The 450,804-nt window shown below is 71.4% G+C and carries 435 protein-coding genes, 5 tRNA genes, 2 pseudogenes and 1 riboswitch (2 of these 443 running past the window's edge); of the genes and pseudogenes, 299 read left to right on the top strand and 143 right to left on the bottom strand.

Annotated elements, in window-relative coordinates:
• Positions 1 to 26, bottom strand: partial view of a sensor histidine kinase gene (locus BJ979_RS18235; protein ID WP_179569740.1) — the 5' portion only. Its footprint begins 1,381 nt before the window's first position; the window shows 26 of its 1,407 coding nt (coding positions 1-26); its start codon is at positions 24 to 26; its stop codon lies off the left edge, out of view.
• Positions 23 to 823: a response regulator transcription factor gene (locus BJ979_RS16960; protein WP_179569739.1), complete on the bottom strand. Its 801-nt coding sequence runs from the start codon at positions 821 to 823 to the stop codon at positions 23 to 25. Before BJ979_RS16960 ends, BJ979_RS18235 begins: the two co-directional genes overlap by 4 nt.
• A 124-nt stretch (positions 824 to 947) precedes the next feature.
• On the opposite strand from BJ979_RS16960, the gene BJ979_RS16955 reads away from it, so the two are divergent.
• Entirely contained in the window at positions 948 to 1,550 is a 603-nt protein-coding gene (locus BJ979_RS16955) for a hypothetical protein (protein ID WP_179569737.1), read from the top strand.
• 67 nt (positions 1,551 to 1,617) lie between these two features.
• Here BJ979_RS16955 and BJ979_RS16950 read toward each other — a convergent pair whose 3' ends face one another.
• From BJ979_RS16950 to BJ979_RS16940, 3 genes are read right to left on the bottom strand one after another with little or no spacing between them, the layout of a single operon-like run.
• On the bottom strand, positions 1,618 to 2,130 hold the full coding sequence (locus BJ979_RS16950; protein ID WP_179569735.1) for a VanZ family protein: 513 nt from the start codon (positions 2,128 to 2,130) through the stop codon (positions 1,618 to 1,620).
• Positions 2,127 to 3,296, bottom strand: a complete 1,170-nt coding sequence (locus BJ979_RS16945; protein WP_179569733.1) for a sensor histidine kinase — start codon at positions 3,294 to 3,296, stop codon at positions 2,127 to 2,129. The genes BJ979_RS16950 and BJ979_RS16945 overlap by 4 nt, the downstream gene beginning before the upstream one ends.
• Entirely contained in the window at positions 3,293 to 4,039 is a 747-nt protein-coding gene (locus BJ979_RS16940) for a response regulator transcription factor (protein WP_179569731.1), read from the bottom strand. The genes BJ979_RS16945 and BJ979_RS16940 overlap by 4 nt, the downstream gene beginning before the upstream one ends.
• 87 nt (positions 4,040 to 4,126) lie before the next feature.
• Between BJ979_RS16940 and BJ979_RS16935 the strand changes: the two genes are divergently transcribed.
• Positions 4,127 to 5,017, top strand: a complete 891-nt coding sequence (locus BJ979_RS16935) for a M15 family metallopeptidase (protein WP_179569729.1) — start codon at positions 4,127 to 4,129, stop codon at positions 5,015 to 5,017.
• 96 nt (positions 5,018 to 5,113) lie between these two features.
• Here the strand turns inward: BJ979_RS16935 and BJ979_RS16930 are convergent, their stop codons facing one another.
• The gene (locus BJ979_RS16930) at positions 5,114 to 5,896 is read right to left on the bottom strand and encodes an SDR family NAD(P)-dependent oxidoreductase (RefSeq protein ID WP_179569727.1); all 783 of its coding nucleotides are present in this window, start codon (positions 5,894 to 5,896) and stop codon (positions 5,114 to 5,116) included.
• Positions 5,893 to 6,384 (bottom strand): GlcG/HbpS family heme-binding protein, encoded by a 492-nt coding sequence (locus BJ979_RS16925; RefSeq protein ID WP_179569725.1) that lies wholly within the window; start codon positions 6,382 to 6,384, stop codon positions 5,893 to 5,895. Before BJ979_RS16925 ends, BJ979_RS16930 begins: the two co-directional genes overlap by 4 nt.
• A 210-nt stretch (positions 6,385 to 6,594) precedes the next feature.
• Between BJ979_RS16925 and BJ979_RS16920 the strand changes: the two genes are divergently transcribed.
• The 16 genes from BJ979_RS16920 (at position 6,595) to BJ979_RS16845 (ending at position 20,904) form a co-directional block, all read left to right on the top strand.
• Positions 6,595 to 7,668 carry a sugar ABC transporter substrate-binding protein gene (locus tag BJ979_RS16920; protein WP_179569723.1) on the top strand — a complete coding sequence of 358 codons (1,074 nt, stop codon included), beginning with the start codon at positions 6,595 to 6,597 and terminating at the stop codon, positions 7,666 to 7,668.
• Between the two features lie 31 nt (positions 7,669 to 7,699).
• Positions 7,700 to 7,861, top strand: a complete 162-nt coding sequence (locus BJ979_RS16915) for a hypothetical protein (RefSeq protein ID WP_179569721.1) — start codon at positions 7,700 to 7,702, stop codon at positions 7,859 to 7,861.
• On the top strand, positions 7,861 to 9,498 hold the full coding sequence (locus tag BJ979_RS16910; protein WP_179569719.1) for a GMC family oxidoreductase: 1,638 nt from the start codon (positions 7,861 to 7,863) through the stop codon (positions 9,496 to 9,498). The genes BJ979_RS16915 and BJ979_RS16910 overlap by 1 nt, the downstream gene beginning before the upstream one ends.
• Entirely contained in the window at positions 9,498 to 10,052 is a 555-nt protein-coding gene (locus BJ979_RS16905) for a hypothetical protein (RefSeq protein WP_179569717.1), read from the top strand. The genes BJ979_RS16910 and BJ979_RS16905 overlap by 1 nt, the downstream gene beginning before the upstream one ends.
• Entirely contained in the window at positions 10,049 to 11,626 is a 1,578-nt protein-coding gene (locus BJ979_RS16900; RefSeq protein WP_179569715.1) for a sugar ABC transporter ATP-binding protein, read from the top strand. The genes BJ979_RS16905 and BJ979_RS16900 overlap by 4 nt, the downstream gene beginning before the upstream one ends.
• The gene (locus BJ979_RS16895; RefSeq protein ID WP_218853520.1) at positions 11,619 to 12,632 is read left to right on the top strand and encodes an ABC transporter permease subunit; all 1,014 of its coding nucleotides are present in this window, start codon (positions 11,619 to 11,621) and stop codon (positions 12,630 to 12,632) included. The genes BJ979_RS16900 and BJ979_RS16895 overlap by 8 nt, the downstream gene beginning before the upstream one ends.
• Positions 12,633 to 12,642: 10 nt before the next feature.
• Complete coding sequence (locus BJ979_RS16890) at positions 12,643 to 13,203, top strand: gluconate 2-dehydrogenase subunit 3 family protein (protein WP_179569713.1); 561 nt, start codon at positions 12,643 to 12,645, stop codon at positions 13,201 to 13,203.
• A complete protein-coding gene (locus BJ979_RS16885) occupies positions 13,200 to 14,822 on the top strand; it encodes an FAD-dependent oxidoreductase (RefSeq protein WP_179569711.1) in 1,623 nt (540 codons plus the stop codon). Before BJ979_RS16890 ends, BJ979_RS16885 begins: the two co-directional genes overlap by 4 nt.
• Complete coding sequence (locus BJ979_RS16880) at positions 14,812 to 15,693, top strand: N-acyl homoserine lactonase family protein (protein WP_179569709.1); 882 nt, start codon at positions 14,812 to 14,814, stop codon at positions 15,691 to 15,693. Before BJ979_RS16885 ends, BJ979_RS16880 begins: the two co-directional genes overlap by 11 nt.
• Positions 15,680 to 16,528 (top strand): SDR family NAD(P)-dependent oxidoreductase, encoded by an 849-nt coding sequence (locus tag BJ979_RS16875; protein WP_179569707.1) that lies wholly within the window; start codon positions 15,680 to 15,682, stop codon positions 16,526 to 16,528. Before BJ979_RS16880 ends, BJ979_RS16875 begins: the two co-directional genes overlap by 14 nt.
• Positions 16,525 to 17,481 (top strand): NAD(P)-dependent oxidoreductase, encoded by a 957-nt coding sequence (locus BJ979_RS16870; RefSeq protein WP_179569705.1) that lies wholly within the window; start codon positions 16,525 to 16,527, stop codon positions 17,479 to 17,481. The genes BJ979_RS16875 and BJ979_RS16870 overlap by 4 nt, the downstream gene beginning before the upstream one ends.
• Positions 17,478 to 17,882, top strand: a complete 405-nt coding sequence (locus BJ979_RS16865; protein ID WP_179569703.1) for a cupin domain-containing protein — start codon at positions 17,478 to 17,480, stop codon at positions 17,880 to 17,882. Before BJ979_RS16870 ends, BJ979_RS16865 begins: the two co-directional genes overlap by 4 nt.
• Positions 17,879 to 18,346: a 4-carboxymuconolactone decarboxylase gene (pcaC, locus tag BJ979_RS16860; protein WP_179569701.1), complete on the top strand. Its 468-nt coding sequence runs from the start codon at positions 17,879 to 17,881 to the stop codon at positions 18,344 to 18,346. The genes BJ979_RS16865 and pcaC overlap by 4 nt, the downstream gene beginning before the upstream one ends.
• The gene (locus BJ979_RS16855; protein WP_218853519.1) at positions 18,339 to 19,244 is read left to right on the top strand and encodes an NAD(P)-binding domain-containing protein; all 906 of its coding nucleotides are present in this window, start codon (positions 18,339 to 18,341) and stop codon (positions 19,242 to 19,244) included. The genes pcaC and BJ979_RS16855 overlap by 8 nt, the downstream gene beginning before the upstream one ends.
• Positions 19,245 to 19,293: 49 nt before the next feature.
• Complete coding sequence (locus BJ979_RS16850) at positions 19,294 to 20,001, top strand: GntR family transcriptional regulator (RefSeq protein ID WP_179569697.1); 708 nt, start codon at positions 19,294 to 19,296, stop codon at positions 19,999 to 20,001.
• 135 nt (positions 20,002 to 20,136) lie between these two features.
• Entirely contained in the window at positions 20,137 to 20,904 is a 768-nt protein-coding gene (locus BJ979_RS16845; RefSeq protein WP_179569695.1) for a hypothetical protein, read from the top strand.
• A gap of 104 nt (positions 20,905 to 21,008) precedes the next feature.
• On the opposite strand, the gene BJ979_RS16840 is transcribed toward BJ979_RS16845, so the two are convergent.
• The gene (locus tag BJ979_RS16840; RefSeq protein WP_179569693.1) at positions 21,009 to 21,845 is read right to left on the bottom strand and encodes an SDR family NAD(P)-dependent oxidoreductase; all 837 of its coding nucleotides are present in this window, start codon (positions 21,843 to 21,845) and stop codon (positions 21,009 to 21,011) included.
• Positions 21,846 to 21,995: 150 nt separating this feature from the next.
• On the opposite strand from BJ979_RS16840, the gene BJ979_RS16835 reads away from it, so the two are divergent.
• Complete coding sequence (locus BJ979_RS16835) at positions 21,996 to 23,042, top strand: AraC family transcriptional regulator (RefSeq protein ID WP_343046749.1); 1,047 nt, start codon at positions 21,996 to 21,998, stop codon at positions 23,040 to 23,042.
• A 69-nt stretch (positions 23,043 to 23,111) separates the two neighbouring features.
• Here BJ979_RS16835 and BJ979_RS16830 read toward each other — a convergent pair whose 3' ends face one another.
• Positions 23,112 to 23,411: a DUF1905 domain-containing protein gene (locus BJ979_RS16830; protein WP_179569691.1), complete on the bottom strand. Its 300-nt coding sequence runs from the start codon at positions 23,409 to 23,411 to the stop codon at positions 23,112 to 23,114.
• Positions 23,412 to 23,598: 187 nt separating this feature from the next.
• Here BJ979_RS16830 and BJ979_RS16825 point away from each other — a divergent pair, with 187 nt between their 5' ends.
• The 4 genes from BJ979_RS16825 (at position 23,599) to BJ979_RS16810 (ending at position 27,914) form a co-directional block, all read left to right on the top strand.
• Entirely contained in the window at positions 23,599 to 24,225 is a 627-nt protein-coding gene (locus tag BJ979_RS16825; protein ID WP_179569689.1) for a sigma-70 RNA polymerase sigma factor region 4 domain-containing protein, read from the top strand.
• On the top strand, positions 24,222 to 25,130 hold the full coding sequence (locus BJ979_RS16820; protein ID WP_179569687.1) for a hypothetical protein: 909 nt from the start codon (positions 24,222 to 24,224) through the stop codon (positions 25,128 to 25,130). Before BJ979_RS16825 ends, BJ979_RS16820 begins: the two co-directional genes overlap by 4 nt.
• 163 nt (positions 25,131 to 25,293) lie before the next feature.
• Positions 25,294 to 26,574, top strand: coding sequence for a MalY/PatB family protein (locus BJ979_RS16815; protein ID WP_179569685.1), 1,281 nt, complete (start codon positions 25,294 to 25,296; stop codon positions 26,572 to 26,574).
• The gene (locus BJ979_RS16810) at positions 26,571 to 27,914 is read left to right on the top strand and encodes an O-acetylhomoserine aminocarboxypropyltransferase/cysteine synthase family protein (protein WP_179569683.1); all 1,344 of its coding nucleotides are present in this window, start codon (positions 26,571 to 26,573) and stop codon (positions 27,912 to 27,914) included. The genes BJ979_RS16815 and BJ979_RS16810 overlap by 4 nt, the downstream gene beginning before the upstream one ends.
• A gap of 50 nt (positions 27,915 to 27,964) precedes the next feature.
• On the opposite strand, the gene BJ979_RS16805 is transcribed toward BJ979_RS16810, so the two are convergent.
• The 3 genes from BJ979_RS16805 to BJ979_RS16795 form a co-directional block, all read right to left on the bottom strand.
• Entirely contained in the window at positions 27,965 to 28,744 is a 780-nt protein-coding gene (locus BJ979_RS16805) for a DNA-formamidopyrimidine glycosylase family protein (protein ID WP_179569681.1), read from the bottom strand.
• 39 nt (positions 28,745 to 28,783) lie between these two features.
• Positions 28,784 to 33,751 carry an Lhr family ATP-dependent helicase gene (locus BJ979_RS16800; RefSeq protein ID WP_179569679.1) on the bottom strand — a complete coding sequence of 1,656 codons (4,968 nt, stop codon included), beginning with the start codon at positions 33,749 to 33,751 and terminating at the stop codon, positions 28,784 to 28,786.
• A gap of 83 nt (positions 33,752 to 33,834) precedes the next feature.
• Positions 33,835 to 34,476: an alpha/beta hydrolase gene (locus BJ979_RS16795; RefSeq protein WP_343046748.1), complete on the bottom strand. Its 642-nt coding sequence runs from the start codon at positions 34,474 to 34,476 to the stop codon at positions 33,835 to 33,837.
• Between the two features lie 329 nt (positions 34,477 to 34,805).
• Here BJ979_RS16795 and BJ979_RS16790 point away from each other — a divergent pair, with 329 nt between their 5' ends.
• Entirely contained in the window at positions 34,806 to 35,411 is a 606-nt protein-coding gene (locus tag BJ979_RS16790) for an NUDIX hydrolase family protein (RefSeq protein ID WP_179569677.1), read from the top strand.
• A 114-nt stretch (positions 35,412 to 35,525) separates the two neighbouring features.
• Here the strand turns inward: BJ979_RS16790 and BJ979_RS16785 are convergent, their stop codons facing one another.
• The 5 genes from BJ979_RS16785 to BJ979_RS16765 all read right to left on the bottom strand — a co-directional run bounded on the left by BJ979_RS16785 (position 35,526) and on the right by BJ979_RS16765 (position 43,995).
• Positions 35,526 to 36,755: an LPXTG cell wall anchor domain-containing protein gene (locus BJ979_RS16785; protein ID WP_179569675.1), complete on the bottom strand. Its 1,230-nt coding sequence runs from the start codon at positions 36,753 to 36,755 to the stop codon at positions 35,526 to 35,528.
• A gap of 186 nt (positions 36,756 to 36,941) precedes the next feature.
• Complete coding sequence (locus tag BJ979_RS16780; protein WP_179569673.1) at positions 36,942 to 38,312, bottom strand: hypothetical protein; 1,371 nt, start codon at positions 38,310 to 38,312, stop codon at positions 36,942 to 36,944.
• A gap of 231 nt (positions 38,313 to 38,543) precedes the next feature.
• Positions 38,544 to 39,737, bottom strand: a complete 1,194-nt coding sequence (locus BJ979_RS16775; protein WP_179569671.1) for a hypothetical protein — start codon at positions 39,735 to 39,737, stop codon at positions 38,544 to 38,546.
• 209 nt (positions 39,738 to 39,946) lie between these two features.
• Positions 39,947 to 41,812 (bottom strand): hypothetical protein, encoded by a 1,866-nt coding sequence (locus BJ979_RS16770; protein ID WP_179569669.1) that lies wholly within the window; start codon positions 41,810 to 41,812, stop codon positions 39,947 to 39,949.
• 227 nt (positions 41,813 to 42,039) lie between these two features.
• Complete coding sequence (locus BJ979_RS16765) at positions 42,040 to 43,995, bottom strand: hypothetical protein (protein WP_179569667.1); 1,956 nt, start codon at positions 43,993 to 43,995, stop codon at positions 42,040 to 42,042.
• Between the two features lie 595 nt (positions 43,996 to 44,590).
• On the opposite strand from BJ979_RS16765, the gene BJ979_RS16760 reads away from it, so the two are divergent.
• The 3 genes from BJ979_RS16760 (at position 44,591) to BJ979_RS18230 (ending at position 47,906) form a co-directional block, all read left to right on the top strand.
• A complete protein-coding gene (locus tag BJ979_RS16760; RefSeq protein WP_179569665.1) occupies positions 44,591 to 46,606 on the top strand; it encodes an aldo/keto reductase in 2,016 nt (671 codons plus the stop codon).
• Positions 46,607 to 46,809: 203 nt separating this feature from the next.
• Positions 46,810 to 47,349 (top strand): septum formation family protein, encoded by a 540-nt coding sequence (locus tag BJ979_RS16755; protein ID WP_179569663.1) that lies wholly within the window; start codon positions 46,810 to 46,812, stop codon positions 47,347 to 47,349.
• Positions 47,350 to 47,384: 35 nt separating this feature from the next.
• On the top strand, positions 47,385 to 47,906 hold the full coding sequence (locus BJ979_RS18230; RefSeq protein ID WP_179569661.1) for a septum formation family protein: 522 nt from the start codon (positions 47,385 to 47,387) through the stop codon (positions 47,904 to 47,906).
• 87 nt (positions 47,907 to 47,993) lie between these two features.
• Here BJ979_RS18230 and BJ979_RS16745 read toward each other — a convergent pair whose 3' ends face one another.
• On the bottom strand, positions 47,994 to 49,640 hold the full coding sequence (locus BJ979_RS16745) for a DEAD/DEAH box helicase (protein WP_179569659.1): 1,647 nt from the start codon (positions 49,638 to 49,640) through the stop codon (positions 47,994 to 47,996).
• A 246-nt stretch (positions 49,641 to 49,886) separates the two neighbouring features.
• A complete protein-coding gene (locus BJ979_RS16740) occupies positions 49,887 to 50,369 on the bottom strand; it encodes a hypothetical protein (RefSeq protein WP_179569657.1) in 483 nt (160 codons plus the stop codon).
• Positions 50,370 to 50,437: 68 nt separating this feature from the next.
• Between BJ979_RS16740 and BJ979_RS16735 the strand changes: the two genes are divergently transcribed.
• The 3 genes from BJ979_RS16735 (at position 50,438) to BJ979_RS16725 (ending at position 51,936) form a co-directional block, all read left to right on the top strand.
• Positions 50,438 to 50,875, top strand: a complete 438-nt coding sequence (locus BJ979_RS16735) for an EVE domain-containing protein (RefSeq protein WP_179569655.1) — start codon at positions 50,438 to 50,440, stop codon at positions 50,873 to 50,875.
• A 55-nt stretch (positions 50,876 to 50,930) separates the two neighbouring features.
• The gene (locus BJ979_RS16730; protein WP_179569653.1) at positions 50,931 to 51,389 is read left to right on the top strand and encodes a hypothetical protein; all 459 of its coding nucleotides are present in this window, start codon (positions 50,931 to 50,933) and stop codon (positions 51,387 to 51,389) included.
• A gap of 244 nt (positions 51,390 to 51,633) precedes the next feature.
• Positions 51,634 to 51,936: a DUF427 domain-containing protein gene (locus BJ979_RS16725; RefSeq protein ID WP_179569651.1), complete on the top strand. Its 303-nt coding sequence runs from the start codon at positions 51,634 to 51,636 to the stop codon at positions 51,934 to 51,936.
• Positions 51,937 to 51,972: 36 nt separating this feature from the next.
• Here BJ979_RS16725 and BJ979_RS16720 read toward each other — a convergent pair whose 3' ends face one another.
• The 3 genes from BJ979_RS16720 to BJ979_RS16710 all read right to left on the bottom strand — a co-directional run bounded on the left by BJ979_RS16720 (position 51,973) and on the right by BJ979_RS16710 (position 54,562).
• On the bottom strand, positions 51,973 to 52,479 hold the full coding sequence (locus BJ979_RS16720; protein WP_179569649.1) for a SprT-like domain-containing protein: 507 nt from the start codon (positions 52,477 to 52,479) through the stop codon (positions 51,973 to 51,975).
• Complete coding sequence (locus tag BJ979_RS16715) at positions 52,479 to 53,621, bottom strand: PQQ-dependent sugar dehydrogenase (RefSeq protein WP_179569647.1); 1,143 nt, start codon at positions 53,619 to 53,621, stop codon at positions 52,479 to 52,481. The genes BJ979_RS16720 and BJ979_RS16715 overlap by 1 nt, the downstream gene beginning before the upstream one ends.
• A 77-nt stretch (positions 53,622 to 53,698) precedes the next feature.
• Positions 53,699 to 54,562 carry a spermidine synthase gene (locus BJ979_RS16710; RefSeq protein ID WP_343046747.1) on the bottom strand — a complete coding sequence of 288 codons (864 nt, stop codon included), beginning with the start codon at positions 54,560 to 54,562 and terminating at the stop codon, positions 53,699 to 53,701.
• Positions 54,563 to 54,677: 115 nt separating this feature from the next.
• Between BJ979_RS16710 and BJ979_RS16705 the strand changes: the two genes are divergently transcribed.
• The 28 genes from BJ979_RS16705 to BJ979_RS16570 all read left to right on the top strand — a co-directional run bounded on the left by BJ979_RS16705 (position 54,678) and on the right by BJ979_RS16570 (position 93,426).
• The gene (locus BJ979_RS16705) at positions 54,678 to 56,297 is read left to right on the top strand and encodes a glucoamylase family protein (protein ID WP_179569645.1); all 1,620 of its coding nucleotides are present in this window, start codon (positions 54,678 to 54,680) and stop codon (positions 56,295 to 56,297) included.
• Between the two features lie 223 nt (positions 56,298 to 56,520).
• Positions 56,521 to 57,048 (top strand): hypothetical protein, encoded by a 528-nt coding sequence (locus tag BJ979_RS16700; RefSeq protein ID WP_179569643.1) that lies wholly within the window; start codon positions 56,521 to 56,523, stop codon positions 57,046 to 57,048.
• A gap of 106 nt (positions 57,049 to 57,154) precedes the next feature.
• Positions 57,155 to 58,387, top strand: coding sequence for a sensor histidine kinase (locus BJ979_RS18225; RefSeq protein ID WP_179569641.1), 1,233 nt, complete (start codon positions 57,155 to 57,157; stop codon positions 58,385 to 58,387).
• A 104-nt stretch (positions 58,388 to 58,491) separates the two neighbouring features.
• Positions 58,492 to 59,193 carry a response regulator gene (locus tag BJ979_RS16690; protein WP_179570499.1) on the top strand — a complete coding sequence of 234 codons (702 nt, stop codon included), beginning with the start codon at positions 58,492 to 58,494 and terminating at the stop codon, positions 59,191 to 59,193.
• 417 nt (positions 59,194 to 59,610) lie between these two features.
• Entirely contained in the window at positions 59,611 to 63,105 is a 3,495-nt protein-coding gene (rpoB, locus tag BJ979_RS16685; RefSeq protein ID WP_179569639.1) for a DNA-directed RNA polymerase subunit beta, read from the top strand.
• Positions 63,106 to 63,152: 47 nt separating this feature from the next.
• Complete coding sequence (locus BJ979_RS16680; RefSeq protein WP_179569637.1) at positions 63,153 to 67,037, top strand: DNA-directed RNA polymerase subunit beta'; 3,885 nt, start codon at positions 63,153 to 63,155, stop codon at positions 67,035 to 67,037.
• A 261-nt stretch (positions 67,038 to 67,298) separates the two neighbouring features.
• Positions 67,299 to 67,754 carry a type II secretion system protein gene (locus BJ979_RS18000; protein ID WP_281360930.1) on the top strand — a complete coding sequence of 152 codons (456 nt, stop codon included), beginning with the start codon at positions 67,299 to 67,301 and terminating at the stop codon, positions 67,752 to 67,754.
• A 114-nt stretch (positions 67,755 to 67,868) separates the two neighbouring features.
• Positions 67,869 to 69,275, top strand: coding sequence for an ECF transporter S component family protein (locus BJ979_RS16670; protein ID WP_179569635.1), 1,407 nt, complete (start codon positions 67,869 to 67,871; stop codon positions 69,273 to 69,275).
• Positions 69,250 to 69,732 carry a hypothetical protein gene (locus tag BJ979_RS16665; RefSeq protein WP_179569633.1) on the top strand — a complete coding sequence of 161 codons (483 nt, stop codon included), beginning with the start codon at positions 69,250 to 69,252 and terminating at the stop codon, positions 69,730 to 69,732. Before BJ979_RS16670 ends, BJ979_RS16665 begins: the two co-directional genes overlap by 26 nt.
• Before the next feature lie 184 nt (positions 69,733 to 69,916).
• A complete protein-coding gene (locus BJ979_RS16660) occupies positions 69,917 to 71,581 on the top strand; it encodes a GspE/PulE family protein (protein ID WP_179569631.1) in 1,665 nt (554 codons plus the stop codon).
• Positions 71,582 to 71,604: 23 nt separating this feature from the next.
• On the top strand, positions 71,605 to 73,845 hold the full coding sequence (locus tag BJ979_RS17995) for a type IV pilus twitching motility protein PilT (RefSeq protein ID WP_281360929.1): 2,241 nt from the start codon (positions 71,605 to 71,607) through the stop codon (positions 73,843 to 73,845).
• On the top strand, positions 73,845 to 75,089 hold the full coding sequence (locus BJ979_RS16650) for a type II secretion system F family protein (RefSeq protein WP_179569629.1): 1,245 nt from the start codon (positions 73,845 to 73,847) through the stop codon (positions 75,087 to 75,089). Before BJ979_RS17995 ends, BJ979_RS16650 begins: the two co-directional genes overlap by 1 nt.
• A gap of 161 nt (positions 75,090 to 75,250) precedes the next feature.
• Complete coding sequence (locus tag BJ979_RS18220; protein WP_425502499.1) at positions 75,251 to 75,700, top strand: type IV pilin protein; 450 nt, start codon at positions 75,251 to 75,253, stop codon at positions 75,698 to 75,700.
• A gap of 121 nt (positions 75,701 to 75,821) precedes the next feature.
• Positions 75,822 to 77,207, top strand: coding sequence for a carboxypeptidase-like regulatory domain-containing protein (locus BJ979_RS16640; protein WP_179569627.1), 1,386 nt, complete (start codon positions 75,822 to 75,824; stop codon positions 77,205 to 77,207).
• On the top strand, positions 77,204 to 77,902 hold the full coding sequence (locus tag BJ979_RS16635; RefSeq protein WP_179569625.1) for a PulJ/GspJ family protein: 699 nt from the start codon (positions 77,204 to 77,206) through the stop codon (positions 77,900 to 77,902). Before BJ979_RS16640 ends, BJ979_RS16635 begins: the two co-directional genes overlap by 4 nt.
• Before the next feature lie 2 nt (positions 77,903 to 77,904).
• Entirely contained in the window at positions 77,905 to 79,842 is a 1,938-nt protein-coding gene (locus BJ979_RS16630) for a hypothetical protein (protein WP_179569623.1), read from the top strand.
• Positions 79,839 to 80,663, top strand: coding sequence for a prepilin peptidase (locus BJ979_RS16625; RefSeq protein WP_179569621.1), 825 nt, complete (start codon positions 79,839 to 79,841; stop codon positions 80,661 to 80,663). The genes BJ979_RS16630 and BJ979_RS16625 overlap by 4 nt, the downstream gene beginning before the upstream one ends.
• Positions 80,579 to 81,736, top strand: coding sequence for a type IV pilus assembly protein PilM (gene pilM, locus BJ979_RS16620; RefSeq protein WP_343046746.1), 1,158 nt, complete (start codon positions 80,579 to 80,581; stop codon positions 81,734 to 81,736). The genes BJ979_RS16625 and pilM overlap by 85 nt, the downstream gene beginning before the upstream one ends.
• Positions 81,733 to 82,512 (top strand): hypothetical protein, encoded by a 780-nt coding sequence (locus tag BJ979_RS16615; protein WP_179569619.1) that lies wholly within the window; start codon positions 81,733 to 81,735, stop codon positions 82,510 to 82,512. Before pilM ends, BJ979_RS16615 begins: the two co-directional genes overlap by 4 nt.
• The gene (locus BJ979_RS16610; protein WP_179569617.1) at positions 82,509 to 83,231 is read left to right on the top strand and encodes a hypothetical protein; all 723 of its coding nucleotides are present in this window, start codon (positions 82,509 to 82,511) and stop codon (positions 83,229 to 83,231) included. The genes BJ979_RS16615 and BJ979_RS16610 overlap by 4 nt, the downstream gene beginning before the upstream one ends.
• 450 nt (positions 83,232 to 83,681) lie before the next feature.
• Positions 83,682 to 84,056 (top strand): 30S ribosomal protein S12, encoded by a 375-nt coding sequence (gene rpsL / locus BJ979_RS16605; protein WP_141145283.1) that lies wholly within the window; start codon positions 83,682 to 83,684, stop codon positions 84,054 to 84,056.
• A complete protein-coding gene (gene rpsG / locus BJ979_RS16600) occupies positions 84,056 to 84,526 on the top strand; it encodes a 30S ribosomal protein S7 (RefSeq protein WP_141164405.1) in 471 nt (156 codons plus the stop codon). The genes rpsL and rpsG overlap by 1 nt, the downstream gene beginning before the upstream one ends.
• Before the next feature lie 72 nt (positions 84,527 to 84,598).
• Complete coding sequence (gene fusA / locus BJ979_RS16595; protein WP_179569615.1) at positions 84,599 to 86,713, top strand: elongation factor G; 2,115 nt, start codon at positions 84,599 to 84,601, stop codon at positions 86,711 to 86,713.
• A gap of 121 nt (positions 86,714 to 86,834) precedes the next feature.
• On the top strand, positions 86,835 to 88,028 hold the full coding sequence (gene tuf / locus BJ979_RS16590) for an elongation factor Tu (RefSeq protein WP_141164403.1): 1,194 nt from the start codon (positions 86,835 to 86,837) through the stop codon (positions 88,026 to 88,028).
• A gap of 84 nt (positions 88,029 to 88,112) precedes the next feature.
• Entirely contained in the window at positions 88,113 to 89,507 is a 1,395-nt protein-coding gene (locus BJ979_RS16585) for a hypothetical protein (protein ID WP_179569613.1), read from the top strand.
• Positions 89,508 to 89,704: 197 nt separating this feature from the next.
• Entirely contained in the window at positions 89,705 to 91,027 is a 1,323-nt protein-coding gene (locus BJ979_RS16580; protein WP_179569611.1) for an ABC transporter substrate-binding protein, read from the top strand.
• Between the two features lie 129 nt (positions 91,028 to 91,156).
• Positions 91,157 to 92,461 carry a carbohydrate ABC transporter permease gene (locus BJ979_RS16575; protein WP_179569609.1) on the top strand — a complete coding sequence of 435 codons (1,305 nt, stop codon included), beginning with the start codon at positions 91,157 to 91,159 and terminating at the stop codon, positions 92,459 to 92,461.
• Positions 92,461 to 93,426: a carbohydrate ABC transporter permease gene (locus tag BJ979_RS16570; protein WP_179569607.1), complete on the top strand. Its 966-nt coding sequence runs from the start codon at positions 92,461 to 92,463 to the stop codon at positions 93,424 to 93,426. The genes BJ979_RS16575 and BJ979_RS16570 overlap by 1 nt, the downstream gene beginning before the upstream one ends.
• 140 nt (positions 93,427 to 93,566) lie before the next feature.
• On the opposite strand, the gene BJ979_RS16565 is transcribed toward BJ979_RS16570, so the two are convergent.
• Positions 93,567 to 94,262: a nucleoside/nucleotide kinase family protein gene (locus tag BJ979_RS16565; protein WP_343046745.1), complete on the bottom strand. Its 696-nt coding sequence runs from the start codon at positions 94,260 to 94,262 to the stop codon at positions 93,567 to 93,569.
• Positions 94,263 to 94,331: 69 nt separating this feature from the next.
• Between BJ979_RS16565 and BJ979_RS16560 the strand changes: the two genes are divergently transcribed.
• From BJ979_RS16560 to ligD, 30 genes are all read left to right on the top strand, one after another.
• Complete coding sequence (locus BJ979_RS16560) at positions 94,332 to 95,309, top strand: DNA topoisomerase IB (protein WP_179569605.1); 978 nt, start codon at positions 94,332 to 94,334, stop codon at positions 95,307 to 95,309.
• 493 nt (positions 95,310 to 95,802) lie between these two features.
• Positions 95,803 to 96,111 (top strand): 30S ribosomal protein S10, encoded by a 309-nt coding sequence (gene rpsJ, locus BJ979_RS16555; protein WP_141145294.1) that lies wholly within the window; start codon positions 95,803 to 95,805, stop codon positions 96,109 to 96,111.
• 26 nt (positions 96,112 to 96,137) lie between these two features.
• Positions 96,138 to 96,788 (top strand): 50S ribosomal protein L3, encoded by a 651-nt coding sequence (gene rplC, locus BJ979_RS16550; protein WP_179569603.1) that lies wholly within the window; start codon positions 96,138 to 96,140, stop codon positions 96,786 to 96,788.
• A 2-nt stretch (positions 96,789 to 96,790) separates the two neighbouring features.
• On the top strand, positions 96,791 to 97,444 hold the full coding sequence (rplD, locus tag BJ979_RS16545) for a 50S ribosomal protein L4 (RefSeq protein WP_179569601.1): 654 nt from the start codon (positions 96,791 to 96,793) through the stop codon (positions 97,442 to 97,444).
• A complete protein-coding gene (gene rplW, locus BJ979_RS16540; RefSeq protein ID WP_179569599.1) occupies positions 97,441 to 97,740 on the top strand; it encodes a 50S ribosomal protein L23 in 300 nt (99 codons plus the stop codon). The genes rplD and rplW overlap by 4 nt, the downstream gene beginning before the upstream one ends.
• A gap of 19 nt (positions 97,741 to 97,759) precedes the next feature.
• Positions 97,760 to 98,596, top strand: a complete 837-nt coding sequence (gene rplB, locus BJ979_RS16535) for a 50S ribosomal protein L2 (protein ID WP_141164388.1) — start codon at positions 97,760 to 97,762, stop codon at positions 98,594 to 98,596.
• Positions 98,597 to 98,611: 15 nt separating this feature from the next.
• Positions 98,612 to 98,893 (top strand): 30S ribosomal protein S19, encoded by a 282-nt coding sequence (rpsS, locus tag BJ979_RS16530; protein WP_141164387.1) that lies wholly within the window; start codon positions 98,612 to 98,614, stop codon positions 98,891 to 98,893.
• A 23-nt stretch (positions 98,894 to 98,916) separates the two neighbouring features.
• Positions 98,917 to 99,321 (top strand): 50S ribosomal protein L22, encoded by a 405-nt coding sequence (gene rplV / locus BJ979_RS16525; protein WP_141164386.1) that lies wholly within the window; start codon positions 98,917 to 98,919, stop codon positions 99,319 to 99,321.
• Positions 99,321 to 100,082, top strand: coding sequence for a 30S ribosomal protein S3 (rpsC, locus tag BJ979_RS16520; RefSeq protein ID WP_179569597.1), 762 nt, complete (start codon positions 99,321 to 99,323; stop codon positions 100,080 to 100,082). Before rplV ends, rpsC begins: the two co-directional genes overlap by 1 nt.
• Before the next feature lie 3 nt (positions 100,083 to 100,085).
• The gene (rplP, locus tag BJ979_RS16515; RefSeq protein ID WP_179569595.1) at positions 100,086 to 100,505 is read left to right on the top strand and encodes a 50S ribosomal protein L16; all 420 of its coding nucleotides are present in this window, start codon (positions 100,086 to 100,088) and stop codon (positions 100,503 to 100,505) included.
• On the top strand, positions 100,505 to 100,828 hold the full coding sequence (gene rpmC / locus BJ979_RS17990; protein ID WP_141164383.1) for a 50S ribosomal protein L29: 324 nt from the start codon (positions 100,505 to 100,507) through the stop codon (positions 100,826 to 100,828). Before rplP ends, rpmC begins: the two co-directional genes overlap by 1 nt.
• Positions 100,828 to 101,145, top strand: coding sequence for a 30S ribosomal protein S17 (gene rpsQ, locus BJ979_RS16505; RefSeq protein WP_179569593.1), 318 nt, complete (start codon positions 100,828 to 100,830; stop codon positions 101,143 to 101,145). Before rpmC ends, rpsQ begins: the two co-directional genes overlap by 1 nt.
• A gap of 3 nt (positions 101,146 to 101,148) precedes the next feature.
• Complete coding sequence (gene rplN, locus BJ979_RS16500) at positions 101,149 to 101,517, top strand: 50S ribosomal protein L14 (protein WP_179569592.1); 369 nt, start codon at positions 101,149 to 101,151, stop codon at positions 101,515 to 101,517.
• 3 nt (positions 101,518 to 101,520) lie between these two features.
• On the top strand, positions 101,521 to 101,880 hold the full coding sequence (rplX, locus tag BJ979_RS16495) for a 50S ribosomal protein L24 (RefSeq protein WP_141164381.1): 360 nt from the start codon (positions 101,521 to 101,523) through the stop codon (positions 101,878 to 101,880).
• Positions 101,880 to 102,458, top strand: coding sequence for a 50S ribosomal protein L5 (gene rplE, locus BJ979_RS16490; protein WP_179569590.1), 579 nt, complete (start codon positions 101,880 to 101,882; stop codon positions 102,456 to 102,458). Before rplX ends, rplE begins: the two co-directional genes overlap by 1 nt.
• A gap of 117 nt (positions 102,459 to 102,575) precedes the next feature.
• The gene (gene rpsH / locus BJ979_RS16485; RefSeq protein ID WP_141164379.1) at positions 102,576 to 102,974 is read left to right on the top strand and encodes a 30S ribosomal protein S8; all 399 of its coding nucleotides are present in this window, start codon (positions 102,576 to 102,578) and stop codon (positions 102,972 to 102,974) included.
• A gap of 6 nt (positions 102,975 to 102,980) precedes the next feature.
• Complete coding sequence (rplF, locus tag BJ979_RS16480; RefSeq protein WP_179569588.1) at positions 102,981 to 103,517, top strand: 50S ribosomal protein L6; 537 nt, start codon at positions 102,981 to 102,983, stop codon at positions 103,515 to 103,517.
• 2 nt (positions 103,518 to 103,519) lie between these two features.
• Positions 103,520 to 103,879, top strand: a complete 360-nt coding sequence (gene rplR / locus BJ979_RS16475; RefSeq protein ID WP_141164377.1) for a 50S ribosomal protein L18 — start codon at positions 103,520 to 103,522, stop codon at positions 103,877 to 103,879.
• A gap of 41 nt (positions 103,880 to 103,920) precedes the next feature.
• On the top strand, positions 103,921 to 104,646 hold the full coding sequence (gene rpsE, locus BJ979_RS16470; RefSeq protein ID WP_179570494.1) for a 30S ribosomal protein S5: 726 nt from the start codon (positions 103,921 to 103,923) through the stop codon (positions 104,644 to 104,646).
• Positions 104,646 to 104,831 carry a 50S ribosomal protein L30 gene (rpmD, locus tag BJ979_RS16465; protein WP_141145312.1) on the top strand — a complete coding sequence of 62 codons (186 nt, stop codon included), beginning with the start codon at positions 104,646 to 104,648 and terminating at the stop codon, positions 104,829 to 104,831. Before rpsE ends, rpmD begins: the two co-directional genes overlap by 1 nt.
• Positions 104,831 to 105,529: a 50S ribosomal protein L15 gene (rplO, locus tag BJ979_RS16460; protein WP_179569586.1), complete on the top strand. Its 699-nt coding sequence runs from the start codon at positions 104,831 to 104,833 to the stop codon at positions 105,527 to 105,529. Before rpmD ends, rplO begins: the two co-directional genes overlap by 1 nt.
• Before the next feature lie 89 nt (positions 105,530 to 105,618).
• Entirely contained in the window at positions 105,619 to 106,953 is a 1,335-nt protein-coding gene (gene secY / locus BJ979_RS16455; protein ID WP_179569584.1) for a preprotein translocase subunit SecY, read from the top strand.
• Complete coding sequence (locus BJ979_RS16450) at positions 106,950 to 107,540, top strand: adenylate kinase (protein WP_179569582.1); 591 nt, start codon at positions 106,950 to 106,952, stop codon at positions 107,538 to 107,540. Before secY ends, BJ979_RS16450 begins: the two co-directional genes overlap by 4 nt.
• A 226-nt stretch (positions 107,541 to 107,766) precedes the next feature.
• Positions 107,767 to 107,988 carry a translation initiation factor IF-1 gene (gene infA, locus BJ979_RS16445; RefSeq protein ID WP_100365313.1) on the top strand — a complete coding sequence of 74 codons (222 nt, stop codon included), beginning with the start codon at positions 107,767 to 107,769 and terminating at the stop codon, positions 107,986 to 107,988.
• A gap of 66 nt (positions 107,989 to 108,054) precedes the next feature.
• Complete coding sequence (rpmJ, locus tag BJ979_RS16440; RefSeq protein ID WP_055821300.1) at positions 108,055 to 108,171, top strand: 50S ribosomal protein L36; 117 nt, start codon at positions 108,055 to 108,057, stop codon at positions 108,169 to 108,171.
• 164 nt (positions 108,172 to 108,335) lie between these two features.
• Positions 108,336 to 108,716, top strand: a complete 381-nt coding sequence (gene rpsM / locus BJ979_RS16435) for a 30S ribosomal protein S13 (protein WP_141164372.1) — start codon at positions 108,336 to 108,338, stop codon at positions 108,714 to 108,716.
• Positions 108,716 to 109,114 (top strand): 30S ribosomal protein S11, encoded by a 399-nt coding sequence (rpsK, locus tag BJ979_RS16430; protein ID WP_141164371.1) that lies wholly within the window; start codon positions 108,716 to 108,718, stop codon positions 109,112 to 109,114. Before rpsM ends, rpsK begins: the two co-directional genes overlap by 1 nt.
• Positions 109,115 to 109,300: 186 nt before the next feature.
• The gene (locus BJ979_RS16425) at positions 109,301 to 110,296 is read left to right on the top strand and encodes a DNA-directed RNA polymerase subunit alpha (RefSeq protein ID WP_179569580.1); all 996 of its coding nucleotides are present in this window, start codon (positions 109,301 to 109,303) and stop codon (positions 110,294 to 110,296) included.
• 41 nt (positions 110,297 to 110,337) lie between these two features.
• Complete coding sequence (gene rplQ / locus BJ979_RS16420; RefSeq protein WP_179569578.1) at positions 110,338 to 110,910, top strand: 50S ribosomal protein L17; 573 nt, start codon at positions 110,338 to 110,340, stop codon at positions 110,908 to 110,910.
• A gap of 171 nt (positions 110,911 to 111,081) precedes the next feature.
• Positions 111,082 to 112,104: a non-homologous end-joining DNA ligase gene (gene ligD / locus BJ979_RS16415; protein ID WP_179569576.1), complete on the top strand. Its 1,023-nt coding sequence runs from the start codon at positions 111,082 to 111,084 to the stop codon at positions 112,102 to 112,104.
• A gap of 60 nt (positions 112,105 to 112,164) precedes the next feature.
• On the opposite strand, the gene BJ979_RS16410 is transcribed toward ligD, so the two are convergent.
• From BJ979_RS16410 to BJ979_RS16395, 4 genes are all read right to left on the bottom strand, one after another.
• On the bottom strand, positions 112,165 to 113,223 hold the full coding sequence (locus BJ979_RS16410) for an ATP-dependent DNA ligase (protein ID WP_179570492.1): 1,059 nt from the start codon (positions 113,221 to 113,223) through the stop codon (positions 112,165 to 112,167).
• A 189-nt stretch (positions 113,224 to 113,412) separates the two neighbouring features.
• Positions 113,413 to 115,023 (bottom strand): solute symporter family protein, encoded by a 1,611-nt coding sequence (locus BJ979_RS16405; RefSeq protein ID WP_179569574.1) that lies wholly within the window; start codon positions 115,021 to 115,023, stop codon positions 113,413 to 113,415.
• Complete coding sequence (locus BJ979_RS16400) at positions 115,020 to 115,364, bottom strand: DUF485 domain-containing protein (RefSeq protein ID WP_179569572.1); 345 nt, start codon at positions 115,362 to 115,364, stop codon at positions 115,020 to 115,022. Before BJ979_RS16400 ends, BJ979_RS16405 begins: the two co-directional genes overlap by 4 nt.
• A gap of 207 nt (positions 115,365 to 115,571) precedes the next feature.
• A complete protein-coding gene (locus BJ979_RS16395) occupies positions 115,572 to 117,464 on the bottom strand; it encodes an acyltransferase family protein (protein WP_179569570.1) in 1,893 nt (630 codons plus the stop codon).
• A 48-nt stretch (positions 117,465 to 117,512) separates the two neighbouring features.
• Between BJ979_RS16395 and BJ979_RS16390 the strand changes: the two genes are divergently transcribed.
• From BJ979_RS16390 to glmM, 4 genes are all read left to right on the top strand, one after another.
• Complete coding sequence (locus tag BJ979_RS16390) at positions 117,513 to 118,448, top strand: tRNA pseudouridine synthase A (protein ID WP_218853922.1); 936 nt, start codon at positions 117,513 to 117,515, stop codon at positions 118,446 to 118,448.
• Positions 118,449 to 118,606: 158 nt separating this feature from the next.
• Positions 118,607 to 119,053 carry a 50S ribosomal protein L13 gene (gene rplM / locus BJ979_RS16385; RefSeq protein ID WP_141164364.1) on the top strand — a complete coding sequence of 149 codons (447 nt, stop codon included), beginning with the start codon at positions 118,607 to 118,609 and terminating at the stop codon, positions 119,051 to 119,053.
• 26 nt (positions 119,054 to 119,079) lie between these two features.
• Entirely contained in the window at positions 119,080 to 119,571 is a 492-nt protein-coding gene (rpsI, locus tag BJ979_RS16380) for a 30S ribosomal protein S9 (protein ID WP_179569568.1), read from the top strand.
• 23 nt (positions 119,572 to 119,594) lie between these two features.
• The gene (gene glmM, locus BJ979_RS16375; RefSeq protein ID WP_179569566.1) at positions 119,595 to 120,959 is read left to right on the top strand and encodes a phosphoglucosamine mutase; all 1,365 of its coding nucleotides are present in this window, start codon (positions 119,595 to 119,597) and stop codon (positions 120,957 to 120,959) included.
• A gap of 34 nt (positions 120,960 to 120,993) precedes the next feature.
• On the opposite strand, the gene coaA is transcribed toward glmM, so the two are convergent.
• A complete protein-coding gene (coaA, locus tag BJ979_RS16370) occupies positions 120,994 to 121,938 on the bottom strand; it encodes a type I pantothenate kinase (protein ID WP_179569564.1) in 945 nt (314 codons plus the stop codon).
• A gap of 47 nt (positions 121,939 to 121,985) precedes the next feature.
• Between coaA and glmS the strand changes: the two genes are divergently transcribed.
• The 4 genes from glmS to tsaE all read left to right on the top strand — a co-directional run bounded on the left by glmS (position 121,986) and on the right by tsaE (position 125,985).
• Positions 121,986 to 123,836 (top strand): glutamine--fructose-6-phosphate transaminase (isomerizing), encoded by a 1,851-nt coding sequence (gene glmS, locus BJ979_RS16365; RefSeq protein ID WP_179569562.1) that lies wholly within the window; start codon positions 121,986 to 121,988, stop codon positions 123,834 to 123,836.
• Positions 123,837 to 123,950: 114 nt separating this feature from the next.
• Entirely contained in the window at positions 123,951 to 124,313 is a 363-nt protein-coding gene (locus BJ979_RS16360; protein ID WP_179569560.1) for a holo-ACP synthase, read from the top strand.
• On the top strand, positions 124,310 to 125,485 hold the full coding sequence (alr, locus tag BJ979_RS16355) for an alanine racemase (protein WP_179569558.1): 1,176 nt from the start codon (positions 124,310 to 124,312) through the stop codon (positions 125,483 to 125,485). Before BJ979_RS16360 ends, alr begins: the two co-directional genes overlap by 4 nt.
• 35 nt (positions 125,486 to 125,520) lie before the next feature.
• Positions 125,521 to 125,985 (top strand): tRNA (adenosine(37)-N6)-threonylcarbamoyltransferase complex ATPase subunit type 1 TsaE, encoded by a 465-nt coding sequence (gene tsaE / locus BJ979_RS16350; RefSeq protein ID WP_179570487.1) that lies wholly within the window; start codon positions 125,521 to 125,523, stop codon positions 125,983 to 125,985.
• Between the two features lie 99 nt (positions 125,986 to 126,084).
• On the opposite strand, the gene BJ979_RS16345 is transcribed toward tsaE, so the two are convergent.
• Positions 126,085 to 126,825: a DUF899 family protein gene (locus tag BJ979_RS16345; RefSeq protein WP_179569556.1), complete on the bottom strand. Its 741-nt coding sequence runs from the start codon at positions 126,823 to 126,825 to the stop codon at positions 126,085 to 126,087.
• A 141-nt stretch (positions 126,826 to 126,966) separates the two neighbouring features.
• Between BJ979_RS16345 and tsaB the strand changes: the two genes are divergently transcribed.
• The 5 genes from tsaB (at position 126,967) to BJ979_RS16320 (ending at position 130,372) form a co-directional block, all read left to right on the top strand.
• Positions 126,967 to 127,614, top strand: a complete 648-nt coding sequence (gene tsaB / locus BJ979_RS16340) for a tRNA (adenosine(37)-N6)-threonylcarbamoyltransferase complex dimerization subunit type 1 TsaB (protein ID WP_179569554.1) — start codon at positions 126,967 to 126,969, stop codon at positions 127,612 to 127,614.
• Positions 127,611 to 128,288, top strand: a complete 678-nt coding sequence (locus tag BJ979_RS16335; RefSeq protein WP_343046743.1) for a GNAT family N-acetyltransferase — start codon at positions 127,611 to 127,613, stop codon at positions 128,286 to 128,288. Before tsaB ends, BJ979_RS16335 begins: the two co-directional genes overlap by 4 nt.
• The gene (gene tsaD, locus BJ979_RS16330; protein WP_343046742.1) at positions 128,285 to 129,388 is read left to right on the top strand and encodes a tRNA (adenosine(37)-N6)-threonylcarbamoyltransferase complex transferase subunit TsaD; all 1,104 of its coding nucleotides are present in this window, start codon (positions 128,285 to 128,287) and stop codon (positions 129,386 to 129,388) included. The genes BJ979_RS16335 and tsaD overlap by 4 nt, the downstream gene beginning before the upstream one ends.
• A 141-nt stretch (positions 129,389 to 129,529) precedes the next feature.
• On the top strand, positions 129,530 to 129,814 hold the full coding sequence (locus BJ979_RS16325; RefSeq protein ID WP_179569552.1) for a DUF4190 domain-containing protein: 285 nt from the start codon (positions 129,530 to 129,532) through the stop codon (positions 129,812 to 129,814).
• A gap of 78 nt (positions 129,815 to 129,892) precedes the next feature.
• Entirely contained in the window at positions 129,893 to 130,372 is a 480-nt protein-coding gene (locus tag BJ979_RS16320; protein WP_179569550.1) for a DUF4190 domain-containing protein, read from the top strand.
• Between the two features lie 91 nt (positions 130,373 to 130,463).
• On the opposite strand, the gene BJ979_RS16315 is transcribed toward BJ979_RS16320, so the two are convergent.
• Positions 130,464 to 131,636, bottom strand: a complete 1,173-nt coding sequence (locus BJ979_RS16315; RefSeq protein ID WP_179569548.1) for a THUMP-like domain-containing protein — start codon at positions 131,634 to 131,636, stop codon at positions 130,464 to 130,466.
• Positions 131,637 to 131,788: 152 nt separating this feature from the next.
• On the opposite strand from BJ979_RS16315, the gene groES reads away from it, so the two are divergent.
• The 3 genes from groES to BJ979_RS16300 all read left to right on the top strand — a co-directional run bounded on the left by groES (position 131,789) and on the right by BJ979_RS16300 (position 134,488).
• The gene (groES, locus tag BJ979_RS16310) at positions 131,789 to 132,085 is read left to right on the top strand and encodes a co-chaperone GroES (RefSeq protein WP_141164352.1); all 297 of its coding nucleotides are present in this window, start codon (positions 131,789 to 131,791) and stop codon (positions 132,083 to 132,085) included.
• 77 nt (positions 132,086 to 132,162) lie between these two features.
• The gene (rarD, locus tag BJ979_RS16305) at positions 132,163 to 133,095 is read left to right on the top strand and encodes an EamA family transporter RarD (protein WP_179569546.1); all 933 of its coding nucleotides are present in this window, start codon (positions 132,163 to 132,165) and stop codon (positions 133,093 to 133,095) included.
• Between the two features lie 124 nt (positions 133,096 to 133,219).
• Positions 133,220 to 134,488: an ABC transporter substrate-binding protein gene (locus BJ979_RS16300; protein ID WP_179569544.1), complete on the top strand. Its 1,269-nt coding sequence runs from the start codon at positions 133,220 to 133,222 to the stop codon at positions 134,486 to 134,488.
• A 266-nt stretch (positions 134,489 to 134,754) separates the two neighbouring features.
• Here BJ979_RS16300 and BJ979_RS16295 read toward each other — a convergent pair whose 3' ends face one another.
• The 4 genes from BJ979_RS16295 to BJ979_RS16280 are packed head-to-tail and all read right to left on the bottom strand — an operon-like array spanning position 134,755 to position 138,819.
• Positions 134,755 to 135,570 carry an ABC transporter ATP-binding protein gene (locus BJ979_RS16295; RefSeq protein ID WP_179569542.1) on the bottom strand — a complete coding sequence of 272 codons (816 nt, stop codon included), beginning with the start codon at positions 135,568 to 135,570 and terminating at the stop codon, positions 134,755 to 134,757.
• Positions 135,560 to 136,495 carry an ABC transporter ATP-binding protein gene (locus BJ979_RS16290; protein ID WP_179569540.1) on the bottom strand — a complete coding sequence of 312 codons (936 nt, stop codon included), beginning with the start codon at positions 136,493 to 136,495 and terminating at the stop codon, positions 135,560 to 135,562. The genes BJ979_RS16295 and BJ979_RS16290 overlap by 11 nt, the downstream gene beginning before the upstream one ends.
• Complete coding sequence (locus BJ979_RS16285; RefSeq protein WP_179569538.1) at positions 136,488 to 137,459, bottom strand: branched-chain amino acid ABC transporter permease; 972 nt, start codon at positions 137,457 to 137,459, stop codon at positions 136,488 to 136,490. The genes BJ979_RS16290 and BJ979_RS16285 overlap by 8 nt, the downstream gene beginning before the upstream one ends.
• Before the next feature lie 10 nt (positions 137,460 to 137,469).
• On the bottom strand, positions 137,470 to 138,819 hold the full coding sequence (locus BJ979_RS16280) for a branched-chain amino acid ABC transporter permease (RefSeq protein ID WP_179569536.1): 1,350 nt from the start codon (positions 138,817 to 138,819) through the stop codon (positions 137,470 to 137,472).
• Between the two features lie 445 nt (positions 138,820 to 139,264).
• On the opposite strand from BJ979_RS16280, the gene guaB reads away from it, so the two are divergent.
• From guaB to guaA, 9 genes are all read left to right on the top strand, one after another.
• Positions 139,265 to 140,767 (top strand): IMP dehydrogenase, encoded by a 1,503-nt coding sequence (guaB, locus tag BJ979_RS16275; RefSeq protein ID WP_179569534.1) that lies wholly within the window; start codon positions 139,265 to 139,267, stop codon positions 140,765 to 140,767.
• 136 nt (positions 140,768 to 140,903) lie between these two features.
• Entirely contained in the window at positions 140,904 to 142,028 is a 1,125-nt protein-coding gene (locus BJ979_RS16270) for a carboxypeptidase-like regulatory domain-containing protein (protein ID WP_179569532.1), read from the top strand.
• Positions 142,029 to 142,037: 9 nt separating this feature from the next.
• On the top strand, positions 142,038 to 143,159 hold the full coding sequence (locus tag BJ979_RS16265; protein ID WP_179569530.1) for a GuaB3 family IMP dehydrogenase-related protein: 1,122 nt from the start codon (positions 142,038 to 142,040) through the stop codon (positions 143,157 to 143,159).
• Positions 143,160 to 143,272: 113 nt separating this feature from the next.
• Positions 143,273 to 145,147, top strand: a complete 1,875-nt coding sequence (locus BJ979_RS16260) for a glycerol-3-phosphate dehydrogenase/oxidase (RefSeq protein WP_179569528.1) — start codon at positions 143,273 to 143,275, stop codon at positions 145,145 to 145,147.
• 37 nt (positions 145,148 to 145,184) lie between these two features.
• Complete coding sequence (locus tag BJ979_RS16255; protein WP_141164342.1) at positions 145,185 to 145,709, top strand: cation:proton antiporter regulatory subunit; 525 nt, start codon at positions 145,185 to 145,187, stop codon at positions 145,707 to 145,709.
• A gap of 3 nt (positions 145,710 to 145,712) precedes the next feature.
• Positions 145,713 to 147,278 (top strand): cation:proton antiporter, encoded by a 1,566-nt coding sequence (locus BJ979_RS16250; RefSeq protein WP_179569526.1) that lies wholly within the window; start codon positions 145,713 to 145,715, stop codon positions 147,276 to 147,278.
• Positions 147,278 to 148,162, top strand: coding sequence for an SURF1 family protein (locus BJ979_RS16245; protein ID WP_179569524.1), 885 nt, complete (start codon positions 147,278 to 147,280; stop codon positions 148,160 to 148,162). The genes BJ979_RS16250 and BJ979_RS16245 overlap by 1 nt, the downstream gene beginning before the upstream one ends.
• 10 nt (positions 148,163 to 148,172) lie before the next feature.
• Positions 148,173 to 148,685 (top strand): DUF3817 domain-containing protein, encoded by a 513-nt coding sequence (locus BJ979_RS16240; protein ID WP_179569522.1) that lies wholly within the window; start codon positions 148,173 to 148,175, stop codon positions 148,683 to 148,685.
• Positions 148,682 to 150,271, top strand: coding sequence for a glutamine-hydrolyzing GMP synthase (gene guaA / locus BJ979_RS16235; RefSeq protein WP_179569520.1), 1,590 nt, complete (start codon positions 148,682 to 148,684; stop codon positions 150,269 to 150,271). Before BJ979_RS16240 ends, guaA begins: the two co-directional genes overlap by 4 nt.
• A gap of 79 nt (positions 150,272 to 150,350) precedes the next feature.
• Here the strand turns inward: guaA and BJ979_RS16230 are convergent, their stop codons facing one another.
• The 3 genes from BJ979_RS16230 to BJ979_RS17790 form a co-directional block, all read right to left on the bottom strand.
• Positions 150,351 to 151,145, bottom strand: coding sequence for a Bax inhibitor-1/YccA family protein (locus tag BJ979_RS16230; RefSeq protein ID WP_179569518.1), 795 nt, complete (start codon positions 151,143 to 151,145; stop codon positions 150,351 to 150,353).
• A 74-nt stretch (positions 151,146 to 151,219) separates the two neighbouring features.
• Positions 151,220 to 151,819 carry a hypothetical protein gene (locus BJ979_RS16225; protein WP_179569516.1) on the bottom strand — a complete coding sequence of 200 codons (600 nt, stop codon included), beginning with the start codon at positions 151,817 to 151,819 and terminating at the stop codon, positions 151,220 to 151,222.
• Positions 151,806 to 152,156: a DUF4190 domain-containing protein gene (locus BJ979_RS17790; protein ID WP_179569514.1), complete on the bottom strand. Its 351-nt coding sequence runs from the start codon at positions 152,154 to 152,156 to the stop codon at positions 151,806 to 151,808. Before BJ979_RS17790 ends, BJ979_RS16225 begins: the two co-directional genes overlap by 14 nt.
• Before the next feature lie 24 nt (positions 152,157 to 152,180).
• Between BJ979_RS17790 and BJ979_RS16215 the strand changes: the two genes are divergently transcribed.
• A complete protein-coding gene (locus tag BJ979_RS16215) occupies positions 152,181 to 153,197 on the top strand; it encodes a glycerophosphodiester phosphodiesterase family protein (protein ID WP_179563972.1) in 1,017 nt (338 codons plus the stop codon).
• Positions 153,198 to 153,276: 79 nt separating this feature from the next.
• On the opposite strand, the gene BJ979_RS16210 is transcribed toward BJ979_RS16215, so the two are convergent.
• Positions 153,277 to 153,978 (bottom strand): HAD family hydrolase, encoded by a 702-nt coding sequence (locus BJ979_RS16210; RefSeq protein WP_179569512.1) that lies wholly within the window; start codon positions 153,976 to 153,978, stop codon positions 153,277 to 153,279.
• A gap of 104 nt (positions 153,979 to 154,082) precedes the next feature.
• Between BJ979_RS16210 and BJ979_RS16205 the strand changes: the two genes are divergently transcribed.
• Positions 154,083 to 156,473 (top strand): ATP-dependent helicase, encoded by a 2,391-nt coding sequence (locus BJ979_RS16205; protein WP_179569511.1) that lies wholly within the window; start codon positions 154,083 to 154,085, stop codon positions 156,471 to 156,473.
• Between the two features lie 172 nt (positions 156,474 to 156,645).
• Positions 156,646 to 157,140, top strand: coding sequence for a hypothetical protein (locus BJ979_RS16200; protein ID WP_179569510.1), 495 nt, complete (start codon positions 156,646 to 156,648; stop codon positions 157,138 to 157,140).
• A gap of 93 nt (positions 157,141 to 157,233) precedes the next feature.
• Here BJ979_RS16200 and BJ979_RS16195 read toward each other — a convergent pair whose 3' ends face one another.
• Positions 157,234 to 158,490 (bottom strand): MFS transporter, encoded by a 1,257-nt coding sequence (locus BJ979_RS16195; RefSeq protein WP_179569509.1) that lies wholly within the window; start codon positions 158,488 to 158,490, stop codon positions 157,234 to 157,236.
• Between the two features lie 196 nt (positions 158,491 to 158,686).
• On the opposite strand from BJ979_RS16195, the gene BJ979_RS16190 reads away from it, so the two are divergent.
• The gene (locus BJ979_RS16190) at positions 158,687 to 159,067 is read left to right on the top strand and encodes a hypothetical protein (protein WP_179569508.1); all 381 of its coding nucleotides are present in this window, start codon (positions 158,687 to 158,689) and stop codon (positions 159,065 to 159,067) included.
• A gap of 53 nt (positions 159,068 to 159,120) precedes the next feature.
• Here the strand turns inward: BJ979_RS16190 and BJ979_RS16185 are convergent, their stop codons facing one another.
• The gene (locus BJ979_RS16185; protein WP_179569507.1) at positions 159,121 to 159,885 is read right to left on the bottom strand and encodes an oxygenase MpaB family protein; all 765 of its coding nucleotides are present in this window, start codon (positions 159,883 to 159,885) and stop codon (positions 159,121 to 159,123) included.
• Positions 159,886 to 160,057: 172 nt separating this feature from the next.
• Between BJ979_RS16185 and sucC the strand changes: the two genes are divergently transcribed.
• Complete coding sequence (gene sucC, locus BJ979_RS16180; protein ID WP_179569505.1) at positions 160,058 to 161,221, top strand: ADP-forming succinate--CoA ligase subunit beta; 1,164 nt, start codon at positions 160,058 to 160,060, stop codon at positions 161,219 to 161,221.
• A gap of 35 nt (positions 161,222 to 161,256) precedes the next feature.
• Positions 161,257 to 162,159, top strand: coding sequence for a succinate--CoA ligase subunit alpha (gene sucD, locus BJ979_RS16175; RefSeq protein ID WP_141164327.1), 903 nt, complete (start codon positions 161,257 to 161,259; stop codon positions 162,157 to 162,159).
• Between the two features lie 613 nt (positions 162,160 to 162,772).
• On the opposite strand, the gene BJ979_RS16170 is transcribed toward sucD, so the two are convergent.
• Entirely contained in the window at positions 162,773 to 163,387 is a 615-nt protein-coding gene (locus BJ979_RS16170) for a DUF4166 domain-containing protein (protein WP_218853514.1), read from the bottom strand.
• A 161-nt stretch (positions 163,388 to 163,548) separates the two neighbouring features.
• Between BJ979_RS16170 and BJ979_RS17785 the strand changes: the two genes are divergently transcribed.
• The 3 genes from BJ979_RS17785 to purH are packed head-to-tail and all read left to right on the top strand — an operon-like array spanning position 163,549 to position 167,563.
• On the top strand, positions 163,549 to 165,339 hold the full coding sequence (locus BJ979_RS17785) for a cell division protein PerM (protein ID WP_179569503.1): 1,791 nt from the start codon (positions 163,549 to 163,551) through the stop codon (positions 165,337 to 165,339).
• Positions 165,340 to 165,389: 50 nt separating this feature from the next.
• Positions 165,390 to 165,977, top strand: coding sequence for a phosphoribosylglycinamide formyltransferase (gene purN / locus BJ979_RS17780; RefSeq protein ID WP_179569501.1), 588 nt, complete (start codon positions 165,390 to 165,392; stop codon positions 165,975 to 165,977).
• Entirely contained in the window at positions 165,974 to 167,563 is a 1,590-nt protein-coding gene (purH, locus tag BJ979_RS16155) for a bifunctional phosphoribosylaminoimidazolecarboxamide formyltransferase/IMP cyclohydrolase (protein WP_179569499.1), read from the top strand. The genes purN and purH overlap by 4 nt, the downstream gene beginning before the upstream one ends.
• Before the next feature lie 220 nt (positions 167,564 to 167,783).
• Here the strand turns inward: purH and BJ979_RS16150 are convergent, their stop codons facing one another.
• Positions 167,784 to 168,752: an ATP-grasp domain-containing protein gene (locus tag BJ979_RS16150; protein WP_179569497.1), complete on the bottom strand. Its 969-nt coding sequence runs from the start codon at positions 168,750 to 168,752 to the stop codon at positions 167,784 to 167,786.
• Between the two features lie 408 nt (positions 168,753 to 169,160).
• Here BJ979_RS16150 and BJ979_RS16145 point away from each other — a divergent pair, with 408 nt between their 5' ends.
• The 4 genes from BJ979_RS16145 (at position 169,161) to BJ979_RS16130 (ending at position 175,829) form a co-directional block, all read left to right on the top strand.
• The gene (locus BJ979_RS16145; RefSeq protein ID WP_246286795.1) at positions 169,161 to 169,832 is read left to right on the top strand and encodes a response regulator transcription factor; all 672 of its coding nucleotides are present in this window, start codon (positions 169,161 to 169,163) and stop codon (positions 169,830 to 169,832) included.
• Positions 169,829 to 171,748, top strand: coding sequence for a sensor histidine kinase (locus tag BJ979_RS16140; protein WP_179569495.1), 1,920 nt, complete (start codon positions 169,829 to 169,831; stop codon positions 171,746 to 171,748). The genes BJ979_RS16145 and BJ979_RS16140 overlap by 4 nt, the downstream gene beginning before the upstream one ends.
• Positions 171,749 to 172,110: 362 nt before the next feature.
• Positions 172,111 to 174,012 carry an ABC transporter ATP-binding protein gene (locus tag BJ979_RS16135; RefSeq protein ID WP_179569493.1) on the top strand — a complete coding sequence of 634 codons (1,902 nt, stop codon included), beginning with the start codon at positions 172,111 to 172,113 and terminating at the stop codon, positions 174,010 to 174,012.
• A gap of 8 nt (positions 174,013 to 174,020) precedes the next feature.
• Positions 174,021 to 175,829, top strand: coding sequence for an ABC transporter ATP-binding protein (locus BJ979_RS16130; RefSeq protein WP_179569491.1), 1,809 nt, complete (start codon positions 174,021 to 174,023; stop codon positions 175,827 to 175,829).
• Between the two features lie 92 nt (positions 175,830 to 175,921).
• Here the strand turns inward: BJ979_RS16130 and BJ979_RS16125 are convergent, their stop codons facing one another.
• The gene (locus tag BJ979_RS16125) at positions 175,922 to 176,794 is read right to left on the bottom strand and encodes an IclR family transcriptional regulator (RefSeq protein WP_179569489.1); all 873 of its coding nucleotides are present in this window, start codon (positions 176,792 to 176,794) and stop codon (positions 175,922 to 175,924) included.
• Positions 176,795 to 176,915: 121 nt separating this feature from the next.
• On the opposite strand from BJ979_RS16125, the gene BJ979_RS16120 reads away from it, so the two are divergent.
• The 10 genes from BJ979_RS16120 to BJ979_RS16075 all read left to right on the top strand — a co-directional run bounded on the left by BJ979_RS16120 (position 176,916) and on the right by BJ979_RS16075 (position 187,519).
• Positions 176,916 to 177,578, top strand: coding sequence for an ABC transporter permease (locus tag BJ979_RS16120; protein WP_179569487.1), 663 nt, complete (start codon positions 176,916 to 176,918; stop codon positions 177,576 to 177,578).
• On the top strand, positions 177,571 to 178,653 hold the full coding sequence (locus tag BJ979_RS16115; protein WP_179569486.1) for an ABC transporter ATP-binding protein: 1,083 nt from the start codon (positions 177,571 to 177,573) through the stop codon (positions 178,651 to 178,653). The genes BJ979_RS16120 and BJ979_RS16115 overlap by 8 nt, the downstream gene beginning before the upstream one ends.
• On the top strand, positions 178,653 to 179,453 hold the full coding sequence (locus tag BJ979_RS16110) for an ABC transporter permease (protein WP_246286793.1): 801 nt from the start codon (positions 178,653 to 178,655) through the stop codon (positions 179,451 to 179,453). The genes BJ979_RS16115 and BJ979_RS16110 overlap by 1 nt, the downstream gene beginning before the upstream one ends.
• A 76-nt stretch (positions 179,454 to 179,529) precedes the next feature.
• Positions 179,530 to 180,468: a glycine betaine ABC transporter substrate-binding protein gene (locus tag BJ979_RS16105; RefSeq protein WP_179569484.1), complete on the top strand. Its 939-nt coding sequence runs from the start codon at positions 179,530 to 179,532 to the stop codon at positions 180,466 to 180,468.
• Complete coding sequence (gene fae / locus BJ979_RS16100) at positions 180,468 to 181,007, top strand: formaldehyde-activating enzyme (protein ID WP_179569482.1); 540 nt, start codon at positions 180,468 to 180,470, stop codon at positions 181,005 to 181,007. The genes BJ979_RS16105 and fae overlap by 1 nt, the downstream gene beginning before the upstream one ends.
• Entirely contained in the window at positions 181,007 to 182,113 is a 1,107-nt protein-coding gene (locus tag BJ979_RS16095) for a mandelate racemase/muconate lactonizing enzyme family protein (protein ID WP_179569480.1), read from the top strand. Before fae ends, BJ979_RS16095 begins: the two co-directional genes overlap by 1 nt.
• Before the next feature lie 76 nt (positions 182,114 to 182,189).
• Complete coding sequence (locus tag BJ979_RS16090; RefSeq protein WP_179569478.1) at positions 182,190 to 183,674, top strand: aldehyde dehydrogenase; 1,485 nt, start codon at positions 182,190 to 182,192, stop codon at positions 183,672 to 183,674.
• A gap of 127 nt (positions 183,675 to 183,801) precedes the next feature.
• Positions 183,802 to 184,755 (top strand): NAD(P)-dependent oxidoreductase, encoded by a 954-nt coding sequence (locus BJ979_RS16085; RefSeq protein WP_179569476.1) that lies wholly within the window; start codon positions 183,802 to 183,804, stop codon positions 184,753 to 184,755.
• A complete protein-coding gene (locus BJ979_RS16080; RefSeq protein ID WP_179569474.1) occupies positions 184,752 to 185,981 on the top strand; it encodes an iron-containing alcohol dehydrogenase family protein in 1,230 nt (409 codons plus the stop codon). Before BJ979_RS16085 ends, BJ979_RS16080 begins: the two co-directional genes overlap by 4 nt.
• Before the next feature lie 59 nt (positions 185,982 to 186,040).
• Positions 186,041 to 187,519, top strand: coding sequence for an NAD-dependent succinate-semialdehyde dehydrogenase (locus tag BJ979_RS16075; RefSeq protein ID WP_179570463.1), 1,479 nt, complete (start codon positions 186,041 to 186,043; stop codon positions 187,517 to 187,519).
• Between the two features lie 112 nt (positions 187,520 to 187,631).
• Here BJ979_RS16075 and BJ979_RS16070 read toward each other — a convergent pair whose 3' ends face one another.
• From BJ979_RS16070 to BJ979_RS16055, 4 genes are all read right to left on the bottom strand, one after another.
• A complete protein-coding gene (locus BJ979_RS16070) occupies positions 187,632 to 189,110 on the bottom strand; it encodes an MATE family efflux transporter (protein WP_179569472.1) in 1,479 nt (492 codons plus the stop codon).
• A 215-nt stretch (positions 189,111 to 189,325) separates the two neighbouring features.
• Positions 189,326 to 189,769, bottom strand: coding sequence for a MarR family winged helix-turn-helix transcriptional regulator (locus BJ979_RS16065; RefSeq protein ID WP_179569470.1), 444 nt, complete (start codon positions 189,767 to 189,769; stop codon positions 189,326 to 189,328).
• Positions 189,770 to 189,853: 84 nt separating this feature from the next.
• The gene (locus BJ979_RS16060; protein ID WP_179569468.1) at positions 189,854 to 190,165 is read right to left on the bottom strand and encodes an MGMT family protein; all 312 of its coding nucleotides are present in this window, start codon (positions 190,163 to 190,165) and stop codon (positions 189,854 to 189,856) included.
• 120 nt (positions 190,166 to 190,285) lie between these two features.
• Complete coding sequence (locus BJ979_RS16055) at positions 190,286 to 190,738, bottom strand: GNAT family N-acetyltransferase (RefSeq protein ID WP_179569466.1); 453 nt, start codon at positions 190,736 to 190,738, stop codon at positions 190,286 to 190,288.
• A 245-nt stretch (positions 190,739 to 190,983) separates the two neighbouring features.
• Here BJ979_RS16055 and BJ979_RS16050 point away from each other — a divergent pair, with 245 nt between their 5' ends.
• On the top strand, positions 190,984 to 192,201 hold the full coding sequence (locus tag BJ979_RS16050; RefSeq protein ID WP_179569464.1) for an NADP-dependent isocitrate dehydrogenase: 1,218 nt from the start codon (positions 190,984 to 190,986) through the stop codon (positions 192,199 to 192,201).
• A gap of 94 nt (positions 192,202 to 192,295) precedes the next feature.
• On the opposite strand, the gene BJ979_RS16045 is transcribed toward BJ979_RS16050, so the two are convergent.
• The 7 genes from BJ979_RS16045 to BJ979_RS16015 all read right to left on the bottom strand — a co-directional run bounded on the left by BJ979_RS16045 (position 192,296) and on the right by BJ979_RS16015 (position 197,702).
• Positions 192,296 to 192,718 carry a hypothetical protein gene (locus BJ979_RS16045; protein ID WP_179569462.1) on the bottom strand — a complete coding sequence of 141 codons (423 nt, stop codon included), beginning with the start codon at positions 192,716 to 192,718 and terminating at the stop codon, positions 192,296 to 192,298.
• Between the two features lie 115 nt (positions 192,719 to 192,833).
• Complete coding sequence (locus BJ979_RS16040; RefSeq protein WP_179569460.1) at positions 192,834 to 193,283, bottom strand: hypothetical protein; 450 nt, start codon at positions 193,281 to 193,283, stop codon at positions 192,834 to 192,836.
• Between the two features lie 180 nt (positions 193,284 to 193,463).
• A complete protein-coding gene (locus tag BJ979_RS16035) occupies positions 193,464 to 193,931 on the bottom strand; it encodes an Hsp20/alpha crystallin family protein (RefSeq protein WP_179569459.1) in 468 nt (155 codons plus the stop codon).
• 126 nt (positions 193,932 to 194,057) lie between these two features.
• Positions 194,058 to 194,708, bottom strand: coding sequence for a CatA-like O-acetyltransferase (locus BJ979_RS16030; protein ID WP_218853512.1), 651 nt, complete (start codon positions 194,706 to 194,708; stop codon positions 194,058 to 194,060).
• A 31-nt stretch (positions 194,709 to 194,739) separates the two neighbouring features.
• Positions 194,740 to 196,329 carry an RnfABCDGE type electron transport complex subunit D gene (locus BJ979_RS16025; RefSeq protein WP_179569457.1) on the bottom strand — a complete coding sequence of 530 codons (1,590 nt, stop codon included), beginning with the start codon at positions 196,327 to 196,329 and terminating at the stop codon, positions 194,740 to 194,742.
• Positions 196,326 to 197,237 (bottom strand): FAD:protein FMN transferase, encoded by a 912-nt coding sequence (locus BJ979_RS16020; protein WP_179569456.1) that lies wholly within the window; start codon positions 197,235 to 197,237, stop codon positions 196,326 to 196,328. Before BJ979_RS16020 ends, BJ979_RS16025 begins: the two co-directional genes overlap by 4 nt.
• A gap of 3 nt (positions 197,238 to 197,240) precedes the next feature.
• Positions 197,241 to 197,702: an FMN-binding protein gene (locus BJ979_RS16015; protein ID WP_179569455.1), complete on the bottom strand. Its 462-nt coding sequence runs from the start codon at positions 197,700 to 197,702 to the stop codon at positions 197,241 to 197,243.
• Between the two features lie 322 nt (positions 197,703 to 198,024).
• Here BJ979_RS16015 and BJ979_RS16010 point away from each other — a divergent pair, with 322 nt between their 5' ends.
• The 8 genes from BJ979_RS16010 to BJ979_RS15975 all read left to right on the top strand — a co-directional run bounded on the left by BJ979_RS16010 (position 198,025) and on the right by BJ979_RS15975 (position 209,760).
• Positions 198,025 to 201,609 (top strand): S8 family serine peptidase, encoded by a 3,585-nt coding sequence (locus BJ979_RS16010; protein ID WP_179569453.1) that lies wholly within the window; start codon positions 198,025 to 198,027, stop codon positions 201,607 to 201,609.
• A gap of 166 nt (positions 201,610 to 201,775) precedes the next feature.
• Positions 201,776 to 202,930 (top strand): ROK family transcriptional regulator, encoded by a 1,155-nt coding sequence (locus tag BJ979_RS16005; protein ID WP_179569451.1) that lies wholly within the window; start codon positions 201,776 to 201,778, stop codon positions 202,928 to 202,930.
• A gap of 194 nt (positions 202,931 to 203,124) precedes the next feature.
• Complete coding sequence (locus BJ979_RS16000; RefSeq protein ID WP_179569449.1) at positions 203,125 to 204,393, top strand: extracellular solute-binding protein; 1,269 nt, start codon at positions 203,125 to 203,127, stop codon at positions 204,391 to 204,393.
• A gap of 104 nt (positions 204,394 to 204,497) precedes the next feature.
• Positions 204,498 to 205,550 (top strand): carbohydrate ABC transporter permease, encoded by a 1,053-nt coding sequence (locus BJ979_RS15995; protein ID WP_179569447.1) that lies wholly within the window; start codon positions 204,498 to 204,500, stop codon positions 205,548 to 205,550.
• On the top strand, positions 205,547 to 206,479 hold the full coding sequence (locus BJ979_RS15990) for a carbohydrate ABC transporter permease (RefSeq protein ID WP_179569445.1): 933 nt from the start codon (positions 205,547 to 205,549) through the stop codon (positions 206,477 to 206,479). The genes BJ979_RS15995 and BJ979_RS15990 overlap by 4 nt, the downstream gene beginning before the upstream one ends.
• Complete coding sequence (locus BJ979_RS15985; protein WP_179569443.1) at positions 206,476 to 207,984, top strand: glycoside hydrolase family 3 N-terminal domain-containing protein; 1,509 nt, start codon at positions 206,476 to 206,478, stop codon at positions 207,982 to 207,984. The genes BJ979_RS15990 and BJ979_RS15985 overlap by 4 nt, the downstream gene beginning before the upstream one ends.
• Positions 207,981 to 208,913: an ROK family protein gene (locus BJ979_RS15980; RefSeq protein WP_179569441.1), complete on the top strand. Its 933-nt coding sequence runs from the start codon at positions 207,981 to 207,983 to the stop codon at positions 208,911 to 208,913. The genes BJ979_RS15985 and BJ979_RS15980 overlap by 4 nt, the downstream gene beginning before the upstream one ends.
• 76 nt (positions 208,914 to 208,989) lie before the next feature.
• Positions 208,990 to 209,760, top strand: coding sequence for a glucosamine-6-phosphate deaminase (locus BJ979_RS15975; RefSeq protein WP_179569439.1), 771 nt, complete (start codon positions 208,990 to 208,992; stop codon positions 209,758 to 209,760).
• A 63-nt stretch (positions 209,761 to 209,823) separates the two neighbouring features.
• Here BJ979_RS15975 and BJ979_RS17775 read toward each other — a convergent pair whose 3' ends face one another.
• From BJ979_RS17775 to nagA, 3 genes are all read right to left on the bottom strand, one after another.
• Positions 209,824 to 210,081: a winged helix-turn-helix transcriptional regulator gene (locus tag BJ979_RS17775; RefSeq protein WP_179570461.1), complete on the bottom strand. Its 258-nt coding sequence runs from the start codon at positions 210,079 to 210,081 to the stop codon at positions 209,824 to 209,826.
• A 110-nt stretch (positions 210,082 to 210,191) separates the two neighbouring features.
• A complete protein-coding gene (locus BJ979_RS15965) occupies positions 210,192 to 210,617 on the bottom strand; it encodes a VOC family protein (protein WP_179569437.1) in 426 nt (141 codons plus the stop codon).
• Between the two features lie 73 nt (positions 210,618 to 210,690).
• Complete coding sequence (gene nagA, locus BJ979_RS15960; RefSeq protein WP_179569435.1) at positions 210,691 to 211,836, bottom strand: N-acetylglucosamine-6-phosphate deacetylase; 1,146 nt, start codon at positions 211,834 to 211,836, stop codon at positions 210,691 to 210,693.
• Between the two features lie 126 nt (positions 211,837 to 211,962).
• Between nagA and BJ979_RS15955 the strand changes: the two genes are divergently transcribed.
• The 5 genes from BJ979_RS15955 (at position 211,963) to BJ979_RS15935 (ending at position 219,796) form a co-directional block, all read left to right on the top strand.
• Positions 211,963 to 213,267: an ROK family transcriptional regulator gene (locus tag BJ979_RS15955; RefSeq protein ID WP_179569433.1), complete on the top strand. Its 1,305-nt coding sequence runs from the start codon at positions 211,963 to 211,965 to the stop codon at positions 213,265 to 213,267.
• Positions 213,268 to 213,471: 204 nt separating this feature from the next.
• On the top strand, positions 213,472 to 214,860 hold the full coding sequence (locus BJ979_RS15950) for an extracellular solute-binding protein (RefSeq protein ID WP_179569431.1): 1,389 nt from the start codon (positions 213,472 to 213,474) through the stop codon (positions 214,858 to 214,860).
• Positions 214,857 to 215,795: a carbohydrate ABC transporter permease gene (locus tag BJ979_RS15945; RefSeq protein ID WP_425502495.1), complete on the top strand. Its 939-nt coding sequence runs from the start codon at positions 214,857 to 214,859 to the stop codon at positions 215,793 to 215,795. Before BJ979_RS15950 ends, BJ979_RS15945 begins: the two co-directional genes overlap by 4 nt.
• Before the next feature lies 1 nt (position 215,796).
• Positions 215,797 to 216,636 carry a carbohydrate ABC transporter permease gene (locus tag BJ979_RS15940; protein ID WP_179569429.1) on the top strand — a complete coding sequence of 280 codons (840 nt, stop codon included), beginning with the start codon at positions 215,797 to 215,799 and terminating at the stop codon, positions 216,634 to 216,636.
• A gap of 70 nt (positions 216,637 to 216,706) precedes the next feature.
• The gene (locus BJ979_RS15935; protein WP_179569427.1) at positions 216,707 to 219,796 is read left to right on the top strand and encodes an alpha-mannosidase; all 3,090 of its coding nucleotides are present in this window, start codon (positions 216,707 to 216,709) and stop codon (positions 219,794 to 219,796) included.
• Between the two features lie 76 nt (positions 219,797 to 219,872).
• On the opposite strand, the gene purU is transcribed toward BJ979_RS15935, so the two are convergent.
• Positions 219,873 to 220,733, bottom strand: a complete 861-nt coding sequence (gene purU / locus BJ979_RS15930) for a formyltetrahydrofolate deformylase (RefSeq protein WP_179569425.1) — start codon at positions 220,731 to 220,733, stop codon at positions 219,873 to 219,875.
• 81 nt (positions 220,734 to 220,814) lie between these two features.
• Positions 220,815 to 221,627, bottom strand: coding sequence for a DeoR/GlpR family DNA-binding transcription regulator (locus BJ979_RS15925; protein ID WP_179569423.1), 813 nt, complete (start codon positions 221,625 to 221,627; stop codon positions 220,815 to 220,817).
• A 103-nt stretch (positions 221,628 to 221,730) separates the two neighbouring features.
• Here BJ979_RS15925 and melA point away from each other — a divergent pair, with 103 nt between their 5' ends.
• The 3 genes from melA (at position 221,731) to BJ979_RS15910 (ending at position 225,143) form a co-directional block, all read left to right on the top strand.
• Complete coding sequence (melA, locus tag BJ979_RS15920; RefSeq protein WP_179569421.1) at positions 221,731 to 223,047, top strand: alpha-galactosidase; 1,317 nt, start codon at positions 221,731 to 221,733, stop codon at positions 223,045 to 223,047.
• The gene (locus BJ979_RS18215; RefSeq protein ID WP_179569419.1) at positions 223,044 to 224,048 is read left to right on the top strand and encodes a class II fructose-bisphosphate aldolase; all 1,005 of its coding nucleotides are present in this window, start codon (positions 223,044 to 223,046) and stop codon (positions 224,046 to 224,048) included. Before melA ends, BJ979_RS18215 begins: the two co-directional genes overlap by 4 nt.
• Before the next feature lie 210 nt (positions 224,049 to 224,258).
• A complete protein-coding gene (locus BJ979_RS15910; RefSeq protein ID WP_179569417.1) occupies positions 224,259 to 225,143 on the top strand; it encodes an endonuclease domain-containing protein in 885 nt (294 codons plus the stop codon).
• A 64-nt stretch (positions 225,144 to 225,207) separates the two neighbouring features.
• Here BJ979_RS15910 and BJ979_RS15905 read toward each other — a convergent pair whose 3' ends face one another.
• Positions 225,208 to 226,371 carry an amidohydrolase family protein gene (locus BJ979_RS15905; RefSeq protein ID WP_179569415.1) on the bottom strand — a complete coding sequence of 388 codons (1,164 nt, stop codon included), beginning with the start codon at positions 226,369 to 226,371 and terminating at the stop codon, positions 225,208 to 225,210.
• A 146-nt stretch (positions 226,372 to 226,517) separates the two neighbouring features.
• Here BJ979_RS15905 and BJ979_RS15900 point away from each other — a divergent pair, with 146 nt between their 5' ends.
• The 10 genes from BJ979_RS15900 (at position 226,518) to BJ979_RS15855 (ending at position 238,883) form a co-directional block, all read left to right on the top strand.
• Positions 226,518 to 227,846 carry an ABC transporter substrate-binding protein gene (locus BJ979_RS15900; RefSeq protein ID WP_179569413.1) on the top strand — a complete coding sequence of 443 codons (1,329 nt, stop codon included), beginning with the start codon at positions 226,518 to 226,520 and terminating at the stop codon, positions 227,844 to 227,846.
• Between the two features lie 11 nt (positions 227,847 to 227,857).
• Positions 227,858 to 228,862 carry a carbohydrate ABC transporter permease gene (locus BJ979_RS15895; protein ID WP_179569411.1) on the top strand — a complete coding sequence of 335 codons (1,005 nt, stop codon included), beginning with the start codon at positions 227,858 to 227,860 and terminating at the stop codon, positions 228,860 to 228,862.
• Positions 228,855 to 229,727, top strand: a complete 873-nt coding sequence (locus tag BJ979_RS15890; RefSeq protein WP_179569409.1) for a carbohydrate ABC transporter permease — start codon at positions 228,855 to 228,857, stop codon at positions 229,725 to 229,727. Before BJ979_RS15895 ends, BJ979_RS15890 begins: the two co-directional genes overlap by 8 nt.
• Positions 229,728 to 229,796: 69 nt before the next feature.
• On the top strand, positions 229,797 to 231,569 hold the full coding sequence (locus BJ979_RS15885; RefSeq protein WP_179569407.1) for a DUF4832 domain-containing protein: 1,773 nt from the start codon (positions 229,797 to 229,799) through the stop codon (positions 231,567 to 231,569).
• Positions 231,570 to 231,639: 70 nt separating this feature from the next.
• Entirely contained in the window at positions 231,640 to 232,518 is an 879-nt protein-coding gene (locus tag BJ979_RS15880) for an SIS domain-containing protein (RefSeq protein ID WP_179569406.1), read from the top strand.
• Between the two features lie 215 nt (positions 232,519 to 232,733).
• Complete coding sequence (locus BJ979_RS15875) at positions 232,734 to 234,044, top strand: extracellular solute-binding protein (RefSeq protein ID WP_179569404.1); 1,311 nt, start codon at positions 232,734 to 232,736, stop codon at positions 234,042 to 234,044.
• 3 nt (positions 234,045 to 234,047) lie between these two features.
• Positions 234,048 to 234,998, top strand: coding sequence for a carbohydrate ABC transporter permease (locus BJ979_RS15870; RefSeq protein WP_179569402.1), 951 nt, complete (start codon positions 234,048 to 234,050; stop codon positions 234,996 to 234,998).
• Entirely contained in the window at positions 234,998 to 235,933 is a 936-nt protein-coding gene (locus BJ979_RS15865) for a carbohydrate ABC transporter permease (RefSeq protein ID WP_179569400.1), read from the top strand. The genes BJ979_RS15870 and BJ979_RS15865 overlap by 1 nt, the downstream gene beginning before the upstream one ends.
• A 4-nt stretch (positions 235,934 to 235,937) precedes the next feature.
• Complete coding sequence (locus BJ979_RS15860) at positions 235,938 to 237,068, top strand: 1-phosphofructokinase family hexose kinase (protein WP_179569398.1); 1,131 nt, start codon at positions 235,938 to 235,940, stop codon at positions 237,066 to 237,068.
• Positions 237,069 to 237,152: 84 nt separating this feature from the next.
• Complete coding sequence (locus BJ979_RS15855) at positions 237,153 to 238,883, top strand: hypothetical protein (RefSeq protein WP_179569396.1); 1,731 nt, start codon at positions 237,153 to 237,155, stop codon at positions 238,881 to 238,883.
• A gap of 82 nt (positions 238,884 to 238,965) precedes the next feature.
• Here BJ979_RS15855 and BJ979_RS15850 read toward each other — a convergent pair whose 3' ends face one another.
• Positions 238,966 to 239,601 (bottom strand): META domain-containing protein, encoded by a 636-nt coding sequence (locus BJ979_RS15850; protein WP_179569394.1) that lies wholly within the window; start codon positions 239,599 to 239,601, stop codon positions 238,966 to 238,968.
• A 219-nt stretch (positions 239,602 to 239,820) separates the two neighbouring features.
• Between BJ979_RS15850 and gatC the strand changes: the two genes are divergently transcribed.
• Together gatC and gatA are read left to right on the top strand one after the other, a co-directional pair.
• Positions 239,821 to 240,120: an Asp-tRNA(Asn)/Glu-tRNA(Gln) amidotransferase subunit GatC gene (gene gatC, locus BJ979_RS15845; RefSeq protein WP_179569392.1), complete on the top strand. Its 300-nt coding sequence runs from the start codon at positions 239,821 to 239,823 to the stop codon at positions 240,118 to 240,120.
• Positions 240,117 to 241,625, top strand: coding sequence for an Asp-tRNA(Asn)/Glu-tRNA(Gln) amidotransferase subunit GatA (gatA, locus tag BJ979_RS15840; RefSeq protein WP_179569390.1), 1,509 nt, complete (start codon positions 240,117 to 240,119; stop codon positions 241,623 to 241,625). Before gatC ends, gatA begins: the two co-directional genes overlap by 4 nt.
• A 107-nt stretch (positions 241,626 to 241,732) precedes the next feature.
• On the opposite strand, the gene BJ979_RS15835 is transcribed toward gatA, so the two are convergent.
• Positions 241,733 to 242,077 (bottom strand): hypothetical protein, encoded by a 345-nt coding sequence (locus BJ979_RS15835; RefSeq protein WP_179569388.1) that lies wholly within the window; start codon positions 242,075 to 242,077, stop codon positions 241,733 to 241,735.
• A 78-nt stretch (positions 242,078 to 242,155) separates the two neighbouring features.
• On the opposite strand from BJ979_RS15835, the gene gatB reads away from it, so the two are divergent.
• Positions 242,156 to 243,670: an Asp-tRNA(Asn)/Glu-tRNA(Gln) amidotransferase subunit GatB gene (gene gatB, locus BJ979_RS15830; protein ID WP_179569386.1), complete on the top strand. Its 1,515-nt coding sequence runs from the start codon at positions 242,156 to 242,158 to the stop codon at positions 243,668 to 243,670.
• A gap of 189 nt (positions 243,671 to 243,859) precedes the next feature.
• On the opposite strand, the gene BJ979_RS15825 is transcribed toward gatB, so the two are convergent.
• Both BJ979_RS15825 and BJ979_RS15820 read right to left on the bottom strand, forming a co-directional pair.
• Positions 243,860 to 245,107 carry a hypothetical protein gene (locus BJ979_RS15825; protein WP_179569384.1) on the bottom strand — a complete coding sequence of 416 codons (1,248 nt, stop codon included), beginning with the start codon at positions 245,105 to 245,107 and terminating at the stop codon, positions 243,860 to 243,862.
• Between the two features lie 83 nt (positions 245,108 to 245,190).
• Positions 245,191 to 246,201 carry an NYN domain-containing protein gene (locus tag BJ979_RS15820; protein ID WP_179569382.1) on the bottom strand — a complete coding sequence of 337 codons (1,011 nt, stop codon included), beginning with the start codon at positions 246,199 to 246,201 and terminating at the stop codon, positions 245,191 to 245,193.
• A 215-nt stretch (positions 246,202 to 246,416) separates the two neighbouring features.
• Here BJ979_RS15820 and BJ979_RS15815 point away from each other — a divergent pair, with 215 nt between their 5' ends.
• From BJ979_RS15815 to BJ979_RS15805, 3 genes are read left to right on the top strand one after another with little or no spacing between them, the layout of a single operon-like run.
• Positions 246,417 to 247,184: a PadR family transcriptional regulator gene (locus BJ979_RS15815; RefSeq protein WP_179569380.1), complete on the top strand. Its 768-nt coding sequence runs from the start codon at positions 246,417 to 246,419 to the stop codon at positions 247,182 to 247,184.
• Positions 247,185 to 247,240: 56 nt separating this feature from the next.
• Positions 247,241 to 247,879, top strand: coding sequence for an NAD(P)-dependent oxidoreductase (locus tag BJ979_RS15810; RefSeq protein ID WP_179569378.1), 639 nt, complete (start codon positions 247,241 to 247,243; stop codon positions 247,877 to 247,879).
• Positions 247,880 to 247,905: 26 nt separating this feature from the next.
• Complete coding sequence (locus BJ979_RS15805) at positions 247,906 to 248,658, top strand: alpha/beta hydrolase (RefSeq protein ID WP_343046741.1); 753 nt, start codon at positions 247,906 to 247,908, stop codon at positions 248,656 to 248,658.
• Positions 248,659 to 248,773: 115 nt separating this feature from the next.
• On the opposite strand, the gene BJ979_RS15800 is transcribed toward BJ979_RS15805, so the two are convergent.
• Positions 248,774 to 248,986, bottom strand: a complete 213-nt coding sequence (locus tag BJ979_RS15800) for an antitoxin (RefSeq protein ID WP_179569376.1) — start codon at positions 248,984 to 248,986, stop codon at positions 248,774 to 248,776.
• Positions 248,987 to 249,196: 210 nt separating this feature from the next.
• Here BJ979_RS15800 and BJ979_RS15795 point away from each other — a divergent pair, with 210 nt between their 5' ends.
• Together BJ979_RS15795 and BJ979_RS15790 are read left to right on the top strand one after the other, a co-directional pair.
• Positions 249,197 to 249,934: a response regulator transcription factor gene (locus BJ979_RS15795; protein WP_179569374.1), complete on the top strand. Its 738-nt coding sequence runs from the start codon at positions 249,197 to 249,199 to the stop codon at positions 249,932 to 249,934.
• Positions 249,931 to 251,538: a sensor histidine kinase gene (locus BJ979_RS15790; RefSeq protein ID WP_179569372.1), complete on the top strand. Its 1,608-nt coding sequence runs from the start codon at positions 249,931 to 249,933 to the stop codon at positions 251,536 to 251,538. Before BJ979_RS15795 ends, BJ979_RS15790 begins: the two co-directional genes overlap by 4 nt.
• 20 nt (positions 251,539 to 251,558) lie before the next feature.
• On the opposite strand, the gene BJ979_RS15785 is transcribed toward BJ979_RS15790, so the two are convergent.
• Complete coding sequence (locus BJ979_RS15785) at positions 251,559 to 251,981, bottom strand: organic hydroperoxide resistance protein (RefSeq protein ID WP_179569370.1); 423 nt, start codon at positions 251,979 to 251,981, stop codon at positions 251,559 to 251,561.
• Positions 251,982 to 252,167: 186 nt separating this feature from the next.
• Here BJ979_RS15785 and BJ979_RS15780 point away from each other — a divergent pair, with 186 nt between their 5' ends.
• Together BJ979_RS15780 and BJ979_RS15775 are read left to right on the top strand one after the other, a co-directional pair.
• Positions 252,168 to 253,544, top strand: coding sequence for a glucose-6-phosphate dehydrogenase (locus BJ979_RS15780; protein ID WP_179569368.1), 1,377 nt, complete (start codon positions 252,168 to 252,170; stop codon positions 253,542 to 253,544).
• A 141-nt stretch (positions 253,545 to 253,685) separates the two neighbouring features.
• On the top strand, positions 253,686 to 254,204 hold the full coding sequence (locus tag BJ979_RS15775; RefSeq protein WP_179569366.1) for a GNAT family N-acetyltransferase: 519 nt from the start codon (positions 253,686 to 253,688) through the stop codon (positions 254,202 to 254,204).
• Positions 254,205 to 254,230: 26 nt separating this feature from the next.
• Here the strand turns inward: BJ979_RS15775 and BJ979_RS15770 are convergent, their stop codons facing one another.
• A complete protein-coding gene (locus BJ979_RS15770) occupies positions 254,231 to 254,662 on the bottom strand; it encodes a YdeI/OmpD-associated family protein (RefSeq protein WP_179569364.1) in 432 nt (143 codons plus the stop codon).
• A 100-nt stretch (positions 254,663 to 254,762) separates the two neighbouring features.
• On the opposite strand from BJ979_RS15770, the gene BJ979_RS15765 reads away from it, so the two are divergent.
• Positions 254,763 to 254,936: a hypothetical protein gene (locus BJ979_RS15765; protein ID WP_179569362.1), complete on the top strand. Its 174-nt coding sequence runs from the start codon at positions 254,763 to 254,765 to the stop codon at positions 254,934 to 254,936.
• A gap of 22 nt (positions 254,937 to 254,958) precedes the next feature.
• Positions 254,959 to 255,459, top strand: coding sequence for an SRPBCC family protein (locus BJ979_RS15760; protein ID WP_179569360.1), 501 nt, complete (start codon positions 254,959 to 254,961; stop codon positions 255,457 to 255,459).
• A gap of 28 nt (positions 255,460 to 255,487) precedes the next feature.
• Here the strand turns inward: BJ979_RS15760 and BJ979_RS15755 are convergent, their stop codons facing one another.
• The 3 genes from BJ979_RS15755 to BJ979_RS15745 form a co-directional block, all read right to left on the bottom strand.
• Complete coding sequence (locus BJ979_RS15755; protein WP_179569358.1) at positions 255,488 to 256,009, bottom strand: pyridoxamine 5'-phosphate oxidase family protein; 522 nt, start codon at positions 256,007 to 256,009, stop codon at positions 255,488 to 255,490.
• A gap of 130 nt (positions 256,010 to 256,139) precedes the next feature.
• On the bottom strand, positions 256,140 to 256,628 hold the full coding sequence (locus BJ979_RS15750; RefSeq protein ID WP_179569356.1) for an FBP domain-containing protein: 489 nt from the start codon (positions 256,626 to 256,628) through the stop codon (positions 256,140 to 256,142).
• Positions 256,629 to 256,732: 104 nt separating this feature from the next.
• Positions 256,733 to 257,365, bottom strand: a complete 633-nt coding sequence (locus BJ979_RS15745) for a TetR/AcrR family transcriptional regulator (protein WP_179569354.1) — start codon at positions 257,363 to 257,365, stop codon at positions 256,733 to 256,735.
• Positions 257,366 to 257,528: 163 nt separating this feature from the next.
• On the opposite strand from BJ979_RS15745, the gene BJ979_RS15740 reads away from it, so the two are divergent.
• From BJ979_RS15740 to BJ979_RS15725, 4 genes are all read left to right on the top strand, one after another.
• Positions 257,529 to 257,903 carry a VOC family protein gene (locus BJ979_RS15740; protein ID WP_179569352.1) on the top strand — a complete coding sequence of 125 codons (375 nt, stop codon included), beginning with the start codon at positions 257,529 to 257,531 and terminating at the stop codon, positions 257,901 to 257,903.
• A 35-nt stretch (positions 257,904 to 257,938) separates the two neighbouring features.
• Entirely contained in the window at positions 257,939 to 259,555 is a 1,617-nt protein-coding gene (locus tag BJ979_RS15735; RefSeq protein ID WP_179569350.1) for a DUF7059 domain-containing protein, read from the top strand.
• Between the two features lie 95 nt (positions 259,556 to 259,650).
• On the top strand, positions 259,651 to 261,171 hold the full coding sequence (locus BJ979_RS15730; RefSeq protein WP_179569348.1) for an MFS transporter: 1,521 nt from the start codon (positions 259,651 to 259,653) through the stop codon (positions 261,169 to 261,171).
• 141 nt (positions 261,172 to 261,312) lie between these two features.
• On the top strand, positions 261,313 to 262,035 hold the full coding sequence (locus BJ979_RS15725) for a hypothetical protein (RefSeq protein WP_179569346.1): 723 nt from the start codon (positions 261,313 to 261,315) through the stop codon (positions 262,033 to 262,035).
• A 136-nt stretch (positions 262,036 to 262,171) separates the two neighbouring features.
• Here BJ979_RS15725 and BJ979_RS15720 read toward each other — a convergent pair whose 3' ends face one another.
• Positions 262,172 to 263,215, bottom strand: a complete 1,044-nt coding sequence (locus tag BJ979_RS15720) for a zinc-binding dehydrogenase (protein WP_179569344.1) — start codon at positions 263,213 to 263,215, stop codon at positions 262,172 to 262,174.
• A gap of 204 nt (positions 263,216 to 263,419) precedes the next feature.
• On the opposite strand from BJ979_RS15720, the gene BJ979_RS15715 reads away from it, so the two are divergent.
• Positions 263,420 to 264,268 carry a DUF3097 domain-containing protein gene (locus tag BJ979_RS15715; protein WP_179569342.1) on the top strand — a complete coding sequence of 283 codons (849 nt, stop codon included), beginning with the start codon at positions 263,420 to 263,422 and terminating at the stop codon, positions 264,266 to 264,268.
• Here the strand turns inward: BJ979_RS15715 and BJ979_RS15710 are convergent.
• Positions 264,202 to 265,533 carry an acyltransferase family protein gene (locus BJ979_RS15710; protein WP_179569340.1) on the bottom strand — a complete coding sequence of 444 codons (1,332 nt, stop codon included), beginning with the start codon at positions 265,531 to 265,533 and terminating at the stop codon, positions 264,202 to 264,204. The genes BJ979_RS15715 and BJ979_RS15710 overlap by 67 nt on opposite strands.
• A gap of 272 nt (positions 265,534 to 265,805) precedes the next feature.
• On the opposite strand from BJ979_RS15710, the gene BJ979_RS17985 reads away from it, so the two are divergent.
• Positions 265,806 to 266,558: a M23 family metallopeptidase gene (locus BJ979_RS17985; protein WP_179569338.1), complete on the top strand. Its 753-nt coding sequence runs from the start codon at positions 265,806 to 265,808 to the stop codon at positions 266,556 to 266,558.
• Positions 266,559 to 266,634: 76 nt separating this feature from the next.
• The gene (locus tag BJ979_RS15700; protein ID WP_343046740.1) at positions 266,635 to 267,132 is read left to right on the top strand and encodes a GNAT family N-acetyltransferase; all 498 of its coding nucleotides are present in this window, start codon (positions 266,635 to 266,637) and stop codon (positions 267,130 to 267,132) included.
• Positions 267,133 to 267,142: 10 nt separating this feature from the next.
• Here BJ979_RS15700 and BJ979_RS15695 read toward each other — a convergent pair whose 3' ends face one another.
• Positions 267,143 to 268,030, bottom strand: a complete 888-nt coding sequence (locus BJ979_RS15695; RefSeq protein WP_179569336.1) for an SDR family oxidoreductase — start codon at positions 268,028 to 268,030, stop codon at positions 267,143 to 267,145.
• 80 nt (positions 268,031 to 268,110) lie between these two features.
• On the opposite strand from BJ979_RS15695, the gene BJ979_RS15690 reads away from it, so the two are divergent.
• The 3 genes from BJ979_RS15690 to BJ979_RS15680 all read left to right on the top strand — a co-directional run bounded on the left by BJ979_RS15690 (position 268,111) and on the right by BJ979_RS15680 (position 270,135).
• Positions 268,111 to 268,821 carry a TetR/AcrR family transcriptional regulator gene (locus BJ979_RS15690; protein ID WP_179569334.1) on the top strand — a complete coding sequence of 237 codons (711 nt, stop codon included), beginning with the start codon at positions 268,111 to 268,113 and terminating at the stop codon, positions 268,819 to 268,821.
• 126 nt (positions 268,822 to 268,947) lie between these two features.
• The gene (locus BJ979_RS15685) at positions 268,948 to 269,247 is read left to right on the top strand and encodes a hypothetical protein (RefSeq protein WP_179569332.1); all 300 of its coding nucleotides are present in this window, start codon (positions 268,948 to 268,950) and stop codon (positions 269,245 to 269,247) included.
• 147 nt (positions 269,248 to 269,394) lie between these two features.
• Positions 269,395 to 270,135, top strand: a complete 741-nt coding sequence (locus BJ979_RS15680; RefSeq protein WP_179569330.1) for a YidC/Oxa1 family membrane protein insertase — start codon at positions 269,395 to 269,397, stop codon at positions 270,133 to 270,135.
• 108 nt (positions 270,136 to 270,243) lie between these two features.
• On the opposite strand, the gene solA is transcribed toward BJ979_RS15680, so the two are convergent.
• The gene (gene solA / locus BJ979_RS15675; RefSeq protein ID WP_179569328.1) at positions 270,244 to 271,422 is read right to left on the bottom strand and encodes an N-methyl-L-tryptophan oxidase; all 1,179 of its coding nucleotides are present in this window, start codon (positions 271,420 to 271,422) and stop codon (positions 270,244 to 270,246) included.
• A gap of 79 nt (positions 271,423 to 271,501) precedes the next feature.
• Positions 271,502 to 272,638, bottom strand: a complete 1,137-nt coding sequence (locus tag BJ979_RS15670; RefSeq protein WP_179569326.1) for a tyramine oxidase subunit B — start codon at positions 272,636 to 272,638, stop codon at positions 271,502 to 271,504.
• Positions 272,639 to 272,763: 125 nt separating this feature from the next.
• On the opposite strand from BJ979_RS15670, the gene BJ979_RS15665 reads away from it, so the two are divergent.
• From BJ979_RS15665 to BJ979_RS15640, 6 genes are all read left to right on the top strand, one after another.
• The gene (locus BJ979_RS15665; RefSeq protein ID WP_179569324.1) at positions 272,764 to 273,645 is read left to right on the top strand and encodes a glycosyltransferase family 2 protein; all 882 of its coding nucleotides are present in this window, start codon (positions 272,764 to 272,766) and stop codon (positions 273,643 to 273,645) included.
• 17 nt (positions 273,646 to 273,662) lie between these two features.
• Positions 273,663 to 273,773: riboswitch (TPP riboswitch) on the top strand.
• Positions 273,774 to 273,822: 49 nt separating this feature from the next.
• Positions 273,823 to 274,470: an ECF transporter S component gene (locus tag BJ979_RS15660; protein WP_343046739.1), complete on the top strand. Its 648-nt coding sequence runs from the start codon at positions 273,823 to 273,825 to the stop codon at positions 274,468 to 274,470.
• A 2-nt stretch (positions 274,471 to 274,472) separates the two neighbouring features.
• The gene (locus tag BJ979_RS15655) at positions 274,473 to 276,005 is read left to right on the top strand and encodes an ABC transporter ATP-binding protein (RefSeq protein WP_343046738.1); all 1,533 of its coding nucleotides are present in this window, start codon (positions 274,473 to 274,475) and stop codon (positions 276,003 to 276,005) included.
• On the top strand, positions 276,002 to 276,814 hold the full coding sequence (locus BJ979_RS15650; RefSeq protein ID WP_343046737.1) for an energy-coupling factor transporter transmembrane component T family protein: 813 nt from the start codon (positions 276,002 to 276,004) through the stop codon (positions 276,812 to 276,814). The genes BJ979_RS15655 and BJ979_RS15650 overlap by 4 nt, the downstream gene beginning before the upstream one ends.
• Positions 276,807 to 277,409 (top strand): nucleoside/nucleotide kinase family protein, encoded by a 603-nt coding sequence (locus tag BJ979_RS15645; RefSeq protein WP_343046736.1) that lies wholly within the window; start codon positions 276,807 to 276,809, stop codon positions 277,407 to 277,409. The genes BJ979_RS15650 and BJ979_RS15645 overlap by 8 nt, the downstream gene beginning before the upstream one ends.
• A 151-nt stretch (positions 277,410 to 277,560) precedes the next feature.
• Complete coding sequence (locus BJ979_RS15640) at positions 277,561 to 279,246, top strand: glycoside hydrolase family 13 protein (RefSeq protein WP_179569320.1); 1,686 nt, start codon at positions 277,561 to 277,563, stop codon at positions 279,244 to 279,246.
• A gap of 47 nt (positions 279,247 to 279,293) precedes the next feature.
• Here BJ979_RS15640 and BJ979_RS15635 read toward each other — a convergent pair whose 3' ends face one another.
• The 7 genes from BJ979_RS15635 to BJ979_RS15605 form a co-directional block, all read right to left on the bottom strand.
• Positions 279,294 to 279,647 carry a metallopeptidase family protein gene (locus tag BJ979_RS15635; RefSeq protein ID WP_179569318.1) on the bottom strand — a complete coding sequence of 118 codons (354 nt, stop codon included), beginning with the start codon at positions 279,645 to 279,647 and terminating at the stop codon, positions 279,294 to 279,296.
• Entirely contained in the window at positions 279,644 to 280,249 is a 606-nt protein-coding gene (locus BJ979_RS15630; protein WP_179569316.1) for a DUF2017 family protein, read from the bottom strand. Before BJ979_RS15630 ends, BJ979_RS15635 begins: the two co-directional genes overlap by 4 nt.
• Positions 280,246 to 280,590: an ATP-dependent Clp protease adapter ClpS gene (gene clpS / locus BJ979_RS15625; protein WP_179569314.1), complete on the bottom strand. Its 345-nt coding sequence runs from the start codon at positions 280,588 to 280,590 to the stop codon at positions 280,246 to 280,248. Before clpS ends, BJ979_RS15630 begins: the two co-directional genes overlap by 4 nt.
• A tRNA-His gene (locus BJ979_RS15620) sits at positions 280,590 to 280,665 on the bottom strand. Before BJ979_RS15620 ends, clpS begins: the two co-directional genes overlap by 1 nt.
• Before the next feature lie 44 nt (positions 280,666 to 280,709).
• Positions 280,710 to 281,330, bottom strand: a complete 621-nt coding sequence (gene orn, locus BJ979_RS15615) for an oligoribonuclease (RefSeq protein WP_343046735.1) — start codon at positions 281,328 to 281,330, stop codon at positions 280,710 to 280,712.
• A gap of 186 nt (positions 281,331 to 281,516) precedes the next feature.
• Positions 281,517 to 282,812 carry an MFS transporter gene (locus BJ979_RS15610; RefSeq protein ID WP_179569312.1) on the bottom strand — a complete coding sequence of 432 codons (1,296 nt, stop codon included), beginning with the start codon at positions 282,810 to 282,812 and terminating at the stop codon, positions 281,517 to 281,519.
• Positions 282,809 to 283,246 (bottom strand): MarR family transcriptional regulator, encoded by a 438-nt coding sequence (locus tag BJ979_RS15605; protein ID WP_179569310.1) that lies wholly within the window; start codon positions 283,244 to 283,246, stop codon positions 282,809 to 282,811. The genes BJ979_RS15610 and BJ979_RS15605 overlap by 4 nt, the downstream gene beginning before the upstream one ends.
• A gap of 81 nt (positions 283,247 to 283,327) precedes the next feature.
• Between BJ979_RS15605 and BJ979_RS15600 the strand changes: the two genes are divergently transcribed.
• Both BJ979_RS15600 and BJ979_RS15595 read left to right on the top strand, forming a co-directional pair.
• Positions 283,328 to 283,552 (top strand): SCO4848 family membrane protein, encoded by a 225-nt coding sequence (locus BJ979_RS15600; RefSeq protein ID WP_179569308.1) that lies wholly within the window; start codon positions 283,328 to 283,330, stop codon positions 283,550 to 283,552.
• Positions 283,553 to 283,592: 40 nt separating this feature from the next.
• A complete protein-coding gene (locus tag BJ979_RS15595) occupies positions 283,593 to 283,853 on the top strand; it encodes a thioredoxin family protein (RefSeq protein ID WP_179569306.1) in 261 nt (86 codons plus the stop codon).
• Here the strand turns inward: BJ979_RS15595 and BJ979_RS15590 are convergent.
• Together BJ979_RS15590 and BJ979_RS15585 are read right to left on the bottom strand one after the other, a co-directional pair.
• Positions 283,816 to 284,541 carry a Pr6Pr family membrane protein gene (locus BJ979_RS15590; RefSeq protein ID WP_179569304.1) on the bottom strand — a complete coding sequence of 242 codons (726 nt, stop codon included), beginning with the start codon at positions 284,539 to 284,541 and terminating at the stop codon, positions 283,816 to 283,818. The genes BJ979_RS15595 and BJ979_RS15590 overlap by 38 nt on opposite strands.
• A gap of 32 nt (positions 284,542 to 284,573) precedes the next feature.
• A tRNA-Arg gene (locus BJ979_RS15585) sits at positions 284,574 to 284,649 on the bottom strand.
• A 138-nt stretch (positions 284,650 to 284,787) separates the two neighbouring features.
• Between BJ979_RS15585 and BJ979_RS15580 the strand changes: the two genes are divergently transcribed.
• Complete coding sequence (locus tag BJ979_RS15580) at positions 284,788 to 285,615, top strand: SDR family NAD(P)-dependent oxidoreductase (protein ID WP_179569302.1); 828 nt, start codon at positions 284,788 to 284,790, stop codon at positions 285,613 to 285,615.
• A gap of 97 nt (positions 285,616 to 285,712) precedes the next feature.
• Here the strand turns inward: BJ979_RS15580 and BJ979_RS15575 are convergent, their stop codons facing one another.
• Both BJ979_RS15575 and BJ979_RS15570 read right to left on the bottom strand, forming a co-directional pair.
• Complete coding sequence (locus tag BJ979_RS15575) at positions 285,713 to 286,516, bottom strand: hypothetical protein (RefSeq protein WP_179569300.1); 804 nt, start codon at positions 286,514 to 286,516, stop codon at positions 285,713 to 285,715.
• A 65-nt stretch (positions 286,517 to 286,581) separates the two neighbouring features.
• The gene (locus tag BJ979_RS15570; RefSeq protein WP_179569298.1) at positions 286,582 to 286,836 is read right to left on the bottom strand and encodes a hypothetical protein; all 255 of its coding nucleotides are present in this window, start codon (positions 286,834 to 286,836) and stop codon (positions 286,582 to 286,584) included.
• 134 nt (positions 286,837 to 286,970) lie between these two features.
• Here BJ979_RS15570 and BJ979_RS15565 point away from each other — a divergent pair, with 134 nt between their 5' ends.
• On the top strand, positions 286,971 to 287,504 hold the full coding sequence (locus tag BJ979_RS15565) for a hypothetical protein (protein WP_343046734.1): 534 nt from the start codon (positions 286,971 to 286,973) through the stop codon (positions 287,502 to 287,504).
• A 49-nt stretch (positions 287,505 to 287,553) separates the two neighbouring features.
• On the opposite strand, the gene BJ979_RS15560 is transcribed toward BJ979_RS15565, so the two are convergent.
• Entirely contained in the window at positions 287,554 to 288,558 is a 1,005-nt protein-coding gene (locus tag BJ979_RS15560) for an aldo/keto reductase (RefSeq protein ID WP_179569296.1), read from the bottom strand.
• A 150-nt stretch (positions 288,559 to 288,708) separates the two neighbouring features.
• Between BJ979_RS15560 and msrA the strand changes: the two genes are divergently transcribed.
• Positions 288,709 to 289,236: a peptide-methionine (S)-S-oxide reductase MsrA gene (gene msrA, locus BJ979_RS15555; RefSeq protein WP_179569294.1), complete on the top strand. Its 528-nt coding sequence runs from the start codon at positions 288,709 to 288,711 to the stop codon at positions 289,234 to 289,236.
• 75 nt (positions 289,237 to 289,311) lie between these two features.
• On the opposite strand, the gene BJ979_RS15550 is transcribed toward msrA, so the two are convergent.
• On the bottom strand, positions 289,312 to 290,529 hold the full coding sequence (locus BJ979_RS15550; protein ID WP_246286791.1) for a glycoside hydrolase family 3 N-terminal domain-containing protein: 1,218 nt from the start codon (positions 290,527 to 290,529) through the stop codon (positions 289,312 to 289,314).
• A 252-nt stretch (positions 290,530 to 290,781) separates the two neighbouring features.
• Here BJ979_RS15550 and BJ979_RS15545 point away from each other — a divergent pair, with 252 nt between their 5' ends.
• The 5 genes from BJ979_RS15545 (at position 290,782) to BJ979_RS15525 (ending at position 294,667) form a co-directional block, all read left to right on the top strand.
• Positions 290,782 to 290,994: a methyltransferase gene (locus BJ979_RS15545; protein ID WP_179569292.1), complete on the top strand. Its 213-nt coding sequence runs from the start codon at positions 290,782 to 290,784 to the stop codon at positions 290,992 to 290,994.
• Positions 290,995 to 291,217: 223 nt separating this feature from the next.
• Positions 291,218 to 291,748 (top strand): single-stranded DNA-binding protein, encoded by a 531-nt coding sequence (locus BJ979_RS15540; RefSeq protein WP_179569290.1) that lies wholly within the window; start codon positions 291,218 to 291,220, stop codon positions 291,746 to 291,748.
• Between the two features lie 73 nt (positions 291,749 to 291,821).
• Positions 291,822 to 292,310, top strand: a complete 489-nt coding sequence (locus BJ979_RS15535; protein WP_246286789.1) for a DUF6993 domain-containing protein — start codon at positions 291,822 to 291,824, stop codon at positions 292,308 to 292,310.
• Positions 292,311 to 292,410: 100 nt separating this feature from the next.
• Complete coding sequence (ettA, locus tag BJ979_RS15530) at positions 292,411 to 294,093, top strand: energy-dependent translational throttle protein EttA (RefSeq protein ID WP_179569288.1); 1,683 nt, start codon at positions 292,411 to 292,413, stop codon at positions 294,091 to 294,093.
• 94 nt (positions 294,094 to 294,187) lie between these two features.
• On the top strand, positions 294,188 to 294,667 hold the full coding sequence (locus tag BJ979_RS15525) for an acyl-CoA thioesterase (protein WP_179569286.1): 480 nt from the start codon (positions 294,188 to 294,190) through the stop codon (positions 294,665 to 294,667).
• Positions 294,668 to 294,779: 112 nt separating this feature from the next.
• Here the strand turns inward: BJ979_RS15525 and BJ979_RS15520 are convergent, their stop codons facing one another.
• From BJ979_RS15520 to BJ979_RS15510, 3 genes are all read right to left on the bottom strand, one after another.
• Positions 294,780 to 295,562: a hypothetical protein gene (locus BJ979_RS15520; RefSeq protein ID WP_179569284.1), complete on the bottom strand. Its 783-nt coding sequence runs from the start codon at positions 295,560 to 295,562 to the stop codon at positions 294,780 to 294,782.
• Positions 295,562 to 296,254: a DUF6114 domain-containing protein gene (locus BJ979_RS17755; protein WP_246286787.1), complete on the bottom strand. Its 693-nt coding sequence runs from the start codon at positions 296,252 to 296,254 to the stop codon at positions 295,562 to 295,564. The genes BJ979_RS15520 and BJ979_RS17755 overlap by 1 nt, the downstream gene beginning before the upstream one ends.
• A gap of 116 nt (positions 296,255 to 296,370) precedes the next feature.
• A complete protein-coding gene (locus tag BJ979_RS15510) occupies positions 296,371 to 296,973 on the bottom strand; it encodes a DUF6230 family protein (RefSeq protein WP_179569282.1) in 603 nt (200 codons plus the stop codon).
• Positions 296,974 to 297,230: 257 nt separating this feature from the next.
• Here BJ979_RS15510 and BJ979_RS15505 point away from each other — a divergent pair, with 257 nt between their 5' ends.
• Positions 297,231 to 297,839: a TetR/AcrR family transcriptional regulator gene (locus BJ979_RS15505; protein WP_179569280.1), complete on the top strand. Its 609-nt coding sequence runs from the start codon at positions 297,231 to 297,233 to the stop codon at positions 297,837 to 297,839.
• On the opposite strand, the gene BJ979_RS15500 is transcribed toward BJ979_RS15505, so the two are convergent.
• Positions 297,836 to 298,756 (bottom strand): acyl-CoA thioesterase, encoded by a 921-nt coding sequence (locus BJ979_RS15500; RefSeq protein ID WP_179569278.1) that lies wholly within the window; start codon positions 298,754 to 298,756, stop codon positions 297,836 to 297,838. The two genes, BJ979_RS15505 and BJ979_RS15500, sit on opposite strands and share 4 nt — an antisense overlap.
• 20 nt (positions 298,757 to 298,776) lie before the next feature.
• Here BJ979_RS15500 and BJ979_RS15495 point away from each other — a divergent pair, with 20 nt between their 5' ends.
• Complete coding sequence (locus BJ979_RS15495) at positions 298,777 to 299,466, top strand: DUF8185 domain-containing protein (RefSeq protein ID WP_179569276.1); 690 nt, start codon at positions 298,777 to 298,779, stop codon at positions 299,464 to 299,466.
• Between the two features lie 30 nt (positions 299,467 to 299,496).
• Here the strand turns inward: BJ979_RS15495 and BJ979_RS15490 are convergent, their stop codons facing one another.
• Positions 299,497 to 301,158, bottom strand: coding sequence for an FAD-binding dehydrogenase (locus tag BJ979_RS15490; protein ID WP_179569274.1), 1,662 nt, complete (start codon positions 301,156 to 301,158; stop codon positions 299,497 to 299,499).
• Between the two features lie 106 nt (positions 301,159 to 301,264).
• On the bottom strand, positions 301,265 to 301,636 hold the full coding sequence (locus BJ979_RS15485; protein WP_179569272.1) for a winged helix-turn-helix transcriptional regulator: 372 nt from the start codon (positions 301,634 to 301,636) through the stop codon (positions 301,265 to 301,267).
• A gap of 114 nt (positions 301,637 to 301,750) precedes the next feature.
• Between BJ979_RS15485 and BJ979_RS15480 the strand changes: the two genes are divergently transcribed.
• Entirely contained in the window at positions 301,751 to 302,605 is an 855-nt protein-coding gene (locus BJ979_RS15480; RefSeq protein WP_179569270.1) for an SDR family oxidoreductase, read from the top strand.
• Between the two features lie 115 nt (positions 302,606 to 302,720).
• On the opposite strand, the gene BJ979_RS15475 is transcribed toward BJ979_RS15480, so the two are convergent.
• Positions 302,721 to 303,149, bottom strand: a complete 429-nt coding sequence (locus tag BJ979_RS15475; RefSeq protein WP_179569268.1) for a globin — start codon at positions 303,147 to 303,149, stop codon at positions 302,721 to 302,723.
• Entirely contained in the window at positions 303,149 to 304,366 is a 1,218-nt protein-coding gene (locus tag BJ979_RS15470; protein WP_343046733.1) for a mechanosensitive ion channel domain-containing protein, read from the bottom strand. The genes BJ979_RS15475 and BJ979_RS15470 overlap by 1 nt, the downstream gene beginning before the upstream one ends.
• 336 nt (positions 304,367 to 304,702) lie before the next feature.
• Between BJ979_RS15470 and BJ979_RS15465 the strand changes: the two genes are divergently transcribed.
• A complete protein-coding gene (locus BJ979_RS15465) occupies positions 304,703 to 305,557 on the top strand; it encodes a hypothetical protein (RefSeq protein ID WP_179569266.1) in 855 nt (284 codons plus the stop codon).
• Between the two features lie 382 nt (positions 305,558 to 305,939).
• Here BJ979_RS15465 and pepN read toward each other — a convergent pair whose 3' ends face one another.
• The gene (gene pepN, locus BJ979_RS15460; protein ID WP_179569264.1) at positions 305,940 to 308,483 is read right to left on the bottom strand and encodes an aminopeptidase N; all 2,544 of its coding nucleotides are present in this window, start codon (positions 308,481 to 308,483) and stop codon (positions 305,940 to 305,942) included.
• A gap of 74 nt (positions 308,484 to 308,557) precedes the next feature.
• Here pepN and BJ979_RS15455 point away from each other — a divergent pair, with 74 nt between their 5' ends.
• From BJ979_RS15455 to BJ979_RS15435, 5 genes are all read left to right on the top strand, one after another.
• Positions 308,558 to 309,214: an Rv0361 family membrane protein gene (locus BJ979_RS15455; RefSeq protein WP_179569262.1), complete on the top strand. Its 657-nt coding sequence runs from the start codon at positions 308,558 to 308,560 to the stop codon at positions 309,212 to 309,214.
• Positions 309,214 to 309,699: a ribose-5-phosphate isomerase gene (locus tag BJ979_RS15450; protein ID WP_179569261.1), complete on the top strand. Its 486-nt coding sequence runs from the start codon at positions 309,214 to 309,216 to the stop codon at positions 309,697 to 309,699. Before BJ979_RS15455 ends, BJ979_RS15450 begins: the two co-directional genes overlap by 1 nt.
• A 59-nt stretch (positions 309,700 to 309,758) precedes the next feature.
• On the top strand, positions 309,759 to 310,694 hold the full coding sequence (locus BJ979_RS15445; protein ID WP_179569260.1) for an Fpg/Nei family DNA glycosylase: 936 nt from the start codon (positions 309,759 to 309,761) through the stop codon (positions 310,692 to 310,694).
• Positions 310,695 to 310,773: 79 nt separating this feature from the next.
• On the top strand, positions 310,774 to 311,481 hold the full coding sequence (locus BJ979_RS15440; RefSeq protein ID WP_179569259.1) for an FMN-binding negative transcriptional regulator: 708 nt from the start codon (positions 310,774 to 310,776) through the stop codon (positions 311,479 to 311,481).
• A complete protein-coding gene (locus tag BJ979_RS15435) occupies positions 311,478 to 313,076 on the top strand; it encodes an amidohydrolase (protein ID WP_179569258.1) in 1,599 nt (532 codons plus the stop codon). Before BJ979_RS15440 ends, BJ979_RS15435 begins: the two co-directional genes overlap by 4 nt.
• Before the next feature lie 94 nt (positions 313,077 to 313,170).
• Here BJ979_RS15435 and BJ979_RS15430 read toward each other — a convergent pair whose 3' ends face one another.
• The gene (locus tag BJ979_RS15430; protein WP_179569257.1) at positions 313,171 to 313,656 is read right to left on the bottom strand and encodes a Dps family protein; all 486 of its coding nucleotides are present in this window, start codon (positions 313,654 to 313,656) and stop codon (positions 313,171 to 313,173) included.
• 221 nt (positions 313,657 to 313,877) lie between these two features.
• On the opposite strand from BJ979_RS15430, the gene BJ979_RS15425 reads away from it, so the two are divergent.
• Both BJ979_RS15425 and BJ979_RS15420 read left to right on the top strand, forming a co-directional pair.
• Positions 313,878 to 315,263: a sensor histidine kinase gene (locus tag BJ979_RS15425; RefSeq protein ID WP_179569256.1), complete on the top strand. Its 1,386-nt coding sequence runs from the start codon at positions 313,878 to 313,880 to the stop codon at positions 315,261 to 315,263.
• Positions 315,264 to 315,310: 47 nt separating this feature from the next.
• Positions 315,311 to 315,967 carry a response regulator gene (locus tag BJ979_RS15420; protein ID WP_179569254.1) on the top strand — a complete coding sequence of 219 codons (657 nt, stop codon included), beginning with the start codon at positions 315,311 to 315,313 and terminating at the stop codon, positions 315,965 to 315,967.
• A 221-nt stretch (positions 315,968 to 316,188) separates the two neighbouring features.
• On the opposite strand, the gene BJ979_RS15415 is transcribed toward BJ979_RS15420, so the two are convergent.
• Entirely contained in the window at positions 316,189 to 316,383 is a 195-nt protein-coding gene (locus BJ979_RS15415; protein ID WP_179569252.1) for a DUF2510 domain-containing protein, read from the bottom strand.
• Between the two features lie 430 nt (positions 316,384 to 316,813).
• Entirely contained in the window at positions 316,814 to 317,290 is a 477-nt protein-coding gene (locus tag BJ979_RS15410; protein WP_179569250.1) for a hypothetical protein, read from the bottom strand.
• A gap of 97 nt (positions 317,291 to 317,387) precedes the next feature.
• Here BJ979_RS15410 and BJ979_RS15405 point away from each other — a divergent pair, with 97 nt between their 5' ends.
• The 3 genes from BJ979_RS15405 to BJ979_RS15395 are packed head-to-tail and all read left to right on the top strand — an operon-like array spanning position 317,388 to position 318,516.
• Entirely contained in the window at positions 317,388 to 317,786 is a 399-nt protein-coding gene (locus tag BJ979_RS15405; protein ID WP_179569248.1) for a VOC family protein, read from the top strand.
• Positions 317,787 to 317,788: 2 nt separating this feature from the next.
• Positions 317,789 to 318,220: a toxin-antitoxin system YwqK family antitoxin gene (locus tag BJ979_RS15400; RefSeq protein ID WP_179569246.1), complete on the top strand. Its 432-nt coding sequence runs from the start codon at positions 317,789 to 317,791 to the stop codon at positions 318,218 to 318,220.
• The gene (locus BJ979_RS15395; RefSeq protein WP_179569244.1) at positions 318,217 to 318,516 is read left to right on the top strand and encodes a DUF1905 domain-containing protein; all 300 of its coding nucleotides are present in this window, start codon (positions 318,217 to 318,219) and stop codon (positions 318,514 to 318,516) included. Before BJ979_RS15400 ends, BJ979_RS15395 begins: the two co-directional genes overlap by 4 nt.
• Here BJ979_RS15395 and BJ979_RS15390 read toward each other — a convergent pair.
• Complete coding sequence (locus tag BJ979_RS15390; RefSeq protein ID WP_246286785.1) at positions 318,507 to 318,920, bottom strand: MarR family winged helix-turn-helix transcriptional regulator; 414 nt, start codon at positions 318,918 to 318,920, stop codon at positions 318,507 to 318,509. The genes BJ979_RS15395 and BJ979_RS15390 overlap by 10 nt on opposite strands.
• An 81-nt stretch (positions 318,921 to 319,001) precedes the next feature.
• Here BJ979_RS15390 and BJ979_RS15385 point away from each other — a divergent pair, with 81 nt between their 5' ends.
• The 3 genes from BJ979_RS15385 (at position 319,002) to BJ979_RS15375 (ending at position 321,506) form a co-directional block, all read left to right on the top strand.
• Positions 319,002 to 319,406 (top strand): VOC family protein, encoded by a 405-nt coding sequence (locus tag BJ979_RS15385; protein WP_179569240.1) that lies wholly within the window; start codon positions 319,002 to 319,004, stop codon positions 319,404 to 319,406.
• A gap of 50 nt (positions 319,407 to 319,456) precedes the next feature.
• Positions 319,457 to 320,101, top strand: coding sequence for a LysE family translocator (locus BJ979_RS15380; RefSeq protein ID WP_179569238.1), 645 nt, complete (start codon positions 319,457 to 319,459; stop codon positions 320,099 to 320,101).
• A gap of 250 nt (positions 320,102 to 320,351) precedes the next feature.
• Positions 320,352 to 321,506 carry a hypothetical protein gene (locus tag BJ979_RS15375; RefSeq protein ID WP_179569236.1) on the top strand — a complete coding sequence of 385 codons (1,155 nt, stop codon included), beginning with the start codon at positions 320,352 to 320,354 and terminating at the stop codon, positions 321,504 to 321,506.
• Here BJ979_RS15375 and BJ979_RS15370 read toward each other — a convergent pair.
• From BJ979_RS15370 to BJ979_RS18210, 3 genes are all read right to left on the bottom strand, one after another.
• A tRNA-Gly gene (locus BJ979_RS15370) sits at positions 321,475 to 321,548 on the bottom strand. The genes BJ979_RS15375 and BJ979_RS15370 overlap by 32 nt on opposite strands.
• 114 nt (positions 321,549 to 321,662) lie before the next feature.
• Complete coding sequence (locus BJ979_RS15365; protein ID WP_179569234.1) at positions 321,663 to 321,848, bottom strand: hypothetical protein; 186 nt, start codon at positions 321,846 to 321,848, stop codon at positions 321,663 to 321,665.
• A gap of 117 nt (positions 321,849 to 321,965) precedes the next feature.
• Positions 321,966 to 322,292 (bottom strand): cupin domain-containing protein, encoded by a 327-nt coding sequence (locus tag BJ979_RS18210; protein WP_179569232.1) that lies wholly within the window; start codon positions 322,290 to 322,292, stop codon positions 321,966 to 321,968.
• Between the two features lie 357 nt (positions 322,293 to 322,649).
• Between BJ979_RS18210 and BJ979_RS15355 the strand changes: the two genes are divergently transcribed.
• From BJ979_RS15355 to BJ979_RS15345, 3 genes are all read left to right on the top strand, one after another.
• Positions 322,650 to 322,727: transfer RNA gene (locus BJ979_RS15355), tRNA-Pro, on the top strand.
• Between the two features lie 32 nt (positions 322,728 to 322,759).
• The gene (tig, locus tag BJ979_RS15350) at positions 322,760 to 324,109 is read left to right on the top strand and encodes a trigger factor (protein WP_179569230.1); all 1,350 of its coding nucleotides are present in this window, start codon (positions 322,760 to 322,762) and stop codon (positions 324,107 to 324,109) included.
• 192 nt (positions 324,110 to 324,301) lie between these two features.
• Positions 324,302 to 324,826 carry a DUF1697 domain-containing protein gene (locus tag BJ979_RS15345; RefSeq protein WP_179569228.1) on the top strand — a complete coding sequence of 175 codons (525 nt, stop codon included), beginning with the start codon at positions 324,302 to 324,304 and terminating at the stop codon, positions 324,824 to 324,826.
• A 54-nt stretch (positions 324,827 to 324,880) separates the two neighbouring features.
• Here the strand turns inward: BJ979_RS15345 and BJ979_RS17750 are convergent, their stop codons facing one another.
• The 3 genes from BJ979_RS17750 to BJ979_RS15330 all read right to left on the bottom strand — a co-directional run bounded on the left by BJ979_RS17750 (position 324,881) and on the right by BJ979_RS15330 (position 328,534).
• Entirely contained in the window at positions 324,881 to 327,265 is a 2,385-nt protein-coding gene (locus BJ979_RS17750) for an acyltransferase family protein (protein ID WP_179569226.1), read from the bottom strand.
• Between the two features lie 169 nt (positions 327,266 to 327,434).
• Positions 327,435 to 327,998 (bottom strand): tetratricopeptide repeat protein, encoded by a 564-nt coding sequence (locus BJ979_RS15335; RefSeq protein ID WP_343046732.1) that lies wholly within the window; start codon positions 327,996 to 327,998, stop codon positions 327,435 to 327,437.
• Positions 327,995 to 328,534 (bottom strand): hypothetical protein, encoded by a 540-nt coding sequence (locus BJ979_RS15330; protein ID WP_179569224.1) that lies wholly within the window; start codon positions 328,532 to 328,534, stop codon positions 327,995 to 327,997. Before BJ979_RS15330 ends, BJ979_RS15335 begins: the two co-directional genes overlap by 4 nt.
• Positions 328,535 to 328,668: 134 nt before the next feature.
• Between BJ979_RS15330 and BJ979_RS15325 the strand changes: the two genes are divergently transcribed.
• The 3 genes from BJ979_RS15325 (at position 328,669) to BJ979_RS15315 (ending at position 330,578) form a co-directional block, all read left to right on the top strand.
• Entirely contained in the window at positions 328,669 to 329,340 is a 672-nt protein-coding gene (locus tag BJ979_RS15325; protein ID WP_281361020.1) for an ATP-dependent Clp protease proteolytic subunit, read from the top strand.
• Positions 329,341 to 329,376: 36 nt separating this feature from the next.
• Positions 329,377 to 330,048 carry an ATP-dependent Clp protease proteolytic subunit gene (locus BJ979_RS15320; RefSeq protein ID WP_141164193.1) on the top strand — a complete coding sequence of 224 codons (672 nt, stop codon included), beginning with the start codon at positions 329,377 to 329,379 and terminating at the stop codon, positions 330,046 to 330,048.
• A 101-nt stretch (positions 330,049 to 330,149) separates the two neighbouring features.
• Positions 330,150 to 330,578 (top strand): nitroreductase/quinone reductase family protein, encoded by a 429-nt coding sequence (locus BJ979_RS15315; protein WP_179569221.1) that lies wholly within the window; start codon positions 330,150 to 330,152, stop codon positions 330,576 to 330,578.
• Positions 330,579 to 330,613: 35 nt separating this feature from the next.
• On the opposite strand, the gene BJ979_RS15310 is transcribed toward BJ979_RS15315, so the two are convergent.
• The 3 genes from BJ979_RS15310 to BJ979_RS15300 all read right to left on the bottom strand — a co-directional run bounded on the left by BJ979_RS15310 (position 330,614) and on the right by BJ979_RS15300 (position 333,045).
• The gene (locus BJ979_RS15310) at positions 330,614 to 331,450 is read right to left on the bottom strand and encodes a copper resistance protein CopC (RefSeq protein WP_179569220.1); all 837 of its coding nucleotides are present in this window, start codon (positions 331,448 to 331,450) and stop codon (positions 330,614 to 330,616) included.
• A 5-nt stretch (positions 331,451 to 331,455) separates the two neighbouring features.
• Positions 331,456 to 332,232, bottom strand: coding sequence for a YcnI family copper-binding membrane protein (locus BJ979_RS15305; RefSeq protein WP_179569219.1), 777 nt, complete (start codon positions 332,230 to 332,232; stop codon positions 331,456 to 331,458).
• A gap of 102 nt (positions 332,233 to 332,334) precedes the next feature.
• Complete coding sequence (locus BJ979_RS15300) at positions 332,335 to 333,045, bottom strand: hypothetical protein (RefSeq protein ID WP_179569218.1); 711 nt, start codon at positions 333,043 to 333,045, stop codon at positions 332,335 to 332,337.
• A 169-nt stretch (positions 333,046 to 333,214) separates the two neighbouring features.
• On the opposite strand from BJ979_RS15300, the gene clpX reads away from it, so the two are divergent.
• From clpX to BJ979_RS15265, 7 genes are all read left to right on the top strand, one after another.
• Complete coding sequence (clpX, locus tag BJ979_RS15295) at positions 333,215 to 334,492, top strand: ATP-dependent Clp protease ATP-binding subunit ClpX (protein ID WP_179569217.1); 1,278 nt, start codon at positions 333,215 to 333,217, stop codon at positions 334,490 to 334,492.
• Between the two features lie 174 nt (positions 334,493 to 334,666).
• On the top strand, positions 334,667 to 336,322 hold the full coding sequence (locus BJ979_RS15290) for an amidohydrolase (protein WP_179569216.1): 1,656 nt from the start codon (positions 334,667 to 334,669) through the stop codon (positions 336,320 to 336,322).
• Between the two features lie 73 nt (positions 336,323 to 336,395).
• Positions 336,396 to 337,292 carry an ABC transporter substrate-binding protein gene (locus BJ979_RS15285; protein ID WP_179569215.1) on the top strand — a complete coding sequence of 299 codons (897 nt, stop codon included), beginning with the start codon at positions 336,396 to 336,398 and terminating at the stop codon, positions 337,290 to 337,292.
• Positions 337,293 to 337,294: 2 nt separating this feature from the next.
• Positions 337,295 to 338,278 (top strand): amino acid ABC transporter permease, encoded by a 984-nt coding sequence (locus BJ979_RS15280; RefSeq protein ID WP_179569214.1) that lies wholly within the window; start codon positions 337,295 to 337,297, stop codon positions 338,276 to 338,278.
• An 83-nt stretch (positions 338,279 to 338,361) separates the two neighbouring features.
• On the top strand, positions 338,362 to 339,114 hold the full coding sequence (locus BJ979_RS15275) for an amino acid ABC transporter ATP-binding protein (protein WP_179570429.1): 753 nt from the start codon (positions 338,362 to 338,364) through the stop codon (positions 339,112 to 339,114).
• A gap of 143 nt (positions 339,115 to 339,257) precedes the next feature.
• Positions 339,258 to 340,466, top strand: coding sequence for a benzoate/H(+) symporter BenE family transporter (locus BJ979_RS15270; protein ID WP_179569212.1), 1,209 nt, complete (start codon positions 339,258 to 339,260; stop codon positions 340,464 to 340,466).
• A 304-nt stretch (positions 340,467 to 340,770) separates the two neighbouring features.
• Positions 340,771 to 341,799 (top strand): LLM class flavin-dependent oxidoreductase, encoded by a 1,029-nt coding sequence (locus tag BJ979_RS15265; RefSeq protein ID WP_179569210.1) that lies wholly within the window; start codon positions 340,771 to 340,773, stop codon positions 341,797 to 341,799.
• A 77-nt stretch (positions 341,800 to 341,876) separates the two neighbouring features.
• Here BJ979_RS15265 and BJ979_RS15260 read toward each other — a convergent pair whose 3' ends face one another.
• Positions 341,877 to 343,910: a M3 family metallopeptidase gene (locus BJ979_RS15260; RefSeq protein ID WP_179569208.1), complete on the bottom strand. Its 2,034-nt coding sequence runs from the start codon at positions 343,908 to 343,910 to the stop codon at positions 341,877 to 341,879.
• 95 nt (positions 343,911 to 344,005) lie between these two features.
• Between BJ979_RS15260 and BJ979_RS15255 the strand changes: the two genes are divergently transcribed.
• Together BJ979_RS15255 and BJ979_RS15250 are read left to right on the top strand one after the other, a co-directional pair.
• On the top strand, positions 344,006 to 344,725 hold the full coding sequence (locus BJ979_RS15255) for a helix-turn-helix domain-containing protein (RefSeq protein WP_179569206.1): 720 nt from the start codon (positions 344,006 to 344,008) through the stop codon (positions 344,723 to 344,725).
• A gap of 2 nt (positions 344,726 to 344,727) precedes the next feature.
• A complete protein-coding gene (locus tag BJ979_RS15250) occupies positions 344,728 to 344,961 on the top strand; it encodes a hypothetical protein (protein ID WP_179569204.1) in 234 nt (77 codons plus the stop codon).
• Positions 344,962 to 345,014: 53 nt separating this feature from the next.
• Here BJ979_RS15250 and BJ979_RS15245 read toward each other — a convergent pair whose 3' ends face one another.
• From BJ979_RS15245 to valS, 3 genes are read right to left on the bottom strand one after another with little or no spacing between them, the layout of a single operon-like run.
• Positions 345,015 to 345,263 (bottom strand): hypothetical protein, encoded by a 249-nt coding sequence (locus tag BJ979_RS15245; RefSeq protein ID WP_179569202.1) that lies wholly within the window; start codon positions 345,261 to 345,263, stop codon positions 345,015 to 345,017.
• A gap of 54 nt (positions 345,264 to 345,317) precedes the next feature.
• Positions 345,318 to 345,860 carry a GNAT family N-acetyltransferase gene (locus BJ979_RS15240; RefSeq protein ID WP_179569200.1) on the bottom strand — a complete coding sequence of 181 codons (543 nt, stop codon included), beginning with the start codon at positions 345,858 to 345,860 and terminating at the stop codon, positions 345,318 to 345,320.
• Positions 345,857 to 348,475, bottom strand: a complete 2,619-nt coding sequence (gene valS, locus BJ979_RS15235; RefSeq protein ID WP_179569198.1) for a valine--tRNA ligase — start codon at positions 348,473 to 348,475, stop codon at positions 345,857 to 345,859. Before valS ends, BJ979_RS15240 begins: the two co-directional genes overlap by 4 nt.
• A gap of 384 nt (positions 348,476 to 348,859) precedes the next feature.
• Here valS and BJ979_RS15230 point away from each other — a divergent pair, with 384 nt between their 5' ends.
• Positions 348,860 to 349,816 (top strand): trypsin-like serine peptidase, encoded by a 957-nt coding sequence (locus BJ979_RS15230; RefSeq protein WP_179569196.1) that lies wholly within the window; start codon positions 348,860 to 348,862, stop codon positions 349,814 to 349,816.
• 99 nt (positions 349,817 to 349,915) lie between these two features.
• Here the strand turns inward: BJ979_RS15230 and BJ979_RS15225 are convergent, their stop codons facing one another.
• Both BJ979_RS15225 and BJ979_RS17975 read right to left on the bottom strand, forming a co-directional pair.
• Positions 349,916 to 351,016 carry a flagellar basal body-associated FliL family protein gene (locus tag BJ979_RS15225; RefSeq protein ID WP_179569194.1) on the bottom strand — a complete coding sequence of 367 codons (1,101 nt, stop codon included), beginning with the start codon at positions 351,014 to 351,016 and terminating at the stop codon, positions 349,916 to 349,918.
• A gap of 157 nt (positions 351,017 to 351,173) precedes the next feature.
• Positions 351,174 to 352,565 carry an MFS transporter gene (locus tag BJ979_RS17975; RefSeq protein WP_343046731.1) on the bottom strand — a complete coding sequence of 464 codons (1,392 nt, stop codon included), beginning with the start codon at positions 352,563 to 352,565 and terminating at the stop codon, positions 351,174 to 351,176.
• 270 nt (positions 352,566 to 352,835) lie between these two features.
• On the opposite strand from BJ979_RS17975, the gene ileS reads away from it, so the two are divergent.
• The 4 genes from ileS to ndk all read left to right on the top strand — a co-directional run bounded on the left by ileS (position 352,836) and on the right by ndk (position 358,444).
• The gene (gene ileS / locus BJ979_RS15215; protein WP_179569192.1) at positions 352,836 to 356,147 is read left to right on the top strand and encodes an isoleucine--tRNA ligase; all 3,312 of its coding nucleotides are present in this window, start codon (positions 352,836 to 352,838) and stop codon (positions 356,145 to 356,147) included.
• Entirely contained in the window at positions 356,144 to 357,529 is a 1,386-nt protein-coding gene (locus BJ979_RS15210; protein WP_343046730.1) for a bifunctional folylpolyglutamate synthase/dihydrofolate synthase, read from the top strand. Before ileS ends, BJ979_RS15210 begins: the two co-directional genes overlap by 4 nt.
• Entirely contained in the window at positions 357,526 to 357,918 is a 393-nt protein-coding gene (locus BJ979_RS15205) for a DUF4233 domain-containing protein (RefSeq protein WP_179569190.1), read from the top strand. Before BJ979_RS15210 ends, BJ979_RS15205 begins: the two co-directional genes overlap by 4 nt.
• Positions 357,919 to 358,021: 103 nt before the next feature.
• Positions 358,022 to 358,444, top strand: coding sequence for a nucleoside-diphosphate kinase (ndk, locus tag BJ979_RS15200; RefSeq protein ID WP_179569188.1), 423 nt, complete (start codon positions 358,022 to 358,024; stop codon positions 358,442 to 358,444).
• A gap of 108 nt (positions 358,445 to 358,552) precedes the next feature.
• On the opposite strand, the gene BJ979_RS15195 is transcribed toward ndk, so the two are convergent.
• Entirely contained in the window at positions 358,553 to 359,404 is an 852-nt protein-coding gene (locus BJ979_RS15195) for a DsbA family protein (RefSeq protein WP_179569186.1), read from the bottom strand.
• A 65-nt stretch (positions 359,405 to 359,469) separates the two neighbouring features.
• The gene (locus BJ979_RS17735) at positions 359,470 to 360,081 is read right to left on the bottom strand and encodes a vitamin K epoxide reductase family protein (RefSeq protein WP_179569184.1); all 612 of its coding nucleotides are present in this window, start codon (positions 360,079 to 360,081) and stop codon (positions 359,470 to 359,472) included.
• 479 nt (positions 360,082 to 360,560) lie between these two features.
• Here BJ979_RS17735 and BJ979_RS15185 point away from each other — a divergent pair, with 479 nt between their 5' ends.
• Entirely contained in the window at positions 360,561 to 363,284 is a 2,724-nt protein-coding gene (locus BJ979_RS15185) for an Rne/Rng family ribonuclease (protein ID WP_179569182.1), read from the top strand.
• A 39-nt stretch (positions 363,285 to 363,323) separates the two neighbouring features.
• Here the strand turns inward: BJ979_RS15185 and BJ979_RS15180 are convergent, their stop codons facing one another.
• Positions 363,324 to 363,599, bottom strand: a complete 276-nt coding sequence (locus tag BJ979_RS15180; protein WP_141164165.1) for a DUF4031 domain-containing protein — start codon at positions 363,597 to 363,599, stop codon at positions 363,324 to 363,326.
• 42 nt (positions 363,600 to 363,641) lie between these two features.
• Here BJ979_RS15180 and BJ979_RS15175 point away from each other — a divergent pair, with 42 nt between their 5' ends.
• The 5 genes from BJ979_RS15175 (at position 363,642) to proB (ending at position 367,654) form a co-directional block, all read left to right on the top strand.
• Entirely contained in the window at positions 363,642 to 364,238 is a 597-nt protein-coding gene (locus BJ979_RS15175; protein ID WP_179569180.1) for a hypothetical protein, read from the top strand.
• Positions 364,239 to 364,426: 188 nt separating this feature from the next.
• Positions 364,427 to 364,732: a 50S ribosomal protein L21 gene (gene rplU, locus BJ979_RS15170; RefSeq protein WP_179569178.1), complete on the top strand. Its 306-nt coding sequence runs from the start codon at positions 364,427 to 364,429 to the stop codon at positions 364,730 to 364,732.
• Positions 364,733 to 364,743: 11 nt separating this feature from the next.
• Positions 364,744 to 364,998 carry a 50S ribosomal protein L27 gene (gene rpmA / locus BJ979_RS15165; RefSeq protein ID WP_141164162.1) on the top strand — a complete coding sequence of 85 codons (255 nt, stop codon included), beginning with the start codon at positions 364,744 to 364,746 and terminating at the stop codon, positions 364,996 to 364,998.
• A 140-nt stretch (positions 364,999 to 365,138) separates the two neighbouring features.
• Positions 365,139 to 366,728 (top strand): GTPase ObgE, encoded by a 1,590-nt coding sequence (obgE, locus tag BJ979_RS15160; RefSeq protein ID WP_179569176.1) that lies wholly within the window; start codon positions 365,139 to 365,141, stop codon positions 366,726 to 366,728.
• 59 nt (positions 366,729 to 366,787) lie between these two features.
• A complete protein-coding gene (proB, locus tag BJ979_RS15155) occupies positions 366,788 to 367,654 on the top strand; it encodes a glutamate 5-kinase (RefSeq protein ID WP_179569174.1) in 867 nt (288 codons plus the stop codon).
• Positions 367,655 to 367,670: 16 nt separating this feature from the next.
• Here the strand turns inward: proB and BJ979_RS15150 are convergent, their stop codons facing one another.
• Positions 367,671 to 368,897, bottom strand: a complete 1,227-nt coding sequence (locus BJ979_RS15150; protein ID WP_218853507.1) for an MFS transporter — start codon at positions 368,895 to 368,897, stop codon at positions 367,671 to 367,673.
• A gap of 64 nt (positions 368,898 to 368,961) precedes the next feature.
• Between BJ979_RS15150 and BJ979_RS15145 the strand changes: the two genes are divergently transcribed.
• From BJ979_RS15145 to BJ979_RS15090, 12 genes are all read left to right on the top strand, one after another.
• Positions 368,962 to 369,633, top strand: a complete 672-nt coding sequence (locus BJ979_RS15145; RefSeq protein WP_343046729.1) for a GntR family transcriptional regulator — start codon at positions 368,962 to 368,964, stop codon at positions 369,631 to 369,633.
• A 55-nt stretch (positions 369,634 to 369,688) separates the two neighbouring features.
• Entirely contained in the window at positions 369,689 to 370,963 is a 1,275-nt protein-coding gene (locus tag BJ979_RS15140; protein ID WP_179569170.1) for a glutamate-5-semialdehyde dehydrogenase, read from the top strand.
• Positions 370,964 to 370,988: 25 nt separating this feature from the next.
• Positions 370,989 to 371,222: a hypothetical protein gene (locus BJ979_RS15135; protein WP_179569168.1), complete on the top strand. Its 234-nt coding sequence runs from the start codon at positions 370,989 to 370,991 to the stop codon at positions 371,220 to 371,222.
• Positions 371,223 to 371,232: 10 nt separating this feature from the next.
• Positions 371,233 to 371,835, top strand: coding sequence for a nicotinate-nucleotide adenylyltransferase (nadD, locus tag BJ979_RS15130; RefSeq protein ID WP_179569166.1), 603 nt, complete (start codon positions 371,233 to 371,235; stop codon positions 371,833 to 371,835).
• Positions 371,832 to 374,252: a hypothetical protein gene (locus BJ979_RS15125; protein ID WP_179569164.1), complete on the top strand. Its 2,421-nt coding sequence runs from the start codon at positions 371,832 to 371,834 to the stop codon at positions 374,250 to 374,252. The genes nadD and BJ979_RS15125 overlap by 4 nt, the downstream gene beginning before the upstream one ends.
• 61 nt (positions 374,253 to 374,313) lie before the next feature.
• Positions 374,314 to 374,694 (top strand): ribosome silencing factor, encoded by a 381-nt coding sequence (gene rsfS / locus BJ979_RS15120; protein ID WP_179569162.1) that lies wholly within the window; start codon positions 374,314 to 374,316, stop codon positions 374,692 to 374,694.
• Between the two features lie 97 nt (positions 374,695 to 374,791).
• Positions 374,792 to 375,169 carry a TFIIB-type zinc ribbon-containing protein gene (locus BJ979_RS15115; protein WP_179569160.1) on the top strand — a complete coding sequence of 126 codons (378 nt, stop codon included), beginning with the start codon at positions 374,792 to 374,794 and terminating at the stop codon, positions 375,167 to 375,169.
• 134 nt (positions 375,170 to 375,303) lie between these two features.
• Positions 375,304 to 375,376 (top strand) — tRNA-Ala (locus BJ979_RS15110).
• A gap of 363 nt (positions 375,377 to 375,739) precedes the next feature.
• Entirely contained in the window at positions 375,740 to 377,662 is a 1,923-nt protein-coding gene (locus tag BJ979_RS15105; RefSeq protein ID WP_179569158.1) for a glycosyltransferase family 2 protein, read from the top strand.
• Between the two features lie 164 nt (positions 377,663 to 377,826).
• Positions 377,827 to 378,174, top strand: coding sequence for an STAS domain-containing protein (locus tag BJ979_RS15100; RefSeq protein ID WP_179569156.1), 348 nt, complete (start codon positions 377,827 to 377,829; stop codon positions 378,172 to 378,174).
• 16 nt (positions 378,175 to 378,190) lie between these two features.
• Entirely contained in the window at positions 378,191 to 379,510 is a 1,320-nt protein-coding gene (locus BJ979_RS15095; RefSeq protein ID WP_343046728.1) for a glycoside hydrolase family 26 protein, read from the top strand.
• A 28-nt stretch (positions 379,511 to 379,538) separates the two neighbouring features.
• Positions 379,539 to 379,895 (top strand): iron chaperone, encoded by a 357-nt coding sequence (locus BJ979_RS15090; RefSeq protein ID WP_179569154.1) that lies wholly within the window; start codon positions 379,539 to 379,541, stop codon positions 379,893 to 379,895.
• 5 nt (positions 379,896 to 379,900) lie between these two features.
• Here BJ979_RS15090 and BJ979_RS15085 read toward each other — a convergent pair whose 3' ends face one another.
• From BJ979_RS15085 to BJ979_RS15075, 3 genes are all read right to left on the bottom strand, one after another.
• Positions 379,901 to 380,380, bottom strand: a complete 480-nt coding sequence (locus BJ979_RS15085; RefSeq protein ID WP_179569152.1) for an NUDIX hydrolase — start codon at positions 380,378 to 380,380, stop codon at positions 379,901 to 379,903.
• Between the two features lie 33 nt (positions 380,381 to 380,413).
• Positions 380,414 to 381,103, bottom strand: coding sequence for an endonuclease/exonuclease/phosphatase family protein (locus BJ979_RS15080; RefSeq protein ID WP_343046727.1), 690 nt, complete (start codon positions 381,101 to 381,103; stop codon positions 380,414 to 380,416).
• A gap of 200 nt (positions 381,104 to 381,303) precedes the next feature.
• A complete protein-coding gene (locus tag BJ979_RS15075) occupies positions 381,304 to 382,059 on the bottom strand; it encodes a DUF1353 domain-containing protein (protein ID WP_179569150.1) in 756 nt (251 codons plus the stop codon).
• A 121-nt stretch (positions 382,060 to 382,180) separates the two neighbouring features.
• Here BJ979_RS15075 and BJ979_RS15070 point away from each other — a divergent pair, with 121 nt between their 5' ends.
• On the top strand, positions 382,181 to 383,326 hold the full coding sequence (locus BJ979_RS15070) for an LLM class flavin-dependent oxidoreductase (RefSeq protein WP_179569148.1): 1,146 nt from the start codon (positions 382,181 to 382,183) through the stop codon (positions 383,324 to 383,326).
• Positions 383,327 to 383,356: 30 nt separating this feature from the next.
• Here the strand turns inward: BJ979_RS15070 and BJ979_RS15065 are convergent, their stop codons facing one another.
• Positions 383,357 to 384,589, bottom strand: a complete 1,233-nt coding sequence (locus BJ979_RS15065; protein ID WP_343046726.1) for an FAD-binding protein — start codon at positions 384,587 to 384,589, stop codon at positions 383,357 to 383,359.
• Between the two features lie 97 nt (positions 384,590 to 384,686).
• Between BJ979_RS15065 and BJ979_RS15060 the strand changes: the two genes are divergently transcribed.
• Genes BJ979_RS15060 through BJ979_RS15050 form a run of 3 tightly spaced genes read left to right on the top strand, consistent with a single transcriptional unit; the run spans position 384,687 to position 387,801 of the window.
• Positions 384,687 to 385,658, top strand: coding sequence for an alpha/beta fold hydrolase (locus BJ979_RS15060; RefSeq protein WP_179569144.1), 972 nt, complete (start codon positions 384,687 to 384,689; stop codon positions 385,656 to 385,658).
• Complete coding sequence (locus tag BJ979_RS15055) at positions 385,655 to 386,410, top strand: esterase/lipase family protein (protein ID WP_179569142.1); 756 nt, start codon at positions 385,655 to 385,657, stop codon at positions 386,408 to 386,410. The genes BJ979_RS15060 and BJ979_RS15055 overlap by 4 nt, the downstream gene beginning before the upstream one ends.
• The gene (locus BJ979_RS15050) at positions 386,407 to 387,801 is read left to right on the top strand and encodes an MFS transporter (protein ID WP_179569140.1); all 1,395 of its coding nucleotides are present in this window, start codon (positions 386,407 to 386,409) and stop codon (positions 387,799 to 387,801) included. The genes BJ979_RS15055 and BJ979_RS15050 overlap by 4 nt, the downstream gene beginning before the upstream one ends.
• A gap of 46 nt (positions 387,802 to 387,847) precedes the next feature.
• On the opposite strand, the gene BJ979_RS15045 is transcribed toward BJ979_RS15050, so the two are convergent.
• Positions 387,848 to 388,663: a UbiA family prenyltransferase gene (locus BJ979_RS15045; RefSeq protein WP_179569138.1), complete on the bottom strand. Its 816-nt coding sequence runs from the start codon at positions 388,661 to 388,663 to the stop codon at positions 387,848 to 387,850.
• Positions 388,664 to 388,816: 153 nt separating this feature from the next.
• On the opposite strand from BJ979_RS15045, the gene BJ979_RS15040 reads away from it, so the two are divergent.
• Positions 388,817 to 389,299 carry a hypothetical protein gene (locus BJ979_RS15040; RefSeq protein WP_179569136.1) on the top strand — a complete coding sequence of 161 codons (483 nt, stop codon included), beginning with the start codon at positions 388,817 to 388,819 and terminating at the stop codon, positions 389,297 to 389,299.
• Between the two features lie 48 nt (positions 389,300 to 389,347).
• Here BJ979_RS15040 and BJ979_RS17970 read toward each other — a convergent pair.
• The 4 genes and pseudogenes from BJ979_RS17970 to BJ979_RS15020 all read right to left on the bottom strand — a co-directional run.
• Positions 389,348 to 389,986 (bottom strand): annotated as a pseudogene (locus tag BJ979_RS17970) (DNA glycosylase AlkZ-like family protein); the annotation flags it as partial.
• Positions 389,959 to 390,444 (bottom strand): DNA glycosylase AlkZ-like family protein, encoded by a 486-nt coding sequence (locus BJ979_RS17965; RefSeq protein WP_179569134.1) that lies wholly within the window; start codon positions 390,442 to 390,444, stop codon positions 389,959 to 389,961. The pseudogene BJ979_RS17970 and the gene BJ979_RS17965, both read right to left, overlap by 28 nt.
• Positions 390,445 to 390,861: 417 nt before the next feature.
• On the bottom strand, positions 390,862 to 391,632 hold the full coding sequence (locus BJ979_RS15025; RefSeq protein WP_179569132.1) for a class I SAM-dependent methyltransferase: 771 nt from the start codon (positions 391,630 to 391,632) through the stop codon (positions 390,862 to 390,864).
• Positions 391,633 to 391,722: 90 nt separating this feature from the next.
• A complete protein-coding gene (locus BJ979_RS15020; protein ID WP_179569130.1) occupies positions 391,723 to 392,757 on the bottom strand; it encodes an App1 family protein phosphatidate phosphatase in 1,035 nt (344 codons plus the stop codon).
• Positions 392,758 to 392,867: 110 nt separating this feature from the next.
• On the opposite strand from BJ979_RS15020, the gene BJ979_RS15015 reads away from it, so the two are divergent.
• The 5 genes from BJ979_RS15015 (at position 392,868) to BJ979_RS14995 (ending at position 396,913) form a co-directional block, all read left to right on the top strand.
• Entirely contained in the window at positions 392,868 to 393,500 is a 633-nt protein-coding gene (locus tag BJ979_RS15015) for a TetR/AcrR family transcriptional regulator (RefSeq protein ID WP_179569128.1), read from the top strand.
• A 216-nt stretch (positions 393,501 to 393,716) separates the two neighbouring features.
• Positions 393,717 to 394,577 carry an ABC transporter ATP-binding protein gene (locus tag BJ979_RS15010; RefSeq protein ID WP_179569126.1) on the top strand — a complete coding sequence of 287 codons (861 nt, stop codon included), beginning with the start codon at positions 393,717 to 393,719 and terminating at the stop codon, positions 394,575 to 394,577.
• Positions 394,574 to 395,260 carry an ABC transporter permease gene (locus tag BJ979_RS15005; protein ID WP_179569124.1) on the top strand — a complete coding sequence of 229 codons (687 nt, stop codon included), beginning with the start codon at positions 394,574 to 394,576 and terminating at the stop codon, positions 395,258 to 395,260. The genes BJ979_RS15010 and BJ979_RS15005 overlap by 4 nt, the downstream gene beginning before the upstream one ends.
• Positions 395,257 to 395,982, top strand: a complete 726-nt coding sequence (locus tag BJ979_RS15000) for an ABC transporter permease (protein WP_179569122.1) — start codon at positions 395,257 to 395,259, stop codon at positions 395,980 to 395,982. The genes BJ979_RS15005 and BJ979_RS15000 overlap by 4 nt, the downstream gene beginning before the upstream one ends.
• A gap of 19 nt (positions 395,983 to 396,001) precedes the next feature.
• Positions 396,002 to 396,913 carry an ABC transporter substrate-binding protein gene (locus BJ979_RS14995; protein WP_179569121.1) on the top strand — a complete coding sequence of 304 codons (912 nt, stop codon included), beginning with the start codon at positions 396,002 to 396,004 and terminating at the stop codon, positions 396,911 to 396,913.
• A 108-nt stretch (positions 396,914 to 397,021) separates the two neighbouring features.
• On the opposite strand, the gene BJ979_RS14990 is transcribed toward BJ979_RS14995, so the two are convergent.
• Positions 397,022 to 397,717, bottom strand: a complete 696-nt coding sequence (locus tag BJ979_RS14990; protein WP_179569119.1) for a DedA family protein — start codon at positions 397,715 to 397,717, stop codon at positions 397,022 to 397,024.
• Positions 397,717 to 398,556 carry an aminotransferase class IV gene (locus BJ979_RS14985; protein WP_179569117.1) on the bottom strand — a complete coding sequence of 280 codons (840 nt, stop codon included), beginning with the start codon at positions 398,554 to 398,556 and terminating at the stop codon, positions 397,717 to 397,719. Before BJ979_RS14985 ends, BJ979_RS14990 begins: the two co-directional genes overlap by 1 nt.
• A 95-nt stretch (positions 398,557 to 398,651) precedes the next feature.
• On the opposite strand from BJ979_RS14985, the gene BJ979_RS14980 reads away from it, so the two are divergent.
• From BJ979_RS14980 to BJ979_RS18205, 4 genes and pseudogenes are all read left to right on the top strand, one after another.
• Positions 398,652 to 400,142: an anthranilate synthase component I family protein gene (locus BJ979_RS14980; protein ID WP_179569115.1), complete on the top strand. Its 1,491-nt coding sequence runs from the start codon at positions 398,652 to 398,654 to the stop codon at positions 400,140 to 400,142.
• 114 nt (positions 400,143 to 400,256) lie between these two features.
• Positions 400,257 to 402,818 (top strand): leucine--tRNA ligase, encoded by a 2,562-nt coding sequence (gene leuS / locus BJ979_RS14975; protein ID WP_179569113.1) that lies wholly within the window; start codon positions 400,257 to 400,259, stop codon positions 402,816 to 402,818.
• Between the two features lie 115 nt (positions 402,819 to 402,933).
• The gene (locus BJ979_RS14970) at positions 402,934 to 403,683 is read left to right on the top strand and encodes a helix-hairpin-helix domain-containing protein (RefSeq protein ID WP_179569111.1); all 750 of its coding nucleotides are present in this window, start codon (positions 402,934 to 402,936) and stop codon (positions 403,681 to 403,683) included.
• Positions 403,684 to 403,748: 65 nt separating this feature from the next.
• A pseudogene (locus BJ979_RS18205) lies at positions 403,749 to 405,803 on the top strand (ComEC/Rec2 family competence protein); the annotation flags it as partial.
• Between the two features lie 415 nt (positions 405,804 to 406,218).
• On the opposite strand, the gene BJ979_RS14960 reads toward BJ979_RS18205, so the two are convergent.
• Together BJ979_RS14960 and BJ979_RS14955 are read right to left on the bottom strand one after the other, a co-directional pair.
• A complete protein-coding gene (locus BJ979_RS14960) occupies positions 406,219 to 407,262 on the bottom strand; it encodes a class I mannose-6-phosphate isomerase (protein WP_179569109.1) in 1,044 nt (347 codons plus the stop codon).
• A 90-nt stretch (positions 407,263 to 407,352) separates the two neighbouring features.
• Complete coding sequence (locus tag BJ979_RS14955) at positions 407,353 to 408,207, bottom strand: DeoR/GlpR family DNA-binding transcription regulator (protein ID WP_179569107.1); 855 nt, start codon at positions 408,205 to 408,207, stop codon at positions 407,353 to 407,355.
• A 221-nt stretch (positions 408,208 to 408,428) separates the two neighbouring features.
• Between BJ979_RS14955 and BJ979_RS14950 the strand changes: the two genes are divergently transcribed.
• The 6 genes from BJ979_RS14950 (at position 408,429) to holA (ending at position 415,176) form a co-directional block, all read left to right on the top strand.
• Complete coding sequence (locus BJ979_RS14950) at positions 408,429 to 409,709, top strand: ABC transporter substrate-binding protein (RefSeq protein WP_179569105.1); 1,281 nt, start codon at positions 408,429 to 408,431, stop codon at positions 409,707 to 409,709.
• A 103-nt stretch (positions 409,710 to 409,812) separates the two neighbouring features.
• Positions 409,813 to 410,817: a carbohydrate ABC transporter permease gene (locus BJ979_RS14945; RefSeq protein ID WP_179569103.1), complete on the top strand. Its 1,005-nt coding sequence runs from the start codon at positions 409,813 to 409,815 to the stop codon at positions 410,815 to 410,817.
• Between the two features lie 3 nt (positions 410,818 to 410,820).
• Positions 410,821 to 411,768: a carbohydrate ABC transporter permease gene (locus BJ979_RS14940; protein ID WP_179569101.1), complete on the top strand. Its 948-nt coding sequence runs from the start codon at positions 410,821 to 410,823 to the stop codon at positions 411,766 to 411,768.
• Between the two features lie 87 nt (positions 411,769 to 411,855).
• Complete coding sequence (locus BJ979_RS14935; protein ID WP_141164119.1) at positions 411,856 to 412,722, top strand: ketose-bisphosphate aldolase; 867 nt, start codon at positions 411,856 to 411,858, stop codon at positions 412,720 to 412,722.
• A gap of 137 nt (positions 412,723 to 412,859) precedes the next feature.
• Complete coding sequence (locus BJ979_RS14930; protein WP_179569099.1) at positions 412,860 to 414,080, top strand: ADP-dependent glucokinase/phosphofructokinase; 1,221 nt, start codon at positions 412,860 to 412,862, stop codon at positions 414,078 to 414,080.
• Positions 414,081 to 414,150: 70 nt separating this feature from the next.
• Positions 414,151 to 415,176 (top strand): DNA polymerase III subunit delta, encoded by a 1,026-nt coding sequence (gene holA / locus BJ979_RS14925; RefSeq protein WP_179569097.1) that lies wholly within the window; start codon positions 414,151 to 414,153, stop codon positions 415,174 to 415,176.
• A gap of 123 nt (positions 415,177 to 415,299) precedes the next feature.
• Here holA and rpsT read toward each other — a convergent pair whose 3' ends face one another.
• Positions 415,300 to 415,560 (bottom strand): 30S ribosomal protein S20, encoded by a 261-nt coding sequence (gene rpsT, locus BJ979_RS14920; RefSeq protein ID WP_141146089.1) that lies wholly within the window; start codon positions 415,558 to 415,560, stop codon positions 415,300 to 415,302.
• Between the two features lie 282 nt (positions 415,561 to 415,842).
• On the opposite strand from rpsT, the gene BJ979_RS14915 reads away from it, so the two are divergent.
• Together BJ979_RS14915 and BJ979_RS14910 are read left to right on the top strand one after the other, a co-directional pair.
• Positions 415,843 to 417,021 (top strand): pyridoxal phosphate-dependent aminotransferase, encoded by a 1,179-nt coding sequence (locus BJ979_RS14915; RefSeq protein WP_179569095.1) that lies wholly within the window; start codon positions 415,843 to 415,845, stop codon positions 417,019 to 417,021.
• Positions 417,018 to 418,256: a TIGR01777 family oxidoreductase gene (locus tag BJ979_RS14910; RefSeq protein WP_343046725.1), complete on the top strand. Its 1,239-nt coding sequence runs from the start codon at positions 417,018 to 417,020 to the stop codon at positions 418,254 to 418,256. The genes BJ979_RS14915 and BJ979_RS14910 overlap by 4 nt, the downstream gene beginning before the upstream one ends.
• Positions 418,257 to 418,299: 43 nt before the next feature.
• On the opposite strand, the gene BJ979_RS14905 is transcribed toward BJ979_RS14910, so the two are convergent.
• Together BJ979_RS14905 and BJ979_RS14900 are read right to left on the bottom strand one after the other, a co-directional pair.
• Complete coding sequence (locus tag BJ979_RS14905; RefSeq protein ID WP_179569093.1) at positions 418,300 to 420,582, bottom strand: FUSC family protein; 2,283 nt, start codon at positions 420,580 to 420,582, stop codon at positions 418,300 to 418,302.
• Positions 420,583 to 420,728: 146 nt separating this feature from the next.
• A complete protein-coding gene (locus BJ979_RS14900; RefSeq protein WP_179569091.1) occupies positions 420,729 to 422,123 on the bottom strand; it encodes an LPXTG cell wall anchor domain-containing protein in 1,395 nt (464 codons plus the stop codon).
• A gap of 278 nt (positions 422,124 to 422,401) precedes the next feature.
• Between BJ979_RS14900 and lepA the strand changes: the two genes are divergently transcribed.
• The 6 genes from lepA to hemW all read left to right on the top strand — a co-directional run bounded on the left by lepA (position 422,402) and on the right by hemW (position 430,668).
• Entirely contained in the window at positions 422,402 to 424,258 is a 1,857-nt protein-coding gene (gene lepA, locus BJ979_RS14895; RefSeq protein ID WP_179569089.1) for a translation elongation factor 4, read from the top strand.
• A 42-nt stretch (positions 424,259 to 424,300) separates the two neighbouring features.
• Positions 424,301 to 424,744, top strand: a complete 444-nt coding sequence (locus BJ979_RS14890; protein WP_218853505.1) for an MmcQ/YjbR family DNA-binding protein — start codon at positions 424,301 to 424,303, stop codon at positions 424,742 to 424,744.
• A 171-nt stretch (positions 424,745 to 424,915) separates the two neighbouring features.
• On the top strand, positions 424,916 to 427,189 hold the full coding sequence (locus tag BJ979_RS14885) for an adenylate/guanylate cyclase domain-containing protein (protein ID WP_179569087.1): 2,274 nt from the start codon (positions 424,916 to 424,918) through the stop codon (positions 427,187 to 427,189).
• Entirely contained in the window at positions 427,182 to 428,627 is a 1,446-nt protein-coding gene (locus tag BJ979_RS14880) for a mechanosensitive ion channel domain-containing protein (protein ID WP_179569085.1), read from the top strand. The genes BJ979_RS14885 and BJ979_RS14880 overlap by 8 nt, the downstream gene beginning before the upstream one ends.
• Before the next feature lie 50 nt (positions 428,628 to 428,677).
• Positions 428,678 to 429,442 carry a DUF1990 domain-containing protein gene (locus BJ979_RS14875; protein WP_179569083.1) on the top strand — a complete coding sequence of 255 codons (765 nt, stop codon included), beginning with the start codon at positions 428,678 to 428,680 and terminating at the stop codon, positions 429,440 to 429,442.
• Complete coding sequence (hemW, locus tag BJ979_RS14870) at positions 429,442 to 430,668, top strand: radical SAM family heme chaperone HemW (RefSeq protein ID WP_179569081.1); 1,227 nt, start codon at positions 429,442 to 429,444, stop codon at positions 430,666 to 430,668. Before BJ979_RS14875 ends, hemW begins: the two co-directional genes overlap by 1 nt.
• A 23-nt stretch (positions 430,669 to 430,691) precedes the next feature.
• Here the strand turns inward: hemW and BJ979_RS17720 are convergent, their stop codons facing one another.
• Together BJ979_RS17720 and BJ979_RS14860 are read right to left on the bottom strand one after the other, a co-directional pair.
• The gene (locus BJ979_RS17720; RefSeq protein ID WP_246286784.1) at positions 430,692 to 431,231 is read right to left on the bottom strand and encodes a DUF4870 domain-containing protein; all 540 of its coding nucleotides are present in this window, start codon (positions 431,229 to 431,231) and stop codon (positions 430,692 to 430,694) included.
• Between the two features lie 133 nt (positions 431,232 to 431,364).
• Positions 431,365 to 431,940: a DUF4870 domain-containing protein gene (locus tag BJ979_RS14860; protein ID WP_179569079.1), complete on the bottom strand. Its 576-nt coding sequence runs from the start codon at positions 431,938 to 431,940 to the stop codon at positions 431,365 to 431,367.
• 271 nt (positions 431,941 to 432,211) lie between these two features.
• On the opposite strand from BJ979_RS14860, the gene hrcA reads away from it, so the two are divergent.
• The 9 genes from hrcA (at position 432,212) to era (ending at position 440,211) form a co-directional block, all read left to right on the top strand.
• The gene (hrcA, locus tag BJ979_RS14855) at positions 432,212 to 433,246 is read left to right on the top strand and encodes a heat-inducible transcriptional repressor HrcA (RefSeq protein ID WP_179569076.1); all 1,035 of its coding nucleotides are present in this window, start codon (positions 432,212 to 432,214) and stop codon (positions 433,244 to 433,246) included.
• 5 nt (positions 433,247 to 433,251) lie between these two features.
• Positions 433,252 to 434,361, top strand: coding sequence for a molecular chaperone DnaJ (dnaJ, locus tag BJ979_RS14850; protein WP_179569074.1), 1,110 nt, complete (start codon positions 433,252 to 433,254; stop codon positions 434,359 to 434,361).
• A 51-nt stretch (positions 434,362 to 434,412) separates the two neighbouring features.
• Positions 434,413 to 435,144 (top strand): 16S rRNA (uracil(1498)-N(3))-methyltransferase, encoded by a 732-nt coding sequence (locus BJ979_RS14845; protein WP_179569072.1) that lies wholly within the window; start codon positions 434,413 to 434,415, stop codon positions 435,142 to 435,144.
• Between the two features lies 1 nt (position 435,145).
• Positions 435,146 to 435,919, top strand: coding sequence for a phosphotransferase (locus tag BJ979_RS14840; protein WP_179569070.1), 774 nt, complete (start codon positions 435,146 to 435,148; stop codon positions 435,917 to 435,919).
• Between the two features lie 97 nt (positions 435,920 to 436,016).
• Positions 436,017 to 436,370, top strand: coding sequence for a histidine triad nucleotide-binding protein (locus BJ979_RS14835; protein WP_179569068.1), 354 nt, complete (start codon positions 436,017 to 436,019; stop codon positions 436,368 to 436,370).
• 85 nt (positions 436,371 to 436,455) lie between these two features.
• Positions 436,456 to 437,487, top strand: a complete 1,032-nt coding sequence (locus BJ979_RS14830) for a PhoH family protein (RefSeq protein WP_179570411.1) — start codon at positions 436,456 to 436,458, stop codon at positions 437,485 to 437,487.
• A complete protein-coding gene (gene ybeY, locus BJ979_RS14825; RefSeq protein WP_141164101.1) occupies positions 437,487 to 437,948 on the top strand; it encodes an rRNA maturation RNase YbeY in 462 nt (153 codons plus the stop codon). The genes BJ979_RS14830 and ybeY overlap by 1 nt, the downstream gene beginning before the upstream one ends.
• Before the next feature lie 5 nt (positions 437,949 to 437,953).
• A complete protein-coding gene (locus BJ979_RS14820) occupies positions 437,954 to 439,315 on the top strand; it encodes a hemolysin family protein (protein ID WP_179569066.1) in 1,362 nt (453 codons plus the stop codon).
• Positions 439,315 to 440,211, top strand: a complete 897-nt coding sequence (gene era, locus BJ979_RS14815; protein ID WP_141164099.1) for a GTPase Era — start codon at positions 439,315 to 439,317, stop codon at positions 440,209 to 440,211. Before BJ979_RS14820 ends, era begins: the two co-directional genes overlap by 1 nt.
• A 73-nt stretch (positions 440,212 to 440,284) precedes the next feature.
• On the opposite strand, the gene BJ979_RS14810 is transcribed toward era, so the two are convergent.
• Positions 440,285 to 440,782 (bottom strand): hypothetical protein, encoded by a 498-nt coding sequence (locus tag BJ979_RS14810; protein ID WP_179569064.1) that lies wholly within the window; start codon positions 440,780 to 440,782, stop codon positions 440,285 to 440,287.
• Positions 440,783 to 441,068: 286 nt separating this feature from the next.
• On the opposite strand from BJ979_RS14810, the gene BJ979_RS14805 reads away from it, so the two are divergent.
• The gene (locus BJ979_RS14805) at positions 441,069 to 442,574 is read left to right on the top strand and encodes an HNH endonuclease signature motif containing protein (RefSeq protein WP_246286783.1); all 1,506 of its coding nucleotides are present in this window, start codon (positions 441,069 to 441,071) and stop codon (positions 442,572 to 442,574) included.
• Between the two features lie 85 nt (positions 442,575 to 442,659).
• Here the strand turns inward: BJ979_RS14805 and BJ979_RS14800 are convergent, their stop codons facing one another.
• Positions 442,660 to 443,226, bottom strand: a complete 567-nt coding sequence (locus tag BJ979_RS14800) for a DUF2231 domain-containing protein (protein ID WP_179569062.1) — start codon at positions 443,224 to 443,226, stop codon at positions 442,660 to 442,662.
• Between the two features lie 172 nt (positions 443,227 to 443,398).
• Here BJ979_RS14800 and BJ979_RS14795 point away from each other — a divergent pair, with 172 nt between their 5' ends.
• The 3 genes from BJ979_RS14795 to BJ979_RS14785 all read left to right on the top strand — a co-directional run bounded on the left by BJ979_RS14795 (position 443,399) and on the right by BJ979_RS14785 (position 445,267).
• Complete coding sequence (locus BJ979_RS14795; RefSeq protein WP_179569060.1) at positions 443,399 to 443,905, top strand: sigma-70 family RNA polymerase sigma factor; 507 nt, start codon at positions 443,399 to 443,401, stop codon at positions 443,903 to 443,905.
• Positions 443,902 to 444,651: a zf-HC2 domain-containing protein gene (locus BJ979_RS14790; RefSeq protein WP_179569058.1), complete on the top strand. Its 750-nt coding sequence runs from the start codon at positions 443,902 to 443,904 to the stop codon at positions 444,649 to 444,651. The genes BJ979_RS14795 and BJ979_RS14790 overlap by 4 nt, the downstream gene beginning before the upstream one ends.
• Before the next feature lie 79 nt (positions 444,652 to 444,730).
• Positions 444,731 to 445,267 (top strand): COG4315 family predicted lipoprotein, encoded by a 537-nt coding sequence (locus tag BJ979_RS14785; RefSeq protein ID WP_179569056.1) that lies wholly within the window; start codon positions 444,731 to 444,733, stop codon positions 445,265 to 445,267.
• 57 nt (positions 445,268 to 445,324) lie between these two features.
• On the opposite strand, the gene BJ979_RS14780 is transcribed toward BJ979_RS14785, so the two are convergent.
• Both BJ979_RS14780 and BJ979_RS14775 read right to left on the bottom strand, forming a co-directional pair.
• Entirely contained in the window at positions 445,325 to 446,029 is a 705-nt protein-coding gene (locus BJ979_RS14780; RefSeq protein WP_179569054.1) for a response regulator, read from the bottom strand.
• Positions 446,026 to 447,777 carry a sensor histidine kinase gene (locus tag BJ979_RS14775; protein ID WP_179569052.1) on the bottom strand — a complete coding sequence of 584 codons (1,752 nt, stop codon included), beginning with the start codon at positions 447,775 to 447,777 and terminating at the stop codon, positions 446,026 to 446,028. Before BJ979_RS14775 ends, BJ979_RS14780 begins: the two co-directional genes overlap by 4 nt.
• 126 nt (positions 447,778 to 447,903) lie before the next feature.
• Between BJ979_RS14775 and BJ979_RS14770 the strand changes: the two genes are divergently transcribed.
• Positions 447,904 to 449,328, top strand: coding sequence for a cation:dicarboxylate symporter family transporter (locus BJ979_RS14770; RefSeq protein WP_179569050.1), 1,425 nt, complete (start codon positions 447,904 to 447,906; stop codon positions 449,326 to 449,328).
• 90 nt (positions 449,329 to 449,418) lie between these two features.
• Positions 449,419 to 450,036, top strand: a complete 618-nt coding sequence (locus BJ979_RS14765) for an FMN reductase (protein WP_179569048.1) — start codon at positions 449,419 to 449,421, stop codon at positions 450,034 to 450,036.
• A gap of 194 nt (positions 450,037 to 450,230) precedes the next feature.
• Here the strand turns inward: BJ979_RS14765 and BJ979_RS14760 are convergent, their stop codons facing one another.
• A protein-coding gene (locus tag BJ979_RS14760) for a DedA family protein (RefSeq protein ID WP_343046724.1) crosses the window boundary here: on the bottom strand, positions 450,231 to 450,804 show its 3' portion. 41 nt of this gene lie beyond the right edge of the window; the window shows 574 of its 615 coding nt (coding positions 42-615); its start codon lies beyond the right edge, outside the window; the stop codon is at positions 450,231 to 450,233.

Raw genomic sequence — 450,804 nt, 5'->3', positions numbered from 1 at the left:
AGGGCGGCGAGGATGCGGCGGATCACGCGGCGGGCCCGCTGCCGTCGCTGTCGCCGCCGCCGTCGCCGTCGCGAGCGGAGCCGGCGGCGGACGCGGCACTGACTGCCGCAGGAATCTCGAAGCGGAACCCGACGCCGCGCACCGACTGGATCCACTCCGGTGAGCCGAGCTTGCGCCGCAGCGCCGCGACGTGCGCGTCGAGGGTCTTCGTCGCCCCGAACCACTCGGTGTGCCAGACGTCGCGCAGGATGTCGGCGCGGCGGCGCACCGCGCCCGGGTCGCGCGCGAGGTAGCGCAGCAGCTCGAACTCGGTCGGGGTCACGTGCAGCGGGGCGCCGTCGAGCGTGACGCGCTGGGCGCGCTCGTCGATGGAGAGCGGGCCGAGGTCGGGCGAGTCGGCGCCGGGCGCGGCATCCGCCCCGCCGTCGCCCGCGGCCCCAGCGGCCTCCGCCAGCGCCGCCGCCGCGGCCGCCCGACGCGTCACGGCGCGGATGCGCGCCAGCAGCTCGCGCAGTCCGAACGGCTTGACGAGGTAGTCGTCGGCGCCGAGCTCGAGCGCGAGCACCCGGTCGAGCTCGGCGCTGCGGGCGCTGATGACGATGATCGGCGTCTCGCCCGCCTGCCGCACGGCGCGCGCGACATCCGTGCCGTCCATGTCGGGCAGGCCGAGGTCGAGGATGACGATGTCGGGCGCGTCGTCGGCGAGCGCGGCGAGGGCCTCGCGGCCGGTGCCGACGTGCCGGGTCTCGATCGCCGAGCCGGCCAGCGCATCGACGATGCCGTCGGCGAGCGAGGGGTCGTCTTCGACGAGCAGGGCGCGCATGCACTCATCTTCCGGGGTGCGGCGACCTCCGCACGAGCCGTCGACCCACGGCATCCGCGATCTTGGACGTTTCTTGGATATCCGCGGGGCCCGTCTTCGACGAGTCGTCCCTAACGTCGGAGCCATGAAGATCCGCGACATGAAGAAGCAGCTCGCCATCGCCGGCATCGCCGCCGGTGTGCTGGCCATCGCCGCCGGCGGCGTCGCCGTGAACGCCGCGACCCTGAACACGGTTCCGACGAATCAGCTCGGCACCGTCCCCTCCTCGGTGATTGACGACCGCGGCGGTGACCGCCCGGGCAGCGACGACTCGTCCTCGCCGAGCTCCTCCGCCTCGCCCTCGTCGTCGGCCTCGCCCGAGCCGGGCGACGACAACCTCCCGCGTCACTCGGGCCAGGATGAGCGCCCGGGTCACGACGTCGGCGACGACGACCTGCCGCGCCACTCCGGCCAGGACGACGGCGTCGGCCACGACGTGGGCGACGACCACGGCGGCCGCCGCGGCGGCAGCACCCCGGCCCCGGCCCCGGCGCCGGCGCCGGCGACCGGCTCGAACTCCGGATCCGGCTCGGGACAGTCGGGCTCCGGTTCCTCCGGCTCGGGTTCGGGCTCCGGCTCGTCCGGCTCTGGCTCCTCGCGCGGCGGCTCGGATGACGCCGGCCACCACAGCGGCGGATCCGACGACTCGGGTCACGGAGGGCGCGGCGGCTCCGGCCGGGACGACTGAAGCCGCCGTCAGAAGGAGCGGCCGGGTGCAGGGGCACCCGGCCGCTCTGTCGTGTTCGGGATGCGGATCAGGAGGCGGGGGAGGTGCGCGCGGCGGATCGTCGCGCCAGCACCGAGACGACGACGGCCAGCAGCACGCCCACGAGCGTGCCGGCCGTGTTCAGCATCCAGTCGTTCGCGTCGCAGGCCCGGCCGATCGCGGTCACGTAGGCCTGCGCCGCCTCGACCCCGGCCGAGACGAGCGAGCCCGCCGCCACCGAGATGACCGGCATGCGCGTCGCGAGCGCCAGGAAGAAGCCGAGCGGCACGAACAGGCCCACGTTCGAGAAGGGCTCGAAGCTGAGCAGACCGGGCGTGGTAAGGCGCAGCGAGCAGAACTGGCCGCTCGTCCACTGGCCGGTCGGCAGCAGGGTGAGGCCCAGCACGAAGGCGAGCACGATCGCCGTCATCCCGACCAGGGCCAGCCGCCCGCGGTCGCCGCGACGCAGCAGTGCGACGCCGATCACCACGCTCATCGCGGTCAGGCCGATCCAGATCGGGTAGAAGAAGATCGAGCCCCAGTGCAGGATCGAGAAGTTCATCGCGCGCCTCCCAGGTCGCCGGGGTGCGCCGGATCGGTCGCCGCGATGGCGCCGTGCGGAGCCGGGAACAGCACCCGCACATCCAGCCCGCCCGTCGGGGGAGCGGCGATCGCGAGCCGGGCGCCGTGCACGGCGGCGATGCGCGACACGAGAGTCAGCCCGAGTCCGCTGCCCTCGGGCACAAGACGCGGGGCCGGCGCCGACTCGTCGATCGGCGCGACGCTCGCGGTCTGCGCTACCCGCCCGGCGCCGCGCACGAAGGGCTCGGTCAGCGTCGGCACGAGCTCCGGCGGCACGACCGGTCCGCTGTTGACGACCCGCAGCTCGACGGCGCCGTCGGCCGTCGTGCGGGTGCCGACATCCACCCGCCCGTCGGCCGGCAGGTTGTGGCGGATGCCGTTGAGCACCAGGTTCGCGATCAGCTGGCGCACGAGCGCTTCGCGCCCGTCGACGTCGCCCTCGCCGAGGCTCGTCCACACGGTCACGCCGCCGCTCTCGGCGACCGGACGCAGATCGCCGACGACCTCGCCGGTCAGCTCGGCGACATCCACCGGCTCGGGATCGATCGCCCCCGCGTGCTCGAGCGCCGCGAGCGCCAGCAGCGCCTCGACCGCCTCCGCGCCGCGACGGTTCGTGTCGTCGAGGCGGCGCAGCAACCGCTCGACATCGGTGCCGGACAGGTCGGCGAGTGCCACCTCGATGAGCGAGCGCGAGATCGCGTACGGCGTGCGCAGCTCGTGCGAGGCGTTCGCCGCGAAGCGCTTCTGCTCTTCGAACGCCGCCTGCAGGCGGTCGAGCATGCCGTCGAGGGTGTCGGCCAGCTCGCGGAACTCGTCGCGCGTTCCGCCCAGGCGCACCCGGTCGTCGAGCGACCCGGCATCCACCCGCACGGCGACATCGTGGATGCGGCGCAGCGGCCTCAGCATGCGCCCGGCCAGGAACCAGCCGCCGACGAAGCCGACCACCAGCAGCACGGCGCCGACCTGCAGCAGCCGCGGCCAGAGCGCGCGCAGCAGATCGCCGCGGCTCGGCGCGAAGCCGGCGGCGAGCTCGACGCTCGAGTCGGGCACGAAGCGCAGCAGGTAGAAGAGCAGCGCCGCGAGGGCGACGCCCGCGACCGCCAGGAAGATCGCGTAGCTCAGCGTGAGCTTGAGGCGGGCGCTCACGGGGCGGGCTCCGGGGCGGGGCCGGGATCGGAGGCGGAGTCGGGCCCGGCGCCGGCCGCATCCGTGCCCGCGCGGGCATCCGCCTCGTCGGCGACGCGGTACCCGACCCCGGCGACGGTCTCGATCACCCACGGCTCGCCCAGGCGCCGACGCAGCGACGAGATCGTGATGCGCACCGCATTCGTGAACGGATCGGCGTTCTCGTCCCAGGCGCGCTCGAGCAGCGTCTCGGCGCTGACCACGCCGCCGCCCGCCTCGAGCAGCACCTGCAGCACCGCGAACTGCTTGCGGGTGAGAGCCACGTGCCGACCCGCGCGGAACACCTCGCGGCGGAAGGGATCGAGGCTCACGCCGGCCCGCTCGAGCACGAGCGGCGCGGCCTCGGCCGGGCGACGGGCGAGCGCCCGCAGCCGCAGCACCAGCTCGCGGAAGGCGAAGGGCTTCGTGAGGTAGTCGTCGGCGCCGAGCTCGAAACCCGACACCTTGTCGTCGAGCCGGTCAGCCGCCGTGAGCATGAGGATGCGCGGGCCGCCCGGCTCGGCCGACACGCGCCGTGCGACCTCGTCGCCGTGCACGCCGGGGATGTCGCGGTCGAGCACGAGCGCGTCGTAGCTGTTGATCGCGAGCAGCTCGAGCGCGCGGTCGCCGTCGCCGGCGAGGTCGGCGGCGATCGCCTCGAGCCGCAGACCGTCGCGGATCGCCTCCGCCAGGTACAGCTCGTCTTCGACCACCAGCACACGCATAGGCCGAGCGTAGGCGGGTGTGCATATCGCCGACGTATGCGAAAAGCGATACGCCCTCGCAACACCCGCCCCGGTTCTCTGGCTGGCATGAGACCTGATCCCCGCGCCCCGCTTCCGCCCGCCGACGCGCTGCAGCACCTGCCCGGCGCGTGGGCGCCCCTGACCGAGCCGACGCCGGTGCCGCCGCGTCGACCGGCGACGAGCCGCCCCGCCTCGGCGGCCTTCGCGTCGGCCCGGTGGTCGGCGGAGCGGTCGACGATGCCGCGGCGCCCGGTGCCGTGGAGTGCTGCGCCGTCGAGCATGGTGTCGTCGAGCACGGCGCCGTCAGTGCAGTCGGCCCCGGTGCCGGCTCGCCCGCATCCCTCCCGCGCGACCCGCCGCGCCCGCGCTTTCGCGCTCGCGCTCATCCTGCTCGTGCTGGCGGTGGTCGTCGCCGCGGTCGCGATCCCCGGCGTCAGGGGCGGGCTCGGTCCGACCGTGCAGCGGGTGCTGCCGTCGCTGCCGTCGGGCGGGCTGTCGTTCACCGGGTCCGGCGAGCCGACCGAGGCCGACGGATACATCCCCGAGGGCGAGACGGTCGCCGTCGACGATCTCAGCGCACCGGCGGTCGCGAACCTCGATCCCGACCTGCGCGCCGCCGTGCAGGCCGCGGCGGCCGCGGCGGCGGAGGACGGGCACGACCTGGCGCTGACGAGCGGATGGCGCAGCGAGCACTACCAGCAGTGGCTCTTCGACAAGGCCGTGCGGCACTACGGCAGCGAGACCGAGGCGCGTCGCTGGGTCGCGTCGCCGCACGACTCCGCGCACGTCAGCGGCTCGGCCGTCGACGTCGGCCCGTGGGAGACGACGCTCTGGATGCAGTCGCACGCCGAGCAGTTCGGCCTCTGCCAGATCTACGCCAACGAGCTCTGGCACTACGAGCTGCGCTCGCGCTACGGCGACACCTGCCCCGCGCTGCGCGAGGACGCCGCGGGCTGAGCCGCACGTCGCCGCCCGCCGCAGCGCCTTGAGGCACGAACCTCAGCTCGCGCTCCTCGGAGGGAGGGAAGGAGAGCCGAGGGAGGAAGGAAGGCGCTAGCTCGCGCCGCCGTCGATCACGATCGTCTGGCCGGTCATGAAGGTCGAGGCGTCGGAGGCGAGGAAGAGGAACGCCTCGGCGATCTCGTCGCTGCGGCCCTGGCGGCCGAGGGGCACGCCGGCCGCGACCTGCGCATCCTGCACCGCCTTGCCGCCCATGTGGGCGACGATCGGGTCGTTGAACGAGGTGTCGACCCAGCCCGGCGCGATCGCGTTGACGCGGATGCCGTCGGGGCCGAGCTCGGTCGCGACCGTGCGGGTGAAGGCGATGATCGCGCCCTTCGAGGCGGAGTAGCCGCTGAGGCCGGCGGGGGCCTTGTAGCCGCCGACCGACGCCATGTTGACGATCGCCGGGTTGCGCCCCGACTCGCGCAGGTAGGGCACGCCGTAGCGCGCGGCGAGGAAGCACGAGCGCGCGTTGACGTTCATGTGCAGATCCCAGTCCGACTCGCTCATCTCGCTGATCGCGCTCGAGCGCTGCACGCCGGCGTTGTTGATGATCACGTCGATGCCGCCGAGGAACTCGTTCGCGGCCGCGAGCAGCGCCTGCATGCTCTCGCCGTTCGAGACGTCGGTCTTCACGAAGGTCGCGGTGACGCCCGCATCCACGAGCTCGTCGACGACGAGCTGGGCGCGGTCGTCGAGGTCGCCGATGACGACGGAGGCGCCTTCCGCGCCGAGCAGGCGCGCGGTCGCGGCGCCGATGTTGGCGGCGGCGCCGGTGATGACGACGCGACGGCCGTCCATGCGCGGGCCGCGGGGTGCGAGGGCGGCGCTCATCGGGCCAGCTCCAGGAACGCGGTGACGCCGGCCTGGGCGATCGCGATGTCCTCGTCGAGGCTTCCGCCGCTCGCGCCGATCGCGCCGACGAGGTTCCCGCTCTCGGCGTCGACGAGCGGGAAGCCGCCGGCGAAGGTCACGAGGTTGCGGGAGGTGGCGTGGTGCAGGGCGGCGAAGTCGCCGCCCGTGTTCGCGGCGACGGCCAGGTCGCCGGAGGCGGTGCCGAGCGAGATCGCGGTGAAGGCCTTGCCGGTCGCGACTTCGCCCGTGAGCAGTCCCGCGCCGTCCTGGCGGCCGAAGGCGAGCAGCTCGCGCCCGGCGTCGAGCAGGGCGACGCTGGCGGGCACGCCGATGCGCTCGGCTTCGGCGAGGGCCGCATCGAGCACGACGCGCGCCTCGGCGTAGGCGAGCACGCGAACGTGCCGCGGGTGGACTTCGGGGCGGTAGGTCATCTTCGACTCCTCGACCGTGGTGAGTTGCTTCGTCATACGATCACACAAAATCGAGCCTGATTGGAACTCGTTTTCCGCGATTTCAGGAGGCGGTTGACCAAGATTGTCGGATTGTCGTACGATCGCCGCACCGAGCGACCGATGGCGTCTCACCCGAGCACCACAGCACCGCGAACCCAGCCGTCTCGCTCGGACTGCCTGAGCGACGACGCGACGGCACGTCAGCAGATAACAAGGGAGTTATTCATGAAGCGACGCACGCTCGCCGCGATCGCCCTCGCGACGGCACTCGTCGGCCTCGTGGCCGGATGTTCCTCGGGAACCTCGGCCGCGACCGGCAAGAAGGTCACCGTGGATGCCGGCGGAACCTCCGTCTCGGTGCAGGGCCCCATCCGCCTCGCCTACTTCGCCCCCAGCGTCAACAACGCCTGGCTGCAGTCGTCGACCTCGACGGTCAAGGCCGAGGTCGCGAAGATCAAGGACGCCAAGGTCACCGTCTTCGACGCCAAGTGGGACGGCACCACGCAGTTCAACCAGGTGCAGAACGCCCTGCAGTCGAACCGCTTCAACGCCATGATCATCGACCCCATCAACGACGAGATCATGTGCAAGATCATGTCGCAGACCGCCCCGAAGAAGGGCGTCGTCGTCTCGGTCATCGCCGTGCCGCTGTGCGGCCGCGCGCTCAAGGTCGGCGAGGAGCAGTACACGCCGGGCACTCTCAACTACATCGGCGGCACCGACTCGTCGACCGTCTTCGAGGGCTACATCGAGCACATGGCCAAGGAGAACCCGGGCCCGCAGAAGGTCATCGCACTCAGCGGACCGAAGCTCTTCGGGGTCACGAAGAACCTCGAGAAGGCCATCGAGACCATGAAGAAGAAGTACCCCGACTTCGACATCGTCTCGACCGTCGACACCGACTACACGCTCAACCAGGGCCAGGCGAAGCTCGCGCCGCTGCTCAAGGCGAACCCCGACACGACCGTCGTGTTCAGCGCCGCGAACTCCGACGTCACCCAGGGCGCCTACCAGGCGCTCAAGGGCGCCGGGCTCGAGAGCAAGGTCAAGCTCTACGACAAGGGCGCGTCGAAGTGGGCCATCGAGCAGCTGCGCGCCGGCACGCTCGCCGGATCGTCGCCCTACTACCCCTCGACCATGGCCGCCCAGTCGGTCAAGGCGATCGCCGCGGCCTTCGCCGGTGACAAGGTCACCAGCTACCTGCCCAACGACGGCGCCGAGCTGACCGGCGAGGCCGCGAAGACCGGCGTGCAGATCCTGACCCCGGCCGACGCCAAGTCGTTCGACCCGGAGTACTGATCCGCGCCCACTGAGACGCCCCGGGGCGGGGATGCTCATCCACCTCCGCCCCGGGCGCACCAGCTCGACCCGCACCACCAGCTCGACCCGCACCACCGGATCCACCAGCACCTCCCGTTACACCGACCGCTCACCACCCGCGAAGGTCACCGAAATGCAGCGCCGCATCCTCAGCCCGAAGGCAGCCCTCTGATGGCCGCCAGCAACCTCACCGCCCCCGCCGTGCGCGGCGAGCGCGCCGACGTCGTCATCGTCGGAGCCGGCCCCGCCGGAGCCGTCGCCGCCAAGCGCTACGCCGAGGCCGGCTTCCGTGTCGTCTGCCTCGAGCAGGGCACCTGGCCCGACTACTCCACCTCGCACGTCGCCGACGAGTACCTCGAGCTCAGCGCCGGCAAGCAGTGGAACCCGCTGCCGAAGGTGCGCCAGGCGCCCGCCGACTACCCCATCGACACGAGCGAGTCGGATGTCGACCCGCTGATCTGGAACGGCGTCGGCGGCAGCGCGGTCATGTACGCGGGCATCTGGATGCGCCTCATGCCCTCCGACTTCCGCGTGCGCACCCTCGACGGCGTCGCCGACGACTGGCCCTTCAGCTACGAGGACCTCGCGCCCTACTACGACCGCATCGAGGCCGACTTCGGCGTCTCGGGCCACCCCGGCGACACCGCCTTCCCCGACATCACCTCCTACCCGATGAAGCCGGGTCCGATGGGCCAGGCGGGCCGCATGATGGCCGCCGCCCACGACCGTCTCGGCTGGCACTGGTGGCCGGGCAGCAACGCCATCGCGACCGAGGACTACCGCAACCAGGGCGCCTGCACGCAGCGCGGCGCGTGCATGTGGGGCTGCCCGAACCACTCCAAGGGCTCGCCGGATGTGACGCACTGGCCCGACGCGCTCAAGCTCGGCGTGCAGCTCATCACGGGCGCGACCGTCAGCAGGGTCGAGGTGGATGCGCGCGGCCGCGCCACCGGCGTCGTCTACCTCAAGGACGGCGTGGAGCGCCGGCAGGAGGCCGACGTGGTCGTGCTCGCCGCCAACGGCGTCGGCACCCCGCGCCTGCTGCAGATGTCGGCCGACAGACGCAACCCGAACGGCCTCGCCAACTCGTCGGGCCTCGTCGGCAAGCGCCTGATGATGCACCCCTTCGCCACGGTCGTCGGCGTCTTCGACGAGAAGTTCGACCCGTGGAAGAGCGTGTGGGGTCAGCCGATCTACTCGCTCGAGTTCTACGAGACCGTGCGCAGCCGCGGCTTCGTGCGCGGCGCGAAGTGGAACGTGACGCCGACCGGCGGGCCGCAGGCCATGACCGCGGCCTTCCCCTGGGGCGGCAAGCCGATCTGGGGTGACGACTTCCACCGCACGGTCGCCGACCGGCTCGGCCACTCGGTCGCCTGGGGCATCGTCGCCGAAGACCTGCCCGAAGAGCACAACCGCATCGAGCTCGACACGAGCCGCACCGACAACGTCGGCCTGCCCGCGGCGAAGATGATCTACACCACCTCGCAGAACACGAAGGACCTGCTGGCCTTCAACGTCGAGCGCGCGACCGAGTCGCTCGTCGAGGCGGGCGCGAAGGAGACCATCGTCGCGCCGATGATCCGCGAGACCGGCTGGCACATCCTCGGCACCGCCACCATGGGCGTCGACCCGAGCGCCTCGGTCGTCGACGAGTGGGGCCGCAGCCACGACATCCCGAATCTGATCATCGTCGACGGCAGCACCTGGCCGACCTCGTCGGGCATGAACCCGACGCCGACCATCGCCGCCTTCGCGCTGCGCGCCACCGAGCACGCGATCGCCGAGCGCCGTCAGCAGGAGGTGGCCTGATGTCGTACCAGCTGCCCGCCAGCGAGCTGCCGCCGCTGACCGACGCCGAGCGCGAGCTGCTCGGCCGCGTCGCGGATGTGCTCATCCCCGCCGGAACCGGCGTCGACGGCGTCGACATGCCGACCGGCTCGGCGGGGCACGTCGCCTCGACCGGCATCGACCGGGTGCTCTCGGTGCGCCCCGACCTGCTCGCGCCGGTGCGCGCGGCGCTCGGCGACCTGGCCGCGCGCGAAGCCGACGGCCGGGCCCTGCCCGCCGACTTCGCGAGCCTCGCCGCAGCCCCGCCCGCCGACTTCCCGGCGCTCGCCGACGCGATCACCGCCGCCTACTTCCTCGACGCCGACGTCGCGCGTCGCGTGGGCTACGAGAAGCGCAGCGTCATCCCGATCGTCTTCGACGACGACCTGGATGCGGTCACGAGCGCCGTGCGCGCCCGCGGCGCGATCTACCGGGCGACGCCGGACACGGCGCCGCTGCCGATCGGCACGGCCCCGGCCATCGAGAACACCGGCGCCGACAGCAGCGGCGCCGACAGCACGGAGGTCTCCGCATGAGCGCCGCATCCACCCCCGCGATCGTCGTCGACGGGGTCGTCAAGACCTACGGCGGCGTGCGCGCCCTCAAGGGCGTCGACCTGACGATCCCCGCCGGCACCGTCGAGGCCCTCGTCGGCGCGAACGGCGCCGGCAAGTCGACGCTGATCGGCGTGCTCACCGGCCGCGTCGCCGCGACCGAGGGCACCGTCACGATCGGCGGCGTGCAGCCGAAGCCGGGCGAGCCGACCGCGTCGCGCGCCGCCGGTCTCGTCGCGATCTACCAGGAGCTGACGATCGTGCCCGGCCTCAGCGCCGAAGACAACGTCTTCCTCGGCATGACGCCCTCCTCGGCCGGCGTCGTGCGCAGCCGCGAGATCCACCGCCGCTACCTCGAGCTGTGCAGCCGTCTCGGCGTGCGCATCGACGGCAAGCAGATGGCGCGCCGGCTCTCGGTGGCCGACCAGCAGATCCTCGAGATCATGCGCGCCCTCGTCGCCGAGGCCAAGATCATCCTGCTCGACGAGCCCACCGCGGCCCTCAGCGACACCGAGCGGGTCGCGCTCGTGCGGCTCGTCAAGGAGCTGCGCAGCCAGGGCGTGACCATGATCTTCGTCTCGCACAACCTCGAAGAGGTGCTCGACGTCGCCGACCACGTCACCGTGCTGCGCGACGGCCGCGTCGTGCAGCAGGGCCCGGTCGCCGAATGGGACCGCACCCGCATCGTCGACGAGATGCTCGGCGAGGCCGGCGGCCTGGTGAAGGCCGAGCTCGCCGGCGACGTCGACGAGAACGGCGTCGACACGAGCGTCACGGTGCACGAGCGCCGCGACGACCAGCCGCTCATCGCGACCGGCATCTCGCTGCCCGGACTGCTCTACGACATCGACATCGACGTGCGCCCCGGCGAGATCGTCGGCCTCGGCGGACTCGTCGGCAGCGGCCGCACGACCCTGCTGCGCTGCCTGGCCGGCCTCGAGCCGAAATCCACGGGCACGCTGCGCATCGGCGGCAGCGAGGTGCGCTGGCCGAAGACGCCGCGCGCCGCGCTCGACGCGGGCGTCGCGCTCATCCCCGAAGACCGCAAGAACCAGGGCCTCGTGCTCGGGATGACGGCCGCCGAGAACATCGCCATCGCGCGCTACTCGAAGGTCGCCACCGCGGGGGTCATGTCGACCGCGCAGCTCAAGGCCCGCACGGCCGAGCTCGTGGCCGAGTTCGGCTTCGACCCGGCCCGCCTCGGGGCGAAGGCCGGCACGCTCTCGGGCGGCAACCAGCAGAAGCTGCTGCTCGCCCGCTGGCGCTTCCTCGCGCCGAAGATCCTGCTCGCCGACGAGCCCACCCGCGGCGTCGACGTCGGCGCCAAGGAGGAGATCCTCAAGGCGCTCCGCCGCTTCGCCGCCGACGGCATCGGCGTCATCATCGCCTCCTCCGAGCTCGAGGAGGTGAGTGCGGTCGCCGACCGCATCATCGTGCTGCGCGACGGTCGCGCGGTCGACGAGCTCGTCCGCGGCACGGACCCCGTGCACGTCGACGCCATCCTGGCCGCCGCATTCGGCGAGGGCCACCACGACAAGGAGGCCACCGGTGCCTGAGACCAAGATGGCCGAGTCGGCCACCGTCGCGCTGAACATGACCGAGCCGCCGGTCGAGCGCCGCTCGGCGAAGAAGATCGCGAGCCACGTCTTCCTGCACTTCGGCATGGTGTGGGTGCTGATCCTCGTGATCATCGGCGCCCAGGTCATCTACCCGGGCTTCCTCGACCCGGGCAATCTGAGCCAGATCCTGTCGCAGAACGCGCCGCTCGGCATCATCGCCGTCGGCATGACCATGGTCATGATCGCGGGCGGCTTCGACCTCTCGGTCGGCGCGATCTACGCCGCCACCGCGGTGCTCTACGCCGACATGGCCAACAAGCTGCCGCTGCCGGCGGCCGTGCTGATCGCGCTCATCCTCGGTCTCGCGATGGGCCTCGTGAACGGCCTGCTCGTCACCAAGCTCAAGGTCAACGCCTTCGTCGCGACCCTCGGAACCTCCTCGGTGTTCGGCGGCGGCGCGTACATCTACTCGCAGTCGACCCCGATCGTCGTCAACAAGGAGGGCTTCGAAGAGCTCGGCCTCGGCAGCTTCCTCGGCGTGCCGAACGCGACCTGGCTGTTCATCGTCGTCTTCATCCTCGGCGCGTTCATCCTCAGCCGCACCGTCTACGGCAAGTCGCTCTACGCGATCGGCGGCAACCAGGAGGCCGCGCGTCTCGCCGGCATCCGCGTCGACCGGCTGCGCATCATCACCTACACGGTCGTCGGCATCTGCTCGGCGATCGGCGGGCTCATCATCGCCTCGCGCGTCGGGGTCGGCCAGGCCGACCTCGGCGGCACGATCGCGCTCGACTCGATCGCGGTGGTCGTCATCGGCGGCACCTCGCTGTTCGGCGGCGAGGGCGCCATGTGGCGCACCGGCATCGGACTGCTGATCATCGCCTGCATCACCAACGTCTCCGACTCGATCGGACTCGACACCAACAGCCAGGCCGTCATGAAGGGCGCGATCATCGTCTTCGCGGTGGCCCTCGACGCCTACAGCCGGCGACGGAACGGATAAGGGGACCGTCATGGCATTCGACTCCCGCGGCGGCGCCGACACGCACCGCCGCTTCGAGAAGCTCATGGGGCGCACCTACGTCGCCCCCGGCGAGCACGGCATCCGCGTGCTCGACCCGCGCCGCCAGGCGACCCTGACCGCCTGGGTCGGCCGCCTCATCCCCGGCGACGCGCACTGGCCGAACGCGGCCGAGCTCGACACGGTCGAGTACGTGGATGCGGTGGTCTTCACCGCCCCGACGCTGCGCCCGCTGCTGCTCGCCGCGCTCGACCGCGCCGACGTCGTCGCGCGCGCCGAGCACGGCGACGCCCTGGCCGGGCTCGAGCCGGCCCAGGTCGTCGCCGTGCTGCAGGCGCTCGAGACCGACCCGGCCACGGCCGAGGCCTTCGCCCTCGTGCTCGAGCTGACCTACGAGGCCTACTACCGGCACGAGCGCGTGCTCGCGGTGGTCGCCGAGCGCACCGGCTTCGACATCGGCCGCACGGTGAACGGAGCGCCCCTCGCGCCGTTCCCGGTCGAGCGCCTCGACGGCGTGAAGCAGCTGCCCGTCAACGTGCGAGCGGCCTCGTGAGCGCCGCGCAGAGCGCGGGCGGCGCTGCCGGCGCCATCCCCGAGGCCGAGGTGCTGGTCATCGGCGCCGGCGCGGCCGGCGCGGCCGTCGCCTGGAGCCTCGCGCGCCGCGGCGTGCAGGTCGTCTGTCTCGAGCAGGGCGACTGGATCGACGACGCCGACATCCCCAAGGCGCACCGCGACTGGGAGGTGCGCGGCCGGCACTACTGGAACGCGAGCCCCGGCAAGCGCCGCGGCCCCGCCGACTACCCGGTGACGAACCTCGGCGAGAACCCGGTCGACGTGTACATGTACTCGGCCGTCGGCGGCAGCGCCGTCGGCTACGGCGGCCACTTCTGGCGCCTCATGCCGAGCGACTTCAAGACGCAGAGCCTCGACGGCTTCGGCGTCGACTGGCCGATCGACTACGAGGATCTCGTGCCCTACTACGAGGTCAACGAGCAGCAGATGGGCGTCAGCGGCCTCGCCGGCGACCCCACCGCCCCCGACCGCCACGGCCTCGCCCTGCCGCCCGTTCCGATCGGCACGATCGGCAACAAGTGGATCGACGGCTTCGAGAAGCTCGGCTGGTACTACTGGGCGCAGTCGCAGGCGATCCTCTCGGTCGACCACAAGGGCCGCACGGCCTGCGTGAACCGCGGCTTCTGCGCCTTCGGCTGCCCGAGCGGCGCGCTGTCGCTGCCGTCGAACACCTACTGGCCCGAGGCCCTGGATGCCGGCGCCCACCTGGTGACGAGCGCCCGCGTGCGCGAGGTGACGGTCGACGACGACGGCCAGGCCGACGGCGCCGTGTACTACGACGCCGACGGCACGGTGCGCACGATCCGCGCGAAGACGGTCGTGATCTGCGGCAACGGCATCGGCACGCCGCGCCTGCTGCTCATGTCGACCTCCGAGCGCTTCCCGAACGGCCTGGCGAACAGCAGCGGACAGGTCGGCAGGAACTTCCTGCCGCACGTGCAGACCATGGTCATCGCGCATTTCCCCGATCGCACCGACGCCGACCGCGGCGCCTGGGGCGGAACGGTCTCGTCGCGGCACTTCTACGAGACCGACCCCGACAACGACCACCTGCGCGGCTTCGCGATGGTCGCCATGCGCGGCTACTCCCCGCTCAACACGGCGCTGCAGACGGCGCCGTGGGGCGAAGGCCACCACGCGGCGCTCGAGCACCACCTCAACCACGAGGCCACGATCTGGGTGTGCGGCGACGACGAGCCCGAGGCGCACAACCGCGTCGAGCTCGACTGGGACGACCTGGATGCCTTCGGCCTGCCGGGCGTGAAGACCTACTACACGCTCAGCGAGAACTCGAAGAAGCTCGGCGCCCACGGCATCCAGCGCGCCACCGAGCTCGCCTACGCCGCCGGCGCCGACTCGGTGCGCGTGCTCGGCTTCGACAGCATCCTCGGCTGGCACCTGCTCGGCACCGCCCGCATGGGCTCCGACCCGGCCGACTCGGTCGTCGACGCCGACCACCAGGCGCACGACGTGCCCGGGCTGTTCATCGTCGACGGGTCGAGCTTCGCCACCGGCGCCGCCGTCAACCCGACCCACACCATCCAGGCCCTCGCCCTGCGGGCGGCCGACCGCATCTGGGAGCTGCGCCATGCCGAGTGAGCAGAAGCACCTCTGGCAGGTGACGATCGTGCGCTACGGCACACGGCACGCCACCCGCGAGGGCGTCTACCTCAACTACCCCCTCTACGGCGAGCCCGACGGCGACCTGGAGATGGACTACTTCTTCTGGGTGCTGCGCGACGGCGAGCGCGAGATCGTCGTCGACACCGGCTTCTCGCGCCTCGGCGGCGACAACCGCCAGCGCACCTTCCTGCTCGAGCCGCACGAGGCGTTCGCTCTGGCGGAGGTCGATCCGGCCACGGCGCCCGAGGTGATCCTCACGCACGGGCACTTCGACCACATCGGCAACATCGCGCTGTTCGAGAACGCGCGCTTCCTGCTGGCGCGCAAGGAGTTCGACTTCTGGACGGGCCCGAACGGCCACCAGACGCTCTTCCACCACTCGGTGGAGGACACGGAGATCGCCGCCCTCGTCGCCGCGCGCGACGCCGGCCGCATCGACTTCTTCGGCGGCGAGCTCGACTACGCCCCGGGCGTGCGCGTCATCGAGGTCGGTGGCCACACGCCCGGCCAGGCGATGGTGCTCGTCGACACGAGCGAGGGCACCGTGCTGCTCGCCAGCGACGCCGTGCACTACTACGAGGAGTACGAGCGCGACATGCCGTTCACCTCGGTCGCCGAGCTGCCGGCCATGTACGACGCATTCCGGCTCATCCGCGACGCCCTCGCCTCGGGCGAGGTCGCGCACGTCGTCACCGGGCACGACCCGTCGACGCTCGACCGCTTCCCGCGGGCCGCCGGCGCGCTCGGCGAGCACGCGAGCGTCATCGGCGAGCTGCCCGCGACCTCGGCGGCGCCCGCCGCCGACATCCACCCCGATCAGAAGGGAGCAGCGGATGCGCTTCGCTGATCGCACCGCCGTCGTCACGGGAGCGGGCAGCGGCCTCGGCCGCGCCAGCGCCCAGCGACTCGCCGCGGAGGGAGCCCGCGTCGTCGCGGTCGACCTCGACGGCGCCGCCGTCGACGAGCTCGTCGGCGCGCTGCCGACCGACGCCATCGCCGTCACCGCCGACATCTCCACCGAGGAGGGCGTCGACGCCTACATCGAGGCCGGGCTGAAGGCCTTCGGCGGGATCGACCTGCACCACCTCAACGCCGGCATCTTCGGAGGCTTCACCCCGCTGCCCGACCTCGAGGTCGCCGACTTCGAGAAGGTCATGGCGGTCAACGTGCGCGGCCAGTTCCTCGGGCTGCGCGCCGCGTTCCGCGAGTTCCGCCGCACCCAGACGCGCGGCACGATCGCCGTCACCGCGAGCATCGCCAGCCTCACCGGCAGCGCCGACCTGCTGCCCTACGTGACCAGCAAGCACGCCGTCGTCGGGCTCATCCACGGCGCCGCCATGTACGGCGGGCCGCTCGGCATCCGCGTCAACGGCGTCGCCCCCGGCATCGTGCCGACCGAGCTGTTCGCGGCCGCCGCCGGCACCTCCGGCGGCAAGAACGACATGGAGCGCCGCGCCGAGACCACTCCGCTGCGCAGGGCCGGACGTCCCGAGGAGATCGCCGGCGTCGTCGCGTTCCTGCTCAGCGACGACTCGGCCTACGTGACCGGACAGGTCGTCTCCGCCGACGGCGGCGCGACCATCGTCAACACCGTGCGCCCCTCCGGAGGAGCGGGCGCCTGGGACTACGCCGCTGTCGACACCGCGCTCTACGGCGACGACTGGAAGGGGGCCGCGGAATGAGCGAGCTGAGAGTCGGATTCATCGGGCTCGGCAACATGGGCGGGCGCATGACGGGCTCGCTGCTGCGCGGCGGGGTCGACGTGCTCGGCTTCGACGCCCAGCAGGCCAACCTCGACGCCTCGGGGGCCACGGCCGCGGCGTCGGGCGCCCAGGTGACGCGCGAGTCGGATGTCGTGCTGCTGTCGCTGCCGAACAGCCGCATCGTCGAGGCGGTCGTGCTCGGCGACGACGGCGTGCTGGCGAACGTGCACGAGGGCCAGGTCGTCGTCGATCTCTCGACGGCCGCCCCCGCATCCACCCGCGCGATCGCCGAGAAGCTCGCCGCGAAGGGCGCGCACTACCTCGACGCCGGCATCTCGGGCGGTGCCGCGGCGGCCGAGAAGGGCACGCTCACGCTCATGGTGGGCGGCGACGCCGACGCCCTCGAGCGCATCCAGCCGGTGCTCGCGCACATCGCGACGACGGTCGTGCACATGGGCGCGAGCGGCTCGGGCCACGTGACGAAGCTGCTCAACAACTTCCTCAATGCCGTCGCCCTCTCGGCCACGGCCGAGGTCATGGTGGCCGGCAAGAAGGCCGGACTCGACCTGGATGCGCTGCTCGAGGTGCTCAACGCGAGCTCGGGCGTCAACTTCGCCACCCTCAACCGCTTCCCGAAGATCGTGCACGGCGACTACCTGAAGGGCGGCCTGACGAACACGCTGATGATGAAGGACGTGCAGCTCTACACCGAGCTGATCGCCGACCTCGGCGTCGCCGGCCTGCACGCCTCCGGCCCCGTCGCCGCCTTCGGGCTCGCGATCGCCAGCGGCCGCGCCGACGAGATCAGCAACACGGTCGTGGATGCGATCGGCGACGTCTCCGGGGGCGTGCGGCTGCACCTGCCGCTGCCGGGCGCCGACACCGCACCCGTCGATGCCGCCGCACCCGCTGCCGAGGAGGGCAACCGATGAAGCACATCCCCGCCGACCGCCGCGCCGGACTCGGCGCCAAGTCGGGATCCCGGTTCACCGGCCAGGTCGACAACTTCATGACCATGGCCGGCACCGACGGCGTGACGATCAACGACGTCAGCTTCCGCCCCGGCGCGCGCACCCACTGGCACCACCACAGCCAGGGCCAGATCCTCTTCGTCACCTCCGGCCGCGGACTCACCCAGGTCGCCGACGGGCCCGTCGTCGAGCTGCTGCCCGGCGACGTCGTCTGGGTCGCACCCGGCGAGGAGCACTGGCACGGCGCCGCCCCCGACTCCTTCATGACCCACACCGCCGTGTCGCTCGGCCCGACCGTCTGGGCTGATGCCGTCGACGACGCCGACTACACGACCGAACCCCAGCGAACGGACGCAGCATGAGCCCCGACGACACCCACGCCGACACCTACGAGGCCGGCCTGCAGCTGCGCCGCGAGGTGCTCGGTCACGCGCACGTCGAGCGCTCGCTCGGTCAGGTCACCGAGTTCTCGCGCCCGATCCAGGAGCTCGTCACCGAGTACTGCTGGGGCGCCGTCTGGACTCGCGAGGGACTGCCCCGCGAGACCCGCAGCCTCATCAACCTGGCGATGCTCACGGCGCTCAACCGCACCCACGAGCTGGGCGTGCACGTGCGCGGCGCGATCAACAACGGCGTCTCGGTGCAGGAGATCCAGGAGGTGCTCATGCAGACCGCGATCTACGTGGGCGTGCCCGCCGCGCTCGAGTCGTTCCGCGTGGCCGAGCGCGTCATCACCGAGATGAAGGCGGCGGCCGCGGAGGCGGCTGCGACGGATGAGGCGACGACGGCGTCGGCGCCCGGCGAGACGGCGGCGACCCGTGCCTGAGAAGCCGACCGTCGCCGTCATCGGCCTCGGCAACATGGGCTTCCCCATGCTGTCGCGGCTGGCCGACGCCGGATTCCCCGTGCGCGGCTTCGACGTCGCGCCCGGCGCGGTCGAGCGCGTCGCCGCGATCGGGGCGACCGGATGCGCGACCGCGGCCGAGGCGGTGACCGGGTCCGAGGTCGTGCTGCTCATGCTGCCGAACTCGGCCATCGTGACCGCGGTCGTCGACGAACTGCTCGGCGCGGGCGTGGATTCGGGTTCCGCGCTCGCGCCGGGCACGCTGCTGCTCGACATGAGCTCGTCGGAGCCGCTCGCCACGCAGGCCCTCGCCGAGCGACTGGCCGGTCACGGCATCCCGCTCGTCGACGCGCCCGTCTCGGGCGGGGTGAAGGGCGCCGAGCGCGGCACCCTCGCGATCATGGCCGGCGGCGAGCCCGCCGAGGTCGACCGCGCCGAGGTCGTGCTGAGCGTGCTCGGCAAGGTCACCCGCACCGGTGCGGTCGGCTCCGGCCACGCCCTGAAGGCCCTCAACAACCTGCTCTCCGCCACCCATCTGTGGGCGACGAGCGAGGTCATGATCGCCGGCCAGCGCTTCGGGCTCGACCCCGAGATCATGCTCGCGGTGTTCAACGCCGCCAGCGGACGCAGCGGTTCGACCGACAACAAGTGGCCCAACTTCATCCTGCCCGGCGGCTACGACTCGGGCTTCGGCCTGCGGCTCATGCTCAAGGACATGCGCATCGCGCAGGGGCTGACCGAGTCGACCGGCGCCTACCACCGACTCGCCGACGAGGCCGTGGCCCACTGGGCCGAGGCCGCCGACGCGCTCGAGCCCACCGCCGACCACACCGAGGTCGCTCGATGGATCGCGGACGCCGCTGCCGCGGCACAGGACTGAGGGAGGCTAGATTGCCCAACAGCATCACTCACCCGAATCGAGCACGTCCATGACCCCCGTCAACTCGCTCGTCATCTCCGGCCTCGAGCCGGTGGGACGCGTCGCGGCGCCGCTGCGCGAGCAGGTCATCGGGCGTCTGCGTCAGGCGATCCGCGACTTCGAGCTGCAGCCGGGGCAGCGCCTGGTCGAGCGCGAGCTGATGGAGTGGCTCGGCGTCTCGCGCACGACCGTGCGCGAGGCGATACGCGAGCTCGCCACCGAGGGACTCGTCACCGTCGTGCCGCAGAAGGGCGCGGTCGTCTCGGCACCGTCGCTCACCGAGGCCGAAGACCTCTACGAGGTGCGCGCCGGGCTCGAGTCGCTCATCGTGCGCCGCTTCGTCGAGCGCGCCACCGACGCGCAGGTCGACCGTCTCGTCGCCACCGTCGACGACCTCGACGAGGTCACCAACGAGCACACGACCATCCGCGAGCTGCTCAAGGCGAAAGACGACTTCTACGTCGTGCTCGTCGAGGGCGCCGGCAGCGCCGCGCTGCAGCAGCTGCTCGAGAGCATCCAGGTGCGCGTGCAGGCGCTGCGGGCCACCTCCCTGTCGGAGAAGGGGCGTCCGCTGCAGGTCGTACGCGAGCTGCGCGGCATCGTCGAGGCGATCCAGCGCCGCGACGACGAGACCGCGTCGGCGCTCTGCGCCGCGCACGTGCGCACGGCGGCCCGCACCGCTCTCGCGCACCTGCGCGCCGAAGAGGCCGGGCGGTGACGGGCGGGCCCGTCGCCGCCGTCCCCGCCGTTCGGAGCGCCCGTGGCAGAACGGCAGCCTGGATGCGGCGACGAGATCGCTGATCGACAGGGGACGTGGCGGCGGCCAGAAGCCTCTGTTACCCTCGACGGCTGCATGACCTTCTCCTCTTCTCGACTCAGTGACGGCCGTTCCCGGTCCGCTTCGTCGACCCCGCAGGTCGCGCCGGACGCACCCCGCGTCGGAGGTGCTCCGCACGTCTCGCTGCGCCGCCGCGCCATGGTCGAGGTGCTGATGGGGGCCGCGCTCGTGGCCAGCCTCACCGTCACCCCGGCGGTCGGGGCCCACGCCGCGGCGAAGCACGTGACCGTCGCCCCCGGCACGCCGGCCGCGATCGCGCAGGGCGACATCCGCTCGACCGACGAGCTCAAGGCCGCGCTCACCGTCGACGGCGACGTGCAGGCGAACGATGTCTCCCGCGACGTCGTCATGGCGACCGCCGGCATCGACACCCTCAAGCAGAGCGGCACGAACGCCGACTGGGCGAAGATGGTGCTGCTCTTCGGCGGCTGGCAGCAGACCGACGCGAACGTGACCGTGATGCTGCGCTGGATGCGCCAGGAGAACGGCACCGACAACTGGTGGAACCGCAACAACCCGCTCAACAACGGCCTCGGCTCGGGCGGCGGATCCGGTCTCGGCAGCTACGTCAGCCTCGTCGAGGCGGCCCGCTACTGCGCCGAGAACATCCAGAGCGGCCGCTACCCGGGCATCGTCGCCGGCATGGAGTCGGGCGCCTCGGCCGACGTGACCGCCGCCGCGATCTGGGCCTCGCCGTGGGCCTCGAGTCATTACGCCAACGGCGCGCACTGGAGCACCCGCCCCGTCGACGTCGTCAAGGCGCCGGTCGCCGCCTGGGGCTGAGCCGATCGCGCTGAGCCGATCGCGCTGAGCCGCGCATCCACCCGCTCGCACCGGAGCGAGGGATGCGCGACCTCTGCGGCATCGGGCACGTGCCGTACTCCGGCTCAGCCGAGCCGCGTCGCCGCGATCCCGCCGTCGACGTCGAGCGAGATGCCGTGCACGGCGGCGGCCTCGTCGGAGGCGAGCCAGCGCACGGCGTAGGCGATCTCGATCGGCTGCACCGCACGGCCCAGCACCGTGCCCTTCGTCATCTCGGGCATGATCGCGGCCGAGGAGGCGTTGCCGGGTGTCGCTGTCGCTCCCGGTGCGACGCCGTTCACGCGGATCCCGCGAGGACCGAACTCGGCCGCCCACGCGCGCGTCAGCTGCTCGATCGCGGCCTCGGTCGCCGGATAGATCGCCTTGTAGGGCACGCCGACCCGCGCCATCCACGACCCCGTGTTGACGATCACACCGTGTCCGCGCTCGACCATGCCGGGCGCGAGGGCCGCCACGAGCGCGTGCGGAGCGCGGATGTTCGTGTTCAGCAGCGCCGCCAGGGCGTCGTCGGCGAGATCGGGGGTCGGTCCGCCGGGGTAGACGCCGGCGTTGTTGACGAGGATGTCGACCCGGCCGCCCAGGGCCGCCTCGGCGCGGGCGGCGGCGGCGCGCAGCTCTGCGGGCTCCGCCGTGAGATCGGCCTCGACGGCGACGGCCTCGCCGCCGGCCGCGGTGATCGCGTCGACCACGCGCTCGAGGCGCGCCGTGTCGCGGCCGCTGACGGCGACGCGGGCGCCGGAGGCGGCGAGCACGCGGGCGATCGCCTCGCCGATGCCGCTCGACGAGCCGGTGACGAGGGCGGTGCGCCCCGCGAGGCGCGCGTCACGGGGGAGCGCGTCGAGGCCGGCGGCGGGGTCGTGGACGTAGGCGGGGGTCGGGGCGGATGCGGTCGTGTCGCTCATCGGGTGTCCTCTTTCTGCGAGCTGTTCGGTCATCCGACTCTCGTCGTCGGCGCCGGTGCGCGATTGCCCGATCACGTCAGGTCGTTGCCGATCCTCGGCGGGAGGGGGCTCAGTCGACGGCGAAGGCGGCGGCGGTGCTTGACTGATCGCGTGAGTGATCGACAGCACCCCGACGACGACGGCATCCGCGTCATCGGCTCGGCGGACGATTCCGACGCCGCCGAGCGCGCGCTCGACCCCGCGACCCGCGCGAGGCTCGACCGCGCGGCCGATCTCGCCGGGCGCCGCCGCCACAGCCCGCACGCCGCCGCGCTCGGACTGCGGCTCTCGGGCGTCGACCGCCCCACCGGGCTGCTGCCGCAGACCTACCCGCCCTCGCTCTCGCTCGCGCTGCGCGGGCGCAAGCGCTCGATCATCGGCGCGCACGACGCGATCTGGGGGCGCGAGCGCTTCCTCGTCACCCCGGTCGATCTGCCGGTCGTCGCCGGGGTCGTCGAGGCGCCGGACGGGGACTTCCGCTCGGTCATGTGGCGGCTCGATCCGCTCGTGATCGCCGAGGTCGCGCCGCTCGTCGCGACCAGTGCGACCAGCTCCGGCGCCGCAGCATCCTCTCCGCTCGCCGACCGCGGCGCGCCCGACCGCCTCGGCACCTGGACCCCCGAGCTCGCCGACGCCGTCGCCCGGCTGCTCGGCCTGCTCGATCGGCCCGAGGACATCCCGGTGCTCGCCCCGCTGCTCGCCCGTGAGGTCGTGCTGCGCCTGCTGCAGAGCGACCAGGCCCCGCGCATCCTCGCCGCCGGCGCCACGCCCGACGCCGACACGGTCAGCCGCGCCGTCGCCCTCATCGTCGACGAGCTCGCCCGGCCGTGGTCGCTCGACGAGCTCGCGGCCCGGGTCGGGGTCAGCGCCTCGACACTGGGGCGGCGCTTCGGCACGGTGACGGGGATGTCGCCGCTGCAGTACCAGAAGCGCACCCGGCTGGGCGAGGCGCGACGGCGCATGATCGTGCGCGGCGAGACCGCGGCCGAGGCGGCGTCGGCGGTCGGCTACCGCAGCGCCTCGCACTTCTCGCGCGACTACCGCGCCGCCTACCGGGAAGCGCCCGGGCGGGACGCGGTGCGGGCGCGAGAGCTGCTCGCGGCGATCCCGCGTGACGGTCTCGACGAGGCCGACTGGGCGGGGCTCAGCACGGCGTGAGCCGCCGATGGCAGGGATCACCGGGGTCCCGGGGATCGAGTCGGATCGGCCGACGACCGCCCGCGACGATCAGGCGTCGAGGATCGTGAGGTGCACGGTCGTCGTGTCGCCGATCTCGAGCCCGTGCTTGCGGCGCACCTGCCCCTTGATCGGCAGCGAGTAGCTGTCGTCGCCGTCGGGGAAGATCGAGGTGCGCCAGCGCGTCGCGCCGATCATCACCTCCACCCGGATCGACCCGAATCCGCGCGGCGGCAGCACCTCGGCGAGCTCCCGGATCTCGATCGACGCCTCGGGCGGCACGCTCACGAATCCCCAGTCCTCGCGCCGCACCTCCCACCGCCAGAGCTGCGCCTCGAACTCGAGTTCCATGCTGCCGAGTCTCGCATCCGCCTCCGACGCGCACCCGGTCGACCGCTCGGCAGGGAGCCGTCCGGCGGGATCCACGAAAACGTTCGGGGTGATATTCGCTCACCCGACTTGCCTGCACCCCCGAACAGGGGGCACGATTCACTCATCCCGGAGGCGACCCGAATGCGGCCGGGCCAGAAGGATGCCCGTGCCCGCGTTCACCACCCTCGACTTCGACGAGTTCCTCGACGCCGACTTCGGTCGTGCCGTCAGCGCCGTCGGCGTGATCACGGGCGACACCGGTCTCGCGCGGCAGGCCGTGGAAGACGTTCTCGTCGGCCTCGTGCAGCGGCCTCCCGCGCGGGTCATCGAGAACCGCATCGCCTGGGTCGTCGTGGTCGCGAGCGAGCGGGCCGAGAAGCTGGCGCGCGAACGACGGAGAGCGGCGCGGGGTGCGGAGACCGCCGACGACCTGAGCGACGCGCACGCCGAGGGTGAAGCGGATGCCGGGCAGCCCGTCGGGGAGTCGGCCTCGGCCGATCCGGCGCTGGTGATCCAGTCGCAGATGCTGCAGCGGATGCGCGGCCTGCCGCTGCGGGCCCGCCAGGTCGGCGTGCTCAGCTACCAGCTCGGGCTCTCGATCGAGCGGATCGGCGAAGGGCTCGGGGTTCCCGCGCCGGTCGTCTCGCAGGAGCTGCAGCGGATGCGCTCGGCCGTCTTCCCGCCGCGCGTCGCGACTAGTGCGCCGGCATCGGCATCGGCATCGGCATCGGCTTCGCCCTCCGCATCAGCCGCACCGTCCTCCGCCCGTGGCCACCGCGAGGCGGCGGCATGATCGTCAGCAACGACGAGCACCTGCGGCGGGCGCTCGCCCGTGCGGGCGCGGCGATCGCCGGAACGGCCGAGGCCGAGCCCCGGCGCGAGCTGCTGCTCGAGCGCATCGCCGACGGCGATCAGGGCGCGGGCGGGGGAGCGATCCCTCTCGGCTGGCGGCGTCGCCGGTCGCGTCCGCTGATGCTCTCCACCGCCCTCGCCGCGACCCTGCTGCTCGGCAGCGGCGCGGCCGTCGCGGCCCTCGGGCCGGGCAGCGTCGGACGCATCACAGCCCTCCCGTCACAGGGCGTCGCCGGCGAGAGCGTTCAGGCGGCGGCCGATCCGGAGAGCGTGATCCCGGGTGCCCTGCCGGCCCCGGGCGAACTGCCGGCGGTCCCCGGTCTCACGGCGCCGATCTGGCCGGGCACGCCGTGGGGCGACGCGGCAGGCGGGCGCGGCGCATCCGGATCGGGTCGGGCCGCAGCCGACGGAGCGACCGCGGGCGGTGCCGGTGGCGGAGCGACGGGGACGACGCCCTCGACCCGACCGAGCACGCCGGCGACGACTGCTCCGGGAACCGGGTCCGGCGGGACCGGGCCCGGGGGCACCAGCGGCGGCACCGGTGGAACCGGCTCGGGAGGCACCGGGACGGGTGGAACCGGTACCGGCGGAACCGGCACTGGCGGAACCGGCACCGGGGGCACGGGATCCGGCGGATCCACCGGGACCCCCGGGGACTCGGGCGGCGGCACGGGGACCGACCCGGGCGCACCCGGCGACACCGGCGGCGGAACGACTCCGGGCGACGGCACGGGAACCGGGGGAACCGGCGGTGGTGGAACCGGCACCGGCGGCGGCACCCCCGGCGAGACCCCGATCACGCCCACCCCGCCCGACCCGGCCGCGGCAGCTGCAGCCGCAGCCTGATCTCCGCATCCGGAGCCGTCCGCAGCGGTGACGCCGTGTTACCGCCGGGCGTCTGCCCGACCGGCACCCCCGGATAGCCTGCGGTGATGCTCGTGCGCCACCACCACCCGCACCTCCGCGCCCGTCACGCCATGCCCGGCCTCCCGACCGGAAGGATCCGTCGATGTCTGCGCTGAGCGGTCGCCCCCGCCGCGCGAGCCCCTTCGACCGCATCCCGCGCGACCGGCTCGTCACCCCGACGAGCCGCAAGTGGAGCCTGCACCCCGACACCATCGGCGCCTGGGTGGCCGAGATGGACTACGGCACCGCCCCGACCGTCACCGCCGCCCTGCACGACGCGATCGAGGCCGGCGTGCTCGGCTACCTCTCGCCGTCGAGCGCCCACGAGATGGCTGCCGCGACCTCCGAATACCTGGCCGACAGCTACGGCTGGCGGGTGGATGCGCACCGCATCCACCACGTCTCGGACGTCATGACCGCGCTCGGCGTCGTCATCCGCGACTTCAGCGCCCCCGACTCGGCCGTGATCGTGCCGACTCCCGCCTACATGCCCTTCCTCACCTATCCGCCGACGCTCGGCCGCGAGGTGATCCAGGTCGACGGGATCGTGCGCGACGGCCGCTGGCAGCACGACCTGGACGCGATCGACGCGGCCTTCGCGGCCGGCGCCGGCACGCTCGTGCTCTGCAACCCGCACAATCCCACCGGCGTCGTGCTCAGCCGAGAGGAGCTGCTCGCGATCAGCGAGGTCGTCGAGCGGCATGGCGGGCGCGTCTTCGCCGACGAGATCCACGCGCCGCTGATCTACCCGGGCCAGCAGCACATCCCCTATGCCTCGATCTCCGAGGCCGCGGCCCGCCACACGATCACCGGAACCAGCGCCTCGAAGGCGTGGAACATCCCCGGGCTCAAGACGGCGCAGCTGATCACCTCGAACGACGACGACGAAGCCGTGTACCAGCGCTTCGGCTTCGCGGTCATGCACGGCGCCGCGACGCCCGGCGTGATCGCGACGACCGCCGCCTACCGCGACGGCCGCGAGTGGCTCGGCGAGGTCGTCGACTACCTCGACGACAACCGCCGCCTGCTCGCCGACCTGCTCGCCGAGCACCTGCCCGAGGTCGGCTACCGCGTGCCCGACGCGACCTACATCGCCTGGCTCGACCTGCGCGACCTCGGCCTGCCGCTGCCCCTCGCCGACTTCCTGCGCGAGGAGGCCGGCGTCACCCTCACCGACGGCGCGCTCTGCGGGCGCGACTTCGCCGGCTGGGCGCGGCTCGTCTTCGCGATGCCGGCGCCGATCCTCGAGCAGGCCGTGATCGCGATCGCGGATGCGGTGCGGCGGCACCGCGGGCCCGGCCGGGCCGCCGCGGCCCCGGCCGTCGTCGCAGCGGCGCCCGCCGTCACCCCCGCACCCGCCGCACCCGCCCAGGAGACCCGATGACCGACGAGACGACCGCCCCGGCTCCCACCGCGGTGAGCGACGACGCCGCGCCCGCCGTGAGCGGTGCCGCGCCCGAGTGGCGCTTCGACACCCGCCAGGTGCACGCCGGCGAGTACCGCGACACCCCCGCCGGGGCGCGCATCCCGCCGATCACGCTCACCGCCGGCTACTGGTTCGACTCGCTCGACGACGCCAAGGGCCGCTTCTCGGCCGAGAACGACGGGCTCATCTACTCGCGGCAGGTCAACCCGACCGGTCGCGTCGCCGAGCAGCGCATCAGCTCGCTCGAGGGCGGTGTCGACACGATCCTCGTCTCCTCCGGGCAGGCGGCCATCACCTCGGCGCTGTTCGCGCTCGTGCAGTCGGGCGAGCGCTTCGTGTCGAGCGCGAGCATCTACAGCGGAACGCGCATCCTGTTCGGCCGCAGCTTCGCGCGCATGGGCGTCGGGGTCGACTACGTCTGGGATCCGGATGACGAGGCCGCCTGGGATGCCGCGATCACGCCCGAGACGAAGGCGATCTTCACCGAGACGATCCCGAACCCGAAGAACGACATCGTCGACATCCCATTGCTCGCCCGCGTCGCCGAGCGGCACGGGCTGCCGCTCATCGTCGACAACACGATCGCCTCGCCGTACCTGATCCGGCCCTTCGAGCACGGCGCGCACGTGGTCGTGCACTCGTCGACGAAGTTCCTCACCGGCCACGGCGCCGTCATCTCCGGCGCGATCGTCGACGGCGGCACCTTCGACTGGGCGAACGCGTCGCGCGACTACCCGCTCATCACCACCGCGCCCGGCGGACGCCGCTCCTCGCTCGAGCGCGCCGGCCGCCGCGCCTACGCCGTCACGACCCGGGAGGCCGTCGTCAACGACATCGGGCCCTCGCTGTCGCCGTTCAACGCCTTCCTCGTCGCGCAGGGCATCGAGACGCTGTCGCTGCGCATGGAGCGCCACCTCGCCAGCACCGCGACGATCGTGTCGTGGCTGCGCGAGCATCCGCGCGTCGTGTCGGTCGACTACGCCGGGCAGCCGGGGGATGCGCGCCACGAGCTCGCGCAGAAGCTCTACGGCGGGCGCACCGGCTCGGTGTTCGCGTTCACGGTCGACGGCGGCGAGGCAGGAGCGGCGCGCGTGCTCGAGCGGCTGCGGCTGATCAGCCACATGACGAACATCGGCGACGTGCGCTCGATGGCGCTGCACCCGGCGACGACGACGCACCTCTCCTTCGACGAGGAGCTGCAGCGCCGCCTCGGCATCGTGCCCGGACTGATCCGCCTGTCGGTCGGCACCGAGGACGTGCGCGACCTCATCGCCGACCTGGAGCAGGCCCTGGCCTGAGCGCGAGCCCGAGCCCGGACTCGGGCTTCGATCGGTGCCGGAGCAGGACGTCAGGTCTGGCAGCTCGGGCACCAGTAGACGACGCGCTCGGTGAGCTCGTCGGCGCCGAGCTCGCCCTGACGGATGCGGGTTCCGCAGCGCAGGCAGGGACGCCCGCGGCGGCCGTAGACCCAGGTGCGGCGGCCGGGGCGCATGTCGCCGGTCGTCACGCGCTCCTGGCGGTCGCGGTTGACGGTGATGAGGCGGTGGGCGAGGGCGATGAGGCCGGGCAGATCGTCCACCTCGCCCATCGGCCGATGCGGGTCGATGCCGCGCAGGAACAGCAGCTCGTTCGCGTAGACGTTGCCGAGGCCGGCGAGGTTGCGCTGGTCGAGCACGGCGACGAAGGCGGAGCGCTCGGCGTCGGCGCGCAGGTTCTGCTCGGCGACGTCAGCGTCCCAGTCGGGGCCGAGCAGGTCGGGGCCGAGATAGCCGACCGTCGCGTGCTCCTCGTCGCGACGGATCAGCTCGGTGATGCCGAGCGCGAAGCCGACCGATTGCAGGCTGTCGGTGCTGAGGATGACGCGGGCCTGGTGCGCCGGACGCTGCCACTTCTCGCCGGGCCGGTACACCCGCCAGATGCCCTCCATCTTGAGGTGGGTGTGCAGTGTGTAGTCGCCGATGCGGTGCAGCAGGTGCTTGCCGCGAGCGACGACCTCGTGCACGGTCTCGCCACTGAGGTCGGCGGTCGCGAAGCCGGGGACCCGGAAGTCGGATGCGGTCAGCACCTGTCCGGCCAGGGCGCGATTCTGCTCGCGCGCGGCCCGGAAGACGGTGTCACCCTCGGGCATCGCTGCCTCCGCTGCCCGTGCGGCGTGCGTCGTGACGGCTCATGCGCGCAGCCGCAGACCCTGCGGCGTGGTCGCGAAACCGGCGCCGCCGAGTGCGTCGCCGAGCGGAGTGCCGACGGCGAACTCGCCGTCGATCTTCTCGACGCGCAGGGTTCCGCCGGCGGCGCGGATCGTGTCGGCGAGGGCCTGCGCGGCGACCGCGAGGCGCGCGTCGTCGGCGTCGGCCGTGCTCGAGGCGGCCGCGCCGGGGTGCCCGGGGCGGTCGGCACCGCCCGCCGGACCGGAGCCCGCCGGACCGGAGCCAGGCGCATCGCCCGAGCCGGGGCCCGCCGACGTCGGCAGCCCGAAAGTGAGCACCGTCTTGCCGCCGCGCTCGACGTAGATCGCGAGTCGCCCATCCACCATCACCACCATCGCCCCGGCCTTGCGCCCGGGCCGGTGGTTCGTGTGCCCCTCGGGCCAGGCGAGGGCCGCGCCGTAGGCGTTGGCGGGGTCGGTCGCGGCGAGCACGACCGCGCTCGGCGGCGTCTCGTCGTCGGGGTCGCGGCTGAAGCTGCGCAGTCGGTCGACCGTCGCGGGGGTGGCGAACTGGGCCGCGCCGAGCTGCTCGACGAAGTAGCCGCGGCGCACGCGTCCGGTCTCCTCGAGGCTCGAGAGCACGCGGTAGGCGGTGCTGAAGCCGCCGCGCACGCCCTCGGCGGCGACCGCTCCGCGCGTCACGACGCCGTGCCGCTCGAGCAGCTGCTCGGCGATCGCGGTCGCCCGGATCGTGCTGTCGGACTCGGCGGCGGGCAGCAGGCTCCAGCGCCCGCTCAGCGTCGGCGGCGCCGTCATCGCGATCGCGGCGGCCGCAGCCCGGGCAGCGCCGTACTTCGAGCGTCCGCGGTAGCCGCGGGCCCGGGGCGCCGCACGCGAGCGCACGGGGCTCGCCCCGAGCCGCGCGCGCAGCGGGGCGACGGTGTCGTTGCCGACGATGCCGGCCCAGACGAGATCCCAGAGCGCCGTCGCCAGGTCTTTGTCGTCGACGGGCTGCCCGTCGATCGGTCCGACCGCGGTCGCGAGCTGGCGGAAGAAGTACGCCCCGCCCATCACGAGGATCTCCTGCAGTCGGTCGTGCAGCGGCGTGCGGTCGAACTCGCCGGGTTCGGCGAGCGTGAGCGGCGCCGTGTCGGCGAGGTGGAACGCGACCCAGCCGTCACCGCCCGAGAGCTCGCCCTTGCCCGACCAGACGACCTCGCCGGTCGTCGTCAGCTCATCCAGCCAGGCGGGCGTGTAGTCGCGCACCCGAGCCGGCAGCACGAGGCTCTCCCACGCGGAGGCGGGCAGGGCGACACCCGCGAGCTGGTCGATCGCCTGCACGAGTCCGTCGATGCCGCGCAGCCCGGCGGAGGCTCCGGATCCGCGGCGGCCGATGTGCTGCCACTCGGGCAGGAAGCGCGCGAGGGCGTCCTGCGCGACCGGCTCGACCTCCTGCCGCAGCGCGGCGAGCGAGCGGCTGCGCAGGCGGCGCAGCACCTCGGCGTCGACCCACTCGGTTCCGCTCGCGCCCGGGCGGAACTCGCCTTCTGCCACGCGGCGGTCGGCGCCGAGGCGGCGCAGCGCGTCCTGCACGACCGCGACGCCGAGCCCCAGCCGGCCCGCGGCTTCCGCGACCGTGAACGGCCCGTGGGTGCGCGCGTAGCGGCTGACCAGGTCGCCGACGGGATCGGGCACCGGGTCGAGGAAGGCGCTCGGCACCCCGATCGGCAGCGGCACGCCGATCGCGTCGCGCAGCCGCGCCGCATCCTCGACGCCGGCCCAGCGCTCCTCGCCCGCGATGCCGGCGCGGATCACCCGGTTCGCCCGGGCGAAGGCGACCATCGCGGCCTCGATGCCCGCCGCATCCAGTCCCGAGCCCGAACCGTCGCCCGAGCCGTCCGGTGTCCGCGTGCGCGCCGCCAGCTCGTCGGTCGTCAGCGGCCCGAGCAGCCGCAGCAGGTCGACGAGCCCCTCGGCATCCTTCGCCTTGCGGTCGTCGGCGAGACGCTGCAGCTCGGCCTCGGTCTGCGCGATGACCGTGTCGTCGAGCAGTTCGCGCAGCTCTGCGCGGCCGAGCAGCTCGGCCAGCAGCGAGGGGTCGAGGCTCAGTGCGGCGGCGCGGCGCTCGGCGAGCGGGCTGTCGCCCTCGTACATGAACGCGGCGACGTAGCCGAACAGCAGCGTGCGGGCGAAGGGCGACGGGCTCTCGGTCTGCACCTCGACCAGCCGCACCCGGCGCTGCGCGATGTCGTTCGTCAGGGTCGCGAGCGACGGCAGGTCGTAGACGTCTTGCAATACCTCGCGCACGGTCTCGAGGATGATCGGGAAGCTCGGATACTTGCGGGCCACCTCGAGCAGCTGGGCGCTGCGCTGGCGCTGCTGCCAGAGCGGCGAGCGGCGGCCCGGGTTGTAGCGCGGCAGGAGCAGGGCGCGGGCGGCGCACTCGCGGAAGCGCGCGGCGAAGAGCGCCGATCCGCCGACCTCGTCGGTCACCAGCTGCTCGAGCTCGTCGTGCTCGAAGACGAAGAGCTCGGCGCCGGGCGGGTCGGCATCCGTGTCGGGCAGACGCACGACGATGCCGTCGTCGCCGGCCATCGCCGAGCCGTCGACGCCGAGTCGCTCGCGGATGCGCGCGGTCACCGCGAGAGCCCACGGTGCGTGCACGGGCATGCCGTAGGGGGAATGCAGCACGAGCCGCCAGTCGCCGAGCTCGTCGCGGAAGCGCTCGACCAGCAAGGTCTTGTCGGTCGGCACCGTGCCGGTGTGCTGCTTCTGCTCGGCGACGAAGGCGCGCAGATTGCCGACCGCCCAGTCGTCGAGCCCGGCCTCGTCGAGGCGCTCGCCCAGTCCGCCGCCGCTCTCGGCGGCGAGCTCGGCCGTGAAGGCGCCGATCGCGCGGCCCAGCTCGGCGGGGCGGCCGAGTCCGTCGCCCTTCCAGAACGGCACGCGACCCGGCTGGCCGAAGGCGGGGGAGACGAGCACTCGGTCGGAGGTGATCTCCTCGATGCGCCAGCTCGTCGCACCGAGCGCGAAGACGTCGCCGACGCGCGACTCGTAGACCATCTCCTCGTCGAGCTCGCCGACGCGGCGCGCCCCGTCCTCGGTGCCGACGATGAAGACGCCGAAGAGCCCGCGGTCGGGGATCGTGCCGCCGCTCGTCACGGCGAGGCGCTGCGCTCCCGGGCGTCCGGTGATCGTGCCGGCCACGCGATCCCACACGATGCGCGGGCGCAGCTCCGCGAACTCGTCGCTCGGGTACCGTCCGCTCAGCAGGTCGAGCGTCGCCTCGTAGGCGCTGCGCGGCAGCGTCGCGAACGGCGCGCTGCGTCGCACGGTCTCGAACCACTCCTCGACGTCGAGCTCGTCGAGCGCGACCGCGGCGACGGTCTGCTGGGCGAGGATGTCGAGCGGATTCTGCGGCACCTGCAGCGCCTCGATGAGCCCGGTGCGCATCCGCTCGGCCGCCACCGTCGTGTGCAGCAGGTCGGCGCGGTGCTTGGGGAACATCACCCCGGTCGAGATCTCGCCGACCTGGTGCCCGGCGCGGCCGATGCGCTGCAGCCCGCTCGCGACGCTCGGCGGCGACTCGACCTGGATCACCAGGTCGACGGCGCCCATGTCGATGCCGAGCTCGAGCGAGCTCGTCGCGACGACGCAGCGCAGCCGGCCCGACTTGAGGTCGTCTTCGATGACGGCGCGCTGCTCTTTGCTCACCGAGCCGTGGTGTGCGCGAGCGAGAACCGGGCCGTCGTCGCCCAGCTCGCCGACCGACTGATCCGGCGCGAGCTGGGTGGATGCGCCGGTCACCCCCGATCCGCCGATCGCCTCCGCGGGGAAGCGGCGCGAGGTCGAGACGGATGCGGCGCGAGCACGCACCTCGGCGGCGGCGCGCGAGCGGGCCTCGACCGCGCCGGCCGCTTCGGCGACCGCGACGCCGGCCGGCACGGGATCGGCGCCGGCGCCCGCATCCGCGCCCGCCTCCCACTCGGCCGAACCCGCCGCCTCGGCCAACCGCTCCTCGTAGACCTCGTTGAGCCGCGCCGTCAGTCGCTCGGCCAGTCGCCTCGAGTTGGCGAACACGATCGTCGAGCGGTGCGCGAGCACCTCGTCGACGATGCGCGCATCCACGTGCGGCCAGATCGAGCCCGCGCTCTGCAGACCGGTCTCGTCCGCCTCGCCGGGCCCCGCATCCACCGGATCGGCGCTGCGCACGCCGAGCTCGGTCATATCCTCGACCGGAACGACGACGCTGAGGTCGAAGGTCTTCTCGATCGGCGGGGCGACGATCTCGACCGGGGCCGTGCCGCCGAGGAAGCGCGCGACCTCCTCGCGCGGGCGCACGGTCGCCGAGAGGCCGATGCGCTGCGCCGGCTTCTCGAGCAGGGCGTCGAGCCGTTCGAGCGAGACGGCGAGGTGGGCGCCGCGCTTGGTCGCCGCGACGGCGTGCACCTCGTCGAGGATGATCGTGTCGACCTGCGTCAGCGTCTCGCGCGCCGCGCTCGTGAGCATGAGGAAGAGCGACTCGGGCGTCGTGATGAGGATGTCCGGGGGCTCGCGCTGCAGCAGCCGCCGGTCGGCGGAGGTCGTGTCGCCGCTGCGCACGCCGACCGTGATCGTCGGCGGCGTCTCGCCGAGCCGCTTGGCGGTCTGGGTGATGCCGACGAGCGGGGCGCGCAGGTTGCGCTCGACGTCGACGCCGAGCGCCTTGAGCGGCGAGATGTAGAGCACGCGGGTGCGGTGCCGACGATCCTCCGGCGGCGGGCTGGAGGCGAGGCGGTCGAGCGACCAGAGGAACGCCGAGAGCGTCTTGCCCGAGCCGGTCGGCGCGACGACGAGCGCGTTCGAGCCCGAGGAGATCGCCGTCCAGGCGCCGGCCTGCGCGGCCGTCGGCGAGCGGAACGCGCCCGCGAACCAGGTGCGCGTCGCCGGGGAGAAGCGGTCGAGCACTGCCGCGCGGTCAGCGTCGACGGGCTCGCGCTTCTCGGACATGCTCACATCCTGGCAACTGCCGCCGACACGCGCCGACGCTGCTCACCGGGCATCCAGGCGCCGAGCCCGGTGCGAGAGCCCGCTCAGCCGAGCCGTGCCGCGATGAAGGCCGAGATGTCGGCGAGCTCCTGCGGCGCCACGCCGTGCCCGAGCCCCGGGTAGACGCGCTCGGTGAGCGTCGTGTGGGTCGCGAGCCAGGGGATGCTCCACTCCACCGACGTCGACGGGATCACCGCATCGGCGCCGCCGCGACCCCAGAACACCGGCGGCGGCAGCTCGCGCAGCCGCGCATCCCCGTCGTGCTCCTCGCGGGGCACGTAGCCGCTCAGCGCGACCGCGTAGTCGAAGCGGCGCGGCTCCTGGCGCAGCATCTGCGTCGCGACCATCGCCCCCTGGCTGAAGCCGAGCAGGCCGACGCCGGCGCCCGTGTCGGTCTCGGCGTCGAGCCAGGCGAGCACCGCGTCCGCGGCGGCGTCGGCGACCTCACGGGAGACGTCGCCGGGCGTGTATCCGCCGCGCGGGAACCACGAGAATCCGGGGCCGTCGGCGATCGGCGCGCGCACGGACGCCACGGTCACGTTCAACGGCAGGTGCGGTGAGAGGCCGAACAGATCGCCCTCGTGCGAGCCCATGCCGTGCAGCAGCACGAGCAGCGGGCGGCCGGCGCGCTCGGCCCCGGGGGTGCTCCAGAGCACGGCGTCGCGGTCGATCGTCAGCTTCGTCACGCTGTCGACCCTAGGTCGTGCATGCGACGTCGCGCCGGGCCCCGGTGCCGGCCGCGTCGTGTAGCCGTCCCGGCGGTCCCAACCCCCGCGGCCAGACCATCTCACGGAGTTGCTGTGACTGGCGGGGCTGGCGAGCAACATCAGCCTCACGGGTTACAGCGACTCCTTGAGATGGTCCTGGTCGGGGCGGACGGATGCGCCGCACGTCCCGCGCAGCACGCGCCCGCCGCGACCCACACCTCCTCGCGCACCACATCGCGCCCCGACCCGCGCGGGTCCAGCGGCCAGCCGTCCGCACGGCTGCGCCTCCGCATCCGTACGATCTGTGTATGGCGAACGTGGGCACCCCCGACCGACCCGGCAACCCCGATGACGGCCTGGGCGACGGCCTGGGTGACGGCGCGGGCGAGCCGGAGCCGAACTCGGCCTGGCTGAGCGATCTCGAGCTCGCCGACATCCGCCGCCGGCTGCCGCTGCTCTACGTCGAGGCGGTTCCGGTGCGGGTCGACGGCCTCGGCGTCGTGACGAGCGTCGGCGTGCTGCTGCGCGCGAACGACGTCGGGCAGATCACCCGCACCCTCGTCAGTGGCCGCGTCATGTACGGCGAGACCCTGCGCGACGCCCTCTTCCGCCACCTCGAGAAGGACCTCGGCCCGATGGCGTTCCCGCAGCTGCCGCCGAGCCCGGTGCCGTTCCAGGTCGCCGAGTACTTCCCCATCCCGGGTCTCTCGGCCTTCGTGGATGAGCGCCAGCACGCCGTCTCGCTCGCCTACGTCGTGCCGGTCACGGGCACCTGCGAGCCGCGGCAGGACGCGCTCGAGCTGACCTGGATGACGCCGGCCGAAGCCTCGTCGCCCGAGGTGCACGCCGAGATGGAGGGCGGACGCGGCACGCTGCTGCGCGCGGCCCTCGCCTCGGTGGGCGTGCTCGGCTGAGCGGCAGCAGCGGCACCCGCGTCGTGACCAGCGCGGGTGGACACACGACGAGGGCCGGCCATCCGAATGGATGACCGGCCCTCGTGCTCTGTCAGCTGACCCGCTGTCGGCGGCTCACGCCTCCGTGCGGATGGCGCGCACCGCGCGCACGCGGCGCACCGTGATCAGCGCGGCGCCCGCCAGCAGCAAGGCCGCGGCGATGCCGAGCGGCAGGTCCGCGTCCGATCCGGTCGAGGCGAGCGTGCGCGGCGAGACCGCGGCGGCCAGGCTGGCCCCGACGCGGAACTCGGAGCTGCCGATCTGCGCGCCGGAGTCGTCGATCACCGCGAGGTGGTGCAGCCCGTCGGCGAGGCCGGCGTTCTCGAGCGACCAGGTGGCGGTGCCGGTCGGGGAGACCTGGGCCCAGCCGAGGCCGACCGGGCTCGAGAAGGCGTAGCCGTAGACCCACTGGCCGGCGGCGGCGCCCGGAACCTTCGCGACGAGCGCCCCGTTGACGACTTGGGCGGTCACGCCGCCCGTGCTGGCACTCGTCGGCTCGGCGGGAGCGGACGGAGCACCGCTGTTGGTCCGGCCCTCGGCCGCGCCGACGACGGCGGGCAGCAGGTAGCCGTGGTAGGTCGGCAGCACGAGCACCTGGTACGGCATGCCGTTCTGCAGCGGGGCCTGGGTGATGGTGGCCGGGGTGGGGCCGTCGTCGCCGCCGTAGACGTAACTGGCCGATCCGCCGCCGCGCACGGTGGCGCCGCCCGCGGCGAATCCGACCTGGGCGACCCCGGCGAAGGTCTGCTGACCGTCGACCAGACCGCTCGGCTGGTAGGCGAGCACCGCGAAGCCCTCGACGTAGCCGGCCCACTCATCGAGGGCCTCCGGGTCGACGGTCCAGGTGACGGTGAAGCCGGGGTCGTGGTAGCCGACCGGCGTGATCGAGGTGATCTTCACGGGGAAGTCCGACGTGTCGGGGTCTCCGTCGCCGAACTCCCCGTCGCCCTCATCGGCAGGGATCGGGTCGTTCGCGTCGGGCGAGTCCCCGGCGTTCGAGTCGGCGCCCGTCGGCGTCCCGGTCGTGTCCGCCGTGCTGGTCCCGGAGCCCGCGCTCGACTCGGCGGAGCCGGCGTCGTTGCTCGGGGCGTCGGCGCCCGCAGCGCTCTGACCGCCGGCGTCGCTGCCGCTGTCGGTGCTGTCGGGGGTGCCGGTTCCGGTGCCGGTCGCGCCGGACTCGGCGCCGGTCGCGCCGGTCGTGTCGCCGGCGGTCGTCGCGGCCGAGGCCATGGTGGCGCCGAGCGGCGAGAGCGCGAGCGCGGCGGCGACGCCGAGCCCGAGCAGGCTGGTGCTGATCTTCGTCATGGGGTGCTTTCTCTGTGATGCAGGGGTGCCGAGTCCGGGGGATTCCTCGCTAACTCAGCGGTTTCTCAGGTTACGCCAGCTGGACCGGACGGTCCACGCCCGCGAACGGGGGTGAGCATGAAAGGACGGGCCGGAGCTCGAGAGCGTCCGACCCGTCCCTCCGCGCGGTGACGTGCGGACCGTGGTTCAGGCCTCCGTGCGTGCCGAGCGCGCGTCACGCAGACGGCGAACCGTGATCAGCGCGGCGCCGGCGATCAGCAGCGCGATCGCAGTGCTGAGCGGCAGATCCGCCTCGGTGCCGGTCTCGGCCAGGCGCGTCGGCCCGGTCGAGCCGCCGGCGGTGCCGACGCTGAATGCCACCGAGCCGATGCCCCAGCCGGTGTTGTCGAGCACGGCGAGGTGGTGCACGCCGGGTGCGAGGCCCGCTCCGGCGAGGCTGAAGGTCGCCGTGCGGTCGGCGGAGACCTGGGCCCAGCCGAGTCCGGTCGGTGTCGAGAACGCGTAGCCGAACACCCACGATCCGGGCGACGCCGCCGGGACGTAGGCGGTGAGCGTGCTTCCGCTGACCTTCGCGGTGACTCCGTAGGTGTCGCCGGTCGGCTGGGCGGGTGCGGGCGGGGTCTGGATCGCGGAGGTCGTGATCTGACCCTCGGCGGTCTCGCCGATCGGCGCCGGGCCATTGCTGTAGGGGTACACGCGCACGTCGAAGGTCATCCCGTTCGGGATGGACAGCCCGCGCTCGACGCGGCCGTCGGCGTGATACCGGTTGATCTCCGAGAACGAGAAGAATCGCGACGCCGCACCGATCTGGTAGTCGACCGCGTAGACGGACTCGCTGTCGGCGCCGGGATCCTGCTGGGTGAGGCTGACGTACCAGCCGGCGTGAGTCTCCGGCCGCGGGGTGCTGTAGCTCCACTTCACCACCACGGTCGGGTCGTGGAAGTTCGTCGACGACGTGGAGACGATGACGGGCGAGGCGGTGATCGGAGCGTAGGCGGTCACGGTGCTCGGGTCGCTCAGGGTCTCGCCATCGGAGCCGATCGTGTTCACGGTCACGCTGAACTCGTCGCCGTAGGCCCAGGCGGCGGGCAGTTCGACTGTCTCCTCGGCGAAGAAGCCGTCGTCGCTCTGTGCCGGCTCGGAGAAGTCCTGGGTTGCGAGCACGGCAGGGGAGCCGGCCCGGGTGACGGTGACCCGGAAACTCGCCGGGGCCGCCGCGAGCTCCCATCCGACCGCGAGCGCCGTCGAGGGGCGGTCGCTGCCGAAGCCGGCGTAGACCTGCTGGGGCGCCTCGGGCTTCTCTGCAGGATCGGCGGCGACGGCTGCGCCGCCGGCGCCGCTCGGGCTGCCGGCTCCGCTCGCGCCGCCGGCGCTGCTCTCCGACTTCGCGGCGGGATCGGCGGTGACGTCGACGTTCGATTCGCTCTCGGCGGGGGTCTGCGCGGCGCTGCCACTGCCCTCCGCCGTCTCGGCGAGGGCGCCGGTGGCGACCAGCGGCGAGGTGACGAGGGCTGCGGTGAGGCTGACGCCCAGGAGGGCGCGGAGAGATCTGTTCACGGGATGCCGTTCTGGCGAGAGCTCGCCGTCGCCGAGATATTCCGGTGTCGGAATGCGGTCTCAGTGCTGATACGGAAGGTGAGGATCCTCCCGTTTCGCTCATTCAATCACCCGCTGCAGACGAGCGAGGATGCCCCCGTTCGGGGGTGGTCCGGCGACACGCGAAGGGGCCGGCCATCCGCATCGGATGACCGGCCCCTTCGTGTCGCCAGCCGGGTGGCTCGGCTCGCCTCAGCCCTGCGCGCGGGCCGCGCGCGCCCGGCGCACGACGAGCAGCGTGAGGCCGGCGAGCAGCAGCGCCCCGGCGGCGCCGAGCGGCAGCGCCGCGTCCGATCCGGTCGCGGCGAGGGCGCGCACCGCGGTCGGGCTGGTTGCTCCGACGGTGAAGGCGGCGGTGCCGATCACGTTGCCGTCGCCGTCGAGCACGGCGAGGTGGTGGATGCCGTCGGCCAGTCCGGCGGTCGCGAGGCTGAAGCTCGCGGTGCCGGTGGGCGACACGGTCGCCCAGCCGAGCGCGGTCGGGGTCGAGAACGCGTAGCCGTAGACCTCGGTGCCCGCGGCGACGCCGTTCAGACTCGCCGTGACGACGCCGTCCTTGATGGTCGCGGTGACGCCGTTGGTGCTCGCGGCCGTCGGCTCGACCGGGGCCGGCGGGGTGGCGTCGAGGGTCGTGCCGGTGCCGTAGGCCAGGCCCACGGGGACGACTCGGCCGTGGTACGCCGGCGTGACGATCACGGTGTACTCGGCGTCGTTGGCCAGGGGCGCCTGCGAGATCGGCAGCGCCTGTCCCGCGTCGGGGTCGATGCCGGTCAGCACCTCGGCGGATCCGCCGCCGCGCACGACGCCGCTCGTCGCGGAGCGCGGGAAGAACGCGGCGCCGACGAACGGGCTCTCCTCGCTCGAGTCGTCGGAGTCGTCGTCGCCCTCGTCATCGGCGGCCGCGTCGACCGACGGTGCGGCGCGCACCACGATGACGGCCCAGCCGTCGATGGCGATGTCGCTGTTGTCGTCGAAGGGCGTCGTGACGATGTTCCACGTCACTCGCAGGCCGGGGTTGCGGTAGCCGTAGCCGGTGACCGAGGTGACGCCGTTCGCGTCCTCGCCGTCGGAGTTCTCGTCATCCGAGTCCTCGTCGTCGCCGGCGTCCTCGTCGACCGAGTCGTCGCTCGGCTCGGCGGAGGGGCTGGGGCTCGTCGAGGGGCTCGGGGCGGCCGAGGGGCTGGCCGAGGAGCCGGGGGTGTCGACCGCCTCGTTCGCGTCGTTCGAGTCGTTCGTCTCGTCGACGACGAGGTCGGGGTTCGCGCTGGTGCTCGGCTGCTCGGTCGGGGTCTCGTCGACCGCGAGCGCCATGCTCGCGCCGATCGGCGAGAGCACGAGCGCGGCGGCGAGGCCGAGTCCGAGGATGCCGTTCGTCTTCTTGTTCACGTCGGGTGCCGTTCTGACGGCATGCTGCCGCCGGGTTTCGGGTGAGGAAGGCCGGCGACGCCGATTCGGGCGGAGTCGGTCACAGCCTTTTCTCAGACATTAGGGATGCTCGCCACGCGCGGGCATCCCCCGAACGGGGGCGGATCGTCGCCGGAGACGCCGAACGGGGCCGGCCCCGAGGGACCGACCCCGTCTCGCTGTGCTGAAGCTCAGCCGTGCGAGCGCACCGTGCGCACGCGACGCAGCGCGACCAGCGTGACGCCGGCGAGCACGAGCAGCGCGGCGGCGCCGAGCGGAGCCGAGGCGTCCGCACCGGTGCTCGCGAGCTGCGCGGTGGTGACGGCGGCCGGCGCGACGCCGACCGTGAACGCGGCCGAGCCGACGAGCGCGCCCGACTCATCCAGCACCGCGAGGTGGTGCGTGCCGTTCGCCAGTCCGGCGGCGGCGATGCTCCACGACGCGGTTCCGGCGTCGGACACCTGGGTCCAGCCGAGGCCGACCGGGCTCGAGAACGCCCATCCGTACACCCACTGGCCGGGCTTCGCGCCCGGGATGACGGCGGTGATGGTCGTGCCGGTCACCGAGGCGGTCACGCCGCCGGTGCTGGCGGCGGTCGGCTCGACGGGAGCCGGCGGGGCGTAGCTCAGCGTGGTCACGGTCGCCACATCGGAGCTGCCGAGCACGTCGGAGTTCTCGTCCTCGGCGAGCACGAGCACGTACAGCTCGGTCGAGTTCGGCAGGCTGCGGCCGCCGAGCGTCTCGTCGAAGACGTCGACGCTCTCGCCGCCGCGCAGGGTCGCCGACGTCGCGCCGGCCGGCACGCGCACGACCGAGTAGAAGGCGTCGCCGCTGTTCTGCGCGGCCGGGTTGATGACCGCGACGAGCCACGAGCTCACTCGCTCGTCGGCGGTCGCATCCCAGCTCACCGAGACGGTCGGCACGCGGTAGCCGGAGGTCGTCGCGGAGGTGATCGACACGGTCACGCCGTCGGGCGACGACACGGTGCCGGTTCCGGCGTCGCCCCAGGTCGCGCCGCCGTCGTTGCTGGCCTCGACCGAGACATCCCAGGTCTGGTCGTAGCCGCGGGCGACGGAGAAGGTGTAGCTGCTGCCGAAGATGGCGCCCCGCGCGACGGGGATGAGCTGGCGAGCCGGCACGATGGCGACCTGCGGCAGGCCGTCGCCGCTGTCGAGCGTCACGCGGTAGAGGTCGCGCGACATGTCGATCGACGTGAAGGTCGGGTGGATGTCCCCGTCAGTCACGCCCCAGTCGTCGGGCTGGCTCCAGTTCACGGTGACCGATGCGCTTCCCTCGTCGTCGACGCTGTACGCGCCCTCGACGCCGAGCGGCGCGCTCGGTGGACGCGGCGACTCCGGCGAGAAGCCGGTGCCGGTGGCGACCTCGCTGACGAGGCCCTGTTCGTTCTCGGCCGTGACGGAGATGTCCCAGACCTTGTCGTAGCCGGCGGCGACCGTGAAGGGCGCGCCGTTCCACCACAGGCTGCCGGCCGGTGCGTCAGCGGGCACGGTCACGGTCTGCGCGTCGCTCGCGTCGGCCCGATCGGTGATCGTCACGTGGTACTCGGCCAGCGGCGAGCTGCCCGATTCGGCGGGCGTCAGCCACTGCGCCCAGAGGGTGGGGCCGTCGGCCGACCAGTAGCCGTAGACGTAGCCGGGTCGCGAGGGCGCCTTCTCGGGCGCGTTCACGACGGGGTCCTGCTCGTTCGAGGTCGGAGGCTGGGTGCCGGTGCCGGCGTCGCCGGGGTCGGTGTTCCCGGCGCCGGTGCTCCCGCCCGCGTTCGGGTCGGTGACCCCGCCGGCCGGCGGCGCCTCGTCGCCCGAGTTCGATGCCGGGGGAGTCGAGCCGGACTGGCCGCTCGAGGTGTCGGGCGTCGGCGTCGTCGTCGTGTCGCTCGAGTCGGTCGTGGTGGTCGAGGCGGAGCTGTTCGACGTCGTGTTCGTCGTCGTGTCCGCGGGAGTGTCGCCGTCGGCCAGCGCGATCGTCGCCCCGAGGGGCGAGAGCGCGAGGACGGTGGCGACGCCCAGGCCGAGGAGGCCGGTGGTCGTCTTCTTCACGTGAGTGCCGTTCCGGCGGTGCAGCCGCCATGATGCGAAAGGGAGTCCGCGCGTGTCCGATCGCCGACGGCGACCCGGACACAGCGCTTTCTCAGACAGTAGGCAGGGCGGTGCACAAGTCGGTACGCCCCGTACTGGGGTGAATATCCGTCGTCATCGGCGACGGGTGCGACGCGCGACGAACGGGGCCGACCCCGGAGGATCGACCCCGTTCCCGAGTCGACGACTCAGGTCTGCTTGCGGGCCGACCTCGCCCGGCGCAGCGCGACGAGCGCGCATCCGCCGAGCACCAGCAGCGCGGCCGCGCCGAGCGGGGCCGTCGGGTCGGCGCCGGTGCTGGCCAGCTGGGCACGCGTCGCCGCGTCGTTCGCGGCCGCCGGGGCGACGCCGACCGAGAACGCGGACGAGCCGAGCACCGATCCGTCGTCGGCGAGCACCGCGAGCTGGTGCGCGCCGTTCGCGAGGCCGGCGCCGGCCAGGCTCCAGGATGCGGTGCCGGCGTTCGTCACCTGCGCCCAGCCGAGTCCGATCGGACTCGAGAAGGCGTAGCCGTAGACCCACTCGCCCGGCTTCGCTGAGGGCACGCGGGCCGTGATCGTCGAGCCCGACACGGTGGCGGTCACGCCGCCCGTGCTCGAGCCGCTGGGCGCGGCAGGCGGCGGCGGCGTCGACGACGGCGTCGTCACCAGCACGGGAGCGGATGCGCCGAGCGCCTCGAGATCGGGACCCTCCGCGACGACGACCACGACGAGCCGGGCGTCGTTCGGCAGCGGCTTGCCGCCGACCGTCAGACCGAGCTCCGTCAGTGATTCCCCGCCGTGCAGCGTCACCGTGCGGGCCGCGGCCGGCACGCGGGTGGCCGCGACGACGACCTCGCCGAGGGTGGTGGCGTCGACGTTCGCGACGACCACGATCCACGACCCCACGCGCTCCGTGCCGCTGGCGCTCCAGCTCACCGAGACCGTCGGCGAGTGGTGGCCGGATGCGGTCGCCGAGGTGATCGCGACATCCACCTCGCTCTCGCCCACGAGCGGCGAGACGACCGTCGTCGACGCAGCCGGGCCCCAGCTCTGGCCGGAGTCGTTGCTCGCCTCCACGGCGACGCTCCAGGTCTCGCCGGGGCTGACGGGCACGTCGAAGCCGCGCGACCAGCTGAGCGGACCGCTCGGCGAGTCGCCCCAGACCTCGTCGGCGTCGAAGGTCATGGTCTGCGGCGCACCGGGGCCGCTGACGAGTGTCACCCGGAACAGGAACGACGATCGACCCTGACCGCCCTCGGGATCGTCGCTCGCGGCGGTGACGCCCAGGTCGGCGGGCGCCCGCCACGTCACGCCCACGTGCGCGTCGCCGTCCTCGTCGAGTCCGTAGACGCCGACCACCGCGGTCGGCGCGCTCGGCGCCCGCGGTGCGGGGGCGCTGCTCACCGTCGTCGTCGCAGCCGGTCCTGTCGTCTGGCCGCCGTCGTTGCTCGCGTCGACCGCGACCGTCCAGCTCGCCCCGGCCGTCGCCGGGACGTCGAACACGCGCGTCCAGCTGAGCGGCTCCTCCGGGCTGTCGTTCCAGGCCTCGTCGGCCTCGAGGGTGACGGTCTGCGGCGAGCCCGGTCCGCTGGTCAACGAGACCTGGAACAGGAAGCTCGATCGGCCCTGACCTCCCTCGGGGTCCCCGTTCGAGCCGGTGACGCCGAGATCGGCCGGGGCCTTCCACGTGACGGTGACGTGCGCCTGGCCGGCCTCGTCGACGCTGTAGGCGCCGGAGAGACCCCGGGGCGCGGTCGGCGGCCGGCCCTCGCGCGGCGGTTCGGACGGCGAACCCGAGGGTGTCGCCGAGGGGCTGGACGACGGGGAGGCGGATGGGCCGTCGCGCGGTGCGTCGGGTGCCGGCTTCGACGCCGGGTCGGGTGCCGCCTTCGCGTCCGGTTCGGGCTGCGGGTCGGGAGACGGCGCCGGATCGGGTGCGGCCGCAGCCGCCCGGCCGGACTCCGGGGCGGCATCGCCCGCGGGGGCCTCGATCGGTGCGGGGGAGTAGGCGGGCGGCGCCGTCGCCGCCTCGGCCTGCTGCTGCGTGGCGGCCGCGCCGCCGGGGTCGACCTCGTCGGCCAGCGCCGGTGCCGCCCCGAGGGACGTGAGCGCGAGCAGCGAGGCGACTCCGAGCGCGGTCAGGGCGTTCTTCATCGTGGTCATGTCTGTGCCGTTCTGGCGGTGCGTCCGCCATCGACGAGTGGGGGAGAGTCAGCCGGACCCCGGGGGGAGGGGAGAGCGCCGGCACGGCGTGCACAGAAGAGACTTCGAATCCTCAGGTGTGCCGACTATCCCCCTGCCGTCGGCGCGGCGGGATCCGTGCCAGCCCTGAGGAACGCGCGCGATGGTGCGACCGGCGCGACCGATCGCCGAGCCGCTCGCCGAGCCGCTCGCCGAGCCGCTCGGCTCCGACGCGGAGTCGCGTGCGGTCCCTAGGCTGACGTGCATGACCGACACGGTCGCGAGGTGAGTCGGTGGCATCCGTGCCGATGCTGAGGCGGATGCGGTCCCTAGGCTGACGTGCATGACCGACACGGTCGCGAGGTGAGTCGGTGGCATCCGTGCCGATGCTGAGGCGGATGCGGTCCCTAGGCTGACGTGCATGACCGACACGGTCGCGAGGTGAGTCGGTGGCATCCGTGCCGATGCTGAGGCGGATGCGGTCCCTAGGCTGACGTGCATGACCGACACGGTCGCGAGGTGAGTCGGTGGCATCCGTGCCGATGCTGAGGCGGATGCGGTCCCTAGGCTGACGTGCATGACCGACACGACGGGGTGGGGCATCATCGGCGCCGGCGGAATCGCCCGCGCCTTCGCACGGCAGCTGCCGCTGAGCGCGACGGGGCGGTTCGTCGCGATCGCGAGCCGCGATCTGGCCCGGGCGCGGGAGTTCGCGGCCGAGTTCGACGACGTGCCGGTTCCGCACGGCTCCTACGCCGACCTGCTCGCCGACCCGGCGGTGGATGCCGTCTACGTCGCGACGCCGCATCCGCAGCACGCGGAGTGGGCGATCCGGGCGGCGCGCGCGGGCAAGCACGTGCTGGTCGAGAAGCCGCTCACCGCCGATCCGGCGCACACGATGGCCGTGCAGCAGGCCGCCCGCGAGAACGGCGTCGTGCTGCTCGAGGCGTTCATGCACCGTGCCCATCCGCAGTGGCGTGCGCTCGAGCGGATGCTGCGCGACGGCGAGCTGGGCCGCATCCTGTCGGTCTCCGCCCGCTTCGGCTTCGCGGGCGGCGACGAGCCCTCGCGCATCACGCTGCCCGAGCTCGCCGGCGGCGGTGTGCTCGACGTCGGCTGCTACACCCTGTCGGCGCTCACCCTGGTGGCGGATGCGGCGGGTCACCGCGTCGACCCGGCGGCGCTCGCCGCGGCGCGCGTCGACACGGCAGGTCGCGCCGACGAGAACGGCGTCGACCGCTGGGCGGCGATGACGGTCGTGCTGCCGGCGGCGGACGACGGAGCGCCGGCGCTCACCGCCCAGCTCGAATGCGCGGTGTCGATCCAGCTCGAGTCGCAGGTGCGCGTGGTCGGCGAGGGCGGCATCCTCACTCTCGCCGATCCGTGGACGCCCCACCCCGAGCGCCCCGTGCACGCACTGCTGCAGCGCCCGGGCGCCCCCGATCAGAAGCTCGTCTTCCCGCCCTTCGCGCAGTACGCGGGCGAGGCCGACGCGCTCGCCGCCGCGGCCGCCGCCGGCGACCTCGAGTCGTCGCTCGTGCCCTGGTCGCACAGCACCGCGATGGCCGAGCTCGAGCGCCGCTGGCGGCACGGCATCGGCGCCGTCTACGCGAGCGAGCGTGCCGACGCCCCGGTTTCGCCCGTCTCGGGCGAGCCGCTGCGCCGTGCGAGCCGCGGCACGATGCCGATGGGCGCCGTCGAGGGCGTGCGGGTGCCGCTGTCGCGCCTCGTCATGGGCGCCGACAACCAGACCACCCTGCGGCAGGCCGCCGTCATGTTCGACGACTTCGTCGAGCACGGCGGCACCGTGATCGACACCGCCTGGGTCTACGCGCAGGGCCGCCAGGAGCGGCTGGTGGGCGAGTGGATGCGCCAGCGCGGCATCCGCGACGAGCTGGCCCTGATCGTCAAGGGCGCCCACACGCCGCACTGCGATCCCGAGTCGGTCACCCGCCAGCTGCACGAGAGCCTCGACCGGCTGCAGACCGACCGCGCCGACCTCTACTTCCTGCACCGCGACAACCCCGAGGTGCCCGTCGGCGAGTTCGTCGACGTACTCGACGAGCACTGGCGCGCGGGCCGCATCGGCGCCTTCGGCGGCTCGAACTGGACACCGGCGCGGATGGATGCGGCCCGCGCCTACGCCGAGGCGAACGGCCGGCGCGGATTCACGGTGCTGAGCAATCACTTCGGTCTCGCCGAGGCGCTCGACGTGCCGTGGGAGGGCTGCGAGCGCGCGACCGATGCCGCATCCAAGGAGTGGCTCGAGCGCACACAGACGCCGCTGTTCCCGTGGTCGTCGCAGGCGCGCGGCTTCTTCGCGCGCGCCGATCCGGCCGACGTCAGCGACCCCGAGCTGGTGCGCTGCTACTACAGCGACGGCAACTTCGAGCGGCTGCGCCGCGCCCGCGAGTTGGCCGAGCAGCGCGGCGTCGCCCCGACGGCGATCGCGCTCGCCTACGTGCTCGCGCAGCCCTTCCCGACCTTCCCGCTGATCGGTCCGCGCACGCTCGACGAGACGCGGTCGTCGCTCGCCGCCCTCGCGATCGAGCTGAGCCCGGCCGAGGTGGGGTGGCTCGACCTGCGGGTCTGATCCTGGCGCGAGTCGGCGCCACGCCCGGCGCCGCGTCGGTGCCCTTCCCGGGTCCGGCCGGGCGCGCCCCGGACTGGGGCCGTGCTCGAGTTTCCCGTCACGGGCGATGCTCACGTACTGTTCCCTCACCATCGCCGGAACACCGACCGGCGGCAGCGCTGACGTCTCACCCCGTCGGCTCACCTCGACCGAACGGATCCGCCGTGCGCCCCGCCCGCATCCTCGTCGCCGCCCTCGCGGCCGCGACCCTCGTCGTCACGCTCGGCGGATGCGCCGCCTTCGACACCGCGCGCGACATCGGCCGCGCACTCGGCGGCGGCGGCTCGGCGTCGAGCGGAGGATCGAGCTCCGGTTCCGCTCCGGGCGACAACGTCGTGAGCGACTACGAGGACTCGGTCGACGACCTCGAGGTGGGCGACTGCTTCCAGGACCCCGATGACGATCTGTTCACCTCGATCGTCGACTGCGACACCAGCCATGACAACGAGGTCACCGCGCTCGTCACAGTCGGAGACGAGGACGCCTACCCGGGCGACGACGAGATCGCCACCCGCTCGGATGACGCCTGCCTGCAGGCGCTCGTCGACTACGACGGGCTCGACTACGACAGCTCGTCGCTCGACTACAGCTACTTCACGCCGACGCGCACGATCTGGCGCACCGGCGATCACACGACGATCTGCTTCGGCTACGACGTCGACTACGCTCCCCTCGACGCCAGCTTCAAGGGCGCCCGCATCTGAGCGCCTGACGCCCCGCCCGACCGAACGGATCCGCCGTGCGCCCCGCCCGCATCCTCGTCGCCGCGCTGGCGGCTGTGACTCTCGTGACGACCCTGAGCGGATGCGCGGTGTTCGACACCGCACGCGACCTCGGCCGCGCGCTCGGTGGCGGCGGCGGGGGCGGTGGCTACTCGGGCTCGGGCGGCTACGTCGATCCCGACTACGACACGGCCCTGACCGAGCTGAAGGTGGGCGACTGCTTCCTCGAGCCCGACGAGGACTACGAGACCGAGATCGTCGACTGCACTGAGCTGCACGACTACGAGGTCACCGCGCTGCCGACGCTCGACGGCACCGATTACCCGGGCGACATCAAGGTCGACAAGGTCTCACGCGCGCTCTGCTCGCAGGCGCTCACCGACTACGTCGGCATCCCCTACGCCGACTCGTCGCTCGACAGCTGGGCCTGGACGCCCGACGAGGACGGATGGGACGCCGGCGATCACGTCGCGATCTGCACGGCGAACGACTACTACTACGACGGCCTCGACCAGAGCGTCAAGGACGCCAAGATCTGACCTGGCGCCGATGGGCTGCTCGCCCGCTCCGGACACGCAGGAGGCCCCCGATCCCAGGGATCGGGGGCCTCCTGCTGAGCTGACGGCTCAGTAGCCCGAGCGGCGGCCTCCGCCGTTCTGACGCACGACCGATCCGACCATGAGCTTCGACGAGCCCCCGGCCGAGCCTGCGGCGGCGCCGGCGCGACGGCCGGTGCGGCGCTTCGAGACGCCGACGCGGCCGGCCTCCTCGTGACGCGCGTGCTGGGTCTTGGTGGGCGCGCTCTCGCCCGAACGGACGCCCTCGGGGCGGCCCGAGCGGTCGCGGCGCTGCTCGCCCGCGGTCGCCTTGGCGCCCGTTCCGACGCCGGCGCCACGGCCGCGCCCGCGTCCCTGGCCCGAACCGGCGACGTCGCCGCTGCGGCCCGCGCCGTCACGACCGGAGCCGCCACGTCCACCACGACCGCCGCCCTGACCATCGCGCTCCTCGCGCAGCGCGCGCTTGCGCTGGGCGTTCGCGCCGGTCGAGAGACCGCCGCCGCCCTGCTGCTGACGCTCCGGCTTCGGGGCGGGCTTGACGTAGTCCGCGACGGCGCCGACCAGCGCATCCACCTCGGGCGAGGCGGCGGTCACGGTCTGCGGCTCGACCTGGATCGCGGCCTTGCGCAGCAGCTTCTTCAGGTCGTCCATCTGGCTGGGCATCGCGATCGTGACGACCGCGCCCTCGGCGCCGGCACGGGCGGTGCGGCCCGAGCGGTGCAGGTAGGCCTTGTGCTCCATGGGCGGGTCGACGTGAACGACCAGCTCGACGTTGTCGACGTGCACACCGCGCGCGGCGACGTCGGTCGCGACGAGCACGCGCACATCTCCGCCGCCGAAGGCCGCCAGGTTGCGGTCGCGCTGCGGCTGGCTCAGGTTGCCGTGCAGGTCGACGGCCGGGATGCCGGCGGCGGTCAGCTTCTGCGCCAGCTTCTTGGCGGCGTGCTTGGTGCGCAGGAAGAGGATGCGCTTGCCGGTGCCCGAGGCGAGCTTCTGCACGAGCTCGGTCTTGCCCTCGGCGCTCTCGACGCGGAACACGGTGTGGCTCATCGCCGCGACCGGCGAGGTGGCCTCGTCGACCGAGTGCAGCACCTCGTTCTGCAGGAAGCGGCGCACGAGCTTGTCGACGCCGTTGTCGAGCGTGGCGCTGAACAGCATCCGCTGCCCCTCGCTGCCGGTCGCCGACAGGATGCGGGTCACACCGGGCAGGAAGCCCAGGTCGGCCATGTGGTCGGCCTCGTCGATCACGGTGACCTCGACGGCGTCGAGGTGCACGAAGCCCTGCTTCATGAGGTCTTCGAGGCGACCGGGGCAGGCGACGACGATGTCGACGCCGGCACGCAGAGCCTCGACCTGGCGCTTCTGGTTGATGCCGCCGAAGATCGTGGTCGTGGTGAGGCCGTAGGCCTCGGCGAGCGGCTTGAGGGTCGCGTCGATCTGCGTCGCGAGCTCGCGGGTCGGCGCGAGCACGAGGCCGAGCGGACGACCGGGGCGGCGGGCGCCGCCGGCGAGACGCGTGCCGAGGCGCGCGACCATGGGGATCGAGAAGGCCAGGGTCTTGCCCGAGCCGGTGCGGCCGCGGCCGAGCACATCGCGCCCGGCGAGCGTGTCGGGCAGGGTGTCGGCCTGGATGGGGAAGGCGCTGGTCTTGCCCTGCTTGGCGAGGGCCTCGATCAGCGGGTAGGGCACGCCGAGCGTGCTGAAGTCCGTGGACATAGAGGTAGTGCTGCTTTCGATGGTGAACGGACGCCCTGAATGATCCGACGGAGGCCGGGCCGGGCGTTGCGCCGTTCTGCGATGTCATCCGGACGTGCGGGATCGGGGCCGACCTGGTCGGTGATCCCGGACGGTGTTCCTGTCCGGAGAGGGATGCGTTCTACGACGCGAGTGCCGCTTCAGTTGCGGCAAACCTGTAGAGCTTAGCAGGCGAATGCGGTGGTCGGCAGCGCGGTCGCGTTCGGGTCATTCCGCGCCGTCGCGCGCGATGCGGGCCGCGAGCCGGCGGATGCCGCGTCCGCGCCACTGCCAGAACGCCCACAGCGCGGGCCAGACGAGCAGCGTCGCCGCGCCGGCGGAGAAGCTCAGCTGGTCGCGGAAGAGCGTCGCGCCGTCGCGGCCGGGGGCGATCGCCATCTGGTGCCGCCACCGCGTCACGAGCTTCAGCGCCCCCGCGGTCGGGCCGCCGTCGTCGACGAAGACCCGCAGAGCATCCCTCTCGCGGAAGCTCACGTCGATCGTCTGCTCGCCGACGCGCACGAGCCCGAAGAGCGCGTGCACCTCGACCGGGTAGGCGCGCTGCTCCCACGTGGAGGGCAGACTGGCCGACTCGACCGGGTCGAAGGCGAGCCACGGGCGCGACACGGCGGTGAGGGCGCCGGGGGAGCGCACCAGATCCCACGCCTCGTCGGGCGTGCACGGCAGCTCGAACTTCAGACGCACCTTCACCCGATCCATTCCACCGGATGTCGGCGGTGCGCGCCACACTCGCGACAGACGAGCGGAGGAGTCGGCCGATGAGGTTCTGGATGGGCGTGGTGCAGCGCGAGCACGTGCACCGCGGGCTGGCGATGGGCATCGCGCAGACGAATCACGGCGCCGCCGCGGGGCTGCGCCGCATGGAGCCGGGCGATCGGCTCGTCTACTACTCGCCGAAGACGGCCTACCCCGAGGGGGATGCGCTGAAGGAGTTCACGGCGATCGGCGTGATCTCCGACGGGGCGCCCTGGCAGTCGCCGGAGGCGATGTGGCGGCGTCGGGTCGAGTACGTCGAGGGCGTGCGCTCGGTGCCGATCGCCGAGCTGTCGGGCGAGCTCGAGCTCACGAGCACGCCGAACTGGGGCTACGCCCTGCGGCGCGGGCTCCTCGAGCTGACCGCGCACGACTTCGCCCTCGTCGCCGCGGCGATGGGCGCGGCCGAGCTCGCGCCGGCGGAGGCGCCGTCAGCGGGGTGACCTCCCGCGTCGTCGGCGCGTGGGGCGTCGCCGTGAGGTCGGTAGCCTCGGCATCATGAGCGCGCCCGTCACCTCGCATCCCTCCGCCCAGGCCACCTACCAGGTGCGCTTCGACTGGGGCCGGGCCGGTGCCGCGGCGCTCGCCGACGCGGACGTGCTCGTCTGGGTCGATCAGCTCGGCGAGCAGGAGACCCCCGCGCATCCGGGCCTCGAGACCGCCCGGGTCGAGGATGCGGAGCGCATCGGCGATCTCGTGTTGCGCAAGCAGGAGGAGCGCGGCGACCGTGTCTCGATCGCCGTCGTCGCCGCTGGCGAGCCGGCCGAGGCCGGGGCGCTGCGCTTCACCGTCGAGGACCTGCTGGCCGCCGGAGCGATCATCGACCGTCTCGCCGACCTCGGCATCGATCACTGCTCGCCCGAGGCGGCCGTCGCCGGCGCCGGTTACGGCGGCCTGCGCAACGCCACCCGCCACCTGATCAGCGCCTCGGTCACGGCCCGCCTCGCCCGCGCCTGACCGCGCGCCCGCACCGAGCCCGCATCCCGCCCGGGAGCTGTTCTCCCATTTAGCCCGAACCATCTCAAGGAGTTGGTGTCACTGGTGAGGCGGATGTTGCTCACCTGCCCCACGGGTTACAGCAACTCCTTGAGATGGTCGGTCACTGCCGGGCCGGGTACCCGGCGGAATGGCGCACGGCGCGCGTAGCGTTCCGATCAGCGGAGGCGCGTCCGCCCTCCGCCCCACGACCTGAGGAGCGCCCATGCCCACCGCCACGATCAACGGCGTCGTCGTCGCCGAGGCCGACGAGGCCGACGTCCTGCACATCGAGGGCAACGTCTACTTCCCGCCGGCCAGCATCAACCGCGACCTGCTGAAGGACAGTCCCACGCCGTACACCTGCCCGTGGAAGGGCGAGTGCCAGTACTTCTTCGTGAAGAGCGGCGACGAGTGGCTGCAGGACCGCGCCTGGACCTACCCGCACCCGTTCCCGACGGCCGAGCAGCGCGTCGGCAAGGACATCGCCGGCTACGTCGCGTTCTGGAAGGAGGTCCAGGTCAGCTGACCTGAGACCCCCTGCCGCGGCCGAGTGCCGTGGCGCTCAGGCGGTCGCCGCTCCGGAGACGGACGCGGCGGCCGCCTGACGCGCATCCAGTTCCTCCCGGCGCACCCAGACGATCGCGGCGCGCGGGTCGTAGCGGCGGGAGCACTTCGCGCACGACAGCTCGCGGGTAGGCTTGCGGTAGCGGTAGTGGCTGTGGCCGGCCGGGCAGGTGCCGATCCACGGTGCGAGCTCCTCGGCGACACCGCCGCTGTGCAGCCGCGAGCCGACGTAGCCGAGCTCGGCGGCGGTCGCCTTCCACTTCGGGCCGTGCCCGGCGCGCGGCCCGGCGAGCGCGTGCGCGACCTCGTGCAGCAGCACCTGATGGATCTCGTCGTCGTCGAACCGCCCGGCGAGGTGCCGCGAGACGCTGATGCGCCGGTGGGTGTAGTCGCAGAGCCCGGCGCGGGTCTTCGCCGAGTCGAAGGCGAAGGTCCACACGGCGGGGTCGAGGTGCAGCGCGATCAGCGCGTCGGCCCAGCGTCGCACGCGGTCGAGATCGGCCATCAGCCCGCGCCCTGCGCCGTCAGGCTCACCTGCAGCAGCTTGTCGTCGCCCGACTTCGCCGAGCCGCGACCGTCGGTGTTGTTCGTGATGATCCAGAGCGTGCCGTCGGGGCCGGGCACCGCATCCCGGATGCGTCCGTAGGCGCCCTCGAACCAGGGCGTGCCCTCGGCCGAGGTCGCCTGCGTCCAGCCGCGACCGAGGTCGCCGGGCAGGATCGACCAGAGCCGCTGGCCCTTGAGCGCGGCCAGGTAGAAGGTGCCGCCGACGTAGGCGAGGCCGCTCGGGCTGGCGTCGTCGGTCTTCCACTGCAGCAGCGGGTCGACGTAGCCCTTCTTGTCGCCCTGGCCCTCGACGATCGGCCAGCCGTAGTTCTTGCCGGGCTGGATGCGGTTGAACTCGTCCCAGGTGTCCTGCCCGAACTCGGCGGCGTAGAGCTGACCGCTCGCATCCCAGGCGAGTCCCTGCGGGTTGCGGTGCCCCAGCGAGTAGACGAGAGAGCCGTCGAAGGGGTTGTCTTCGGGTACGCCGCCGGTCGGCGTCATGCGCAGGATCTTGCCGTTGAGCGAGCTGCGGTCCTGCGCGCGGGCGGGCTCTCCGGCGTCGCCGACCGTCGCGTAGAGCATGCCGTCGGGGCCGAAGGCGATGCGGCCGCCGTCGTGGTTGGCGGCCTTCGCGAGGCCCTTCAGCACGATCTGCGGGGTGCCGAGGCCGAGCTCGTCGCCGAGCGGCATGCGCACGATGCGGTTGTCGTTCTGGGTCGTGAGGTAGGCGTACAGCCAGCGCATCGAACCGTCGGAGTGCTCGGCGAGGCCGAGCAGCCCGCCTTCGCCCTGGTGCACGACGCCGGGAACGGTGCCGATGCTGTCGAGGTCGCCGTCCTGCCCGACCTGCACGATCCGTCCGCTGTCCCGCTCGCTGATGAGGGTCTCGCCCGTGCTGAGTCGCACGATCGACCAGGGGCTCTCGAGGCCGGTCGCGAGCACGGTCGGCTCGCCGGTCGGGGCGGTGTAGCCGGCGGGGGCGGCGGTGCTCGGGGGAGTCGGGGTCGGCGTGGCGGGGGCGGTCGTGGTGGGGCCGCAGCCGCTGAGGGCGAGGCCGGCGAGGGCGGCCGCGGCGAGCGCGGCCTGGATGCGTCGAGCCATGCTCCGACGGTAGCGCCCGTCGCTGAACCGAGGTGTCGTCATGCCCGGCGCGGACCCGCCGCTGTATGGGCGCGGGGTCACTTGACCTCGAAGATGCTGCGCGCGGGCGGCGGCGAGGGGATGGCGGTGGCGTCGCTCACGACGGCGGCGCCGGCGATCCAGTCCTTCAGCTCGCGCCCGTGCACGACCTTGGCCGGATGCGGTCCGCCGGCGAGCAGGCGCGGCAGCCATTCGAGCGGGATCTCGCTGGGGGAGGCGGCCAGCACGACGTTGCCGAAGCGGCGCCCCTTGAGCATCTGGGTGTCGGCGAGCGCGGCGACGTCGGTGAACACCGAGGAGAGGGTGGCGGCCTGACCGCGGGCGAAGGCGAGCCCGGCGCCGTCGGCGATGTTGGCCAGCAGCACCCCGCCGGGGGCGAGCAGGGCGGCGCACTCGCCGTAGAACTCGGCGCTCGTGACGTGGGCGGGGATGCGCGAGCCGCCGAAGACGTCGACGACGAGCAGGTCGACGGTGCCGTTCAGTGCGGGCGGCAGCTTGGCGAGCGTCTCCCGGGCGTCGCCGTAGCGCACCCGGATGGCGGCATCCTTCGGCAGCGGCAGCTCGCGACGCACGAGGTCGACGAGGGGGCGCTCGAGCTCGAGCACCTGCTGACGCGATCCCGGCCGGGTGGCGGCGACGTAGCGCGGCAGGGTGAGCGCGCCGGCGCCGAGGTGCACGGCGGTGACCGGCCCGGCGGGCAGCTGGTCGATCACGTGGCCCATGCGGCGCACGTATTCGAAGAACAGCTCCTCGGGCTGTTCGAGGTGCACGTGCGACTGCGGGGTGCCGTCGACGACGAGCTCGTAGGCCCCGTCGTTCCAGCGGTCGGGGCGCACCTCGGCCCAGAGTCCGCTGTCGAGCACGATGCCCGGCAGCGGCGGTTCCTCGATCTGTCTCGCCACCCGCACAGCCTAGGTCGCGTCGTGCGATCCGACGCCGCCGACAACGAAAACCTTGCGCTCGTCAGGTTTTCGCGGTGGAATGGATGCACGAGATCCGAGAACAAGGGAGTTCCCGATGAGACGCTCGACCCGACTGCTCACCCCGCTCGCCGCGATCGCCGCCCTCGGCATCGCGATCGCCGTCCCCGCCGCGGCGAACGCCGGCGGCTACGGCGGAGGACCGGGCGGGTCCGGCGGCCCCGGCCACGGCGGCCCGGGCGGAGGCCACGGCTCCGCCGACGATCAGACCCTCCTGCAGTACGCGAAAGACACCTGGCGCTCGATGGACGCCATGACCGTCAAGGCCACCGGCCTCCCCGCCGACAACATCACCGGCGACCTGACGAAAGCCAGCGCCGAGACCAGCCCGACCAACATCGGCGGCTACCTCTGGTCGACCGTCGCCGCCCGCGACCTCGGCATCATCGACCGCGACGACGCCCGCGCGCGCCTCGCCGCCACCCTGAAGACCCTCGGCACCCTCGAGCGCCACCAGGGCAGCGGCATGTTCTACAACTGGTACTCGCCGTCCACCGGCGCCAAGCTCACGAGCTGGCCCGAAGACGGCTCGACCGTCCACCCCTTCCTCTCCACCGTCGACAACGGCTGGCTCGCCGCGGCGCTCCGCGTGGTCGGCAACGCCGATCCCTCGCTGAAGAAGCAGGCCGGCGCCCTGTACTCGTCGATGGACTTCTCGTGGTTCCACGACAAGGCCGCGGCCGCATCCAAGCCCGGCATCGACCCGGCGCTCGGCCTCAACCGCGGCGGCTTCTGGGATGCGCCTCCCGGCGACGGCTGCACCGTGCCCGGCGACTACACCGGCAGCGGCACGACCGTCTACTACACCTGCCACTGGTACGACACGACCGTCAGCGAGGCGCGCATCGCGACCTACGTCGGCATCGCGAACGGGCAGATCCCCGCGAAGGACTACTACGGCACCTACCGCACCATGCCCGACCAGGGCTGCGACTTCGGCTGGCAGGAGCAGAAGCCGACCGGCGTGACCCGCGACTACAACGGCACGAAGGTCTACGAGGGCACCTACTCCTACGACGGCATGCAGCTCGTTCCCGCCTGGGGCGGCAGCATGTTCGAGGCGCTCATGCCCGACCTGTTCGTGCCCGAGGCGCAGTGGGGCCCGCGCAGCTGGGGCGTCAACCACCCGGCGACCGTGAAGGCGCAGATCCATCACGGGCTGGATGAGGCCGGCTACGGCTACTGGGGCTTCTCGCCCGCCAGCGACCCGGCTGGCGGCTACCGCGAGTACGGCGTCGACGCGATCGGCATGCAGAGCGACGGCTACACCTCCGACGAGGAGCGCACCGACGTCGACCTCGGCTATGAGGGCTGCCGCGACGCGACGAACCCGACGCCGGCCTTCGGCGACGGCGTCGTCACCCCGCACGCCGCGTTCCTCGCTCTGCCCTACGACAAGAAGGCCGCGCTGACGAACCTCGACGGCATCAAGAACACGCTGGGCGCCTACGGCCCCGGCGGCTTCTACGACGCCGTCGCGGTGAAGTCCGATCGCGTCGCCGAGCGCTACCTGTCGCTCGACCAGTCGATGATCATGGCCGCGATCTTCAACGAGCTCGGTCACGACAAGCTCAAGTCGTACTTCGCCGACCGCGCCTTCGAGAAGGCGGTGCGTCCGGTGGTGGCGGCTCAGGTGTTCGGCTCGAAGCTCGGCTGAGCGGATGAGCTGACAGACCAGGCCGAGCCGGGCGCACCGCCCGCCGGCCGACCCGATGCGGCGCGGGCTCGTGGTGGTGCCCCGCGTCGCATCCCACCCGACACGGGTGCCCCCGATGCGGGTGGAGGGCGTGCAGGCTCTCCACCCGCATCCTTCTCATCTCCACCCGCGGCCCCACCCCCGGGCCGATTCGCCGCGCGCCGTCGCTCGCGACAGTGGACTCATGACCGCTCAGAACCTCATCTCGATCGCCCTCGGCCTCGCGCTGGTCGTGTACATCGGCTACCGCCAGTCGACCTGGCAGAACCTCACCGCCCGCTCGAACTGGCTCATGCCGGCGATCCTCGGTGTCGTGGGCCTCGGCCTGCTCGTGAAGTCGACGCCGGCCGCGGCGTTCACCGCGCAGGGCCTCGGGCTGCTGCTGCTCGAGCTGGCGCTCAGCCTCGCGATCGGCGTCGTCATGGGCGTCATCACCCGCTTCCGCAGCGTCGACGGCCACGTCGTCGACCGCCGCGGTCAGGTGATCGAGTGGCAGACCCGCACCGGCTGGGTCGGTGCCGCCCTGTTCTTCGCGCTCATCGCCGTGCGCATCGGCATCGACGTCTGGGCCGGGTCGATGGGGTTCGGCGCGCTCGTCGCCTCGACCGGCGCGATCCTGCTCGTCATCGGCGCGAACCGCCTCGTGCGGGCCGGCGTCATCCAGATGCGTCTGGCTCGCCACCAGGAGCTGACCGGCGTGGGCGCCGCGTGAGCGCCGATCTCGCCGCTGCGCTCCGGTCGGGTGCCGCATCCTCACGGGGATGCGGCACCGCCGCGTGTGCGGCCCGCCCGTGCGGGGTCGGCGGCAGGATGGAGCCGTGACCTTCAGCTCGCGCGCCGCCGACGCGATCGCGCGCGCCGGTGCGCCGCGCGGCGGCGGGCGCAGCTGGCTGTTCAGCGTGATCTGGGGCGGGGTGTTCGCCTTCGGACTCGCCTCGATGTTCGCCACCACCCACCGGGCGCCGTGGGTCTGGCTCGCCTGCGCGCTGGGCATCATCGGGTGGATCGTGCGCACCCTGCTGCCCGACACGATGCCGCGGCGTCAGTTCGGGTTCGAGCTCGGGATGATCGTCGTCGGCGGCCTGGTCGCCTTCGAGGCGAACGTGCTCGGGGGAGTGCCGCTCGCGGTCGGGCTGGTGCTCGTGATCGGCCGGCTCGAGCGCCCGGTGCGCGTCGGCGTCGTCGCGTTCGTGGTGGCGGTCGCCGCGCTCGGCGCCGGACTGCTGCTCACCTCGTCCGAGAGCCGCGACCTCGGCGGCGTCATCGTCGGCTCGCTGGCGATGCTGGTCATCTCCGCGCTCGTCGGCGTCAGCCGGCGGCAGGTCAACGCGGCCGAGCTGCGGCTGCGCGAGCTCGCTGAGCAGCGGCGCCGCGCCGAGCGGCTCGACGATCACGCCCGCGTCGCCCGCGATCTGCACGATGTGCTCGCGCACGGGCTCGGCGCGCTGGTCGTGCAGCTGGATGCGGTCGATGCTCTGCTCGAATCCGGTCGCGTCGACGAGGCGGCCGCGCGCGTGCGGTCGTCCCGCACCCTCGCGGTCGACGGGCTCCGCGACGCGCGTCGGGCCGTGGATGCGCTGCGCTCCGACGAGACGGACGCGGCTCCGGTTCCGGCCGGCGACGCGACCGCGGCGCTCGCCGAGCTGATCGAGGCGCACCGCGCGCTCGGCGGCGAGGTGGATGCGCGACTCGCCGCCCCGCCGCGCGCGCTGCCGGCGCTGACCGCGACGGCGCTGCGCCGCATCCTGCAGGAGGCGCTGAGCAACGCACGCAAGCACGCCGCCGGGCAGCCGGTGACGGTCGAGCTGCGGCGGGTTCCGGGCGCGCGGCCGAGCATGGCGGCGGCGCCGGTCGCCGCCGCCGACCACGGCCGGCTCGTGCTCGAGGTGACGAATCCGCTCGGCGCCGCCGGCGCCGCGGCGACGACGGGCGGCGGCCACGGCCTCGCCGGGATGGAGGAGCGCGTGAGCGAGATCGAGGGCGCCGAGCTGCGCACCGGCGTCGAGGGTGCCGGCACGCGCTTCGTCGTGCGGGCGGAGGTGCCGGAGTGAGCGGCCAGGGCGCGGGCGCGACCGCAGGCCCGACCGCGACCGCAGGCCCGACCTCGGCCGAGGCGGCGCACGGCGCCGATGCGCCCGCCGGCGGCACGCCGCGCATCCGCGTGATCGTCGCCGACGACCAGGCGATCGTGCGCGACGGCATCGTGACGGTGCTCGGCCTCGAGCCCGACATCGAGATCGTCGGCGAGGCCGTCGACGGCGCGCAGGCGGTCGAGCTGGCGACCGCTCTCGCGCCCGACGTCGTGCTCATGGATCTTCGCATGCCCGTGCTCGACGGCGCCGCCGCGACGGAGCGCCTGCGCGAGGCGGCTCCGCAGACCGCCGTGCTCGTGCTCACGACCTACGCCGACGACGCCTCGATCATGGGCGCGCTGCGCGCCGGCGCCCGCGGCTACCTGACGAAGGATGCCGGCCGCGCCGAGATCGCCGCCGCCGTGCGCGCGGTGCGCAGCGGGCAGACGACGCTCGCCGCCGAGGTCGGCGCGCGCCTGATCGGCGGACTGGCCGCGGCGAGCGCGACCCCGGCAGCAGGCGCCGCCGCGGCCGCGGCTTCCGGTGACGCGGCGGAGCAGGCCTCGGCATCCGTCGATCCGCTCGCCGAGCTGCGGCGCCGCGAGCCCGAGCTGACCGCCCGCGAGGCCGAGGTCGCGCTGCTCATGGCCGAGGGGCTCGCCAACCCCGAGATCGCCGGCCGGCTCTTCGTCTCGACCGCGACGGTCAAGACCCACGTCAACGCGATCTTCGGCAAGCTGCTCGTCGCGACTCGCGCCCAGGCGATCGCCCGCCTGCGCCCCTGACCCGCCTCCGCCTCGCCCGCCCGTCCTCGAGGGTGGCCACAGATGCACGCGACACGCCGCCCGGGGCGTGCATTCGTGGCCACCCGTGGCGTCCACCGCGGAGCGGGCGTCGGGAATGCGGATGCGCCCCGCCCGGTTGCGCTCATCAGACCCCGCGACAGGTCTGCCGAAGCCCCGGAATTCCGGGGCCGGCTGGCCCTTATACGCCGATCCTCGAAACGAGTCAAGGAAAAGGTAGACGTGTCGCGCATTCCAGGGCTATGCTTGTCCCTTGCGCTCCCACTCTCCCATGCCGTCATATTTCGGTCGGCTGGTGCGCCCCGAAGATAGCGGCGGGGCCGGACCTGTTTCGGCGAGCTTTCTCTCACACGAACCGACAGACAACTGAGATCGACGGATCTCACGGAGGTTGTTTCCTTGGCTGCTGCGCGCTCCGCATCCAGTACGAATTCCCCCAAGAACGGCCGCGGAGCCTCGCGGCTCTCGTTCGCCAAGATCCAGGACACGCTGACCGTTCCTGATCTTCTCGCCCTTCAGACCGAGAGCTTCGACTGGCTCGTCGGCAACGACGCGTGGAAGTCCCGCGTCGCGAAGGCGCGCGAGGCTGGCGACGCCGGCGTTCCCGAGACCACGGGACTCGACGAGATCTTCGAGGAGATCTCCCCGATCGAGGACTTGGGCGAGACCATGCAGCTCAGCTTCTCGCACCCGGAGCTCGAGCCGCCGAAGTACTCCATCGAGGAGTGCAAGGAGAAGGGCAAGACCTACTCCGCGCCGCTGTACGTGAACGCCGAGTTCATGAACCACCTCACCGGCGAGATCAAGACCCAGACGGTCTTCATGGGCGACTTCCCGCTCATGACCGAGAAGGGCACCTTCGTCATCAACGGAACCGAGCGCGTCGTCGTGTCGCAGCTCGTCCGCTCGCCCGGCGTCAACTTCGAGCGCACCCCCGACAAGACGTCCGACAAGGACATCTACTCGGCCCGCGTCATCCCCTCGCGTGGTGCCTGGCTCGAGTTCGAGATCGACAAGCGCGACCAGGTCGGCGTCCGCATCGACCGCAAGCGCAAGCAGTCGGTCACCGTGTTCCTCAAGGCCCTGGGTCTGACCAGCGAGGACATCCTCGCCGCGTTCCCCGGCTACGAGTCGATCGCCTCGACCCTCGAGAAGGATGCCGTCCTCACCAAGGAGGAGGCGCTCAAGGACATCTACCGCAAGCTGCGCCCGGGCGAGCAGGTCGCCGCCGAGGCCGCGCGTGCGCTGCTCGACAACTACTACTTCAACCCGAAGCGCTACGACCTGGCGAAGGTCGGCCGTTACAAGATCAACCGCAAGCTCGGCCTCGAGGCCGACCTGCGCGACTCGGTCCTGTCGGTCGACGACATCCTCGCCACGATCAAGTACCTGGTCGCGCTGCACGCCGAGCAGACCACGATCGAGGGCACGCGCGACGGCAAGAAGGTCGACCTGCGTCTCGACGTCGATGACATCGACCACTTCGGCAACCGCCGCATCCGCGCGGTCGGCGAGCTCATCCAGAACCAGGTCCGCACCGGTCTGTCGCGCATGGAGCGGGTCGTCCGCGAGCGCATGACCACGCAGGACATCGAGGCGATCACGCCGCAGACCCTGATCAACGTGCGCCCCGTCGTCGCCGCGATCAAGGAGTTCTTCGGAACCTCGCAGCTGTCGCAGTTCATGGACCAGAACAACCCGCTCGCGGGTCTGACCCACAAGCGCCGCCTCTCGGCGCTCGGACCCGGTGGTCTGAGCCGCGAGCGCGCCGGCGTCGAGGTGCGCGACGTGCACCCCTCGCACTACGGCCGCATGTGCCCGATCGAGACCCCGGAAGGCCCGAACATCGGCCTGATCGGATCGCTCGCGTCCTTCGCGCGCATCAACTCCTTCGGCTTCATCGAGACCCCGTACCGCAAGGTCGTCAAGGGCAAGGTCACCGACCAGATCGACTACCTGACCGCGAGCGAGGAGGACGAGTTCCTCGTCGCCCAGGCCAACGCGCCGCTGACGAAGGACTTCCATTTCGCCGAGGACCGCGTCCTGGTGCGTCCCAAGGGCGGTGAGGTCGAGCTCGTCGAGCGCGACCGCGTCGACTACATGGACGTCTCGCCGCGCCAGATGGTGTCGGTCGCGACCTCGCTCATCCCGTTCCTCGAGCACGACGACGCGAACCGCGCCCTCATGGGCGCGAACATGCAGCGCCAGGCCGTGCCGCTGCTGCGCTCGGACTCGCCCGTCGTCGGAACCGGCATGGAGGGCTTCGCGGCCATCGACGCCGGTGACGTCATCACCGCCGAGAAGGCCGGTGTCGTCGCCGAGGTCTCGGCCGACGAGGTCACCATCCAGCTCGACGAGGGCGGCACGCAGAGCTACTTCCTGCGCAAGTTCGACCGCTCGAACCAGGGCACCAGCTACAACAACCGCGTGATCGTGGATGCGGGTGAGCGCGTCGAGGCCGGTCAGGTCATCGCCGACGGTCCCGCGACCGAGAACGGCGAGCTCGCGCTCGGCAAGAACCTGCTCGTCGCGTTCATGCCGTGGGAGGGCCACAACTTCGAGGACGCGATCATCCTCAGCCAGCGCCTGGTGTCGGAGGACGTGCTCTCGTCCATCCACATCGAGGAGTACGAGGTGGATGCGCGCGACACGAAGCTCGGCAAGGAGGAGATCACCCGTGACCTCCCCAACGTCAGCCCCGAGCTGCTCGCCGACCTCGACGAGCGCGGCATCATCCGCATCGGCGCCGAGGTGCGCCCCGGCGACATCCTCGTCGGCAAGGTCACGCCGAAGGGCGAGACCGAGCTGAGCGCCGAGGAGCGTCTGCTGCGCGCCATCTTCAACGAGAAGAGCCGCGAGGTGCGCGACACCTCGCTCAAGGTGCCTCACGGTGAAGAGGGCACGATCATCGGCGTCAAGGTCTTCGACGCGCAGGACGGCGACGACGAGCTCGGCTCGGGCGTCAACCAGCGCGTGGTCGTCTACATCGCCCAGAAGCGCAAGATCACCGCGGGTGACAAGCTCGCCGGCCGTCACGGCAACAAGGGCGTCATCTCGAAGATCCTGCCGGTCGAGGACATGCCGTTCCTCGCCGACGGAACCCCCGTCGACGTCGTGCTCAACCCGCTCGGCATCCCCGGCCGCATGAACTTCGGCCAGGTGCTCGAGCTGCACCTCGGCTGGATCGCCAAGCAGGGCTGGAAGGTCGAGGGCACTCCCGAGTGGGCCGCGCGCCTGCCCGAGGTCGCCCGCGAGGCCGCCCCGGACACCAAGGTCGCGACCCCGGTGTTCGACGGTGCGCTCGAGCAGGAGATCGAGGGTCTGCTCGACTCCACGCTGCCGACCCGCGACGGCGAGCGTCTCATCGACGGCACGGGCAAGACCCGTCTGTTCGACGGCCGCTCGGGTGAGCCGTTCCCCGACCCCGTGTCGGTGGGCTACATGTACATCCTGAAGCTGCACCACCTCGTGGACGACAAGATCCACGCGCGCAGCACCGGCCCGTACTCGATGATCACCCAGCAGCCGCTCGGTGGTAAGGCGCAGTTCGGTGGCCAGCGCTTCGGCGAGATGGAGGTGTGGGCCCTTGAGGCCTACGGCGCCGCGTACGCCCTCCAGGAGCTCCTGACGATCAAGTCCGACGACATCCTCGGCCGCGTGAAGGTCTACGAGGCGATCGTCAAGGGCGAGAACATCCAGGAGCCCGGCATCCCCGAGAGCTTCAAGGTCCTCATCAAGGAGATGCAGTCGCTCTGCCTGAATGTCGAGGTGCTCTCGGCCGACGGCAGCACGGTGAGCCTGCGCGACACGGACGACGAGGTCTTCCGTGCCGCCGAGGAGCTCGGCATCAACATCTCCAGCCGGTTCGAGTCGTCGTCCATCGACGACATCTGATCCGGGCCTCATCAGGATTCACAGAAGTCAGAAGAAGGAAGAAGTAAGTGCTCGAAGCCACTACTTTCGATGAGCTCCGGATCGGTCTCGCCACCAGCACGGACATCCGCGCCTGGTCGTACGGCGAGGTCAAGAAGCCGGAGACGATCAACTACCGCACCCTGAAGCCGGAGAAGGACGGTCTGTTCGGCGAGCAGATCTTCGGACCCAGCCGCGACTGGGAGTGCGCCTGCGGCAAGTACAAGCGCGTCCGCTTCAAGGGCATCGTGTGCGAGCGCTGCGGCGTCGAGGTCACCAAGTCCTCGGTGCGCCGCGAGCGCATGGGCCACATCGAGCTCGCCGCGCCGGTCACGCACATCTGGTACTTCAAGGGCGTGCCCAGCCGTCTCGGCTACCTGCTCGACATGGCGCCGAAGGACCTCGAGAAGGTCATCTACTTCGCCGCCTACATGGTGATCTCGGTCGACGAGGAGGGTCGTCACAACGACGCCCCGGGTCTCGAGAACGAGATCCGCCTCGAGATCAAGCAGCTCGAGCAGGCGCGCGACTCGCGCGTCGCCGCTCGTCTCGCGACCCTCGAGGAGGAGCTCGCCGGCCTCGAGGCCGAGGGCGCCAAGGCCGACCAGAAGCGCAAGGTCAAGGACGCCGCCGAGAAGGAGATGGCTCAGACCCGCAAGGGCGTCGACGAGCAGATCTCGCAGCTCGAGAACGTGTGGGAGGCCTTCCGCACGCTCAAGGTCGGCGACCTGAAGCCCGAGGACTCGGTGTTCCACGAGCTGCAGGACCGCTTCGGTCTCTACTTCGAGGCCCACATGGGCGCCGAGGCGATCCAGAAGCGCCTCGAGGCCTTCGACCTGGCCGCCGAGGCCGAGCTGCTCCGCGAGCAGATCGCCACCGGCAAGGGCCAGAAGAAGATCCGCGCGATCAAGCGCCTGCGCGTCGTGTCGTCGTTCCTGGCGACCGGCAACTCGCCGGCCGCGATGGTGCTCGACGTCGTCCCGGTCATCCCGCCGGAGCTGCGTCCGATGGTCCAGCTGGATGGCGGCCGCTTCGCGACCTCCGACCTCAACGACCTCTACCGCCGCGTGATCAACCGCAACAACCGCCTCCGTCGTCTGCTCGACCTCGGCGCGCCCGAGATCATCGTCAACAACGAGAAGCGCATGCTGCAGGAGGCCGTCGACGCGCTGTTCGACAACGGCCGCCGCGGTCGCCCCGTCACGGGTACCGGCAACCGCGCCCTGAAGTCCTTGAGCGACATGCTCAAGGGAAAGCAGGGTCGCTTCCGCCAGAACCTGCTCGGCAAGCGCGTCGACTACTCGGGCCGTTCGGTCATCATCGTCGGCCCGCAGCTGAAGCTGCACCAGTGCGGTCTGCCCAAGCAGATGGCGCTGGAGCTCTTCAAGCCCTTCGTGATCAAGCGCCTCATCGACCTGTCGCACGCGCAGAACATCAAGAGCGCCAAGCGCATGGTCGAGCGTTCGCGCCCGCAGGTGTGGGATGTGCTCGAGGAGATCATCCGCGAGCGCCCGGTTCTGCTGAACCGCGCGCCCACGCTGCACCGTCTCGGCATCCAGGCCTTCGAGCCCCAGCTCGTCGAGGGCAAGGCGATCCAGCTGCACCCGCTCGTCTGCGCCGCGTTCAACGCGGACTTCGACGGCGACCAGATGGCCGTCCACCTGCCGCTGTCGGTCGAGGCGCAGGCCGAGGCCCGCATCCTCATGCTGGCGTCGAACAACATCCTCAAGCCCTCGGATGGCCGCCCGGTCACCCTGCCCTCGCAGGACATGATCATCGGCCTCCACCACCTGACCACCCTCAAGGAGGGTGCTGTCGGTGAGGGCCGGGCCTTCTCGTCGGTCGCCGAGGCGATCCTCGCCAAGGACCAGGGTTCGCTCGACCTCAACGCCCAGGTGCGCATCCGCCTCGAGAACGTCTACCTCGGCGAGGCCGAGGCGGCCGAGCGCGAGGGCTTCGAGCAGGGTTCGACCGCGCTGGTGAAGACCACGCTGGGTCGCGCGCTGTTCAACGAGGCGCTGCCGACGGACTACCCGTTCGTCGAGGCCGTCGCCGACAAGGGCAAGATCTCGGCGATCGTCAACGACCTCGCCGAGCGCTACCCCAAGGTGGAGGTCGCCGCGACCCTCGACCGCATCAAGGACGCCGGTTTCCACTGGGCCACGCGCTCGGGTGTCACCGTCGCTCTCTCCGACATCATCACGCCCTCCGACAAGCCGGAGATCGTGGCGAAGCACGAGAAGCAGGCCGCCAAGGTGCAGGGCGAGTACGACAAGGGACTCATCGACGACGCCTCGCGTCGTAAGGAGCTCGTCGACATCTGGACGGAGGCCACCAACGAGGTCGCCGCCTCGATGCAGAAGTCGTACACGGCCGGCAACAACATCTTCCGGATGGTGTCGTCGGGTGCCCGTGGTAATTGGCTGCAGGTGCGCAACATCTCGGGTATCCGCGGTCTGGTGGCGAACCCGAAGGGTGAGACCATCCCGCGTCCGATCATCTCCTCGTACCGCGAGGGCCTGTCGGTGGCGGAGTACTTCATCGCGACCCACGGCGCCCGCAAGGGTCTGGCGGACACGGCCCTCCGTACCGCCGACTCGGGTTACCTGACCCGTCGTCTCGTCGACGTGTCGCAGGACGTCATCATCCGTGAGGACGACTGCGGCACCACGCGCGGCCTCGAGATCCGCATCGCGGACACGGTCGACGGCAAGCTCGTGCGCGACGAGAACGTCGAGAACTCGGTGTTCGCGCGCTCGCTGGCCGAGGCTGCGGTCGACGCCAAGGGCAACGTCGTCGGCGAGGCCGGCGACGACGTGGGCGACGTGCTCATCGACAAGCTCATCGCGGCCGGCATCGAGAGCATCAAGGTGCGCTCGGTTCTGACCTGCGAGGCGGCGGTCGGCGTCTGCGCGACCTGCTACGGCCGTTCGCTGGCCACCGGCAAGCTCGTCGACATCGGCGAGGCCGTCGGCATCATCGCGGCCCAGTCGATCGGCGAGCCCGGAACGCAGCTCACGATGCGCACCTTCCACCAGGGTGGAACCGCCGGTGCGGACGACATCACCCAGGGTCTGCCCCGTGTCACCGAGCTCTTCGAGGCCCGTACTCCGAAGGGCGCGAGCCCGATCGCGGAGGCCGCCGGTCGCATCGAGATCGAGGACACCGAGAAGCAGCGCCGCATCATCCTCACGCCCGACAACGGCGACGAGGTGCATGCCTACCCCGTGCTGAAGCGTGCGACGCTCCTCGTCGAGGACGGCCAGCGCGTCGAGCTCGGCCAGCAGTTCGTGGCCGGAAACCTCGACCCGAAGGAGGTGCTGCGCGTCAAGGGCGTCCGCGCCGTGCAGCAGCACCTGGTCGACGGCGTGCAGGGCGTGTACCGCTCGCAGGGTGTGCCGATCCACGACAAGCACATCGAGGTCATCGTGCGCCAGATGCTGCGCAAGGTCACCGTCGTCGAGCACGGCGACACCGACCTGCTGCCGGGTGAGCTCGTGGACCGCTCGCGGTACACGGAGATCAACCGCGGTGCCATCGTCGACGGCAAGAAGCCGGCGTCGGCCCGTCAGGAGGTCATGGGAATCACCAAGGCCTCGCTGGCGACCGAGTCGTGGCTGTCGGCCGCGTCGTTCCAGGAGACGACCCGTGTTCTGACGCAGGCCGCCATGGAGGGCAAGTCGGACCCGCTGGTCGGTCTCAAGGAGAACGTGATCATCGGAAAGCTGATCCCGGCCGGTACGGGCCTCGGCAAGTACCGCAACGTCACGGTCGAGGCCACCGAGGAGGCGAAGGCGGAGCGCTACCCGAACCGCATCTTCACCGACGACGCGGTGTTCTCGGAGTCGGACCTGAGCTTCGTCGACTTCGACAGCTTCAGCTCTGACGACTACTCGCCGGGCACCTACAGCTGATCGGATCAGCCAGCTGATCTCGTAGCTGAACGAACGGAAGCCCTCGCATCCTCGGATGCGGGGGCTTCCGTCGTATCCGGGGTCCGTTGCGCGACATCCGTCGACGATCCGGTGCACCCCGCTCGGGGGAGACCCGCACGGGGACTGCCGTGGTCGAGCACTGCTCGCCTACTCTGCGAGGACGGTCGCGAGACGGGACTCCCGCGATCCGGTTCGACAGGAGCGCGGATGGGGATCCGCGTTCCGTTTCAGGGGGAACACATGGGTGCAGTGCACCGTGCGCGGCTCGGGCTGCGCGACCGCACCGTCGGCGCGACCACGCGGGATGACGCCGGCTTCACGCTCATCGAGCTGCTCATCGTCGTCGTGATCATCGGCGTTCTCGCCGCGATCGCGATCCCGGTCTACATCGGCGCCCAGAACAGCGCGAAGGACGGCGGGGTCAAGACCGACCTCACGGCCGCGAAGTCGGCGGCGATCGCCTACTCGATCACGACGCAGGGGCAGTTCCCGTCGACGCTCGACACGAGCACGCTGCGCACCTTCGGCTACAGCGGCGTGAGTGTCGAGTACCCCTCCGGCAAGGCGCCGCAGTGGGCCGGGTCGACCAAGCCCGCCAGCAACGCCGCGAACTTCTGCATCTGGGCGACGAGCCCCACCGGCACGACCTTCTCGGTGACCGAGAAGGGCGGCGTGGCCTCCGGCGCCTGCAGCTGAGGCGAACACGGGCGATCGCCTCGCGTCGCGACGCATCCTCGCGCGCTCGGCCCGCCTCCCCGGAGCGGGGGAGGGCCGTCGCTAGCATGAGGTATCCCCCGTGAAGGAGGCGTCATGAGCGACGCAGCGTCCCCGCAGAACGGCGCCCGCCGGCCCGACGACGAGTCGTCGGAGCCGATCGTCGACGAGAGCTCCGCTCCGATCGCCGACGAGACCCCGGATCAGCCCGCCGACGAGACCGCCGCCGCGGAGCACGACGCGCCGTCGATCACCGAGCCCGCCACCACCTCGCTGGGCGATGTCGACGCGCAGCCGACCGTCGACGCCGACGCCGACACCGCCTCCGCATCGAGCGATGACGCCGAGGCGGATGCCGCCCATCGGGCCGCGCCGCAGTGGACTCAGGAGGCGCCGCGCATCGTCGCCGAGCCGGCCGAGGCCGAGGTCGCCCCGCCGACCGCCGCGGCCTCCGCTGAGCCGGTCGCCGCGCAGGAGACCACCGAGGCGCCGCGCCTGCAGCAGGCTGCCGTGCGCGACGATGCGCCGTCGCCCGAAGCGGCGCCCGTGCCCGCCGCTGCCGCGACGCCGCTCGCGGCGACCCCGCCGGCCGCCGACGCGCCCGAGCCCCCGCACCCCGCGGCGCCGCAGCTGATCGAGCCGGAGGAGCCGCCCGCGACCACCGCCATCCCCGTCGCCGAGCTGCTCGCCGACTCGCGTGATGCCGAGAGCACCGCGACGGCGCGATCCGCCGCGACGCGGCAGCCCGCCGCGGAGACGGTCGCCGCCCCGGTCGCCGCGTCGACCGCGCCCGCCGAGCCGATCATCCCCGTGCCGGTCGCCGAGCGCTCGCGCGCGTTCGACGAGCCGCTCGAGCCGACCACCGGTTCCACGACCTATCCGACCGGCGCGCAGCCGCTGCCGGCGGTCGATCACGAGGCCTTCTCGTCGTTCCTCGCGACCGACGACGTCGAGCCGCCGAAGGCGCAGCACAACCGGCTCTTCGGCGCCGGATTCGCGCTGCTGTCGTCGATCGTCTTCGGCGCCCTGTACGGCGGCATCGTGGCGGGCATCCTCGTGCTGCGCGAGCGCGCCGCCGACTGGCTGCCCACCTTCCTCGACTTCGTCACCGGCCAGACCTTCGTGATCCCGGTCGTCGCCTACGCCGTGCTCGCGCTGATCTTCGCGTTGCTGCTCAACCGGGCGCACTGGTTCGCTCACGTCGTGACGAGTCTCGTGCTCGGCGCGCTGGTCTACGCCGCGGCGATCGTGACGACGCTGCTGCTCGCCGGCGTCACGAGCCTCGACTCGGCGGCGTCGCGCAACCTGCTGGTCGAGCAGATCGAGAACCCCTGGTTCATCGTCGCCGGACTCGCGGCGCGCGAGACGGCGATGTGGTTCGGCTTCATCGCGGCCGCGCGCGGGCGCAAGGTCGTGGCGCGCAACCGCGAGGCGCGCGAGCGATTCGATCGCGACCAGGCCGAGAAGAAGGCGCAGCGTGAGCGGGGATACGTCGCCGTCTGATCCGGCGCCGTCCGACCGCGACTCCGGCGGGCGTCCATCCGGGACCGGGGGAGCGGGGTCGCCCGCCCCGCGACCCGAGTACCTCGTCGCGCTGTTCACCACGGTGCTGTGGGCCGCGGCGCAGTTCGCGGTGGGTGGGATGATCGCCCTCATCGCCGACCGCGACCCGGTGCCGGCCGGGGTGAGCCTGTTCGCGGTGCCGATCGCCACGCTGCTCGCCGGCGTCGCGCTCTGGTTCGTGACGGCGCGCTCCGCGATCGCGCGGAGTCCCTGGGGATCGGCGCTCGTCGCCGCCGCGGTCGTCTATCTGGTCTTCGTCGTCGCGGGCGGGCTCGCCAGTCTGCGGCTGCTGTTCGTGCAGGCGCAGAGCCCGTTCGTGCTCGTCGCCAGCGCGCTCGCGGCGGTCACCGTGCTGGCGACCTGGTTCGGCATCCGCGCCTACCGCCGCCCGCGCTGACACCAGACCGCTGACACCCACCCGAGGGGCGTGCCCCTATTACCCCCACAAGGCGGGTATGGGCTGTCACGACACGCGGCCCTACTGTCGTGTCAGCAGGCGGGACTCCCCGAGGTCGCGCCTGGGTTACCGGATGCCGGCGGGGGGTCGGCATTCGGCAGGTTCCGTCATCTGAGGGGGTGACATGACCTCCCTTGCCGAGATTCTCATCATCCGCGGCCTCATGCCGATCACCAGCATCGATGCGGTGTATCAGCCGGACTACGACGAGGCCGCCGTCGTCAATCGTCTTCTCGAGGAGGGCGTTCTCACGCCCGCCTCCCTCGCCTCGGCGCGCGCAGCCCAGATGGGCCTCGCCTTCGTCGAGCTTCTCGACTACCCGGTCGAGCAGGCCGCCGTCGCACTCGTGCCGGCCGCCGTCTGCCGCCGCTACGAGGTGCTGCCGCTCTCGGTGCAGGGCGACCAGCTGACGCTCGCCATGGCCGACCCGGGCAACGTGCTCGCGCTCGACGACGTGCGCGCCGCCGCTCGTCTGCGCGTCAAGGCCGTCGTCGCCGAGCGCGGCGACCTGATGACGGCGATCGACAAGTTCCACCGCGCCGACGGCGAGCTGAGCGAGCTGCAGGGCCTCATCCAGGAGGAGAGCGACGCGTCGACGGATGTCGCCGTCGCCGACGCCTTCGAAGACGACGCGCCGATCGTGCGCTTCGTGAACCTGCTGATCAGCCAGGGCATCCAGGACCACGCCTCCGACATCCACATCGAGCCCGGTGAGATGGAGCTGACGGTGCGCTACCGCATCGACGGCGTGCTCCACATCATGCAGAAGGCGCCCAAGAACATCCAGAACGGCGTGATCTCGCGCCTCAAGATCATGAGCGACATCGACATCGCCGAGCGGCGCAAGCCGCAGGACGGCCGCCTGTCGGTGCGTCACGGCGGTCGTCAGATCGACCTGCGCGTCGCGACCCTGCCTACGGTGTGGGGCGAGAAGGTCGTCATGCGAATCCTCGACAACTCGAACACGAGCGTGTCGATGGACCAGCTGCAGCTGACCCCGCGCAACGCGGAGATCTACCGCAACAGCTACACCAAGCCCTACGGCATGATCCTCGTCACCGGCCCGACCGGCTCGGGCAAGTCGACGACGCTCTACACGACGCTCAACGCGGTCGTGCGTCCCGAGATCAACGTGATCACGGTCGAGGACCCGGTCGAGTACCGCATGCCGGGCATCAACCAGGTGCAGGTCAACGTCAAGGCGGGCCTCACCTTCGCGAGCGCGCTGCGGTCGATCCTGCGATCCGACCCCGATGTGGTGCTGATCGGTGAGATCCGCGACCACGAGACGGCGCAGATCGCGATCGAGGCGTCGCTCACGGGTCACCTCGTGCTGTCGACGCTGCACACGAACGACGCGCCGAGCGCGATCACCCGTCTGACCGAGATGGGCATCGAGCCCTTCCTCGTCGGATCGGCGCTCGACTCGGTCGTCGCTCAGCGTCTGGCGCGCCGGCTCTGCGAGCGCTGTCGCCAGCCGTACGCGCACGATCCGGAAGACCTGCACCGACTGGGCTTCACCACCGACCCGACGCAGCCCGCGCCGGAGCTGTGGATGCCGGTCGGCTGCTCGACCTGCAGCAACACCGGCTATCGGGGCCGTCTGGCGCTGCACGAGATCATGTCGGTCAGCGAGGACATCGAGCGCATGGCCGTGTCCCGCGCCTCGAGCGCCGAGATCAGCAAGATCGCGATCAGCCAGGGTATGAGCACCCTGCGCATGGACGGATGGCAGAAGGCCCAGGCGGGCCTGACGTCGATCGAAGAGATTCTCCGCGTCGTCGCCTGACGATTCGGATCTGGGGGGAAATCATGGAAAAGCCTGTCTACGACATCCCATTGTCAGACGTGGGCGGCGGCGTGCCGTTCTCGACTCCGCCGGTGCCGCCGGCGGACAAGAACCTGTTCACGTCGCCTCCGCCGACCATGACCCCCGATGGAGACCCCGTCTCGGGCGCAGCGCAGGGCACCCCCTCCGCCGCGTTCGCCTCCCCTCCGGGAAGCGCCGCGCCGCCCGCGCCTGCGCCCGAGACGGTTTTCCCGCCGCCGATGCCCGCCGCGGGCGCGACGCCGGGCAGCTTCCCGGCGCCCGCCGCCGGTGCGGCCTTCGACTTCGAGGCGGCCCCGCCGCCCGCCGGTCGTGTCTTCGACCTGGTGGATGCGCCGGCGCCGAGCGTGCCGGCCACCGACGCCCCGGCGCCGGTCTTCGACCTCTCGGACGTCGCTGCCCCGGCGTCCGAGAGCCCCTTCGACGCGCCCGCGCCCTCCTCGGCGCCGGTGCTCGACCTGGATGCTCCCGACTTCGGCGGCGCCGACTTCTCCTTCGAGTCCTTCGCTGCTCCGGCTCCGGCCGCTGCCGCGTCGCACTCGGTCGATGACGTCGCGCCGGCCGCTGCTCCGCTCGACCTGGATGCGGCGTTCTTCGCGTCGGCCTCCGCTCCTTCTGCTCCGACCGCGCCCGAGGCGGCCGGATCGGTGCTCGACCTGGATGCGCCCGCCGAGGCCGCCCCGGCTGTCGATGACAGCGCGATCGACCTCGGCGCGCCCGAGTCGCTCGCTCCCACGGCGCCGGCGATCGATCTGGATGCGGTGCTCAGGGCCCCGGCTCCGGCCGAATCGGCCTTCGCTCCCGCTGCCGCGGCAGAGGCTCCCGCCTTCGCCGAGCCAACGCCGACCGCCGTCGTCGACGCGCCCGCTCCGGATGCGTTCTCGGCGATCTCCTTCGACGACGTCGCGGAGCCGGCCACGGTCGCCTATGACTTCCCGACCGCTCCGGTCGACACCGCCGAGGCGCCCGCGCCGACGCAGCTGCTCGACACGGTCGCCGTCGCGGACTCGCCCGCCGACGTCGCGCCGAGCGCGGCCGAGATCGACGAGATCGCGGCCCTCAACCCGGGCGCCGGCACGCCGGACGCGCAGCTGATCGCCGCGCTGCAGCAGGTGCTGCTCAGCGGGGCCTCCGACCTCCACGTCGCCTCGGGCGCCGCGCCGATGCTCCGCGTCGACGGCGGCCTCAGCCCGATCCCCGGCTACGACGTCTGGGATCGCGCCGAGGTGCGCGACCGCCTCTACTCGCTGCTCAGCGAGGACTACCAGAAGAAGTTCGAGGAGGTGCTCGAGCTCGACTTCGCCTACACGCTGTCGGCCAACGCCCGCTTCCGCGTGAACTTCTACCAGGACCGCGGCTCGATGGGCGCGGCCTTCCGCATCATCCCGACGCACATCAAGACCCTGCGCGAGCTCGGCATCGGCGAGGAGGTCGGCTCGTTCTCGACCCTGCCCCGCGGTCTGGTGCTCGTCACGGGCCCCACCGGCTCGGGCAAGTCGACGACGCTCGCCGCCATGATCGACCTGGTCAACGAGACCCGCCGCGATCACGTCGTGACGGTCGAGGACCCGATCGAGTTCATGCACAAGAACAAGAAGTCGCTGATCAACCAGCGCGAGGTCGGCCGCGACACCCACAGCTTCGGCAACGCGCTGAAGCACGTGCTGCGCCAGGACCCCGACGTCATCCTCATCGGCGAGCTGCGCGACCTCGAGACCATCTCGATCGCGCTGACCGCCGCCGAGACCGGCCACCTCGTGTTCGCGACCCTGCACACGCAGAGCGCGCCGACCACGATCGACCGCGTCATCGACGTCTTCCCGCCGCACCAGCAGGACCAGGTGCGCACCCAGCTGGCCGCGACCCTGCAGGGCGTCGTCTGCCAGACGCTGGTGAAGAAGGCCGGGGGATCGGGCCGTGCGGTCGCGACCGAGGTCATGTTCACCACGCCCGCCATCTCGAACCTCGTCCGCGAGGGCAAGACGTACCAGATCACCTCGGTGCTGCAGTCCGGCGCCTCGCAGGGCATGCACACGATGGACCAGGCGCTCGCGCAGCTGGTCAACGACGGAACCATCACGCGCTCCGTCGCGATGGAGAAGTCGCAGGACCCGGAGACGCTCGAGCGCCTCATCACCCGCGTCGACATGAACGCGGTCGGGACTGAGGGCGGCTTCGTGTCGCTCGACTTCACCGACTACGGAGACCAGAAGGGACGCCACTGATGGCCGCGACCGCGATCGCCGCTCGCAACTTCGACTACAAGAGCCGTAACTCGACCGGCAAGCTGGTCAGCGGCCGACTCGAGGCCTCGAGCGAGGGCGCTGTCGTCGACAAGCTCCGTTCGATGGGCCTGGCGCCGGTCGAGATCCGCGAGTCGACCGGCGGGACCGGGCTCGCGAGGGAGATCTCCCTCGGCAGCTTCTCCAAGGGCGTCGACCTCAAGGCACTCGCCGTCTTCAGCCGGCAGATGGCGACTATGGTGTCGGCCGGCCTATCCCTGCTCAAGACCCTCAACATCCTCGCCGAGCAGACCGAGAACAAGAAGCTCAAGAGCGTACTGGGGGCGGTGACGCGCGACGTCGAGTCCGGGGCCTCGCTCTCGGATGCGCTGGCGAAGCACTCAGTGGAGTTCCCGCCGATCATGGTCAACATGGTGCGGGCGGGTGAGACCGGCGGATTCCTTGAGGACGCGCTCGCCACCATCGCCGAGAACTTCGAAAAAGAATCGAAGCTCAAGGCGACGATCAAGTCGGCGATGACCTATCCCGTGATGGTGCTCGGCATCGCCGTTCTCGCCGTGATCGTCATGCTGATCTTCATCGTCCCGATCTTCCAGAAGATGTTTTCTAGCGCAGGGAAGGATCTCCCAGCGCCGACAATGATTCTCGTCGGTCTCTCGCAGAACATGTGGTGGATTGTTCCCGCGATCCTGGTGGTGACGATCGGTGGATCGGTCTGGTGGCGCACGAACAAGAATCGCGAGGAAGTCAGGCAGCGCTTCGACCCGATCATGCTGAAGCTTCCGGTCTTCGGTCAGCTGAACGGCAAGATCGCGATCGCGCGCTTCTCGCGAAACCTGTCGAACATGATCGGCGCGGGCGTGCCGATCCTGCAGGCTCTGGTTATCGTCGGCGAGACCTCCGGCAACTGGGTGGTTGAGAACGCCGCGAAGAAGGTCGCCGACTCGGTCCGCCAGGGCAAGTCGATCGCCGGCCCGTTGGCCGAGGAGTCGGTGTTCCCGTCGATGGTCGTGCAGATGGTCGCCGTCGGCGAGGATTCCGGCGCCTTGGAGACGATGCTGAGCAAGGTCGCGGACTTTTACGACATGGAGGTCGAGGCGACCACGAAGGCCCTGACGAGCCTTATCGAGCCGCTTCTGATCGCGTTCCTCGGCGTCGTGATCGGAGGGATGATCGTGGCGCTTTACATGCCGATCTTCAACATGATCCAGGTCGTGCAGCAGTAGCCGGATCGCCTGCCCCCGGACTGGGGACGCGGATGGCGAAGATTACCCCCATCCGCGGGATTCCGGGCCGGCAGACACGCCAATAACTTCATACATGTCGGGTCAGCCCGTTTGGGGGGACGGCTCGCAAATCCAAATCAGACGAAGAAACGGATAAGAAAATGACCCGCATCCAGGACATCCTGGCGGCCCGTATGGACCGCGTGAAGAACGGCGACAAGGGCTTCACGCTCATCGAGCTGCTCGTCGTCGTGATCATCATCGGCATCCTCGCCGCGATCGCGATCCCCGTCTACATCGGCGTTCAGAACAACGCGAAGGACTCGGCCGTCAAGTCGGACCTCGGCAACGCCAAGACCGCTGTTGTGGCCAAGTACACCCAGGACGGCAACTACCCGACCGCGCTCACCGGACTCGAGGGCCAGGGCTACACCCAGTCGGACGCGTCGAACTACAAGAGCGCGACGGCCGGCGACCTGCCCGCGATCACGGTCGTGGCTTCGAACGGCGGCTTCTGCATCACTGCTGTCAGCGCTTCGGGCACGCGGTTCGCCGTCTCCGACAAGAAGGCGATCGCGACCGGCACCTGCAACGCCGGCGTCATGAGCTAAGACTCAACGCGCGCCCGCCAGGGCGACGTGCCGGTGCCGGGGACCTAGTCCCCGGCACCGGTGCATGACCGCAGCCGCGGCTTCAGTACACCTGTCCATGATCGAACCGCGGGGGGCGGAAATGATCTGGCTCCGAAACGCACGGCTCCGCGCACAGCGCGTCGCGGCCCGCGTCGCCGCCGACGACACCGGCCTCGGCATCGTCGAGGTGGTCGTCGCGATGGTGATCTTCGCGCTCATCGCCGTCGGCGTGGCGCAGGGCCTCGTGATCTCTTCGAAGATCGCCGGCGACGCGCAGAGCCGCGCCGTCGCGCTCAACCTGAACTCGGCGCAGCTCGACTACGTCCGCACTCAGTCGCCCTACTCGGTGCAGTCCAGCTCGAAGACCTCGCCGTCGTCGACCATGCAGATCGACGGCATCACCTACACGACGTTCCAGACGGTCGCGTGGACCGACACCTCCGGGGCCGACCGCAGCTGCGGCGCCGTCGACAGCAGCTTCCAGCTTCTCCGCGTGCGCGTCGAGACCATCTGGTCGACGCAGCTGCAGACCACGCCGGCCGCGACCTCGGATGCGCTCATCAGCGCCGACAACACGATCAAGGACCCGGGTAACGGCACGATCTTCATCAAGGTCACCAAGTCCGACGGATCCGGCTACGCGAACCTCCAGCTCTCGGCGAAGAGCACCGGGGGCATCGCCCTGACGGTGCCCAAGACCAACACCGACGGCTGCGCCTTCATCACCGGCGTCGCCCCGGGCAGCTACACGGTCACCGCCGATGTCACGGGCAACGTCGACCGGAAGCACCAGAAGACCTCGGTGTCGCAGGTCCTCAACGTCACCGCCGGCTCGGCCGTCCCCGTCTCGTTCGACTACGACGTCGACACCTCGGTCAACACGAGCTACCCGACGGGTCAGAGCAACGTCATCTACCCGACCGACCTTGTGACGACCTGGTTCACCTCGGCCGACATCCCTCCGTACTACACGGTCAGCGGCACGCCTTCGCGCGTGGATCTCTTTCCCGCGGCGAAGGTCGGCTACACCGCCATCGCGGGCGCGTTCGCTCCCGCTCAGGGCGCAGCCACGACCTGTCTGTCGCCCGACCCGGGCAACTGGGACGCCGGCTCCGCGGGAGGCAAGAACCTCCTCGACGGCGTGCGTCAGGACCCGGTGACCGCCCTTCCGAACACCTCCCCGAGCTACGGCGTTCCGATGGGTGTCGTGCAGGCGACCGGTCTTCCGAGCAACGGCACGTACACGGTCGTCGCGACCAGCGCCGCCGCCGGGCCGGGAGACCCGGGCTGCGCGACCGGGCAGAAGTACACCTTCACGGTCAAGAACAACAACTCTCCCAAGCTCGCGCTGCCCTACGGCACGTGGTCTCTCAGCTACGGCGGGCTCCTCGGCCTGAGCTTCCCGCTCTCGGCTCAGGCGCTCACGAACGCCTACTCGACCAGCCCGGCTGGCACGGCGACCCTCGACCCGCGGAGCGCATCGTGATCGGCGCGATCAAGCGGCGCCTGCAGCACGGCGCCGGCGGCGAAGCAGGTATCTCGCTGATCGAGATGATCGTCGGAATGGCGCTCACCGCTCTGGTTTTGTCGCTGGTCGGCACGATGCTCGTCCAGGTAGGGAAGGTGACGACGCTGACGAACGACCGCAGTCGCAGCACCGCGGAGGCGCAGAACGTCCTCGATGCGATGAGCACGGACATTCGTGCCGGCGTCAACATCCCGGGCAATTCGCCGATCACCTGGGCTGTGCGGCCCGGAAGCGAAGCGACGGTCACGGGCGAGAAGATCCGCCTGATCACCTACAGTGACGTCGCCCGTCCGAATCCGATCGGCATGCCCCTGCAGGTCGCCTACTCACTCGAGAACGGGACGATCGTCCGCAACGCCTGGACTGTGCCGTCATCCTCGGCGTCGTACCCGCTCTCGACCGCACCGTCGAACAAACGCAACCTGGGCTCGCGGGTCACTGCTTTCAGCCTGAACTACATCCAGGGGACCTGCCCGGCACCGGCGTCGAGCCCGTGCACGGTATCGACCGTGACGACGACCAACGTCGGTCTCATCATCGGCGTCAACATCTCGTTGACAGCCCAGGCAGCCGGCTCGACGGTTCCGGTCTCGATGTCCACGACCGTCTATCTGCCCAATGCGGGCTCGACTCAGAAGTACGCAGGGAGCTGACCATGACCGCACGATCGACCATCCTGGGTCGCCTGGGCCGTCTGCGCTCCGGGGAGGAGAGCGGCTGGGCACTCGTGTCCGTACTCGGCATCGGCATGCTGATGCTCGCGCTCGTCGCGGTCTCGCTCAACGTCTCGTCGAGCTCGATGAAGAAGACCGACACCGAGAACAACTGGACCTCGGCGTACGCCGCCGCCGTCGCCGGGCTCAACGACTACAAGTCGCGACTGACCTCGGCGCCCAACTACGTCAAGTACGGCAACCCCAACGCCGAGTTCTCGAAGACGAGCAAGTCGAGCACGGGGGCGATGCTCCTGTCCCTCCCCACGGGAGACCTGGACAACGCGGCCTTCGACGTCGACGCTTCCGGCCGCTGGGCTTCGGTGCCCGGGACGACCAACAAGGCGACCTTCCGCTACGAGGTCAACACCAAGGACTACGCGAGCGGTGGCATCATCCACGTGCGCGCGACCGGCAAGGTCGGCAGCTCGGTGCGCTCGGTCATCGCCGACCTCCGCAAGAAGGGCTTCTACGATTTCGTCTACTACACGAAGTACGAAGTCACCGACTCGCGGGTGACCGGCTCGGACACGCGCTGCTCGCGCTACCCGTGGGACACCCCGGCGCGCCCGACCAACATCAGCTGCGTGGTCCAGTTCGCCGCGAGTGACGACCTGCAGGGCGACGTCTTCTCCGAAGACCAGTTCGTCTCCTGCGGTGCCCGCTTCCGCGGCAACGTGACCTCGGCGGCGCCCGCCGGCTACGCGCCGGTCGTGAAGGCGAGCAGCGGCTGCTCCGACAGCACCTACGACAAGGCGACGAACAGCTCGACCGGCGGGTCCAACCCCGCCAACGGCTCGTCGTTCCCGCTGCCCGACTCCTCGTCCGCACTCGCCGTGGAGGGCACCTCGGACGGCTACACCGGTGACGCGCCCGGCTGCACCTACACCGGTCCGACGCAGATCACCTTCAACGCCGACGGCACCATGACCGTGATCTCGCCCTGGACGCAGAAGACGCGCCCCTCCACCGACGGTCTCACCGGCACCGCGCCCGCCGAGTGCGGCGCCGTGTCGACCACGACGAACACGGTGCAGAACAACACGCTGCAGAGCATCGGCGGCGCCACGGTGACGGTCCCGAAGGACAACGTGATCTGGGTGCAGGACGTGCCGACCAACAAGAAGGACGTCAACTACCCGAGCGTCTCGTCGGACCCGACGCAGCGCAAGTCATTCACGGCCGCCGGCGCCACCTTCGCCTGCACGCGCGCCACGTCGTGGAACGGGGGAAGCTACCTCTACGGGTGGTCCCTCACCCGCGGCGGCACGAGCGTGCAGTACCCCGCCGACAGCGAGAACTACGCGGCGTCGCCGGGCGGCGCGAACTCCTACACCTGCAACTCGGGAGACGTCTACATCTCCGGCACGCTGAAGGGCCATGTCACGGTCGGCGCGAGCCGCTACGCCTACATCACGGGCGACGTCAAGTATGCGGCGAACAGCTTCATCGACGGCAGCGACTACAACCTGCTCGGTGTCGTCGGACAGTCGGCGATCATCATCTGGAACCCGATGAACGTGTACCAGTCGGGTGGACGCAACTACATCCAGCCCGTTTACGGCGCCCAGAACCGCGAGATCAACGCGGCGCTCCTCGCCGTCGACGGCACGATCATGGTGCAGAACTACGACGCCTTCGGCCCGCGCGGCGAGCTCAAGATCGTGGGCAGCCTCGCGCAGAAGTACCGCGGCACGGTGGCTACGGGTGGTCAGACCATCTCGACCGGCTACAGCAAGAACTACCAGTACGACGCGACGCTGAAGTACAACGCGCCGCCCAAGTACCTCGCTCCCGCCAGCTTGAGCTACGGCGTCTCGCAGATCGCGAGCGTGCCCGCGGCCTTCACCTCTGCCGGCGCCAAGGCGGCCGGCTCATGATCGCCGTCGTCGGGGTGCTCGGCGCCCTCGGTCTCGCGATCGGCTCGTTCCTCAACGTGGTGATCTACCGCGTGCCCAACGGCCTCTCGGTCGTCGCCCCCGCCTCGGCCTGCCCGGGATGCGAGACCCCGATCAAGGGGCGCGACAACGTGCCGCTGCTGTCGTGGCTGCTGCTCGGAGGGCGCTGCCGCTCGTGCCGCATGCGCATCTCGGCGCGCTATCCCGCGATCGAGCTCGTCACGGGGCTCGCGTTCATCGGCGTGGCGCTCGTCTTCACGCCGGCTGTCGTGACCGCGGCCACGATCGGGCAGGCGCTCGCCTCGGCCGCCGTGCTGGCCGCACTGCTCTACTTCGCGGCGATCTCTGTCGCCCTCACGATGATCGACGTCGACGTGCACCGTCTGCCGAACGCGATCGTGTATCCGGCCTACCCCGTCATGGCGGTGCTGGTCACGGCCGCCGCCCTCGCCGGAGGAGACGCGGGCCGACTGGTCCCCGCGCTGATCGGCGCGGCCGGCAGTCTGCTGTTCTACTTCATCCTGGCTTTCGCCTACCCGGGCGGCATGGGTCTCGGCGACGTCAAGCTCGCCGGCGTCATCGGCATGCTGCTGGGCTTCCTCGGATGGCCGCAGCTGGCCGTCGGGATCGCTTCGGCGTTCGCGCTGGGAGGGGTCTTCGGAATCGTGCTCATCGCGCTCCGTCGGGGCGGTCGCAAGACCGGCATCCCGTTCGGACCGTGGATGCTGCTCGGCGCCTGGATCGGGATCTTCGCCGGAGAGCCGCTGGCTCAGGCGTATCTGACGCTCGTCGGCATTCGCTGACGCGCACATTTAAGGGGGGAAACATGGCTTCGACAATCGTCGGGCTCGACATCGGGAACGGGGTGATCCGGGCCGCGGAACTCGCGGACCCCGGAAAGGCCAAGCCCACACTGCTGCGCTACCACTCGATCGTGGTACCGCCGACGGCGATCCAGAAGGGTGAGGTGCTCGAGGTGGGCACCGTTTCGGCCGCGCTCAAGCAGCTCTGGGCGACCGCGGGCTTCAAGAGCAAGAAGGTCGTGCTCGGAATGGGCAACCAGCGCGTGATGGTGCGCGACGTGTCCGTGCCCCAGATGCCGCTTGCACAGATCAAGGAGAGCCTGCCTTTCCAGGTGCAGGAGCTGCTGCCGGTGCCTGTCGCCGATGCGATCCTCGACTTCTACCCGGTGTCGGCCGGGCGCTCGGAGAACTCCGACGTGGTCAACGGACTGCTGATCGCGGCGGTCAAGGAACCCGTCCTGAAGAACGTCGAGGCGGTTCAGGCTGCCGGGCTCGACCCGGTCGAGGTCGATCTCATCCCGTTCGCGCTGACGCGAGCGCTGGTTCCGATGTCGGACTCCCGCGACCTCGTCGCGATCGTGCACATCGGAGCGACCACCACGAGTGTCGTCATCGCCGCCAACGGCGTGCCGCAGTTCGTGCGCATCATCCAGAGTGGCGGCGAGGACATCACGCAGGCGCTCGTTCGCCGTCTCGGACTCGACGCGGCTCAGAGCGATAAGGTCAAGCGCGGCTTCGGGCTGAACTCCGAGAACGTCGCCCCCGATTGGAAGCCCGCCGTCGAGGCGATCGTGACCGCCGCCGGTGAACTGATCGACAGCGTGCGCAACACCCTGAGCTTCTTCGTCAACACCCACCAGGGGGTCCGCCTCGACCGCGCCTACCTCTCCGGGGGCGGTGCGCAGCTTGCCGGCCTGCCCGCGGCGATGGCCGATGCCATCCGCCTCCCCGTCGGTCTCCCTGACCCGCTGGCCCGATTCAGCGTCGCCAAGACGGTCGACGCCGAACGTCTCCGCGCCGACCTCGCCGGTGTGCCCGTGGCGGCCGGTCTCGCCCTCGGGAGCAAGTCATGAGCATCCTGACGCGTCCGATCGGCAAGTCGAAGTCGAAGTCGAAGGCCGTCGAGCCGGTGGCCGCGCCGGCGCAGGACGCTCCCGCCGCCCCGGCTCCCGTCGTCAAGGCCTCCAAAGCGGGACCCGCTCCCGCGCTGGCGCTCTCGCCGAGAGCGAATCTGCTGCCGCCGGAGATCTATGACAATCGACGCAAGCGTCGAATCCGCCGCAACCTGCGCCTGCTCGTATTCGTCGTCGCGATCGTCGTCGCCGGTGCCGTAGGTGGCTCTTGGTATCTGGGCTTCGCGGCCCAGGCCGCCGTGCAGGACGCCCGCGCCGAGGTCGACCAGCTCAACCTCGATCTCGCGAAGTTCAGCGACATCCGTCAGACGCAGACGCTCATCGCCACCGGTGACGCGGCGCTGCAGGTCGGCGGATCGAGCGATATCGACTGGGCTGGCTACATCTCCCAGCTTCAGGCAAACCTGCCAGCGGGCGTCACGATCACCAGCATCACGGCCGACAGTCAGGGCATCGAGGAGCCGTACACGCAGCCTTCAACCCCGCTTGAGGGCTCCCGAATCGGCACACTGACGTTCAGCGCAGAATCGCCGACCGCGCCGAGTATCCCGGACTGGATCGACAGCCTCTCCACGCTGCCCGGCTTTGTCGACGCGACGCCGACAAGCTTCTCTCGCGACGAAAGCACAGGCGTGTACACGCTCGAGCTCGTCATGCACATCAATAAGGACGCGTACTCGTACAAGTACGCCCCGAAGCAGGGGACCGACAAATGAAGCTCGACAACAGGATCTGGTACCTCGTGACCGCGGTCGTCTGCATCGCGCTCATCGCCGGTGGCGTGTTCCTCGGCGTGCAACCTCAGCTCGGAGCCATCGCGACAGCCTCGTCTGACAAGGCGAATGTCGACGCTCAACTCGTCGACCTTCGCAGTCAGATCAGCGGTTTGACCGAAGCTTCCAAGAAGAAGAACGAGCTCGACGAGCAGGCCGCGGAGATCCGTAAGAAGCTGCCGGCCGGAGTCGATGGCGCGGCTTTCATCGCCGAGCTGACCGACATCAGCGGGCAGAGTGGCGCCTCTGTGAGCTCGCTCGACGTGTCGACGCCCGTGGCGTACGCGCCGCCTGCGGCGCCGGCGGCGCCGGCGGACCCTGCCGCAGCGTCGGCGAGCCCGAGCGCATCTCCGTCGGCCTCGGCTTCAGCTACAGCCGCAGCGCCGAGCGCGGCTGCAGCTGACGTGCCGCTCACGAAGGGCGCGGTCACTGCGGCGAACTTCGTCGTCATCAAGGTGACGATCGCTCTGGCTGGGACCCATGACCAGGTTCTCGACTTCATCAAGCGGCTGCAGAACGGGAACCGGCTGATCTTGCTGACCGGGGTCACCCTGACGCAGGAGGAGAGCGGCACAACCACGGCGTCGCTCGACGGGAGCATCTACGCGCTGAGCAACACGGTCGCGAACACCGCGCCTGCTGCAACGCCCGCGAACGGCTGACGCCACTCCATCCACCCAGACCCCGGCGGCGCATCCCCCCTTTTTTGCGCCGCCGGCCAGACTGCAAGCAGCAATCCCTCCGCTGACCTTGCACGCGTGCGCCCCGCCGGGCTTCCCGGCGGGGCGTTACGCGTTCCCGACGTTCTCGAGACACCCGAGGTTCCGGACACTCGCCGGAGCCGATGGGGGAGCCCCGTCTCCAGCTCGGCGTCACCTTGCGGCGCAGACGACACGCGGGGTAATCTTGACCGCGTGTGTGCGCTTCGTCGTGCACACGGGCAGCCGGCTCACCGGGTCCCCCGTCAGGGAGATCCAATAGCCCACCCCCACGGCATATCCGCCAGCCACCGCTGTCGCACCTGCTCGCAGGTCGATCGGGCGGCGGATCTCGATGGCCGAAATCACATCCCATCAAACGCTGTCACCGTGCAGCGACAAGGAGAATCAGTAGTGCCCACCATTCAGCAGCTGGTGCGCAAGGGCCGCACGCCGAAGGTCGTCAAGACCAAGGCGCCCGCCCTGAAGGCGAACCCCCAGCAGCGCGGCGTCTGCACCCGCGTCTACACCACCACCCCGAAGAAGCCGAACTCCGCGCTCCGCAAAGTCGCCCGTGTGAAGCTCTCGAACGGCACCGAGGTCACCGCCTACATCCCCGGCGAGGGCCACAACCTGCAGGAGCACTCGATGGTGCTCGTGCGCGGTGGTCGTGTGAAGGACCTCCCCGGCGTCCGCTACAAGATCGTGCGCGGCGCGCTCGACACCCAGGCCGTGAAGAACCGTCAGCAGGCCCGCAGCCGCTACGGCGCGAAGAAGGACAAGAAGTAATGCCTCGCAAGGGACCCGCTCCGAAGCGCCCCGTCGTCGCCGATCCGGTGTACGGCGCGCCCATCGTGAGCCAGCTCGTCAACAAGATCCTGGTCGATGGCAAGAAGGGCCTCGCCGAGCGCATCGTCTACGACGCGCTCTCCGGCGTCGGCTCGAAGTCCGGTCAGGATGCCGTCCAGGTTCTCAAGAAGGCGCTCGACAACGTGCGCCCCACCCTCGAGGTCAAGAGCCGCCGCGTCGGCGGCTCGACCTACCAGGTGCCGGTCGAGGTCAAGCCGCACCGCGCGAACACCCTCGCGCTGCGCTGGCTCACCTCGTACGCCAAGTCGCGTCGCGAGAAGACGATGACCGAGCGTCTGACCAACGAGATCCTCGACGCCTCGAACGGCCTCGGCGCCGCTGTGAAGCGTCGCGAGGACACCCACAAGATGGCCGAGTCGAACAAGGCCTTCGCGCACTACCGCTGGTAACAGCCCGCGTCGAGCGGGGCCGGCGAACCCGGCCCCGCTCCCCGCATCCACTTTCTCCCGGAAGGAAACCCCGTGGCACAGGACGTGCTCACCGACCTCAACAAGGTCCGCAACTTCGGCATCATGGCGCACATCGATGCCGGCAAGACCACCACGACCGAGCGCATCCTGTTCTACACGGGCATCACCCACAAGATCGGCGAGGTGCACGATGGCGCCGCGACGATGGACTGGATGGCGCAGGAGCAGGAGCGCGGCATCACCATCACGTCGGCCGCGACGACCGCCTTCTGGAAGGGCACCCAGCTCAACATCATCGACACCCCCGGCCACGTGGACTTCACGGTCGAGGTCGAGCGCAACCTGCGCGTGCTCGATGGCGCCGTCGCCGTCTTCGACGGCAAGGAGGGCGTCGAGCCCCAGTCGGAGACCGTCTGGCGTCAGGCCGACAAGTACGACGTGCCCCGCATCTGCTTCGTCAACAAGATGGACAAGCTGGGCGCCGACTTCTACTTCACGGTCGACACCATCATCAAGCGCCTCGGCGCGAAGCCGCTGGTCATGCAGCTCCCGATCGGTTCGGAGTCCTCGTTCGAGGGCGTCGTCGACCTGGTCGAGATGAACGCCAAGACCTGGCGCGGCGACGCCAAGGGTGACGTGAAGATGGGCGCCGAGTACGCCGTCGAGGAGATCCCGGCCGACCTGGTCGAGAAGGCCAACGAGTACCGTCAGCTGCTGCTCGAGACCGTCGCCGAGACCGACGACGCGCTGCTCGAGAAGTTCTTCGGCGGCGAGGAGCTCACGATCGACGAGATCAAGGGCGCCGTGCGCAAGCTCGTGCTCGACTCGGCGATCTACCCCGTGTTCTGCGGCTCGGCCTTCAAGAACCGCGGCGTGCAGCCGATGCTCGACGCGGTCGTCGACTACCTCCCGTCGCCGCTCGACGTGCCCGCTGTCGAGGGCCACGACGTCCGCGACGAGGAGAAGGTCATCGAGCGCAAGGCCGACTCGGCCGAGCCCTTCTCGGCCCTCGCCTTCAAGATCATGACGCATCCGTTCTTCGGCCGTCTGACATACATCCGCGTCTACTCGGGCAAGCTCGACTCGGGCGCGCAGATCATCAACTCGACCAAGGGCAAGAAGGAGCGCATCGGGAAGATCTTCCAGATGCACGCCAACAAGGAGAACCCGGTCGACTCGGTCACCGCCGGTCACATCTACGCGGTCATCGGCCTGAAGGACACCACCACCGGTGACACCCTCAGCGACCCGAGCGCGCAGGTCATCCTCGAGTCGATGACGTTCCCCGAGCCCGTCATCGAGGTCGCCATCGAGCCGAAGACCAAGGCCGACCAGGAGAAGCTGGGCACCGCGATCCAGAAGCTGGCCGAAGAGGACCCGACGTTCCGCACCGAGCAGAACCAGGAGACCGGCCAGACCATCATCAAGGGCATGGGCGAGCTCCACCTCGACATCCTCGTCGACCGCATGAAGCGCGAGTTCAACGTCGAGGCCAACGTCGGCAAGCCCCAGGTGGCCTACCGCGAGACGCTGCGCCGCACGGTTGAGAAGTACGACTACACCCACAAGAAGCAGACCGGTGGATCCGGTCAGTTCGCGAAGGTGCAGATCTCGCTCGAGCCGCTCGAGGTCACCCCGGAGACCTCGTACGAGTTCGTGAACGCCGTCACCGGTGGTCGCGTTCCGCGCGAGTACATCCCCTCGGTGGATGCGGGCATCCAGGACGCCATGCAGGTCGGCGTTCTCGCCGGCTACCCCACCGTGGGTGTCAAGGCGACCCTGATCGATGGCGCGTCGCACGACGTCGACTCCTCGGAGATGGCGTTCAAGATCGCCGGCTCGATGGCCTACAAGGAGGCCGCTCGTCGTGCCGACCCGGTCATCCTCGAGCCGCTCATGGCCGTCGAGGTGCGCACGCCCGAGGAGTACATGGGCGACGTCATCGGCGACCTGAACTCGCGTCGTGGCCAGATCCAGTCGATGGAGGACGCCACCGGCGTCAAGGTCGTCTCGGCGAAGGTCCCGCTCTCGGAGATGTTCGGCTACGTCGGCGACCTGCGCTCGAAGACCTCGGGCCGCGCCGTCTACTCGATGACCTTCGACAGCTACTCCGAGGTCCCCAAGGCTGTGGCCGAGGAGATCGTGCAGAAGGCCAAGGGCGAGTAAGTCCTTCAGCGCCGCGGGTGGCTCCGGCGGCCCGCGGCGCTGAGTAACATAACTACACACACCAACCTGGAGCGTTCGGAATCCATCCGGACGCGCTCAACCGAGTCCTAGGAGGACCCAAGTGGCTAAGGCCAAGTTCGAGCGGACCAAGCCGCACGTCAACATCGGAACGATCGGTCACGTCGACCACGGCAAGACCACGCTCACCGCTGCCATCTCGAAGGTGCTCGCCGACAAGTACCCGTCGGACACCAACGTGAAGCGCGACTTCGCTTCGATCGACTCCGCTCCCGAGGAGCGCCAGCGCGGCATCACGATCAACATCTCGCACGTCGAGTACGAGACGCCGAAGCGCCACTACGCGCACGTCGACGCCCCGGGTCACGCTGACTACATCAAGAACATGATCACCGGTGCCGCTCAGATGGACGGCGCGATCCTCGTGGTCGCGGCGACCGACGGCCCGATGGCTCAGACCCGCGAGCACGTTCTGCTCGCCAAGCAGGTTGGTGTGCCGTACCTGCTCGTCGCGCTGAACAAGTCGGACATGGTCGACGACGAGGAGATCCTGGAGCTCGTCGAGCTCGAGGTTCGCGAGCTCCTCTCCTCGCAGGACTTCGATGGCGACAACGCCCCCGTCGTCCGCGTCTCGGGCCTCAAGGCTCTCGAGGGCGACGAGAAGTGGGCCCAGTCGGTCCTCGACCTCATGGAGGCCGTCGACGACAACATCCCCGACCCGGTGCGTGACAAGGACAAGCCGTTCCTCATGCCCATCGAGGACGTCTTCACCATCACCGGTCGTGGAACGGTCGTCACCGGCCGCGCCGAGCGTGGCACCCTCGCCATCAACTCCGAGGTCGAGATCGTCGGCATCCGCCCGACGCAGAAGACCACGGTCACGGGTATCGAGATGTTCCACAAGCAGCTCGACGAGGCCTGGGCCGGCGAGAACTGTGGTCTGCTCCTCCGCGGCACCAAGCGCGAGGATGTCGAGCGCGGTCAGGTCGTCGTGAAGCCGGGTTCGGTCACGCCGCACACGAACTTCGAGGGCACCGCGTACATCCTGTCGAAGGATGAGGGTGGGCGTCACAACCCGTTCTACGCGAACTACCGCCCGCAGTTCTACTTCCGCACCACCGACGTCACCGGCGTCATCACGCTGCCCGAGGGCACCGAGATGGTCATGCCCGGCGACACCACCGACATGACGGTCGAGCTGATCCAGCCCATCGCCATGGAGGAGGGCCTCGGCTTCGCCATCCGTGAGGGTGGCCGCACCGTGGGCGCCGGCAAGGTCACCAAGATCAACAAGTAATTCGATCTTCTTCTGAAGGGGTCGGGCCGTATGGCCCGGCCCCTTCGTCGTTCCCGAGCGCTCGTCGTCGCCTAGGCTCGAGGCGTGAAGTCGAGGGGAAGTCGAACACGTTCCGTCACCGCGCGAGCTCGTCGAGTGCTGGCGGCGCTGCTGATCGGCGGTGTCGTCGCATCCGTGCTGTCGGCCTGTCTGCCCGCCTACCGCGAGTCCGACGATTTCGCCGAGTGGATGAGCGGACGCCCGTCCGTCGCGAGCGTCGAGCTGAGCCGCACCGGGAAGTCGCGGATCGGCGATCTGCGCATCACCGCGAAGGGCGATCCCGCCCAGGCGATCGAGGGGATCGGGCGCGACGTCATCGATCACGCGGCCGATCAGGGCGGTGCCTTCTCTGATGTGCGCATCGATGCCGGGCCGATCACCGTGCTGCTGCCGTCGCTCGACCGGACGAAGCCCGAGGGCGGCGACGCGAAGCTCGCCATCGCGGCGTGGGCCGCGACCGTCGACGGCCTGCGCTGGGCCCGCATCGACCGCGACGTCACCCGGCTGGGCGTCGCCCAGGGCACGGCGAGATCGGTCGTGCAGAGCGGGTTCCGCGAGCTGCGCGACGCCCGCCTCGACAGCCGCTATCAGCTGATCGCCCAGTCACCCGACGGGCGGGACTACATCAACGTCACGGCCGGCGACTCCGGCAAGCTCGACATCTTCGACGACGCGCTCGTTCGATGGCCCGGCGCCGAGATCGCGATCGGACGCTCGCGCGGCTTCACCGACATCGGCTTCGACCTCTACGCTCCGGCGGACGCGCCCTTCGACGAGGTCGCGGCGGCGGTCGAGACGTCGGTGCCGGAGGGATCCCTGTCGAAGCTCGGCTGGGGCGGCATCGCCGGCAGCCCCGGCGTGCTGCGCCGCGCGCTGCGGCTCGCGCCCGAATCCACCGCGCTGGCGAGCGAGTTCGCGGGTTCGGCCGACATCGCCTGGGTCGAGCCCGCCGTCGATCGCACCCCGAGTCGGCTGCTGACCGTGATCGCGACGACGCGCGAAGGCTGGGATCAGGCCCTCGCCCGGTTCCCGACCGACCCCGGCTGGGACGAGGTGACTTACCAGATGCACCGCGACGGGCAGATCGTCGCCACAGTCCCCGCCGCCTACGCCGTCGGCGTGCCGTTCGTCGCGGTCGTCCCCGACCTCGTGGGCGAGACGGCCGTGCTCAAGATCGATCTGAGCAAGGGCCACCTCGACATCGGGATCGACCCGCTCACCTCGACCGAGGAGGCCGAGCGCATCCTGAAGGCCGTGCAGGCCGGCATCGAGGGCACGAGCGACCGGGTGCGCATCTACCTCGACGACACGAGCCTCGGCTCGAAGGCGGTGCCGGCCGATTTCACCGTCGACGCCGACGGGCTGACCGCGGCGACCGACCTGCCGCATCCCGACCTGCAGCGTCGCCTCGAAGCGGCGTGGAAGAAGGTCGTCGGCTGACTCCCCGGCCCTCGAATCGCTCGCCGCGCGATGGTGCTCGCCGCAAACGATTTGGGTGGTTATCGAGTTGTGATCGTCTCAACTGTTGACCGCTCGCCATCACCTGCACGAAGGTTGAAGTAGCGCGTACCCCCGGCGCGTTCGCTCGACTCCACCCGTCGGCGACCCGGAGGTCGCGTACTCGATGAGGAGGAAAGATGAGCAACTGGACTCGACGACGCCGGCTTCTCGTGCCGATGGCGTTCGCCGGCGCTGCAGCGCTGATTCTGGCGGGATGCGCGGAGAGCAGCGGGGACGGTGGCTCTGGCAAGACCACCGTCGAGATCTCCGGCGGCATCACGGGCGGTGAAGCCGACGCCCTGAACAAGTCCTTCGACCAGTTCACCAAGGACACCGGCATCAAGGTCAAGTACACCGGTGACAAGAGCTTCGAGGGCAACATCGTCACGAAGGTGACGGGCGGATCCGCCCCGGACATCGCGATCGTGCCGCAGCCCGGTCTGCTGAAGAGCCTCATCGGCACCGGCGAGGTCAAGGAGGCGAGCGACGCCGTCTCGAAGAACGTCGACAAGTACTGGGGTGAGGACTGGAAGGCCTACGGCACGGACGACGGCAAGTTCTACGCCGCGCCGATGCTCGCCAACCTGAAGGGCTACGTCTGGTACTCGCCGGCGAAGTTCAAGGAGTGGGGCGTCGAGGTCCCGCAGACCTGGGACGAGCTGATCTCCCTGACCAAGACGATCACCGAGAAGAGCGGCGGTCCCTCGTGGTGCGCCGGCTTCGCCTCCGACGCCGCGTCCGGCTGGCCCGGCACGGACTGGATCGAGGACCTCGTCCTTCGTCAGGCCGGCCCTGACACCTACGACGACTGGGTGTCCGGCAAGGTCAAGTTCACCGACCCGCAGATCAAGAAGGCCTTCGATTCCGTCGGTCAGATCCTGCTCGACCCGCAGTACGTCAACGCGGGCTTCGGCGACGTGAAGAGCATCAACTCGACCGCGTTCGCTGACGTGGCCGCCAAGGTCGCCGACGGCAGCTGCCCGATGACCCACCAGGCGTCGTTCCTCTCGTCGAACTTCCTCGAGACCAAGAACGCGGCGGGCGAGACCACCAAGGTCGCTCCTGACGGCGATGTCTACGCCTTCGTGCTCCCCGGCGAGGAGGCCGGCCAGAAGTCGGTCGAGGCCGGTGGCGAGTTCGTCACCGGATTCTCCGACGACGCGAACGTGCAGAAGGTCATCGAGTACATGTCGACCCCGGAGTGGGCGAACGCCCGCGTGAAGCTGGGCGGCGTGGTCTCGGCCAACAAGGGCGCCGACCCGACCCTGGCCTCGAGCGAGTTCCTCACCGAGACGATGAAGACGCTGCAGAGCGACGACACCACGGTGCGCTTCGACGCCTCCGACCTGATGCCGGCGACCGTCGGCTCGGGATCGTTCTGGAAGGGGATGGTCAACTGGATCGACGGCACCCCGACCGACAAGGTGCTGGCCGACATCCAGGCGGGTTACGACAACTGATCCGCTGAGCTACCGGCCGGGGAGGGTGCAGAGCCCCTCCCCGGCCGGTGCTTCATCTCCGCGCACCTGAACATCCGAAGTCCCGAAACCTCCTGACCCGCGCAGCGCCGCGCAGGAAGGCAGATCCCCATGGCCGTCCTCAGTCCGGGCGTCACCCGACGCCGTCGCATCCCCCGCAGCGTGACGGGGGCGATCGTGGCGGTGGCCGCGGTCGGGATCGTCGCGCTTTTCCTCGTGCTGGTCACTCGACCCGCCGTCTCCGGAGCGGCGCCGACGTCGCTCGGCTTCTCGCTCAACAGCTTCTTCCGCTTCCTCGGCGGGCTGCACCCGCTGGTTCAGATCCCGATCATGGTGGTCGCCTTCGCCGCAGTGGTGGCGATCATCCTCGTGCTCATCGAGTTCGCGCCCCGCCCGGGCCCGGGCTACTTCGTGCTGCGACTGGCCGCGTGCTTCATCATCCCGGTGATCGCGTTCATGATGCTGCGGCCGCTGCAGAACGCGACGCTCTACGTCGTCGGCATCGCGCTGCTCGCCGGTGCTCTGCTGTTCTTCGCCGACTATCGGGCTCGCGAGGGATCGGGCTACGTCTTCCAGCTGGTGATCTTCCTGGCCCCGGCGGCGCTGCTGCTGATCCTCGGTCTGGTGTATCCGGCGCTCTCGACGATCTGGCAGTCGTTCTTCGACAAGACCGGCAAGACCTTCGTCGGCCTCGAGAACTACGCCTGGACCTTCACGAACCCCGACGGCTTCTGGTCGGTCATCAACACGCTGATCTGGGCGCTCATCGCGCCGGTCATCTCGACGCTGATCGGCCTCGTCTACGCGGTCTTCATCGACAAGGCGCGCGGCGAGAAGTTCCTCAAGGTGCTCGTCTTCATGCCGGTCGCGATCTCCTTCGTCGGCGCCGGCATCATCTGGAAGTTCGTCTACGACTTCCGCGAGGGCCAGCAGATCGGACTGCTGAACGCGATCGTCACCGGGCTCGGCGGCCAGCCGGTGTCGTGGCTGTCGAACGAGGTGCTCAACACCTTCTGCCTGCTGCTCGTCTTCATCTGGACGCAGACCGGCTTCGCCATGGTGATCCTCTCGGCGGCCATCAAGGGCGTGCCGACGGAGCAGATCGAGGCGGCCCGACTGGATGGCGCGAACGCCTGGGAGGTCTTCCGCAACGTGACCGTGCCCGGCATCCGCTCGTCGGTGATCGTGGTGCTGACGACGATCACGATCGCGTCGCTCAAGGTCTACGACATCGTCGCGGTCATGACCGGCGGTCGGAACAACTCGACCGTGCTGGGCTTCGAGATGGTCAACCAGCAGCAGCGGTTCCAGAGCTACGGGCACTCCTCGGCGCTGGCCGTGGTGCTGTTCCTCTTCGTGCTGCCGCTGATCATCTACAACGTGCGACAGATGCGCAAGCAGAAGGAGGTGCGCTGATGACCGCCATCGACGAGCCCGGAATCCGTCGGGCGACGGCGATCTCGGAGCGCGAGGTCAAGCGCCAGGAGCGCGCCGCGCGCAACAAGCTCACCTCGAAGGGCGCCACGATCGCGGCGATCATCATCGCGATCATCTGGACGATCCCGACCTTCGGCCTCTTCGTGACCTCGTTCCGACCCGGCGCCGACTCGTCGTCGTCCGGCTGGTGGACGGTCTTCACGAACCCGTCGTTCACGCTCGACAACTACTTCTCGGCGCTGACCTCGGGCGGCACCGCGCTGACCCTCGGGCAGTCGTTCATCAACTCGCTGGCGATCGCGATCCCGGCGACGCTCATCCCGATCGCGGTGGCCTCGCTCGCGGCGTACGCCTTCGCGTGGATCCCGTTCAAGGGCCGCAGCGTCGCCTTCGTCGCGGTGTTCGCTCTGCAGATCGTGCCGATCCAGATGGCGCTGGTGCCGCTGCTCAGCCTGTTCTCGCGAGGTCTCACGATCAACGGCGTGAGCGTGTTCCCCGGCTTCGACCTGCGCGACGCCGACCACAGCTTCGCGACCGTGTGGATCGCGCACGCCGTCTTCGCGATGCCGCTGGCGATCTTCCTGCTGCACAACTTCATCAGCGAGATCCCCGGCGAGATCATCGAGGCGGCTCGGGTGGATGGCGCGGGTCACGGGCAGATCTTCTTCCGCCTGATCCTGCCGCTGGCGATGCCGGCGATCGCCTCGTTCGCGATCTTCCAGTTCCTCTGGGTCTGGAACGACCTGCTGGTGGCGACGATCTTCGCGCCCTCGTCATCCCTGCCGCTGACGCAGACGCTGAACTCGCTCTCCGGTTCGTGGGGTGCTCAGTGGTACCTGCAGTCGGCGGGCGCGTTCATCTCGATCATCGTGCCGCTGGTCGTCTTCTTCTCGCTGCAGCGCTTCTTCGTGCGCGGCCTGCTGGCGGGCGCGACGAAGGGCTGATCGCGCGACAGGAGTGCTCGGCGCGGAGGGCGTCGACACGGATCGGGCCCGGCGGGGGAGTCATCTCTCCCCGCCGGGCCCGAGTCATGAGCGGATCGCGCGGCGCGCGCGGCGCGGTGCGCGATCCGATCGCGTCGCTCTCAGTCGAGCGGCGCGAGGATGCGGCCGTCGACGCCCGAGACGCGCAGCACCGCGCGCGAGGCGCTGCGCTCGATGCGCTCGGCATTGACGCCGTCGACGTCGTGCGCCCAGGCGGTGGCCGCCTCGACGCTGCGCCCGTGGCGCGTGTGCCGGTCGACGAGCCGTTCGACCCGGGCGTCGTCGGGCGCCGCACAGAACCAGGCCTCGTCGAGCAGGGCGACGATCTCGTCCCACGGCTCGGCGTCGTCGAGCAGGTAGTTGCCCTCGACGACCACGATGCGGTGCTCGGGCTCGACGGCGATCTCGCCGGCGACGCCCTCATCCACCTCGCGGCGGAAGCTGGGCGCGTAGACGGTGTGGTCGAGCTCGCGGCGCACCCGCTCGAGCAGGCCCACGAAGCCCCAGCCGTCGAAGGTGTCGATGGCGCCCTTGCGGTCGTGGATCCCGAGCCGGTCGAGCGTGGCGTTGGCGAGGTGGAAGCCGTCGAGTGGCAGGTACCCCGCGATCCCGTCCTCGCGCTCGCCGAGTCGGGCGACGAGCGCCTTCGCGAGGGTCGTCTTGCCGGCGCCGGGGCTGCCGGCGATGCCGATCAGCACGCGGGTGCGTGACCGGCCGGGTGCGGCGGGGGAGCCGTGAAGCAGATCGAGTGCACGAGCGACGAGAGCGTCGAGTCCAGGGATCTCGGGTGAGGGCACGCTCCCATCCTGCTGGATGCGGACTGCATGCGGATGGGTCGCGCCGCGTTCGCGACCTACCGTCAGCGCATGCGATTGCGCCGCAGCGACTCTGCCGGACCGGGATACCGCCGCGTCGCCTCAGGGCGCGGCTTCGGCTACCGCGACGCCGCCGGAGCGACCGTGCGCGACGCCGAGCTGCGGGCGCGCTTCGACGCCCTCGCCATCCCGCCGGCCTGGACGGAGGTGTGGATCGCCCCGTTCCCGAACGGGCACATCCAGGCGACCGGCATCGACGGCGCAGGGCGGCGGCAGTACATCTACCATCCGACCTGGCGCGAGCAGAAGGACCGCATCAAGCACGACCGCGCGCTCGCGTTGGCCGAGACGCTGCCCGCCGCCCGGCGTCAGGTCACGATCGATCTGCGCCGAGAGGACGAGGTCGGCGTGAGCCGCGAACGGGCGCTCGCCGCCGCGTTCCGGATGCTCGACACCGGCAGCCTGCGCGTCGGGTCGGAGCAGTACGCCAGCTCGCACGGATCCTTCGGGCTGTCGACGCTGCTCGGCGCGCACGTGGCCGTGCGCGGGGGAGACACCGTCGAGCTGCGCTTCCCCGCGAAGAGCGGGCAGGAGTGGGAATCCGACATCCTCGACGCCGATCTCGCGGCCGTCGTCGCGCGGCTGAAGCGACGAGGCGGGCGCGCACGGCTGCTGGCCTGGCGGGATGACCGCGGCTGGCATCCGCTCGCCGCCGCCGAGATCAACGAGGATGTGCGCGCCCGCACCGGCGGCGACTTCACGGCCAAGGACTTCCGCACCCTGCACGGCACGGTCGCCGCGGCGGTGAGCCTGGCGAAGCACGGGCCCGAGCGCACGCCGACGGCGCGCAAGCGCGCGATCGCCCGGGCGATGCGCGACGCCTCCGCGGTGCTCAGCAACACCCCGGCGATCGCGCGCGCCAGCTACGTCGATCCGCGCATCCTCGACCTCTACGCCGACGGGGTGACGATCGACCCGGCGCGGCTCTCCTCCGCCGAATCGGAGCTGCGCGCGCTCCTCTTCTCCTGACGTCATCCGCCCGCTCGCGCTCCACGCGACGCCGCGATCCGCGTCGCCCGGGCCAGCCCTGATGCGGGTCGCGTGGCGCGGGGGAGAGGATGGCTCGCATCCCCGGGAATCCGGGCCGGGCGCGACACGCCGAACGCGACACGCCCGGGTTGCATGGCGCGCGAGCGCTGTGGCAGACTCTCCTAGTTCAACATTCCGTGCGCGTGCGCGCGGATCACTGCCAGTGCAGTGCACAACCCCCGAAGCCAGGTCCTCGCGACCGGCTCTCGCGAGAGGTTGGGCCTCGGGCAGCAGAGCACAGCTTCAATCGAATCCGACTCCGCGGATGCCTGCCAGCCAGGAACACCTTGGAGTGGCGTGTGCCGAGTGCGGTTGTTCCCGCACGGAGTCCGCAGGACGCGGATTGACAGAAGAACAGTGGTGCGCCAGCAGAAGTGCTGCGCAAGGCGGACAGGCCAGACCTGTGCGCCGAGCAGATAGAAGAGAGTTGAGTATGGCCGGACAGAAGATCCGCATCCGACTGAAGTCGTACGACCACGCAGGTCTCGACGCGTCGGCCCGCAAGATCGTCGACACCGTCACCCGCGCCGGAGCGACCGTCGTCGGTCCGGTCCCGCTGCCGACGGAGAAGAACGTGGTGGTTGTCATCCGCAGCCCCCACAAGTACAAGGACTCCCGCGAGCACTTCGAGAAGCGCACCCACAAGCGCCTGATCGACATCGTCGACCCGACGCCGAAGGCCGTCGACTCGCTCATGCGACTCGACCTGCCGGCGGACGTCAACATCGAGATCAAGCTCTAACCCGAGCACCCACCAGAAGGATTCCCATGTCTGCTCTCAAGACGACCAAGGGTCTGCTGGGCACCAAGCTCGGCATGACCCAGGTCTGGGACGAGAACAACAAGCTCGTTCCCGTGACCGTGGTCCAGATCACCCCCAACGTCGTGACCCAGATCCGCTCGCAGGAGGTCGACGGCTACGTGGCCGTGCAGATCGCCTACGGCCAGATCGACCCGCGCAAGGTCAACAAGCCCAAGGGCGGCCACTTCGAGAAGGCCGGCGTCACGCCGCGCCGCCACCTCACCGAGGTCCGCACCCCCGATGCTGCCGAGTACACGCTCGGACAGGAGCTCGCCGTCGACATCTTCGAGGCCGGCCAGTACGTCGACGTCGTCGGCACCAGCAAGGGCAAGGGCTTCGCCGGTGTCATGAAGCGCCACAACTTCAAGGGCGTCTCCGCTTCGCACGGTGCGCACCGCAACCACCGCAAGCCGGGCTCCATCGGCGCCTCCTCGACCCCCAGCCGTGTCTTCAAGGGCATGCGCATGGCCGGTCGCATGGGTGGCGACCGCGTCACGGTCCAGGGCCTCAAGGTCCACGCCGTCGACCTGGAGAAGGGCCTCATCCTGGTCAAGGGCGCCGTTCCCGGCGCTCGTGGCCGCATCGTCTTCGTCCGCACCGCCGTGAAGGAGAAGTGATCATGGCTGACGCAACTCTCGACGTCGTCGACGCGAAGGGCAAGAAGGCCGGCTCGGTCGCGCTGCCCGAGGCGATCTTCGACGTGCAGACCAACGTGCCCCTGATCCACCAGGTGGTGACCGCGCAGCTCGCCGCCGCGCGCCAGGGCACGCACAAGACCAAGAACCGCGGAGAGGTCTCCGGCGCCGGTCGCAAGCCGTTCAAGCAGAAGGGAACCGGTCGCAGCCGTCAGGGCTCGATCCGCGCCCCCGAGCACACCGGCGGTGGCGTCGTGCACGGACCGGTGCCGCGCGACTACAGCCAGCGCACCCCCAAGAAGATGATCGCCGCTGCTCTGCTCGGCCTCCTCTCGGACCGCGCCCGCGGCCAGCGCCTCCACGTGATCGCCGACTTCGGCATCGACACCCCGTCGACCAAGGACGCCGTCGCCGTGCTCGCCGGCCTCAAGGCCGACAAGAACGTGCTGATCGTCCTCGAGCGCGATGACGAGACCGGCCTCAAGAGCGTGCGCAACATCCCGTCGGTGCACGTGCTCTTCGCCGACCAGCTCAACGCCTACGACGTCGTCGTCAGCGACGACATCGTCTTCACCAAGGCTGCGTTCGACGGCTTCGTCGCCGCGAAGACCGCCGCCAAGCAGGAGGTCTCCGCATGAGCGGCTACAACAAGGACCCGCGCGACATCATCATCGCGCCGGTCGTGAGCGAGAAGAGCTACGGCCTGATCGACGACGGCAAGTACACCTTCGTCGTCGACACCCGCTCGAACAAGACCGAGATCAAGCTGGCGATCGAGAAGATCTTCGGCGTCAAGGTCGCCTCGGTGAACACGCTGAACCGCACCGGCAAGACCCGCCGCACGCGCTTCGGCCTCGGCAAGCGCAAGGACACCAAGCGCGCGATCGTCACCCTCAAGTCCGGCTCGATCGACATCTTCACGGCTGTCGGATAAGGCCGAAGGAGACAGACACATGGCTATTCGCAAGTACAAGCCGACGACCCCCGGTCGTCGTGGCTCCTCGGTCGCTGACTTCGCCGAGATCACCCGCTCGACCCCCGAGAAGTCGCTGCTGCGTCCGCTCACCAAGAGCGGAGGCCGCAACAACACCGGTCGCATCACGACCCGTCACATCGGTGGTGGCCACAAGCGCCAGTACCGCGTCATCGACTTCCGTCGCAATGACAAGGACGGCGTCAACGCCAAGGTCGCGCACATCGAGTACGACCCCAACCGCACGGCGCGCATCGCGCTGCTCCACTTCGTGGACGGCACCAAGCGCTACATCCTCGCGCCGAACAAGCTGCAGCAGGGCGACATCATCGAGTCGGGCCCCGGCGCCGACATCAAGCCCGGCAACAACCTGCCGCTGAAGAACATCCCCGTGGGTACCGTCATCCACGCGATCGAGCTCCGCCCCGGCGGAGGCGCCAAGCTGGCCCGCTCGGCCGGCGCCTCGGTGCGTCTCGTCGCGAAGGACGGCCCCTACGCCCAGCTGCGTCTGCCCTCGGGCGAGATCCGCAACGTCGACCTGCGCAACCGCGCGACGATCGGCGAGGTCGGCAACGCCGAGCAGTCGAACATCAACTGGGGCAAGGCCGGCCGTCTGCGCTGGAAGGGCGTCCGCCCGACCGTCCGCGGTGTCGCGATGAACCCGATCGACCACCCGCACGGTGGTGGTGAGGGCAAGACCTCCGGTGGTCGTCACCCGGTCAGCCCCTGGGGCCAGGCCGAGGGTCGCACCCGTCGCCCCAACAAGGAGAGCGACAAGCTCATCGTCCGCCGTCGTAACGCCGGCAAGAAGCGCTAAGGGAAGTTGTAGAAGATGCCGCGCAGTCTCAAGAAGGGCCCCTTCGTCGACGACCACCTGCTCCGCAAGGTCCAGGTCGCGAACGAGGCCAACAGCAAGAACGTGATCAAGACCTGGTCGCGCCGCTCGATGATCATCCCGGCGATGCTGGGTCACACCATCGCGGTGCACGACGGACGCAAGCACATCCCCGTGTTCGTGACCGAGACCATGGTCGGCCACAAGCTCGGCGAGTTCGCGCCGACCCGCACCTTCCGTGGCCACGAGAAGGACGACAAGAAGGGCCGTCGCCGCTAAGGCGACACGAGGAGGAGAGAGAAATGGTGGAGTCCATCGCCCGCGTGCGACACATCCGCGTCACGCCTCAGAAGGCCCGTCGCGTCATCGCCCTGATCAAGGGCAAGCAGGCTCAGGAGGCCCTGGCCATCCTGAAGTTCGCGCCGCAGGGTGCGAGCGAGCCGATCTACAAGCTCGTCGCGTCCGCTGTTGCGAACGCCCGCGTCAAGGCGGATGCGAGCAACCAGTACCTCGATGAGCAGGACCTGTTCGTGTCGGGTGCCTGGGTCGACGAGGGTGCCACCCGCAAGCGGTTCCAGCCGCGTGCGCAGGGTCGCGCCTTCAAGATCCTGAAGCGCACCAGCCACATCACGGTCGTGCTCTCGACCCCTGACGAGCTCACGGACGCGACCCCGGTCGCCGCCGGCAGCAAGAAGGCGAGCAAGTAATGGGCCAGAAGGTCAACCCGTACGGCTTCCGTCTCGGCATCACCACCGACCACACCTCGCGTTGGTTCGCCGACTCGACGAAGCCCGGTCAGCGCTACGCCGACTACGTGGCCGAGGACGTGCGCATCCGCCGTCTGCTCACCACGCAGCTCGACCGCGCCGGTGTCGCCAAGATCGAGATCGAGCGCACCCGCGACCGCGTGCGTGTGGACATCCACACCGCGCGTCCCGGCATCGTCATCGGCCGCCGCGGCGCCGAGGCCGAGCGCATCCGCGCCGACCTGGAGAAGCTCACCAAGAAGCAGATCCAGCTCAACATCCTCGAGGTGAAGAACCCCGAGGCCGAGGCCCAGCTCGTCGCGCAGGGCATCGCCGAGCAGCTCTCCGCCCGTGTCGCGTTCCGTCGCGCCATGCGCAAGGGCCTGCAGGGCGCGCAGCGCGCCGGTGCCAAGGGCATCCGCATCCAGGTCTCCGGCCGTCTCGGCGGCGCGGAGATGTCCCGCTCGGAGTTCTACCGCGAGGGCCGCGTGCCCCTGCACACGCTGCGCGCGAACATCGACTACGGCTTCTACGAGGCCAAGACGACGTTCGGCCGCATCGGCGTGAAGGTCTGGATCTACAAGGGCGACATCACCAACAAGGAACTCGCTCGCGAGCAGGCGTCTCAGAAGTCGTCGCGCCCCGAGCGTCGTGACGGCGGCCGTGGCCGCGGCCCCCGCAACAACGAGGCCGCCCCCGCCACCGCAGGAGCTGAGGCGTAAACCATGCTGATTCCCCGTAAGGTCAAGCACCGCAAGCAGCACCACCCCGGCCGTTCCGGCCAGGCGACCGGTGGCACGAAGGTCAGCTTCGGCGAGTACGGCATCCAGGCTCTGACGCCCGCGTATGTCACGAACCGTCAGATCGAGGCCGCTCGTATCGCCATGACGCGCCACATCAAGCGCGGCGGAAAGGTGTGGATCAACATCTACCCCGACCGTCCGCTGACCAAGAAGCCCGCCGAGACCCGCATGGGTTCGGGTAAGGGCTCGCCGGAGTGGTGGGTCGCGAACGTCAAGCCGGGCCGCGTCCTCTTCGAGGTCGCCGGCGTCGACGAGGAGCTCGCCCGCGGCGCGCTTCTCCGTGCAATCCACAAGCTGCCGCTCAAGGCACGCATCATCAAGCGCGAGGAGGGCGACGCGTAATGTCCGTCGGATCCAAGGAGCTCGCCCCTGTCGAGCTCGACACCTTCGAGGACGAGCGTCTCGTCGAAGAGCTGAAGAAGGCCAAGGAGGAGCTGTTCAACCTGCGCTTTCAGTCGGCCACCGGTCAGCTCGAGAGCCACGGCCGCCTGCGTGCCGTGAAGCGCGACATCGCTCGCATCTACACCGTCATCCGCGAGCGCGAGCTGGGCATCCGTGCCACGCCCGTCGCCGCCGAGGTGCCGGCCACGAAGAAGAAGTCCACCAAGAAGGCTGCCGCCGATGAGGCGCCCGCCGACGAGACCGCTGAGGAGGCGAGCAAGTAATGGCGAAGGTCGAGAAGGCTGAAGCGGGTCACGAGCACGCCGCCCACGACGTCCGTGACGAGGCCGCACGCGGCTACCGCAAGGTGCGCCGCGGCTACGTGACCAGCGACAAGATGGAGAAGACCATCGTCGTCGAGGTCGAGGACCGCGTGAAGCACCCGCTGTACGGCAAGGTCATCCGCCGTACCTCCAAGGTGAAGGTGCATGACGAGCAGAACAGCGCCGGCATCGGCGACCTGGTCGTCATCGCCGAGACCCGCCCGCTGTCGGCGACGAAGCGCTGGCGTCTGGTCGAGATCGCAGAGAAGGCGAAGTAACCCATGCTGCAGCAGGAATCCCGAGTCAAGGTCGCCGACAACACCGGCGCCAAGGAGCTGCTCACGATCCGCGTGCTCGGCGGCTCCGGCCGTCGCTACGCCGGCCTCGGTGACGTCATCGTCGCCACGGTCAAGGACGCGATCCCCGGCGGCAACGTGAAGAAGGGCGACGTCGTGAAGGCGGTCATCGTCCGCACCCGCAAGGAGACCCGTCGTCCGGACGGCTCCTACATCAAGTTCGACGAGAACGCCGCCGTGATCCTGAAGGGCGACGGGGACCCCCGTGGCACCCGCATCTTCGGACCGGTCGGCCGTGAGCTTCGCGACAAGAAGTTCATGAAGATCATCTCGCTGGCCCCGGAGGTCATCTAACTCATGGCGAAGATCAAGAAGGGCGACCTGGTCCAGGTGATCAGCGGCGCCACTCAGGCTCGCGGTGGAGACCGCGGCAAGCAGGGCAAGGTCATCGAGGTCCTCACCGAGCGCAACCGCGTCGTGGTCGAGGGCGTCAACTACGTCACCAAGCACGTGAAGGTCGGTCAGACCCAGCGCGGCACCAAGACCGGTGGCATCGAGACCCACGAGGCCCCCATCCACATCTCGAACGTCGCCCTCGTCGACCCGAAGACCAAGAAGCCGACCCGCGTCGGCCACAAGGTCGAGACGGTCGAGAAGGACGGCGTGAAGAAGCAGGTTCGCGTTCGTTACGCGAAGAAGTCCGGAGAGAACCTCTGATGAGTGAGACTGCTGTGGCTGGCAAAATCCAGCCCCGCCTGAAGTCCAAGTACCGCGCCGAGATCGTCAAGCAGCTCACCGAGCAGTTCGGCTACACGAACCCGCACCAGGTCCCCGGCCTGGTCAAGGTCGTCGTGAACACCGGTGTCGGCGAGGCCGCCCGTGACTCGAAGGTCATCGAGGGCGCCGTGGCGGACCTGACCGCGATCACCGGCCAGAAGCCGGTCGTGACGAAGGCCCGCAAGTCGATCGCCCAGTTCAAGCTGCGCGAGGGCATGCCGATCGGCGCCCACGTGACGCTGCGCGGCGATCGCGCCTGGGAGTTCACGGACCGCCTGATCTCGCTCGCCCTGCCCCGCATCCGCGACTTCCGCGGCCTCAGCGACAAGCAGTTCGACGGCAACGGCAACTACACGTTCGGCATCTCGGAGCAGAGCATCTTCCACGAGATCGACCAGGACCGCATCGATCGCGTCCGCGGTTTCGACATCACCGTCGTCACCACGGCCAAGAACGACGACGAGGGCCGCGCGCTGCTCCGCGCGCTCGGCTTCCCGTTCGTGAAGGCCGACGCCTGATCCTCTTGTAGGATCAGAGGTCGACAACCCGGCCGGCTCCGGCCGGCCGGGTTTCCCTAGAGAAGGTCGGCAGCGGTGAACCGCTCGCCGAAACCGACTACAGAAAGCAGATAAACCATGACGATGACCGATCCGGTCGCTGACATGCTGACCCGGCTGCGCAACGCGAACTCGGCTTTCCACGACAGCGTCTCGCTGCCGTCGTCGAAGCTCAAGGCGCGCATCGCCGACATCCTCAAGCGCGAGGGATACATCGCCGACTGGAAGGTCGAGGCGGCTCGCGTGGGCGAGACCCTCACCATCGACCTGAAGTACGGGCCGAACCGCGAGCGGTCGATCGCCGGCATCAAGCGCGTCTCGAAGCCCGGCCTCCGCGTCTACGCTCGCTCGACCGAGATCCCCCACGTGCTGGGCGGCCTCGGCGTGGCGATCCTGTCCACCTCCTCCGGTCTGCTGACCGACCGCGAGGCGACTTCGAAGGGCGTGGGTGGGGAAGTCCTCGCCTACGTGTGGTGATCTGACATGTCGCGAATCGGACGACTCCCCATCGACATCCCCTCGGGTGTGACGATCTCGATCGACGGCCATGCCGTCGCGGTGAAGGGCCCCAAGGGCGAGCTGTCGCTCGTCGTGGCGAGTCCCATCGAGGTCAAGCTCGAGGACAACCAGGTGCTGGTCTCGCGCCCCGACGACGAGCGCGCCTCGCGCTCGCTGCACGGCCTGACCCGCACCCTCATCGCCAACCAGATCGTCGGCGTGACCGAGGGCTACTCCAAGGGCCTCGAGGTCGTCGGCACTGGTTACCGCGTCACCGCCAAGGGCAGCTCGGTCGAGTTCGCCCTCGGCTACTCGCACTCCATCACGGTGGACCCGCCCGCGGGCATCTCCTTCGAGGTCGAGGGCAACAACAAGCTGACCGTCCGCGGCATCGACAAGCAGGCCGTGGGCGAGGTCGCCGCGAACATCCGCAAGCTGCGCAAGCCGGAGCCCTACAAGGGCAAGGGCGTTCGCTACGCGGGCGAGGTCGTTCGCCGCAAGGCCGGAAAGAGCGGTAAGTAATCATGGCTATCACTTCCAAGAGCGCCCAGCGCAACCGCCGCCACGCGCGTCTGCGCAAGCGCATCGTCGGCTCGGCCGAGCGTCCGCGCCTCGTCGTGACCCGCTCGGCGCGTCACGTCTTCGTGCAGGTCGTCGACGACACGGTCGGCAAGACCGTCGCCAGCGCCTCGACCCTCGAGGCCGACCTCCGCGCCTTCGAGGGCGACAAGACCGCCAAGGCCCGCAAGGTCGGCGAGCTCGTCGCCGAGCGCGCCAAGCAGGCCGGCATCGACACCGTGGTCTTCGACCGCGGTGGTAACAAGTACGCCGGTCGTGTCGCCGCGATCGCCGAGGGAGCTCGAGAGGGCGGGTTGAACCTGTGACCGACGCAACGAACCAGAACGAGACCGCCGAGGCTGCCGAGGTGGCCGAGCCCGTCAAGGCGAGCCAGGCCGAGCAGACGAACGTCGCCACGGTCAACGAGGCTCCGGTCGAGACCGCTGCCGGCACCCAGGCTCCTGCCGACGACCGCGGCGGACGTCGCGGCGGCGGCGGCCGTGGTGGCCGCAATGACCGCAACGACCGCAACTCGCGGGGAGGTCGCGACAGCGACAGCCAGTTCCTCGAGCGTGTCGTGACCATCAACCGCGTGTCGAAGGTCGTCAAGGGCGGTCGTCGCTTCAGCTTCACCGCGCTCGTCGTCGTCGGCGACGGCAACGGCCTGGTGGGCGTCGGCTACGGCAAGGCCCGCGAGGTCCCGCTGGCGATCAGCAAGGGCGTCGAGGAGGCGAAGAAGAACTTCTTCCGCGTCCCCCGCGTCGCCGCGACGATCCCGCACCCCGTCCAGGGTGAGGCCGCCGCCGGCGTCGTGCTCCTGCGTCCGGCTGCCGCCGGTACCGGTGTCATCGCCGGTGGCCCGGTGCGCGCCGTGCTCGAGTGCGCCGGCATCCACGACGTGCTGTCGAAGTCGCTCGGCTCGTCGAACACGATCAACATCGTCCACGCGACGGTGGAGGCGCTCAAGCAGCTCGAAGAGCCGCGCGCCGTCGCCGCCCGTCGTGGCCTGGAGTTCGAGGCTGTCGCTCCGGAGCGCCTGGTGCGCGCCGAGGCCGACGCTCGTGCTGCAGCTACCGCTAAGGCAGGTGCCTGATGGCCGCGCGTCTCAAGGTGACCCAGATCAAGTCCGTGATCAGTGAGAAGCAGAACCAGCGCGACACGCTGCGCAGCCTCGGTCTCAAGCGCATCGGCGACACCGTCGTGCGCGAGGACACGCAGGCCAACCGCGGCTACGTGCGCACTGTCGCTCACCTGGTGAAGGTCGAGGAGATTGACTGATGGCTGACGAGAAGGCCACGAAGGACGAGGCCGAGAAGGCCCCCGTCAAGAAGGCTGCGGCCAAGCCCGCCGCCGAGAAGAAGGCTCCGGCCGCCAAGGCCGCCGCCGACAAGCCGGCTGCCGAGAAGAAGGCGCCCGCCGCCAAGAAGCCGGCTGCCGCCAAGGCCGACGCCCCCGCTGCCGCGGAGAAGTCGACCACGGCTGCGAAGCCGGCTGCCAAGAAGGCCCCCGCGGCGAAGAAGGAGGAGGTCGCCCCGCGTCCTCAGGTGCTCAAGGCGCACCACCTCCGTCCCGCCGCCGGGTCGAAGAAGGACCGCACCCGCGTCGGACGCGGTGAGGGCTCGAAGGGCAAGACCGCCGGTCGCGGTACCAAGGGAACCAAGGCACGCTACCAGGTGCGTCCGGGCCTCGAGGGCGGCAACCTGAACTCGGTCATGCGCGCTCCGAAGCTCCGCGGCTTCAAGAACCCGTTCCGGGTGGAGTACCAGGTCGTCAACCTCGACAAGCTCGCCGAGCTGTACCCGAAGGGTGGCGACGTCACCATCGGCGACCTCGTCGCCAAGGGCGCGGTTCGCAAGAACGAGAAGGTCAAGGTTCTGGGCGACGGCGAGATTGCGGTTAAGCTGAACGTCGCGGTCGACAAGGTCTCGAGCTCTGCGGAGCAGAAGATCGTCGCCGCCGGCGGCTCGATCAAGTAGTCGACGCCGAGGCGGTCCGACAGCCCACCAGCTGTCGGACCGCCTCAGCCGGGTCTCCGGCACCCCACCATTCCGGAAGGATCTCCCCAGTGTTCAGTGCCGTCGCGCGGATCTTCCGGACGCCTGACCTGCGACGCAAGATCGCATTCACGATCGGCATCGTCGCGCTGTTCCGCATCGGCTCGTTCATCCCGGCCCCGTTCGTCGACTTCGACAACGTGACCGCGTGTGTGAACGGTCAGGCCGGCGCATCGGGTCTCTACACCCTCGTCAACCTCTTCAGCGGCGGAGCGCTGCTGAAGCTCTCGATCTTCGCGCTCGGCATCATGCCGTACATCACCGCGTCGATCATCGTGCAGCTGCTGCGCGTGGTCATCCCCCGCTTCGACACCCTCTACAAGGAGGGCCAGGCGGGCCAGGCCAAGCTGACGCAGTACACGCGCTACCTCACGATCGCGCTCGGCATCCTGCAGTCGACGACGCTGATCACGGTGGCCCGCTCCGGTGCCCTGTTCTCGGGCTCGGGCAACACGAGCGCCGAGTGCTCGTCGATCATCACGGCCGACGGATCGACCTGGTACGGCATCCTGCTCATGGTCATCACCATGACCGCCGGCACCGGCCTGATCATGTGGATGGGCGAGCTCATCACCGAGCGCGGCATCGGCAACGGCATGTCGCTGCTGATCTTCACCTCGATCGCCGCCCAGTTCCCGAGCGCGCTCATCTCGATCTTCCAGGAGCGCGGCATCGAGACGCTGATCCTGGTCATCCTGATCGGCATCCTCATCGTCGCGGCGGTCATCTTCGTCGAGCAGTCGCAACGACGGATCCCCGTGCAATACGCGAAGCGGATGGTGGGGCGCCGAACCTACGGCGGCAACAACACCTACATCCCCATCAAGGTCAACATGGCCGGCGTCGTGCCCGTCATCTTCGCCTCGTCGCTGCTGTACCTGCCTGCGCTCATCGCGCAGTTCAACGCGCCGCCGGCCGGCAAGGCCGCGCAGCCGTGGGTGCAGTGGATCACCGACTACCTGACGCGCGGTGACCACCCGCTGTACATGGCGCTGTACTTCCTGCTCATCGTCGGGTTCACCTACTTCTACGTCGCGATCACCTTCAACCCCGAAGAGGTCGCCGACAACATGAAGAAGTACGGCGGCTTCATCCCCGGCATCCGCGCCGGTCGTCCGACCGCCGAGTACCTCGACTACGTGCTCACCCGCGTCACCCTGCCGGGCTCGCTCTACCTCGGTCTCATCGCGCTCATCCCGCTGATCGCCCTGGTCGCCATCAACGCGAACCAGAACTTCCCCTTCGGCGGCACGAGCATCCTGATCATGGTCGGCGTTGGCCTCGAGACGGTGAAGCAGATCGACTCGCAGCTGCAGCAGCGTCACTACGAGGGGCTCCTGCGATGACCCGTCTCCTGATCGTCGGCCCTCCCGGGGTCGGCAAGGGAACCCAGGCGGAGCGCATCGTCACCGCCTATGGGATCCCCACCATCTCGACCGGTGACATCTTCCGCGCCAACATCAAGAACGAGACCGAGCTCGGCCTCCGGGTGAAGGCGATCGTCGATGCCGGCGACTACGTGCCCGACGAGCTCACCAACGAGCTGGTGACGGACCGTCTCTCGGAGGCCGACGCCGGGCAGGGCTTCCTGCTCGACGGCTACCCCCGGACGACGCAGCAGGTCGCCTACCTCGATGAGCTGCTCTCGTCGCACGGTCACGAGCTGGATGCGGTCGTGCGCCTGGTCGCCGATCGCGACGAGATCGTCACCCGGCTGCGCAAGCGCGCGGTCGAGCAGGGCCGACTCGACGATTCGGAAGAGGCGATCGCGCATCGTCAGGACGTCTACGCCCGCGAGACCGAGCCGCTGATCGCGGCCTACCGCGACCGCGGTCTGCTGGTCGAGGTCGACGGACTCGGCACGGTCGACGAGGTGACGCAGCGCGTCTTCACGGCGCTCGCGTCGCGCGGCATCGACCGCGTCAGCGCCTGAGCAGAACGTTCCTCGAACGGCCTCGACCCTCCCGCAGCAGCGGGGGAGTCGGGGCCGTTCAGCGTCTCCCGGCGTTGCGAGCGGCGGGAGTGTAGCACCGGCTTGGCGAAAAGCCGTGTCATGGCGTAGGCTCTCCCCTTGGTGCTTTGTGCCTGCGTCTTCGCATGCCGCCGCACCGACAATCCCACCCGCATGACCTGCGGTCGAACGACGTAACGAAGAGGGTATGGCCAAGAAAGACGGAGTCATCGAGATCGAAGGATCCGTGCTCGAAGCGCTGCCCAACGCGATGTTCCGCGTTGAGCTCAGCAACGGACACAAGGTTCTCGCCCACATCTCGGGCAAGATGCGCCAGCACTACATCCGCATCCTCCCCGAGGACCGCGTGATCGTGGAGCTGAGCCCCTACGACCTGACCCGCGGCCGGATCGTCTACCGCTACAAGTAAGGCCCGCTGGTCAGGTAACGGCCGTCCGCATCCGGACGTGCACGAAGACAGCGAGAGAAGAAGAACATGAAGGTCAACCCGAGCGTCAAGCCGATCTGCGACCACTGCAAGGTGATCCGTCGCAACGGCCGCGTCATGGTGATCTGCAAGTCGAACCCGCGCCACAAGCAGCGCCAGGGCTGACGCCCCGGCCGCTTGCGGCCGGCGTCACTTGCACGACCCGCAACTGAACACACCAGATCGCGCCACCAGAATCCGCCTCGCCACGCGAGGGGGAGGACACCTTGGGTTGGAGGCCCAGGCACCGGCGGCGCACCACACCTCCACGACAACCAGGAGAAGCCGACATGGCACGTCTCGCCGGCGTCGACATCCCGCGCGATAAGCGCGTGGAGGTCGCACTCACTTACATCTACGGGGTCGGACGCACTCGCGCGCTCGAGACCCTCAAGGAGACCGGGATCTCCGGTGACATCCGCGTCAAGGACCTGACCGACGACCAGCTCGTCGCCCTCCGCGACTACATCGAGGGCACGTTCAAGGTGGAGGGTGACCTGCGCCGCGAGGTGCAGGCCGACATCCGCCGCAAGGTCGAGATCGGCTCGTACGAGGGTCTCCGTCACCGCCGCGGCCTGCCGGTCCGCGGTCAGCGCACCAAGACCAACGCCCGCACGCGCAAGGGCCCGAAGCGCACCGTCGCCGGCAAGAAGAAGGCAGGCAAGAAGTAATGGCCGCTCCCAAGTCCGCCGCGCGCAAGCCGCGCCGCAAGGAGAAGAAGAACATCGCCGTGGGCCAGGCCCACATCAAGTCGACGTTCAACAACACCATCGTGTCGATCACCGACCCGTCGGGCGCCGTCGTCAGCTGGGCCTCGTCGGGCAACGTCGGCTTCAAGGGCTCGCGCAAGTCGACCCCTTACGCCGCGCAGATGGCCGCCGAGTCGGCCGCCCGCCAGGCGCAGGAGCACGGCATGAAGAAGGTCGACGTCTTCGTGAAGGGCCCGGGCTCGGGTCGCGAGACGGCGATCCGCTCGCTCCAGGCCGCCGGCCTCGAGGTGGGCAGCATCAACGACGTGACGCCGCAGGCGCACAACGGATGCCGCCCCCCGAAGCGCCGCCGCGTGTGATGTGGGCGCTCCTCGCCGTGTGCGGCTGAGGAGCGCCGTCGGGGCCGACCGCGCGTCGGCCGGCCCCGGCTCCCGCAGCGCGTCTGCGGTCTCGTGACTTTCAACAACTCAACAAACGGCGGCCTAGCCATCCGCTGAACCTCCGTGAGCGTCATATGGCGGACGCTCTCGCCGAAAGGACACCACGTGCTCATTGCACAGCGCCCCACCCTCTCCGAGGAGACGATCTCCGAGTTCCGCTCGCGGTTCGTGATCGAGCCTCTCGAGCCCGGCTTCGGCTACACCCTCGGCAACTCCCTGCGTCGCACGCTGCTCTCGTCGATCCCGGGCGCCGCGGTCACCAGCATCCGCATCGACGGCATCCAGCACGAGTTCGACACGGTCCCCGGTGTGAAGGAGGACGTCGTCGAGATCGTCCTCAACATCAAGGGCCTCGTCGTCTCGAGCGAGCACGACGAGCCGATCACCGCCTACCTGCGCAAGCAGGGTGCGGGCCAGGTCACCGCCGCCGACATCTCGGCGCCGGCGGGTGTGGAGATCCACAACCCCGAGCTCGTCATCGCGACGCTCAACGACAAGGCGAAGTTCGAGCTCGAGCTCACCATCGAGCGCGGCCGCGGCTACGTCTCGGCGACCCAGAACCGTAGCGAGTTCAGCGAGGCCGGCCAGATCCCGGTCGACTCGATCTACTCGCCCGTGCTCAAGGTCACCTACCGCGTCGAGGCCACCCGTGCCGGCGAGCGCACCGACTTCGACCGCCTCGTGGTCGACGTCGAGTCGAAGCCCGCGATCACCCCGCGTGACGCGATCGCCTCGGCCGGCCGCACCCTGGTCGAGCTGTTCGGTCTCGCCCGCGAGCTGAACACGCAGGCCGAGGGCATCGAGATCGGGCCCGCCCCGGTCGACGCCGTCCTCAGCTCCGAGCTGTCGATGCCCATCGAGGACCTCGACCTCTCGGTGCGCAGCTACAACTGCCTCAAGCGCGAGGGCATCAACACGGTCAGCGAGCTCGTCGCCCTCTCGGAGACGCAGCTCATGAACATCCGCAACTTCGGTCAGAAGTCGGTCGACGAGGTCAAGGACAAGCTCGTCGAGCTCGGTCTGTCGCTCAAGGACAGCGTTCCCGGTTTCGACGGCGCCCACTTCTACGGCGGCTACGACGACGACAACACCAACGTCTGACTCAGACGCTGATCGACTTCGCAACACTGGAGAAATAGACAATGCCTAAGCCCACCAAGGGACCCCGCCTCGGAGGCGGACCGGCTCACGAGCGCCTGCTGCTCGCGAACCTCGCCGCTGCGCTGTTCACGCACGAGCGCATCCAGACGACCGAGACGAAGGCCAAGCGCCTGCGTCCGATCGCCGAGCGCCTCATCACCTTCGCCAAGCGCGGAGACCTGCACGCCCGCCGCCGCGTTCTCGGAACGATCGGCGACAAGGGCGTCGTGCACAAGCTCTTCACGGAGATCGCGCCGCAGGTGGCCGACCGCGAGGGCGGCTACACCCGCATCATCAAGACCGGCTTCCGCAAGGGCGACAACGCCCCCATGGCCGTGATCGAGCTCGTGCTCGAGCCGGTCTCGAAGAAGCCCGCCTCGTCGAAGAAGTCGGCCGCCCGCGCCGAGACCAAGGTCGCCCCGGTCGAGGAGACCAAGGCCGAGGAGCCCACGGTCGAGGAGACCGAGGTCGTCGAGGACGCCGACGTCGCCGAGGCTGACGCCGAGGTCGCTGAGGTCGAGGCCGTCGAGGCTGAGGAGGCCGCTGAGGCCCCCGCCGAGGACGACAAGAAGTAATCCCGCCGCGCGTTCCTCGCGCAGCAGCACGAAGGCCCCGTCGGTTCGCCGGCGGGGCCTTCGTCGTTCCCGGCGGAGTCGATGCCACCGGCGTCGTCGACGACCGCTGCTGCATCGTGGGTGCAGCTCGGCGGGTTCCGCGCAGCCGCTGTGCCGGTTACCGTGAGCGGCATGGCCAGTGAGGCGACGACGCTCGAGGTTCCCGGTCCGCACGGCGTGCGCGAGATGCGCGTCTCGAGCCCGAGCCGGGTGGTGTGGCCCGAAGCGGGTGTCACGAAGCTCGAGCTCGCCGAGTACCTCGTCGCGGTCGCGCCCGCGTTCCTGGCGCAGAACGGTGATCGGCCCATCTCGCTGCAGCGGTTCGGCGGCGACGTGACGGGGGAGTGGTTCTTCTCGAAGAACCCGCCGAAGGGCGCGCCCGACTGGATCCACACCGTCGAGGTGACCTACCCGAGCGGACGCACGCATCCGCAGCTCGTCGCCGACGAGGCCGCCGCGCTGGTCTGGATGGCGCAGATGAACACGGTCGTCTTCCACCCCTGGCCGTCGACGGCGAGCGACACCGACCATCCCGACGAGCTGCGCATCGACCTCGACCCGCAGCCGGGCACCGACTTCGCCGACACCGTCGCGGTGGCGCACGGGATGCGCGACGTGCTGGCCGAGGCGGGTCTGACCGCCATGGTGAAGACCTCCGGCAGTCGCGGGCTGCACCTGGCCGCCGCGATCCGACCCGAGCACGACTTCATCGAGGTGCGGCACGGTGTGATCGCCGCCGCCCGCGAGCTCGAGCGGCGCCGCCCCGACGCGGTCACCACGTCGTGGTGGAAGGAGGAGCGCGGCGAGCGCATCTTCCTCGACTACAACCAGGCGGCGCGTGACCGCACGACGGCCGGCGCCTACAGCCCGCGCGCGCTGCCGGGCGCGACGGTGTCGACCCCGGTGACCTGGGACGAGCTCGACACGATCGACCCGGGTGCGTTCACCATCCGCACCGTGCAGCAGCGTCTCGCCGACGTGGGCGACCCGTGGGCAGGACTGCACGACGAGCCGGGCTCGATGGCGACGCTGCTCGCGTGGTGGGAGCGCGATCTCGCCGACGGGCTCGGTGACCTGGTGTACCCGCCCGACTACCCGAAGATGCCCGGCGAGCCGCCGCGCGTCGCGCCGAGTCGCGCGCGCAAGGAGGACTGAGCGGGCGGGTGCGCTTCCGCCCTCTCCGCGGGCTCGGGCATGGTCTCGGCCTCGAACGCGTCAGTCGAGCAGCGCCCCGAGGTCGTAGTCGGCCGGCACCTCGAGCTGGGCGAAGGTGCACGAGGTCGGATCACGGTCGGGCCGCCAGCGCTCGAACTGCGCGGTGTGCCGGAACCGGGATCCCTCCATCTGGTCGTAGCGCACCTCGAGTACGCGCTCCGGACGCAGTCTCACGAAGCTCGTGTCGCGCTTGCCCGTGAATCGGCTCTTCTCGTCCTCGCCGCGCACGGGCTCGCTGTCGGCATCCCGCTCGACGAGCGGCGCGAGCTCGTCGACCAGCTCGCGACGCCGGACCGCGGTGAACGCCGAGGCGCCGCCGACGCGGTGCAGCTCGCCGTCGCCGCCGTAGAGGGCGAGCAGCAGCGAGCCGACGCCCTCGCCCGAGGCATGCATCCGGTAGCCGGTGAGCACGACGTCGGCGGTGCGGGCGTGCTTGATCTTCAGCAGCACCCGCTTGCCCGGCGCGTACGGCGCGGCGAGCGGCTTCGCGACGACGCCGTCGAGCCCGGCACCCTCGAACTCGTCGAGCCAGCGTCGCGCCTGCGCGGCATCGCGGCCGAGCACCGAGAGATGCAGCGGCGCCGCCACCGGCGCCGACCCGAGGAGTCTCTCCAGCGCGGCTCGCCGTTCGGCGAAGGGGCGGGCGTGCAGCTCGGCGTCGTCGGGAGAGCGCAGCAGGTCGAAGATCACGAGCGACGCCGGGGTCTCGGCGGCGAGCTTCGCGACGCGGCTCGCGGCCGGATGGATGCGCTGCGACAGCGCCTCCCAGTCGAGGCGCTCGCCGGCGGCCGGGCTGGCGCCGGCGGCCGCGTCATCGACCCGCGCCGAGCGCAGCACGATCTCGCCGTCGACGACCGTGCCGATCGGCAGCTGGGCGCCGACCGCATCCACCAGCTCAGGGAAGTAGCGCGTCAGCGGCTTCGACCCGCGGCTGCCGATCTCGACACCGTCGATGCCGACCGCGACGACGGCGCGGAAGCCGTCCCACTTCGGCTCGTAGGCATAGCCGCCCTCGATCGCGTCGGCGTCGGGTACCGCGGTCACGGCTTTCGCGAGCATCGGCCCGCCGGCGAGGTCGCCGCCGAGCAGATCGAGAGCGGAGGGCGTGGCGCCTGCGGCCGCCCCGCCCGCGGCATGGGACGTCGGCGGAGGTGCGGCGTCGGCGCTCATGGCGTCATCGTGCCAGGGCGGCGGGCGCGCATCCACCCCTCCGGAGGATGCGCGCCCGCCGCGGTCTCGGTGCGGAGCTCAGTGGTCGGTCGCCTTCTCGGCGCCGTGCCCGGTCATGGACCGCACCTCCATCTCGGCCGCCACCCGCTCGTCCTCCTTCGACGGCCCGCTCAGCGTGCCGACGATACCGAGCAGGAACCCGATCGGGATCGACACGATGCCCGGGTTCGACAGCGGGAACCAGTGGAAGTCGACCCCGGGGATCATCGGCGTCGGTCCGCCCGAGACGGCGGGCGAGAAAACGATCAGGATGAGCGCCGAGGCGAGCCCGCCGACCATGCTCCAGACGGCGCCGCGGGTCGTGAAGCGCTTCCAGAACAGCGAGAACAGGATCGTCGGCAGGTTCGCGCTGGCGGCCACCGCGAAGGCGAGGGCGACGAGGAACGCCACGTTCTGCCCCTGCGCGGCGATGCCGCCGATGATGGCGAGGATGCCGATGCCGACCACGGTCCAGCGAGCTACCTTGACCTCGCGGCCCGGCTCCGGCTTGCCCTTCTTGATGACGCTCGCATAGATGTCGTGCGCCAGCGAGGTCGCCGCCGTGATCGTGAGCCCGGCGACGACCGCGAGGATCGTCGCGAAGGCGACAGCCGAGATGATGCCGAGCAGGACGGGCCCGCCGAGCTGGAGCGCCAGCAGTGGCGCCGCCGAGTTGACCCCGCCCGGCGCCGCCAGGATCGCATCCGGCCCGACCAGCGCCGCCGCGCCGTAGCCGAGCACGAGCGTGAACAGGTAGAAGGCGCCGATGATCCAGATCGCCCAGACGACGCTGCGGCGGGCCTCCTTCGCGGTGGGCACCGTGTAGAAGCGCATGAGCACGTGGGGGAGTCCGGCGGTGCCGAGCACGAGGGCGAGCGCGAGCGACACGAAGTCGAGCGGGTTCGCGCCGTACTGCAGGCCGGGCGCGAGCAGGGCGGCGCCGTCGAGCCCCGCATCCGCCGCCTTCTGCGAGGCGCCGAAGGTGTCGACGGCCTTCTGCAGCAGCGCCGAGAAGTCGAAGCCGTTGACCGCGAGCACCCAGATCGTCATGATCGCGGCGCCGCCGACGAGCAGACAGGCCTTGACGATCTGCACCCAGGTCGTGCCCTTCATCCCGCCGATGAGCACGTAGAGGATCATCAGCACGCCCACGACGGCGATGACGATGCCGATCGCGACCGGGCCGTTGAGGCCCAGCAGCAGAGCGACGAGCCCGCCCGCGCCGGCCATCTGCGCCAGCAGGTAGAAGAAGCAGACCACGAGCGTGGTGACCGCGGCGGCGGTGCGCACCGGCCCCTGCTTGAGGCGGAACGACAGCACGTCGGCCATCGTGAACTTGCCCGTGTTGCGCATGAGCTCGGCCACGAGCAGCAGCGCGACGAGCCACGCGACGAGGAAGCCGATCGAGTAGAGGAAGCCGTCGTAGCCGTTGACCGCGATCGCCCCGCAGATGCCGAGGAACGACGCCGCCGAGAGGTAGTCGCCCGAGATCGCGATGCCGTTCTGCGGTCCCGTGAACGAGCGGCCGGCAGCGTAGTAGTCGGCCGCGGAGCGGTTGTTGCGGCTCGCCCGGAACACGATCACGAGCGTCACCAGCACGAACGCCAGGAAGATCGCGATGTTGAGCACGGGGTTGTTCTCGGCGGTCACTTCTCCGCCTCCTCGAGCTCGTGGCGGATCGCGGTCGCCTCGGGATCCATCCGCCGGTTCGCGAAGCGCACGTAGGCCATCGTGATGACGAAGGTGGTCACGAACTGGCCGAGTCCGAGCAGCAGGCCCAGGTTGACGTTGCCGATCACCGGCGTGGCCATGAAGTCGTGCGCGTAGGCGGCCAGCAGCACGTAGACGAAGTACCAGACGAGGAACAGCACGGCGAGCGGGAAGACGAATCCTCGGTGCCGTCGACGCAGGCGCTGGAAGGGCTCGGAGGCGGCGACCGCCTCGTAGTCGGGTCCGCGGGCGGCGGAGCGGTCGGTCGCGGGATCGGACACGGTGACCTCCTCGTCACCGGGGGCGCGCCTCGTTGCGCGTCCCCCGAATGGGGGTCATCCTAGGTGGACTGTGCTGCGGGTGTCGAGCAGGGGCGTCATCACGATCGAGCGGTGCCGACGATTGGTGCCGACGAGCGGTGCCGACGAGCAGCGCGGCGAGCGGGACCGTCGAACGGCGGCGAGTGGATGCCGGCGCGGCACCGCTGATCAGACCGGCCGCGGCGCCGACTCGTAGTCGCGATCGCCCCGCAACGGCGGTAGCTGCGCCAGGCGCTGCAGTGCCTCTTCGAGGGTCCGTGTGAACAGCCGCGCCCCTGCGCCGCCGAAGTGCACCTGGTCGCGGTTCAGCTGATCGAGGTGAGGCTGCACGGCGTCGTGCCAGTTCGACAGCTCCACGTTGCGGTACTGCTGCGCGTAGGCGGTGAGGATGGCGTTGTTCGGGTCGATCCACGAGCGCGGCGCCTGCGCCGTGACGAGCACGAGCTCGCGCTGCGGGCCGATGATCGAGCGCACCTCGTCGAGCGAGGCGCGGCTGAGAGCGCCGTTCGTGCCGAGCGCGACGACGACGATCGGGCGCAGGCGCCCCTGATCCTTGAGCGACTGCACGAGCTGCGGGGCCGTCGACATCTGCCGCGATACCGCCGCATCGATGTCGACGCCGGGCAGCCCGGTCTGCAGCTCGGTCGCCGCGGCCAGCGTGACCGAGTCGCCGATCACGCTGATGCGATCGCCTTGCGGGGGAGCGGCGGACGCCGACGGGGATGCCGACGGCGACGGCTTCGCCGAGATCGCGGCCTGCCCGGCCTCGACCTGGCTCTGGGTGCTGCCGACGCCGGGATCGCGCGTCACCGCCCATCCGGTCGCCGCGACCGCGCCGAGCGCCACCACGGCCACGACCGTCGCCGCGGTGGCGGAGCTCGCGCCCCAGCGCCACCAGCCGAGCGCGAGGCGCGTCGTGCGGCGGAAGCCGTCGGTGCGGATGGGCTGCTCGAGCGCGCTGTACGAGACGCCCGCCGCGGTGAGGGCGATCGCCAGGGCCGCCGCCGAGAGCGCCCAGCCGCTCCAGCCGTCGCGCGGCCAGGCCGGGGCGGCCGCATCCAGCAGCAGGTAGACGGGCCAGTGCCACAGGTAGATGCCGTAGCTGCGCGCGCCGACCCAGCGCAGCGGCGCCAGATCGAGAGCGCGCCCGAGCAGCGAGCCGGGCGCGACGGCCGCCGCGATCGCCACCACGGTCAGCGCGGCCGCGAGCAGCAGCCCGCCCCGGAAGACGAACGGATCGTGCTCGGGCAGCAGGACCGCGAGGGCGATCAGTCCGCCGATCGCGAGCAGACCGAGGATGCCGAGCGTCGCCCGCCGTCCGCGCGACCAGAGCGCTCGCTCGCTCGCCCAGCCCTGAGCGGCGAAGGCGAGGAAGGCGCCGAGCGCGAGGCCGAAGCTGTGCGTGTCGGTGCCGTAGTAGGCGCGGGTGCCGTCGATCGGATCGGCGATCAGCCACATCGCGGCGGCGCTCGCCGCGGCGAGCACGAGCGCGATCCACATCCGCACCCGGCGCGGCATCAGCACGAGCAGCAGCACCGCGAGGGGCCATACGAGATAGAACTGCTCCTCGACCGCGAGCGACCAGAGGTTGCGGAACAGCTCCGGGGTCGAGGCGTCGAAGTAGCTCGAGCCCTGGGCGATGAAGATCCAGTTGCTCGAGAAGGTCGCCGCTCCGAGCAGCTGCGACCCCAGGTGCAGCAGCGTGTCGCCGCCGACGAAGGCGGCCGCCGCGCCGCAGACGAGCAGCAGCAGGGCGAGCGCGGGCAGCAGGCGTCGCGCGCGGCGCAGCCAGAACGCACCGAGGCGGATGCGGCCCGTGCGGGCGTGCTCGCGCAGCAGCAGGGTCGTGATGAGGAAGCCGCTGATCACGAAGAAGACGTCGACCCCGAGGAAGCCGCCGGGCAGCACCGGGGTCGGGGCGAGGTGGAAGACCACCACGACGGCGACGGCGATCGCGCGCAGGCCGTCGAGTCCGGCCAGCCGGCCGCGCAGGCCGGAGGCGGCTTCGGCCGAAGGCGCATCCACCCCGTCGGCCGGGCGTGCGGATGGCGTCGGAGTCATGGGCGGCACCCACTTTAGACTCGATGAGTGAGCGAAGCCGAGTCCGCGCTGGATGCGCCGACGACCCCCGTGTCGTCCGATCCGGCGACGCTCCACCGGCTTCGGCTCGACGTCTCCTACGACGGCGCCGGCTTCTCGGGCTGGGGTCGCCAGCCCGGGCTCCGCACGGTGCAGGGCGAGCTCGAAGCCGCGCTCGCCACCGTGTTCCGGCGCAGCGCGGCGCCCCCGCTGCTGACCGTCGCGGGGCGCACCGACGCCGGCGTGCACGCCCTCGGCCAGGTCGCGCACGTCGACCTCGACGACGCGCAGCTCGCGACGCTCGACGCCCCGCACCGCGGCGGCGACCGATCGAAGGCGCCGCAGGGTCCGGCGGCGCTCGCCCGCCGGCTCAACGGCATCGCCGGGCTCGACTCGGATGTCTGGGTGTCGTCGGTCACGATGGCGCCGGCCGGCTTCGACGCCCGCTTCTCGGCGATCTGGCGCCGCTACGAGTACCGGGTCGCCGACCCGCGCGCGCTGCGCGACCCGCGCCGCCGGGGGGCGACGCTGTGGCACCCGGCCGAGCTCGACGAGCTCGCGATGGACGCCGCGGCGGCAGCCCTGACCGGACTGCACGACTGGGCCGCCTACTGCAAGCCGCGCGAGGGGTCGACGACGATCCGCACCCTCCAGTCGTTCAGCTGGCACCGCGACGCCGACGGCGTGCTCGTGGCCCGGCTGCAGGCCGACGCCTTCTGCCACAGCATGGTGCGCGCGCTCGTGGGCGCGTCGATCGCCGTCGGCGCCGGCAGGCTCGCGCCCGAGCGGATGGCGGGCATCCGCGACGAGGCCCGGCGCGGCTCCGAGTTCATCGTCGCCCCCGCGAAGGGACTCACCCTGATGGAGGTCGGCTACCCGGCCGACGCCGAGCTCGCCGAGCGGGCCGCGCAGACCCGCAACCGCCGCGGGGCGCACGAGGTGGATGCCGCGACCCGCCCGGTTTGACCGCATCCTCGCTCGTCGCGTAGTCTTGCCAGGTTGTCTGCTCGCAGCTCGTCTGCGTGCGGCGATACCGAGCCCTCCACCGTCGGGTTCAGCGCCATCGGCGCGGAACGCACACCGGAGCGGGATTCACGACCACCTCGAGAGAAAGCAGTCCTATCGTGACGCGCACTTTCAGCCCCAAGCCCGCTGACATCCAGCGTGACTGGGTCATCATCGACGCCGCCGACGTCGTGCTCGGCCGCCTGGCCAGCCACGCCGCCGCCCTGCTGCGCGGCAAGCACAAGCCGACCTTCGCCCCCCACGTGGATGGCGGTGACTTCGTCATCATCATCAACGCGGAGAAGGTCGCGCTGACCGGCGCCAAGCTTCAGAAGAAGCTCGCCTACCGCCACTCGGGCTACCCGGGCGGCCTCACCGCCACCGCCTACTCGGAGCTGCTCGAGAAGCACCCGACGCGTGCGGTCGAGAAGGCCATCCGCGGCATGCTGCCGAAGACCTCGCTGGGCCGCGCCCAGATCAAGAAGCTGAAGGTCTACGCCGGTGCCGAGCACCCGCACGCCGCTCAGCAGCCCAAGCCCTACACCCTGACCCAGGTCGCCCAGTAAGCGCCGAAACCGAGGATCACCGAATCATGGCGAAGATCGAAGACACCATCACCGGCGAGGCGCTGCAGAACTACTCGACCGAGACGCCTGCCGGCGCCGTCGAGACCAGCACCCCGCGGGCTCCCCTCACTGTCTCGGGCGCGGCCGTCGGCCGTCGCAAGGAGGCCATCGCCCAGGTCCGCCTGGTGCCGGGCTCCGGCAGCTATGCGGTCAACGGCCGCACGCTCGAGGAGTACTTCCCGAACAAGCTGCACCAGCAGCTGATCAACGACCCCTTCAAGGTGCTCGACCTGATCGGCGGCTACGACGTGACCGCGAAGATCACCGGCGGCGGCCCCTCGGGCCAGGCCGGCGCTCTGCGCCTCGCGATCGCGCGCGCTCTCAACGAGATCGACCGCGAGAACAACCGCGCCACCCTGAAGAAGGCCGGCTTCCTGACCCGCGACGCGCGCGTCATCGAGCGCAAGAAGGCCGGTCTCAAGAAGGCCCGCAAGGCCTCGCAGTTCTCGAAGCGCTGATCCGCGCCTCCGGGCCGGCATCCATGCCTCGACTCTTCGGAACGGACGGGGTCCGCGGACTCGCCAATGGCGAGATCATCACCGCGGACCTCGCCCTCGGCCTGGCTCAGGCCGCCGCGGTCGTGCTCACGCAGGGGCGGCACGCCGACGAGAACCGCACACGCGGTCGTCGTCCCCGTGCCGTCCTCGCGCGTGACCCCCGCGTCTCGGGCGAGTTCATCGCCGCCGCCGTCGCGGCCGGCCTCGCCAGCTCCGGCATCGACGTGCTCGACGCCGGCGTGATCCCGACCCCCGCCGCTGCCTTCCTGGTCGGCGACATCGACGCCGACTTCGGCGTGATGGTGTCGGCATCGCACAATCCCATGCCCGACAACGGCATCAAGTTCTTCTCCTTCGGCGGAGCCAAGCTCCCCGACGTCGTCGAAGACCGCATCGAGGCGGCCCTCGACAAGCAGCACCTCCTGCCGACCGGCGCGGGCGTCGGCCGCATCCGCCGCTTCGCCGATGCCGAGGACCGCTACATCGTGCACCTCGTGGGCACGCTCAAGAACCGGCTCGACGGCATCCACGTCGTCATCGACGCCGCGCACGGCGCTGCCGCCGGCGTCTCGCCCGAGGCCTTCTCCCTCGCCGGCGCCACGGTCACGCTGATCGGCGCCGAGCCCGACGGCATCAACATCAATGACGGCGTCGGATCGACGCACCTCGAGAAGCTGCAGGCGAAGGTGCTCGAGGTCGGCGCCGACCTCGGCGTGGCCCACGACGGGGATGCGGACCGCTGCCTCGCCGTCGACGCCGACGGCAACGTCATCGACGGCGACCAGATCATGGCCATCCTCGCGGTGTCGCGCCAGGAGCGCGGGCTGCTCGTCGACGACACGCTCGTCGCGACGGTCATGTCGAACCTCGGGCTGCGCGTCGCGATGGCCGAGCACGGCATCCGCCTCATCGAGACCGCGGTCGGCGACCGCTACGTGCTCGAGGGGCTCGCCGAGCACGGTGCGAACCTCGGCGGCGAGCAGAGCGGGCACATCATCTTCACCGACCACGCCACCACCGGCGACGGCGTGCTCACCGGACTGCACCTCGCGGCCGAGATCGCGCGCACCGGCCGCACCCTCGCCGACCTCGCTTCGGTCATGACGGTGTACCCGCAGGTGCTCATCAACGTCTCCGGCGTGGACCGCGAGCGACTCGCCTCCGACGCGACCGTCGCGGCCGAGGTCGCCGCAGCGACGGAGGCCCTCGGCGACACCGGGCGCGTGCTGCTGCGCCCCAGCGGCACCGAGCCGCTCGTGCGCGTCATGGTCGAGGCATCGACCGAGTCGGTCGCTCGTTCGACGGCCGAGCACCTCGCCGACGTGGTCCGCGCCGCCCTCGCCCTCTGAGCTCCGGTTCCGTCCCGCCGCTCCCGGCGGTGCGTCAGATCTTGCGCAGCAGGACGGACGAGACCTTGTGGTCGGACTGCTTGCGCAGCACGAGCGAGGCGCGGGCGCGGGTCGGCAGCACGTTCTGCACGAGGTTCGGCTCGTTGATCTCCTGCCAGATCGAACGGGCGCGCGCGACCGCCTCGTCTTCGCTCAGCGACGCGTAGCGGTGGAAGTACGACGAGGGATCGGCGAACGCCCCGCGCTGCAGACGCAGGAAGCGCTGCACGTACCACTCCTCGATGTCGGCGGTGCGCGCATCCACGTAGATCGTGAAGTCGAACAGGTCGCTGACCGCGAGGCGTCCGCCGGCGGTCGGCGGCTGCAGCACGTTGAGCCCCTCGACGATGAGCACGTCGGGCCGGTGGGTGACGTTCTCGACCCCGGGCAGGATGTCGTAGGTCAGGTGCGAGTAGACGGGCGCCGCGACCTCGGCGGCCCCGCTCTTCACCTGGCTGACGAAGCGCAGCAGGGCCCTCCGGTCGTAACTCTCGGGGAACCCCTTGCGGGTCATGAGGCCGCGCCGCTCGAGCTCGGCATTGGGATGCAGGAAGCCGTCGGTCGTGACGAGCTCGACGCGCGGGGTGTCATCCCAGCGGCCGAGCAGTTCGCGCAGCAGGCGCGCGATGGTCGACTTGCCGACGGCGACCGAGCCGGCGACGCCGATCACGAAGGGCGTCGGCGCCTCGTCGTCGGCGCGCAGGAACCCGCGAGTGGCCGCGTGCAGTGACTTCGCGCCGGCGGCGTAGAGGCTGAGCAGCCGGCTCAGCGGCACGTAGACCTCGGCGACCTCGGTGAGGTCGAGCGCGTCGCCGAGTCCGCGGATCGCGGCGACCTCGGCTTCGGTCAGAGGCTGGGGGACCTCGGAGGCGAGATCCGCCCACTCGGCACGAGGGATCTCGACGAAGGGCGTCGTCCCGCCCGCACCGCTGTCAGACATCGTGCCTCAGCGTAGGGGCACAGGCGGCTCCACCTAGAATCGAGCCCATGTGTGGAATCGTGGGTTACGTCGGTCCGGGCAGCAGTCTCGACGTCCTGATCGGCGGCCTGCGTCGCCAGGAGTACCGGGGTTACGACTCCGCCGGCGTCGCGATCCTCGACGAGTCGGGCGAGCTGGGGATGCGCAAGCGCGCCGGAAAGCTCAAGACGCTGACCGACGACCTCGACACCACCCCGCTGCCCGACGGCCGCACCGGCATCGGGCACACCCGCTGGGCGACGCACGGCGGGCCGACCGACGTCAACGCGCATCCGCACCTCGCCGACGGCGGGCGCCTCGCGCTCATCCACAACGGCATCATCGAGAACTTCGCCGAGCTGAAGGCCGAGCTGCTCGAGGCCGGCGAGACCTTCCTCAGCGAGACGGACACCGAGGTCGCCGCGCTGCTCGTCGCCCGCGAGTACCGCGAGGTGCGCGACCTGACCGAGGCGCTGCGTCGCGTGGTCGACCGCCTCGAGGGCGCCTTCACCCTGCTGGCCGTGCACGCCGACCAGCCGGGCGTCGTCGTCGGCGCGCGGCGCAACTCGCCGCTGGTGATCGGCCTCGGCGAGGGCGAGAACTTCCTGGGCTCGGATGTGGCGGCCTTCGTCGAGCACACCCGTCACGCGATGGAGATCGGGCAGGACCAGATCGTCACGATCCGCCCCGACAGCGTCGTCGTGACCGACTTCGAGGGCGCCCCGGTCGAGACCCGCGAGTTCGAGATCGCCTGGGACGCCTCCGCCGCCGAGAAGGGCGGCTGGCCGAGCTTCATGAAGAAGGAGATCAGCGAGGAGCCGGAGGCGATCGCGAACACGCTGCGCGGGCGCCTCGTCGACGGCCGCACGGTGATCCCCGAGCTGGAGCCGCTGGAGCCCGTCTTCGCCGACATCGACCGCGTCGTCGTGCTGGCCTGCGGCACCGCCTACTACGCCGGCATGCTCGGCAAGTACGCGATCGAGGCGTGGGCGCGCATCCCCGTGGATGTCGAGCTGTCGCACGAGTTCCGCTACCGCGAGCCGGTGCTGAGCGAGCGCACGCTGGTCGTGTCGGTCAGCCAGTCGGGCGAGACCATGGACACGCTCATGGCCGTCAAGTACGCGAGCGCCGCCGGGGCCCGCACGCTGTCGATCTGCAACGTGCAGGGCGCGACCATCCCGCGCGAGTCGGACGCCATCCTCTACACGCACGCCGGCCCCGAGGTCGCGGTCGCGTCGACGAAGGCCTTCGTCGCGCAGGCGACCGCGCTGTACCTGCTGGCGCTCAAGCTGGGCGAGTCGCGCGGCCTGCTGACGCCGGAGTCGGCCGAGCCGCTCATCGACGAGCTGACGAGCCTGCCCGAGAAGCTGCAGTCGGTCATCGCCGACTCCTCCGAGCGCATCGCCGAGCTGGCGAAGTGGTCGGCCGACACGCAGTCGGTGCTGTTCCTGGGCCGCAATGTCGGCTACCCGATCGCCCTCGAGGGTGCGCTGAAGCTCAAGGAGCTGGCCTACATCCACGCGGAGGGCTTCGCCGCCGGCGAGCTGAAGCACGGCCCGATCGCGCTGATCGAGCCGGGTCAGCTGGTGTTCGTGGTCGTGCCGAGCCCGCGCCACACGGGATCGCTGCACCCGAAGGTGGTCTCGAACATCCAGGAGATCCGCGCCCGCGGCGCCCGCGTGATCGCGATCGCCGAGCTGGGCGACGCGGCCGTGGTGTCGTCGGCCGATGAGGTCATCCGCATCCCGCTCGCCGGCCCGATGTTCGAGCCGCTGCTCGCGGTCGCTCCGCTGCACGTCTTCGGCATGGAGCTCGCCGCCGCGAAGGGCCTCGACGTCGACCAGCCGCGCAACCTGGCCAAGTCGGTCACGGTCGAGTGAGCGTCGCCCGATGCGCTCGGGGCGGCGGATGCGGGCGCGATCGCGTCGGCTCGGTCGCTCCGGTCGGGCGAGTGGCACGATGAGCCTCGTGGATGCGCAGAGCGGGTGCCGTCGATGATCGTCGGCATCGGCGTGGATGTCGTCGATCTGGCGCGCTTCGAGCGCACGATGTCGCGCACGCCGAAGCTCGCCGAGCGCCTGTTCGCTGAGAGCGAACGCGACCGCCCGCTGCGCTCGCTGGCCGCTCGGTTCGCCGCCAAAGAGGCCGTGATGAAGGCGCTGGGGCGCTCGACGGGCATCCGCTGGCACGACATGGTCGTCAACTCCGACGAGCACGGCTCGCCGGGCCTGACCCTCGGCGGCGCCGCGAAGGCGATCGCCGACGAGCTCGGCGTGACATGGCTGCACCTCTCCCTGTCGCACGACGCGGGCGTGGCGATCGCGATGGTCGTGGCCGAGAAGGAGGACCCGCGATGAGCGCGGACAAGCCGAACGCGGACAAGCCGAGCGCGGACAAGCCGAGCGCCGACGAGCCGAGCGCCGACGGCCGCCCGCTGCGCGAGATCCGCATCGACGCCGCCGCGCTGAGCCACAACGTCGCGACGTTGAAGCCGCTCGTCGCTCCGGCGCAGACCATGGTCGTCGTCAAGGCGAACGCCTACGGTCACGGGGCTCTCGTCGCGGCGCGCGCCGCGCTCGAGGGCGGCGCCGACTGGCTCGGCACGGCCGACCTCGACGAGGCGCTCGCGCTGCGCGCCGCCGCCATCCGCGCTCCGCTGCTGGCCTGGCTGCACGGCCCCGCCACCGACTTCCGTCCGGCGGCCGAGGCCGGGGTGGATGTCGGCGTGAGCTCGCTCGATCAGCTCGAGCGCGCGGCGGCGGCCGGCGCCGTCGTGCACCTCAAGTTCGACACCGGACTCAGCCGCAACGGCATCCAGGCGGATGACGCGCCCGCCGTGATCGCGCGCGTCGCCGAGCTGCAGCGCGACGCCGGGCTGCACGTGCGCGGCGTCTTCAGCCACCTCTCCGGAACCACGCCCGAGGAGGATCTCGCGCAGCTCGCGCGCTTCGAGCTGGCCGTCGCCGCGCTCGCCGAGGCGGGGGTGCGCCCCGAGCTGCGTCACCTCGCCGCGAGCGCCGCCGCGATCTCGCTGCCCGCGACCCGCCTCGATCTCGTGCGCCTCGGCATCGCGAGCTACGGCCTCAGCCCCGACCCGCGCGTGCCGGTCGAGCCGCTGGCGCTGCGCCCGGTCATGGAGGTCAGCGCCGGCATCGCGCACGTGAAGCGCGTACCCGCGGGGGAGGGCGTCTCGTACGGCTACATCCACCGCACCACCGCGCCGACGACGCTCGCGCTCGTGCCGCTCGGCTACGCCGACGGGGTGCCGCGATCGGCCTCCGGCGGGGCGCGTGTCGCGATCGGCGGCGTGCAGCATCCGGTCGTCGGCCGCATCGCGATGGACCAGTTCGTCGTGGATGTCGGCGACGCCGCCGTCGCGGTCGGCGATCGCGCCGTGCTCTGGGGCGACCCGGCCACGGGCGCGCCGAGCGCCGAGGACTGGGCGGATGCGGCGGGCACGATCGACTACGAGATCGTCACCCGGGTCGGCGGACGCGCCGAGCGCACGATCGTCGGTGGCCTCGCGTGACCGCGCTCGAGCTCACGATCCCCGACACCTCCGCCATGGAGGAGCTCGGCATCCGCCTCGCCGCGCACCTGCGGGCGGGCGACCTGATCCAGCTCGATGGCGAGCTCGGCGCGGGCAAGACGACGCTGACGCGGGGCATCGGCGAGGGCCTGCGCGTGCGCGGCGCGGTGACGAGCCCGACGTTCGTGCTGGCGCGCACGCATCCGACCGCCGTCGGCGTTCCGCTCGTGCACGTCGACGCCTACCGGCTGTCGAGCGCGCTCGAGCTCGATGATCTCGACATCGACTGGGCCGGATCGATCACGGTCGTCGAGTGGGGCGCCGGCAAGCTCGACGGCGTCAGCGACTCGTGGCTGCGCATCGCGATCGAGCGCCGCACCGGCGCGGCCGCCGACGCCGCGCTCCGTCCGGGCGATGAGGTGGATGCCGACGAGGAGCCCCGGCATGTCGTGATCGAGGGCATCGGGCCGCGCTGGGCCGACCTGCCGCCGCTCGACTGATCTGCCGCTCGACTGATCTGCCGCTCGGCCGACTCGTCGGGCCGGTGGCCTGCCGGAGCGGCTGACGCGCCTGGCGAACCTCCCGCTTGCGCCCGTCGCTCAGTGGTGATGCGCGTGCGCGCTCGGGTCGCCGTAGTGGTCGCGGTGCCGCACCCAGCCGCGGGCGTCCTGCCGGCCGAGCGGGGTCACGTCGAGCAGCATGTGGTAGTTCTGCGCGAGCTCGGTTCCCCGCGCGCAGGCCGAGTACTTGTGCAGCACGCGGTCGCCGTCCCGCAGGAAGGTCGACTGCACGGGCATGTCGAAGGGGGCGTCGCCGCCGACGCCGAAGGGGGCCCAGTTGTACTCCGTCACGCCGCGCGCCGGGTCGATCGTGGCCTGGAAGTCGTCGCTGAAGGCGCTGCCGACGGTCGCGTAGATCGGGCGCTCCCAGCCGAGGCGCTCGCGCATCCGCTCGATCGAGGCGAAGGGCGCTTTCGCGACGAACTGCACGGCGGTGTCGGCGGCGGCGAAGTGCTCCATGCGGCCGAGGCTGTCGTAGAACATCGAGCAGCTCGGGCAGGCCTCGTCGCTGTCGAGCCACATCATGTGATGCACGAACAGCTGGCTGCGGCCCTGGAACAGGTCGAGCAGCCCCACCTCGCCCTCGGGCCCGATGAAGCGGTAGTCGGTCTCGACGAGTTCGAAGGGCAGTTCGCGCAGCGCGCGCAGGGCCCGGTCACGGGCGTGGGTGGCCTCCTTCTCGAGAGCGAGCAGGCGGATGCGCGCCGCGCGCCAGTCGTCGCGGCTCACGACGACGGGGTCTCCGGACGGGGCGTCGAAGGGCGAGACGACATCGGTCACGGCGGTTCCTCCTCGAGGGGATGCCGCGCTCGCGCGGTCGCCGGGCGTCGCCGCCGGACGGGTCGCGCTGCGCGTCACGACAATGTGAACGGCGTCCACATTAGGCGGCTCGCGGGAGCCGGTCAACGGTACGCTCGGGGGATGCTGCTCGCCATCGACACTTCGGCGGGCACGAGCGTCGCCGTCGTCGACGGCCCCGACCGCGTGCTCGCCGAGCGGATCGAGACCGACACCCGCTCGCACGCCGAGAAGGTCGGCACCCTCATCGCCGCGGTGCTCGCCGACGCCGGGATCACCGCGTCCGACGTGGATGCCGTCGCCGCTGGGCTCGGGCCCGGCCCCTTCACCGGACTGCGCGTCGGCATCGCCGCGGCTCGCGCCTTCGCTCTCGGTCGTGGCGTGCCCGTGATCGGGGTGCCGTCACACGCCGCCGTCGCCCTCGACGCCGAGGGATCGGTGATCGTGGTGACGGATGCGCGCCGCCGCGAGCTCGCCTGGACGGCGTTCGCCGCCACGGAGCCCGCTGCGACCGGCATCCCCGTCGCCGTGCGCGGCCCCGAGCTCGTGCGCGCCGACGAGGCCGAGGCGCTGTTCGCGACCCTGACCGCGCCCGGCGCCGCGCTCGCCGGAGCCGTTCGGGTGGACGCGCAGGCCATCCCCGCGGGAGGGCTCGGCCTGCTCGCCGCGCGCCTGCGGGCCGCCGGCGCCGCGAGCTCCGTGCTCGAGCCGCTCTACCTGCGACCCCCGGATGTGACGCTGTCGGCGGGACCGAAGCGGGTCACGGCGTGAACGCGCCGGCTGGCTCGGCTGCGTCGACCCCGACCGATCCCGGATCGCCGCCGGACGGGGTGCGCATCCGCCGTGCGACCCTCGCCGACCTCGACGAGCTCATGGCGCTCGAGCACGAGATCTTCGCCGACGACCCGTGGCCGCGGTCGGCCATGCGCAGCGAGCTCGCTTCGCCGCACACCTTCTATCTCGTCGCGGAGCGCGACGGCGCCCGACCGGCCGGCGACGTGGCCGCAGCCGGGGTCGCGGCAGCGGCGGGATCCGCCGGGCCGGTCGCCGCGGGACCGGTCGGGGCCGAGGCGGTCGCCGCGGCGACCCCGCGCCCGAGCGGGGAGCCCGTTCACGTCGTCGGCTACGCCGGGCTCTCCGCCCCCTCGGCCTCCGACCAGGGCGACGTGCAGAACATCGCGGTGGTCCCCGAGGCGCGGGGCACGGGCCTCGGTCGCCACCTGCTGCGTCGCCTGCTCGTCGAGGCGCGCCTGCGCGGCCTCGACGACGTGCTGCTTGAGGTGCGCATCGACAACGCGCCCGCGCAGAGCCTCTACCTCGCCGAGGGATTCGAGCAGATCGCGATCCGCCCCCGCTACTACCGCGGCGCGATCGACGCGGTGATCATGCGCCGGCCGCTCGCCGCATCCGCCCCCGCCGACCCGACCGAGGAGGTCGCCCCGTGACCGCCGAACCGCTCGTGCTCGGAATCGAGACCAGCTGCGACGAGACCGGCGTCGGCATCGTGCGCGGCCGCACGCTGCTCGCCAACGTGATCGCCTCGTCGATGGACGAGCACGCCCGCTACGGCGGCGTGGTGCCCGAGGTCGCCGCCCGCGCCCATCTCGAGGCCATCGAGCCGACGCTGCACGCGGCCCTCGACGAAGCCGGGGTGACCCTCGACGAGCTGGATGCGATCGCCGTCACGAGCGGGCCGGGTCTCGCCGGTGCGCTCATGGTCGGGATCGGCGCCGCGAAGGGGCTCGCGCTCGCGACCGGCAAGCCGCTCTACGGCGTGAACCACCTGGTCGGCCACGTCGGGGCCGACCTGCTGCGACCGCCGGCGCGCGTTGAGGCCGACTTCGGCGCGGCCGTGGCCGCCCCCGACGACCGCGGCGAGCTCGAACTGCCCACGATCGCGCTGCTCGTCAGCGGCGGCCACACGAGCCTGCTGCTCGTGCGCGACCTCATCGACGACGTCGAGCTGCTCGGCGAGACGATCGACGACGCGGCCGGCGAGGCCTTCGACAAGGTCGCCCGCCTGCTCGGCCTGCCCTACCCGGGCGGCCCGCAGATCGATCGCGCCGCCGCGAGCGGTGATCCGCGCGCCATCCGTTTCCCCCGCGGGCTCACCGCGCCGAAAGACCGCGAGCGCCACCGCTTCGACTTCTCCTTCTCGGGTCTCAAGACGGCCGTGGCCCGCACGGTCGAGGCGGCCCGCGACCGCGGCGACGAGGTGCCGACGGCGGATGTGGCTGCTTCCTTCCGCGAGGCCGTCGCCGATGTGCTCATCACCAAGGCGCTCGACGCCTGCGCCGAGCACGGCGTGCCGCGGCTGCTGCTCGGCGGGGGCGTCGTCGCGAACGCGCGCATCCGCGGCCTCGCCGAGGAGCGCTGCGCCGCCGCGGGGGTCGCGCTGCGCATCCCGCCGCTCTCGCTGTGCACCGACAACGGCGCCATGATCGCGAGCGTCGGCGCCCAGCTCGTCGCCGCCGGGCGCGCTCCCTCGCCGCTCGACTTCGCCGCCGACTCCACGCTGCCGGTCACCGAGGTGCAGGCGGTCTGAGGTCGCCGACCGGGCCGACGCGCGACGGCGCGGGGATGAACTCCTGAACACATCTCGAAACATCCGGCCCGGCGCGTTGACACGCATTCAGGGCTTTGACAGTCTGTTGTGCGCTGACGACTCACCTATCTAGGAGCCGAAATGACCGCAACCCCTCCTCCCGCCCAGCCCACCGGTTACACCCCGGCGCCGGCGGCGAAGACCAACACGCTGGCGATCGTCGGCCTCATCCTCGCGATCGTCGTGCCGGTGGTGGGCCTCATCATCAGCATCATCGCCAACAACCAGATCAAGCAGACCGGTGAGGGCGGCGCCGGCCTGGCGAAGGCCGGCATCATCGTCGGCATCATCTTCACGATCCTCGGCGTGATCGGCATCATCGCCAACATCGCGCTGCTGGGCGCAGCGACCACCTACGGTTCCTGATCGCCTGACGACGATGCCCCGGCCGTGACGCCGGGGCATCGTCGTCTGCCACCGCCAGAGAATGAATAGAGTCATCGCATGAGCGACATCCCTCCTCCTCCCTCGTCGCCGGCCGGCGGCAACCCCTACGGCCAGCAGCCGCAGCAGCCGCAGCAGCCCTACGGGCAGCAGCCGCAGCAGCCGTACGGCCAGCAGCCGCAGCAGCCTTACGGGCAGCAGCCCTACGGTCAGCCGGCCCAGCCCTACGGCCAGCCCGCCCCGCAGGCGTACGCGAACCCCGGTTCGCAGTACGGCGGATACCAGCCGGTGCAGGCGCAGGGCACCAACACCCTCGCGATCATCTCGCTCGTGCTGGCCTTCGTCGTCTCGCTCGGCGCCGTCATCACGGGCCACATCGCGCTCGGTCAGATCAAGCGCACGGGTGAGGGCGGCCGCGGCCTGGCCCTCGCCGGCCTGATCATCGGCTACGCGGGCATCGCCTTCGGCCTGATCTACATCGTGATCCTGATCATCATCGGCATCGCGGGCGCGAGTTCGGCGGCGTACTACGACTACTGAGTCGCCGCGTCACTGACGCGACGACGGGGTCGGCCTCTCGGGGCCGACCCTTCGTCGTCTCCGGGCGCCGGCCGGGGGTCGCCGTTCCCCGTCAGGCGCGCTCGGCGAGCAGCGCCACCCGCTTCCCAGCGCGACGCGTGAGCACGAGGGTGGCGGAGGCGGCGCCGCTGAGCGCGAGCCGCTTGCGCAGCTGCGCCGGATCGACGTCGACCCCGCGCTTCTTGATCTCGAGCGTGCCGATCCCGCGCTCGCGCAGCGCCCGCTTCAGCTTCTTCTCGTCGACGGGCAGCTCGTCGACCACGCGGAAGCGCTGCGCGAAGGGGGTGTCGATCGCGGTGTCGGCGGTGATCCAGGCGATGGTCTCGTCGAGCATCCGCCCGTCCAGCTGCCTCGCGAGGTCGCCGATCAGCCGGGCGCGGATGACGGCGCCGTCGGGTTCGTAGAGCCACTCGCCCTGCTCTCCGGGCTCGGCGTCCGCGCTGTCGGCCTCCGCGACGAGCTCGGCGGCGCCGTGCGGGCCGAGCACGAGCGCCGCACGGCCGACGCCCGGCCGGGCCAGCGCGCCCGACCAGAGCACGAGCTCGACGACCTCGCGGTCGGCCGAGATCCACTGGGCCTCGAAGCCCTCCGGCAGCAGGCCGCGGTCGACGCCGGGGCCGAGCTTGATGCCGACGGGGATGCGGCGGCCGAGCTCGAAGCAGAAGTCGAGCGAGGGCTCCCAGTCGCCGGGGTCGTCGAGGCGGCGGCCGGCGCTGCGGCGGGCCGGATCGAGCCAGGCGGCATCCACCTCGCTCAGGTCGACGGCGGTGGCGTCGGCGCACTCGACCCGGGCGCGCGGGAACGGCGCCAGGTTGTAGGCGGCGAGGGCGGCGGTCGGCTCGTCGCGCTCGACCGCCAGCACGGCGAGATCCAGTCCGGCGAGCGCCAGGGCGTCCGCGCCGATGCCGCAGCCGAGGTCGGCGACGCGGTCGAGGCCGGCGGCCGCGAAGCGGCCCGCGTGCAGGGACGCCACGGCCAGTCGCGTCGACTGCTCGAGCCCGGCCTCGGTGAACAGCATCCGGTCGGCGAAGGGCCCGAACTTCGCGCGGGCGCGGCGCCGCAGCCGGGCCTGCGACAGCACCGCCGCGACGCGCGCGGGGGAGTGACCAACCGCGCGCAGGCGGGAGACGGCGGCGACCGCGTCGCCGAGGGAGTCGGGATCGAGGTCGTCGAGCAGGGCCAGGCTCTCCGGGGTGAGCAGCTCGTGCAGCTCGGCCGTGTCCATCCCGCAACCCTATTCGGCGGGCCGACTGCGCATTGCGTCCCGCGTCGCGCCGTTGGCACTCGCATTGAACGACTGCTAACGACGCGCTATGGTGTCTTTGGCACTCTCGAACGGAGTGTGCCAACGGACTTCAACGAAAGAAGAGGGTCAGAGTGTCGGTCGCAATCAAGCCGCTCGAAGATCGCATCGTCATCCGCCAGGTCGAGGCGGAGCAGGTCACCGCGTCGGGCCTCGTGATCCCCGACACCGCCAAGGAGAAGCCGCAGGAGGGCGAGGTCGTGGCTGTCGGCCCCGGTCGCGTCGACGACAACGGCAACCGCGTCCCGGTCGACGTGGCCGTGGGCGACAAGGTCATCTACTCCAAGTACGGCGGCACCGAGGTCAAGTTCGGCGGCGAGGACCTGCTGGTGCTCTCGGCGCGCGACGTGCTCGCGGTCGTCGAGCGCTGACCCGCGTTCTTCCGCTTTCCGAAGGGCCCTGCCGCATCGCGCGGCGGGGCCCTTCGTCGTCCCGCTAGGCTCGCGCGGTGACCGAGCCCCGCACCGATTCCTCACCGCGCTTCGGCTCCGGGCTCGCCTTCGCCGGCAGCGCCTACTTCCTCTGGGGGCTGCTGCCGGGCTACTTCGTGCTGCTCGCCCCGATCGGGCCCTTCGAGCTGATCCCGTGGCGCATCCTCTTCTCACTTCTCGTCTGCGTCGTGCTCGTCACCGTCGTGCGCGGCTGGCGCTCGCTCGGCCGCCTGCTGCGCGACCGGGGAGCGATGCTCGCGCTGCTCGGCGCGGCGGTCGTGATCTACGTCAACTGGCAGGTCTTCGTGGTCGCGGCGCTCGGCGGCCAGGTGCTGCAGGCCTCGCTGGGCTACTTCATCAACCCGCTCGTCACCGTGCTCTTCGGCGTCGTGTTCCTGCGCGAGCGGCTGCGGCCCGCGCAGTGGGTCGCGGTCGGCATCTCGGTCGTCGCGATCGCGGTCATCGCGATCGGCTACGGCAGCGTGCCCTGGATCTCGCTGATCCTCGCGCTGAGCTTCGGCACCTACGGCTTCATCAAGAAGCGGGTCGGGCACCGGGTGGATGCGATCGGCGGCCTCACGGTCGAGACCGCCTGGCTGATGCCGGTCGCCCTCGTGCAGCTCCTCGTCGTCGGCTCGATCACGGGCCTCGACTTCGGCCACCACGGCGCCGTGCACACGACCCTCGTCGCGCTCTCGGGCATCGCCACCGCCGCACCGCTGCTGCTCTTCTCGGCGGCCGCGCGCCGGCTTCCGCTCGTCGCGCTCGGCCTCACCCAGTACCTCGCGCCGATCCTGCAGTTCATCACCGGCGTCGTGCTGCTGCACGAGCAGATCGACCTCGAGCGCTGGATCGGATTCGGCCTCGTCTGGCTCGCCCTGATCGTGCTCAGCGCCGACGCGCTGACGGCGGCCGGCTCCGCACGCCGACAGCGTCGCGCCCTCGCCTGATCAGGCGTTACAGGGCTGTAACACCGGCTTATTGTCTCCGCCTCACGGGGCGGTTACTTTTGCACCCACGCAAGGGTGCGTCTGCACCTGAAGCTTTCCCTGCACATCACCTTCAAGGAGCAACATGGGTGCCCTTTCACGCCCCACGTCTTCCCGCTCGATCCGGGCGGTTCTCGGCAGCGTCGCGCTGCTCGGAGCCACCGCGCTCGTGCTCTCCGGCTGCGCCACCGGCGGCAGCGGCGGCGACAGCGGCTCGGGCGGCGACCTCGATCTGAAGATCGGCTCGCTGCTTCCGACCACCGGAACCCTCGCCGTGCTCGGGCCGCCCGAGATCGCGGGCGTCCAGGCCGCCGTCGACGACATCAACGCCGCCAAGGCCGGCATCAAGATCTCGACCACGCAGAAGGACTCGGGCGACACCTCGACCGACATCGCGACGCAGTCGACGAAGTCGCTGCTCGCCAGCGGCGTCTCGGCGATCGTCGGCGCGGCCTCCTCGGGCGTCTCGCTCTCGGTCATCGACCAGATCACGCAGGCCGGTGTCGTGCAGATCTCGCCGGCGAACACCTCGCCCGCCTTCTCGACCTACAAGGACGACGGCTACTACTTCCGCACCGCTCCCTCGGACGTGCTGCAGGGCCAGGTCGTCGCCCAGAAGATCGTCTCCGACGGCGCCACCAAGGTCTCGGTGCTCTACGGCAACAACGACTACGGCATCGGCCTCGACAACTCCGTGAAGAAGTACTTCGAGGAGAACGGCATCGAGCTCGCCGCCAACGTCACCTTCGATGAGGGCGCCAGCGACTTCACCTCGTCGGTGACCACGGCTCTCGCGCCGAACCCCGACGCACTGCTCGTGATCAGCTACGACGAGATCAAGGTCATCGCCGAGCAGCTCAAGGGCCAGGGCTTCGACTTCAAGAAGCTCTACGGCGTCGACGGCAACTACGGCGTCATCGACGAGAAGTACACCAACGTCGACATCGCCGGTGCGCAGTTCACCAACCCGGGTGTGAAGGCGAGCGACGACTTCGCGGCCAAGCTCGACAAGGCCGCGGGCGAGAAGCTCTCGGTGTTCACCTACGGCCCCGAGTCGTACGACGCCACGGTGCTCATCGCGCTGGCCGCGCTGCAGGGCAAGGCGACGGACGGCAAGACCATCCGCGACAACCTGCAGTCGGTCTCCGAGGGCGGCGAGAAGTGCAAGTCGTTCGCCGACTGCGCGAAGCTGCTCAAGGACGGCAAGGACATCGACTACGAAGGTCAGTCGGGCCCCATCTCGTTCGACAAGAACGGCGACCCGTCGCAGGCCTACGTCTCGGTGTGGAAGTACACGACCGGCAACAAGACCGAGTACCAGGACGCCGTCTTCGGCGACCTGACCAAGAAGTGAGGTCACGCGGTCTCTGACCGCGATCTCGAGGGGGCTCGGCCGGCAGGCCGGGCCCCCTTCTTCGTGTTCGAGCCGGGCGGCGAGCGGTGTGGCCAGCGGGATGGGCGCGCTGCGTGGCCGGCGGGCGTCAGAGGCGCTGGGTATCCCATCGAAGCCCATCGCCGAGCGCGGTCCTGTCGCCTGCTCGGCGGGTGCACTGCCGCCCGCACACAGAAGAGGGGCCCCGGATGCGCATCCGGGGCCCCTCGTGGCGTTCTGGCGGGCGATCAGTCCTCGGTCGCGGCCTCGGCCGGCTTCGCGGTCTCAGCGGCCGGAGCGGGCTTCGCGGCGGCGGCCTTCGCCTTCTCCTGATCGGCCGCGAGGGTGCCGAGGTACAGCTCGATCACCTTCGGGTCGTTCATCAGCTCGCGGCCCGGGCCCGAGTAGGCGTCGCGGCCCTGGTCGAGCACGTAGCCGCGGTCGCAGATCTGCAGCGCGCGGCGCGCGTTCTGCTCGACGAGCAGAACCGAGACGCCGGCGCGGTTGATCTGCGACACGTTGATGAAGGTCTCGTCCTGACGCACGGGCGAGAGGCCCGCGCTCGGCTCGTCCAGCAGCAGCACGCTCGGATCCATCATCAGCGCCCGCGACATCGCCACCATCTGGCGCTCGCCGCCCGACAGCGAGCCGGCGCGCGTCTGCAGACGCTTCGACAGCTCCGGGAACAGCGCCGTGATGAACTCCAGCCGCTCGGAGTAGATCTTCGGCTTCTGGTAGAGACCCATCTGCAGGTTCTCGGCGATCGTCAGCGACGGGAACACGTTGTTCGTCTGCGGCACCATGCCGACGCCGCGGCTGACGAGCTTGTCGGCCTTCAGCCCGGTGATGTCCTGACCGGCGAGCGTCACCGATCCGCCGCGGATGTTCACCTGCCCGAAGATCGCCTTGAGCAGGGTCGACTTGCCGGCGCCGTTCGGGCCGATGATGCCCACCAGCTCGCCCTTGCCGACCGTGACCGAGCATCCGTTGAGGATGTTCACGCCGGGCAGGTACCCCGCGACGAGGTCGGTGGTCTTGAGCACCGTCTCCAGCTCAGCGGCCATCGGCGGCCTCCTCTTCGATCTCTTCCTCGATCTCCTGCTTGATGAGATCCGACTCCATGTCCTTCGCGATCTCCTGCTGCCCGCGCACGTCACCGAGGTCGGTGTCGTGGTGGGCCCCGAGGTACGCCTCGACGACCGCGGGGTCGTCCATGACGGTGTCGGGGGAGCCCTCGGCGACGACCTTGCCCTCGGCCATGACGATGACCCAGTCGGCGATCTCGCGCACGACGTGCATGTCGTGCTCGACGAACAGCACCGTCATCCCCTCCTCCTTGAGGGCGAGGATGTGACCCAGCAGCGACTGCGTCAGCGCCGGGTTCACGCCGGCCATCGGCTCGTCGAGCATGACCATCTTCGGGTCGCTCATGAGCGCGCGCGCCATCTCGAGCAGCTTGCGCTGGCCGCCCGACAGGGCGCCGGCGAAGTCCTCGCGCTTGGCGTCGAGCTTGAACTTCTTCAGCAGGTCGTCGGCCTTCGCCGTCAGATCCTCCTCGCGCGCGCGCCAGGTGGAGGGGATCAGCGACGTGAGGAACCGCTCGCCCGGGCGCTGGGGTGCGCCGAGCAGCATGTTGTCGATCACACTGAGCAGGTTGAGGGCCTTCGTCAGCTGGAAGGTGCGCACCATCCCGCGACGGGCGACCTTGTGCGCGGGCACGCCGTACTGCTGCTGCCCGAGGAACGTCCAGCGGCCCTCGTTCGGCTTGTCGAATCCGGTGAGCAGGTTGAAGAACGTCGTCTTGCCGGCGCCGTTCGGCCCGATGAGCGCGGTGATCGCGTTCGCCGGGATCTCCACGTGGTCGACGTCCACCGCGGTGAAGCCGCCGAAGCTGCGGGTGATGCCGTCGGCGACGACGATCGGGTTCTTCTTCGGCACACCCGGGGCGACCGGCCCCGCGATGAGCTCGTTCACATCCGTCTTAGGCACGGAAGAACACCTCGGCCTTCTTGCCCAGGATGCCCTGGGGTCGGAATATCACGAGCAGCATGAGCGCGACGCCGACGATGATGAATCGGATCGGGCCCTGCTGGGTGCTCGAGATGGGAAGGATGTTGTTGGTCACGGCGAGGCTGAGCAGCCCGTCGGAGAGCGACAGCACGACCCAGAAGATCGCGGCGCCGAGCAGCGGGCCGAAGATCGTGGTCGCGCCGCCGAGCAGCATGATCGTGTAGAGGAAGAACGTCAGCTGCGTGCCGTAGTTATCCGGCTGCAGGGAGCGCGGCAGGATGAACAGCGCACCGGCGAGACCGCCGAGCACACCGCCCAGCACGAGCGCCTGCATCTTGTAGCTGAAGACGTTCTTGCCGAGGGCGCGCACCGCATCCTCGTCTTCGCGGATGCCCTTGACGATGCGGCCCCAGGGGCTGCGCATCAGGGCCCAGACGAGCAGGCAGGCGAGCAGCACGAGAGCCCAGCCGACGATCGACGACCAGAGGTCCGCGGCGCTCATGTGCAGCGGTCCGAGGTACTGGCCGTTCGGGATCGGGTTGAGATCCTGGAACGACTCGGCGCCGCCGTTGAGGCCCGTCGCGCCGCCGGTGATGCCGGTGAGCTCGGGTGTCTTGACCGAGAGGCGCACGATCTCCGCCGCCGCGATCGTGACGATCGACAGGTAGTCGGCCCTCAGTCGCAGCGTCGGGAGTCCGAGCAGGAACGCGAAGATCACGCTGCACACGACGGTCGCGAGGATCGCGAACGGCAGCGGCCAGTGGAACTGCAGGCTGGTCACGACGAAGGCGTAGCCGCCGATCGCCATGAAGCCGGCCTGACCGAAGTTCACCAGGCCGGTGAAGCCGAAGTGCACCACGAGTCCGATGGTCGCGAGCGCGTAGGCCGCGGTGGTCGGCGAGATCGCCTCGCCGAAGGCCAGGGGGATGAAGTTGAAGTCCACGGTCGTCCTCCTAGCCGATCCGCTCGCGGCGACCGAGGATGCCCTGCGGGCGAACCAGCAGGATCACGATCATGACGGCCAGGGCCGCCACGTACTTGAGGTTGTCGGGGATGAACAGCGTCGACAGGTTCATGAAGACGCTGATGACCATCGATCCGACGAGCGCCCCGAAGGCCGAGCCGAGACCGCCGAGGGTCACGGCCGCGAAGATCAGCAGCAGGATCTGGCTTCCCGTGTCCCAGCGCAGCGACTGGTAGTAGGCGATCAGCACGCCGGAGAGGCCGGCGAGCGCACCGCCGCCGATCCAGATCCAGCGGATGACGCCATCCACGTCGATTCCGGATGCCGCGGCCAGCGAGCGGTTGTCGGAGACCGCGCGGGCGGCCTTGCCGAGTCGGGTGCGCAGCATGACCCAGGCCACCAGCAGCAGCACGACCAGCGCCACGACCGCGCCCATCACATCCGTGAAGCGCAGGCTGACCGAGCCGATCCTGAGGAACGGCGACGGGTCGTTCGGCAGCGTCAGTCGGTCGGCGCCGAAGAAGAAGCTGTAGACGTAGCGGGTCGCGAGGGCGAGGCCGATGCTGACGATCATCAGCGGCACGAGGCCCACGCCGCGCTTGCGCAGCGGGCGCCACAGCACCGTGTCCTGCACGAAGCCGTACAGGCCTCCGAGCAGCACCGCGGCGATGATGCCGACGAAGCCGGGCAGCCCGAGGATGCTCGAGAACAGATAGCCCATCAGCGCGCCGAAGGTGACCAGCTCGCCGTGGGCGAAGTTGTTCAGTCCGGTGGTGCCGTAGATCAGCGAGACGCCGATCGAGGCGAGCGCGAGCAGCAGGCCGTAGATGATGCCGGTCACGATCTTCGAGGCCACGAGGCCGCCGGTGATGCCGGCGCCTCCCGAGCTCGCACCGCTGGAGCCGCTCGAGCCGGCGCCCGCCGAGGGGCTGGCCGAGTCGCTCGGCGTCGTGCCGCCTCCGCCGCTGCCGGCGGCGGTCGTGAACAGGAAGTTCGCCGGCACGTTCTTGTTGGTGCTCTGCACCGCGACGGTGCGCGGGTTCTGCGCGGCCGGGATGGATCCGATCTCGGGCGGAGCCGTCGAGTCGTCGACCGTGATCGTGTAGTCGCCCGGCCCGGGCAGGCCGACGAGCACGCGGCCGTCGGCATCGGTGGTGAACGTCTCGTCGAAGCCCTTCCCCTTCACCTCCACCGAGATGTCGGGCACGGGCGCCTTCGTGGCGACGTCGCGCAGCCAGATCGAGATGCTCTCGTCGGCGGTGCTGGGGTCGATGGGATCGGCCGAGGCGGAGAGCGGCGCGGCGATCGGGAGGACGGCCACGAGCGCTGCGAACGCCATGCCGATCAATCCGATGCCGACGGCGCGTCGTCGCCGGGGCTCGACAGGGAGAATTCCCACTTCGATTGCCTCCTGAGTGCAGGTCGGGGGCTGGGTGGATGCCTCGCATCCAACGGCGAAGTTAACCCGTGGATGTGTCGGACGTGTTTCGACGGTGAATCACGTAGGGACAAGAATCCGGGGCGCGGTGCCCCGGCGCAAGTCGAGACGCATCACGATTCGGGCGCGGAGCGACGAGATCCGTCGTGCGAGGGAGTCGGACGGGAGCCGCGGAACGGTGCGCGGAACGGGGCGCGGAGAGGGGCGCGGAGAGGTGCGCGGAGAGGGAATGAAGGGTCGCGCGCGACCGTTACGATGGACTACCGGTTCCGATGCCGCAGCCGGTTCTTCCCACCACGAGGCGATCGCCCCCGGTACGGGGCGGGAAAAACAGGCGAAGGACACCATGGAACAGCCCGATCCGTTCGGATTCATCGGTCTCACGTACGACGACGTCATGCTCCTGCCGGGCTACACCGACGTCATCCCGAGCGAGGCGTCGACGCGCTCGCGTCTGACCAAGCGGATCGACGTGGCGGTGCCGCTGCTCTCCGCCGCGATGGACACCGTGACCGAGGCCCGCATGGCGATCGCCATGGCGCGCCAGGGCGGCATCGGCATCCTGCACCGCAACATGTCGATCGCCGATCAGGCCGCCGCGGTCGACAAGGTCAAGCGCTCGGAGTCGGGCATGATCACCAACCCGGTCACGACCTCGCCCGAGGCGACCGTCGCCGACGTCGACGCGCTGTGCGGTCAGTACCGCGTCTCCGGCCTGCCGGTCGTGCAGAACGACGGCACCCTGGTCGGCATCATCACCAACCGCGACATGCGCTTCGTCGCCCCCTTCGAGCACCAGACCACGCTCGTGCGCGACGTCATGACGAAGGCCCCGCTCATCACCGCGCCGGTCGGCATCGACCCCGACGAGGCGATCGCGATCTTCGCCGAGCACAAGATCGAGAAGCTGCCGCTGGTGGATGAGGCGGGCAAGCTCAAGGGACTCATCACGGTCAAGGACTTCGACAAGAGCGAGAAGTACCCCGACGCCACGAAGGATGAGGCGGGCCGCCTGCGCGTCGGCGCCGCGATCGGCTTCTTCGGCGACGCCTGGCAGCGTGCCACCGCCCTGCTCGAGGCGGGCGTCGACGTGATCGTCGTCGACACCGCGAACGGCCACAGCGCCGGCGTGCTCGACATGGTGCGTCGCCTCAAGGCCGACCCGGCCTTCGCCGGCGTGGACGTCATCGGCGGCCAGGCCGCGACCCGCGAGGGCGCCCAGGCGCTCATCGACGCCGGCGTCGACGCCGTCAAGGTGGGCGTCGGTCCGGGCTCGATCTGCACCACCCGCGTCGTCGCCGGCGTCGGCGTGCCCCAGGTCACCGCCGTCTACGAGGCGTCGCTCGCGGCTCGCGAAGCCGGTGTCCCGGTCATCGCCGATGGCGGTCTGCAGTACTCGGGCGACATCGCGAAGGCGCTCGTCGCCGGCGCCGACACGGTCATGCTCGGCTCGCTGCTCGCCGGAACCGACGAGAGCCCCGGCGACCTCATGTACGTCGGCGGCAAGCAGTACAAGAACTACCGCGGCATGGGCTCGCTCGGCGCGATGCAGACCCGCGGCAAGAAGACCTCGTACTCGCGCGACCGCTACTTCCAGGCGGATGTGCCGAGCGACGAGCAGCTCATCCCCGAGGGCATCGAGGGCCGCGTCGCCTACAAGGGCGCGCTCGCCGCGACCGTCTACCAGCTCGTCGGGGGCCTGCGTCAGTCGATGTTCTACGTCGGCGCCCGCACGATCCCCGAGCTCAAGGCGCAGGGCAAGTTCGTGCGCATCACGCCCGCCGGGCTCAAGGAGTCGCACCCGCACGACATCCAGATGACCGTCGAGGCCCCGAACTACTCGCGCTGAGCCGCACACCGGTTCCTCGTCCCGACATCCAGATGACCGTCGAGGCGCCGAACTACTCGCGCTGACATACGGCACCACTCAGCAGGACGGCCTTCTCCCCTCGACAGGGGGAGGGGGCCGTCTTACTGTGTGACCCATGGGGCGCACGGGGTTTCTGGGACGAACGCTCGGCGTCACCGCGGTCGCCGCGGCGCTGCTGGCCACGACCGCGCTCAGCGCGCAGGCGGCACCGGGGCAGCGCGCCGGCAAGTACGCCACCATCACGACCGCTCCCGCTGCGGTCACCCTCGCTCCCGGCTTCCCCGACGCGACGTTCACGACGACCGCCCCGCCGCCGTCGACTCCCGTCAGCGCGACCATCGGGGCGAGCACTCCGCCGGGTCAGCTCTACGGCACCTCGTCGGGCAGCAGCTACCTCAGCTTCGGTCCGGTCTCGAACTCCGTGCCCTCGACCACGACCTTCGCTTTCGCCGCACCGACTCCGGTCTCGGGATGGTCGTTCATCCTCGGCGACGTGGATGCCGAATCGATCACGATCAGCGCGACCGGGCCCGGTGGGGCGCTGACCGGTGCGCAGCTCGGCTTCCAGGGCGGGTTCAACTACGCGAGCACGCCCGCCGCGATCACCTCGTTCGACCCGGCATCCGGCGTGCTGACCGGGGTGCTGTCGCCGACCGGACAGGACACGAACGGCGCCGCGGGCTGGTTCAGCCCCTCCGTGCCGATCACGAGCCTGTCGATCACGTCGACGCGCATCGACGGCTCGCCGCTCGCGCAGCTCTGGTTCGTCGGGCACACGGCGAGCCTGGCGGGCAACGTGACCGACGCGACGGGAGCGCCGGTGCCGGGGGCGACCGTCGTGGTCTCCGACTCCGCGGGTGCTCCGCTCCCGGGCGCCCCGACGGCGACGACCGACGCGAACGGCGCCTTCGAGATCCTCGAGCTGTTCCCGCAGCCGGTCACCCTCGTCGCGACCGGACCCGGACGCCAGGACGGCCCTGCGCTCACCGTGACCCCGACCCCGAACGGCGACGGGCAGCCGGTTTTCTCAACCGCGGCGGCCGTCCGGGCGGGCGACCCCGTCGTCGTCACGCCTCCGACCGCGCCGCCGACCGGCTCGGCGCCCGCCGCCACCGCGCCCGAGCTCGCCGCGACCGGCGTGACGGCGCCCCCGTGGCTGATCATCGGCGCCGGTGCCGCCGTGCTGATCGGAGCGGCGCTCGCCGTGACCGCGGGGGTGCTGCGTCGCCACCGCCGCTAGGCTTGCCCGGTGACTGACATCGAGATCGGCCGGTCAAAGCGAGCCCGACGCGCGTACGCCTTCGACGACATCGCCGTCGTTCCCAGCCGGCGCACCCGCGACCCGCAGGACGTCAGCGTGAGCTGGACGATCGACGCCTTCACCTTCGAGATCCCGGTGCTGGCCGCGCCGATGGACTCGGTGGTCAGCCCCGACACGGCGATCGCGATCGGACGCCACGGCGGTCTCGGCGTGCTCGACCTCGAGGGCGTCTGGACCCGCTACGAAGACCCGACCGCGGTGCTCGCCGAGATCGCGACGCTGCCGGCCGAGTCGGCGACGCAGCGCATGCAGCAGATCTACGCCGAGCCGATCAAGCCCGAGCTGATCAAGGCCCGCCTCGCCGAGATCCGCGCCGCAGGCGTGCCGGTCGCCGGCGCCCTCAGCCCGCAGCGCACGCAGGAGCACTACCAGGCGGTCGTGGATGCGGGCGTCGACCTCTTCGTCATCCGCGGCACCACGGTCAGCGCCGAGCACGTCTCCAAGACGGTCGAGCCGCTCAACCTGAAGAAGTTCATCTACGAGCTGGATGTGCCGGTCATCGTCGGCGGCGCGGCCACCTACACGGCGGCGCTGCACCTCATGCGCACCGGCGCGGCCGGCGTGCTCGTCGGCTTCGGCGGGGGAGCGGCGTCGACGACCCGCTCGGCCCTCGGCATCCACGCGCCCATGGCCACCGCGGTGGCGGATGTCGCCGGCGCGCGCCGCGACTACCTCGACGAGTCGGGCGGTCGCTACGTGCACGTGATCGCCGACGGCGGCCTCGGCACCTCGGGCGACATCGTCAAGGCGATCTCGGTCGGCGCCGACGCCGTCATGCTCGGCTCGACCCTGGCCCGCGCCGAGGAGGCGCCCGGCGCCGGCTTCCACTGGGGCGCCGAGGCGCACCACGGCGAACTGCCGCGCGGCAACCGGGTCGAGGTCGGCACGCTGGCGCCGCTCGAGCAGCTGCTGTTCGGGCCGTCGACGGCGGCCGACGGCCGCACGAACCTGATCGGCGCGCTGCGCCGCTCGATGGCGACGACGGGCTACTCCGACCTCAAGGAGTTCCAGCGCGTCGAGGTCGTCGTCGCGCCCTACGCCCAGGGCTGAGTCGCGCGCTGACCCGACACCCGGGCCATTCCGGGAAAACGTGCAGTCGGCACCCCTCGGCCTCGCGCGACGCTCCGGCGTAGCGTTGAGGTGGTTTCGATGAGGAGGCGCCGATGGCCCGCAAGTCCGTGACCCGATCCACCAAGCTCGGTCCCGAGGAGCGCGCCGCGGCGATCGCCTCGATGCGCGATCGCGAGCTCGACATCCTCGTCGTCGGCGGCGGCATCGTCGGCACGGGCTCCGCGCTCGACGCCGTCACCCGCGGCCTGCGCACGGGCCTGCTCGAGGCTCGCGACTTCGCCTCGGGCACCTCGAGCCGCTCGTCGAAGCTCGTGCACGGCGGCATCCGCTACCTCGAGCAGCTCGACTTCGGGCTCGTGCGCGAGGCGCTCATCGAACGCGGCCTGCTGCTGCAGCGCATCGCCCCGCATCTGGTGAAGCCCGTGCGCTTCCTCTACCCGCTCACCAAGCCGGTGTTCGAGCGCTTCTACATCGGCGCGGGCATGCTGCTCTACGACGCCTTCTCGTGGAGCGGCGGCCGCCCGCCCGGCGTGCCGCACCACCGCCACCTGTCGAAGCGCCAGCTCGCCAAGGCGATGCCCGGCCTCGACAAGGACGCCTTCATCGGCGGGCTCACCTACTACGACGCGCAGGTCGACGACGCGCGCTACGTCGCGAACCTGGCGCGCACGGCCTCCTTCTACGGCGCGCATGTCGCACCCCGCGTGCGGGTCGAGGGCTTCCTCAAGGTCGGCGAGCGCGTCGTCGGCGTGCAGGCGCTGGATGTGGAGTCGGGGGAGCGCTTCGAGATCCACGCCAAGCAGGTCGTCAACGCGACCGGCGTCTGGACCGACGACACTCAGGCGATGGTCGGCGCCCGCGGCGGCTTCAAGGTGCGCGCGTCGAAGGGCGTGCACCTGGTCGTGCCGCGCGACCGCTTCCAGTCGAAGATCGGCATGATCCTGCGCACCGAGAAGAGCGTGCTCTTCGTCATCCCGTGGGGTCGGCACTGGCTGATCGGCACGACCGACACCGACTGGAACCTCGACAAGGCGCACCCGGCCGCGACCGCCGCCGACATCGACTACCTGCTCGAGCACGTCAACCAGGTGCTCGCCGTGAAGCTGACGCGCGAGGATGTCGAGGGCGTCTACGCGGGACTCCGCCCGCTGCTCGCGGGCGAGAGCGAGCAGACCTCGAAGCTCAGCCGCGAGCATCTCGTCGCGCACTCGGTGCCCGGTCTCGTCGTGATCGCCGGCGGCAAATGGACGACCTACCGCGTCATGGCGAAGGACGCGATCGACGAGGCCGTCGCCGCGCTCGACGGCAGGTGGTCGGAGAGCGTGACGCAGGACATCGGCCTGCTCGGCGCCGAGGGCTACCAGGCCGCCTGGAACAAGCGCGCCCGCATCGCCCGCGCCTTCGACGTGCACCGCGTGCGGGTCGAGCACCTGCTCAACCGCTACGGCGTGCTGACCGACGAGGTGCTCGAGCTGATCAAGGAGCGCCCCGAGCTGGCCGAGGCGGTGCCGGGCGCCGACGACTACATCCAGGCCGAGCTCGTCTACGCCGCCAGCCACGAGGGCGCGCTGCACCTCGAGGACGTGCTCGCGCGTCGCACCCGCATCTCGATCGAGGCCTGGGATCGCGGCGTGAGCGCCGCCCCCGTCGCCGCCGCGCTGATGGGCGAGGTGCTCGGCTGGGATGCGGACCGCATCCAGGAGGAGATCGAGAACTACCTGCGCCGCGTCGCCGCCGAGCGGGCGAGCCAGCTCGAGCCCGACGACGCCGCGGCCGACCGGGTGCGCCTCGAGGCGCCCGACATCTCGACGATCCTCGCCGAGCTGCCGAGCGCGGCGGATGCGCCGGTCGCGACCGCGCCGAAGCCCGGCAGCGCGAAGTCGGCCGCCTCGCGCACGACCCGCGCACCGCGCACGGGACGTACGCCGCAGGCGAAGCGTCCGGCCGCGGGGGAGGGGCCTCGGTAGACTGGCCGCATTCCCCACAGCTTGAAGGAGCTCATCCATGGTCGATGTCCGACGGGTCAAGCTCCCGGGGGTCGGCGTGCTCCACACCTTCGTCACGGATGACGGCGGCAAGGTCGGCGTGATCACGCACCGCTCCGGGCACAGCGACCTCATCACGTTCTCCGACGCCGGCGACGGCGCCGACGCCGCCAAGGTGTCTCTGCGTCTCGACGAAGACGAGGCGCACACGCTCGCCGAGCTGCTCGGCGGCACCCGCATCACCGAGTCGCTCTCGGCGCTCGAGACCCTGCCCGGGCTCTCGATCGACTGGTTCACGGTCGACTACGACCACCACATCGCCGGGCAGCAGCTCGGCAGCCTCGCCACGCGCGGGCTCGTCGGCCTCACGGTCGTCGCGGTCGTGCGCGGCGAGTCGGCGAACCCGGCCCCGGCCGACGACTTCAAGGTCTTCCCCGGCGACACCCTCGTCGTCGCGGGCAGCCCCGAGAAGGTCGCGAAGGCCTTCAACTTCTATCGCACGGGGGAGCTGACGCCCAAGGTCGCCGCCGACGCCGGAGCGTAGACCGTGCACTCCGTCGGCGGAGAGCTGCTGGTCCTCGGCATCCTCTTCGTCCTCGCCTGGGGTCTCGGGCGGCTCGGCAAGCTGATCGGCCTGCCGGCCATCCCGATCTACATGGTCGTCGGCGTGCTCGCGAGCCCGAACACCCACTTCTTCCCGCTCGCCTTCGAGGCGGCCGACGTCGAGCTGGTCGCGACCTTCGGCCTGATCTTCCTGCTGTTCAACCTCGGTCTCGAGTTCGATCAAGACGAGTTCTTCGGCAACGCGGGCAAGCTCGCGCTCTCGGGCGGGGTGCGCATCCTCGCCAACATGGGCGCCGGCTTCGCCTTCGGCATGTGGGTCGGATGGGGTACGCGCGAGGCGCTCATCATCGCCGGCATGACGGCGGTGTCGTCGAGCGCGATCGTGACGAAGCTGCTGATCGAGCTGCGTCGACTGGCCAACCGCGAGACCCCGATGATCCTGGGCATCGCGGTGCTCGAGGACATCTTCGTCGCCGCCTACCTCGCGATCGTCGGGGTCGTCGTCGGCGGCGAGACCGACCTCGGCGCGATTGTGCTGAAGCTGGCGATCTCGTTCGGCTTCCTCGTGGTGATGTTCACGGTGGCGCGCTGGGGCGGCCGGATCGTCTCGCGCATCGTGCAGACCCGCGACGACGAGCTGTTCACGATCCTGTTCTTCGGCCTCGCGGTCGCCTTCGGCGGCATCGGCGAGCTGCTCGGCGTCTCGGACGCCATCGGCGCCTTCCTGATCGGCCTCGTGCTCGGAGCGACCCGGTTCCGGGCGCGCATCGAGCAGTTCGCGCTGCCGATGCGCGACGTCTTCGCGGCCTTCTTCTTCCTCAACTTCGGTCTCGCGCTCGATGTGCGCCAGTTCGGCGGCGTGCTCGTGCCGGTGCTCGTCGCGGTCGTGATGACCCTGATCATCAACACGGCGAGCGGGCAGCTGATCGCGCGCTTCAACAAGCTGACACCCGCCGAGGGGCTCAACGCGAGCGCCATGCTGCAGAACCGTGGCGAGTTCGCGCTCATCCTCGCGACCCTGGCGGCCGGGGCCGGGCTGGATGAGCGGCTGCAGCCCTTCGCGGGTCTCTACGTGCTGATCATGGCCGTGGTCGGTCCGATCCTGTCGGTCAACAGCGAGAAGATCGGCGCCGCGATCTTCCGGGTGCGCCCGAAGGTCGCGAAGCGAGCGGATGCGGGGCGCGACCTCGAGCTCGCGATCGCCGAGGCCGCGATGGAGGGGCAGGAACCCGAGACCGACGCCATCGACGACGAGCCCACGATCGACGGGCAGTACCTCGACGACGAGACGCCGCTGCAGGCGCCGCGCTCGGCGACGGTCGAGCAGGCGGAGAGCGCGGGCGGCCGCGCGGATGCGGCGACGCGCCAGGGCGGCGACGGCGACGCGGCGGAGGCGACCGCGGAGGCCGAGGCCCGTCGCACCTCCGACGACCCCGCCGCCGCACGGGCACGCGAGCGCGAGAACGCGCTGCGGCTCGCCGAGCAGGCGATGCAGCAGAGCGACGGCGACGCCCCCGCCCGCCGCCGCGAGAGGGACCCGGAGTACTGATGGCGACGAGCGACGAGCGCCCCGCCTTCGACGGCCGGCGCTGGTGGAGGATCGCGCGCACCCCGCGCTGGATCGGCGCGCTGCTGCTGGTCATGGCGATCGCCGCGACCTTCGCCGCGCTCGCCCAGTGGCAGCTCGGCCGCGCCGTGCTCACGGCCACGACCGAGAAGCTCGACACCGAGAAGACGCTGCCGCTCTCGCAGATCGACCGCCCGCAGACGGCGGTGACCGGAGACGAAGCGGGCCGCCGCGTGAGCGTCAGCGGCGCGCTCGTGCCCGGCGACACGGTCGTGCTCAGCGACCGCGTGCGTGTCGGCACCGCGGGCGAGGTGGATGGGCAGACCGGCTTCTGGGTCGTCGGCCACCTCGTCGACGACTCCGGCGACTCCCTCGCCGTCGCGCTCGGCTGGACCGCCACCCGTGCCGCCGCCGAGAAGGCCGCCGCCGACGTCGATGCCGCGCCGCGCAGCATCCACGGCCGGTACCTGCCGGGTGAGGCGCCGACCGAGGACGAGTTCGAGGAGGGGCAGCGCTCAGCTCTCGCGCCCTCGGCGCTCATCAACGAGTGGGCCGAGGTCGGTCCGGTCTACGGCGGCTACGTCGTCGACGACGATCCCCTCGCGGGCACCCGCGAGATCGTCGCTCCGCCGCCCCAGCAGGATGCGGCGCTCAACGTGCTGAACATCTTCTACGCGATCGAGTGGGTCATCTTCGCCGGCTTCGCGTTCTACCTCTGGTACCGCCTCGTGCGCGACGCGATGGAGCGCGAGATCCTCGCCGAGCAGGAGGCCGCGGAGGCGTTGGGAGAGGCTCCGTCGGCGTCGTCGTCGGCTGCCGCGTCGGGCGCCGACCGGGCGGCGAGCGAGCCCTCGAGCCGCCCGTAGAATGGACCCCATGCCTCTCGGCCCCCGCCCCTCCGACATCCCGCGGCTGCGTCTGGCGGTCAAGATCTACAAGGTGTCGTCGGTCATCACCGGCACCATGCTGCTGCTGCTCGGCGTCGTGACCGCGATCCGCTGGGGATGGGGCTACGACGTCTACGCGGGCGGCCCGCGCGGCTTCTTCCTCGCCGCCCCGCACAGCCCCGGCGGCACCGATCTGACCACGATCATCCTCATCGCGCACGGCTGGTTCTACGTGCTCTACGTGGGCCTCGATTTCGTGCTCTGGCGCTTCTCGCGCTTCAGCTTCGGGCGCTTCCTGTTCATCGCGGCCGGCGGCGTCATCCCGCTGCTGTCGTTCTTCCTCGAGCGCCGCGTCCCGCGCCAGATCGAGGCCATCATCCAGAAGGCCGAAGCCGAGCACCGCGCTCGCGCCGGCGCCTCCGACAGCACCGGCTCAGCCGACAACCCCGGCTCATCCAACAGCACAGGATCGTCCGATAACACCGTGGAGACCAACGCGTGACCGACCCCACCCCCGCGGCGCCGACCGAGCAGCGCCCCGTCCTCGTCGTCGACTTCGGCGCTCAGTACGCCCAGCTGATCGCCCGCCGCGTGCGCGAGGCCGGCGTCTACAGCGAGATCGTGCCGCACACCGCGACCGCCGCCGAGATCGCGGCGAAGAGCCCGGTCGGCATCATCCTCTCCGGCGGTCCGTCGTCGGTCTACGAGGAGGGCGCGCCCGCACTCGACGCCGGCGTCTTCGACCTCGGCGTGCCGACGCTGGGCATCTGCTACGGCTTCCAGGTCATGGCGCAGACGCTCGGCGGCGAGGTCGCCAACACCGGTCTGCGCGAATACGGCGCGACCGACGCGACCCTCGTGACCGCGGGCACGCTGCTCGACGGCCAGCCGGCCGAGCAGAACGTGTGGATGAGCCACGGCGACCAGGTCTCGCGCGCCCCCGAGGGCTTCGAGGTGCTCGCCCGCACCGAGCACACCCCCGTCGCCGCCTTCGCCGACGACGCCCGCCGCTTCTACGGCGTGCAGTGGCACCCCGAGGTCAAGCACTCCGACCACGGCCAGCGCGTCATCGAGAACTTCCTGCACAAGGCCGCCGGGCTGCCCGCCGACTGGAACAGCGGCAACGTCATCGCCGAGCAGGTCGAGCGCATCCGCGCCCAGGTCGGCACCGGCCGCGTGCTCTCCGCGCTCTCCGGCGGCGTCGACTCGGCCGTCTCGACCGCGCTCGTGCACGAGGCCGTCGGCGACCAGCTCGTCGCCGTCTTCGTCGATCACGGCCTGCTGCGCCAGGGCGAGCGCGAGCAGGTCGAGAACGACTACGTCGCCTCGACCGGCGTGCGCCTGGTCACGGTGGATGCGCGCCAGCAGTTCCTCGACGCCCTCGCCGGCGTGAGCGACCCCGAGCAGAAGCGCAAGATCATCGGCCGAGAGTTCATCCGCTCCTTCGAGAAGGTGCAGGCCGAGCTGGTCGCCGAGGCCGCCGCCGACGGCGAGCCGATCCGCTTCCTCGTGCAGGGCACGCTCTACCCGGATGTGGTGGAGTCGGGCGGCGGCGCCGGCACCGCGAACATCAAGAGCCACCACAACGTGGGCGGGCTGCCGGAAGACCTGCAGTTCGAGCTCGTCGAGCCGCTGCGCACCCTCTTCAAGGACGAGGTGCGCGCGATCGGCCGCGAGCTGGGTCTGCCCGAAGAGATCGTCGGGCGACAGCCGTTCCCCGGGCCCGGCCTCGGCATCCGCATCGTCGGCGAGGTCACGGCGGACCGTCTCGAGATCCTGCGCGAAGCCGATGCGATCGCCCGCGCCGAGCTCACGAAGGCCGGTCTCGACAACGAGATCTGGCAGTGCCCGGTCGTGCTGCTCGCGGACGTGCGCTCGGTGGGCGTGCAGGGCGACGGCCGCACCTACGGCCACCCGATCGTGCTGCGTCCCGTCTCGAGCGAGGACGCGATGACGGCCGACTGGACGCGTCTGCCCTACGACGTGCTGGCCCGCATCTCGAACCGCATCACGAACGAGGTGCGCGAGGTCAACCGCGTCGTGCTCGACGTCACGTCGAAGCCGCCGGGAACGATCGAGTGGGAGTGAGTCTCCTGCTCGCCTGAGTACACGAGAAGGGCCCCGCCGCGAGTGATCGCGACGGGGCCCTTCTTGTTGCTGCAGAAGGTCAGTTGCGCGGCATGAAGTAGCTCACGAGACGCAGGATCTCGAGGTACAGCCAGACGACCGTGACGATGATGCCGAAGGCGCCGGCCCAGGCGTAGACACGCGGGGCGCCGTTGCGCACGCCCTGCTGGATGCTGTCGAAGTCGAGCACCAGCGAGTACGCGGCCATGATCACGACGAGGATGCCGAGCGGGATGCCCAGCGGGATGCCGGCGATCTCGACGCCGCGCAGGCCGCCGTAGGTGCTGGTCACTCCGGTCCACATCAGCACGACGTTGACGAGCGAGAACGCCATGTAGCCGATCATCGCGACGAGGAAGATCTTGGTCGCGCGGGCCGAAGCGCGGATCTTGCCGCTCGCGAAGAGGGCCAGCGTCACGCCGACGACCGCGAGCGTGCCGAAGACGGCGACCGGGATGATCCCGTCGAACCAGCCGGCGTAGGCGTACGAGACGGCGCCGACCACGATGCCCTGCACCGCCGAGTAGGCGAGCACGAGCGCCGCCGACGGGCGCTTCTTGAAGATGTTGACGAGCGCGAGCACGAGTCCGGCGATCGCGGCAGGGAGCAGCAGGATCGGGAAGAACCAGCCGACGACCGCGCCGATCAGCAGCACGCCGAAGGAGATGACGGTCTTGACCGCCGTGTCCTCGTAGGTCATCCGGTCGGTGTCGATCGGGGTCGCCGAGGGCAGGTCGTAGTGGTGTGCCAGCTGCTCGGGAGTGGGGATCGGCGGGACCGCCGTGCCGCGCTCCGAGAACGCGGGGGATCGGAACGCCGGGTTGCCGTTGGCCATGTCGCCTCCATGCTCATGGTCAGGGTGGGCCCGCTGGATGCGGGACACGCCCGGGATTGCCGGGTCAGCCCAGTCTAAAGATCACCTGTAGCCCGGCGGCTGGGCATCCCCTGCATGCCGTTCCGCCGTGAGCGATCGACGGCGGCGTGGATGAGCCGGGCCAGGAACGCGCAGCCGATGAGCACGGCGCCCATGACAGCGGAGGCCGGCAGCATCCACGGGTAGGCGCCCGGCAGCGCTCGGTCGAAGCCGTCGACCGCCAGCGCGACGCCGATGGCGGCGGCGATCACGACCGGCACGGTGAGCCAGGCGAGGGCCGGCCGGTGCCGCACGAGCAGCCAGGCGACGAAAGGGAGCACGAGCACGGCGAGGTACTTCGGCCCGGGCAGCGCCATCCAGCACCCCAGGGTGGAGGGCAGCGCGGCGACCACGCGCCGCCAGCCGTCGCTCGGGATGACGCCCCAGCCGACGATGTGCGCGGTCGACCCGGCGAGCAGCAGCAGCAGCTGGAAGGTGTTCGATCCGGCGATCGCGATGCCGCCGGCGACGATGAGCGCGAGTCCGCCGATCAGCCGCGGCGTGTACGAGCCCCAGCGCAGCGGCAGGGCGCGAGCGGGTTCGACGAAGCGCCGTGCGCCTCCGGCCGGACCGCTGCCGCGCTCAGACCGGGACACGCAGCTGGATCCAGGCGATGACCACGAGCGCGATCAGCACGACCGAGGCGTAGCCGAGCACGGTGCCGATGAGCGCGACGAGCCGACCCCGGTCGTCGCTGGTCTTCAGCTGGTGCAGCGCGACATGCCCGAAGGCGATCGCGAGCGGCGAGAGCAGGATGCCGAGCACGAGCGCGAAGACCGCGGCCGGATTGAGGTGGCGCTCGGCGCGCGGGGTCGGCTCGGGCGCCGCCTCCTCGGGGATGACGCGGGCGCCGCACCAGACGCAGAACTTCCACGCCGGGTCGAGGTCGCGACCGCAGTGCGTGCAGGCGCTCGCCGTATCCCTGCTGTTCATCGTGACCCCATTATCTTGGGTCGCGTGACCGGATCCCTCCCCGTGCCGACCCGTCCCCTCGTCATCGGCCACCGTGGTGCGAGCGGCTACCGCCCCGAGCACACCGAGTCGGCCTACCGCCTCGCCTTCGAGCAGGGGGCGGATGCGGTCGAGCCCGACCTCGTCGCCACCCGCGACGGCGTGCTGGTGATCCGGCACGAGAACGAGATCTCGGGCACGACCGACGTCGCGCGCCGCCCCGAGTTCGCCGACCGCCGCACGACGAAGGAGATCGACGGGCAGCGGCTGACCGGCTGGTTCACCGAGGACTTCGACTGGGCTGAGCTCGCCACCCTGCGGGCGGTCGAGCGCCTGCCGAAGGTGCGTCCGGCATCCGCGGGGCACGACGGCGCCGAGCCGATGCTGCGTCTGGTCGACCTGCTCGGGCTGATCGACGAATGCCAGGACGTGGCGGGGCGGATGCTGCGCATGGTCGCCGAGATCAAGCACGCGCACTACTTCGCCTCGATCGGCCTTCCGCTCGACGAGCTGTTCGCCCGCGAGATCGCCGGCTGGGATGACGCGGCCGAGCGCCTCACGGTCGAGTCGTTCGAGCAGAGCGTGCTGACGAAGGTGCGCGATCGCGGGGTGCCCGGGAAGACCGTCTACCTGATCGAGGCCGAGGGGGCGGCCCCCGACCTCGAGGCCCGCGACGGCGTCAACGCCCTCAGCTACGCGGCGCAGATCGGCCCGCGCGGCCTGCCGGCGCTGCTCGGCGCCGTCGACGGCGTGAGCCTCGCCAAGAGCCTCGTGATCGTCTCGGACGACGACGAGGTCGAGTCGACCGGAACGGTCGAGCGCATCCGCGCCGCCGGCCTCGAGGTCTACACCTGGACGCTGCGGGCCGAGAACCGCTTCCTCACCCGCGCCGCCCGGCTCGGCGGCGGCAAGGAGGCGCCGGGCGACTGGCGCACCGAGTTCCGCGCGATCTACGACACCGGCGTCGACGGGGTGTTCGCCGACCAGCCCGACCTCGCGGTCGCCGTGCGCGACGAGCACTGAGGCGCGACGAGCACTGAGGCGCGGCGGGCATCCCGCGACTCGGCCTCGCTGCTCAGGCCTCGCGACTCGGCCCCGCCGCTCAGGCCCCGCTCAGCGCGGCCTCGATCGCGGCGATCGTCGCCGGGGTGCCGGCCTGCCCGTCGGCGTGCAGGTGCGCTCGCAGTCCGAGCTCGCGGGCCGCGCTGACGTTGTCAGTCCAATTGTCGACGAAGAGCACCTCGCCGGGCTCGGCCCCGAGCTCGCGCAGCGCGATCCGGAAGGCCTCCGGATCGGGCTTGTTCACGCCGATCTCGTGGCTGTAGAGGATCGGGTCGAAGAGGCTCGCGAAGCCGAAGCGCCGCTCTTCCTCCTCGCGGGCGCCGTCGCCGGAGTTCGACAGGATCGCGAGTCCGACCCGGCCGTGCAGCGTGCGCAGGAACTCGAGCAGCGGCTCGTCGGCGGTTCCGCAGTACTCGTTCCAGAAGTCGGCGCGCAGCTCGGCCAGCTGCTCCGGTGACGCGCCGAGCGCGGCGCCCATCCCGCTCCAGTAGGCCTCCGCCTGCCCGGATGTCGTCGCGACGTCCGGCAGGTCGGCCTCGGCGAGGCGCTGCGAGAACTCCTCCGGCTCGAGTCCGAGCCGTGCGGCCCAGCGCTCGCGCAGCCGGCCCGGCCAGACGGCGTCGTCGACGACCTCGATCACCCCGCCGACGTCGAAGAGCAGCCAGCGCACCGGGACGGCGGGCAGTTCCGCGGCGTCCGCGGAGCTCGGGGCGGTCGTCGGTCGGTTCGCGGCGTCGCTCATGCGGCCATGGTGACCGCGGCTCCTGAGAGACCCGAGAGCGCCCTTCGCCGCCCGGTCGTGACCCGCCCGCGCACGTCGGCGGTCGCACCTAGACTCGTCGGGACATGAGCTTCGTCCTCGACGGCTTCGAGCCCGACCACCCGACCACCTCCTCCTTCGGCGGATCGTCCGAGGTCGACGAGCGCCTGCTCGCCGGGCTCAATCCGCAGCAGCGGGAGGCCGTGCTCTACCGCGGACGGGCCCTGCTGATCGTCGCCGGAGCCGGTTCGGGCAAGACGAGCGTGCTGACCCGCCGCATCGCCGGTCTGCTCGACACCCGCGAGGCCTGGCCCAGCCAGATCCTCGCCATCACCTTCACCAACAAGGCCGCCGCCGAGATGCGCGAGCGCATCCACGGACTCGTCGGCGACGCCGCGCAGGGCATGTGGATCTCGACCTTCCACTCCGCCTGCGTGCGCATCCTGCGTCGGCAGGCCGAGGCCTTCGGCCTCTCGCCGAGCTTCACGATCTACGACTCGGCCGACAGTCGTGCCCTCATCAAGCGCATCCTCAAGGAGCTCGAGGCCGACACCCTCGGGCTGACCGTGTCGAGCGTCGCCGGGCGCATCTCGAAGCTCAAGAACGAGCTGACGGATGCCGAGAGCTTCGCCCGGGGCGCCAACGTCGACGACCCCAAGGAGTCGGCCTTCCTCGAGGTGTTCCGCCGCTACAGCGAGGGTCTCGCCCGGGCCAAGGCCTTCGACTTCGACGACCTGATCGCGCAGACCGTCTACCTGTTCCGCGCCTTCCCCGAGGTCGCCGCGCTCTACCAGCGCCGCTTCCGCTATGTGCTCGTCGACGAGTACCAGGACACGAACCACGCCCAGTACGCGCTCATCCGCGAGCTCGTGCGCGCGGTCAAGCCGCAGAACGTGCCCGCCGACACCCGCACCCGGCTCGAGGCCGACGGGTCGATCGCGCCCGCCTCGCTCACCGTCGTCGGCGACTCCGACCAGTCGATCTACGCCTTCCGCGGCGCCGACATCCGCAACATCGTCGAGTTCGAACGCGACTTCCCCGAGGCGAAGACGATCCTGCTCGAGCAGAACTACCGCTCGACGCAGAACATCCTCGACGCGGCCAACGCGGTCATCGGCAACAACTTCGACCGCACCGCGAAGAACCTCTTCACGACGATCGGCGCCGGCGACAAGATCACCGGCTACACCGGCTACTCGGCGCACGACGAGGCCCAGTTCGTCGCCGACGAGATCGACAAGCTGCGCACGGCGGGCACCTCGCTCAACGACATGGCCGTCTTCGTGCGCACGAACTCGCAGACCCGTCCGCTGGAAGAGATCTTCATCCGCTCGGCGCTGCCGTACCGCATCCCCGGCGGCACGAAGTTCTTCGAGCGCGCCGAGATCAAGGATGCGATGGCCTACCTGATCCAGGTCGTCAACCCCGCCGACGACCTGGCGCTGCGGCGCGTGCTCAACGTGCCCCGCCGTGGCATCGGCCCGGCCACCGAGGCGACGCTGCAGGCGCACGCCGATCGCGAGGGCATGCCGCTGCGGGATGCGCTGCGCGACGTCGAGCAGCTCGGGCTCGGGCCCAAGGTGACGGGCGCGATCCGCACTCTCGTCGACCTGCTCGACGAGGCCTCCGGTCAGGCGCTCACCGCCGCCCCGGCCGACATCTTCGCGCTGCTCATGGAGCGCACCGGCTACGTCACCGGGCTGCGCGCGACGCGCGACGCACAGGACGAGGCGCGCGCCGAGAACCTCGAGGAGCTGCTCGCGCAGACCAAGGAGTTCCGCAAGCAGAACCCCGAGGGCACCCTCATCGAGTTCCTCACCAACGTGGCGCTGCTCGCCGCCGCCGACGAGATCGACGACACCGACGGCTCGGTGTCGATCATGACCCTGCACACCGCCAAGGGCCTCGAGTACGACACCGTCTTCCTGACCGGGATCGAGGAGGGGCTGCTTCCGCACCAGATGTCGGCCGGCGAGCCCGGGGGAGTGCAGGAGGAGCGCCGCCTGTTCTACGTCGGCGTCACCCGCGCCAAGCGCCGCCTGTTCTTCTCGCTCGCGATGCAGCGGTCGCAGTTCGGCGACACCACCGTCGCGCTGCCGAGCCGCTATCTGCAGGAGGTGCCGGCCGAGCTGATCGAGTGGCGGCAGTCGCCCGGATTCGCGAACTCGCGCGGCGGCAGCCAGCCGCGGGCGCTCAACGCCCGCCGCGACTCCGGCGACCGCTTCAGCTACGGCACGTCGCTGCCGCCGGCACCGAACCGCGAGAAGCGCGAATGGGCGAACGCCGTCACCGCGAAGGTGCGCGACAACGGCGACCTGACGCTCGCGACCGGCGACCGCATCCGCCACGCCGACTTCGGCGAGGGGCGCGTCACCGGCGTGACCGGCCAGGGCCCGAAGTCGATCGCCGAGGTGCTGTTCGACACGGCCGGCCGCAAGAAGCTGCTCATCAAGATCGCGCCGATCGAGAAGCTCTGACGCGCGAGGTGACGGATCCGGTCGCGGAGGCGATCGGGGAGTGGGATGTGCGGAGCCCGACCCGACGGGCGTCCGCCGGAGACAGGGGGATGTCGATGCGAGCTGCGACGTACGGTGCTGTGGCACGAACAGGGGCCGCGGTCTCGCGGGCCGGGGAAGCTAGGGTGTCGGCATGAGCACGACTCCGCCGCCGATCGAGCAGCTGCTGCCGATCATCCAGAAGCTGCCGCAGTTCAGCGGCATCGTCTGGCGCGGGGCGCCCGAGGGGCTCGGCGGCCCGATCGTCGCCGCGCAGCCCTTCTCGGGCTCGCTCGACGCCCGTGTCGCCAGCGAGAACTTCACCGCGCCGGTGCTGCTCGCGATCGTGTCGTTGACCGCCCGCGAGATCGGCGTGCTGTCGGCGAACCCGGCCGAGCAGGAGATCGTGATGCTGCCGGGCACCGGCCTCGCGCCGCTGACCGGCGTCGGCCAGCAGGGCGGCGTGACCATGCAGCTCGTGGGGCAGCTCGCGATCGGCGAGGCCGAGCGCGTTCCGCAGCCCTTCCCCGAGCGCGCCGATCTGGCCGCTGCCGTCGGCCAGGCGCTCACCGCCGGGCTCGAGGCGCCGACCTTCACGGTCGCCAACCCGGGACGATTCTCGGGACCGATCGCCGCGCAGCCGCGCTGAAGCTCGTCAGCTGACGTTCGCCTGCGCGGTGGGCGGCGCCGTGTCGTCGGTCGAGCGTGACCTCGCGCGTCGGGTCGTCGGTCGAGCGGGACCTCAGTCGAGGGCGACCTCGCGCGCCGGGTCGACCGACCTGTCTCCGCGACGGCGCCGCAGCGTGACGACGACCAGCAGCACGACCGCGACGACGAGCAGCGCCCCGGCGCCGACAGCGACGCCGCCCGCGACGCCGATGAGCGCGCTCAGCCCGCCCACGACGATGCCGCTGCCGGCGCGGAAGCCGTTCGCGGCCATCCCGAACGCGCCGATGAAGGCGCCGCGGCGGTCCTCGGGTGCCGCGAGCTGCACGACCGTCTGCGCGGTCGAGGCGCCGACGAGGTTGCCGAGGCCGGCCAGTACGAGTGCCGCGAGCGAGAGCGGGAAGCTGCGCGAGACCGCGAAGACGAGCACCCCGAGACCGAACAGCGCCGAGGCGACGATCGCGGCGCGGGTGCTCGCGGCGATGCGACCGAGCGCCTCCATCCCGAGCCCGCCGGCGACGGCGCCGGTCGACATGGCGATGAGCAGCAGGATATAGCCGGGCCCCTGGTCCTGCCCGAGCAGCCGGCCGAAGTCGGGCAGCAGTGGCAGCAGCGCGGTGCCGATGAAGAGGCCAACCGCGCCCTGGGTGAGCATCATCAGCAGGATCGCCGGGTAGCGCGGCACCTCGCGCAGCACGCCGACGAGATCGCGGAAGCGCATCCGCGGCGGCGCGACCCGTCGGCGCCGATGCCCGGTGACCGGCGTGATCGCGAGGTAGACGAAGAACGGCACGTAGAGCAGCACGTTGAGCGCCATGCCCCAGACCGGTCCGATCGCGGGGATCGCGAGCAGCGTCGCCCCCAGCGCGGGGCCGGCCAGCATGCCGAGGTTCAGTCCGGTCGCCATCAGCCGCACCCCGCTCGGCAGCACTTCGGGGCCGACCATGTCGTAGAGCATGAGCTGGTCGGCGGGGTTCCAGAACGCACCGGAGAGCCCGTGCAGCACGAGCAGGATCACACAGTGCCAGGGCTGCAGCGTGTTCGTGCCGATCAGCACCGCCCAGGCCACCGACACGAGCGCGAAGAGCACGCACGAGGCCTGGATGATGCGCCGGTTGTCGAAGCGGTCGGCGATGTGGCCGAAGGGGATCGCGCCGAGCAGGAACGGCACCCAGTGGCTGATCGTCGCGAAGCCCGCGAGCACCGGCGACTGGAACTTCTGCCACATGACGAAGTAGGTGATCGCGTGCTCGACGTGGTCGCCCGACATGAGCAGGATGCCGCCGATCAGATAGCCGCGGTACCAGGGGGCGCGCAGCGCGGCGAATCTCACCGCGCCAGCCTAGGACCCCGCTCCGGATGCGCGCGGGCAGAGCTGCCCATCGCGCGGTCGCGCATCCCGGCGCTAATGTGAGCGAAACGCCGCTCTGCATCCTCGGGGGAGCTCGCGGCATCGGCGCCGCGGCTGCCCCGTCGCGGTGACACCACCACCATCGACGTGCGCGCACGTCGCAAGCATCTGGAGCATCATGGCCGGCACCCTCTTCACCCTCGGCGGCGACAGCACCGCCGCCTCCACCCTCGTCGCGAACACGGTGTCGTCGCTCGGCTACGCGGCCGAGGTGCTGCCGAACGGCGCTCACCGACTCAGCCGCGGCAACAAGACCAAGACCTTCTGGCTCGGCGCCCTCTCGGGTGACGACTTCCACGTCGCCTTCGTCGTCGCCTACGCCCACGACGAGTCGGGCAACCTCACCGTGCGCGTCGACCGCGACGGCGGCGCGAGCTTCCTCAAGGGCGGCGCGATCGGCGTCTCGAAGACCGACGCCGCCTACGGCCAGCTGGTGGATGCGATCGGCGGCGCCGCCTCGAACGCGGGCATCTACATCAGCTCGGGGCCTGCGGCCTGATCCACCCGGCTCGCGATCGTCTCGGTGCGCGAACCGGCTCTCTCACTGCGGAGTCACGCCTTCCCGCTCCGGCGGGCGGCGTGGCGCCGTAGTCGTTCGAGCACATGCCGTGATGGCAGCTCGCTCAGGCGTCGCGGGGCGAGGGCGAGAAGCGCGCGCACGAGCGCGAGCGCGAGAGCCGCACGCCCCCGACGCAGCGGCAGGCCGTAGGCCTCGCGCACGGTCGGCGGCAGCAGCGCGGGCGTCAGCGCGCGCACGATCGGCATCGCGGGCCGCGCCCACCACGGCAGCGCGGTCGGGTGCAGCAGCTGCCCGGCGACCTCGCGGGCCTCGGGGCCGATCTCGAGGGCCGGTATGCGCGCATCCCAGTAGTCGGCGAAAGCGGTGCGGTCGCGTGGCCAGGCGCCCGGCCGCGTCTGTAGCGCCGTCGCGAGACGCTCGCTGCGGGCGACGATCTCGTCGGCCAGCTCCGCTGTGATCGCACCGCGCAGCAGCGCATGCGTGCGCATCCCGGTCCAGCACAGCGTCGCCGCGACCCAGATCTGGTGCGCGGCGTCGCGGGCTCCCGGCACGCCCGAGTGGGCGCCGTCGACCATGCCGGCGACGAGGCGCTCGAGCTCGTCGTCGCCGAGCGACACCGCATAGACATAGGCGAGCGTGTGCTCGAGCCGACGCAGCGGATCGCGCGCGAAGGCGCTGTGCGCGGCCACCCCGCGGGCGACCACCGGGTCGCCCAGCTGCAGCAGGATCGCGGCCGCGCCGCCCAGCACGAGAGCGCCGTCGGCGGCGTACTCCGGCCAGTCGCGGGCAGCTCTCACGCCGCGATCGTACGGCGCACCCCGCGCGTCGAACCTGGGCGCCCGCGCACGAAGCAGTCGCGCGGGAGCGCTAGGGTTGGTGCCGCCGATATCTCTTGATGTCGAACTATCTCTATGTCGAGATACCGGCTGTTCCCCGACGACTCCGACGCGCAAGGAAGAAGCAGCCAGCGTGGATCTTTTCGAGTACCAGGCCCGTGACGTCTTCGAGAAGTACGGGGTTCCCGTACTCCCCGGCATCATCGCCGACACCCCCGCCGAGGTCCGTGCGGCCGCCGAGAAGCTCGGCGGCGTGACGGTCGTCAAGGCGCAGGTCAAGACCGGAGGCCGCGGCAAGGCCGGCGGCGTCAAGGTCGCCAAGACCCCCGACGACGCCGAAGCCGCCGCGGGCGGCATCCTCGGCCTCGACATCAAGGGCCACGTCGTCAAGCGCGTCATGGTCGCCGCCGGCGCCGACATCAAGCAGGAGTTCTACTTCTCCGTGCTGCTCGACCGCGCCAACCGCTCGTACCTCTCGCTCGCCAGCTACGAGGGCGGCATGGAGATCGAGCAGCTCGCCGAGGAGCGCCCCGAGGCTCTCGCGCGCATCGAGGTCGACCCGGGCGCCGGCATCACCCTCGAGAAGGCGACCGAGATCGCCGTCGCCGCGAAGTTCCCCGAGGAGCTCGTCGGCAAGGTCGCCCCCGTGATCGTGAAGCTCTACGAGGTCTACACCGGTGAGGATGCGACGCTCGTCGAGGTCAACCCGCTCGTGCTCACCGGCGCCGGCGACATCGTCGCCCTCGACGGCAAGGTCTCGCTCGACGAGAACGCCGGCTTCCGCCACCCCGAGCACGAGGCGCTCGAGGACAAGGATGCGGCCGACCCGCTCGAGGCCAAGGCCAAGCAGAACGACCTCAACTACGTCAAGCTCGACGGCCAGGTCGGCATCATCGGCAACGGCGCGGGCCTCGTCATGTCGACGCTGGATGTCGTCGCCTACGCCGGCGAGAACCACGGCGGCGTGAAGCCGGCGAACTTCCTCGACATCGGCGGCGGCGCCTCGGCGACCGTCATGGCCAATGGCCTCGACGTCATCCTCGGCGACGAGCAGGTCGAGAGCGTCTTCGTCAACGTCTTCGGCGGCATCACCTCCTGCGTGGCCGTGGCCGAGGGCATCGTCAAGGCCCTCGAGATCCTCGGCGACGCGGCGACCAAGCCGCTCGTCGTGCGCCTCGACGGCAACCAGGTGGAGGAGGGCCGCGCCATCCTCGCCGCCGCCAACCACCCGCTGGTCACGCTCGCGACCACCATGGACGACGGCGCCGACAAGGCCGCCGAGCTCGCCAACGCCTGATCCGACGACCGAGAAGAACTGAGAGAAGAAGAGAAATGTCGATCTTCCTGAACAAGGACTCGAAGGTCATCGTGCAGGGCATCACCGGCGGCGAGGGCACCAAGCACACCGCCCTGATGCTCAAGGCCGGAACCCAGGTCGTGGGCGGCGTCAACGCCCGCAAGGCCGGCACCACCGTCGAGCACACCGCCGCTGACGGCTCGACCGTCGAGCTGCCCGTCTTCGCGACCGTCGCCGAGGCGATCGCCGCCACCGGCGCCGACGTCTCCATCGCCTTCGTGCCGCCGGCCTTCTCGAAGGGCGCGATCATCGAGGCCATCGACGCCGAGATCCCGCTGCTCGTCGTGATCACCGAGGGCATCCCGGTGCAGGACTCGGCCGAGGCCTGGGCCTACGCCAAGGCGAAGGGCAACAAGACCCGCATCATCGGGCCGAACTGCCCCGGCATCATCACCCCCGGCGAGGCGCTCGTCGGCATCACCCCGGCGAACATCACCGGCAAGGGACCGATCGGCCTCGTGTCGAAGTCGGGCACTCTGACCTACCAGATGATGTACGAGCTGCGTGACCTGGGCTTCTCGACCGCCATCGGCATCGGCGGAGACCCGGTCATCGGCACCACCCACATCGACGCGCTCGCCGCGTTCGAGGCCGACCCCGAGACCAAGGCGATCGTCATGATCGGCGAGATCGGCGGCGACGCCGAGGAGCGCGCGGCCGACTTCATCAAGGCCAACGTGACCAAGCCGGTCGTCGGCTACGTCGCCGGCTTCACCGCGCCCGAGGGCAAGACGATGGGTCACGCCGGCGCGATCGTCTCCGGCTCGGCGGGCACGGCCCAGGCGAAGAAGGAGGCCCTCGAGGCCGCCGGAGTCAAGGTCGGCAAGACGCCGAGCGAGACCGCCGCTCTGCTGCGCGAGGTCTACGCCGCGCTGTAGGCCGCGCCCGCGTCGAGCCGACCGCGGCTCGCACTCGCGGACGAGGGGCCCGCATCCACCGGATGCGGGCCCCTCGTCATGCGACGTCCCCGGGCCTGCCGCGGACTCGCCCCGATTTCCGAGTTGCCCACTTCCGCGGTGAGCTGAGTTCTCGTTGCCGCGGAAGCGGGCAACTCAGCGGACGGCAGCGGCTTCGCGCCGGGCGAGGATCGCGCGGACCTGGTGCACGACGGCGTCGAGATCGCGGAGGTCATCCGCGGTCAGCTCCAGCACGCGCCAGCCGAGCGCTTCGAGCCGCGCCCGGCGTCTCAGGTCGGCTCGCCACTGCTCAGGGATCACGAGCGGCGCGCGGCGGTGCCATGCATGCAGGCTCGTCGCATCGCTGATCCCGCACGGTGACCGAGCGGATCATCGTGGACAGTCTGTCGATGTTCCGACTGGGGAGGAGCCAACGTTCTCGCTCCCGTGTTGCCCACTTCCGCGGCCTCACGAGTTCGGCACGCCGCGGAAGTGGGCAAGTCGCGAAACTGCACATGCGACACCCCGCGGAAGTGGGCAAGTCGACAGGCTCCGCGGGCGACGGGAGAGGAAGAGGAGGCGGCGCGCGAGCGGGTCAGCGCAGCTGGCGGTAGTCGTAGCTGAAGATGCCGGAGTAGCGGAAGAACTCGCCGAGCAGGGGCGCGGTGAGCCGCACATCCACCCGCTGGTGCACGCCGTCGGGGTCGCTGCGCTCGTCGAGCGAGACACGGGCGAGGCGGGGGAGCGGCAGACGCACGAAGCCGAGGCGGACGCCGAGGCCACGCGAGACCATGTGCAGCCCGCCGTCGACGACGCTGAGCTCGAGGTCGACCTCGAGCCAGCGCGTGCGGCCGAGTCGGTCGCGCAGGCGGCCGCGGCGCACCGACATCGTGTCCTCCATGACGCGGCGCACGCCGTCGAAGTCGAAGGTCCGCTGCGCTGAAAGGGTGCCCCGGCGCTCGTCGGCGCGGTTCACGACCGTGAACGCGATCTCCTCGCCGCTCTCGGGGAAGAGGATGCGCTGCCACGCCAGCCAGGTCAGCACCGGCCGCAGCAGGCGCCCGCCGATCCCGACCGCGCCGGCCTGGTCGTAGACGCCGCGGCCGACGCCGACGGCGCCCTCGGGCGGCGGGCCGAAGTAGCGCCGCAGCCGCAGGTCGAGCAGCGCGAACTCGTCGCCGAGCACCCGCTGGTACACCGACTCCGCCATGCGCGCCTCCTCGCCTCCGACCCTAGCGCCGGGCCGGTGGCGTGGCCGCCCGGCCGCCGCCGGGGGCGCGCCGGTCGCGACCGCGGCCCATCCGGCTCCCGGTTCACGCGACCCCGCCGCGCCCCCGCGGCGGATGCCGGACGCCCGAATACAGTCGGCACGTGACCCGCCGCCTCACCCTGCTCCTCTCCGCGTTCGAGGCGGCCCTCGCGTTCGCGATCGGCATCGCGATCCCGCTCGTGCCGCTGACGATCCTGTGGGCGGCGCAGTACGGCTTCGGCCCCGACTGGCTGATCTTCTGGCGCGCCGCGGTCGACAGCTGGCTGATCGGGCACGGGGCGGATGTGCGGCTCGCGCTCGACCCGGTGACGGCCGCTGCGCTCGGCGCCGGCCCCGAGACCTCGGTCGTCGTGGTGACGATCGCGGCGCTCGGCTTCGCGCTGCTGACGGCGCTGCTGGGGCTGCGCGCCGGCTCGCGCATCTTCGAGACGCACCACCCGATCCTCGGCACCCTGACCTCCGCCGGCGTCTTCGGCGCGCTGTCGCTGCTCGCGACCCTGTCGGCGCTGCACGAGTCGGCGCGGCCCTCGATCTGGCAGGGCGCCCTGCTGCCGACGGTCGCGTTCGCGGTCGGCCTGGCGCTCGGCCTGCTGCGCGAGTGGGCCTGGAACCGCAGCGACGAGACGGCGGAGCGGGTGCGGCAGCGGGTGCACCGCCTCATCCCCGAGCTGCCGCGCATCGTGCTCACGGGGTCGCTGCGGTCGGGGGCGGCGGCCGCGTCGATCACGCTGCTCGTCTCCGCGGTCGCGCTGGCGGTCGCGCTCGTGGTGTCGTACGCCCAGATCATCCGCCTCTACGAATCGCTGCACCCCGGCGTCGCGGGCAGCATCGCCCTTACGGCGGGCCAGCTCGCGCTGCTGCCGAACCTCATCATCTGGACGGCGTCGTGGTTCGTCGGCCCGGGCTTCGCAATCGGCCTCGGGTCGAACGTCTCGCCGCTCGGCACGAGCCTCGGCCCGATCCCGGCGCTGCCGATCTTCGGCGCGATCCCCGAGGGTTCGTCGGCCTTCGGCTTCGTCGGGCTGCTCGTGCCGATCGTGGCCGGGTTCCTGGCCGGGGCGGCGACGCGCGGCGGGCTGCGCCGCGAGCTCGGCGAGGAGGGCTCCGGCCGGTGGATGCTGGTCGCCGCGCTGGGCGGCGGCGTCACGGGCGGGCTCGTGATGGGCCTCCTCGCCTGCGCCTCGGGTGGCGCCGCGGGGCCGGGGCGACTGGTGTCGGTCGGACCGGATCCGGTCGCCGTCGGCCTGGTCTCGGCGGTCGAGTTCGCCCTGGCGATCGGCATCGGCTTCGCGGCCGGACGTCCGCTGCGGCGCCGCGGCGACCTCGATGACGCCGAGTCGGCCGATGGACTCGGGGCCGCCGATGACCTGGATGCGCGCACGGCCGCCGAACGTCGCGGCGCCCTGGTGCCCGCGGGGGCGGAGGCGACGGCCGCGGCATCGTCGTCGGTCCTCGCTCGACGCGCGGGGCGGTCGTCGGCCGCCGAGGCCTCGACCGACGAGAAGCCGATGCGGAAGTCCGCGGGCGCCCGCGCCGCATCCGCCGACGCGCCGACCCGGCCCGGCGCCGACGCCGGCTCCGGGGCTGACGTCGATGCCGAGCCGATCGTGGTGCACGACCCGGCCGCCGACCGCGATGCGAGCGTCGACGTGCACGCCGACACCGGCCCCATCGACACCGTGAGGTCGGGGGCCTCGTTCCTCGACAGCCTCGGCTCGCTGCGCGGACGACTGCGGCGTCCAGGAGCCGAGCGTCGGGCGCGGGATGCCGCCAGCACGTCCGCCGGTGAGCCGACGAGCGGCGAGGAGAAGCGCGACGACGCCGGGCGCGCGACGGGCGGACGCTCCGCGCAGGACGACCTCGACACCGGCCCGGTCGACCTGCCCCGCTGAGCGCCCACGCCGTGGTCGGCGCCCCGGCGCGCGTCCCCTAGTCTTGACGGGTGCTCCGGCTGGTCGTGCTCATCTCCGGCGGCGGGTCGAACCTCCGCGCCCTGCTCGAGGCCTCGCAGGACGCCGAGTTCCCCGCGCGCGTCGTCGCGATCGGCGCCGACCGCGACGCCGAGGGCCTCGCCCACGCCGAGGCCTTCGGCATCCCGAGCTTCACGGTGCCGTACGGCGCCTTCGCCGACCGCGACGCCTGGGGCGACGAGCTGCTCGCGCAGGTGCAGCAGTGGCAGCCCGACCTCGTCATCCTGTCGGGCCTCATGCGCCTGGTGCCGCCGCGTTTCGTGCGCGCCCTCACCCCGGCGCTGCTGAACACCCACCCCGCGTACCTGCCCGAGTTCCCGGGCGCTCACGCCGTGCGCGACGCCGTGCGCGCCGGCGCCGAGCAGACCGGAGCCAGCGTGATCGTGGTCGACGACGGCGTCGACTCCGGCCCCATCGTCGCCCAGGAGCGCGTCGCGATCCTGCCCGACGACACCGAAGCCGCGCTGCACGAGCGCATCAAGCCCGTCGAGCGCCGTCTGCTCATCCAGACCGTGCTCGACATCGCCAACGGCCATCTCGATCTGAAGGAGCTCGCGTGAGCGGTCCCAGCCACGACCCCGCCGATTACCGCAGCAGGGACATCGTCCCGATCCGCCGAGCGCTGATCTCGGTCAGCGACAAGACCGGACTGCTCGACCTGGCCGGCGAGCTCGCCGCCGCCGGCATCGAGATCGTGTCGACCGGCTCGACCGCCAAGACCATCGCGGATGCCGGACACCCGGTCACCGAGGTCTCGAGCGTCACCGGCTTCCCCGAGTCGCTCGACGGCCGCGTCAAGACCCTGCACCCGAGCGTGCACGGCGGTCTGCTGGCCGACCTGCGCCTCGAGTCGCACGAGCGTCAGCTCGACGAGCTCGGCATCCGCCCCTTCGAGCTCGTCGTCGTCAACCTGTACCCCTTCGTCGAGACGGTGCGCTCGGGCGCGGCCGCGAACGACGTCGTCGAGCAGATCGACATCGGCGGCCCCGCGATGGTGCGCGCCTCGGCGAAGAACCACGCCAACGTCGCGATCGTGGTCTCGCCCGAGCGCTACGCCGACGTCATCGCCGCGGTGCACGCCGGCGGCACCGACCTGGCGCAGCGTCGCCGCCTCGCGCGCGAGGCCTTCCAGCACACGGCCGCCTACGACGCCGCCGTCGCGAGCTGGTTCGAGGTCGAGGACACCCAGGCGATCGGCCGTGTCGACGGCTTCCCGCTCGAGTTCAGCTACAGCGCCGAGCTGCAGGGCCAGCTGCGCTACGGCGAGAACGCGCACCAGGGCGCCGCGCTCTACACCGTGCCGGCCGAGCGGGGCATCGCCCAGGCGGCGCAGCTGCACGGCAAGGAGATGTCGTACAACAACTACGTCGACGCGGATGCGGCGGTGCGCGCCGCCTACGACCTCGCCGAGCCGGCGGTCGCGATCATCAAGCACGCGAACCCCTGCGGTATCGCGGTCGGCGCGACGATCGCCGCCGCGCACCGCAAGGCGCACGAGTGCGACCCGGTGTCGGCCTTCGGCGGCGTGATCGCCGCGAACCGGCGCATCGACCTGGCCGCGGCCGAGTCGATCAAGGACATCTTCACCGAGGTCGTCGTCGCCCCGGGCTTCGACGACGACGCCCTCGCGGTGCTGTCGACGAAGAAGAACATCCGACTGCTGACCCTGCCCGAGGGCTTCCAGCGCCCGACGCGCGAGTTCAAGGACATCTCGGGCGGCGTGCTCGTGCAGGACGTCGACGCGCACTTCGCCGACCCGTCGACCTGGACCCTCGCCGCGGGCGAGCCGGCCGATGAGCAGACCCTCGCCGATCTCGCCTTCGCCTGGACCGCTTGCCGCGCGGTGAAGTCGAACGCGATCCTGCTGGCGTCGAACGGGGCCTCGGTCGGCATCGGCATGGGCCAGGTCAACCGCGTGGACTCGTGCAAGCTGGCCGTCGACCGCGCCGGTGAGCGCGCCGCGGGCAGCGTCGCCGCATCCGACGCCTTCTTCCCCTTCAACGACGGCCCGGCCGTGCTGCTCGAGGCGGGCATCCGCGCGATCGTGCAGCCGGGTGGGTCGGTGCGCGATCAGGAGACGATCGACGCGGCCGCCGCGGCGGGCGTGACGATGTACTTCACCGGGGAGCGCCACTTCTTCCACTGAGCCGGCCGGGCTCTCGGCCCGCGACTCGGAACGACGCCGGGGTGGATGCGCGCGCATCCGCCCCGGCGTCGTTCGTCCCCGGCGTCGGTCGTCTCCGGCGTCGTTCGTCCGGGGCGTCGTTCGTCTCCGGCGTCGGTCGTCCGGGGCGTCGGCCGTCTCGGTCGTCGCGCGATGCGTGGCGTAGTGGGGTGGGATGCGCGGCGTCGCGGGACGCGCGGCGTCAGGCGACGCGCGCGGCGGAGCGCGCGAGCAGCTCGTCGACGAGCTGCTCGGTGAGCGGCAGCCCCGTCACGGCCTCGACGTCGAGCCAGCCGGCGAGCGGGTCGAGGTCGAGGAAGAGGTGCTCGCCGGCGCGCGTGCGCCGCAGGTCGACGGCGGCGTGCCCGAGGCCGAGGTCGGCGACGAGCGCGGCGAGACCGTCGCGCACCTCGACCGGCAGCTCGACGGCCCGGGCGCCGCTCGGCACGACCGGCAGCAGACCGGCGCCGGGGTCGTTCGTCGCGGTCGGGCCGAGATCGGCGGCCAGCACGCGATCACCGGCGACGAAGGCGCGCAGGTCGGAGCCCGGGACGAAGGCGCGCAGCACGAGGTCGGGGCCGTTCTGCTCGACGAGCTCGTCGATCGCCGAGACGCCCATGATGCGATCCTGCGCGGGCCACTCGGCGTGCGACTTCACGAGCGGGCGGCAGACGACGCCGGTGCGCAGGTGCTGCTTCGCGAAGCGGTGCGCGGCGCCCGGATCGTGGGTCACGATCGTGTGCGGCATGATCAGACCGGCACGGCGTGCGGAGGCCCACAGCCGGGTGCGGCGCTGAGCCAGGTCGACGGCGACGGGCTCGTTCGCCCAGGCGATGTCGAGCGCCTCGGCGGTCGACACGAGCGCCTCGCCGAAGTCGACGGGGGCGCCGGTGAGACGCGGGTCGTCGGCGCCGAGCAGCGGGATCCAGCTGCGTCGCCACCACCCGGCGGTGACGCGGGAGAGGTCGATGGTCTGGGTCGTGGCGCCGTCGAGGCCGTGCACCTGCACGGATCCGGAGGCGCTCAGGCCCGGGGCGAACTCGAGGCCGATCGTGAGCTGTGCGGTCAGGCTGGCAACGTCGATGAGGGCGGCGTCCTCGCCGCGCGCGCGGAGGCGGTCGGCGACGGCGGCGGCATGACGGTCATCGGGCGGGGCGACGAGCAGGATCACAGGCGGAGCTCTCCTCGGATGCCCGCGAGAGGACGAGGGGACCCGTGCGGTTCCCGGCCCGCCGGGGCCGAGCTGGGAACCGCACGGGGGGCGAGACGACTCCTCGCCCCGCTCGGGCGCAGCGCAGGGCGCTTCGGGTTGCGCATCGAGCGGATCACGGTGTCGGAGTCGGCATCGGTCGCGGGGCTGACGACCGACACGCCGACGGGGGCGATGAGCTTCGCGGTGTGGGACGACACCAGCTCTACCCCCGTTCCGTCGCTGGGAGCGCTTGCTCCGAGCCACAATCTGGCGGAACGGTCTGTCCAGTTCATCGGGGGAAGCCCTGATTAGGTATCCTCAACCTGTCCTGAGGGGAGATCGGGACGCTCGGGCGGAGCCCCGCCGCCCATCGGAGGTCGGGTTGCTATGACCGACGCACTATCAGGAACGCGACTGCGCGCAGCGGTCGCCGATGACGCGATGCTGCTGCGCGAGGGCATCGGCAAAGTGCTCGCCGACGGAGGCGTCGACGTCGTCGCGTCGGTCGGATCGGGCGAGGAGCTGGTCGCCGCCGTGCAGTCCGGCGGGATCGACGTGGCGGTGCTCGACATCCGCATGCCGCCGAAGTTCCGCGACGAGGGCATCGTCGCCCTCGAGACCCTGCGCAGTCAGGGCTCGCGCATCGGCGTGCTGCTGCTGTCGATGTACGCGACGCCCGAGTACGCGATGCGCGCGCTGGATGCCGGCGCCGGCACCGGCTATCTGCTGAAGGAGCGCGTCTCCGAGCCGCACACGCTCGTCGCCGCGGTCACGACCGTGTCGCGCGGTGGCTCGGTCGTCGACCCGGAGGTCGTAGCTCAGCTGATGAACCGGCCGCGCGCCGACGGACCGCTGTCGACCCTGACCGCCCGCGAGCTCTCGGTGCTCGAGGCGATGGCGCAGGGCAACTCGAACGCGGGCATCTCGCGCCAGCTGTTCCTCGGCGTGAAGACCGTCGAGACGCACGTGCGCAACATCATGCAGAAGCTCGGCCTCGACGACTCGCCCGACAACCACCGTCGGGTGCTGGCGGTGCTCGCCTTCCTCGGGTCGCGATGAACGCCCCGGCGGCCGCTCGCGCCGCCCATCCGCGACCGCTGGATGTGCGTCCGGCGCCGCCGCGGCGCCTCGGCGTGGGCCGCGGGATCGCCTGGGGTGTCTTCATCGCCGCGGGTCCGCTGCTGAACCTGGTCATGCAGGTGCTCGGCTGGCAGTCGACGCCGCCGCTCGACCGGCCCGACGTCTCCTGGGTGACTCTGCACGCGGCCGTGCCCTTCGTCTTCGCGTTCTCGGCGATGGTCGGCCTGCAGCTGGGCGAGCGTCGGCTGCCGATCGTCATGATGGCGCTGTTCCCCTACTTCTGGATCCCGCAGACCTTCTTCGCCGTGGTCGCCTATTTCGGCTACGTCTGGCCCATCCTGCGCAGCATCGACCTGATCTGGGCGCTGCTGCTGGGCCTCATCGCCCTCGCGTATCCGCGTGGGCGCTACGTCGGCGTCGTGGACTGGGCGGTCGTCGGCTTCGGCGTGAGCGTGTCGATCGTGCGTGCCGGGGTCGTGCTGATCGCCGACAAGACCGAGAACCGCGACTGCCTCTGCGTGAGCAACGCCTACGCTCTCGTGGGCGACCAGAGCACCTTCACGACCGTCGACACGATCTACCGCGTCATCGGCGCCGTGATCGTGCTCTTCGTCGCCACCCGGCTGCTCTGGCAGTGGAGCCGCGGCAGCCAGCCGACCCGCAGCGTCGCCTTCGTGATGCCGATCGGCCTCTTCGCCTGGACGGCGGCGCTCGTCGCCGAGGCGATCAGCTACGCGATGCACAGCGCCTCGAAGGGCGCCTTCGTCGTCGCGATCACGGGCGACGGATCGGTGGCCGTGGTGTCGCTGTTCGCGGTCGCCTCGGTGCCGATCTGCTACATCGCCGGCAGCGTGCACCTGCGCAACACCCGCGGCCGCGTGGCCGACCTCATGATGATCACCCGCGACGGCGTCGACCGCGCGGCCTGGCGCGAGTCGCTCGCGACCGTGCTGCGGGATCCCGGCGTCGAGGTGTTCTGGTGGGATGAGCGCACGGGCGGCTGGATCGACGACGCCGGCGCCCCGGTCGAGATCGACCTGGATGTCGCCGAGCCGACGAGCACCCTGCTGCCGATCTCCGGCGACGGGGGCACGCCGATCGCCGTGATCCGCCACGACCGGGCCCTCGCCGAGAACGAGCGGCTGCTCGACGGCGTCTCGGCGGCCCTCCGGCTCAGCGTCGACAACCGCTCGCTGCGCAGCGAGGTCGAGCGCACCCTCGCGCAGGTGCGCGAGTCGCGTCAGCGCATCGTCGAGGCGGGGGACGAGGCGCGCAAGCGGCTCGAGCGCGACCTGCACGACGGCTCGCAGCAGCAGCTCGTCGCCCTCGCGATGGAGCTGCGCACGCTCGTGTCGGCCGCCCGCGCCGAGGGGGCCCATGAACTCGCGCAGCGCCTCGAGGAGACGCTCGGGCGGCTGTCGTCGGCGCTGAAGGAGCTGCGCGAGCTGGCCCGCGGCATCCACCCGACCGTGCTGGTCGAGGGCGGCCTCGCGCTGGCCCTGCCCGAGCTCGCGTCGCGCTGCCCGGTGCCGACCGAGGTGGATGTGCTCGTCGATGAGCGCCCGACCGAGCTGGTCGAGGCGACGGTCTACTTCGTCGCCTCGGAGTGCCTGGCCAACATCGCCCGGCATTCGGGTGCTCGGCGAGCCTGGGTGCGTCTGCATCTCGAGCTCGACGACACCCGCGAGGTGGTGGGCGATGGCGAGGCCGGGTCCCTCGTGCTGACCGTGCGCGACAACGGGCGCGGGGGAGCGTCGCTGGATGCCGGCACCGGCATCCGCGGTCTGGTCGACCGGGTCGAGGCCCTCGGCGGCGAGCTCGAGCTGGCGAGCGACGCCGGGACGGGGACGACCGTGACGGTGCGGCTGCCGGCCGGGCCCGCGCAGCGCGACTGAGTCACGGGCCCACGCAGCCGAGCGGTCGAGCAGCCGAGCCGAGCCGAGCGGGGCCGGTGATCGGGTCTTGCGCGGATTCACAGCCCGGGGATAGGTTGTAAGGCTCGCGTGGGCTCACCCCGCGGGCTGCGGACGCGACGAGGAGGCGACATGGACACCACGACCATCACGCGATTCGAGGGCGTCCGCCTCTACCCGGCCGGTTCCGTCACGCGCCGTATGCGCGCGGCGAAGCGGCCGTAGCGGCGGCACCCCCAGCCTCATCTCGGCGGGCCTCCGGTCTCACCGGCCGCCCGCAGCATCCACACCACCACCATCTCCGCTCCGGCGTCTCCGTGCGCCGAAACGACCCTGGATGACGCATGCGCTCCACCACGTCCCCCGACCGTCCCCAACCGCGTGAGCATCGCGCCGGCACCGTCGCCACGCTCGCCAAGATCTACCCCTTCGTGAAGCCGGCCCTCGGCCGGCTGATCCTCGGCGCCGTCGCGGCGCTGCTCGCGGGCCTCGTCTCGCTGGCGATCCCGGTGGTCCTGCAGAACCTCGTCGACGGTCCGCTGTCGTCGGGCGACGGCGCGCAGATCTGGCCCGCCGTCATCCTCGTGCTGCTGCTCGGCGCCGGCGAGGCGGTGTTCATCGCCCTGCGCCGCTGGTTCGTGCTCACTCCGGGCACGCACGTCGAGGCGACCATGCGCAACGCCTTCTACGCGAAGCTGCAGGACCTGCCGGTCGCCTTCCACGACCGCTGGGCGAGCGGGCAGCTGCTGTCGCGCGCGATGAGCGACCTCGGCCTGATCCGCCGCTGGCTGTCGTTCGGCATCGTGCTGCTCGTGGTCAACGTGATCACGATCGTCGTCGGCTTCGTGGTGCTGTTCTTCTGGAGCTGGCAGCTGGGTCTGCTGTTCCTGATCTGCTCGATCCCGCTGTGGATCTACGGCTACGTCTTCGAGCAGAAGTACTCGGTCGTCGCCCGCCGCAGTCAGGACCAGCAGGGCGACCTCGCGACCGCGGTCGAGGAGAGCGTGCACGGCATCCGCGTGCTCAAGGCCTTCGGGCGCGGGCGGCACTCGCTCGAGAAGTTCTCCCGTCAGGCCGAGGAGCTGCGCGGAACCGAGATCGAGAAGGCGCAGGCGATCGCCGGCATCTGGCTCTGGCTGCTGCTCGTGCCCGACGTCGCCTTCGCGTTGAGCCTGCTCGGGGGCGTGCTGCTCGCAGCGAACGACGTGCTCACGGTCGGCCAGCTGTTCGCGTTCTTCGCGACGGCGACCGTGCTGCGCTTCCCGATCGAGTCGATCGGCTTCCTGCTGTCGATGACCTTCGACACCCGCACGGCCGTCGACCGTCTCTACGAGGTGCTCGACTCGGAGAACGCGATCACCGATCCCGACGAGCCGGCGACGGTGCAGGATGCGAAGGGGCGCCTCGTCTTCGACGACGTGCACTTCCGCTACCAGGACTCGCCGAAGCAGTTCCCTGACTTGCTCAACGGCATCGAGCTCGAGGTGCGCCCGGGCGAGACGATGGCGCTGGTCGGCCTGACCGGCTCGGGCAAGACGACGCTCACCGCGCTCACGACGCGCCTCTACGACGTGACCGGCGGCGCCGTGCGACTCGACGGCGTGGATGTGCGCGACCTGACCCGCGAGGATCTGCGGCGCCACATCGCGATGGCCTTCGAGGACGCGACGCTGTTCTCGGCGTCCGTGCGCGACAACGTGCTGCTCGGCCGGCCCGAGCTCGCCGATCCGAGCCAGGCCGTCGAGGCCGAGCGCGTCATGCGCGAGGCGCTCGATGTGGCGCAGGCGTCGTTCGTCGACGAGCTGCCCGAGGGCGTCGACACGAAGGTCGGCGAGGAGGGGCTGAGCCTCTCCGGCGGTCAGCGGCAGCGCCTCGCGCTCGCCCGTGCTGTCGCCGCCCGACCCGAGGTGCTCGTGCTCGACGACCCGCTGTCGGCGCTCGACGTCGACACCGAGGCGCGGGTCGAGGCGGGGCTGCGCCGCGTGCTCAGCAGCACGACCGCGCTGATCGTGGCGCACCGTCCGTCGACCGTCACCCTCGCCGACCGCGTCGCGCTGCTCGAGAACGGCCGCGTCACCGACGTGGGCGAGCACAGCGAGCTGCTGGCCCGCAACGAGCACTACCGCTTCGTCATCTCGTCGCTCGACGAGGAGGAGGAAGCGCGCCAGAAGCACACCCAGACCGGAACGCTCGACATCATCCCCGACGAGGGATCGTTCGAGCGGGATGCGGTCATCGCCGAGTAGGGACGCGAATGAGCATCTCGGGCGTCGCGGGCGAAGAGCGCTCCGACTACACGAAAGACGAGAGCCGGGCGATCCGGCAGCGCTCGCTGCGCCTGCTCGGCTCGCTGCTGAGGCCGCTGCGCGCGCGGCTCGTGCTGACGGCGGCGGTCATCGTCGTCTCCACCGGCCTGCAGGTCGCGGGCCCGGCGCTGATCGCCTTCGGCATCGACCAGGGCCTGCCGGCGCTGATGAAGGCCTCCGACTGGTTCCCGCTGGGCGCCGCGGTCGGCGGCTACCTCATCGCGGGCATCGCCGGCGCGGTGCTGATCGCGCAGTACACGGTGCTGTCGGCGCGCATCAGCCAGGCCATCCTGTTCGACCTGCGCAAGCGGGTGTACCTGCACGCGCAGCGGCTGAGCCTCGAGTTCCACGAGACCTACACCTCGGGCCGAATCATCGCCCGCCAGACGAGCGACCTGGATGCGATCCGCGAGCTGCTCGACTCGGGCATCAACGGCCTCGTGCGCGGCGTGCTCTACATGGTGTTCATCGCGATCGCGCTGGTGTCGCTCGACCCGTTCAGCGGGCTCGTGCTCGCGGGGGCGCTCGTGCCGCTGTGGTTCCTGGTGCGCTGGTTCCAGAAGAGCTCGCAGAACCTGTTCCGCCGCACCCGCGTCGCCTCGGCGGCCGTGATCGTGCACTTCGTGGAGTCGATGACCGGCATCCGCGCCGTCAAGGCGTTCCGCAAGGAGAAGCGCAACGAGAAGGAGTTCGGCGGCCTCGTCGAGGAGTACCGCGACGCGAACGCGAAGGTCATCCAGCTGTTCGGGATCTTCGACCCCGGCCTGATCCTCATCGGCAACGTGACCGTCGCGGTCGTGCTGCTGGTGGGCGGATTCCGAGTGATCGGCGGCGGGCTGGAGATCGGCGCGCTGCTGGCCGTGGTGCTGTACACGCGCCGCTTCTTCGACCCGATGGAGGAGATGGCGATGTTCTACAACTCCTACCAGTCGGCCGCGGCGGCGCTGGAGAAGATCTCGGGCGTGCTCGAGGAGAAGCCGAGCGTGCCGGATCCGGTCAAGCCGGTGCGCGTCGCGCACTCGACCGGCGCCGTGCGCTTCGACGACGTCACCTTCGCCTACAAGGGCGACCGGGTGGTGCTGCCGGAGTTCTCGCTCGACATCCCCTCGGGGCAGACGATCGCGCTGGTCGGCTCGACCGGCGCGGGCAAGTCGACGCTCGCGAAGCTCATCTCGCGCTTCTACGACCCGAGCAAGGGCGCGGTGACGCTCGACGGCGTCGACCTGCGGGAGCTGGATGCGCAGGACCTGCGCCGCGCGATCGTCATGGTCACGCAGGAGGCCTACCTGTTCTCGGGCTCGGTCGGCGAGAACATCGCGCTCGGCAAGCCGGGTGCGGGCTTCGACGAGATCCGCCGGGCCGCGCAGGCGGTCGGCGCGCACGAGTTCATCATGTCGATGCCCGACGGCTACGACACCGATGTGAACAAGCGCGGCGGGCGCGTCTCGGCGGGTCAGCGCCAGCTGATCTCGTTCGCGCGCGCGTTCCTCGCCGACCCGGCGGTGCTGATCCTCGACGAGGCCACGGCCTCCCTCGACATCCCCTCGGAGCGTCTCGTGCAGGAGGGCCTCACGACCCTGCTCGCCGACCGCACCGCGGTGATCATCGCGCACCGTCTGTCGACGGTCGCGATCGCCGACCGGGTGCTGGTGATGGAGCACGGTCGCATCGTCGAGGACGGCAGCCCCGAGCAGCTGATCGCGGGCACGGGGCGCTTCGCCCAGCTGCACGCGGCCTGGCGCGACTCGCTGGTCTGACCCGGCTCGTTTCTGAGCCGGCTCGCCGGTCTGAGCCGGCGTGCCGATCCGAGAGGCCCGCATCCTGACCGAGGATGCGGGCCTCTCGCCGCTCACGGCCGCCCGAGCGCGCGCGAGAGCTCGTCGGCGACCTTCGCCGTGAGACGGCCGGCCTCGTCGAGGTGCCGGCCGAGGCGCGACTTCGGCGCGCTGATGTTGAGGGCGGCGACGATCGTGCCGCGGAAGTCGCGCACGGGCGCCGAGACGCCGACGACGCCGACCTCGAACTCCTCGTCGACCTTCGCGTAGCCGGTCTGCCGGACGCGGCCGATCTCGGCGAGCAGGCTGGCCTCGTCGGTCACGATGAGCTTGCCGGGGTCCGGCCGCGGAGCGGGCACCTCGGCGCCGAGCGAGCGCGGCGGCCGGTCGACGATCGGCTCGTCGGCGCCGTGCTCGGCGAACCACTGCGCGAGCTCGTCGTCGCCGTACTCGCTCACGAGCACGCGGCCCGAGGACGTGCGCCAGGCGGCGGTGCTGACGCCCTCCCAGCCGAGGCCGCGGTAGTTGTGCTCGCTGAGCTCGCTCGAGAGCGTGAGCACGCTGCCGCCGCGCAGCACGCACAGGTGGGTCGTCTCGTGCGTCGCGCCGACGACCCGGCGCAGGTAGGGCGCGGCGTCGCGCACGAGCCGCGCCTCGGCGGTCTGCGCGGCGAGCGAGTAGAGCCGGTGGCCGAGGGTGTAGCCGAGCGAGTCGGCGTCGCGGCGCACGAGGCCCGCATCGGCGAGGGTCGCGAGGGTGCGGGAGACCTGACCCTTGTCGCGGCCGACCAGCTCGGCGACGCGCACGACCCCGAGTCCGGCGGGTGCGGCGCGCGCCTCGTCGGAGGCGAGCACCTCGAGCAGCTCGAGGTCGCGGCGGAGCCCCGCGGCGTTGCGGCGCGGGGGAGTTCGGGTGGCGGCGTCGGCGGTGCGGGAGGTCGCTGGCATCCCGTCACGCTAGACGTCAGTTGACATTCGCGCAACCTTAGTTGTGCAAAATGGCAACCCCGTTCTATCGTCCAGCTACGCCACCGGATGACCGGGGCTCTCGACGAAGAGAGGAGCGGCCGTGAACAACGGACTGTCCGGACTGCTCACGTTCTGGGGGCGGCGCTGGGACGACATCCTCGAGCTCGTCGGCCAGCACCTCGCCGTCGTCGCGCTGAGCGTCGTGCTCGCCACGGTCATCGGCGTCGTCATCGGCATGCTGGTCTGGAACCGCCCCGTTCCCCGCTCGCTCAGCATCACCGCCGCCGGCATCGCGCTGACGATCCCCTCGCTCGCGCTGCTGTCGCTGCTGACGCCGATCTTCGGACTCGGCTGGACGCCGACCGTGTTCTCGCTCGTCTTCTACTCGCTGCTGCCGATCGTGCGCAACACCGTCGTCGGCCTCCGCGAGGTGTCGCCCGCGATCATGGAGGCGGCGAAGGGGATGGGGCTCTCGCCCCTGCGCGTGCTGCTCACCGTGCAGCTGCCGATCGCCTGGCCGATCATCCTCACCGGCATCCGCGTCGCCGCGCAGCTCACGATCGGCATCGCCGCGATCGCCGCCTACGTGGCCGGCCCCGGGCTCGGCCAGTTCATCTTCCAGGGCCTGTCGTCGCTCGGCTCGCTCAACGCCCTGAACTTCGCCCTCACCGGCACCCTCGGCGTCGTCGCGCTCGCGCTCGTCATCGACGCCCTCTTCATCCTCGTCACCCGCGTCACCACCTCCAGGGGGCTCCGTGTCTGAAACCACCGCGACCGCAACCGCCGCCCGCAGCACCAGCGGCGTCGGCATCGAGCTAGACGGAGTAGCCAAGATCTACCCCGGACAGGCCGCCCCCGCCGTCGAGGACTTCTCGATGCAGGTGCAGCCCGGCGAGCTGGTCATGTTCGTCGGCCCCTCGGGCTGCGGCAAGACCACGACGATGAAGCTGATCAACCGCATCATCGAGCCGACCTCGGGTCGCATCTCGATCGACGGCCGCGACGTGCTGTCGATCGACCCGAACGAGCTGCGCCGCCACATCGGCTACGTCATCCAGCAGATCGGGCTCTTCCCGCACCTCACGATCGCCGAGAACATCGCGACCGTGCCGAAGCTGCTCGGCTGGAACAAGGCCAAGACCGCCGAACGCGTGGACGAGCTGCTGCGCACCGTGCAGCTCGATCCCGGCGTCTTCGCGGACCGCTACCCCAAGCAGCTCTCCGGCGGCCAGCAGCAGCGCGTCGGCGTCGCCCGCGCGCTCGCCGCCGACCCGCCGGTCATGCTCATGGACGAGCCCTTCGGCGCGACCGACCCGATCACCCGCGAGAAGCTGCAGGCCGAGTTCCTGCGCCTGCAGGAGACGATCGGCAAGACGATCATCTTCGTCACGCACGACTTCGAAGAGGCGATCCGGCTCGGCGACCGCATCGCGGTGCTCTCGGAGCGCAGCCGCATCGAGCAGTTCGACACGCCCGCCAACATCCTCGCCGCGCCCGCGAACGAGTACGTGAGCTCGTTCATCGGCCACGGCGCCGCGCTCAAGCGCCTCGCGCTGCTGCCGATCAACGAAGCGCGACTCGGCGCCGCCGCCGGCGGACCCGGCGGCTCGGTGCCGGCCGACGGCACCCTGCGCGACGCCCTCGACCGCCTCGTGCTCACCCGGGCCGCGACCGTCGACGTCGTGGATGCATCGGGTCGCGCCGTGGGCTCGCTCACCGTCGACAGCATCTCGGCCGCCCTCGGCGGCGAGCTGCCCGTCGCGGCGACGCCCTCGACCCCGTCGCCCTCCACCCCGTCGCCCTCCACCCCGTCGCCCTCCACCCCGGCGGGTGCCTGATGTCGGTCACCACCGAGACCCAGATGATCGGCGACCTCACCGAGGAGGAGAAGGCGGGAGCGCCGAAGCCGCCGAAGCGCCGCATCACCCTGCGTCGCTTCCTCACCCCGGTCGTCGTCGTGCTGCTGCTCGCGGCGCTGCTGCTGTGGGTGTCGACGCTCGACCTCGACTCGATCGAGCAGCGCACGCTCAACCTCGACTACATCCTGCGCCGCACCGGTGAGCACCTCAGCCTGACCGTCGTCGCCTCAGCGCTCGTGGCGCTGCTCGCGATCCCGACCGGCATCCTGCTCGCCCGCACCCGCGCGAAGGCCGTGCGCGGCAGCGTGCTCGCGATCGCGAGCGTCGGGCAGGCCACCCCGGCGGTCGGCGTCGTCATCCTGCTCGCGATCGTCTGGCAGACCGGCTACACCACGGCGCTCGTCGCGCTCGTGATCTACGCCTTCCTGCCGGTGCTGCGCAACACGCTCATCGGCATCCAGCAGGTCGACCCGAGCGTCACCGAGTCGGCCCGCGGCATGGGGATGACCCGCAACCAGGTGCTGACCCGCATCGAGCTGCCGCTCGCCGTGCCGGTCATCCTCGCGGGCCTGCGCACCTCGCTCGTCTTCGCCGTCGGCGTCGCGACCATCGCCACCTTCATCAACGCCGGCGGCCTCGGCGACATGATCGTCAACGGCCTCAAGCTGCAGCGCTACCCGGTGCTCGTCGTCGGCGCCGTGCTCGTCGCGTGCATCGCGCTGCTCATCGACTGGATCGCCGGCATCGCCGAAGACCTGCTCACGCCGAAGGGCGTCTGAGCCCTCACGACCCTCACCGCACCCGCGCCGCCTCGACGACGAGACGACGCACCCCATCCCACCAAGGAGACACAGCATGAAGACCCGATACCTGCTCTCGGCCGTCGCCCTGGCGACCGTGAGCGTGCTCGGCCTCACCGCCTGCAGCGGCGGCGGCGACGCGGCCGCCGGCAGCAAGGGCGACGAGCTCAAGGGACTGACCGGCGACATCGGCGCCAAGGACTTCTCCGAGCAGTTCATCCTCGCCCACCTCACCAGTCAGCTGCTCAACGCCCACGGCGCGAAGACCGAGGCGAACACCAAGCTCGTCGGCTCGGCCAACGTGCGCCAGGCGCTCGAGAAGGACGACTTCCTCGGCTACTGGGAGTACACCGGCACTTCGTGGGTCACTTACAACGGCAACACCACGCCCGTGAAGGGCGAGGAGGAGCAGTTCAAGGCCACCAAGGAGGCCGACGCGAAGAAGGGCATCGCCTGGCTCGACCCGGCGAAGCTCAACAACACCTACGCCTTCGCGATCCGCTCCTCCGAGGCGAAGAAGCTCGGCGTGAAGACGCTGTCGGATGTCGCCAAGCTGCCGAAGGAAGACCAGACCTTCTGCATCGAGAGCGAGTTCTCGACCCGTGACGACGGCTGGCCCGGACTCAAGAAGGCCTACGGCATCGACGTGCCCGACTCGAACGTCGCGCTGCTCGACACCGGCGTCATCTACACCGCCACCCAGAAGGGCGAGGACTGCAACTTCGGCGAGGTCTTCCAGACCGACGGCCGCATCCCGGCGCTCAAGCTCACCGTGATGGAAGACGACAAGCAGTTCTTCCCCGTCTACCAGGGCGCGTTCACGCTCAAGCAGACGACCCTCGACAAGTACCCGGAGATCGCCGACGTCGTCGCCGAGGCCACCAAGCTGCTCACCACCGCCGAGATGCAGAAGCTCAACGCGCAGGTGGATGTCGACGGCGAGGACCCCGAGGACGTCGCGCGCGACTGGCTCGAGCAGAACGGCCTGATCTGATGACCGCGGGCCTCCAGATCGGCGAGAGCTTCATCGGCGAGGGCGTGAACGCCGCGCACGTGAACACCGTGCTCGGCCACCGCGACGGACCGGCGGGGGTGGCGTGGGCGACCGCGCTCGCCACCCCGAGCGCCGGGCACGTGCCCTTCGTGACCGTGCTGCGACCCTCGCTCCCGGTGAAGCCGCTGACCCTGTTCGTCACGAAGGCCGCTCCGGCCGGCGACGAGCACGGGCTGCTGATCTGGGGGCCCGCGCAGGCCGGCATCGCGGCGGGCGTCGCCGATGCCGTCGCCGACGGCATCATCCCCGCCGAGCACTCCGACACGCACGCGCTCGTCGCGGCGGTCTGGGTGAACCCCGGCGCCGACGACGCCGACACCGTCTATCGCAACAACCGTCTCTCGGTGCGCACCGCGCTCGAGAACGGACTGCGCGGTCTCCCCGCCCTCGACGACGTCGTCGCCGCGCGCGACGCCGCTGCCAACCCCTTCTACACCGCCCCTCCGACCGCCGCTTCTACCACCCCGGGTGCCTCCTGATGAAGATCACCGCCATCCGCCTCACGCGGATGAACCTGCCCCTCGATCCGCCGTTCAACGCGGCCTGGGATCCGGACCCGCGTCGCGAGTTCGCGGCGACGCTCGTCACGGTCGAGACCGACGAGGGCCTCGTCGGCTACGGCTCGGGCGACACGATGGACGGCTTCGAGGCCTACGAGCACCTGTTCCTCGGCACCGATCCGCTGCAGATCCTCAACCAGGTGCGCCGCATCGAGACGATCAACTTCCACGGCGGACGCTACTGGCCGCTCGAGGCGGCGCTGTGGGACATCGTCGGGCAGGTCGCCGGGCTGCCGGTGAGCGTGCTGTTCGGCGGCGCCCGCGACCGCCTGCCCGCCTACGCCTCGAGCGGCGAGCTGAAGGCGCCGGAGGCGCGGGCTGAGTCGGTGCTCGCCGCGCGCGAGGTCGGCTTCAAGGCCGTCAAGATCCGCATCGCCCGCGATCGCCTCGCCGAGGGGATCGCCTCGGTACGGGCCGCCCGCGAGGCCGTCGGCGACGACTTCGACCTCATGGTCGACCTCAACCAGATGTGGCGCATGTCGGGCGACATCGAGGCCGCCCTGCCGCTCGCCAAGGTGCAGCGGGTCGCGGCCGAGCTCGCCGAGCTGGGCGTGCTCTGGCTCGAGGAGCCGCTGCCGCAGGTGGACGTCATCGGAGCCCGCCGCGTGCGGGCCGAGACCGGCATCCAGATCTCCGGCGGCGAGATGGTGCGCAGCCTGCCCGAGATCATGGCGCTCATCGAGGCCGACGCCTTCGACATCTACCAGCCGGATGTGGCGCTCGCCGTGGGCATGCACCGCGCCCGCCAGGTGGCCGAGTCGGCGAACCTGCGCCACCGCTCCTTCACCCCGCACACCTGGTCGAACGGGCTCGGGCTGCTCGCGAACCTGCACGTCGCCGCCGGCGTCGACGCGGGTCCGTACCTCGAGTTCCCCTACGACCCGCCGGGCTGGACGCCCGAGCGCCGCGACTTCTTCATGGAGCCGCTCATGATCGACGCCGCCGGCGACCTCGTCGTGCCGGAGGCGCCGGGCCTCGGCGCCCGCATCGATCACGACGCCGTGAAGCGCTTCACCGTCAGCTGACGCGGCCGCGTCATCCGCACCTCCCTGTCCCTCTCCTGACCCTCCGATCCGCCCACCACTGCAGGAGCAGCACCCCATGACCGACTGGATCGCCGCAGCGGCGGCCCTGCGCCCCGAGACCCGGCTCTTCATCGACGGAGCATTCCGTCCCGCCGCCGACGGAGGCACCTTCGACACGATCGCCCCGCGCGACGGCAGCCTCATCACCGCCGTGTCGTCGGCCGGCGAGGTCGACGTGGATGCGGCGGTCACCGCCGCCGAGCGCGCCTTCCTCTCCGGCGTGTGGTCGCGCGCCGACCGCCGCGAGCGCCAGCGCGTGCTGCTGCGCTTCGCCGACCTGCTGCTGGCGAACCTCGACGAGCTGGCGCTGCTGGAGTCGATCGACTCCGGGCATCCGATCGGCGACGCGCGGAACGTCGATGTGCCGACCGCGGCGCGGGTCATCCGCTGGTACGCCGAGGCGCTCGACAAGGTCGGCGACGAGATCGCCCCGGCGCCCGAGAGCGCGGTCGCGCTCGTCACCCGCGAGCCGCTCGGCGTGATCGGCGCGGTCGTGCCGTGGAACTACCCGCTCATCATCACCGCGTGGAAGATCGCCCCGGCCCTCGCCACCGGCAACTCGGTCGTGCTGAAGCCGGCCGAGCTGACCAGCCTCTCGGCGCTCAAGCTCGCCGAGCTGGCGGCCGAGGCCGGCATCCCCGACGGCGTGTTCAACGTGGTGCCGGGACTCGGCGCCGTCGCCGGACAGGCGCTCGGCCGGCATCCGCGCGTCGACAAGGTCGCCTTCACCGGGTCGCCCGCCGTCGGTCTCGCCTTCCAGCGCTACGCGGGGGAGTCGAACGGCAAGCAGGTCTCGCTCGAGCTCGGCGGCAAGTCGCCGCAGCTCGTGCTCGACGACGTCAAGGACATCCAGGCCGCCGCCTCGGCCGTCGCCTGGGGCATCTTCTACAACGCCGGCCAGACCTGCCACGGCGGCAGCAGGCTGATCGTGCACGAGCGCGTGCACGACGAGCTGGTGGATGCGGTGCTCGCCGTCGGCCGCTCGCTCACCCAGGGTGATCCCCTCGACGAGACGACCCAGCTCGGCACGATCGCGAGCGCCGTGCAGCTCGAGCGCGTGCTCGGCTACACCGAGGTCGCGCGGTCCGAGGGAGCCACCGTGCACGGCGGGCGCCAGCTGCACCCGGCCGGCGTCGAGTCGGGCTACTACGTCGAGCCGACCGTCTTCGACGGCGTCGACAACGCCGGGCGCATCGGCCAGGAGGAGATCTTCGGTCCGGCGCTCGCCGTCACCACCGTGCGCGACACCGAGGAGGGCGTGCGGGTCGCCAATGACAGCCGCTACGGCCTCGCCGCGAGCGTCTGGACGAGCGACGTCTCGACGGCCCACAAAGTCGCTCGTCGCCTGCGCGCCGGAACCGTCTGGGTCAACACCTTCGACGTCGCCGACGTCATCACCCCGTTCGGCGGCTTCGGCCAGTCCGGTGCGGGGCGCGACCGATCGCTGCACGCGCTCGAGTCGTACACCGGACTCAAGACCACCTGGATCCAGCTCGACTGAGCCGGATCCCGCATCCCTCTCGCGCCGCCTGCACCGTGCGCGAGGCTCGGCCGACCCCTCGGCCGCCGCACCACCGCTTCCTGAACCGCGTCGCAGAGCTGCGACCGACCTCGAGAGAGACAGAGCAATGACCAACCTCCCCACCGTCGGCTTCATCGGCCTGGGCAACATGGGCTCGGGCATGACCCGCAACCTGCAGAAGGCCGGCTTCCCGCTGGTCGTCACCGACCTGCGACCCGAGTCGGCCGCCGAGCTCATCGCCGGCGGCGCCCTCTGGGCCGAGTCGCCCGCGCAGGTCGCCGCGCTGAGCGACCTCGTCATCACGATGCTGCCGACGCCGCGTCACGTCGAGGCCGTGCTGCACGGCGCCGACGGCATCCTCGCCGGCATCCGCGACGGCGGCACCTGGATCGACATGTCGACCTCGGTGCCCGAGCCGGCCGAGCGGGTGCGCCGCGACTTCGCCGAGCGCGGGCTGCGCATCCTCGACGCCCCGGTCAGCGGGATGTCGATCGGCGCCGCCACCGGCATGCTGCAGATCTTCGTCGGCGGCGACGCGGCCGACGTCGCCCGTCTGCGCCCCGTCTTCGAGGCGATGGGCGACCCGGAGCGCATCCTGCACGTCGGCGCCGCCGGAGCCGGCTACGCGGTCAAGCTCATGATCAACCAGCTCTGGTTCTCGCACCTCGTCGCGACGGCGGAGGTGCTCGCGATCGGCGTCAAGGCCGGCGTCGACCTCGGCGTGCTGCGCGAGTCGCTCGTCGCGAGCCCCGCGAACTCGAACTTCGTGCAGAACGACGTGCTGTCGATCCTCGACCACGGCGACTACGACGAGGGCTTCGCGATCGCCCTCGCCTGCAAGGACCTCGGGCTGTCGATCGACCTGGCCCGCTCGGTCGGCGTGCCCGCCGAGCTCTCGGCCGTCGTCGAGCAGATCTACCGCCGCGCGAAGGCGCAGTACGGCGACCTCGCCGGCGAGATGACGCCGGTCAAGCTCTACGAGGATGTCGCGGGGGTTCCGCTGCGGCGCGCCGCCGCCGCGGCCGCCGACACCGCCACGGCCGAGCCGGTGCCCGCGTGAGCGGCGTCGACGGCGCCCCCGCGGCGCACGACGCGGTCGGCACGCGCCTCGCTCCGCTGCCCGCCCCGCTCGCCGACACGCAGCTCACGCTCGACCCGAAGCCGGTCGCGCACTTCGGCCGGGGCCGCGTGGCCGAGGTCGGCGCGATCGTCGGCGGGCTCGGCGCGACGACGGTGCTCATCGTCACCGACCCCTTCCTCGCGGCGTCGCCGATCGTCGCCGCGGTGCGGGCCTCGCTCGAGGCCGCCGGGCTGGCCGTGCACGTCTACGGCGAGGTCACCCCGAACCCGACCACGACGAACCTCGACGCCGGCAGCGATCTCGCCGCCGCGGTCGGGGCGGATGCGCTGGTGTCGGTCGGCGGCGGCTCGTCGCTCGATGCGGCCAAGGGCATCTCGCTCGGCGCCGTCAACCCCGAGCGCGGCATCGCGCTCGACTACGCGACCCCGTTCGCGCACGCGGCGCTGCCGATCGTGGCCATCCCGACGACCGCGGGCACGGGCGCCGAGGTGAACGCCTTCGGCGTCATCACCGACGTGGTCGGCCACCGCAAGTTCTACGTCGGCCACGACAGCGCTCTCGCGAAGGCGGCGATCCTCGACCCCGAGCTCACCGTCGGCCTGCCGCCGGCCGCGACCGCCGCGACCGGCTTCGACGCGCTGATCCACGCGCTCGAGTCGTACCTCTCGCGGCGCGCGAACCCCTACTCCGACGGCATCGCGCTGCAGGTCATCGCGACGGTGTCGACCTACCTGCCGCGCGCGGTCGCCGACGGCTCCGACCTCGAGGCGCGCAGCGAGCTGCTGCTCGCCAGCCACGTCGCCGGGGTCGGCTTCTCGCACACCGGACTCGGCCTCGTGCACGGCATCGCGCATCCGCTCGGCGGCCGCTTCGACATCCCGCACGGCCTCGCTCTCGCGCTCGTCGCGGGCGGCGTGCTCGAGCTGAACCGCGCCGTGCGCGAGCAGCGTCTCGCCCGCGCGGCCTTCGCGCTCGGCGTCGGCGACACCGCCGCCAGCGACGCCGTCAACGCGGATGCGGCGATCACCGCCGTCACGGGCCTCGCCGCTGCGGTCGGTCTGGTCGCGCCGCTCACGCGCTTCGGCGTGACCGAGGAGGCGCTGGCCTCGCTCGCCGCCGACACCCTCGCCGACGCGGTCACGGTCAACAATCCCCTCGACCCGACGGCCGAGCAGATCGTCGAGATCCTGCGAGCGGCGCTGTGAGCGGCGTCGGCGGCGGCGCCGCTTCGTCCACCGCGCGACCGGCCTCGCCGAGCCCGGTCATCGGCGGCCAGAGCGACGCCGAGCGCGAGCTGCTCGCCCGCGTGCCCACCGGTCTGCTGATCGCGGGGGAGTGGCGCGACTCGAGCACGGGTCGCCGGCTCGAGGTGCTCGACCCCTCGACCGAGCAGGTGCTGCTCTCGATCGCCGACGCGACCGTCGACGACGGCGATGCGGCGCTCGCCGCGGCGCACGCCGCCCAGCGCGACTGGGGTCGCACGGCGCCGCGCGAGCGCGCCGAGATCCTGCGCCGCGCCTTCGAGGCGGTCACCGCCCGCGCCGACGACTTCGCGCTGCTCATGACGCTCGAGATGGGCAAGCCGCTCGCCGAGTCGCGCGGGGAGGTCGCTTACGGCGCCGAGTTCCTGCGCTGGTTCTCGGAGGAGACCGCACGCATCTCGGGCCGTTTCGCGACAGCGCCGGATGGGCGCAGCCGCCTCATGGTGACGAAGCGCCCGGTGGGCCCGAGCCTGTTCATCACGCCGTGGAACTTCCCGCTGGCGATGGCGACCCGCAAGATCGCCCCGGCGATCGCGGCCGGCTGCACGATGGTGCTCAAGCCCGCCGCGCAGACGCCGCTCACGGCGCTGCTCTTCGCGCAGGTGCTGCAGGAGGCGGGGCTTCCCGCGGGCGTGCTCAACGTCGTCCCGACCTCGACCGCCGGAGCCGTCACCGCGCCGCTCATCGCCGACTCCCGCCTGCGCAAGCTCTCCTTCACCGGGTCGACCGAGGTCGGCCGTCGGCTCATCGCCGCCGCGGCGGATCAGGTGCTGCGCGTCTCGATGGAGCTCGGCGGCAACGCGCCGCTGCTCGTGTTCGAGGATGCCGACCTCGACAGGGCCGTGGAGGGCGCGCTGCTGGCGAAGTTCCGCAACAACGGCGAGGCCTGCACGGCGGCGAACCGCATCCTCGTGCACGAGTCGGTCGCACCGGAGTTCACCGCGCGACTGGTCGAGCGGATGCGCGAGTTCACCCTCGCCCGCGGCACCGAGCCGGGAACGCGGATCGGGCCGCTCGTCGACGCCGCGACCCGCGACAAGGTCGCCGAGCTCGTCGCCGAGGCCGAGGCCGAGGGCGCAGCGGTCGCCATCGGAGGTCGCGCCCGCGACGGGGCCGGCTTCTACTACGAGCCGACCGTGCTGACCGGCGTGCCGGCCGGCGCCCGCATCCTGCGCGAGGAGATCTTCGGACCGGTCGCGCCGGTGCAGACCTTCGCGGACGAGGCGGAGGCGATCGCGCTCGCGAACGACACCGAATTCGGCCTCGTGGCCTACGCCTTCACCCGCGACCTCAACCGCGGGCTGCGTCTGGCCGAAGAGCTCGAGGTCGGCATGTTCGGACTCAACACGGGCATCGTGTCGAACCCGGCGGCGCCCTTCGGCGGCGTCAAGCAGTCGGGGCTCGGCCGCGAGGGCGGCTTCGAGGGCATCGACGAGTACCTCGAGACGCGGTACATCGGCATCGCCGATCCCTACGCCTGAGCCGAGCCGAGAAGAGAACACGAGAGCGCCGACCCCGGTGGTGGGATCGGCGCTCTCGTCCGTTCGGGAAGGGCTCAGCCCCGCTCAGCCCTCCCCGCTCAGCCCTCCCTGCTCAGCCCTCGGCCATGGCGAGCGCCTCCTCGGCGCGCTCGGGGCTGCCCTCGGCGAGCCCGCGGTCGATGGCGCGGCGCGAGGCCAGCCACATCCCGCCGCCGATCAGGAAGACGAGGATCTCGCTCACGGTCAGCGACCAGACGATGCCGGCGAGACCGAACCACAGGTCGCCGAGCAGCACGATCGGGATGAACAGCACGCCCTGCGCCATCGAGATGATGATCGCGGGCACCGAGCGCCCGGTCGCCTGGAACAGCGAGGTCATGAGTCCCGTGAAGCCGTTCACGATCGCCGCGACGAGCTGCGCCGTCAGGATCGTGAGCCCGATGCCGAGCACGGCGTGGTCGTCGGAGAACAGCTCGAACACCGGCTCGCGGAACACGAACACGACCGTCGAGAACACCAGCACGATCACGCCGACCGCGACAGCCGCCGCCTTCAGTGCCGAGTTGAGCCGCTCGCGGTCGCCCTTGCCGTAGGCGTAGGCGAGCAGCGGCAGCACGCCGATCGTGATGCCCATCACCAGGAACTCCGGCAGCTGGGCGATGCGCACCGCGACGCCCATGGCGGCGAGAGGCCCGTCGCCGTAGGCGACCGCGAGGTTGTTGAGCACGAGCGAGGTGACGATGAGGAACGACGACTGCAGCAGCTCGCTCACCCCGACGCCGAAGATCGGCCCCAGGATGCTGCCGCGCAGCGTGAACCAGCGCGGCGAGAGGCTGACGAACTCGCTGTTCCGCTGCAGCCAGGTGCCGTAGTAGATCACCGCGATCACGTTCGACAGGCCCAGCGCGAGCGCCGCGCCGGCGACGCCCCAGTGCAGCACGAGGATGAACAGCACGTCGAAGACGAGGTTGCCCACGGTCGAGAGGATCAGGCCGATCATCGACTGCCGTGCCGCGCCCTCGGCGCGCACCAGCTGCTCGAGGCAGAAGGTGAGCGCCAGCACCGGCACGAAGGCGAGCATGACCGCGACGTACGAGGCCGTGGCGGCGTGAGCCGCCGCATCCGCCCCGAGCAGGCCGACGAGCGGGTTCAGCAGCAGCAGGCCCGCGACGCCGAAGACGGCGCCGGCGATCACCGAACCCCAGACCGCGACGGAGGAGGCGTGCTTGATCTCGCCCGCCTCGGCCGGGTTCTTCTCGGCCGCGCCGAGCAGGCGCGAGATGAGCGCGCCGCCGCCGACGCCGAAGACGCCGCCGACCGCCATGACCAGGCCGAGCAGCGGGGTGCCGAAGGTGATCGCGGCGAGCAGGGCGGTGTCGTGCAGCGAGCCGATGAAGCCGGCGTTGATGACGTTGTAGACGGCGCCGACGATCATGCCGGCGGCCATCGGGGCGCAGAGGTGGATGAGGGCGCGCACGATCGGCGCGGCCGACAGGTACCAGCGGTTCGAGCCGACGGCGCCGGCGGATGAGGGGGTCGCGGATGCCGTGGTGGCGGGTGCCGCGGTGGCGGCGGGTTCTGAGGTGCTCATAGTGATTCTCCTTCCGGGCACGCCGAAGGGGCATGCCGGCCAGCGCTCGGTCGGCGGGGCCGGTCGGGCAGGGTCGAGCGCGCGCCGGCGGCAGCCGGCGTGGCGGGATGAGTCGTCGGGATGCGCGGGACGGATCCGCGCCGGAGATCCCGGTCGTCGAGGGGGCCGCCCAGGGCGGCGGCGAGGGTGGTGCGGTCTTCGGCGGTGGCGGGCTGCTAGCGGCTGGGCTTGGGCAGCGCGGCGGTGATCTTCCTCAGCAGGGCGTCGAGCGTGGAGCGCTCGTCGTCGCTGAGCGGGGCGAGGATGACCTCGTCGGCCGAGGCCATGGCGGTCTCGAATCCGGCGATGAGCTCGGAACCGGTCGGCGTCGCGTAGACGCGCTTGCTGCGTTCGTCGCCCTCCTCCGTGCGGCGCTCGACGAGTCCGCGGCGCTCGAGTCCCTGCAGCAGGCTCGACACGCTCGCGGCGCTCGTTCGGGTCATCCGCGCGATGTCGCGCTGGATCGCGCCGGGGGAGTCGACGAGGTACCCGAGCACGAAGCCCTGCTCGAAGCTGAGCTCGCGTTCGCGAACCCAGTCCTCAGCGGCCTTGCGCTGGGCCCAGCCGATCCATCGCAGCAAGCCGAGGCTGCTGTCGAAGGCGTTCTCCGGTGCGTCCATGTTCAGGACTCTAACTGTTAGATCTCTAACTGTCAAACCTCGAACTGAATCCGCTTCGCACGGCGATCCAGCTCATGACGTGGGTCAGGGCAGGTGGCGCGCGCGGGAGAGGTCGACGCGGAACACCGTGCTGTCGCGCGACCAGAGCAGCGGCGTGCCCTCGGCGCGGTAGTGCTCGAGCGCGATGTGCTCGTGGTCCTGGGCGGGATGACCGCTCGCGCGCACGACGCGCCACCAGGGAACTTCCGACCCGTAGTAGGCCATGACCTGGCCGACACCGCGAGCCGCCCGCGAGCCGAGCGCGGCCGCGACGTCGCCGTAGGCCATCGCGCGGCCCTCGGGGATGTCGGCGACCACCTCGAGCACGCGGCTCACGAAGTCGTCGGAGGGCGGCATCCGGTCAGTCTGTCACCGACGGCGGCGGCCTGGCCGGGTCGCCGCCTGCTCCTGCCCCGACGGAGAAGCGCCCCCGCCGATCGGCGGCGGCGCTTCGTCGAAGATCAGGCGGCTGCTCGATCAGAGGTCGAGCGCGCCGAGGTTCTCGCCGTAGGGCGTCTCGCCGATCACGTGGAATCCGACGGCCTGGAAGAACCGCTCCGGTCCCTCCTCGCCCGACTCCCAGACGACGGTGACGCGGGTGAATCCGCGCTTGCGGGCCTCATCGGCGAGGGCGTGCACCGCGAACTTGCCGACGCCGCTGCCCTGGGCGTCGGCGGCGACGTTGATGCGCCAGAGGGCGGCGCGGCGGAAGTCGTCGCTCGCCTCCTCGTCGAAATTGCCGACGAGATAGCCGACGACCTCGTCGCCGTCGAGCACGACCCGCGCCCACGTGGTGGTGGGGTCGATCTTGTCTTCGTTGTGGGTGTAGGTCTCGGGGGCGAGGAAGGCCTCCTGGCCCGGCTTGAGCGTCAGACTGTTCGCCGCGGCGATCGTCTGAGCCGACAGCTCCTCGAGTCTCAGGTCAGCCATGACACGAGACTAACCCGCTTCGTCCACCCCCGCGTAAGCCCTCAGGAGGAGATCGGCGCGTTCATCGACGATGCCGGGGATGCGGTGTCCGCCCTTCGGGGGACCGGCTCGCCTCCGTCTCCGCCGCCGATCCCCGGCGCCGGGGGCGCCGCGCCCGGAGGGCCGCCAGATCTCTCGATGTCGAGATATCTCCCCGGGGCGGTAGGCTCTGCTACGGCCTGTTACGCGAAGCAAAGGACACATCAGTGGCGGAGAAGATCAAGGTCGAGGGCACGGTCGTCGAGCTCGACGGCGACGAGATGACGCGGATCATCTGGCAGTTCATCAAGGACCGCCTGATCCACCCCTACCTCGACGTGACCCTCGAGTACTACGACCTCGGAATCGAGCACCGCGACGCGACCGATGACCAGGTCACGATCGACGCGGCGCACGCGATCCAGAAGCACGGCGTCGGCGTCAAGTGCGCGACCATCACCCCCGACGAGGCCCGCGTCGAGGAGTTCGGCCTGAAGAAGATGTGGAAGTCGCCGAACGGCACGATCCGCAACATCCTCGGCGGCGTCATCTTCCGCGAGCCGATCATCATCTCGAACATCCCGCGTCTGGTGCCGGGGTGGAACAAGCCGATCATCATCGGCCGTCACGCCTTCGGCGACCAGTACCGCGCCACCGACTTCGTCTTCAAGGGCAAGGGCAAGCTCACGGTCGAGTTCGCGCCCGAGGACGGCTCGGAGCCGATGAAGTTCGAGGTCTACGACGCCCCGGATGACGGCATCGCCCAGGTGCAGTACAACCAGGACGCCTCGATCCGCGACTTCGCGCGCGCCTCGCTCAACTACGGCCTGGCCCGCAACTACCCGGTGTACCTCTCCACCAAGAACACGATCCTCAAGGCCTACGACGGCCGCTTCAAGGACCTGTTCCAGGAGATCTACGACACCGAGTTCAAGGAGCGCTTCGAGGCCGCCGGCCTCACCTACGAGCACCGCCTCATCGACGACATGGTCGCCTCGGCCATGAAGTGGGAGGGCGGCTACGTCTGGGCGTGCAAGAACTACGACGGCGACGTGCAGTCCGACACCGTCGCGCAGGGCTTCGGCTCGCTCGGCCTCATGACCTCGGTGCTCTCCACCCCGGACGGCAAGGTCGTCGAGGCGGAGGCCGCGCACGGCACCGTCACGCGCCACTACCGCCAGCACCAGCAGGGCAAGCCCACCTCGACGAACCCGATCGCCTCGATCTACGCCTGGACGCGCGGCCTCGCGCACCGCGGCAAGCTCGACGGCAACCAGCCGCTGATCGACTTCTCGCTCGCGCTCGAGCAGGTCGTCATCGAGACCGTCGAGAGCGGCAAGATGACGAAGGACCTCGCGCTGCTCGTCGGCCCCGACCAGGGCTGGCAGACGACCGAGGAGTTCCTCGAGGCCCTCGACCAGAACCTGCAGGCGAAGCTCGGCTGAGTTCCGCTGCACAGCGAAGGGGCCCGGATGCGCGAGCATCCGGGCCCCTTCTGCGTCGTCGGCGGGCGGTGCGAGGCGCCGACCGCCGCGGCGGTCACGCCTTCGAGCAGAGCGTCCCGAGGTCGGTGAACGCCTTCTGGGCGCCGGTGGCGGCATCCATCAGGCCGCTCGTGTCGGTGCTCGTCGGGTCGTCGGTGCGCTCGGCGAGGGCCTTCGAGAAGTCGTCGAGTGAGTCGACGGCCTTCTGCGCCGACTTCTTCACGTCGGGGTTCTGGATCTTGTCGGTGGCCTTCTGCCACTCGTTCTTGAAAGTGTCGATCGTGTCGGCGGCCTTCGACGGGTCGGAGGCGATGTCGCTCGACGCGCTCGAGAGCTCGCTGTTGGTCTTCTCGGTCACGCTCTTGAGCGACGCGCAGGCCTCGGCCTTGCTCTGGCCGCCGGCGCAGCCGGCGAGCAGGGCGATGCTGAGGGTCGCGACGCTCAGGGCGGCGACGGTGAGACGACGGGACGAAACCACGGGGGACTCCTTGGTGCGGTAGCTGAGCAGGAATCTGCAGTCTATGCACCGGGTGTGACCGGCCTGTGGTCGCAGCGTGGGGGAGGACTACCCATCCCCATCCGGTCGCCGGGCTTCAGTTGAGGCTCGAGGCGCAGAGGTCGACGAGGTCCTTCGCGGTGGTCTGCACCGAGGTGCCCGCGTCGGTCAGGGCGCTGGTGTCGAGGTTCGCCGGGTTCGCGACGCGGTCGTCGATCGCGGTCTCGAGGTCGCCCAGCGCATCGACGACCTTCTGCGACGAGGCCTTCACCTCGTCGTTCTTCACCTTGTCGACGGCCTTCTGCAGGTCGTCCTTGGTGGTGCGCACCTGGTCGGCCGCCGCCTGGGGGTCGGTCGTGATGCCCTGCAGCGCCTCGCTGACGTCGGTGACGGCCTTCTGCGCCGGGTCCTTCAGCGAGAGGCAGGCCTGCGGCTTGCCGTTCGGGTCGATCGCGCTGCAGCCGGCGAGCAGAGCTGTGCTGAGCGCGCCGATGGCGAGCAGCGCGGTCGTGGTGCGGCGGGCGGCGGTGCGGCGGATCGGGGCCATGGCGGGTCTCCTCGGGATGGTCCGTGATGCGCGGCGGGGCCGCCGCGGGGCGGGGAGCGTCAGCCTATCCGCTGGGGGCGTCTCTGCCTGGGAATGCCGAACGGGCCCGGACGCGCGTGGCATCCGGGCCCGTCTCCGCCGTCGCCGCGTGGGGGAGCGCGGGTACGGCAGCGGTGCCGCTTACTCGGCGGCGGTCTCCGCGGCAGCGGCGCCGGCATGGCTCGACGCGACATCGGTCGCGGCCTCGGCGGGCGCGGCCGGCGCGCCGACGACGGCGACCTTGCGCGGCTTGGCGGTCTCCGCGACCGGGATGACGACGCTGAGCACGCCGTCGCGGTAGTCGGCCGAGATCTGCTCGGTGTCGATGCTGCGGCCGAGCGTGAAGCGGCGGCTGAGCTCGCCGGTGCCGCGCTCGCGCGCGATCCACTCGACGCTCTCGCCCGTGCGGGCGGTGCGGCGGGCGCTCACGGTGAGCAGGCGGCCGTCGACGCCGACGTCGATCGAGCCCGGGTCGACGCCCGGCATCTCGAGGGCGAGGACGTAGTGGTCGCCGTCGCGGTAGAGGTCGGCGGGCAGGGCGCGGGGGGCCGGGGCGCTCGTCAGTCGGCGGGCGGCGGTGGCGCGCTCGAGATCGCGGGTCAGGTACATGGATGAGCTCCTTCTCGAACTTGAGTCGGTGTGACTCAACTGCGTTCAAATTAGCACTCGGGTAACGCGAGTGCTAAGGATTCCGACTCTGATCTCGCAGGGCGAACGCGCCCGGATCGCCCGCGCTCAGCGCACCCAGTCGGGCTGCGCGACGAGCTGCTGCAGGGCGTCGACGAAGCGGGCCACGTGCAGGCCGTCGACCGCAGCGTGGTGCACCCGCAGGGCGAGCGGGACGGTCGTGCGCCCAGCGCGCTCCACGCTCTTGCCGAGCGTGAAGATCGGTGCGAGATGCCGATAGCCGTGCTGCACGTCGAGGTCGAAGGCCGAGAACCGCAGCCAGGGGATGCTCGACACGTCGAAGGCGTTCGGCGGCAGCTGCTGCGGGACGAATCGCCCGCTCGATCCGTGCTCGGCGATCGTGGTGAGCACGGCATCGTGGAACGTCCGGAAGTCGGCGTCGTAGGGCGTCCAGAGCGCACTGAAGGTCTCGCGCTCGGCGTCGAGGGATGCGAACGAGGGCTCGAGCGCATCCCAGATCGCGGGCGACCCGTCGTCGAGCACCGTCGTGCGGAACTCGGGGATGCGGTTCACGATCGTCGTCAGCGCCCAGATCTGCGCGGGATAGCGGCGCCGTCCCTCGGCACGCAGCGTCGCATCCAGCTCGGTCGTGTCGAGTTCGACCGTCACCGAGTAGGTGCAGGGCGAGGCGTCGAGGAAGTGCGCGAAGTGCTCAGCGCGGTTCCAGGTGCTGACGTCGATCGGGCGGAGCTCGCTCATGCGCTCCATCCTCGCCCGGGTGCGTCGCGGATCAGTACCCGAGGAAGGCGTCGGTGCGGATGCGGCGGGCGCCCGCGCGCCGCAGCGCCGGCTTGAGCGCGGCGATGAGCGCCGGCGGCCCCGAGAGCAGAGTCTCGCGTGACGCCGCGTCGGGCACGGCCTCGAGCAGGCGAGCCCCGTCGAGGCGTCCGTCGCCGAGCCAGTCCCAGCCCTTCGGCATGCGCGGCAGCGGCTGCGGCGACACCAGCAGAACCCGGGCGCCGCTGCGGCCGAGCTCGGCCGCGTAGGCGATCTCGTCGAGCGACGACACCGCGTAGACGAGCACGACATCCCGCTCGGCCGCCGCCAGGCGCAGCTGCTCGAGCTGGGCGATGAACGGGGTGATGCCGATGCCCCCGGCGACCAGCAGCAGCGGGCGGCCGTCGTCGGTCGGCAGGGTGAAGTCGCCGCCGACCGAGGTCGCCGTGAGCTTCGCGCCGACGGGCAGCGCGAGCAGCGCGCGCTTGTAGCTCGACGGCTTCGACTCGGGCACGCGCAGGCCCAGGCGGATGCCCGACTCCGGGTGCGGCGGCGACGCGATGCTGAAGGTGCGGCGCGTGCCGCGGCTGTCGGCTTTCGCGTGCGGCACGTCGAGCTCGAGGAACTGACCCGGCGCGAAGGGGATGTGCCGGGTCGGCGTGAACTGGAACTCCCAGCTCGTCGGCGTCAGCTGGCGGCGGTCGCTGAGCTCGAGGCGGATGCCGCGGCGGCGGGCGAGCACGAAGGCGACGAGGTTGCCGATCAGCAGCCACAGCTCGGGGGTCGCGAAGAGGCCGAGGGCGAAGGGGCCGATCGTGGCGGTCGGCAGCGAGAACGGCACCGCGAACAGCACGCCGACGATCGCCGCCACGAGCAGCTGCTGCCAGCGTCGCGGCGGCAGGGTCAGCGGCTCGGTGATCATGTACACCGCGAAGAACACGACGGGCGAGCTGACCAGGGCGAGCGAGAGGGCGTCGGCGAACGGCACCGCGGTGGCGAGGAAGCGCACGGTCACGCTGATCGCGGCGATGACGGCGAAGGTCAGCATGATCCACCCGCGGCGCGTGCGGATCGCCACGGCCAGGCCGATGACGACGACGAAGGGCAGCAGCCACGGGCTCGCTGCCCACCAGGCGCTCGACACGGGGCTGCCGGTGCCGGTCGTGATTCCGAGCACCCCGACCACGAAGGCGCCGAACGCCGCGGGGTTGAACAGGTGGCGGCCGTGCGGGGCGATGAGCCACTTGCTCGCCGAGGCCAGCACCGCGGCGAGGGCGATGCCGAGCAGCCCGACGACGTCGAGCGTCGGCGGCAGGATGAAGAACAGGAGCAGTCCGGTGATGACGCTCGACTCGGCGTGCGGCTTGGCGCGGCGCAGTGCGGCGAAGGCGATGTTCGAGATCGACGCCCAGATGACGGCCACGGCGAGACTCGCGAGCATCGCCACCGGCCGCAGAGCGGGCTCGTAGAGGCCGGCGCCGATCGGCACGTACGCGCCGGTGGCGGCGAGGATGCCCGAGATCACCGCCAGCGCGGTCAGGCTGATGGCGATCAGCCGGTACATCGTGATGCGGCCGAACACCGCATCCAGTCGCTCGATCATGCGAAGACCTCTCCAGGCAGGTCGGGGGAGTGCGCGATGCGCCCCCCGGAAGTGATTGTGGCCCAGTCGAAGGGGCCGGCCGCGGCGAACGCGGCGGGCGGGGCGAAGAACAGTCCCGTCGCGAGTCCGTCGGCCGTCATGGCGGCGTAGTCGGCCGCGGCGGGCACGACGGCCCAGGTCGCGGTGACGTGCTGCGTCGGCACGCCGGTGAGCGCGTCGATGATGTGATGCGCCCCGGCCCAGGCGCGGCGGTTGGCGGCGCTCGCCGCGACCGCGCCGCTGCCGAGCTCGAGCACGCCGACCGCCTTCGTCGGGTCGGCGGGGTGCTCGAGGGCGATGCGCTCCGGCGCCGCGCCGGCCGGGGCCGAGCGCACCAGGTCGCCGCTGCCGTCGACGACGTGATCGTGCTCGCCCGCGTCGTGCAGCATCCGCGACAGCAGGTCGACCAGCAGCCCCTTGCCGGCCGCGCCGACGTCGAGCAGGGCCGGCCGCAGCAGCGTCAGGTGCTCGCCGTCCCAGGCCAGGGCGTCATCCCAGCTGGGTGTCGCGCGGATGTGCGCGGCCGGCGTGAGCCGATAGCCCGCGTCGTAGCCGAGGTCTTCGAGGGCGTGGCCCACGAGCGGCGACACACTGCCCCCGGTGGCCTCGAACAGGATGCGGTAGAAGTCGAGCAACGGGACGGCCTCGGCCGGCAGGCGGTACCGCCCGGGCTCGCGTGCCATGCGGCTCACGAGCGAATCCGGGCGGAACCGCGACCAGTCGCGATCGAAGCCGTCGATGCGGTCGGCGATGTCGCGGCGCAGCGCCGGGCTCAGCGGAGTCGGGGTGTCGATGCTCCACGCGGTGCCGATCGCCTCGAAGCGCCACTGCGCCGGCGGGGTCGACGCGGTCGCGGAGGAATCGGGCACGACCTAGAGCTCGGCGAGGTGCTTGATCTGGTCGACCGCGTCGTTGAAGCCGCGCGAGGTGAGCGACGAGCCGGAGACGCGGGTGACCGAGAGCTCGTCGAGGCTCTTGCCGACGACCTCGCCGTCGATGCCCGAGCTGAACTGCGTCTGGTACTGCTTCGCGTTGCCGCTCGAGGCCTGCGGCTCGACCTCGGCCTTGGTGACCTTGTTGCTCTCGAGGGTCAGCGTGACCTTGATGGTCTCGTTGCCGCCGGGCGACTGGTACTTGCCCGTCGCGGTGTAGGAGCCGTCCTTGTAGCTGTTGCTCGAGGTCGAGCCCGAGTCGCTCGATGACGAGCCGGAGCCGCTGTCGCCGCTGCCGGTCGAGCCGGAGGAGTCGGTCGTGGTGGTGGCGCAGCCGGCGAGAGCGCCGACGAGTCCGAGCCCGGCGACGCCGAGGACGAGAGGGCGGGAAAGGGCGGTCATGGGTCCTCCAGGGGGCGGATGGTCGTCCTGGCGCCGTCGGCGCAGAAGTCCTGTGCGCGTGATCGCGCGGGTCAACCGAAGCGGATCGGTCTGTGCGACAGCCGCAACCGGGCTGTGCGTACATCCATTCCAACGCATCGACCCCGCGGAAGGTTCATTCGAGATTGTCCCCCGTTCGGGGGTGGTTCTCAGCTAGGTTGAATCATCGTCGCAGACCCGACTGCCGCGTGATCCGCATCCCTGATCGAAAAGGACCTCATCAGTGAGAACGACAACGGACCCCACGGGTCGATCCCCGCGCGGACTCAGATCCGCCGCCGCCGTGTTCGCCACGGCCGCCCTCGTCGCGGGCGGACTGCTCGCCGCGACGCCGGCGACCGCCGCGCCCGCGCCGGTCACCGGGCAGAACTCGGGACTGCCGAGCGGCCTCGGCGGCACGACCCACCTCGAGGCCGGCCGCTACATCGTCACCCTCAAGGGCGACCCGGCCGCGAGCTACACCGGCGGCGTCAACGGCTACGCCGCCACCGCGCCCAAGCAGGGGCGTCAGCTGCTCGCCGGTCAGGCGCCGGTCGCGAGCTACAGCAAGCACCTCGAGACCGAGCAGAAGGATGTGGCGAAGGATGTCGGCGCCAGCGTCGACTACAGCTACAGCCTCACCCTCAACGCCTTCGCCGCCGACCTCACGGCCGAGCAGGCGATCAAACTGCGTGCCGACAAGCGCGTCGCCGCGCTGAACCTCGACGACGTGCACCACCTCACGGCCGCCGTTCCGAGCACCGACTTCCTCGGCCTCTCGGGCGACGACGGCGTGTGGTCGAAGCTCGGCGGCGTCGGCAAGGCCGGCCAGGGCGTCGTCGTCGGCGTCGTCGACTCGGGCATCGCGCCCGAGAACCCGTCGTTCGCGGGCAAGAAGCTCGGCGCGACGCCGGGCAGCGAGCCGTGGACGGCCGGCGGCAGCATCCTCTACAAGAAGGGCGACGGCGGCACCTACTCCGGTCTCTGCCAGCCCGGCAAGGACGCCGAGCAGCAGTTCACCGGCCAGGAGTGCAACACGAAGCTCGTGGGCGCCCGCTACTACGTGAACGGCTGGACCGAGGCCCGCGCCGGCACCCCGGCGACCGGCGAGTACATCTCGCCGCGCGACGGCGACGGCCACGGATCGCACACCTCGTCGACCGCGGCCGGTAACGCCGACGTGGAGGCGAGCGTCTCGGGTCGCGACTACGGCACCATCAGCGGCGTCGCCCCGGCGGCGAAGATCGCCATGTACAAGGCGTGCTGGCAGGGTCCCGACGTCGAGAGCCAGGACGACGACGGCTGCGCCTCGAGCGACCTCATCGCGGCGATCGAGCAGGCCACGCGCGACGGCGTCGACGTGATCAACTACTCGATCGGCGGCGGCTCGGCCACCACCACGGTCTCGCCCACCGACGTCGCCTTCCTCGGCGCCGCCTCGGCCGGCATCTTCGTGGCGGCCTCGGCCGGCAACGACGGCCCCGGCGCCTCGACGCTCGACAACGCGGCCCCGTGGGAGACCACGGTCGCGGCGACGACGATCCCCACCTACTACGCCACGGCGACCTTCCCCGGCCAGCCGACTCCGAACGCCTTCGCCGGCGCCTCGGTGACGGTCACCGAGAAGGTGGAGGCCGAGGTCGTCTACGCGGGTGACATCGGCGCGGCCGGCGTGGCCGATCCGACCCTCTGCCAGATCGGCGACCTCGACCCGGCCAAGGCCGCGGGCAAGATCGTCGTCTGCGACCGCGGTGTCAACGCCCGCGCGCAGAAGTCGGAGGTCGTCAAGGCCGCCGGCGGAGTGGGGATGATCCTCGTGAACGTCGTCGAGGGCTCGATCGACGCCGACGACCACGTCGTGCCGAGCGTGCACCTCGACGCGCAGTACCGCGACGCGGTGCTGACCGCCGCGCGCACGCCCGGTCAGACCGCGGTGCTGACGCCCGACAACACGACCGAGACGCAGATCCCGACGCCGCAGGTGGCCGGCTTCTCCTCGCGTGGTCCCGTGCTGGCCGACGGCAGCGACATCCTCAAGCCCGATGTGGCGGCCCCCGGCGTGGCGATCCTCGCCGATGGCGCCAACGCCGCGGGCGCGGAGCCGACGTGGGAGTTCCTCTCGGGCACCTCGATGGCCTCGCCGCACGTCGCCGGTCTCGCCGCGCTGTACCTCGGCGCGCACCCGCTGACGACCCCGGCCGAGATCAAGTCGGCGCTCATGACGACCGCGTACGACACGGTGGATGAGGCCGGCAAGCCGGTCGAGGACGTCTTCGCTCAGGGCGCCGGTCACGTCGACCCGACGAAGATGTTCTCGCCGGGGCTCGTCTACCTCAACGGCCCCGACGACTGGAACAGCTACATCGCCGGCCTCGGCTACGACCTCGGCCCCGACGTGAAGCCGATCGACGCGAGCCAGCTCAACCTGGCCTCCATCGCGATCGGCGCCCTCACGGCGCCCGAGTCGATCACCCGCACGGTGACCGCGCGCACGGCCGGCACCTACACGGCGTCGGTGGCGGGCCTCGATGGTGTGAAGGCGAAGGTCGAGCCGTCGAGCATCACGCTCGCCGAGGGGGAGTCGACCAGCTTCACCGTCACCTTCGAGCGCACGACCGCTCCGGTCGACGCGTGGGCTGACGGCTACCTGAGCTGGACCGCTGACAAAACCGTGGTGCGCAGCCCGATCGCCGTGAAGCCGGTGTCGGTCGTCGCGCCCGAGACCGTCACGGGCACGGGCACGACCGGATCGGTCGATGTCGAGATCACGCCCGGCGCGACCGGACCGCTGCCGCTCGGCACGACCGGGCTCAGCAAGGGCGCGCTGCTGCCCGACCCGACCGGCGCCGATCCCGTGCACTCGGGAACCGGCTCGACGGGCGACAGCTACACCTACGCGACCTCGGTTCCCGAGGGTGCCGGCTTCGCGCGCTTCGACCTCGACGCGCTCGATGACGGGGTCGACCTCGACCTGACGGTGTACCGCCTCGACGGCACGACGCCGGTCGAGGGCTGGCAGTCGGCCACCGCATCCGGTGACGAGCGCGTCGACCTCGAGGACCCGACGCCGGGTGACTACCAGGTGATCGTCGACGTCTATGACACGGCCGGCGCGCCGACGTCGTTCGACCTGACCGTCACCTCGGTCGTGCAGGGCGGGGCTGAGCTGACGCTCGACCCGGCCGTCGTGCAGGGCACGCAGGGCGAGAAGACCTCGTACCGGGCGAGCTGGGCCGGACTGGACGCCGAGAGCCACTACCTCGGCATCGTCAGCTACGCCGACAGCGGCCTGCGCACGGTCGTCGACGTGGCGACCGGCGAGGGCGGCGGCGGCGAGCCGGGTGCTCCGCAGAACACGGAGCCGCCGACGATCGAGGGCACGCCCGCGGTCGGCGCGAAGCTGACCGCGAAGCCCGGCACCTGGGACGTCGACGGCCTGACCTTCGCCTACCAGTGGCAGAAGGACGGCGCCGACATCCCGGGCGCGACGACCGCCTCCTACACGCCGACGAAGAAGGATGCGGGCGCGAGCCTGGCCGTCGTCGTCACGGCGTCGAAGGAGGGGCTGCCCCCGGGCACGGCGACGAGCGCGCCGGTGACGGTGCTCGCGGCCTCGTCGACGAAGGTCACGCTGTCGAGCTGGAGCGCGTTCTCGTGGAGCCAGGTGAAGGCCACCGTGAAGGTGACCGGCGCCGCGGGCGGCACGGTGCAGCTCAAGGTCGACGGCAAGGATGTCGGCGCTCCGCTCGCGGTCGGCCCGAAGGGCACGGTCACGGCGAAGCTGCCGAAGCAGGGCCAGGGCCTGCACAAGGTGACGGCGACGTACTCGGGAGCCGACGGCGTCGCGCCGTCGACGAGCCCGGTCGCCCCGCTGCTGATCTGGTTCTGATCGGGGAGGGATGAGCTGAGGGGATGCGCTGCCGCGGGGTGACTCGCGGCAGCGCATCCCCTCAGTCGTCCGGGCGAGGCGCCGGATGCTCGGCACTCGGTCACCGATCGGTCACGAAGCCCGCGCCGTGTTGCGCGGGCTTTGTTCGTACGCTTTACTAACAAACATGTCAGCGTCGGACGTCAACGGAGTCACCGCCCTCGGGCGCGCCCTGCGTCCCCGCACCAAGCTGCTGCCCGAGCACGCCCGCGGCCACAACCGCTCGCTCGTGCTGCAGACGCTCTTCCGCGAAGGCGCGCGCAGCCGCGCCGACCTCGCCCGCGACACGGGTCTGACCCGCGTCACCGTGAGCGACCTCGTCGCCGAGCTCATCGCCGACGGCTACGTCGTCGAGCTCGGTCAGCGTGAGGATCCGCGCCCCGGCAAGCCGGCGACGCTGCTCGACATCGCCCGCGACGCACACCAGATCATCGGCGTCGACCTCAGCCAGCACGACGCCTTCCGCGGCGCGGTGCTCACGATCGACGGCGACGTCGTGCACCGCCGCGAGGTTCCGCTCGACGCCGCCACCGGCGACGACGCGCTCGAGAAGGCCGTCGCGCTCGTGCGCGAACTCGTCGGGCTCGCCTCCGTGCCCGTGCTCGGCATCGGCGTCGGCAGCCCCGGCATCGTCGACCCCGCCGGGCGCGTGCAGAGCGCCCCGAACCTCGGCTGGGCGGGCGTCGACCTGCAGAGCCGTCTCGCCGCTGAGACCGCTCTGCCCGTCGTCGTCGCCAACGACGCCAACGTCGCGGCGCTCGCCGAGCACAGCTTCGGCGGCGCCTCGAGCGACGTCATGCTCGTCAAGGTCGGCCACGGTGTCGGCGCCGGTCTCGTGATCGGCGGCATCGCCCTGCACGGCAGCCGCTGGGCCGCCGGCGAGATCGGCCACGTCGTCGTCGGCACCGACGGCGGCGACGCGTGCGTCTGCGGCAAGCGCGGCTGCCTCGAGACCTGGCTCGCCGTGCCCCGGCTCGAGGCCGGCCTCGCCGCCGCGGCCGACGACAGCGCGCGCGACGCCGTGCTCGCCGAAGCCGGCCGCCGCCTCGGCATCGCCCTCGCGCCCGTCGTCGGCGCCCTCGACCTCGCGGAGATCGTGCTCAACGGTCCCGCCGCCCTTCTCGACGGGCCGCTCGCCGTGGCCACGCTCGAGACCCTCCGCAGTCGCACCATGGCCGAGTTCCACGACCATGTCGCCCTGCGGTCGAGCAGCCTCGGAGAGGACATCGTGCTGCGGGGATCCGCCGCGCTCGTGCTCTCGGGGCGGCTCGGGGTCAGCTGACCCCGCCTGCCGCATCCACCTGATCGAGGGGATGCGCACCGCACCACCACTGCACCACCACCCGCACCACAGCACTACCTGCACTGACACAGCTCCACTCGCATCACCACAGCTCCATCTGCATCACCCCCGCACCGTCGCGGACAGGCACCACCGATCCGTGACGGCACATCGCCCTAGGAAAGGAAATCGAGATGCGGAAGTTCAGCATCGTCGCCGCGACGGCGCTCGTCGCGGCCGCCGGCCTCGTGCTCTCCGGCTGCGCTGCCGGAGGCAGCGGCGGCAGCGACAAAGCCGAGATCCGGGTCTGGCTCAACGGAACCGACACGCCCAAGGAAGCGCGTGAGTACCTGACCAAGACCTTCGAGAAGCAGCACCCCGGCTCCACCCTCAAGATCGAGGAGCAGAGCTGGACCGGCCTGGTCGACAAGCTCACCACCGCCCTCTCGGGCAGCGACAGCCCCGACGTCGTCGAGGTCGGCAACACCCAGTCGCCCGCCTTCACCACGGTCGGCGCGTTCATGGACCTGAGCAGCAAGAAGAAGGAGCTCGGCGGCGACGACCTGCTGCCCGGCTTCGTCGAGGCGGGCAGCGCCGACGGCAAGCTCTACGCCGCCCCGTACTACTCGGGTGCGCGCCTCGTCTTCTACCGCAAGGACATGTTCGCCGCGGCCGGCCTCGAGGCTCCGAAGACGCTCGACGAGTACGTCGCCGACGGTGAGAAGCTCGCGAGCGCGAACGCCGGCGTCTCGGGCATCTACGCCCCCGGCAAGGACTGGTACAACGCCCTGCCCTACATCTGGGAGAACGGCGGCGAGATCGCGACCGAGAAGGGCGGCAAGTGGAGCTCGAGCTTCTCGAGCCCCGAGTCGATCGCGGGCATCGAGCAGCTGCAGCAGGTCTACGAGAAGGCCTCGACCGCCCCGAAGGACGGCGACGAGACCAACCCGCAGGTGCCCTTCTGCGCCAACCAGGTCGCTCAGCTGAGCGCGCCCAGCTGGGTCAAGGGATCCATCCTCGCCCCCGCTGACAGCGACACCCCCGGCTGCCCCGACCTCGAGTCGAACCTCGGCGTCTTCGCGCTGCCGGGCAAGGACGGCGGAGCCGCCCACGTGTTCGCCGGCGGATCGAACATCGCCGTCTCGAACAAGTCGGCCCACAAGGACCTGGCGTACGACGCGCTGAAGATCATGCTCAGCGACGACTACCAGACCATCCTCGGCAAGAACGGCCTCGTGCCGGCCAAGAAGTCGCTCGCCTCGACCCTCGGCACCGACGACGTGGCGAAGGCGATCGCCGAGGCGGCCGCCAACTCGAAGCTCACCCCGGCCTCGCCGAAGTGGGCGGATGTCGAGTCGAGCAACCTGCTGCAGGACTTCTTCAGCGCCGTCGCCCAGGGCGGCGACGTGGAGAGCCTCGCGGCGGATCTCGACAAGAAGATCGACGCCATCCTCAACAAGTGATCGAACCGGATGGGCGGCGGTTCCATCGCCGCCCGTCCGGCCCGCGCGGCCATCGCCCTAGGAAGGTGAGGTCACGCGGCTCACAGTAGTCGGAGCCCCTCCCCATGTCTCTCGCCTCGAAGGCGTCCGTTCCGGTGCAGCCGGATCTGGAGCCCGCCGCCGAGCTCGCCCCCGGCACCGCCGGAGCGACCATCGCCGGCCCGCGCGGCCCCCGCAGCTCCCGCGGCGGCGGTCGCCCGCCCGCCATCGCCCCCGCCGGCGCCCGTCGCCGGGGCCGCGTCGGCCTGCCGCTCGCCCTGCTCGTGCCGAGCACGGTCGTGCTGGCCGTCGTGATCGGCTGGCCGCTCATCCAGCTCGTCATCCAGTCGTTCCAGCAGTACGGCCGCGCCCAGGTCTTCGGCGCCCCGGCGCCGTTCATCGGCTTCCAGAACTACGTCAACGTGCTGACCGACCCGAAGTTCTGGAACGTGCTCGGCCGCAGCGTGCTGTTCTGCATCGTCTGCGTCGTCATCACCATCGTCGTCGGCACCCTCGTGGCACTGCTCATGCAGCGGCTCAACAAGGGCTTCCGCACCCTGCTCTCGATCGGCCTGCTGCTCGCCTGGGCGATGCCGCCGCTCTCGGCGACCTTCGTCTGGGGCTGGGTGTTCGACACCCAGTACGGCGTCGCCAACTACCTGCTCACCCAGGTCACCGGCACGAACTGGATGGGCCACTCGTGGCTCATCTCGCCCGTCGGATTCTTCTTCGTCGCCGGGGTGATCGTCGTCTGGGGCGCCATCCCCTTCGTCGCCTTCACCGTCTACGCCGGCCTCACCCAGGTGCCCGGAGAGGTGCTCGAGGCCTCCCAGCTCGACGGCGCCGGAGCCCTGCAGCGCTTCCGCCTGATCGTGCTGCCCTATCTGCGCTCGATCTTCCTGGTGCTGATCGTGCTCAGCACCATCTGGGATCTGCGCGTCTTCGCCCAGATCCAGGCCCTCCAGGCCATCGGCGGCTCGATCGCCGACACCTCGACCATCGGGGTGTACATCTACCAGACCTCGCTCGCGAACGGCGAGTACGGCACCGGCGGCGCGATCGCCGTGATCCTCGTGCTCATCCTCATGGCGGTCTCGTTCGTGTACATCCGCCAGAGCCTGAAGGAGGACGAGGCATGACCGCCGTCGTCACCCCGGGGCGCACCGCATCCGCGTCGCCCGCCTCCGGCCGCACCATCACGGCGGCCCGGCGCGGGGTCGTGCGGCGCCGCCGCATCCGCCCCTCGTCGATCGTGTTCAGCGCGATCGCGGTGATCATCTTCCTGCTGTCGGTCTTCCCGGTGTACTGGATGGTGAACTCGTCGTTCCTGCCCAACAACCTGGTGCGCGGGGCCGAGCCGCACTTCTTCCCCGACGAGTTCACGCTGCGCAACTACGCGCTCGTGCTCTTCGGCGACACCCGCACGCCGTTCCTGCCGGCGCTGCTGAATTCGCTCGGCTCGACCCTCATCACGGTCGGCGTCGCGCTCGTCTTCGCCTTCCTCGCGGCGCTCGCCGTGACCCGCTTCCGCTTCAAGGGCCGCCGGGCGTTCATCATCGCGATCCTCGTCGTGCAGATGATCCCGGGCGAGGCGATGATCATCTCCACCTACCGCCTGCTCGAGGGCTGGAACCTGCTCAACTCGATCATCGGCCTGAGCCTGGTCTACGTCGCGACGGTGCTGCCGTTCACGATCTGGACCCTGCGCGGCTTCGTCAACGGCGTGCCCGCCGAGCTCGAGGAGGCGGCGATGATCGACGGCTGCTCGCGCGCCGGCGCGTTCTGGCGGGTCACCTTCCCGCTGCTCGCGCCGGGCCTGATCGCGACGGGCGTCTTCGGCTTCATCCAGGCCTGGAACGAGTTCGTCTTCGCGCTCGTCGTGATGTCCGATGACTCGGCGCACACCCTGCCGGTGTGGCTGCGCACCTTCGTGCAGGCGAACACGACCACCAACTGGGCGGCGATCATGGCGGGCTCGACGCTCGTCGCCATCCCCGTCGTGGTGTTCTTCATGCTCGTGCAGGGCCGCATGACCAGCGGCCTCGTCGCCGGGGCGGTGAAGGGATGAGCGACGTCGCGCCCGCGGCCGTCTTCGGCACGCTGCTGCCCGGCTTCGTCGGCACGACCCTGCCGTCGTGGCTCGAGACGCGTCTGCGCGAGGGGCTCGCGGGCGTGTGCCTGTTCGGCGAGAACATCGTCGATCCCGAGCAGACCCGCGCGCTCACCGACGCGATCCGCGCCGCCAACCCGCGCGCGATCATCGCGATCGACGAGGAGGGCGGCGACGTCACCCGCCTGCACGCGGCGACCGGCTCGCCGTTCCCCGGCAACGCCGTGCTCGGCCGGCTCGACGACGTCGCGCTGACCGGCGCCGTCGGCGCGGCCGTCGCCGGCGAGCTCGCGGCGGCGGGCGTGAACCTCAACTTCGCGCCCGACGTCGACGTCAACTCCAACCCCGACAACCCCGTCATCGGCGTGCGCAGCTTCGGCGCGGACGCCCGGCTCGTCGCCCGGCACAGCGCCGCGTGGATCGCCGCGCACGAGGCAGCGGGCGTGGCCGTGAGCGCCAAGCACTTCCCGGGCCACGGCGACACCGCGCAGGACTCGCACCTGGCGCTGCCCGTCGTCGACGCCTCGCGCGAGGAGCTCGACGAGCGCGAGCTGCCGCCCTTCGCCGCGTCCATCGCGGCCGGGGCGCGCACGATCATGAGCTCGCACATCGTCGTGCCCGCCCTCGACGGGCCGAAGACCCCCGCGACGTTCTCGCGGGCCGTGCTCGACGACCTCCTGCGAAGCAGCCTGGGCTTCGCGGGGGTCGTCGTGTCCGACGCGCTCGACATGGCCGGGGCGAGCGGCGAGGTGGGCATCCCGCGCGCCGCCGCGCTCGCGCTCGAGGCCGGCTGCGACCTGCTCTGCATCGGCACGCGCAACACCGACGAGCAGCTCGCCCTGATCGAGGCGGCCGTGCGCGCCGCCGTCGCGCGTGACGAGCTGCCGGCGTCGCGGATCGAGGATGCCGCCGCACGCGTCGCGGCGCTCGGCGAGCAGCTGGCGGCGACGGTACCGGGCGGCGCCGAGCTGCCGGTGTCGTCCGAATCGGATCGCGACGCGGATGCTGTCGACGGCGACGGCTGGAGCGCCGGCCCGCCGCCCGTGCCGGCCGAGCGCATCCGCACCGCCTTCGAGGTGAAGCCTGGCGCGGCGCCCGCCGCCGGTGCCACTCTGGTCACCATCGAGACCACCGCCAACATCGCCGTCGGCCACTCCCCGTGGGGGGTCGCCGCGGCCGGCGCTGAGGTGGTCGAGGTGCGCGAGGCGGATGCCGCGGCCGTGCTCGCGGCGCTGCCCGCGACGGCAGACGGGGCGCTCGCACCGCTCGTGCTGATCGGCAAGGACAATCACCGCCACGCCTGGGTGCGCGAGCTCATCGACGAGGCCCGCGCCATCCGGCCCGGCACGATCGCGATCGACATGGGCTGGCCCGCGCCCGACCGCGCCTACGCCGACGTCGCCACCTTCGGGGCGTCGCGCATCGTCGGCGCCGCGCTGGTCGACTGGCTGGAGCGGCCGTGAGGATCGGCATCGACATCGGCGGCACCAAGACCCACGCGGTGCTGGTCGGCGACAACGGCGCCGTGATCGCCGAGAGCCGCCGTGCGACCGGCTTCGGCGCCGACGAGGTCATCGCCACCGCCGCGGCCGTCGTGGCCGAGCTCGCCGAAGCGGAGCCCGCCGGGGTCGCCGCCGCCCGCTCGGTCGGGGTCGGCATCCCGGGTGCCGTCGACGACCTCGGTCGCGTGAGGCACGCGGTCAACCTCGGCCTCGAGGGGCTCGACCTCGGCGCGCGGCTCGGCGCCGCGCTGGGACGCCCGGTGCGCGTCGCGAACGACGTCAACGCGGCCGCGCTCGGCGTCTACTCGCTGCTCGAGCACGGCCCCAGTCATTCGATGGCCTACCTCAACCTCGGCACCGGACTCGCCGCCGGACTCGTGCTCGACGGCCGGCTCTGGCGCGGATCGCGCGGCGTCGCGGGCGAGATCGGCCACATCCCCGTCGACCCCGACGGTCCGGAATGCCCCTGCGGTCAGCGCGGCTGCCTCGAGCTCAGCGCCTCCGGCTCGGCCGTCGCGCGGCTCTGGCCGAGCGATGACCCCAAGCCGGTGCGGGCCCTGTTCGCCGCCGCGGAGGCGGGGGATGAGCGCGCGCTCGCGGTGCGGGAGCGGCTCGTGTCGAACGTGGCCGCGGCCGTGCGCATCCTCGTGCTGACGGTCGACGTCGACCGCGTCGTGATCGGCGGCGGACTCAGCTCGCTCGGCGACGAGCTGCTCGCGGCCGTGCGCGGCGTGCTCGAAGCCTGGAGCGAGGCCTCGCCGTTCCTGCGCATGCAGGACCTCCCGACCCGCGTCGACCTGCTGCCCCGGGGATTCCCGGCCGCGGCCGTCGGCGCCGCGCTGATCGGCGTCGAGCCCCTCGGGGCCGCGGGCGCCGCGCATCCCGCCTGAGACCCGCCGACCGACACCCCGCCTGAGACCCGCGCCGCCTGGGAGCGGATCGCCCCGAAGATGATGGAGAACCCGAATGGCTGAGATCGCGATCGTCCCCGACGCGGAGGCCGCCGGCGAGCTGGCCGCCGAGCAGATCGCCCGGCTCGTCGCGCGCCGCCCGGACGCGGTGCTGGGACTCGCCACCGGATCCACGCCCCTCACGACCTGGACGGCGCTCGCCCGCCGCTCGCTCGACCTGTCGGCCGCGCGCGGCTTCGCGCTCGACGAGTACGTCGGGCTGCCGGCGGGGCACCCGGAGAGCTACCGTGCGGTGATCACCCGCGAGGTCGTCGAGCCGCTGGGCCTGACCCCGTCGCACGTGCACGTGCCCGGCGACGACGGCGGAGAGCTCGCGGGCGCGGGGGAGCGCTACGAGGCGGCGATCGCGGCGGCCGGCGGGGTCGACCTGCAGATCCTCGGCATCGGCCGCACCGGGCACATCGGCTTCAACGAGCCCGGTTCGTCGCTCGCCAGCCGCACCCGCATCAAGACGCTGACCGAGGCGACGCGCGCCGACAACGCGCGCTTCTTCGACTCGCCCGACCAGGTTCCGCGACACTGTCTCACGCAGGGCCTCGGCACGATCCTCGACGCGCGCCAGCTCGTGCTGCTCGCCTTCGGCGAGGCCAAGGCCGGGGCGATCGCGGGTGCGGTCGAGGGGCCGGTCAGCGCCTCGTCGCCCGGCTCGGCGATCCAGCTGCACCCGAAGGTGCTCGTGATCGTCGACGAAGCCGCCGCCTCGCGCCTGCAGCACGCCGACTACTACCGCTTCGCCTGGGACAACCGGCTGCCGTTCGAGGTGTGAGGCAAGGTGCCCGCCGCATCGACTCGATCGCGGTGGACGACGCGGCCCCCTGCCGTTCGCAGCTCAGCCGTCGAGCTGCTCGCCCCAGCGGGAGAGCGTCTCGACGGCGCCGCGCAGGGCGAGGCCGCGCTCGGTGAGGGCGTAGGCGCGGGTGTTGTGGCGCAGGGGCAGCCGAGTCAGCACCCCGGCCGTCTCGAGCTCGCGCAGGCGGGTCGCGAGCATGTTCGTCGGCACGCCGAGGTCGCGCTGCAGGTCGCCGTAGCGCTGCGGTCCGTCGAGCAGTCGCGCCACGATGAGCAGCGCCCAGCGGGCGCCGACCACGTCGAGCGCGGCGGCGAGACCGGGAGACGGGCCATCGGCGGCGTCGGATGCGCTGTCGGCGTCGCGGTCGGGACCGTCACGGCGACGGCCCCCCGCGTCGTCGAGCCCGCTCACGCGGTCGGCGCGGCGTCCGGCTTCATCCAGAACGGCGAGTAGTGGTAGCCGTCCGGGTCGTCGAACTGGCGCTGGTACATGAACGGGTAGTCGTCGATGTCGCCGACCCGCCCGCCGGCCGCGCCCGCGCGCTCGACCAGCGCATCCACGGCCTCGCGGCTCGGCAGGTCGAACGAGACGGTGACCTTCGACGGCGTGTCGGGACCGCCGATGAGGTCGTCGGTGCCGCCGACGCTCGCGTACATCTCGCGGGTGCCGAGCATGACGTACTGCGCGGCGGCGGGGTCGGCCTCGCTCGTCGCGATCTGGAAGCACGACACGTTGTGATCGGACATCTCGGCGTTGAGCGTCCAGCCGAGAGCCGTGTAGAAGGCGGTCGCGCGCTCGATGTCGGCGACCGGGCAGGTGATGAAGAGGCTCATGCCGGCGATACTTGCAAAATGCAAGTGCGCCGTCAACAGCCCGACGCCGAAGTCCCCGACAGCGAGCACCTCGTCAGTCGCGCTCGACCTCCACGCCGGCGGCCCAGACGCGGCTGACGCGATCGTCGTCGTCGAGCACGACGACATCGGCGGCGTGGCCCGCGGCGAGCAGCCCGAAGTCGTCGTCGAGGCCGAGCGCCCGGGCCGGGGTGAGCGAGAGCGCCGCCGACACGTCGGCCAGGGGCAGGTCGAGCTCGCGCAGCGCGAGGCGCAGCGCCGTGTCCTGCGTGAGGGTCGAGCCCGCGATCGTGTCGGTGCCGGCGATGCGGGCGACCCCGTCGCGCACCTCGACATCGAGGCTGCCGAGGCGGTAGTCGCCGTCGGCCGCTGCGGCGGCGGCCATCGCATCCGTCACCAGCGCGACGCGGCCGGGGGCTGAGGCGAACAGCATCCGCGCGACCGAGGGATGCACGTGGGTGCCGTCGAGGATCAGCTCGAGCGCCACGCGCTCGTCATCGAGGGCGGCGACGACCGGGCCGGGCGCGCGGTGGTGGATGGGGCGCATCGCGTTGAAGGCGTGGGTGAGCAGTCGCGCGCCGTGGTCGAAGGCCTTGCGGACGAGCGCGGCGTCGGCATCCGTGTGCCCGACGGCGACGGCGACGTCCTCGGCGCTGAACCGCGTGATCGCCTCGAGGGCTCCGGGAAGTTCGGGGGCGATCGTGATCTGCCGCAGCGTGCCGTCGGCCGCGGCGAGCAGGCGCCCGACCGCATCCGCCGAGGGGTCGATGAGGAACTCGGGGTTGTGGGCGCCCTTGTGGGCGGGGGAGAGGAACGGGCCTTCGAGGTGCGCGCCCAGCACGCGCGGGTCGCGGTGGCTCAACTCGGCGATGCCGCGCAGGCTCGCCTCGAGCTGCTCGAGCGGGTTCGCGACCAGGCTGACGACCTGTCGCGTCGTGCCGTGCGGTCGATGCGCGGCGAGGGCGCGTTCCAGCTCCTCGCCGCCCGCGTCATAGGCTGCGGCGCCGCCGCCGTGCCCGTGGATGTCGACGAAACCGGGCAGGATGCGCGCCCCGTCGACATCTATGCTCTCGTCGGCATATGGCGCTGAGGAAACTCCGCGTCCCGTGCTCGTGATGCGCTCGCCCTCGAGCAGCAACCAGGCGTCATCGACCTCTCCGCGCGCATCGACACGGCGACCGGAGTGCAGCAGAACACTCATGGCGGAACTCTACCCACCGCCCCGCGAGGGCCATACTGTCCAGCGTGCCCACCCGGGTGCCGCCGGAGACGCTCGCTCGACACGACCGCGACCGGCATCGGCCCGACGATCGAGGAGGGGGAGGCGATGCGCCGCGGCACCAACCTGCTCGCCGTCGGCGGCTTCAACCAGGCCGTCGTGCTCGACCTCATCCGCCGCGCTCCCGACGGGCTCAGTCGCGTCGAGCTCGCCCGCGCCTCCGGGCTCAGCCCGCAGACGATCGGCAACGTCGTGCGCCGGCTGCTCGACGACGAGGTCGTGCTCGAGACCGGCAAGCAGGTCAACGGCCGGGGCAAGCCGCGCACGATCCTGCGTCTCGACCCGCGCGGCGGCTACGCGATCGGCGTGCACCTCGATCCCGCTCTGATCTCCTTCGTGCTCACCGATCTCGATGGGGCCGTGGTGGCACGCCGCATCCACCGCACCCCTGTCGCAGTGTCACCGACCCAGGTGCTCGACGCGATCGAGCAGGCGATCGAGTCGCTGCTCGCCGAGGCCTCCGCGACGCTCGAGGTGCCGCGCGAGCGCGTGCTCGGAGTGGGCATCGCCGCCCCCGGGCCGATCGACCGCGAGCGGGGCGTCGTCGACGATCCGCCGCTGCTGCGCGGCTGGAGCGAAGTGCCGCTGCGCGACGACCTGGCTCGTCGGCTCGGCATGCCGGTCGTGCTCGAGAAGGATGTGACGGCCGCCGCCGCCGCGGAGCTCTGGGGGCAGACCGGGCACGACGGCGACGACTTCGCGTTCTTCTACTACGGCTCGGGCGTCGGCCTCGGCATCGTGCTCGACCATGCCGTCGTGCGCGGCGCCTCGGCGAACCCGGGCGACATCGGCCACACGATCGTGCGCGACAGCTCGGAGGGCGGCGTGCCCTGCGGATGCGGGCGCACCGGATGCCTCGGCGAGCAGACGAGCCCGCTGCGGCTCGTGCAGCGCGCGGCCGGCGGAAAGCGCGACAGCGGGGGTGCAGCCGCGGCCGGCGGCGCCGAGCCCCTGGGCGCCGCCCCTGCCGGCCCCGCGCTCGACGACCCGCGCGAGCTCTTCGACTCCTTCGGCGCCCTCGCCGACCGCGCCGAGGCGGGCGAGCCGGTCGCGGTCGCGCTGATCGAGGCGCTCGCCGACGACGTGGCGACGGCGCTCGTGCGCTTCGCCGACCTGCTCGACGTCGACCGGATCGTCTGCGGCGGCCCGTTCTGGCAGCCCGTCGAGCGGTTGCTGCTCGAGCGGGTCGAGCGCGCGGTGCGCACCTCGCCGGCGCTGGTGACGCCGCATCCGGTGCGCATCGTGTCGAGCGCCGCGGGAGCCGATGTGACCGCGGTGGGCGCCGCGTGCCAGGTGCTGGATGCGCTCTACTCGCCGCGCCCCGCGAACCTGCTGCTGGCCGCCCAGGCCTGAGCCGCGCAGCCGCGCCTCCTCCGGTCGATCGGCAGACCGACCGTGCGCGAACTCTTGACAGGCATTAAGTACATCGGTTTTAGTTATTGCACCCCCGCCCGCGGCGACGACGAAGCCCCCGCGAATGCATCACCAGCAGCACCGACTCCGATCGCGCTGCGCCGACTCCTCGCCGACGGGTGCCGTGCACACCGAGGAGTTTCGATGAGGAAACCAGCACTCAGGAACACAGCACGCCGCGTCACCGCGCCGAAGCGCGCACTCGCGGTTCTCGCCACCATCGCCGCAGGAGCCCTGCTGCTCACCGGCTGCTCCGGCAGCGGCGGAGGCGACAGCAAGACCATCAAGGTCGCCTACCAGAAGTTCGGCAACTTCATCCAGCTCGACAAGAACCTCAAGAAGGTCAAGGCCGAGTACGAGAAGGCCCACCCCGGCATGAAGGTCGAGCTCGTGCCGATCGCCGCGCAGGAGACCGACTACTTCACCAAGCTCGCGCTCATGAACAAGTCGAGCTCGACCGCGCCCGACGTGATGTACGAAGACACCTTCCAGGTGAAGTCGGATGTCGACGCCGGCTACCTCGCCCCGCTCGACGGCTACATCGACAAGTGGGATGACTGGGATCAGTTCCTCGGCAACGCCAAGCAGGCCGGCCTCGGCGACGACGGCAAGACCTACGGCATCTCGATGGGAACCGATACCCGCGCCCTCTGGTACAACAAGGAGCTGCTGACGAAGGCCGGCATCCAGGTGCCCTGGCAGCCCAAGACGTGGGACGACGTGCTGGATGCGGCGAAGGCCGTGAAGGCGAAGCTGCCCGGCGTCGTGCCGTTCAACATCTACTCCGGCACCGCCCAGGGCGAGGCCTCGTCGATGCAGGGCTTCGAAATGCTGCTCTACGGCACGAAGGACACCCTCTACGACACCGACAGCAAGAAGTGGGTGACCGGCTCGAAGGGCTTCACCGACTCGCTGCAGTTCATCAAGGACGTCTACCAGGGCGACCTCGGCCCGACGCCCGACCAGGCGCTCGACAAGAACATCGGCACGACGATCTCGTCGGAGTGGCTGCCGCAGGGCAAGCTCGCCATCTCGCTCGACGGCTCGTGGCAGAGCGGAACCTGGCTGCCCGACGGCAACGCCCCCTGGCCCGAGTGGAACGACGTGATGGGCCAGGCGCCGATGCCGACCCAGGACGGCCAGGACCCGGGCTCGGTGAGCATGTCGGGCGGATGGACGCTCGCCATGGGCGCGAAGAGCAAGAACAAGGACGCGGCCTGGGACTTCATCTCGCTCGCGCTCAACAAGGAGAACTCGCTCGCCTACGACGTGGCCGCCAGCCAGATCGCGGTGCGCAAGGACGTCGCCGAGGACCCGGCCTACGCCGAGGCCAACCCCTCGTTCAAGTTCTTCAGCTCGATCGTGCCGGTCACGAACTTCCGACCGGCGACCGCCGACTACTCGAAGATCTCGCTCGACATCCAGAAGGCGATGGAGGCGGTGATGACCGGACAGCAGAGTCCGAAGGAGGCCGCGGCCGACTGGGACAAATCCGTCGTCGGCATCGTCGGCGAGAAGAACACCACGAAGTGACGGCGAGCGCTGCCGCGCCCGCCGTGCTCGGCGGCGGTCCCTCCGGGGACCGCCGCCGGCGCGGCCGGCTCGGCCGGAACCTGCTGCGCGGCACCCCGCTGCTGCCGGCCATCGTGCTGCTGGCGATCTTCCTGCTCGGGCCCGTCATCAGCGCCGTCTTCGGCGCCTTCACCAACTCGGCCCTGTCGGGCTCCGCCGCGGCCGGCGCCGAGTTCATCGGCTTCAAGAACTTCACCGACCTGTTCGCCGACCCCGACTTCCCGAAGTCGGTCGTGCTGACCCTGGTTTTCCTGTTCTTCTCGGCCGTCGTCGGCCAGAACGTGCTCGGCCTCGGTCTCGCTCTCATGCTGCGCAGCGCCAACAAGGTCGTGCGGGCCCTCGTGTCGACGATCGTCGTCGGCGCGTGGATCCTGCCCGAGATCGTCGCCTCCTTCGCGGCCTACGCCTTCTTCACGAAGGCGGGCACCCTCAACGGGATGCTCGCGGCGATCGGCATCGACGGACCGAGCTGGCTCTACAGCTTCCCGATGCTCGCCGTCATCCTCGCCAACATCTGGCGCGGCGCCGCGTTCTCGATGCTCGTCTACTCGGCGGCCATCAACGACGTGCCGCCGGAGATCACCGAATCGGCCGAGGTGGATGGCGCCGCCGGCTGGCAGCGCCTCATCCGCATCACGATCCCCATGATCCGCCGCAGCATCTCGACCAACCTGATGCTGACGACGCTGCAGACCCTGTCGGTGTTCACCCTCATCTACGTCATGACGGGCGGCGGGCCGGGCACGAACTCGTCGACGCTGCCGCTGCTCGCCTACAAGGAGGGCATCTCCTTCGGCCAGCTCGGCTTCGGCACCGCGATCGCGCTCATCCTGCTCGTCGTCGGCGCCCTGTGCTCGATCGTGTACATCCGCGCCCTGAAGCCGGAGGTCGACTGACATGTCGCTCGCCCTGACCTCGCCGCGCGGCCGCGGGCTGCGCATCGTCTCGAACCTGGTGCTCGTGCTCATCGGGGTGGCGTTCCTGCTGCCGATGGTGTGGCTCGTGCTCGCCAGCTTCGACACCCGCGCGACCCTCACCGCGAAGGCGCCCGAGTTCACGCTCGACAACTTCACGAAGGTGCTCACGCCCGAGAACGCGTGGATCCCGCTCGGCAACAGCCTCATCATCTCGGCCGGCACCGCGCTGCTGACGGTGGTCGTGGCGGTGCTCGCCGCCTACCCGCTGTCGCGCTACTCGCTGCGCATCAACCGGCCGTTCCTCTACGGGGTGCTGTTCGGAACCTGCCTGCCGATCACAGCGATGATGGTGCCCGTCTACGGCCTGTTCGTCGCCCTCGACCTGCTCAACTCGTTCCCCGGCATCATCCTGTTCCTCGCCGCGACCAGCCTGCCGATGGCGATCTGGATGGCGAAGAACTTCATGGACTCGGTGCCGATCTCGATCGAGGAGGCGGCCTGGACCGACGGCTCGTCGATGCTGTCGACGCTGCTGCGCGTCGTCGTGCCGCTCATGCGGCCGGGCATCGGCGTGGTGTTCATCTTCGTGTTCATTCAGGCCTGGGGGAACTTCTTCGTCCCCTTCATCCTCATCACCGATCCGGGGCAGATGCCCGCCGCGGTCACGATCTACAACTTCTTCGGCGCTTACGGGGCCGTCGCCTACGGCCAGCTGGCGGCGTTCTCGCTGCTCTACTCGGTGCCCGTGCTGGCGCTGTACGTGCTCGTGCAGCGCTTCTCGGGCGGCTCCTTCGCGCTTGCGGGCGCGGTCAAGGGCTGACCCGGGCGGGCGCCGCCGAGCACCTCCGACCTCGAATCACCTGATCCATCCACCATCCGGGGAGACACCCATGCACGACACCGCCGCGCTCATCGAGGCGCGCATCCGCCGCAGCTACCGCGAGCGCATCCTGCCCGCCGCCTACTCCGCGACCGCACCCGTCGAGGTGACGGCGTGGGAGGCGCCGGGCGAGCCGGTGCCCTTCGCCGAGGCCGTCGGCCAGACCTTCGAGCCCTTCGAGATGGGGCGGATGTGGGGGCGCCCCTGGGGCACGACCTGGCTGCGGGTGACCGGCACGGTTCCCGCGGACTGGCCGGCGGATGCGATCGAGCTCGTCGCCGACCTCGGCTTCCTGCCGAGCGGCCCCGGCTTCCAGTCGGAGGGGCTGATCTGGTCGGAGGACGGCGTCGTCGTCAAGGGACTCGAGCCGAAGAACACCTTCGTGCCGGTGCCCGCCGGGCCGGGGGAGAGCTTCACGCTCTACATCGAAGCCGCGTCGAACCCCGACGTCGGCAGCGACTGGAGCAACACCCCGACGCCGCTCGGCGACCTCGCCACGGCGCCGCGCGATCCGATCTACCGCTTCACCGGCGCGCATCTCGGCGTCTTCGATCGTGAGGCCTTCGCGCTCGAGCGGGATGTGTGGACGCTGCTCGGCGTGCTCGAGAACCTGCCGGTCGACTCGACGCGTCGTGCCGGGCTGCTGCGCGCGCTCGAGCGCGCGATCGACGTGCTCGACCCCGACGACGTGAGCGCGACGGCCGCGGCCGCCCGTGCGGAGATCGCCGGCGTACTCGCCGACCGCGCCGCCGGCAGCACCCACCGCACGGTCGCCGTGGGCCACGCGCACATCGACTCCGCCTGGCTGTGGCCGGTGCGCGAGACCCGCCGCAAGGTCGCCCGCACCTTCTCGAACGTGCTCGACCTGATGGACCGTTACCCCGACTTCGTCTTCGCCGCATCCAGCGCCCAGCAGTACGCCTGGATGAAGGAGGGCTACCCCGAGCTGTTCGAGCGCATCCGCGCGCGGGTGAAGGAGGGGCGCTTCGTGCCGGTCGGCGGCATGTGGGTCGAGAGCGACACCAACATGCCGGGCGGCGAGGCGATGGCCCGTCAGTTCGTGTTCGGGAAGGGCTTCTTCCTGCGCGAGTTCGGCGTCGAGACGAAGGAGGTCTGGCTGCCCGACAGCTTCGGCTACTCGGCCGGCCTGCCGCAGATCGTCGCCGCCTCGGCGAGCGACAACTTCCTCACCCAGAAGATCTCGTGGAACGAGACCAACGTCATGCCGCACCACACCTTCCTCTGGGAGGGGCTCGACGGCACGCGCATCTTCACCCACTTCCCGCCGGTCGACACCTACAACTCCGATCTCTCGGGCACCGACCTGGCCCGGGCCGAGAGCCAGAACCGCGAGCGCGGCGTCAGCGACCTGTCGCTCGTGCCCTACGGCTACGGCGACGGCGGCGGCGGACCCACCCGCGAGATGATCGAGACCGCGCATCGCAAGCACGACCTCGACGGCTCGGCGAAGGTCGACCTCAAGCGGCCCGACGAGTTCTTCGCCGAGGCGCGCGCCTCGCTGCCGAAGCCGGCGGTCTGGTCGGGCGAGCTCTACCTCGAGTTCCACCGCGGCACCTACACCTCGCAGTCGCGCACCAAGGAGGGCAACCGCCGCAGCGAGCACCTGCTGCGCGAGGCGGAGCTGTGGGCGGCGACGGCGGCCGTGCGGGCCGGTGCCGCCTACCCGGCGGATGCGCTGCGTCAGGCGTGGGAGACCGTGCTGCTGCAGCAGTTCCATGACATCCTGCCCGGCTCGTCCATCGCCTGGGTGCACCAGGACGCGGAGCGCAACTACGCCGCGGTGGCTGAGAGCCTCGAGGGGCTGATCGGCGACGCGCTCGGGACGCTCAGCGGGGGCGCGGAGGCCTCGACCGGCGCCGGCGAGCCGGTCGCGTTCAACGCGAGCCCGGTCGAGGTGGACGGGATCCCGGCGCTCTCGGCGGGCGTCGTGCGCCGCGCATCCACCCGTGTCACCGCGACGGATGACGGCGGAGCCGAGCTGGCGAGCGACAGCCTGACCGCGCGGCTCGACCGCGAGGGGCACCTCGTGTCGCTCGTGCGGCGCGACGGCGCTGCCGGCGCCGGTCGTGAGGCGATCGCGCCGGGAGGGCGCGGCAACGAGCTGCAGTTCTTCCGCGACACCCCGAACCAGTGGGACGCGTGGGACATCGACGCGGCCTACCAGCGCATCCCGATCGACGCGGTCAGCACCGAGTCGCTGACGATCGAGGGCGACACGGTCGTGCTGCACCGCACGGTCGGCGAGTCGAGCATCGTGCAGCGCCTCGCGCTGTCGGGCGACGGCCGCGGCCTCGAGATCGAGACCGAGATCGACTGGCACGAGCGGCAGAAGCTGCTCAAGCTCGCCTTCTCCTTCGACGTGCACGCCGCGACCGCCGCGAGCGAGGTGCAGTTCGGCCACGTGCGCCGCGCCACCCACGCGAACACCTCGTGGGACATGGCGCGCTTCGAGACGAGCGCCCACCGCTGGGTGCACGTCGACGAGCCCGGCTTCGGCGTGACCGTCGCGAACGACCGCGTCTACGGCCACGACGTGACCCGCACGACGCGCGACGACGGCGGCACCACGACGCTCGTGCGCGAGTCGCTGCTGCGCGCGCCCACCTTCCCCGACCCGCACGCCGACCAGGGGCGGCACGTGTTCCACCACGTGATCGTGCCCGGCGAGCTGCTCGACGGCATCGGCGCGGGATACCGCGTCAATCTGCCGCTGCGCACGGTCGCGGGCGGAGCCGGCAGCGCGGACGGCGCTGAGGCGGCCGGCGCGGCGCTCGCCGCAGAGCCGCTGGTGAAGGTCACGGGACCGGCGTCGGCATCCATCCTGATCGATGCGGTCAAGCTGGCCGAAGACGGGTCGGGGGATGTCGTGGTGCGGCTCTACGAGGCGCGAGGCGGCCGTGCCGCCGGTCGCCTCGAGCCCGGCTTCGCCGCCGGCGCCGCCGTGCGCACCGACCTGCTCGAGCGCGCGCTCGAGGGGGCGGCCGCGACGGACGGCGGTCGTGGGGCGACCTCGGACGACGCGCTCGAGCTGAACCTGCGTCCCTTCGAGCTGGTGACGGTGCGCATCCCGCGCGCCTGATCCGTGAGACGGCGGAGGCCCCGCGAGCACAGGGGGTGTGCTGGCGGGGCCCCCGTCTGTCGTCTCCGAGCCCGACTCAGCGGAAGATGATCGTGCGCGCGCCGTCGAGCAGCACGCGGTGCTCCGAGAACCACTTCACGGCCTGGGTGAGCGTGCGGCTCTCCTCGTCCTGACCGATCGCGACGAGCTGCTGCGGCGAGCGGGTGTGATCGACGCGCACGATGTTCTGCTCGATGATCGGGCCCTCGTCGAGGTCGCTCGTCACGAAGTGCGCCGTCGCGCCGATGATCTTCACGCCGCGCGCGTGCGCCTGCTTGTAGGGATTCGCGCCCTTGAAGCCCGGCAGGAAGGAATGGTGGATGTTGATCGCCCGCCCGGCGAGCTTCTCGCACAGCTCGGGGGAGAGGATCTGCATGTAGCGCGCGAGCACGACCAGCTCGATGTCGTGCTGCTCGACGACGTCGAGCACGCGCCGCTCGAAGGCGGCCTTCTCGTCGGGGCTCGTGACCGGCAGGTGCTCGAAGGGCACGCCGTAGAACTCGGCCAGCGAGCCCAGCTCCGCGTGGTTCGCGAGCACGAGCGGCACCTCGACCGACAGCTGTCCGGCGCGCTCGCGGAACAGCAGGTCGTTGAGGCAGTGACCGGCCTTGGATGCAAGCACGAGCGTGCGCAGCGGGCGGTTCACCACATCCAGCTGCCAGTCCATCGCGTAGCGGTCGGTGACCGGCGCGAGGGCGGTGACGAACTCGTCGCGGCTCGCCTCCGACTCCACCTGCAGGCGCATGAAGAAGCGACCCGTGTCGTCGCTCGAGAACTGCTGCGACTCGGTGATGTTGCCCCGCGCCTCGACCACGGCGCCGCTGATCGCGTGCACGATGCCGGGGCGGTCGTCGCAGACCAGGGTCAGGATCCAGTGCGTGGCGGGGCTGGCGGTCACCCGAGCAACTCTAGGGCCGGTCGGGGCGCGGTTCCGCCGGTGTCGCGTCGACGGCCGCGGTGTGCCGGATGCGGTGCGGGCTCAGCCGCGCGCGGCGGGCACGATGCGCACCTCGAGCCCGGCGGCACGCAGCGCGGCCACCGCATCCGGGTCGGCCGTCTCGTCGGTGATGAGCAGATCGACTTCGTCGAGCGTCGCGACCGGGGCGAGGGCGGCGCGGCCGAGCTTCGAGCCGTCGGCGACGACGATCACGCGCTGCGCGTGCTGCACCATGGCCGAGTTCGTGCGCGCCTCGGTCTCGTCGTGCGTCGTGACGCCGCCCGAGGGGCTGACGCCGTCGGCGCCGAGGATCGCCATGCCCAGGTTGATCGCCTTGAAGGTGTTCTCGGCGAGCACGCCGACGAGCTCGAGCGACTCGTGCCGCAGCGCGCCGCCGGTCATGATCACCTTGAGCTGCGGATGCGTCGTCACGAGCTGCGCGATGGTCAGCGAGTTCGTCACGATCGTCAGCTCGCCGTGGCTCGCGAGCGCGCGGGCGACGGACGCGGTGGTCGTGCCGCCGCTCAGCGCGACCGCGTAGCGCTGCTTCGGCACGAGCGCGGCGACGGCGGTCGCGATCGCGCGCTTCGCCTCCTGGTTGCGGCTGTCTCGCAGCGCGACGGGAACCTCGGTGCGGCTCTCGAGCAGGCGGGCGCCGCCGTGGGTGCGCAGCAGCAGGCGCTGGTCGGCGAGGTCGGCGAGGTCGCGGCGCGCGGTCGCGGGCGAGACGGCGAGCTCGGCGGCGAGGGCCTCGAGCTCGATGCTCTCGCGCTCGGCGAGCAGCTCGAGGATCGCGAGCATGCGCCGTGAGCGCTTGCCCGAGGCGGCGGGGCGCTCGGGTGGGCTGAGGGTCATCGTGCAGGCCCGTCAGCGAAGAAGCGAGCAGTCATGGTGCTCATGTTAGGTGGATTCGCGCAGAATGTTGCGCGAAATGAGCAGTCGTGTCGATCATCGAGCCATGACTCGTGTTGTCTTCCTCGGCGCGGGAAGCGTCGTGTTCACCCGCCAGCTCGTCGCCGACCTGATGTCCTACGACGACCTGCCGCCGCTCACCCTCGTGCTGCACGACATCGACGCCGCGCGCCTCGACGTCGCCGTCGGCACCGCCCGCCAGGTCGCCGAGCGCCGCGGACGCACCCTCGAGGTCGTGCCCGCGCTCGATCGCCGCGTGGCGCTCGCCGGCGCCGACTTCGTGGTCAACATGATCCAGGTGGGCGGCATCGACGCCACCCGCGTGGATCTCGAGCTGCCCGCCTCCCGCGGCCTGCGTCAGACCATCGGCGACACCACCGGCATCGGCGGCGTCTTCCGGGCCCTGCGCACCTTCCCCGTGCTCTCCGGCATCGCCCGCGACATGCTCGAGCTCTGCCCCGACGCCTGGTTCCTCAACTACACGAACCCGATGGCCATGAACATCTGGTGGATGGCGACGGTCGCCCCCTCGATCAAGGCCGCCGGCCTCTGCCACAGCGTCTACTGGACGGTCAACGACCTCTGCGAGCTCGTCGGCGTCCCGCTCGAGGGCACCTCCTTCCGTGCCGCCGGCGTCAACCACCAGGCGTGGCTCTACGAGTGGTCGCGAGACGGCGAGTCGCTCTACCCGGCCCTGCGCGAGAAGATCGCGGCCGATCCCGAGCTCGAGCGCCGCGTGCGGGTCGAGATCTTCCGCCGCATCGGCTTCTACCCGACCGAGACGAGCGAGCACTCGAGCGAGTACCTGTCGTGGTTCCTGCGCGACGACGCGCAGATCGAGCACTTCCGCCTGCAGCCGCTGGAGTACATCGGCATCTCCGAGCAGAACGTCGCCGAGTTCCACCACGCGCAGGAGGCGCTCGCCTCGGGCGTGTCCCTCGAGCTCGAGGAGGGGGCAGCCGAGTACGCGCCCCAGATCATCCACTCGATGCTCACCGGAACCGAGCGCGAGATCCACACCAACGTCGTCAACCGCGGTCTCATCGACAACCTGCCCGAGGGCGCCGTCGTCGAGGTGCCGTCGCGGGTGGATGCGGCGGGCGTCACCCCGCTCGCGGTCGGCGCGATCCCCACCGCGGGCGCGGCGCTCAACCGCACCTATCTCTCGGTGGCCGAGCTGACGATCGAGGCGGCCCGCACCGGCTCGCGCGAGCTCGTGCACCAGGCCGTGCTCGTCGACCCGAACGCGTCGTCGTCGCTCACGCCGGCCGCCCTGGCCTCGCTCGTCGACGAGATGCTCGACGCGCACAAGCCGCTGATGCCGCGCTCGCTCGGCGGCGACGTCGACCTGGTTCTTCCGTGACGCTCGCCCGCACGGGTGACCTCGTCGCCGACGCGGGCGCCCGCGGGGGAGCGGTCGCCGCGATCAACGCGATCACCCTCGAGCACGTCGAGGCGATCGTCGCCGGCGCGGTCGAGGCCGATCGCGCGGTGATCGTGCAGCTGAGCGAGAACGCGACGCTGTTCCACGGCGGGGATCCGGTGCCGCTGCTGAGCGCGGCGCGGGCCCTCGCCGCCGCGGCACCCGTCCCGGTGTCGCTGCACCTCGACCACGTGCAGGACGCCGGGCTGCTCGCGCGGTCGCTCGACGTCGCGGCATCCGTCGGCCTGTCGTCGGTCATGGTGGATGCCGCCCGCCTCGACTACGCCGCCAACGTCGCCGAGACGGCCGCCTTCGCCGCCCGCGGCCACGCGCTCGACCTGGGTGCGGTGCCGTTCGCGGACGCGGGGCCCGGCGGCGACGCCGTCGACGTCGGCCGTGCGTTCGCGTCCGATGGCGTTGCTGCCGCACCCGATGGCGGGGCCACCGCGTCACCGAGCCGGCCGTCCGCATCTGGCGCGACCGCCGCATCCACCGGCCTCTTCGTCGAGGCCGAGCTGGGCGAGGTCGGCGGCAAGGACGGCGCTCACGCGCCCGGCGTGCGCACCGACCCGGCCGAGGCGGCGGCGTTCGTCGCCGCGACGGGCGTGGATGCGCTGGCCGTCGCCGTCGGCAGCTCGCACGCGATGACCTCCCGCACCGCGGCGCTCGACCTCGGTCTGATCGAGCGGCTCGCCGCCGCCGTGCCGGTGCCGCTCGTGCTGCACGGCTCCTCGGGCGTGCCGGACGACCTGCTCGTGGCGGCCGCCCGCGCCGGCATCCGCAAGATCAACGTGGGCACGGCGCTCAACGTCGTCGGCACCGCCGCGCTGCGCGCCGCCCTCGCCGAGCGCCCCGACGCGGTCGACCCGCGCAAGCCCCTCGCCGCGTCCCGCGCCGCGATGACCGCCGAGGTGGCCCGCATCCTCACCCTCCTCCCGTAGCCCGCCCTGCTGCACACGCCCGTTCCTCCCATCGATCGGTCGCAAATCGTCGCCTAGACCGCACGTCACGCGACGATTTGCGACCGATCGATTTCACTCGGGGTGCGGGGTGTGGACAACGTCTGCGCGCGAGCGGTGCGAAGTGCGATCGTGCCGGGCATGCCCGCCCCGGAACGTCTACCCGATTCACTCGGGTCGCAACTTTTCGCTGTGCGCGAAGCGGTCGAACTCCACGGCGTCTCGATCGAGCGGCTGCGACGCACAGATCTCTCGCGACCCTTCCACGGCGTCCGCAGCACGACGAGCGACCTCGATCTGCGGGAACGTTGCCAGGCCGCTCTGCTGCGGGTCGCGACGGGCAGCTTCATCTGCGGACCCACAGCGGCGCTGCTCTACGGCACGCCTCTTCCTCGGCGCCACGAGGTGGCGTCGACGATCCACGTCGCGATCCCGAGACCGGGACGCGCCCCGCGCGGCGCGGGGATCACGGGTCACAGCTTCGACCTCCGGCTCGCGCCGGTGCGCGAGATCTCGGGACTGCGTGTGGCGGCTCCGGCCCGCACGTGGACCGACCTCGCCGCGGCCGTGGACTTGGAGCACCTGGTGATCGCCGGCGACCACCTCGTGAGATGGGATCTGAAGATCTGCACCGTGACCGATCTGCAACGGGAGGTCGAGCGCTCGAAGGGGCGTCGTGGGCGCTCGATGATGGCCGCGGCGCTGGCGATGCTCGACACCCGGTCGCAGAGTCGGTACGAGACGAAGCTGCGGCTGCTGCTCTCCGGCGCTGGTCTCACGGGGCTGGCGGCCAACCACGAGGTGACCGTCTCCAGCGGACACCGCTATCGGCTGGATATCGCCATGCCGGAGCTTCTGGTCGGCATCGAGTTCCAGGGTGCTCACCACGCCGACCCGGCGCAGTACCGGGCTGACCAGACACGCATGGAGCGGCTGCGAGCCGACGGCTGGCTCATCCTCGAGGTCAATGCACGTGACTTCGACGAACCGATCGAGCTGTTGAACCGCATCCGTCGCGCGATCGCCCGCCATCTCGCTGTGCGTGAACAGATCGATCGGTCGCAAATCGTCGCCTAGGTGCGGCGCCAGGCGACGATTTGCGACCGATCTATCGTCAGGCGGGAGGGGGAGGAGGGGCGAGTTAGGCGAGGCCGAGCACGCGGGCCGCGTTGTCGCGGTAGACGCGGGCGAGCAGCTCGGGCGGCAGGCCGAGCGCCGAGACGGTCCAGCGGCCCTGCGGCGGGATGTCGGACTCGGGCGCGTAGGTGAAGGCCTCATCCAGCGTCTCGAGGAAGCGGAAGTGCAGGCGGTACTGCTCGAGCGTCGCCGGGTAGATGTCGGTGCCGAAGTGCACCCGGTCGGGGAAGCGGTCGAGCAGGGCGCGCAGGCGGCGCGGCTGGCGGCCGAGCTCGGCCATGCGTCCGGCGATGTCGACCGTGTAGTTGGGGGATGCGGCGAGCATCCGCTCGACCAGGTCGAGGTCTTCGGCGGCGCAGCCGAAGTGCGCTCCGATGAAGCGGGTTCCGGGCGCGCCGGCGACGAGCGCGGCGTGCGCGGCGAGCAGCCGGTCGAAGGTCGGGTAGACCTCGGTGTCGCCGAACCACCACTCCTTCATGACGAGCAGCTCGTCGAGGCGCTCGTTCTTCTCGTCGAGCGGGGCGAAGAACGCCTTCGGGTCGGCGGTGTGGATGAGCACCGGCAGCCCGAGCTCGCCGGCGTGCCGCAGCACGGCGATCACGCGGGGGTCGTCGGGCAGCACGAGCGCGCCGCTCGCGTCGCGGAACGTGAGGCCGAGGTTCTTCCAGACCTTCACGCCGCGGGCGCCGCGGGCGGCGCTGTCGTCGAGCGAGGCGATCAGCTCGCGCACGATCGGGTCGGCGAGCACCGCGGGCGAGTCGGCGGTGAGTGGCGCACCAGCGGCGTCAGCCGCGCCCGCACCGGAGCTGGGGCCCGACTCGAGCCCCGCCGACTCCTCCAGCCGCGCCCAGTCGAGCTGGCAGAACGTGAGGAAGCGGCCGGGGTGCGCGCGGTCGTAGCGCTCGACGTTGACGGTGACCTCGTCGCCCCAGAGCCCGTCGAGGTTGACGACGGTCGCGACGTTCGCCGCATCCATGACCTCGATCAGCGCGGCGGGGTCGTCGATCATCCAGTCGTGGTCGTCGGTCAGCCAGCGGCCGAGGTGGTTGTGGATGTCGATGGCCGGCACCGCGGCGCGCTCGACGACCGACTCCGCGGGCCGCAGCTGCTGCTGCGGGGTCCAGTCGACGACGGGCAGTTCGCGGAGTTCTTCCCAGCTGCGTGGCATGCCGTCATCCCAGCATCCGGATGCGCGACGAGCGATGATCAGCGCGAAACGCGCAGAAAGAGTGCGCGTTCAGATCACTTCCTTGCCCGAATGGTGAGTCGGGGTGAGCATCGACCCACTTCCCCCTTCACCGCCGAGAGGTCGTCATGAGCCGCAGCCCCCGCAACTCCCGCTCCACGAGTTCCGCCCTCCGCCTCGCCGTCACCGCCGCCGTCTCGGCGAGCGTGCTCGCCCTCGTCGCCGCCTGCTCGTCGGGCGGCGGATCGGGTGGCGGCGCGGATGCCGACTACACCCCGCCGGCCAAGGACCTCAGCGCGAAGATCACCTACGCCTACTGGGATGCGACGCAGACGAAGGCGATCAAGGAGAACATCGCGGGCTTCAACGAGGAGTACCCGAACATCAAGGTCAACCTCGACGTCACGCCGTGGGAGACCTACTGGACGAAGATCCAGACGCAGGCCTCGTCGAACACGCTGCCCGACCTGTTCTGGCTCAACGGACCGAACTTCCAGCTCTACGCCTCCAACGGCAAGGTCGCCCCGATCACCTCGCAGGTGAAGGGCGGCTACATCGACCCGAAGAACTATCCCGAGTCGCTCGTGAAGCTCTACAACCTCGACGGCGTGCAGTACGGGGTGCCGAAGGACTTCGACACGATCGGCCTCTGGTACAACAAGGACCTCTTCGCGCAGGCCGGCGTGGCCGAGCCGACCGCCGACTGGACCTGGACCGACCTCTCGTCCGCCGCGAACACGATCTCGTCGAAGCTCAAGGGCGACGGCGTCTACGGCGTCGCGGGCGGCATGGACGGCCAGACGACGTACTACAACACGATCTTCCAGGCCGGCGGATCGGTCGTCGACGGCACGAAGTCGGGCTACGGCGACGCGGCCACGCAGAAGGGCCTCGAGTTCTGGACCGACCTGATCGAGTCGGGCGCCTCGCCGACCATGCAGCAGCTCACCGACACCCCCGGTGACCAGTGGTTCACGAGCGGCAAGGTCGCCATGTACTACGGCGGCAGCTGGTTCCGGGCCGCGCTGTCGGATGCTCCGGTGAAGGATGCGGTGCAGGTCGCGCCGCTGCCGAAGGGCGAGAAACAGGCCACCGTCATCCACGGCGTCGCGAACGTCGTCGCCGCGAACAGCAAGAACGCCCAGGCCGCCCGCGCCCTGCAGAACTACCTCGCCAGCGAGAAGGCGCAGAAGCAGCAGGGCGACGCCGGATCGATCATCCCCGCCTTCACCGGAACTCAGCAGGCCTTCGCCGACTCGCTGCCGGGTGTGGATCTCAAGGTCTTCCTCGACGCGGTCGACTACTCGGTGCCGCTGCCGGTGTCGAAGAACAGCGCCGCCTGGAACGCCCTCGAGACGAAGCTGCTGCCGGATGCCTTCAGCGGCGACAAGTCGGTGAAGAGCGTCGGCGACGACCTGGCGAAGCAGATGGACGCCGACCTGGCGAAGGAAAAGTGAGCTCACTCCGGATGACCACCGCGGTCGGCGCACGCCCGAGGCGCGCCGACCGCGGTACCGAGCCCGGCTCCGGCCGGCCGGCTGAGTCGCAGTCCGCGCGCCGCGGTGGACGCCTGCCGCGCGCGGGCGGCGAGGCGGCGGCCCGGCGACGCGACGGCGCCTGGCCGTGGCTGTTCGTCGGGCCGCTCATGCTCGGCGTCGGCGTCTTCTACCTGTGGCCGATCATCCAGACGCTCTACTACTCGTTCACCGAGTGGGGCGTCTTCGGCGGCACGACCTGGATCGGCGGCGCGAACTACGCGCGCATGATCACCGACCCCGACCTGCTCTCGTCGCTCGGCAACACGGTGCTCTACACGGCGATCGTGCTGCTGGGGGTGCCGATCGCGGTCGGCCTGGCGAGCCTGCTGAACCTGCCGGGGCTGCGTTTCGCCGCCGTCTACCGGGTGCTCTACTTCCTGCCCTACGTGGCCATGCCGACGGCGGTCGCGATGGTCTGGCGGATGATCTTCCGCGGCGATCACGGCATCCTCAACTGGGTGCTCGGGCTGGTCGGCATCGACGGCCCGTACTGGATCAGCACGCCGGGATGGGCGATCACCGCCGTCGCGATCGTCGGCCTGTGGTCGTCGCTCGGCTTCTCGATGATCGTGCTCGCCGCCGGGCTCAAGGCGATCCCCGACGAGCTCTACGAGGCGGCGCAGCTCGACGGCGCCTCGCGCTGGCGGCAGTTCCGCTCGATCACGGTGCCGCTGCTGGCGCCGAGCATCGTCTTCGTCTCGATCGTGACGGTCATCGGCAGCTTCCAGCTCTTCGACCTGCTGTACGCGATCATGGGCGCCCAGAACCCGGCGCTGCCGAAGAGCATGTCGCTCGTCTACTGGTTCTACCAGGCGGGCTTCGTCGACAACGAGAAGGGCTACGCGGCGGCGATCGCGATGCTGATCTTCGTCGTGATCGGCGTGGTGACGCTCATCCAGGTGCGCCTGCAGCGGAAGTGGGTCTCGAATGACTGACGCGCTCGGCCGATTCCGCGCCCAGCCGCGCACCCGCCGACGCGGCGGCCGTCAGGGTTCGCACGTCGTGGCCCACGTCGTCCTCGCGACCGGCGCCGTGCTCATGGCGTTCCCGTTCCTCTGGCAGCTGATCATGTCGCTGTCGACGAACGCCGAGGTGCAGAGCGTCGTGCCGACCTTCTGGCCGGCCGAGCTGCGCTGGCAGAACTACGCGACCGTGTTCGAGCGGCTGCCCTTCTTCTCGCAGCTGGGCACCTCGGTGTGGATCACCGTGATCCGCACGCTCGCCCAGATCATCCTGTGCACGGCCGCCGGCTACGCCTTCGCGCGCATGCGCTTCCGCGGGCGCTTCCTGCTCATGGGGCTGGCGCTGTCGATCCTCATGGTGCCGTCGCAGGCCTACCTGATCTCGCAGTACCAGATCGTGCAGGGGCTGGGATGGCTCAACACCGTCGCCGGCATCGTCGCGCCCGGCCTGTTCAGCGCCTTCGGCACCTTCCTCATGCGCACGGCGTTCCTCAACATGCCGAACGAGCTGGAGGAGGCGGCGCGACTGGATGGGGCGTCGCCCGTGCGCATCTTCTGGACGGTCATGCTGCCGCTCGCCCGGCCGAGCATCAACGTGCTCGCGATCACGGCGGCGCTGTGGTCGTGGAACGAGCTGCTCTGGCCGCTGCTGGTCTCGACCTACCAGGACCAGATGCCGCTCTCGGCGGGGCTCGCGACGCTCGTGAGCGACAAGAACAACACCGACTACCCGGTGATCATGGCGGCCAGCATGCTCGCGATGGCGCCGATCCTGCTGCTGTTCATCGTGCTGCAGCGCCGGGTCATCGACGGCCTCGCGCACTCGGGACTCAAGTAGCCGATCCATCTCTCTCCGCCGCGGCCGGCCGGTCGCGGCGCGATCCGCCCTACCCGTAAGGAGACGACCATGAGCTCTCGCAGGATCCCGGCCGCCCCCGCGGCCCTCGCCGTCGCGGCGCTCGCCGCGGTCGGGCTGCTGGCCCCGAGCGCGGCGTTCGCGGCCGACGACGCGAGCGGCGACGCGGCCGCCGCCGCGCCCTCGACCGTCACGCTCGCCGCCAGCGACGACGTCATCGCGAACCCGCAGCGTGGCTTCTACCACCACACCGAGACCCACTACCGCACGGGCGGCGCGGGCTGGGAGCCGCTCGAGGCGGCGACGCTCGAGAGCTACCGCGCCGAGGGCATCACGCAGATCCTGCGCGTGTTCTACCTCGACGCCTTCACGGCGACGCCGACGCTCGCGCCCGACCTGCTCGAGAAGATCACGGCCGACTACGCGACCGCCCGCGCCGCCGGCGTCTCGGTCATCACCCGCTTCGCCTACGTGCAGGGCGGCGACTGGCCCTACGAGCCGCCCTACGGCGACGCGCCGCTCGACGTGGTGCTGGCGCACATCCACCAGCTCGGTCCGATCCTGCGGGCGAACGCGGATGTCATCCCTGTCGTGCAGGAGGGGCTGATCGGCCTGTGGGGCGAGGGTTACTACACCGACCACTTCGTCACCGATCCGGCTGACCCGGGCACGGTGACGGATGCCGACTGGGCGAAGCGCGCCCAGGTCACGCAGGCGCTGCTCGACGAGCTGCCGGCCGACCGCTCGGTTCAGCTGCGCACGATGCAGATGAAGCAGAAGCAGCTCGGCGTGCCGACCGGCGCGGCCGGCGCCGTGTCGAGCGCGGAGGCGACGACCGGCACGGCGCTGTCGCGCGTCGGCCACCACAACGACTGCCTGCTCGCGGCGCCCGACGACTGGGGCACCTTCCTCTCCGACCCGATCGAGCTCGACCAGCAGTACCTCGAGGCCGACAGCGCCTGGGTGCCGGTCGGCGGCGAGACCTGCAACGTCAACCCGCCGCGCTCGGAGTGGGCGAGCGCCTCAGCCGAGCTGGCGCGTTACCACTACAGCTACCTCAACCGCGACTACCAGCCCGAGGTGCTGGCGTCGTGGGGTGATGCCGGAATCGACACGGCGTCGAAGCTGCTCGGCTACCGGCTCGTGCTGACTGACTCGACGATCGCCCCGGCCGCCGACGGCAGCGCAGCGGTCACCGTGCACGTGCGCAACGACGGCTGGGCGGCGCCGTACACGCCACGCCCGGTGACGCTCGTGCTGACCGCCGCCGACGGCGCCGAGACCGAGTTCGCGCTCGACGGACCCGACATCCGCCGCTGGCTCCCGGGAACCACGACGACGCTGACGGCGACGCTGCGCGACCTCGCGCAGGGCGACTACGCGGCGGCGCTGGCGCTGCGCGCGCCGGTGCGCGACGAGGATGCGGCGCCGACGACGCGCGCTGCCGCGGCTGCCGCTCCGGCCGCCGCGGTCTCGGCGGCGGCTGCCGCAGCCGCTCCGGCCAGCGACCCGCGCTTCGCGATCCGCACGGCGAACGTCGGCACCTGGGATGCCGCGACCGGAGTCAACGCCCTGGGCCAGACGGTCGTCGCGACGGACGCCGGGACCATCGCGGTGCCGGCTGATCCGGCCGCCGTGGCCGCCCCGGGCGACGCCTCCCCGCAGCTCGCCGCGACCGGATCCGAGTTCGCGTCGCCCGGCGCGCTGACGGCGGTGATCGCCGTCGTCGCGGGAGCCCTGCTGATCGGATTCCGTCGGCGTCGCCGAGTCGATGCGCAGGGTTCACGCAACCATAATGCGCGTTTCGCGCAATCTCGTGACTGAACGCGCAATCCATCCCACACTGTCCCTGACGGCGCGAGGCGCCGACCCGCACGACCAGACCGGAGTCATCATGAGCATCACCGACGACGAGATCGCCACGCAGCCCCGCCTCTGGCGTGAGGCCCTCGCGGGGCTCGACCAGGCCCGCGAACTGCTCGCCGCACCGGGGGAGAAGGTGCTCGTGATCGGCTGCGGCACCTCCGCCTTCGTCGCCGAGTCGCTCGCCTTCCTGCGCGAGGAGGCCGGCCACGGCGTCACCGACGCCGGCTACGCCAGCGAGCCGCGCGCCTGGCGCGACTGGGATCGCGTGGTCGCGATCACCCGCTCGGGCACCACGACCGAGGTCATCGCCGCGCTGCGCGAGGTGCCCGCGGGCGTGCGCCGCGTCGTCGTCACCGGCGTCGCCGACTCGCCCGTCGCCGAGTTCGCCGACGACATCCTCGACCTCGCCGCCGCCGACGAGAAGTCGGTCGTGCAGACCCGCTTCCCCACGACCTTCCTCACGCTCGCCCGCGCCGCTCTCGGCTACGACGTCGAGCCGGCCATCGCGGCCGTCGAGGAGGCCCTCGCGCTGCCGCTGCCGGTCGATCTCGACGGGCTCGATCACTTCGTCTACCTCGGCACCGGCTGGACCTACGGCCTCGCGCAGGAGGCGGCGCTCAAGATCCGCGAGGCCGCCCAGGCCTGGTCGGAGTCGTACCCCGTGCTCGACTACCGCCACGGCCCGCTCGCGGTCGCCCACCCGGGCTCGCTGGTCTGGCTCTTCGGCAGCGCCGACGCGGCGCTCGCCGACGACATCCGCCGCACCGGCGCCCGCGTGCTGCTCGGATCCGCCGAGCCGCTGGTCGACCTCGTGCAGGCGCAGCGCCTCGCCGTCGCGATCGCCGCCCAGCGCGGGCTCGACCCCGACCAGCCGCGTCACCTGACCCGGTCGATCATCCTCAGCTGAGGGCAGGGCGGCGGCGCGGGGAGCTGGGCTTCTCGCGTCGCCGCCGCACCGGCCGCCGATCGCCGGAACCCAGACCGACCCGCACCGCTCGAACGACCAGCACCGCACCTCATCCGACAACGACGTCGCCGCCCGCAGAAGCACCACCCCTGCACCGCACGCGCACCGCCCCTGCACCGCATCGCCCCTGCACTACCGGCACCGAGGAGAACCCCGTGACCACTCGAAACCGACTCATCCGCACCGCCGCCGCCCTCGCGATCGGCGCCCTCGGCCTGGCCGGCCTCGCCGGCTGCGCCGGGCCGTCCGGTGCGACGAAGCTCGACACCAAGGCCGACGTGAAGCTGACCTGGTGGACGGGGCAGGATGCGGATGCCAGCAAGCTGCTGCAGAAGCTCGCCGACGAGTTCGAGAAGGAGCACCCGAACGTCACGATCGACGTCTCGCCGGGAGCCTCCTCCACCGAGGAGCTGCTGCAGAAGCTCAGCGCCGGATTCGCCGGCAACAGCTACCCCGACATCTCCTACAGCTTCGGCTCGTGGGCGAGCCAGCTCGAGAGCTCGGGGCGCACGCTCGACATCACGAAGCAGGTCGCCGACCCGGACGTGAAGTGGGATGAGTTCTCGGAGGCCGCGCGCAAGACCGTGCAGCCGAGCGGCAAGAAGACCATCGGCTTCCCGGCGATCGTCGACAACATCTCGCTCATCTACAACACGAAGCTGTTCGAGGATGCCGGCGTCGCCGCGCCGACCGAAGACTGGACCTGGGACGACTTCCGCGACGCCGCGAAGAAGATCACCGACCCGTCGACCGAGACCTACGGCTACGCCTACTCGGTGTCGGGCTCCGAGGAGACGACCTGGCAGTTCTGGCCGCACCTGTGGCAGAACGGCGGCGAGATCCTGAACGGCGACAAGGCCGCTTTCGACTCGGAGGCCGGGGTGAAGTCGCTCGACTTCCTCAAAGGCATGGCCGTCGACGACAAGAGCGTCTACCTCGACCAGACCGACACCAAGTTCGGCCAGCTCTTCGCCGCCGGCCGCATCGGCATGATGACCTCGGGCCCGTGGCAGCTCTTCGACCTCAAGAAGGCGAATACGCCCTACGGCGTCGTGCAGCTGCCCGGCACCGACGGCAAGCACACGACGGTCTCGGGCCCCGACATCTGGGCCCTGTTCGACCACAAGGACGTCAACCGCGCGCACTGGGCGTACGAGTTCACGAAGTGGCTGACGAGCGCCGAGCAGGATGAGCGCTGGAACGTCGAGATCGGCAACCTGCCGCTGCGCAGCTCGGAGGTCGACTCCGACGCCTTCCAGAAGCAGGTCGAGACCTACCCCGGTCTGGATGTCATGGCCGCCAACGCTGAGAACGCGACCGTCGCGCGCCCGACCGTCTCGGGCTACGTGGGGCTGTCGGAGGCGATCGGCGACGCGATCTCGCACGTGCTGCAGGGCGACGGCGACACGAAGTCCGAGCTGAGGAAGGCCGCCGAGAAGGCCGACAAGGCGCTCGCCGGGTCCTGATCGATGACCGCCTCCGCTCTCACCGCATCCCGCCCGAAACGGCCCGCGCAGCGCCCCGGGCAGCGCCCCGGCGCGCGTCTGCGCCGCTGGAAGAACGACCTCGGCGGCTGGGCCTTCGTCATCCCCGGCTCGGCACTCGTGCTCGGCCTGTCGATCTTCCCGGCGGTCTGGGCGCTCGCGCTGAGCTTCCAGAAGTGGGACGGCTTCAGCCCGCCCGAGGCCGTCGGCGGCGGCAACTACTCCGAGCTCGTCGGCGACGGCGACTTCTGGGATGCGGTGCTGCACACCGGCGTCTACACGGCGCTGTTCGTGCCGATGTCGGTGCTGGCGGGCCTGTTCCTCGCGGTGGCGCTGAACCGCCGCATCCGGTTCATCGGCTTCTACCGCACGGCGATCTTCGTGCCCTTCGTCGCCTCGGCGGCCGCCACCGGCATCCTCTCGACCTACCTCTTCAACCCGCAGTTCGGCCTCGTCAACAACGTGCTGCGCGTGCTCGGGCTGCCGCAGCAGGGCTGGCTCGAAGACCGCGGTCAGGCGATGTTCGTCATCGCGATCATGTCGCTCTGGGGGCAGGCCGCGTTCACGACGGTCATCTACCTCGCGGCCCTGCAGGATGTGCCGACCGAGCTGCTCGAGGCGGCTCGCCTCGACGGCGCGAACCGCTGGCAGGCGTTCTGGCGGGTCGTCTGGCCGCAGCTCAGCCCGGTGACCGTGTTCACGACGATCTGGCAGGTCATCCAGTCGATCCAGCTCTTCGATCTCGTCTACACCTCGACCCGCGGCGGTCCGCTCGACGCGACGCAGACCATCGTCTACTACCTGTGGGAGAAGGCATTCCGCGAGCTGCGGTTCGGATACGGCTCGGCCGTCGCCTACGTGCTCTTCGGCATCACGCTGCTCATCACGATCGCGGTCGTCGTCTACGGGCGCCGCCGCGGGCAGGAGGCCTTCTGATGGCGATCACGACATCCACTCGCTCGGTTCTCGACGTGGCCGGGGCCGGCTCGCGGGCCGCTGCGCGCGACACGGGCGCCCTCGCCGGCGGTCGCGTCGTCTCCGGAGCCGCGCGCCGCAAGCGCCGGCTGCCGAGCGCCTGGCACCTGTTCCTCATCCCGGTGTCGGTGCTGTTCCTGCTGCCGTTCGTGCAGATGTTCCTCGCCTCGGTGTCGCCCGAGAAGGAGCTCGTCAGCTTCCCGCCGCCGTTCATCCCGTCGCGCATCGACTTCGGCGGCTACGAGGGACTGTTCACGCAGTCGAACATCCTGCTCTGGCTGCTGAACACGGTCATCGTGTCCACGGTCGGCATCGCCTCGCACCTCGTGCTCTGCTCGCTCGCCGGCTACGGCTTCGCCCGGCTCAAGTTCCGCGGGCGCCAGGTCGGCATGTTCGCGATCCTCGCGACGATCATGATCCCGACGCAGCTGCTGATGATCCCGACCTACATCCTGTTCTCGCAGCTCGGCCTCGTGAACGGCCTCGGCGCGGCGATCGTGCCGTGGCTGTCGAGCGCGTTCGGCATCTTCCTCATGCGGCAGTTCTTCCTGTCGCTGCCGGCCGAGCTCGAGGAGTCGGGGATGCTCGACGGCGCGAACCGCTGGCAGGTGTTCACGCGCATCATCCTGCCGCTGGCGAAGCCGGCGCTGACGACGCTCGCGATCTTCACCCTGCTCGGCTCGTGGAACGACCTGGTGTGGCCGCTCATCGCGATCAACAACGACCAGGCGTTCACTCTCCAGCTCGGTCTCGCCAACTTCCAGGGCACCCGGCGCACGCAGTGGGCGCTGCTCATGGCGGGCAACGTGGTGGCGACGCTGCCGCTGATCGTGTTCTTCCTCTTCGCGCAGAAGCAGTTCGTGCAGACCATGACCCTCTCGGGCCTGAAAGGCTGAGTGCATGACCCTCATCGCGCTCGCGCCGAGCCCCGCCCTCGACGTGACGCACCGCATCGGCGCGCTCGCCGACGGGGGCATCCACCGCCCGACCGAGGTCGTGCGCCTCGCGGGAGGCAAGGCGCTCAACGTCGTTCGGGCGGCGCGCGCCCTCGGGCTGCCGGCGCGTGCGGTCGTGCCGCTGGGCGGGCGGATGGGTGTCGTCGTCGCGGGTCTCGCCGTCGACGAGGGGCTGGATGTGCGCGCCGTGCCGATCGCGGCCGAGGCGCGGCAGTGCCTCTCGCTCGTGCCCGACGCCGGATCGCCGACCGAGTCGTACGAGCCGGCACCCGAGCTGAGCGCGCGCGAGGCGCGCTCGCTGGCCTCGGCCGTGGGGGAGGAGCTCGCGGGGGCGCTCGCCGGCGAGGCGATCGGGGATGCGGCGGTCGCGGCCGTCGCACCGGCAGCGTCGGCTCGGTCGGGCGGCGGCTCGCTCTGGGGTTCCGGCGCGGCGGAGGCGTCGGGTGCGTCGGAGGGGACAGCGGCGGCAGGACCGTCGACGTCGCCCGACGCCAGCACGCCCGCCGCACCTGCCGGCCCGGTCTGGCTCGCGATCTCCGGCAGCCTGCCGCCGGCGCTCATCGCCGGGCTCGGCCCCGTCGTCGAGGCGGCGCTCGCCGCGGGCGTGCGGCTCGCGGTCGACAGCTCGGGCGAGGGACTCCGCGCGCTGCTCGAGGCGCGCCCGCACGTCGTCAAGGTGAACCGCTCGGAGGCCGCGGGCGCCCTCGAACTGCCCGAGCAGACCCCGCTGCGCGAGCTCGCCGGCGCGCTCCGCACGCTCACCTCGCGCCCGGACGGCGACGGCGGACTCGTCGTGGTCACCGACGGCGCGCACGGCGCTCTCGCACTCGATGCCGACGGAGCCTGGCTCGCGCATCCCGACCCGGAACCCGGTCGCTTCGCGGTGGGCAGCGGCGACAGCTTCCTCGCCGGACTCGTCGCCGGCCTCTCCGCGGGGGAGACGACCGCGAGCGCCCTGGCCCGCGCGAGCGCGGCCGGCAGCGCCAACACCCGCGCGCTCGGAGCCGGCCGCTTCTCGGCCGACGATGTCGCCGCGGCGACCGAGCGCATCCGTGTCGAGGCTCTCGACTCATGACGGCCGCGGCGTCGACCTCACGCTCGGCGCCGGCCGATCGGGTGCGTCATCTCCGCGTCATCGGCCGGATCGCAGACTGACGCCATGACCTCCTCGCGCGGCCGCCTCGCCGTCGTCCTGCTCGCCGGCGCGACTGCCCTCGTGCTCGCGGCGTGCACCGGCGGGCCGGCTCCGACGCCCGCGAAGACCGGCGCCTCCGAGTCGAGCATCGACGACACGAGCGGCCTCGACGACCACGGCACCGGCCTGACCGTGCACGGCGGTCCGGCCTACGACTTCCTCGGCGCCGGCGACAGCGGGGTGACCGTGCGCGCCGGCGACGACTGGAGCCTGCCCGCGAGCGCCCGCCCGGCGGCGAACTCGGGCTTCTTCAGCGAGCAGGCGAGCCCGCAGTGGGGCGTCGGCGTGCGCAGCATCGACGTGAGCTGGCGGCAGGTCGCGTCGAAGGCCGACGACGCGATCGACGGCTCCGCGAAGGGCACAGCCCAGGGCATGGACTTCGCCTCGCTCGACGCGCAGCTGAAGGCTGCCCGCGCGAGCGACGGCGGCTACTGGATGCGGCTCTTCGCGAGCGGCGAGGACTGGGCGCCGAAGCGCGTGGCCGCCGAGTGCAAGGTCACGACCTACGGCCCTGACTACGACGGCGAGCGCCACCTGCCGATCTGGAACGAGTGCGTGTGGTCGCACCTGCTGGCGACCTACCGCGCGCTCTTCCGCGACCAGGGGCTCGCCGTCGATCCGAAGCTGCGCTTCGTCTACGTGCCCGGCGCCTTCACCTGGGCCGAGTTCGACTACGACATCATCAGCGACGCCGCGAAGAAGGGCGACCTGACCTGGGCGCAGTACAGCTCCTGGTACTCGCACGCCTGGACCGACCTCGTCGAGGTCTTCGGACCCGACGCGCACAAGCTCGTCTTCACCGGAGAAGACCACCCGTGGGGCCCGTTCGGGAAGAAGGACGATCTGCTCGCGAAGCAGGCGGTGGATGATGGCCTCGGCATCCGCACCGGCATCACCGAGCTGTCGAACTTCCACCTCAGCGACGCCCCCGCCTACGGCTCGAGTGTGCAGGAGGACGGGCACCTCGTGGTCGACGAGAGCCTGCCCATCCACGACGGCACCCGCATCGTCGCGACCGAGAACGAGTGCTACACGGCCTGCGGCTACGAGACCGACGACCCCTACTACGCGGTGCGCCAGTCGAACCTCAAGGCGCTGCAGCTGCGCATGAACTGGATCTACGTGGTGCCCGCCGACTCGTACCTGCCGCGCTTCGCGAAGCACTGGGACTGGGTGCGGCTGTCGATGGGGCAGACCGCATCCACGAGCTCGGATGCCTGGGCCGACCTGCGCACGGCCGAGGACACGGCGATCGACCGGAGGATCCGCAACCTCGAGCGCTGGCTCGTGCAGGTCGACGAGCCCGGCTCGGTCGCGCACCGCAGCGATGCCGACGTGCACCGCGACGTGCTCGAGAAGGACAACGGCACCGCTTGGGAGGGCCTCACGACCGACGTCGCCGGAGGCGACACCGGCTTCGTCTTCGACGTGGATGCGCGCTTCGCGCAGGCGGCCGGGTCCGACGCGGCGGTGCTCAAAGTCACCTACCTCGACGAGGGCTCGGGCGACGTGACCGTCACGACCTCGGCGGGCGAGGCGGCCGCCCGCATTCCGCGGACCGACTCGGGCGCGTGGATGACGGCGACCGTCACCCTGCCGGCCGGCGCCCTCGGCGGCGACCACCGCCTCCGCCTCGGCGTCGCCTCGACCGCCGACGACCTCACCGTCCGCTTCGTCCGCGTCGTGCGCCTCTGACGCCTCCGGAATCCGCAGGGTGGCGCGGCGATCCTGGCTTCGCCGCGCGATATCTCGGGGCGGAACCGAGATCGTGCGGCGATCAGTTCGGCTGGGCGCCGTCCGTGCTCGGCCCGGCCGACTTGGTCGCGTCGGGGGCGTAGACGAGCTGGATGCCGTCGCCCGACACGATGAGCCCCTCACCGCTGCGCTTCACGGCATCCGCCCTCTGCAGCGCCGCGAGGTACCGCGTCTCCTGCTCGTTCGCGGACTGCTCGGCGCAGGCGCGCTTCGTCGAGATGATCGGCCCGACCGTCACGTGGCCCGAGTCGCCGACCTTCACATCCGCGCCGAAGCCGTTGCAGCCGCCGTTGCCGCTGACCTTGCCGCTCTCGCGGAGGTCGAGGGTCGCCGAGACGGTCGGCGGAGCGAGCGTGCCCTGGTCGTCGGTGATCGAGGTGAGCAGCCAGAGCTGGGCGACGTCGGCATCCAGGTCGCTGCCCGCCGATGAGCCAGCCGAGCCGCCCGAGTCGCTCGATCCGTCGCCGCCCGGAGTCGCGCTCGCCGATCCCGACCCGCCGGCGCCGGGCGAGGCCCCGTCCGAGCTCCCGCTCGCGCAGCCGCTCAGCAGCCCGAGCGCGAGCAGCGCCGCTCCCGCCGCTCCCGCTGCGCCCGCGACGCTCGTCGCGCGAGCCGCGCGCACCGTCCCGAGCCGATGTCCTGTGGTGATCCGGAGCATGGTCTCCCTCCTCGTCGTTCCTCTCATCCTGTTCGACGTGCGCCGGAAAGGAAACGTTGGGGTGGGTGAGCGAACGGCCTGCTCGCCGATCACTCGACCGCGAACGACCGTCAGCCGAGCACCTACCGCGCCACCCGCCGTGCCTCCCCGCCGAGCGACCCCGCGCCGCCCGCCTAGACTGGTGCGGTTCCCCCTGAAGCCCACGCGCGACGGAGACGCATGTCTGAAATCACGCCCGAGGTCGTGGCCCACCTGGCCGACCTCGCCCGCATCGCCCTCACCGACGACGAGATCCAGAAGCTCACGGGCGAACTGGGTTCGATCGTCGACAACGTCGCCAAGGTGAGCGAGGTGGCCACGCCCGACGTCGAGGCGACCAGCCACCCGATCCCGCTGAGCAACGTGTTCCGCGCCGACGTGCCCGGTGAGACCCTCACGCCTGCGCAGGCTCTGGCCGGCGCCCCCGAGCACGCCTCCGACCGCTTCAAGGTCAGCGCGATCCTGGGGGAGGAGCAGTGAGCGCCGAGCTGATCACCGCCACCGCCGCCGACCTGGCCGCGAAGCTCGCCGCGGGCGAGGTCTCGAGCGCCGAGGTCACCCGCGCGCACCTCGACCGCATCGCCGCGGTCGAGCCGAGCGTCAACTCCTACCTGCACGTCAGCGAGCAGGCCATCGCGACCGCCGAGGCGATCGACGCCCGCCGTGCCGCCGGCGAGCAGCTGCCGACCCTCGCCGGCGTGCCCGTCGCGATCAAGGACGTGCTGTGCACGGTCGACATGCCGTCGACCGCCGGCAGCCGCATCCTCGAGGGCTGGATCCCGCCCTACGACGCGACGCCGGTGCGCAAGCTCCGCGAGAACGGCCTCGTGCCGCTCGGCAAGACGAACATGGACGAGTTCGCGATGGGCTCCTCCACCGAGTACTCGGCGTACGGCCCGACCCGCAACCCGTGGGACCTCGAGCGCATCCCCGGCGGCTCCGGCGGCGGCTCGGCCGCGGCCGTCGCCGCCTTCGAGGCGCCGCTCGCCCTCGGCTCCGACACGGGCGGCTCGATCCGTCAGCCCGCCGCGGTCACCGGCTCGGTCGGCGTCAAGCCCACCTACGGCGGCGTCTCGCGCTACGGCGCCATCGCTCTCGCGTCGTCGCTCGACCAGGTCGGCCCGGTCACGCGCACGGTGCTGGATGCGGCGCTGCTGCACGACGTGATCGGCGGCCACGACCCGCGCGACTCGACCTCGCTCGCCGACACCTGGCCGAGCTTCGAGCAGGCCGCCCGCCGCGGCGCCCAGGAGGGCTCGCTCAAGGGCCTCAAGGTCGGCGTCGTGAAGGAGCTCGCCGGCGGCGAGGGCTTCCAGCCCGGCGTGCTCGCCCGCTTCCGCGAGTCGCTCGAGCTGCTCGAGCAGAACGGCGCCGAGATCGTCGAGGTCGCCGCGCCGAACTTCGAGTACGCGATCTCGGCCTACTACCTGATCCTCCCCGCCGAGGCGTCGAGCAACCTGGCCAAGTTCGACTCGGTGCGCTTCGGCCTGCGCGTCACCCCGCAGGGCGGCGGCACGGTCGAGCAGGTCATGGCCGCGACCCGCGAGCAGGGCTTCGGCCCCGAGGTGAAGCGCCGCATCATCCTCGGCACCTACGCGCTCTCGGCCGGCTACTACGACGCCTACTACGGCAGCGCGCAGAAGGTGCGCACGCTCATCCAGCAGGACTTCTCGGCGGCGTTCCAGAAGGTGGATGTGCTGGTCTCGCCCTCGGCGCCGACCACGGCGTTCAAGTTCGGCGAGAAGACCGACGACCCGCTGTCGATGTACCTCAACGACCTCACCACGATCCCCGCGAACCTCGCGGGCGTGCCCGGCATCTCGCTGCCGGCGGGTCTGGCCGATGAGGACGGGCTGCCGGTCGGCATCCAGTTCATGGCGCCGGCTCGCGCCGACGAGCGGCTGTACCACGTGGGCGCGGCCCTCGAGGCGCTGCTCGTCGACCGCTGGGGCGGGCCGCTGCTCGATCGGGCTCCGAAGCTCTGATCTTCCGCGTCTGCTCCAGCGAGGCGTTCGGCCTCTGACCTCTCGGCCCCGTGCATCCGCGCGGGGCCGATGTCGTTCTCGGGGCCACCCGAAGCGGTGCGAAGCCGTCAGGACGTGACGCGGCGCGCGGCCTCGGTGTGCGTCTCGCGCAGGTCGCGCAGTCGGGCGTTGCCGGCGGCGAGCGAGGCGGTGCGGGCCGCGAGCGAGGCACTGAGCGTCGTCAGCTCGACGCCGCTCTCGGCGAGGGCGGCCGCGCGTGCGGCGAGCGACTCCGGAGTCGGAACCTGGGGCGGGTCGGCGCGCGCCGGCCAGACGACCGGGTCGAGCTTCTGCCCGTCGAAGGGCTCGATGCGCAGGGCGACCCAGGCCAGCCAGCGCTGCACGATGAGGATGCCGCCGCCGATGACGAGGAAGGCGATCACCACGGTGAGAAACGCCTCCGGCAAGGTCATGCAGGAACAGTCCCATGCAAACGAATGCGACGTCGAGTCAGCATTTGGGGGGACCGCGGCGTCGGTAGACTCGTCCGCATGGCCCGCGCCGAACTCATGGACTACGACAAGGCCCTCGAACTCTACGAGCCGGTGCTCGGCTTCGAGGTGCACGTCGAGCTGTCGACCCGCACGAAGATGTTCTCCGACGCCCCGAACCCCGCGTTCGCCGGCAACCACGGCGCATCGCCCAACACGCAGATCACGCCCGTCGATCTCGGACTCCCGGGCTCGCTCCCGGTCGTCAACGAGACCGCCGTGCACTACTCGATCTCGCTGGGCCTCGCGCTGGGCTGCTCGATCGCCGAGAGCTCGCGCTTCGCGCGGAAGAACTACTTCTACCCCGACCTCGCCAAGAACTACCAGATCAGCCAGTTCGACGAGCCGATCGCCTTCGAGGGCTCGGTCGACATCGAGCTCGAAGACGGCACGGTCTTCACCGTGCCGATCGAGCGCGCGCACATGGAAGAGGACGCGGGCAAGCTCACCCACGTCGGCGGCGCGACCGGCCGCATCCAGGGCGCCGAGTTCTCGCTCGTCGACTACAACCGCGCCGGCGTTCCGCTGGTGGAGATCGTGACGAAGCCGATCTTCGGCGCCGCCGGTCGCGCGCCCGAGGTCGGCAAGGCCTACGTGTCGACGATCCGCGACATCGTGCGCGCCCTCGGCATCAGCGAGGCCCGCATGGAGCTCGGCAACCTGCGCTGCGACGCGAACGTGTCGCTGCGCCCGCACGGCCAGGAGAAGCTCGGCACCCGCACCGAGACGAAGAACGTCAACTCGATGCGCAGCGTCGAGCGCGCGGTGCGCTACGAGATCCAGCGTCAGGCGGCGATCCTCGCCCAGGGCGGCACGATCACGCAGGAGACCCGCCACTGGCACGAGGACACGGGCACGACCTCGCCGGGGCGCCCGAAGTCGGATGCCGACGACTACCGCTACTTCCCCGAGCCCGACCTGCTGCCCGTGCAGCCCTCGGCCGAGCTGATCGAGCAGCTGCGCGCCGCGCTGCCGGAGTCGCCGGCCGTGCGTCGCCGTCGCCTGCTCGAGGAGTGGGGCTTCACCGAGCTCGAGTTCCGCGACGTGAAGAACAGCGGACTCCTCGCCGAGATCGAGGACACGGTCGCCGCCGGCGTCGCCCCGGCGCAGGCCCGCAAGTGGTGGACGGGTGAGATCGCCCGCATCGCCAACACGAAGGGCGCCGAGCCCGCCGAGCTGATCACCGCGGCCGCTGTCGCCGAGGTGCAGTCGCTCGTCGACGACGGGACCCTCAACGACAAGCTCGCCCGCCAGGTCATCGAGGGCGTCATCGAGGGCGAGGGCTCGGCGGCCGAGGTCGTCGAGAAGCGCGGACTCAAGCTCGTCTCCGACGACGGCCCCCTGATCGCCGCGATCGACGAGGCGCTCGCCGCCCAGCCCGACGTGCTCGAGAAGATCCGCGACGGCAAGGTGCAGGCCGCCGGCGCCGTCATCGGCGCGGTCATGAAGGCCATGAAGGGCCAGGCCGACGCGGCCCGCGTGCGCGAGCTCGTGCTGGAGCGCGCCCAGGCCTGAGCCACACGAGTGAGGGGCTGAATGCGCGCATCCAGCCCCCGCACCCGTTCCCGCGCCGCGGTCTCGTCGTCGCGTCACTTTTCGATCGCGATCGAGTCGTCGAGTTCCGAGCCCCGTCCTCGTATCCCGCCCGGGAAGGGCGATTGTCTGACTCGCGATTGACTGAGATTCCGCAAGCGAATTAGCTGGTCACCCCTGGCCCGATATGGCTCCAAATACAGCCCCAAGTGCGGCACCGAGCACGCCTCCAGCCAGCGCTCCCACCGCGGTGGCCCAAGCCAATGATCGTGAGTCGGCTTGGGCGGACATCTGGACCAATGACGCTTGCAAGCTATCGATATCTAGCGTTTCAATGCCGTTCACTTCATCGGGGAACTCAGACCTGAACAGGAGTCGTGCGTCCCCTTCCGTGCCGCTCTGGTCGTATCGGTAACGATCGGCGTCCCAGTTCCGCTTGTTCTGATCGAGCGACGCGAGGCGCAGCCACAAGCCCGCAATCAATCGAGCGGTTGCGCTCGAGTTAGACCGTTTGCGCCAGCGTTCTGGAATCGACCTCAACGGATCCATAGCTGTGATCGCGGCGCGCTCGTACTGAAGGCGAAGCAGGTCTCCGAGATCTTTGCGCGCGGCACGTTCGGACTGGCGCACCACCTGGCCATTGCTTCGCAAATGCGCGAAAACATTACCTAGATAGGAGAACTCAGACACGAGGTTGGAGGCCAGGCTAAGACGATCACCTGCGATCGGTGTCTTGATGCGAGTGGTCCATCTGTCGAGTTCCTCGAGCCGAACTTCCGAGTGAGTGCTCGCGCTGTCGACCAACAGGTCCTGGTGAGCGAACGGGTAGTTGCAACTAGGGCCGCAGGGTTGGCTCCTAAGTGAGTACCCCGCTTCCCTGATTGCGTCGCGGAGGACTTCGAGAACTGAGAGACCCGCGGCTGAACCGAACGGACTGGGAGCCGTCGAAGTCCAGCCGATGAATAGCACGACGCCGTCCCACGCGGCCCAATACTTTTCGGTTGGAACGGTGTGTGCAGCGTCCGCGCTGGCTTGCAAGCGCCGAGGCACGTTGACCGAGAATGCGATCGGGTCCCGGAAGGAAAGCGCGTGGACGTGTTGGTGAGGTGGGGCTGGCTCGGCTGACAGCGACGATGTCGTAGTTCGCATCGCCGAGAACGCCAATGATCGGAACTTGTTCGAGCTTGCGCTCGGCGCTCGAACCTCCGAGACGCGCGAATCGGCATTGAGGCGATCGACCACCCGGGCGTAAACAGTCTCGGGATCGGGCAGCGAATGATGCTGATTTGTGCCCGCAGGCTCGACGGCCGGGAGGTTGAGGATCGCTATTCCGATTCGCGCGAAAGTAACTTCCGCGGGCGGTGAGGCTTGCGCGAGCACCGCGCTTTCGTCGGCGGTTTCCGGCACTTCCAGCTCCACTTCGAACGATGATGGGGAATCATGATTCCAAATCAGAGCATTCGTCGCTAGTAGCCAGAAGTGGGGGCGTGCAGTCTGTCCCGCTACTCCCCGCGGGTGTGCGGGCGGAGCTTGAGGCGGCGCTCGTTGGGCTGGGTCTTGGGCTTGATCTCGACGAGGCCCTGGCGTGAGGTGAGGAAGTCGCCGAAGCTCTCGTAGCCGAGCGAGCGCTCGCGGAACGCCGAGTTGAGGCGCAGCATCTGCGTCTTCACCTCGCTGGGCGTCAGCCACTCCTCGTCGTCCTTCTCGGCGACGAGCTGCATGGCGCGTACGAGCAGCTTGGATGCGGCGGCCTTCGACATGCGCGGCGTCGCGGCGCGACCGCCGTCACCGTCGGCGGCGTCACCGGTCGAGGACGCGATGTCCTCGCGGGCGATGCCGGTGCCGGTGGTCGTCGCGGCGACCGGGGCGGCAGCGCGGGAGGCCGTCGCGGCGGCAGGAGCCGACTCCTCCTCGTCGTCATCCTCGTCGTCGATCTCGTCGTCGAGCAGGCCCGGCAGGTCTTCGTAGAGCGTGAAGACGTCGCAGGCCTTGATCAGGGCCGCGCCGGTCGATCCGCCGACGCCGACGCCGATCACGGTGCGGCCGAGACGGCGGGCGCGCTGGGCGAGGGCGACGTAGTCGGAGTCGCCGGCGACGATCACCACGTGCGTGACGTCGGGTAGACGGAAGAGGTCTTCCACGACATCCACCGACAGTCGGATGTCGGCGCCGTTCTTGCCGCTCGACGACTGGAAGAGCTGGGTCAGGTCGATCGCCCGGTCGGTGAGCTGCGCGTAGTAGCTGGCGTTCGCCGGAACCGACCAGTCGGCGTAGGCGCGCGAGAGCACGACCGGTCCGAAGGACGAGCCGTAGTCGAGGATCGCGCCAAGGTCGACCTCGGCCTGCTTGAGCTTGCCGCCGACGACGCTCGCCGATCCCATGACGTGCGCGCGGGCGTTGTCGCGGCGCCAGGCCTCGCGTCCCTCCGGCCGGAAGGTGCGGTCGTAGTTCGACATGACGATGTTGTCGAAGTCGATGTAGACGGCGACGCGGGGACTGGAGGGATCGGCCATGTCGCGAGCCTAGCGACGGGCGGTGACGGGACGGTGGGCGCGGACGCGGCGGCGAGGCCGTCGGCTGCGCCCGGCGGCGACGGCACCGCCGCCGGCCCAGTGGAGATGCCTCTTGCGGGAATGTTCTTAACGATATATCGTTGACGCATCGTAGAACTTACGAGACAGCTCGTAGGTCACAACGTCGAAAGACATCATCGAAAGGACGTGGACGCATGACTCGCGCACACTTCAGCCCCGCAGAGGGCATCCCCTTCGGTCGCCGCGGCGGCCGACGCTTCGGACCCGAGGCGCACCGCGCCCGGTTCGGCTCCCTCCCGCACGACGCCCGCGCGCACCACGGCCGTGACAACGAGCCGCACGAGCACGAGGCCCACGGTCACGGCGGTCGCGGTCGCGGCCCGCGTGACTACAACCGCGGCATCGGCACGGGCTTCCCGGCCGGCGGCCCCTTCGGCGGAGGCTTCGGCCCCGGCGGATTCGGACCCGGCGCCGGTTTCGGCCCCGGATTCCCCGGCGGCCCCGGCTTCGGCGGTCGTCGCGGTCGCCGCGGCAAGGGCGACGTGCGCTCGGCGATCATCTCGCTGCTCGCCGACGGCCCGAACAACGGCTACGGCCTCATGAAGGCCATCGCCGAGAAGACCGACGGCGCCTGGCGCGCGAGCCCGGGATCGGTGTACCCGACCCTGCAGCAGCTCGTCGACGAGGAGCTCATCGTGGCACGCGGCGAGGGCCGCGGCACCGAGTACGAACTCAGCGACGCCGGCCGCGCCTACCTGGCCGAGAACCAGGAGCAGGTCGACGCGGCCTGGGAGCGCACCCCGCGCCCGACCGAGTCGATGCAGGAGCTCGGCGAGAGCATCGGCAAGCTCATGGGCGTGATCGGCCAGTTCCACCACGGCGCCAGCGAGGCGCAGCGCAAGGCCGCCGCCGAGAAGCTCGACGAGGCCCGCCGCGCGCTCTACCTGATCCTGGCCGAGTGATCCGAACCCGGCGGCCTTCCCCCTCCACGCCCCGCCCTGCGGCATAGCGTGGAGGCATGAAGGTCGCCGTTCTGGGAATCACCGGGTACACCGGATCGAACATCGCCCGCGAGCTCGTCGCCCGCGGGCACGAGGTCATCGGGCTCGCGCGTCGCACGCTCGACGCCGAGACGCCCGAGGGCGTCAGCGTCGTCGCGGGAGACGTGCACGACGCCACGACGATCGCCACCGTGACGCAGGGGGTGGATGCGATCGTCAGCGCCACCCGTGGACAGATGGAGGGCGGCGACCTGCCCGAGGTGCTGCCCATCCTGGTCGCGGCGGCCGAAGCCGCGAACGCGCGACTCGGCATCGTCGGCGGGGCCGCCGCGCTGCGCACCCGTCCCGACGGCCCGCTCGTGATCGACGACGGCTTCCCCGAGGAGTGGAAGCCCGAGGCCACCGCGCTCATCACCGTGCTCGAGACCCTGCGCGCCGCCGACACCGGCGTCGACTGGTTCTTCCTCAGCCCCGCCGCCGAGTACGGCGCGTGGGCGCGCGGCGAGCGCACCGGCGCGTACCGCACGGCCGAGGACGACCTGGTCGTGGACGCGGACGGGAAATCGACGATCGGCGGCGAGGACTACGCGATCGCCTTCGTCGACGAGCTCGAGAAGCCCGCGCACCACCGCGCCCGCTTCACTGTCGGGTACTGACTCACCGGAAGACGGGAGACGACAGCGTGGCCGTTCTCGACATCCACCTCGGCGCCCCGGCTCTGCAGATGCAGACCGAGGTCGTCGTGACCCTGCCCGAGACCCCGCCGCCCGCGGGCGGGTACCCGACCCTCTACCTGCTGCACGGCCTGGGCGACGACGGCACCGCCTGGACGCGCTGGACCGGCATCGAGCGCTACGCCGAGCAGCACGGCATCGCGGTCGTGATGCCCTCGGGCGGGCGCAGCTTCTACACCGACGAGGCGCACGGCCTGCGCTGGTGGACCTGGATCGCCGACGAGCTGCCCGAGCGGCTCGGCGGGATGCTCAACCTGAACCGGTCGAGGGAGACGACCTTCGTGGCCGGGCTCTCGATGGGCGGCTACGGCGCGTTCAAGCTGGCGCTGCGGCATCCCGAGCGCTTCGCCGCCGCCGCGAGCCTGTCCGGCGCGCTCGGCTGGGCGCGACGGATGCCGACGCCCGAGTGGCCGGACGAGCTGCGCGAGCTGCGGCACACCGTGCTCGGCGAAGCGGATGCGACCGACACCGACGAGGACGTGCTGCACCTGCTCGGCCGCACTCCCGTGGCCGAGCTGCCGGCGCTCTACCTCGCCTGCGGCGAGCAGGACTACCTCGTCGAGGAGAACCTCGCGTTCCTCGCGCAGGCCGAGGTGCTCGGCGTGCCGATCGAGCGGAACCTGCGGCCCGGTGAGCACGAATGGGGCTTCTGGGATGCGGAGATCCCGCGCGTGCTCGACTGGCTGCCGCTCTCTCGCTGAGCGGGGCGTGCCGGTGCGTGCTCGCGGCGCGCCGCCGCGCGCCGCACCGCGCACCGGGGAACGACGAAGGGGCCCGACGCGACGTCGGGCCCCTTCTTCGTTCACCTCGTTCGGCTCACTCGGTGCCGATGGCCTTGTCGGCCGCGTCGCGAGCCCCGTCGACCTGCTCCTTGAACTTGTCGCCGGTGACCTTGTTGACGGTGTCGGCGACGCCGTCGAGCACCTTGTCGCTGATGTCCTCGGCCTGCTCGCTCTTCAGCGCGTTCTTCACGTCGTCGCTGCCGAGGAACTCCTGGGCCTTCTTGGTGATGTCGTCCAGACCGCTCATGACTGACCTCTCATCGGTGGATGGTGTGCTCATGCTCCCGCCGCATCCGGGCGCTCACAAGACCCCCGTCACGTGAAGACTCGGCAGAGCGTGCGCAGACCGCGCATCGACCCGGCACCGACCCGGCGCCGACCCGGCGCCGACGCGCCACTGGGCGACTCCCGGCCCCGCTCACAGTCGGCGCATAGGGTTCGGGGGTTGCCTATGCCCATGCCCGCCGTCGCATCCCGCCCCGCTCCCTTCGTCCGTCTCGACGGGAGCCCCGTCCGCGCCCTCGTGGTCGACGACGAGGCCTCCCTCTCCGATCTGCTGCGCATGGCCCTGCGCACCGAGGGCTGGGAGACGAAGGTGGCCGACAACGGCCACGACGCCCTTCGCGTGGCGCGCGAGTTCGGCCCCGACGTGATCGTGCTCGACGTGATGATGCCGGGCATCGACGGCCTCGAGGTGCTGCGCCGCCTGCGCGACGACGGCAACGACTGCCCGGTGCTGTTCCTCACCGCGAAGGACGGCGTGGATGACCGCATCGCGGGCCTCACCGCCGGCGGCGACGACTACGTGACGAAGCCCTTCAGCCTCGAGGAGGTCGTCGCCCGGCTGCGCGGCCTGATCCGCCGCAGCGTCAAGGTCGGCGGCGACGACGAGGTCGAGCTGCGCGTCGGCGACCTCACGCTCAACGAGGAGACCTACGACGTGAGCCGCGGCGGCACCGCGATCCAGCTCACCGCGACCGAGTTCGAACTGCTGCGCTTCCTCATGCGCAACCCGCGCCGGGTGCTCAGCAAGGCCCAGATCATCGACCGCGTCTGGAGCTATGACTACGGCGGCCGCTCGAGCATCGTCGAGCTCTACATCTCCTACCTGCGCAAGAAGATCGACACCCTCGGCGAGCCCATGATCCACACGGTGCGCGGCGTGGGCTACACGATCAAACCCGCCGCCGGATGACGCGCGCGCCCTGGTCGCTGCGGCGACGCCTGGTCGTCGGCATCGTCGCGCTGCTGGCGGTGCTGGCGATCGTCGTCGGCACGATCAGCGTGGTCGCGCTGCGGCAGAACCTGCTCACGCGTCTCGACGAGCAGGTGGTCGCCTCGCTGAGCTTCGGCGGGGGGCCGGTCGTCGTGCCGTCGAATCCGGGAAGCGGATCCGGCTCGGGATCGAGCGGGTCGGACGGCTCGGGCCAGTCGGGCTCGGGATCGAGCGGCTCCGACGGCTCGGGCAGCGGGTCCGGCGAGTCGGAGAACGACTCCGGGCCGCAGCGCCGGGTCGGCAACCTGACCGTGCTGATCCTCGACGACGTGATCGTGCGCGCCGAGTACGTCGGCGACGACGGCGTGCAGAAGACCCTCACAATCGCGCAGGTGCAGTCGCTCGTCGACGCGGGGCTGTCGGCGACGCATCCCTCCAGCGTGCAGCTCTCCGGGCTGGGCGAGTTCCGGGCGGCCGAGCGCTCGCGCGACGGCGTGCGGCTCATCGTGGCGCAGTCGCAGGACGAGGTGACCAAGACGACCCTCGATCTGACGCTCATCTTCGTGCTCGTGACCCTCGCCGCGCTGCTGCTCGCCGCGGTGGCCGGCACGATCATCGTGCGGCTCGCGCTGCGTCCGCTCGGTCGCGTCGCGGCGACGGCGAAGCGGGTGGCCGAGCTGCCGCTCGCGGGCGAGGCCGAGATCCGCGAGCGCGTGCCCGAGGGCGACACGGATGCGCGCACCGAGGTCGGCCAGGTCGGCAGCGCCTTCAACACCATGCTGAGCCACGTCGAGGATGCGCTGCGCGCTCGCCAGGCGAGCGAGGAGCGGCTGACGCGCTTCGTCGCCGACGCGAGCCACGAGCTGCGCACCCCGCTTGCGTCGATCCGCGGCTATGCGGAGCTCTCGCAGCGGGTGCCCGGCGACCTGCCGCCCGACGTGAGCCGCTCGCTCGACCGCATCGAGTCGGAGTCGGTGCGTATGACGAGCCTCGTCGAAGACCTGCTGCTGCTCGCCCGCCTCGACTCGGGCGGCATGCTGCGCCGCGAGGAGGTCGGCCTCGGCATGATCGTCGCCGACTCGCTCGCCGATGCGCACGTGACGGCGCCCGACCATCGCTGGCTGCTCGAGCTGCCCGAGGAGGGCGAGGTCGAGCTGATCGGCGACCCCGGCCGCCTGCACCAGGTCGTCGTCAACCTGCTCGCGAACGCGCGCACTCACACGCCCGCCGGCACGACCGTCACGGTCGAGGTGCTCAGCGAGGGGGATGAGGCGGTGCTGCGCGTCGGCGACGACGGCCCCGGCATCCCCGCTGACCTGCAGCCGAAGCTCTTCGGGCGCTTCGTGCGCGGCGACGACTCGCGCTCGCGCGTCGCGGGCAGCACGGGCCTCGGGCTGTCGATCGTGCAGGCCGTCGTGGATGCGCACCACGGCTCGGTCACGGTCGTGAGCGAGCCCGGCGCGACCGTGTTCGAGGTGCGTCTGCCGCTCACGCAGCCGGAGACGGCCACGCAGCCGGAGACGGCGCAGACCGCCCCAGAGACGACGAAGGAGGCCGCGGACTCCTCGTCCGCGACCTCCTGAGAGCGTCGTGCCGGCGGCGGTCAGCCGACCTCGACGTCGAGTTTGACCTCGACGTTGCCGCGCGTCGCGTTCGAGTAGGGGCACACCTGGTGCGCGGCCTCGGCGACCTTGCGGGCATCCTCGATCGAGACGCCGCCGAGCTCGATGCGCAGCGTGACGGCCAGGCCGAAGCCGCCGTTCTCGAGCTTGCCGATGCCGACCTCGGCGGTCACGGCCGAATCCTCGACGGGGATGCCGAGGGTCTTGCCCTGGCCCTTGAGAGCCGAGTGGAAGCAGGCCGCGTAGCCGAGCGCGAAGAGCTGCTCGGGGTTGGTCGCACCGCCGGGGCCGCCCATCTCGACCGGAACGGCGAGCTCGACCTGCAGGCTGCCGTCGCTCGTGGCGGCGCTGCCGTTGCGTCCGTCGCCGAGACTGGTGGCGACGGCGGTGTAGATGGGGTTCATGCGGAGGTCCTTCCTGGGTGGTGCGGGGGAGGGCGCGACGGGGCGCGCACCGCCGTCCACCGTATCCACCTCCGGTGACGTGCCGCCGACCGCGCGGTGTCGGGAGGCGGCGACCGAGCGAGCTCTCAGATGGATGCGCGCCGCGAGCCCCGCATCCGCTCGGGCCCGCGGAGTAGCGTCGCGACCATGGCCTCGACCCCGCCCATCGACACCCTGATCGTGCTCGGCGCGGGCGGCGACCTCGCTTCCCGCCTGCTGCTGCCCGGACTCGCCTCGCTGCTCGACTCCTCGCGAGGCCGCGACCTCACCCTGATCGGCGTCGACCGCGCCGAGCTCGACGACGCCACCTGGCAGAAGCGGGTGGCGACGGCGTTCGGCGCGGACGCCGGGCCGCGGGCGACGCGCATCGCGAAGTCCTCGCGCTACCTCGTCGGCGACGCGACCAGCGCCGACGATCTGAGCCGTGCGCTCGCCGCTGCGACGGGACGCACCGCGCTCTATTTCGCGCTGCCGCCGGCGGTCGCCGAGAAGGCCTGCGCGGCGCTGCGTGACGTCGATCGGCCCGCGGGACTCGTGCTGGCGCTCGAGAAGCCCTTCGCCTCCGACTACGCGAGCGCCCGCCGGCTCAACCGGCTGCTCGAGACGCTCGTGCCCGAAGAGCAGGTCTTTCGCGTCGACCACTTCCTCGGCAAGTCGACCGTGCTCAACCTCATCGGGCTGCGCTTCGCCAACCGCCTGCTCGAGCCGCTGCTGTCGTCGCAGAACATCGAGCGCGTCGACATCGTCGCGGATGAGGCGCTCGGCCTCGAAGGGCGTGCCGGCTACTACGACCGCGCCGGCGCCGCCCGCGACATGATCCAGAGCCACCTGCTGCTCGTGCTCGCGCTCGCCGCGATGGAGCCGCCGTCGTCGGTCGAGTCGGAGGATCTGCGCGGCGCGATGGCGCAGGTGCTGCGGGCGACGCGACCGTGGAAGGCCGACGGCACCGCGAGCCGGCGCGGGCGCTACACCGCCGGCCGGATCGACGGCCGCGACCTGCCCGACTACAGCGATGAGGCCGGCGTCGTCGCGGCCCGTCGCACCGAGACGCTGGCCGAGCTGACGGTCGCGATCGACACCTGGCGCTGGGCCGGCGTGCCGTTCACGCTCCGCTCGGGCAAGGCCCTCGGCACCGGGCGGCAGGAGGTCGTCTTCACGCTGCGCGACGTGCCGCACCTGCCGAACGGACTGTCGGGCCCGAAGCGCACGGCCCGCATCCGCGTCGGCATCAAGCCCGCCGTGCTCGAACTCGACCTCGCGACGAACGGGCACGACGACCCCTTCGACCTCGAGTGGGAGACGCTGCGCACCGAGTTCCCGGCCAACGAGCTCAGCGCCTACGGCGAGGTGCTGGCCGAGCTCATCGAGGGCGACCCGACGCTGTCGGTGCGCGGCGATGTGGCCGAGCAGTGCTGGCGCATCGTCGGCCCCGTGCTCGACGCGTGGAGCCGCAACGAGGTGCCGCTGCAGAGCTATGCGGCCGGATCGGCGGGGCCGCGCGGCTGGGACAAGCCGATCGTCTGAGCCGCGGAGTCTGCATCCGCGCCGGCGCTCTCCGCCCGACCGCCGGACTCGCGCGACGGCGCCGTCGCTACCTCAGCACCGCCCCTGAACCCCGCTCGGGGTGCTTGACCGCCCTCGCGGCCGCAGAGGAACATGGCGGCGATGGCCGACATCGTGGAGGGTCGGGTTCGTCTCGAACCCGCGACCCTGGATCAGCTCGATGCGTACTTCCGGGATCCTGACCAGCTCGCGGAGGCGCTGCGATCGCCCCTGCCCGAGGGCTGGCCCTCCGACGTGAACGCGTTCCTCTGGGTCGCGAACGCGCTGCAGCGCGCGCCCGAGGCCGCGGCGCGGTGGATGTACTGGGCGATCGAGGCCGAGACCGGTCGTCTCATCGGCGACGGCGGCCTGCGCAGCGAGAAGCCCGGCGCCCTCGATGTGAGCTACGAGCTCGCCGAGGAGTTCCGCGGCCGCGGCCTCGGCGCCCCACTCGTCGACGCGCTCTGCCGCATCGGCTTCGAGGACCCGGCGATCACCCGCATCGAGGCCCACACGCGCGTCGACGACGAGGCCTCGCCGTCGACCCTGCTGCGCGCTGGCTTCGAGCGCGTCGGGGTGATCGAGCCGCTCGATCCCGAGGTCGGTCGCGCCACTGTCGAGTGGGTGCGGCTGCGCGGCTGACCCGTCCGACCCATCCGGTCGGCCCGTCAGCTCAGGCTGTCGAGCACCTTCTGGATGCGGCGCTCGCGCGTCGCCTCGGCCTTCGCCTCGCCGACCGAGCGGGCGTGCTCCTTGCGCGCCGAGTAGGACAGCGCATCGAAGGCGGCGCGCGACCCGGCGGTCTCGAGAGCCGCGGCCAGCTCGGCGGGCACCTCGACCGTGCGCTCGCCGGCGACGTGCTCGAGGGTGACGTCGTGCTCTTCTCCGCCCGCGACGCCGGCCGACTTGCGGATCGCCGCCGACACCGGGATCAGGTACTTGCCGCCCATGACGGCGATCGTCGAGTCGTAGTCGAAGCCGTTCAGCGTGACCTTCACCGGCACCCGCTTGCCGGCGGCGAAGCCGAGCACGACCTCCTCGGGAACCTCGATGCCGACGTTGTTGCCGATCTGCAGCAGGGTGGTGCGGAAGGTGGTCATGGCGACTCCTGGCTCGGGAAGTGAACGTGCCGATCCTCGCGCATCCGCCTCGTCGAGGGAATGCGCCGGGCCGCGCCGCGTCGCCGGTAGGCTGACCTCCATGAAGGTGTTCGCGTTCGTGATCTGTCTCGCGCTGTTCGTCGGCGCGTTCTTCCTCTTCGGGTACGCCTTCGCCGTTCCGGAGCCCTTCCACATCGTCCTCTTCGCCTCGGGTCTCGTGGCGATCGCGATCTCGCTGATCATCCCGTTCCACCTGCTCGAGAAGCTCGACTGAGCGCGGACGGCGGAATCCGACGGTGAAGGCGGCGAGCGCGACGGTCGACATCGTCGTCGCCGCGCCGCTCGCCGAGGTCTTCGCCACGACGGTCGCGACCGACCCGCCCGCCTTCTATCCGAGGTTCGGCCCGCTGCCCGCCGTCGTCTCGGTCTCGGACCAGACCGACTCCTTCGATGTCGTCGGCGCCTCTCGACGGCTGCATCTCTCCGACGGCGGCTCGGTCATCGAGACCGTCGCCGAGGTGGATGCGCCGCGCCGGCACGTCTACGAGCTCACCCGGTTCCAGAAGCTGTTCGGCTCGCTCGTCTCCGGCGGCCGCGCGGAGTGGATCTTCGCCCACGACGGCGAGGGCACCCGCATCCGCTGGACCTACTCCTTCGCGCCGCTGCCGTGGCGGGGCGCGATCGTGCACCTCATCGTGCGCCTGTTCTGGGCGCCCTACATGCGCAGCGTGCTGCCGCCCATCGCCCGGCAGGCGGGCGTCGTGGTCGCGAAGCCCTCGGCCCGCGCGACCGACTGAGGCGGCGGGCCGCGGCTCGGGCGCCGGCCTACAGCTCGACCGTGCGGCTCTCGCCGACCTCGGGCGGACGCTTCGCGATGAGCGCCGCGGCGACCTCGATCACGCGCGTGAGCGCGGGTCGGTCGAGATCCCAGAACTCGATCGACTCGACGTCGACCCGCAGCAGGGCGACGGCTGGATCCTCGCGCCCGCCCTCGAAGTAGGCCTCGGCCCAGGGGTTCCAGAGCAGATCGATGCGGGGCTGGCTGCGGTCGATGCTCGCGCTGCCGCTGAGCGACAGATAGCCCTTGCCGTCGCCGACCGCGACGTTCACCTCGGGGTGCCGACGGATCTCGTCGGTCTTCTCGCTCGGGTCGGCGGTGAAGAACCAGAGCGTGCCCTCGAAGTTCTCGGTGCCGTCGACGCCGTGCTCGAGAAGCGCGAGCGGGCGGCTGTGCAGCGCACCCGACGCCGCGCGCGAGGTGACGGTCGCGGTGCGGGCGGAGGTGAGGATGCGGCGCACCGTCGCGAGGTCGTCGGACGGGTCGGGGGTGCTGGTCTGATCGCTCATGCCGTCACGCTCGCACCGGCAGCGCGGCGGGCGCGGTCACTGACTGCGGGCGTTCAGGTGACGCGGGTCGCGCATCCAGGAGGCGTGGTCCGCGCCGGCGGCGGGGCGTTCGGCGTCGCGCCCCGCGGGGTCAGGCCGCGACGACCTTCTCGGTGAACCGGGCCAGTCGCTGGGTGAGGCCGTCGGCGCGGTGCTGGATGATCTCAGCCGGCGAGTGGTCGAGCTCGGTGCCCGGGGCGCGCAGCCGGATCAGCGTCGAGCAGGCCAGGTCGGAGCAGATGTAGGTGCCGACCGAGTTGCCGCGATCGCCCGCGTCGCCGGCGCGACGGGCCGAGAACATCCGCACCTGCCCGGCCGGCTGCAGCGTCTGGCACAGCGAGCACATGGCCGAGCCGTGCGCGAGCTGCGATTCCGAGGCGCGCAGGGTGAGCCCGATGGGCGCGCCGTCGCGCCAGAACACGACGTAGCCGCGTTGCGGCGCCTGCGGGTCGCGCCAGCCGAGGTACTCGCGCTCATCCCAGATGACCTCGTGCAGCCCGGGCAGGGGCATGCGGTCGGCCTCGCCCGCGGGGGCGTTCACCATCGATTCGCGGATCTCGGTCTCGGTCAGCGGCTGCATGGTGCCGACGAGCCTACGCCCGCGGGTGCGCGGCCGCCGAGCGCTGTCGGCCGCGAGCGGATCGGGGTTCTGCGCCCGATCCGCGGACGACGAGGATGCGCGGCTCAGAGCCCGCGGTCGACCATCGCGATCACCCGGCGGCCGGTCTGGCGGGCGAGCTCGGGATCGAGGTCGTGCAGCGGACCCTCGAGCGCGAGCATCGCGAGGCCGTGCACGGCCGACCAGGCGAGCAGCTCGGCGCCGGGGCGGCGCTCGGCGGGCAGCTCGCCCGCGGCGACGAGGTCGTCGAGGGCGATACCCAGCAGCTCGAAGGGCGTGCGTCCGCGCGGGCCGGCCTTGTCGGGGCTCAGCGCCGAGCGCAGGTCGCGGGGCACCGTGAAGGCGGCGCGGAAGAGCCCGGGTTCGTCGCGGGCGAACCGCAGGTAGCCGACGCCCACCGCCTCGAGCTCGGCGTGCGCGTCGGCGGCGGCGTCGCCGGCCCGCGCGATGCGCTCCCACTCCTCCTCGATCGCCTCGGCGACGGCGCCGAGCGCGGCATCGCTGACGGCCTGCACCAGCGCGGTGCGGTCGGCGAAGTGGCGGTAGGCGGCGTTGGGGGAGACGCCGGCACGGCGGGTGGCCTCGCGCAGCACGACCGCGTCCGGCCCCGACTCGCGCGCCATGGCGAAGCCGGCATCCACCAGAGCCTGACGCAGGTCGCCGTGACGGTAGGTGGCCCGGGGTGCGGTGCTGGCCATGGTCCTCCTCGTGCCGCGCTCAGCGCGCGCCGGGCGCTCTGACGGGGTGGAGCTCTCGACAGATGATGACCCGGGTGTCATTGTTGACAGCGTACACATGACGCCGTGTCTCATGCGGATGCATCGACATCCTCGCGGCGATTCTGACGGAGAGGAACGGCCCATGCTGACCACCACCGGCGCCTTCACCGGATTCTCGGTCTCCGACCCCGAACGCGCCCGCGACTTCTACGGCCGCGTGCTCGGGCTCGACATCGTCGACGGAGGGATGGGCGGCATCTCGCAGCTCACCCTGCCGGGCGGCGCGACCGTCATCCTCTACCCCAAGGAGAACCACGAGCCGGCGACCTACACGGTGCTGAACCTCGAGGTTCCCGACGTCGCCGCCGCGATCCGCGAGCTCGCCGACGAGGGACTCGAGCCGCTGCGCTACGACGCGATGCCGCAGGACGCCGACGGCGCGATGCGCGGCCACGGGCCCGACATCGCCTGGTTCGAGGACCCCTTCGGCAACGTGTTCTCGGTCATCGCCGACTGACGTCGCCGCGGCTCGCGGCGCGGGAGAATGAATGCGTGCTCCTCGACCTCGCCGATGACCTGCGCCGCGACCTCGACCAGGCGGTCTACACCGTCGACCGGCTGCGCGGACTCTGGGGTGACGTCGCCGACGACGCCCTGCAGCGGGCCGACCGCGTGCCCGCGCTGCGGGCGCTCGCCGGCCGCACCGAGCCGGCCGCGATCCTGGCCCGGCTGTTCGTGCTCGGCGATGCGGTGTCGCGCGCCGAGGCGACCGGTGCGCTGCCCACCACCGGACTCGACACGGCGCTCGCACAGGGGCTGCTCGAACCCGCTCCGACCGCCGGAGCCGCAACCGGCGACGCGATCGACGCCGAGGCGGCGGATCTCGTGCGCGGCACGATCGACCTGCGCCCCTACTCCGTCGTCGACGCGATCGGCGTCGCCGCCTGGTGGATCGCGAGCGACCTCGGCGAGCTCGCCACCGGACGCGCCCTGCGCACCGACCACGTGCTCGGCATCGGCGGCGCCTCGGCCACGCTGAGCGGACTCATGCTGCCCGACCGCGCCCGCAGCGTGCTCGACCTCGGAACCGGCTGCGGCATCCAGGCCCTGCATGCCAGCCGCTTCGCCGACCGCGTCGTCGCGACCGACATCAGCGCCCGTGCCCTCGACTTCGGCCGGCTCAATGCCGCGCTCAACGGCGTCGACACGATCGAGTTCCGACTCGGCAGCCTCTACGAGCCGGTCGCGGGGGAGCGCTTCGATCGCATCGTCTCCAATCCGCCGTTCGTCATCACCCCGCGTCGCGCGGGTGTGCCCGAATACGAGTACCGCGACGGCGGCATGGTGGGGGATGCGCTGGTCGCGGCGGTCGTGACCGGCGCCGCCGAGCACCTCGAGCCCGGCGGCATCGCCCAGCTGCTCGGCAACTGGGAGTACCGCAGCGAGACTGGCTCCGCCCCGGACCAGGTCGATGACGCCGACGGTCTCGACCGCGCCGCCGCCTGGGCCCGCGACGCCGGCCTCGAGCACTGGATCATCGAGCGCGAGCAGGCCGATCCTGCCCGCTACGCCGAGACCTGGATCCGCGACGGCGGCACGAAGCCGGGCAGTGCCGAGTGGGAGGCCCTGCTCGGGGCCTGGCTCGACGACTTCGCCGACCGCGGCGTGGAGGCGGTGGGCTTCGGCTACGTGCTGCTGCGGCGCCCGGCCGACGACGCGCTCGAGGTCGCGAGCGGAACGGCGGCATCCGATCGCGCCCCGCTCGCCCGCGTCGAGCGCATCCCCGAGGCGCTCGGCGAGAACCCCGCCGGGCTCGGGCCGCACCTCTCGACCGTGCTCGCCGCGCACGACGCACTCGTCGCGCTCGGCCCCGACGGCATCGACGGCCACGCCTTCCGCGTCGCCCCCGACGTGACCGAGGAGCGCAGCCACTGGCCCGGCGAGGAGTCGCCCTCGGCGCTCGTGCTGCGCCAGGGCGGCGGCTTCGCCCGCACGCTGCGGGTCTCGCCCGCGGTCGCGGCGGCGGTGGGCGCCTACGACGGCGAGCTCGCGCTCGGGGTGATCGCCTCGGCGATCGCGCAGCTGCTCGAGCTCGACGAGCGCGCCGTGCTCGACGAGATCCGTGCCGAGACGCTCGAGCTCGTGCGCGGTGGACTGGTCGTTCCCTGAGAGCCTGAGACGACCTCACACCGGCGTCCGAGCCGGGAGTAACGTCGCGGCCGTCGCCCGGGCGCCCTTCACCCGGACGGGAAGGACGAGCTTCGATGAGCGACGCGATCGATCCCCAGCCCTCTGCGGAGAAGAAGCGGGGGACGATCCGAAGTCTCGTCCCCGCCCGGCTCGACCGGCTTCCGTGGGCGAAGTTCCACTGGATGATCGTCGTCGGACTGGGGATCTCGTGGATCCTCGACGGCCTCGAGATCCAGATCGTCTCGCAGAACGGCTTCGCGACCGAGTTCGGCATGGATTCGGCGCAGATCGGCGCGACCGGAACCGTCTACCTCGTCGGTCAGGTCGTCGGCGCGCTCGTCTTCGGTCGCCTCTCCGACCGTCTCGGCCGCAAGAAGCTGTTCATCCTCACCCTGGCGATCTACCTCGTCGGCAGCGCCCTCGCGGGAGCGGTGCCGCACTTCGACAACAACTGGGTCAGCATCATCCTGCTCTGGGTGTGCCGCTTCGTCGCGGGCGCCGGCATCGGCGGCGAGTACGCGGCCATCAACTCGGCGATCGACGAGCTCATCCCCTCGCACTACCGCGGCCACGTCGACATCGCGATCAACGGCACCTACTGGGGCGGTGCGGCGCTCGGCGCCGCGGCCAACCTGCTCTTCCTCAACAGCGGGCTGTTCGGCTCCGACTGGGTCGACAACTGGGGCTGGCGCATCTCGTTCTTCATCGGCCCCGTGCTCGGGCTGATCATCATCTATCTGCGCCGGCACATCCCCGAGAGCCCCCGCTGGCAGATCACGCACGGCTACGAGAAGGAGGCCGAGGCGACCGTCGACCAGATCGAGAAGGATGTCGAGGCCTCGGGTCACACGCTGGAGAAGATCGGCGACGACCGCGCGATCGAACTGAGCCCGCAGGAGCGGGTGCCCGCGCACATCCTCGCCAAGGTCTTCTTCAAGATGTACCCGAAGCGCACGCTCGTCGGAGCGACGATGATGATCACCCAGTCGTTCCTCTACAACGCGATCTTCTTCAGCTACGCGCTCGCGCTGCAGAACTTCTACGACGTCGACAAGTCGCAGACCGGCTACTACTTCTTCCCCTTCGCGATCGGCAACCTCGTCGGCCCGCTCGTGCTCGGCCGGCTCTTCGACAGCGTCGGCCGCCGCAAGATGGTGCTGGTCACCTACGGCGGCTCGGGCGTGATCCTCGCGGTGTCGGCAGCGCTGTTCCAGGCCGACGTGCTCAACGCCGTGACGCAGACGATCTTCTGGTGCGCGGCCTTCTTCCTCGCCTCGGCCGGCGCGTCGGCGGCCTATCTCACGGTGAGCGAGATCTTCCCGCTCGAGGTGCGCAGCCAGGCGATCTCGTACTTCTTCTCGATCGCGCAGATCTTCGGCTCGCTCGCGCCGCTGATCTACGGCGCCATGATCGGCGACGGCTCCGACCGCGGCCCGATCACGATCGGCTACTTCCTCGGCTCGGCGATCATGCTGGTCGGCGGCATCGTCACCTTCATCTTCGGCGTGGATGCCGAACGCAAGCAGCTCGAATCGGTCACCGACCCGCTGACCCTCATCCACGAGGAGGAGGCGAAGGAGGAGCGCCCGAGCTGAGCAGCCGACCCGGCGGCGCGACCCTCGACCGGGGTGCGCCGCCCAGCCCACTCCCACCGCATCCCCGCAGGATCCCAGGCTCGGCACAGAACGCCCCCAGCCCCTCTGCCTAGCGTGGGTGCTCTAGAGGAGGAACGACCGATGGGATTTCTGGACCGGCTGTTCGGCGGCGACGACACCGCGACCGACAGCGCACCCCGACGGACCGACACTGCGACCCGCCCGCGCCAGCCCGAGCAGCGCACGGATGACGAGATCGCGATCGAGCGCTACCGCTACCTGCTGCGAACGGCGCCGCCGGAGACGATCGAGCAGGTGCACCGCGAGGCCTTCGCGCAGCTGAGCGACGAGCAGCGCGCCATGATCTACGAGGAGCTGAGCCGCGGCGCCGGCACGGGCGAGCGCCCGCTGTCGAGCGAGCCGGCCACACTCGCCCGCTCGGCCACCCGCGCCGAGTTCCGCCAGCCCGGCAGCATGGAGCGCATCATGTCGGGCAACGCCTTCGCGGGCCAGAGCGGCGCGGTCGCACCGGGCACCGCCGGCGCCGCCTCGCAGCAGCAGGGCTACGGCCAGCAGCGCGGCCCCGGCATCGGCGCGATGATCGGCAGCTCGCTGCTGGGAACCGTGGCCGGTTACGTCATCGGCTCCGCGCTGGTCAGCGCGTTCCTGCCGTGGGACGGCGGCGCCGACCAGGCGGCTGACGGCGGCGCCGACTCCGGCGACCCCGGAGCGGACTCCGGTTCTGATGCCGGGGCAGACGCCGGCACCACCGAGGCCGCCGGCGCCGACGCCGGAGGGGACTTCGGCGGAGGCGACTTCGGCGGAGGCGACTTCGGCGGCGACTTCGGAGACTTCGGGTTCTGACCCGCACGACTCCGGGCCCCTGACCTGGCCCGGACGGATGCGCGGAGTCCAGACCGCGGCATCCACGCACGACGACGGCGCGTGATCCGCGAGAGCGGATCACGCGCCGTCGTGCTGTGCGCGGAGCGCTCGGTGTTCAGGTCGTGAGCAGCACCTTGATGGCGCGGCGCTCGTCCATCGCGGCGTAGGCTTGCGCGACCTCGTCGAGCGGGAGCGTCAGGTCGAACACCTCGCCGGGGCGGATCGTGCCGTCGAGCACGTCGGGCAGCAGCTCGGGGATGTAGTCGCGGGCCGGCGCCATGCCGCCGGCGATCGCGACGTTACGGCCGAAGAGGTACTGCACCTTCAGCTGGGTGCCCTCGGCGGGGACGCCCACGTAGCCGACACGGCCGCCGCCGCGCACGACCGAGAGCGCCTGGCGCATGGACTCCTTGGTGCCGACGCACTCGAGCACCGCATCCACCAGGTCGCCGTCGAGCAGCGCCCGCACGGCGTCGGCCGCCTCGTCGCCGCGCTGCTCGATCACGTCGGTCGCGCCGAAGCGGCGAGCCTGCTCCTGGCGGGCGGGGTTGCGGCTCATCACGATGATCCGCTCGGCGCCGAGACGCTTCGCGGCGAGCACGCCGCAGAGTCCGACCGCGCCATCACCCACGACCGCGACCACATCGCCGGGCCCGACTCCCGCCGAGACGGCGGCGTGGTGACCGGTCGACATGACGTCGCTGAGCGTGAGCAGGTGGGGGATGAGCGCCTCGTCGACCGGGCCGGGAACGACCACGAGCGAGCTGTCGGCGAAGGGGATGCGCACCCGCTCGCCCTGGGCGCCGTCGATGGCGTGTCCATCGGCGTCATCGCTGCCGAAGAAGCTCTTGTGGTCGCAGGCCGCGCTCATGCCATTGCGGCACGCCTGGCAGCTGCCGTCGCTGAGCGAGAACGGCGCGATGACGAAGTCGCCGACGGCGATGCCCGTCACGTCGTCGCCGAGCTGTTCGACGACGCCGACGAGCTCGTGGCCGATCGGACCGGAGGCCGGGCGCACGCCGCGGTAGCCCCAGAGGTCGGAACCGCAGACGCAGGCGGCGACGACGCGCACGACGGCGTCGCGCGAGCCCTGGATCGTCGGATCGGGGCGCTCTTCGAGGCGCACGTCGCGCTCGCCGTGGATGACGGTGGCGCGCATCAGCGGATCCCGGGGGTGGTCGCGAGGGCAGCGGAGGAGGGCATGCGTGATCCTTCCGAAAAGGGGTGGTGGGAGCGGCGGCGCACGATGCGCGAGGCGTGGGGACGTGCGAGGCTGCGCATCCACGCTAGACCCGCCCTCGGAACGGACGCTGAGCCGCGTGCCGACGCGGTCGAAGCGGCCGGGCGCGCCTAGCCTGCCGAGGTGACTGCGCCCGGCAACCCGAACGACCGCTACGGATCCGATGTGCTCTCGGGCGACTGGCGCTCCGCCGGCCGGGCGAAGCCGAAGCAGGTGCCGGCCGAGCGCGGCCTCGTGCTCGAGCTCGCCGACTCCGGTTTCGTCGGCGCACTGGTGCGGATGCAGGGCCGCACGGTCGAGCTCGAGGACCGCCACGGCAAGGTGCGCGTCTTCCCGGTCGGCAGCGCCTTCCTCGTCGACGGGGCGCCGATCGTGCTCGTGCCCGCGGCGAGGAAGCCGCAGGCCGCGACGGCGATCCGCACCGCATCCGGCTCCGTCGCTGCGACCAGCCCGCAGCCCGCGCGCGTCGCCCGCGCCAGCCGCATCTTCGTCGAGGGCCGGCATGACGCCGAGCTCGTCGAGAAGGTCTGGGGCGCCGATCTGCGCGGCGAGGGCGTCGTGGTCGAGTACCTCGAAGGCGTCGACCATCTGGCCGAGGTGCTGCGCGAGTTCCGCCCGGGTCCTGGCCGCCGCGTCGGCGTGCTCGTCGACCACCTCGTCGCCGGGTCGAAGGAGAGCCGCATCACCCAGGGGCTGCAGAGCGAGCACGTGCTCATCGTCGGGCACCCCTACATCGACGTCTGGCAGTCGGTGAAGCCGGCCCGCCTCGGCATCGACGCCTGGCCGACCATCCCGCGGAACGTCGAGTGGAAGCACGGCATCTGCGCCGCCTTCGGCTGGCCGCACGACGACCAGGCCGACATCGCGGCCGCCTGGCAGCGCATCCTCGCGCGGGTGCGCAGCTATCAGGACCTGGAGCCGGCGCTGCTCGGACGCGTCGAGGAGCTGATCGACTTCGCCACCCGCGACTGAGCCCGCTCGTCGGCACCCGGCCAGCGGCCGAGCAGCACGACGGCGAGGGTCAGCATGAGCGAGCCCATGACGGCGAAGGGGAAGTCGAGGAACCACTCCATCACCGCGTAGGCCGGCACGAAGGTCGCGACGGCGGCGATCACGACGATCGGCAGCGGGGGAGTGGACGTGATCTCGCGGGGCGCCTCCCAGCGCCCGACGAGGAAGGACAGCCCGAACAGCGCGACCAGCACCACGAGGTAGAGCACCGGGCGGCTCCACCACCAGGCGCCGGTTCCGGGCTGCGGGCTCGCCCCGGGGATGAGCAGCAGGATGCCCGACAGGATGATGATGAGCGGCAGGTGCCAGAGGTAGATCGTCATCAGACGGGTGCCGACCAGGAAGACGACCGCCTTCGCGCCGCGCGTGCGCATGAGCGCCGCGAGCGCCGGGCGCAGCAGCCGCAGCACGCAGGCCTGGCCGAGGCCGAGCGCGATCAGCGGCAGGGTCGGCGGATTGAGGTTCGTGAGCATGTCGTCGGCGTACGGGCCCCACGCGGTCAGCGGCCAGAGCGTCGCGTAGGCGACGGCGGCGATCGCCACCAGCTGCCACCAGCGCCGCGCGGCGAACCAGCCGTCGGCGTAGAAGAAGCCGATCTGCTGCACCAGCAGCCAGACGAAGAAGAGGTTGAGCGTGCCGACGATGTCGACGCCGGTGGAGTAGCGCACCGCATCCACCACCACCGCCCCCGCGAACAGCGCCAGCACCGTGCGCTTCGGCGCCGCCGCGTGCAGCCGCACCATGATGGGCACCATCGCCTGGCACAGCGCGTAGGCGGCGATGAACCACAGCGGGGCTCCGGCGCCGATCGCGACGACGCTGAGCAGCTCAGGATCGATGCCGATCAGCTGCGCGCCGCCGAGCACGACCACATAGAACAGGAACAGCGGCAGGGCCGGCTGGGCGAGGCGCAGCACGCGGTTGCGCACGTACTCGGCCGCGCCGCCGCCCCGACGGCGCAGGCTGCGCCACGCGGTCAGGCTGGCGAAACCGCCGACCACGAAGAACAGCGGCATGATCTGGCCGGCCCAGGTGACGCCCGCGAACCAGTCCTGCCTCTCGAGCGGACGCGAGATCGACAGCGCCCCCGTGTCGTCGCGGCCGACGCCGACCATGAGCAGGTGGATGACGACCACGAGCAGCACGCAGAAGACCCGGGCGATGTCGAGGGTGAGGTCGCGCTTCGACAGATCGATCGCTGAGGATTTCGCGGCTGCGTCGGTCACTCCGCCACCCTAGGACGGCGATCGCCGCTGCGGGATCGGGGCGGGCCGGGTGCATCCGATTCCGATGTCGGAATGGCCGGTCAGGGTTCTGCCAGGCGAGGCGGTGCATGATTGACGTCGGTTCTCTCCGCTCCGGTGCCGTATCCGCATCGTGCGGGCGGGAGGGAACCCACCCGAGACGCCGCGACGGCGTCCACCCGCCAGACGGGGACGCACGAGCGCGCCCGATTCCGGCGTGCCCGACCTGCCCCGCCTGAAACGAGAGCCATCGCGTGAGTCAGCCCCGCCGTTCCGCCCATCGTGCCGCCCCCGCCGACCGCCGTCGCGGCGCGGTCGCGGCGACACCGGTGCCGGACGTGCGGCTGAGCGGATTCCTGCGCCTGCGCCGGCCGCTCGTCGCGATGAGCGCGGCGCTGTTCTCGCTCTCGCTGATCGCGGTGCACGAGGCCCCGGCCGCCGCCGACGCGGTCGTCGCCGCCGACCCGGTGCGCCAGGCCGCCGCGCGGGCCTCGGTCGCGGCGAGCCTGCCGACCGCGCTGCAGGTCTCGTCGGCGGTCGACGCCGAGGCGACCCAGCGTGACGGCTACGGCGTCGAGCAGCTCGACCAGGTGTCGTGGCCGCTCGACCCGGCGACCAAGATCTCCAGCTACTTCGGCCCCCGCCCGGCGCCCTGCGCCGTCTGCTCGTCGAACCACCACGGCATCGACTGGGTGCCCGGCATGGGCACCCCGATCATGGCGATCGCCGACGGCGTCGTCAGCGAGTCGGGCACCGGCGGCGAGCTCGGCTGGCACGTGACGGTCAAGCACACCTTCCGCTCCGGTGAGGTCGTCGAGAGCGTCTACGGACACATGCTCGCCGGCTCGATGAACCTGAAGAAGGGCGACGTGATCTCGCGCGGGCAGATCCTCGGCGCCGTCGGCAGCACCGGGGCGAGCACGGGCGCGCACCTGCACTTCGGCATCCTCGTCGGCGGCAAGGCCATCGAGCCGCTCGCGTGGATGCGCGCGCACGTCGACGCGTGATCCCGCTCTCGCGCGTCATCCACAGGGAGCGCGCGCTCGGCGGGCCCGCCGAGCGGCCGACGGGTAGCGTGGTCGGGTGAGCGCCCCCGTCATCCGACCGATCACCGCCGCCGACCTGCCCGCGATCGTGAGGATCAACGACGCTGCCTACCCGGCCGTGCCGATCACCGGCGCCGACGAGATGCAGCGGCTCATCGACCACGCCGCCTACGCGGTCGCGGTGGATGCCGAGGGCGACGTCGTCGGCTTCCTGCTGGCGATGGAGCCGGGCCGCGACTACGACAGCGAGAACTACCGCTGGTTCGCCGAGCGCTCGGAGAGCTTCCTCTACGTCGACCGCATCGTGCTCGACCCGAGCCTGCGCGGCCAGGGCGTCGGCCGTCGACTCTACGAGGCCGTCTTCGACCGCGCGCGTCTCGCCGGCTTCGGCGAGGTCGACTGCGAGGTCAACGTCGAGCCGCCGAACCCGGGCTCGCTCGCCTTCCACGCCCGTATGGGCTTCGAGGAGGTCGGGCGCCAGTCGACCAAGGGCGGGCAGTTCGTGGTCTCCCTGCTCGCCGCCCCGGTCGACTGACGGTCTGGCATCACCCCGCTGACGTCGCCGCGGCAGCTTCGACGCTGAGGAAGTCGCGCACGCTCGCGGGCTCGCGCTCGAGCAGCTCGGCGAGCAGCGGATCGGTGCCGGCGAAGAGCCCGGCGCCCGCGGCCTGGTACATGCCGAGCAGGAAGCGGGCCATCGGCTCGGGCTGACCGTCGGCGACGCGCTGCGCGACCCAGTCCTCCTCGGAGAGCACGGTGCTCGTGATCTCGCGACCCGTGACGTCGCTCGCGACCGCCGCGATCTCGGCGAAGCTCGGGGCGGCGCTCGCCGTGAGCGTGACGGGGCCGTCGAAGGCCCTGCTGCCGGCGGCGCGTCCGGCGAGCAGGATGCGGGCGGCCGCCTCCGCCTCGTCGTCGCGCGAGGTCCACGACACCGGTCCGTCGGCGGGCACCGCGATCACGCCGGACTGCTGCCACGGGCCGAGCAGCCAGGTGAGGCTGTGCAGGTAGAAGCCGTTGCGCAGCGAGGTCCAGGCGAGACCCGAGTCGGCGAGCAGCCGCTCGGTCGCGTGGTGGTGCTGGGCGGGGAAGAAGGGCGATGCCGGCGCGGCGCCCTGGTGGCTCGTGTAGAGCACCCGGCCGACCCCCGCATCCACTGCGGCATCGATCGCGGTGCGGTGCAGGGCGACGGCGTCGGCGTGCGGGTCGCTGCTCGAGACGAGCAGCAGCTGCTCGGCGTCGGCGAAGGCGGCGGGCAGCGTCGCGGGTCGGGCGTAGTCGCCCTCGCGCACCTCGACGCCGAGCTCGGCGAAGCGCTGCGCGGTCGTGACGTCGCGGGCGACGACCGCGATCTCGCTCGCGGGCAGCTCGGCGAGCAGGTGGTCGACGGTCGCGCCGCCGAAGGCGCCGGTGGCGCCGGTGATGACGATCATGGAAACTCCGTTATCGATGGATCGTGAATGCGTTAGCGAAGGTAACATAAGCGCTATCGCTTTCGCGTTATCGTTGATTCATGCCCGATCGCCCCGCTGCCCGCGACGACGTGCGCTCACGCATCGTCGACGTCGCCCTCGCCCTGCTGCGCGACGAGGGAGCATCCGCCGTCACCACCCGCGCCGTCGCCGACCGGGCCGGGGTGCAGGCGCCGACGATCTATCGCCAGTTCGGCGACAAAGACGGCCTGCTGGATGCGGTGGTCGAGCAGGTCATGGCCACCTACGTCGCCGCGAAGACCGAGATCGTCGCCGCCGCGACCGAAGCCGAGGTCGACCCGGTCGACGAGCTGCGCGAGGCCTGGGACGCCCAGATCGCCTTCGGTCTCGCGAACCCGAGCCTGTTCGGCCTCGTGACCGACCCGGAGCGTGCCCGCCGCTCGCCGGCCGCCCGCTCGGGCGTGCACGTGCTGCGCGCGCGCGTCCACCGCGTGGCCCTGGCCGGACGCCTCCGTGTCGCCGAAGAGCGGGCGGTCGGCATGATCCAGGCAGCCGGCGTCGGCGCGGTGCTGGCGATGCTCTCCCGCGACCCCGACGACCGCGACCCCGGCCTCGCGGAGGCGCTCGCCGACGCGCTGTTCGAGCGGATCATCGGCGATGCCCCGGCGCAGGCCGACCGCGCGTCGACGCTCGTCGCCTTCCGTGCCGTCGTGCCGGAGCTGCCCGGCGTGACCGCGGGGGAGCGCGCCGTGCTGCTCGAGTGGGTCGACCGGGCGATCGCCGAGAGCTGACCGGTCGTCGCGGGTGCGCAGGCCGGCGGCTCGAGCGGATGCGCGTTCCGGCTCGCCGGGAGAGCGGGCGTGCGCCCTGAGCGGACACCCACCGGCATCTCCGGCGGCCGGGGTTAGCCTGGCACCGTGCTCCAGCAGCAGGTGAGTCTCGTGCGCGGCATCGCCGCGTTCCTCGGCCTGCTCGTCGACGGCGCCGCCGACCTGCTCGGGCTCTCGCTGGCCCTGCTGGTCGTGCTCTCGCTGGCCGGCGCGGTCGTCGTGGCCGCGCTCGTGCTGCTGCGCGTCGTCGGCACGCACCGCGCCCCGCCGCGCGGAGCCGCGCGCCCACGGCGACCGCAGCTGCTGCTCGCGCCGGCCTCCTCGCATCCGGATGCGCGGGGTCACGCGCGCCCGCGGGCTCCCGGCGCGCTCCTGCCGGCCGTCTAGCCCGCCTCTCCCGTCGACTCCGCCGATCGCGGCGCCTCCGCGCGCCCGATCGCCGTGCGCGCAGCGTCGCGCTCGTCGTCGGCGACGGCTCGGGCTGTGGACGGCCACACGCCGTCATCGACCTCATCCCGGCAGGAGCCGTCTTCCATGAACCCCTTCGACATCCCCGTCGTCGCCGCGCTGCTCGCGGCGGCGTCGAACGCCCTCAACGCCCTCGGCGGCGTCGTCACCCCCGCGATCGCGATCGTCATCGTGACCGTGCTCATCCGTCTCGTGCTCGTGCCCGTCAACGCCCGGGTCGTGCGCGCCGAGGGGCACCGTCGGCGCATCGCGCCGCTGCTCGCCGCCCTGCGCAAGCGCCACGCCAAGAACCCCGAGAAGCTGCAGGCGGCGACGCTCGAGCTCTACCAGCAGGAGAAGGTCTCGCCCTTCGCCGGCATGCTGCCCGCCCTCGCGCAGGCGCCCGTGCTCGGGCTCGTCTACGGCGTCTTCACACATCCCGAGATCGCCGGCGCGACGAACCCGCTGTTCTCGGCGACGCTCGGGGGCGCGCCACTCGGCGAGCACCCGCTCGACGCGCTGCTGCGTCTCGACCCGTCGGCGTGGGTCGGTGTCGCCGTGCTCGCGGTCATCGCGGTGGTGGCCTGGTTCCATCGCCGCAGCGCGCAGCGGCTCGCGATCGACCCGACCGCCGCGAACAGCACCCTCGCGCGAGTGCTGAGCTGGATGCCGTTCATCACGGTCGTGTTCGCCGCCATCGTGCCGCTTGCCGCCGCGCTCTATCTCGCCGTGTCGACCGCCTGGACGCTGGGGGAGCGGGCCGTGCTGCGCCGCGTGATCTGGCCGCGGCTCGGGGTCTCGACCGCCGCGCTGCCGGCCGCGGGCTGACCTCCGAGGCGTCGGCAGTCGTGTCGACCCGCGCATCCCCTCTCCGCCGCGACCGGCGGCGTCTCGCTTCGGGTTCGAGACGCCGCCGGCCCGGAGGTGCGGGGCGGGTCAGTGCCCGCCGCCGCCATAGGCGCCGCGCTGCTCGAGACGCTCGAGGTGGGCGGCGAGCGCGAAGTGCTCGTCGACGTCGCCGCGCTCACCCGTCGCGGCCAGGTGCGCGGCCCACTCGCCGAGCACGGGCGCGAACTTGAAGCCGTGGCCCGAGAGTCCGGTCACGATCGCGACGCGTCCGCTGTCGCTGAGATCGACGACGGGGGTGCGGTCGGGTGTGTAAGCGCAGTGATGCACGCTCGAGCGCACCGGCTCGGGGTTGAGCGCCGGGAAGAACTCCTGCGCCTGCTGGCCGATCTTCACCAGCTCGGCGCGCGTGTAGGCGGTCGGCACCTCGGACACGTCGCGGGCGACCGGCCAGGTCGGATTGCTGCACGCCTTGACCGAGTAGCCGTCGAGCGTCGGCACGCCGAAGAAGTGCACCGGCCCGACATCGCGCAGGAACGCCGGGAAGCGCTCGGGAAGGAAGGCGTCGATCCGCTGGGGCAGGAACCAGGTCAGCCCGAGCACCTGCAGGCGCAGCAGATCGTGCAGCCGGGTGTCGAGCCGAGTCGACCAGGAGCCGGACGCGACGATCACCGCATCCGCGCGGATCGCCTCGGCGGGAGTGCGCACGACGACCCCGCCGGGCTCCTCCTCGATCGCGAGCACCGGGCTGTTGAAGCGCAGCTCGGCACCCGCGCGCTCGGCGAGCTCGAGCGCCGACAGCAGGGCGACCTCCGAGCGGATGCCGCCGCCGTGGTGGTCGAGCACGCCCACGTCGCCGTCGTGCACGGCGTGCTGCGGGTACGCCCGTCGCAGCTCATCGGTGTCGTAGAGGGTGTGCGGCAGGGAGTACTCGCGCACGGTGTCGAGCGTGGTGCGCATCTCGATGCGGTCGGCCTGCGCGATCGACAGGGCTCCGACCTCGAGGTAGAGCTCACGGCCCGAGGCGCTCTCGAGCTCGCGCCAGAGCTGGCGTGACTCCTGCAGCATCGGCACGTAGCGTCCGCCCTCGTGATAGGCGGTGCGGAAGACCCGCGACTCGCCGGCGTAGGAGCCGTGCTCGTGCACCCGGCCGTATTGCTCGACGCCGATCACCTCGACGTCGGGGCGATCGCTCAGACGCCAGGCCGCCATGGCTCCGACGGCGCCGAGTCCGACGATGACGATGCGCTTCTTCGCGGTCGTGCTCATGCGGGAGTCCTTGTCTGGTCGGGGAAGGGAGTGGATGGGAGGTGCGGGCCGGAGACGCCGAGCGGCTCAGGCGCGGGGCTCAGACGAGCGCCGGAGCGTCCCAGAGCGGCAGCTCGACGCCGATGTCGCGCGCGACGGCGTTGCGGTAGACGACCGTGCCCCAGGCGACGTCTTCGACGGGCATGCCGCCGACGGAATACAGGAAGATCTCGTCGTCGTCGGTGCGCCCGGGGGCGGCCCCGCTCATGATCGAGGGCAGGTTCTCGAGCCGCTCCGGGGCGACCGCGCCCTCGCGGATCCGGTCGAGCAGGTACATGCCGTGCAGCCCGATGTGCTCGTGGGCGGGATGCGGCACCTCCTCGCTCCAGGCCTCGTAGAGCCCGCGGAAGTCGGCGACGTGCCGGGCGCCGTGCAGCAGCCCCTCGTCGAGCATGATGTCGGCCGGCAGGCTGACGAGCGCGCCGGGCTTGATCCACTCGCGTTCGATGCGCACGTAGTTGTGCGATCCCGTCGGCGTGGTCGGCGCGATCGTGACCAGGTCGCTGTCGCGCACCGCCGCCTCCACGCCGTCGACGACCGTGACCGAGGTGAACTGCGGCAGCGCCTCGCGCACCCAGTCGACGAAGGAGTCGACGCCGGCGCGGCTGCGTCCGGCGATCGTGAGCGTGTCGAGGCCGGGGCGCACGGCGGCGAAGGCCTCGAGCGTGGTGCGGTTCATCACGCCGGGCGCCACGATGCCGACGCTGCGCGCGTCCTCGCGAGCCAGGTGCCGGGCGCCGACGCCGGGGATCGCGCCGGTGCGGTAGGCGCTGAGCAGGTTCGCCGACATGAAGGCGAGCGGGGCGCCGGTGTCCTTGTCGCTGAGCGTGAACATGAGGATCGAGCGGGGCAGGCCGCGCTCGCGGTTGGCGAGGTTCGAGCCGTACCACTTGCATCCTGCGGTCTGGAACGAGCCGCCGAGGTAGGCGGGCATCGCCATCATGCGGCGGTGCGGTCCGTCGAGGGGCATCCCGTCGTGCTCCGACGCGGCGGGGAAGGTCACCATCGAGCCGTGCGAGTTGCCCTCCGGCCCGCCCATCCGGTAGTCACCGGCGTCGACCAGGCGCAGGGTCTCCTCCATCGCGTCGACGCAGGCCGCCATGTCGGTGACCCCGGCGGCGATCATGTCGGGCTCCGACAGGTAGCGGAACGAGATGCGGGTGCCGTCGTCGGTCATGCGAGCACGCTAGGCACGCGGGCGGTCGCGGGCAAGCATTTCGAGCACGTGCTCATTAACGCGTGCCGGGATGGACACGCTTCGTGCGCCCGCGTCCAGGCGAGGCCGCGGGTTAGGGTCGTGACATGGCGTCAGCTCTGCCGACGGTGTCGATCGTCATCCCGGCGTACAACGAAGAGGCGACGATCGCCGACTGCGTCGCGGCGGCGCTCGAGCAGACCTCGCCCGCGCACGAGATCCTCGTGATCGACAACCTCTCCACCGATCGCACCGTCGCGATCGTCGAGGCGCTGCAGCGCACGCATCCCGACGCCCCCATCCGGCTGCTGCGGCAGGACCAGGCGCAGGGCCTCATCCCCACCCGCGACTTCGGCCTCGACGCCGCGACCGGCGAGGTGCTCGCCCGCATCGACGCCGACTCGGTGCTCGAACCCGACTGGATCGCCCAGGCGCAGCGCATCTTCAGCGACGAGACGGTCGGCGCCGCCACCGGCCCCGTCGCCTACTACGACATGCCGTTGCGCCGCTTCGGGCAGCGCACCGACGACCGGCTGCGGCGCGCGATCCTCCGACTCGCCAAGGAGTACCACTTTCTCTTCGGCAGCAACATGGCGCTGCGAGCGAGCGCCTGGCGCGACATCCGCGGCGTCGTCTGCCGCGATGAGGCCGACGAGTTCCACGAGGACATCGACCTCTCGATCCACCTCTTCGAGCGCGGCCACCGCGTCGTCTACGACTCGGATCTGGTCGCCGGGATGAGCGCCCGCCGACTCGACGACAACCCGCGGCAGTACTACCACTACGTCGGGCGCTGGGAGCGCACCTACGCCGCCCACGCGATCCGCAACCCCGCCCTCCGCGCGCCGATGGTCGTGTTCGCGACGATCTACCCGCTCGTCAAGGGGCTGCGCGACGTGCACCAGCGCACCGAGAAGCTGCGGCGGATGACGGCGCAGCTCACCGAGGCCGCCGCGGCCGGCGGGGCCGGGCGCATCCGCGAGGACTGACGCGGCGCTAGACTTCCGCTCTAGAACACGGGAGTCCGGTGAGCCGGGCTGAGAGGAAGCTTCTCCAAGCTTCGACCGTCGAACCTGATCCGGATCATGCCGGCGCAGGGAGGCATCTCACGGGTCCGGCGCCGCCGCCCCCATCCCGTGCCCACCATTCCTGGAAGGGGCACGTCAGTGACCGCATCATCCACCTCCACCCCGCCCGTCCCCGGTGGCGCGTCCGCGCGTCCGAAGCGCCGCATCGTCTGGCGCTGGCGCGTCGTCGACATCGTCGTCGCGGCCGTGCTCGGCGTCGCGCTCGGCTTCGTGTTCCTCGCCTGGAACGTCGGCTACACCGCGCCGAAGACCCTGATCGAGCCGCTGCTGCCCGGTCTGCAGGGTCTGCTCAACGGGCCGTGGCTGCTCGCCGGCGTGATCGGCGGTCTCGTGATCCGCAAGCCGGGAGCCGCGATCTTCACCGAGGTCGTCGCCGCGGTGGTCTCGGCGCTCGTCGGCAACCAGTGGGGCGGGCTCCCCACGATCGAGGCCGGCCTCGTGCAGGGGCTCGGCGCCGAGCTCGTGCTGCTCGTCTTCCTCTACTCGGGTCGCCTCCCCGTCGCGATCCTCGCCGGCGCCGGCGCCGGTGTCGCCGGGGCGATCAACGACCTCGTCTTCTACTACGCGGGATCGGGAGCGCCGTTCTCGATCAGCTACGTCGTCTCGTCGATCGTGTCGGGCGCCGTGCTCGCCGGACTGCTCGGGTGGATCATCACCCGCGCGCTCGCCGCGACCGGAGTGCTGAACCGCTTCGCCGCGGGCCGCGAGCTGCGCGCCGAGGTCTGACCGTGGCCGATCCGCTCGTCGCCGCGACCGGCTGGGGCTGGCGGCACGCCGGCCGCCGCGCCGCGGCGGTGAGCGGCCTCGACCTGCGCATCGACGCGGGCGAGCGCGTGCTGCTGCTCGGGCCCTCGGGCGCCGGCAAATCGACCCTGCTCGCGGCGCTCGCGGGCGTGCTCGGCGGCGACGAAGACGGCCAGGCCGCGGGCGAGCTGCTTCTCGCCGGGCGTCGGCCGCTGGAGGCGCGCGGAGTCGCCGGGCTCGTGCTGCAGGATCCCGACGCGCAGATGATCATGGCGCGCGCCGGCGACGACACCGCCTTCGGCCCCGAGAACCTGGCGCTGCCGCGCGAGGAGATCTGGCGGCGCGTCGCCCAGGCGCAGCGCGCCGTCGGGCTCCATCTCGACGCCGCGCGCGAGACCCATCGGCTCTCGGGCGGGCAGAAGCAGCGGCTCGCGCTCGCCGGCGTGCTCGCGATGCGCCCCGAGCTGCTGCTGCTCGACGAGCCGACCGCGAACCTGGACCCCGAGGGCGCGATCGAGGTGCGGGATGCGGTGGCCGCCGTGCTGCGCGAGACCGGTGCGACGGCCGTGATCGTCGAGCATCGGGTCGAGCTGTGGTGGCAGCTGGCGACGCGGGTCGTCGTGCTCGATCCCGCCGGTGGACTCATCGCCGACACCACGCCCGAGCGGGCGGCGGGAGAGCTCGCGGCCGAGCTGTCCGCGCGCGGGGTGCGGCTTCCCGGGCAGCGGCTCGCGGCGGAGTCCGCTGAACGGGCCGCGCGAGAGATGCCGGGGGATGCGGACGGTCGCGCCCCGTCCCACGACGCCGGCCGCTCAGCCGCGCTGCTCAGCGCTCGCGGGCTCGCCGTCGCCCGCCAGCGCGGCACGACCGTTCAGGCGGGGATCGACGTCGATCTCGCGGCGGGCGAGGTGCTCGCGATCACCGGACCGAACGGCGCCGGCAAGTCGACCCTCGCGCTCACGCTCGCCGGACTGCTGCCGCCGGAGGGCGGCGACCTGCTGGCGCATCCCGACCTCGCCGACGGGGCCGCGGCCGCGCCGTGGCGCTGGCGCTCCCGGCAGCTGCTCACCCGCATCGGCGCCGTGTTCCAGAATCCCGAGCATCAGTTCCTCGGCTCGACGGTGCGCGCCGAGCTCGCGATCGGACCGACCGAGCTCCGCCTGCCGCGCGCCGAGATCGACGCCCGCGTCGGCGAGCTGCTCGAGCGGCTCCACCTGGCGGCGCTCGCCGGGGCGAGTCCGTTCAGCCTCTCCGGCGGGCAGAAGCGCCGGCTCTCGGTCGCGACGGCGCTCGCGACGCGACCCCGCATCCTCGTGCTCGACGAGCCGACCTTCGGCCAGGATGCGACGGGCTGGCGCGAGCTCGTGGCCCTGCTCGACGAGGTGCGCGCGTCGGGCAGCGCCGTGGTCGCGGTGACCCACGATCGCGAGCTGATCGCGACGCTCGGCGCGCGCGAGCTGCGGCTCGACGGCGGGGTGGATGCGGTGCAGACCGCCGCGACGGGAGCTCGTTCGTGACCGCCCCCGTCCTGCCCCGGAGCGCGCGTCCGGCCGCGGGCATCCGCTCGCTGCCTGCGCGGGTCGCCGCCGCGAATCCGGTCGCCCGGCTGATCGCCTCGGCTCCGATCGTCGCGGGCCTCGTGCTCACAATCGACCCCGTGTCGGCCGGCGTCGCCCTGGTGCTGGAGCTGCTGCTGATGCCGCTGACCGGCATCGGCTGGCGCCGGTTCTGGAAGGCCACCGCGATCGTCTGGGTGCTCGCGCCGCTCGGAGCCGTGACGATCCTGCTCTACGGCCAGGCGTCGGGCGCCGTGTACTTCTCCTGGGCTCTCGTGCACGTGACCGAGGGGTCGGTCGCGCTCGCGATCGCGTCGGTGCTGCGTGTGCTGGCGATCGCGCTGCCCGCGATCGTGCTGTTCGCCGGCGTCGACCCGACCGATCTCGCCGACGGCCTCGGGCAGATCCTGCGGCTGCCGCAGCGCTTCGTGATCGGCGCGCTCGCGGGACTCCGGATGCTCGCTCTGCTCGGCGACGACTGGCGCGCGATCACGCTCGCCCGCCGCGCGCGCGGACTCGGTGATCGTCGAGGCCCGGGCGCGCTGCTGCGGCAGTGCTTCGGGCTGCTCGTGCTGGCCCTGCGCCGCGGCGGTCTGCTCGCGACCGCGATGGAGGCGCGCGGCTTCGGCGGCGACGTCCGGCGCACCTGGGCGCGCCCGTCGCGCTTCGGCCGGATCGACGCGGCGCTCATCGGCGTCGGGGTCGTCATCGCCGCGATCGCGGTGACGGCATCCGTGCTGACCGGATCGTGGAGGTTCATCGGTGGCTGATCCGCGCCGTGTCGAGCCGGCGTCCGCCGGCGAGCTGCTCGATCTCGTCGTCGACCGGGTGCGGAGCCTGCCCTCGACGCCCCATCCGCAGGGGGTGGTCGTGCTGGTGGACGGGCGCTCGGGCGCCGGCAAGACGAGCTTCGGCCGCGATCTCGCGCCGCGGCTCGGGGCGCGCCTGCTCAGCCTCGACGCGCTCTACCCCGGCTGGGACGGGCTCGAGGCGGGAAGCCGGGCCGTGCACGAGACCGTGCTGTCTGCGATCGATCCGGGCTACACGAGCTGGGACTGGGATGCCGACCGCGCGGGGGAGTGGCATCCGCTGCTGCCGGTCGGCCCCGACGGCGAGCGGGGTCCGCTCGTGATCGAGGGCTGCGGTGCGCTGAGCCGCGCGAACCGCGCGCTCGCCGACCTCGGCATCTGGATCGACCTCGACGACGCCGAGCGCCGGCGTCGGGCGATCGGGCGCGACGGGGAGACCTATGCCCCGCACTGGGAGCGCTGGGCGCGTCAGGAGGAGGCGTTCGCCGCGCGGGAGCGACCGCGCGAGCTCGCCGATCTGGTGATCGTCGGCGGCTACCCGCCGGTCGTGCGCTGACCCATCCGCGGCCGGCACCCGTGCTGAGCTGAGCATGCCCGCCGCATCCGAAACGATTTCGGCGCGGCCGTGCGCGATCCCGCCCCGATGCGGCAGGGTGGAAGGGCCGCGTGACCACACGATGACGTGACCCCGCACGAGAGGATGCCGCATGGCCCAGCCCGACACCCGATCCGACGCCGCTCCGCTCGGCCTCGACCCCGACTGGTGGCGTCAGGCCGTCGTCTATCAGGTGTATCCGCGCAGCTTCGCGGACGCCGACGGCGACGGGATCGGCGACCTGCCGGGCGTCACGAGTCGCGTGAGCTACCTGCGCGACCTCGGCGTGGACGCGGTCTGGCTGAGCCCGTTCTACCCCTCGGCGCTCGCCGACGGCGGCTACGACGTCGACGACTACCGCGACGTCGACCCGCGCCTGGGGACCCTCGCCGACTTCGACGCGATGGTCGTGGCGCTGCACGGCGCCGGCATCCGCGTGATCGTCGACATCGTGCCGAACCACAGCTCGAACCGGCACGTCTGGTTCCAGGAGGCCCTCGCCTCGCCGAAGGGCTCGCACGCCCGCTCGCGCTACGTCTTCCGCGACGGACTCGGCGAGAACGGCGAGGTGCCGCCCTCGGACTGGCAGTCGGTGTTCGGCGGATCCGCGTGGGAGCCGGTCGGCGACGGCCAGTGGTACCTGCACATCTTCGCCACCGAGCAGCCCGACCTGAACTGGGCGCTGCCGGAGGTGCGCGAGGACTTCCTCACGACGCTGCGCTTCTGGAGCGACCGCGGCGTCGACGGCTTCCGGGTGGACGTCGCGCACGGCCTCGCGAAGGATCTGCCGCCGGTGCTGCCGAGCGCCGCCGAGCTGGCCGAGATCGCGAAGCGCGAAGACGGCAGCCACGCCCTCTGGGATCGCGACGAGCTCGAGGAGATCTACGCCGACTGGCGCCGCGTCTTCGCCGAGTACACGCCGCCGCGCATCGCCGTCGCCGAGGCCTGGGTGCCGGCATCCCGGCGTGCCCGCTACGCGACGGCGCTCGGCCAGGCCTTCAACTTCGACCTGCTCGAGGCCGACTTCGACGCGGACCAGTTCCGGCAGATCATCTCCTTCAACCTCGCGCAGTCGGCGTCGAGCGGATCCAGCAGCACCTGGGTGCTCTCGAACCACGACGTCGTGCGCCACGCGACCCGCTACGGCCTGCCGCCGCGCGGCACCGGCGAGGGCGCCGACACCCTCAAGGGCGGCACCGCCTGGCTGCTCTCCGGTGGGGAGGAGCCGCCGCTCGACGCGCTCGGCGGACTGCGCAGGGCCCGCGCCGCGACCCTGCTGCTGCTCGGCCTGCCCGGCTCGGCCTATCTCTACGAGGGCGAGGAGCTGGGCCTGCACGAGGTCGCCGACATCCCCGCCGATCAGCGTCAGGATCCGACCTTCTTCCGCACGAACGGCGGCGAGATCGGCCGCGACGGATGCCGGGTGCCGATCCCGTGGACGATCAGCGGCCCGTCGTTCGGCTTCGGCTCCGCCGGCGCTCACCTGCCGCAGCCGGCCTGGTTCGGCGCGAGCTCGGTCGAGGCCGAGGCGGGCGTGCCCGGATCGACGCTCGAGCTCTACCGCAGCGCCCTCGCGCTGCGGCGTCAGCTGCAGGGCGACGAGACCCTCGACTGGGTCGAGCTCGGCGACCCGGATGCGGTGCTCGCCTTCCGCCGTCCCGGCAGCTGGCTGGTCGTGACGAACCTGGGCGAGACGAGCATCCCGCTGCCCGAAGGGGAGCTGCTGCTCTCGAGCGAGGCGTTATTCAGTGCGGAGCTGCCGCCGGCGACGACCGCCTGGATCCGCGTCTCCGGCTGAGTCGTCTCACCGGCCGGACCGCGTCCGGCTGGGCTGAGCCCGATCCGTCAGGCCCAGCCCAGCCGGTGCAGCTCGTCGTCGTCGATGCCGTAGTAGTGCGCGATCTCGTGCACGAGAGTCACGTGGATCTCATCACGCAGCTCGTCCTCGGTCTCGCTGATCGCGAGCAGCGGCTCGCGGTAGAGCACGATGCGGTCGGGCAGCTCGCCGAAGCCGTAGACGTCGCGCTCGGTGAGCGCCGTGCCCTCGTAGAGCCCCAGCAGGTCGAGCGAGCCGTCCTCCGGCCGGTCCTCCGTGACGAAGACCACGTTCTCGAGGCCGTCGACCATCTCGTCGGGCAGCGCATCCAGCTCGTCGATGACGATCGTCTCGAACTCCTCGGCCGTCAGCTCCAGCGTCATCGGGATCCTCCGCTCGGGGCGTCGTCGCCCTCGTCGACGGGCGCGTCGCCCTCGTCATCGTGCTCGATCCCGTCGGGCAGCGCGATCTCGGTCGGCGCGATGCCGTCCAGTTCGTCGAGGGCCTCGATGAGCGTCCACTGCAGCTGGCCGAGCCACTCGTAGACGGCGCCCGGCGTCGAGTTCGGCACCTCGTCGTCGTCCGACTCGATGCCGAGTCGCGACGCGAGTGCGGTGCGCAGATCGGTGAGCGTGCGCGCCCAGCCGTCCGCCGCGTCGGGATCGAGCAGCACGCTCGTCGCGTCGCTCTCGAGGCTCAGGTCGGCGCGCCCGGCGTCGACGCCGTCGCCCGCACCCAGCCGCGCGGCCATGCTCCGCGCCGCGGCGCTCTTGCGGTCGACGAGATCACTCGTCGTCCAGCGGCGGAACTCCGCATCCGCCTCCGCGTCGTGCGGATAGGCGGAGGGCAGCATCCGCCCGCGCACCGGATCGCTCTCGTCTTCGACGATCTCGGCCAGCTGCTCGGCGAGACCGCCCAGGATGCCCGCCTCGCCCTCGGCGAAGTCGATGCGCACTCCCGTGCCCTCGGCGCGCACGCGGGTCACGCGTCGTCCTTGGCGACCGTGGCCTGCAGGCCGTACTCGTGCATCGCCTCGACGTGCCGCTCCATCTCCTCGCGCGGACCCGAGGCGACGACAGCACGGCCTTCGGTGTGCACGAGCATCATGAGCCGGTGCGCCTCGCCCTGCGGGTAGCCGAAGTAGCGGCGGAACACCCGCTCGACGTAGGCCATCAGGTTGACCGGATCGTTCCAGACGATCGTGAGCCACGGCGTCGAGAAGTCGGCGACCGTGAGCTCGTCCCGCTCGAAGTCGAGATCGGGCCGGGAGAGAACGTCAGTCCCCGCCTCACCGTGATCGGCGAGGGCGGGGACTGAACATGACATGGGGTGGATGACGGGACTTGAACCCGCGGCCACCGGCACCACAAGCCAGTGCTCTACCAACTGAGCTACACCCACCATGTGTGCTTCCGACGCTTCCGTCGTTGCGCAACCAGACGATACTACGACAAACGCGGGGCCCAGAGTGACACGACCGCCTCGGAGGCCGCTTTGGCCTCGTCGCTGGTCGGCCCGGGGTCGCCCACGAAGACCGCCCGGCGGTAGTACTCGAGCTCGCGGATCGACTCGAGGATGTCGGCGAGTGCCCGGTGTCCGCCGTTCTTGGTGGGGGACTGGAAGTAGGCCCGGGGGAACCAGCGGCGCGAGAGCTCCTTGATGCTCGAGACGTCGACGCTGCGGTAGTGCAGGTGGTTGTCGACCCGCGGCATGTACTTCGCGAGGAACGAGCGGTCGGTACCGATCGTGTTGCCGGCCAGCGGTGCCGTGCGGTTCTCGGGTGCGAACTTCAGGATGTACTCGAGCACCTGGTACTCGGCGTCGGCGAGCGAGACGCCGTTCGGGATCTCCTCGATCAGTCCGCTCGTCGTGTGCATGTCGCGCACGAAGTCGCCCATGTTGTCGAGAGCCGACTGATCGGGCTTGATGACGACGCTGAAGCCGCCGTCGAGGGGCTTGAGGTCGTAGTCGGTGACGACGACCGCGACCTCGACGAGCTCATCGACCTCGAGGTCGAGTCCCGTCATCTCGCAGTCGATCCAGACCAGTACATCCGCGTGAGGCACGGGGTTCACCTTAGCGATCAGGGGATGTGCGTGACCGGACGCCCTCCGGTCTGGGGGCGGATCCGTCGCGAGGGCGTGGGGGAGGGATCGCGACGAGGACGCCCCAGCACCTGCTGCGGCAGCACCGCGGAGGGGTGGACGCGCGACCTCGCGAGCCGCGCATCCACCCCTCGCCAGGGCTTCGGGTCAGGCCGCGTCGCCGAGACCGATCGCGTCGGCCTCGGTGATCGCCGGCGGCTCGGCCTCGCCGTCGACCCGGGCGAGCGCCGAGCGGCGGGCGAGGATGACGACGGTCGCGACGAGCACCGAGACGGCGCCGACGAAGAAGGGGATGCCGACGCTGCCGGTGAGCGCCTTGATCAAGGCCGCGAGCGGCGGGGCGATCGCGCCGCCGACGAAGCGCACGGCCGAGTACGACGACGACGCGACGGAGCGCGGCAGGTCGGTGGCCTCCATGACCGACTCGGTGAGCACGGTGTTGAGCACGCCGAGGAAGATGCCGCCGACGATCACGCAGACGACGAGCACGGCGGTGACCGCGGCGAAGACGCCGGCCACGATCAGGGTGAGCGCGAGCAGCGGCAGGGCGATCGCGAGGGCGGTGGTGCGCCGCACGCGGGCCGTGAGCAGCGGGGCGAGCCAGACGCTCGACACGGCGACCGCGAGGCCCCAGCCGAAGAAGGTCACGCCGAGATCAAGCGGGGTGAAGGTCTTCGGCAGCGCGAACGGCGTCCAGGCGAGCAGCGTGAAGAAGCCGATGTTGTAGAAGAGCGCCGCGATCGCGAGGGTCAGCAGGCCGGGATCGCGCAGCGCGCGCAGCGGGGCCGAGAGCTTCGTCGGCTGGCGGGTCGCCTTGTCGTCCTTGCCCAGCAGCACGGTGATCGCGATGAAGGCGATGGCCATGAGCACGGCCACGCCGAAGAACGGACCCTGCCAGGCGATCGAGCCGAGCAGGCCGCCGACGAGCGGGCCGACGGCGATGCCGAGGCCGAGGGCGGCCTCGTAGAGGATGATCGCCGCGCTCGAGCCGCCGCTCGCCGCGCCGACGATCGTCGCGAGCGCCGTCGAGATGAAGAGGGCGTTGCCGAGACCCCAGCCGGCGCGGAAGCCGATGACCGCATCCACGCTGCCGCTCAGCGCCGCGAGGGCCGCGAAGACGACGATCAGGCCGAGGCCGATCAGCAGGGTCGCGCGGGCGCCGATGCGGCTCGAGATGAAGCTCGTGATGAGCATCGCGAGGCCGGTGATGAGCAGGTAGCTCGTGAAGAGCAGCTCCGTCTGGGTCTCGGTGGCACGCAGGTCCTTGGCGATCGCCGGCAGGATCGGGTCGACCAGTCCGATGCCCATGAAGGCGATGACGCAGGCGAAGGCGACCGCCCAGACCTGCTTGGGCTGCTTGAGGATGCTGGGCTTGCCGGCGCTGCCGTGCGAGGCGCCGCCGTGCTGGCCGCTCGCGGCGGGGGTGCGGGTGTCGTTCGTCATGCGGAGACCTTCTCGGGGGATGCGGTGGTGCGGCTCGCGAGGATCGCGGCGGCCCGGTCGAGGGCGGCCCAGTCGGCGTCGTCGAGACCGTCGAACCACGGGGTGAGGGCTTCTCCGAGCTCGCCGCGCCACTCATCGAGGGCGGCGCGTCCCTTCGGGCTGAGCTGGATGAGCCAGGCGCGTGAGTCGGCGGTGTCGGCGACGCGGGTGACGTGCTCGACCTCGACGAGGGTGGCGAGCAGGCGGGTCATTCCGGGCTGGGTGACTCGGCAGGCGGCGGCCAGTTCTCCGACGCGCAGGGGGCCCTCTGACTCCAGCACCGCGAGCGTGCGCCAGTGCGCGACGGGGGCGGTGTTGCCGGTGGCGAGGGCGGCGATGCGACCGAGGCGGTGCGCCGACTGAACGAGCGACGAGATGGTGTCGGTTCTGTTCACTCGGGAAACTATATACCCAAGTTATATAACTCTGCTAACTATCTCGATTCGTCGGCCCGGCGCCGCGGATACGGTGGACGCGTGACCGTCTTCGCCATCGCCGTGCTGTTGCTGACCGCCCTGTTCAACCTGGTCTCGTGGCCGCGCTTCTACCCGCGCATCAAGAACGACCCGCGCGCCCGCGATGAGAACGGCCGCGCCACCGTCTTCCTCAAGGTGCACGTCATCCTCATCGCGATCGCGCTCGTGATCGCCGTGCTCAGCGTCGTCGCCGCGATCCTGCTCGTCGTGCAGCTCGCGAGCTGACATCCGGAATCCCCCGGACGCCGGCGCGGTTGCAGCACTCATGCACGTCGACTTCTACAGCTCGAGCTTCTGCGCCCCGTGCGCGGCGGCGCGGGGCGTGCTCGACGAAGCCGGCAAGCTGCTGCCGCAGCTCGAGATCGTCGAGCGGAACGTGGCGCAGCATCCCGACGCCGCCGACGCCGACCGCATCGGCTCGACGCCGACCATGATCGTGCGCTCGAGTGACGGCGCCGAGGTCTACCGGGCCGAAGGCGTTCCCTCGGTCAACCAGCTGATGGTCGCGCTGGCCCGCGCCGTCTGATCCGCGTCACCAGGATCCCGAGCGCGGCTACGACCGCGAACAGCAGCGCGATCCCGACGACGTAGATCCACACCGATGCGTATCCCGTCGGCGACAGGGCCGGATCGAGGAACGGGTAGGGATACCAGCTCTGGCGCGACTGCGTCTGGTCGTAGACGAGCGGCCCGCGCAGCAGGGCGACCGCCGCCCAGGCGAGCGGGTGGATGAGCGTGAGCCACAGCCGGCTCCACGGCACCCGCCCGCGGCCCGGGCCGACGAGCCAGTCGACGATGATCAGCGCCGGCGCGACGACGTGGTGGATCTCGCTCGGCCAGTCGGGACCCGACCCGCCGCCGTGCACCGCGATCCCGCGCAGCAGCACGTTGTAGACGATGCCGGTGATGGTCATATCGACCAGCACGATGAGTCGCAGCGTCGTGAGCCAGGACGGTTCGGCACCGGCGGCGCCGCCGCCGCGGGCTCCGCCGCGCCGCAGCAGCAGGATCGCCGCGATCACGAGCACCACGGCGCCGAGCACATTCGACTGGATCGTGAAGTACGCGACGAAGTTCACGTTCAGCGTGAGCCGGTCGGGGTAGTCGTTCGCCGCCCAGTCGGCGGCCGCGTCGAGGTACGACTTCACGGTCGCGACGCTCATGGCGACGGCGAGCAGGATCCGCAGCGCTGCGGTCACGGTGTTTCTCGTCACAGATCTTCTTCGATGCTGATCGTCGGAACGGATGGCCCCCCCGGAGAGATTCGAACTCCCGACCAGCCGGGTAGAAACCGGATGCTCTATCCACTGAGCTACGGGGGGAAGGCCGATCACGATTCTAGAGTTCGCCTGCCTGGTCCTCGCGCTCCCAGGGTCGAGGCGGACTGTCGCGTCGCGATCGGCGGGCGGATGCTGGACTCACGACGCCGAAACGGGGCGCCGTCGCGAGGAAGGAACGCCATGAGCAGCACATCCACCACCGAGTCCGCCGATTCCGTAGCGGGCGTCGTCCCCGAGGGCGTCGCCGTCGTGACCGGGGCCTCGTCGGGCATCGGCCGCGCCTTCGCCGAACGGCTCGCCGCCGAGGGACGAGAGCTGATCGTGGTGGGCCGCAACCGCGCCCGCCTCGACGAACTCGCTGAGCGCCTGCCGGTCGCGGTCGAGGTCGTCGTCGCCGACCTGTCCGACGCCGCCGACACCGCCCGTCTCGCCGGCCTGCTCGCCGAGCGCGAGGTCGCGCTGCTGGTCAACAACGCCGGGGTCGCCCACTACGGCGCCTTCGCCGAGCTGCCGACCGAGAAAGCCGATGAGCTGCTCGCGGTCAAGGTGACCGCGCCGACCCTGCTGGCGCGCGCGGTCGTGCCGGGCATGCTCGAACGCGGCTCGGGCGCGATCATCAACGTCGCCGGCATGCTCGCCTACAGCAGCTCGGCCCCGCTGGCGGACGTGCCGCTGCGCCGTGCCGTCTACGTCGGCGCGAACGCGCACCTGGTCGCGCTGTCGCAGACGCTGGATGCCGAGCTGCGCGAGTCGGGAATCCATGTGCAGGTGCTCTGCCCCGGCGTCGTCGCCACGGAGTTCCACGAGCGGCAGGGCATGGACCTCAGCGCGGTGCCGCGCATGTCGCCCGAGGATGTCGCGGCCGCGAGCCTGCGCGGGCTCGAGCTCGGCGAGGTCGTCACGGCGCCGGGCGTCGAGGATGCCGCGCTGCTCGACGCCGCGTCGGCGGCGAACCTGGCGGCGTTCCGCGGCCAGTCGCCGCAGGTCGCGAGCCGCTACCGCGCCTGAGTCGACGAAGCGCCCCGGCCGCGTGTGCGACCGGGGCGCTGTCGCGTCGTGCTCGTGACGCAGCCCGCCAGGGCGACCGCGCGAAAGCGGGACGCTGTCAGTGCGAGCGGGTCGCGCTCTCCGACTCGGCGTCGGCGCTGCTGGTACCGGATGCGACCGAGGCCTCTCCCGTCGTCGTCTCGACTGCGCGGGTCTCGACATCCGCGTCGCCCGCTGGCGCCGTGGTCGTGGCCGCAGCAGGACGCGCGTAGGACCGGGTCTCGGCGTCGGCGGCCGCGGGCGTCGCCGCGGTCGGCGTGCTGAGCGGGCGCTCGGCGGCCTTCTCGGGCTGGGCGCTCGTCGCGGCGGTGAACTGCTTCTCGGCCCACTCCTGCTGCTGCAGCACGACCGGGTCGACCTTCTGCGGCTCGTCGTAGCGCCAGCGGTCGAGGTCGGCGGCGAAGAGCTTGCGGGCGCGGCCCGGCTTGTTCTGCCACTCGATCAGGCGGTCGCGGTACTCGGCGAGGGTCTGGTCGGCCTGGAAGCTGTAGCTGACCGAGTTGGTGCGCATGTCGGTGAGCTCGTGCGCGGCCCAGTCGGCGGCGAGGGCGGCGCCCGGCAGCGGCAGCAGGCGCACCTGCACGTCGGCGGCGGCCGCGAGGGTCGCGAAGTGCTCGCGGGTCTGCGGCGCCTGGCTGTCCCAGCGCGCGGCGGTCTGGCCCGCGGCGATGAGCGCGGCGACGGCGGCCGCACGGGTCTCGCGGTCGCGCTGGCCGACGAGGCGCTTGACGGCTCCGCGGCCGATGAGAGCGGCGATGATGGCGCCGATCACGATCGCCACGAAGGGGATGATCGCGCCGAAGACCAGGTCGTGGCCCCGCGCCGTGCCGAACCAGTCGACGATGTCGTTGAACCACTGCATGCGCGCAGGTTACGTCGAGCCGGAGAGGATGCCGGGGCGCGCGGTCGCGCGTCGCTCAGATCGGCTCACACCCAGCGCACCATGTCGAGGGCGTCGCCGGGGGAGTCGAACTCGCCCAGCACGACCATCTGCGCGGTGCCGTGCCGCATCCGCTTGCTCTGCCAGCGCGGCGCGCCCGCCACCTCGACCTCGTCGACGTAGCCGAGCACCTGCCCCTGCCCACGGGTCACGCGCCAGCGCAGGTTCGCGAGCGGCACGACCTGCACGCCGGCGCGCTGAACGGGGTAGGCGGGGGTGGGACGCAGTCCGAGCTTCGTCATGCTTCGAAGCTATGTTCGACCACCGACATCGCGAGGGGTGACGGTGCCGATCGCCGCGGGGGTCCCTCGGGTCGTGTGTCCGTCGGCTGCCGCGGATCGAGACCAGAGAAGTGAGGTGTCGTCGTAGAGTCGAGGTGACGGCGCCCGCACGCGGATCCCGCATCGGCGTCGGTGACGACCGGGAGGTGGCGATGTTCGGCTCGAGGAACGCGAAGAACGCGAAGAAGCCGGGGCCGAGGTCCGGCTTCGGAGACCTGCTGGCGCAGCTGCGACCCGATCTGAGCCCGGAGTCGCTCGGCGTCGGTCCCAGCTTTCCGGGCATCGCCCCGAACCCGCTGCTGAGCGGTGCCGCGCGGCGGCGCACCGCCGAGCTGCGCGGCGGATCGCTCGCGCTCGGGGTGCTGGTCGGCTGGCGCGAGGTCAGCAACGAGGGGAGCCCCCGCGTGGTGCTGATCTTCGACACGGAGACCGCCGATGGACTGACGTTCCGGGGAGTCGCCGACGAGACGCTCACCATCACCGAGCTGACGCGTCTCGTCGAGGGCCAGACCCTGCCGGTGCGGTACCGGCCGGCGGTGCAGGACCACTACGTCGCCCTCGCCCGTGACGCCGACCCGGCTGAGGTGCAGTGGATCGCCGACCAGATCGCCCGTCGCCGGCAGGCTTGACCCGCGACCGGGCCGGCTCGCGGCGCGAGCCGGCCCGGTCGGATTCCGCTCAGCCGCGCCCGGTGCCGTCGACCGCGAACTCCTCGATGCGCGCGAGCTCCTCGGCGCTGATCTCGGTGTTCTCGAGCGAGCGCAGCGTGTCCTCGAGCTGGGCGACGCTCGAGGCGCCGACGAGCGCGCTCGTCACCTGCGGCTGCCGCAGCACCCAGGCGATGGCGAGCTGCGCCAGGGTCTGCCCGCGCTGCTCGGCGATCGCGTTCAGACCGCGAGCCCTCTCGAGGTAGGTCTCCGAGATGTTGCTCTCGCTGATCCAGCGCCCCTCGCTCGCGCGCGATCCGGCGGGGATGCCGTCGAGGTAGCGCGCGGTCAGCAGGCCCTGGGCGAGCGGCGAGTAGACGATCGCCCCGGCGCCGAGCTCGGCCAGCGCATCCCAGAGCCCGTTCTCCGGCGCGCGGTCGAACATGTTGTAGCGCGGCTGGTGGATCGTCAGCGGAACGCCCTCCGCCGCCAGCGCCGCGGCCGCAGCGCGAGTCTGCTCGGGCGAGTAGTTCGAGACGCCCGCGTAGAGCGCCTTCCCCTGCCGCACGGCGTGCGCGAGCGCGCCCATCGTCTCCTCGATCGGCGTCTCAGGATCGGGGCGATGCGAATAGAAGACGTCGACGTAGTCGACACCGAGGCGGCCGAGCGACTGATCGAGTGAGGCGAGCAGGTTCTTGCGCGAGCCCCATTCGCCGTAGGGGCCGTCCCACATGAGGTAGCCGGCCTTCGACGAGATGAGGATCTCGTCCCGGTAGGCGCGCAGGTCGTCGGCGAAGATGCGGCCGAAGTTCGACTCCGCCGATCCGGGAGGCGGGCCGTAGTTGTTCGCCAGGTCGAAGTGGGTGATGCCGAGGTCGAAGGCCCGGCGCACGATCGCGCGCTGCGTCTCGAGGGGGCGGTCGGCGCCGAAGTTGTTCCAGAGGCCCAGCGAGACGCGCGGGAGCTTCAGCCCGCTGCGCCCCGAGCGCGCGTAGTCGAGGTTGTCGTAGCGGTTCTCAGCGGCGAGATAGCTCATGGCGTCGACGCTATCGACAGCGCGGGGCCGACCGCCGGGCTGCGCACCAGATGGACGATGTCGCTGAGCGCCGCGCGGTGGAACAGGATGGGGTGGCGGGGCGTTGCAGACAGCGAAACCTCCCCGATCCACGGAAAGCAGGTTCATCACATGCGCACTTTCGTCGTCGCCGGCGGATGCTTCTGGTGTCTCGACGCCGTCTACCGCACGCTCCAGGGCGTGAAGGATGTCGTGTCGGGCTACACCGGTGGAGCCACCGCCGAGCCCAGCTACGAAGCCGTCTGCACCGGACTGACCGGCCACGCCGAGGCGGTCGCCGTCACCTTCGACGAGACGGTGATCCCCGAGTCGGTCATCCTCGACGTCTTCTTCACCCTGCACGACCCGCGTCAGCTGAACCGTCAGGGCAACGACGTGGGCACCCAGTACCGCTCGGCCATGTTCTACGCCGACGAGCAGCAGAAGGCCGAGTTCGAGGCCGCTCGCGACCGCGCGGCCGAGATCTGGGAGGGCGACATCGTCACCACGATCGAGCCGCTCGGGGTCTACTGGCGCGCAGAGGAGTACCACCAGGACTTCTTCGCCAAGAACCCGGGCCAGGGCTACTGCCTCGCGGTCGCGCTGCCCAAGGTCAACAAGGTGCGCAAGAGCTACGCGCAGTACGTTCTGGCGAGTTGAGCCTCGCGAGCTGAGCCTGGCGAGCTGACTCACCCGGTCTGAGTCGTCGCCCGCGAGTGCAGCTCGCGGGCTGACTCAGCCGCGGCGGTCCGTCACGACCCGGCGGGCCGCCGCATCCACCTTCTTCGCGAAGTCCGGGTCGCTCTGGGCGCGCGCCACGACGGCGTCGATCATGGATGCGGCCACGCTCGCATCGGCCGAGACCAGCAGCTGGTCGCATCCCGCCGCCACCGCGAGCACGGCCCGATCGCCGGGCGCCCAGGCCTTCAGCTGTGCCGTGGCCGAGAGGTCGTCGGTGACGATGAGGCCGCGGAAGCCGAGCTGCTGCCGCAGCAGCTGGGTCACCACGATGGGCGAGAAGACGGCGGGGGCGCTCGGATCGATGCTCGCGTAGACCGCGTTCGACATCATCACTGCGTCGGTCGAGGGCAGCAGCCGGCGGAAGACGTCGACGTCGACGGAGTCGGCGGTGACCGCCTGATCGACCACGTTCTTCGCGGTGTCGGTGTTCGCCGTCACATGGCCGAGCCCGGGGAAGTGCTTGAGCACCGGGGCGACGCCTGCTCCCCGCATCCCCTCGGCGACCGCCCCGGCGTGCGCGACGATCGTGTCGCGGTCGTAGCCGAACTGGCGGTCGTAGCCGCCGATCGGCGGATTGCCGCGCGCCTCGGCCGGGGACCCGACGAGGTCGGCGACGGGGCCGAGGTTCATCGTCACGCCGGCGCTGCGCAGCTCGGCGGCCCAGGTCGCGGCGGAGCCCTTCAGCGTCGCCGGATCGATGCCGCCCTGGTCGAGCGCCGAGGGGATGTCGCTGAAGCCCGGCCCGCGCAGCACCTGCACCTGCCCGCCCTCCTGGTCGGTCGCGACCGTCAGCGTCACATCGGCCGCGGCGGTGCCGGCCGTCGGCGCGATGCCGGTGAACTGCGTGACGAGCTGGGCGGTCGCCTGCGTCCCGGCGCGGGAGCGCCCGGCGAGGAACACGCCCCGCACGCCGCGGTTCGTCACCGCGTCGATCGTGGCCGGGTCGGCGCTCGTCGCGGGCGTTCCGACGATGAAGAGCAGGCCGACCTTCTGCTGCACGCTGAGCCCGGCGATCGGGTCGGGCGTCGCCGAGGGGGAGGGATGCGCGGCGCCGCCGCTCGTTGAGGGCTTCGGCGTCGGCGCCGTCGGGGCGCACGCCGTCAGCGCCGCCGCGGCGGCGACGACCAGCGTCGCGGCAAGGATCCGGCGTGACCGGGACAGTCGGCGAGGGCTGCGGAGGCGGCGGGGACGAGCGTGACGTCGGGGGAGCATCGCGACCATGATGCCCCGCCGGGCCGACATCCGCCGAGGGAGCCGCGTCGGAATCCGCGCGGGCTCGCGTGGGCTCGCGCGGCGCCGCGCGCTCGTCCCGGGTGTGGTCCGCATCCGGGCCTGGGCATCCCCTCCGCTCCGGGCCGCGCCTCTGTCTTCCCGGCGCGCGCAGGCGTAGTGTGCCCGGCACAGGACGCCGGAGTCCGAGTTCCGGCGACCGTGCAGACCGTCACGACGGCGAAGGAGCACGAGATGAGCACACCGACCATGACCCGGCAGACCTGGGTGGCTTTCGGCCCCGCAGGAGCGGTCGGCTCGATCCACCGCACCGATGACGGATTCGTCGTCAAGATGGTGAGCGACGGCCGGTATCGCGGGGTCTACCCCAGCCTCAACGTGGCCAAGGGAGCCCTGCACGCGGCGATGACGCCCGGCTCCGACTGGCCGGAGTTCCACGAGCACTGAGCTCTCGGAGAGGCGTCTCGCGCCTCTCCTCCCCAGACGCCGATCGGCGCGATCCATCCACGGATGCGATCCGCACCGGTCGGCGTCGTGCTGTTCCCGGTCACTGTGGTGGGCATCGGATGCCGGGCTCCTTCCCGGCACGAGCGGGCCCGGCATCCGACCGCATCGCCGGCGGTCCCGCCCGGTGCGGCCCGCCGCTCGCGCCGGAGACCAGGAGGCCACCATGTCGGACACCATCACGCTCACCGGGCTCGTCGGAACGGAGCCGCGCCACGTCGTCACCGGCGACGGGCTCGAGATCACCACCTTCCGCCTCGTCTCGACCCATCGGCGCTTCGACAGAGTGGAGCGCCGCTGGATCGACGGCGACACGAACTGGTACACGATCAGCTCCTTCCGCCACCTCGCCGGCAACGTGCACCACTCGGTCAAGCAGGGCGACCGGGTCGTCGTCACCGGCCGCATCCGACTGAAGGAGTGGACGAAAGACGACCGCTCGGGCATCACGATCGACGTCGAGGCCGACGCCGTGGGGCACGACCTCAGCTGGGGCACGAGCGTCTACTCGCGCGTCATCCGCAGCTCGTCGAAGGGACGCGACGCCGAGAGCGGCGACGCGGTCGCGGACCACGACGGTGCGGCCGGGCAGCCGGAGCTCAGCGCCGGCGGGGCGGATGCGGACGGCTGGGCGGCCCCGGGAGCGGGCGCCGATCGACCCGCCGTGCTGGATGAGGCCATCCCGACGCCCTTCTGAGGTCCGCTCCGCTCGTGCGACGTAGACTCGTCGCGGCCCGCGCCCGAGCGGGCGCACGACGAGACGGGGGACCATGCCGCACACCGCCACCGCGCGCCGCAGCGTCGGCATCGCGATCGGATCCGGCGGAGCGGCTGCGGCCCTGGCCGTGCTGCTGCTGACCGGGTGCACGCCGAGTACGCCCCAGCCCAGCACCTCGCCTAAGCCGAGTTCCTCGTCGTCCGCTCCGGCGGCGCCGAAGCTCGACCCCACCGGCGACGCGGACGACAACAAGGCCTACTTCGACTCCGTCAACGAGAAGCTCGTCGCCGCCGGCGGCGACCTCGGCGGCCGCACCTTCATCGACACGCTCGTCAAGGCCGGCTTCGACAAGGCCGCCATGGAGGTCACCGCCGACACCACGGCGGTCGGACTCAAGGCCGACAACATCCAGTTCTCGGTCAAGCTCGGCACGACCTGCCTCATCGGGCAGTACGGCAACATCGGCTACCACTCGACCACCGCCCTGGCGATGGACACGGGCAAGTGCCTCATCGGCGCCACCCGCCCCATCGACTGGTAGTCCGGCACCGCCCCCGCTGACCGCGGCGGCGCGCGTCGCTGAGCCTGAGCGCGGCCCGATCCGGTCAGCCCACCACTCCACGCGAAACTAGGATCGGAACATGGCCGAATTCATCTACTCCATGGTGCGCGCCCGCAAGAAGGTCGGCGAGAAGCTGATCCTCGACGACGTCACCATGTCGTTCTATCCCGGAGCGAAGATCGGCATGGTCGGCCCCAACGGCGCCGGCAAGTCGACCATCCTCAAGATCATGGCCGGGCTCGACCAGCCCTCCAACGGCGAGGCGCGCCTCAGCCCCGGCTACAGCGTCGGCATCCTCATGCAGGAGCCGGTGCTCGACGAGACCAAGACCGTGCTGGAGAACATCCAGGACGGCGTGGCCATCAAGGCCAAGCTCGACCGCTTCAACGAGATCTCGGCACTCATGGCCGAGCCCGACGCCGACTTCGACGCGCTGCTCGCCGAGATGGGCACCCTGCAGGAGGAGATCGACGCCGCCGACGGCTGGGACCTCGACTCCCAGCTCGAGCAGGCGATGGATGCGCTGCGCACGCCCCCCGGCGACGCCGCGATCGCGCCGCTCTCCGGTGGAGAGAAGCGCCGCGTCGCGCTCGCGAAGCTGCTGCTGCAGAAGCCCGACCTGCTGCTGCTCGACGAGCCCACCAACCACCTCGACGCCGAGAGCGTGCTCTGGCTCGAGCAGCACCTCAGCTCGTACAAGGGCGCCGTCATCGCGATCACCCACGACCGGTACTTCCTCGACAACGTCGCGGAGTGGATCGCCGAGGTCGACCGCGGGCACCTCTACCCCTACGAGGGCAACTACTCGACCTACCTCGAGAAGAAGGCCCAGCGCCTCGAGGTGCAGGGCAAGAAGGATGCGAAGCTCGCCAAGCGCCTCGCCGACGAGCTCGACTGGGTGCGTTCGAGCGCCAAGGGCCGCCAGACCAAGTCGAAGGCGCGCCTCGCGCGCTACGAGGAGATGGCCGCCGAGGCGGAGCGTACGCGCAAGCTCGACTTCGAAGAGATCTCGATCCCGCCGGGCCCGCGCCTGGGCAGCGTCGTGATCGAGGCGAAGAAGCTGCAGAAGGGCTTCGAGGAGCGCGGTCAGCTGATCGACGGCCTCTCGTTCTCGCTGCCTCCGAACGGCATCGTCGGCGTCATCGGGCCGAACGGCGTCGGAAAGACGACCCTGTTCAAGACGATCGTCGGGCTCGAGCCGCTCGACGGCGGCGACCTCAAGGTCGGCGAGACCGTCAAGATCAGCTACGTCGACCAGAGCCGCGCGAACATCGACCCGGAGAAGACGCTGTGGGAGGTCGTCTCCGACGGCCTCGACATCATCACGGTCGGCAAGACCGAGATCCCCAGCCGCGCCTACGTCTCGAAGTTCGGCTTCAAGGGGCCGGACCAGCAGAAGAAAGCCGGCGTGCTCTCCGGTGGTGAGCGCAACCGTCTCAACCTGGCGCTGACGCTCAAGGAGGGCGGCAACCTGCTGCTGCTCGACGAGCCCACCAACGACCTCGACGTCGAGACCCTGCAGTCGCTCGAGAACGCGCTGCTCGAGTTCCCCGGCTGCGCCGTGGTCATCACCCACGACCGGTGGTTCCTCGACCGGATCGCGACGCACATCCTCGCCTACGAGGGCACCGACGAGAACCCGTCGAACTGGTACTGGTTCGAGGGCAACTTCGAGGCCTACGAGTCGAACAAGATCGAGCGACTCGGCCCGGACGCCGCGGCCCCGCACCGCTCGGTGCACCGCAAGCTGACCCGCAGCTGATCGACCGAAGCGGAGGCCCGACCGGGCCTCCGCTTCGTCGTCTCCGCGTGCCACCACCCGCTCACTGCCATCCGCCCGAGAAGGGAAGCCCGCCATGACCCGTCTGCACGTGCCGATCCGGCTGCGCTGGAACGACCTCGACGCCTACGGCCACGTCAACAACGCGGCCATGCTCGTGCTTCTCGAGGAGGCGCGCATCCAGGCCTTCTGGGCCACCGACGCCGCGGGCGCCGAATCAGCGGTCGGCGGCACGACCGCGATCCTCGACGGCAGTCCCGGCGCCGCGACCATGACGCTCATCGGCCGGCAGGAGGTCGAGTACCTCGCCCCGATCCCGTACCTGCGTCGTCCGCTCGACGTGCAGCTCTGGCTCGGCCACCTCGGCGGCGCCAGCCTCGAGGTCTGCTACGAGGTGCGCTCGCCCGAGGGCGACGAGCCGCTGCTCTACGCCAAGGCCGCCACGACGATCGTGCTGGTGGATGCGACCTCCGGTCGCCCACGGCGCATCACCGACGCCGAGCGCGAGGCCTGGGCGCCCTACCTCGAGGCGCCGATCGAGTTCCGCCGGCGCTGAGCGAGCGGAGCCCGCAGCCGCGCATCAGCACGCACCACAGCAGAAGGGCGTGACCCCGCAGGTGTGCGGGGTCACGCCCTTCTCGCCTCGGCCGGATCAGCCGAGGAGCGAGTCAGCCGAAGTACTGGTGCACCGGCGTGAAGCTGATGCGATCGCCCGTCACGCCGACGAGTCCGAGCGACACCTGCAGCAGCTTCGGCGGCAGCTCGTCGCCGGGCAGCGGCGTCTGGGCGCCCAGGCTCAGACCGACCCCGTTCGGTCCGGTCGCGCTGACCGAGTCGAGATAGACCACCACGTGACCGTGCAGCTCCATCCGGCCGGCCTTGGTGACGAGCGCGTCGCCGCCGGCCTCGTGGCGCACATCCAGCACGAAGTCGTCGATCGCGATCGAGTCGACCTCGAGCTTGAGAACGGGAGTCCGCGTGCCGTCGGCGAGCGGCACGGTCACGAGACTGAGCCCCTTGAGACCGGTGAACGACAGCGACGAGCCCTCGAGCTGTGCGGCCGGGAGGGTCATCACGGGCGCATCCGGATCCGCGATCGCGTCGGCGGGTGCGGGCGGGGGAGTCGGGGTGCCCGGCGTCGCGCCGCTCCCACTGCCTGAGCCGCCGCTGCCGGCGCCGGGAAGCCCGGGGATCGGCACTCCCGGGATCGGGCTGCCCGGCGACGGGCTGGGCGAGGGCGTCGAGCCGCCACCACCGGAACCCGACCCGCCTCCCGAGCAGTCCATGAGGATCGGGATGCAGAATGCGGCGGGGGCGGTTCCGTTCGGCGCCGAGGCGGGCGCCGGCAGCGGCGCCGCGCCGATGCCGAGCAGCGCGGTCGCCGCCAGCGCGACGAGGCCGAGCAGTCCGCCGCGTCGCACGGCGCCGCGGCGCGAGGGAGCCGGGCGCATCAGACCGACGCCTCGTCGGCGGAATCGCCCGCCGCATCCGCAGCCGTCTGCGCCGCAGCCGATCGTGCACGCCGCGCCCGCTTCGCCGCGGCCTTGCGCTGCGCGTCCTTCGGCGACCAGGCGACCGTCATGATGCCGCCGACGACCGCGAGCAGCATTCCGACAAGGAAGCCGCCGAGGTTCACGCCGACGATCGAGTACAGCGCGAGAGCGAGCCCGATCACGCCGTAGAAGATGCGGTGAGCGGGCATGAGCAGCGTGAGCACGCCGAGCAGCACGAGCGCGAGCGGGATCACGGTCGCCTGCAGCCCCTCGATGCCGAGGGAGACGTGGATGCGGCCCAGGTCGAGCTGGCCGGAGAAGAACAGCTCGACGCCGCCGAGCATCGTGAGGATCGTGCCCAGGAAGGGTCGGCGCGACCGCCAGGCCCGGAAAACCGCGCGGCGGCCGGAGCTCTGAACGACGCTCCCCTCCGCAGGCTCGACGTCGCCCCCGACGTCGTCACCCGCGGCGGGGCCGTCTCCGGCCGCCGCGCTCGAGGGCGCCGACCCGAATGCGGCGTCCTCGTCCCCGGCGCGATCGGGCACCCCACCCGCGTGCGCCGTGGTCTCGATCGCGCCGTCGTCACCGGAACCGGTCAGGCCGTCGTCGGCCGGCTCGTCGTCGTGTCGTGAGGGGCGGATCATGGTCATCGTCTCGTCCGATCGTCAGGGGTGTCGGGTCGGGAGCGTCGCGTCGGGATTCGCAATGCGCTCGGTGGGGGCGATCGTCGGATGCCGCCCGCCGTCACGCCGCAGAGCTCACCGGCTCAGAAGCACTCCTCGTCGCTGAGCTCGACGTGCATCCCGGTCAGGGTGAAGACGCTGGCCTGAGTCGTCCAGGAGACCTGCTGCAGGTTCGTGATCGAGATCGTGTCGCTGTCCTGCGCGAAGTCGCCGGCGCTGCCCTTCTTGTCGGTGTTGACCTGCGAGGCGTCGACGCCGATGCGCACGTTGCCGAAGCTGGTGTCGCCCTTGAGGTCGGTCATGCCGATCTGCAGGTCGGTCGCGCTGGCGGGCGTGTCGCCGCCGCCGGCCGTGATGCGCATGCCGACCTTGCCGAGCGGGGTCTCGGTCGAGACCGACTGGCAGAGGTTCGCGAGGGTCGCCTTCTTGATGTTGGCGATCGCGACCGGGTGCTCTTTGCCTTCGGTGTCCTTGGTGGTGCCGGCGTACTGCGAGAAGCCGGTGCCCTCGAGCTGGCTGGAGCTGATCTTGAACTGGCTGCCCGAGATCGCGAAGGAGACGGGCACGGCACCCTGGGCGACGCCGCCGAGGGTGACGGCGGCCACGAGTCCGACGGGAACCGAGACGAGGGCGATGCGCCCGGCGTGACTGCGCACGATCTTGCGCAGTGAGGGACGGAACGGCATGAATCCTCCTTGATCCACGGTGGTGCCGGAGCCCGCGGGCGCCGGATCGATCCGTAGGGGAGACCGGAGATCACGTCGGCTATGACGCGGTTTCCGAAACCCGTTCTGGTCGCCCGGCGCCGGTGACCCGGCGTCGTCGGTCGGCCACGATACGCCTTATTGACGGACTGTCAATAGACAGCCGTAGCACTGATGACGGGCGGTCGAGGGGATGCGTGACTCGGCACGCGCTGGGATCGGATGGTTAAGCTGTGCTCATGTCGGCCGAGCGGAGGACCCGTCTCTCGCCGGAGGACCGCCGTTCTCAGCTCGTCGCCGCGGGCGTCGCGGCCCTCGCCGAGCATCCCCTCGACACCGTCACGATCGAGTTCCTCTCCCGCGCCGCCGGGGTCTCGCGCGCTCTCGTCTTCCACTACTTCGGCTCGCAGGCGGGCCTGCGCCGCGAGCTCGTGCGCACCGCCCGCGACAGCATGCTGCGCGCGACCGAGCCGATCGCCGAGCTGGCCGCTCAGGAGCGGCTCGACGACACCCTGCGCCGCATCGTCGAGTTCGTCGAGCAGCATCGCGGCACGTTCTACTCGCTCGTGCGCGGCGTCGCGTCGGCCGACGCGGAGGTGCGCCGGGTCGTCGAGGAGGCACGGCGCGAGCAGGCCGACCGCGTCACCGCCGTCGCTCTCGAGCTCGGCTCGCCCGATTCCCCGCTGCTGCGCATCGCGCTGCGATCCTGGGTGGCCTTCGCCGAGGAGGTGCTGGTCGAGAGCGTGCTCGAGCACGAGCTGCCCGCCGACGAGATCGTCGGGTTCCTGTCGCGCAGCGCTCTCGCGGTGGCGGCGTCGATCGATGCCGACGGCGCGGATTCCGCCTAGGTGACCTGCCCGCGCGACAGCGGCCCGAGATCCCCCTCCGGCGCATCGCCGCGCGGAACCCGGATCATCCCCTCCTGGGTCACGCTCGCGACGAGCCGCCCGCCCCGGTCGTAGATGCGCGCGGTCGACAGTCCGCGCCCGCCGACCGCGTTCGTCGACTCCTGCGTGTAGAGCAGCCACTCGTCGGCGCGGGCCGGGCGGTGCCACCACATCGCATGGTCGAGGCTCGCCATCTTGAGCCCGGGCGTGACCCAGGGGATGCCGTGCGCGCGCAGCGTCGGCTCGAGGATCGTGTAGTCGCTCGCGTAGGCGAGGGCGGCCTGGTGCAGCTTCGGGTCGTCGGGCAGTGCGCCGATCGCGCGCATCCACACCGCCTGCGTCGCCTGGTGCGGCGCGTCGGCGCGCAGGTAGACGGGTGTCTCGACGTGACGGATGTCGAAGGGCCGCTGCTCGCCCCAGAACTTCGCGATCGGATGATCGAGCCCGGCCAGCGCCTCGGCGGTCGTCGGCAGCGAGTCCGGATCCGGATAGGCGGAGAGGTCGATCGGGTGCTGGTGGTCGAGGCCCTCATCCACGTCCTGGAACGACGCGATCATCGACAGGATCGGCAGGCCGTCCTGGTAGGCCTGCGTGCGCCGCGTCGAGAAGGAGCGGCCGTCGTGGATGCGGTCGACCGAGAAGGTGATCGGCTGCTCGATGTCGCCGGGGCGCAGGAAGTAGCCGTGCATCGAATGCGCGAGCCGGTCGTCGGCGACCGTGCGCATCGCGGCGGTGATCGACTGCGCGAGCACCTGTCCGCCGAAGACGCGACCCTGGGGCATCCACTGGCTCGGACCGGTGAAGATGTCCTCCGAGGTGCGCGCCCCGGTGTCGGTCAGGTCGATCGCCCGCAGGAAGCCCGACAGAGGGTCGCTCATGGCTTGTAGTTTAGGAGCAGATGAGCAAGCCATTCACCCTCTCCGACCCCCTCTCGCTCGAAGACCTGCGCAGCTTCGCCGGCCGCGCCGCCCGTGTCGAGGAAGGCTCCGTGCGCCTCATCGCCGGCGGCGGGGTTCTCGCCGCCTACGCCGCGGTGCTCTATCCGATCGGCCTGCTCGACGAGGCGCCGACCGTGCTGGGGCTGCGCACCTATGCGCTCACCGACACGGAGCCCTTCGACGTGGTCGTGCCCGTGCGCTCGCTGCTGCAGCGCCTCGAGCGCTCGGCCAGCGAGCTCGAGCGCCGCGACCCCGACCACTTCGCGGCGCCGGTAGATGTCTCCACGCCGATCGAGGTGCACACCGTCACCTGGGCCGCGATCTCGCCACCGCGCGGCGGCTGGGTGCGCAGTGGCACGCTCGACGCCGCGCTGCTGAAGCAGGCGGCGGAGGCGGGCATCGCCGAGGTCGCCGAGGCCGTGCCCGAGGCGGTGGGCGAGACGATCGTGCGCAAGGTGCGCGGGCAGGTGTGGAGCCGCCCCGTCGACGAGCTCGACCACATCCCCGCCGGCGCCGGATTCGCGGCGCTGAGCCTCGGCTTCCTGGGGGATGACGAGGTCGCCGTGTTCGAATCGGGCCCGTGGACGCGTCTCACCACCAAGCGCGGCCACGTGCTCGTCAAGCGCAAGCCCTGGACGCTCGCGCGCTGACGTCCGCGCTCGCGCCCCAGTTGTGCTGACCTAGAGCGACGCCGCGACCGCGCGCCCCGCGACGCGCCCCGAGAACAGGCAGCCGCCGAGGAAGGTGCCCTCGAGCGAGCGGTAGCCGTGCATCCCGCCGCCGCCGAAGCCGGCTGCCTCGCCGACCGCGTACAGGCCGGGGATCGGCGCGCCGTCCGCATCCAGCGCCCGCGCCTGCAGGTCGGTCTGGATGCCGCCGAGCGTCTTGCGGGTCAGCACGCGCAGGCGCACCGCGACGAGGGGGCCGTTCGCGGGGTCGGTGACCCGGTGCGGCTTGGCGACGCGGATGAGCTTGTCGCCGAGGTAGCGGCGGGCGTCGCGGATGGCGGAGATCTGCGCGTCCTTGCCGAAGCGGTTGTCGAGCTCGCGGTCGCGCGCGCCCAGCTCGGCGCGGGCCGCCTCGGGATCGAAGACGCCCTCGGGGGAGGCCTGCTCGATGCGGTCGAGCAGCTCATCGAGGGTGTCGGCGACGAGGAAGTCCTCGCCGTCGTGCAGGAACCTCTCGACGGGATCGGTCGCCCCGCTGCCGAGGCGCTGGCGCAGCAGCTCGCCCACGTGCTTGTCGGTCAGATCGGGGTTCTGCTCGCTGCCCGAGAGCGCGAACTCCTTCTCGGCCACCTGGCGCGTCGTCACGAACCAGCTGTGGTCGTGGCCGGTCTTGCGCAGCCACTCGAGCGTGCCGAGCGTGTCGAAGCCAGGGAAGAGCGGCACCGGAAGGCGCGCGCCGGTCGCGTCGAGCCAGACGCTCGACGGTCCGGGGAGGATGCGGATGCCGTGCCGCTGCCACACCGGCGAGTGGTTCGCGACGCCCTCGACGTAGTGCCACATCCGGTCGGTGTTGACCAGGCGGGCCCCGGCGTCGGCGCTGATGTCCAGCATCCGGCCGTCGACGTGCGCGGGCACGCCCGCGAGCAGGTTCTCGGCCGCGGGCGCCTCGCCGAGCCAGTCGGGCCAGGCCGCGCGCACGAGCTCCGGGTCGCCGCCGATGCCGCCGGCGGCCACGATCACGGCGCTCGCCTCGAGCGCGAAGTCGCCCACCGCATCCCGGTTGCTCGCGGCGCCGCGCTCGGCGGCGTCGGGGGCGAGCAGGGTTCCGGAGGCGCCCACGACGGCGCCGTCGCGCACGATCAGCTCGTCGACGCGGTGACGGAAGCGCAGCTCGGCGCGGCCCTCCGCGACACCGCGGCGCACCCGCGAGAGGAAGGGCTCGACGACGCCGGGACCGGTGCCCCAGGTGATGTGGAAGCGGGGGACCGAGTTGCCGTGCCCTGTCGCCGTGTAGCCGCCGCGCTCGGCCCAGCCGACCACCGGGAAGAAGCGCACGCCCTTCTCGCGCAGCCACTCGCGCTTCTCGCCGGCCGCGAAGCGCAGGTAGGCCTCGGCCCACTGCTCGGCCCAGTCGTCCTCATCGCGGTCGAACTCGGCGCTGCCGAACCAGTCCTGCCGGGCCAGCTCGAGGCTGTCGTGCACGCCCAGGCGGCGCTGCTCGGGCGAATCGACCAGGAACAGCCCGCCGAACGACCACCAGGCCTGCCCGCCGAGGCTCTGCTCGGGCTCCTGATCGAGGATCACGACCGTGCGGCCGGCATCGAGCAGCTCGCTCGCGGCGACCAGGCCGGCGAGGCCGGCGCCGATCACGATCGCGTCGGAGTTCTGGGGCATGTCCGCCTCCCGCAGGGTGTCGGGTGCCGCTCTCGGGGGAGCGAGCGGCGCAGACGAGCCTAGCGAGAGGGGTCTGGATGCCGTGGGTGCGGGAGTCGGCGCGGGCTCAGGGGCGTTGCGGCGCCATGATCCCCTCGGCGCGGGCGGCCACCCACTGCACGAAGGGCTCGAGGTGCTCGAGCAGCTCGGTGCCCAGGGGAGTGAGGCTGTAGTCGACGCGCGGGGGGATCGTCGGATGCGCGTCGCGCTCGACGAAGCCGTCGCGTTCGAGGGTGCGCAGCGTCGAGGCGAGCATCTTCTCGCTGATGCCGTCGACCGCGCGGCGCAGCTCGCCCCAGCGCAGCGTGCCGCCGCCGAGGGCGAGCAGCACGAGCACGCCCCACTTGCTGGTCACGTGGTCGAGAACGTCGCGCGTGGGGCATCCGGCCGTGAAGATGTCGGACTGTGACGCCCGCAAAGACTCAAGACTTACCACCATGCGGGTACCTTACCTGAAAGTGGGTACCTTCTTTCGGGAAGTATGTCGGCATCCGCCCCGTTGGTCATCCACGGAAACGCGAACACGCGGAAGCTCCCCGAAAGGACACGCACCATGACCATCCTCGTCACCGCCGCCGGACACCTCGGCCGTCTCGCCGTGAAGTCGCTCATCGCCCGCGGCGTCGCGCCCGCCGACATCCGCATCGGCGCGCGCACCCTGTCGAAGGTCGACGACCTCGTCGCCCTCGGCGTGAACGCCGTCGAGCTCGACTACGACCGCCCCGAGACCGTCACGGCCGCCGTCGCCGGCGCCGACAAGGTGCTGCTCGTCTCGGCCAGCGAGCCGGGCAAGCGCGTTCCCCAGCACCAGGCCGTCATCGACGCGGCGAAGGCCGCCGGCGTCAGCCAGCTCGTCTACACGAGCGCCCCGCACGCCGACTCGAGCACCCTCATCCTCGCCCCCGAGCACAAGGCCACCGAAGAGCTCATCGTCGCCTCGGGCGTTCCCGCGACCGTGCTGCGCAACAACTGGTACCACGAGAACTACACCGGCCAGGTGGCGGGCGCCGCCGAGTCGGGCGTGCTGATCGGCAGCGCCGGCACCGGCCGCGTCGCCAGCGCCAGCCGTGCGGACTACGCCGAGGGCGCCGCCGCCGTGCTCACCACCGAGGGTCACATCGGCCAGACCTACGAGCTCGCCGGCGACACCGCCTGGGACTACGCCGGCCTCGCCGCCGCGATCTCCGAGATCACGGGGCGTCCGGTCGAGTACCAGAACCTCGACACCGCCGCGCACGTCGCCGCGCTCACCGGCTTCGGGCTCGACGAGGGCACCGCGGGCTTCGTCTCGGCGCTCGACGCGAACATCGCCGAGGGCGCCCTCGCCGAGGCGAGCAACGTGCTCTCGGGCCTCATCGGCCGCCCGACGACCCCGCTCGTCGACGGACTCCGCGCCGACCTGGCCTGATCGGACCGGGCCGGCTCCACCGGGCCCGGCCCGGCACAGTGAAGGGGATGCGCTCCGCCCGTCGGCGGGGCGCATCCCCTCTGTCGTCTCCTCGCGGCCGGGTCGCGTCGGCTCGCTACTCCTCGAAGGTGTTGACCATCGCGTGGGCGGCCCGCTCGAGGTAGCCCCACAGCATCCCCTCGTCCATCGGCGAGAGCCCCAGGTCGTCGACCGCGACGCGCATGTGCTTCAGCCAGCGGTCGCGGGCGTCGGGGTTGACCTTGAAGGGCAGGTGGCGCATGCGCAGGCGCGGGTGGCCGCGCGCCTGGCTGTAGGTCGTCGGGCCGCCCCAGTACTGCTCGAGGAACCCGGTCAGGCGCTGGATGGCGCCCTCCATGTCGTCCTCCGGGTACATCGGGCGCAGCACATCGTCATCCGCGATGCCCTCGTAGAAGCGGCGCACCAGCTTCTCGAAGGTCGGGCGGCCGCCGACCTGCTGCCAGAAGCTGCCTCCGACCGGCTCGCCGCCGGAGCTCGAGCGCAGGGTGAGCGAGTCCTCGGCCATCAATCGTCCTTCTCGGGGGAGCGCGGGGCACGGGGCGTGCGGGGGATGCGCGGGCTGGTGGGGGCGCCCGACGCCCCGGATGCGGGGGTGCCGGAGGCGGTGTCGCGCGGGGCTCCGGTCTCGTCGGCGCTGTCAGCGCTGCCGGTCTCGCCATCGGCGTCGCGCCCGGCCGCATCCACGACCGGCTTCGCACCGCGCCGCGGGTTCGCTGTCGCGGGCTTCTGCGTCGGCGTCGCCTGGGTCGGCAGCGGAGCCGTCTTCGGCGGGTTCGCTCCGCGGATCGACGCGGCGCCCTCCATGCCCGACAGGGTGATCGCGTTGAGCGAGGGGGTGCGCACATCCATCTCGTCGAGGGTGCGCTTGAGACGCAGGCGCAGCTCGCGCGCCACATCCTCCTTCGAGCCCGGCCGGGTCTTCGCGACGAGCCGCAGCACGACCGCCTCGGCCGAGATCGACTCGATGCCCCACATCTCGGGCTTCTCGAGGAACAGGCGCTTCCACTTCGGCTCCTGCTGCATGTGCACGGCGGTGTCGAGCAGCGCCTCCTGCACGAGCGGCACATCCGCCTCGTAGGGGATCGCCAGGTCGAGGATGACGCGCGACCAGCCCTGCGACACGTTGCCGACGCGCAGGATCTCGCCGTTGCGCACGTACCAGAGCATGCCGTTCACGTCGCGGATCTGGGTCACGCGGATGCCGACCGCCTCGACCACGCCGGTCGCCGGACCGAGATCCACCACATCCCCGACCCCGAGCTGGTCTTCGATGACCATGAACAGGCCGTTGAGCACGTCTTTGACGATGTTCTGCGCGCCGAAGCCGAGGCCGGCGCCGAGCGCCGCCGTGATGAGCGAGAAGGCGGCAGTGGCGTTCTCGTTGAGGGTGTTGACGACGAGGATCGCGGCCACGATCACGATGCCGGCCGTCACGACGTTCGTCAGCACCGACCCGATCGCGCGGGTGCGCTGCACCGTGCGCACGGCCGCGAGCGGCGAGACCGCGATCCCGAGGGCGGCCGTGTCGGTGACGTTCTGCTTCTTCTTGACGCCGTTGACGATCTGGTTCACGACGCGCTTGATGATGAAGGTCGCCACGAGCCGCAGCAGCACCGCCACCACGACGATGATCAGCACGCTCAACGGCTTGTGCACGAGGAAGTTCCCGAGCTGCGGCCACGGGTCGGCCCAGAAGGCGGTCCAGTCCCAGTCTGTCGTCACGCTCCCAGGCTAACGAGCGGCCCCTCCACGCCGCCCGACCGTGGTCCTGGGCGAGGCCCGAAGGCGTCCCCGCGACCCGCGTTCCCGCCTCTTCGCCCCCTCGCGTTCCCGCCTACCCGCCCGTCTGCGGATACTGGCGTCGTCGCCGATTCTGCTGGCGGTCTCGCGCGATACTGCTCAGTCACCCATGCAGACCCACCGGCGAAGCTGCCCCATCGTGTCGCCAGTAGCCGCGCGCAGTGTCCGCCTCTCCCCCACACGGGCTCGCCGCACGCGAACTGCACCGATCGAGGACACGCGCCGATCGAGGGCGCACACGAGCATGACGATGACGGCATGACACGCATCGTCCGCACGCGCGACTTCGCTGCTGAGGGCGTCTCGACCGCGGAGCTGCGACACCAGGTGGCCGCCGGCGGTGTCCGACGGCTTCGGATCGGTCACTATGCCGTCGGAGAACTCGACCCGCCCGTCGAGGCCGCGGTGTCCGGATACTGTTCGCTGAGTTGCGGGGCAGCGCTCGAGCGGCACGGGATCTGGGTACGACTCGCCACGGCGCACTGGCGAGTCAGTCCGAGCGATCGTGTGCGCCGAAGCCGCGTCGGTGAGCCGATCCGGCACCGGATCGCTGGTCGCGCGGTCGACGGCGTGGACGACGTGCTGACGGCGCTCGCCTGCGCGGCGCAGTGCATGTCGTTCGAAGATCTCGTCTGCTGCGTCGACTCCGCTCGTCATCTGCGCGCCGTCACACGACCCGCCCTCGCCCGGACTCTCCTCACCCGCAACGGCATCCGTGCGCTCGCCGTGAGCGATGCACGCAGCGAGTCCGGGCTCGAGACGCTCGCGCGGATCCGCCTGCGGTCACGCGGCATCGTCGCGCGGCCGCAGGTCGTCGTCCCGGGCGTCGGACGTGTCGATCTGGTGGTCGGCGACCGACTCGTGATCGAGCTGGACGGCGACCGTTGGCACTCGACCCCAGAAACTCGGGAGCGAGACCGGCGACGAGACGCCGAGCTGGTCGCGCGAGGTGCCCTCGTGCTGCATGCCGGCTCGCGCCGAGTCTTCGACGAGTGGGCGCCGTTCGAGGCTCAGATCCTCGCACTCGTGCACCGCGGAGAGCATCGGTGGTCCGCGCGTCGGCGCCGCGAGCAGTCGGACCTCGGCCGCGAATACTGGCCGGGCTCGAGGTGAGGGGCGCCGATGGCCGCGTCGGGCGGCGCGGCCAGTATCGGCGACATCCGGGCCAGGAGCCGCGGCCGTCGGGCGGGGTTCGTGGGGCATCGGCGGGATCGGCCGGATCCGACCAACTTCTGACCGAAGTCCTCGCGAGTCCGACGATCCCGCGCGGGCGTTGCGGATACTGGCGAGTCGATGGTCCGTCAGTGCCCGCGACGACGCTGTGCGATCTCGCCAGTACCCGCGTGAAGCGCGAACAGTATCGGCGTCGCGCGAATGGCAGCAGGCCGGCGGTCCGCAGCGTCGGCTGGACGACGGAGGGGCGCCGGCCGGAGCCGGCGCCCCTCCGGGAGGCGTGTGCGGGGCGGTCTCACCGCCCCGCGCCCAGCGTCGACTACTACGCCGCGTCGACCGCCTGCGCGGCGAGGGCGCGCTCGACGCCCGCGACGTTCTCCTGCACGAGGCGACGGAGGGCCGGGATGTCGGGGTGCGCATCCAGCCAGGCGTTCGTCGTGTCGACGAGGGCCTGCGAGGCGAGGGCGCTCGGGTAGAACCACACGACGATGTACTCGGCGATCTTGTAGCTGCGGCTCTTCCAGATCGACTCGAGCGCGTCGAAGTACGGCGCGACGAGCGGCTCGAGCACAGCCGGGTCGTTGACGTGCTGGTAGCCCATGCCGAGCATGCGCAGGATCGCGTTGGGGATCTGCTCGTCGGTGAGGGCCCGGTCGAGCGCGGCCTTCTTGCCGGCCTCGGTCGGAACGGTGCCGCGCGCGCGGGCGGCGGCCTGCTGGCCGTTCGAGGTGTTGTCGCGGTTCTCGGCGGTGACGATCTCGTCCTCGCCGGCGGCGCCGGTGAGCACGAGGCCCTCGAGCAGCTCCCACTCGAGGTCGGTGTCGATGTCGAGGCCGTCGAGACGGGTCTGGCCGCTCTGCAGCGCGCGCAGCACCTCGGCGTGCGCCGGGGTCGAGGCGATGTTCGCGAAGAACTTCACGAACTGGAACTGCGCGTCCGATCCGGGCTCGGCGTTCTGCGCGAGGGTCCAGAGCGTGTCGCCGACCTCCTCGATCGCCGCGGCGCGCGTCGCCGGGGCGACGTAGCTGCGGGCGACCTGCGTGAGCTGGGTGAGGCTGAGGCGGATCGTGGTCGACTCGGTCTCGGTGGCGATGTTGTCGAGCACGAGGCGGATGTAGTCGCTCGCCTTCGCCTCGCCGTCGCGGGTCGCATCCCACACCGCGCCCCACACGATCGCCCGCGCGAGCGGCTCGTCGATGTCCTTCAGGTGCGCGATCGCGGCCTGGAGCGAGACCTCGTCGAGGCGGATCTTCGCGTAGGCGAGGTCGTCGTCGTTGAGCAGGATCAGCTCGGGACGCGCGAGCCCGGTCAGCTCGGGCACCTCGGTCGACTCGCCGTCGATGTCGAGCTCGTGGCGGTGGGTGCGCACGAGCTTGCCGCCGTCGAGCGAGTAGAAGCCGACCGCGAGACGGTGCGGGCGGATGGTGGGGTAGTCCGGGTGGGCGCTCTGCTCGATCGCGAAGCGCGTGATGGTGCCCGAGGCGTCGACCTCCAGCGCGGGACGCAGCGTGTTCACGCCGGCCGTCTCGAGCCACTTCGCGCCCCAGCCGTCGAGCGAGCGACCGCTGGCGGCCTCCAGCTCGACCAGCAGGTCCTTCAGCTCGGTGTTGCCGAAGGCGTGCTTGCGGAAGTAGTTGCCGACACCCTCGAAGAACGCGTCGATGCCGACCCAGGCGGCGAGCTGCTTCAGCACCGACCCGCCCTTGGCATAGGTGATGCCGTCGAAGTTGACCTGCACCGCCTCGAGGTCGTCGATGGTGGCGACGATCGGGTGGGTCGAGGGCAGCTGGTCCTGCTTGTAGGCCCAGCTCTTCTCCATGGCCTGGAACGTGGTCCACGCCTCGGTCCACTCGGTGGCCTCGGCGGTGGCGATGGTGGATGCCCACTCGGCGAACGACTCGTTGAGCCAGAGGTCGTTCCACCACTTCATGGTCACGAGGTCGCCGAACCACATGTGAGCGAGCTCGTGCAGGATCGTGACGACGCGACGCTCCTTGATGGCGTCGGTCACCTTCGAGCGGAAGACGTAGGTCTCGGTGAAGGTGACCGCGCCCGCGTTCTCCATGGCGCCGGCGTTGAACTCCGGCACGAAGAGCTGGTCGTACTTCGCGAAGGGGTACGGGTAGCCGAACTTCTCCTCGTAGTAGGCGAAGCCCTGGCGGGTCTTCTCGAAGATGTAGTCGGCATCCAGGAACTGGAACAGCGACTTGCGGGCGAAGACGCCGAGCGGGATGACGTTGCCGTTCGCGCTCGTGAGCTCGCTGTGCACGGCCTGGTACGGGCCGGCGATGAGCGCGGTGATGTAGCTCGAGATGCGCGGCGTGGGCTCGAAGTGCCAGGTGGCGAGGCTGTCGCCCGCGAAGACCGGCTCGGGCGTGGGGGAGTTGCTGACGACGGCCCAGTTGGCGGGCGCGGTGACGTGGAAGCTGAAGCTCGCCTTGAGGTCGGGCTGCTCGAAGACCGCGAACATGCGGCGGCTGTCGGGCACCTCGAACTGCGAGTAGAGGTAGACCTCGCCATCGACCGGGTCGACGAAGCGGTGCAGGCCCTCGCCGGTGTTGGTGTAGATCGCGTCGGCGTCGACGACGAGCTCGTTGTGCTCGAGCAGGTTCGACAGCTGGATGCGCACGCCGTCGCTGACCGCATCCGGGTCGAGCTTCTCGCCGTTGAGGGTGACGGAGTGCACGGTGCGGGTGATGGCGTCGATGAACGTCTCGGTCGCGCCGCGGGCGGTGAAGCGCACCACGGTGGTGCTGCGGAAGGTCTCGGCGCCCGTGGTGAGGTCGAGCGTGACGTCGTAGCTCTCGACGTCGACGATGGCCTTCCGGTCGCGGGCTTCGAGGCGGGTGAGGTTCTCTCCAGGCACGCAGTGCTCCCTTGAATCTGTGCGGATCGTGTCCGTCGTCAACCCTAGACTGGCGAGCGATCCGAGGAGGCGTGATGGTCGAGCCGTACGGGCCGCCCCAGCCGGGGCAGCACCCGCCGCAGCCGCACGCGCCGCAACAGCATCCGCAGCCGCAGGCTCCTCCTCAGCAGCAGCTTCCGCCGCAGCACTTCGCCTCCCACGTCTCTCACGCCCCCGCGCCCGCCGCCCCGCCGCTCCCGCCGACCGAGCCGGTCTCGCGCAGTCGCCGTGCCTGGCCCTGGGTGCTCGCCGTCGTGCTGGTGGTCGTGATCGGCACCGCGATCGTCGGCGCCGCCGTGATCATCCCCTCGCTCTCGGTCGGTTCGACCAAGACGGCCGCGGCGGGAAGCCCGCAGGCCGCGGTCGAGGGCTTCAACGCGGCGTTCGAGAAGGCGGACTGCACCGCGTTCAAGAAGGTCACGACGAGCGCGTTCCGCAAGGACTACTACAACGGCGACTTCACCTGCTCGGCCTTCGTGAGCGACGCGAAGGAGTACCGGGTCGACGGCAAGTACGCCTACACGTTCTCGGTCACGGCGGCGAAGTCCGACGGCGGCACCGCGACGGTGACGGTCGACGAGGTCGATTCCTCGGGCGGCAGCACCGAGAAGTACACGAACATCTACCGACTGACGAAGGCGGGCTCGGGTGCCTGGGTCGTCTCCGACGTCGGCGACGCAGGAGAGAGCTGATGCGCATCCACATCGCCACCGACCACGCCGGTCTCGAGTTCAGCCAGACGCTGCAGCAGCATCTGGCCGAGGCGGGGCACGAGGTGATCGACCACGGTCCGACGAGCTACGACCCGCTCGACGACTACCCGAGCTTCTGCATCGGCGCCGCGCAGGCCGTCGTCGCGGATCAGAAGGCGGGGGTGGATGCGCTGGGTGTCGTCTTCGGCGGATCCGGCAACGGCGAGCAGATCGCCGCGAACAAGGTCGAGGGCGCCCGCGCCGCGCTGGTCTGGAACCGGTCGACGGCCGAGCTCGCGCGCCAGCACAACGACGCGAACGTGATCTCGATCGGCGCCCGCCAGCACACCGTCGACGAGGCGATCGAGTTCATCGATCTGTTCATCGCGACTCCGTTCAGCGCCGAGGAGCGCCACGCGCGCCGCATCGCGCAGCTGGCGGAGTTCGAGGCGACGGGCGCGATCGCCGGTCACGAGATCTACTGATCCGCTGAGGTCGGCGGCCGAGCGCCGCCAGCCGCGCGCCGAGGTCGAGAGCGAGCACCATGCCCGAGGGCCATTCCGTCCACCGCATCACCGCGCAGTTCGCGCGGCACTTCGAGGGCGCGCCGGTCGCGGTGTCGAGCCCGCAGGGCCGCTTCGCCGCGGATGCGCGTCTGATCGACGGCCGCACGATCGTGCGCTGTCGCGCGGTGGGCAAGCAGATGTTCCTCGAGTTCGACAACGGCCTCTGGCTGCGCGTGCACCTCGGCATGTACGGCGCGTGGGACTTCGCGGGCGACATCGACGTGCCCGCGGTCGCGCGCGATCCCGAGAGCACGGCGCGCGACAACGCCGACTCGCTCGCGTCGATGGGCGCCCCGCGTCGTCTGCGCATGGCCGAGTCGGAGCGTCTCGGCGCCGAGCTCGAGGGCTTCCCGCCCGAGCCGATCGGCCAGGTGCGCGTGCGGCTGCTGACCGATCACGCGGTCGCCGATCTGCGCGGGCCGACGGCCTGCGAGGTGCTCGACGGCGAAGGAGTGGATGCGGTGCTCGCCCGCCTCGGGCCCGACCCGCTGGTCGACGGACGTGTGCGCGGCGAGAAGCGCTTCCTCGAGCTGGCCGGCCGCAAGCGCCAGGCGATCGGCCTCGTGCTGATGGACCAGTCGGTGGTCAGCGGGATCGGCAACGTCTACCGCGCCGAGATGCTGTTCCGCGCCCGACTCTCGCCCTTCGCGACCGCGGCCGAGCTGCCGCGCGACGTGCTCAGCGCGCTCTGGACCGACTGGGATCACCTGCTGCGCATCGGCGTGAAGACCGGCCAGATGCTGACGATGGACGGCCTGCGCGGCGCCGCCCGGGCCAGGGCCCTCGCGAGCCGCGACGACCGCCACTGGGTCTACCACCGCACGGGTCTGCCCTGCCGCGTCTGCGGCACCGAGATCGCGATGCAGGAGATGGCGGGGCGCAAGCTCTACTGGTGCCCGCTCGATCAGGCGTGAGGGCGCCGACGTCGGATGCGCGACGCGACCGGCGCGGCGCTGACCATCTCGCGGGTGCCGCCTCTGGCATCCTGAGCGGATGCGCCACACGCCGCACTTCCTGCTCACCGAGCGCGACGAGATCCGCCGGCTGATCCGCGACAACCCGTGGGTGACGATCGTCTCGTCGACCGCGACCGGGCTCGTCGCCTCGCACTACCCGTTCCTGCTCGACGAGGAGGCCTCGACGGGCGACGAGGTCGTCGTGGTCAGCCATGTCGGCCGCCCTGATGAGCGGCTGCACGAGCTCGGCGAGCACGAGGTGATGCTGATCGTGCAGGGCCCGCACGGCTACGTCTCGCCGGCCTGGTACCCCGAGGGCCAGAACGTTCCCACCTGGAACCACATCACGGCGCACCTCTGGGGCCGCCCCGAGATCCTCGACTTCGACGAGAACTACCGCGTGCTCGAGCACCTGACCGACCACTTCGAGCAGCACGTCGAGGGCGGCCGTTCGCTCGACCTCGACGAGGAGGGCGCGCGCCGGCTGTCGAAGGGCACCGTCGGCATCCGCATCCGCATCGACCGGGTGGATGCGCGCGCCAAGCTCAGCCAGAACAAGCCGGCCGAGGTGCGCGAGCGGGTGATCGCCGAGCTCGAGGGCGACGGGCCCTACGCACAGCCGGCGCTCGCCGCGGAGATGCGGCGCCGGGTCGAGCTGGACGCGGCCGCGGTCGCCGCGGACCCCGCGACCCCGACCGACGGAGCGCACACGCCAGCGACGACCCCGACGGAGACCGCCGAATGACCACCGCCCTCGCGCTCCTGCTGACCGGGGCGCGCCTGCTCGACCCTGCTCGACCCGAGACGCTCGCGGGCGCCGCCGAGCCCGATTCGCTCCTGATCGTCGGCGACCGCATCGCGGCCGTCGGCGCTGCGGCCGTCGCCGCGCATCCCGACGCCGCCCGCGCCGAGCGCCGCGACCTCGCCGGGCGCTGGGTCGTGCCCGGACTCTGGGATCACCACGTGCACCTCGTGCAGTGGGCGATCGCCCGGCGCCGTGTCGATGTGAGTGCGGCGACCTCGGCGGCGCAGGCGGCGCGCATCCTCGTCGACCACGCGCAGAGCACCCCGCCCGAGCCCGGCACCGTGCTCGTCGGTCACGGATTCCGCGACGCGCTCTGGCCCGACGCGCTCGATGCGGCGCTGTTCGGGGCAGAGCACCCGATCGCCGCGATCAGCCACGATCTGCACACGGTCTGGGCGAACCCGCTCGCGCTCCGGCTGCTCGGCCTCCCCGAGCACGAGCCGGTGCTGCGCGAGCAGCCCGCTTTCGACGCGATGGCGCAGCTCAGCGCCCTGCCGACCGCGACGACCGACCGGTGGGTCGCCGACGCGGTCGAGGCGGCGGCGCAGCGCGGCGTGGTCGGCATCCGCGACCTGGAGATGGCGGATGCCGGCGGCGCCTGGCTGCGTCGTCGCGCTGTCAACGGCTTCCCGCGCGTCCGCGTCCGCGCGGCCGTGTATCCCCGCGACCTCGCGACGGCCCGCGAGCGCGGCCAGCGCAGCTACGTCGCACTCGACGGCACCGACGGGCTCGTCGAGGGCGGTGAGTTCAAGCTCTTCGCCGACGGCTCGCTCAACACCCGCACGGCGCACTGCGTGCATGCCTACGAGGGGCTGAGCGGCGTGACCGCGCACGGACTCGAGGTGAACCCCGGCGTCGAGCTCGAGCAGCGCGCCCGTGAAGGTCTCGCGGCGGGGCTCGTGCCGACGATCCACGCGATCGGCGACCAGGCGGTGACGCGCGCGCTCGACGTGTTCGAGGCGCTGAACGCCACGGGCCTGCTCGGGCCGGATGCGGAGGCCGCGACCCGCGCCGGTGCGACGGCCGCCGACTCGTCGGCTGCCGCGGCGACGGCCGGCTGGATGGAGCACGCCCAGCTCGTCGACCTGGCCGACCTCGAGCGCTTCGCCCGCCTGGGCATCCAGGTGAGCGTGCAGCCCGAGCACGCGATGGACGACCGCGACGTGGCCGACGCGCTCTGGGCAGGCCGCACCGAGCGCAGCTTCGCCTGGCGGAGCCTGCTCGATTCCGGCGCCCGGCTCTGGTTCGGCTCGGATGCCCCGGTCGCGCCGCTCGACCCGTGGGTCACGATCGCGGCGGCGACGGCCCGCGCGCGCGACGGACTCGCGCCGTGGCATCCCGAGCAGGTCGTGCCGTTCGCTGCGGCCCTCGCCGCGTCGGTGCGCAGCGGTCTCGCCGTCGGCGAGCCGGCCGATCTCGCGATCCTCGACGCCGATCCGGTCGCGGCATCCGCCGACCCCTCGGGCGATGCCCTGCGGGGGATCCCCGTCGCCGCGACCCTGCTCGGCGGCGCCTTCACACACGACGCGCTCTAGCGAGAGCACGGGTCGCACGAGACTGCCGGGCGCGGATACGCCGAAGGCCCGCCCCGCGATGCGGGACGGGCCTTCTGACGAGGAGCGGTCGAACTCAGGCCGCGATGTGCGAGAAGAGGAACCAGCGGTCCTTCTCGAGGCCGCGGGCGATCTCGATCGCGACATCCTGGCTGGCGGCGTCGATCTCGCCGAGCTCGTCGATCGCGGTGCGAACGTCCACGAGCACGGCGTCGATCTGCGCGACGATCTGGGCGATGGTCTGGTCGGCCTGCTGGAAGCCGGTCGCCAGCTCGGGGGTGGTGGCGGTGCTGCCGACGGTCTGGATGCGTCCGTCGAGCGGGAGGCCCAGGGCGACGACGCGCTCGGCGGCGGTGTCGGCCCACTCGCGGGCGTGGTCGACCACGTCGTCGAGCAGGAGGTGCACGGCCTGGAAGTTGGCGCCGCGCACGTGCCAGTGCGCCTGCTTGCCGTCGACGCTGAGCGCGGTGAGGCCCACGACGATCGGGGTGAGGAACTGCGCGGTGCCGGCGACGGCATCCGGGTTCAGGGTGGTGGTCGGAACGGCCTTGACGTCAGTCATATCTTCTCCTCGCATGTCTGCTCCGCCGGGCCGGATCATCGATCCCGCGGGGGCGGAAGAACGGCCTCTCGGCCTGCTGTCGGGGACAACGCTACGCACCTGCATGTATTCCGCAAGCAAGCTGAGGCTCCACTTACCCCTGTATTTTCGGGGGTTAACCCCCGTTCGAACCGGATGCGCACGCCATTCTCAGAAGGTCGTGCGGTTCGCAGACTCGGAGCATGACCACTACGTTGCCGAACGACATCGCCCCCGCCGCCGACATCGCGCGCCCGCCGTCGCCGCCGACCGCGGCGCCCCCCGCATCCGGCCGCGGCTATCTCGGCCTCTGGCGCACCGTGCCGCGCGAACTCGGATTCCTGCTCCCGCTGCTGCCGATCGTGGTGGCCGCCATCTCGGTGCTCAGCACGCTGCTGTGGACCGGGGTCGGGATGATCACGATCGTCGTCGGCTTCTTCATCGTGCTCGCGGCGCTCTATGTCGCCCGCGGGCTCGGCGACTTCGAGCTGCTGCGGCTGAGAGCGAGCGGCCGCCCCGCGATCACTCCGCCCTCGTGGACGCCCCGCCCGGCGACGGGATGGATCTCCCGGGTGTTCGGCCCCTTCGCAGACCCGCACTACTGGATGCACCTGCTGCACGGGATGATCGTGAACTTCGTGCTCGGCGTCATCAGCTGGTCGATCACGATCACCTGGGTCGCGAGCGCGCTCGGCGGTCTGACCTACTGGATCTGGGTGATCGCGTCGCCGGAGGCTGACCGTTCGCGGTACTTCACGGGCCGCATCTCGCTGCTGTTCGGCGACCCGAATCCCGTGGTCGACAGCATCTTCTCCTTCGCCGTCGGTCTCGTCTTCCTGGCGACCCTGCCGCTCGTGACCCGCGGACTCACGCTCATGCACTGGGGCGTGGCGAAGGGGATGCTCGGCGCCTGGTCGAGCGATCGTCTGCGTGAGCAGGTGCAGACCCTGACCGAGTCGCGTGCCGCCGCCAGCTCGGCCGAGGGACAGTCGCTGCGCCGGCTCGAGCGCGACATCCACGACGGCCCGCAGCAGCGTCTCGTGCGCCTGCAGATGGATCTCGCCTCGGCGGAGCGCCAGCTCGAGGCCGACCCCGAGCGCAGCCGCGCGCTGATCGGCGAGGCGCTCACCCAGTCGAAGGAGGCGCTCGAGGAGCTGCGGGCCCTCTCGCGCGGCTTCGCCCCGCCGCTGCTGCTCGACCGCGGACTCCGTGCCGCACTCTCCGGGCTCTGCGACCGCGGCGTCGTGCCCGCCCGCTTCGTCGACGAGCTGCCGCCGGAGGTCGAACTGCCCACCGAGGTCGAGCGCAACGCCTACTTCATCGCGGCCGAGGCGCTCACGAACGCGGCGAAGCACGCCGGCGCGCGGTCGGCGACGGTCACGCTGCGGCTGCGCCGCATCCCCGAGACCGACGACACCTGGCTCGACCTGCACGTCGTCGACGACGGGCGCGGCGGCGCGACGCCGATCGCAGGGCACGGCCTCGCCGGGATCGACGAGCGGCTGCGCGGCGTCGGCGGGCTGCTCACGCTGAGCAGCCCGGTCGGCGGAGGCACCGAGGTGGTGGCGCACCTGCCGCTCGTGCGGTGACGCTGACCCTGACCGACGCGGTCATGCCTCCCTCTACGGTGGGAGTCATGACCGCGCTGCGCATCCTCGTCGTCGACGACTCGGTCCTGCTGCGTGAGGGCCTCGTGCGCGTGGTCGAGGAGGCCGGGCACGAGGTGGTCGGCGCGCTCGGCGACGCGGTCGACCTGGTCGAGGCGGTCGGGCGGATGGCGGCCCAGCTCGTCGTGCTCGACGTGCGGCTGCCGCCGAGCTTCCGCGACGAGGGCGTCCGCGCCGCGATCGAGCTGCGCCGTGCTCGCCCCGAGATCGGGATCCTGCTGCTCTCGCAGTACGTCGAGGTCGCCTATGCGCAGGAGCTGCTCGGCTCGGGCGCCGGGGGAGTCGGGTACCTGCTGAAAGACCGGGTCGCCTCGCTCGCCGAGCTGGATGCCGCGATCTCGCGGATCGCCGAGGGCGGCACGGTGCTCGATCCGGAGGTCGTGACGCAGCTGATCGGGCGACGGCGGGATCCGCTCGAGTCCCTCACCCGGCGCGAGCGCGAGGTGCTGCAGCTCATGGCCGAGGGGCGCACGAACGCCGGAATCGCCCAGGCGCTGGTGATCGGCGTCGGCGCGGTGGAGAAGAACGTGTCGGCGATCTTCGGCAAGCTCGGGCTCGACGACTCGGGCTCGGACCATCGGCGGGTGCTGGCTGTGCTCGCGTGGCTGCAGGCCAGCGGAGGCTGAGCCGCCGGAGGGGCGCCGGGCGTCCGCATCCGCCCCCGCCGAGATGGTCGATCACGGCGCCAGAGCGTGCAGCGGCCCGGCGGTGCTGTCGGGACGGTCGAGTCGACCGCAGCACCGCCGGGCCCGGGGAACACAACAGGGCCGCGTCATCCCTCCGATGACGCGGCCCTGCAGCTGTGGGGCAGGTGTCGCGCGAGGCGACTCGTGCCGGACGGCGTCGCCTAGGCGACGAAGGTGCCGACCAGCGGCTCCGATGCGTTCGCGAATGCGGATTCGCCGACGTGCACCTCGGGGCGGGTCTCCTGGATCGTGTTGGTCCAGGTCATACCGTTCCACCAACGCAGCTGGGGGAGGCCGAGCGGGTCGCGGTACCAGCCGGCGGGTGCGGCGGTCGTCGTGGGGGTGACGAGAGTCATCGGAGGGCTCCTATGTATCGGGGTTACATAAGGTGATTCGGGTTTCGGGTGACCGTCGATTCTGCGGGGACAAGTTCGTCGGCTGAAGGAAATATACGTCCCCCCGTTTCGGGGGGTTTGTCACCTTTTCGGGGGTAGACGCGCCGGATGCGAATGTCCTCCTTAGTGCGGACACTGCAAGATCCCTCGATCAGGGGACAGCGTGGATTCATAGCAGGCTTCTGAACAGGGATTTTCAGTTGAGTCCGGGGATCGCTCATTTCGCGGACGAGATCGGCTCGAATTCGCTGTACCCCGGCCGTTATCTGATCGTGACCAAAAATGACGTCATAGCTCGCCGCATCGAGCGTGTCGCGGGGTGTCGGGTCCGCGACGCGTCCGTCGTCCGTCGTCCGTCGTCCGTCGAGGCCGGCCTCGGTGCCGGCGACCGTCAGGCGCCGGATGCGGCCAGTCGTTCGCGGATCCAGTCGCCGGCCGCCCGGATCGGCAGCCCGCCCGAGCGCAGCTCGCGCGCGAACTCGAGTGCGGCGAGGCTGAGCCGGTGGTCGGCGCTCGTCTCGGGGTCACGCAGTACGGTGCGCATCGCCCAGCGGGTCGCGCGCTCGCCGATCAGCACCGGTGCGACGGCGATGCCGGCGAAGTGGCGCACTTGCCCGGTCGTGCCGTCGTCGAACTCGGCGCGGAAGCCTCCGCCGTGAAAGCGATTGCGTCCTCCGCGGGCGAGGTCGAACAAGCCCCGCGGGTCGAGCCGCACGCCGGCGCAGTTCCAGGCGAGCCCGCGCAGGAAGCGGCGCGGGTCGCCGGTGCGCTCAGCGAGCCGGTCGGCGACGCGGGCGAGCTGCTCGCAGGCGGTGGGCGCGGGAGTGGTCGGCGAGGCGCTCGGAGTGGTCGGAGAGGTGGTCGGCATCCTCTCGATGCTCGCAGGGGCATCCTGGTCGCCGCATCCGCCCGCGGGCTGATCGTCGGGTCTGGTGGCGCAGCACCGCGATGTGTACGGTGTTCACATGTCGACCTGGACCGCCCGCATCCCCGCCGTCACGCTCTTCGTCGAAGACGTCGCCGCCGCGAAGGAGTTCTACGCGCGCGTCTTCGACCTGCCGGTGCACTACGAAGACGAGGTGTCGGGCGTCTTCGTCTTCGGCCCGACGATGATCAACCTGCTGCAGATCACCGAGGCCGAGGGGCTCGTCGGGCCGGCCCCGGTCGGCGGCGCCGATTCGGGGGTGCGCGTGCAGTTCACCCTCGACGTGGACGACGTGGATGCGACGGCCGAATTGCTGCGCTCGCGCGGCGTCGAGCTGCTCAACGGCCCGCTCGACCGGCCGTGGGGTATCCGCACCGCCACCTTCCGTGACCCGGCGGGGCACGTCTGGGAGATCGCGGCGCCGCTGCCGGCGAGTTGATCATGGCGGTGGCAGGCGGCGGAGAGCGGGCGGGCGGCAAGCCCCCGCGTGATGGCGAGCACCGCATCCACTTCGCCGACGGCAGTCTGAGCGGCCTCGAGCACTACGTCGACGGTCAGAAGTCGGGGAGCGCCGCGCACTGGTACCGCAACGGCCGGAAGAAGGCCGAAGGTCAGTACCTCGCGGGGCGGTTCACGGGGGAGTGGACCTGGTGGCGCGAGAACGGCGAGCTGCTGCAGCAGGGCGAGTTCGTCGACGGCGAGCAGCACGGGCGGTGGCGACGCTGGCATCCGAACGGACAGCTCATGGATGAGGGCGACTGGGTGCACGGCAAGCGCTCGGGCGAGTGGAGCCACTACGACCGCGACGGCGCCGTCAGGAAGACGCAGCGGCATCCCGACCGGGCTGCCGGCGAGGAGGGGAAGCGACCATGACGCCGAAGCTGGAGCATCCGATCGACCTCGACGTGGCGTTCGAGGCGCCGATCGGCGTCGACGTGAAGGGCGAGCTGTGGAGCTGCGTCGAGATCCCCGGCTCGGCCGAGCTCTTCGGCACCCAGCGCGGGGTGCGCGTCGACGTGGCCATCGACGGCATCGAGTTGGCGAACGTCGGCGCGATGGTTACCGGCCGCGGCGGCCACATGGTGTCGATCAGCGCGAAGCTGCGCGCGAAGCTCGGCAAGGACCTCGGCGACACGGTCGCCGTTCGGCTGACGCGCCGCTACAGCTGAGGGTCTGACTTGGCCGGCGCCGCCAGTGTGACGGCTGCCGCAAGCGTCGCGCGCAGTTGATCCCGCTGCTCGACCGGCAACTCCGCCAGCAGCTCGTCTTCCATGCGGCGGATCGCGCGCCGCGCCGAGCCCAGCGTCGTCGCGCCGGCATCGGTGAGGTTCACGACGCGGCGCCGGCGGTCGCCGGGGTCCGTGTCGCGGCGGACGAGCCCGCGCGTGCTTAGCGTGTCGAGGTGGCGGATGAGGCGGGTCGCGTCGCGTCGGCTGCTCGCCGCGAGCTCGCGCTGACTCTGGTCGGGTGCGCGGGAGATCGCGGTGAGGATCGCGTACTCCCACATCGTCAGCTCGTGCGCGTCGAGGATCGGCGTCTCGCGGTCGATCACCGCCTCGAGCAGCCGGCTCAACGCCTCGCCCAGGTCAGTCATGCATCCGCCTCTCAAGTCGTCTACCGTGGTAGATGATTCAGTCACCGTGAGGAGCTCCCCATGACTATTCGCTTCGGCATGATCGTTCTCTACGTGCGCGACCTTGACAAGTCGATCGCGTTCTACCGGCTACTCGGGCTCGACGTGCCCGAGCCTCGGCCGGATCGGCCGGTCACGCAAATCCCCCTCGGTTCGGGCATCAGCTTCCTGCTGACCACCGCCGAGATCGCGACGCGCGTGGATGCGGACTGGCGGCGCCCGAGCGACGGTTACCAGCAGGTGATCGAGTTCTTCGTCGGCGATGACGCCGCCGTCGACGAGACCTGGCAGCGGATGACGGCGGCGGGCTATGTGGGCCGAGCCGCGCCGGCGAACCCGCTGCAGCCCTACGCGACCCTGATCGAGGATCCCGACGGGAACGTCGTGATGATCACGCACGACCCGGCGGTCGCCGCGGCGTCCTAGCGGTCGCGGCGCGCTCTCGACGGCGGCATCCGCGCTCCTAGACTCCGGCCATGACGTTCTGGCAGGCGGTGGGCGGGTTCGCCGTGGTGGCGACGCTGCTCACGATCATCCCCGGGCTCGACACGACGCTCGTGCTGCGTTCGGGCCTCACCAAGGGCAAGCGCGTCGCGGTTGCGACGGCGGCCGGGATCGAATCGGGCGCACTGGTCTGGGGCGTCGCGGCGGCGGTCGGGGCGTCGGCGCTGCTGGCGGCCTCGGACCTGGCGTACCGCATCCTCACCATCGCCGGTGCGCTCTACATGGTCTATCTCGGCGTCGCGCTGATCTGGAAGTCGTTCCGTCGCAGCGCCCAGGCGCCGGCGGATGTGCCCACGATCGACACCCGCGGGCGCCACCCCTACGTGCGGGCGTGGGCGACCGGCGCGATGACGAACCTGCTGAATCCGAAGGTCGGCGTGTTCTACATCGCGACGATCCCGCAGTTCATCCCGCACGGCTCGTCGCCGATCGTGATGGGCCTCGTGCTCGCAATCGTGCACAACCTGATCAGCGTCGTCTGGTTCGCGGGCATCATCGTCGCGTCGTCGGTCGCGTCGCGCTGGCTGCGCAACGCCCGCGCGATCCGCATCATCGACCGCATCACGGGAACAGTGCTGATCGGCTTCGGCACGAAGCTGGCGATCGCCCCGCACTGACGACGTATCGAAATAATCTCGTCATACGGCGTGGCGTGATCAATCTGACCCGTGGCGACGTGATCGTCGAAGTCTCACTCACCAAGTCTTGAGCCAGATGTTTTTTGCAGTTGGTGCCGCGCTGGCGGCAGCGGCCGTTGTTCCCGCCGCCCGGGAGCTGCGACGTCGCCCGCCCATCGGGCCTCGGGTGCCGCGAACCGTGATGGTCGCCTTCCTGTTTCGCAGACTCGCGTGGGCGAGTGGAGCGAGCATGACCCTCCTGCTCGGATTCGGCAGTCCCGCTCTAGCCCCCTGGGTGACATCGCTTCTCGTGTCGTGCTGTTTCGCGACAGGCTCGGGTGCCGCGGTTTCCCGCCTCTGGCGAGCCGTCCAGCGGTCTGGCAGCGGCTCAGTTCGCGGATATCTGAGATCCCGCGCGCGGGAGATGATCAAAGCCATCGGATCGTTGCTGCATAATTTCGGCCGCATCGTTGTTCCCCGGGGTGCGCACGAGCTTCGTCTCGACTTCGGCGCCGTGGATCGATTTCTCTCCGTCGGCACGTTCCTGCGCGGCTACTCCCTGCTAGTAGGCACGGTCTTCGTCGGAGCAGTGCTCTCGGTTTTCTGGACCGTGATTGGCTCGAGCTCGTCCCTGAAGAACGCGTTCGGGGCCGTGATTGGCTTCAACACTTTGGCGGTGGTCTCGTGTGCTTCAGCGGCCACGCTGATCGTTGTGGTGGCTATCGGCGCCCTGATCCGGATCGGGGTCATTCGTCTCACGCTCGACTTGGCCGGCACGTTCCGCAGGGTTGCGGGATGGATCGGATACGGGACGGCGGCCGGAGTGGTTATGGCGTCGCTACTGCCGTTGGCATCAACAGGGCTGGCGAACATCACGTCGGGTGCTATCGGAGGTACGGAAGCGCTCGGCCCTGCGGTGTTGGTCGAGCTACCGGCCGCTGGCGCAGTCGCGGGGTACATGATCGGGCTCGCCGTCGCACTTGTCAGGCTCCTCGAGAGCGCTAGAAATCTCCTGCTCCGGCGATGGCTTGCGCCTTCGCTCTTCTCCGTTGTGCTGGCGGTCATGTCGCATTGGAATCTCGGCCCCCAATCCCTCGCGCAGTCCATCACCGAGCCTCTCTTCGATGCGGCAGCAGTCGACTGTGACGAGAAAGTCATCGAAGGTCTCGACCAGGGTTCGATGTTCGCCGCACTCGCGCGGTGCGGAGACGGGGCGGTCTATCTCTCGGACGCGGGGTTTCTCTGGATCGCATTCATCGTCGTCGGACTCATCGCGATCGTGATGTTCGTGGCCGACGTCCTTGCGACGACGCGGACGTCTCGACCTGTCAGCGATGGAAAAGGCGGGCCTACTGAGAGCAACGAGCCCGGTGTGGAGGGGATGACGGGAATCGAACCCGCGTAATCAGTTTGGAAGACTGAGGCTCTACCATTGAGCTACATCCCCGCGATTCCAGTCGAGCTGGAACCGGGAGACAGCCTAACGCACGGATGAGGCGGTTCTGCGCCGCGGGCCCGCGCGAAGCCCAGCGCGCCGGTCGGGCAGAGTGCAGACCGCCGGTCAGGCAGAGCGCAGGTCGCTCGAGAGCTCGTCGGTGTCACGGCCGTCGAGGGCGTCCTCGTCGCACTGGTGCGACTGCTCCCACGCGAAGGCGAGAAACGCGCTCGTCTCGATCGGACCGGACTCGCCGCAGCGCACGCAGTACGGCTCATATGCGCGGAGTTCGCGGATGTCGATGTCGGCCATGCGCACAGGGTGCGCCTCACCACCGACATCCGGGGGAGCGACGCGCGTGAACCGCGAAGCCCGCGGGCGGCGCATCCCGGTGGACGAGCCGGCGCCGACGTCAGTCGATCGGGCCGGTCAGAGCCACTCGGTGTCGTCGTCGTCGCCCGGCGACTTGACGATCGCGAGCCGCGACGGGGCGTCGCTCTCGTTGCGGATCTCGTGCGGGATGCCGCGCGGCACCACGTGCGTCTCGCCGACGCCGAGACGGATGACCGCATCCCCGGCGTAGACGGTGGTCTCGCCGAGGAGCCCGATGAAGACCTCGTCGAGGTGCGAGTGGACGTGCTTGCGCAAGCTCCCGCCGGGCTCGAAGCCGCGGCTGCGCAGGATGAGCTCGGGCGTGACGAAGAGGTCGGCGCGAGCGGGGTCGGGGGCGGCCGCGATGAGATCGAAGATCGACACGCTCCCGAAGCTACGCGGCGAACGGCCGAAGCGACATCCCTCGACGCGGAGCCGGCTGCGTCGCCGAGTCGACCTGACACGGATACTGCTCTCGTAGGGCGATGACGTCGCCGAGGGGACCGGGATCGCGCCTCGCCAGTATCCGCAGCGGTGGCGAGTCGCGCGACACCGGGCGGCTCGGGCGCCGCCGGCGCCGATCGCTCGCAGCGCAACTGCATCGCGCTCGCGCGGCACCCCGCGCGCAGGAACCCGGCCGCGCCCTCCGCTAGACTGTCGCGCGGCCGTTTTCCGGGCAATGCCAGGCAATCGTGGTGGAGCGTCAGCTCCGCCGCCCAGCCCCCGCGGGACTGGAATCCGCGGGGCGTAGCTCAGCTTGGCTAGAGCACCCGCTTTGGGAGCGGGAGGCCGCAGGTTCGAATCCTGTCGCCCCGACCAACCAGACCACCGACAGCAGGAGATACACCCCTATGGTCACGACGACCGTCGAGAAGCTCACGCCCACCCGCGTCAAGCTCACCATCTCGGTGACGCCGGAGGAGCTGAAGCCCGCCATCGCGCACGCCTACGAGCACATCGCCGAGCAGGTCAGCATCCCCGGCTTCCGCAAGGGCAAGGTGCCGCCGCCCATCATCGACCAGCGCGTCGGCCGCGAAGAGGTGCTCAACCACGCCGTGAGCGAGGGCCTCGACCGCTACTACCGCGAGGCCGCGCAGAACGAGGACATCAAGCCGATCGGCCGCCCCGAGGCCGACGTGCTCGAGTGGCCCGACGCGAAGACCTTCGCCGGCGACCTGAAGATCTCGGTCGAGGTGGATGTGCGCCCCGAGTTCGACCTGCCGTCGTACGAGGGCCTCGAGCTCAAGGTCGACAACGCCGAGATCGCCGACGAGGACGTCGACACCGAGCTCGAGAACCTGCGCACCCGCTTCGGCACCCTGGTGACCGTCGACCGCCCGGCCAAGACCGGCGACTTCGCGCAGCTCGACCTGACCGCCACGATCGGCGGCGAGGAGGTCGACACCGCGTCGAACATCTCCTACGAGATCGGCTCGGGCGAGCTCATCGAGGGCATCGACGAGGCCCTCGACACGCTCACCGCCGGTGAGTCGACCACCTTCGAGGCTCCGCTGCTCGGCGGCGACCACGAGGGCGAGAACGCGCAGATCGCCGTCACGCTGAACGCCGTCAAGGAGCGCGAGCTGCCGCCGGCCGACGACGACTTCGCCCAGATCGCCAGCCAGTTCGACACGATCGACGAGCTCAAGGCCGACCTGCGCGAGCAGCTCGGCAAGTCGAAGGTCTTCGGTCAGGGCGCCCAGGCGCGCGACCAGATCGTCGACGTGCTGCTCGAGCAGGTCGAGATCCCCGTTCCCGAGAAGATGGTCGAAGACGAGGTGCACCGTCACCTCGAGCAGGAGAACCGTCTCGAGGACGACGAGCACCGCGCCGAGGTGACCGAGTCGACGCAGAAGACCTTCCGCCAGCAGGTCATCCTCGACGCGATCGTCGAGAAGGAGAACGTGCAGGTCTCGCAGAACGAGCTCACCACCTACCTGGTGCAGGCGTCGGCGCAGTACGGCATGGAGCCCGGCGACTTCATCAAGGCCCTCGACCAGGGCGGTCAGATCCCCGCCATGGTCGCCGACGTCGCACGCAGCAAGGCCCTCGCGGTCGTGCTGAGCAAGGCGAAGGTCGTGGATGCCGACGGCAAGCCCGTCGACGTCAGCGCCTTCACCGCGACCGCGCTGGGTGAGGGCGACGACAGCCCGATCTTCGGCGAGGAGTCGGCCGACGAGCACGCCGGACACAACCACTGAGTCACGCCGGACACAACCACTGACGCGGTGCCCGGGCATGACCCGGGCGGACGGTTCGAGGGCCGGGCGGGAGCGATCCCGCCCGGCCCTCCGCCATATCCGAGGACGGGTCGCGCGTGGCGGCTCGGCCGCCCACACGCGGGTCTCGTGTCGGCGGGCGTCGCTAGCCTGACCACGACGAGGAGGTGCGCGATGACCGGATACGTCGTGCTGCTGCGCGGAGTGAACGTCGGCGGCGTGAACATCAAGATGGCCGACCTCGCGGACTGCGTGCGCGCGCTCGGCTACGGCGGCGTGCGCACGGTGCTCGCGAGCGGCAACGTCGCGCTCGAGAGCGACGAGTCGGCGGCGACCGTGAAACAGCGGCTCGAAGCCGCGCTGCGCGAGCGCTTCGGCTACGACGCCTGGGTGCATGTGCTCGACGACGCCGAGCTCGCCCGCATCATCGACGACTACCCCTTCGAGCGCGGGCGCGACGGCTGGCACGACTACGTCGTCGTCGCCGCGCACGACGACACTCGCGCCGAGCTGGCCGACGTCATCCCGTCGCTCGATCCGCAGCTCGAGCGTGCCGAGCTCGCCCACGGCGTCCTCTACTGGACCGTGCAGAAGGGGTCGACGCTCGACAGCGTGATGGGCAAGGCGCAGTCGAAGGCGCGCTACAAGCCGTGGCTGACCAGCCGCAACGTCAACACGCTCGACAAGCTGCGCCGCTGACGCAGCGCTTGACGCAGCGCTTGCCGCGGCGTTCGTCGCAGTGAGCCGGAGCGGTCAGGACCCTGGCGTCGCGAGCGCCGCATCCACCGCCCGCCCGAGAGCCGGGGCGAGGGTGCGTGAGTAGGTCGCGGTGAGGTGCTGCGAGTCGCGGAACACCAGCACGTTGCCGATCACGGCCGGGCAGGAGTCGTCGCGGCAGAGCGACGAGGTGAGGTCGAGCTCGCGGGCTCCGGCGGTGGATGCGGCGGTCGCCGCGAGCCGGTCGGTCGACGCGAAGGCGCGGTCGGCGCTGATCTCGCAGGTGCCGACGTCGTCGGGGTTCGCGTCGAGGCAGGCGCGGTTGCCGGTGCCGACCGCCGGGGTGTCGCGGATGCCGAGCACGGTCGTGCCGCGGTCGATCAGCGGCTGCCAGGCGGCGCGGTAGCCGGCGGCCGCGATCGCGGCGCGGCCGGCCTCGGTCGCGGGATCGGGGGTCGCGTCGGAGTTCGAAGCCGAATCGGCATCCGCCTCGTCGGGGCTCGAGTCCGGGTCGGCACCCGCATCGCCGGCGCGGGCCGCGCCGGCGTCGGCGCCCTCCGTCAGCCCCGTCGGCTGCCCGCGCAGATCGGCGCGCGAGGAGGTGAAGACGAGCTCGTAGGGATCCTGGTCGGCGAGGGCCGCATCCACCCGCTGGTTCCAGCGCTCACAGCGCGCCTGCGTCGGCTCGTCGACGTCGCTCCACTCGATGGCCGAGAACTCGCAGCCGCCCTTGACGAACAAGTGCAGCTCCCAGCCGCGCTGCTCGGCGAGGCGGCTGAGCGCCGACTCCCAGTGGTGGGCGTGCGAGTCGCCGATGAGGGCGACCCGGGTGCCGCCGCGCTGGCCGATCACGCAGCTGACGGGGGCGTCGTCGCGGGCCTGGCACTCGTCCCAGGTGGACGAGATGTCGTACTCGGCGGTTGTCGTTGACGGGGTGAAGGCGAGTGCGGGGTCGCCGTTCAGATCGCAGCCGGCGGAGTCGGCGATTGCCGCGGCGCCGAAGCAGTCGGCGTGACCGTCGGCGAGCTGGGTGGCGAGGCGGGCGTCGTCCGCGCGCTGGTTGGCGATCGCGGCCCAGCCGGCACCCGGGGCCGCGAGCACGAGCACCATCGCCCCCGCGGTCGCCCCGAGCACGACGCGCGGTCGCAGGCGGCGCATCCGCGGCGACAGCCCCGGCTTCTCGACGAGCAGGTGGGTGAGGGCGGCGAGACCGAGCGAGAGCGCGGCGACGAGCGTCGCCTCAGCCCAGACCGGCAGCTCGATCATCTTCGGCAGCAGCACCCCGATCGGCCAGTGCCAGAGGTACAGCGTGTACGAGAGCGTGCCGAGCGCCCGCACCGGGGCGAGGCGGATGACGCGGCCGACGACGCCGGACTCGGAGCGCGCCGCGATCACGAGCACGGTCGCGGCGACCGGCAGCGCGGCCGCGATGCCGGGGTAGGGGATGGATGCGGGCAGCAGGAGTCCGGTCGCGAGGAGCGCGGCCCAGCCGAGCAGCGCACCGGGAACGGCGAGCCGGCGGGGCAGCCGTGCGCCGGTGAGAGCGAGGAGCGCACCGGCCCCGAACTCCCAGGCGCGGGTGTGCGGCCAGAAGTAGGCGGGCTCGGGATTCGTGGCCGTGAGCACGAGGGATGCCGCGAGCGAGGCCGCCGTGACGAGGGCCACCAGCAGGGTCGCGATGAGGAGCGGGTCGCGGCGGCGGAGGCGGTCGAGCAGGCGGCCCGCGACGGGCGTGGAGATCGACGGCGAAGCGGCGACCGCGGCGTCCGCCGCCGCTGCCGCCGGTCCGTCCGTCTCGGACCGGGCAGCCCGTTCGCGGCGACTCGACCGTCCGGGCCGCCGGGCGAGCACGCGCCAGGCGAGCAGCAGCAGCAGCGGCCAGACGAGATAGAACTGCTCCTCGACTCCGAGCGACCAGAAGTGCTGGAACGGCGTGGCCGAGGCCCCGGCCGCGAGATAGTCGACGCTCGCGCCGGCGAGGAACCAGTTCTCGACATAGGCGACGCTGGCCGCGAGCTCGGCGCCGAGCCGCGGCCAATCCTCGCGGGGGATCACGGCGAGCCCGACTGCGCCGGCCGCGACGATCACGACGAGCGCCGAGGGCACGAGACGACGGGCGCGGCGGGCCCAGAACGCCGGCAGGTCGACGCGGCCGTCGCGGCGCAGCTCGCGCACGAGGTGGCCGGTGATGAGGAAGCCCGACACGACGAAGAAGGCGTCGACGCCGACGAAGCCGCCCGTCGGCAGGCCGAGGTGCAGGTGGTAGGCGACGACGAGCACCACAGCGAGGGCGCGGATCGCGTGCACGTCGGCGCGGAAGCCGGAGCGGGTGCCGGTGTCGGCGCCGGCCGCGGATGCCGAGTCGCTGCGGCCCGCGACGCTCGAGGCGGGCCGCGGGCGGCGTCGGGTCGTCTCATCCATCTCGGCGACCGTAAAGACCGCGGGTTAACGGCCGGCCACGAGACGGGATGCGCGGCCGGGTTCTCAGCGAGCTCTGCGATTCGGCGATGCCGGCTGCTGCGCGCCCGGCGCCTGTGCCGGCGCGATCACCGAGGCGCCCCGCCGATCCCATTCCCGGACGCCGTCGCGCTCAGTCCTCCTCAGGCAGCCCCACGAGGTCGCGCCCGTAGGCCCGCACCGACCGGCGGTAGCGGGGGAGCGTCGGCGCGAGCGTAATCAGCAGCTCGGAGACGGCCTCGACCTGGCGACCCGCCGAGGTGAGCGCGAGCGCGCGGAAGGCGCTCGCCGCCGCGGCCAGCTCGTGCTCGGGCTGATCGCCGAAGTGCGCGTCGAGCAGCGCGATCGACTCCTCGGGGCGGCCGAGGTTGCGGATCGTCGAGGCGAGCTGGATCGTCACCTGCGAGCGATACGGCTCGGCGAGCCCCGCATCCAGGGCCCGCACGTACAGCTGCTCGGCCCACGACTCGAGACCGGCGGAATCGCGGGCGCCGCCGGCCTCGGCCAGCGCCTCGGGGTCGTCGGGGCGCTCGGTCACGAGGGCGTCGATGCGGCGCATGGTCTCGCGCTCGCCGAGGGACTCGTCGTCCCAGACCGCGTCGATGCGGCGGCGCCACTCGGCGTACCCCGGGTCGTCGGATCGATCGATCGCGACGGCGGAGGTGGATGCCGCGGCGCGGGCGGTCGGGTCGGTCACGGCAGTCTCTCCTCGGTCGGGCTCGAGCGGGGCCGCAGCTCGCGCACCGCGAGCGCGATGAGCGCCCCGGTGCCGACGACCACGGCCCACAATCCCATGATGAGGCACTGCCCGGCCGGTCCCGGGGCCGGGTCGATGAGCACGATCCCGAGCGCGAAGAGCGCGCCGCCGCCCGCCTGGGCGAGCACGGCCCACGACTCGGGTCGGCTGAGCTCGGCGCTGCCGCGCGCCTGGCGCACGCGCACGAGCGCCGCCGCGACGAGGGTGCCGAGCAGCAGCACGGCGTCGATCCCGGCGAGCTGCAGCAGGAATCCGTCGCCGGCTCCGCCGAGCATCCCCTGCGTGGAGGAGCTGTCGGCGCCGTCCGGATCGCGGTGACCGCCGAGTCGCACGATGATCGCGGTCAGGATCGAGACGATCGGCACGGCGATCGCGACCGGCCAGAGAGCCGAGGTCGCCCAGCGCTGCAGCCGGGTGCCGGGCGCATCCGGCCGCGCATCCTCGCGCTTCGCCCCGTCGCCCGCCCCGTCGCTCACGCCGTCAGGCTACGCGCGGTCGCGGTGACGGGGAACAGCGCTCGGCGACTCGGCAGGCAGCGCCGCGTCGCCCGCGCGTCGCCCGCGCGTCGCCCGCTCGCGACGGCGAGCGCGTCGTCACGGCGACACCCGATCTGCCCACGGCGAACAGGGCCCAGACCGCTTCGGGCGCCCCGGTAGATTCGAGGCAATCCACAGAACAGGGAGTTGCTCCAATGGCAGAACCGGCATTCCAGCCGAGCGTTTTCGACCGACTTCTCCGGGACCGGATCATCTGGCTCGGCTCCGAGGTGCGTGACGACAACGCGAACGAGATCGCGGCGAAGCTGCTGCTTCTCGCGGCCGAGGACCCGAAGAAGGACATCTTCCTCTACATCAACTCGCCCGGCGGCTCGATCACCGCCGGCATGGCGATCTACGACACGATGCAGTTCGTGCCGAACGACATCGTCACGGTCGGCATCGGCATGGCGGCCTCGATGGGCCAGCTGCTGCTCACGGCCGGCACGAAGGGCAAGCGCTACATCACGCCCAACGCGCGCGTGCTGCTGCACCAGCCCCACGGCGGATTCGGCGGAACCTCCTCCGACATCCAGACCCAGGCCGCGCTGATCAACGACATGAAGAAGCGCCTCGCCGAGATCACGGCGGCCCAGACCGGCAAGACCGCCGAGCAGGTCAACGCCGACGGCGACCGCGACCGCTGGTTCACCGCCGAGGAGGCTCTCGAGTACGGCTTCGTCGACCACATCCGCGAGTCGGCGGCCGACGTCGTCGGCGGCGGCGGAACCGACGAGTCCAAGTAGTCGCGAGCGCAGAGAACAAGAGAGACGGAACGAATCATGGAGACCCCGAACTTCTCGGCGGGCGGCGACCTCGCGTCGCGCATGCCCTCGTCGCGCTACATCCTCCCCAGCTTCGAGGAGCGCACGGCCTACGGCTTCAAGCGCCAGGACCCCTACGCGAAGCTGTTCGAAGACCGCATCATCTTCCTGGGCGTTCAGGTGGATGACGCCTCGGCCGACGACATCATGGCTCAGCTGCTGGTGCTCGAGAGCCAGGACCCCGACCGCGACATCGTCATGTACATCAACAGCCCCGGCGGCTCGTTCACGGCCATGACGGCGATCTACGACACGATGCAGTACATCCGCCCGCAGGTCATGACCGTGGTGCTCGGCCAGGCGGCCTCGGCCGCGGCCGTGATCGCGGCGGCCGGCGAGCCGGGCAAGCGCCTCGCTCTTCCGAACGCGCGCGTGCTCATCCACCAGCCCGCCGTCGGCGAGGCCGGTCGCGGTCAGGCCTCGGACATCGAGATCCAGGCCAAGGAGATCCTGCGCCTGCGCACGTGGCTCGAGGAGACCCTCGCGAACCACTCGAAGAAGTCGCAGGAGGAGATCAACGCCGCCATCGAGCGCGACACGATCCTCACCGCGCCGGAGGCGCTCGAGTACGGTCTGATCGACCAGGTGCTCACGAGCCGCAAGAACGTGCCGGCGCTGACCGCGAAGTAAGCGCCGCCGCTGCTCCGCTCGTGCGGAGATGCGGAAGAAGGGCCGTCGGGCCATCCCGGCGGCCCTTCTGCGTGTCGCCGGCACGGCGTACGGTGCGGAGCATGACGGCGCACGAGCTGGACGAGCAGGTCATCGCGGGGTACCGGGCCGGGGGAGACCTCGGGGTTCCGGGAGTGCACCGCGAGCGGATCGCGCTGCTCACGACGACCGGACGGCGCTCGGGCGAGAAGCGCACCTCGCCGATGATGTTCGTGCCGCAGGGATCCGACGACCGCGACGGCGTCGTCGTCGTGGCGTCGGCTGCGGGCGCGCCGCGGCATCCGGCCTGGTATCTCAACCTCGTCGCTGACCCGAGCGTGCATGTCGAGCTGCCGGACGGCGAGTGGGATGGGCGGGCTGAGACCGTCACGGGCGACGCGCGGGCGCGGCTCTGGGCCGAGCTGCTCGAGGGCTTCCCGTTCTTCGCCGAGCACGAACGGAAAGCGGGCCGCGAGATCCCGCTGGTGAAGCTGGTTCCCGCGACCCGCTAGGTCGTGCGACGCCGACGCGGTCGGCGCAGATGCGGTCAGTCGGAGCTGCCGCCCCCGGAGCCGGAGTCGCCGGACCCGCCGCTGTCGCTTCCGCCGTCGTTCGATCCGGCGTCGGCGTCGGGCCCGCGATCGCGGCTGTCGGAGACCGAGTCGGAATCGGAACCGCTGCTGTCGCCGCCTGTGCGATCGTTTCGCGGCTTGCGGGTCAGCACGAGCAGCGTCACGCCGCCCGCGATGAGCACGGCCAGGATCGCGCCGCCGATCCAGAGCACGTCGCCGAGGGGGACCTGCGCGCCGTCCTGGCCGACCGCGGGTCCGGAGGGAGCCGACGAGGCCGCGCCGTCGGCATCCGACTCGTCGGCGGTGTCGGGCTTGCACGCCGGGTTGCCGTCGGCTCCCGCCTTCGGCACGACGTAGTCGGCCGGCGCCTGCCAGGTGAAGCCGAAGTCGCCGCTGACGGTGTGGCCGTCGGCGGAGACGAGCTGCCAGGTGAGCGTGTAGGGGCCTGAACCGCCGAGCACCGCCGGAACCGACATCGTGTTGTCGACGATCTCGGGCTGCTCGGGGCAGTAGCTCCAGCCCTCGGGGCCCTCGATGCGCACGGCGAAGCCCTTGCCGCCGCCCTGCAGGTCGAGCATCGCCAGGTCGGTCGTGATCGAGAACGTCTCCGGCAGCGCGGTGACGGTCGCGTCGGCGGCCGGCACGGTCGCCGTGACGCGGTTGTGCGCCGAGGCGGGGGTCGCGACGCCGAGCACCGCCCCGGCGAGGCCGAGCGCGGCCACGAGGGCGCTCGCCGCGATCGCGGCGAGCGCGCGGGGCCCGGCCGGGCGACGCGAGGTCGCCCGGCCGGTGGTGCGGGATGCGCGGCTCACGCCGATCACGCCGCTCCGTTTCCGCGGCGCGCGCGGGTCACACCGAGGGCGCCGACGATGAGGCCGATCACGCCGACGACGAGGCCGGCGATGCCGAGCACGCGCGCGAGCACATCGGGCTGAGCGGCGGCGGACGTCGCCGAGGCCTCGGTCGCGTCCGAGCCGTGCTCGTCGCCGGAGGCCGCCGAGTGCGATCCGCCGTGCTCATCGGCCGGCGGAGCCTCGTTCACGTAGACGGTCGGAGCCGGGTCCTCGGCGTCGGCGCCCGTCTCATCCCAGTCGACGACGCTGCCGTCGCTGTAGCTCTGATGCGCGGGCAGCACGAGCTTGTCGACGTCGGGCACCGGCCCGAGGGTGACGGGGAACTGCACGAACTCGCCGGGCTTGATGCCCTCGCCGGTCGCGGTCCAGACGACCGTCGTGTAGCCCTCGGTGAGGGTGCTGTCGCCGACCTTGACGGCCTTCGGCAGCTTCTCCTTGACCAGCTCGACGGTCCAGCCGGCGATCGGCTCGTAGGCCACGTAGGACAGCGGGGTGTCGGTCGGCAGGTCGAGCTCGATCTTCGTCGTGGATGCGGTGTCCGACTCGGTCGGCACCTTCACGTTCACGGTGGCGTAGCTGCCGGCCGCAGCCGTGTTCGGGCCGACCGTCACGTGCGCGCTCGCCGCGAGCGGGGCGGCGAGGGCGAGCAGCGCGCCGGCACCGACCGCGGTGGCGGTCAGGGCGAGCGGGCGGCGCGAGCGGACGGGCTGGGTGGCGGGGTGCGCGGGAGCGCGGTTCATGGTCTCTCCTTGGTCGCCGCGGGGTGCGGCGATCGTTCGCTGGGGTGCGCGCGACAGACGTCGGCGCGCGATGCCGGTCGGCGGGATGCCGGGCGGCGGATGTCAGGCGAACGTGACGAGCGGCGGGCCGCGCAGGGGAGAGGCGCGGACGAGCAGGGCGGACCTCAGACGCACGGCCGAGCCGCGGGCACGCGCGGCGGACCGGAGCGCACGGCGGAGTGCCGCAGCGGAGGCGGAGGCCCGTGGCGAGGCGGCAGCACCCTGATCGAGCGCGCCGCCGGCGAGCGCGCCGAGGGCGAGCAGTGCGCTGCGGAGCGCGGCGGCGGGTGCGCCGGTCGGCTCGGCGAGGCGCACGAGCAGGGTCCAGAGCGCGGCCTCGGCCCAGCGCAGCAGCACGACCGTGAGGACGGCGGCGACCAGGTGCGCGGCGAGCATCCGCGGCTCGGTGATGTGCTGCAGGTGCGATCCGGTCACGCCGGTCGCCGGGCCCGCGGCGTCCAAGGCGCTCGACCCGGCCCCCGGGTGCGCATGGCGCGCGACCGCGAGACCGGGGCCGCCGAGCAGCACGAAGAGATAGTGGAAGGCCGCCTGGCTCGGCAGCACGATCGCGAGCAGACGCGGCAGCGACGGCGTCTTCGCGGTCAGCAGAGTGCCGAGCAGCACGGCGACGACGAGGCCGACCGCGATCGCGAGCCAACCGGGGATGTCGCCGCCGCCGAAGCCGTGCGACGCCGCCGCGAGCACCATCGCGGTCGTGCCCGCGAGGGCGCCGCGCGCGGTGCGCGCCGCGCGGCTCTGCAGAGCAGACGACATGCCGGTGACCTCTCGGCGGCGGAACGGGGTGTCGCGACCGGGATGTCGGTCGTCGCATCCAGTCTAAGGAGCATGAGGACACCCCGAGACGCACCGCCCGGACGGGGTGCAACGCCGCGAGCCCTGTTCGGTCTAGGCTTCGATGAACGATTCGGGGAGGGTGACCTGAATGGCACGCATCGGTGAGAGCGCCGACCTGCTCAAGTGCTCGTTCTGCGGCAAGTCGCAGAAGCAGGTGCAGCAGCTGATCGCAGGTCCCGGCGTCTACATCTGCGACGAGTGCGTCGAGCTCTGCAACGAGATCATCGAAGAGCGCCTCGCCGAAGCCGGCGAGGAGGCCTCGAGCGAGTTCGATCTGCCGAAGCCGCGCGAGATCTTCGACTTCCTCGAGGAGTACGTGATCGGCCAGGAGCCCGCCAAGCGCGCGCTGTCGGTCGCCGTCTACAACCACTACAAGCGCATCCGCGCCCGCAGCCAGCTCGTCAGCGCCGACGCCGTGCTCGACGACATCGAGATCGCCAAGAGCAACATCCTGCTCATCGGCCCGACCGGCTGCGGCAAGACCTATCTCGCCCAGACCCTCGCGAAGCGCCTCAACGTGCCCTTCGCGGTGGCGGATGCGACGGCCCTCACCGAGGCGGGCTACGTCGGCGAAGACGTCGAGAACATCCTGCTGAAGCTGATCCAGGCCGCCGACTACGACGTCAAGCGGGCTGAGACCGGCATCATCTACATCGACGAGGTCGACAAGATCGCCCGCAAGGCCGAGAACCCGTCGATCACCCGCGACGTCTCGGGCGAGGGCGTGCAGCAGGCGCTGCTGAAGATCCTCGAGGGAACCGTCGCGAGCGTCCCGCCGCAGGGCGGCCGCAAGCACCCGCACCAGGAGTTCATCCAGGTCGACACGACCAACGTGCTGTTCATCGTGGCCGGCGCCTTCGCCGGGCTGGAGGACATCATCTCGGGCCGCGTCGGCAAGCGCGGCATCGGCTTCGGCGCCCCGCTGCACTCGAAGCGCGACGAGGCCACGCTGTTCAGCGCGGTGCTGCCGGAAGACCTGCACAAGTTCGGCCTGATCCCCGAGTTCATCGGCCGCCTCCCCGTCGTCACGACGGTGTCGCAGCTCGACCAGAGCGCGCTCATGCAGATCCTCACCGAGCCGAAGAACGCGCTCGTGAAGCAGTACCAGCGCATGTTCGAGATCGACGGCGTCGAGCTGGAGTTCGAGCAGGACGCCCTGGAGGCGATCGCCGACCTGGCCGTGCTGCGGCAGACGGGCGCTCGTGGTCTGCGCGCGATCCTCGAAGAGGTGCTGGGGCCGATCATGTTCGATGTGCCGTCCGACGACGATGTGGCCCGCGTGGTCATCACCCGCGAGGCGGTCTCGAACAACGCGGCGCCGACGATCGTGCCGCGGCAGCCGCGGCGCGCCGAGAAGTCGGCCTGATCCCGAACCCCGAGCGCACTCGCTGAACGACGGGTGAAGTTGACGGTGCCCTGCGCGCCCATCCACCGATCCGGTTGTAAAAGTTTGGTTTCGGTGCGGATCGCGTCGCTCGTTCGGGAATAGCATCGGCACACCGGCCCCGCGATGGAGCGGGGGATCCGGATGAGGAGCGTCATGTCATCTCGCGCGCAGACCGTGTTCGTGAACGGCGCGGTCTACACCGGCGGCCTGGATGAGCCCGACGCCCGCGTCACCGGTCTCGCCGTCGCCGACGGCCGCGTCCTCGCCCTGGGTGACGCCGACGAGCTGGCCGCGCTGACCGGACCCGACACCGAGGTCGTCGACCTCGCCGGCGGACTCGTGCTGCCCGGCTTCGTCGATGCGCACATCCACCCCGTCGAGGGCGGCCTCGAGCTGATGCGCTGCGACCTCTCCGGCGCGGCCACGCGCGAGCAGTACCTCGCGATCATCCGCGACTACGCCGACGCGAACCCCGAGCTGCCGTGGATCCTCGGCGGCGGCTGGCAGGTCGCGGCCTTCCCCGGCGGCGCGCCGCTCGCGAGCGACCTCGATGCGGTGGTCGGCGACCGCCCCGTGTTCCTGTCGAACCGCGACCACCACGGCGCCTGGGTCAGCTCCCGCGCGCTCGAGATCGCCGGGCTGCGCGCCGACACCCCCGATCCCGCCGACGGACGGATCGAACGCGACGCGAGCGGGGCACCCAGTGGCACCCTGCACGAGGGCGCCCGCACCCTCGTGACCCGGCACATCCCCGCCGACACGCACGCCGAGGAGACCGAGGCGCTGCTGACGGCGCAGAAGTACCTGCACTCGCTCGGCATCACCGGCTGGCAGGACGCGATCGTCGGCGACTACGGCGGCCACAGCGACACGAGCCCGGTCTACCTCGAGGCCGCTCGCTCGGGCGCGCTGACGGCGCGCGTCGTCGCGGCGCTGTGGTGGGAGCGCTCGCGCGGCGCCGAGCAGATCCCCGAGCTGATCGCCCGCCGCGAGGCGTTCGCGCATCCGCGGTTCCGCGCGACGAGCATCAAGATCATGCAGGACGGCATCCCCGAGAACTACACGGCCGGGATGCTCGAGCCCTACCTCGACCAGAGCGGCGCCCCCACCCTCGGCACCGGGCTCTCCTTCGTCGACCCGATCGAGCTGCGCGAGGACGTGACGCAGCTCGACCGCGCCGGGTTCCAGGTGCACATCCACGCGATCGGCGACCGGGCCGTGCGCGAGGCGCTTGATGCGATCCAGGCCGCGCGCACCGCCAACGGCGACAGCGGCATCCGCCACCACCTCGCCCACGTGCAGGTCGTGCACCCCGACGACCTCGCCCGATTCGCCCCGCTCGGCGCGACCGTGAACATGCAGGCGCTCTGGGCCAACTGGGAGCCGCAGAACGAGCTCATCAACCTCGTCGCGCTCGGCGCGGAGCGCTCGTCGTGGCAGTACCCCTTCGCCCAGCTCTGGAACGCCGGCGCCGCGTTCTGCGCCGGCAGCGACTGGCCTGTCACGACGCCGGACCCGTGGGCCGCGCTGCAGGTCGCCGTCACGCGCCGCCTGCCGCACGACGACCCCGACTACAACGAGAAGCCGTTCTACCCCGAGAGCGCCCTGTCGCTCGCGCAGGCGGTCAGCGCCTACACGCAGGGCTCCGCCCGCATCAACGGATTCGAGACGACCGGCACACTCGAGCCGGGCGCCGTCGCCGACCTCGCCGTCGTCGACCGCAACCCCTTCGCGGGTCCGCTCGACGCGATCTCCGACACGCGCACCGTCTCGACCTGGGTCGACGGCGAGCGCGTGCACACGAGCTGAGACCCCGACCTGCACCATCGACCCCTCACAGCCCACCACGACCATCCCGTCGCTGCACCACGAGAAGGACACCATGAAACGCACCGCACTCCTGCCGTTCGTCGCCCTCGCCGCCGTCACCGCCCTGACGCTGTCGGGCTGCGTCAACAACGAGGCCGACACCCCTGCCGCGAGCGGCGCCGCCGCCGATGTGAAGAAGGACGACGCGGCCGCCAAGCTGCTGCCGGCCGACATCGTCAAGGCCGGCACGCTGACCCTCGGCACCGACGCGACCTACGCGCCGAACGAGTTCAAGGACGCCGACGGCAACCCGATCGGCTGGGAGATCGAGCTCGCGGATGCCATGGCCGCGAAGCTGGGTCTGAAGACCAAATACCAGGTCGCCAAGTTCGACAACATCATCCCGGGCATCACCGGCGGCAAGTACGACATCGGCCTCTCCTCCTTCTTCGACACCCAGGAACGTCAGAAGCAGGTCGATATGGTCGACTACTACCAGGCCGGCATCCAGTGGGCGACGCCCGCGGGCAAGACCGTCGACCCCGACAACGCCTGCGGCATCACCCTCGCCGTGCAGAACGGCACGACCGAGGCGCTCGACGACGGCCCCGCCAAGTCGAAGGCCTGCACGGATGCGGGCAAGCCCGAGATCAAGCTGCTCGGCTACGACACGCAGGACGACGCCACCGCCGCCGTGACGCTCGGCCGCGCCGACGCGCTCTCGGCCGACTCGCCCGTCACGCTCTACGCCGTCAAGCAGTCGAAGGGCAAGCTCGAGGTCGCGGGCGACCCGTACTCGGTCTTCCTCTACGGCATGCCCATCGCGAAGGACCGCGGCACGCTCGGCCAGGCCCTCCAGGCCGCGCTGCAGTCGCTGCAGGATGACGGCACCTACGCGAAGATCCTCAAGAAGTGGGGCGTCGAAGACGGCGCGATCGACAAGATCGACATCAACGGGGCCACGAGCTGACGATGAGCGACACCACCTCGACGGGCTCGGCGCGCTCCGGCGCCCCGAGCCCGTCGGGCGCCTCGCCCGACCCGATCAAGGCGATCCCGCTGCGCCATCCCGGCCGCTGGATCATCGCCGTGGTGCTGGTCGTCATCCTGGCGCTCTTCGTCTACGACGCCGCCGTCAACCGGCCCACCTACGACTGGCCCTCGGTCGCGAAGTACCTCTTCGACCGCCGCGTCTCGCAGGCCGTGCTCGTCACCCTCGAGCTCACCGTGCTGTCGATGATCGGCGCGATCCTGATCGGCGGGCTCGTCGCGGTCATGCGCCTCTCGCCGAACCCGGTGCTGCGGGCGCTCGCCTGGGTGTTCGTCTGGATCTTCCGCGGCACCCCGGTCTACGTGCAGCTCGTCTTCTGGGGCCTGCTCGCCACCATCTACAAGACGATCACGATCGGCATCCCCTTCACGACCGCCGCGGTCAGCTGGACGACGCAGGAGGCGATCAGCGTCTTCTGGCTCGCCGTCATCGGCCTCGCGCTCAACGAGGCGGCGTACATGTCGGAGATCGCGCGCGCCGGCATCCTCTCGGTCGACAAGGGCCAGGATGAGGCGGCCGTCGCCCTCGGCATGACCTGGGGTCAGACGATGCGGCGCATCATCCTGCCGCAGGCGATGCGCGTGATCATCCCGCCGACCGGCAACGAGGTCATCTCGATGCTGAAGACGACCTCGCTCGTCACGGCGGTGCCGCTCTCGACCGACCTGTACACGCGCACGCGCGATATCTCGGCCGAGACCTTCAACCCGATCCCGCTGCTCATCGTGGCGTCGATCTGGTACCTCGTGATCACCTCGGTGCTCATGGTCGGCCAGTACTTCCTCGAGAAGCGTTTCGCGCGCAGCACGCGGTTCATCGACGTGGGCGGCAACCCCGTCGCGCCGACGGCCGCTGCGGCGGAGCCGACGACGGCAGGGGAGAGCAACGAGAGGGGCGGCGCATGAGCGACACCGCATCGAGCAGCGCTTCGGCGGCGTCCACCGCATCCGGGGCTCCCGCGGCTCCCGCGGCGCGGGCCGCCGAGCCGATGGTGCGCGCCGAGAGCGTCATGAAGAGCTTCGGCTCGAACACCGTGCTCAAGAGCATCTCGCTCGAGGTCGGGCGCGGCGAGGTCATGTGCATCATCGGGCCCTCCGGCTCGGGCAAGTCGACGTTCCTGCGCTGCATCAACCACCTCGAGAAGGTCAACGGCGGCCGCCTGTTCGTCGACGGCGAGCTCATCGGCTACCGCCAGCGCGGCGACAAGATCTACGAGCTGCACCCGAAGGAGGCCGCGCTGCAGCGCCGCGACATCGGCATGGTGTTCCAGCGGTTCAACCTGTTCCCGCACCTGACCGTGCTCGAGAACATCATCGAAGCGCCGCAGCGGGTCAAGCGGCAGGGTCGGGATGCGGCCGTGAAGCGCGCGACCGAGCTGCTCGCCCGCGTCGGACTCGCCGACAAGGCCAAGGCCTACCCGGCGTCCCTGTCGGGCGGCCAGCAGCAGCGCGTCGCGATCGCCCGCGCGCTCGCGATGGAGCCCAAGCTGCTGCTGTTCGACGAGCCGACCTCGGCGCTCGACCCCGAGCTCGTCGGCGAGGTGCTCGACGTCATGAAGAGCCTCGCGGCCTCGGGCATGACGATGATCGTCGTCACGCACGAGATGGGCTTCGCCCGCGAGGTGGCCGACAGCCTGGTGTTCATGGACGGCGGCGTGGTCGTCGAGGCCGGCGACCCGCGCCAGGTCATCACCGACCCACAGCACGAGCGCACGAAGGCGTTCCTGTCGAAGGTGCTCTGAGCGGCGCCGGCTGCGTCACAGGCACCGGCTCGCGATAGAGCGGCCCGCATCCTCGTCTCCCATCTCGGCGGGGGAGGGATGCGGGCCGATTCCGTCGCGGCCCGCGTCGGCCGGGCCTGCCCGCTCACTAGGCTGGTGCGGCCATGACAGCCGGTGATCGCCCCGCCTCCGCGCCCTCGTCCCTCGTCGCCCCGATCGCCGCTGGACTCGTCGGCGCCGTGACCGGCTTCGCGAGCTCGTTCGCGCTCGTGATCGCGGGGCTCACCGCCGTCGGCGCGACCGCCGCCGAGGCCGCATCGGGGCTGCTCGCGCTCTGCCTCGGGCAGGCGCTGCTCGCGATCGTGCTCAGCCTGCGCTTCCGCCTGCCGCTCTCCTTCGCCTGGTCGACGCCGGGCGCCGCGGTGCTCGTCGCCGCCGGCGCCGCATCGAAGGGACACGACTACACCGGCGCGGTCGGGGCGTTCCTCGTGGCCTCGGCGCTCATGGCGATCACCGGGTTCTGGCCGTGGCTCGCGCGGATGGCGACCAGCATCCCGAAGCCCATCGCGAGCGCGATGCTCGCCGGCATCCTGTTCCCGATCTGCGTGTCGCCGGTCACCGCGACCGTGGAGCATCCGTGGCTGGCGCTGCCGCCGATTGTGATCTGGCTCGTGCTGAGCCGGCTCGCGCCGCGCTGGGCGGTGCCCGCGGCTGTCGTCGCGACGGCCGTCGCCGTGCTGGTCGCCGCCGGGCCGGACTGGGCCGAGGGGCTCTCGCTCGCGCCGGTCGTCACGTTCACGGCCCCGACCTTCGACCCGGTGCTGATCGTCAGCCTCGGAGTGCCGCTGTACCTCGTCACGATGGCCGGCCAGCAGATCCCCGGATTCACGGTGCTGCGCGCCTTCGGCTACGAGGCCGCCCCGACCCGCACCCTTCTCGCCTCGACCGGCATCGTGTCGGCGGCGACGTCGACGCTCGGCGGCTTCCAGGTGAACCTCTCGGCCCTGACCGCCGCGATCATGGCCGGCCCCGACTCGCACACGCCGCACGAGCGCCGCTGGATCGCAGCGGTCACGGGCGGCGCCGCCTACCTGCTGCTGGCCTTCGGCGCCGGTGCGGCGGGAGCCCTCGTGCGGGCGAGCCCGCCCATCCTCATCGAGTCGGTCGCCGGCCTCGCCCTGCTCGGCGCTCTCATCACGGCGATCACCGGCGCACTGGAGGATGTGCCGAACCGCATCGTCGCGATCGCGACCTTCCTGGTGGTCGCCTCGGGCATCAGCATCGCGGGCATCGGCTCGGCCGTCTGGGGGCTCCTCGCCGGCGGCGCGATCATGCTCGTGCTTCGCGTCGGGCGCCGCCGCGCCGCTGACTGATCGGCGGAATCCTGAGCGCGGGATCCGGGCGTCTGACCCCGACGCGTCGTGCGGTGAGTTCGCCGGCACGATCGCAATTCAGGATCCGTCGCCGCGCAATTCAGGATCCGACCGGGATTCCGGCCGTTATCCGTGCGGATCCCGCCGCTGATCCTGAATTGCGAAACCGATCCTGAATTGCGAAGCACCCGGGTTGCGGAGGGAGAGCGGAGGACGACGAGTCCGCTCACCAGTGCGGGTCGGCGCCGCCGCTCCGCCGACTGACCCGCGGAATCCTGAGCGGCGCGACGGCGTTGCAGACCGGGTGAGCGCACCTCTCTCGATCCTCGACCTCGCCCCCATCGTCAGCGGCGGCGACCACGCCTCCGCCCTCGCCGAGACCATCGCGGTCGCGCAGGCGGCGGATGCGGCGGGCTACTCCCGCTTCTGGGTCGCCGAGCACCACGGCATGCCCTCGATCGCCAGCTCGGCCCCCGCCGTGCTCATCGGCGCGATCGCGGCGGCGACGGAGCGCATCCGCGTCGGCTCGGGCGGGGTCATGCTGCCCAACCACTCCTCGCTCGTGATCGCCGAGCAGTTCGGCACCCTCGTCGCCCTGCACGGCGACCGCATCGACCTCGGCCTCGGCCGCGCCGCGGGCACCGATCCGACCGTGTCGGCGGCGATCCGGCGCAACGTCGGCGCCGAGACGGTCGACGACTTCCCGAACCAGGTGATCGAGCTGCTCGCCTACTTCGGCACGATCCCGCCGCTCGAGAGCGGGCAGGGTGGCCGCATCGTCGCGATCCCCGGCATGGGCGACTCGCCCGAGCTGTGGCTGCTCGGCTCGAGCGACTTCAGTGCGCGCCTCGCCGGGATGATGGGCCTGCCCTTCGCCTTCGCGCACCACTTCGCGGGCGGCGAGATGACCGACGTGGTCTTCGACCTCTACCGCCGGGCGTTCACGCCCTCGGTCGTGCTGCGCGAGCCGCGCTCCGCCGTCGCGGTCGCGACCGTCGTCGGCGACGACGACGCGGATGCCCGCCGCCGCGCGCTGCCGCAGGCCCTCGTGCAGCTGCGCATGCGCACCGGGCGGCTGCCCGCGCGCATCCCGACGATCGAGGAGGCGGAGCAGCACCCCTGGACCGCCGCCGAGACCGAGTGGGTGGATGCGCGCCTCGCCCAGCAGGCCGTCGGCTCGGAGGCGACGGTGCGGGCCGCCCTCGACGCGCTCACCGCCCGCACCGGAGCCGACGAGATCGTGCTCGCCGTGCAGGGTTCACGCCTCAGCGACCGCCTCGACACCGTGCGGGCGCTCGCCCCGACCCCGACCCCGACCTCGACCCCGGCCTGAGCCGAGCGGGGTCCCCTTTCCGACGGCGGGGCGTCGTCACCCCGCGCTCGGACGGAACCCCGCGCTCGCGGCCGGGCCTACTCCAGGCCGCGGCGCTTCAGCAGCGGGGCGAGCTCGGCGGGGCGCCCGCGGAACTCGCGGTACGACTCCAGCGGGTCACGCGAGCCGCCGATGCCGAGCACGAACGCGCGGAAGCGGTCCCCGTTCGCGCGCGTCATGCCGCCGCTCTCGCGGAACCACTCCACCGCATCCGCGTCGAGCACCTCGCTCCAGATGTAGGAGTAGTAGCCGGCGTCGTAGCCGCCCGAGAAGGTGTGCGCGAAGTAGGTCGACGAGTAGCGCGTCGGCACCGCGGGGTTGTCGAGGCCGACCTCGGCCAGGGCCGCAGCCTCGAAGGCGGCGACGTCGGTGACGGATGCGGCCTCCGACGCCGAGAGCCGGTGCCACGCCTGGTCGAGCAGCGCCGCGGCGAGGTACTCGCTGGTCGAGAAGCCCTCGTTGAACTGCTCGGAGGCGTGCAGGCGGTCGACGATGCCCTGGTCGAGCGGCTCGCCGGTCTCGACATGCTTGGCGTAGTTCGCGAGCACCTCGGGCCACAGCATCCACATCTCGTTGACCTGGCTGGGGAACTCGACGAAGTCGCGGTAGACGTTCGTGCCCGAGAAGCGCGGATAGGTCACGTGGGCGAGCAGACCGTGCAGCGCGTGGCCGAACTCGTGGAACAGCGTGTTGACCTCGTCGAGCGTCAGCAGCGTGGGGGATCCGGCCGGCGGCTTCGGCACGTTGAGGTTGTTGACGACGATCGAGGTGGGGATGCCGAGCAGCTCCGACTGGGAGATGAGCGGGTTCATCCACGCGCCGCCGCGCTTCGAGTCGCGCGTGTACAGGTCGAGCACGTAGAGCCCGAGCGCGCTCCCGTCCTCCTCGAACACCTCGAACACGCGCGCCTCCGGGTGGTATGCCTGCAGCTCGGGGCGCTCCTCGAAGGTGAGTCCGTATACCTGGCCGGCGGCGAAGAAGACGCCGTCGCGCAGCACCTGCTCGGCCTCGAACCAGGGGCGCAGGGCCGCGGTGTCGACGTCGTACTCGGCGGCGCGCACCTTCTCGGTGAACAGCGCCCAGTCGTGCGCCGCGATCGGCTGACCGGCCTGCTTCTCGAGGGCCTCCTGCTCGGCGCGGGCGTTGCGCGCGGCGGCGGGCGCGAGGCGCTCGAGCATGCCGGCGACCGCCTCGGGCGTCTTCGCCGTCTGGTCGGCGGTGACGGCGGCGGCGTGGCTGGCGAAGCCGAGCAGCTCGGCCCGCTCGGCGCGCAGCCGCACGATCTCGAGCAGCACCTCGCGGTTGTCGTGCTCGCCGCCGTGGATGCCGCGCGAGCGCGACGCGGTCATGATGCGCTCGCGCACCTCGCGGTTCGTCAGCGAGGCCAGCCACGGATGACCGGTGAAGAGCGGCAGCGTGACGAGCCAGGCGTCCTCGATCCCGCGCTCGCGGGCGGCCCCGGCTGCCGAGGCGATCTCGCCGTCGCCGAGCCCGTCCAGCTCGGCGCGGTCGCGGATGACGACGGCCAGCTCGTTCGTGTCGGCGAGCAGGTTCTTCTCGAAGCGCGTCGTCAGCGTCGACAGCCGCGCGTTGAGCTCGCTGAGCTTCGTCTTGGCCTCGTCGTCGAGGCCGGCGCCCGCGAGGGTCATCTCGGTGTGCCAGCGCTCGACGAGGTAGCGCTGCTCGGGCGTCCAGTCGGCGCTCTCGCGCCCCTCCCAGAGCGTGGAGATGCGCCAGTAGAGCTGGCTGTCGAGGCGGATCGCATCGTTGTGCGCGGCGAACTTCGGTGCGTACTCCTCTTCGAGCGCGTTCGTGGTGTCGTTCGAGTCGGACGACGACTTGTTGAAGAACACGTGCAGGGCCCGATCGAGGATGCGGCCGGAGCGCTCGAGCGGCTCCATCGTGTTCTCGAAGGTCGGCATCGACCGCACGCGCGTGATGTTCGCCACCTCCGCCCGCTGCTCGGCCATGCCCTCGTCGAAGGCGGGGGCGAAGTGCTCGTCGCGGATGTCGGCGAAGGGCGGGAGACCGTGGGGGAGGGTGCTCGGCTGCGAGAACGGGGTGGTGGTCATGCGCTCCACCCTAGGACGAAGCCGCGCGATGATGCAGAGAAAGCGTTGCAAAGAAAGTCTTGCAAAGAAGTGTTTGCAAGAAGTATCTTTGCACCATGACCTCCACCGATCCGGTCGCTGCTCCGGACCCCGCTCACGACGCGGGTGCGCACGCCGCGTTCGGCCGCACCCTCGATGCGACCGCGCTCAAGGCCTACGCGCACCCGCTGCGGGTCGCGATCGTGGACGCGCTCTCGACCTTCGGCCCCGCCACCGCGAGCGGTCTCGGCGATCGGCTCGGGGAGTCGAGCGGGTCGACCAGCTACCACCTGCGCCAGCTCGAGAAGCACGGCTTCGTGCGCGAGGTCGAGGGCCGCGGAACCGCCCGTGAGCGCTGGTGGGAGCGCGTGCCGGGCGGCATCTCGCTCGACCCGAGCGCCTTCCGGGCCGGCGGGGGGATGCGCGCCGCGAGCGAGCTCATCCAGGCCGAATGGGAGCACCGCCGGCGCCGTCAGCTCGACGAGTTCCTCGCGCACGGCGACGAGCTCGGCGAGAAGTGGATCGACCGCGCCACGATCTCGACCGCGAACCTGCGTCTCACCGGGCCGCAGCTGGCGAAGCTGAGCAAGCGGCTCATGGAGGTCGTCGACGAGTTCGTCGTCACCTACCGCGACAGCACCGAGCCCGGATCCCGTCCCGTGCAGGCGCAGCTCAACGTCTTCCCGGTCATGGGCGGCGACGTCACTCCCGGTGACGAGGCCGGCGAGGACGCCGCCGACGGAGACGCTGCTTCCGGCTCCACGACCGCATCGAAGCACGACCGGAAGGAGGGATGACCATGTCCGCCGCGATCCACACCCCGGCTCTGGGCGTGCGCCCGAGCGGCGGCGCGACCCTCGCCGTCTACCGTCTCGGCGTCGCGCTGACCGTCTGGGCGCGTCGCCGCGCCGCGGAGTCCGCCGAGCGCGATGCGCGAACCCGCGCCGATGCGACGCTGCTGCGCGAGAACTCGCGCGCCCGCGTCGAGCGCGAGCGCCGCGCCGAGCTGCAGCGCGCGTTCCTCACGCGCTGAGGCCGCGAAGCCGGGCGCCGCCGTCGCGACCGCCGCACCGGCCGCGCCCGGGCTCAGCCGTCCTCGGGCTGCGGCGCCTCGATCACGGCCTCGTCTGCGGCGGGGGAGTACCGGATCGTCGTGCCGTCATCCAGCTCGACGACCGGCCGGCCCTCGAGCCAGGTGAGCGTCCAGCGCCTGACCGTGGTGTCGACGCCTTCGGCGGCGAGCTCCGCCTCGACCTGGCGCACGGCCGTCACGACCGCCTCGGGCAGGCGCGGCGGGGTGTCCGCCCCGACGCTCCACCGGGTTCCGAGCTGCATGACTGCTCCTCTCGAGGATGCGCGACGACGCGGTTGCGCCGCCGACGTCGTGGCCTAGAGCTTCTGCTCGTAGGTCAGCCAGGTCGTGCGCTGCGCGATCCGGTCGTAGACCCGCTGGGCGCGCTCGTTCGACGCGGCGGTGATCCAGCGGAGCGTGCCGCCGTGCCCGTGCTCGCGTCCGCCGCGGGCGATCTCGCCGAGGCGGGCGATGAGCGCCGTCGCCGCACCGCGGCCGCGGGCGGCTGGGGCGGTGAACAGGTCGTCGAGGTACCAGTCGCGCTGGCGGCTGAAGGTGTCGGGGTGCGAGCGGTAGTGCGCGAAGCCGACCAGCGCGTCACCCTCGGCCGGGTCGACGGCGACGAGCGCGTCGACACCGGAGCCCGCGGTGACGAGCAGTGCGCCCACGTGGTCGAGGTGCGCGTCGTCGAAGACCGTCTCGTAGAACTCGCCGTAGGCGCGGAAGAGCTCGCGCCAGGCGGCGACGTCATCGGCCGTGATCGCGCGGATCACGAGCCCCGACTCGGTCGTGACGGGGGCGAGCGCACCCGAGTCGTCCGCGCTGTCGGGACCGACCGTGACGTCGCCGCCGGCGCTCACGCCTGCTGCTCCTCGAGCACGATGTCGCTCACGGCGACTTCGTCGGCCTCGACGTGCGTCAGGTCGGCGATGCGGCCCACGGCGCGCAGGTCGTCGAGCGCGCCGGCGAGGATCGCCGGGCCGGCCAGCGTCGCCGAGGTGACGGGCGTCTTCTGCGAGGCCTTCGCATCCGTCTTCGCCCGGCGGATGCCGATGAGCGCCGCGCTGACGGCCGGCAGCAGCCCGCTCGGCTCGGCGGCGCCGAGCTCGCGCAGCTCCGAGGCCTGCGGCCAGGCGGCGGTGTGGATGGAACCCTCGTGGGTCCACGACCACACCTCCTCGGTGGCGAAGGGGATGACCGGCGCGAGCAGGCGCAGCAGCACGTCGACGGCGGCGCGCAGCGCGGTCACGGCGCTCGCCTGCGTGGCGCCGGATCCCGTGTAGGCGCGCTCCTTGACGAGCTCGAGGTAGTCGTCGCAGAAGGTCCAGAAGAACTGCTCGCTCAACTCGAGCGCGCGGGCGTGGTCGAACTGCTCGTAGGCGGCGGTCGACAGCTCCACCACGCGGGCCAGCTCGGCCAGCATGTCGAGGTCGAGCGGCTCGGTCACCGCGGCCGCGGCCTCGTCGAACGGGAAGGAGTAGACGAACTTCGCCGCGTTGAGCACCTTGATCGCCAGGCGGCGGCCGATCTTGATCTGCTTCGGGTTCTGCGGGTCGAAGGCCGCGTCGGTGCCGAGGCGCGACGAGGCCGCCCAGTAGCGCACCGCATCCGATCCGTGGTCGTCGAGCATGCCCGCCGGGGTGACGACGTTGCCCTTCGACTTCGACATCTTCTTGCGGTCGGGGTCGACGATGAAGCCCGAGATGCCGGCGTTCGTCCACGGCACGGTGCCCTCTTCGAGTTGGGCGCGCAGCACGGTCGAGAACAGCCAGGTGCGGATGATGTCCTGCCCCTGCGAGCGCAGCGAGTAGGGGAACACGAGGTCGAAGAGCTCCGGGTCGGTGCCCCAGCCGGCCGCGATCTGCGGGGTGAGCGACGAGGTCGCCCAGGTGTCCATGATGTCGAGCTCGCCGACGAAGCCGCCGGGCACGCCGCGCTGCGACTCGTCGTAGCCGGGGGCGGTGTCGCTCGAGGGGTCGATCGGCAGCGCGTCCTCGCTCGGCACGATCGGCGAGCCCTGCACGGGGTTGCCGTCGGCGTCGAGCGGGTACCAGACGGGGATCGGCACGCCGAAGAAGCGCTGGCGCGAGATCAGCCAGTCGCCGGTGAGGCCGTTGACCCAGTTCTCGTAGCGCACGCGCATGAAATCGGGGTGGAAGTCGATCTGCTTGCCGGCCTCGAGCAGGCGCTGCTTGAGCGCCTCGTCGCGGGCGCCGTTGGCGATGTACCACTGGCGGGTCGACACGATCTCGAGCGGGCGGTCGCCCTTCTCGAAGAACTTCACCGGGTGCTGGATCTTCTTGATCTCGCCGATCAGCTCGCCCGACTCCTGCAGCAGCTCGACGATGCGCGCCTTCGCGCTGAACACGGTCTTGCCGGCCAGTTCGGCGTAGGCGGAGCGGCCCGCGTCGGTGAACAGCTCGGCGGCGGGCGCCTCCGACACGAGGCGGCCGTCGAAGCCGACGACGGTGCGGTTGGGCAGGTCGAGCTCGCGCCACCAGGTGACATCGGTCGTGTCGCCGAAGGTGCAGATCATGGCGATGCCCGATCCCTTGTCCTTCTGCGCGAGGTGGTGCGCGAGCACGGGCACCTCGACGCCGAACAGCGGCGTCGTCACGGTCGTGCCGAAGAGGTGCTGGTAGCGCTCGTCGTCGGGGTGCGCCACGAGGGCCACGCACGCCGGCAGCAGCTCGGGACGGGTGGTCTGGATGTCGATCACGCCGCCGTCGGGACGGTGGAAGGCGAGACCGTGGTACGCGCTCGGCTGGTCGCGCTCCTCGAGCTCGGCCTGCGCCACCGCGGTGCGGAAGGTCACATCCCACAGGGTGGGCGCATCCGCCTGGTACGCCTCGCCGCGGGCGAGGTTGCGCAGGAAGGCGCGCTGGGCGGCGCGCTGCGCCTCGTCGCCGATCGTGCGGTAGGTCAGCGTCCAGTCGACGCTGAGGCCGAGCTTGCGCCACAGCTCCTCGAACTGCACCTCGTCTTCGGCGGTGAGACGCTCGCACAGCTCGACGAAGTTGCGGCGCGAGATCGGCAGCTGGTCGGCGGCCTTGGTGCTCTTGCCCTCGCCGCCCTCCTGGGGCGGGGTGAAGTCGGGGTCATAGGGCAGCGTCGGGTCGCAGCGCACGCCGTAGTAGTTCTGCACGCGGCGCTCGGTCGGCAGGCCGTTGTCGTCCCAGCCCATCGGATAGAAGAGGTGCTTGCCGCGCATGCGGTTGAAGCGCGCGGCGAGGTCCATGTGGGTGTAGCTGAAGACGTGGCCGATGTGCAGGCTGCCCGAGGCGGTCGGCGGCGGGGTGTCGATCGCGAAGACGCTCTCCTTGCCGGCGGCGAGAGCCGCGGCGCGGTCGAAGGAGTAGGTGCCCTGCTCGGCCCAGGCGGAATCCCACTTCGGCTCGAGGCCCTCGAGGGCGGGACGGTCGGGGATGCGGCTGCTTCCGGTGTCGGGAGTGCTGTCGCCGTGCGCGTCGGACATGAGGGCTCCGCTTTCGCTTCGATTTAGGCGGCACCGAGTCGGATGGTGAGGTGCCTGAGTGTGGGATCTCGCGCGAGTCTACCGCCGGGTCGAGCGGCGGGGCGGGCGACCCCGGGAGCCGGGCCGGGGGACGAGCGGTCCGGATCCCGGAGTCGAGATCCGCTCGTCCTTGAGCGGCGAAAAGCTATCACGTGTCACCCATTCGGGGGGTCTTTTCTCGATCTCCACAAGAGTCGCTTCGGACTCCGAGGAACGCCCTGGGAATCCCCTCACCGCCGACAGGCTCAGAGGCACCTCAGAGGCGCAGGACGCGATCCCAACCAGATCGCCTCCGCTCGACAGCGCCGCACGGGGGAAGAACCGAAACGATCGATTGGGGAGAACATGACGACGACGAGGTTCCGGATCGGAGCGACGACGGCGGCACTGCTGCTCGGCGGCGCCGCCTTCGCCGCGGGCGCGACCAGCGCGCAGGCGGCACCCGCCGCGGCCGACGCGAGCGCGCAGGTCGCGCACTACGCCGTGCCGAGCACCAAGGCGGCCACGGCCGCGACGTACTGGTCGGCCGACCGGATGCGCGCCGCGGCACCCGCCGACACGCTCATCAGCGCGGGCGAGCGCACCGCATCCACCGCCGCCCCCGCGAAGGGGAAGGCTGTGACCTACTCGGCCAACGCGGTCAGCCCGAAGGCCGGATCGCCGGCCCCGGTGTCGCACATCGGCAAGGTGTTCTTCACGCTCGGCGGGCAGGACTACGTCTGCTCGGGCAACTCGATCAGTTCGAGCAACGGCAGCGTCGTCGCGACCGCCGGTCACTGCCTCAACGAGGGCCCCGGCGACTTCGCCACCAACTGGGTCTTCGTGCCGGCCTACGACAACGGCAGCGCACCCTACGGGCAGTTCGCCGCGACCGACCTCTTCACCACGAACCAGTGGAAGAACGACGGCGACATCACCTACGACACCGGATTCGCGGTGGTGAGCGGCGACGGCAACCTGGCGGATGAGGTCGGCGCGTCGCCCGTCTCGTTCAACCAGGACCGCGGCCTCGGATACGCCGCCTTCGGCTACCCGGCCGGATCGCCGTTCAACGGCGAGACGCTGAAGTCGTGCACCGACAGCTCGTCGAGCGACGACCCCTTCGGCCAGTCGGAGTCGCAGGGCATCGACTGCGACATGACCGGCGGATCGTCGGGCGGACCCTGGTTCATCGGCAGCGGCTCCGGCGGCACCCAGAACTCGGTCAACAGCTTCGGCTACGACGGCGTCGCGAACACGATGTTCGGACCGTACTGGGGCTCGGCCATCCAGAGCGCCTACCAGGCGGCCTCGGCGGCGTAAGAGGGCCGCGCCGCGTCAGCGGGGGAAGGAAGGGCGCCCCGGGGGATTCCCCGGGGCGCCCTTTCGTGTGCGTCGTGAACGGCCGCGCTGTATGCGGAATCAGCCGCCGGTGGTCGTTCCACCGGTGCCGGTGCCGGTGCCGGTGCCGGTACCGGGGTCGGTGGGGGGATCCGTCGGCGGAGCGACGATGCTGCGCTTCACCTGCACGGTCTTCTGGACACTTGCCGTGCCGCCGTTGGCGAAGGCCGTGAGCGTGAACGTCTGGGAATCCTGGGCGCAGTTGAATCCAACATCCTTCCCACCGGTCGATGACGGTTCGGGGCTCGCGCCGTCGACCGACACGTAGTCGGCGTTCTTCACCGACCAGCTCAGGTGCACATCGACGTAGCCGGTCGCGGCCGGGCACGTCACGGTCGCCTGATTCGACGTGAACGAGTTAATGACCGGGGCGGGGATCTGGGCGGGCGGTGCGACCGGCGGAGCACTCGACGCCGGGGCGCTCGGCGTCGCGCTGGGCGTCGCACTCGCCGAGGGCGAGGCGCTCTTCGACGGCGACGCGGAGGTCGAGGTCGACGGCTTCGACGACACCTCGCCGGCCGCGCTGTCCTTCTCGGCGTCACCCCCGCCGCGGGTGAACAGCACGATCAGCAGGATCGCGATGCCGATCACGAGCACGCCGCCGATGCTGCCGAGGATGATGAGCGGCTTCTTCGACGGCCCCTCGTCCTCCTCGGGCTCGTCGTCGCCGCCGGTACTCGCGAGCGGGGTGAAGAGGTTCGGGTCGAAGCGGGTCGCCGTCGTCTTGGCGGCCGGCGCGGCGCCGGGCGTCGCGTAGCCGGTCGGGTAGACGGTGGTCGCCGCCTGCGACGGCGGTGCTGCCGGCGGCACGGCGCCGAAGACCTGGGTGACGTCGTCGTTCGCCGGCGGCGCGGCATCCGCGCCGGCGTTCGCTCCCGCTGCTCCGGCGCCGCCCGTCGGGTCGTTCAGCCAGGGGAAGGGATCGGCCGTCGTCGGAGCGTCGCCGGCGGCATCCGCGGCGGGCGTGCCATCGGCCGGAGTCCAGGGGCGGTCGCCGGCGGAGAGCGGCTCGGTCGGCGGCGGCTCCTCGGCGGAGCCGTGCGCGGCGCCGGCTGGGGAGTTCTCGCCGAAGCCCAGGCCCAGCGGATCCTCGTCGTCGTGCGGCGTGCGTCCGTCGCTCATGGTGTCTCCATTCCCCGCCGACGGCAGGTCGCCGACAGCCTACGAGTCGTCGGCGCGCCGACGGCTCAGGCGCGAGCGCGGGTCACCGTTCCGAGCGCGGGGTGCCGTCACCCCGCGCTCGGAACGGGACCGCGCGCTCGCGCCCGTCGACGACGGCTCAGGCCTCGAGCAGGCTGTCGACGGGGCGGCGCCAGCGCGCCGCGAAGATCGCCGAGACGAGCGTCAGCGCCGAGAGCACCGCCAGCACGATGCCGGGATGCCACCACGCGTTGCCGCTCGCGGCGCCGATCGCGGTCGTGATCAGCGGGATGAAGCCCGAGATCGTCGCGGCGACCGCGTAGGCGATCGACAGGGCGCTGTAGCGGATGGGCCCGCCGAACACATCCGCCATCAGTCCGCCGAGTCCCGCCCACGCGAGGGTGGGCAGGATGCCGCCGATGATCATCGTGCCGACGAGGATCGGGAAGGTCGCGAACTGCAGCAGGAAGTACATCGGGAACGTGATGATCAGCGTGCCGATCGCGCCGATCAGCACGACGCGCGCCGAGCCGATGCGGTTCGCCCACACGCCGAACAGCGGGATCGTCACGAGCTGCAGCGCGCTGCCGATCAGGGTCGCGAGCGAGAGCTCCTCGTACTTGAAGCCGAGCACCGCGACGCCGTAGCTCAGCGTGTAGGTGTTCATGAGCGAGTACGAGCCGATGCCGAGCAGCGCGGCGCCGATCGCGACGATCATCGCGAGCGGGTGCTTCGCGAAGGCCGACAGCACGGGCACGCGCTCGAGGCGGTCTTCGGCCACGAGGGCCTTGAACAGCGGCGTCTCGTCGATGCGCAGCCGAAGCCACAGCGACACGAGCAGCAGCGGGAAGGCGAGCAGGAACGGGATGCGCCATCCCCACGCCGCGAGATCCTCGGGCGGCATGACGGCCGACAGCACGATCACGAGCGTCGCGACGATGCCGGTTCCGACGGGCGAGCCGAGCTGGGGCAGCGCGGCGTAGAGGCCGCGGCGCTTCGGCTCGGCGTGCTCGACCGCGACGAGGATGCCGCCGCCCCACTCGCCTCCGAGGGAGAGCCCCTGCAGCAGGCGGATCACGACGAGCAGCAGCGGAGCCGCGACGCCGATCGTGTCGTAGCCGGGCAGCAGGCCGATCGCGCCGGTCGCGACGCCCATCAGGGTGATCGTGATGAGCAGCGTCTGGCGGCGGCCGAGGCGGTCGCCCACCCAGCCGAAGATGATCGCGCCGATCGGGCGCACCACGTAGCTCAGGGCGAACAGCGCGAAGGCCTCGAGCCGGCCGACGAAGGGATCGTCGTTCGGGAAGAACACGCTCGCCGAGAAGAAGGCGCTGAAGTAGGCGAAGAGGTAGAAGTCGAAGCTCTCGAGGGAGCTGCCGAGGAAGGCCGCCCACACGGCCCGGCGAGCGGGTCGGCGGTCGGGGGAGCCGGTCACGGCCGTCGGAACGGCGGGATCGGTGGGACCCGAGGGTCCCGACGGGTTCTGGTCGAGTTCGGCGGTGGGCACTTTGCCGCCGTGGATATCGGTCACGAGAAACGGAGCCTACTGGCGCGCCGCGGTATTCCCGAGCGGCGGCTAGAATCTTCGTCACAGACGTCGATCCGGCCATCACCGGGGAGTCCTCGGAAGAACGGTGCACGGCCGCGCGAGCGGCCGCGCATCCACTAGACCCGAGCGGGCGGCCCGTCACAGCCGAGAAGAGCGGTCGCAGGGATGCGGCAAGCGAGGTGGTACCGCGGCGCAAGTCGTCCTCGTGCGAGACAGATCACTCATCCGGATCGACAGCACGAAGGACCGCGCATGTACCCCCGCACTTCCTCCGCCTCCGGCGCGAACGCGATCGGCGACAGCGCCGCGACCGGCGCCACGACGCCGACCGGCGTGCCCGCCAGCCCGCGCTTCCCCGAGATCGAGTCGGGCATCCTCGCCTTCTGGAAGGGCGACGACACCTTCCGCGCGTCGGTCGAGAACCGCGAGGGATGCGACGAGTGGGTCTTCTACGACGGCCCGCCCTTCGCGAACGGCCTGCCGCACTACGGCCACCTGCTGACCGGCTACGCCAAGGACCTCTTCCCGCGGTACCAGACCATGCGCGGCAAGCAGGTGCACCGCCGCTTCGGCTGGGACACTCACGGCCTGCCGGCCGAGCTCGAGGCGATGCGCCAGCTCGGCATCACGACGAAGGACGAGATCGAGGAGATGGGCGTCGGCGCCTTCAACGCCGCCGCCCGCGCGAGTGTGCTGCGTTACACGCAGGAGTGGAAGGACTACGTCACCCGTCAGGCGCGCTGGGTCGACTTCGAGAACGACTACAAGACGCTCGACACGAACTTCATGGAGAGCGTGCTCTGGGCCTTCAAGCGACTCTGGGACAAGGGCCTCGCCTATGAGGGCTTCCGCGTGCTGCCTTACTGCTGGAACGACGAGACGCCGCTGTCGAACCACGAGCTGCGCATGGACGACGACGTCTACAAGGTGCGCCAGGATCCCTCGGTCACGGTGACCTTCCCGCTCGTCGGCGAGAAGGCCGAGGCGCTCGGCCTGACCGCCGTGAAGGCGCTCGCCTGGACGACGACCCCGTGGACCCTGCCGACCAACGCGGCGCTCGCCGTGGGGCCGGCGATCGAGTATGCCGTGCTGCCCGCCGGACCGGATGGCGCCGCCGACGGCGCGGCCGAGGGCCAGTCGCTCTACCTGCTCGCCGCCGACACCGTCGCCGCCTACGCCAAAGCGCTCGGCTACGCCGATGCCAAGGCTGCTCAGGCCGCCGTTCAGCGCACCGTCGTCGGCGAGGAGCTGCGCGACGTGCACTACGACCGTCTGTGGGACCACTACGCCGACGCCCCCGGCAACGAGAACGCCTGGCGCGTGCTCGTCGCCGACTACGTCGCGACCGGCGAGGGCACCGGTGTCGTGCACCAGGCGCCCGCCTACGGCGAGGACGACCAGGTCGTCTGCGCCGAGGCCGGCATCCCGGTCATCCTGTCGCTGGATGACGCGGGCCGCTTCCTGCCCGCCGTCACCGAGGTCGCCGGGCAGCACTGGTTCGAGGCGAACACGCCGCTCATCCGCCTGCTGCGCGCCGAGGGCCGACTGCTGCAGGAGCGCAGCTACGAGCACAGCTACCCGCACTGCTGGCGCTGCCGCAATCCTCTCATCTACCGCGCCGTGTCGAGCTGGTTCGTGCGCGTGACCGAGTTCCGCGACCGCATGGGCGAGCTCAACCAGCAGATCACCTGGGTGCCCGAGAACGTCAAGGAGGGCCAGTTCGGCAAGTGGGTCGCGAACGCCCGCGACTGGTCGGTGAGCCGCAACCGCTTCTGGGGCTCGCCCATCCCGGTGTGGAAGAGCGACGACTCTCGTTACCCGCGCCTCGACGTCTACGGCTCGCTCGACGAGCTGCAGCGCGACTTCGGCCGCCTGCCGCTCAACGACGCCGGCGAGGTCGACCTGCACCGGCCGTTCATCGACGAACTCACCCGTCCGAACCCCGACGACCCGACGGGTCAGTCGACCATGCGCCGCATCTCCGACGTCTTCGACGTGTGGTTCGACTCCGGCTCGATGCCCTACGCGCAGGTGCACTACCCCTTCGAGAACCGCGAGTGGTTCGACGGGACCGACACCGCGAACGGGCACAACCCGGCCGACTTCATCGTCGAGTACATCGGGCAGACCCGCGGCTGGTTCTACGTCATGCACGTGCTCGCGACGGCGCTGTTCGACCGCCCCGCGTTCTCGAACGTGATCAGCCACGGCATCGTGCTCGGCAGCGACGGTCAGAAGATGTCGAAGAGCCTGCGCAACTACCCGGACGTCAGCGAGGTCTTCGACCGCGACGGCGCGGATGCGATGCGCTGGTTCCTCATGGCGTCGAGCGTCATCCGCGGCGGCAACCTCATCGTCACCGAGGAGGGCATCCGCCAGGGCGTGCGCGAGTTCCTGCTGCCGCTGTGGAGCACCTACTACTTCTTCACCCTCTACGCGAACACGGCGGGGGAGAGCGGGTACGAGGCGCAGTGGCGCACCGACTCGGCCAACGAGCTCGACCGCTACCTGCTCGCGAAGACCCGCGTGCTCGTCGAGCAGGTCACCGGTCACCTCGACGCGCTCGACAGCCCGCTCGCGGCCCAGGCGCTGCGCGACTTCGGCGACGTGCTGACCAACTGGTATGTGCGCCGCAGCCGCGACCGCTTCTGGTCGGGTGAGGATCGCGACGCCTTCGACACGCTCTACACCGTGCTCGAGACGGTCACCCGCGTGGCCGCCCCGCTGCTGCCGCTCGTGACCGAGGAGATCTGGAAGGGCCTCACCGGCGGCCGCAGCGTGCACCTCGAGGACTGGCCGGATGCGTCGGCCTTCCCCGCCGACGACGCCCTCGTCAGCGCGATGGACCGCGTCCGCGCCGTCGCCTCGTCGGGTCTCGCGCTGCGCAAGGCCAGCGGGCTGCGCGTGCGCCTGCCGCTCGCCGGACTGACCGTCGTGGGCGCCGGCGAGGGGCTCGACGGCTTCGCCGAGGTGCTGCGCGACGAGCTCAACGTGAAGAGCGTGAGCTTCGTCGCCAAGCTGCCCGGTGCGAGCGTCGCCCGTCGTCTGACCGTGAACGCGCGCGCCCTGGGCCCGCGCCTCGGCAAGGACGTGCAGCGCATCATCAAGGCCGCCAAGGCCGGCGACTGGGCGGAGGCCGACGGCACCGTCGTCGTCGACGGCACGCCGCTCGAGGCGGGCGAGTTCGAGCTCGTGCTCGAGCTGCCGGAGGGCGGCGACGACCGCGCCTACGCCGCGCTCGACGGCGACGCCTTCCTCGTGCTCGACACCGCGCTCACGCCCGAGCTCGAGGCCGAGGGCACCGCGCGCGACGTCGTGCGCGCCGTGCAGCAGGCCCGCAAGGACGCCGGGTTCGAGGTGAGCGACCGCATCCGCCTCGTCGTCGCCGGCGACCCCGACGTGGCGCGCGCCGTGCTCGCGCACGCCGACCTGATCCGCGGCGAGACGCTCGCGCTCGACCTGACCGCCCTGCCCGAGCAGGCGGCCGTGATCGAGGGCGCGGCGGTCTCGGAGGCCAAGGTGGGCGACAATCGGACTGTGAGCATCCAGGTGGCCCGAGCGTGACCGACGAGCTGAACCCGACCGCCGCATCCGGCGGCGAGGACGACGACCGCGCCGCGGCCGACGCGCTCTACCGCGAGCTGCTCGACCGCATCGGCGAGTCGAACCCGCAGCCGCGTCTCGAGCCGACCCGTCGGGCGCTCGAGCTGCTCGGCGACCCGCAGAACTCGGCCCCGGTCATCACGATCGCGGGCACGAACGGCAAGACCTCGACCAGCCGCATGATCGAGTCGCTGCTGCGGGCGAGCGGGCTCAAGCCCGGTCTGCTCACGAGCCCGCACCTCGTGCGGGTCAACGAGCGCATCATGATCGACGGGGAGCCGATCAGCGACGCCGCCCTCGTGGCCGGCGGCGACGACATCCGCCCCTACCTGCTCATGGTGGATGCGGAGCTCACCGCGAACAGCGAGCCGCCGCTGACCTTCTTCGAGGCGCTGACGGTGCTGGCCTTCGCCTGCTTCGCCGACGCGCCGGTGGACGTGATCGTGCTCGAGGTGGGCATGGGCGGCGAGTGGGACTCCACCAACGTCGCCGACGCGCAGGTCGCCGTCTTCTGCCCGATCGACCTCGATCACCAGGCGCGCCTCGGCAACACGATCGCCGAGATCGCCCGCACCAAGTCGGGCATCATCAAGCCCGGCGCGAGCGTCGTCACGGCGATGCAGACGATCGAGGCGCTGGACGAGATCCGCGCCCGTGCGGGGCAGTTCGAGGCCGAGGTCGCGATCGAGATGCAGGACTTCGCGCTCGAGTCGACGACGGTCGCGGTCGGCGGGCAGCTGCTCGACATCCGCGGGCGCGCCGCCCGCTACGAGGGCGTGTTCCTGCCGCTCTACGGCGACCACCAGGCGCAGAACGCGATCGTCGCGGTCGCCGCCGTCGAGACCTTCCTCGGCGACGGCACCCGCCCGCTCGACGCCGACGTGCTCGCCGAGGGCCTCGGGCAGGCGACCTCGCCCGGCCGGCTGCAGCTCGTCGGCATCGAGCCGACCGTGCTCGTCGACGCCGCCCACAACCCGCACGGCGCCCGCGCGCTCGCCAGCGCGCTGCAGGAGTACTTCGACTTCGACGAGCTGGCGCTCGTGGTCGGCATCCTCGCCGACAAGGACGCGCACGGCATCCTCGCCGAGCTCGCCCCGGTCGCCGCGCGCTTCATCGTGACCCGCTCGAGCTCCGAGCGGGCGATCGCCGCCGACGAGCTCGACGAGACCGTCGCCGAGCTGGGCGTGCCGCACACCGTCGTCGACGACGTCGAGGATGCGCTGCGCGAGGCCCGCGGCTGGGCCGCCGAGTCGCCGCGTCGCGCGGTCGTCGTCGCCGGCTCGATCACGCTCGTCGGCGACGTCATCGCGCTCGCCGACGCCGAGGACTGGAAGCAGCAGTGAGCGGCGCGAACCAGGCCGCCGCCTCCGGGTCGGGCCGACGCCCGCGCCGCGAACGGGGCGTGCGCGAGTCGCTGCTCTCCGTCGCGCTCGTGCTCGAGGCGATCATGCTGATCTTCGCCTCGCTGGCCCTGTTCGGCCTGCGCTCGCTGCCTCCGGGCGCCGCCCTCGGCGGGGGAGCGGCGTTCATCGTCGTGCTGCTCATCACCGCCTCGCAGACCCGGCACCGCTGGGCCCAGATCCTGGGATGGGTGCTGCAGTTCGCGCTGCTCGCCTGCGGCTTCGTCGACCCGTCGATGTTCATCGTCGGCGCGATCTTCGTCGGCATCTGGATCTGGTGCGTCGTCAAGGCCGGCCGCATCGAGAGGCAGCAGCGCGCGGCGCGGCGCTGAGCCGCATCCGCCTCGCAGCGGCAGCACCCCACCGACTTCAGACCCGGCGCATCCAGCGTCGCCCGTTCCGCGAAGACCACCCCCAACGGAAGGACACGACCGCATGACCGCCCCTGTCGAAGAGACCCTCGTGCTGATCAAGCCCGACGGCGTCGCCCGCAACCTGACCGGAGAGATCCTGCGCCGCATCGAGGCGAAGGGCTACCAGCTGGTCGACATCAAGCTCGTCGAGCCCAGCCTCGAGCTGCTCGCCGCGCACTACGAGGAGCACCAGGGCAAGCCCTTCTACGAGCCCCTCGTCGAGTTCATGCAGTCGGGACCTGTGGTCGCGATCCGCATCGCCGGCAACCGCGTGATCGAGGGCTTCCGCTCGCTCGCCGGCACGACCGACCCGACCGGCGCCGCCCCCGGCACCATCCGCGGCGACCTCGGCCGCGACTGGGGCCTCAAGGTGCAGCAGAACCTCGTGCACGGCTCCGACTCGCCCGAGTCGGCGCAGCGCGAGCTCGGCCTCTGGTTCGGCTGAGCCCGGCCGACCAGCCGCCCAGCGCCTCCCGGCGCCGCACACGCAGAAGGGGCCCGTCGCGATTCGATCGCGGCGGGCCCCTTCTCTGTCGGTCGGGACGACCGGTGCTTACTCGCCGCTGACGGCCGAGGTCAGGAACGCGCCGAAGTCGGGCTGCGCGCTCGAGTCCCAGCGCTGGCCGTTGACGACGACGGTCGGGGTGCCGAAGCCCTGAGCGCCCTGCAGGGCCTTGTCGCTCGTGGCGCGGTCGGTGGCGGCCTTGACCCAGTTCTTGAACCGCTCGCTGTCGATGCAGGTGGCGACGTCGTCGCTCTTCGCGCCGGCCTTCTGCACGATCTGCTTGATCTTCGCGTTCGTCAAACCGTTGGTGTTCTCTTCGGGCTGCTCGTCGTACATCGCGGTCTGCACGGCCTCGAACTTCTCGGGCTCGAAGTTCGCGACGCAGGCGGCGGCGTTCGCGGCGCGGCTCGAGAAGCGCGAGCTGAGGTAGGCGCGATCGAGGATCGCGACCGGGTGGATCTCGAGGGTCGCCTGGCCCGCGGCGACGATCTGGTTGATCTGCTCGGCGTAGGTCGTCTCGAAGGTCTTGCACACGGGGCACGACCAGTCGATGTAGGTGACGATGTGGGCCTTGCCGTCGGAGTCGGGCCACTCGGTGGCCTTCGGCTTCTCGCCCTTCTTCGTGGCGGCGGTCTCGGCGACCGCGGCCTTGGTGCCGTCACCCGTGTAGAGGATGCCGTCGCTGGCCATGTTCTTCGGGCCGCCGGGGAAGGCCGGCTTCGGGATCGTGGCGATCACGACGACCGCGATGAGGGCTCCGATGCCGAGCACGACGACGGTCGCGATGATCGGCACGAGCACCTTCAGCAGCCGCTGGCGCTTCTCGCGCTGCTCGCGGGCCTGACGGGCGGCCTCGCGGGCCTCTTCGATGCGCTGCTTCTTGGTCTGACGTTCCGGCACGCGGCAAAACTAGGGGAGGGCGGTGTCGGCTTGCTGGGAACGCGCCGACAGGCGCGCGAACCGGTCTACAGGAACAGCGACTGGATGATCGGGATGCGGGTCTGCCCGATCACGATCACGATCAGGTAGCAGAGCACGGTGATCGGCACGATCCACGGTGTCAGCAGGCGCCCGATGCGGCGAGGCGCGTCACCGAAGACGCCCTCCTTGGCGTTGCGCAGCGTCGTGGTCCAGAACAGCGGGATCGTCACGCTCCACACGAGAGCGCACCACGGGCAGAGCGTGCCGAGCGAGAAGAAGCTCTGCGTGATCAGCCAGATCACGAAGGCGAGAGCGCCGACGATGCCGACGTTGAAGGCGATCCAGAACCAGCGGGCGAAGCGGGCCCCGGCGAGGATCGCGACTCCGACCGCGATCGGGGCGACGAAGCCGCCGAGCCCGAGCAGCGGGTTCGGGAACCCGAACACCGAGCCCTGCCACGAGCCGAGGTTCTTGCCGCACTGCACGAAGGCGCTGAGGTTGCACGAGAGCGCCGCGTCCGGATCCTCGAGCACCGCGATCTTGTCGAGCGTCAGGCTGAACGCGGCCCACCAGCCGAGGGCGCCCGCGACGATGAAGAACGCGGCGAGGATCCAGGGGCGGCGGGAGGTCGGCGCCTCTGCGACGGTGTCGGTCACGCTGGCATCCTCGCACGCGGGTGCGCCGGGGATGCCGGGAGCCGGCGCGACTGCGGTCCGCCCCGCCGTTCGCGCCCTGCTCGTCGCACGGTGCGACCGCCCTCGGCGCGGCGTTCTGACCGTCGGATGTCGCTTTTTCCGGGTGCGCACCGAGGCGCCTGCCCGATCGGGTGGACGAACTGGGATACTGTGGCCGTGTCGTCGGGCCGCGCTCGACGACGCTGAATGCTTACCGGGCAGGGTCCCGGGGCCGCGCCCCCGAGCGCAGCACCAGACCGAACCGGGCCGCGAGTGCGATGACCGCACCGCGTCGGATGCCAGTTCCGAGGCGTTGTGAGAGAGCGCCGCCGGCGAGGCCGCGCCCCGCGTGCCGCCTCACCGGATCCCACCGACAGGATTGCGACGGGCTTGCGGGTCCGTCGGACAAGAGCACCCGGACGGGTGGCGCGGTCGCCCCTCCGGACGAGGAGACACCAGCGATGGTGGATGAAGACAAGCCCAAGGGGCGTGGCCTGTTCGGCGTGCGCCGATCGCGGCGCGTGACGGCTCAGGCCGCCGCACCGACCCCCGAGCCCACGCAGCCCGAGACCACCCGGTCCGAGCAGCCGGCGCAGCCCGAGACGCCGGTCGCCGAGACCGCGCAGCCGGCGCTCGCCGAGCTGAACGACGCGCTCGACAGCATCCGCTCGGTCGAGAAGACCGTCGAGCAGCCGGCCGCAGAGCCCGAGGCGTCGGCTCCGGCCGCTCCCACGGCGACCGAGCAGCCCGCGCTCGACATCCCCGACGAGGACGCCGCCGCTCCCGTCGCGGAGCCCGTCGAGACCGCCGCCGAGGCGCTCGTCGCCGACGAGACCGTCGGCGAGCAGGGATCCGCGCAGCCCGCCGAAGCTGCCGCCGAGACGAAGCCCGCCGCGGAGGCTCCCGCCGCATCCGGCCCGCAGTCGCTCTTCTCCGGCGCCATCACCAGCACCTCGCTGCTGTTCCGCGCCCCCGATCTGCCGACCTGGGTGCCGCCGGAGCGCGGCGCCCGCGCCGAGCAGCCGGGCCAGTCGTCCGGTCAGGGCGACGCCGAGCAGGGTTCCTCGACGAGCCGCCGCCGCAGCCGTCGCCGCGGGGGAGAGGACGTCACCGACGAGCCCCGCGAGCAGCGCCAGCCGCAGCAGCGTCAGCCCAAGCAGCCCCCGGCTCCGATCACCGAGCCGCAGCGCATCAAGGGCTCGACTCGCCTCGAGGCGAAGAAGCAGCGCCGCCGTGACGGCCGCGACGCCGGTCGCCGCCGCTCGGTCATCACCGAGGCCGAGTTCCTCGCCCGCCGCGAGAGCGTCGACCGCGCGATGGTCGTGCGCGAGGCCAACAACCGCACGCAGATCGCCGTGCTCGAAGACGGCGTGCTTGTCGAGCACTACGTCGCCCGCGCGCAGGACTCCGGTCTGATCGGCAACGTCTACCTCGGCCGCGTGCAGAACGTGCTGCCGAGCATGGAGGCCGCCTTCGTCGACATCGGCCGCGGCCGCAACGCCGTGCTCTACTCGGGCGAGGTCGACTGGGATGCCGTGCAGCAGGATCCCGAGCTGAAGAACCAGCCCCGCCGCATCGAGCTCGCGCTCAAGCCCGGCGACCGCGTGCTCGTGCAGGTCACGAAGGACCCGGTGGGCCACAAGGGCGCCCGCCTGACCAGCCAGATCAGCCTGCCCGGCCGTTACCTCGTGTACGTGCCCGGCGGCTCGATGAACGGCATCAGCCGCAAGCTGCCCGACACCGAGCGCGCACGCCTGAAGAAGATCCTCAAGGAGGTGCTGCCCGACGACGCCGGCGTGATCGTGCGCACGGCCGCCGAGGGCGCCACCGAGGAGCAGCTCACGATCGACGTGCAGCGTCTCACCCAGCAGTGGGCCGAGATCGAGCGCGCCGTCGAGATCGGCCAGGCGCCGGCTCTGCTGCACAGCGAGCCCGACCTGCTGATCAAGATCGTGCGCGACGTCTTCAACGAGGACTTCCAGCGCATGGTCATCGCCGGTGACGACGCGCAGCAGGCGATCGACAAGTACCTCGGCTCCGTCGCCCCCGACCTGGTCGACCGGGTCGAGCGCTACGAGGGCGAGAAGGATGCCTTCGATCAGTTCCGGGTGACGGAGCAGATCGAGAAGGCGCTCGACCGCAAGGTCTGGCTGCCCTCGGGCGGCTCGCTCATCATCGACCGCACCGAGGCGATGACGGTCGTGGATGTCAACACCGGCAAGTTCGTCGGCTCGGGCGGCAACCTCGAGGAGACCGTCACGAAGAACAACCTGGAGGCGGCCGAGGAGGTCGTGCGCCAGCTGCGTCTGCGTGACATCGGCGGCATCATCGTCATCGACTTCATCGACATGGTGCTCGAGTCGAACCGCGATCTCGTGCTGCGCCGTCTGGTCGAGTGCCTGTCGCGCGACCGCACCAAGCACCAGGTGGCCGAGGTGACCTCGCTCGGTCTCGTGCAGATGACCCGCAAGAAGCTCGGCCTCGGCCTGCTCGAGACCTTCAGCGAGCCGTGCGAGCACTGCGCCGGCCGCGGCGTCGTGGTCTACCACGACCCGGTCACGAAGCACCGCGGCAACGGCGGCGGCTCGAACGGCGGCAACGGCGGTCAGAACGGCGGCGGCGAGAGCGGCTCCGGTCGCAGTCGTCGCGGTCGCGGCGGCAGCGGCGGCTCGAACGGCGGCAACGGCGCTCAGAACGGCGGGGGCTCGAACGGCTCCGGCAACGGCGGCGGCGGCGCCAACGGCAACGGCAAGGCCAACGGCGGCACCCACGCCATCACCGACGACGTGCGCAACGCGCTCGGCCTCATCGCGAAGAGCAGCGCCGCGGCGCACGCGGGCGACGAGCACGCCGAGGGCGGCACCGCCGAGACGGCCGCCCCGGCGGTGGCCGCGACCGGCCGTGCCGGCGGCACGAGCGAGAAGACCGAGCCGGCGCAGCCGAAGGCCGAGCTCGCTCAGCAGGCGGCGGGAGCGGCGGCCGAGGCCGCAGTGAAGATCCTCGATCTGCCGGTCGTGAAGGCGAAGCGCAACGCCCGCCGCATCAGCACGAAGGACGCCGAGGACATCCTCGACTCGGTGCTCGACGCGCTGCCCGAGCCCAAGCTCCCCGGCGAGGGACGCGCGACGCGCGGCTCGCGTCGTGCGGGCTCCGCGGGCACGGTGGTGACTCCGCCGAGCGAGTGATCGCGCTGACGTGACGTGCGAGGGCGCGTGCGGCTGGTCTCAGCCGCGCGCGCCCTTGTCCTTCTGCCGCACGCGGAGGCCGGCGGCCTGCAGTCGGCGCAGCAGCTCGCGCCCGGTCACCGCTTCGGCGCCGCGGTCGACGAACTCCTGCCAGCGCTCCTGCGGCACGTCGTAGTGGTCGTTGTCGAAGGCGCGGCGCGGAACCCCGGCGGCGCTCGCGAAGGCGTGCAGCTCATCCAGCCCGCTGTCGCTCACCAGGTGCGCCCAGAGGGTGCCGTGAGCCGGCCAGATAGGCTCGTCGATCAGCACCGTCACGCGCCGAGTCTAGGGATTCGCGACCGAGGAAGGCTGGCTTCGATGGCCGACAAGACCGTGAGCTCCCGCGTCGCCGCGACGGTCACCCGCCGGGGCTTCGTGCCCGCGCTGGTGACGGCCGTCGCGATCTTCGGCGCCGTGCTCGTGCAGGGTTTCCTCTCCGGCGTCATCGCGAGCGCCTACACGGTCGGCACCCTCGGCGGCGACTGGTCGCGCTTCGCCGACTCGGCGTGGACGGCGCAGCTCGCCGTCTCGCTCACCGGCTCTCTGCCCTTCGCCGCGGGCGTGTTCCTCTGCTTGTGGCAGATCGCTCCGGTGGATGCGCAGCTGCGGCTCGGCCATGTGCTGAGTCGCGCCGTGCTCGCGACCGTCGTCGGCGCGGTCGCCGTGGTGGTGATCGTCGTGCTGGTGTCGTTCATCGCCGCGCTCGCCGGCGTGCCCGATCTCTTCGGCGGCCGGGAGAATCTCACGAGCCTGTTCGACCGCTTCGGGCAGAACACCGCGCGCGGCGTGCTCGGGGCCGCGCAGAACATGATCAACCAGCTCGCCGTCGTCATGCTCGGCGCCGTGCTGCTGTGGGGCTGGCTGCAGCGTCACCCGCGTCGGCACGAGGTGCGCGGGGCGCTCGACGAGGTGTGAGAATGGTGTCGGTCGCGGCGACGCGCCGACTGCGCGAAGCGGGTTTGACCGCATCCCCGTTTCTCGCGTACTCTTGACCCTTGGTGCTAGCTGGGCTGAGCCCACGCACCGTGCCTCGGGTTTTCGAGGCCCCGATGCTCGCAGGGCCAGCTGGCTCCGCACGCAAGTTTTCGACAAGAAGGAATCCCGTGGTTTACGCAATTGTGCGCGCCGGCGGCCGTCAGGAGAAGGTCGAGGTCGGCTCGATCGTCGTCCTCGATCGCGTCCAGGCCGAGAACGGCAAGATCGAACTGGCCCCCGTCCTCCTCGTCGACGGTGACAAGATCACGCACGACGCGAAGGCGCTGGCGAAGGTCACCGTCACGGCCGAGGTCATCCGCGACGAGCGTGGACCGAAGATCGTGATCCAGAAGTTCAAGAACAAGACCGGGTACAAGAAGCGCCAGGGTTTCCGCGCTGACCTGACCCGCGTCAAGATCACCGGCATCAAGTAAGGGCTGACGACATGGCACACAAAAAGGGAGCGTCCTCGACCCGCAACGGTCGCGACTCCAACGCCCAGTACCTCGGCGTGAAGCGCTTCGGCGGTCAGGTCGTCAAGGCCGGCGAGATCATCGTCCGCCAGCGCGGCACCCACTTCCACCCCGGCGCCAACGTGGGCCGCGGCGGAGACGACACGCTGTTCGCCCTCTCGGCCGGTTCGGTCGAGTTCGGCGCGAAGGGCGGCCGCAAGGTCGTCAACATCGTCCCGGCGGTCTGAGCCCGTTTCTCACGGAGCTCGATCGTCGAGCAGGAGGGCGGGCTTCGGCCCGCCCTCCTCTTTTTGTTCCGGATGCCGCGCCCGGCCCGCAGGGGCCCGCACCGCATCCATCCATCACTGACTCACCCGGGAGGCCCGTCGTGGCGACCTTCGTCGATCAGGTGACACTGCACCTGCGCGCCGGTCACGGCGGCAACGGCTGCGTGTCGGTCCGTCGCGAGAAGTTCAAGCCGCTCGCCGGCCCCGACGGCGGCAACGGCGGCGACGGCGGCAGCATCACGCTCGTCGCCGACCCGCAGACGACCACGCTGCTCGGCTACCACCGCGGCCCGCACCGCCACGGCGGCAACGGCGGACCGGGCATGGGCGATCACCGCGCCGGCTACGCCGGCGAGTCGCTCGAGCTGCCCGTGCCGCTCGGCACCGTGGTGCGCTCCGCCGACGGCACCCAGCTGCTCGACATGACCGAGCCCGGCCAGCGATTCGTCGTCGCCGAGGGCGGCCAGGGCGGCCTCGGCAACGCGGCGCTGTCGACCACGAAGCGCAAGGCTCCCGGCTTCGCGCTGCTCGGCACGCTCGGCTGGGAGGGCGATGTCGTCCTCGAGCTGAAGACCGTCGCCGACGTCGCGCTCGTGGGCTACCCGAGCGCCGGCAAGTCGAGCCTCATCGCCGCGCTCAGCGCCGCGAAGCCGAAGATCGCCGACTACCCCTTCACGACCCTGCACCCGAACCTCGGCGTCGTCGAGGCGGGCCAGGTGCGCTTCACCGTCGCCGACGTGCCCGGCCTCATCGAGGGTGCGAGCGAGGGCAAGGGGCTCGGCCTCGAGTTCCTGCGCCACGTCGAGCGCTGCAGCGCGCTGCTGCACGTGCTCGACTGCGGCACGCTCGAGCCGAACCGCGACCCGCTGAGCGACCTCGACGTCATCCTGGGCGAGCTCGGCAAGTACGAGGTGCCCGAGGGGCAGGTGCCGCTGCTCGAGCGACCGCAGATCGTCGCCCTGAACAAGGTCGACATCCCCGACGCCCAGGAGCTCGCCGATTTCGTGCGCGGCGACCTCGAAGAGCGCGGCTACCGCGTGTTCGAGATCTCGGCCGTGAGCCGGGCGGGCCTTCGCGAGCTGAGCTTCGCGCTCGGCGAGCTCGTCGAGGCCGACCGTCAGAGCCGCGCCGCCGACACGCCGCCGCCGCGCGTCGTGCTGCGCCCGCGCGCGGTCAACGCGGCCGAGTTCGAGATCAAGGTCGAGGGCGGTACCGAGCCGCTCTACCGCGTGCTGGGAACGAAGCCCGAGCGCTGGATCCAGCAGACCGACTTCAACAACGACGAGGCCGTCGGCTACCTGGCCGATCGACTCGCGAAGCTCGGCGTCGAGGACGCGCTGTTCAAGAAGGGCGCGACCCCCGGATCCGCCGTCGTGATCGGTCACGACAACGACCGCATCTTCGACTGGGAGCCGACGCTCACCTCGGCGGCCGAGCTCATCACGAGCCCGCGTGGAACCGATGCGCGCCTCGATGACGACCGTCGCGCCACGCGCAACGAGCGCCGCGCTGCGTACTTCGAGCGCATGGATGCCAAGGCCGAGGCCCGCGAGGAGCTGCGCCGTGAGCGCGACGCGGGCATCTGGACCGAGCAGTACGCCGCCGACCACGCCGAGACCGGGATCGACGACGACGATCTCGACGCGGCCGACAGCGCCGACGGCGCGGGCGACCCCGCCGAGAAGCGCTGACGCGCCCGCGTCGCCCGACGAACCACGAGTCAGTTCCACACGAGAGGAGCGGGCCGGAGATGACCGACACCGCAGAGCAGACCGCGTCCGCCGCCGAGCGCGCCGCGTCGCCGCAGGGCGATGCGGGTGGTCTGCGCGAGCCGGTGCTCTCGGCCCGTCGCGTGATCGTCAAGGTCGGCTCGTCGTCGGTGAGCGGCGAGAACGCCGGTCAGATCGAGCCGTTGGTCGACGCGCTGGCGGCGCTGCACGCCCGCGGCGTCGAGGTCGTGCTCGTGTCGTCGGGCGCGATCGCCACGGCGATCCCGTTCCTCGAACTGCACGGCCGGCCCACCGACCTGGCGACGCAGCAGGCGGCCGCAGCGGTCGGCCAGAACGTGCTCATGTGGCGCTACCAGACCAGCCTCGACCGCTACGACATCCTCGCCGGCCAGGTGCTGCTGACCGCGGGCGACCTCGAGAACGCGACCCCGCGCGGCAACGCGCAGCGCGCCATGGAGCGCCTGCTGGGTCTGCGCATCCTGCCGATCGTGAACGAGAACGACACGGTCGCGACGCACGAGATCCGCTTCGGTGACAACGATCGGCTCGCCGCGCTCGTGGCCGAGCTGGTGGATGCCGACCTGCTCGTGCTGCTCAGTGACGTGGATGCGCTCTACACGCGCCCGCCGCAGGCGCCCGGCGCCGAGCGCATCGACACCGTGGCGGCCGACGACGACCTCGCGCGGGTCGAGCTCGGCGACATCGGCGCGGCCGGCGTCGGCACCGGGGGAGCCGGCACGAAGATCCAGGCGGCGAAGCTCGCTGCCGGTGGCGGCACGCCGGTCGTGCTCACCTCGACGGCGAACGTGGGGCGTGCGCTCGCTGGTGAGGTCGTCGGCACCTGGTTCGACGCCGCGCCGCGGGCGCCGCGGGCCGGCCGCACCTGAGCCGCCGCCACGTCAGCTAGCTGCGCGTCGCCTCGAGCGTGTCGCGCAGTCGGGCGACCGCCGCATCCTTCGGGATGAGCGGGGTCGCGACCGCCGGCGCGATCGCCACCAGCGCGAACGCGATCGGGTAGCCGACGACGCCGATCAGCGCGCCGACGCCCGGGCCGACGAGTGCCGCGCCGAGGAACTGCCCCGTGTTCTGCGCGCCGAGCGCCCGCCCCGACCAGAACGGCCCGGCGATCTCGGCGACGGAGGTGAAGGCGAGGCCGTTGTCGGCGACGGCGATGCAGCTCGCCAGCACGTAGGTGATCGCGACGGCGACTGCCAGGTGCAGGCCGCCGGCCGCGGCCGTGAGCAGCAGCGCGACGATGCCGGCGAGGGCGACCCAGCGCAGCGGGCGCAGGCGGCTGCCGACCCTGTCGCTGAGCCAGCCGACCGCGATGCGGCCGAGCGCGCCGAGGAACTGCGCGACGGCGACGAGGATGCCGGCCGCCAGCGGCGACCAGCCCTGATCCACCTCCAGCCAGACCAGCCCGAAGGTCGACAGCGCGTACTGCGGCGCGACCAGCAGCACCGAGACGGCGTGGATGCGCCACAGCAGCCCGTCGCGGCGGTACGGGTTCACGGTGTGGTGCGCGGGCGCGTCGGCGCGGCCCGGGCGCGGCGGGTCGATGATGACGATGAGGCAGAGCACGGCGGAGACGGCGACGAGGACGCCGCCGAAGATCAGCGCCGGGGCGATGTCGCCGCCGGCCACGAGGGCCGGCACGGCGAGGGCCGCGGCCGCGACGCCGAGGGGCTGGCAGCTCTGCCGGATGCCCATCGCGAGCCCGCGGCGCTCGGGAGGGAACCAGCCGACCACGACCCGGCCGCTGGCGGCGTTGACCGACGCGGTTCCGGCGCCGGCGAGCACGAGCAGGGCGCCGAGCGGAACGAGGCCCTGCGTGAGGGTGGCGGCGAAGGCCGCGACGGCGGCGAGGGCGAGCCCGATCGCGAGCACGTTGCGCTCGCCCCAGCGGTCGGCGGCCCCGCCCCAGGCGATCAGCGTGGCGACGAGCCCGAGGTTGGGCGCGGTCGCCAGCAGGCCGGCCTGCTCGAGCGGCAGGTGCTGCTGCACGTGCAGCAGGGGGATGAGGAATGCGGGGGTCGCGACGACGACGGTTCCGGCGGCCTGCGCGAAGACGCTGACCACGAGCATGAGCCAGGGGAGCGGTCGCCGGGTGCGCGCGGGTGCCGTGGTCATGGAGCGAGGTTATGGGATACCGTGTTGGTATACCAAACCGATCGCCGAGACGAAGGGGCCCCGCGTGACCGGAGACACCGCATCCGACACGACGCCGCGCCAGGCCGACGCCGCCTACGCGCGCCTGCGCTCCGCGGTGCTCGAGCTCGAGCTGCGTCCGGGGGATCGCGTCAGCGAGCGCGGACTCGAGTCGCTCGCCGGGGCATCCCGCACTCCCGTGCGCGCCGCCATGGTGCGGCTCGAGGCGCAGGGTCTGCTGCGCCGCGACGGCCGCGGCTGGATCGTCGCACCGCTCGACCGGCACGAGCTCGACCAGGCGGCGGAGTTCCGCGAGGCCGTCGAGGCCGCCGCGGTGCGGCTCGCGGTCGGACGGGTGGATGCCGCCGAGCTCGCGACCCTGCACGCCCTCGTCGACGGCGAGCCGGGGGAGCCCGACGAGCTGCTCGGCGCGAGCCGCAGCTTCCACAGCAGGCTGGCCGCGGCCGGGGGCAACCGCTTCCTCGCCGACGCCGTCGCCGCGGCGCTCGCGCGGCTCGAGCGGGCGCGCTGGCTCGAGGTGCGCACCGTCGGATCGCGCGAGCGCAGCGCGGCCGAGCACCGCGCCATCCTCGCCGCGGTGCAGTCCGGCGACGCCGACGAGGCCGAGCGGCTCGTGCGCGCCCACGCCCGCGCGGCGCGCGAGCGCACCGCCGCGGCGCTCGCCCCCGACCGCACCCGCGGACTGCACGTCACCTGATCGGCGGGTACGGTGCCGCCCGCACCGCCCGACGCACACGCCCTAGAATCCCGGCATGACCGACACGCTGTCCGGCACCGACGCCCGCACGATCGACGAGCGACTGGACGCGGCCCGCGCCGCCGCCCGCATCCTCGCCACCGCGACGGCCGCCCAGAAGAACCAGGCGCTCGAGGCCATCGCGCAGGCGGTCGAGTCATCGGCCGAGGCGGTCTCGCCGGCCAACGACCTCGACCTCGCGAACGGCCGTGAGAACGGCATGAGCGTCGGTCTGCAGGACCGTCTCCAGCTCGACGACGCCCGGCTGCGCGCCCTCGGCGGCGCCGTGCGCGAGGTGATCGCGCTCACCGACCCGGTCGGCGAGATCGTGCGTGGATCCACGCTCCCCAACGGACTCAAGCTCAGCCAGGTGCGCGTGCCCTTCGGCGTCGTCGGCGCGATCTACGAGGCCCGCCCGAACGTCACGGTCGACATCGCCGCCCTCGCGCTGAAGAGCGGCAACGCCGTCGTGCTGCGCGGCGGATCGGCTGCCGAGAACACGAACCGCGTGCTCGTCGGCCTGCTGCGCGACGCGCTCGCCTCGGCCGGGCTCCCCGCCGACGCGGTGCAGACCGTCGACGACTTCGGCCGCGCGGGCGCCACCGCGCTCATGCGGGCCCGCGGCGGCATCGACGTGCTCATCCCGCGCGGCAGCGCCGGGCTCATCCGCACCGTCGTCGAGGAGTCGACCGTTCCCGTCATCGAGACCGGCGCCGGCGTCGTGCACGCCTTCGTCGACCGCGGCGCCGACCTCGACATGGCCGTCGACATCGTCGTCAACTCGAAGGTGCACCGCCCCAGCGTCTGCAACGCGCTCGAGACGCTGCTGGTGGATGCGGGCGACGTCGAGCGTCTGCTGCCTCCGCTCGCCGCGGCGCTGCGCGAGCAGGGGGTCACGCTGCACGCCGACGAGCGCGCCCGCGCGATCGTCGCCGACGCGGAGCCGGCCACCGACGAGGACTGGGACACCGAGTACATGAGCCTCGACCTGTCGGTCGCGGTCGTCGACGACCTGGATGCGGCGCTCGACCACATCCGCCGCCACTCGACCCATCACACCGAGACGATCGTGACGAACGACCTCGCCCGCGCTGAGCGCTTCCTCGCTGAGGTCGACTCCGCCGCGGTGATGGTGAACGCCTCGACGCGCTTCACCGACGGCGGGCAGTTCGGCTTCGGCGCCGAGGTCGGCATCTCGACGCAGAAGCTGCACGCGCGCGGCCCGATGGGACTGCCCGAGCTGACCAGCACCAAGTGGCTCGTGCGCGGCGCGGGGCAGGTCCGCGGCTGATCCCGCGACCGCTAGACTCGGCCTCATGACGACGCTTGCCCTGGTCCTCGCCGAAGCGGAGGAGCACCACCCGATCTTCGCCCCGACCTGGGTGTTCCCGCTCATCGCGGCCGTCATCTTCATCGGCGCCGCGTTCGTGGTGTGGAGCTACCGCGACGTCGCGAACCGCCACAGCGACAAGGTCGGCGACGCCGTCGAGCACACCTCGGGCATGGACGAGGGGTCGACCGGCCACTCGCACGGACAGGGCGCTCACTGAGCCTCCCCGCATGACGGCATCCGAGCCGCGGCGCCGGCGGATCGGCGTGATGGGCGGCACCTTCGACCCGATCCATCACGGTCACCTCGTGGCGGCGAGCGAGGTCAAGCAGCACTTCGATCTCGACGAGGTCGTCTTCGTGCCGACCGGACAGCCGTGGATGAAGAGCGAGGTCTCGCGCGCCGAGGACCGCTACCTGATGACGGTGGTCGCCACCGCATCCAACCCCGACTTCACGGTCAGCCGCGTCGACATCGACCGGCACGGTCCGACCTACACGATCGACACCCTGCGGGACGTGCGCGACGAGCACCCCGACGCCGATCTCTTCTTCATCACGGGGGCTGACGCGGTCGCGCAGATCCTCGAGTGGAAGGACCACGACGAGCTGTGGGAGCTGGCGCATTTCGTCGCCGTCTCGCGCCCGGGGCACCAGCTGAGCATTCGCGGATTGCCGAAGCACGGCGTAAGCTCTCTGGAAATACCGGCGCTGGCCATCTCGTCGACGGACTGCCGCGCACGAGTGGGGCGGGGACACCCCGTCTGGTATCTGGTTCCCGACGGGGTCGTCCAGTACATCTCCAAGCACCATCTCTACCGGAGTGAGACATGACCGAACCCGACGACCAGCAGTGGTCGCGTCGGCGTCTCCGCAACGAGGCGCACGGTGCCGACCCGAGCCGTGCCGACTCCGGCGACGGCCAGAACGACGACTCCGCTGACGCCCCGCGCGCGACCCCGCTGTCGCCTCGCGGACCGGCCGAGCCGCTCAGCTACATCACGCAGGAGCGCGGCGGCTCCGACGGCGGCGCCTTCCGCCCCCGTCGCGACGACGACCAGCTGCCGCCGACCGAGGCGATCGAGCAGGTGGATGGCCCGGGCTACCGCCCGCGCGACTTCAGCCCCGAGGGGCGCACCGGAGTGCCGTCGTGGGCGCCCGCCTACACGCAGACGCGTAATCCCTTCTCCTCGACCGCCGACCAGGCCGCGCAGGGTCAGGCCGATGAGCACGGCGAGCTCGACTACCAGACCGCGCGTCGCGACGAGGTCATCCCGCCGGCCGCCGAGTCGGGCGTGAACGAGCCGCCGCCCATCACGGAGTCGATCCCGATCTTCAACGGCGAGCGCACGATGACGCGCCGTGAGCTGCGCGCCCTGCGCGAGGCCCGCGCCGCCGAGGCCGCGAAGACCGGTGTGCCGGCGCCCGACATCTTCGTGACCTCGATCACCGGGCTCCCGCAGGAGCGCCCGGGCAAGGGCGAGCCCGCTGAGGCGCCCCCGGCCGAGTCGGTCGACGAGCCCGCGCCGATCGACCGTCCCGCGACCGAGCGCCCCGAGTGGGCTCCCGTCTTCACGGACGTTCCGGATGCGGTGTCGCCCGCCTCGGACGAGCCGGCCGAGGCGGATGCCGACGAGCTCGCCGAAGAGGAGTCCTTCCTCGCCGAGGGTGCGGTGGATGCCGAGGTCGGCACTCCGGCCGAGTCGGTCGAATCCGCCGACGCCGCGCCTGAGACCCCGGTCGCGGACGACGCCGCTGCCCCCGAGTCCACGGAGGCCGACGAGGCGGATGCCGCCGTCGACCTGTCGACGGATGAGGCCGAGACCCACGCCGCCGCGGCGGAGTCGGTCGAGCCGACCGCGCCGTCCACCCCGTTCATCTCCGCTCCGCCGGAGCCGGTCGAGCTCGTCGAGCCGCCGGCACCGGCGCGCTGGAGCCCGGATGCCGCCGGAGAGGGCTCGGTCTTCGACCAGCTGCTCAGCGGCTCCGACGCCCCGGCCGCCCCCGCAGCCCCGAGCATCGACGAGCTGCTGTTCGGCGCCCCGACGCCGCCGCCCGCCGCGAGCGAGGACGCCGCCGAGGATGCGCCGGCGGACGAGACCGCCGCCGTCACGGACGAGTCGGAAGCCGTCGAGACTCCCGATTCCGAGGCCGAGGCGGAGTCCGCCCCGAGCGATGAGGCTGCCTCCGACGAGTCGAGCCGGGCCGATGGCGCCGACACCGCTGACGCCGATGCTGCCGACGAGACCGCTGTCGGGCGTGAGGCTGAGGCCGATTCGAACGACGCCGACGCCGAGCTCGCCGCCGAGGATGCCGAGCCCGCCGCCGACGACGCTCCCGAGCGGATCGTCGCCGACGACGCTCCCGCCGAGGCCGACGCTCCCGCCGAAACCGACGACGCTGCCGACGCGGAGGTCGACGAGACTCCCGCCGACGTGCCCTCCGTCACCGACGAGATCGCCGCCGCCGAGGAATCCGAGCCTGCCGGCGACGAGCCGCAGCTGCCCTCGCTCAGCGACCTGCCGCCTCCCGGTGCCGCACCCGCGGAGCCGAACGGCGATCCCGCGTCGTACCTCGGCGCCGCGCCGTCGGTCTCCGACCGCGTCGATATGCCGGCCCCCTCGGCCTGGCGTGCGCCCGAGCCTCCGCAGCAGGGCGAGGCCGACGACGCCGATGAGATCATCGTCGAGCCCGCACCGGCCGACGCTCCGGTCGAGGCCCACCCGGTCGTCGTCGACGTCACGCCGCTGCGGGCCGAGCCGCTTCCGCCGGTCGACGAGCCCTCGACGGCGACGCACTGGTCGGACACCGATCAGGATGCGCACGGCGACTTCGTCGCGAGCCGCGACGTCATCGGCGGCCACGGCGTGGTCACGACCAACGCGCTCGTGCTGCCGTCGATCCCGCAGCCGGAGCTCGCGGGTCCGCTCACGACCACCGGCGAGATCATCATCACAGGGTCGATCGACCTGCCCCGCAGCCTCTCGTCGACCGGGGCGCACCCCACTCAGCTCGACGAGTCGGCGCTCGACCACGAGCTCGACCCGGGCGACCACCAGGTCGCGTCGACCGACTCGCAGCCGGTGCGCGCGATCCGCGCGGTCAGCACGCACACGTCGACGCGCGGCATGATGTCGAACCCGAAGCCCCGCGGCAACCGCACGCTGACGGTGCTGATCATCGCGAGCGCCTCGCTCGCCGTGCTCGTCGCCGGCGTGCTGGTCTTCAGCCTCGTCACGGGCCAGTTCTGAGCTCGCGCGTGACCCGCTGCGCGCTCGCACCCCGCACATCCACCACCACCCTGAGGTATCCGTGACCGCATCCGACCGTGCCCTCGAGCTTCTGCGCATCGCCGCCCTCGCGGCCGACGACAAGCAGGCTGAAGATCTGGTCGCGCTGGATGTCACCGGCCCGCTGCCGCTGACCGACGTGTTCCTGCTCGCGACCGGGCGCAACGAGCGCAACGTGCTCGCGATCGCCTCCGAGGTCGAAGACAAGCTCATCGAGGCGGGCGCGAAGCCGCTGCGCCGCGAGGGTCGCTCCGAGGGCCGCTGGGTGCTGATCGACTTCGGCGATCTGGTCGTGCACGTCTTTCACGAGGAGGACCGCTCGTACTACTCGCTCGAGCGCCTGTGGAAGGACTGCCCGGCGATCGCGCTCGATCTGCCGGAGCACGGCGAGCGCACGGCCTGAGCCGCGCGGTGCTCCTGGTTCGCGCGAGCACGCCGCGCGAACTGCACCCACTGCAGTAACTGTGCCGATCCACAAGCGGATCGGCGAGGGTGAGGGCATGAGATGCCCGAACGACGAGACCACGCTCGTGATGAGCGAGCGCAACGGGATCGAGATCGACTACTGCCCCGACTGTCGCGGTGTCTGGCTCGATCGCGGCGAGCTCGACAAGATCATCGAGCGCGCCACACCCGAGGCGCCCGCCACGCCCGCGGCAGCGACTCCGGTCGCACCCGTCACTCCGGTGGCGCCGGTGCAGCAGATCCCGGTGGCTCAGCCCGCCTACGATCCGCGCTACGACGCCGGCTATGACCGACGCTACGACGATCGACGCGACGATCGTCGCTATGACAACCGCGGCTACGACCCGCGCTACGGCGGCCAGCAGCCGCAGCGCAAGAAGAAGAACTGGCTCTCCGAGCTCTTCGACGACTGAGCGCCGGCGAAGCCCCTGATCAGGGCCGGGTGGATGCGCCGATGGCGTCGCATCCACCCGCGTCCTGTTCACGGGGTGGTCATCGCCCGCTCAGATCTGTTGTAAGCTTCAAGGGTTGCCCCGCACGGGGCCACGGGCCTGTGGCGCAGTTGGTAGCGCACCTGCATGGCATGCAGGGGGTCAGGGGTTCGAATCCCCTCAGGTCCACCGAAACAGCCGAAAGCACCACCCGAAGCCCCGCCTCGAGCGGGGCTTTCGTGTTTCCGTCGAGTGCATATCGTCGCCGACGTTTTACGTCACGGAAACCTGCAGGATGCTCGCGTCTGCCTACACTGCACGCACGCTACCCACGTCGGCCTCTCCCCGGGCCGTCGCGCCGACGACGCCGTGCCCGCGCAACCCGAACCTCGCGCACCCCGAGTCTCCCCACGCTCGAGCGGATACCCCCATGCCCGCGACGCCCTGCATTCCCGCGTACCCGGACGACCCGCACCGACCCCGTCAGGCCGATGCTGACGCGGCCGACGATGACGTCATCGGCAGTGTCCGACCGACGCCCGGAGCCCTCCGATGAGCCCGCGGCACCTCGTCGCGGTGCGCATCCTCGCCGTGCTCGTCGTCGCCTTCGGCCTCGTCTACCTCGGCTGGCGCTGGGGCGCGACCGTGCCGTGGCCGGTGTGGTGGATCGGCGTGCCGCTCGTGGTCGCCGAGACCTACAGCCTCGGCGAGTCGGTGCTCTACGCGCTCACGATGTGGAACGCGAAGCGCCGTCCGACCGCGCCGCCGGCCCGGCCCGGCCTCAGCGTCGACGTGTTCATCACGACCTACAACGAGCCGCTCGAACTCGTGCTCAACACGGCCATCCACGCCCGCGACCTCGACTACCCGCACGAGACCTACATCCTCGACGACGGCGACCGGCCTGACTTCCGGCGGGCGGCGGCCGAGATCGGCGTCGGGTACATCACGCGCGGACCCGAGTGGCAGGGGCGGCAGCGCTTCGCCAAGGCCGGCAACATCAACAACGCCCTGTACGGCACGGCGGGCGACTTCATCGCGATCCTCGATGCCGACCAGGTGCCCGAGCCGCGGTTCCTCGATCGGGTGCTCGGCTACTTCGACGACGAGGCCGTCGCCTTCGTGCAGACGCCGCAGAGCTTCTGGAACGTCGACCCCGCCGACCCGCTCGGCAGCCGCGCCGAGCTGTTCTACGGTCCGATCCAGCAGGGCAAAGACGGCTGGGGCGCGGCCTTCTTCTGCGGATCGAACGCCGTGCTGCGCCGCGAGGCGATCATGGCGCTCGGGCTCACCCGCTTCTCGCGCGGGGCCCGCGGCCGCATGCGCCAGGCGCTGCGCCGCGCCCGCTCGCGCCTGATCGACCTGCAGAGCCGACTCGCGCTGCGCGACCCCGCCCAGCTGCCGATCCTCGAGTCCGCGCTCGACGCGCTCGCCGTCGCCGAACGCCAGCACCGCACCGGCGAGGTGCTCAGCGAGATCTCATGGGAGCTGCAGCGCGGCATCCGCTCGGCTGTCATCGACAGCGACACCGAGGCGATGCCGGCAGTGATCAGCGAGCTGGATGCGGTGGTCGAGTCGGTCGAGGTCGCCCGCACCGATCAGGCGATCGCCGTGCACGCGCTCGACACCTCGAGCATCACCGAGGACATGGCGACCGCGATGCACCTGCACGCGATGGGCTGGACGAGCGTCTACCACCACGAGGTGCTCGTGCACGGGCTCGCGCCCGAGGACGTGCGCACGATGCTCACCCAGCGCAAGCGCTGGGCATCCGGCTCGATGCAGGTCTTCTTCGCCGAGAACCCGCTGCTGCTGCGCGGGCTGAGCTTCGCGCAGCGACTCATGTACCTGGCGACGATGACGAGCTACCTGGGCGGCGTCGCGGCCCTCGTCTACCTCGCGGCGCCGATCGTGTTCCTCACGACGGGCGTGTTCCCGCTCGCCGCCGACGCCGGCGTCTTCGTGCTCTACTTCGCGCCGATGTTCCTGCTCTGCCAGCTGCTGTTCCAGGTCGCCGGGCGCGGCGCCGGCGGGCTGTGGCGGGGTCAGCAGATGTCGTTCGCGCTGTTCCCGACCTGGATCTCGGCCACGCTCTCGGGCGCCGCCGCCTCGCTGCTGGGCAAGCACCTCTCCTTCTCGGTCACGGCGAAAGAGAAGCAGGGCGACGGCGGCGCCGACTACCGGGCGATCTGGCCGCAGCTCGCCGCGATGGCGCTGCTCGCGATCGCCACGGTGATCGGCGTGGTGCGGGCGGCGACCGGCGAGGCGCCGCTCATCGCGACCGGGCTGACCCTGCTCTGGGTCGGCCTCGACTTCGCCCTGCTCGGCGCGCTGGTCCGGGCCGCCCGCTACCGCGGACCCTCGCCCGCGGTCGTCGACCCGCTGCCGCCGGGGGACGAGCTGCGTCGCGTCGTCGCTCTCGTCGCCGGCGATGATGCGCGTCGGACTCCCGCCCTGCCGGTCGCCTCCGACTGACCTCGCACGTCCCGCTCGAACCTGCGCCTCCTGAACCCGTTTCATCCGATCCCGCTTCACCCGGTCCCGCACCTCCCGAACCGCAGACCGCCTCCCGATCCACCGCACCCCCGCACTCCCTCCACGGCACTACCCCCGCACCGCCGAACCCCCAGGAGAACCCCGTGTCGCTGCTCACCGTCCCCGCGCCGACCATCGCTCCCGCCGCCATCGACCTCGAGGTCACCGGCCCGCTCGACGCCGCCGCCGTGCTGCGGCTGCGCTCTCACGTGATCGCCGCCCAGCAGGACGGCCCCGCCGTCGTGCTCATCGACGTGACCGCCGCTGAGCGCGTCACCGCCGCCGGCATCGCCGGCCTGCTCGAGCTGCTGCGCATCGCCCGCGTCGCCGGCGGCGACCTGCGCGTGATCGGCGACTCCGCCGGCCTCGCGACGGCCCGTGCCGCCCTGCAGCTCACCACGATCGTCGCCGTCTACCGCGGCCGGGCCCATGCCCTCGCCGGCCTCGCCTGAGCCGGAGCCGACGGACGTGTCGAGAGGCCGCGACGCCACCGGCGACGAGCAGCCGGTGAACATCGAGCAGTCGGAGGTCGACGCGTCATCCGACCCCCAGCAGGCATTCGACCAGGGATTCGTCGGGCACCCGAAGCGCCGACGACGCCCCAGCCTGCTGGTGCCGCTCGTGATCATGGCGCTGGTCGCCGGCGGCGTCGCGGTCGGCTCGAACCAGATCGCCTCGCAGGCCGTCGCGCCCGCCTCGAGCATCGGCTCGTGCCTGGTCGGCGATCGCGAGGCGCTGGTGCCGAAGAAGGGAGTGCTGTTCGGCGTCAACCTCGACTGGGACAGCGAGACGCTCGCCGAGCACGCGGAGAACATCGGCCACAATGCGGCGGTGTCGGTGCAGTTCAGCGACATCCCCTACGACCGCGAGACCTGGAGTCACACCCTCGGCGCGGTCGAGCAGGTCAAGGCCAACGGCGGCATCCTGCTGCTGACGCTCGAGCCGCACGGCGGGCTGTCGACGCTGAGCGACACGGTCATCCAGCGCCTCGCGAAAGATCTGCGCGACATCAACGCCGAGGGCGTGCCCGTGATCGTGCGCTTCGCCCACGAGATGAACGGCTCCTGGTACGCCTGGGGGCAGCAGCCCGAGCTCTACATCGAGACCTTCCGCCGCGTCGCGCAGGCCGTGCACGAGCGGGCTCCGCTGAGCTCGATGATGTGGGCCCCGAACTACGGCGGCGGCTACCCCTTCACCGGCGGTCAGTTCGCCGCCGAGCCCGGCACGGCGGACTTCGCCGACCTCGACACCGACGGCGACGGCGCGCTCACGATGGCCGACGACAGCTACGCCCCCTACTACCCAGGGGATGCCGCGGTCGACTGGGTCGGCATCTCGCTCTACCACTGGGGCAACCAGCGGCCGTGGGGTGACAACGACATCGCCGAGCCGCACAAGTTCGAGGACATGCTGACCGGCACCTACGTCGGCACCGCCGGCGACGACTCGGCCGTGCCCGACTTCTACCAGGAGTACGGCGTCGATCACGGGCACCCGGTCGCGATCCCCGAGACGGCCGCGATCTACACGCCCTCGCGCCGCGACGAGCCCGGCAGCTCGAGCGAGATCGCCGTGAAGAGCGCCTGGTGGGATCAGGTGTTCGCCGCCGACATCCCGACCCGCTTCCCACAGCTCAAGATGATCAACTGGTTCGAGTGGAGCAAGGTCGAGGTCGAGATCGACGACAGGGTCGACTGGCGTGCGGCGAGCAGCACGGCGACCCGCTCCGCGTTCCGGAAAGCGCTGCCCGGCTGGTTCGAGTACGCCGAGGATGTGCGGGGGTGCTGATCTCGCCGACGCCGCCTACACTGCGGGCATGACCGCGGCAGCGAAGCCCGACATCGACGCCTACATCGCCGAGCGCCCGGCGGAGGTGCGCCCGCTGCTGCAGCAGCTGCGCGAGCGCATCCACGCGGCCGTGCCCGGCGCGGGGGAGACGATCAAGTACGGCATGCCGACCTTCGAGCTGCCGAACGGCTACCGGATGTACTTCGGGGCCTGGGCGAAGCACGTCGGCATCTACCCGGTGCCGCGCGGCGACGACGACTTCGAGGCGGAGGTCGGGCCCTACCGGCACGCGAAGGACACGGTGCGGTTCCCGTTCCGCGAGCCGATGCCGTGGGAGCTCGTCGACCGCATCGCCGCGCTGGTCGCCGCCCGTCAGAAGAGCTGAGAGGGCTAGGCGGAGGCGGAGAGGCGCTCCACAAGGGCGTCGAGCGCCGCCACCTGGCCGGTGACGAGCAGCGGTCGTGCCGCGTCGATCGGCATCCAGTGGCCCTCGTCGATCTCGGGGAACCGCTGCATCCGACCCGAGTGCGGCGGCCACTCCAGTTCGAAGGTGTTGCTGCGCACCGCATCCACCTCGAACTCCGGCGCGTCGCCGGCGAACACCGTGACGACCTTGCCCGAGCGCTGCCGGAACTCACCGAGCAGCACGTAGTCAGCGGTCGGGGCGGGCACCCCGACCTCCTCGGCGAACTCGCGCAGCGCCGCGACGAGCGGCTCCTCGTCGTCGCCGAACTCGCCCTTGGGGATCGACCACGCGTGCTGCTGTTTGCGAGCCCAGAACGGCCCGCCCATGTGCGCGATCCAGACCTCGAGCCCCGCACCCGCTGCCGCGCCGCGATCGCGGTGCAGCAGGAGCCCGGCGCTCTTCATCGGCGCGATCCGGTCCGATCCGACCCGCTGGCGTCAGACGGCGCCGAGCGCCGTCGCCTTCACCAGGATCGGCATGTGGTCGCTCGCGCCCTTCGGGAGCGTCGCGACGCTCGCGATCGTCATCTTGAGCGAGGTGACGAAGTCGAAGTGACCGCGGATGTAGCGGTAGCGCTTGTAGGTGTGCGAGTCGCTGAAGGTGAGCTCGTGACCCGAGCGGTCGATCTGCTTCTGCAGTCCGCCGTGGAACAGCGGGTAGTTGTAGTCGCCGACCATGAGCATCGGGATCTCGGGCGCCCACTCGGCGAGCAGCTGGTGCGACAGCTTGATCTGGCGGCGGCGGGCCGAGTTCATGGTCGTCAGCGGCGCCGCGTGGAACGAGGCGACCACGACCTCCTCGTCGGTCGCGCGGTCGACGAGCTTGATCGCCAGGAGGCGCTCCTCGCCGGGCGACATGAGGTAGTCGTGGAACGACTTCGGCAGGGTGAAGACCGCGGTCTCGAGGGCCGAGAACGCCTCCTCGCGGTGGTAGATCGCGAGGCCGAGACGGTTGCGCTCGGTCGAGGCGGCCCGCTGCAGCGGGCCGATCGTGACCGGCAACTTGGTGCTGTCGCACTCCTGCAGGCAGAGCACGTCGAGCTCGTGCTCGATCGCGAGCTGCTCGAGCTCGTGGGCGGCGGCGTTCTTCCAGAGGTTGTAGCTGCCGATGCGCAGTTCAGACGGCACGGAGAGGCTCTTTCGATCGGTGGCGGTCGCGGGGGAACCGGGGGAGCACCCCAGGGGTTCGGAGTCCCGTGGCCGGAAGCTCGGTTCATTCTGTCGTGTTTCGACGCTAGACCGCGTACCCGCGAGCGAGGGGGAGTCCCATGCGGCGTCCAGGCGGTTGACCGCCCGGGCATAGCGGGATCTCAGGGGCGGCCGTCGTCTCAGCGCAGGGTCGGGCCCGGGCGTGGCGTGGAGCCGGTGCGGCCGCCGGCGAGCCAGAGCAGCAGCGCGACGAGGTACTCGACGGCCGAGGCGGCGGCCGCGGCGATCACGAGCGGCGAGTAGAGCGCAGCGAGGTAGGCGGCGGGCAGCACGAACCGCGCCTGCCGACGCCAGGCGAGCGCGAACGGCGCCGGTGCGAGCAGCAGGAGGAGGGCGAGCGGATGTGCGACCACGCCGAGCACGACGCCGGCCACGACCGCGACGACGCCGAGCACGAGCTGCGCGACCAGCAGCGCGCCGAGACCGCGGCGATGCCGCCAGTAGCCTTCGACCCGCACCGCGCTCCACATGACGGTCGCCCTCGACCGCGGCAGCCCGGCCTCCTCGAGCGCGCGGCGGAAGACGCCGTCGGCGCGGTCGCGACGCCGCATCCGCTCGACAGGACTCGCCGGGCGGCCGGCGGTGTCGACGGCGGTGTCGACGGCATCCACGAGCCGGTCGTGCAGGATCGCGGGGAGCGTCTGCCGGCCGTAGCTCGCGACAAGGCCCCAGAGGAACGGGGGCACGGACGCGAGGTCGGTGCCGTTCTGCGGATCGCTCGCCGGGCGGCTCGTGTCGTGCGGCGCGACCTCGTGGCGTGTGCCGTCCTGCGGATCGATCCAGGCGAAGCCCGCCTCGAGCTGGAAGTCGCGGCCGCCGCGGTAGAGCAGCGGCACGCGGTCGAGCGGTCGGCCGTCGAGATCGACGAAGGGCATGGCACACTCCGTTCGTGCGGGCGTCTCCGTTCTAGCGGATGCCGACGACGCGGAGGCGGGAATGACGTCGCCCGGATCCGGGTTGTGCCGATCAATGCAAACGCATGAAGATGGAGTCATCATGAGCGACAGCACCGCCGACAGCAGCCCCAGCACCCCCGCCTCGACCGACCCGGCCGCGACCGCCGCCGCAACCGCCGCCGACTCGGGCACGGAGGGTCTCGGCCCCGTGCGCTTCGGCCTCGGCACCTTCGGCGACGTCTCGAGCGACGACGACGGCAACCCGGTGCCGCACGCGCAGGTGATCCGCGACGTCGTCGAGCAGGCCGTGCTCGCCGACCGGGTCGGCGTCGACGCGATCGCGATCGGCGAGCACCACCGCGACGACTTCGCGGTCACCGCGCCCGAGGTCGTGCTCGCCGCGATCGCCGCGCGCACCGAGCGCATCACCCTGGCGAGCGGGGTGACCGTGCTGAGCTCCGACGAGCCGGTGCGCGTCTTCGAGCGCTTCGCGACGGTGGATGCGCTGTCGAACGGCCGCGCCGAGGTGCAGCTGGGTCGCGGCTCCTTCACCGAGTCGTTCCCGCTCTTCGGCTTCCCGCTCAGCGACTACAACGTGCTGTTCGAGGAGAAGCTCGACCTCTTCGCCCACCTGCTCGAGGAGGGCCCCGTCACCTGGAGCGGCACCGTGCGCCCGCCGCTCGCCGACCAGGAGGTCTTCCCCAAGACCGAGAGCGGCCGCATCCCCACCTGGATCGGCGTCGGCGGCAGCCCGGAATCGGTCGTGCGCGCGGCCCGCTACAACCTGCCGCTCATGCTCGCGATCATCGGCGGCGAGCCGCTGCGCTTCAAGCCCTACGCCGACCTCTACCGCCGCGCACAGACGCAGCTCGAGGTGCCGGCCCTGCCGATCGGTGTGCACTCGCCCGGCTTCATCGCCGAGACCGACGACCAGGCGCGGGAGATCTTCTGGCCGCACTACCAGGTCATGAACGCGCGCATCGGCGCCGAGCGCGGCTGGCCGCCGATCACCCGCGAGCACTTCGAGGGCGAGATCGAGGGCGGATCGCTCTACGTCGGATCGCCCGAGACCGTCGCGACGAAGATCGCGGCGACCGTGCAGGGCCTCGGCATCCAGCGCTTCGATCTGAAGTACACCTCGGGTCCGATCCCGAACCGCCACCTGCTCGAGGCCGTGCGCCTCTACGGCGAGGAGGTCGTGCCGCGCGTGCGGGCGATCCTCGGCGAGGCGCCCGCCGCGTCCTGACGCCCGGCGCCGTGCGTCACGCGCGCCGGTTCAGCTGAACAGGCGCTCGTCGAGCCAGCGATTGCGCAGCTTGCCGCGCGGGTCGAAGCGGTCGGCGAGCGCGCGCCAGTCGTCGAGGTGCGGATAGAGCGGCTCGAGGTTCCGCTCGGCGGTCAGCTTGCCCCAGTGCGGGCGGCCGCCGAGCGACACCAGGCGCTCCTCCACGCGCGGGATGAGGCGACCGACCTCGGCCGGGTGGTGCTTCCAGGTGAAGCCGATCGTCAGTGTCTCGGCGTCGGAGGCGCCGCTCAGCCACTGCGTCTCGGCGGCGGTCGTGCGCAGCTCGGTCGCGTGCAGGTGGGGCTGGATGTCGTCGGCCAGCTCGCGCAGCAGCTCGAGCGCCTCACGGGCCCGCGCGCGCGGCACGAACCACTCCGACTGCAGCTCGTCGCCGACGCTCGGCACCGCATCCAGCCGGAAGTGCGGCAGCCGCAGGTGCCACGGCCCGGGCACGCCGCCGACCTCGGTCGACTTGCCCGGGTCCTCGCCCGGCTTCGCCGCGACGACGGGCACCCGACGGGCGCCGAGCAGCTCTTCGGGCAGTTCGCGCTCGGTCGACTTCAGCAGCACCTCGCCGAAGTCGTCGCCCGCCCAGGTCGTGAAGCCGCACACGCTGTACGCGGCGCCGAACAGCTCGTCGAGACGGTCGAGCACATCACCCCAGGCGAGCGTGGCGTAGCGGTCCTGCCGCACCTCGAAGGTCGGCACGAGGTCGAGGGTCAGCCGCGTCACGAGGCCGAGGGCGCCGAGTGAGACGACCGCGCCGTCGAAGCCGTCGTCGCCGCGGGCGAGCCGCGCGGTGCCGCCGTCGGCGGTCACGAGCTCGACGGCGCTCACCGATGCCGACAGCGGCGGGTTCGCATCCCCCGAGCCGTGCGTGCCGGTCGCCGTGGCCCCGCCCACCGAGATGTGCGGCAGCGAGCCCAGGTTCTGCAGGGCGAAGCCCTCGTCGTGCAGGCGCGGCGCCAGCTCGCCGTAGCGGATGCCTGCATCCACGGTCACCGTCTGCGCATCGGGGTCGAGCTCGAAGACGCGCGGCAGGTGCGTCATGTCGACCAGGTCTCCGGTCGTGTCGGCGATCGCGCTGAAGCTGTGCCGCGTGCCGAGCGGGCGCAGTCCGCGGCTCGCGGCGACGATGCCGCGCAGCTGCTCGACCGAGGTCGGGCGGTGCAGCTCCCGGGCGGAGTAGACGAGGTTGCGTCCCCAGTTCAGTTCATCTGCCACGGGCCCAGCGTAGGCAACCGGCTTCGAGGCGCGCCGCGGCGCTCGCCGGGGACGCCGTCGCCCGCGCCGCATCCGCCTGCCGCCCTACAGTGAATCCATGACCACGTCGGCGCCCGAGGAGCGGGATCAGCAGCCGCTCCCCGAATCGCAGCTCGCGCCGGAGCAGCACCCCGTGCAGCCCCAGTCGACGCAGCCGGCGCAGAGCCCGTCGCCGACCCGCCGGCCCCGACGGTGGAAGCGCCGCGGACGCCGCGGGGCCGCCGAGGAGTCGCTCTACCGCACCCGCCGCTACCACGGCGCCACCTTCTTCACGAGCCGCATCGCCCACGCCGACCTCACGGTCGTGCTCAAGCGCTTCCCGGTCAAGGAGGGCGTCGACGACGCCACGGCGCCGGTGTTCGTGCTCGTGCACGGCCTCGGCGTCTCGTCGCGCTACTACCAGCCGCTCGCCGCCGAGCTCGCGAAGATCGGCCGCGTCTACCTCGTCGACCTGCCCGGCTACGGCGCCTCGCCGAACCCGCGGCGCGACGTCGGGCTCGCGGACCACGCGGATGCACTGGGCACCGTGATCGCCGAGGTCGCCGAGCGCTGGCCCGCCGCCGGTCCGCCGATCGTGGTCGGGCACTCGATGGGCTCGAACGTGGTCGCGCTGCTGGCGCAGCGGCATCCCGACGTCGCCGAGCGCATCGTGCTCATGGCGCCCACCCTCGAGCCGACGCGCCGCCGCTTCCTGCGCGCCGCCGGCAGCCTGATGGCCGACGCCCCGCTCGAGGGTCCGGTCGTGTTCGGCATCGCCTTCACCGACTACCTGCTGCGCTGCGGCCTGCGCTACATGCTCGCCCAGGCGCCGCACCTGCTCTCCGACGAGCCCGAGATCCGCATGCCCGAGCTGCAGGCGAGGGTGCTCGTGATCTGCGGCGACAAGGATGTGATCGTCAGCGAGGAGTGGGGCCAGAAGTTCGCCGAGGGGCTGCGCGACGGCGAGTTCCGCAGCGTGCGCGGGCCGCACGTCATCATGCACTCCGATCCGAAGCGGATCGCGGTGCACATCGCGGAGTGGGCCGAGTGACCGAGCAGGCGGAGCCGAGCATCCCGGCCCCGCTGCACCCCGTCGACGCGTCGACCGGCCGCCGCGTGCGCTTCCTGCTGCGCGACTACCCCTGGGCACTGCGCCTGCTCGTGACCGGCCGCCGCGCCGTCATCCCGGAGTCGTGGAGCGCCGGCGACAGGGCGCCGGTCGTGCTCATCCCGGGCGTCTACGAGACCTGGGCGTACATGAAGCCGATCGCCGAACGGCTGTCGCGCGCCGGGCACCCGATCGTCGCGCTCGCCGCGCTGCGCGACAACGCGGGGCCGATCCCGGCGACGGCCGCGCAGGTCTGGCACGAGATCGTCGAGCGCGACCTGCGCGACGTCATCCTCGTCGCCCACTCGAAGGGCGGCATCATCGGCAAGCACCTGCTCGCGATCGACGACACCGAGCAGCGCATCGACCGGCTGGTGACCGTGGCGAGTCCCTTCGGGGGATCGCGGATGGCGCGCCTGCTGCCCAACCGGGCGCTGCGCGAGTTCCGCATCGGGCATCCGCTGCTGACCGCGCTCGCCGCGGAATCCCGCGTGAACGCCCGCATCACCTCGATCTACCCGATCGTCGACCCGCATGTGCCCGACGGCAGCTACCTCGAGGGCGCCGTCAACGTTCCGCTGCGGCTGGCGGGGCACTTCCAGCCGCTCTACGACGAGCGCGGCATCCGCGCCGTGGTGGAGGCGGTGGACGCGCCGGCGGCCGACGCGACGACGCCGGAAGGCGCGACACCATGACCCGCGAGCAGCGGCTGATCCTCGCCATCGCGGCTCTCGCCTCGTTCGTGTCGTTCCTCGACGCGACCGTCGTCAATGTCGCGCTGCCCGCGATCCAGCGCGAGCTCGGCGGCGGTCTCGCGACCCAGCAGTGGATGGTCGACGCGTACCTGATCACGCTCGGCGCGCTCATCCTCGTCGCCGGCTCGGTCAGCGACGTCTACGGCCGCATCCGCGTGCTCGTGGTCGGTCTCATCGTCTTCGGCGCCTCCTCGGTCGGCATCGCGGCGGCGCCGAGCCCCGAGTTCCTCATCGTCGCGCGTGCCGTGCAGGGCGTCGGCGGGGCGCTGCTGGTGCCGAGCTCGCTGGCGCTCATCACCTCGAACTTCAGCGGCGCGCTGCAGGCGCGCGCGATCGGCATCTGGACCGGCCTCACGACCGTCGCCTCCATCGCCGGCCCGGTCGTCGGCGGTGTCTTCGTCGACCTGCTCAGCTGGCGCTTCGCCTTCCTCATCAACGTGCTGCCGATCACGGTGGTGCTCGTGCTCATCGCCCGGCTGCATCACCGCGACGAGCGCCGACCCGACGCCCACATCGACATCGCGGGCGCCGTGCTGGGCACGGTCGGCCTCGCCGGGCTCGTCTACGCCCTGATCGAGCAGCCGAATCTGGGATGGGGCAGCCCGGTCATCTGGATCACCGGCGGCGTCGGCGTGGTCGCCTCGGTCGTGTTCCTCGTGCACCAGCTGCGCGCCCGCGAGCCGATGCTGCCGCCGGCGCTGTTCCGGGTGCGCGACTTCGCCTGGGGCAACATCGCCACGGTCTTCATCTACGCGGCGCTGTCGCTGAGCGGCTTCGTGCTGGGCGTCTACCTGCAGCAGGGCGCCGGCGTCGCGGCGACGCTCGCCGGTCTCGCCTCGCTGCCCGCGACCTTCGTGATGATCGGGCTGAGCTCGCGCGTCGGAGCGCTCGCCGGCAGATGGGGCTCCCGGCTGTTCATGACGATCGGCCCGATCGTCATGGGCATCGGCGTGCTGCTCTATCTCATGCTCGGCCGCGACTTCGAGTTCGGCCGCGACTACTGGCTGCAGCTGCTGCCCGGCGTGCTCGTCTTCGGCATCGGACTCACCCTGACCGTCTCGCCGCTCACCTCCGCCGTGCTCGGCGCGATCGAGCCGGCGCGCTCGGGCATCGCCTCCGCCGTCAACAACGCGATCTCGCGCGTCGCCGGGCTGGTGGTGATCGCGATGCTCGCGGCCATCATCGGCGGCGAGCTCGACTACGACGGCTTCCGGCGCGGGGTGATCGTCTCGGCGGTGCTGCTCGTGATCGGCGGCATCGTGTCGTTCATCGGCATCCGCGACCACCGGCCGGTCGCGGTCGACATCGCGGCGCCGCCCGAGAAGGGCTGAGTCGCCGATCAGCCGGCCGAGCCGGCCGGGCGGCGCCGCGGGCTGGTCAGAGCAGCGCGCCGCCGGCGAGCACGAGGGCGAGCACCAGCACGAGCGCGACGCTCATCACGATCCGGAAGGCCCCGCGCCCGCTGCGCCGTCCCACGAGCACGACCGCGGGCGCCGCGAGCGCCGCGACGGCCGCCGCCACGAGAGCGAGCGGATGCCCGCCCGCCCCGAGCGCGAGGGCGACGCCGGTCGCCGGCAGCAGCACGGCGCATCCCACCAGGCAGCCCGCGCGTCCGAGCCGCTGGGGGAGCCCGCGCACGCCGGCCGCCCGGTCGTCGTCGAGGTCGGGCAGCACGTTCGCCAGATGAGCGGCCAGCCCGAGCAGCGCCGCCGCGACCGTCGCGCCGAGACCCGCGATCCTCGGCTCGGCGAGGGCGCCGGTCGCGATGCTCGGCAGCGCCGCGAAGCCCACGAGGTAGCAGAGGGCGGATGCCGGGGTCGCCTTGAGCGCCAGGTCGTAGAGCCAGCCGCCGACGAGCAGCAGGGCGTCGGCGATCAGTGCGACGGGGGAGAGCGCCGCGGCGATCGCGAGCGACGCGACGGCGAGCGCGAGGGCGGCGATCAGCGCGGTGCGACGAGCCACGAGGCCGGCGGCGATCGGCTTGTCACGGCGACCGGCGGCGAGGTCGCGCGGCGCATCCACCATGTCGTTCGCGATGCCGATCGACAGCTGGTTCGTCAGCACCGCAGCAGCGACGAGCAGCACTGCCGCCGGGGTCGCTCCGGCGGCGACGGCGAGCCCGGTGCCGAGCGCTGTCACCACGAGGGTCGGGCCCGGATGGCTCGAGCGCAGCAGCGCGACGACGGGGTTCACCTCGCCAGGGTAGGCGGGCGCCGTGACCGGACACGGGCCGAGGCGGTCGCCGATCGGTCGGCTCGGAGGCCGTCGCCGGATTCAGCCGGCGGTCGGCGCGCCCGGAGCGCGACTTCACCTGTCGCACAGGCAGCCCCCACTACGCTGAACCCGATGACGACCGACGCGCCCACCGCCGCCGAGCTGGCGGACGCCCTGCCCGGGCGCTGGACGCTCCGCGCCACCAACTTCCCGATGTGGCTCAAGGCCGAGAATCAGGATCCGGTCTTCGAGTACGAGCTGCTGTCGAGCGAACCGCTGCGCTTCCGCGACACCGTGCACTACCGCGACGCGGGAAAGGATGTCGCGCGCACGATCAACGGCACCGACCGCGCCCGCGGCGAGGGATTCGTGTGGCGCGGCAAGGGGCTGCTCGGCCTGCTCAGCAGCCGCTGGTCCGTCACCGGAATCGACGGCGACATCCTCGCCCTGCGCTTCGAGCGCTCGGCGGTCACGCCCGCCGGCGTCGACCTTCTCGTGCGCGAGGGGGTCGAGATCGCCGAGCTGCGTCGCGAGGTGGCGGCCGACCTCGACAAGCTCGGCATCACGATCGAGGAGTTCGCGAGCCTGAGCTGGCTCGACCACATCCCCGCCTGATCCGGGCGGCGCCCGCAGCGCCGGGGCGGTCCCTCGCGGCCGTGACGATCAGGCGTCGGCGATCGTCAGCTCCAGCTGATCGACCGGACGCCCGAGGTGCGCGACGTACTCCCGCGCGGCCCGCCGCAGCGCGGGCTGCCTGGCGACGGGGATGCGGGCGAACGGTGTGACCGCGATGCTCACGCGCTTCGCGCCGACCGTGCGCTTCCAGGTCGCGACGATGCGGCCGTCGACGACGACGGTCGGCAGGAACATCCCGTTCTTCCCGGGCACCACTGCCTCCAGCGGCAGCTCATGCAGCGTCGCGGTGCGATCGGTGTAGCCGAGCAGCAGCTCGTCGAATCCGGGCAGCAGGCGCACGGCGGGCGCGGCCGCCTCGAGTCCGGGCCGGGAGAAGAGGATGCGCCCGCCGATCTCGTGCTCCTCCAGTCGCTCGCGCACCGCCGCGATCCCGGCGCGCGCGTCGCCGAGCGTCACGCCCGCCCACCAGGCGAGGTCGCGCTCGTCGGCGGGGCCGTGCCCGTCGAAGTAGCGCTCGGCCAGCCGCGCGAGCGCCGCCGGCTTCTCGAGGGGCTCCTCGGCCGGCGCCACATCGTCGACGAGCGCGAACTCCGTCGGTCCGGTCAGCACCACGACGAGCCGCCGCGCGAGCGCGCCGATCAGATGCCGCCGCGCTGCCCGTCGGTCGGCACCCCGCCCTCCACCAGCGCGGTCAGCAGCTCGGCGCGGTCGAGACGAGCGCCGCCGCCCGTCCGGTCGCGCACGATGGCGGCGGCGCGGGCGAACTGCGGCTCGTCGAGGTCCAGCTCGCGGTGCCGCGCCGCGGCCGAGGCGTGCTGCCGCTCACCCGTGAGGTGCAGCGTCCAGCGCAGGTCGTCACGGTGCAGCAGATGCAGCGTGCCGCGCATCGGCCAGCTGCGCACGAGTGCGCCCGAGCGCTGGGCGTCGAGCACCTGCTCGGCGGTCAGTCCGCCGCGCTGGCCGAGCGACCAGAGCGCGCCCGGCAGATCCTGCGCCTGCAGCGCGAGCAGGTCGCGGGCGACCTCGGCGGCGGCGATGCCGTCACGAGGATGCGCCAAGCCGAGCGCGGTCTCGCGCAGCTGGGCGACGCGGCGGCGATCGGCGGTGACGGACGCGGCGGGCATGCGGTCAGCATCCCATCCGCCACCGACGCGCCGGGAGGCGACCGGCGCCGGGGGTGCCGCCCCTGCCTCCTGTCCCGGGGCCGTTGGGGGGATTGGCGCCCGGGACAGGAGTCCTACCCTTCGCGGAGCTGAGCTCCATCGAGGAATTCCACGTCTCCGCGCGCTCGCGGCACGTCGGCTCGAGGCCGGCGTGCGGGCGTCACGGAGTGAATCACGGCTGATCCTCTCGGGGGAAGGAGCAGCGACCGGACTCGCGCCCGGCGCCTGTTCCGCCGACGGGGGGATCCGCGGAACCGGATCATCTCAACCCGTGCGAGACGGTGGCGTCAAGGAGGACAAGGGCGTCTACCTGGAGCCGATCAGGGTTCTCGCATGGAGCCGGACCGCGTCGTCCGGCCCGCCCGAACCGAGTTCCGCTCAGCGGGCCACGACGAGGCGCAGCCCTACGTCGAAGGCCGGGAAGGAGCGGAAGGCGCCCCACTCCCGGTCCCACGCGCCGCTCTCCAGATCGCGGGCGAGCTCGGTCTCGTAGCGCTCGACGACCTCGGGCGGCAGGAAGCTCCAAGCCGACATCGCGCGCCGCACCTCGCGGTCGAGCGTGCGCTCCGGGCGGGCGAAGAACGCCTGGCCGAAGCCGTCGATGCAGTCGGCGGGCACCGGCACGACCTCCGCGCGGCTGCCCGGCCCGAGCGCGGTGACGATGCGCTCGATCGGCGGCATGCGGCCCGCCTCGACGGCGAACAGCTCGGGCACGTACTGCGGCATCCACCATCGCTCGGGCACCTCGGGGGTGAAGGTCAGCAGCACGACCGGCCCGCGCGCGACCCGGCGCAGCTCGGCGAGGCCGGCCTCGAGGTCGGGCCACTGGTGGATCGTGACGGTCGCCATGGCCGCGTCGAAGGCGTCGTCGTCGAAGGGGAGCGCGTCGGCGGTGCCGTCGATCGCGGGCACCCGGCTCGCGGGGCGCTCGGCGCGCATGGATGCGGAGGGCTCGACCGCGGCCACGTAGCGGTCGTGCGGTTCGTAGCTGCCGGCGCCGGCTCCGACGTTGATGACCGTGCGGGCGTCGCCCAGCGCATCCCAGATGAGCGCCTCGATGCGCGGGTCGGGTCGGCGCTGGGTGGCGTAGCCGGATCCGATCACGCCGTAGTCGGCGTCGCCGGCGGAGCCGTCGGAGTAACGGGGCACGCGCTCACGCTATCCGCGAGCGCGTCGCCCGGGGCTGGGATGTCGCCGGGTATGCGGATCGCGCGCCGCACGGGGATGCGCGCGCCGCTGTCAGCGCAGCAGCCCGAGCTCGCCGAGCTGCTCGCTGAGCCCGGCGCCATCGGGGGCGTAGCGCCACTGCGCGGCGGTGCCGCGCTCCTCGGCCGTGCTGCGACCTCCCGCGAGCACCGCCTCGCCGGGCGTCAGCTGACGGATCGCGATCGCCGCCACCGACTCCGGGTGCTCGCGCGCGAACTCCGCGTAGAGCTCTTCGTCGTGCTGGCCGTCGTCGCCGACGAGCAGCCAGCGCACGTTCGGCAGCTCCTCCGCGAGGCGGCGCAGCGAGCCGCGCTTGTGCGCCTGCCCGCTGCGGAACCAGCGGTCGTGCGTCGGACCCCAGTCGGTCAGCAGCAGCGCGCCGCGGGGATAGAGGTTGCGGCCGAGGAAGCGGGTCAGGGTGGGCGCCACGTTCCAGGCGCCGGTGGAGAGGTAGATGACGGGAGTGCCCGGATGCTGCCGGGTCAGCCGCTCGTAGAGCACCGGCATGCCGGGCACCGGGCGTCGTGCGTGCTCGTTGAGCACGAAGGTGTTCCACGCCGCGAGGAAGGGGCGGGGGAGTGCGGTGACCATGACGGTGTCGTCGACGTCCGACACGATGCCGAACCGGGCGGCCGGATCGATCACGAAGACCTCGGCTTCGATGGGCTCCTCGCCCTCGGCGGAGATCTGGATGCTGTTCCAGCCGGGCGGCAGGTCGAGGGTGAGGCGCGCATCCACCACCCCGCCGCGGTCGGCGGTGAGCCGGTGATCGACGCCGCCGACGGTGACCGTGACGGTTCCGTGGGTCAGCGGGATCGCGGTGAAACTGCGCCAGCCGCGCGCGCCCTGCACCCGGTCGCCGCGCGGGCGACCCGGCTTGGCGAGCACGACCCGGGCGAGCACCCGCACCCAGCCGGCGCTGCCGTAGCCGGAGAAGGGGATGACGCGGGGAACGAGGCCCCGACGGCGACCCCAGCGCTCACGGAAGGCGTGGAACGCGTCTTCTGCCCGCGCCGCGAGGTGTGGAACGCTGCGGGCACCCCCGGACTGGTGCGTCGGTTCGGGCATATTCCCAGTGTGTCACTCTCTACAAGTCGAGCTTTCTCCGCACATCAGTGGATACACTGACCTCGATTCAGCTTAGGAGCATGACTCCGATTCAGTTTAGGAGTTCCGTCATGTCACAGACGAGCGTCACCTCCGCGCGGTCGACCGCAGCGCTCATCCGCAACGAGCCCGTTCAGGCTCGCAGCACGGCCCGTCTGGCCGCCCTGCTCGACGCCGCCGCCGCCGTCATCGACGAGATCGGCTACGAGCGCCTCACGACCGCCATGGTCGCCGAGCGCGCCGGCGCTTCGATCGGCACCGTCTACCGCTACTTCCCTGACCGCATCGCCGTGCTGCAGAGCCTCTCGGCCCGCAACTTCGAGCGCGTCGTCGAGCGCATCGACAGCGCCGTGGAGTCGTCGAGCGACTCGATCGCGGCCGTCGGAGCCATCTTCGACACCCTCGTTGACGCGGTGCGCACCGAGCCCGGTTTCGCCTCGCTGCGCGTGGGCGACGTGATCGACCTGCGCCCGGCCGAGGGCGAGCCCTTCAACGCCGTCGTCGCCGACCACCTGGTCGATGCGCTGGTCGCGAAGTTCGAGATCGACGGCGGCGACGAGACCCGCCTGCGTGTGCAGATCGGCTACGAGGTCGCCGACGCGCTGGTCGCCCGCGCCTTCGCGGTCGACCCGGCCGGCGACGCCGAGCTGCTGTCGCGCGCGCGTCAGCTGCTGCATGACATCGTCGTGCCCGGTCGCCACTGAGCTCTGCGCTCCTGTGACGGGCCGTCGAGGCCCGCAGAACCTGCGAACGCGCAGGCGCTCCGGCGCCTGCGCGTTCGCTGTGTTTCGCCATGCGTCGCCGCCTCCGGGCCATGACGGTGGTCGTCAATAGTGTTTGACTGAAATCGGACTCGCCTTCTGACGAGGTGCGTTCGACACGCCACCACAAGCCGGACGCACGGCGCGAGGAGAGACCCGATGATCGAGTTCCGCGACGTCGTGAAGCAGTTCCCCGACGGCACGGTCGCCGTCGACGGCTTCTCGCTGCAGATCCCTGCCCGCGAGGTCACGGTGCTGGTCGGCTCGAGCGGCTCCGGCAAGACGACGCTCATGCGCATGATCAACCGCATGGTCGACCCGACCTCCGGCGTGATCGAGATCGACGGTCAGGACGTGTCGACGATCGAGCCGGTCAAGCTGCGTCGCAGCATCGGCTACGTCATGCAGAACTCGGGTCTGCTGCCGCACCGCAGGGTCGTCGACAACATCGCCACCGTCCCGCTGCTCAACGGGGTCTCGAAGAAGGACGCGCGTCAGCGCGCGCTCGAGCTGATGGACACGGTGGGCCTCGACCGCGCGATGGCCGAGCGCTATCCCTCGCAGCTCTCCGGCGGACAGCAGCAGCGCGTCGGCGTCGCCCGCGGCCTCGCGGTCGACCCCAACATCCTGCTCATGGACGAGCCCTTCGGCGCGGTCGACCCGATCGTGCGCGACGAGCTGCAGCAGGAGGTGCTGCGTCTGCAGCGCGAGCTCGGCAAGACCATCGTGTTCGTCACCCACGACATCGACGAGGCCTTCCTGCTCGGCGACCGCGTCGTCATCCTCGAACCCGGCGGCAAGATCGTGCAGGTCGGCGAGCCGGAGCAGATCCTCGCGCACCCCGCCAACGACTTCGTGCGCACCTTCGTCGGCGCCGACCGCGGCAAGCGCAAGCTCAGCGTGCGCGACGTCGACGGCAAGCGCATCGTGGTGGATGCCGACGGCCACCCCGCCGGCGTGCTCGACGAGAGCGGCGGCGCGGGAGCGGCGGCGAGCACGGGAGCGGCGGCCGGGTCGTGAACTGGGTCGTCGACAACCTCGATCTGATCGGGAGACTCACGCTCGAGCATCTGCGGCTCAGCGTGCTGCCGATCGTCGTCGGCTTCGTGGTGGCGATCCCGCTCGGCTGGCTCGCCTGGCGCTTCAAGCTGACGCGCGGCATCATCCTGACCGTCACCGGCCTGCTCTACACGATCCCCTCGCTCGCCCTGTTCGCGCTGCTGCCTCCGCTGATCGGCACCAGCTTCCTCAGCGAGGCGAACGTCACGATCGCGCTCACGATCTACGCCGTCGCCGTCATGGCGCGCTCGGCGGCGGACGCCTTCGGCTCGGTCGATCCGGGCGTACGGCAGTCGGCCACCGCGATGGGCTACTCCACCTGGCGCCGGTTCTGGGGCGTCGAGTTCCCGCTCGCGGGCCCCGTGCTGCTCGCGGGTCTGCGAGTTGTCGCGGTCAGCACGATCGCGCTGGTCACGGTCGGTGCGCTGCTCGGCATCAGCAGCCTCGGCTATCTCTTCACCGACGGCTACCAGCGCAAGATCGTCGAAGAGATCCTGTCGGGCGTCGTGATGACGATGCTCGTCGCGCTCGTGATCGACGGCCTGCTCGTGCTCGTCGGCCGGGCCGTCATGCCGTGGTCGCGGCAGAAGCCGGCGAAGCAGTCGCGGCAGGTGGCGGTCGCCGCCGTCGGAGGTGCCGCATGAACCTCTTCGGCGACGCCTTCGGCTGGATCTTCGACCCCGCGAACTGGAGCGGCGGCTTCCCGATCGGACAGGCGATCGGGCTACACCTCTACTACACCTTCGTCTCGGTTCTCGTGGCGGCCGTCATCGCGATCCCGCTCGGCTACCTGATCGGGCACACCGGCAAGGGTCGCGAGATCGCGGTCGCGATCTCGGGTGCCGCGCGGGCGCTGCCGTCGTTCGGCCTGATCCTGCTGCTGGTGCTCGTGCTCGGCGTGACCCGCACCGCGGTCGGCGCCTTCATCGCCTTCGTGATCCTCGGCATCCCCTCGATCCTCGCCGGCGCCTACTCGGGTCTGCAGGCGATCGACCGCCGCACGATCGACGCCGCGCGCTCGGTCGGCATGAGCGAGTGGCAGATCCTGACCAAGGTCGAGATCCCGCTCGGTCTGCCGCTGCTCGTCGGCGGCCTGCGCAGCGCGGTGCTGCAGATCGTCGCGACCGTGGCTCTCGCCGGCTACGTGAATCTCGGCGGGCTCGGCTTCTACGTCGTGCAGGGCATCCCGCTACGCGACTACTCGCAGATCCTCGGCGGCGCGATCCTCATCGTCGTGCTCGCCTTCCTCCTCGATGCCGTGTTCGGCCTGCTCGCCGCGGCGGTGCGGCCGAAGGGCATCGACTCCCGCAGGACCCGCGCCCGGACGCCTCGTCCCGGCGCGGCGGTGGAATCCCCCACCACCTGAATCACCAGAAGGAATCGACATGTTCACAGCACGGAAGAAGGGCCGGCTCACCGCGATCGCGGCAGTCGCGGTCGGGGCGGCATTGGCCCTGGCAGGGTGCGCATCGAGCGACCCGCTCTCCTCGGGATCGGGCTCGGACGACACCCAATCGGTGACGATCGGGTCGCAGGCCTACTACTCGAACGAGATCATCGCCGAGATCTACGCCCAGGCTCTCGAGAAGGCCGGCTTCAAGGTCACTCGCAAGTTCCAGATCGGTCAGCGCGACGCGTATCTGCCCTCGCTCGAGAGCGGCGAGCTCGACCTGTTCCCGGAGTACAGCGGCAACCTGCTGCAGTACTACGACAAGGACGCGACCGTCACCAAGCCCGACGAGGTGTTCGCGGCGCTGCAGAAGGCGCTGCCCAAGAACCTCGAGGCGCTGCAGTACTCGCCCGCGACCGACCAGGACTCCTACAACGTGACCGAGGAGTTCGCGAAGGCGAACAACCTGAAGTCGATCGCCGACCTCAAGGGCGTCAGCGACCTCAAACTCGGCGGTGCGCCGGAGCTCGAGAAGCGCCCGTACGGTCCCGAGGGGCTGAAGTCGGTCTACGGCGTGGACGTCGCGTTCCAGCCGACCGGTGACACCACCGTCGACTCGCTCGTGGCCGGCACGGTCAACGTGGCCGACATCTACAGCGCCGACCCCTCGATCAAGTCGAAGAAGCTCGTCACCCTCGAGGACCCGGAGGGCCTGTTCCTCTCCTCGAATGTCGTACCGATCGTCAACGCCAAGAAGGCGGACAAGATCAAGAAGGTCATCGACCCGATCAGCGCCAAGCTGACGCCGGAGGGCCTCGTCGCGCTCAACGTGCAGAGCGTCGACGACAAGGACCGCGCCGACAAGATCGCCACCAAGTGGCTGACCGACAACGGGTTCCTCAAGTAGGAGATCCCGCCGACAGAACGGCCGCATCCTCTCGGGGGTGCGGCCGTTTCGCGTCGATGGCTCGCGCGCCCACAGAGGCGGCGCCGCGCGCCGGCGTCGCGTTCGCGGTCAGTCGTCGAGGTGGCGGCGCTCGGCCCGCTCGATGAGCTTCTTCACCACTGCGACGACGATCACGAAGACCACGATCACGGCGACGAAGAGGTAACCCGCCCAGTGCAGCTGGGTCGAGAGCTCACGGTAGCTGCCGGCGGCGAGCCAGCCGACCGTCACGTAGGCGCCCGCCCAGAGCACGCACGCCGGGGTCGTCCAGGCGAGGAAGCGGCGGTAGCTCATCTCGCTCGTGCCGACCGTGACGGGCACGAGCGAGTGCAGCACCGGCAGGAAGCGCGACAGGAACACCGCGGGGCCGCCGCGGCGCTCGAGGTAGCGCTCGGCGCGCATCCAGTTCTTCTCGCCGATGCGGCGGCCGAGTCGCGAGTGCCGCAGCTTCGGCCCGAACAGCCGGCCGAGCAGGAACCCGACGCTCTCGCCGCCGAGCGAGCCGACGATGACGGCGACGAGCAGGCCGATGTACTCGGCGACGTTCGCGGTCGCGGTGCTCGAGACGAGCACGATCGTGTCGCCGGGCACGACGAGCCCGATCAGGATCGACGTCTCGCAGAAGATCGCGACCGCCGAGAGCAGGATGCGCAGCACCGGGTCGACCGACTGCACCACGTCGAGCAGCCAGCCGAGCGGGTCGAATCCGCCGGTGCCGGCCGTCGCGACCACTGTGGCCGTGGTCTCGACGAGGTGCGGGAGCATCAGTCGGCCCCGCCGGTCTCGGGCGTCGCCGGCGAAGCGGGGGAGGCGACAGCGCTCGGCACCGCGTGCAGCGGCAGCGGGCGGCGCAGGGCGTCGAGGCGCGTCTGCCAGGCGGCGCGGCGTCCGGGCAGCTCCGCCGGAGCCGGGCCGCCGACCCACTCGGTCACGATGCGCACGCCGTGCAGCGCGTTGACCGCCCAGATCTCCAGCCCGTCGAGGTCATCGGGCGTGGCGCGCTCGTGCAGCACGTCGATGCCGAGTGCGGTCGCGAGGGCGAGGATGCTGCGCAGGGTCACGCTGTCGATCCGCTCGATCGCCTCCTCGGGAACACAGAGCATGTCGCCCCGCCACCAGAGCAGGCAGGTCGTCGAGCCCTCGGCGACGGAGCCGTCGGCGTCGAGCACGACGGCCTCGTCGGCGCCGAGCCCCTGCGCGGCGGTGCGCAGCGCGGTCATCGCGGCGAGATCAGGGCCCTTCGCGCGCGGAGCGGTGCGCGGGTCGCGCTCGGCCGTGACGAGGCGGATCGACGCGCGACGCTCGGGAGCCGGCCGCAGCCGGAAGATCAGCTCGGGCGCACGGGCTGTGCGCGCATCCACCCGGGGGAACCAGTCGCCCTCGCGGGGCAGCAGCGCGAGCGCGGCGTCCCAGAAGCCCTCCGGGTCGAGCGCCCAGAACTCCTCGGGCAGGGCGTCGAGGAAGCGCTGGCGGTGCAGGCCGAGTCCGCGCGCGCGGCCGTCAGCCACCAGCCAGGAGTCGGCCGCATCCACCCGAGCCGGCACGACCTCGCAGTCGTCGGCCGCGACCAGCTCGCGGTTCTGCCAGCGGAAGGTCGTCGTCATGCGGTTCACCGTAGGGGAGGAAGCGGGGAGGAGGCGGAGGGCGGCCGTGCATGCGGAGCGGATCCGCGGGCGCGGCGCGACCCTAGGATCACGGTATGCGCGACCGACTCCTGCGGCATCCGCTCGGAGACGGATTCTCGGCGGAGCGGGTGGCGTCGCTCGTGCTCGGCGAGGCGCTGCCGGTCGACGCCCGCCCCGACGGGTTCTGGCTCGACAGCGGCGTCGACGGCCCGGCCTACATCGGCACGGGGGAGCGGGTCGTGCTGCGCGAGGGCGAGGATGTGCTGCCGCAGCTCGCGGCCGGGCTCGACAGGCTTCGGGCTGAGGCGGACGCGGACGCCAATGCTGGTGTCGGCGTCGGTCGAGAGGATGACGCGACCGACACCGTCCCGCCGCTCGCCTTCCGTCTCGGGCTGGTCGGCTGGTTCGGGTACGAGCTGCGCGGTGAGACGACCGGAGCCGTTGTGCCGCACGCGCACGACGCGGATGCGGGCGATCCGGCCGCCTTCCTCGCGGTCGATCGCGCCGCGGTCGTGCACCCCGACGGCTCCGCTGAGCTGATCGCGCTCGGCGCCGACGATCGCGACGACATGGGCGTCGACGCGGCATCCGCGTCCTGGTCCGCCGACCAGACCGACTGGCCCTCGGACCTCGCCGACTGGCGCGACGACCTCGCGGCGCGTCTCCGAGCCGACCGCGACACCGCATCCGCCCATCCGCTGCCCGGCCCGATCACCCCGGGCCCTGCGACCGCCGTGCGCGTCACGAGCGACGCCGACTACCTCGCCCAGGTGCGCGCCTGCCAGGCCGCGATCCGCGACGGCGAGGCCTACCAGCTGTGCCTGACGACCGAGGTGCGGGTGGATGCGCACCCCGACCCGCTCGAACTCCACCGCCGGGTGCGCGCCGCGAGCCCGACCCACCACGGCGCGCTGCTGAGCATCGGCGGCACCGCGCTCGTCAGCGCCTCGCCCGAGCGCTTCCTCACGGTCACGCCCGACGGCACGGTCGAGACCAGCCCGATCAAGGGCACGCGCCCGCGCTCCGCCGACCCGGGCGACGACGCACGCCTCGCCGCCGAGCTGCTCGCGAGCGACAAGGAGCGCGCCGAGAACCTCATGATCGTCGACCTCATGCGCAACGACCTCACGCGCATCGGCGACCCCGGCAGCGTCGAGGTGACGCAGCTGCTCGAGGTCGAGAGCTACGCCCAGGTGCACCAGCTGGTCAGCACCGTGCGCGCGCGGCTGCGCCCGGGACTGGATGCGGTGGATGCGATCGCGAGCTGCTTCCCCGCCGGCTCGATGACGGGGGCGCCCAAGCGGCGCGCGACCGAGATCCTCGACGCGCTCGAGAACCGCGCCCGCGGTCCCTACGCCGGCTGCTTCGGGTACCTCGGCGTCGACGGCGCCGCCGACCTCGCGATGACGATCCGCACGATCGTGCTCGACGCATCCACCGGGGGCCGCGGCGGCGCCCGCATCGGCACGGGCGGCGGCATCACGGCGCTCTCGGTTCCCGACGAGGAGCTCGAGGAGACGCGGGTGAAGGCCGCGCCGCTGATCGCCGCGCTCGGCGTGCGCTGACCGGACGGGAACAGAAACGGCCGGTCGGTGGTTGACGGCTACTCTGTAGCGGGGGATGCCGGTGCCCGGCGCGCCGTTCTCGCATCCTCGTCTTCCCCACCGAATGAGAGTTCCGTGACCCAGCACGACCGCGCGACCGAGCCCGACGAGAACGACTACGACTTCGCCCGCATCGAGGCCACCTGGCTTCCGGTGTGGGAGGAGAAGCGGCCGTTCCGCACGGACGACCCCGACGACAAGCGTCCGCGCAAGTACGTGCTCGACATGTTCCCCTACCCCTCGGGCGACCTGCACATGGGTCACGCCGAGGCGTACACCTTCGGCGACGTGATCGCGCGCTACTGGCGTCAGCAGGGCTTCCGCGTGCTGCACCCGATCGGCTGGGACAGTTTCGGCCTGCCCGCCGAGGGCGCCGCGATCAAGCGCGGCATCGACCCGCGCGAGTGGACCTACGCCAACATCGAGCAGCAGAAGCAGTCGATGAAGCGCCTCGGCGCGAGCTTCGACTGGGATCGCGTGCTGCACACGAGCGACCCCGAGTACTACAAGTGGAACCAGTGGCTGTTCCTGAAGATGTTCGAGAAGGGCCTGGCCTACCGCAAGGCGAGCTGGGTCAACTGGTGCCCCTTCGACCAGACCGTGCTGGCGAACGAGCAGGTCGTCGACGGCCGCTGCGAGCGCTGCGACAACGTCGTCGTCAAGAAGCAGCTGACGCAGTGGTACCTGAAGATCACCGACTACGCCGACCGTCTGCTCGATGACCTGAACCAGCTCGAGGGTTCGTGGCCGTCGAAGGTGCTGGCGATGCAGCGCAACTGGATCGGCCGCTCGAAGGGCGCCGAGGTCGACTTCACTGTCGAGGGCCGCGACGCCAAGGTGACCGTCTTCACGACCCGTCCCGACACCCTGTTCGGCGCGACCTTCATGGTCATCGCGCCCGACACCGACCTGGCCGCCGAGCTGGCCGCCGGCGCGGACGCCGAGACGCGGATGCGCTTCCAGGACTACCTGGAGCAGACCCAGCGCACGAGCGAGATCGACCGTCAGGACGCGACGCGCGAGAAGACCGGCGTGCCGCTGAACCGGTACGCGATCAACCCCGTCAACGGCGAGCGCATCCCGATCTGGGCCGCCGACTACGTGCTGGCCGACTACGGCCACGGAGCCGTCATGGCCGTGCCCGCGCACGACCAGCGCGACCTCGACTTCGCGATCAAGTTCGGCCTGCCGGTGCGCGTCGTCGTCGACACGAACGCCCCGGTCACGGGCGCGATCCCCGTCATCACCGAGGAGATGCTCGAGTCGGGCGACATCCCCGCGCTCGATCCCGCGTCGACCGGCGTCGCGCTGGCCGGCGAGGGCCGCCTGATGAACTCGGGGCCGCTCGACGGGCTGAGCAAGTCGAACGCGATCGGGCGCATGATCCAGCTGCTCGAGAGCGCCGGCACCGGCCGCGCCGCGAAGACCTACCGTCTGCGCGACTGGCTGATCTCGCGTCAGCGCTACTGGGGCACGCCCATCCCGATCATCCACGGCGAGGACGGCGAGCTGATCCCTGTGCCGTTCGAGCAGCTGCCCGTGCGTCTGCCGTCGACCGAGGGCCTCGACCTGCAGCCGAAGGGCACCTCGCCGCTCGGCGCCGCCGAGGACTGGGTGAACGTGCCCGACCCGCGCGACGGCTCGCCCGCGCGCCGCGACCCCGACACGATGGACACCTTCGTCGACTCGTCGTGGTATCCGTTGCGCTTCCTGTCGCCGAACGACGACACGCAGGCCTTCGACCCGGCCGAGGCCGAGAAGTGGGCTCCCGTCGACCAGTACGTCGGCGGCGTGACGCACGCGATCCTGCACCTGCTCTACGCGCGCTTCATCACCAAGGTGCTCTTCGACCTGGGCTACGTGAGCTTCACCGAGCCGTTCAGCGCGCTGCTGAACCAGGGCATGGTGATCATGGAGGGCTCGGCGATGTCGAAGAGCCGCGGCAACATCGTGCGCCTCTCGGAGCAGCTCGACCAGTACGGCAGCGACGCGATCCGCCTCACCATGGCCTTCGCCGGACCGCCGGAGGACGACATCGACTGGGCGGATGTCTCGCCCACCGGCTCGGCGAAGTTCCTGGCCCGCGCCTGGCGTCTCGCCGGCGAGGTCACGACCGCGCCCGACGTCGACTGGAAGGGCGGGGATGCGGCGCTGCGCCGCGCTACGCACCGTCTGCTGAACGACGTGCCGGGTCTGGTCGAGGCGTTCAAGTTCAACGTCGTGGTCGCGCGCCTGATGGAGCTGGTGAACCAGATCCGCAAGACGATCGACCAGGGTCCCGGCGGCGGCGACCCGGCCGTGCGCGAGGCGACCGAGGCGGTCGCGGTCGTGCTGAGCCTGTTCGCGCCGTACACGGCCGAGGACATGTGGCACCGCCTGGGCTACACCGACACGGTCGCCTTCGCCGGCTTCCGCAAGGCCGACCCCGACCTGCTGATCGAGGAGTCGGTGACCTCGATCATCCAGGTCGACGGCAAGGTGCGCGACCGCATCGAGGTCGCCCCGACGATCGCCTCGGACGAGCTCGAGAAGCTCGCCCGCGCCTCCGCCGGCGTGCAGCGCGCGGTCGGCGATCGCGAGATCGTCAACGTGATCGTGCGCGCCCCGCGCGTGGTCAACATCGCGACGAAGGGCTGAGCGTGGGGGCGCGGGCCCGCCCGCGCCTCTCCTCCCCAGCGTCGACGGCCGTCGCCTGATCCACAGATCGGGCGGCGGCCGTCTGCCGTATCCGGGCGATGCCTAGCGTCGGAGCATGAGCTCGGCCCTGACCCCGCGCCCGCGCAGCGCCCGCGTGCGGCTCGGGATCGGGGCCGGGCTCGTGCTGCTCCTCATCGCGGGTGGTGTCGCCGCCGCGGCCGCCGCGCTGACGCCGGGTGGGGCGACGACCGTGCTCGCGCCCGCGTCGGCGTCGGCGTCGCCGTCGACGGGGTCGTCGACGGGATCGGGCTCCCGGGCGGGAGCATCCGGGTCCGGACGAGCCGACGACGACGGCGCAGCAGCATCAAGCTCCGACGGCGGCTCGTCGCGCATCTACATCCACGTCACCGGGCAGGTCGCGCATCCGGGTCTCTTCCGCCTCGCGCCCGGGTCGCGGGTCGTGGATGCGGTCGGCGCCGCCGGGGGACTGACCGCGCAGGCCGATGCGGCCGCGATCAATCTCGCGCGGGCACTCGACGACGGCGAGCAGCTGCACGTGCCCGCGGTGGGAGAGGCGCCCGCGGCGGGTACAGCGGGGTCGGGAGCGGGCGGCGGCTCGTCCAGCGGGGGAGGAGGCGGCGCGTCGGGAGCGGGGACGGGCGGGGCGGGTGGGGTCAAGGTCAACATCAACACTGCCGATCAGACCGCGCTCGAGACGCTGCCTCGGGTCGGCCCGGCGCTCGCCCAGCGCATCCTCGCCTGGCGTCAGCAGAACGGGCGCTTCGCCTCGATCGAAGACCTGCGCGACGTGAGCGGCATCGGAGAGAAGACCTTCGAGCAGCTGCAGCCGCTGGTGACCGTGTGAGCGCCGCGGATGACGGCGGCGCGGCGCGGCGTGACGTCCATCGACCGGGGTTCTCCGCGAGCTCGATGCTCGCCGACGCCGGGCGTGTGCGCGCCGCCGACCTTCGGCTGCCGATCATCGGCGGTGCGGCCTGGGGCGCGGCGATCATCGCGACCGGATTCGGAGCCGGTGGCGCCGTCGTGATCGCGGCGGTGCTCGGGTTCGCCGCGTCGGCGCTGCTGGCAGCGTCGGCGCTGCTCGGGCGGCGCGAGCTCTCGCCCGAGCCGCGGACGGTCGCGGATCGGCGCACGCGCGTTCTCGCGTCGGCATCCTCGACGCTTCATGCGCTCGTCGCCTCCGGCGTCATCGTCGTGATCGCCGTCGCGCTGGGCGCCGGCGCGCTCGCGGCGACGACATCCGCGCTCGCCGATCAGCACCGTCGACCCGCCGAGCTGCAGCGCGTCGCCGCCGCGGAGTCGACCGCGCGTTGGCGTCTCGTCACCACGAGCGCCGTGCGCGAGGGGCGGGCGAGCGTCCATGTCGTCACCGTCGAGCAGCGCGGCGCGACGACGGCACTCGACACCGACGGCGTGCTGTTCGCGCAGGGCCTCGATCCGGTGCCTCTCGGCACGACGCTGCAGGCGACCGCCCGCGCCGCCGCGACCGAGCCCGGCGACGACAGCGCAGTGCTGCTGTTCGCCCGCGGCGATCCGGTCGTCGTGGCGGGGCCGAGCGGCGGCGACGGGGTGCTCGACGCGCTGCGTTCGCGCTTCCGCGAGGCGGCCGCGCGCCTGCCGGGCGACGGCGGACAGCTGCTGCCGGGGCTCGCGATCGGCGACACCGCCGAGCTGGATACGGGGCTCGAGGATGCGATGAAGGTCGCCTCGCTCACCCATCTCACGGCCGTGTCGGGCGCCAACTGCGCCGTCGTGGTCGCGCTCGTCTTCGGCCTGCTCGCATTGCTCGGCGCCCCGCGGCTCGTGCGCGTGATCGGCTCCGGCATCGCCCTGCTCGGATTCGTCGCGCTCGTCACACCCGAGCCGAGTGTCGTGCGCGCGGCCGTGATGGCGGGCATCGTCCTGCTGACACTCGCCCTGGGGCGTCCGGTGCGCGGCCTCCCCGTGCTCGGCGCCGCGGTGCTCGTGCTCGTGATCGCCGACCCCGGTCTCGCGCGCAGCTACGGCTTCGTGCTCTCGGTGCTCGCGACAGCGGGGCTGCTCGTGCTCGCGCCGCCGCTCGCTCGACGGCTGGAGCGCTGGATGCCGCGCTTCCTCGCGCTCGCCGTCGCGGTGCCGCTCGCGGCGCAGCTGCTCTGCCAGCCCGTGCTGATCCTGCTCCAGCCCGTCCTGCCGCTCTACGGTGTGCCCGCGAACCTCCTGACCGAACCGGCGGCGCCGATCGCGACCGTGCTCGGTCTCGTTGCATGTCTCCTGCTCCCGATCGTGCCGCCGCTCGGTGACCTGCTCTGCGCCCTCGCCTGGGTTCCCTCGGCGTGGATCGCGGCGATCGCCCGCTTCTCCGCCGGGCTGCCCGCCGCCAGCGTGCCCTGGCTCGACGGCGCGCTGGGAGCGGTGCTGGTGACGGTCGTCCTCGTGGTCGCGCTGATCGCGGTGCTCGCTCGCCCGGGCGGACGGATGCGCCGCGCCGCCGCGGGGGTGCTCGTCATCGCCTGCGCCGCGACCGTGGCCGGCATCGGCGGCGCCGCGGTCGCGGGGCGAGTCGGCCGCCCGGCCGACTGGAGTGTCGCGCTCTGCGACGTCGGGCAGGGCGATGCCACCCTGCTGCGCAGCGACGACGAGATCGCGCTCGTCGACACCGGCCCGGACCCCGAGCTGCTCGCCGACTGCCTGGCCGATCTCGGCGTCGACCGGCTCGCCCTCGTCGTGCTCACGCACTACGACCTCGATCACGTCGGCGGCGGCGACGCGGTGGTCGGCCGCGCCGACCGGGTTCTGGTCGGCCCCTCCGACGGCGCCGACGCCGACCGGCTGGATGCGCGGCTCGCAGACGCGGGAGCGCGCGTCGACCAGGTCTCGCGCGGCGAGCACGGACGCCTCGGCGATCTCGCGTGGGAGGTGCTCTGGCCTCCGCTTCGAGGAGTCGAGCCCGGCAACTCCGCGAGCGTGACGCTCTCGGTGCGACCCGCCGACGGCGCGGCGGGGCTGAGCGTGCTGCTGCTCGGCGACCTCGGGCAGACGGCGCAGGCGCGGATGCGCGGGCTGGCGCATCCGGGCCGCTACGACGTCGTCAAGGTCGCGCACCACGGCTCCGCCGATCAGGACCCCGAGCTGTACCGTCGCATCCGCGCGCGGGCAGGACTCATCGGCGTCGGCGAGAACGACTACGGTCACCCCACGGCGAAGCTGCTCGGCGTCCTCGCCGAGGTCGGAACAGCTGCGCTCCGCAGCGACCGCAACGGGCTCGTGCTGCTCGCCGGCACGGGCGACGAGCTCCGCGTCTGGACCGAGCGCGATGACCCGGGTCCCTCGGCCTCGCCGTTGACCGCGACCCCGACGTCACTGGCTCCGGCGATTCCATCCGCCCCGCCGAGCGCCGTCAGGCGCGGGGCGGACGGGCGACGAGCACGCGGCCCGAACCCGACAGCCGGGCGCGCCCGAAAGCGGCCGGCACGAGAGTCGTGGAGCCCGCCGGAAGAGGAACGGGATCGGCAGCGCCGCCCGTGGCTGCGGCGACCACGTCATCGTCGCTCGGCGAGGGCACGAGGCGCAGCTCGCCCTCCGCCGCGATCACGATCGCGAAGCCGGCATCCAGCTCGTCGCCGTCGCCGAGGCGGTGCAGCCGGAAGTACTCGTCGGCGGCCGGTGCGAGGCTCGACGCGGCGGCGTGATCACGGCGCACCAGTCGCGCCAGCTGCTCGGGACCGTCGGCCTCGGTGCGCACCACGGCGAGGGCGAGATCGAAGCCGAGGTCGAGGTGGCCGTCGGCGACGCCGTCGAGCTCGAAGCCGCTCCACTCGAGCAGGATCGACAGGTCTTCGGGCTCCTGCACCTCGGCGAGCAGCACGCCCTCGCCGATCGCGTGCAGCGTGCCCGGCGGCACGTACACCGTGTCGTGCGGCTGCACCTCGATCGCATTGAGCAGCGCCAGCAGCTCCTCCGTGCGCTGCGCGTCGACCAGTTCACGCAGGCGGGCGGGCTCGACCGCCTCGCGAAGCCCGAGATACACGACCCCGGGAGAGAGGATGTACCAGGCCTCGGCCTTGCCGTGCGCCGCGCCGAGGTGCGCGGCCGCGAAGGCGCCCGAGGGGTGCGCGTGCACCGGCAGGCGCTGTCCCGCGTCGAGCAGCTTGACCAGCAGCTTCGGGTCGGCGCCCCAGCGCCGCACGTGCTCGGCGCCGAGCCAGCCGAGCGGGTCGGCGGTGATCGCGTCGGCGAGCAGCGTTCCGTCGTACAGGCGCGTCTGCCCGACGGGTGCGGCACCTCGCACCGGGGTGACGGATCCGATCCAGTCCTCCGGCGTGTACCGCTCGGCGCTCGCCGCGCCGCGGAAGGCCGCGATGCGATCGCCGCCGCGGTAGAAACGGGCCCGAGGCTGGTTCGCGGGCAGTCGGATCGGATCGGCGGAGTGCGGGAGCGTCATCGTCGTCGCTTTCCTCGGCGCGGGTGGCCCGCGCGGCTCGGTTCGGTGGATTCGCGGATCGGTGGATGCGCAGATCAGTGGACGCGCGGCTCAGTGGATGCGCGGCAGCGTGCCGATCTCGTCGCCGGGGACGAGTACACGCACGCCGGCCTTCTCCAGGGCGGCCGCGAGATCCGCCGGGGGAGCGGCGTCGGTCACCAGGAAGTCGGCCCGACGCAGCTCGGCGACCTGCGCGAACAGCGTGCGGTCGAACTTCGAGGAGTCGGCGAGGATGACGACGCGCGTCGCTCGCGAGATCATCTCGCCCATCATCGCCGCCTCGGCGAGGTTGCTGGTCGAGAAGCCGGCGTCGGCCGAGACCGCGCCGACGGAGACGACGGCGACGTCGCAGCGCAGGTCCAGCTCGGCGCTTCCGGCGCCGAGCTGGAACGACACCGGACCGACCGTCGCCTGGCCGCGCAGTCGCACGGCCCCGCCGAAGAGGTACAGGTCGCGGCAGGCCCGGTCGCTGATCTCGGCCGGGATGCGCAGATTGTTGGTGGCGATCGTCAGCTCACGGTGATCGCCGAGGTGCCGCGCGAGGGCGAGCGTGGTCGTGCCGGCGTTGATCATCACGACCGAGCCGTTCTCGATGAGGGTCGCGGCGAGTGCGCCGATCTTCTCCTTCGCCGAGGTCTGCAGCTGCAGCCGGATGTCGAGCTTCTGCTCGACCGCGCGCATCGCGGTGGGGCTGACGGCGCCGCCGTGCGTGCGCACGACCAGGCCGTCGGCATCCAGCTGGTCGAGGTCGCGGCGGATCGTGTCGGCCGAGACGTTGAATCGCGCCGAGAGCGCGGCGACGGTGACCTGCTCGACCTCGGCGACGTAGGCGGCGAGCTGAGCCTTGCGACCGGCGGGCAGCCGCGGCTGGTCGTCACCCGCGGCGTCGGGAGTGGTGGATGTCACGGGGCCTGTCTAGCAGACATCTGCGGTTTTGCCACGGATATCTGCGGTCGGATGCGGCTTTGTTCGCGAATTCGTGCCATTGACGCGCCGACTTCCTCGAGCTACTGTTCCCAAACGCGCAGAAAAGCGCAGACACCAGCACCAAAACGCAAGGCTTCATCCGCTTCACCTGCATCACCCGCACATCCCACATCGCAGTGTTGATTTCCGAACGGAGAATCATGAGCAACGTCGCTCGCTTCCGTCGAGTCGTGGCCACCGGCATCGCCGCCGTCGCCGCCGTCTCGATGATCGCCGGGTGCTCGTCGGGCGCCCCCGCCGACAGCAACGGCAAGGTCACGATCGAACTGGCCCAGTGGTGGGAGCCCGAGCTCCCCAAGGGCGAGTTCCAGGCCCTGATCGACGAGTTCGAGAAGGAGAACCCGAACATCACGGTCAAGCTGCTCTCCGGCCCCTACGCCAGCACCAAAGAGCAGCTCTTCGCCGGATCCGCCGCCGGCACGATGTCCGACGTGGTCGGCCTCGACGGCGCCTGGGTCAGCGATTTCGCCAAGCAGGGCTCGCTCGCCGACCTCACCCAGCTCTTCACAGACAACAAGTACGACGACAGCAAGCTCGCCAGCCAGGTGAAGCTCGACGGCTCGACCTACATGATCCCGGTCGTCAACTTCGTCTACCCGATGTTCAGCAACGACGACCTGCTCGCCCAGGCCGGCGTCACCGCCCCGCCGACGAACCGCACCGAGTTCGCCGAGGCCGCGAAGAAGGTCTCCGCCCTCGGCGGCGACACCTCCGGCTGGGTGCTGCCGCTCTCGAGCGAGGCGCCCAACGGCATCCAGAACGACGTCATGTCGTGGGTCTGGGCCTCGGGCGGCAGCATGCTCAAGAAGGGCAAGCCCGACCTGACGAACAAGGACGTCACGAGCGCCGTCGAGTACATCAAGGGCATGTGGGACGACGGCTCGATCGCCCCGGGCTCCTTCACGCAGAAGGAGCAGGACAAGGTCGAGGAGTTCACCAACGGCCGCGTCGGCCTGATGATCGACTCGCTCGCGCACATCAACCTGATCCGCGAGAACAACCCGAACCTCAAGTTCAGCATCTCGGCCCTGCCGTCGGTCGACGGCTACGAGGGCGAGCGGGGCATCCCCTACGCCTCGTGGGGCATCGGCGTGAGCGAGAGCTCGAAGCACAAGACCGAGGCCTTCAAGCTCGTCGAGTTCCTCATGAGCAAGAAGATCAACTCGCAGCTCTCGACCATGGCCAAGGCCTTCCCCGGCAACACGGAGTCGGAGCCCGACTTCTCGGATGCCGACCCGCTGTTCAAGGAGGCCTTCGACATCTACAAGGCCGGCAAGCCCGCGAACGAGTTCGTCGGACTCCCCGTGTCGGAGGACCTGATGCGCCAGTTCGACGAGCAGTTCCAGAAGACGCTGTCGGGTGATCAGAGCGTCAAGGCCGGTCTCGAGGCCGCGCAGAAGAGCTGGTCGGCCGAGTTCTAGCCGCTCGTCCCCTCCTCTCACCCGGTCGCGCCGTGGCGGCGCCTGCCTCTGCGGCACCCCGCCACGGCGCGACCCCACCCTCGTCCGAAAGGTCGCACCACCCATGACCTCCGCACCTCCGGTCGCCGCCGCGGCCTCCGAGCGCCCGACGCCCGCCGAGGTCGGCGGCAGCCGCGCCCGTCGCGCCGGCTCCGGCCTCGGCCCGCGCTCGCCGCGCCGCCGCGGCCGCAGCTCGAACGGCCTCCGCCGCCTCGAGCCCTACGCCTTCATCTCGCCCACGGCGATCCTCATGATCGTGCTCATGCTCGTCCCCATCGGGATGGTCATCGGCTACTCGTTCATGAACAACGTCATCACGAACCACAACCCGAAGTTCGTCGGCCTCGACAACTACGTGGACGTCCTGACCGACGAGCGCTTCCACACCGCGCTCGGCAACACGCTGATCTTCACGCTCACGAGCGTCGCCGCCCACCTCGTGCTCGGCCTCGTCTTCGCGATGCTGCTCAACACCCCGCTGCTCGGCAACGCGTCGAAGGCCGTCTTCCGGGTCATCTACTTCCTGCCGTGGCTGTTCACGGTCGCGATCGTCGCCGTGCTGTGGCGTCTGCTGCTCAACCCCAACGGCGTCATCAACTACGTGCTCGTCTCGCTCGGCCTGACCGATAAGGGCGTCGAGTTCCTCGCCGACCCGTCGCTCGCGCTCGCCGCGGTCACCTTCATCAACATCTGGGCCGGCTACCCCTTCTTCATGGTGAGCCTGCTCGCCGGTCTGCAGGGCATCCCGCGCGACCTCTACGAGGCCGCGACGGTCGACGGCGCCAGCCGCTGGCAGCAGTTCTGGAACGTCACGATCCCGCAGCTGCGCCCGATCATCATCAGCATGTGCCTGCTCGACCTCATCTGGACGTCGCAGCAGTTCGCCCTGATCTGGATGACGACGGGCGGCGGGCCGATCAACGTCACCGAGATGCTGAGCACCTTCACCTACAAGCTCGCGTTCAGCCGCTACGAGTTCTCGATGGCCTCGACGAGCGCCGTGATCGTGCTCGTGCTGTCGATGATCCTGGCCGTCTTCTACGTGCGTCACCAGCGAGCGAGGGACTGACACATGACCACGACCGCGCCCCGCGCCTCCACCGCATCCGCGACCGCCGCCGCGACCGCCAAGGCGAAGCCTCGCCGTCGCAAGGCCGACAGCTACGCCACGACCGAACTCGCCGGCTCGCCCGTGCGCCGCCGCATCGAGAAGGTCGGCGTCATCATCGCCCTCTGCCTCGGCGCCGTCTTCGCCGGCTTCCCCGTGCTGTGGATGCTGTCGAGCTCGTTCAAGTCGAACCCGGAGATCTTCGCCTCGCCGCCGTCGTTCATCACGAAGGGCTTCAGCCTCGACGCCTACGTGACGATCCTCACCGACCCCGAGAAGGTGCGCTTCTTCATCAACAGCTACGCGGTGTCGCTGGCGGTGACGATCGCGACGCTCATCGTGGCGATCCTCGCGGCCTACGCCTTCAGCCGCTACGAGTTCCCGTTCAAGAAGCCGCTCAACGTGGTGATCGTCAGCGTGCAGGCGGTGCCGCCGATCACGCTGCTCATCCCGTACTTCGGGCTCATGGTCACGCTCGGGCTCTACAACACCTACGCGGGCCTCATCCTCACCTACATGGTGTTCACGCTGCCCTACGCGATCATCATGATGACGGGCTACTTCAACACCCTGCCCAAGGAGCTCGACGAGGCCGCGAAGGTCGACGGCTCCTCCAGCTTCGGCGCCCTCTGGCGCATCCTCGTGCCGATCTCGATCCCGGGCATCGTCTCGGTCGGCATCTACACCTTCATGATCGCGTGGAACGAGTACCTCTTCGCGCTCACCCTCACTCGCACCAACGACATGCGCACGGTGCCGATCGGCATCCAGCTGCTCATGGGCCAGCACTCCTACGAGTGGAACGAGATGATGGCGATGAGCATCCTGGGGTCGATCCCCGTGCTCCTGCTGTTCCTCTTCTTCCAGCGCTTCTTCATCGGCGGGCTCACCGCCGGATCCGTCAAGAGCTGACCCCGCGCCCGACCCTCCGTGCGCGCGGCCCTCGCGCGTGCGGTCCACCCACCTGCACCCAGGAACCCAAGGAACACAAGGAGAATCGTGCCTCTCATCACCGGCAAGGAACTGCTCGCGGTCGCCAACGACAACGACTTCGCCGTCCCCGCCTTCAACATCAGCGACTGGGCCATGTTCACCGGGATCATGGACGTGAGCGAGGAGAAGAACGCTCCCGTCATCATCGCCATCCACCCCGACGAGGTCGCCCACGTCACGACCGACCTCATCGCCGCCATCCGTCAGCGCGCGCACCGCTCGAGTGTGCCGGTCGTCATCCACTGGGATCACGGCGGCACCTACGACCAGATGCTCACCGCGATCCAGGCCGGCTTCACCTCGGTCATGATCGACGCGTCGATGCTGCCCTTCGACGAGAACGTCGCCATCACGAAGAAGGTCGTCGAGGCGGCGCACGCGGTCGGCGTCTCGGTCGAGGGCGAGCTCGGCACGATCGGCGCGAACGACAGCTACGGCGAGGCCGGCGCGGCCGAGATCATCTACACGGATCCGGCGGACGCGGTGCGCTTCGTGCAGGAGACCGGCGTCGACAGCCTCGCCGTCGCCATCGGCACCTCGCACGGCCTCTACCCGGCCGAGAAGAGCCCCGAGCTCAAGCTCGACCTGCTCAAGGAGCTCAAGGCGGCGGTCGGCATCCCGCTCGTGCTGCACGGCGGATCGGCGAACCCGGATGACGAGATCGGCAAGTCGGTCAAGCTCGGCGTCAACAAGATCAACATCTCGAGCGACATCAAGGTCTCGTACCACAACGCGATCCGCGGCATCCTCGGCACCGACGAGAAGCTGCGCGAGCCGAACACGATCCAGCCGCCGGCGATCGAGGCCATGAAGGCCACGGCCGCGCACAAGATCGACCTGTTCGACGCGGCCGGCAAGGCTGCGCTGTACTGATCGCGTGCTGATCCGGTGGGCGCCCCCGTCGCCACCGCGGCGACGCCCACCTCATCCACTCGGGCGGGGTCGGTGCTCTCGAAGCACCGGTCCCGCCTGACCCTTCCCGCCCCGTCCCGCTGTCTCCGAGGATCCCCATGACCCACCCGCTCGTGCTCGGCCTCGGCGGCACCGTCGACTACGAGATCGTCTGGGATGCCGGGGTGCTCGAGCGGCTCGCCCGCGAGCACGCGGTCACCGGCGAGGAGATCGCGGCCGAGCTGCGCGCGCGCCGCCCGATCCGCACCGAGCGCGACCTGCTCGTGTCGGTGCTGGCCTTCCTCGGCAGCGGCGCCGGCGGGGAGCGCTTCGTCGAGAGCTCGGCCGCGGTGCTCGACTTCGCCGCGCACTTCGAGACGGTCGTCACGCTGGGCGGCACCGGGGTGCGTGCCGGGCTCGCGATGGCGGGCCTCGGCATCCCGTCGACCCAGCACCTCGTGAGCATCGACGACAACGTGCGTCGCCTGCTGCCGCCCGAGATCGACTGGATCTGCAGTGCCGAGCACGACAGCCTCGACCCGCACCTGATCGTGCAGTTCCCGGCCGGAGCGCGCGTGCGCGTCGGCGACGCCGATGGCGACGCCGAGATCGTGGCACAGCATCCGAACCGGCTCATCTACTCGAACGACCCGCCGAATCGCGAGCTGCGGCTGAGCCGCGACCTCGGCGACGCGCTGCGCGGCGCCTCCCTGTTCCTCGTCTCGGGCTTCAACTCGATGCAGGACGAGGGTGAGCTGGATGCGCGGCTCGACGAGCTCGTCGTCGCCCTCGATCGGCTGCCCGCGGAGGCGCTCGTGCTCTACGAGGACGCCGGCTTCCACGTGCCGGCCATGAGCTCCCGCGTGCGCTCGAGGCTCGCGGGGCGCGCCGCCGTGCACGGCATGAACGAAGACGAGCTGCAGGACTACCTCGGCCGCCCGATCGACCTGCTCGACGCGGCGAAGGTCGCGCTGGCACTCGACGATGTGCGCTCGGCGGTCGTCGCACCGGTCGTGCTGGTGCACACGAAGTACTGGGCCGCCGCGGTCGGCCCCGAGGCGTCCCGCTTCGCGGACGCGCTCGACGGCGGCGTCACGATGGCCGCGACCCGCTTCCGCCTCGGTGACGGCATCACGCCCGAGCGGTACGCGGCGACGCAGCAGCTCGAGCGGCACGCGCGAGGAGCCGAGTTCGCGCGCGCCTTCGCCGCCCTCCCGCCGTCGCGTGCGGGGGAGGAGCGGGTCGCCGTGCCCGCCTTCCATCTCGCGGTCGAGAACCCGACCACGATCGGCCTCGGCGACACCTTCGTCGGCGGCGTGATCGCGGCGCTCGCGCGCTGAGCGTCGCCGTTCGCGCGCATCCCGCATCGGTCGTCGCACCTAGACTCGGGACGAACGAACGGAGGTGCGGATGCCGGCCAGGCCCGCCGCGCGCAGCGCGAAGACCGCCATCCCGCAGCTGAGCTGGGATGCGGTGCGCCCCGCCCCCGTCGTGCTCATCTCGGGGCCCGAGAACGTGCTCGCCGACCGCGCCCTGCGCCTGCTGCGCGATGTGCTGCGCGCCGAGGATCCGAGCCTCGAGGTCAGCGACATCGACGCCGGCACCTACGCGCCGGGGGAGCTGCTCACCCTCGCGAGCCCCTCGCTCTTCGGAGAGCCGCGCCTCATCCGCGTCGCCAACGTCGAGAAGTGCAGCGACGCCTTCCTCGACGAGGCGCTGGCCTACCTCACCGCGCCCGCCGACGAGACCTACCTCGTGCTGCGGCATGCGAGCGGAACCCGCGGCAAGAAGCTGCTCGACACGATCCGCGGCGGGGCCTCCGGCGGCATCGAGGTCGTCTGCGCCGCGCTCAAGCGCGACTCCGATCGCGTCGACTTCGTCACGGCCGAGTTCCGGTCGGCGAAGCGCAAGATCTCCTCGGGGGCCATCCGCGCGCTCGTCGGCGCCTTCACCGACGACCTCGGCGAACTCGCTGCCGCGTGCCAGCAGCTCATCTCCGACACGAGCGACGACATCGACGAGAAGACCGTCGCCAAGTACTACGGCGGGCGCGTCGAGACCACGGCCTTCGCCGTCGCGGACGCGGCGATCGATGGCCGCCATGGCGAGGCGCTGCGCCTGCTGCGCCACGCGCTCGCCTCCGGCGCCGACCCGGTGCCCATGGTCGCGGCCTTCGCGATGAAGCTGCGCTCGATGGCGCGCGTCTCCGGCGTGCGCGGCTCGTCGGGCGAGCTGGCCGGAAAGCTCGGCATGGCGCCCTGGCAGGTCGACCGCGCCCGCCGCGACGTCTCCGCCTGGAGCGACGAGGGTCTCGGCCGCGCGATCCGGATGCTCGCCGAGACCGACGCGATGGTCAAGGGCGGCGGGCGCGACCCCGTCTACTCGCTCGAGCGGATGATCGCGGTCGTCGCGGCGCGCGGGGAATCGCGAGTCTGAAGTGCAGCGGGTCGGAGGATCGCGCCCCTCCGTCCCGAGAACGACGAAGGCCCCGTCCGATCGGACGGGGCCTTCGTGCAGATCTGAATCAGATCAGGCGCTGAGAACTCAGGCGGTGCCGATTCAGAGCGCGGCGACCTGCGACGCGATGGCCGACTTGCGGTTCGCGGCCTGGTTCTTGTGGATGACGCCCTTGGAGACGGCCTTGTCGAGACGCTTGGTCGCGACGAGCAGAGCGGCGGTGGCCTTCTCCTTGTCGCCGGCCGCGATGGCCTCACGGGTGCTGCGGACGGCGGTCTTGAGCTGGCTCTTGACGGCCTTGTTGCGCTCCTGCGCCTTCTTGTTGGTGCCGATGCGCTTGATCTGCGACTTGATGTTCGCCATGCGTGTGTTCTTTCCTTGACGGGATCGTGTGTTCGGTCACGGCGTCCGAGAACGCCTCGCCGCCGGGGCGGCTGCCGGCGCCGCGGTAGAGGGACGCGCACCGGCGAGTCGCGTGGTGGGAACCACACGCAAAACCAAGGGTCTACGTTACCAGGCGCACGGCCCGTGTTCCACCCGCGTTCCGGTCGCGTCGCGCTCGCCCGCGACACCCGGCCGTGAAGGCCGTGCGTCGCCGCCGACGCCCGCCCCTCGCATCCGGCACCGCTGGGCTAGCGTGGTCGGGTGCCCTCGCTCGCGCCCCACATCCCCGCGGTTCCGGGCTCGGGCATCCGCCGCATCTACGAGATCGCGGCCGAGCTGGATGACGTCGTCTCGCTCGGCGTCGGCGAGCCGGACGTGCCGATCGCCCCGCACATCCGCGAGGCCGCGATCGCCGCGTGGGAGCGCGACGAGACCGACTACAACCCGAATGGCGGCCTGCTCGAGCTGCGCCGCGCGATCGTCGGCAAGCTCGCCGAGCGCAACGGGATGCCGGTCGACACCGAGCAGGTGTGGGTCACGATCGGCGCCACGCAGGCCCTCTACCTGGCGATGCAGCTGACGCTCGCGCCGGGCGACGAGGTGCTCGTGCCCGACCCCGGCTACACGACCTTCACGATGGGCGCGCGGATGCTCGGCGCCGTTCCGGTGCCTTACTCCCTCACGCCCGAGCGCGGCTTCCTGCCGTCGATCGAGGAGATCGAGGCGGGGATCACGCCGCAGACGCGCGTGCTCATCGTCAACTCGCCGTCGAATCCGCTCGGCCGCGTCTTCCCCGCCGAGACGCTGCGCGAGCTGCTCGACCTGGCCCGTCGCCACGACCTCTGGATCCTCAGCGACGAGGTCTACGAGGCCTTCACGTGGAGCGGCCCGCACGTCAGCATCGCGGCACTGGCAGCCGAGACCGGCGACGCGCATCGCGTGCTCAGCGCCTTCAGCTTCTCGAAGACCTACGCCATGACCGGCATCCGCGTCGGCTATCTCGTGACGCCGCCGGGGCTGTCGGCCACGTTGCGCACGCTGCAGGAGGCGACGATCAGCTGCGTCGCCCCGCCGGCGCAGCGCGCCGCGATCGCCGCGATCCGGGGCGATCAGCAGCACGTCGCCGATGCGGCCGCGCACTACCGCCGCAACCTCGATGCGGCGACGGCCGCGCTCGACGCCCGCGGCATCCGCTACCTCGCGCCGGGCGGAGCCTTCTACCTGTGGGTGGATGTCAGCTACGCCAGCGACGGCGATGTCGCCGGCTGGGCCGAGCGCTTCCTGCTGCGCGACCGGGTCGCCGTGGCCCCGGGCAGCGCCTTCGGACGCAGCGGCGAGGGCTGGATCCGGCTCTGTCTGGCCGCGACCGAGGCCGACCTGCTGACCGGGATCGAGCGCCTGCCGGCGCCGGGCGAGAGCCCGCGAGAGGAGACCACGTGAGCGACGCCGAGCGTCCTGAGCAGAACCCCGACGGCGTGCCGGACGACCGGGATCTGCCGGCCGAGCACGCACCGTCGAGTGAGCACGAGCTGCTCGGCGGCCACGAGCTGCCGAGCGAGTACGCGTCGTCGGTCGAGCACGCCGAGGAGACGGCGATCGAGACGACGCAGGTGCCCCGCCTCGCCGAGCCGCAGTTCACGGCCCCGCTGCCTCCGCTGGCGCCTGCGACGCCGTCGCCCGGTGCCGCGGCGTCCGCGCAGCCCACCGAGGTGCTGCCGGGCGGATCGCAGCCCGCCCCGCTGCCCAGCGCATCCACCGCGCCGTCGAGCGGGCGCACCGTGGTCATCGCGGGCGCGAGCGGGTTCATGGGCCGGCGCTTCGCCGAGCTGCTGCGCGCCGAGGGCGACCGCGTCATCACGATCGGCCGCTCGGGCTCCGACGTGACCTGGGGCGACACCGAGAACATCGTGCGCGCCGTCGATGGCAGCGCCCTGGTGCTCAACCTCGCCGGCAAGAGCGTCAACTGCCGCTACAACGAGCAGAACAAGGCCGAGATCTTCCGTTCGCGGCTCGCGACCACCGAGGAGATCGGCGTCGCGATCGGCCGTGCCTCCACGCCGCCGCCGGTGTGGATGAACGCCTCGACCGCGACGATCTACCGGCACGCCGACGATCGCCCGATGACCGAGGCGGAGGGCGAGATCGGCACCGGCTTCTCGGTGGATGTCGCGACCAGCTGGGAGCAGACCTTCTTCGCCGCCGCCCGCCCCGGCGTGCGCCAGATCGCCCTGCGCACGGCGATCACCCTCGGCGACGGCTCGGCCCTGCAGCCGCTCGTGCGACTCGCGCGCCTCGGGCTCGGCGGCCCGAACATCGGCGGAAAGACCCCCGGCGGCGATCAGCGCTTCAGCTGGGTTCACCTCGACGACGCGTACCGTGCGATCCGCTTCCTCGAGCACAGCCACCTCGACGGGCCGGTGAACGTGAGCTCGCCGTTCCCGTCGACGAACCGCGAGTTCATGGCGGTGCTGCGGCGCGTGCTGGGCGTGCCCTTCGGCATGCCTCTCTACGGGTGGATGCTCGAGCTGGGCTCGCGGGTGATCCGCACCGAGACGGAGCTGGTGCTCAAGAGCCGCTGGGTGCTGCCGGAGCGGCTGCTCGAGGCCGGTTTCACCTTCGAATACCCGCACCTCGGGCCGGCGCTGCGGCAGATCCTGGGCAAGCCGGCCGCCTGAGCCGGGCCGGCGCGGTCCGGTTCGCCGGACCGCCTCGCTCCGGTCAGTCCCGCGCGGTCGGGGCGGCCGTCGTGACGCCGAGCTCGCGGCCGACCGCGGCGACCCCGGCGTCGAGGCGGGCGAGCAGCTCGAGCCGCGAGCGCGTCCACGCGCTGTCGGCCTCGAGCGGGTTCTCGCGCACGACGAGGCGCAGCAGCCCGGTCACCGTCTCGGGTTCGTCGACGGCCGGGGAGCCCATCCCGGACGTCGAGTCACCGACGGCTCCGCCATCGCCCTCGCGCTGTCCGGGGGAGCGGCGGCCGCCACGGGAGGCATCGAGTCCTGCCGTCAGTTCGGTGAGCCGCTCGGTCAGCTCGTCGAGCGCCTCTCCCGTTCGCCGACGATCCGCGCCGGTCGGGGGATCGGCGGGGGCCGTCTGCGCGGCGAGGCGTCCGACCGTGATGGCCACCGCATCCACCAGCAGCCGCAGGCGTCCGTCGCGGCGATCGCCGCGCCCCGAGGCGAAGCGGGGAACCGGCCCGAGCACGGCTTCGACGCGGAACAGCTTCTGGTCGACGGCGCGCGCCGCCGCGCGCAGGTCGCCGCCGCCCGAGCGCAGGGCTGTGGCGAACTCGCCGACCTCGGCGAAGAGCTCGCGCACCGCACGCCGCACGAGCGACGTCGTGCCGAGCGGCAGCACCACCGCGCTCACCCCGACCGCGATGAGCGCGCCGAGACCGTTCTCGGCGAGCCGCAGCGGGATCGTCTCGGGCGTCAGCTGCTGCGTCGCCGCGTAGAGCTGGCAGAGCAGCACGACGAGCGTGATGACCCAGCCCGGGTAGGCGCTCGAGATGAAGTAGACGCCGAGGCCCAGACAGACGAGCACGATCGCGACGGTCCACGCCGGGTGCGCGGCGGCCGTCAGAGCGGCGAGGGGGATGCCGATCAGACCGCCGACGGCGGTTCCCCAGATGCGGCTCCAGGTCTTGCGCAGCCGTTCGCGGGTGGTCGTCGTGCCGGCGAGCACCACCGCGACGCCGATCACGGCCCAGTAGAAGCGGGTGCCGCCGATGAGCAGCCCGAGGGGCTCGGCGATCGCGACCGCGATGAGTCCCTGCACGGCGGTGCGGCCGGCCGACGTCAGCCGCAGTCGCCGCCAGAAGCCGCGCGAGGTGGCATCGGCGATGACCGTGTCGGTCAGCTCGCCGGGGCCGGAGATGCGGCCGTTGATGACGCTGACGGCCGACTCGAAGGGGATGGAGGTGCCGTCGGGATCGAGGTCGCGCCGGGTCGCCGCCCACTCGTCGACGGCACGGGCGAGGTTGCGCAGCGCGAGCTCGAGGCGGCGCAGCTCGCGGCGGGCGCTGTCGCCGGCGGCCAGCGCGACGCCGCTCTCACGCAGTGCCGCCACGCGCTCCGCGGCGCGGCCTGCCGCCGGCCCGCTGCCGGCGCCCTCGAGTGCCGCCGCGACCCGGCCGCGCAGCACCCGGTCGTCGGGCAGGCGGCCCGCCGCATCCGCGATCGTCTCCGCCGCGAGCTCGACGTCGAACAGCGCGCGGTGCAACGCATGAGCGAGGGCGCCGCGCACGCCGGGCCCGCCTTCCGAGATGAGCCCGTCGGCGAGCAGCGAGGCGACCTGCAGCCGGTCGATACGGCGTCGCAGCACGACCGCGCGGCGGTCGCGGCTGGCCTCGCCCGCGAGCAGCAGATCGATCGTGCCGGCGACGACCTGGTCGATCAGGATGCCGACCGCGCGTCGTGTGCGCTGAAGCGATCGCGGCGCATCCGGCCGGAAGAAGACGAGCCGCAGCACGATCGTCACCGCGAGCGAGGCGGCGAAGATCGCGACGAGTTCGAGGAAGTCGGTCTGCGGCAGAGGCAGCAGCAGCCCGCTGATGAAGGCGGCGAAGGCCCCGACGCCCGCGTCACCGAGCCAGCCGCCGCGGCCCTGCGCGAGCAGCTGAACCGCGAGCAGCACGACCACCAGGATCAGCTCGACCACGCGGTAGGGGTGCAGTTCGAGGCTGAGGAACAGCGCCACCGAGAAGGGCACGATCATCAGCGCGGTGCGGCCGGCCTCCCGCCGTGCACTCGAGTCGGAGACGACGAGGCAGCTGAGGAACGCGGGCAGCGCCCCGAGCATGACGCCGATGACGGGCGGCAGCCCGAGGGCCATGCCGAGCAGCCAGCCGACGAGCATCCCGGCTCCCGAGCAGACGAGCGCGCGGATGCCGCCGAGGGTGCGCGTGAGCCCGATGTCGCGGGTGACGAGCGCGTCGGCCGCGCGGACGAGCGGGGAGCGGGTGCGGATGCGCGAGGTCTCGCTCGGCGGCATCTGCGAAGCCATGCGGCGCGCGCCCGTCCTCTCGTCGTGGTGGATGCCCAGCCTAGCGAGGCGGAGCGGCGCTCCGGTTCGTCGCCGGTCGAGGGGGAGCGGAAAAGCAGAACGGGCCGACCGCGCGAGGCGGCCGACCTGTTCGGGGCTGACTCAGCTCAGTCGTTGGCGATCGCGGCGACGCGGCGACGCACCAGCACCATCGTCAGACCGGCGAGCACGAGCACGCCCGCGGTCAGCAGGCCCATGTTCGCCTCGACGCCGGTCTCGGCCAGGGCGGCCGGACGCGCGGTCGCGGCGACCTGCACGGCCGCGGTCGCGATCTGCTGGCCGTTGACCAGCGCGACGAGCGTGTGCGAGCCGGCGGGAGCCGCGGCCGGGATGGTCGTGACGAAGCTCAGCACGCCGTTCTGGTCGGCGGTGGCGCTGCCGAGGGCGATCGGGTCGGAGTGCAGCTCGAAGGCGACGACGGTGCCGGGGCGGAAGCCCGAGCCCTCGACGGTCAGCTTGCTGCCCGAGGTGAGGGTGCCGGTGGTCTTGAGCACGAGCTTCTCGGTGCCGGTCGGCACGTAAGCCGGGGTCTCCGGGTCGGTCGGCGTTCCGGGGTTCGTGCCGGCGTCGGCGACGATCTCGAATTCGGCCGACTTCACGACACCCGAGGTGGCGCCGGTCGCGGTGACGGTGTGCTTGGCCGGCTGCTGCAGCGGGCCCTCGCCCCAGACGCGCGGGAAGACCGCGCCGTCCTCGTCAGCCGTGTAGGTGGGAGCCGCGACATCGTCGCCGTCGACGGCCAGGATGACCGTCTCGCCGGGGATGTAGCCGCTGAATGCGAACGAGACGCCGCCCTGGGTCTCGTCGCCCTGGAAGTCGGTCTGCGAGATCGGCGTGGGCTCGGCGATCGCGACGCCCTCCGGGGTGAAGCGCGTGGTGAGGCCGTTCCAGGTGATCGAGGCGACCGTGTTCGGGCCGGTCGAGCGGTTGAGGAACACGCCGGTCGCGAGGATCTCGGCGTCGGGGCCGATCGCCTCGAGCAGCTCGTTCAGCGAGTACGCGCCGTCCTTGACGTGCGTGGCGTCGATGTTCTGGCTGGTCGTCCAGCCGCCAGCAGCGTCGGGCGCAGGCAGCGAGGCGGTGGTCTGGTCGGCGAAGGCGGTCGGACGCAGGGTGGTGAAGCCCTTGTCGTTCTCGCTCTGCGGGCGCGCGAACAGCGAGATCTGGAAGGCCGCGGCGCCCTGCGGGACCACGACACGGGCGTTCGTCACGAGGTTGGCGATGTCGGAGCCGGACCCGGTGTTCGCGCCGTTGAGCAGCTGGTAGTCGCCCGTGACGGTCAGTCCCGAGGCGGTGTCCTCGACGCTGTCGGTGGTCTTGCCCGAGCCGAGCTTGCCGGCGAACCAGGCCTTCGCGTAGGGCGAGGTCTCGACGCCGATGTCGGCCTTGTGCTTGTAGACCTCGGACGAGGGGGCGGCGGCGGTGGCCGGCAGCGCGGCGGCGACGAGAGCGCCGGCGATGGCGATCCCGGTCGAGGCCGCGAGGATGCGGGTGAGCTTCACGTGGGTTCCGTTCGGTCGGGTCTGAGTGAGCAGTCCTCGTCAAGGACACTCGTTGCACAAGCTAATGAGCCGACGGGTGTCGCGCAGCCCTTTCTGAGGATTTGACACCCGAAAGGGGGCCGACTCGAGCGGAGGAGCCGTCGCCGGCTCAGGGGCACCCCTGACGGAAGGTCTCGGCGGCGTCGAAGCGCGGTGGAGAAGGCCGACGGCGGGCGGCGCCGGGCCGCGCAGCCGCGGTGTCCGCGCTCACGCCCGCGGGATGCGAGAATCGTGCGGATATGTCCCCGCGCGCCCTCACCCCACTCGAGCCCGCCTCGACCGATCCGGCGCGCATCCGCAACTTCTGCATCATCGCGCACATCGATCACGGCAAGTCGACCCTCGCCGACCGCATGCTCGGCATCACCGGCATCGTCGCCGACCGCGACATGCGGGCCCAGTACCTCGACCGCATGGACATCGAGCGCGAGCGCGGCATCACGATCAAGAGCCAGGCCGTGCGCATGCCGTGGCAGGTCGACGGCGAGACCTTCGCCCTCAACATGATCGACACCCCCGGCCACGTCGACTTCAGCTATGAGGTCTCGCGCTCGCTCGCCGCGTGCGAGGGCGCGATCCTGCTGGTGGATGCGGCGCAGGGCATCGAGGCGCAGACCCTCGCGAACCTCTACCTGGCCCTCGAGAACGACCTCGAGATCATCCCGGTGCTCAACAAGATCGACCTGCCGGCGGCCGACCCGGAGAAGTACGCCCGCGAGATCGCCCAGCTGATCGGCGGCGACCCCGACGACGTGCTGCGCGTCTCGGGCAAGACCGGCATGGGCGTCGAAGATCTCCTCGACCGCGTCGTGCAGCGCGTTCCCGCCCCGGTCGGCGACGCATCCGCTCCCGCCCGCGCGATGATCTTCGACTCCGTCTACGACAGCTACCGCGGCGTCGTCACCTACGTGCGCATGGTCGACGGCAAGCTCGACCCGCGCGAGCGCATCCAGATGATGTCGACCAAGGCGACCCACGAGATCCTCGAGATCGGCGTCAGCTCGCCCGAGCCGAAGCCCACCAAGGGCCTCGGCGTCGGCGAGGTGGGCTACCTCATCACCGGCGTGAAGGACGTGCGCCAGTCGAAGGTCGGCGACACCGTCACCAACTCGGCGAAGCCGGCGAGCGACGCGCTGCCGGGCTACACCGATCCGCTGCCGATGGTGTTCTCGGGCATCTACCCGATCGACGGCTCCGACTACCCGGTCCTGCGCGAGGCGCTCGACAAGCTGAAGCTGTCGGATGCGGCCCTGCAGTACGAGCCCGAGACCTCGGTCGCGCTCGGATTCGGCTTCCGCTGCGGCTTCCTGGGCCTGCTGCACCTCGAGATCATCACCGAGCGCCTGCGTCGCGAGTTCGACCTCGACCTCATCACGACGGCGCCCAGCGTGCCGTACGAGGTCACCACCGAGGATCGCAAGACGGTCACGGTCACGAACCCGAGCGAGTACCCGACGGGCGCGAAGATCCACGAGGTGCTCGAGCCCATCGTGTCGGCCTCGATCCTCGCGCCGAAGGACTACGTCGGCGCGATCATGGAGCTCTGCCAGAGCCGCCGCGGCACGATGAAGTCGATGGACTACCTCGGCGAAGACCGCGTCGAGCTGAAGTACACGCTGCCGCTCGGCGAGATCGTCTTCGACTTCTTCGACCAGCTCAAGTCGAAGACGCAGGGCTACGCCTCGCTCGACTACGAGCCCGCCGGCGAGGCGCCCGGCGACCTGGTCAAGGTCGACATCCTGTTGCAGGGCGAGGCCGTGGACGCGTTCAGCGCCATCGTGCACAAGGACAAGGCCTACGCCTACGGCACGATGATGGCGCAGCGCCTGCGCGAGCTCATCCCGCGCCAGCAGTTCGAGGTGCCCATCCAGGCCGCGATCGGCGCCCGCATCATCGCCCGCGAGTCGATCCGCGCGATGCGCAAAGACGTTCTCGCCAAGTGCTACGGCGGCGACATCACCCGCAAGCGCAAGCTGCTCGAGAAGCAGAAGGAGGGCAAGAAGCGCATGAAGATGGTCGGTCGCGTCGAGGTCCCCCAGGAGGCGTTCATCGCCGCGCTCTCGGGTGACGTCGAGTCGAAGGACAAGAAGAAGTAGCTCTCTTCCCGCCGCGCCGCCGCGCGGAGTAGCGTGCCTCGCATGAGCGGCGGCGAGGGGGTCGGGGCGACGGATGCGGCACCCGCCGCGCGGCTGCGGGCGCTCGCGCTCGCGATGCCCGGCGCCGAGGAGAGTGTGCGCTTCGGCCATCTGGTCTGGAAGCCGCGCTCGGGCGGGAGCGGCTTCGTCTGGATCCGGCCGTTCACGAAGGCCGATGTGAAGCGCGAGGGGCCGCCGCCGCCCGGAACGATCGTGGCGTTCCGCGTCGCCGACGAGGACGCCAAGCGCGAGCTGCTCGCCGCCGACGACGCCGTGTTCACCATCCAGCATTTCGAGGGCTTCCCCGCCGTGCTGGCGGTGCTCGAGACGCTCGACGACGACCGGCTCGGCGAGCTCGTGATCGAGGCGTGGCTCGCGACCGCGCCGCAGGCCGAGGTGCGGGCGTGGCTCGACGCACACCCGGAGCTCGACGGCGATGCGCACTGACGCCCGGCGCTGAGCGCAGCGCAGCTCGCCGTCGAGACCCGATCGGTCCACCCATCCGACACCTGATGATTCGACCCTCGACCGCGGGGCAGGCGCGGCGCTACAGTTCGAGCAACCGCTGACCCCGGTGCTGGGCGGATGATACGGGCAGCGGGTCTGGGGAGGGGCCCGATGACGGACGCGAACGACCGAGCAGACCCGACCGCGCCGCAGGGCGCCACGAGCGCGGGCTCGGCGGCCGATCCGCTCGCCGGAGTCGCAGCCGGAGCCGCGAGGTCCGCGCCCGGCGAGGCTCGACTGCCGCTCGGCACCCGCCGCGGGCGCACCCGCCGCGGCGTCAGCATCCAGTCGAAGCTGCTCATCATGCTGCTGCTCACGAGTCTGCTCTCGACGATCGTCGTCGGAGCAATCGGCTACGCCAGCGCGACCGGCGCGCTGAAGAAGGCCGCGCTCGACCAGCTCGTCGGCATCCGCGGGGCGCGGGCCGCCGAGATCACCCGCACGATGGAGAACATCCGCACGACAGCGGTCCTCGCCTCGGGCAACGACAGCGCGGTCGCCGCGTCGGAGGCCTTCAACGCGGGCTTCGCCGAGCTGCAGCAGCAGACGGCGAGCGACGCCGAGACGTCAGCGGTCAGCGACTTCTACGCCGACACCTTCGTGCCGGCTTTGGAGAAGAGCGCGGGCGAGCAGTTCAGCGACACCGCCTTCGCGCCCACCGATCCGGCCGGCGTCTACCTGCAGTCGAAGTACACGGCCCCGCTCGCCCTCGACTACGACAAGGCGCTCGCGACGTCGGATGCGGGTGACGGCAGCGCCTGGTCCGCGGCCAACGCCGAGTACAACTCCTTCTTCGCGAGCCTCGTCGACCGCATCGGCTTCGAGGATGCGCTGCTGCTCGACACCGACGGCGACGTCGTCTACTCGGCCTACCTGGGTGCCGATCTCGGAACGAATGTGCGCACCGGGCCCTACCGCGACTCCGCCCTCGCGAAGGCCTACGACGCGGTGCTCGCGACCAACAGCGTCGATGCGACCCGCTTCACCGACTTCGAGCGCTACGTTCCGTCGCTGAACAGCCCGACCGCCTGGGCGCTCTCGCCGATCGGCGACCGCGACGGCCGGGTGACGGGCGTGCTCGCCCTGCAGATCCCGGTCGAGACGATCAACGACGTCATGACCGGCGACGAGGGATGGGCGAAGCAGGGACTCGGTGAGACCGGCGAGGTGTACCTGGCCGGTGACGACCGCACGATGCGCTCCAACTCGCGCGAGCTGATCCAGCGCCCGAAGGACTACGCGAAGGACGCGATCGCGGGCGGCACGCCGTCCGCGACCGCGAAGCAGGTCGTGGCGGCGAAGAGCACGATCCTGCTGCAGCCGCTGCGCAACGCCTCCGTCACGAGCGCGCTGCAGGGGAGGACCGGCACGAACGAGGCGCCGAGCTACGTGGGCGGGCAGTCGCTCGCGGCCTATGCGCCGCTGCAGATCGAGGGGCTCAACTGGGTCATCGTGGCGCGCATCACGACCGCCGAGGCCTACTCCTCGGCGGCGGAGTTCACCCGCAACCTCGTGCTCTCGACGGCGGCGATCGCGCTGCTGGTGAGCCTGCTCTCGCTGCTGCTGGCGCAGATCTTCCTGCGCCCGCTGCGGCGACTGCAGACGGCGGTGCAGCGGGTGAGCGCCGGCGAGCTGGGCGTGCAGGTCGACACCGGATCCCGCGACGAGGTCGCGGATCTCGGGGTCGCCTTCAACGACATGAGCCGCAGCCTCGAGATCAAGGCCGAGCTGCTGGATGCCGAGCGGGCCGAATACGACCGCCTGCTGCACACGGTCATGCCCGAGACGGTGGCGAAGCGCTACCGGCAGGGCGACGAGACCATCGCCGAAGACCACCAGGACGTGTCGGTGATCTTCGCCGACATCGTCGGCTTCGACGACTTCAGTCGCGGAATGCAGTCGGCCGAGAGCCTGGCGCTGCTCAACGACATCGTGCGCGGTTTCGACGAGGCGGCCGCCCGGCTCGGGGTCGAGCGGGTGCGCACGACGCGACTCGAGGGCTACCTCGCGAGCTGCGGGCTCATCGTGCCGCGCGTCGACAACGCGCGCCGCGTGGTCGAGTTCGCGATCGAGATGCAGAACGTGCTCGACCGGCTCGGCGCGCAGCACGGCGCGACGCTGACCCTGCGGGCCGGCGTCGACTCCGGCACGGTCACGAGCGGCCTGATCGGCCGCTCCAGCGTCGTCTACGACATGTGGGGCGATGCGGTCAGCCTCGCCCACCGGGTGCAGGATGCGGCCGAGGGGCCGGGTATCTTCGTCACCCAGCGCGTCGCCGACCAGCTGCCTGACACCATCCCGCTCACCGAGTCGGCGGGCTTCGGCGACGAGCGGGTGTTCAAGGTGGATCGCGCCGCGGCCGACCGGGAGGCCCGCCGTGGTTGACCTCATCGGGCAGCCCTGGTTCTGGCCGTCGCTCGCGGTCGTCGTCGGGCTGCCGATCCTGCTGCTCGTGCTGACCGAGCTGCACTCGGTCATCGCGCGGCGTCACCCGCAGGCGGCGAAGGTGGTGCGCCTGGTGCGCAACTTCCTCGTGCCGCTGGCGGCCCTGCTCATCCTCATCAGCCAGGTGCAGCTCGGCGAGAAGGACCTGACCTGGACGCGCGTCGCCGCCACCTTCTTCGGCTTCGCGCTGCTGCTGGTCGTGCTCAACGGCGTCAACGTCGCGCTGTTCACGCGGGCGCGCCCGGAGAGCTGGCGGGCGCGGATGCCGTCGATCTTCATCGACATCTTCCGTCTCGTGCTCATCCTCGTCGGCCTCGGCGTGCTCTTCGCCTGGGTCTGGGGCGCGGATGTCGGCGGCCTGTTCACGGCGCTCGGCGTCAGCACGGTCGTCATCGGCCTCGCCCTGCAGAACGCCGTCGGCCCGGTCGTCTCCGGTCTGTTCCTGCTGTTCGAGCAGCCGTTCCGGCTGGGGGACTGGCTCGACACGGGCGGCGTGCGCGGCCGCGTCGTCGAGGTCAACTGGCGGGCCGTGCACATCGACACCGGCAACGGCATCCACATCGTGCCCAACGGCACGCTCGCCGGGGCCTCGTTCGACAACCTCAGCAAGGCGCCGGGCGCCTTCGTCGTCTCGATCACGCTGCCGTTCTCGACCGACGACCCGCCGCACGAGGTCCTCGATCTGCTGCGTCGCGTCGCCGACGACCTGCCGGTGCTCGCCGCCGACCACAGGCCGAGCGCGTACCCGCTCGGCGGGGCGAAGTACGGGGTCGACATCCCCGTCGCCTCGCCCGCGATCGAGGCCGAGGCGACCGCGCAGTTCCACACCGTGCTCTGGTACGCCGCGCGCCGGGCGAACCTGCACCTCGACAACGACCTGACCGACGACTACAACACCCCCGAGCGCCGACTCGCCCTCTTCAAGTCGGTGGCCTCGAGCCTGCGCCTCACCCAGGACGAGGCCGAGGCCTTCGCCGACCGGGTGCTGCTGCAGCGCTTCGGCGCGGGCGAGAAGCTGCAGCACGCCGGCGACCCCTCGCCGGCGCTGCGGGTCATCGCGGTCGGCACGGTCGCGCTGACCTCGCCGGTCGACGGAGGCGGGGACATCCCGCTCGGGCGCCTCACACGGGGCGAGATGATCGGCATCGGCGCCCTGACGAACGAGATCAACCCCTCCGACGCGACCGCGGTCGACGACGTCACCGTGCTGTCGCTTCCGATCGCCGAGCTCGAGCAGCTCGTGCGCCGACGCCCGCAGCTCGCCCGCGATCTCGGCACGATCTTCGACCAGCGCAAGGCGAGCGCCCGCGTCGCGATCGACGACTCCGCCGCGCGACAGGGCCGGGCGCTCACGCAGCTCGGCGACGTCACGCGCTGACCGGTCCGCTCGGTTCGGGCGGATGCGCACCGAGGGTTAGCATGGCGATCATGTCGAGACGCGCGCCGATCTGGGAGCGCGCCGTCAGCTACGCGGCCGTCGGCGCCACGCGCGCGGCCGATCTGATGGAATATCCGCCGACCGGATACCGTCCGCTCGAGCGCCGCGCCCTCATCGGCCACGGCCCGGCGCGCTGGGAGCACGCCTGGACCGAGACGCTGACCTGGGGCATCCAGCAGCGCTCCGGATTCCGTGTCGAGGTCGTCGAGACGCCCGCCGAGCTGGACCGCATGGGCTACACCCCGGTGGGCTTCGACGACGACGGCGCCCCGATCGCACCCGCCGTGGTCGACAGCTCCGGTGAGCGGATCTACGCCGCCGATGGCCGCCCGCTGCTGCGCCCCGGCGACACCGCCTGGCTCGGCATCCCCTTCGGCCCGCTTCGACTGCGCTTCCCGGCGCGCGTCGTCTACGTCGTCGACGAGCCGAACCGCCGCGGCTTCGCCTACGGCACCCTGCCCGGGCACGCCGAGCGCGGCGAGGAGGCCTTCATCGTCGAGCGCAGCGACGACGGCTCGGTGTGGGTGTCGATCCGCGCGTTCTCGCGGCCCGGCGGCTTCTTCTGGTGGCTCGTGAACCCGGTGCTGCGCCTGACCCAGGGTTTCTACACCGCCCGCTACCTGCGTGCGCTCGCGACGCCGCTCGCCGCCGACACCGCGCCGGATGCGGTCGTGCCGCAGCCGGCCGAGGCCGCCGGAGCCGCCGCCGAGGCGTCCGGCGACTCCGCGCCCGCCGCGACGCGAGATCCCGCCTGATGCCGAGCATCCTCCCGGAGGGCGACCCGGCTCCGGCCGACGGAACGCTCCCGGCGTCCGCCGCCGTGGGCTCCGCCGAGCGCGACCTGGGCGTCTACGTGCACGTGCCGTTCTGCACGGTGCGCTGCGGCTACTGCGACTTCAACACCTACACGGCGAGCGAGATCCGCGGCGTCAAGCAGTCGGACTACGCCGGTCAGGCGCTCGACGAGATCCGCTTCGCCGGTGGCGTGCTCGACCGCGCCGGCGTCGGCGCTCGGCCGGTGTCGACCGTGTTCTTCGGCGGCGGCACCCCGACCCTGCTGCCGGTCGGCGACCTCGCGGCGATGCTGCACGGCATCCGCGACACCTGGGGCTTCGCCCCGGGCGCCGAGATCACGACCGAGGCGAACCCCGACTCGGTGGATGCGGCCGACCTGGCGGCGCTCGCCGAGGCCGGCTTCACCCGGGTGAGCTTCGGCATGCAGTCGGCCGTGCCCGAGGTGCTCGCGACGCTCGAGCGCACGCACGACCCCGCGCGGGTGCCCCAGGTCGTGCGCTGGGCGCGGGAGGCCGGTCTCGAGGTCAGCCTCGACGTCATCTACGGCTCACCCGGCGAGACCGCGGACCAGTGGACGCGCACGCTCGACGCCGTGCTCGCCGAGGAGCCCGGTCACATCTCCGCCTACGCGCTCATCGTCGAGCAGGGCACGAAGCTCGCCCGCCAGATCAAGCGCGGCGAGGTGCCCGAGCCCTCCGACGACGCCCAGGCCGACTTCTACGACATGGCGGACGCGGCCTTCACCGGAGCGGGCTACGACTGGTACGAGGTCAGCAACTTCTCGCGCGGCGCCGAGCGGCGCTCACGCCACAACCTCGCGTACTGGACGAGCCAGGACTGGTGGGGCATCGGGCCCGGCGCGCACAGCCATGTCGGCGGGGTGCGCTGGTGGAACGTCAAGCACCCGGCGGCCTACGCGGGCCGCATCGCCGAGGGCATCTCGCCGGCGCACGCCCGCGAGACGCTGGATGACGAGACGCGTCGCGTCGAGCGGGTGCTGCTCGAGACGCGGGTCGTCGACGGGCTGCCGACCGGGGTGCTCGACGCCGACGGCCGCCGCGCGGTCGCGGGGCTCATCGCCGAGGGCCTGGTCGATGGTCGGGCCGCCGTCACCGGCCGGATCGTGCTGACCCGGCCGGGACGACTGCTCGCGGATGCGGTGGTGCGTCGCCTGCTCGCCGACTGACCGCATCCCGCCGGACGGCGGTCTTACTTCACGAACTTGATGGAGAACGGGTACGTGTAGTACTCGCCCTTGTTGGTCTTCACCGCGGCGATGATCGCGAAGACGATGCTGAGCACCCACACGATCGGCAGCGTGATGAAGCCGATGAGCACGAGCATCAGCAGATACGACGCCACGTAGCCGATCAGCATCGTCAGCGTGAAGTTCAGGGCCTGCACGGCGTTGTGGCGGATGAACGGGCCGCGGTCCTTGAGCACGAGGTAGCCGATGAGCGGCACCAGGAAGCTCACGATGATCGGGCCGAGGTGCAGCAGGATCGACCAGGTCTTCTCGTCGGTCGGGTTCATCGGCTGCACTCCGGGTGCGGCGGGGTAGCCCTGCTGCGGGTAGGCGCCAGGTGCGCCGGGCGGCGGCGGGGGAGTCGCGCCGTAGTTCGGCGGCGGGGGCGGGGTCGCGCCCGGCGGGGGCGGCGGAGTCGCGCCGGCGGGCGGAGGCGGGGTGACGCCCGGCGTGCCTTCGGGCTGCGGGGTGTCGGCGGGAGGGGTGGGCTGACCGTCGCTCATGACTGACAGTGAACCATCCGCGCCGTCCCAGGTCGAGGGACAGCGCTCCCCATCGCGCCCGGCCGTCGCGCGCGGAGACGACGACGGCGCCGGACCCCCGTAGGGATCTGGCGCCGTCGGACGCGGTTCGCGCTTACTTGATGATGCGGATCGCGAAGGGGTAGCGGTAGGCCCCGCCGCCGTTGACGCGGGTGAAGCCGATGATCGAGAAGATCAGGCTGCAGACCCACACCGCGAGCGAGAGCAGGCTTCCGACGAAGCCGATCGGCACACCCGTGGTGGCGCCGACGACGCCGAAGATGATGTTCAAGATCCCGGCGGCGATCGCGGCGAAGACGATCGTGATCTGGAAGTTCAGCGCCTCCTTGCCCTCCTGGGCGACGAGCGGGCCGCGCTCCTTGAGGATGAGCCAGATGAGCAGCGACGGCAGGAAGCCGAGGATGCCGCCGAGGTGGGCGAACGACGCCCACTGCTTGTCTTCGGCGGGGCTGAGCGGCTGCGCCGGCGCCGGCTGCGGGGCGCCGTACTGCGGCTGCGCGCCGGGCTGGCCGTAGCCGCCCTGCGGGGCGCCGTACTGGGGCTGCTGGGGCTGCTGCGGCGCGCCGTAGGCGGGCTGCTGCTGCGGGGCGCCGTACTGGGGCTGCTGCGGCTGCTGGGGTGCGCCGTACTGCGGCTGACCGGGCTGCTGGGGGTTGTTGGGGTCCGTCATGGCGGCGTAGGCCTTTCAGAGGGGGAACGCGGGGGGCGGCTCCCGGGATGAGGTCGTGCGGTCGCCGTCTCGGTCGCAGAAGACCAGCCGGGACGCGGCACTCACGGTAGTGGGTGGCTCGACGGCGGTGCAACGACATTCCCGGTGTTGCGGCGGTTAGACTTGGCAGTCGTCGTACCGGAGTGCCAGCACCTCCCTCGCCCTGGCGGGCGGAACGGGCAGCACGCGCCCCCGGTCGACGCGATCAGGACGTGACAGGGAAGGAGCAGCCGTGGTCTCGGAACGCTCCCTCGCGGTGCTGCGCGCGATCGTGCAGGACTACGTCGAATCACGCGAGCCGGTCGGCTCGAAGTCGATCGTCGAGCGGCATGCCTTCGGCGTCTCGGCGGCGACGATCCGCAACGACATGGCGCAGCTCGAAGACGAGGAGCTGATCGCGGCCCCGCACACCTCCTCGGGCCGCGTGCCCACCGACAAGGGCTACCGCGTCTTCGTCGACCAGCTCACCGACCTGCGCCCGCTCAGCCCGGCGCAGCGGCACGCGATCGAGGCCTTCCTCGGCCAGGCCGACGACCTCGACGACGTGCTCGCGCGCACCGTGCGGATGCTGTCTCAGCTCACGAACCAGGTCGCGCTCGCGCAGTATCCCCTCTTTGGCTCGTCACGCGTGCGGCACGTCGAGATCGTGGCGCTCGCGCCGAGCCGTCTGATGTCGGTGCTCATCACCGACTCCGGCCGCGTCGACCAGAGCCTGATCGAGCTCGCGGATGCCGCTGAGCAGTCCGCCGCCGAGGAGCCCTACCTCGCCGAGCTGCGGGCGCGACTCAACGCCGAGCTGATCGGCGTGACCCTGAGCGAGGCGCCCGGCGTGCTCGCGCGACTGCTGGAGGGCATCCCCGCCCCGCGTCGCGCACTGGCCGACCGGATCGCGGCGCGGCTCGCCCGTCAGCTGGCCGACAGCCGCCAGGACCGCCTGGTCATGGCCGGCACCGCCAACCTCGCCCGCACCGAGGGCGACTTCACCGGCAGCATCTTCCCGGTGCTCGAGGCGATCGAGGAGCAGGTCACGCTGCTCAAGCTGTTCGGTGAGATGGAGATCGACGAGGCGGGGGTCGCGGTGCGCATCGGGCGCGAGAACGCGGGAACCGGCCTCGAGGAGACGAGCGTCGTCTCGAGCGGCTACAGCGCCGGCGGAAGCCTCGCGCACGTGGGCCTGCTCGGACCGACGCGCATGGATTACTCGAACAACATGGCGGCGGTGCGCGCGGTGGCGCGCTACCTGTCGCGACTGCTCGGAGAGGACTGACCTTCGTGGCCACGACCGACCACTACGACGTGCTGGGTGTCGCACGCGACGCCTCGCCCGAGGACATCAAGAAGGCGTACCGCCGGCTCGCGCGCGAGCTGCACCCGGACGTCAACCCCAGCGAGGACGCGGCCGAGCGCTTCAAGTCGGTGACGCACGCCTACGACGTGCTCAGCGACCCGCAGCAGCGCCAGCGCTACGACCTGGGCGACTCGGCGGGCTTCGGCTCGGGGTCGTTCAACGGCGGCTTCGGCGACATCTTCGAGACCTTCTTCAACGCCGCCCAGCGCCAGAGCGGCCCCCGCTCGCGCACGGAGCGCGGGCAGGATGCGCTGCTGCGCATCGAGGTCGACCTCGACGAGGTCGTCTTCGGCACCGCCCGCGACCTCGAGATCGACACCGCGGTGCGCTGCCCCACCTGCGACGGCGCGTGCGCCGCCCCGGGCACGCACATCCAGACCTGCGACATCTGCCGCGGCTCCGGCCAGATCCAGCGCTCGGTGCGCTCGCTGCTCGGCAACGTCATGACCTCGAGCCCCTGCGGCACCTGCCGCGGCTACGGCACCGTCATCCCCTCGCCCTGCGTCACCTGCGCGGGCCAGGGGCGCGTCCGGGCCAAGCGCACGGTCGGCGTCGACGTGCCGGCCGGCGTCGACACGGGCATGCGCATCCACCTGCCCGGCGAGGGCGAGGCCGGCCAGGCCGGCGGCCCGAACGGCGACCTGTACCTCGAGGTCAAGGTCGGCCACCACGACGTCTTCAGCCGCACGAACGACGACCTGCTCGCGACGGTCGAGGTGCAGATGACGGATGCGGTGCTCGGCACCAAGGTCACGCTCGCCTCGCTCGACGGCGACGTCGACCTCGAGATCAAGCCGGGCACGCAGAGCGCCGAGGTTCTGACGGTCAAGGACCGCGGCATCACCCACCTGCGTGGCGGCGGTCGCGGCGACCTCAAGGTCGGCGTGCAGGTCATCACCCCGGTGCGCCTCAACTCGAAGGAGAAGGCGATCTTCGAGCAGTTCGCGCAGAGCCGCCCGCCGATCAAGCCCGAGTTCGCCACCTTCCAGCAGGGGCTGTTCGCGAAGCTGCGCGACCGCTTCCTCAACTTCTGATCCGCGCGGGCCGCGCTCGGCGCGGTCTGCTGACCCCGAAGGGCGGATGGCATGGCGTGGCTCTACCTCAACCCGGAGCTGACGGCGGCGCAGGCGGTCGTGGGTGCGCGCGTCGCGATCCGTGGCGAGGAAGCGGCGCACGCCGTCAAGGTCGCCCGCACCCGGGTGGGCGAGCGCGTGTCGATCGGCAACGGCGACGGCGTGATCGTGACTGGCGCGGTCGTGAGCGCCGAGCCGGGCGAGCTGGTGCTCGAGGTCGACGAGGTGCGCGACGAGCCCGATCCGCAGCCGCAACTCTGGCTCGCGCAGGCGCTCGCGAAGGGCGGCCGCGACGAGATGGCCGTGCAGGCGGCGACCGAGCTCGGCGTCGCCGGGATCGTGCCCTGGTCGGCCGAGCGCTCGGTGACCCGGTGGGATGCGACGAAGGCCGCGAAAGGCCGCGCCCGCTGGGAGTCGATCGCCCGCGAGGCGGCCAAGCAGAGCATCCGCACCCGCGTGCCCGAGGTGACGGCGCCGCAGTCGACCGCCGAGCTGGCGCGGGGCGACGGCCTGCTGCTCGTGCTCGACCCGGGCGGGGCGGTGCCGATCTCGCAGGTCGAACTGCCCTCCGCGGGGCGCGTGACCTTCGTGGTCGGACCCGAGGGCGGCATCTCGCCGCGCGAGCTGGCGCTGCTGGCCGACGCCGGCGCCGTCGGCGTGCGGCTGGGGCCGGAGGTGCTGCGCACCTCGACGGCGGGGCCGGCGGCCATCGCGGTGCTCGCCGCACGACTGGGGCGCTGGTGAGATGACCACGGAGGCGGATCCGCACGACGAGCGCGGGCGCGACCTGACGGCGGCGCCCGACCTGAGCTACCAGCTCGACCCGAGCGGCTTCGAGCTGCCGGCCGTGATCGCGCGCCTCGCCGCCGAGGCCGGCGCGGAACCGCGGGCACTCTGGCAGAACTCGCTCGGCGGGCTGACGTTCCGGCTCGGCGATCGCGTCGTGAAGTGGTCACCGCCGGTGCTGGCGGAATCGCTGCGGCGCGAAGAGGAGCGGATGCGCTGGCTCGACGGTCGGCATCCCGCGCCTCGCGTGCTCGACGCCGGCGCCGACGACGACGGCGCCTGGCTCGTGACCGCGGCGCTCGACGGCGACACCGCCGTGAGCGACGCCAACCGCGCGAGACCCGAGGTCGCGATCGCGGCGATCGTCGAGGGGCTGCGGCGCATCCACACGCTCCCGCTCGACGACGTGCCCGGGCACTGGGCCGATGAGACCTGGGTGGGGCGTCAGCCGCAGAAGCTCGCACCGCGTCCGCCGATCGACGACCCGGTGCTCGTGCACGGCGACGCCTGCGCGCCCAACACCCTGCTCGACGCGGCCGGCGCCTTCGCCGCCCACGTCGACCTCGGCGACCTCGCCCCCGGCGACCGCTGGGCCGACCTCGCCGTCGCGAGCATGAGCCTGGAGTGGAACTACGGCCCCGGGCACGACGACGCCTTCTATGCCGCTTACGGAATCGAACCGGATGCGGAGCGCATCCGCTGGTATCGACAGCTCTGGGAGGCCGAGTCCTGAGCTCGCCGCCGTGCGGGGTGCGACGACCGCCCGCGGACCGCGTTCGCCCGGCGCGAGCGCACTGCGGCGGCATCCGCCCGCCGATTACGATGGAGCCATGAGCGACAGCGCCCCCTCGATCTTCAGCCGCATCATCGCGCGCGAGATCCCGGCCGACATCGTGCTCGAAGACGACCGGGTGATCGCGATCCGCGACATCGCCCCGAAGGCGCCGGTTCACCTCCTGGTGATCCCCAAGACCGACGCCTACCGCGACGTGACCCAGCTGGCCGTCGGCGACCCGGCGCTGCTCGCGCACGTCGTGGCCACCGCCCAGAAGCTCGCCGACGAGCACAGCGGCGGCCAGTACCGCCTGATGTTCAACACCGGTGAAGAGGCCGGCCAGACCGTCTTCCACGTGCACGCGCACGTGCTGGGCGGCGGCGGCCTCGAGGAAGGAAACATTGCCTGACGGCATCAGCTCAGCGGGGATCGACCCCCGCAGCACCCCGATCGGCGGCGCCGACCGCGCGGAGATCGAGGTCGACGGCGTCGCCATGGTGCGGCTGCTCGGCCCGCAGGACCGCCTGCTGACCACGATCGAGAAGCAGTACCCCGAAGTGACCGTGCACGTGCGCGGCAACCACGTGACCCTCGAGGGCGACGCCCGCGAGGTGCGGGCCGCCCGCACCCTCGTCGAGGAGCTCGTCACGATGGTGCGCGAGGGCGCCGACCTCGGCGCCAGCGACGTGACCAGCTCGGCGCGCATCCTCGACCGCGGCGAGGGCAAGCCGGCCGAGCTGCTCGGCCAGGTGATCCTCAACAGCCGCGGCAAGGTCATCCGCCCCAAGACCGCCGGTCAGCGCGCCTACGTCGACGCGATCGACGAGAACACGATCACCTTCGGCATCGGCCCGGCCGGAACCGGCAAGACCTACCTCGCCATGGCGAAGGCCGTGCAGGCGCTGCAGCGCAAGGAGGTCGAGCGCATCATCCTGTCGCGTCCGGCCATCGAGGCGGGGGAGCGGCTCGGCTTCCTGCCCGGCACGCTGACCGACAAGATCGACCCCTATCTGCGACCGCTCTACGACGCGCTCAACGAGATGATGGATCCCGAGCTCGTGCCGAAGCTGCTCGCGACCGGCACCGTCGAGGTCGCCCCGCTCGCCTACATGCGCGGCCGCACGCTCAACAACGCCTTCGTCGTGCTCGACGAGGCGCAGAACACGACGCCCGAGCAGATGAAGATGTTCCTCACGCGTCTGGGCTTCGACTCGCGCATGGTCATCACCGGCGACATCACCCAGGTCGATTTGCCCGCCGCAGCGAGCGGACTCCGTCTGGTGACGAAGGTGCTCGACGGCATCGACGACATCCACTTCGCCCGGCTGACGAGCGACGACGTCGTGCGGCACAGCCTCGTGGGCCGCATCGTCGACGCCTACACCGAGTACGACGAGCAGCAGCAGGCGCGTCGCTTCGAGCGCGAGCAGCGCGACCACGACGGCGCCCGCGAGGGCGCGAACCGCGCCGAACGCCGCGGCCACACCCCGCAAGACCGCCGCCCGCCGTGGCAGAGAGGCCGCTGATGTCGATCGAGATCAACAACGAGTCGGGCATGGAGGCGGATGTCGCCGCCATCCAGCGACTCGCGGCCTTCGCGCTCGACCACATGCGCGTGCACCCCGACGCCGAGCTCGCGATCCAGCTCGTCGACGAGGCCGCCATGGAGCAGCTGCACGTGCAGTGGATGGACGAGCCCGGCCCGACCGATGTGCTCAGCTTCCCGATGGACGAGCTGCGCCCCGGCAACGACGAGGAGCTCACCCCTCCCGGGCTGCTGGGCGACATCGTGCTCTGCCCGCAGGTCGCCGCCTCGCAGGCGGTGACCGCGGGCCACTCGACCCTCGACGAGCTGCTGCTGCTGACCGCCCACGGAGTGCTGCACCTGCTCGGCTTCGACCACGCGGAGCCCGAGGAGCACAAGGAGATGTTCGGCATCCAGGCCGAGATCCTGCTCGGCTTCGCCGTCGCCGAGCGACGACGGTAGGCGCCATGATCGGCGTCTTCCTCGGCATCGCCGTCGTGCTGGTCGCCTTCGGCGGGCTGCTCGCGGCGACGGATGCGGCGCTCGCCGCTTTGAGCCGCGTCGACCTCGCCGACCTCGCCTCGCGCAGTCGCTCGCGGCGCTCGCTGCTCGCGATCGCCGACGACGTCGGCGCGCACGTCAACGCGGTCAACTTCCTCCGCGTCGTGTCGGAGACGGGCGCCGCGGTGCTCGTGACCCTCGCGCTGACGATCGTGATCGAGGAGTGGTGGTGGGTGCTGCTGCTCAGCGTGCTCATCATGACCGCCACCTCGTTCGTGCTGGTCGGATCGAGTCCGCGCAGCGTCGGCCGCGCGCACGCCCGCGGCGTGATCGGCTTCGCAGCGCCGCTCGTGCGCGGCATCCGCGTCATCCTCGGGCCGGTCGCCGACCTGCTCGTCGCGATCGGCAACCGGGTCACGCCCGGCCGGCCCTCGACGGCGACGTTCTCGAGCGAGGAGCAGCTGCTCTCGATGGTCGACGAGGCCACCGAGGCCGATGTGCTCGAAGAGGACGACCGCGAGCTCATCCACTCGATCTTCGAATGGGGTGACACGGTCGTGCGCGAGGTGATGATCCCGCGCACCGACATGGTCACCGTCGACGACGACGTGACGGCGGGCCAGGCGATGGGCCAGTTCCTGCGCACCGGCGTCTCGCGCATGCCCGTGACCGGACGCGACGTGGATGAGGTGCTCGGCATCCTCTATCTGCGCGACGTCGCCCGACTGCTGCACGAGGGCCGACGGGACTCGGATGCGGTGCTCGTCACCGAGCTCGCCCGGCCGGCTCAGTTCGTGCCCGAGTCGAAGAAGGCCGACGACACCCTGCGCGAGATGCAGCGCGAGGCGAACCACCTCGCGATGGTCGTCGACGAATACGGCGGCATCGCCGGGCTCGTCACGCTCGAAGACCTCATCGAGGAGCTCGTCGGCGACATCAGCGACGAGTACGACCGCGACGTCGCCGACGTCACCGAGCTGGGGGAGGGACGCTGGCGCGTGCGCGCCGCCCTCGCGACCGACGAGCTCGGCGACCTGTTCGGCATCGAGCTCGACGACGACGACGTCGACTCGGTCGGCGGGCTGCTCACCAAGGTGCTCGGCCGCCTGCCCGACGTGGGCTCGACCGTCACCGTCTCCGGTCTCGTGCTCACCGCCGAGCGCACCGACGGCCGGCGCGGCCGCCTGCGCACGGTCGTGGTCGAGCGCGACCCCGACCTCGCCGACGCCGAAGAGGCGTTCGGCACCGACACCCCCGCCGCCGGTGTGCGCACCCCCGCCCGCGGCATCCGTACCGGCGCGAGGGCGCCCGAGAAGGAGCAGCGCTGATGGGTCACCACCTCTTCCGTGCCGGATTCGCCACGTTCGTCGGCCGCCCCAATGTGGGCAAGTCGACGCTGACCAACGCACTCGTCGGCGAGAAGGTCGCGATCACCTCGTCGAAGCCGCAGACCACGCGGCGCGCGATCCGCGGCGTCGTGCACCACGCCGACGGCCAGCTGATCCTCGTCGACACCCCCGGTGTGCACCGCCCGCGCACCTTGCTCGGCCAGCGCCTCAACGACGTGGTGCAGTCGACTCTCGGCGACGTGGATGTGATCGGCTTCTGCCTGCCCGCCGACGAGAAGCTCGGGCCCGGCGACCGCTTCATCAACGAGCAGCTCGACCAGCACCCCAAGGCCAAGAAGGTCGCGATCGTCACCAAGATCGACGCCGCGCCGCGCCCGCTCGTCGCCGAGCGGCTGCTGCAGATCAGCGAGCTGCGCGAGTGGGAGACGATCATCCCGGTGTCGGCGCAGAGTCGCATCCAGCTCGACCTGCTGACGAGTGAGCTCATCAAGCTGCTGCCCGAGTCGGAGCGCCTCTACCCCGCCGACTCGGTGACCGACGAGGGGCTGGACCACCGCATCGCCGAGCTCGTGCGCGAGGCCGCGCTCGAGGGCGTGCAGGACGAGCTGCCGCACTCGCTCGCGGTCACGATCGACGACCTGGTCGAGCGCGACGACAAGGAGCTCGTCGAGGTCTACGCCAACCTCTGGGTCGAGCGCGACAGCCAGAAGGGCATCATCATCGGCAAGGGCGGCGAGCGCCTGCAGGAGATCGGCGCCCGCGCCCGCGCCGAGATCGAGCCGCTCGTCGGCAAGCAGGTGTTCCTGTCGATCCGCGTCAAGGTCGCCAAGGAGTGGCAGCGCGACCCGAAGCAGCTGGGGCGCCTCGGCTTCTGACGGGCGGCGCACTCGCGCGCCGCGCGGCTGCCGCGTGCGGGCGCGAGAGCCTGCCGGTGCCTGTCGCCGCGTTTCAGGCGGATGCCGGGGCGGACGTCGGCGAGAGCTGATCGGCTGCCGTGGGGTCACCGGCGGCAGTCAGCTCGTCGAACGTCCGCAGAGCCAGTCGCGGCCGCCGCAACCAGCTCTGCGCCTGACGCGAGGGCTGCACCCACGCAGTGGCGCGGGCGCCGGAGCCGTGTGCCTCGATCGCGACCTGGATCGACCAGTCGGGCTTCTCGTCCTGACTCGGCCAGATCATCAACCCGGGTGGATCGGTCGCGGCGACGAGCAGTCCGGTGCGCCGATGGGTGCGGGCGACGCGCTCGAGCAGCTCGGCCATGAGCCGATCGGGCGCGAGATCGCTGTCGAGGTGGATGCGGCGGTCGAGCGCGCGCGCCGAGACCCGCGAGTGCCGCGTGATCAGCACGCCGACGAGTGCGGCGACGATGAGGCCGATCACGTTCGCCGCGACGATACAGACCAGGATTGTGAGAGCCAGGTCGATGGCGATCGCCGTGCCGGGGCTCATGACCGCTCCGTCCGTCCGATGTGCTCTGCGGGCCCGATGCTGGTCACAGTAGCGGCCGCTCGGGCAGACGCGGCGGCTCGAGAGCTCGGGGCTCTGGCAGGGACCGTCGAGATCAACGCTGGGCGTCGCGCGCCGGGTCGGTCGGCGCGGGTCGCCCGGCGTGCGCCCGTGCGCGGGAGGGTGTCTGCCTCGCCACGCACATGTCGGTGGAATGTGCATCTGATCTGCGGTTCTGATTCGCGGGCATGTTCCGGCGGATGTCGGTGGTGGCTGTCACAGTGCAGGTATGGAGAAGGCCACGACGACACCCGGGAACGACGGCGCTGCGCCGGTCGCTGAGGGTGGCGTCGGCGGTGCCGTCGGGGTTCTGCCGACGCTGACTGACCTGGTGGGTGAGGCGGAGTCGGCCCTGGCTCTGTTGACGGCAGGGCAGGTGGCTGAGGTGCGAATGCTCGCCCGCGCCGGCCAGCTCGCGGAAGCCCAAGCCGCCGGGGCTTCGGCGAACGTGCGCGCGCACGACATGGCCCTCCGGTCGATCTCGGCGGAGATCGGCGGGGTGCTGCGCTCCCCGGACAGGACTGTGCAGCGCCGCATCGGCGAAGCGCGGGAGATCGTCGAGTTCTACCCCGCGGCCCTGTCGGCGTGGGAGCACGCCTACATCACCCGAGGCCACGTCACGGTGATCGTCGACGCCGGCCGTGTCGTCCCGCTCGATCGGCGTGCGGAGTTCGAGCGGGAGGCGATCGAACGCAGCCTTCTCGATACCCCGAACCGGGTGCGTGCCGGCCTGGAGATCTACGCCGAGAAGCTCAACGAGCGCACCCTCACGGAACGCCACGACGAGGCCGCGCGGCAGCGGGCGGTGCGTCTGATCCCGGGCCGGGATGGGATGTGCGACGTGATCGCGACCGTTCCGACGGTGATCGGCGACGGCATCCTGGATCGGCTGACGCGGATGGCTCACGCCGTGCGGGACGCGAACGATCCCGCGACGACCGCGGAGGAGGCTGACCGTCGCACGGCCGATCAGATCCGCGCGGACGTGTTCGCCGATCTGCTCCTCGCCGGTGCCCCGGCGCTCGACGCGACCGCGCACAGCGACAGGCCGGGCGCCTTGGGCGCGATCCGCGCTCAGGTGCAGGTGACCGTCTCCGCGTTGAGCCTGCTCGGCGATGACGAGAACCCGGCCGACCTGGTCGGACGCTCGCCGATCGACGCCGGTACCGCCCGCTATCTCGCCGGCGACACCTCGTCGTGGACGCGCCTGCTCACCGATCCCGTCGACGGCACCACGGTCGCGGTCGACAGATACCGGCCGAGCCTCGAGCAGAGACGTCACCTGCGCGCCCGCGACCTGCACTGTCGCTTCCCCGGATGTCGGCAAGCGGCGATCCGCTGCGAACTCGACCACACGATCGACGCCGCCCTCGGCGGCGCGACGGCGCTCGGCAACCTCGCCCATCTGTGCCAGCGCCACCACTCGATGAAGCAGTTCACTCCCTGGCGAGTGGAACAGCACCCAGGCGGGGTCCTGGAATGGACCTCCCCGATGGGCCGCACCTACCGCGAAGACGCACCCGCCCCACCCGTCGCCTTCGTGCCAGTCGGAGCCCCGATTCGCCATTTTGCTCGGGTCCGCCCACCTGGCCTGGACGAACCACCCGAACCACCCGAGCCGTCCGCTTCACAGGATCCGCCGGACCCGTGTGCCACGTCGCCGCGTCGGCTGGTGGCGTCTGTGGTGTCTGACGAGGCGATCGAGCAGCTCGACTCCGACCTCGCGCCCTTCTGAGTGGGTGCTCGGCGATCGCGAGATCAGCGGCTTCACATCGTTGCTCGACGGCGCCGCGGTGTGGCGATCGCGCATCGGGCCGGCGTCAGCCGAGCGAGCCCCAGACGGCACGCGCGCCCGAGTCGCCGATGAGGATGACCGTCGCGACGGCTCCGACCGAGATCGCGATCGCCACGACGGCGAGCCCGACACCGACGATCCGTACACCAGCCGGAACACCGGCCGGAACACCGGCCGGAACACCGGCCTGAACACTGGCCGGAACGCGGGTCTGAACCACGCCGGGAGCTCGCGCACCCACGCCGTCCGACACGAACCGCGGCCGCGCGAAGCGGAACCACAGCCACTGCACGAGCGCGACCACGAACAGGCCGATCGCCCACGGCAGCAGCGTCATGCCGAGCGCCGCGTGCTTCTCGACCGCATCGCCGCCGCCGACCGCGGCCTCGAGCGCTTCGCCGGCCTGCACCGTGATCGGCACCAGCACGAGCACCACGAGCGCGGCGAGCGGCGTCACGATGCCGAGTCGTCGCCGGGCCGCGGGCCAGACCGCGCCGAGGATCAGGGCGAGCGCCGTGAGCGGCAGCAGCACGACGACGCCGTGAACGAGCAGGGGATGCAGCGGGAGGCCGCCGATCTGGAATCCGTCCATGTGGGAGAAACGAGAGAGGGCGCGACGCGGTTCAACCCGCCCGAACCCGCCCGAGCTCGCCACAGCCCGATACAGCTCGCCGGAGCTCGTGTGCCCCGAACGGGGGCGACTCGGATTCATCAGCGCGGTGAACCGCCCGGCGTGCTATCCCGTTGACCAGGATGGAGGTGCCATGACCGTCGACGACGCCACGAGGCTGCGCGAGCTGCACGACGCCCACGCGGCCGTCGTGTGGCGCTACGTCGTGCACCTCACGGGCGACCGCGCCGGCGCCGACGACATCGTGCAGGAGACGCTGCTGCGCGCCTGGCGCAGCAAGCGCATCCTCGAGCAGGAGGTCGACAGCACCCGCAGCTGGATGATGACGGTCGCCCGCAACCTCGTCATCGACAACGCGCGCAGCGCCCGTCAGCGGCACGAGCTCGCCGTCGACGAGCCGCCCGAGCGCGGGGAACCCGACCGCACCGACCAGCTGTTCGAGTCGCTGCTCGTCGCCGAGGCGCTCGCGACGCTGAGCACCGAGCACCGCAGCGTCGTCGTGCACGCCTACTTCGGCGGTCGCGGCATCGCCGAGGTCGCTCGCGAGCTCGACATCCCCGAGGGCACGGTCAAGTCGCGGCTGCACTATGGACTGCGAGCGTTGAGGCTCGCACTGCAGGAGAGGGGAGTGACCCGATGACCGACCCGAGCGATCACGAGCGCTTCGCCCAGTGGGATGCGAGCTACGTGCTCGGTGCTCTGTCGCCGAGCGAGCGCCGCGAGTACGAGGCGCACGTCGAGACCTGCGAACGCTGCCGTGCCGCGGTCGCCGAGCTCGCGCCCATGCCGGGGCTGCTGTCGCGGCTGACCGCCGAGCAGGCGGAGTCGATCGGGCGCGAGGCCGATGACGCGCCCGTGCCGGCGCGCGCGCCCGCGTCATCCCGAGTTCCCGCCGCATCCACGACCGACGGCCCGCCCGCCGACCTGCTCTCGCTCGTCGTCGCCCGCGACCGGCGTCGACGTCGCCGCCGCGTCGGACTCGTGCTGGCCGCGGCCGCCGCCGTCGCCCTGCTCGTCACCGTGCCGCTCGCCGTCACCCAGATGGGAGCTCCGCCGGCATCCGCCCCGATCGCGCTCGAACGGACTCTGCCGACCACCGCGCTCAGCGCGGACGTGCGGCTCACGAGCGTCGGCTGGGGCACCCGCATCGACATGGACTGCGCCTACGGTCCGAACGCCGCGGCCCCGCCGAAGGACGGCTGGGTCTACGGCCTCTATGTCGTCGACCGGGACGGCGAGGAGAGCCAGGTCTCGACCTGGAAGGTCACGAGCCGCAGCGACGTGAAGCTGACCGCCGCCACCGCCCTCGCCCGCGATGAGATCGCGCGCGTCGAGGTGCGCGCGCTGCCCTCCGGCGAGGAGCTGCTCGGCGCCGACCCGAGCTGACCTGAACCTTTCGGGCGTCCATCTCGTCTACCTCATGAGACCGCATCCGCGGCTCACCGGTTCACGAAAGGCGTCGACGATGCGCACCCGGATCCACCGTTCCCGACTCACCCTCGTCCCGCTCGCAGCGGCGGCGATCACCCTGTTCGCGCTCGCGGGCTGCACCTCCGCACCGGCCGGCTCGGGCGACACCAGCTCGGGCGACAGCAGCTCGGCGCCCGCCGACGACAGCTCAGGGGATTCCGGTTCCGGCGACGCGAGCGCCGCGGCCCTCACCACGGCCGACAGCGACCTCGGCACGATCGTCGTCGACGGCAAGAAGATGACCGTCTACATGTTCGACAAGGACACGCAGAACGCCACGAGCTCCGCCTGCTCGGGCCAGTGCGCGACCGCGTGGCCCGCCGTGCACGCCGACTCCGACAGCCCGAAGGTGGATGGCGTGACCGGCAAGATCGGCACCATCACCGGAACCGACGGCGAGAAGCAGCTCACCCTCGACGGCTGGCCGCTCTACTACTACGCGGCCGACAAGGCCGCCGGCGACACGACCGGCCAGGGCGTCGGCGGAGTCTGGTGGGTTCTCGGCCCGGACGGCTCGAAGATCAGCAGCTGAGTCCGCTCGCGACCGATCGACGGACCGATCGACCCGGCGCCGTCGCCGCACCCCGCATCAGCCACGGGGCACGGCGGCGGCGCCGCTCCACGCGTAGGCCACCTCCGGGCGCCCCGGGGTGCCGTAGCGCTGCGAGCGCCGGGCGAGCCCGAGCTCGGCCAGGTGCTCGAGGTAGCGTCGCGCGGTGACTCGGGAGAGCTCGAGCTCGGCGGCCGTCTCGCTCGCCGACCTCGGCTCGGTCGCGTGGCGCAGCGACTGGCTGACGGCGTCGAGCGTCGTCGCGGTGAGCCCCTTCGGCAGCGGCGCGGCGTGGGCTGGGCGCAGGTGCGCGAGCAGCGCATCCACCTCGCCCTGCGACGTCGCCGCATCGCCGCCCGCCAGGCCGTCGCGGAACGCCCGGTACTGCTCGAGCCGTTCGCGCAGCGCCGGGAAGCCGAAGGGCTTGATCAGATACTGCGTCACGCCGACCGACACGGCCGTCTGCACGGCCTCGAGATCACGTACCGCCGTGATGGCCATGATGTCGACGCCGACGCGCTCGGCGCGCAGTCGTCGAGCCAGTTCGAGGCCGTGCCCGTCGGGCAGGGTCAGGTCGAGCAGCACCAGATCGATCGCGCCGGGATGCACGGTCGTGAGCGCGGCGTGCGCCTCGCCGGCGCTGTGCGCCACGGCGACGACCTCGAAGCCGTCGACCCGGCCGACGTAGGCGGCGTGCGCCTCGGCGGCGAGCAGGTCGTCATCGACCACGAGCACGCGGATCATGCGGTCGATCCTGCCGTGGATTCCGGGTGCGCTGTGCCGGATGCACCGCCGGCGGCTGGGCTGGATGCGCCGCGCGCCGCGTCGGGGAACCTCGCGATCGCCGTCGTGGGGGCGATCGTCGCGCCGCCGGCATCCGTCTCGAAGCGCAGCTCGCCCCCGGCCGCCTGGGTCGCGGCCCGCGCGACCGCGAGCCCGTTGCCATGCGCTCCACCCGGGTCGGACTTGCTCGTCACCCCGAGGTCGAAGACCGCGGCGACGCGATCGGCCGGGATGCCGCGGCCGCTGTCGATGACGCGCAGCTCGACGGCGTCGCCCACGCCGACAGCTGATCGGCCAGCCGCGTCCGACCCCGCCTCGGCCCGCCGCAGCACGACCGCGACCGTGCGCGGAGCCTCCGCGGTGAGCGCCGCGTCGATCGCGTTGTCGACGAGGTTGCCGACGACGGACACGAGCGCCGACGCGCCAAGCGGGGGAACCGCGCCCGGTTCGGCCGTCACGGTCAGCTCGACGCCGCGCTCGTTCGCCTGCGCGGTCTTGCCGAGCAGCAGCGCGCCGAGCACCGGATGATCGACGGTCGCGAGCATCCGGTCAGCCAGCTCCTGGCTCGTGCGCGTCGACTCCGATGCCAGCTCGATCGCCTGCTCGATTCGCCCGAGCTCGAGCAGCGCGACGAGCGTGTGCACCGTGTTCGCGTGCTCGTGCGCCTGCGCCCGCAACGCGTCGCGCATGCCGCGGGTCGAGTCGAGCTCGCCGATCAGCTGCTGCAGTCGGCTCTGATCGCGCAGCGTCATGACCGAGCCGCCGGCGTCGGCGGGGGAGTCGGGCGCCGGCTCGGCGGGCTCCTGATTCACCAGCAGCAGGGTCGCACCGTCGAGGTGCGTCTCCTCGACCGCGCGGCGCCCCTCGTCGATGAGCGTCGCGACCGCGGGGCCGACGCCGAGCGCGGCGGCGCTCGCCGGCAGCGTCACCGTGCCCGCCGGCGGCAGCCCGAGCAGCTCGGCGGCCTCGTCGTTGTAGAGCACGACCCGGTGCTCGCGGTCGCTCAGCACGAGGCCCTCGCGCACGGAGTGCAGCACCGACTCGTAGTAGCCGACCATGCGCCGCAGCTCGGCCGGTCCCATCCGCCCGGTCACCCGCCGCAGCGAGCGCTGCACGACGAGCGCCGTGATCGCCCCGACGAGCACGACCGCCGCCGCGACGCCGAGCACGAAGGGGAGGCGGCCGGCGACGATCGCGCCGACGTTGGTGGTCGTCACGCCCGCCGACACGAGACCGACCACGGCGCCGTCGCGCTCGATCGGCACGACGGCGCGCACCGACGGTCCGAGCGTTCCGGTGAAGGTCTCGGTCAGCTCGCGGCCCTGCAGTGCGGGACCGATGGTGCCCTGGAAGGGCTTGCCGATCTGGCTCTGATCCGGGTGCGTCACGCGGATGCCGTCGGGCGTCATGATCGTCACGAAGTCGACGCCCGCCTCGCTGACGAGCTCGAGCGCGTAGGGCTCGAGCTGGGCGGTCGCGTCGGGCGCATCCACCTCGGAGCGCACTCGCGGGTCGACCGCGACCGCGCGGGCGACCGACAGCGAGGTCTCGGCAGCGTCGCGCTCGGCGGAGCGCTGGGCGTCGACGGCCAGCACCGCGAGCAGGGCTCCGGCGATGAGCACCGCGGCCGCCAGCTGCACCCAGAACACGCGCGCGGCGATGCTGATCGCCCGCGGCGGGCGGGCGTCGCTCGTGCGCGCTGCGGGCATCGTCGCTCCTGAAACCGTTATGAACACAAGTTCCGCGGCATCCCCGGCGTCGCCACTCTGGGGCGATCACCTTGTCACTCCAGGGCCGCGACGACGCCGTCGCAGCCGGATGGGAATCACCGGAACATGGCAACGACGCTATCGTCCCCCAGCGGAGCACCCCGCCGCGGCCTCCGCCGCATCGAGAAGAACCACTGGCTCTACATCGCCGTCATCGTGGCGGTCGTCGCCGGAGCCCTCGTCGGCATCCTCGCTCCCGATTTCGCGAAGGGCCTCGAGCCGATCGGCAAGGCCTTCGTCAACCTCATCAAGATGATGATCGCGCCGGTCATCTTCTGCACGATCGTGCTCGGCGTCGGCAGCATCGCCAAGGCCGCGACGGTCGGCAAGGTCGGCGGCCTCGCGGTCGTCTACTTCCTCGTGATGTCGACCTTCGCGCTCGGCATCGGCCTCGTCGTCGGCAACATCATCCACCCGGGTGAGGGCCTCGACCTCTCCACCGCTGAGTACAAGGTCGACGACTCGGCGAAGGAGGCGACGACGACGAGCGACTTCATCCTCGGAATCATCCCGACGACGCTCGTGTCGTCGCTCGTGTCGGGCAGCATCCTGCAGACGCTGCTCGTGGCGCTGCTGGTCGGCTTCGCGCTGCAGAAGATGGGCGACAAGGGCACCGGCATCCTGGATGCGATCCGCTCGATCCAGACGCTCGTCTTCCGCATCCTCAACATGATCCTGTGGCTCGCCCCGGTCGGCGCCTTCGGCGCGATCGCGGCCGTCGTCGGCAACACGGGGGCGGGCGCGCTGCTCGGGCTAGCGACGCTGATGATCGCGTTCTACGTGACCTGCATCCTGTTCATCGTCGTGATCCTCGGCGGGCTGCTGTTCCTCGTCACCCGGGTCAACATCTTCCTGCTCATGAAGTACCTGGCGCGCGAGTACCTGCTGATCGTCGCGACCTCGTCGTCGGAGGCGGCCCTGCCGCGCCTCATCGCGAAGATGGAGCACGTCGGGGTGAGCAAATCGGTGGTCGGCATCACCGTGCCCACCGGGTACTCCTTCAACCTGGATGGCACGGCCATCTACCTGACGATGGCGTCGCTGTTCATCGCGACCGCCATGGGCACTCCGCTCGCGATCCCCGAGCAGATCGGCCTGCTGGTGTTCATGATCATCGCGTCGAAGGGCGCCGCCGGCGTGACCGGCGCGGGGCTGGCGACGCTCGCGGCCGGCCTGCAGACGTACCGCCCCGATCTCGTCAACGGCGTCGGCGTGATCGTGGGCGTCGACCGGTTCATGTCGGAGGCGCGCGCGCTGACCAACTTCACCGGCAACGCGGTCGCGACCCTGCTCATCGGCACCTGGACGAAGCAGATCGACCCGGCGCGCGTGCGCGAGGTGCTGCACGGGGCGAAGCCCTTCGACGAGGCGCGCTTCGCTCGGGCCGATCCGCACACGGCGGTGAACGACTTCACCGATGAGGACGAGGTCGCGGCCGTGGCGGCGGGATCGGGCGGGGCTTCGGGCTCGGGTTCGAGCCGCAAGGAATAGCGGCGCGGGAGTGACGGTTGAGGAGGTCGATGCAAACGCATCGACCTCCTTCCGTCGTCGTGGCGGGGAGTGCCCGAAAGGAAGCCAGCCATGTCCCGCTCGATCGCCGTCGTCTCCGCCGGACTCTCGCAGCCCTCGTCGACCCGCCTGCTCGCCGACCGCCTCGCCGAGGCGACCGCGCGCGAACTCGCCCTCGACGGCGAGAGCGTCGACATCCACGTGATCGAGCTGCGCGACCTGGCGACCGACGTGACCAACAACCTCGTGACCGGCTTCGCCAGCGCGAAACTGCAGGCCGAGATCGACCGGCTCACGGCGGCCGACGGCGTCATCGCCATCACGCCGATCTTCACGACCAGTTACAGCGGCCTGTTCAAGTCGTTCATCGACGTGCTCGACCCCGAGTCGCTGCGCCGCATGCCGGTGCTGCTCGGCGCGACCGGCGGCACCGAGCGCCACTCGCTCGCGATCGACTACGCCCTGCGCCCGCTGTTCGCCTACCTGCGAGCGGATGCGGTGCCCACCGCCGTCTACGCGGCCTCGGGCGACTGGGGCGGTGACGACGTGCTCGGCGAGCGCATCGACCGCGCCGGCGCCGATCTGGCCGAGGCCGTGCGCCGCTCGCGCCGCGTCGCGCCCGTCGACCCGCTGGCGGTGCCGCTCGGCTTCGACCCGAGCGGCGCGAGCACGGCGACGCGTCGCGCCTGAGCGCGGACGCCGGAGATCGCCGACGAGGCTCGGACAGCCGCGAGCCCGCACCCTGGATGCGACACCGACAGGGGAACGCGGTGTCGCATCCAGGATCTGCGCCCCTCCGCGCAGGAGCCGATGGCCATCGGGTTGCCGTCGGATCACCAGTGATTCGACGCCGCCCTCGCGGCGGATGAGCCCGTCTTCGGGGGTCAGCGGGGCGCAGTCCCCGTCGCATCCCGTCGCCGACTCCAGCGCGACACGATCGCGTCGATCGTGACCCCGACGATGATCGCGACGACGACCGAGCACCCGACCGCGAGCAGCGGCTGATCGCGCAGCAGCGCCCCGAAGGCCGCGCCGATGCCGACGTTGTAGAAGGCCCAGCCGACGCCGGCCGCGATCGAGAGCGGCAGGAAGCGTCGGTAGGCGAGGCCCGACGCCCCGGCCGTGAGGTTGACGGCGATGCGGGCGAAGGGGATGTAGCGGGCCGTGAATACGAGTACCGCCGGCCGCCTCGTCACGGTCGCGCGCGTGCGGTCGAGGGCCGAGCGGATGCGGCCGCGCCGCATCCAGCTCCAGCGGTCGAGCCCGACGCGGCGCCCCAGCCAGAACAGCGCGCTGTCGCCGATCACCGCGCCGAGCGCGGCGACGGGGATGACGGCCCACAACGAGGGCGACCCGGTGGACGCTGCGAGCGAGCCGAGCGCCACGACGAGCGTCTCGCTCGGCAGCACGACCACGAAGGCGTCGGCGATCACGAGCGCGAACAGCGCCGGCAGCAGC

It is taken from the genome of Schumannella luteola, from assembly GCF_013408685.1.
Classification (GTDB): domain Bacteria; phylum Actinomycetota; class Actinomycetes; order Actinomycetales; family Microbacteriaceae; genus Schumannella; species Schumannella luteola.
Note: the sequence above shows the minus strand (reverse complement) of the source record. Positions and strands in the feature narration are given on the sequence as shown.

Bases quoted from the DNA above. Each gene is read 5' to 3' on its own strand.
- BJ979_RS16960 (WP_179569739.1), bottom strand. From the start codon at position 823: ATGCGCGCCCTGCTCGTCGAAGACGACCCCTCGCTCGCCGACGGCATC.
- BJ979_RS16955 (WP_179569737.1), top strand. From the start codon at position 948: ATGAAGATCCGCGACATGAAGAAGCAGCTCGCCATCGCCGGCATCGCC.
- BJ979_RS16950 (WP_179569735.1), bottom strand. From the start codon at position 2,130: ATGAACTTCTCGATCCTGCACTGGGGCTCGATCTTCTTCTACCCGATC.
- BJ979_RS16940 (WP_179569731.1), bottom strand. From the start codon at position 4,039: ATGCGTGTGCTGGTGGTCGAAGACGAGCTGTACCTGGCGGAGGCGATC.
- BJ979_RS16935 (WP_179569729.1), top strand. From the start codon at position 4,127: ATGAGACCTGATCCCCGCGCCCCGCTTCCGCCCGCCGACGCGCTGCAG.
- BJ979_RS16930 (WP_179569727.1), bottom strand. From the start codon at position 5,896: ATGAGCGCCGCCCTCGCACCCCGCGGCCCGCGCATGGACGGCCGTCGC.
- BJ979_RS16925 (WP_179569725.1), bottom strand. From the start codon at position 6,384: ATGACGAAGCAACTCACCACGGTCGAGGAGTCGAAGATGACCTACCGC.
- BJ979_RS16920 (WP_179569723.1), top strand. From the start codon at position 6,595: ATGAAGCGACGCACGCTCGCCGCGATCGCCCTCGCGACGGCACTCGTC.
- BJ979_RS16915 (WP_179569721.1), top strand. From the start codon at position 7,700: ATGCTCATCCACCTCCGCCCCGGGCGCACCAGCTCGACCCGCACCACC.
- BJ979_RS16910 (WP_179569719.1), top strand. From the start codon at position 7,861: ATGGCCGCCAGCAACCTCACCGCCCCCGCCGTGCGCGGCGAGCGCGCC.
- BJ979_RS16905 (WP_179569717.1), top strand. From the start codon at position 9,498: ATGTCGTACCAGCTGCCCGCCAGCGAGCTGCCGCCGCTGACCGACGCC.
- BJ979_RS16900 (WP_179569715.1), top strand. From the start codon at position 10,049: ATGAGCGCCGCATCCACCCCCGCGATCGTCGTCGACGGGGTCGTCAAG.
- BJ979_RS16890 (WP_179569713.1), top strand. From the start codon at position 12,643: ATGGCATTCGACTCCCGCGGCGGCGCCGACACGCACCGCCGCTTCGAG.
- BJ979_RS16880 (WP_179569709.1), top strand. From the start codon at position 14,812: ATGCCGAGTGAGCAGAAGCACCTCTGGCAGGTGACGATCGTGCGCTAC.
- BJ979_RS16875 (WP_179569707.1), top strand. From the start codon at position 15,680: ATGCGCTTCGCTGATCGCACCGCCGTCGTCACGGGAGCGGGCAGCGGC.
- BJ979_RS16870 (WP_179569705.1), top strand. From the start codon at position 16,525: ATGAGCGAGCTGAGAGTCGGATTCATCGGGCTCGGCAACATGGGCGGG.
- BJ979_RS16865 (WP_179569703.1), top strand. From the start codon at position 17,478: ATGAAGCACATCCCCGCCGACCGCCGCGCCGGACTCGGCGCCAAGTCG.
- pcaC (WP_179569701.1), top strand. From the start codon at position 17,879: ATGAGCCCCGACGACACCCACGCCGACACCTACGAGGCCGGCCTGCAG.
- BJ979_RS16850 (WP_179569697.1), top strand. From the start codon at position 19,294: ATGACCCCCGTCAACTCGCTCGTCATCTCCGGCCTCGAGCCGGTGGGA.
- BJ979_RS16845 (WP_179569695.1), top strand. From the start codon at position 20,137: ATGACCTTCTCCTCTTCTCGACTCAGTGACGGCCGTTCCCGGTCCGCT.
- BJ979_RS16840 (WP_179569693.1), bottom strand. From the start codon at position 21,845: ATGAGCGACACGACCGCATCCGCCCCGACCCCCGCCTACGTCCACGAC.
- BJ979_RS16830 (WP_179569691.1), bottom strand. From the start codon at position 23,411: ATGGAACTCGAGTTCGAGGCGCAGCTCTGGCGGTGGGAGGTGCGGCGC.
- BJ979_RS16820 (WP_179569687.1), top strand. From the start codon at position 24,222: ATGATCGTCAGCAACGACGAGCACCTGCGGCGGGCGCTCGCCCGTGCG.
- BJ979_RS16815 (WP_179569685.1), top strand. From the start codon at position 25,294: ATGTCTGCGCTGAGCGGTCGCCCCCGCCGCGCGAGCCCCTTCGACCGC.
- BJ979_RS16810 (WP_179569683.1), top strand. From the start codon at position 26,571: ATGACCGACGAGACGACCGCCCCGGCTCCCACCGCGGTGAGCGACGAC.
- BJ979_RS16805 (WP_179569681.1), bottom strand. From the start codon at position 28,744: ATGCCCGAGGGTGACACCGTCTTCCGGGCCGCGCGCGAGCAGAATCGC.
- BJ979_RS16800 (WP_179569679.1), bottom strand. From the start codon at position 33,751: ATGTCCGAGAAGCGCGAGCCCGTCGACGCTGACCGCGCGGCAGTGCTC.
- BJ979_RS16790 (WP_179569677.1), top strand. From the start codon at position 34,806: ATGGCGAACGTGGGCACCCCCGACCGACCCGGCAACCCCGATGACGGC.
- BJ979_RS16785 (WP_179569675.1), bottom strand. From the start codon at position 36,755: ATGACGAAGATCAGCACCAGCCTGCTCGGGCTCGGCGTCGCCGCCGCG.
- BJ979_RS16765 (WP_179569667.1), bottom strand. From the start codon at position 43,995: ATGACCACGATGAAGAACGCCCTGACCGCGCTCGGAGTCGCCTCGCTG.
- BJ979_RS16760 (WP_179569665.1), top strand. From the start codon at position 44,591: ATGACCGACACGACGGGGTGGGGCATCATCGGCGCCGGCGGAATCGCC.
- BJ979_RS16745 (WP_179569659.1), bottom strand. From the start codon at position 49,640: ATGTCCACGGACTTCAGCACGCTCGGCGTGCCCTACCCGCTGATCGAG.
- BJ979_RS16735 (WP_179569655.1), top strand. From the start codon at position 50,438: ATGAGGTTCTGGATGGGCGTGGTGCAGCGCGAGCACGTGCACCGCGGG.
- BJ979_RS16730 (WP_179569653.1), top strand. From the start codon at position 50,931: ATGAGCGCGCCCGTCACCTCGCATCCCTCCGCCCAGGCCACCTACCAG.
- BJ979_RS16725 (WP_179569651.1), top strand. From the start codon at position 51,634: ATGCCCACCGCCACGATCAACGGCGTCGTCGTCGCCGAGGCCGACGAG.
- BJ979_RS16720 (WP_179569649.1), bottom strand. From the start codon at position 52,479: ATGGCCGATCTCGACCGCGTGCGACGCTGGGCCGACGCGCTGATCGCG.
- BJ979_RS16715 (WP_179569647.1), bottom strand. From the start codon at position 53,621: ATGGCTCGACGCATCCAGGCCGCGCTCGCCGCGGCCGCCCTCGCCGGC.
- BJ979_RS16705 (WP_179569645.1), top strand. From the start codon at position 54,678: ATGAGACGCTCGACCCGACTGCTCACCCCGCTCGCCGCGATCGCCGCC.
- BJ979_RS16700 (WP_179569643.1), top strand. From the start codon at position 56,521: ATGACCGCTCAGAACCTCATCTCGATCGCCCTCGGCCTCGCGCTGGTC.
- BJ979_RS18000 (WP_281360930.1), top strand. From the start codon at position 67,299: ATGGGTGCAGTGCACCGTGCGCGGCTCGGGCTGCGCGACCGCACCGTC.
- BJ979_RS16670 (WP_179569635.1), top strand. From the start codon at position 67,869: ATGAGCGACGCAGCGTCCCCGCAGAACGGCGCCCGCCGGCCCGACGAC.
- BJ979_RS16660 (WP_179569631.1), top strand. From the start codon at position 69,917: ATGACCTCCCTTGCCGAGATTCTCATCATCCGCGGCCTCATGCCGATC.
- BJ979_RS17995 (WP_281360929.1), top strand. From the start codon at position 71,605: ATGGAAAAGCCTGTCTACGACATCCCATTGTCAGACGTGGGCGGCGGC.
- BJ979_RS16650 (WP_179569629.1), top strand. From the start codon at position 73,845: ATGGCCGCGACCGCGATCGCCGCTCGCAACTTCGACTACAAGAGCCGT.
- BJ979_RS18220 (WP_425502499.1), top strand. From the start codon at position 75,251: ATGACCCGCATCCAGGACATCCTGGCGGCCCGTATGGACCGCGTGAAG.
- BJ979_RS16640 (WP_179569627.1), top strand. From the start codon at position 75,822: ATGATCTGGCTCCGAAACGCACGGCTCCGCGCACAGCGCGTCGCGGCC.
- BJ979_RS16630 (WP_179569623.1), top strand. From the start codon at position 77,905: ATGACCGCACGATCGACCATCCTGGGTCGCCTGGGCCGTCTGCGCTCC.
- BJ979_RS16625 (WP_179569621.1), top strand. From the start codon at position 79,839: ATGATCGCCGTCGTCGGGGTGCTCGGCGCCCTCGGTCTCGCGATCGGC.
- BJ979_RS16615 (WP_179569619.1), top strand. From the start codon at position 81,733: ATGAGCATCCTGACGCGTCCGATCGGCAAGTCGAAGTCGAAGTCGAAG.
- BJ979_RS16610 (WP_179569617.1), top strand. From the start codon at position 82,509: ATGAAGCTCGACAACAGGATCTGGTACCTCGTGACCGCGGTCGTCTGC.
- rpsG (WP_141164405.1), top strand. From the start codon at position 84,056: ATGCCTCGCAAGGGACCCGCTCCGAAGCGCCCCGTCGTCGCCGATCCG.
- BJ979_RS16580 (WP_179569611.1), top strand. From the start codon at position 89,705: ATGAGCAACTGGACTCGACGACGCCGGCTTCTCGTGCCGATGGCGTTC.
- BJ979_RS16575 (WP_179569609.1), top strand. From the start codon at position 91,157: ATGGCCGTCCTCAGTCCGGGCGTCACCCGACGCCGTCGCATCCCCCGC.
- BJ979_RS16570 (WP_179569607.1), top strand. From the start codon at position 92,461: ATGACCGCCATCGACGAGCCCGGAATCCGTCGGGCGACGGCGATCTCG.
- BJ979_RS16560 (WP_179569605.1), top strand. From the start codon at position 94,332: ATGCGATTGCGCCGCAGCGACTCTGCCGGACCGGGATACCGCCGCGTC.
- rpsJ (WP_141145294.1), top strand. From the start codon at position 95,803: ATGGCCGGACAGAAGATCCGCATCCGACTGAAGTCGTACGACCACGCA.
- rplC (WP_179569603.1), top strand. From the start codon at position 96,138: ATGTCTGCTCTCAAGACGACCAAGGGTCTGCTGGGCACCAAGCTCGGC.
- rplD (WP_179569601.1), top strand. From the start codon at position 96,791: ATGGCTGACGCAACTCTCGACGTCGTCGACGCGAAGGGCAAGAAGGCC.
- rplW (WP_179569599.1), top strand. From the start codon at position 97,441: ATGAGCGGCTACAACAAGGACCCGCGCGACATCATCATCGCGCCGGTC.
- rplB (WP_141164388.1), top strand. From the start codon at position 97,760: ATGGCTATTCGCAAGTACAAGCCGACGACCCCCGGTCGTCGTGGCTCC.
- rpsS (WP_141164387.1), top strand. From the start codon at position 98,612: ATGCCGCGCAGTCTCAAGAAGGGCCCCTTCGTCGACGACCACCTGCTC.
- rplV (WP_141164386.1), top strand. From the start codon at position 98,917: ATGGTGGAGTCCATCGCCCGCGTGCGACACATCCGCGTCACGCCTCAG.
- rpsC (WP_179569597.1), top strand. From the start codon at position 99,321: ATGGGCCAGAAGGTCAACCCGTACGGCTTCCGTCTCGGCATCACCACC.
- rplP (WP_179569595.1), top strand. From the start codon at position 100,086: ATGCTGATTCCCCGTAAGGTCAAGCACCGCAAGCAGCACCACCCCGGC.
- rpmC (WP_141164383.1), top strand. From the start codon at position 100,505: ATGTCCGTCGGATCCAAGGAGCTCGCCCCTGTCGAGCTCGACACCTTC.
- rpsQ (WP_179569593.1), top strand. From the start codon at position 100,828: ATGGCGAAGGTCGAGAAGGCTGAAGCGGGTCACGAGCACGCCGCCCAC.
- rplN (WP_179569592.1), top strand. From the start codon at position 101,149: ATGCTGCAGCAGGAATCCCGAGTCAAGGTCGCCGACAACACCGGCGCC.
- rplX (WP_141164381.1), top strand. From the start codon at position 101,521: ATGGCGAAGATCAAGAAGGGCGACCTGGTCCAGGTGATCAGCGGCGCC.
- rplE (WP_179569590.1), top strand. From the start codon at position 101,880: ATGAGTGAGACTGCTGTGGCTGGCAAAATCCAGCCCCGCCTGAAGTCC.
- rpsH (WP_141164379.1), top strand. From the start codon at position 102,576: ATGACGATGACCGATCCGGTCGCTGACATGCTGACCCGGCTGCGCAAC.
- rplF (WP_179569588.1), top strand. From the start codon at position 102,981: ATGTCGCGAATCGGACGACTCCCCATCGACATCCCCTCGGGTGTGACG.
- rplR (WP_141164377.1), top strand. From the start codon at position 103,520: ATGGCTATCACTTCCAAGAGCGCCCAGCGCAACCGCCGCCACGCGCGT.
- rpmD (WP_141145312.1), top strand. From the start codon at position 104,646: ATGGCCGCGCGTCTCAAGGTGACCCAGATCAAGTCCGTGATCAGTGAG.
- rplO (WP_179569586.1), top strand. From the start codon at position 104,831: ATGGCTGACGAGAAGGCCACGAAGGACGAGGCCGAGAAGGCCCCCGTC.
- BJ979_RS16450 (WP_179569582.1), top strand. From the start codon at position 106,950: ATGACCCGTCTCCTGATCGTCGGCCCTCCCGGGGTCGGCAAGGGAACC.
- infA (WP_100365313.1), top strand. From the start codon at position 107,767: ATGGCCAAGAAAGACGGAGTCATCGAGATCGAAGGATCCGTGCTCGAA.
- rpmJ (WP_055821300.1), top strand. From the start codon at position 108,055: ATGAAGGTCAACCCGAGCGTCAAGCCGATCTGCGACCACTGCAAGGTG.
- rpsM (WP_141164372.1), top strand. From the start codon at position 108,336: ATGGCACGTCTCGCCGGCGTCGACATCCCGCGCGATAAGCGCGTGGAG.
- rpsK (WP_141164371.1), top strand. From the start codon at position 108,716: ATGGCCGCTCCCAAGTCCGCCGCGCGCAAGCCGCGCCGCAAGGAGAAG.
- rplQ (WP_179569578.1), top strand. From the start codon at position 110,338: ATGCCTAAGCCCACCAAGGGACCCCGCCTCGGAGGCGGACCGGCTCAC.
- ligD (WP_179569576.1), top strand. From the start codon at position 111,082: ATGGCCAGTGAGGCGACGACGCTCGAGGTTCCCGGTCCGCACGGCGTG.
- BJ979_RS16410 (WP_179570492.1), bottom strand. From the start codon at position 113,223: ATGCTCGCGAAAGCCGTGACCGCGGTACCCGACGCCGACGCGATCGAG.
- BJ979_RS16395 (WP_179569570.1), bottom strand. From the start codon at position 117,464: ATGACTCCGACGCCATCCGCACGCCCGGCCGACGGGGTGGATGCGCCT.
- rpsI (WP_179569568.1), top strand. From the start codon at position 119,080: ATGGCGAAGATCGAAGACACCATCACCGGCGAGGCGCTGCAGAACTAC.
- glmM (WP_179569566.1), top strand. From the start codon at position 119,595: ATGCCTCGACTCTTCGGAACGGACGGGGTCCGCGGACTCGCCAATGGC.
- coaA (WP_179569564.1), bottom strand. From the start codon at position 121,938: ATGTCTGACAGCGGTGCGGGCGGGACGACGCCCTTCGTCGAGATCCCT.
- glmS (WP_179569562.1), top strand. From the start codon at position 121,986: ATGTGTGGAATCGTGGGTTACGTCGGTCCGGGCAGCAGTCTCGACGTC.
- BJ979_RS16360 (WP_179569560.1), top strand. From the start codon at position 123,951: ATGATCGTCGGCATCGGCGTGGATGTCGTCGATCTGGCGCGCTTCGAG.
- alr (WP_179569558.1), top strand. From the start codon at position 124,310: ATGAGCGCGGACAAGCCGAACGCGGACAAGCCGAGCGCGGACAAGCCG.
- tsaE (WP_179570487.1), top strand. From the start codon at position 125,521: ATGGAGGAGCTCGGCATCCGCCTCGCCGCGCACCTGCGGGCGGGCGAC.
- tsaB (WP_179569554.1), top strand. From the start codon at position 126,967: ATGCTGCTCGCCATCGACACTTCGGCGGGCACGAGCGTCGCCGTCGTC.
- BJ979_RS16325 (WP_179569552.1), top strand. From the start codon at position 129,530: ATGACCGCAACCCCTCCTCCCGCCCAGCCCACCGGTTACACCCCGGCG.
- BJ979_RS16320 (WP_179569550.1), top strand. From the start codon at position 129,893: ATGAGCGACATCCCTCCTCCTCCCTCGTCGCCGGCCGGCGGCAACCCC.
- BJ979_RS16315 (WP_179569548.1), bottom strand. From the start codon at position 131,636: ATGGACACGGCCGAGCTGCACGAGCTGCTCACCCCGGAGAGCCTGGCC.
- BJ979_RS16300 (WP_179569544.1), top strand. From the start codon at position 133,220: ATGGGTGCCCTTTCACGCCCCACGTCTTCCCGCTCGATCCGGGCGGTT.
- BJ979_RS16295 (WP_179569542.1), bottom strand. From the start codon at position 135,570: ATGGCCGCTGAGCTGGAGACGGTGCTCAAGACCACCGACCTCGTCGCG.
- BJ979_RS16280 (WP_179569536.1), bottom strand. From the start codon at position 138,819: ATGGCGTTCGCAGCGCTCGTGGCCGTCCTCCCGATCGCCGCGCCGCTC.
- guaB (WP_179569534.1), top strand. From the start codon at position 139,265: ATGGAACAGCCCGATCCGTTCGGATTCATCGGTCTCACGTACGACGAC.
- BJ979_RS16270 (WP_179569532.1), top strand. From the start codon at position 140,904: ATGGGGCGCACGGGGTTTCTGGGACGAACGCTCGGCGTCACCGCGGTC.
- BJ979_RS16260 (WP_179569528.1), top strand. From the start codon at position 143,273: ATGGCCCGCAAGTCCGTGACCCGATCCACCAAGCTCGGTCCCGAGGAG.
- BJ979_RS16255 (WP_141164342.1), top strand. From the start codon at position 145,185: ATGGTCGATGTCCGACGGGTCAAGCTCCCGGGGGTCGGCGTGCTCCAC.
- BJ979_RS16245 (WP_179569524.1), top strand. From the start codon at position 147,278: ATGGCGACGAGCGACGAGCGCCCCGCCTTCGACGGCCGGCGCTGGTGG.
- BJ979_RS16240 (WP_179569522.1), top strand. From the start codon at position 148,173: ATGCCTCTCGGCCCCCGCCCCTCCGACATCCCGCGGCTGCGTCTGGCG.
- BJ979_RS16230 (WP_179569518.1), bottom strand. From the start codon at position 151,145: ATGGCCAACGGCAACCCGGCGTTCCGATCCCCCGCGTTCTCGGAGCGC.
- BJ979_RS17790 (WP_179569514.1), bottom strand. From the start codon at position 152,156: ATGAACAGCAGGGATACGGCGAGCGCCTGCACGCACTGCGGTCGCGAC.
- BJ979_RS16210 (WP_179569512.1), bottom strand. From the start codon at position 153,978: ATGAGCGACGCCGCGAACCGACCGACGACCGCCCCGAGCTCCGCGGAC.
- BJ979_RS16205 (WP_179569511.1), top strand. From the start codon at position 154,083: ATGAGCTTCGTCCTCGACGGCTTCGAGCCCGACCACCCGACCACCTCC.
- BJ979_RS16200 (WP_179569510.1), top strand. From the start codon at position 156,646: ATGAGCACGACTCCGCCGCCGATCGAGCAGCTGCTGCCGATCATCCAG.
- BJ979_RS16190 (WP_179569508.1), top strand. From the start codon at position 158,687: ATGGCCGGCACCCTCTTCACCCTCGGCGGCGACAGCACCGCCGCCTCC.
- sucD (WP_141164327.1), top strand. From the start codon at position 161,257: ATGTCGATCTTCCTGAACAAGGACTCGAAGGTCATCGTGCAGGGCATC.
- BJ979_RS16170 (WP_218853514.1), bottom strand. From the start codon at position 163,387: ATGGCGGAGTCGGTGTACCAGCGGGTGCTCGGCGACGAGTTCGCGCTG.
- BJ979_RS16145 (WP_246286795.1), top strand. From the start codon at position 169,161: ATGACCGACGCACTATCAGGAACGCGACTGCGCGCAGCGGTCGCCGAT.
- BJ979_RS16140 (WP_179569495.1), top strand. From the start codon at position 169,829: ATGAACGCCCCGGCGGCCGCTCGCGCCGCCCATCCGCGACCGCTGGAT.
- BJ979_RS16135 (WP_179569493.1), top strand. From the start codon at position 172,111: ATGCGCTCCACCACGTCCCCCGACCGTCCCCAACCGCGTGAGCATCGC.
- BJ979_RS16130 (WP_179569491.1), top strand. From the start codon at position 174,021: ATGAGCATCTCGGGCGTCGCGGGCGAAGAGCGCTCCGACTACACGAAA.
- BJ979_RS16125 (WP_179569489.1), bottom strand. From the start codon at position 176,794: ATGCCAGCGACCTCCCGCACCGCCGACGCCGCCACCCGAACTCCCCCG.
- BJ979_RS16110 (WP_246286793.1), top strand. From the start codon at position 178,653: ATGTCGGTCACCACCGAGACCCAGATGATCGGCGACCTCACCGAGGAG.
- BJ979_RS16105 (WP_179569484.1), top strand. From the start codon at position 179,530: ATGAAGACCCGATACCTGCTCTCGGCCGTCGCCCTGGCGACCGTGAGC.
- fae (WP_179569482.1), top strand. From the start codon at position 180,468: ATGACCGCGGGCCTCCAGATCGGCGAGAGCTTCATCGGCGAGGGCGTG.
- BJ979_RS16095 (WP_179569480.1), top strand. From the start codon at position 181,007: ATGAAGATCACCGCCATCCGCCTCACGCGGATGAACCTGCCCCTCGAT.
- BJ979_RS16090 (WP_179569478.1), top strand. From the start codon at position 182,190: ATGACCGACTGGATCGCCGCAGCGGCGGCCCTGCGCCCCGAGACCCGG.
- BJ979_RS16085 (WP_179569476.1), top strand. From the start codon at position 183,802: ATGACCAACCTCCCCACCGTCGGCTTCATCGGCCTGGGCAACATGGGC.
- BJ979_RS16070 (WP_179569472.1), bottom strand. From the start codon at position 189,110: ATGAGCACCTCAGAACCCGCCGCCACCGCGGCACCCGCCACCACGGCA.
- BJ979_RS16065 (WP_179569470.1), bottom strand. From the start codon at position 189,769: ATGGACGCACCGGAGAACGCCTTCGACAGCAGCCTCGGCTTGCTGCGA.
- BJ979_RS16060 (WP_179569468.1), bottom strand. From the start codon at position 190,165: ATGCCGCCCTCCGACGACTTCGTGAGCCGCGTGCTCGAGGTGGTCGCC.
- BJ979_RS16055 (WP_179569466.1), bottom strand. From the start codon at position 190,738: ATGGCTGACCTGAGACTCGAGGAGCTGTCGGCTCAGACGATCGCCGCG.
- BJ979_RS16040 (WP_179569460.1), bottom strand. From the start codon at position 193,283: ATGGCCCCGATCCGCCGCACCGCCGCCCGCCGCACCACGACCGCGCTG.
- BJ979_RS16035 (WP_179569459.1), bottom strand. From the start codon at position 193,931: ATGTACCTGACCCGCGATCTCGAGCGCGCCACCGCCGCCCGCCGACTG.
- BJ979_RS16030 (WP_218853512.1), bottom strand. From the start codon at position 194,708: ATGAGCGAGCTCCGCCCGATCGACGTCAGCACCTGGAACCGCGCTGAG.
- BJ979_RS16025 (WP_179569457.1), bottom strand. From the start codon at position 196,329: ATGATCGAGCGACTGGATGCGGTGTTCGGCCGCATCACGATGTACCGG.
- BJ979_RS16015 (WP_179569455.1), bottom strand. From the start codon at position 197,702: ATGACCGCCCTTTCCCGCCCTCTCGTCCTCGGCGTCGCCGGGCTCGGA.
- BJ979_RS16005 (WP_179569451.1), top strand. From the start codon at position 201,776: ATGTCAGCGTCGGACGTCAACGGAGTCACCGCCCTCGGGCGCGCCCTG.
- BJ979_RS16000 (WP_179569449.1), top strand. From the start codon at position 203,125: ATGCGGAAGTTCAGCATCGTCGCCGCGACGGCGCTCGTCGCGGCCGCC.
- BJ979_RS15995 (WP_179569447.1), top strand. From the start codon at position 204,498: ATGTCTCTCGCCTCGAAGGCGTCCGTTCCGGTGCAGCCGGATCTGGAG.
- BJ979_RS15990 (WP_179569445.1), top strand. From the start codon at position 205,547: ATGACCGCCGTCGTCACCCCGGGGCGCACCGCATCCGCGTCGCCCGCC.
- BJ979_RS15985 (WP_179569443.1), top strand. From the start codon at position 206,476: ATGAGCGACGTCGCGCCCGCGGCCGTCTTCGGCACGCTGCTGCCCGGC.
- BJ979_RS15975 (WP_179569439.1), top strand. From the start codon at position 208,990: ATGGCTGAGATCGCGATCGTCCCCGACGCGGAGGCCGCCGGCGAGCTG.
- BJ979_RS15965 (WP_179569437.1), bottom strand. From the start codon at position 210,617: ATGAGCCTCTTCATCACCTGCCCGGTCGCCGACATCGAGCGCGCGACC.
- nagA (WP_179569435.1), bottom strand. From the start codon at position 211,836: ATGAGTGTTCTGCTGCACTCCGGTCGCCGTGTCGATGCGCGCGGAGAG.
- BJ979_RS15955 (WP_179569433.1), top strand. From the start codon at position 211,963: ATGCGCCGCGGCACCAACCTGCTCGCCGTCGGCGGCTTCAACCAGGCC.
- BJ979_RS15950 (WP_179569431.1), top strand. From the start codon at position 213,472: ATGAGGAAACCAGCACTCAGGAACACAGCACGCCGCGTCACCGCGCCG.
- BJ979_RS15940 (WP_179569429.1), top strand. From the start codon at position 215,797: ATGTCGCTCGCCCTGACCTCGCCGCGCGGCCGCGGGCTGCGCATCGTC.
- BJ979_RS15935 (WP_179569427.1), top strand. From the start codon at position 216,707: ATGCACGACACCGCCGCGCTCATCGAGGCGCGCATCCGCCGCAGCTAC.
- BJ979_RS15925 (WP_179569423.1), bottom strand. From the start codon at position 221,627: ATGACCCTCAGCCCACCCGAGCGCCCCGCCGCCTCGGGCAAGCGCTCA.
- melA (WP_179569421.1), top strand. From the start codon at position 221,731: ATGACTCGTGTTGTCTTCCTCGGCGCGGGAAGCGTCGTGTTCACCCGC.
- BJ979_RS15905 (WP_179569415.1), bottom strand. From the start codon at position 226,371: ATGCCACGCAGCTGGGAAGAACTCCGCGAACTGCCCGTCGTCGACTGG.
- BJ979_RS15900 (WP_179569413.1), top strand. From the start codon at position 226,518: ATGAGCCGCAGCCCCCGCAACTCCCGCTCCACGAGTTCCGCCCTCCGC.
- BJ979_RS15895 (WP_179569411.1), top strand. From the start codon at position 227,858: ATGACCACCGCGGTCGGCGCACGCCCGAGGCGCGCCGACCGCGGTACC.
- BJ979_RS15890 (WP_179569409.1), top strand. From the start codon at position 228,855: ATGACTGACGCGCTCGGCCGATTCCGCGCCCAGCCGCGCACCCGCCGA.
- BJ979_RS15885 (WP_179569407.1), top strand. From the start codon at position 229,797: ATGAGCTCTCGCAGGATCCCGGCCGCCCCCGCGGCCCTCGCCGTCGCG.
- BJ979_RS15880 (WP_179569406.1), top strand. From the start codon at position 231,640: ATGAGCATCACCGACGACGAGATCGCCACGCAGCCCCGCCTCTGGCGT.
- BJ979_RS15870 (WP_179569402.1), top strand. From the start codon at position 234,048: ATGACCGCCTCCGCTCTCACCGCATCCCGCCCGAAACGGCCCGCGCAG.
- BJ979_RS15865 (WP_179569400.1), top strand. From the start codon at position 234,998: ATGGCGATCACGACATCCACTCGCTCGGTTCTCGACGTGGCCGGGGCC.
- BJ979_RS15860 (WP_179569398.1), top strand. From the start codon at position 235,938: ATGACCCTCATCGCGCTCGCGCCGAGCCCCGCCCTCGACGTGACGCAC.
- BJ979_RS15855 (WP_179569396.1), top strand. From the start codon at position 237,153: ATGACCTCCTCGCGCGGCCGCCTCGCCGTCGTCCTGCTCGCCGGCGCG.
- BJ979_RS15850 (WP_179569394.1), bottom strand. From the start codon at position 239,601: ATGCTCCGGATCACCACAGGACATCGGCTCGGGACGGTGCGCGCGGCT.
- gatC (WP_179569392.1), top strand. From the start codon at position 239,821: ATGTCTGAAATCACGCCCGAGGTCGTGGCCCACCTGGCCGACCTCGCC.
- BJ979_RS15835 (WP_179569388.1), bottom strand. From the start codon at position 242,077: ATGACCTTGCCGGAGGCGTTTCTCACCGTGGTGATCGCCTTCCTCGTC.
- gatB (WP_179569386.1), top strand. From the start codon at position 242,156: ATGGCCCGCGCCGAACTCATGGACTACGACAAGGCCCTCGAACTCTAC.
- BJ979_RS15820 (WP_179569382.1), bottom strand. From the start codon at position 246,201: ATGGCCGATCCCTCCAGTCCCCGCGTCGCCGTCTACATCGACTTCGAC.
- BJ979_RS15815 (WP_179569380.1), top strand. From the start codon at position 246,417: ATGACTCGCGCACACTTCAGCCCCGCAGAGGGCATCCCCTTCGGTCGC.
- BJ979_RS15810 (WP_179569378.1), top strand. From the start codon at position 247,241: ATGAAGGTCGCCGTTCTGGGAATCACCGGGTACACCGGATCGAACATC.
- BJ979_RS15800 (WP_179569376.1), bottom strand. From the start codon at position 248,986: ATGAGCGGTCTGGACGACATCACCAAGAAGGCCCAGGAGTTCCTCGGC.
- BJ979_RS15795 (WP_179569374.1), top strand. From the start codon at position 249,197: ATGCCCGCCGTCGCATCCCGCCCCGCTCCCTTCGTCCGTCTCGACGGG.
- BJ979_RS15790 (WP_179569372.1), top strand. From the start codon at position 249,931: ATGACGCGCGCGCCCTGGTCGCTGCGGCGACGCCTGGTCGTCGGCATC.
- BJ979_RS15785 (WP_179569370.1), bottom strand. From the start codon at position 251,981: ATGAACCCCATCTACACCGCCGTCGCCACCAGTCTCGGCGACGGACGC.
- BJ979_RS15780 (WP_179569368.1), top strand. From the start codon at position 252,168: ATGGCCTCGACCCCGCCCATCGACACCCTGATCGTGCTCGGCGCGGGC.
- BJ979_RS15775 (WP_179569366.1), top strand. From the start codon at position 253,686: ATGGCCGACATCGTGGAGGGTCGGGTTCGTCTCGAACCCGCGACCCTG.
- BJ979_RS15770 (WP_179569364.1), bottom strand. From the start codon at position 254,662: ATGACCACCTTCCGCACCACCCTGCTGCAGATCGGCAACAACGTCGGC.
- BJ979_RS15765 (WP_179569362.1), top strand. From the start codon at position 254,763: ATGAAGGTGTTCGCGTTCGTGATCTGTCTCGCGCTGTTCGTCGGCGCG.
- BJ979_RS15755 (WP_179569358.1), bottom strand. From the start codon at position 256,009: ATGAGCGATCAGACCAGCACCCCCGACCCGTCCGACGACCTCGCGACG.
- BJ979_RS15750 (WP_179569356.1), bottom strand. From the start codon at position 256,628: ATGCAGCCGCTGACCGAGACCGAGATCCGCGAATCGATGGTGAACGCC.
- BJ979_RS15745 (WP_179569354.1), bottom strand. From the start codon at position 257,365: ATGGCCAGCACCGCACCCCGGGCCACCTACCGTCACGGCGACCTGCGT.
- BJ979_RS15740 (WP_179569352.1), top strand. From the start codon at position 257,529: ATGCTGACCACCACCGGCGCCTTCACCGGATTCTCGGTCTCCGACCCC.
- BJ979_RS15730 (WP_179569348.1), top strand. From the start codon at position 259,651: ATGAGCGACGCGATCGATCCCCAGCCCTCTGCGGAGAAGAAGCGGGGG.
- BJ979_RS15725 (WP_179569346.1), top strand. From the start codon at position 261,313: ATGGGATTTCTGGACCGGCTGTTCGGCGGCGACGACACCGCGACCGAC.
- BJ979_RS15720 (WP_179569344.1), bottom strand. From the start codon at position 263,215: ATGCGCGCCACCGTCATCCACGGCGAGCGCGACGTGCGCCTCGAAGAG.
- BJ979_RS15695 (WP_179569336.1), bottom strand. From the start codon at position 268,030: ATGATCGTCATCACCGGCGCCACCGGCGCCTTCGGCGGCGCGACCGTC.
- BJ979_RS15690 (WP_179569334.1), top strand. From the start codon at position 268,111: ATGCCCGATCGCCCCGCTGCCCGCGACGACGTGCGCTCACGCATCGTC.
- BJ979_RS15680 (WP_179569330.1), top strand. From the start codon at position 269,395: ATGAACCCCTTCGACATCCCCGTCGTCGCCGCGCTGCTCGCGGCGGCG.
- solA (WP_179569328.1), bottom strand. From the start codon at position 271,422: ATGAGCACGACCGCGAAGAAGCGCATCGTCATCGTCGGACTCGGCGCC.
- BJ979_RS15670 (WP_179569326.1), bottom strand. From the start codon at position 272,638: ATGACCGACGACGGCACCCGCATCTCGTTCCGCTACCTGTCGGAGCCC.
- BJ979_RS15665 (WP_179569324.1), top strand. From the start codon at position 272,764: ATGGCGTCAGCTCTGCCGACGGTGTCGATCGTCATCCCGGCGTACAAC.
- BJ979_RS15640 (WP_179569320.1), top strand. From the start codon at position 277,561: ATGGCCCAGCCCGACACCCGATCCGACGCCGCTCCGCTCGGCCTCGAC.
- BJ979_RS15635 (WP_179569318.1), bottom strand. From the start codon at position 279,647: ATGACGCTGGAGCTGACGGCCGAGGAGTTCGAGACGATCGTCATCGAC.
- clpS (WP_179569314.1), bottom strand. From the start codon at position 280,590: ATGTCATGTTCAGTCCCCGCCCTCGCCGATCACGGTGAGGCGGGGACT.
- BJ979_RS15610 (WP_179569312.1), bottom strand. From the start codon at position 282,812: ATGACGAACGACACCCGCACCCCCGCCGCGAGCGGCCAGCACGGCGGC.
- BJ979_RS15595 (WP_179569306.1), top strand. From the start codon at position 283,593: ATGCACGTCGACTTCTACAGCTCGAGCTTCTGCGCCCCGTGCGCGGCG.
- BJ979_RS15580 (WP_179569302.1), top strand. From the start codon at position 284,788: ATGAGCAGCACATCCACCACCGAGTCCGCCGATTCCGTAGCGGGCGTC.
- BJ979_RS15575 (WP_179569300.1), bottom strand. From the start codon at position 286,516: ATGCAGTGGTTCAACGACATCGTCGACTGGTTCGGCACGGCGCGGGGC.
- BJ979_RS15570 (WP_179569298.1), bottom strand. From the start codon at position 286,836: ATGACGAAGCTCGGACTGCGTCCCACCCCCGCCTACCCCGTTCAGCGC.
- BJ979_RS15560 (WP_179569296.1), bottom strand. From the start codon at position 288,558: ATGAGCTATCTCGCCGCTGAGAACCGCTACGACAACCTCGACTACGCG.
- msrA (WP_179569294.1), top strand. From the start codon at position 288,709: ATGCGCACTTTCGTCGTCGCCGGCGGATGCTTCTGGTGTCTCGACGCC.
- BJ979_RS15550 (WP_246286791.1), bottom strand. From the start codon at position 290,529: ATGCTCCCCCGACGTCACGCTCGTCCCCGCCGCCTCCGCAGCCCTCGC.
- BJ979_RS15545 (WP_179569292.1), top strand. From the start codon at position 290,782: ATGAGCACACCGACCATGACCCGGCAGACCTGGGTGGCTTTCGGCCCC.
- BJ979_RS15540 (WP_179569290.1), top strand. From the start codon at position 291,218: ATGTCGGACACCATCACGCTCACCGGGCTCGTCGGAACGGAGCCGCGC.
- BJ979_RS15535 (WP_246286789.1), top strand. From the start codon at position 291,822: ATGCCGCACACCGCCACCGCGCGCCGCAGCGTCGGCATCGCGATCGGA.
- ettA (WP_179569288.1), top strand. From the start codon at position 292,411: ATGGCCGAATTCATCTACTCCATGGTGCGCGCCCGCAAGAAGGTCGGC.
- BJ979_RS15525 (WP_179569286.1), top strand. From the start codon at position 294,188: ATGACCCGTCTGCACGTGCCGATCCGGCTGCGCTGGAACGACCTCGAC.
- BJ979_RS15520 (WP_179569284.1), bottom strand. From the start codon at position 295,562: ATGCGCCCGGCTCCCTCGCGCCGCGGCGCCGTGCGACGCGGCGGACTG.
- BJ979_RS17755 (WP_246286787.1), bottom strand. From the start codon at position 296,254: ATGACCATGATCCGCCCCTCACGACACGACGACGAGCCGGCCGACGAC.
- BJ979_RS15510 (WP_179569282.1), bottom strand. From the start codon at position 296,973: ATGCCGTTCCGTCCCTCACTGCGCAAGATCGTGCGCAGTCACGCCGGG.
- BJ979_RS15505 (WP_179569280.1), top strand. From the start codon at position 297,231: ATGTCGGCCGAGCGGAGGACCCGTCTCTCGCCGGAGGACCGCCGTTCT.
- BJ979_RS15500 (WP_179569278.1), bottom strand. From the start codon at position 298,756: ATGAGCGACCCTCTGTCGGGCTTCCTGCGGGCGATCGACCTGACCGAC.
- BJ979_RS15495 (WP_179569276.1), top strand. From the start codon at position 298,777: ATGAGCAAGCCATTCACCCTCTCCGACCCCCTCTCGCTCGAAGACCTG.
- BJ979_RS15490 (WP_179569274.1), bottom strand. From the start codon at position 301,158: ATGCCCCAGAACTCCGACGCGATCGTGATCGGCGCCGGCCTCGCCGGC.
- BJ979_RS15485 (WP_179569272.1), bottom strand. From the start codon at position 301,636: ATGGTGGTAAGTCTTGAGTCTTTGCGGGCGTCACAGTCCGACATCTTC.
- BJ979_RS15480 (WP_179569270.1), top strand. From the start codon at position 301,751: ATGACCATCCTCGTCACCGCCGCCGGACACCTCGGCCGTCTCGCCGTG.
- BJ979_RS15475 (WP_179569268.1), bottom strand. From the start codon at position 303,149: ATGGCCGAGGACTCGCTCACCCTGCGCTCGAGCTCCGGCGGCGAGCCG.
- BJ979_RS15465 (WP_179569266.1), top strand. From the start codon at position 304,703: ATGACACGCATCGTCCGCACGCGCGACTTCGCTGCTGAGGGCGTCTCG.
- BJ979_RS15455 (WP_179569262.1), top strand. From the start codon at position 308,558: ATGGTCGAGCCGTACGGGCCGCCCCAGCCGGGGCAGCACCCGCCGCAG.
- BJ979_RS15450 (WP_179569261.1), top strand. From the start codon at position 309,214: ATGCGCATCCACATCGCCACCGACCACGCCGGTCTCGAGTTCAGCCAG.
- BJ979_RS15445 (WP_179569260.1), top strand. From the start codon at position 309,759: ATGCCCGAGGGCCATTCCGTCCACCGCATCACCGCGCAGTTCGCGCGG.
- BJ979_RS15440 (WP_179569259.1), top strand. From the start codon at position 310,774: ATGCGCCACACGCCGCACTTCCTGCTCACCGAGCGCGACGAGATCCGC.
- BJ979_RS15435 (WP_179569258.1), top strand. From the start codon at position 311,478: ATGACCACCGCCCTCGCGCTCCTGCTGACCGGGGCGCGCCTGCTCGAC.
- BJ979_RS15430 (WP_179569257.1), bottom strand. From the start codon at position 313,656: ATGACTGACGTCAAGGCCGTTCCGACCACCACCCTGAACCCGGATGCC.
- BJ979_RS15425 (WP_179569256.1), top strand. From the start codon at position 313,878: ATGACCACTACGTTGCCGAACGACATCGCCCCCGCCGCCGACATCGCG.
- BJ979_RS15420 (WP_179569254.1), top strand. From the start codon at position 315,311: ATGACCGCGCTGCGCATCCTCGTCGTCGACGACTCGGTCCTGCTGCGT.
- BJ979_RS15415 (WP_179569252.1), bottom strand. From the start codon at position 316,383: ATGACTCTCGTCACCCCCACGACGACCGCCGCACCCGCCGGCTGGTAC.
- BJ979_RS15410 (WP_179569250.1), bottom strand. From the start codon at position 317,290: ATGCCGACCACCTCTCCGACCACTCCGAGCGCCTCGCCGACCACTCCC.
- BJ979_RS15405 (WP_179569248.1), top strand. From the start codon at position 317,388: ATGTCGACCTGGACCGCCCGCATCCCCGCCGTCACGCTCTTCGTCGAA.
- BJ979_RS15400 (WP_179569246.1), top strand. From the start codon at position 317,789: ATGGCGGTGGCAGGCGGCGGAGAGCGGGCGGGCGGCAAGCCCCCGCGT.
- BJ979_RS15395 (WP_179569244.1), top strand. From the start codon at position 318,217: ATGACGCCGAAGCTGGAGCATCCGATCGACCTCGACGTGGCGTTCGAG.
- BJ979_RS15385 (WP_179569240.1), top strand. From the start codon at position 319,002: ATGACTATTCGCTTCGGCATGATCGTTCTCTACGTGCGCGACCTTGAC.
- BJ979_RS15380 (WP_179569238.1), top strand. From the start codon at position 319,457: ATGACGTTCTGGCAGGCGGTGGGCGGGTTCGCCGTGGTGGCGACGCTG.
- BJ979_RS15375 (WP_179569236.1), top strand. From the start codon at position 320,352: ATGACCCTCCTGCTCGGATTCGGCAGTCCCGCTCTAGCCCCCTGGGTG.
- BJ979_RS15365 (WP_179569234.1), bottom strand. From the start codon at position 321,848: ATGGCCGACATCGACATCCGCGAACTCCGCGCATATGAGCCGTACTGC.
- tig (WP_179569230.1), top strand. From the start codon at position 322,760: ATGGTCACGACGACCGTCGAGAAGCTCACGCCCACCCGCGTCAAGCTC.
- BJ979_RS15345 (WP_179569228.1), top strand. From the start codon at position 324,302: ATGACCGGATACGTCGTGCTGCTGCGCGGAGTGAACGTCGGCGGCGTG.
- BJ979_RS17750 (WP_179569226.1), bottom strand. From the start codon at position 327,265: ATGGATGAGACGACCCGACGCCGCCCGCGGCCCGCCTCGAGCGTCGCG.
- BJ979_RS15320 (WP_141164193.1), top strand. From the start codon at position 329,377: ATGGAGACCCCGAACTTCTCGGCGGGCGGCGACCTCGCGTCGCGCATG.
- BJ979_RS15315 (WP_179569221.1), top strand. From the start codon at position 330,150: ATGACGGCGCACGAGCTGGACGAGCAGGTCATCGCGGGGTACCGGGCC.
- BJ979_RS15305 (WP_179569219.1), bottom strand. From the start codon at position 332,232: ATGAACCGCGCTCCCGCGCACCCCGCCACCCAGCCCGTCCGCTCGCGC.
- BJ979_RS15300 (WP_179569218.1), bottom strand. From the start codon at position 333,045: ATGTCGTCTGCTCTGCAGAGCCGCGCGGCGCGCACCGCGCGCGGCGCC.
- clpX (WP_179569217.1), top strand. From the start codon at position 333,215: ATGGCACGCATCGGTGAGAGCGCCGACCTGCTCAAGTGCTCGTTCTGC.
- BJ979_RS15290 (WP_179569216.1), top strand. From the start codon at position 334,667: ATGTCATCTCGCGCGCAGACCGTGTTCGTGAACGGCGCGGTCTACACC.
- BJ979_RS15285 (WP_179569215.1), top strand. From the start codon at position 336,396: ATGAAACGCACCGCACTCCTGCCGTTCGTCGCCCTCGCCGCCGTCACC.
- BJ979_RS15280 (WP_179569214.1), top strand. From the start codon at position 337,295: ATGAGCGACACCACCTCGACGGGCTCGGCGCGCTCCGGCGCCCCGAGC.
- BJ979_RS15275 (WP_179570429.1), top strand. From the start codon at position 338,362: ATGGTGCGCGCCGAGAGCGTCATGAAGAGCTTCGGCTCGAACACCGTG.
- BJ979_RS15270 (WP_179569212.1), top strand. From the start codon at position 339,258: ATGACAGCCGGTGATCGCCCCGCCTCCGCGCCCTCGTCCCTCGTCGCC.
- BJ979_RS15260 (WP_179569208.1), bottom strand. From the start codon at position 343,910: ATGACCACCACCCCGTTCTCGCAGCCGAGCACCCTCCCCCACGGTCTC.
- BJ979_RS15255 (WP_179569206.1), top strand. From the start codon at position 344,006: ATGACCTCCACCGATCCGGTCGCTGCTCCGGACCCCGCTCACGACGCG.
- BJ979_RS15250 (WP_179569204.1), top strand. From the start codon at position 344,728: ATGTCCGCCGCGATCCACACCCCGGCTCTGGGCGTGCGCCCGAGCGGC.
- BJ979_RS15245 (WP_179569202.1), bottom strand. From the start codon at position 345,263: ATGCAGCTCGGAACCCGGTGGAGCGTCGGGGCGGACACCCCGCCGCGC.
- valS (WP_179569198.1), bottom strand. From the start codon at position 348,475: ATGTCCGACGCGCACGGCGACAGCACTCCCGACACCGGAAGCAGCCGC.
- BJ979_RS15230 (WP_179569196.1), top strand. From the start codon at position 348,860: ATGACGACGACGAGGTTCCGGATCGGAGCGACGACGGCGGCACTGCTG.
- BJ979_RS15225 (WP_179569194.1), bottom strand. From the start codon at position 351,016: ATGAGCGACGGACGCACGCCGCACGACGACGAGGATCCGCTGGGCCTG.
- ileS (WP_179569192.1), top strand. From the start codon at position 352,836: ATGTACCCCCGCACTTCCTCCGCCTCCGGCGCGAACGCGATCGGCGAC.
- ndk (WP_179569188.1), top strand. From the start codon at position 358,022: ATGACCGCCCCTGTCGAAGAGACCCTCGTGCTGATCAAGCCCGACGGC.
- BJ979_RS15185 (WP_179569182.1), top strand. From the start codon at position 360,561: ATGGTGGATGAAGACAAGCCCAAGGGGCGTGGCCTGTTCGGCGTGCGC.
- BJ979_RS15175 (WP_179569180.1), top strand. From the start codon at position 363,642: ATGGCCGACAAGACCGTGAGCTCCCGCGTCGCCGCGACGGTCACCCGC.
- rpmA (WP_141164162.1), top strand. From the start codon at position 364,744: ATGGCACACAAAAAGGGAGCGTCCTCGACCCGCAACGGTCGCGACTCC.
- proB (WP_179569174.1), top strand. From the start codon at position 366,788: ATGACCGACACCGCAGAGCAGACCGCGTCCGCCGCCGAGCGCGCCGCG.
- BJ979_RS15150 (WP_218853507.1), bottom strand. From the start codon at position 368,897: ATGACCACGGCACCCGCGCGCACCCGGCGACCGCTCCCCTGGCTCATG.
- BJ979_RS15140 (WP_179569170.1), top strand. From the start codon at position 369,689: ATGACCGACACGCTGTCCGGCACCGACGCCCGCACGATCGACGAGCGA.
- BJ979_RS15135 (WP_179569168.1), top strand. From the start codon at position 370,989: ATGACGACGCTTGCCCTGGTCCTCGCCGAAGCGGAGGAGCACCACCCG.
- nadD (WP_179569166.1), top strand. From the start codon at position 371,233: ATGACGGCATCCGAGCCGCGGCGCCGGCGGATCGGCGTGATGGGCGGC.
- BJ979_RS15125 (WP_179569164.1), top strand. From the start codon at position 371,832: ATGACCGAACCCGACGACCAGCAGTGGTCGCGTCGGCGTCTCCGCAAC.
- BJ979_RS15115 (WP_179569160.1), top strand. From the start codon at position 374,792: ATGAGATGCCCGAACGACGAGACCACGCTCGTGATGAGCGAGCGCAAC.
- BJ979_RS15105 (WP_179569158.1), top strand. From the start codon at position 375,740: ATGAGCCCGCGGCACCTCGTCGCGGTGCGCATCCTCGCCGTGCTCGTC.
- BJ979_RS15090 (WP_179569154.1), top strand. From the start codon at position 379,539: ATGACCGCGGCAGCGAAGCCCGACATCGACGCCTACATCGCCGAGCGC.
- BJ979_RS15085 (WP_179569152.1), bottom strand. From the start codon at position 380,380: ATGAAGAGCGCCGGGCTCCTGCTGCACCGCGATCGCGGCGCGGCAGCG.
- BJ979_RS15075 (WP_179569150.1), bottom strand. From the start codon at position 382,059: ATGCCCTTCGTCGATCTCGACGGCCGACCGCTCGACCGCGTGCCGCTG.
- BJ979_RS15070 (WP_179569148.1), top strand. From the start codon at position 382,181: ATGAGCGACAGCACCGCCGACAGCAGCCCCAGCACCCCCGCCTCGACC.
- BJ979_RS15060 (WP_179569144.1), top strand. From the start codon at position 384,687: ATGACCACGTCGGCGCCCGAGGAGCGGGATCAGCAGCCGCTCCCCGAA.
- BJ979_RS15050 (WP_179569140.1), top strand. From the start codon at position 386,407: ATGACCCGCGAGCAGCGGCTGATCCTCGCCATCGCGGCTCTCGCCTCG.
- BJ979_RS15040 (WP_179569136.1), top strand. From the start codon at position 388,817: ATGACGACCGACGCGCCCACCGCCGCCGAGCTGGCGGACGCCCTGCCC.
- BJ979_RS17965 (WP_179569134.1), bottom strand. From the start codon at position 390,444: ATGCCCGCCGCGTCCGTCACCGCCGATCGCCGCCGCGTCGCCCAGCTG.
- BJ979_RS15020 (WP_179569130.1), bottom strand. From the start codon at position 392,757: ATGCCCGAACCGACGCACCAGTCCGGGGGTGCCCGCAGCGTTCCACAC.
- BJ979_RS15015 (WP_179569128.1), top strand. From the start codon at position 392,868: ATGTCACAGACGAGCGTCACCTCCGCGCGGTCGACCGCAGCGCTCATC.
- BJ979_RS15010 (WP_179569126.1), top strand. From the start codon at position 393,717: ATGATCGAGTTCCGCGACGTCGTGAAGCAGTTCCCCGACGGCACGGTC.
- BJ979_RS15000 (WP_179569122.1), top strand. From the start codon at position 395,257: ATGAACCTCTTCGGCGACGCCTTCGGCTGGATCTTCGACCCCGCGAAC.
- BJ979_RS14995 (WP_179569121.1), top strand. From the start codon at position 396,002: ATGTTCACAGCACGGAAGAAGGGCCGGCTCACCGCGATCGCGGCAGTC.
- BJ979_RS14990 (WP_179569119.1), bottom strand. From the start codon at position 397,717: ATGCTCCCGCACCTCGTCGAGACCACGGCCACAGTGGTCGCGACGGCC.
- BJ979_RS14985 (WP_179569117.1), bottom strand. From the start codon at position 398,556: ATGACGACGACCTTCCGCTGGCAGAACCGCGAGCTGGTCGCGGCCGAC.
- BJ979_RS14980 (WP_179569115.1), top strand. From the start codon at position 398,652: ATGCGCGACCGACTCCTGCGGCATCCGCTCGGAGACGGATTCTCGGCG.
- BJ979_RS14970 (WP_179569111.1), top strand. From the start codon at position 402,934: ATGAGCTCGGCCCTGACCCCGCGCCCGCGCAGCGCCCGCGTGCGGCTC.
- BJ979_RS14960 (WP_179569109.1), bottom strand. From the start codon at position 407,262: ATGACGCTCCCGCACTCCGCCGATCCGATCCGACTGCCCGCGAACCAG.
- BJ979_RS14950 (WP_179569105.1), top strand. From the start codon at position 408,429: ATGAGCAACGTCGCTCGCTTCCGTCGAGTCGTGGCCACCGGCATCGCC.
- BJ979_RS14945 (WP_179569103.1), top strand. From the start codon at position 409,813: ATGACCTCCGCACCTCCGGTCGCCGCCGCGGCCTCCGAGCGCCCGACG.
- BJ979_RS14940 (WP_179569101.1), top strand. From the start codon at position 410,821: ATGACCACGACCGCGCCCCGCGCCTCCACCGCATCCGCGACCGCCGCC.
- BJ979_RS14930 (WP_179569099.1), top strand. From the start codon at position 412,860: ATGACCCACCCGCTCGTGCTCGGCCTCGGCGGCACCGTCGACTACGAG.
- holA (WP_179569097.1), top strand. From the start codon at position 414,151: ATGCCGGCCAGGCCCGCCGCGCGCAGCGCGAAGACCGCCATCCCGCAG.
- rpsT (WP_141146089.1), bottom strand. From the start codon at position 415,560: ATGGCGAACATCAAGTCGCAGATCAAGCGCATCGGCACCAACAAGAAG.
- BJ979_RS14905 (WP_179569093.1), bottom strand. From the start codon at position 420,582: ATGGCTTCGCAGATGCCGCCGAGCGAGACCTCGCGCATCCGCACCCGC.
- lepA (WP_179569089.1), top strand. From the start codon at position 422,402: ATGTCCCCGCGCGCCCTCACCCCACTCGAGCCCGCCTCGACCGATCCG.
- BJ979_RS14890 (WP_218853505.1), top strand. From the start codon at position 424,301: ATGAGCGGCGGCGAGGGGGTCGGGGCGACGGATGCGGCACCCGCCGCG.
- BJ979_RS14885 (WP_179569087.1), top strand. From the start codon at position 424,916: ATGACGGACGCGAACGACCGAGCAGACCCGACCGCGCCGCAGGGCGCC.
- BJ979_RS14875 (WP_179569083.1), top strand. From the start codon at position 428,678: ATGTCGAGACGCGCGCCGATCTGGGAGCGCGCCGTCAGCTACGCGGCC.
- hemW (WP_179569081.1), top strand. From the start codon at position 429,442: ATGCCGAGCATCCTCCCGGAGGGCGACCCGGCTCCGGCCGACGGAACG.
- BJ979_RS17720 (WP_246286784.1), bottom strand. From the start codon at position 431,231: ATGAGCGACGGTCAGCCCACCCCTCCCGCCGACACCCCGCAGCCCGAA.
- BJ979_RS14860 (WP_179569079.1), bottom strand. From the start codon at position 431,940: ATGACGGACCCCAACAACCCCCAGCAGCCCGGTCAGCCGCAGTACGGC.
- BJ979_RS14845 (WP_179569072.1), top strand. From the start codon at position 434,413: ATGGCGTGGCTCTACCTCAACCCGGAGCTGACGGCGGCGCAGGCGGTC.
- BJ979_RS14840 (WP_179569070.1), top strand. From the start codon at position 435,146: ATGACCACGGAGGCGGATCCGCACGACGAGCGCGGGCGCGACCTGACG.
- BJ979_RS14835 (WP_179569068.1), top strand. From the start codon at position 436,017: ATGAGCGACAGCGCCCCCTCGATCTTCAGCCGCATCATCGCGCGCGAG.
- BJ979_RS14830 (WP_179570411.1), top strand. From the start codon at position 436,456: ATGGTGCGGCTGCTCGGCCCGCAGGACCGCCTGCTGACCACGATCGAG.
- ybeY (WP_141164101.1), top strand. From the start codon at position 437,487: ATGTCGATCGAGATCAACAACGAGTCGGGCATGGAGGCGGATGTCGCC.
- BJ979_RS14820 (WP_179569066.1), top strand. From the start codon at position 437,954: ATGATCGGCGTCTTCCTCGGCATCGCCGTCGTGCTGGTCGCCTTCGGC.
- era (WP_141164099.1), top strand. From the start codon at position 439,315: ATGGGTCACCACCTCTTCCGTGCCGGATTCGCCACGTTCGTCGGCCGC.
- BJ979_RS14810 (WP_179569064.1), bottom strand. From the start codon at position 440,782: ATGAGCCCCGGCACGGCGATCGCCATCGACCTGGCTCTCACAATCCTG.
- BJ979_RS14805 (WP_246286783.1), top strand. From the start codon at position 441,069: ATGGAGAAGGCCACGACGACACCCGGGAACGACGGCGCTGCGCCGGTC.
- BJ979_RS14800 (WP_179569062.1), bottom strand. From the start codon at position 443,226: ATGGACGGATTCCAGATCGGCGGCCTCCCGCTGCATCCCCTGCTCGTT.
- BJ979_RS14795 (WP_179569060.1), top strand. From the start codon at position 443,399: ATGACCGTCGACGACGCCACGAGGCTGCGCGAGCTGCACGACGCCCAC.
- BJ979_RS14790 (WP_179569058.1), top strand. From the start codon at position 443,902: ATGACCGACCCGAGCGATCACGAGCGCTTCGCCCAGTGGGATGCGAGC.
- BJ979_RS14785 (WP_179569056.1), top strand. From the start codon at position 444,731: ATGCGCACCCGGATCCACCGTTCCCGACTCACCCTCGTCCCGCTCGCA.
- BJ979_RS14780 (WP_179569054.1), bottom strand. From the start codon at position 446,029: ATGATCCGCGTGCTCGTGGTCGATGACGACCTGCTCGCCGCCGAGGCG.
- BJ979_RS14775 (WP_179569052.1), bottom strand. From the start codon at position 447,777: ATGCCCGCAGCGCGCACGAGCGACGCCCGCCCGCCGCGGGCGATCAGC.
- BJ979_RS14770 (WP_179569050.1), top strand. From the start codon at position 447,904: ATGGCAACGACGCTATCGTCCCCCAGCGGAGCACCCCGCCGCGGCCTC.
- BJ979_RS14765 (WP_179569048.1), top strand. From the start codon at position 449,419: ATGTCCCGCTCGATCGCCGTCGTCTCCGCCGGACTCTCGCAGCCCTCG.